Source organism: Capnocytophaga cynodegmi, assembly GCF_002302475.1.
GTDB lineage: Bacteria > Bacteroidota > Bacteroidia > Flavobacteriales > Flavobacteriaceae > Capnocytophaga > Capnocytophaga cynodegmi.
In genome coordinates, this window is sequence record NZ_CP022378.1 from 1088872 (window position 1) to 1550244 (window position 461373).

General features: G+C 34.5%; 374 protein-coding genes, 6 tRNA genes, 4 pseudogenes and 1 riboswitch (2 of these 385 cut by a window edge). Of the genes and pseudogenes, 172 read left to right on the forward strand and 212 right to left on the reverse strand.

The features are described from left to right. Window positions 1-2054, reverse strand: partial view of a PepSY domain-containing protein gene (locus CGC48_RS04915; protein ID WP_098028688.1) — the 5' portion only. The gene continues 139 nt to the left of window position 1, outside the view; only the first 2054 of its 2193 coding nucleotides appear in the window; its start codon is at window positions 2052-2054; its stop codon lies off the left edge, out of view. A gap of 131 nt (window positions 2055-2185) precedes the next feature. Continuing rightward, window positions 2186-3442 carry a sigma-54 interaction domain-containing protein gene (locus CGC48_RS04920; protein WP_041990649.1) on the reverse strand — a complete coding sequence of 419 codons (1257 nt, stop codon included), beginning with the start codon at window positions 3440-3442 and terminating at the stop codon, window positions 2186-2188. Between the two features lie 264 nt (window positions 3443-3706). On the opposite strand from CGC48_RS04920, the gene CGC48_RS11910 reads away from it, so the two are divergent. Then, a complete protein-coding gene (locus CGC48_RS11910) occupies window positions 3707-3838 on the forward strand; it encodes a hypothetical protein (protein WP_255317897.1) in 132 nt (43 codons plus the stop codon). A gap of 40 nt (window positions 3839-3878) precedes the next feature. Here CGC48_RS11910 and radA read toward each other — a convergent pair whose 3' ends face one another. From radA to CGC48_RS04935, 3 genes are read right to left on the reverse strand one after another with little or no spacing between them, the layout of a single operon-like run. Then, entirely contained in the window at window positions 3879-5240 is a 1362-nt protein-coding gene (gene radA / locus CGC48_RS04925; RefSeq protein ID WP_041996761.1) for a DNA repair protein RadA, read from the reverse strand. A 26-nt stretch (window positions 5241-5266) separates the two neighbouring features. Beyond that, on the reverse strand, window positions 5267-6391 hold the full coding sequence (locus CGC48_RS04930) for an alpha/beta hydrolase (RefSeq protein ID WP_098028689.1): 1125 nt from the start codon (window positions 6389-6391) through the stop codon (window positions 5267-5269). 36 nt (window positions 6392-6427) lie between these two features. Next, the gene (locus CGC48_RS04935; RefSeq protein ID WP_098028690.1) at window positions 6428-7735 is read right to left on the reverse strand and encodes a hydroxymethylglutaryl-CoA reductase, degradative; all 1308 of its coding nucleotides are present in this window, start codon (window positions 7733-7735) and stop codon (window positions 6428-6430) included. A 191-nt stretch (window positions 7736-7926) separates the two neighbouring features. On the opposite strand from CGC48_RS04935, the gene gldB reads away from it, so the two are divergent. Together gldB and gldC are read left to right on the forward strand one after the other, a co-directional pair. Next, window positions 7927-8880, forward strand: coding sequence for a gliding motility lipoprotein GldB (gldB, locus tag CGC48_RS04940; protein WP_098028691.1), 954 nt, complete (start codon window positions 7927-7929; stop codon window positions 8878-8880). Next, complete coding sequence (gene gldC / locus CGC48_RS04945; RefSeq protein WP_098028692.1) at window positions 8880-9206, forward strand: gliding motility protein GldC; 327 nt, start codon at window positions 8880-8882, stop codon at window positions 9204-9206. The genes gldB and gldC overlap by 1 nt, the downstream gene beginning before the upstream one ends. Window positions 9207-9254: 48 nt before the next feature. On the opposite strand, the gene CGC48_RS04950 is transcribed toward gldC, so the two are convergent. Further along, complete coding sequence (locus tag CGC48_RS04950) at window positions 9255-10733, reverse strand: RagB/SusD family nutrient uptake outer membrane protein (RefSeq protein WP_098028693.1); 1479 nt, start codon at window positions 10731-10733, stop codon at window positions 9255-9257. 13 nt (window positions 10734-10746) lie between these two features. Then, entirely contained in the window at window positions 10747-13917 is a 3171-nt protein-coding gene (locus CGC48_RS04955; protein ID WP_098028694.1) for a SusC/RagA family TonB-linked outer membrane protein, read from the reverse strand. A 749-nt stretch (window positions 13918-14666) separates the two neighbouring features. Between CGC48_RS04955 and CGC48_RS04960 the strand changes: the two genes are divergently transcribed. Further along, a tRNA-Asp gene (locus tag CGC48_RS04960) sits at window positions 14667-14740 on the forward strand. A gap of 331 nt (window positions 14741-15071) precedes the next feature. Continuing rightward, complete coding sequence (gene dinB / locus CGC48_RS04965) at window positions 15072-16199, forward strand: DNA polymerase IV (RefSeq protein ID WP_098028695.1); 1128 nt, start codon at window positions 15072-15074, stop codon at window positions 16197-16199. Window positions 16200-16280: 81 nt separating this feature from the next. Here the strand turns inward: dinB and hemL are convergent, their stop codons facing one another. Next, window positions 16281-17576: a glutamate-1-semialdehyde 2,1-aminomutase gene (hemL, locus tag CGC48_RS04970; RefSeq protein WP_098028696.1), complete on the reverse strand. Its 1296-nt coding sequence runs from the start codon at window positions 17574-17576 to the stop codon at window positions 16281-16283. Between the two features lie 429 nt (window positions 17577-18005). Here hemL and hflX point away from each other — a divergent pair, with 429 nt between their 5' ends. From hflX to CGC48_RS04995, 5 genes are all read left to right on the forward strand, one after another. Next, the gene (gene hflX / locus CGC48_RS04975; RefSeq protein WP_098028697.1) at window positions 18006-19229 is read left to right on the forward strand and encodes a GTPase HflX; all 1224 of its coding nucleotides are present in this window, start codon (window positions 18006-18008) and stop codon (window positions 19227-19229) included. Window positions 19230-19394: 165 nt separating this feature from the next. After that, entirely contained in the window at window positions 19395-19631 is a 237-nt protein-coding gene (locus CGC48_RS04980) for an acyl carrier protein (RefSeq protein ID WP_018279821.1), read from the forward strand. A gap of 121 nt (window positions 19632-19752) precedes the next feature. Continuing rightward, entirely contained in the window at window positions 19753-21000 is a 1248-nt protein-coding gene (gene fabF, locus CGC48_RS04985; protein ID WP_098028698.1) for a beta-ketoacyl-ACP synthase II, read from the forward strand. Window positions 21001-21012: 12 nt separating this feature from the next. Beyond that, complete coding sequence (gene rnc / locus CGC48_RS04990) at window positions 21013-21762, forward strand: ribonuclease III (protein ID WP_098028699.1); 750 nt, start codon at window positions 21013-21015, stop codon at window positions 21760-21762. Window positions 21763-21900: 138 nt separating this feature from the next. After that, entirely contained in the window at window positions 21901-23232 is a 1332-nt protein-coding gene (locus tag CGC48_RS04995; RefSeq protein ID WP_098028700.1) for a sugar MFS transporter, read from the forward strand. A gap of 213 nt (window positions 23233-23445) precedes the next feature. On the opposite strand, the gene CGC48_RS05000 is transcribed toward CGC48_RS04995, so the two are convergent. Continuing rightward, on the reverse strand, window positions 23446-25695 hold the full coding sequence (locus CGC48_RS05000; RefSeq protein ID WP_098028701.1) for a GH92 family glycosyl hydrolase: 2250 nt from the start codon (window positions 25693-25695) through the stop codon (window positions 23446-23448). Window positions 25696-26146: 451 nt separating this feature from the next. On the opposite strand from CGC48_RS05000, the gene CGC48_RS05005 reads away from it, so the two are divergent. From CGC48_RS05005 to CGC48_RS05020, 4 genes are all read left to right on the forward strand, one after another. After that, window positions 26147-26845 carry a NigD1/NigD2 family lipoprotein gene (locus CGC48_RS05005; RefSeq protein WP_098028702.1) on the forward strand — a complete coding sequence of 233 codons (699 nt, stop codon included), beginning with the start codon at window positions 26147-26149 and terminating at the stop codon, window positions 26843-26845. Window positions 26846-27138: 293 nt separating this feature from the next. Further along, window positions 27139-27708 carry an RNA polymerase sigma factor gene (locus tag CGC48_RS05010; RefSeq protein ID WP_013996771.1) on the forward strand — a complete coding sequence of 190 codons (570 nt, stop codon included), beginning with the start codon at window positions 27139-27141 and terminating at the stop codon, window positions 27706-27708. Next, on the forward strand, window positions 27705-28973 hold the full coding sequence (locus CGC48_RS05015; protein WP_098028703.1) for an outer membrane beta-barrel protein: 1269 nt from the start codon (window positions 27705-27707) through the stop codon (window positions 28971-28973). Before CGC48_RS05010 ends, CGC48_RS05015 begins: the two co-directional genes overlap by 4 nt. Window positions 28974-29124: 151 nt before the next feature. Continuing rightward, window positions 29125-30687: a thiol-activated cytolysin family protein gene (locus CGC48_RS05020; protein ID WP_098028704.1), complete on the forward strand. Its 1563-nt coding sequence runs from the start codon at window positions 29125-29127 to the stop codon at window positions 30685-30687. Window positions 30688-30934: 247 nt separating this feature from the next. On the opposite strand, the gene CGC48_RS11960 is transcribed toward CGC48_RS05020, so the two are convergent. After that, entirely contained in the window at window positions 30935-31048 is a 114-nt protein-coding gene (locus CGC48_RS11960; RefSeq protein WP_394336563.1) for a winged helix-turn-helix transcriptional regulator, read from the reverse strand. A gap of 60 nt (window positions 31049-31108) precedes the next feature. After that, the gene (locus CGC48_RS05030) at window positions 31109-31708 is read right to left on the reverse strand and encodes a hypothetical protein (protein ID WP_157909869.1); all 600 of its coding nucleotides are present in this window, start codon (window positions 31706-31708) and stop codon (window positions 31109-31111) included. 589 nt (window positions 31709-32297) lie between these two features. Here CGC48_RS05030 and CGC48_RS05035 point away from each other — a divergent pair. Next, the gene (locus CGC48_RS05035) at window positions 32298-34754 is read left to right on the forward strand and encodes a M1 family metallopeptidase (RefSeq protein WP_098028706.1); all 2457 of its coding nucleotides are present in this window, start codon (window positions 32298-32300) and stop codon (window positions 34752-34754) included. A 143-nt stretch (window positions 34755-34897) separates the two neighbouring features. On the opposite strand, the gene CGC48_RS05040 is transcribed toward CGC48_RS05035, so the two are convergent. Genes CGC48_RS05040 through CGC48_RS05050 form a run of 3 tightly spaced genes read right to left on the reverse strand, consistent with a single transcriptional unit; the run spans window position 34898 to window position 38599 of the window. Next, complete coding sequence (locus tag CGC48_RS05040) at window positions 34898-36418, reverse strand: ADP-ribosylglycohydrolase family protein (RefSeq protein ID WP_098028707.1); 1521 nt, start codon at window positions 36416-36418, stop codon at window positions 34898-34900. Further along, window positions 36418-37137 (reverse strand): DarT ssDNA thymidine ADP-ribosyltransferase family protein, encoded by a 720-nt coding sequence (locus CGC48_RS05045; RefSeq protein ID WP_232780562.1) that lies wholly within the window; start codon window positions 37135-37137, stop codon window positions 36418-36420. The genes CGC48_RS05040 and CGC48_RS05045 overlap by 1 nt, the downstream gene beginning before the upstream one ends. Continuing rightward, a complete protein-coding gene (locus tag CGC48_RS05050; RefSeq protein WP_098028709.1) occupies window positions 37124-38599 on the reverse strand; it encodes a 3'-5' exonuclease in 1476 nt (491 codons plus the stop codon). Before CGC48_RS05050 ends, CGC48_RS05045 begins: the two co-directional genes overlap by 14 nt. Before the next feature lie 590 nt (window positions 38600-39189). Here CGC48_RS05050 and CGC48_RS05055 point away from each other — a divergent pair. Beyond that, a complete protein-coding gene (locus CGC48_RS05055) occupies window positions 39190-39420 on the forward strand; it encodes a cyclic nucleotide-binding domain-containing protein (protein ID WP_232780564.1) in 231 nt (76 codons plus the stop codon). 137 nt (window positions 39421-39557) lie between these two features. Continuing rightward, the gene (locus tag CGC48_RS05060) at window positions 39558-41621 is read left to right on the forward strand and encodes a family 20 glycosylhydrolase (RefSeq protein WP_098028710.1); all 2064 of its coding nucleotides are present in this window, start codon (window positions 39558-39560) and stop codon (window positions 41619-41621) included. A 1-nt stretch (window position 41622) separates the two neighbouring features. Here the strand turns inward: CGC48_RS05060 and CGC48_RS05065 are convergent, their stop codons facing one another. The 7 genes and pseudogenes from CGC48_RS05065 to CGC48_RS05095 all read right to left on the reverse strand — a co-directional run bounded on the left by CGC48_RS05065 (window position 41623) and on the right by CGC48_RS05095 (window position 49326). After that, entirely contained in the window at window positions 41623-42084 is a 462-nt protein-coding gene (locus CGC48_RS05065; RefSeq protein WP_098028711.1) for a copper resistance protein CopD, read from the reverse strand. An 8-nt stretch (window positions 42085-42092) separates the two neighbouring features. Then, window positions 42093-42659, reverse strand: coding sequence for an aminoacyl-tRNA hydrolase (gene pth / locus CGC48_RS05070; RefSeq protein ID WP_041992846.1), 567 nt, complete (start codon window positions 42657-42659; stop codon window positions 42093-42095). Between the two features lie 60 nt (window positions 42660-42719). Next, the gene (locus CGC48_RS05075; protein ID WP_098028712.1) at window positions 42720-43733 is read right to left on the reverse strand and encodes a LacI family DNA-binding transcriptional regulator; all 1014 of its coding nucleotides are present in this window, start codon (window positions 43731-43733) and stop codon (window positions 42720-42722) included. Between the two features lie 113 nt (window positions 43734-43846). Further along, window positions 43847-45154 carry a hypothetical protein gene (locus CGC48_RS05080; RefSeq protein WP_098028713.1) on the reverse strand — a complete coding sequence of 436 codons (1308 nt, stop codon included), beginning with the start codon at window positions 45152-45154 and terminating at the stop codon, window positions 43847-43849. Window positions 45155-45224: 70 nt separating this feature from the next. Further along, on the reverse strand, window positions 45225-45926 hold the full coding sequence (locus tag CGC48_RS05085; protein ID WP_098028714.1) for a DUF4198 domain-containing protein: 702 nt from the start codon (window positions 45924-45926) through the stop codon (window positions 45225-45227). A gap of 30 nt (window positions 45927-45956) precedes the next feature. Further along, on the reverse strand, window positions 45957-48404 hold the full coding sequence (locus CGC48_RS05090; RefSeq protein ID WP_232780565.1) for a TonB-dependent receptor: 2448 nt from the start codon (window positions 48402-48404) through the stop codon (window positions 45957-45959). A 16-nt stretch (window positions 48405-48420) separates the two neighbouring features. Next, a pseudogene (locus CGC48_RS05095) lies at window positions 48421-49326 on the reverse strand (DUF6607 family protein). 288 nt (window positions 49327-49614) lie between these two features. Here CGC48_RS05095 and CGC48_RS05100 point away from each other — a divergent pair. The 4 genes from CGC48_RS05100 to CGC48_RS05115 all read left to right on the forward strand — a co-directional run bounded on the left by CGC48_RS05100 (window position 49615) and on the right by CGC48_RS05115 (window position 54794). Next, window positions 49615-50289, forward strand: a complete 675-nt coding sequence (locus CGC48_RS05100; protein WP_098028715.1) for a YceI family protein — start codon at window positions 49615-49617, stop codon at window positions 50287-50289. A 118-nt stretch (window positions 50290-50407) separates the two neighbouring features. Next, window positions 50408-51658: a hemolysin family protein gene (locus CGC48_RS05105; protein WP_098028716.1), complete on the forward strand. Its 1251-nt coding sequence runs from the start codon at window positions 50408-50410 to the stop codon at window positions 51656-51658. A 156-nt stretch (window positions 51659-51814) separates the two neighbouring features. Continuing rightward, window positions 51815-53512: a lysine--tRNA ligase gene (lysS, locus tag CGC48_RS05110; protein ID WP_098028717.1), complete on the forward strand. Its 1698-nt coding sequence runs from the start codon at window positions 51815-51817 to the stop codon at window positions 53510-53512. A gap of 346 nt (window positions 53513-53858) precedes the next feature. Beyond that, on the forward strand, window positions 53859-54794 hold the full coding sequence (locus CGC48_RS05115) for a hypothetical protein (protein WP_157909870.1): 936 nt from the start codon (window positions 53859-53861) through the stop codon (window positions 54792-54794). A gap of 486 nt (window positions 54795-55280) precedes the next feature. Here CGC48_RS05115 and CGC48_RS11970 read toward each other — a convergent pair. The 8 genes and pseudogenes from CGC48_RS11970 to CGC48_RS05165 all read right to left on the reverse strand — a co-directional run bounded on the left by CGC48_RS11970 (window position 55281) and on the right by CGC48_RS05165 (window position 62802). Continuing rightward, window positions 55281-56106: pseudogene (locus CGC48_RS11970) on the reverse strand (IS982 family transposase). Window positions 56107-56185: 79 nt separating this feature from the next. Further along, window positions 56186-56509, reverse strand: a complete 324-nt coding sequence (locus CGC48_RS05130) for a hypothetical protein (RefSeq protein WP_098028720.1) — start codon at window positions 56507-56509, stop codon at window positions 56186-56188. A 635-nt stretch (window positions 56510-57144) separates the two neighbouring features. Then, window positions 57145-57525 carry a hypothetical protein gene (locus CGC48_RS05135; RefSeq protein ID WP_098028721.1) on the reverse strand — a complete coding sequence of 127 codons (381 nt, stop codon included), beginning with the start codon at window positions 57523-57525 and terminating at the stop codon, window positions 57145-57147. Next, window positions 57510-58079 (reverse strand): T6SS effector amidase Tae4 family protein, encoded by a 570-nt coding sequence (locus CGC48_RS05140; protein WP_098028722.1) that lies wholly within the window; start codon window positions 58077-58079, stop codon window positions 57510-57512. The genes CGC48_RS05135 and CGC48_RS05140 overlap by 16 nt, the downstream gene beginning before the upstream one ends. A 291-nt stretch (window positions 58080-58370) precedes the next feature. Next, window positions 58371-58967 (reverse strand): tlde1 domain-containing protein, encoded by a 597-nt coding sequence (locus CGC48_RS05145; RefSeq protein WP_157909871.1) that lies wholly within the window; start codon window positions 58965-58967, stop codon window positions 58371-58373. Window positions 58968-59062: 95 nt separating this feature from the next. Then, window positions 59063-59302 (reverse strand): hypothetical protein, encoded by a 240-nt coding sequence (locus tag CGC48_RS05150; protein ID WP_098028723.1) that lies wholly within the window; start codon window positions 59300-59302, stop codon window positions 59063-59065. After that, entirely contained in the window at window positions 59292-60899 is a 1608-nt protein-coding gene (locus CGC48_RS11940; RefSeq protein WP_317045458.1) for a PAAR domain-containing protein, read from the reverse strand. The genes CGC48_RS05150 and CGC48_RS11940 overlap by 11 nt, the downstream gene beginning before the upstream one ends. Window positions 60900-60915: 16 nt before the next feature. Then, window positions 60916-62802 (reverse strand): phage baseplate assembly protein V, encoded by a 1887-nt coding sequence (locus CGC48_RS05165; RefSeq protein ID WP_098028724.1) that lies wholly within the window; start codon window positions 62800-62802, stop codon window positions 60916-60918. Between the two features lie 797 nt (window positions 62803-63599). Here CGC48_RS05165 and CGC48_RS05175 point away from each other — a divergent pair. The 6 genes from CGC48_RS05175 (at window position 63600) to CGC48_RS05195 (ending at window position 70336) form a co-directional block, all read left to right on the forward strand. Then, on the forward strand, window positions 63600-66734 hold the full coding sequence (locus tag CGC48_RS05175) for a toxin VasX (protein ID WP_098028725.1): 3135 nt from the start codon (window positions 63600-63602) through the stop codon (window positions 66732-66734). Then, window positions 66728-67477 (forward strand): hypothetical protein, encoded by a 750-nt coding sequence (locus tag CGC48_RS05180; protein WP_098028726.1) that lies wholly within the window; start codon window positions 66728-66730, stop codon window positions 67475-67477. The genes CGC48_RS05175 and CGC48_RS05180 overlap by 7 nt, the downstream gene beginning before the upstream one ends. Continuing rightward, a complete protein-coding gene (locus CGC48_RS05185) occupies window positions 67471-68223 on the forward strand; it encodes a hypothetical protein (protein WP_098028727.1) in 753 nt (250 codons plus the stop codon). The genes CGC48_RS05180 and CGC48_RS05185 overlap by 7 nt, the downstream gene beginning before the upstream one ends. Next, window positions 68217-68351, forward strand: coding sequence for a hypothetical protein (locus CGC48_RS11915; RefSeq protein ID WP_262482373.1), 135 nt, complete (start codon window positions 68217-68219; stop codon window positions 68349-68351). The genes CGC48_RS05185 and CGC48_RS11915 overlap by 7 nt, the downstream gene beginning before the upstream one ends. 126 nt (window positions 68352-68477) lie before the next feature. Continuing rightward, complete coding sequence (locus CGC48_RS05190) at window positions 68478-69428, forward strand: hypothetical protein (protein ID WP_098028728.1); 951 nt, start codon at window positions 68478-68480, stop codon at window positions 69426-69428. A gap of 83 nt (window positions 69429-69511) precedes the next feature. Then, window positions 69512-70336, forward strand: coding sequence for a thymidylate synthase (locus tag CGC48_RS05195; protein ID WP_098028729.1), 825 nt, complete (start codon window positions 69512-69514; stop codon window positions 70334-70336). 108 nt (window positions 70337-70444) lie between these two features. Here the strand turns inward: CGC48_RS05195 and purD are convergent, their stop codons facing one another. Together purD and nadE are read right to left on the reverse strand one after the other, a co-directional pair. Continuing rightward, window positions 70445-71716, reverse strand: coding sequence for a phosphoribosylamine--glycine ligase (gene purD / locus CGC48_RS05200; RefSeq protein WP_098028730.1), 1272 nt, complete (start codon window positions 71714-71716; stop codon window positions 70445-70447). A gap of 63 nt (window positions 71717-71779) precedes the next feature. Continuing rightward, on the reverse strand, window positions 71780-72562 hold the full coding sequence (nadE, locus tag CGC48_RS05205) for an NAD(+) synthase (RefSeq protein WP_098028731.1): 783 nt from the start codon (window positions 72560-72562) through the stop codon (window positions 71780-71782). Window positions 72563-72744: 182 nt separating this feature from the next. Here nadE and CGC48_RS05210 point away from each other — a divergent pair, with 182 nt between their 5' ends. The 6 genes from CGC48_RS05210 to CGC48_RS05235 all read left to right on the forward strand — a co-directional run bounded on the left by CGC48_RS05210 (window position 72745) and on the right by CGC48_RS05235 (window position 78834). Continuing rightward, window positions 72745-73671 (forward strand): alpha/beta hydrolase, encoded by a 927-nt coding sequence (locus CGC48_RS05210; RefSeq protein ID WP_098028732.1) that lies wholly within the window; start codon window positions 72745-72747, stop codon window positions 73669-73671. Between the two features lie 130 nt (window positions 73672-73801). Further along, a complete protein-coding gene (locus CGC48_RS05215; RefSeq protein ID WP_098028733.1) occupies window positions 73802-74458 on the forward strand; it encodes a CBS domain-containing protein in 657 nt (218 codons plus the stop codon). 26 nt (window positions 74459-74484) lie between these two features. Next, on the forward strand, window positions 74485-75375 hold the full coding sequence (locus CGC48_RS05220) for an NAD kinase (RefSeq protein WP_098028734.1): 891 nt from the start codon (window positions 74485-74487) through the stop codon (window positions 75373-75375). 22 nt (window positions 75376-75397) lie between these two features. Further along, window positions 75398-75712 (forward strand): DUF6787 family protein, encoded by a 315-nt coding sequence (locus CGC48_RS05225; RefSeq protein WP_098028735.1) that lies wholly within the window; start codon window positions 75398-75400, stop codon window positions 75710-75712. A 3-nt stretch (window positions 75713-75715) separates the two neighbouring features. Continuing rightward, complete coding sequence (locus tag CGC48_RS05230; protein ID WP_098028736.1) at window positions 75716-77869, forward strand: S9 family peptidase; 2154 nt, start codon at window positions 75716-75718, stop codon at window positions 77867-77869. Between the two features lie 140 nt (window positions 77870-78009). After that, window positions 78010-78834: a geranylgeranylglycerol-phosphate geranylgeranyltransferase gene (locus CGC48_RS05235; protein WP_232780581.1), complete on the forward strand. Its 825-nt coding sequence runs from the start codon at window positions 78010-78012 to the stop codon at window positions 78832-78834. Here CGC48_RS05235 and CGC48_RS05240 read toward each other — a convergent pair whose 3' ends face one another. Beyond that, on the reverse strand, window positions 78835-79422 hold the full coding sequence (locus CGC48_RS05240; RefSeq protein WP_098028737.1) for a riboflavin synthase: 588 nt from the start codon (window positions 79420-79422) through the stop codon (window positions 78835-78837). A 267-nt stretch (window positions 79423-79689) separates the two neighbouring features. On the opposite strand from CGC48_RS05240, the gene CGC48_RS05245 reads away from it, so the two are divergent. From CGC48_RS05245 to CGC48_RS05255, 3 genes are all read left to right on the forward strand, one after another. After that, on the forward strand, window positions 79690-82665 hold the full coding sequence (locus CGC48_RS05245) for a SusC/RagA family TonB-linked outer membrane protein (RefSeq protein WP_098028738.1): 2976 nt from the start codon (window positions 79690-79692) through the stop codon (window positions 82663-82665). Window positions 82666-82675: 10 nt separating this feature from the next. After that, window positions 82676-84439 carry a RagB/SusD family nutrient uptake outer membrane protein gene (locus tag CGC48_RS05250; protein WP_098028739.1) on the forward strand — a complete coding sequence of 588 codons (1764 nt, stop codon included), beginning with the start codon at window positions 82676-82678 and terminating at the stop codon, window positions 84437-84439. Window positions 84440-84580: 141 nt separating this feature from the next. After that, window positions 84581-85177, forward strand: coding sequence for an NAD(P)H-dependent oxidoreductase (locus CGC48_RS05255; protein WP_098028740.1), 597 nt, complete (start codon window positions 84581-84583; stop codon window positions 85175-85177). Between the two features lie 63 nt (window positions 85178-85240). Here CGC48_RS05255 and glgP read toward each other — a convergent pair whose 3' ends face one another. From glgP to atpD, 12 genes are all read right to left on the reverse strand, one after another. After that, window positions 85241-89491: an alpha-glucan family phosphorylase gene (gene glgP / locus CGC48_RS05260; protein ID WP_098028741.1), complete on the reverse strand. Its 4251-nt coding sequence runs from the start codon at window positions 89489-89491 to the stop codon at window positions 85241-85243. A gap of 200 nt (window positions 89492-89691) precedes the next feature. Then, window positions 89692-89764, reverse strand: a tRNA-Phe gene (locus CGC48_RS05265). 109 nt (window positions 89765-89873) lie between these two features. Continuing rightward, window positions 89874-90494 (reverse strand): TatD family hydrolase, encoded by a 621-nt coding sequence (locus CGC48_RS05270; protein WP_098028742.1) that lies wholly within the window; start codon window positions 90492-90494, stop codon window positions 89874-89876. Further along, window positions 90491-90943, reverse strand: coding sequence for a D-aminoacyl-tRNA deacylase (gene dtd / locus CGC48_RS05275; RefSeq protein ID WP_098028743.1), 453 nt, complete (start codon window positions 90941-90943; stop codon window positions 90491-90493). The genes CGC48_RS05270 and dtd overlap by 4 nt, the downstream gene beginning before the upstream one ends. A 150-nt stretch (window positions 90944-91093) precedes the next feature. Further along, window positions 91094-92320 (reverse strand): hypothetical protein, encoded by a 1227-nt coding sequence (locus tag CGC48_RS05280; RefSeq protein WP_157909872.1) that lies wholly within the window; start codon window positions 92318-92320, stop codon window positions 91094-91096. An 18-nt stretch (window positions 92321-92338) separates the two neighbouring features. Then, window positions 92339-93115, reverse strand: a complete 777-nt coding sequence (locus CGC48_RS05285; protein ID WP_098028745.1) for a hypothetical protein — start codon at window positions 93113-93115, stop codon at window positions 92339-92341. Further along, complete coding sequence (locus CGC48_RS05290; RefSeq protein ID WP_018279876.1) at window positions 93105-93650, reverse strand: RNA polymerase sigma factor; 546 nt, start codon at window positions 93648-93650, stop codon at window positions 93105-93107. The genes CGC48_RS05285 and CGC48_RS05290 overlap by 11 nt, the downstream gene beginning before the upstream one ends. A 282-nt stretch (window positions 93651-93932) precedes the next feature. Beyond that, window positions 93933-94694, reverse strand: a complete 762-nt coding sequence (locus CGC48_RS05295) for a DUF6261 family protein (RefSeq protein WP_098028746.1) — start codon at window positions 94692-94694, stop codon at window positions 93933-93935. A gap of 675 nt (window positions 94695-95369) precedes the next feature. Continuing rightward, window positions 95370-97115 (reverse strand): aspartate--tRNA ligase, encoded by a 1746-nt coding sequence (gene aspS, locus CGC48_RS05300; RefSeq protein ID WP_098028747.1) that lies wholly within the window; start codon window positions 97113-97115, stop codon window positions 95370-95372. A 119-nt stretch (window positions 97116-97234) separates the two neighbouring features. Then, window positions 97235-98374 carry a recombinase RecA gene (recA, locus tag CGC48_RS05305; RefSeq protein ID WP_098028748.1) on the reverse strand — a complete coding sequence of 380 codons (1140 nt, stop codon included), beginning with the start codon at window positions 98372-98374 and terminating at the stop codon, window positions 97235-97237. 141 nt (window positions 98375-98515) lie between these two features. After that, entirely contained in the window at window positions 98516-98797 is a 282-nt protein-coding gene (locus tag CGC48_RS05310) for a F0F1 ATP synthase subunit epsilon (RefSeq protein ID WP_098028749.1), read from the reverse strand. Between the two features lie 22 nt (window positions 98798-98819). Next, window positions 98820-100328, reverse strand: coding sequence for a F0F1 ATP synthase subunit beta (gene atpD, locus CGC48_RS05315; protein ID WP_018279881.1), 1509 nt, complete (start codon window positions 100326-100328; stop codon window positions 98820-98822). A 362-nt stretch (window positions 100329-100690) separates the two neighbouring features. Between atpD and thiL the strand changes: the two genes are divergently transcribed. The 6 genes from thiL (at window position 100691) to CGC48_RS05345 (ending at window position 109934) form a co-directional block, all read left to right on the forward strand. Beyond that, window positions 100691-101734: a thiamine-phosphate kinase gene (gene thiL, locus CGC48_RS05320; protein ID WP_098028750.1), complete on the forward strand. Its 1044-nt coding sequence runs from the start codon at window positions 100691-100693 to the stop codon at window positions 101732-101734. Then, window positions 101735-102634 (forward strand): ABC transporter permease, encoded by a 900-nt coding sequence (locus CGC48_RS05325; RefSeq protein ID WP_098028751.1) that lies wholly within the window; start codon window positions 101735-101737, stop codon window positions 102632-102634. Next, window positions 102609-103244 (forward strand): ATP-binding cassette domain-containing protein, encoded by a 636-nt coding sequence (locus CGC48_RS05330; RefSeq protein ID WP_098028752.1) that lies wholly within the window; start codon window positions 102609-102611, stop codon window positions 103242-103244. The genes CGC48_RS05325 and CGC48_RS05330 overlap by 26 nt, the downstream gene beginning before the upstream one ends. A gap of 111 nt (window positions 103245-103355) precedes the next feature. After that, entirely contained in the window at window positions 103356-105152 is a 1797-nt protein-coding gene (uvrC, locus tag CGC48_RS05335; protein WP_098028753.1) for an excinuclease ABC subunit UvrC, read from the forward strand. Between the two features lie 326 nt (window positions 105153-105478). Continuing rightward, complete coding sequence (locus tag CGC48_RS05340) at window positions 105479-108436, forward strand: SusC/RagA family TonB-linked outer membrane protein (RefSeq protein ID WP_098028754.1); 2958 nt, start codon at window positions 105479-105481, stop codon at window positions 108434-108436. A 10-nt stretch (window positions 108437-108446) separates the two neighbouring features. After that, window positions 108447-109934 (forward strand): RagB/SusD family nutrient uptake outer membrane protein, encoded by a 1488-nt coding sequence (locus CGC48_RS05345; RefSeq protein ID WP_098028755.1) that lies wholly within the window; start codon window positions 108447-108449, stop codon window positions 109932-109934. 86 nt (window positions 109935-110020) lie between these two features. Here CGC48_RS05345 and CGC48_RS05350 read toward each other — a convergent pair whose 3' ends face one another. Together CGC48_RS05350 and CGC48_RS05355 are read right to left on the reverse strand one after the other, a co-directional pair. Continuing rightward, a complete protein-coding gene (locus CGC48_RS05350) occupies window positions 110021-112324 on the reverse strand; it encodes a TonB-dependent receptor (protein WP_098028756.1) in 2304 nt (767 codons plus the stop codon). 177 nt (window positions 112325-112501) lie between these two features. After that, the gene (locus tag CGC48_RS05355) at window positions 112502-117967 is read right to left on the reverse strand and encodes an alpha-2-macroglobulin family protein (protein WP_098028757.1); all 5466 of its coding nucleotides are present in this window, start codon (window positions 117965-117967) and stop codon (window positions 112502-112504) included. Window positions 117968-118111: 144 nt separating this feature from the next. Between CGC48_RS05355 and CGC48_RS05360 the strand changes: the two genes are divergently transcribed. Continuing rightward, complete coding sequence (locus tag CGC48_RS05360) at window positions 118112-118825, forward strand: pyridoxine 5'-phosphate synthase (protein ID WP_098028758.1); 714 nt, start codon at window positions 118112-118114, stop codon at window positions 118823-118825. Window positions 118826-118871: 46 nt separating this feature from the next. Here CGC48_RS05360 and CGC48_RS05365 read toward each other — a convergent pair whose 3' ends face one another. Both CGC48_RS05365 and CGC48_RS05370 read right to left on the reverse strand, forming a co-directional pair. Then, entirely contained in the window at window positions 118872-119300 is a 429-nt protein-coding gene (locus CGC48_RS05365; RefSeq protein ID WP_098028759.1) for a hypothetical protein, read from the reverse strand. A gap of 140 nt (window positions 119301-119440) precedes the next feature. Next, window positions 119441-121090, reverse strand: coding sequence for a DUF4139 domain-containing protein (locus CGC48_RS05370; RefSeq protein ID WP_098028760.1), 1650 nt, complete (start codon window positions 121088-121090; stop codon window positions 119441-119443). Between the two features lie 169 nt (window positions 121091-121259). Here CGC48_RS05370 and CGC48_RS05375 point away from each other — a divergent pair, with 169 nt between their 5' ends. Further along, window positions 121260-121667: a DUF2059 domain-containing protein gene (locus CGC48_RS05375; RefSeq protein WP_041991385.1), complete on the forward strand. Its 408-nt coding sequence runs from the start codon at window positions 121260-121262 to the stop codon at window positions 121665-121667. A 73-nt stretch (window positions 121668-121740) separates the two neighbouring features. Here CGC48_RS05375 and pyk read toward each other — a convergent pair whose 3' ends face one another. The 7 genes from pyk to CGC48_RS05410 form a co-directional block, all read right to left on the reverse strand. Then, window positions 121741-123192, reverse strand: coding sequence for a pyruvate kinase (pyk, locus tag CGC48_RS05380; protein WP_018279895.1), 1452 nt, complete (start codon window positions 123190-123192; stop codon window positions 121741-121743). Further along, the gene (locus CGC48_RS05385; RefSeq protein WP_098028761.1) at window positions 123186-123659 is read right to left on the reverse strand and encodes an IPExxxVDY family protein; all 474 of its coding nucleotides are present in this window, start codon (window positions 123657-123659) and stop codon (window positions 123186-123188) included. The genes pyk and CGC48_RS05385 overlap by 7 nt, the downstream gene beginning before the upstream one ends. Before the next feature lie 122 nt (window positions 123660-123781). Then, complete coding sequence (locus CGC48_RS05390; protein WP_098028762.1) at window positions 123782-123976, reverse strand: LPXTG cell wall anchor domain-containing protein; 195 nt, start codon at window positions 123974-123976, stop codon at window positions 123782-123784. Window positions 123977-124003: 27 nt separating this feature from the next. Then, window positions 124004-124585, reverse strand: coding sequence for an LPS export ABC transporter periplasmic protein LptC (lptC, locus tag CGC48_RS05395; protein ID WP_098028763.1), 582 nt, complete (start codon window positions 124583-124585; stop codon window positions 124004-124006). 4 nt (window positions 124586-124589) lie between these two features. Next, complete coding sequence (locus CGC48_RS05400) at window positions 124590-125921, reverse strand: hypothetical protein (protein WP_098029765.1); 1332 nt, start codon at window positions 125919-125921, stop codon at window positions 124590-124592. A 22-nt stretch (window positions 125922-125943) separates the two neighbouring features. Further along, window positions 125944-127227 carry a porin family protein gene (locus CGC48_RS05405; protein ID WP_098028764.1) on the reverse strand — a complete coding sequence of 428 codons (1284 nt, stop codon included), beginning with the start codon at window positions 127225-127227 and terminating at the stop codon, window positions 125944-125946. A 27-nt stretch (window positions 127228-127254) separates the two neighbouring features. Next, window positions 127255-127995, reverse strand: coding sequence for a type III pantothenate kinase (locus tag CGC48_RS05410; protein WP_098028765.1), 741 nt, complete (start codon window positions 127993-127995; stop codon window positions 127255-127257). A gap of 498 nt (window positions 127996-128493) precedes the next feature. Between CGC48_RS05410 and CGC48_RS05415 the strand changes: the two genes are divergently transcribed. The 11 genes from CGC48_RS05415 to CGC48_RS05465 all read left to right on the forward strand — a co-directional run bounded on the left by CGC48_RS05415 (window position 128494) and on the right by CGC48_RS05465 (window position 142262). Beyond that, window positions 128494-131655 carry a SusC/RagA family TonB-linked outer membrane protein gene (locus CGC48_RS05415; RefSeq protein WP_232780570.1) on the forward strand — a complete coding sequence of 1054 codons (3162 nt, stop codon included), beginning with the start codon at window positions 128494-128496 and terminating at the stop codon, window positions 131653-131655. 18 nt (window positions 131656-131673) lie between these two features. After that, window positions 131674-133215, forward strand: coding sequence for a SusD/RagB family nutrient-binding outer membrane lipoprotein (locus tag CGC48_RS05420; RefSeq protein ID WP_098028767.1), 1542 nt, complete (start codon window positions 131674-131676; stop codon window positions 133213-133215). Between the two features lie 24 nt (window positions 133216-133239). Beyond that, window positions 133240-134295, forward strand: a complete 1056-nt coding sequence (locus tag CGC48_RS05425; RefSeq protein WP_232780572.1) for a glycoside hydrolase family 18 — start codon at window positions 133240-133242, stop codon at window positions 134293-134295. 17 nt (window positions 134296-134312) lie between these two features. Next, on the forward strand, window positions 134313-135506 hold the full coding sequence (locus CGC48_RS05430) for a DUF1735 and LamG domain-containing protein (protein WP_098028769.1): 1194 nt from the start codon (window positions 134313-134315) through the stop codon (window positions 135504-135506). Between the two features lie 17 nt (window positions 135507-135523). Then, entirely contained in the window at window positions 135524-136927 is a 1404-nt protein-coding gene (locus CGC48_RS05435; protein ID WP_098028770.1) for a BT_3987 domain-containing protein, read from the forward strand. A gap of 15 nt (window positions 136928-136942) precedes the next feature. Next, window positions 136943-138016: a hypothetical protein gene (locus CGC48_RS05440; protein WP_098028771.1), complete on the forward strand. Its 1074-nt coding sequence runs from the start codon at window positions 136943-136945 to the stop codon at window positions 138014-138016. Between the two features lie 192 nt (window positions 138017-138208). Then, the gene (locus tag CGC48_RS05445; RefSeq protein ID WP_098028772.1) at window positions 138209-138757 is read left to right on the forward strand and encodes an RNA polymerase sigma factor; all 549 of its coding nucleotides are present in this window, start codon (window positions 138209-138211) and stop codon (window positions 138755-138757) included. Continuing rightward, a complete protein-coding gene (locus CGC48_RS05450) occupies window positions 138744-139217 on the forward strand; it encodes a hypothetical protein (RefSeq protein ID WP_098028773.1) in 474 nt (157 codons plus the stop codon). Before CGC48_RS05445 ends, CGC48_RS05450 begins: the two co-directional genes overlap by 14 nt. Window positions 139218-139302: 85 nt before the next feature. Further along, entirely contained in the window at window positions 139303-140406 is a 1104-nt protein-coding gene (locus CGC48_RS05455) for a hypothetical protein (RefSeq protein WP_098028774.1), read from the forward strand. 296 nt (window positions 140407-140702) lie between these two features. Further along, a complete protein-coding gene (locus CGC48_RS05460; RefSeq protein ID WP_098028775.1) occupies window positions 140703-141425 on the forward strand; it encodes a head GIN domain-containing protein in 723 nt (240 codons plus the stop codon). Between the two features lie 114 nt (window positions 141426-141539). Then, window positions 141540-142262, forward strand: a complete 723-nt coding sequence (locus CGC48_RS05465; protein WP_098028776.1) for a head GIN domain-containing protein — start codon at window positions 141540-141542, stop codon at window positions 142260-142262. Between the two features lie 83 nt (window positions 142263-142345). Here the strand turns inward: CGC48_RS05465 and CGC48_RS11725 are convergent, their stop codons facing one another. Further along, entirely contained in the window at window positions 142346-142531 is a 186-nt protein-coding gene (locus CGC48_RS11725) for a hypothetical protein (protein WP_123874231.1), read from the reverse strand. A gap of 105 nt (window positions 142532-142636) precedes the next feature. Here CGC48_RS11725 and CGC48_RS05470 point away from each other — a divergent pair, with 105 nt between their 5' ends. Beyond that, complete coding sequence (locus CGC48_RS05470) at window positions 142637-145012, forward strand: outer membrane beta-barrel family protein (protein ID WP_098028777.1); 2376 nt, start codon at window positions 142637-142639, stop codon at window positions 145010-145012. 76 nt (window positions 145013-145088) lie between these two features. Here CGC48_RS05470 and CGC48_RS05475 read toward each other — a convergent pair whose 3' ends face one another. From CGC48_RS05475 to CGC48_RS05495, 5 genes are all read right to left on the reverse strand, one after another. After that, window positions 145089-145505, reverse strand: a complete 417-nt coding sequence (locus CGC48_RS05475; RefSeq protein WP_098028778.1) for a CBS domain-containing protein — start codon at window positions 145503-145505, stop codon at window positions 145089-145091. A gap of 194 nt (window positions 145506-145699) precedes the next feature. Further along, window positions 145700-146074: a hypothetical protein gene (locus CGC48_RS05480; protein WP_098028779.1), complete on the reverse strand. Its 375-nt coding sequence runs from the start codon at window positions 146072-146074 to the stop codon at window positions 145700-145702. A 58-nt stretch (window positions 146075-146132) separates the two neighbouring features. Next, window positions 146133-146203 (reverse strand) — tRNA-Cys (locus CGC48_RS05485). A 41-nt stretch (window positions 146204-146244) separates the two neighbouring features. Further along, on the reverse strand, window positions 146245-146607 hold the full coding sequence (folB, locus tag CGC48_RS05490; protein ID WP_098028780.1) for a dihydroneopterin aldolase: 363 nt from the start codon (window positions 146605-146607) through the stop codon (window positions 146245-146247). Window positions 146608-146609: 2 nt separating this feature from the next. Next, window positions 146610-147563, reverse strand: a complete 954-nt coding sequence (locus tag CGC48_RS05495) for a PorP/SprF family type IX secretion system membrane protein (RefSeq protein ID WP_098029766.1) — start codon at window positions 147561-147563, stop codon at window positions 146610-146612. Between the two features lie 370 nt (window positions 147564-147933). Here CGC48_RS05495 and CGC48_RS05500 point away from each other — a divergent pair. Both CGC48_RS05500 and brnQ read left to right on the forward strand, forming a co-directional pair. Continuing rightward, window positions 147934-148015, forward strand: a tRNA-Leu gene (locus tag CGC48_RS05500). A 264-nt stretch (window positions 148016-148279) separates the two neighbouring features. Beyond that, the gene (brnQ, locus tag CGC48_RS05505; protein ID WP_098028781.1) at window positions 148280-149602 is read left to right on the forward strand and encodes a branched-chain amino acid transport system II carrier protein; all 1323 of its coding nucleotides are present in this window, start codon (window positions 148280-148282) and stop codon (window positions 149600-149602) included. Window positions 149603-149609: 7 nt separating this feature from the next. Here the strand turns inward: brnQ and nrdG are convergent, their stop codons facing one another. After that, window positions 149610-150083 carry an anaerobic ribonucleoside-triphosphate reductase activating protein gene (gene nrdG, locus CGC48_RS05510; RefSeq protein WP_098028782.1) on the reverse strand — a complete coding sequence of 158 codons (474 nt, stop codon included), beginning with the start codon at window positions 150081-150083 and terminating at the stop codon, window positions 149610-149612. Further along, the gene (gene nrdD / locus CGC48_RS05515; RefSeq protein WP_098028783.1) at window positions 150064-151854 is read right to left on the reverse strand and encodes an anaerobic ribonucleoside-triphosphate reductase; all 1791 of its coding nucleotides are present in this window, start codon (window positions 151852-151854) and stop codon (window positions 150064-150066) included. The genes nrdG and nrdD overlap by 20 nt, the downstream gene beginning before the upstream one ends. A gap of 463 nt (window positions 151855-152317) precedes the next feature. On the opposite strand from nrdD, the gene aspA reads away from it, so the two are divergent. Then, a complete protein-coding gene (aspA, locus tag CGC48_RS05520; protein WP_098028784.1) occupies window positions 152318-153709 on the forward strand; it encodes an aspartate ammonia-lyase in 1392 nt (463 codons plus the stop codon). A 49-nt stretch (window positions 153710-153758) separates the two neighbouring features. Here aspA and CGC48_RS05525 read toward each other — a convergent pair whose 3' ends face one another. After that, a complete protein-coding gene (locus CGC48_RS05525) occupies window positions 153759-153989 on the reverse strand; it encodes a DUF6341 family protein (RefSeq protein WP_018278123.1) in 231 nt (76 codons plus the stop codon). Window positions 153990-154034: 45 nt separating this feature from the next. Next, entirely contained in the window at window positions 154035-154961 is a 927-nt protein-coding gene (locus CGC48_RS05530) for an ABC transporter ATP-binding protein (RefSeq protein ID WP_098029767.1), read from the reverse strand. Window positions 154962-155143: 182 nt separating this feature from the next. On the opposite strand from CGC48_RS05530, the gene CGC48_RS05535 reads away from it, so the two are divergent. Next, the gene (locus tag CGC48_RS05535) at window positions 155144-155512 is read left to right on the forward strand and encodes a BlaI/MecI/CopY family transcriptional regulator (protein ID WP_098028785.1); all 369 of its coding nucleotides are present in this window, start codon (window positions 155144-155146) and stop codon (window positions 155510-155512) included. Window position 155513: 1 nt separating this feature from the next. Next, complete coding sequence (locus tag CGC48_RS05540) at window positions 155514-156905, forward strand: M56 family metallopeptidase (protein WP_232780573.1); 1392 nt, start codon at window positions 155514-155516, stop codon at window positions 156903-156905. Between the two features lie 66 nt (window positions 156906-156971). On the opposite strand, the gene pheS is transcribed toward CGC48_RS05540, so the two are convergent. The 13 genes and pseudogenes from pheS to CGC48_RS05605 all read right to left on the reverse strand — a co-directional run bounded on the left by pheS (window position 156972) and on the right by CGC48_RS05605 (window position 176090). Beyond that, window positions 156972-157991, reverse strand: coding sequence for a phenylalanine--tRNA ligase subunit alpha (pheS, locus tag CGC48_RS05545; protein WP_098028787.1), 1020 nt, complete (start codon window positions 157989-157991; stop codon window positions 156972-156974). Between the two features lie 119 nt (window positions 157992-158110). Then, on the reverse strand, window positions 158111-160375 hold the full coding sequence (locus CGC48_RS05550) for an aconitate hydratase (RefSeq protein ID WP_098028788.1): 2265 nt from the start codon (window positions 160373-160375) through the stop codon (window positions 158111-158113). Window positions 160376-160677: 302 nt separating this feature from the next. After that, window positions 160678-162453, reverse strand: a complete 1776-nt coding sequence (locus tag CGC48_RS05555) for a MutS-related protein (RefSeq protein WP_098028789.1) — start codon at window positions 162451-162453, stop codon at window positions 160678-160680. Between the two features lie 124 nt (window positions 162454-162577). After that, window positions 162578-163282, reverse strand: a complete 705-nt coding sequence (locus CGC48_RS05560) for a methyltransferase (protein WP_098028790.1) — start codon at window positions 163280-163282, stop codon at window positions 162578-162580. A 6-nt stretch (window positions 163283-163288) separates the two neighbouring features. Then, window positions 163289-164947 carry a carbamoyltransferase C-terminal domain-containing protein gene (locus CGC48_RS05565; protein WP_098028791.1) on the reverse strand — a complete coding sequence of 553 codons (1659 nt, stop codon included), beginning with the start codon at window positions 164945-164947 and terminating at the stop codon, window positions 163289-163291. After that, complete coding sequence (locus CGC48_RS05570) at window positions 164940-166379, reverse strand: tyrosine-protein phosphatase (protein ID WP_098028792.1); 1440 nt, start codon at window positions 166377-166379, stop codon at window positions 164940-164942. The genes CGC48_RS05565 and CGC48_RS05570 overlap by 8 nt, the downstream gene beginning before the upstream one ends. 62 nt (window positions 166380-166441) lie before the next feature. Then, on the reverse strand, window positions 166442-167125 hold the full coding sequence (locus CGC48_RS05575) for a hypothetical protein (protein ID WP_098028793.1): 684 nt from the start codon (window positions 167123-167125) through the stop codon (window positions 166442-166444). Further along, window positions 167122-168147, reverse strand: coding sequence for a radical SAM protein (locus CGC48_RS05580; protein ID WP_098028794.1), 1026 nt, complete (start codon window positions 168145-168147; stop codon window positions 167122-167124). The genes CGC48_RS05575 and CGC48_RS05580 overlap by 4 nt, the downstream gene beginning before the upstream one ends. Next, window positions 168134-169423, reverse strand: coding sequence for a glycosyltransferase (locus CGC48_RS05585; RefSeq protein WP_098028795.1), 1290 nt, complete (start codon window positions 169421-169423; stop codon window positions 168134-168136). The genes CGC48_RS05580 and CGC48_RS05585 overlap by 14 nt, the downstream gene beginning before the upstream one ends. A gap of 237 nt (window positions 169424-169660) precedes the next feature. Continuing rightward, a pseudogene (gene mnmG / locus CGC48_RS05590) lies at window positions 169661-171531 on the reverse strand (tRNA uridine-5-carboxymethylaminomethyl(34) synthesis enzyme MnmG). A gap of 569 nt (window positions 171532-172100) precedes the next feature. Continuing rightward, the gene (locus CGC48_RS05595; RefSeq protein WP_098028796.1) at window positions 172101-172751 is read right to left on the reverse strand and encodes a GDSL-type esterase/lipase family protein; all 651 of its coding nucleotides are present in this window, start codon (window positions 172749-172751) and stop codon (window positions 172101-172103) included. Between the two features lie 30 nt (window positions 172752-172781). Next, window positions 172782-173185: pseudogene (gene ybeY, locus CGC48_RS05600) on the reverse strand (rRNA maturation RNase YbeY). A 52-nt stretch (window positions 173186-173237) separates the two neighbouring features. After that, window positions 173238-176090 carry a hybrid sensor histidine kinase/response regulator transcription factor gene (locus CGC48_RS05605; RefSeq protein WP_098028797.1) on the reverse strand — a complete coding sequence of 951 codons (2853 nt, stop codon included), beginning with the start codon at window positions 176088-176090 and terminating at the stop codon, window positions 173238-173240. Window positions 176091-176700: 610 nt separating this feature from the next. Here CGC48_RS05605 and CGC48_RS05610 point away from each other — a divergent pair. The 6 genes from CGC48_RS05610 (at window position 176701) to sov (ending at window position 189170) form a co-directional block, all read left to right on the forward strand. After that, window positions 176701-177348, forward strand: coding sequence for an SPFH domain-containing protein (locus CGC48_RS05610; RefSeq protein ID WP_157909873.1), 648 nt, complete (start codon window positions 176701-176703; stop codon window positions 177346-177348). 383 nt (window positions 177349-177731) lie between these two features. Next, the gene (locus CGC48_RS05615) at window positions 177732-178646 is read left to right on the forward strand and encodes a formylglycine-generating enzyme family protein (RefSeq protein WP_098028799.1); all 915 of its coding nucleotides are present in this window, start codon (window positions 177732-177734) and stop codon (window positions 178644-178646) included. A gap of 269 nt (window positions 178647-178915) precedes the next feature. Next, window positions 178916-179842: a formylglycine-generating enzyme family protein gene (locus CGC48_RS05620; protein WP_098028800.1), complete on the forward strand. Its 927-nt coding sequence runs from the start codon at window positions 178916-178918 to the stop codon at window positions 179840-179842. Between the two features lie 243 nt (window positions 179843-180085). Further along, the gene (gene ruvA, locus CGC48_RS05625; protein WP_098028801.1) at window positions 180086-180670 is read left to right on the forward strand and encodes a Holliday junction branch migration protein RuvA; all 585 of its coding nucleotides are present in this window, start codon (window positions 180086-180088) and stop codon (window positions 180668-180670) included. After that, entirely contained in the window at window positions 180670-182094 is a 1425-nt protein-coding gene (locus CGC48_RS05630; RefSeq protein WP_098028802.1) for a hypothetical protein, read from the forward strand. The genes ruvA and CGC48_RS05630 overlap by 1 nt, the downstream gene beginning before the upstream one ends. 71 nt (window positions 182095-182165) lie before the next feature. Next, the gene (sov, locus tag CGC48_RS05635) at window positions 182166-189170 is read left to right on the forward strand and encodes a T9SS outer membrane translocon Sov/SprA (RefSeq protein WP_232780582.1); all 7005 of its coding nucleotides are present in this window, start codon (window positions 182166-182168) and stop codon (window positions 189168-189170) included. A 226-nt stretch (window positions 189171-189396) separates the two neighbouring features. Here sov and CGC48_RS05640 read toward each other — a convergent pair whose 3' ends face one another. The 4 genes from CGC48_RS05640 to CGC48_RS05655 form a co-directional block, all read right to left on the reverse strand. Next, on the reverse strand, window positions 189397-191067 hold the full coding sequence (locus CGC48_RS05640) for a DUF6909 family protein (RefSeq protein WP_232780574.1): 1671 nt from the start codon (window positions 191065-191067) through the stop codon (window positions 189397-189399). A gap of 3 nt (window positions 191068-191070) precedes the next feature. Beyond that, entirely contained in the window at window positions 191071-191841 is a 771-nt protein-coding gene (locus CGC48_RS05645; protein ID WP_098028805.1) for a DUF6261 family protein, read from the reverse strand. A 328-nt stretch (window positions 191842-192169) separates the two neighbouring features. Continuing rightward, window positions 192170-193159, reverse strand: coding sequence for a cation diffusion facilitator family transporter (locus tag CGC48_RS05650; protein ID WP_098028806.1), 990 nt, complete (start codon window positions 193157-193159; stop codon window positions 192170-192172). Window positions 193160-193176: 17 nt separating this feature from the next. Then, a complete protein-coding gene (locus CGC48_RS05655) occupies window positions 193177-194604 on the reverse strand; it encodes an alkaline phosphatase (protein WP_098028807.1) in 1428 nt (475 codons plus the stop codon). A gap of 271 nt (window positions 194605-194875) precedes the next feature. Between CGC48_RS05655 and CGC48_RS05660 the strand changes: the two genes are divergently transcribed. Continuing rightward, complete coding sequence (locus CGC48_RS05660; protein WP_098029768.1) at window positions 194876-195985, forward strand: glycosyltransferase family 4 protein; 1110 nt, start codon at window positions 194876-194878, stop codon at window positions 195983-195985. A gap of 7 nt (window positions 195986-195992) precedes the next feature. After that, window positions 195993-197039 carry a carbohydrate-binding family 9-like protein gene (locus CGC48_RS05665; RefSeq protein ID WP_098028808.1) on the forward strand — a complete coding sequence of 349 codons (1047 nt, stop codon included), beginning with the start codon at window positions 195993-195995 and terminating at the stop codon, window positions 197037-197039. Window positions 197040-197056: 17 nt separating this feature from the next. Here the strand turns inward: CGC48_RS05665 and CGC48_RS05670 are convergent, their stop codons facing one another. The 15 genes from CGC48_RS05670 to CGC48_RS05740 form a co-directional block, all read right to left on the reverse strand. Further along, window positions 197057-198211 carry a beta-ketoacyl synthase N-terminal-like domain-containing protein gene (locus CGC48_RS05670; protein ID WP_098028809.1) on the reverse strand — a complete coding sequence of 385 codons (1155 nt, stop codon included), beginning with the start codon at window positions 198209-198211 and terminating at the stop codon, window positions 197057-197059. An 84-nt stretch (window positions 198212-198295) separates the two neighbouring features. Next, window positions 198296-199327, reverse strand: coding sequence for a class 1 fructose-bisphosphatase (fbp, locus tag CGC48_RS05675; protein WP_018278153.1), 1032 nt, complete (start codon window positions 199325-199327; stop codon window positions 198296-198298). 191 nt (window positions 199328-199518) lie between these two features. After that, entirely contained in the window at window positions 199519-201501 is a 1983-nt protein-coding gene (locus CGC48_RS05680) for a RagB/SusD family nutrient uptake outer membrane protein (RefSeq protein WP_098028810.1), read from the reverse strand. 11 nt (window positions 201502-201512) lie between these two features. Continuing rightward, window positions 201513-204719, reverse strand: coding sequence for a SusC/RagA family TonB-linked outer membrane protein (locus CGC48_RS05685; protein ID WP_098028811.1), 3207 nt, complete (start codon window positions 204717-204719; stop codon window positions 201513-201515). A gap of 259 nt (window positions 204720-204978) precedes the next feature. Next, entirely contained in the window at window positions 204979-207270 is a 2292-nt protein-coding gene (locus tag CGC48_RS05690) for a GumC family protein (protein ID WP_198537157.1), read from the reverse strand. 56 nt (window positions 207271-207326) lie between these two features. After that, entirely contained in the window at window positions 207327-208097 is a 771-nt protein-coding gene (locus CGC48_RS05695) for a polysaccharide biosynthesis/export family protein (protein WP_232780575.1), read from the reverse strand. A gap of 184 nt (window positions 208098-208281) precedes the next feature. Then, the gene (locus tag CGC48_RS05700) at window positions 208282-208677 is read right to left on the reverse strand and encodes an HIT family protein (RefSeq protein WP_098028814.1); all 396 of its coding nucleotides are present in this window, start codon (window positions 208675-208677) and stop codon (window positions 208282-208284) included. Between the two features lie 7 nt (window positions 208678-208684). Continuing rightward, window positions 208685-209158, reverse strand: a complete 474-nt coding sequence (greA, locus tag CGC48_RS05705) for a transcription elongation factor GreA (protein ID WP_041992081.1) — start codon at window positions 209156-209158, stop codon at window positions 208685-208687. Between the two features lie 285 nt (window positions 209159-209443). Continuing rightward, complete coding sequence (locus CGC48_RS05710) at window positions 209444-210868, reverse strand: TlpA family protein disulfide reductase (RefSeq protein ID WP_098028815.1); 1425 nt, start codon at window positions 210866-210868, stop codon at window positions 209444-209446. A gap of 8 nt (window positions 210869-210876) precedes the next feature. Continuing rightward, a complete protein-coding gene (locus CGC48_RS05715; RefSeq protein WP_098028816.1) occupies window positions 210877-212214 on the reverse strand; it encodes a RagB/SusD family nutrient uptake outer membrane protein in 1338 nt (445 codons plus the stop codon). 11 nt (window positions 212215-212225) lie between these two features. Beyond that, complete coding sequence (locus CGC48_RS05720) at window positions 212226-215513, reverse strand: SusC/RagA family TonB-linked outer membrane protein (protein WP_098028817.1); 3288 nt, start codon at window positions 215511-215513, stop codon at window positions 212226-212228. A gap of 265 nt (window positions 215514-215778) precedes the next feature. After that, window positions 215779-216255 (reverse strand): hypothetical protein, encoded by a 477-nt coding sequence (locus CGC48_RS05725; RefSeq protein WP_098028818.1) that lies wholly within the window; start codon window positions 216253-216255, stop codon window positions 215779-215781. A gap of 108 nt (window positions 216256-216363) precedes the next feature. Continuing rightward, window positions 216364-217470, reverse strand: a complete 1107-nt coding sequence (locus tag CGC48_RS05730) for a putative glycoside hydrolase (protein WP_098028819.1) — start codon at window positions 217468-217470, stop codon at window positions 216364-216366. A 107-nt stretch (window positions 217471-217577) separates the two neighbouring features. Continuing rightward, entirely contained in the window at window positions 217578-218342 is a 765-nt protein-coding gene (locus CGC48_RS05735; RefSeq protein WP_041992020.1) for a DUF6261 family protein, read from the reverse strand. Window positions 218343-218773: 431 nt separating this feature from the next. Next, a complete protein-coding gene (locus CGC48_RS05740) occupies window positions 218774-219775 on the reverse strand; it encodes an NAD(P)H-dependent glycerol-3-phosphate dehydrogenase (protein WP_018278164.1) in 1002 nt (333 codons plus the stop codon). Between the two features lie 332 nt (window positions 219776-220107). On the opposite strand from CGC48_RS05740, the gene CGC48_RS11920 reads away from it, so the two are divergent. After that, entirely contained in the window at window positions 220108-220236 is a 129-nt protein-coding gene (locus CGC48_RS11920; protein WP_262481893.1) for a hypothetical protein, read from the forward strand. 36 nt (window positions 220237-220272) lie between these two features. Continuing rightward, window positions 220273-220416, forward strand: coding sequence for a hypothetical protein (locus CGC48_RS11730; protein ID WP_157909874.1), 144 nt, complete (start codon window positions 220273-220275; stop codon window positions 220414-220416). A 98-nt stretch (window positions 220417-220514) separates the two neighbouring features. Here the strand turns inward: CGC48_RS11730 and CGC48_RS05745 are convergent, their stop codons facing one another. Next, window positions 220515-221705 (reverse strand): phosphoglycerate kinase, encoded by a 1191-nt coding sequence (locus CGC48_RS05745; protein ID WP_026193685.1) that lies wholly within the window; start codon window positions 221703-221705, stop codon window positions 220515-220517. Window positions 221706-221920: 215 nt separating this feature from the next. On the opposite strand from CGC48_RS05745, the gene CGC48_RS05750 reads away from it, so the two are divergent. Then, complete coding sequence (locus CGC48_RS05750; protein WP_157909875.1) at window positions 221921-223381, forward strand: M20/M25/M40 family metallo-hydrolase; 1461 nt, start codon at window positions 221921-221923, stop codon at window positions 223379-223381. Between the two features lie 117 nt (window positions 223382-223498). Here CGC48_RS05750 and CGC48_RS05755 read toward each other — a convergent pair whose 3' ends face one another. The 3 genes from CGC48_RS05755 to rpiB are packed head-to-tail and all read right to left on the reverse strand — an operon-like array spanning window position 223499 to window position 225065. Next, window positions 223499-223825 (reverse strand): nucleotide pyrophosphohydrolase, encoded by a 327-nt coding sequence (locus CGC48_RS05755; RefSeq protein WP_098028821.1) that lies wholly within the window; start codon window positions 223823-223825, stop codon window positions 223499-223501. A 43-nt stretch (window positions 223826-223868) separates the two neighbouring features. Continuing rightward, window positions 223869-224603 (reverse strand): tRNA threonylcarbamoyladenosine dehydratase, encoded by a 735-nt coding sequence (locus CGC48_RS05760; RefSeq protein WP_098028822.1) that lies wholly within the window; start codon window positions 224601-224603, stop codon window positions 223869-223871. Between the two features lie 30 nt (window positions 224604-224633). Next, window positions 224634-225065 (reverse strand): ribose 5-phosphate isomerase B, encoded by a 432-nt coding sequence (rpiB, locus tag CGC48_RS05765; RefSeq protein ID WP_098028823.1) that lies wholly within the window; start codon window positions 225063-225065, stop codon window positions 224634-224636. 202 nt (window positions 225066-225267) lie between these two features. Here rpiB and CGC48_RS05770 point away from each other — a divergent pair, with 202 nt between their 5' ends. From CGC48_RS05770 to CGC48_RS05790, 5 genes are read left to right on the forward strand one after another with little or no spacing between them, the layout of a single operon-like run. After that, on the forward strand, window positions 225268-225744 hold the full coding sequence (locus CGC48_RS05770) for an RNA polymerase sigma factor (protein ID WP_394336570.1): 477 nt from the start codon (window positions 225268-225270) through the stop codon (window positions 225742-225744). Between the two features lie 2 nt (window positions 225745-225746). Then, window positions 225747-226487: a hypothetical protein gene (locus CGC48_RS05775; RefSeq protein WP_098028824.1), complete on the forward strand. Its 741-nt coding sequence runs from the start codon at window positions 225747-225749 to the stop codon at window positions 226485-226487. A 3-nt stretch (window positions 226488-226490) separates the two neighbouring features. After that, complete coding sequence (locus CGC48_RS05780; RefSeq protein ID WP_098028825.1) at window positions 226491-226709, forward strand: hypothetical protein; 219 nt, start codon at window positions 226491-226493, stop codon at window positions 226707-226709. Beyond that, the gene (locus tag CGC48_RS05785) at window positions 226691-227467 is read left to right on the forward strand and encodes a porin family protein (RefSeq protein WP_098028826.1); all 777 of its coding nucleotides are present in this window, start codon (window positions 226691-226693) and stop codon (window positions 227465-227467) included. Before CGC48_RS05780 ends, CGC48_RS05785 begins: the two co-directional genes overlap by 19 nt. A gap of 52 nt (window positions 227468-227519) precedes the next feature. Then, entirely contained in the window at window positions 227520-228503 is a 984-nt protein-coding gene (locus tag CGC48_RS05790; RefSeq protein ID WP_098028827.1) for a hypothetical protein, read from the forward strand. Between the two features lie 125 nt (window positions 228504-228628). On the opposite strand, the gene CGC48_RS05795 is transcribed toward CGC48_RS05790, so the two are convergent. From CGC48_RS05795 to CGC48_RS05825, 7 genes are all read right to left on the reverse strand, one after another. After that, window positions 228629-229819 (reverse strand): glycoside hydrolase family 57 protein, encoded by a 1191-nt coding sequence (locus CGC48_RS05795; protein WP_098029769.1) that lies wholly within the window; start codon window positions 229817-229819, stop codon window positions 228629-228631. 92 nt (window positions 229820-229911) lie between these two features. Next, window positions 229912-231201 carry a glycosyltransferase family 4 protein gene (locus CGC48_RS05800; RefSeq protein ID WP_098028828.1) on the reverse strand — a complete coding sequence of 430 codons (1290 nt, stop codon included), beginning with the start codon at window positions 231199-231201 and terminating at the stop codon, window positions 229912-229914. Window positions 231202-231355: 154 nt separating this feature from the next. Further along, window positions 231356-231826 carry a YdeI/OmpD-associated family protein gene (locus tag CGC48_RS05805; protein ID WP_098028829.1) on the reverse strand — a complete coding sequence of 157 codons (471 nt, stop codon included), beginning with the start codon at window positions 231824-231826 and terminating at the stop codon, window positions 231356-231358. A gap of 137 nt (window positions 231827-231963) precedes the next feature. Next, complete coding sequence (locus CGC48_RS05810) at window positions 231964-232734, reverse strand: tetratricopeptide repeat protein (RefSeq protein WP_095895982.1); 771 nt, start codon at window positions 232732-232734, stop codon at window positions 231964-231966. Between the two features lie 117 nt (window positions 232735-232851). Beyond that, window positions 232852-234801, reverse strand: a complete 1950-nt coding sequence (locus CGC48_RS05815) for a glycogen debranching enzyme N-terminal domain-containing protein (RefSeq protein WP_098028830.1) — start codon at window positions 234799-234801, stop codon at window positions 232852-232854. Between the two features lie 16 nt (window positions 234802-234817). Further along, complete coding sequence (gene rhuM, locus CGC48_RS05820; protein WP_098028831.1) at window positions 234818-235804, reverse strand: RhuM family protein; 987 nt, start codon at window positions 235802-235804, stop codon at window positions 234818-234820. A gap of 44 nt (window positions 235805-235848) precedes the next feature. After that, entirely contained in the window at window positions 235849-237828 is a 1980-nt protein-coding gene (locus CGC48_RS05825; RefSeq protein ID WP_098028832.1) for an alpha amylase C-terminal domain-containing protein, read from the reverse strand. Between the two features lie 981 nt (window positions 237829-238809). Here CGC48_RS05825 and CGC48_RS05830 point away from each other — a divergent pair. The 5 genes from CGC48_RS05830 (at window position 238810) to CGC48_RS05855 (ending at window position 244835) form a co-directional block, all read left to right on the forward strand. After that, window positions 238810-241023 carry a ribonuclease R family protein gene (locus CGC48_RS05830; protein ID WP_098028833.1) on the forward strand — a complete coding sequence of 738 codons (2214 nt, stop codon included), beginning with the start codon at window positions 238810-238812 and terminating at the stop codon, window positions 241021-241023. An 18-nt stretch (window positions 241024-241041) separates the two neighbouring features. Continuing rightward, window positions 241042-241623: a DUF3592 domain-containing protein gene (locus tag CGC48_RS05835; RefSeq protein WP_098028834.1), complete on the forward strand. Its 582-nt coding sequence runs from the start codon at window positions 241042-241044 to the stop codon at window positions 241621-241623. Between the two features lie 364 nt (window positions 241624-241987). After that, entirely contained in the window at window positions 241988-242500 is a 513-nt protein-coding gene (locus CGC48_RS05845; RefSeq protein WP_098028836.1) for a PH domain-containing protein, read from the forward strand. Continuing rightward, window positions 242481-243995 carry a PH domain-containing protein gene (locus tag CGC48_RS05850; protein ID WP_098028837.1) on the forward strand — a complete coding sequence of 505 codons (1515 nt, stop codon included), beginning with the start codon at window positions 242481-242483 and terminating at the stop codon, window positions 243993-243995. The genes CGC48_RS05845 and CGC48_RS05850 overlap by 20 nt, the downstream gene beginning before the upstream one ends. Window positions 243996-244145: 150 nt before the next feature. Then, window positions 244146-244835, forward strand: coding sequence for a LysE family translocator (locus CGC48_RS05855; RefSeq protein ID WP_018278190.1), 690 nt, complete (start codon window positions 244146-244148; stop codon window positions 244833-244835). A 66-nt stretch (window positions 244836-244901) separates the two neighbouring features. Here the strand turns inward: CGC48_RS05855 and CGC48_RS05860 are convergent, their stop codons facing one another. The 3 genes from CGC48_RS05860 to CGC48_RS05870 form a co-directional block, all read right to left on the reverse strand. Further along, window positions 244902-245411: an OmpH family outer membrane protein gene (locus CGC48_RS05860; protein ID WP_098028838.1), complete on the reverse strand. Its 510-nt coding sequence runs from the start codon at window positions 245409-245411 to the stop codon at window positions 244902-244904. Window positions 245412-245638: 227 nt separating this feature from the next. Next, window positions 245639-246469, reverse strand: a complete 831-nt coding sequence (locus tag CGC48_RS05865; RefSeq protein ID WP_098028839.1) for a class I SAM-dependent methyltransferase — start codon at window positions 246467-246469, stop codon at window positions 245639-245641. 346 nt (window positions 246470-246815) lie between these two features. Beyond that, on the reverse strand, window positions 246816-247136 hold the full coding sequence (locus CGC48_RS05870; RefSeq protein WP_232780452.1) for a hypothetical protein: 321 nt from the start codon (window positions 247134-247136) through the stop codon (window positions 246816-246818). Window positions 247137-247280: 144 nt separating this feature from the next. Between CGC48_RS05870 and CGC48_RS05875 the strand changes: the two genes are divergently transcribed. Then, window positions 247281-247799, forward strand: coding sequence for a mechanosensitive ion channel domain-containing protein (locus CGC48_RS05875; protein ID WP_098028841.1), 519 nt, complete (start codon window positions 247281-247283; stop codon window positions 247797-247799). A 92-nt stretch (window positions 247800-247891) separates the two neighbouring features. Here the strand turns inward: CGC48_RS05875 and eptA are convergent, their stop codons facing one another. Beyond that, the gene (gene eptA, locus CGC48_RS05880; protein ID WP_098029770.1) at window positions 247892-249412 is read right to left on the reverse strand and encodes a phosphoethanolamine--lipid A transferase EptA; all 1521 of its coding nucleotides are present in this window, start codon (window positions 249410-249412) and stop codon (window positions 247892-247894) included. After that, window positions 249399-250235 (reverse strand): phosphatase PAP2 family protein, encoded by an 837-nt coding sequence (locus CGC48_RS05885; RefSeq protein WP_098028842.1) that lies wholly within the window; start codon window positions 250233-250235, stop codon window positions 249399-249401. The genes eptA and CGC48_RS05885 overlap by 14 nt, the downstream gene beginning before the upstream one ends. Before the next feature lie 267 nt (window positions 250236-250502). Between CGC48_RS05885 and CGC48_RS05890 the strand changes: the two genes are divergently transcribed. From CGC48_RS05890 to CGC48_RS05910, 5 genes are all read left to right on the forward strand, one after another. After that, on the forward strand, window positions 250503-251693 hold the full coding sequence (locus tag CGC48_RS05890) for an MFS transporter (RefSeq protein WP_041991968.1): 1191 nt from the start codon (window positions 250503-250505) through the stop codon (window positions 251691-251693). Between the two features lie 189 nt (window positions 251694-251882). Then, window positions 251883-253010, forward strand: a complete 1128-nt coding sequence (locus tag CGC48_RS05895; RefSeq protein ID WP_098029771.1) for an Mrp/NBP35 family ATP-binding protein — start codon at window positions 251883-251885, stop codon at window positions 253008-253010. Between the two features lie 19 nt (window positions 253011-253029). After that, entirely contained in the window at window positions 253030-253269 is a 240-nt protein-coding gene (locus tag CGC48_RS05900; protein ID WP_018278199.1) for a NifU family protein, read from the forward strand. A 94-nt stretch (window positions 253270-253363) separates the two neighbouring features. After that, a complete protein-coding gene (locus CGC48_RS05905; RefSeq protein ID WP_041991973.1) occupies window positions 253364-254239 on the forward strand; it encodes a M23 family metallopeptidase in 876 nt (291 codons plus the stop codon). Between the two features lie 41 nt (window positions 254240-254280). Continuing rightward, on the forward strand, window positions 254281-255771 hold the full coding sequence (locus tag CGC48_RS05910; protein WP_098028843.1) for a GH3 auxin-responsive promoter family protein: 1491 nt from the start codon (window positions 254281-254283) through the stop codon (window positions 255769-255771). A 138-nt stretch (window positions 255772-255909) separates the two neighbouring features. Here the strand turns inward: CGC48_RS05910 and CGC48_RS05915 are convergent, their stop codons facing one another. The 7 genes from CGC48_RS05915 to CGC48_RS05940 form a co-directional block, all read right to left on the reverse strand. Continuing rightward, window positions 255910-259980, reverse strand: a complete 4071-nt coding sequence (locus CGC48_RS05915) for a glycoside hydrolase family 2 TIM barrel-domain containing protein (protein WP_098028844.1) — start codon at window positions 259978-259980, stop codon at window positions 255910-255912. A gap of 107 nt (window positions 259981-260087) precedes the next feature. Beyond that, complete coding sequence (locus CGC48_RS11835) at window positions 260088-260780, reverse strand: energy transducer TonB (RefSeq protein WP_232780454.1); 693 nt, start codon at window positions 260778-260780, stop codon at window positions 260088-260090. A 6-nt stretch (window positions 260781-260786) separates the two neighbouring features. Continuing rightward, the gene (locus CGC48_RS11840; protein ID WP_232780455.1) at window positions 260787-261374 is read right to left on the reverse strand and encodes a M48 family metalloprotease; all 588 of its coding nucleotides are present in this window, start codon (window positions 261372-261374) and stop codon (window positions 260787-260789) included. After that, window positions 261374-261745: a BlaI/MecI/CopY family transcriptional regulator gene (locus tag CGC48_RS05925; RefSeq protein WP_095917733.1), complete on the reverse strand. Its 372-nt coding sequence runs from the start codon at window positions 261743-261745 to the stop codon at window positions 261374-261376. The genes CGC48_RS11840 and CGC48_RS05925 overlap by 1 nt, the downstream gene beginning before the upstream one ends. A gap of 189 nt (window positions 261746-261934) precedes the next feature. After that, window positions 261935-262687 (reverse strand): acyl-[acyl-carrier-protein] thioesterase, encoded by a 753-nt coding sequence (locus CGC48_RS05930; RefSeq protein WP_098028845.1) that lies wholly within the window; start codon window positions 262685-262687, stop codon window positions 261935-261937. A gap of 226 nt (window positions 262688-262913) precedes the next feature. Then, window positions 262914-263324: a DoxX family protein gene (locus CGC48_RS05935; protein ID WP_041991979.1), complete on the reverse strand. Its 411-nt coding sequence runs from the start codon at window positions 263322-263324 to the stop codon at window positions 262914-262916. A 15-nt stretch (window positions 263325-263339) separates the two neighbouring features. Beyond that, window positions 263340-264056, reverse strand: a complete 717-nt coding sequence (locus tag CGC48_RS05940) for a pirin family protein (RefSeq protein WP_198537163.1) — start codon at window positions 264054-264056, stop codon at window positions 263340-263342. Between the two features lie 873 nt (window positions 264057-264929). On the opposite strand from CGC48_RS05940, the gene CGC48_RS05945 reads away from it, so the two are divergent. From CGC48_RS05945 to CGC48_RS05960, 4 genes are read left to right on the forward strand one after another with little or no spacing between them, the layout of a single operon-like run. Beyond that, window positions 264930-265472 (forward strand): ATP-binding protein, encoded by a 543-nt coding sequence (locus CGC48_RS05945; RefSeq protein ID WP_098028847.1) that lies wholly within the window; start codon window positions 264930-264932, stop codon window positions 265470-265472. Then, on the forward strand, window positions 265473-266537 hold the full coding sequence (locus CGC48_RS05950) for a hypothetical protein (protein ID WP_098028848.1): 1065 nt from the start codon (window positions 265473-265475) through the stop codon (window positions 266535-266537). Next, window positions 266534-268036: a hypothetical protein gene (locus CGC48_RS05955; protein ID WP_098028849.1), complete on the forward strand. Its 1503-nt coding sequence runs from the start codon at window positions 266534-266536 to the stop codon at window positions 268034-268036. Before CGC48_RS05950 ends, CGC48_RS05955 begins: the two co-directional genes overlap by 4 nt. Then, on the forward strand, window positions 268014-268418 hold the full coding sequence (locus CGC48_RS05960) for an ASCH domain-containing protein (protein ID WP_098028850.1): 405 nt from the start codon (window positions 268014-268016) through the stop codon (window positions 268416-268418). The genes CGC48_RS05955 and CGC48_RS05960 overlap by 23 nt, the downstream gene beginning before the upstream one ends. 441 nt (window positions 268419-268859) lie before the next feature. On the opposite strand, the gene CGC48_RS05965 is transcribed toward CGC48_RS05960, so the two are convergent. From CGC48_RS05965 to CGC48_RS06040, 15 genes are all read right to left on the reverse strand, one after another. Further along, window positions 268860-269255 (reverse strand): OsmC family protein, encoded by a 396-nt coding sequence (locus CGC48_RS05965; RefSeq protein ID WP_098028851.1) that lies wholly within the window; start codon window positions 269253-269255, stop codon window positions 268860-268862. Between the two features lie 69 nt (window positions 269256-269324). After that, window positions 269325-269642: a GNAT family N-acetyltransferase gene (locus tag CGC48_RS05970; protein WP_098028852.1), complete on the reverse strand. Its 318-nt coding sequence runs from the start codon at window positions 269640-269642 to the stop codon at window positions 269325-269327. After that, on the reverse strand, window positions 269642-270175 hold the full coding sequence (locus CGC48_RS05975; protein ID WP_098028853.1) for an NADPH-dependent FMN reductase: 534 nt from the start codon (window positions 270173-270175) through the stop codon (window positions 269642-269644). Before CGC48_RS05975 ends, CGC48_RS05970 begins: the two co-directional genes overlap by 1 nt. A 501-nt stretch (window positions 270176-270676) precedes the next feature. After that, window positions 270677-271576, reverse strand: a complete 900-nt coding sequence (locus tag CGC48_RS05985) for a pirin family protein (RefSeq protein ID WP_034985589.1) — start codon at window positions 271574-271576, stop codon at window positions 270677-270679. Between the two features lie 153 nt (window positions 271577-271729). After that, window positions 271730-272302: a Crp/Fnr family transcriptional regulator gene (locus CGC48_RS05990; RefSeq protein WP_018278212.1), complete on the reverse strand. Its 573-nt coding sequence runs from the start codon at window positions 272300-272302 to the stop codon at window positions 271730-271732. Window positions 272303-272431: 129 nt separating this feature from the next. Next, window positions 272432-272959 (reverse strand): YceI family protein, encoded by a 528-nt coding sequence (locus CGC48_RS05995; RefSeq protein WP_098028855.1) that lies wholly within the window; start codon window positions 272957-272959, stop codon window positions 272432-272434. A 241-nt stretch (window positions 272960-273200) separates the two neighbouring features. Beyond that, window positions 273201-275474: a hypothetical protein gene (locus CGC48_RS06000; protein WP_157909876.1), complete on the reverse strand. Its 2274-nt coding sequence runs from the start codon at window positions 275472-275474 to the stop codon at window positions 273201-273203. Window positions 275475-275650: 176 nt separating this feature from the next. Further along, entirely contained in the window at window positions 275651-276328 is a 678-nt protein-coding gene (locus tag CGC48_RS06005) for a DUF6261 family protein (RefSeq protein WP_232780456.1), read from the reverse strand. 225 nt (window positions 276329-276553) lie between these two features. Continuing rightward, a complete protein-coding gene (locus tag CGC48_RS06010; RefSeq protein WP_098028858.1) occupies window positions 276554-278557 on the reverse strand; it encodes a S8 family peptidase in 2004 nt (667 codons plus the stop codon). 36 nt (window positions 278558-278593) lie between these two features. Beyond that, window positions 278594-279004 (reverse strand): hypothetical protein, encoded by a 411-nt coding sequence (locus CGC48_RS06015; protein ID WP_098028859.1) that lies wholly within the window; start codon window positions 279002-279004, stop codon window positions 278594-278596. Beyond that, window positions 279001-279456: a hypothetical protein gene (locus CGC48_RS06020; protein ID WP_098028860.1), complete on the reverse strand. Its 456-nt coding sequence runs from the start codon at window positions 279454-279456 to the stop codon at window positions 279001-279003. Before CGC48_RS06020 ends, CGC48_RS06015 begins: the two co-directional genes overlap by 4 nt. A gap of 23 nt (window positions 279457-279479) precedes the next feature. Further along, window positions 279480-279929, reverse strand: a complete 450-nt coding sequence (locus CGC48_RS06025) for a hypothetical protein (protein WP_098028861.1) — start codon at window positions 279927-279929, stop codon at window positions 279480-279482. Window positions 279930-280045: 116 nt separating this feature from the next. Then, window positions 280046-281122, reverse strand: coding sequence for a SusE domain-containing protein (locus CGC48_RS06030; RefSeq protein ID WP_098028862.1), 1077 nt, complete (start codon window positions 281120-281122; stop codon window positions 280046-280048). 63 nt (window positions 281123-281185) lie between these two features. Then, a complete protein-coding gene (locus CGC48_RS06035; RefSeq protein WP_098028863.1) occupies window positions 281186-282754 on the reverse strand; it encodes a RagB/SusD family nutrient uptake outer membrane protein in 1569 nt (522 codons plus the stop codon). A gap of 34 nt (window positions 282755-282788) precedes the next feature. Further along, a complete protein-coding gene (locus CGC48_RS06040) occupies window positions 282789-285737 on the reverse strand; it encodes a SusC/RagA family TonB-linked outer membrane protein (RefSeq protein ID WP_098028864.1) in 2949 nt (982 codons plus the stop codon). A 254-nt stretch (window positions 285738-285991) separates the two neighbouring features. Between CGC48_RS06040 and CGC48_RS06045 the strand changes: the two genes are divergently transcribed. Together CGC48_RS06045 and rnpA are read left to right on the forward strand one after the other, a co-directional pair. Then, window positions 285992-287854: a M1 family metallopeptidase gene (locus CGC48_RS06045; RefSeq protein ID WP_098028865.1), complete on the forward strand. Its 1863-nt coding sequence runs from the start codon at window positions 285992-285994 to the stop codon at window positions 287852-287854. A 5-nt stretch (window positions 287855-287859) separates the two neighbouring features. Further along, entirely contained in the window at window positions 287860-288249 is a 390-nt protein-coding gene (gene rnpA, locus CGC48_RS06050) for a ribonuclease P protein component (protein WP_098028866.1), read from the forward strand. A 66-nt stretch (window positions 288250-288315) separates the two neighbouring features. On the opposite strand, the gene CGC48_RS06055 is transcribed toward rnpA, so the two are convergent. The 4 genes from CGC48_RS06055 to purN all read right to left on the reverse strand — a co-directional run bounded on the left by CGC48_RS06055 (window position 288316) and on the right by purN (window position 294656). Continuing rightward, complete coding sequence (locus CGC48_RS06055; RefSeq protein WP_098028867.1) at window positions 288316-289938, reverse strand: RagB/SusD family nutrient uptake outer membrane protein; 1623 nt, start codon at window positions 289936-289938, stop codon at window positions 288316-288318. A gap of 11 nt (window positions 289939-289949) precedes the next feature. Next, window positions 289950-293021 carry a SusC/RagA family TonB-linked outer membrane protein gene (locus CGC48_RS06060; protein ID WP_232780457.1) on the reverse strand — a complete coding sequence of 1024 codons (3072 nt, stop codon included), beginning with the start codon at window positions 293019-293021 and terminating at the stop codon, window positions 289950-289952. Between the two features lie 181 nt (window positions 293022-293202). Continuing rightward, entirely contained in the window at window positions 293203-294063 is an 861-nt protein-coding gene (locus CGC48_RS06065) for an MBL fold metallo-hydrolase (RefSeq protein WP_098028869.1), read from the reverse strand. Window positions 294064-294092: 29 nt separating this feature from the next. After that, window positions 294093-294656 carry a phosphoribosylglycinamide formyltransferase gene (gene purN / locus CGC48_RS06070; protein WP_098028870.1) on the reverse strand — a complete coding sequence of 188 codons (564 nt, stop codon included), beginning with the start codon at window positions 294654-294656 and terminating at the stop codon, window positions 294093-294095. Between the two features lie 169 nt (window positions 294657-294825). On the opposite strand from purN, the gene CGC48_RS06075 reads away from it, so the two are divergent. Beyond that, a complete protein-coding gene (locus CGC48_RS06075) occupies window positions 294826-295311 on the forward strand; it encodes a hypothetical protein (protein WP_041990801.1) in 486 nt (161 codons plus the stop codon). Window positions 295312-295350: 39 nt separating this feature from the next. Here CGC48_RS06075 and CGC48_RS06080 read toward each other — a convergent pair whose 3' ends face one another. The 11 genes from CGC48_RS06080 to CGC48_RS06130 form a co-directional block, all read right to left on the reverse strand. Then, the gene (locus CGC48_RS06080) at window positions 295351-295746 is read right to left on the reverse strand and encodes a group III truncated hemoglobin (protein ID WP_041990802.1); all 396 of its coding nucleotides are present in this window, start codon (window positions 295744-295746) and stop codon (window positions 295351-295353) included. 3 nt (window positions 295747-295749) lie between these two features. After that, the gene (locus tag CGC48_RS06085) at window positions 295750-296103 is read right to left on the reverse strand and encodes a cupin domain-containing protein (protein ID WP_098028871.1); all 354 of its coding nucleotides are present in this window, start codon (window positions 296101-296103) and stop codon (window positions 295750-295752) included. 8 nt (window positions 296104-296111) lie between these two features. After that, window positions 296112-296480 (reverse strand): ribosomal maturation YjgA family protein, encoded by a 369-nt coding sequence (locus CGC48_RS06090; RefSeq protein WP_041990806.1) that lies wholly within the window; start codon window positions 296478-296480, stop codon window positions 296112-296114. A gap of 39 nt (window positions 296481-296519) precedes the next feature. Next, window positions 296520-297188: a DUF2461 domain-containing protein gene (locus CGC48_RS06095; RefSeq protein ID WP_098028872.1), complete on the reverse strand. Its 669-nt coding sequence runs from the start codon at window positions 297186-297188 to the stop codon at window positions 296520-296522. Between the two features lie 114 nt (window positions 297189-297302). Continuing rightward, entirely contained in the window at window positions 297303-297977 is a 675-nt protein-coding gene (locus CGC48_RS06100; protein WP_098028873.1) for a hypothetical protein, read from the reverse strand. Window positions 297978-298510: 533 nt separating this feature from the next. Beyond that, on the reverse strand, window positions 298511-299323 hold the full coding sequence (locus tag CGC48_RS06105) for a formylglycine-generating enzyme family protein (RefSeq protein ID WP_098028874.1): 813 nt from the start codon (window positions 299321-299323) through the stop codon (window positions 298511-298513). A 125-nt stretch (window positions 299324-299448) separates the two neighbouring features. Beyond that, entirely contained in the window at window positions 299449-299964 is a 516-nt protein-coding gene (locus CGC48_RS06110; protein ID WP_098028875.1) for an AAA family ATPase, read from the reverse strand. An 11-nt stretch (window positions 299965-299975) separates the two neighbouring features. Further along, window positions 299976-301871 (reverse strand): amidophosphoribosyltransferase, encoded by a 1896-nt coding sequence (locus tag CGC48_RS06115; RefSeq protein ID WP_098029772.1) that lies wholly within the window; start codon window positions 301869-301871, stop codon window positions 299976-299978. A 316-nt stretch (window positions 301872-302187) separates the two neighbouring features. Further along, window positions 302188-303114, reverse strand: a complete 927-nt coding sequence (locus CGC48_RS06120) for a PfkB family carbohydrate kinase (RefSeq protein ID WP_098028876.1) — start codon at window positions 303112-303114, stop codon at window positions 302188-302190. Between the two features lie 71 nt (window positions 303115-303185). Then, complete coding sequence (locus CGC48_RS06125) at window positions 303186-304175, reverse strand: glycosyltransferase (RefSeq protein ID WP_198537127.1); 990 nt, start codon at window positions 304173-304175, stop codon at window positions 303186-303188. Window positions 304176-304214: 39 nt separating this feature from the next. Continuing rightward, window positions 304215-304949 carry a YggS family pyridoxal phosphate-dependent enzyme gene (locus CGC48_RS06130; RefSeq protein WP_098029774.1) on the reverse strand — a complete coding sequence of 245 codons (735 nt, stop codon included), beginning with the start codon at window positions 304947-304949 and terminating at the stop codon, window positions 304215-304217. A 225-nt stretch (window positions 304950-305174) separates the two neighbouring features. On the opposite strand from CGC48_RS06130, the gene trxA reads away from it, so the two are divergent. After that, the gene (gene trxA / locus CGC48_RS06135; RefSeq protein ID WP_018278241.1) at window positions 305175-305495 is read left to right on the forward strand and encodes a thioredoxin; all 321 of its coding nucleotides are present in this window, start codon (window positions 305175-305177) and stop codon (window positions 305493-305495) included. A 59-nt stretch (window positions 305496-305554) separates the two neighbouring features. Here trxA and CGC48_RS06140 read toward each other — a convergent pair whose 3' ends face one another. From CGC48_RS06140 to CGC48_RS06155, 4 genes are all read right to left on the reverse strand, one after another. Then, entirely contained in the window at window positions 305555-305887 is a 333-nt protein-coding gene (locus tag CGC48_RS06140; protein ID WP_098028877.1) for an MGMT family protein, read from the reverse strand. Between the two features lie 105 nt (window positions 305888-305992). Continuing rightward, window positions 305993-307321, reverse strand: coding sequence for an RIP metalloprotease RseP (gene rseP / locus CGC48_RS06145; protein ID WP_098028878.1), 1329 nt, complete (start codon window positions 307319-307321; stop codon window positions 305993-305995). An 85-nt stretch (window positions 307322-307406) separates the two neighbouring features. Beyond that, window positions 307407-308522 carry a TlpA family protein disulfide reductase gene (locus CGC48_RS06150; protein WP_098028879.1) on the reverse strand — a complete coding sequence of 372 codons (1116 nt, stop codon included), beginning with the start codon at window positions 308520-308522 and terminating at the stop codon, window positions 307407-307409. Between the two features lie 116 nt (window positions 308523-308638). Further along, window positions 308639-309949, reverse strand: coding sequence for a lytic transglycosylase domain-containing protein (locus tag CGC48_RS06155; protein WP_232780458.1), 1311 nt, complete (start codon window positions 309947-309949; stop codon window positions 308639-308641). Window positions 309950-310267: 318 nt separating this feature from the next. Between CGC48_RS06155 and CGC48_RS06160 the strand changes: the two genes are divergently transcribed. After that, entirely contained in the window at window positions 310268-312550 is a 2283-nt protein-coding gene (locus tag CGC48_RS06160; RefSeq protein ID WP_098028881.1) for an NADP-dependent malic enzyme, read from the forward strand. Between the two features lie 98 nt (window positions 312551-312648). Here the strand turns inward: CGC48_RS06160 and CGC48_RS06165 are convergent, their stop codons facing one another. Beyond that, window positions 312649-313284, reverse strand: coding sequence for a peroxiredoxin (locus CGC48_RS06165; RefSeq protein ID WP_098028882.1), 636 nt, complete (start codon window positions 313282-313284; stop codon window positions 312649-312651). Between the two features lie 167 nt (window positions 313285-313451). On the opposite strand from CGC48_RS06165, the gene CGC48_RS06170 reads away from it, so the two are divergent. The 4 genes from CGC48_RS06170 to CGC48_RS06185 all read left to right on the forward strand — a co-directional run bounded on the left by CGC48_RS06170 (window position 313452) and on the right by CGC48_RS06185 (window position 318343). Next, entirely contained in the window at window positions 313452-314039 is a 588-nt protein-coding gene (locus CGC48_RS06170; protein ID WP_098029775.1) for a DUF502 domain-containing protein, read from the forward strand. A 57-nt stretch (window positions 314040-314096) separates the two neighbouring features. Beyond that, window positions 314097-315275, forward strand: coding sequence for a hypothetical protein (locus CGC48_RS06175; protein WP_098028883.1), 1179 nt, complete (start codon window positions 314097-314099; stop codon window positions 315273-315275). A gap of 38 nt (window positions 315276-315313) precedes the next feature. Beyond that, window positions 315314-316384 carry a trypsin-like peptidase domain-containing protein gene (locus CGC48_RS06180; RefSeq protein WP_018278250.1) on the forward strand — a complete coding sequence of 357 codons (1071 nt, stop codon included), beginning with the start codon at window positions 315314-315316 and terminating at the stop codon, window positions 316382-316384. 84 nt (window positions 316385-316468) lie between these two features. Further along, window positions 316469-318343, forward strand: coding sequence for a sodium:solute symporter family protein (locus tag CGC48_RS06185; RefSeq protein WP_098028884.1), 1875 nt, complete (start codon window positions 316469-316471; stop codon window positions 318341-318343). A 178-nt stretch (window positions 318344-318521) separates the two neighbouring features. On the opposite strand, the gene CGC48_RS06190 is transcribed toward CGC48_RS06185, so the two are convergent. From CGC48_RS06190 to CGC48_RS06230, 10 genes are all read right to left on the reverse strand, one after another. Beyond that, entirely contained in the window at window positions 318522-322007 is a 3486-nt protein-coding gene (locus CGC48_RS06190) for an efflux RND transporter permease subunit (RefSeq protein ID WP_098028885.1), read from the reverse strand. Window positions 322008-322113: 106 nt separating this feature from the next. Next, the gene (locus CGC48_RS11925) at window positions 322114-322242 is read right to left on the reverse strand and encodes a hypothetical protein (RefSeq protein ID WP_255320946.1); all 129 of its coding nucleotides are present in this window, start codon (window positions 322240-322242) and stop codon (window positions 322114-322116) included. A 220-nt stretch (window positions 322243-322462) separates the two neighbouring features. Further along, window positions 322463-322585 carry a hypothetical protein gene (locus tag CGC48_RS11930; protein ID WP_262482361.1) on the reverse strand — a complete coding sequence of 41 codons (123 nt, stop codon included), beginning with the start codon at window positions 322583-322585 and terminating at the stop codon, window positions 322463-322465. 156 nt (window positions 322586-322741) lie between these two features. Beyond that, entirely contained in the window at window positions 322742-323911 is a 1170-nt protein-coding gene (locus tag CGC48_RS06195) for an efflux RND transporter periplasmic adaptor subunit (protein ID WP_013998462.1), read from the reverse strand. A 190-nt stretch (window positions 323912-324101) separates the two neighbouring features. Then, complete coding sequence (locus CGC48_RS06205) at window positions 324102-324677, reverse strand: BRO-N domain-containing protein (RefSeq protein ID WP_098028886.1); 576 nt, start codon at window positions 324675-324677, stop codon at window positions 324102-324104. Window positions 324678-324775: 98 nt separating this feature from the next. Beyond that, window positions 324776-325393 carry a peptidase E gene (locus tag CGC48_RS06210; RefSeq protein WP_098029777.1) on the reverse strand — a complete coding sequence of 206 codons (618 nt, stop codon included), beginning with the start codon at window positions 325391-325393 and terminating at the stop codon, window positions 324776-324778. A 93-nt stretch (window positions 325394-325486) separates the two neighbouring features. Continuing rightward, entirely contained in the window at window positions 325487-326212 is a 726-nt protein-coding gene (locus CGC48_RS06215; RefSeq protein ID WP_098028887.1) for a nitroreductase family protein, read from the reverse strand. Window positions 326213-326215: 3 nt separating this feature from the next. Next, a complete protein-coding gene (locus CGC48_RS06220) occupies window positions 326216-326623 on the reverse strand; it encodes a GNAT family N-acetyltransferase (protein WP_098028888.1) in 408 nt (135 codons plus the stop codon). A 7-nt stretch (window positions 326624-326630) separates the two neighbouring features. After that, window positions 326631-327971, reverse strand: a complete 1341-nt coding sequence (locus tag CGC48_RS06225; RefSeq protein ID WP_098028889.1) for a TolC family protein — start codon at window positions 327969-327971, stop codon at window positions 326631-326633. A 41-nt stretch (window positions 327972-328012) separates the two neighbouring features. Continuing rightward, on the reverse strand, window positions 328013-328621 hold the full coding sequence (locus tag CGC48_RS06230) for a TetR/AcrR family transcriptional regulator (protein WP_098028890.1): 609 nt from the start codon (window positions 328619-328621) through the stop codon (window positions 328013-328015). A gap of 170 nt (window positions 328622-328791) precedes the next feature. Here CGC48_RS06230 and CGC48_RS06240 point away from each other — a divergent pair, with 170 nt between their 5' ends. The 7 genes from CGC48_RS06240 (at window position 328792) to CGC48_RS06270 (ending at window position 338518) form a co-directional block, all read left to right on the forward strand. After that, the gene (locus CGC48_RS06240) at window positions 328792-329445 is read left to right on the forward strand and encodes a carbonic anhydrase (protein WP_098028891.1); all 654 of its coding nucleotides are present in this window, start codon (window positions 328792-328794) and stop codon (window positions 329443-329445) included. 156 nt (window positions 329446-329601) lie between these two features. Then, a complete protein-coding gene (locus tag CGC48_RS06245; protein ID WP_098028892.1) occupies window positions 329602-331863 on the forward strand; it encodes an inorganic phosphate transporter in 2262 nt (753 codons plus the stop codon). A 161-nt stretch (window positions 331864-332024) separates the two neighbouring features. Next, complete coding sequence (locus tag CGC48_RS06250; protein WP_098028893.1) at window positions 332025-333536, forward strand: NAD(P)H-hydrate dehydratase; 1512 nt, start codon at window positions 332025-332027, stop codon at window positions 333534-333536. 61 nt (window positions 333537-333597) lie between these two features. Further along, window positions 333598-334776 (forward strand): glycosyltransferase family 4 protein, encoded by a 1179-nt coding sequence (locus CGC48_RS06255; protein ID WP_198537128.1) that lies wholly within the window; start codon window positions 333598-333600, stop codon window positions 334774-334776. A 16-nt stretch (window positions 334777-334792) separates the two neighbouring features. Then, window positions 334793-337357 carry a DNA mismatch repair protein MutS gene (gene mutS / locus CGC48_RS06260; protein WP_198537164.1) on the forward strand — a complete coding sequence of 855 codons (2565 nt, stop codon included), beginning with the start codon at window positions 334793-334795 and terminating at the stop codon, window positions 337355-337357. Window positions 337358-337369: 12 nt separating this feature from the next. After that, window positions 337370-337900, forward strand: coding sequence for a hypothetical protein (locus CGC48_RS06265; protein ID WP_098028895.1), 531 nt, complete (start codon window positions 337370-337372; stop codon window positions 337898-337900). Between the two features lie 123 nt (window positions 337901-338023). Further along, window positions 338024-338518 carry a hypothetical protein gene (locus CGC48_RS06270; RefSeq protein WP_232780459.1) on the forward strand — a complete coding sequence of 165 codons (495 nt, stop codon included), beginning with the start codon at window positions 338024-338026 and terminating at the stop codon, window positions 338516-338518. A 1-nt stretch (window position 338519) separates the two neighbouring features. Here the strand turns inward: CGC48_RS06270 and CGC48_RS06275 are convergent, their stop codons facing one another. Genes CGC48_RS06275 through CGC48_RS06295 form a run of 5 tightly spaced genes read right to left on the reverse strand, consistent with a single transcriptional unit; the run spans window position 338520 to window position 343981 of the window. Further along, window positions 338520-339596, reverse strand: coding sequence for a glycosyltransferase family 4 protein (locus tag CGC48_RS06275; protein ID WP_098028896.1), 1077 nt, complete (start codon window positions 339594-339596; stop codon window positions 338520-338522). Then, the gene (locus CGC48_RS06280) at window positions 339596-340750 is read right to left on the reverse strand and encodes a glycosyltransferase (protein WP_098028897.1); all 1155 of its coding nucleotides are present in this window, start codon (window positions 340748-340750) and stop codon (window positions 339596-339598) included. The genes CGC48_RS06275 and CGC48_RS06280 overlap by 1 nt, the downstream gene beginning before the upstream one ends. Continuing rightward, window positions 340747-341994 (reverse strand): glycosyltransferase, encoded by a 1248-nt coding sequence (locus tag CGC48_RS06285; RefSeq protein ID WP_098028898.1) that lies wholly within the window; start codon window positions 341992-341994, stop codon window positions 340747-340749. The genes CGC48_RS06280 and CGC48_RS06285 overlap by 4 nt, the downstream gene beginning before the upstream one ends. Then, on the reverse strand, window positions 341991-343040 hold the full coding sequence (locus tag CGC48_RS06290; RefSeq protein ID WP_232780460.1) for a glycosyltransferase family 2 protein: 1050 nt from the start codon (window positions 343038-343040) through the stop codon (window positions 341991-341993). Before CGC48_RS06290 ends, CGC48_RS06285 begins: the two co-directional genes overlap by 4 nt. A 2-nt stretch (window positions 343041-343042) precedes the next feature. After that, a complete protein-coding gene (locus CGC48_RS06295; protein ID WP_098028900.1) occupies window positions 343043-343981 on the reverse strand; it encodes a glycosyl transferase family 90 in 939 nt (312 codons plus the stop codon). Window positions 343982-344269: 288 nt separating this feature from the next. On the opposite strand from CGC48_RS06295, the gene CGC48_RS06300 reads away from it, so the two are divergent. From CGC48_RS06300 to CGC48_RS06320, 5 genes are all read left to right on the forward strand, one after another. Next, window positions 344270-345763: an MFS transporter gene (locus CGC48_RS06300; protein ID WP_098028901.1), complete on the forward strand. Its 1494-nt coding sequence runs from the start codon at window positions 344270-344272 to the stop codon at window positions 345761-345763. Window positions 345764-345967: 204 nt separating this feature from the next. Further along, on the forward strand, window positions 345968-346594 hold the full coding sequence (gene pgmB / locus CGC48_RS06305; RefSeq protein WP_098028902.1) for a beta-phosphoglucomutase: 627 nt from the start codon (window positions 345968-345970) through the stop codon (window positions 346592-346594). Between the two features lie 245 nt (window positions 346595-346839). Then, the gene (locus CGC48_RS06310; RefSeq protein ID WP_098028903.1) at window positions 346840-347211 is read left to right on the forward strand and encodes a GNAT family N-acetyltransferase; all 372 of its coding nucleotides are present in this window, start codon (window positions 346840-346842) and stop codon (window positions 347209-347211) included. A 2-nt stretch (window positions 347212-347213) separates the two neighbouring features. After that, window positions 347214-347744, forward strand: coding sequence for an HXXEE domain-containing protein (locus CGC48_RS06315; protein ID WP_098028904.1), 531 nt, complete (start codon window positions 347214-347216; stop codon window positions 347742-347744). A 104-nt stretch (window positions 347745-347848) separates the two neighbouring features. Further along, window positions 347849-350155 carry a glycoside hydrolase family 65 protein gene (locus CGC48_RS06320; RefSeq protein ID WP_098028905.1) on the forward strand — a complete coding sequence of 769 codons (2307 nt, stop codon included), beginning with the start codon at window positions 347849-347851 and terminating at the stop codon, window positions 350153-350155. A 67-nt stretch (window positions 350156-350222) separates the two neighbouring features. Here CGC48_RS06320 and CGC48_RS06325 read toward each other — a convergent pair whose 3' ends face one another. Next, window positions 350223-350915: a zinc metallopeptidase gene (locus tag CGC48_RS06325; RefSeq protein WP_026193703.1), complete on the reverse strand. Its 693-nt coding sequence runs from the start codon at window positions 350913-350915 to the stop codon at window positions 350223-350225. A gap of 171 nt (window positions 350916-351086) precedes the next feature. Between CGC48_RS06325 and CGC48_RS06330 the strand changes: the two genes are divergently transcribed. Then, window positions 351087-352217: a hypothetical protein gene (locus tag CGC48_RS06330; protein ID WP_157909877.1), complete on the forward strand. Its 1131-nt coding sequence runs from the start codon at window positions 351087-351089 to the stop codon at window positions 352215-352217. A 57-nt stretch (window positions 352218-352274) separates the two neighbouring features. Here CGC48_RS06330 and CGC48_RS06335 read toward each other — a convergent pair whose 3' ends face one another. From CGC48_RS06335 to CGC48_RS06350, 4 genes are read right to left on the reverse strand one after another with little or no spacing between them, the layout of a single operon-like run. Beyond that, on the reverse strand, window positions 352275-353054 hold the full coding sequence (locus CGC48_RS06335) for a TerC family protein (RefSeq protein ID WP_018278283.1): 780 nt from the start codon (window positions 353052-353054) through the stop codon (window positions 352275-352277). A gap of 50 nt (window positions 353055-353104) precedes the next feature. Further along, window positions 353105-353686, reverse strand: a complete 582-nt coding sequence (locus CGC48_RS06340; protein ID WP_041990886.1) for a thymidine kinase — start codon at window positions 353684-353686, stop codon at window positions 353105-353107. A gap of 51 nt (window positions 353687-353737) precedes the next feature. Then, window positions 353738-354769, reverse strand: coding sequence for a DUF3078 domain-containing protein (locus tag CGC48_RS06345; protein WP_098028907.1), 1032 nt, complete (start codon window positions 354767-354769; stop codon window positions 353738-353740). Between the two features lie 22 nt (window positions 354770-354791). Then, window positions 354792-356552, reverse strand: a complete 1761-nt coding sequence (locus CGC48_RS06350; RefSeq protein WP_098028908.1) for a 1-deoxy-D-xylulose-5-phosphate synthase — start codon at window positions 356550-356552, stop codon at window positions 354792-354794. A gap of 244 nt (window positions 356553-356796) precedes the next feature. Between CGC48_RS06350 and CGC48_RS06355 the strand changes: the two genes are divergently transcribed. From CGC48_RS06355 to CGC48_RS06390, 8 genes are all read left to right on the forward strand, one after another. Beyond that, window positions 356797-357810 (forward strand): glycosyl hydrolase family 28-related protein, encoded by a 1014-nt coding sequence (locus CGC48_RS06355; RefSeq protein WP_098028909.1) that lies wholly within the window; start codon window positions 356797-356799, stop codon window positions 357808-357810. Window positions 357811-357836: 26 nt separating this feature from the next. Next, window positions 357837-359963: a prolyl oligopeptidase family serine peptidase gene (locus tag CGC48_RS06360; protein ID WP_098028910.1), complete on the forward strand. Its 2127-nt coding sequence runs from the start codon at window positions 357837-357839 to the stop codon at window positions 359961-359963. Between the two features lie 333 nt (window positions 359964-360296). Then, window positions 360297-361670, forward strand: coding sequence for a T9SS ring complex lipoprotein PorK/GldK (porK, locus tag CGC48_RS06365; protein WP_041994020.1), 1374 nt, complete (start codon window positions 360297-360299; stop codon window positions 361668-361670). 59 nt (window positions 361671-361729) lie between these two features. Continuing rightward, window positions 361730-362395, forward strand: coding sequence for a type IX secretion system motor protein PorL/GldL (gene porL, locus CGC48_RS06370; protein WP_018278290.1), 666 nt, complete (start codon window positions 361730-361732; stop codon window positions 362393-362395). Between the two features lie 37 nt (window positions 362396-362432). Continuing rightward, complete coding sequence (gene porM / locus CGC48_RS06375; RefSeq protein ID WP_098028911.1) at window positions 362433-364004, forward strand: type IX secretion system motor protein PorM/GldM; 1572 nt, start codon at window positions 362433-362435, stop codon at window positions 364002-364004. A 13-nt stretch (window positions 364005-364017) separates the two neighbouring features. Next, window positions 364018-364917 (forward strand): type IX secretion system ring subunit PorN/GldN, encoded by a 900-nt coding sequence (porN, locus tag CGC48_RS06380; RefSeq protein WP_098028912.1) that lies wholly within the window; start codon window positions 364018-364020, stop codon window positions 364915-364917. A 112-nt stretch (window positions 364918-365029) separates the two neighbouring features. Continuing rightward, window positions 365030-366079, forward strand: a complete 1050-nt coding sequence (locus tag CGC48_RS06385; protein WP_098028913.1) for an NAD(P)/FAD-dependent oxidoreductase — start codon at window positions 365030-365032, stop codon at window positions 366077-366079. Between the two features lie 27 nt (window positions 366080-366106). Further along, window positions 366107-367051, forward strand: a complete 945-nt coding sequence (locus CGC48_RS06390; RefSeq protein WP_098028914.1) for a 2-hydroxyacid dehydrogenase — start codon at window positions 366107-366109, stop codon at window positions 367049-367051. A 48-nt stretch (window positions 367052-367099) separates the two neighbouring features. Here the strand turns inward: CGC48_RS06390 and CGC48_RS06395 are convergent, their stop codons facing one another. After that, a complete protein-coding gene (locus tag CGC48_RS06395) occupies window positions 367100-368146 on the reverse strand; it encodes an inorganic phosphate transporter (RefSeq protein ID WP_098028915.1) in 1047 nt (348 codons plus the stop codon). Between the two features lie 46 nt (window positions 368147-368192). Continuing rightward, window positions 368193-368660: a DinB family protein gene (locus CGC48_RS06400; RefSeq protein ID WP_098028916.1), complete on the reverse strand. Its 468-nt coding sequence runs from the start codon at window positions 368658-368660 to the stop codon at window positions 368193-368195. Between the two features lie 191 nt (window positions 368661-368851). Here CGC48_RS06400 and queD point away from each other — a divergent pair, with 191 nt between their 5' ends. The 7 genes from queD (at window position 368852) to trxB (ending at window position 375618) form a co-directional block, all read left to right on the forward strand. Next, the gene (gene queD / locus CGC48_RS06405; protein WP_018278297.1) at window positions 368852-369304 is read left to right on the forward strand and encodes a 6-carboxytetrahydropterin synthase QueD; all 453 of its coding nucleotides are present in this window, start codon (window positions 368852-368854) and stop codon (window positions 369302-369304) included. A 116-nt stretch (window positions 369305-369420) separates the two neighbouring features. Beyond that, a complete protein-coding gene (locus CGC48_RS06410; protein ID WP_098028917.1) occupies window positions 369421-370179 on the forward strand; it encodes a UDP-2,3-diacylglucosamine diphosphatase in 759 nt (252 codons plus the stop codon). Between the two features lie 21 nt (window positions 370180-370200). After that, window positions 370201-370878, forward strand: a complete 678-nt coding sequence (locus CGC48_RS06415) for a spermidine synthase (protein ID WP_098028918.1) — start codon at window positions 370201-370203, stop codon at window positions 370876-370878. A 97-nt stretch (window positions 370879-370975) separates the two neighbouring features. Next, entirely contained in the window at window positions 370976-371170 is a 195-nt protein-coding gene (rpsU, locus tag CGC48_RS06420; protein WP_018278300.1) for a 30S ribosomal protein S21, read from the forward strand. A 173-nt stretch (window positions 371171-371343) separates the two neighbouring features. Continuing rightward, window positions 371344-373140 carry a translation elongation factor 4 gene (lepA, locus tag CGC48_RS06425; RefSeq protein WP_098029780.1) on the forward strand — a complete coding sequence of 599 codons (1797 nt, stop codon included), beginning with the start codon at window positions 371344-371346 and terminating at the stop codon, window positions 373138-373140. A gap of 39 nt (window positions 373141-373179) precedes the next feature. Then, entirely contained in the window at window positions 373180-374256 is a 1077-nt protein-coding gene (locus CGC48_RS06430; protein WP_098028919.1) for a putative phage abortive infection protein, read from the forward strand. Window positions 374257-374670: 414 nt separating this feature from the next. Beyond that, a complete protein-coding gene (gene trxB / locus CGC48_RS06435; protein ID WP_098028920.1) occupies window positions 374671-375618 on the forward strand; it encodes a thioredoxin-disulfide reductase in 948 nt (315 codons plus the stop codon). An 89-nt stretch (window positions 375619-375707) separates the two neighbouring features. Here trxB and CGC48_RS06440 read toward each other — a convergent pair whose 3' ends face one another. After that, entirely contained in the window at window positions 375708-377639 is a 1932-nt protein-coding gene (locus CGC48_RS06440; protein WP_232780463.1) for an LTA synthase family protein, read from the reverse strand. 212 nt (window positions 377640-377851) lie between these two features. Here CGC48_RS06440 and CGC48_RS06445 point away from each other — a divergent pair, with 212 nt between their 5' ends. The 6 genes from CGC48_RS06445 (at window position 377852) to CGC48_RS06470 (ending at window position 384082) form a co-directional block, all read left to right on the forward strand. Next, window positions 377852-378682, forward strand: coding sequence for a hypothetical protein (locus CGC48_RS06445; protein ID WP_098028921.1), 831 nt, complete (start codon window positions 377852-377854; stop codon window positions 378680-378682). Window positions 378683-378700: 18 nt separating this feature from the next. Next, window positions 378701-379852, forward strand: coding sequence for a thiol-activated cytolysin family protein (locus CGC48_RS06450; RefSeq protein ID WP_098028922.1), 1152 nt, complete (start codon window positions 378701-378703; stop codon window positions 379850-379852). A gap of 398 nt (window positions 379853-380250) precedes the next feature. Continuing rightward, the gene (locus CGC48_RS06455; RefSeq protein ID WP_373309641.1) at window positions 380251-380838 is read left to right on the forward strand and encodes a peptidoglycan-binding protein LysM; all 588 of its coding nucleotides are present in this window, start codon (window positions 380251-380253) and stop codon (window positions 380836-380838) included. 130 nt (window positions 380839-380968) lie between these two features. Then, window positions 380969-381562, forward strand: coding sequence for a ribonuclease HII (locus CGC48_RS06460; RefSeq protein WP_098028923.1), 594 nt, complete (start codon window positions 380969-380971; stop codon window positions 381560-381562). A gap of 27 nt (window positions 381563-381589) precedes the next feature. Next, complete coding sequence (locus CGC48_RS06465; protein WP_098028924.1) at window positions 381590-382639, forward strand: endonuclease/exonuclease/phosphatase family protein; 1050 nt, start codon at window positions 381590-381592, stop codon at window positions 382637-382639. A 147-nt stretch (window positions 382640-382786) separates the two neighbouring features. Further along, window positions 382787-384082, forward strand: coding sequence for a Na+/H+ antiporter NhaC family protein (locus CGC48_RS06470; protein ID WP_098028925.1), 1296 nt, complete (start codon window positions 382787-382789; stop codon window positions 384080-384082). A gap of 116 nt (window positions 384083-384198) precedes the next feature. On the opposite strand, the gene alaS is transcribed toward CGC48_RS06470, so the two are convergent. Further along, window positions 384199-386835, reverse strand: a complete 2637-nt coding sequence (gene alaS, locus CGC48_RS06475; RefSeq protein WP_098029782.1) for an alanine--tRNA ligase — start codon at window positions 386833-386835, stop codon at window positions 384199-384201. Between the two features lie 129 nt (window positions 386836-386964). Beyond that, window positions 386965-388023 carry a glycosyl hydrolase gene (locus CGC48_RS06480; protein WP_098028926.1) on the reverse strand — a complete coding sequence of 353 codons (1059 nt, stop codon included), beginning with the start codon at window positions 388021-388023 and terminating at the stop codon, window positions 386965-386967. 351 nt (window positions 388024-388374) lie between these two features. Here CGC48_RS06480 and CGC48_RS06485 point away from each other — a divergent pair, with 351 nt between their 5' ends. From CGC48_RS06485 to CGC48_RS06520, 9 genes are all read left to right on the forward strand, one after another. Further along, window positions 388375-389025, forward strand: coding sequence for a hypothetical protein (locus CGC48_RS06485; protein ID WP_098029783.1), 651 nt, complete (start codon window positions 388375-388377; stop codon window positions 389023-389025). Window positions 389026-389116: 91 nt separating this feature from the next. Beyond that, on the forward strand, window positions 389117-389557 hold the full coding sequence (locus CGC48_RS06490; RefSeq protein WP_157909878.1) for a TlpA family protein disulfide reductase: 441 nt from the start codon (window positions 389117-389119) through the stop codon (window positions 389555-389557). Between the two features lie 89 nt (window positions 389558-389646). Next, window positions 389647-389844: a hypothetical protein gene (locus CGC48_RS06495; RefSeq protein ID WP_098028928.1), complete on the forward strand. Its 198-nt coding sequence runs from the start codon at window positions 389647-389649 to the stop codon at window positions 389842-389844. 159 nt (window positions 389845-390003) lie between these two features. Next, entirely contained in the window at window positions 390004-390396 is a 393-nt protein-coding gene (locus tag CGC48_RS06500) for a hypothetical protein (RefSeq protein WP_098028929.1), read from the forward strand. 10 nt (window positions 390397-390406) lie between these two features. Further along, window positions 390407-390991, forward strand: coding sequence for a cysteine peptidase family C39 domain-containing protein (locus CGC48_RS11845; protein WP_232780464.1), 585 nt, complete (start codon window positions 390407-390409; stop codon window positions 390989-390991). Beyond that, window positions 390963-392552, forward strand: a complete 1590-nt coding sequence (locus CGC48_RS06505; protein WP_232780465.1) for a peptidase domain-containing ABC transporter — start codon at window positions 390963-390965, stop codon at window positions 392550-392552. Before CGC48_RS11845 ends, CGC48_RS06505 begins: the two co-directional genes overlap by 29 nt. 154 nt (window positions 392553-392706) lie before the next feature. Continuing rightward, window positions 392707-393684: a M23 family metallopeptidase gene (locus CGC48_RS06510; protein WP_018278312.1), complete on the forward strand. Its 978-nt coding sequence runs from the start codon at window positions 392707-392709 to the stop codon at window positions 393682-393684. A gap of 3 nt (window positions 393685-393687) precedes the next feature. Then, window positions 393688-394017, forward strand: coding sequence for a MerR family transcriptional regulator (locus CGC48_RS06515; protein ID WP_018278313.1), 330 nt, complete (start codon window positions 393688-393690; stop codon window positions 394015-394017). A 28-nt stretch (window positions 394018-394045) separates the two neighbouring features. Next, window positions 394046-394411 carry an arsenate reductase family protein gene (locus tag CGC48_RS06520; RefSeq protein ID WP_098028930.1) on the forward strand — a complete coding sequence of 122 codons (366 nt, stop codon included), beginning with the start codon at window positions 394046-394048 and terminating at the stop codon, window positions 394409-394411. On the opposite strand, the gene CGC48_RS06525 is transcribed toward CGC48_RS06520, so the two are convergent. The 10 genes from CGC48_RS06525 to CGC48_RS06570 form a co-directional block, all read right to left on the reverse strand. Beyond that, entirely contained in the window at window positions 394397-395377 is a 981-nt protein-coding gene (locus tag CGC48_RS06525; protein WP_098028931.1) for a LuxE/PaaK family acyltransferase, read from the reverse strand. The genes CGC48_RS06520 and CGC48_RS06525 overlap by 15 nt on opposite strands. 112 nt (window positions 395378-395489) lie before the next feature. After that, entirely contained in the window at window positions 395490-397703 is a 2214-nt protein-coding gene (locus CGC48_RS06530; protein ID WP_098028932.1) for a glycoside hydrolase family 3 C-terminal domain-containing protein, read from the reverse strand. 141 nt (window positions 397704-397844) lie between these two features. Next, window positions 397845-398549, reverse strand: coding sequence for an SGNH/GDSL hydrolase family protein (locus CGC48_RS06535; protein ID WP_098028933.1), 705 nt, complete (start codon window positions 398547-398549; stop codon window positions 397845-397847). A gap of 17 nt (window positions 398550-398566) precedes the next feature. After that, window positions 398567-400033, reverse strand: coding sequence for a glycoside hydrolase family 30 protein (locus CGC48_RS06540; protein WP_098028934.1), 1467 nt, complete (start codon window positions 400031-400033; stop codon window positions 398567-398569). Between the two features lie 4 nt (window positions 400034-400037). Beyond that, entirely contained in the window at window positions 400038-401531 is a 1494-nt protein-coding gene (locus tag CGC48_RS06545) for a RagB/SusD family nutrient uptake outer membrane protein (protein ID WP_098028935.1), read from the reverse strand. Between the two features lie 12 nt (window positions 401532-401543). Then, entirely contained in the window at window positions 401544-404513 is a 2970-nt protein-coding gene (locus tag CGC48_RS06550; RefSeq protein ID WP_098028936.1) for a SusC/RagA family TonB-linked outer membrane protein, read from the reverse strand. Between the two features lie 290 nt (window positions 404514-404803). Then, window positions 404804-406429, reverse strand: coding sequence for a DUF6377 domain-containing protein (locus CGC48_RS06555; protein ID WP_098028937.1), 1626 nt, complete (start codon window positions 406427-406429; stop codon window positions 404804-404806). An 18-nt stretch (window positions 406430-406447) separates the two neighbouring features. After that, on the reverse strand, window positions 406448-409045 hold the full coding sequence (locus tag CGC48_RS06560; protein ID WP_098028938.1) for a DNA gyrase/topoisomerase IV subunit A: 2598 nt from the start codon (window positions 409043-409045) through the stop codon (window positions 406448-406450). A 605-nt stretch (window positions 409046-409650) separates the two neighbouring features. Beyond that, window positions 409651-410025: a hypothetical protein gene (locus CGC48_RS06565; RefSeq protein ID WP_098028939.1), complete on the reverse strand. Its 375-nt coding sequence runs from the start codon at window positions 410023-410025 to the stop codon at window positions 409651-409653. Between the two features lie 111 nt (window positions 410026-410136). Continuing rightward, on the reverse strand, window positions 410137-412416 hold the full coding sequence (locus CGC48_RS06570) for a GH92 family glycosyl hydrolase (protein ID WP_098028940.1): 2280 nt from the start codon (window positions 412414-412416) through the stop codon (window positions 410137-410139). 96 nt (window positions 412417-412512) lie between these two features. On the opposite strand from CGC48_RS06570, the gene dut reads away from it, so the two are divergent. The 7 genes from dut to CGC48_RS06605 all read left to right on the forward strand — a co-directional run bounded on the left by dut (window position 412513) and on the right by CGC48_RS06605 (window position 417437). Beyond that, window positions 412513-412947 (forward strand): dUTP diphosphatase, encoded by a 435-nt coding sequence (gene dut, locus CGC48_RS06575; protein ID WP_098028941.1) that lies wholly within the window; start codon window positions 412513-412515, stop codon window positions 412945-412947. Between the two features lie 27 nt (window positions 412948-412974). Beyond that, window positions 412975-413730, forward strand: a complete 756-nt coding sequence (locus tag CGC48_RS06580; RefSeq protein ID WP_098028942.1) for a DUF4292 domain-containing protein — start codon at window positions 412975-412977, stop codon at window positions 413728-413730. A gap of 8 nt (window positions 413731-413738) precedes the next feature. Beyond that, window positions 413739-415058 (forward strand): murein hydrolase activator EnvC family protein, encoded by a 1320-nt coding sequence (locus CGC48_RS06585; protein ID WP_232780466.1) that lies wholly within the window; start codon window positions 413739-413741, stop codon window positions 415056-415058. Window positions 415059-415076: 18 nt separating this feature from the next. After that, a complete protein-coding gene (locus CGC48_RS06590; protein WP_098028943.1) occupies window positions 415077-415502 on the forward strand; it encodes a GNAT family N-acetyltransferase in 426 nt (141 codons plus the stop codon). Window positions 415503-415598: 96 nt separating this feature from the next. Continuing rightward, on the forward strand, window positions 415599-415991 hold the full coding sequence (gene rbfA, locus CGC48_RS06595; RefSeq protein ID WP_041993906.1) for a 30S ribosome-binding factor RbfA: 393 nt from the start codon (window positions 415599-415601) through the stop codon (window positions 415989-415991). A 37-nt stretch (window positions 415992-416028) separates the two neighbouring features. Then, window positions 416029-417189 (forward strand): ABC transporter permease, encoded by a 1161-nt coding sequence (locus CGC48_RS06600; RefSeq protein WP_098028944.1) that lies wholly within the window; start codon window positions 416029-416031, stop codon window positions 417187-417189. Window positions 417190-417209: 20 nt separating this feature from the next. Beyond that, entirely contained in the window at window positions 417210-417437 is a 228-nt protein-coding gene (locus tag CGC48_RS06605; protein ID WP_098028945.1) for a SemiSWEET family transporter, read from the forward strand. A 70-nt stretch (window positions 417438-417507) separates the two neighbouring features. Here the strand turns inward: CGC48_RS06605 and CGC48_RS06610 are convergent, their stop codons facing one another. Both CGC48_RS06610 and CGC48_RS06615 read right to left on the reverse strand, forming a co-directional pair. Further along, entirely contained in the window at window positions 417508-418242 is a 735-nt protein-coding gene (locus tag CGC48_RS06610) for a hypothetical protein (RefSeq protein WP_098028946.1), read from the reverse strand. 101 nt (window positions 418243-418343) lie between these two features. Beyond that, window positions 418344-418862 carry a hypothetical protein gene (locus CGC48_RS06615; protein ID WP_098028947.1) on the reverse strand — a complete coding sequence of 173 codons (519 nt, stop codon included), beginning with the start codon at window positions 418860-418862 and terminating at the stop codon, window positions 418344-418346. A 412-nt stretch (window positions 418863-419274) separates the two neighbouring features. On the opposite strand from CGC48_RS06615, the gene CGC48_RS06620 reads away from it, so the two are divergent. Next, on the forward strand, window positions 419275-419778 hold the full coding sequence (locus CGC48_RS06620) for a hypothetical protein (protein WP_098028948.1): 504 nt from the start codon (window positions 419275-419277) through the stop codon (window positions 419776-419778). Between the two features lie 13 nt (window positions 419779-419791). Further along, window positions 419792-420529, forward strand: a complete 738-nt coding sequence (locus tag CGC48_RS06625) for an LVIVD repeat-containing protein (RefSeq protein WP_232780467.1) — start codon at window positions 419792-419794, stop codon at window positions 420527-420529. Window positions 420530-420662: 133 nt separating this feature from the next. Here CGC48_RS06625 and CGC48_RS06630 read toward each other — a convergent pair. Both CGC48_RS06630 and CGC48_RS11735 read right to left on the reverse strand, forming a co-directional pair. Beyond that, window positions 420663-420738: transfer RNA gene (locus tag CGC48_RS06630), tRNA-His, on the reverse strand. Window positions 420739-420843: 105 nt separating this feature from the next. After that, window positions 420844-421011, reverse strand: coding sequence for a DUF5522 domain-containing protein (locus CGC48_RS11735; RefSeq protein WP_018278660.1), 168 nt, complete (start codon window positions 421009-421011; stop codon window positions 420844-420846). Between the two features lie 205 nt (window positions 421012-421216). Between CGC48_RS11735 and CGC48_RS06635 the strand changes: the two genes are divergently transcribed. The 10 genes from CGC48_RS06635 (at window position 421217) to CGC48_RS06680 (ending at window position 433657) form a co-directional block, all read left to right on the forward strand. Continuing rightward, window positions 421217-421756, forward strand: a complete 540-nt coding sequence (locus CGC48_RS06635; protein ID WP_232780468.1) for a septal ring lytic transglycosylase RlpA family protein — start codon at window positions 421217-421219, stop codon at window positions 421754-421756. Between the two features lie 119 nt (window positions 421757-421875). Beyond that, a complete protein-coding gene (nhaD, locus tag CGC48_RS06640; RefSeq protein WP_098028950.1) occupies window positions 421876-423201 on the forward strand; it encodes a sodium:proton antiporter NhaD in 1326 nt (441 codons plus the stop codon). A 45-nt stretch (window positions 423202-423246) separates the two neighbouring features. After that, entirely contained in the window at window positions 423247-423861 is a 615-nt protein-coding gene (locus CGC48_RS06645; protein ID WP_098028951.1) for a hypothetical protein, read from the forward strand. A 202-nt stretch (window positions 423862-424063) separates the two neighbouring features. Next, window positions 424064-427099, forward strand: coding sequence for a leucine--tRNA ligase (locus CGC48_RS06650; protein ID WP_098028952.1), 3036 nt, complete (start codon window positions 424064-424066; stop codon window positions 427097-427099). An 80-nt stretch (window positions 427100-427179) separates the two neighbouring features. After that, the gene (locus tag CGC48_RS06655) at window positions 427180-428112 is read left to right on the forward strand and encodes an adenylate/guanylate cyclase domain-containing protein (RefSeq protein WP_098028953.1); all 933 of its coding nucleotides are present in this window, start codon (window positions 427180-427182) and stop codon (window positions 428110-428112) included. Between the two features lie 10 nt (window positions 428113-428122). Then, window positions 428123-428674, forward strand: a complete 552-nt coding sequence (locus CGC48_RS06660; RefSeq protein WP_157909879.1) for a hypothetical protein — start codon at window positions 428123-428125, stop codon at window positions 428672-428674. 243 nt (window positions 428675-428917) lie between these two features. Beyond that, the gene (locus CGC48_RS06665) at window positions 428918-429619 is read left to right on the forward strand and encodes a DUF6261 family protein (protein WP_098028955.1); all 702 of its coding nucleotides are present in this window, start codon (window positions 428918-428920) and stop codon (window positions 429617-429619) included. A 137-nt stretch (window positions 429620-429756) separates the two neighbouring features. Further along, window positions 429757-429855, forward strand: a riboswitch (SAM-I-IV-variant riboswitch). Between the two features lie 60 nt (window positions 429856-429915). Continuing rightward, window positions 429916-430185 (forward strand): hypothetical protein, encoded by a 270-nt coding sequence (locus tag CGC48_RS06670; protein WP_018278670.1) that lies wholly within the window; start codon window positions 429916-429918, stop codon window positions 430183-430185. A gap of 384 nt (window positions 430186-430569) precedes the next feature. Further along, entirely contained in the window at window positions 430570-432234 is a 1665-nt protein-coding gene (gene gldJ / locus CGC48_RS06675) for a gliding motility lipoprotein GldJ (protein WP_018278671.1), read from the forward strand. A gap of 82 nt (window positions 432235-432316) precedes the next feature. After that, on the forward strand, window positions 432317-433657 hold the full coding sequence (locus CGC48_RS06680; RefSeq protein ID WP_098028956.1) for a UDP-N-acetylmuramoyl-tripeptide--D-alanyl-D-alanine ligase: 1341 nt from the start codon (window positions 432317-432319) through the stop codon (window positions 433655-433657). A gap of 43 nt (window positions 433658-433700) precedes the next feature. On the opposite strand, the gene CGC48_RS06685 is transcribed toward CGC48_RS06680, so the two are convergent. Next, window positions 433701-436985, reverse strand: a complete 3285-nt coding sequence (locus CGC48_RS06685; RefSeq protein WP_098028957.1) for a glycosyltransferase family 117 protein — start codon at window positions 436983-436985, stop codon at window positions 433701-433703. 297 nt (window positions 436986-437282) lie between these two features. On the opposite strand from CGC48_RS06685, the gene CGC48_RS06690 reads away from it, so the two are divergent. Further along, complete coding sequence (locus CGC48_RS06690; RefSeq protein WP_157909880.1) at window positions 437283-438434, forward strand: energy transducer TonB; 1152 nt, start codon at window positions 437283-437285, stop codon at window positions 438432-438434. 99 nt (window positions 438435-438533) lie between these two features. Continuing rightward, window positions 438534-438604: transfer RNA gene (locus CGC48_RS06695), tRNA-Gln, on the forward strand. Window positions 438605-438717: 113 nt separating this feature from the next. Here CGC48_RS06695 and CGC48_RS06700 read toward each other — a convergent pair. The 5 genes from CGC48_RS06700 to CGC48_RS06720 form a co-directional block, all read right to left on the reverse strand. Beyond that, entirely contained in the window at window positions 438718-439194 is a 477-nt protein-coding gene (locus tag CGC48_RS06700; protein WP_026193767.1) for an S-ribosylhomocysteine lyase, read from the reverse strand. 21 nt (window positions 439195-439215) lie between these two features. Further along, window positions 439216-440661, reverse strand: a complete 1446-nt coding sequence (miaB, locus tag CGC48_RS06705; RefSeq protein WP_098029786.1) for a tRNA (N6-isopentenyl adenosine(37)-C2)-methylthiotransferase MiaB — start codon at window positions 440659-440661, stop codon at window positions 439216-439218. A gap of 118 nt (window positions 440662-440779) precedes the next feature. Further along, a complete protein-coding gene (locus CGC48_RS06710; protein WP_098028959.1) occupies window positions 440780-441220 on the reverse strand; it encodes a hypothetical protein in 441 nt (146 codons plus the stop codon). A gap of 101 nt (window positions 441221-441321) precedes the next feature. Continuing rightward, window positions 441322-443289: a DNA primase gene (dnaG, locus tag CGC48_RS06715; protein WP_098028960.1), complete on the reverse strand. Its 1968-nt coding sequence runs from the start codon at window positions 443287-443289 to the stop codon at window positions 441322-441324. 1 nt (window position 443290) lies between these two features. Continuing rightward, the gene (locus CGC48_RS06720) at window positions 443291-443608 is read right to left on the reverse strand and encodes a heavy metal-binding domain-containing protein (RefSeq protein WP_098028961.1); all 318 of its coding nucleotides are present in this window, start codon (window positions 443606-443608) and stop codon (window positions 443291-443293) included. A 121-nt stretch (window positions 443609-443729) separates the two neighbouring features. Here CGC48_RS06720 and CGC48_RS06725 point away from each other — a divergent pair, with 121 nt between their 5' ends. The 7 genes from CGC48_RS06725 to CGC48_RS06755 all read left to right on the forward strand — a co-directional run bounded on the left by CGC48_RS06725 (window position 443730) and on the right by CGC48_RS06755 (window position 450924). Next, entirely contained in the window at window positions 443730-444347 is a 618-nt protein-coding gene (locus CGC48_RS06725; protein WP_098028962.1) for a hypothetical protein, read from the forward strand. 13 nt (window positions 444348-444360) lie between these two features. Then, window positions 444361-444912: a hypothetical protein gene (locus CGC48_RS06730; protein ID WP_098028963.1), complete on the forward strand. Its 552-nt coding sequence runs from the start codon at window positions 444361-444363 to the stop codon at window positions 444910-444912. 10 nt (window positions 444913-444922) lie between these two features. Further along, window positions 444923-445498 (forward strand): hypothetical protein, encoded by a 576-nt coding sequence (locus tag CGC48_RS06735; RefSeq protein WP_098028964.1) that lies wholly within the window; start codon window positions 444923-444925, stop codon window positions 445496-445498. Between the two features lie 83 nt (window positions 445499-445581). Next, the gene (locus tag CGC48_RS06740; protein WP_098029787.1) at window positions 445582-447270 is read left to right on the forward strand and encodes a glutamine--tRNA ligase/YqeY domain fusion protein; all 1689 of its coding nucleotides are present in this window, start codon (window positions 445582-445584) and stop codon (window positions 447268-447270) included. Window positions 447271-447323: 53 nt separating this feature from the next. Then, window positions 447324-448031: a hypothetical protein gene (locus CGC48_RS06745; RefSeq protein WP_232780469.1), complete on the forward strand. Its 708-nt coding sequence runs from the start codon at window positions 447324-447326 to the stop codon at window positions 448029-448031. A 320-nt stretch (window positions 448032-448351) separates the two neighbouring features. Next, entirely contained in the window at window positions 448352-449278 is a 927-nt protein-coding gene (locus CGC48_RS06750; protein ID WP_098028966.1) for a phospholipase A, read from the forward strand. A 152-nt stretch (window positions 449279-449430) separates the two neighbouring features. Next, window positions 449431-450924 (forward strand): YfcC family protein, encoded by a 1494-nt coding sequence (locus CGC48_RS06755; RefSeq protein ID WP_098029788.1) that lies wholly within the window; start codon window positions 449431-449433, stop codon window positions 450922-450924. A 149-nt stretch (window positions 450925-451073) separates the two neighbouring features. Here CGC48_RS06755 and CGC48_RS06760 read toward each other — a convergent pair whose 3' ends face one another. The 12 genes from CGC48_RS06760 to CGC48_RS06820 form a co-directional block, all read right to left on the reverse strand. Further along, window positions 451074-451541: a DUF302 domain-containing protein gene (locus CGC48_RS06760; RefSeq protein WP_098028967.1), complete on the reverse strand. Its 468-nt coding sequence runs from the start codon at window positions 451539-451541 to the stop codon at window positions 451074-451076. A 184-nt stretch (window positions 451542-451725) separates the two neighbouring features. Continuing rightward, complete coding sequence (locus tag CGC48_RS06765; protein WP_098028968.1) at window positions 451726-452892, reverse strand: hypothetical protein; 1167 nt, start codon at window positions 452890-452892, stop codon at window positions 451726-451728. A 259-nt stretch (window positions 452893-453151) separates the two neighbouring features. Further along, window positions 453152-454282, reverse strand: coding sequence for a DUF6620 family protein (locus CGC48_RS11785; protein WP_198537129.1), 1131 nt, complete (start codon window positions 454280-454282; stop codon window positions 453152-453154). A 116-nt stretch (window positions 454283-454398) separates the two neighbouring features. Next, complete coding sequence (locus tag CGC48_RS06780) at window positions 454399-455121, reverse strand: SMI1/KNR4 family protein (RefSeq protein ID WP_098028969.1); 723 nt, start codon at window positions 455119-455121, stop codon at window positions 454399-454401. Window positions 455122-455131: 10 nt separating this feature from the next. Next, window positions 455132-455551 carry a hypothetical protein gene (locus tag CGC48_RS06785; protein WP_098028970.1) on the reverse strand — a complete coding sequence of 140 codons (420 nt, stop codon included), beginning with the start codon at window positions 455549-455551 and terminating at the stop codon, window positions 455132-455134. A 43-nt stretch (window positions 455552-455594) separates the two neighbouring features. Beyond that, window positions 455595-456527: a hypothetical protein gene (locus CGC48_RS06790; RefSeq protein ID WP_098028971.1), complete on the reverse strand. Its 933-nt coding sequence runs from the start codon at window positions 456525-456527 to the stop codon at window positions 455595-455597. A gap of 60 nt (window positions 456528-456587) precedes the next feature. Continuing rightward, the gene (locus tag CGC48_RS06795; protein ID WP_098028972.1) at window positions 456588-457025 is read right to left on the reverse strand and encodes an NTF2 fold immunity protein; all 438 of its coding nucleotides are present in this window, start codon (window positions 457023-457025) and stop codon (window positions 456588-456590) included. Between the two features lie 10 nt (window positions 457026-457035). Next, window positions 457036-458388 carry an SMI1/KNR4 family protein gene (locus CGC48_RS06800; RefSeq protein WP_098028973.1) on the reverse strand — a complete coding sequence of 451 codons (1353 nt, stop codon included), beginning with the start codon at window positions 458386-458388 and terminating at the stop codon, window positions 457036-457038. Window positions 458389-458406: 18 nt separating this feature from the next. After that, the gene (locus CGC48_RS06805) at window positions 458407-458838 is read right to left on the reverse strand and encodes a CTP synthase (protein ID WP_098028974.1); all 432 of its coding nucleotides are present in this window, start codon (window positions 458836-458838) and stop codon (window positions 458407-458409) included. Window positions 458839-458873: 35 nt separating this feature from the next. Then, entirely contained in the window at window positions 458874-459896 is a 1023-nt protein-coding gene (locus tag CGC48_RS06810) for a DUF7638 domain-containing protein (protein WP_098028975.1), read from the reverse strand. A gap of 167 nt (window positions 459897-460063) precedes the next feature. Next, complete coding sequence (locus tag CGC48_RS06815) at window positions 460064-460591, reverse strand: LIC11966 family surface protein (RefSeq protein ID WP_098028976.1); 528 nt, start codon at window positions 460589-460591, stop codon at window positions 460064-460066. Window positions 460592-460721: 130 nt separating this feature from the next. After that, window positions 460722-461373 carry the 3' portion of a hypothetical protein gene (locus CGC48_RS06820; RefSeq protein WP_098028977.1) on the reverse strand. Its footprint extends 290 nt past the window's final position, so 652 of the gene's 942 nt are visible here — the last part of the coding sequence; its start codon lies off the right edge, out of view; it ends in the stop codon at window positions 460722-460724.

Genomic DNA, 461373 nt, shown 5'->3' on the forward strand with positions numbered 1-461373 from the left:
TTGTTATCAAGTAAACTAGCAAAGAATAAAGCTTTTTCCTGTACAATATCTTGCACATAGCATTTATTTTCGGAACGAGAGAGAGCCAAATGCAAATCTGATATTTTCCCCTCAAGCATATTTTTCGTAACAACCTCATTATAAATAGCAAACGAATCTCTGCTTTTCCCGCCCCAAATAAGCGTTGTAGGAACTTGTTTTTTATTGTTTTCGATCATTCCTAAAAAAGGAGCTATTCCCGTTCCTGTGGCAATGCAAACCACCTGATTTACGTTTTTAGGAAAATGAAATTTTTTATTTATCTCTAATCCTGCTTTCAAAAAATCTCCTGATTTTAAATTATTTAATAGGTTCGATACAATTCCTTTTTCGTGACGTTTTACACTTAATAGTATTTCACTTTTGATTGTTTTACCAATGGAATATAACCGTTCACGACTATCAATATCGGACGTTATGGCAAGTAAATCCCCCGATTCAAACTTCAGTTTTTCAATAGGTTTTAAAACTATCAAAAACGTTTCATCATACTGAATATCTGTTTTTTGAATTACTTCAAAACTACATTGTTTTCGCTTCTTGCTAACAATCGCATTAGCAGATAATTGAAGCTCAATTGCTTGTTTTTCAGACCACATATTTGCCCACTGAGAAAATGACTCAAACGACTGGTTATTAATTGTATGAATGTCAGTCAGAGGATTTCCCTTTGAGGAATTTCGTAACAATTCATCAACTTCATAAGCATACTTACAAAAATCTGGATAAGCTAACGAACCAAACCCTACAACAGAGTACCAGAAAGGCTTCTGAACTTCATTTTCCTGCCATAATTTTTTGAACTTTGTAGCATTAAAAGGCTCATTCCCTTGTCCATAGGTTGAAGTCATCACAATCAAATATTCCATTTTTTCATACAAAGAAAAAGCATTCATCTCCGCCAGAAAACTTTTCTTCCCTAATCTAATCAATTCATTATGAAGCATATTGGCAAAATGAAAAGTACTTCCACCCTCTGAGCCTACAAGAATTATATGAGTACATTCTTCCTTCTTGAATGGATTTTTAACAACTGATTTTCTGCGTTTTAGCGTAATTTTAAATCCCGAATAAATAAAAAATAATATACCAACACAAGACAAAAACAGCACCAAAGCCCAAACTAAAGTACCACGCCCAGTATGTAAAATTAAGCTATAATGGGAAATAATTTTTGTTGGAAGAGAATCCGATTGAAAAAGCACTTCTCCCGTAAATTGATTGATTGCCAGACTTCTGTCTACCATTTCTACTCGATAAAATTCCTCAACATCTTCAAAAAGAGGAAATTCTACTTTCCGTACTTTCGATAACGGAACTTCGAAAGCGGCAAAATTTGAAAGTTCTTTTTTGGGATTTTCAGAGAGTGTATTGGCGTCTACTTCTCCTGAAAATTCTTTTGTAGGTAAGAGCGAAAATCCTTCCAGAGAGAGATATAATCCTGTGAAAGTTATAATAAAAACAGGAACTAGAACCCATCTGCCAAAAATTGTATGATAATAAGGAAAAAAGTTCTCTTTCACAATATTATGAAAAAAATGTTTCCAATTCTTTTGCTTTCTGATAATCAAAAATATACCAGAAATGGCAATCAGCATAAGCAAAAAAGAAGCAACAGCCATAATAATACGTCCTGCTTTTCCCATAAAAAGTGAGCGATGTAGCGTCTGTGAAAAAGTAAAAATATCTGCTCTTTTAAACGTTTCTCCAACTTTTTCAGCAGTTTTAGGGTTAATATAGAATACTGAGTTATTCCCATCATTATCAATCACTTCTGCCTGTACAAAATCATTTTCATCTATTTTTAAAGTGAGAATTTCAGGATATTTTTCTTTTAAAGAAATGATGGTTTCCTTTAAGGTAATCCCATCAAAATCAACACTTTTTAGAGACTTTGAGTAGTTTACAATAGGCTCAAAAGCTAAAATCATTCCTGTTACAGAAGCAATTAGGATAAAAACAGAACCCAATAAAGCTAAGGTTAAATGAGCATAACGCCAAACAGACAAGGTCATTTTTTTCGATACTTTTAAAAATTTATTTTTATTTGATTTAATTAGAAATTATAAATAGAAACATATAAAAATCAATATTCTCAACGATTTAATCATCAAAAATATTGATTATCAATCTTTAATTTTTATATTTATAAGTCCAAATTATATTGTTTAATCTTTCGATAGAGTGTTCTTTCTGAAATTCCCAACTCCTTTGCTGCTTCTTTTCGTTTCCCACCATTTCTCTCTAAAGCCTTAATTATCAACTCCAATTCTTTATCCTGTAAAGAAAGAGGTTCTTCAGCTATATCTTCTTCATAATCATACAGTTCCTCTTTATCCGAAGTATCCCTCAAAGGTTGGACTCGTTCTACTGGAATGATTGAAACCACAGGCGTAGCTTCTGCTGAATGCGAACCTTCTCCATATATTCTGTGTATCAATCCTTTATTATCCTCTTTAACTTTTTGTGAACTATCGTGTTGTAGTAACTCTAAAGTCAATTTTTTCAAGTCATTTAGGTCATTTTTCATATCAAACAACACTTTGTATAGTATTTCACGTTCGTTGCTAAACTCACTTTCACTTCGGGGTGCATTTACTATGGTTGGCAGATTTGTACTCTCATTAGGCAAATATTCTCTCAAAATAGCAGCTGAAATTTCCCTTTTCCTTTCCAAAACTGAAACTCTCTCTACAATATTTAGTAATTCACGTATATTTCCGCTCCATCGATAGCTTAAAAGCAGGTTTACCGCATCATCAGTCAGCTTAATTGGAGGCATTTTATACTTTTCGGCAGCATCAGAAGCAAATTTTCGAAACAACAGATGAATATCCTCTTTTCGTTCACGAAGCGGAGGCAAATAAATCTCAACCGTACTCAAACGATAGTATAAATCTTCACGAAATTTTCCTTTTTTGATAGCTTCAAACAAATTCACATTGGTTGCTGCCACAATACGTACATTAGTTTTTTGCACAACCGATGAACCTACTTTGATAAATTCACCATTTTCGAGTACACGAAGCAACCTAACTTGCGTAGTTAGAGGAAGTTCTCCAACTTCATCTAAAAAAATAGTTCCTCCGTCGGCTTCTTCAAAATACCCGCTACGAGTGGAAGTCGCTCCTGTAAAGGCTCCTTTTTCGTGACCAAACAACTCAGAATCAATTGTTCCCTCAGGTATAGCTCCACAATTCACAGCAATATATTTTCCGTGTTTTCGCAAAGACAGAGAATGTATTATCTTCGGGATAGCCTCCTTTCCTACGCCACTTTCTCCCGTAACCAATACCGAAATATCCGTCGGAGCAACCTGTATAGCTTTTTCAATAGCACGATTGAGTTTAGGAGTGTTCCCAATAATGCTAAATCGTTGTTTTATAGTCTGTATATTTTCCATTATCGCTTTTTCAATGTTGCAAATGTAAGACTTATTTCTTAAAAATTTAAATGATTGTGCTTACAAGAAAATCCAATTTTCAGAAAGAAATCAACTCATTTTTTCAGAAATATTTTTTAAAACAATTCAATATAACAAAGTAAATAATTGATAAACAAATAATTAAACTACAACAGACAATTTAACCACACAAATTATGATAAATATCATATTTCTGAGAGCTAAAAAACTATAAATTAGCCACTTCAAATTCACTATTTTAATATGATTACTCAAAACATTGCACTTTACGACCACACAGCAGGAAGTATCATCATTGGGTTTTTTGGACTTGTTTGTATTGGATTTATTGTGATGACTGTACTATTCTTCCGAAGTGGAAAGAAGAAAAAATAGGTTGCCAAAAGCTCAAAATAACAAAATTTGAGCTTTTATTCTACCCAAATAACTCCTGAATAGCATCTTCTATTTTAGCAACTTTCACAATTTTAATTGCTGTATTTTTCAAGGCTATTTTATTATATTTGGACACAAAAATAGTTTCAAATCCTAATTTTTCAGCCTCTGTGATGCGTTGTTCCACTCGTTGCACGGGGCGGATTTCTCCTCCTAATCCCACTTCACCTGCAAAACAAACATTTTTCTCAATCGCAATATCTTCATTAGAAGAAAGAATCGCCATTGCAACTCCCAAATCGGTTGCAGGGTCATCAATGGTAATTCCGCCAGTAATGTTCAAAAATACGTCCTTTGCCCCCAGTCGGAAACCAGCTCTTTTTTCCAATACTGCAAGTAACATATTGAGTCTCTTAGCATTAAAACCTGTTGCGCTTCGCTGTGGCGTTCCATAAACAGCTGTACTTACAAGTGATTGAATTTCAATCATCAATGGACGCATTCCTTCCAAAGTAGCAGCGATGGCAGTTCCGCTAATATTTTCATCTGTTTTTGAAATTAGAATTTCAGAAGGATTATTAACTTCACGCAAACCGCTACTCATCATTTCATAAATCCCTAATTCCGAGGTGGAACCAAATCTGTTTTTCAATGAACGTAAAATACGATATACGTGATTTCGGTCGCCCTCAAACTGAAGAACAGTATCCACCATATGCTCCAAAATCTTCGGACCTGCAATCTGCCCATCTTTTGTAATATGCCCAATAAGAATAACTGGTGTGTTAGTGGTTTTTGCAAATTTTATGAGCTCAGATGTGCATTCTCTGATTTGCGAAATGCTCCCAGCAGAGGCTTCAATATAATCCGTTTGCAACGTTTGAATAGAATCTATAATTACAACTTCGGGCTGTAATTCCTTGATTTGATGAAAGATATTTTGTGTTTTTGTTTCTGTAAGTATAAAGCAATTATCCAATTTGTGCGGAATTCTGTCAGCTCTCATTTTTATTTGTTTTTCACTTTCTTCTCCCGACACATAAAGCGTTTTGTAAGGCAAATTAAGTGCAATTTGTAACAAAAGCGTACTTTTCCCAATACCTGGTTCCCCACCAAGTAATGTCACAGAACCTGGAACAATTCCTCCTCCCAGAACATTATTCAACTCGTTATTATTACTATTCAATCGAGTTTCTTGTTGTGTACTTATCTGAGAAACAGACACATATTTAGTTGCTTTTTTTGTTTTAGAAGTTTCAACTTGCCAAACTTTTTTCTCTTCTTTCTGAACTACTTCTTCAACAATAGTGTTCCATTCCTTACACGCATAGCACTGCCCTTGCCATTTACTATATTGTGTTCCACAATTCTGGCAAAAGTATGTTGTTTTAACCTTCATAATATATTGTTAATCAGGATAAAATTCAATTATTTCCCTCTTAAGTTTGTTATCCGTTCGTTGATAAGGTCTGATTTGATGAAGTCGATACTAGGTTCTCCGTAAGCTCTTTGATATGCTCTGGTTGCCTTTTTGTAATCTTCAATTTTTTCATAATATTCTCCTAAGAAAAAATTTGGCATCGATGTATCACTATACCCGTTAGCTTTCACAAAATCAGATAAATCGGACAATGACAACCAATCTTCCCTCTTATGAATAGCGTCGTAAATGGCGAAAATATCATTAAGCGATGGCTTTTTTCTCACTCCCAATTCGTTATAAATTCTTGTATACTTTTCTCCTAAATACTGAAAAATATTTTCTTGCAGAGGCTGTATTTTTTCCTTGAACTCTTTTGCTGTGATTGGCTTGTAAATATCAAAAAGCAAATCAAAACCTCTTGCAATTCCCATCAAATCAGCAGATTCTGGTGAAGTAGCAACAAACTTTTCGTAATTGTAATTTATATTTTTGTTGAAAGCTTTTTTGAGCCGAACATCCAAATCTTCAATCTCCTTCAGCGTTTCATCACTTTCCATATCAGTAGTTGCTATATAACAGAATTTGTGATGCCTTGCTTTAGTAAATTGCTCAGGAAGAGATTCTTTTATATATGATTGAACTTTAGGATTTAGGGCTATCAAAGCATTGAATAAAGGCTTATCACTTAAAAGATAATGACTTGCAAAATAGGCCGCTTCTTCTGAAGCTATGATTCCCCTCAAGGTATTGATTGGATACTTTCCTTTTATGTAAGGCACTAATTCTGTTCCAATGAACTCAAAAAACTGAGCTGTTTCATTCATTGGATGACCAACCTCACTAGCAATAGAAATATCTGTATTTGTGTTAAATACGCCGACAATTATGCTTTTGGGCATAGATTGGAGATACTCATAGTAACGTGCAGCGGCAATTGTGGGCTCCATTAGTGCAGCTGCGTCAAGCACAACAAAGAGTGGATAAGCTTCTTTATCTGAATATCCTTCAGGAAGATAAATGGCTATCTTTCGTTTGTCATTGAGCCTACTTGAGCTAAATTCTTCTGAAATAATTTGTCCGAATGCATTTTGCAAACATACAAATGCGATGAGTAAAAATAGTCTTTTCATAGAACATTATTTTTAAGTTAATAATTATTTGATTTATCAATTTAAGTGACGAATACTTTCAAAAACGTCTGACACTTCCCTGTGTGTTAATATTTTATCTTTAAAATAGTTAGTAATGTATTTTTTTTGAGCTTCATTAGCTCCTAACTGGTTCAAAATATTCATCAGATGCATCTTCATATGCCCTTTTTGAATTCCAAGTGTAATTAGTGAACTTACTGCAGCAAAATTCTGAGCCAATCCCACCGTAGCAGCAATTTGCATCAATTCCTTAGCCGAAGGTTTTTCCAAAATTTGTAAAGCTGTTTTTACAAGTGGATGCAAGTTCGTCAGACCACCAACAGTTCCGAGAGCCAAAGGCACCTCTATTTCAAAATGAAAAATATCGTCTTTAACATAAGCCTTAGTCAAACTTTGATATTTTCCACTTCGCGAAGCATAGGCGTGAATACCTGCTTCCACTGCACGAAAATCATTTCCTGTGGCTAAAATTACAGAATCTATGCCATTCATAATGCCTTTATTATGGGTCGTTGCCCGACGCACCTCAGCATTTGCAATTGCAATAGCTCTGACAAATTTTTCTGCGAATTCCCTTCCTCCCAAATTTGCAATAGCCAAACGTTCTGTTGGACAAGAAACTGCAACCCGAACCAAGCATTCTGGAACATAATTTGACAAAATTGACATTACAATCTCATATTTTTTATCAATTTCGGGGAAATTTACAGCTTCTGTACGAAAAGTCTGTGAAAAAGATTCCAAACACGAATTGATAAAATTCGCTCCCATTGCATCTAACGTCTCAAAAGTAACAAAAAGCTGATAGTAATTAGCAAGTTCAGAGGTTTTATCCACCAAACGTATGTCCGTTATGCCTCCACCTCGCTTTTGCATATTGGCTGTAATAACTTGTGCATCAGACAACATTTTAGGCTTAACTTTCGCGAAAAAGCTTTCTAAATCTGCTTTCTCTCCATAAAACATAAAATGTACTTGTCCGTTTTTTTCAGTAGAAATTACCTCTGCTTTAAATCCCCCGCGAGATTCCCAAAATTTAGCAGCCCGACTGGCAGCAGCCACCACGGAACTTTCCTCAATAACCATCGGGATAGTGTAGGTCTTTCCATTTATAACGAAATTAGGTGCTATTGCAAAGGGCAAATAGTAATTAGAAATCGCGTTTTCTATGAATTCATCGTGCAATTTCTGTAGATTTTCATCTGCATTCTGATATTTTTGAAAGTACGAATATGCCTGTTCATCACCAGAAAAATAGGTTTCACATAGCCAATCAATCTTCTGTTGTTTCGTTAATTTTGAAAATCCTTCTATTTTTTTCATTTCTGCAATATTCGCTGTTTTCTACATTTAAAAAGTTAAAACTTTATCCCAAAACATCTTGCAAATATACAATAGAAAAACAAATAAATGTTTAATTATCACGAAAAAGATATCCCAAACTGATTTTTCACACATTTCCTACTTTTTATTTTTTTCATATATTTGCCACCATAGTTTAGATTGAATTACCGATGAAAAAATCACTTCTGTTAATTGGTTTACTTATTCTTACAGCTTGTGGAAATAAAAAAGAAAAGGAAATTGCTCAAATACCTATGCAGGTTGAAATAGTGCGTTTTGATTCTCTTTTCTTTACAACTTCTTCAGAAAAAATTTCAGAACTAAGAAAAATGTATCCTTTCTTTTTTACTTCAAACATAAGTGATAATGAATGGATTGAAATTCAGAAAGATAGCCTGAGACAAGCACTCTACAAGGAAGTTCAAAAGAATGTAGGTAATTTATCAAAAGAAAAAAAGGAAATTAAAGGCTTATTTCAGCACTTAAAATATTATTTTCCTAATTTTCAAGCACCTAAAGTTATCACACTTACTTCCGAAGTGGACTATCAATCTCGAGTAATTTATGCAGATAGTTTATTGCTCATCGGAATTGACAATTATTTGGGTGAAAATCATCATTTTTACGAAAACATCCAGAAATATATCCGTTTTGAGCTTCAGAAAGAAAACATTGTTATTGATATCGCCGAATCGTTTGCGGATAAGTTAGTCCCTCGTCGTCAATACCTTACATTTTTAGATAACATAATTTATGAAGGAAAGAAATTATATCTCACAGAAATTCTTCTTCCTAAAAAATCGGAGTCAGAAATTCTAAAATACGACAAAACAAAATGGAAATGGACTGTAGAAAATGAATCACAAATATGGAGATATTTTATTGATAATGAACTTCTTTATCAAACAGATAAAAAGTTATTGAACAGATTCATATATCCTGCTCCTTTCTCAAAATTTTATTTGGAATTGGATAACGAATCACCTGGAGGTGTAGGACGTTTTATCGGATTACAAATTGTGAAATCGTTTATGGAGAAGAATGAGCAAATATCTATTATTGAGATGCTTACAATGAAACCCGAAGAATTATTCAAACAATCTTTTTATAAACCTAAAAAATAATGCAAAAGACATCAAACATTCAATTAACTGTTGCGTTGGACGAAAATAAAGTTCCCGAAAAATTGTTTTGGAACGCTGAAGATGGCGGAATTTATAATGAAGAAACCAAAGCTATTTTTCTATCTGTTTGGGATTCAAAAAACAAAGAAGCCTTACGTATTGACCTGTGGACCAAAGAAATGCCTGTTGATGAAATGAAAATGTTTTTCTACCAAACACTTTCGGCAATGGCTGATACCTTCCACAGAGCTACCAACGATGAAAAAATGCGTGACACAATGCGTGACTTCTGCGAGTATTTTGCTGAAAAAATGGAGTTAAAATAAAAAAACAGGTATGAAATTCATACCTGTTTTTTTTGTATCAGTCTTATCCTATGGATTTTGAGCCCCAAGATTAGGATTTGCTTCAACCTCAACTTTTGGAATTTGATATACCCATCTAGGATCACCTGCAGGTACCACTATTTGAGTTCTGTGATTATTTCCATCAGGAGATTTTCTATCAACACCTAATTTCCAACGCTTTAAATCAAAGAAAGATGTACCCTCTCCCCAAAGTTCAATTCTTCTTTGCAAACGAACTTCTTCTCTTAAGGCTTCTTGTGTAGTGAATTTAGTATCATCATAAGTAGCATCACGATTATCCATCAAAGCTTTCAAAGCTGTTCTTGCTTCTACTAGTCTATTCTGTTCTACATAAGCCTCAACCATAAGTAAGTAAGGATCTTCTTTTCTTAAGAAACAATAATCTCCTGTGAAATCTCCTGGCGTAACAAATTTAATATTCGCATACTTAGGAAGATTTTTATACTTATCGGCTATGGCTGGGAAAAGATCTTTATTGATAAATATTTTCTTTCTGACATCAGTATTTGCAATCTTATCATAAAGATCACTATAAATATTTTTATAGATACCCAAACCACCTGCATAACCATCGACAGTATTGTCCAGATGAGAATAAAGAGACGCATACAAAGTTGTTGTAGTTCCTGAAATATCAAATCCCCACAACCAAGAAGGCGTTCCTATATCCCATTTTCCTGACTCAACATCTCCTGAGGAAGTGAAAGGAGCTGCATCTGAAGCTATTTTTGCATATTTTTCAACATTTGCCCAATCTTCCATTGCAGCATATGTTTTTGCCAAATAAGCTGCAGCAACTGCTTTATCCACGTCTTTCTTATCGTCTGTTACTACGTTATTTTCAACAGAAAAAGTTAAATCTTCAATGATTTGATCATATACCTTTTGCACAGGAACTCGAGGCATATTTTCATCTGTTGTTAACAAAACTAAAGGCACACCAGGAGCATTTTCATTTCCTTTGTAAGTTTGCTGATACAAATTAATTAGATGATAGTATGCAATTCCTCTAATCCCTCTTGCTTCAGCTCGTTTTTGTTTAAGAAGTTCTGTTGATGGCTCTCCTTCAAAATAATCTTGCATAATGATGTTTACAGCTGAAATTTGTCGGTAGAAAAAACGCCACATCGTTCTAACCCTACGATAATCAGCTAATCTATTTCCAAAATTATAGTCAAAGCCAAACCAATGATGCACTTGCTGCACCATATCCTGACCCGTTAAGTCTGTAGCCAAGTGGAATGCTTTTAAACCAAAGTGATCGTGTCCTGTATCTGGAGTTACTGACTTGACAGAATTGTTATAAATACCATTCAAACTACCCTGAACTAAAAGAGCTACTGCATCAGGAGATTCAGCTTTAAGTTCCTCTTTACGTTCCTGTGTTAAGTATCTATCAACTTCGGGGTCTAAAAAATCACCCGAACAAGAAATCCCTACTAGTGCTACAACTGGGAATACAATTTTATTAATATATCGTTTCATTTCTTTTACGTTTTTATAGTGTTAGTAATAAACCAGCAGATACTGTTCTAATTGGGCTATATGTAGCATCATTATTGAAACCAGCAATGCTTTGTCTTGGGTCAAGTCCTTTTCTCTTACTCCAAAGAGCAACATTGTCTGCTGCCATATAAACTCTCAACTTCTTAATTTTTAAATCTTCAAGCACAGAAGGAGAAAAATTGTATCCAACGTTTATGTTTCTCAATGCAATGTATGAAGCATCTGTTAAAAATCTTGATGAAGACTGATTTATATCTTGATTTTCAGCCTCTAACCTTGGCGTGTCTGTATTTCTGTTAGTTGGCGTCCAACGATTGAGAATATCTCTATGCCAGTTATCTCCATAATTTCCTATATGCATCAATCCGCTGTACTCAGAATCTAAAATTTTCCCTCCTAATTTGTATGAGAAATTAACTCCTAAATCAAATCCGTACACGTTAAGTGTAGTTCCAAAACCACCTTGTAGGTCAGGAATAGCACTTCCTACTTTTTGTTTACTATGGGTTGATTCATAATCCTTCGATGGTTTTAACTCATAGCCACCTTTTCCGTCTGCTATCCAATACTGTGCATCTCCATTTTCTGGATTAACACCTCCCCACTTCACCATATAGAAGTCGTAGATACCTCCTCCTTCAAAAATCTTTTGATGAGTATTTCTAGTAATTCCTTCTTTTGCAAATTTTTCAGGAAGGCTTAACACTTTATTTTTATAGTGCAATCCATTAACATTCAATGTCCAAACTACGTTCTTGGTTTTTATAGGTGTTCCAACAACAGAAAACTCGATACCTTTATTTTCCATATTACCAATGTTCCAAGGCTCTGTTGAAAATCCTGTAGTTTCAGGAACTGGAAGGTTGAATAATAAATTGTTTGTCTTTTTTCTGAAATAATCAAAATCGAAACTTAATCTGTTTTGAAATAAGCTTACCTCAATACCTGCATTCAAATTTGCGTTTTCTTCCCAAGTAACTTCTCTTCTACCTTTGTAAGAAGCTGATAATCCAGGATTATTACCATCGGAAGTAATTGTATATAATGTAAGGTAAGGTGTCCAAGAACGACTTGCAGAATTAGGTAACAACAAGTGATCGTTACCTTGTACACCATAACTAACTTTCAATTTTAAAGCGTCTAACCACGATACATCTTTTAAGAATTTTTCTTGATCAACTCTCCAAGAAAATCCTGCAGACCAGAAAGTTCCCCAACGATTTTCAGGAGCAAAAACCGACGAACCATCACGCCTTAAACTTCCTGAAAGGAAATACTTCTCACCATAACTTAAGTTTAGCTGTCCAAAATATCCGTCAACAGCGTGTTTGTGATTGTACGAATAAAGCTCTGTTATCTTCGCAGCGTTATTCCATTCAGTATTTGATGGATCAACATAGTTTGATTTTTCACCCGCAACTCTATTTAGTATTCTGCTATAAGATTCGTGTCCGAGTAAAATATCTGCTTTATAATTACCAAATGTTTTGTTATACTTAAGTAATTGTGTAAGTGTAATAGTTCGAGAATTCACTCTTTGTTTTTCTCCTATACCATTGTACGTTTTTCCAGCTCCACCAATAGGTGTTTTGAAGTAGTTATACTCATAGAAGTTTCCATAAAAGTTTCCTGTTGCTGTGAATATCAAATTCTTAGCCAAAGAAACATCAAAGCCTAAAGTTTGATTCAAATAATAATTTATATCAGAATCTATATCCTTATCCTGAGTTGCTACAGGGTTTGTACTACCTCCGTATGCACGTCCTAAATTAACACCATTTCTTATCTCTCCAAAATCGTAAACACGTTCTCCTTTATTATACACCAGATTACCATCTGCATCGTGTACGTAAACAGGATATATAGGTGCAATATTTCTTGTCCACCCAAAAGGATTGCTGTAAGCCCCTCCTTCAGTTCCTTTTTTAGCTTCTGTAAAAGAAATCATCGTACTAGCGTTCACATTCAGCCAAGGAAGAAGCTCTCCATTGTAAGAAAAACGTGTTGAATATCTTTCAAACGAAGAGTTTAAGCTATATCCCTCGTCGCCTAAATAGCCCAATGAGAAATAAAATGTTCCTTTTTCTCCTCCTCGAGTTACTGTCAAGTTGTGTTCTTTACGTGTTTGTGTGTTGAATAAAGCTTTTGTCCAGTTATTAAAATTAGCCGCATCACTATATTTAATACTTGCGTTCGGATTGATTTTTCCAGTTACAGGATCAACTATTTGGTCATTTGCTACATTGTAGATATTATAACCTAAACTTTGATACAACCCTCCTTCATCAGCACTACTTGCCAAAGCTCTTGCCTCTGCGTCTGTCTTTCCGTCAGTATAAATAGCCTTATTATAGATTGACTCCCAAATAGTTTCATAATATTCTGAAGGAGAAGTCATAACATCGTATTCTGGCACACCACGAGAGTTAAATCCAACTTTTGAATCTAAAGTTACAGATAATGCTCCTTTTTTACCTTTTTTAGTAGTGATGATGACTACCCCGTTAGCACCTCTAGCACCATACAAAGCAGAAGAAGAAGCATCTTTCAAAACACTAAGAGACTCTATATCATTATTATTAATAGAAGACAACTCTCCTGAATATGGCACACCATCTAAAACTATTAGAGGATCATTGGAAGCATTGATAGAACCAATTCCACGAATTCTGATTTTAGATTCTTTTCCTGGTTGCCCTGACTCCGTAGAGATTGTAACCCCAGCAACTGCTCCCTCCAACGCTTTAGCCACATCGGTTGTTTGTTGCTGAGAGATTTTTTCTGCCGAAACTAAAGCTACTGAACCAGTCAACGATTTCTTATCTGCAGTTCCATAAGCCACCACTACAACTTCTTCAAGTTCTTCAGTTTCCAAGTGCATAACGACATCAAATTTGCTCGTTGAAGCAGAAACTAATCTATCCACTGATTTTAAACCTATTCCTATAAAATGAAGTATATCCCCCACCTTAGCCTTAATTTTATAGTTCCCGTCAAAATCTGTAGCAACACCTTTTGTAGTACCCTTAATTGTAACCGTGATACCTGGTAAAGGCTCTCCTTGTTCATCTTTCACTACCCCAGTTATCGTTTTTTCTTGTGCGAGGGCAATTTGTAGTGCCAAGAAAAAGAACGATACTGTCCAAATTAATTTTTCTTTCATCTTTTATCCCTTTTTGAATTAGTCTGGCAAATATTAGGATTATTTTTAGAAATTACAAACTTTACATCATATTATCTCATAAAAAAATCCAATATTTAAAAAAATTCATATTTTAACATTTTAATAAAACAAAAATTGTTTTTTTAATTAATTTATCTCCATAAAAATAATTTTAAATTACATCAAAAATACATTTCACATTTCACAATAATATTTTCGACAGATAAAAATAAGCGTTTAGAGTACCATTTGACATTATAAATACATATAAATCAACTACTAAAATAAAATAAAAACTAAAATCAGAAAAAAATGAAAAAAATTACTATTTAACATTTTTTAACTATTTAAATTTCATTTTTATGGAATAAAGATACACTTACAATAACAAAAAACCACTCTTCCGAGTGGTTCAAATTTAGGATATTCAGATAGTACATAACTACGGTATTGGTGGTAAAAAAACTTTAACAGTTGTCTTATGAAATAAAGACAATAATTTCTTGTACCCAGAGATAAAAATATTTATTATCTTCATTAAACATTTTCCATAGACAAAAGAAAATGCACACAAAAGTAAATAATCATATCAATAAAATTTTTTTAAAATAAATAGCATTGATTTTCAAAACATTAATTTTAAACAAAGAAAAAAAAACATTTTTTTTATCAAAAAAATTTGCAGATTTACAAAAATGTATTACCTTTGCAACCGCAATGATGAAACGAAATGCTCATAAGCAAATATTGGTCTGGTAGTTCAGTTGGTTAGAATACATGCCTGTCACGCATGGGGTCGCGGGTTCGAGTCCCGTCCAGACCGCAATAAGATTTAGTTGTGTTGTTTTGTGTAAATACTTTTACACGGGTTTATAGTAAACCAATGGAAGGCTTTCCTTTTAAGGAAGGCTTTTTTTATATTTTGCCTTTTGTAAACTGATTATTAGTTGGAAAAACCTTCGAATACCTACTCCACATAATCTAAATATCAACAGATCTAAAAGTTATCTTTTTCAACTGACACTATCATATATGTACATTTGTTGTACAAATTTTAATTGCCAATCATCTGAAATATAGCATATATCTCACTAATTAGATTATATAGCATTTCCAAAAACTTTGTGTGATTTATAAAAAGGAAACTCGGTTGTATGAAATCCCCTGAAAAAATTGAATTGCGAAAAATTATCCATATAGATATGGACGCTTTTTATGCTTCGGTTGAACAATTGGATTTCCCAGAACTTCGAGGTAAACCGATTGCTGTTGGGGGCGAACGAGAACGAGGAGTTGTGGCAGCGGCGAGTTATGAAGCTCGAAAATTTGGGGTAAGAAGTGCTATCAGTGGTACACAGGCAAAGCAGTTATGCCCCGATTTGATTTTTGTTCGCCCACGATTTGAACGATACAGAGAGATTTCAATGCAAATTCGCTCCATTTTCTATGGATATACCGATTTGGTGGAACCTTTGTCATTAGACGAGGCTTATCTGGACGTGACTCAAAATAAGAAAAATAATCCGTCTGCAACCTTAATTGCTCAAGAAATTCGTCAGCGTATTTTTGAAGTCACAGGACTTACCTCTTCTGCTGGAATTTCTGTCAATAAATTTATTGCAAAAATAGCCAGTGATTTTAATAAACCCAACGGACAAAAAACAGTCACTTACAATGAAATACAAAACTTTCTTGATACGCTTGACATCAAAAAATTTTATGGAATAGGAAAAGTTACTGCAGAAAAAATGTATCTCAAAGGTATTTTTACAGGCAAAGACTTGAGAGAGAAATCACTTGAATTCTTAGAAATGCATTTTGGGAACAATGGGCATTATTTCTATGAATTAGCTCGTGGTATCCATCGAAGTGAAGTAAAACCTTACCGAATTCCAAAATCGTTAGGAACGGAACACACATATTCAAAAAACATCACCAGTGAAGTTTATGTAGAAGAAAAGTTAGTAGCGATTGCTGAAGAACTTAGCCAACGTATGCAACGAAAAAAATTGACAGGAAAAACAATCACTCTAAAGATAAAATATAGTGACTTTTCAGTGAATACTCGTAGCAAAACGCTTAATCAATATATTGATAACAAAGAAGATATATTAATCTGTGTAAAAGAACTACTTTACCAACAACCATTAGAGAATTCAATACGTTTGTTAGGTATTTCATTATCTAATTTTGATAATAAGAAGGAAAAAGAAATTGATAAAGATAAGCCTAAATTCATTCAACTGGAATTGCAATTCCCTGACAATTATCCTCTTGTTTAACTTTTTAAAGAAAACAGAATGAAATAAAATACATTAGATGCTTCTATCTCATTCTGTTTAGTTTTATTGCTCTTGTGAGAACTAATTCAGACGCCCATCGGCAATGATTTTTTCGAGAGCTTGAATTGTTGTATCCAAATCCTCATATGTTAGGGCATCATTTAGGAAGTAACTTTCAAACGCACTTGGGGGTAAGTAAATACCTTCTGCCAACATTCCGTGAAAGTATTTTTTGAATCGTTCCAAATTTCCTTTGGCAGAAGATTCAAAATCAACCACAGGATTTTCATTAAAATGCAATGAAATCATTGAACCAAAGCGATTTATCTGATAAGGGATATCTGTTTTGGAAAGAACTTTATCAAATCCTTCGTGCAGATAAGCCGTTTTTTTAGCAAGGCTTTCAAATACTTGCGGATTGTTATTAAGTTCCGTAAGCATCGCCAACCCAGCACTCATTGCAAGAGGATTTCCGCTTAACGTTCCTGCTTGATATACAGGACCTTCAGGAGCAAGAAAACGCATAATTTCATTACGAGCTGCAAAAGCCCCCACAGGAAGTCCGCCTCCTATTACTTTTCCAAAGGTAACGATATCTGCTTGGATATTAAGAACTTCTTGAGCTCCTCCTTTTGCTAATCTAAAACCAGTCATCACCTCGTCAAAAATCAGTAAAGTCCCGTTTTCTGTACAAAGTTTTCTTAAACCTTCCAAAAATCCTTTCTTAGGAGGGACGCACCCCATATTTCCCGCAATGGGCTCAATGATGACTCCTGCTATTTGGTCTTTATTGGCTTCAAAAAGAGCTTTAACAGACTCAATATCATTGTATCTTGCTAAAAGTGTGTCTTTTGCAGTTCCTTGTGTGACACCTGGACTATTTGGACTTCCGAAAGTAATTGCACCACTTCCTGCTTCAATAAGGAATGAGTCGGAATGTCCATGGTAACAACCAGCAAATTTGATAATTTTATCCCGATTTGTATAACCTCTTGCTAAGCGAATGGCACTCATACAAGCTTCTGTTCCACTATTTACGAAACGAATTTTATCAATATTAGGCACCATTGCTACAGCTAACTCTGCAATTTTGATTTCTATTTCAGTAGGAATTCCAAAAGAGGTTCCTTTTTTTGCACGTTCTGTAACTGCATCAATAACAGGTTGATATGCGTGACCTAAAATGAGTGGACCCCACGATGCGATGTAATCAATGAGTTTACGTCCGTCTTCATCAATTAGGTAAGCCCCTTGAGCTTCTCTGATGAAAATAGGTTCGCCTCCCACAGCGTTAAACGCCCGAACAGGCGAATTAACCCCTCCTGGTAACACTCTTTTGGCTTGAGCAAAAAGCTCACTACTTCTTTTGTATAACATAATTTTATATCGTTTTTTCAACGTCACAAAAGTAATGTTTTTAACATCGATATAAAATTATTTTTGAGATAAAATTTTTACTTGATGAAAACAAACACGGAAATCACAACAAAGATTTTCACTGATTTTACTAAAATCCCTAATAGATATAAAAAAAATAACATATTTCAGGCTATAAACTCAACAATCTTTTTAATATGCAAAATTTCTCTTTTAGCACCAACTTCTATTTCAAGAATGATTTTCTCTTCATCATTACTAAGAATATTCACTTTTGAGAGATGAGTTATACCTGTTTTCGAGTACGGATTGAAAAATATATCCGATTCTTTGACCAATATTTGTTGGCAATATGTCCAATTTACCTATCACAACTCATAATAAAAAAATTATTTTGTTATTTTTGCAAACGAAACAATTAAGCATACTATGCTCGAACAGATAAATCTAAATTACGAAAAAGTGGTGTTGGTGGGAATCATCAACCAAATGCAAGACGAAGAAAAATCAAAAGAATACTTAGATGAATTAGAATTTCTTACCTACACAGCGGGTGGAGAAGTTTTACAGCGGTTTACTCAAAAGTTAGATGTTCCAAATCCGAAAACCTTTATAGGAACAGGAAAAATGGAAGAGGTTCAGCAATTCGTGGAAGAAAACGGAGTTGGGACTGTTATTTTTGATGATGAACTTTCTCCTGCACAGCAAAAAAATATTGAACGTATCTTGAAAGCCAAAATTTTAGACCGAACGGGGCTTATTTTGGATATATTCGCACAACGGGCTCAAACCAGCTATTCCCGAACCCAAGTGGAATTAGCTCAATATCAATATCTTTTACCTCGATTAACGGGACTTTGGACACACCTTGAACGCCAACGCGGGGGGATTGGTATGCGTGGACCTGGAGAAACGGAAATTGAAACTGACCGCCGTATCGTACGTGACCGCATTGCACTTTTGAAGAAAAAATTAGCTACCATCGACCGCCAAATGGCTGTGCAACGAAGCAATCGTGGGGCGATGGTACGTGTGGCGCTTATCGGATACACCAACGTAGGAAAATCTACCCTAATGAACGTAATTAGCAAAAGCGAAGTCTTTGCCGAAAACAAACTTTTCGCTACACTCGATACCACAGTACGAAAGGTAGTTATCGGGAATCTTCCTTTTTTATTATCTGATACTGTTGGGTTTATCCGAAAATTACCCACTCAACTTATCGAATCATTTAAAAGTACGTTAGATGAAGTTCGTGAAGCGGATTTACTACTTCATATTGTAGATATTTCGCATCCAAATTTTGAGGAACACATTCACTCAGTAAATCAAATTCTTTCAGAAATAAAAAGTGCTGACAAACCTACAATTATGGTTTTCAACAAAATAGACGCTTACAAACATCAAACTATTGCAGAAGATGACCTCATCACCGAACCTACCTCCAAACATTTCACATTGGAGCAGTGGAAACAAACGTGGATGAACAAGGTAGGCAATGATGTGCTTTTTATTTCGGCATTAAATAAGGATAATCTGGAGGAATTTCGCGAAAAAGTGTATGCCAAAGTGCGAGAAATACACATCACACGTTTTCCGTACAACAACTTCTTGTATCCAGAATTTATCGAAGATGACACAGAAACAAATTAGTGTATCCGTATATGATTTTTCTATTTCATAAATTTAAAGAATTATTTTTCAACAAGTTAAATAGTTTAACATTGAAAAAAAAGGTATATTTTTTAATAAAAGTGGTATTTTAGGAAAAAGTTTATTACTTTTGCCCCCAGTATTTATAATTAAAAAAAGAAAATTATGTCAGACATTGCATCAAGAGTTAAAGCTATTATTGTTGATAAGTTAGGTGTTGATGAAAATGAAGTAGTTGCAGACGCAAGCTTCACAAACGACTTAGGAGCTGATTCATTAGACACAGTGGAATTGATTATGGAGTTCGAAAAAGAATTTGATATTCAAATCCCTGATGACCAAGCAGAAAATATTTCAACTGTTGGTCAAGCAATTAAATATATTGAGGAGGCTAAACAATAATTTTTAAAATTGTAAGCTATGAACAGTGAGCTGTAAGCCTTGAACTGTAATTTTATTTAGAGTTATAGCTTATAGCTCACTATTTTTTTACTAAATTAATCTGATAAATTTGTTTAATTCTATGAAAACTAGACGTGTTGTAGTAACAGGCTTAGGTGCTTTAACCCCAATTGGGAACAATGTTGAGCAATATTGGGAAAATTTAATTGCAGGTATAAGTGGAGCAGCTGCCATAACACATTTTGATGCTTCAAAATTCAAAACAAAATTCGCTTGTGAGGTAAAAAACTTCAAAGTAGAAGATTTTTTGGATAGAAAAGAAGCCAGAAAATTAGACAAATTTGCACAATACGCTCTTGTCGCTTCTGATGAAGCCATTAAAGATGCTAAAATAGATCCTGAAACGATTGATAAAGACCGCGTTGGCGTTATTTGGGGTTCAGGAATTGGAGGATTAGAAACATTTCAAGAAGAAGTTATAAACTTCACAAAAGGAGATGGAACACCGCGTTTCAATCCTTTCTTTATTCCTAAAATGATTGCGGATATTGCATCGGGAATGATTTCTATTCGTTATGGATATAGAGGCCCCAATTTCACCACAGTATCTGCTTGTGCATCAGCGGCTAACGCAATGATTGATGCACTAAATTACATTCGTTTAGGACACGCAGACGTTATTATTTCAGGAGGTTCAGAAGCAGCAGTTACTGTTGCAGGAATGGGAGGTTTTAATGCCCTTCACGCACTTTCTACACGCAATGATGATCCTGCAAAGGCTTCTCGCCCATTCGATGCCAACAGAGATGGATTTGTTTTGGGAGAAGGAGCTGCAGCGATAGTTATGGAAGAATATGAACACGCAATTGCCCGTGGAGCTACCATCTATTGTGAATTCGCAGGGGGAGGACTTTCGGCAGATGCCCACCATATGACGGCTCCACACCCAGAAGGATTGGGAGCTAAAAATGTGATGCTGAATTGCTTACGAGATGCAAGTGTACAGGCAGAAGAAGTTGACACTATCAACCTACACGGAACGTCTACTCCTTTGGGTGACATTGCTGAATCAAAGGCTGTATTGGAAGTTTTTGGTCAACACGCATACAACATTAACTTAAACTCCACAAAATCAATGACAGGACATCTGTTAGGTGCTGCAGGAGCTGTTGAAGCAGTGGCTTCAATTCTTTCTGTGAAACACGGAATAATTCCTCCGACAATTAACTTTGAAACGCCCGACGAGCAAATTGATCCAAAACTGAATTTTACTTTTAATAAAGCTCAAAAGCGAGATGTAAAAGTAGCTATGAGTAACACTTTTGGTTTTGGAGGACACAACGCTTGTTTACTATTCAAAAAAATATAAACCCTGATTTGTGTGTTTAGCTTAAAAGAAATATTCAATTTAACCCGTTTTAATAAGAAAAAAGACGGGATTTTTTATTCCAAAATGAAAGCTCTTTTAGGATACTCACCAAAGAACTTATCCATTTATAGTGAGGCTTTTACACACCCTTCTTTCCAATACAAGAAAAGTACACGCAAAAGTTATGAGCGTTTGGAATTTTTGGGAGATGCTATTTTAGGAGCTGTCATTGCAGATTATATTTTTAGAAGTGCTCCAGATGAAGATGAAGGATACCTTACAAAAATGCGTTCCAAAATTGTTGAAAGACGTCACTTAAATCGGTTGGGAGAAGAGTTGGGTTTGTTGGATTTTCTTCGCACAAAACTAAGTCACAAGCAGTTAGGTAATAATATTACTGGAAATTTGTTTGAAGCTCTGATAGGTGCAATCTATTTAGATAAAGGATACGGAGAATGTTCTAAATTCATTGAGAAAAAGTTAATAAATCCTTATATTAATCTAAAAAATTTAGAAGAAAAGGTCATCAGTCATAAGAGTCTTCTTATTGAATGGTGCCAAAAACACAAACGAAGCTTTTCATTTGAAACTGAAGAAGATACGGAAGACAGGTCAAACATTCGTTATTTCGTAGCAAAAGTTTACATTGAGGGATTTCCCGTCACAAAGGCTCGAGCAACCTCCAAAAAGAAAGCCGAAGAAAATGCTTCAAAACGTGCGTGTTACAAAATTCAGGGTAAAAATTATTCGCTAAAATCATAGTTGTATTATTTTAGTTTCTACTGATTTTTAACGCTTTATTATTCAGTTATAATTATAACAAAATAAAATGTTAAAAATTAACTAATGTATAGGATAATATTGCTAACTTTGCTTTTGCAATTTTAACACCTATACACGATGAATAGTACACAAAAAAACTACAAAAAAGCATTCATATTTGTTACTGCTTTGTTTTTTCTTTGGGGATTTGTTACCGTATTGATAGATTCTCTTATTCCGCGTCTTAGAGATGTTTTTACGCTGAATTATTTTCAAGCAGGAATGATTCAGTTTGCTTTCTTCACTGCTTATTTTTTATTTTCTATCCCAGCAGGATTTATTCTAGCAAAGATTGGCTATCAAAGAGGGATTATCTTAGGATTGTTAACGATGGCAGCAGGTTGTTTTTTGTTTTACCCAGCAGCCTCTCAACGTATGATGGTGGTGTTTATGTTAGCAGTGTTTGTATTAGCTAGTGGAATTACGTTCTTGCAAGTAGCTGCTAATCCGTATGTATCTGTATTGGGAGATGAATCAGGAGCTTCAAGTAGGTTGAATTTATCACAAGCGTTCAATTCTTTAGGAACCACGATTGCCCCCATCGTTGGTGCAATTTTTATCCTAAGTGACAGAGTTAAGGGAAGTGACGAAATAAATGCGTTAAGTCAGGCAGAACAAGAGGCTTACTTTGCAACAGAAGCAGCGGCTGTACAAACCCCTTTCTTGAGTATTGCTGTATTTATAATCATAATGGCGGTAATTTTTGCCTTTGTGAAATTACCTAAAATTACTGATGAAAATAGCACCACAGATTCTACAAAAGGATATTTTTCCTTATTTAAAAGGCAAGGACTAATGTTGGGAGCTGTTGCTATATTTCTGTATGTAGGGGCTGAAGTTGCCATTGGAAGTTATCTGGTTAACTATTTCGTGGAAATCAATATAGCTAAGGAAGTTCTTGAGAATCAAACAATGCGTTCCATCGTTGTTAGCTTAGGAAAAGTTTTTGGTGAACAAGACCTAACAAGCAATGATCCCAAAGCTGTGGTCGGTATCTTTGTTACATTCTATTGGGCAGGAGCAATGTTAGGACGTTTTGTTGGGGCATTTCTCACGAAAATTATCCCTCCTGCTAAAGTGCTTATTTTCTTTTCATTAATTGCGATATCTTTAATATTGGTGTCAATAAATACAGACGGTTTACTATCAATGTGGAGCATCTTGGCAGTCGGATTGTTCAACTCCATTATGTTTCCGACTATTTTTACATTAGCTTCGGAAGGACTCGGAGAATTAAGACCTCAAGCATCAGGTATTTTATGTACAATGATTGTAGGAGGAGCCATCATTCCGCCACTATTTGGATTTTTAGCAGATAATATAGGCTTTAAAATGGCTTTCTTGGCTCTTGTGGTTTGTTATAGTTTTATACTTTTCTTTGGATATTATAAAAGATTTATCAAAGTTTAAACACTTAAAATCGTTATAAGAATTAAAAATAATCCATTGCAATAAATATTGTAATGGATTATTTTTTACCCAAAATCTAATCTTGTTTTCATTTTTTGAGTAAAATAACTCTTTAGAATTCTATCTTTTACAGCTCTACATTCTGGCTATTTCAGAAAAACAAAAGCCTTCTCAAGAAATTTTTGAGAAGGCTTTTGTAAATTTTGCTCTCTATTATTTTTGACTTTTCAGCTCAAAACGTATTTTTTTAGCCTTTTTCAGCTGGTCGTGTGTGATAAAATATGAATTATAAGGCTTTTCATCAATATAAATTTGCTTGATGTAAATATTTTCAGGAGAAGCATTTGATTCGATAATTAGCTCACCATTTGGATAATATTTTTTATCTAAAGCAAGTGTTATTTTATTGAATTTGGGCGAAGTGAATGTATAAATAGGTTCCCCTGGACTTACTGGATAGAATCCCATCATTCCGTAAATAAGCCAAGCCGACATAACGCCTGTATCTTCATTTCCAGGTAGTCCCGCAGGTTTATTTTGAAAATATTGTTCAATTAAATCGTGTACACGTTTTTGTGTTTTCCATTCGCTTCCTTTAATATAATTGTAAAGGTAAGGATAAGCAATATCAGGTTCGTTTGCCATATCATATTGACCTTTATCAAAGATGTAATCCAATTGTTTTTCAAATGATTTCGCTCCTCCCATCATTTGCATCATTCCTTTTACGTCGTGAGTGGCCATATACACATATTGCCACGCATTTCCTTCGATATATCCCACATTTTTCTCAAAGTTAGCACCACTTTCAGGATTAAACGGAGCATACCACTTTCCGTTAGCGTGACGCGGACGCAACAATTTAGTTTGCTTATCAAACAACTTACGATATGAAAGAGATTGTTTATTAAATCGCTCAAAATCTTTCTTTTTACCAAGTTTTTTTGCTAATTGAGCTATTGCAAAATCGGCAATGTTATACTCCTGTGTAGTGGATACAGGACCAGCAATTCCTCCATCTACACTCAAATAACCCAAATTCCAATATTCTTCCACGCCCAAACGTATAGGATTATTTTTCAATGTATTAGCTCCTTTAAGCATCGCCTGATAAGCTTTCTCTACATCAAAATCGGTGAGACCACGTAAATATGTGTCTGCCAATACAATACTTGCAGGGTCGCCTACCATCGTAAAAGTTTCAGTAGAATTGAGTTCCCATTTGGGTAACCAACCGCTTTCATCATAAATATCCAACATCGTTCTGACCATACCAAGTTGTTGCTCAGGATAAAGTAGTGTCATTAACTGATGATAATTCCGATAAGTATCCCAAAGTGAAAAAACTGTATAACGCTCGTTCGATTTTCCAATTTTATTGGTGGAACTCTCTGGATATTCGCCATTTATATCATTAAAAATGTGCGGGTGAATGAGGGTGTGATATAAACCTGTATAAAAAATTGTTTTTTGGTCGTCATTACCTCCTTCCAAAGCCACATTAATTTGCTTATTCCATTCGTTTTTAGTTTGTTGATATACTTCTGTAAATGATTTGTTTCCAATTTCTTTCTCTAAGTTTTGTCGAGCGTTTTCGATACTCACATACGAAACACCTACTTTCATTTCCACAACTTCTTCTTTATCAAACTTATATCGGAAATACGCCCCAATACTATCGCCCACTACTTCTCTTGTGAAACCTTCTTTCAGGCGTACTTTTCCGTTATAAAGCATCCATTCGGCCTCTACTCCATCATATTTTTCTGGTTTATGCCAAATACCATACGAATCTGCTGGTTTCGACAATTTCGCCACAAAGTACACAGGATAAGCCAATTCGGGACTATTATAACAAAATGAACCGACCATTCGTACGCCTTGTACTTCTGTTGGTGAAACAATTTTCAACATCGCTCCTTGTTCATTAGTAAGCCCTAAACCCATATTTATCAAAATATTAGCATCTCCTTTTGGAAAATAATAACGACTTACTCCTGCCCTCATTGAGGCTGTCATTTCAGCTTTAACATTGTATTTATCAATGTGTGTACTATAATATCCTGCCGAAGCCTTTTCCTCTTTATAAGTTGAGCCGTACTTCAGATGATTCGTTTCAAGTTCACCAGTTGTAGGCATAGCGATAATTACTCCCAACTCAGGACAACCTACCCCACTCATATTCACGTGTGTAAATCCTGTCAGAAACTTATTTTCATTAACGTATGGATTTGATAGCCAACGACTATCTTTTTCGAGCGGATTTTCAATTCCTTTTGTGTCAAAAGCGACATTAAAAGGGGAAACACTGAGCATTCCGCGTGGAGCAATTGCCCCAGGGTGTGTGGCTCCGAAATTTGACGTCCCGATGAATGGATTTACGTAATCTGCAGGTGTTTTTTGTGAAAAAGACAGCTGGAAAGCTAAAAGAAAAACAAAAAAGCTAAATTTAGATAATTGCATAGTATATATATTTTTTCTTATCAATTCAGTAAAATATCCGCAAATATATAAAATTATTTTAAGAACTCGGAAGCTTTGAAATATGTTGTTCCGTTCAGTTTTTGACTTTCATTCGCCACAACCATTTCATTTGTTAAATTTAGAATTATCTTTGCAAAAATGCATTCCTATTGGGGTTTTACAGTATAGTTCCAAAATACTTTGATTGAAGAAATAAGCATTTATTCCGAAAGAGAGAAAACCATAACTCTAAAAATTAAAAATTATTTTCAAGAGTAGAATTCAAAATGTAAAAAAACTATTTTTCAAATAGTTAAAATACTATTTCAACTCATAAAACACAAAAAATTCCACTCTCAGAAATGTAAAATTTAGTTAAAATTTAATTTTCGATGCAAGATTTCCGAATTATGAGGTTTACTATGGTGAATTAACATCAAAACAAATTACAATGAACACGTTTAGATTTTCAAAGTATGCCTTGGGGCTTTTGATAACTGCGTTTTCTTTGCAGTCTTGCCTCAAAGATGATAAGATTACTGACTTGCGACCTACCGCAGTAGTAACCGTGCGACCACAGGCTGATGATACTTTCTTTCTTCAGTTAGATGATGTCACTCGATTGAATCCTACCAATATGAAAAAATCTCCTTTCGGGAAAAAAGAAGTAAGAGCATTGGTAAAATACACAAAAGAAAGTAACGACACAAAAAGCAAAGCTCAGAATGTACGCATTCACTGGATAGATAGTATCCGAACCAAACAACCAGTACCTAATTTGGGAGCAGATAACAATACTAAGTACGGAAATGACCCAATAGAAATTGTGAGAGATTGGTTAACTGTAGCAGAAGATGGTTATTTAACGCTTCGAGTTCGTACACAATGGAGCCGAGCCAACGTAAAACATAATATTAATTTGGTAACTGGCGTTAATTCTCAAAATCCATACGAATTAGAGTTACGTCACGATGCCAAAGGTGATGTTGGAGGACCAATGGGAGAAGCTATCATAGCCTTTAACTTAAACGACTTACCTCAGGGTACAGACCCATCGAAAAAAGTAAAGCTAAAACTGAAATGGAAGTCTTTTAATGGTGAAAAATCTGCTGATTTCGACTTGCAACTGCGTCCTAAAGTTAAACCTTAGCAATTTCATATCCTTAAGAAAGAATTGGCTTTAAGTAAAAACAATTAATCACTAATAAAAAGACAAAAAATCACCGTATAGAATGGGTTTTTACCGAATGCAAACCAATTCTTACTGATAATAAATGATTTTTCATCACACCAAAATGGACTTTTAATGGTAAAAATCCATTTCTATGCGGTAACACTAAAGAAAAATATCTGAATATTCCCTTTTAAAGTAAATGGAGTGGACTTATTTTGGGTAGTTAAAGTCCACTTCATTATCTACCAGAAAAGGAATAATTGTAAAAAATGGCGTCAAACGATAACGATAATGAACAAAAGCTCTTACTGGAATTACAAAAAGGTAGTGAGCAAGCAATGAGAGAGATATACCACCATTACGTAAGGTATCTTACTGCTGTTTGTTTTCGTTATTTACAAGATGAAGAAGACGTAAAAGATGTGCTCCAGGAGGCATTCTTGAAAATATTTTCATCTGTACATTCGTTTGAATATCGCGGTGTAGGCTCACTAAAAGGCTGGATGACAAAAATTGTAGTTAATGAAACGCTAAAATTTATGAAACGAAACAGCCAAACGATGTTTGTTGAGCTTAAACAAGAAAAAATGGATAGCATCGACGAAGAGCCTGATACTTCAGGAATTCCATCGGATGTTATTCATCAAATGATACGAGAGTTACCCGATGGCTATCGCACCATCTTCAACCTTTATGTGATTGAAGAAAAAAGCCATAAGGAAATTGCAGCATTGTTGAATATTAAAGAAAACTCCTCTGCTTCTCAGTTTCACAGAGCCAAACTTTTGTTGGCTGACAAAATTAAACAGTACAGAACTCTTAATTCTGCTTCGTTATGAAAGAAAAATGGTTAAAAGACATACAGCAGCGAATGGCTGACTATCAAACCGATGAGCCCGAAGGTTTGTGGGAAAGCATACAAGCGGAAATGTCGCAAAAAGATAAAAAACGCTCACGAGCTGCTTTGTTCCTATGGACAAAACGTTTTGCTGCCGCAGCTGCTATAATCGCTTTTGTGCTGACTTTAAATCATTATCTCAACAATGAAAAGGAATTATCCAACATTACTGTAACAAAAATTTCTGATGAAGAAATAAAAATTATTGACCATAAATCACCGATTTTTCCAATCGAAGAGGAAAGTGAGATTTTAACCATTGAGAAAATCAAAAAATCAAACGGATTACAAAATATCACTTTTGTTAAGAATAGAAAAGTTTCATCTGAAGAAATTGCTGATGAATTTTTCATCGCAATAAATGAGGATAAGACTGACAATCAGTCTGAAACAAAAACAAAAGAAAATACTTGGACTATGGTGCCTCAGCCTAAAAAAAATCAAGAGAAAATCGTATCCACTGAGGAACTTCCTTTGGAAGCAATTGCAGAAGTTGATAATAAACCTCGACATAATCGTCTATCTTTTGGGATTTTCACTTCTGGCGGAATGGGTTCTTCTCTAAGTAATAAAACTGAATCAACAAGTGATTTTGTAACATTAAACACTGAAGATGAAGAAGCAACAATGTGGAAAGATAGTCCGCTGCTCGGCACACTTGTTTTTAGCAGTGAAGAGCAAGTGGAAAACGAAGCCAAACATCGATTACCTATCCGAACAGGAATTTTATTCGCTTATCATTTTAGTAATCGTTTTGCTTTGGAAAGTGGGATAACTTACACCCGTTTGATTTCTGATTTACGAGAAGGAAGCAAAGCTAATTATTTCACCAGTGAGCAGAAATTGCACTACGTTGGGTTGCCTATTAACTTGAAGTATCAGCTATTTTCTTGGAGAGGTTTTGAATTGTACTCTTCTGCAGGTATACTTGCCGAGAAAAATGTGTCTGGAACATTACATAAAACACATTATTTTGATGGAAATATGATGAAAGGAGAACGAGAAAACATCAAAATCAATCCTTTACAATGGTCAGCTAATGCATCTTTTGGATTTCAGTATAACTTTTCATCATTGATTGGCATTTACGCTGAACCTAGTATAAGTTATTACTTTAGCAACAGCACACCTATAAAAACAATTTATCAAGACAGACCATTTAATTTTCATTTGAATTTCGGATTACGATTTTCTGTAGGAAAATAAACTCATTATTACTTTTACTAAATTACGCTGTGGTTTCGCATATAAACCTAAAAACGTTCACAACTTATATATACTAACATTCTAATAACTCACTTTACAACGATTACAAGTTGTAAAAAAACAAAGAAAATTAATAATTAAATTATATTATATGCAAACACAAATTTCAGTAAAAGCAGCTTTACTTGCTTTGTCATCAACAGTACTTTTCTCTTGTCAAAAGGAATCAGACAACGTAAACGATTCAAACTCAAACCTTAATGCATTTGTTTCTGCATTACCTTCTGTAAAACAAATTGAGCCTTTTTCCGAGAGATTAGTTTCTTCAGAGCAAGGTCAAAATTTATTTGGTAGATTGGCTTCATCAGACCCAATTTTAGTAAGTGGTAAGAAAAAAGAGTACGAACAGGCTCTGCAAGTAGAAGAGCAACTACTTTTCTCTGAGGATCAGGAAATTTTTTACCCTGGTGCTTTACTAAAAGCTAAAACTGTGGTAGAAGGGTCTTACGCTCCGATTGTAACACCTCGTAAGCCTTTAACAATTTCTACTTCATTAATTGGCGATAAAACTTCTTTCACTGTAGAAAACCCAAAACTTTCAACCGTTCGTGATGGGGTTAGCTCTCTACTTACTCGAAACTTTGATACTCCTGCTGCTAACATCACTTATTCGTATGAAGAGGTTCATAGCGAATCGCACCTAAAAATTGCTTTAGGAGCTGGATATAATGGTACTTCTACAAGTGTTAAAGGAAACTTTTCTTTCAATAAAGAAGATAAAAAAACTCGTTATGTAGTAAAAATCCAACAAGTTTTCTATACTTTGGATTTAGATTTACCTGAAAAGCCATCAGACTTTTTCCCTGATAACTTTGATTATTCGCAATATCTTGCCAATGAAAAAGAGAAACCTTTGTTCATTTCATCAATTAAAATGGGACGTGTGTTACTTTTGGGTATTGAAAGTACACTGTCAAAAACAGATGTTGAAGCTAAATTAAATGCTTCATTCTTAGGGGGAAAAATAACCGCTGAAGCTGAAGCAGCTTTTAAAGAATTAAGCCAAAACTCAACCATTAGAGGTCGTGTATTGGGAGGTAACTCAGCTTTAGCAGGACAAACAATTAGCGATATTGAACAAGTGAAAAATTTCTTGAAAGAAGGAGCTTCTTTTAGCAGACAAAATCCAGGTATTCCAATTTCTTATAAAATGAGAGAATTAGGTACCAACCTCCCTTTCAAAACAGTTATTTATTCAAAATATTTGAAAACTGATAGTTCTCCAAATGCGAACAAAAAACTTGATTTCAGAATATTTTTTGGAAAGCAAGATTTAGAAACGATAACAGGAGAAGTAGTTAGTCGTTTAGGAAAATCATACATCGAGCGTAAAAGTGCTAAAAGCACAGCACAAGGACACAGAGAAGAAGTTAAATTCTATACAAATGATAAACATATCATCAGAAATATTAAATCCCTTGAAAAAGATGAGAAAATCGTTTTTATCTTTGATCGTAGTGAAGCTGAAGATAATTTAAAAGGAGAATTTATATTTGAATTACCTTCTTTCGATGACTTAGTCAATGAAGCCGAAAGAGCAACAAATGAAAATAGAAATATGTATGATAAAGAGAAAGGAAACCCTCTTAAAATAAAAGATAAAACAAATAGACTTATACTAATATTGGAGTTAGAAGATCAAAAAGTATATTAATTGTTTGCAGAAATGATTTAGGCTTTTTTATTACAAAAAAGCTTAAGTCATTTTGTCAAGATTATTTTTGCAATAAGTACCATAACTATATTTTAAGTTCTGAATTAGAAAAAACCACCCAAAAGGTGGTTTTTTCTTTATACAAAATTAATTATCAAAAATAACAAAAAACGATCCTTGTCCACTTCGGCAAGGGAATATTGCTTCTTGGTTGGTAATATACTTCGCTATGTACAAGTCCGTCTTCTTACAGTTCTCGGAGAGTTTGGGTGAGCATTTTGGTGGTGCTGTCGGATATTTTTTTACGAAGTTCGCCATATCTCAGTACACTATCTTTGTATGCAAATACTATAAAATGCATCCCTTATATTTTCCACCAATCCCGCGAAAAGCATAATCCATCGAACAAACGGGAGCTGTTTTATCTTTTTTCATAGGTGTCTTTTATTTTTTTTAATATAGAATTAATTTCCTTCAAATAGTATGCTATTTGCCCAATATAAGTGTCTGGCGGAGAGGAATAAGTCTGTCCAAACACTTGATTAAAAGGTAGTTCAAATAGTTTCTTAAATTTTCTATCATCTAAACTTTCATAAGAAATTTCCACTTTAATCTTCTCATTTATACTTTTATTATAAATATTTTTCAACTGACCGATATGAAAAGTAAAGGAATAATTGGGAACAAAGTAACTCATTCCATTTTCAGCTATCCCTGTTTTTGATAAAGTATAATCTGACTTATCAAATCGATTGTAATCTTGCAAAAACCTAACTTTTACATTTTTGGCTACTCCTTCTCCAAAATTTTTTATATGTAGGATCAAAGTTGTATGATCTTCTGAACTTTTAAGATAAGGAATAATATTAGGTGTTTCTTTTTGTAACCTTACTTTTCTACTTTCTCTCAATTGAAGGTAAGTAATTATAACATAGATAGCAGTTACTATCAATAATGATAGGGATATTGAATTTTCAAGATTCAAAAATTTGGTAAACATTTGATTTGTATGGTCATTCATAAAATTATTTTTTAATTATTTATTTTGTTTTCTATATAAGAAAATTTCATAAAGATTTTTTGGCGGTAACTATCAATTATAACCACTTTCATTACTTAATTTTTATCTTTTATAAATAAATGAAAATCAACAATAGTCTCTTTTTAGTTCATAGGTTACTGAAAAGTATATACTTGACGCAAGTATACAAAGATTCTATATTCCCCCCCAAACATCTAACCCACAAAATATGTAAAAAATTTGTTTCTTTATTTATAAATCCTTGAAGAATACAAAAATCGATGTGTTTTTGGTGAAAAACATTACGATTTAATATATTGATTAACAAAAAATTATAAATACATTTAGAAATAAGTTGAATGAATATCTTTCGCTGACCGAAACTACTTTTGAACCTAACAATGTGAAACGATGACACTACAATCCTCTGTTATGGGCAGAAATATTTATCTAAAACTAGGCTTTGAAGAAGATTTTGATAATGAATTACGCTCTTAATTAATATCTTAAAACCAAAAAAATAGCACAATCAAAGAAAATCGTATCTCACTTCAAAAAACCTTGTATTTTTGCACCAAAAAAGGATAATATGAAATACATACTTTTCGCCATTGCTTTATGGGGTGGAACTTGTCTTTACGCCCAAACCGATACTTCGGGGAGAACCCTTCACCGAGCGACTCCCGAAATGAAAACCAAACTCCAACACACCAAACTCAAAGTAGGCTTTAACTTTGAAAACCAAACCCTAAATGGGGAGGAATGGCTCACGGCTTCGCCTTATTTTTATGCCACCGATAGCCTAATTTTAGATGCCAAATCAATGCTCATCCACGAGGTAAAACTCAATGACCAACCGCTGAAATATGCCTATGAAAACGATTTTCTGAAAATAAAATTGGATAAAATCTATCAGAAAAACGAAAACTACACCGTGTACATTCGCTATACGGCACAGCCTGAAAAAGTCATTGAAAAAGAGGGGACAAGAAGTGATGCCAAAGGCTTGTATTTCATCAATCCGAAAGGAGAAATTCCTGATGTGCCTACCCAAATTTGGACGCAGGGCGAAACCGAATCTTCATCGTGCTGGTTTCCTACCATCGATAAGCCCAACCAAAAAACCACACAGGAAATTTATATGACCGTTCCCGATAAATTCGTAACGCTGTCCAACGGGATTTTAAAATCTTCCGTAAAAGAAGCCAATCACCTACGCACAGACCATTGGGTGATGGATAAACCTCACGCTCCGTATCTCTTCTTTATGGGCGTGGGAGATTTCGCCGTAGTGAAAGACACCCCGTGGCGAGGCAGCATTCCCGTGGATTATTATGTGGAAAAAGAATACGAATCGGTGGCAAAGAAAATCTTTGGGCATACGGCGGAAATGATGGAGTTTTACTCTAAAAAATTCGGATATGATTTCCCTTGGCAGAAATACGCACAAATGGTAGTTCGCGATTTTGTGGCAGGAGCAATGGAAAATACCACAGCGGTAAGTCACGCCGAGTCTGCTCATCAGCCGAGCGAAGTTTTGGCAGACGAAAACTATTGGGAAGCCATCATTGCTCACGAAATGGGGCATCATTGGTTTGGCGATTTGGTAACCACCGAAAGTTGGGCAAACCTCACCATCAATGAATCTTTTGCCAATTATTCCGAATATCTTTGGTACGAATACAAATACGGAAAAGATGCCGCCGACTATCACCTCAACAATAAAGTGGGACAATACCGCCACCGCTCAACAGATTTTCTGAAAAATTTGGTGCGTTTTGGGTACGATGACAAGGAAGATATGTTTGATTTGGTTTCGTACAACAAAGGCGGTGCGATTCTGCATATGCTTCGCGATTATTTGGGCGATGAGGCTTTTTTTCAAGGGATTACAGACTTCCTAAAAACTTATGAATTCGGCACAGGAGAAGCTCATCAGCTAAGACTTTCCTTTGAAAAAGTTAGTGGAAAAGACCTCAATTGGTTTTTCAATCAGTGGTTTTTCTCTCACGGGCATCCTTTCGTAGCTGTGGAAAAAAATTATGATGCAAAAACGCAAAAAATCCATTTGAAAATCATTCAAAATCAGGAAGAAGATGTGCTTTTTGAGTTTCCTTTGGAAGTGGATATTTATGAAAACGGGACTTACCACCGACACCAAGTTTGGGTGAAAGCTCAAAAGGAAAACGAATTTTATTTCTCGGCGAAGAAAAACCCTAATTTGGTGAATATCAATCCGAGAGGTGTTCTTATTTGGGTGGAAGCATCGTACAAAACCCCTGCTGAATACGCCTTTCAGTACCAACACGCCAAAGATTTCAAAAGCAGATGGCAAGCAGTAGAATTTGCGGAAGAAAATCAGGATAATCCATTGCTAATGAAAGCGATAAAAGACCCTTTCTATCAAGTTCGAATTAAAGCCTTAAATGCTTTGGCAGGTCAGAAATTGAGCAAAAAAGAATTTGCCGAGATAGAAAAAATTGCCAAAACCGATCCTAAAAATTTGGTAAAATCGGCAGCAATGTGGACTTTGGCAGCGACCCAAAACCGAAAATATTTACCTGTTTTCGAAAACGCTTTGGGCGTACATTCGGCAGCCATACAAAATGCAGCACTCAACGGCATCGGCAAAATAGACCCTACACGAGCTAAAAACTTCCTATTGAAATCTGCTCCCGAAAATTTCACTTCAGACCAATTGGTTTGGGTATTTTCCGTAATCGTGGACAACAAAATGGAGAAATATTTACCGAAAGTGCTTCCGTACATTATTTATTATCCGTTCATAGAAAAGGACAACCCGAAACAAGCTGAAATTTTCCGCAAGGGCTACCTATGGGCAATGAGTTTAAACGATAAGGCTTTGGTAGAAATCATTGCCAAATCTTTCAGAGCGGCGGCTCCGTATTCCGACAAAGGTTCAGAAGCCAACAAAGCCACCATCAGAGTTTTAGACGAGGGCATCGCCGCCAAACTAAAACTCCCCCCAACCGCCTCCGTACAACAACAGATACAGCTATTGGAAGAAGTAAAAGCCTTGTTTTAATCGGGAAATTCCTTGTAGTAAAGGGCTTTTGAAACGGCTTTAAAGAGACTTTCAACCAAGTAAAAACGATTCAATGGAGCGACATCAAGTTTTGAGGTGTTGCTCCTTTTTTTGATTTTTAAAAGTTTGTGTTGAAAGGGAGGTTATTCTTTATTTTCAATAATCAATTGTAGAATTTTTATCAAAGAATTATCTATACTTTTATTCTCAATGTATTTTTTAAATAGAGTAAAGGTTTTAGGATTTAGCTTTTTCTTTGCTAATTTTAGTATATCACCTTTATAATCAGTGTCTTTTTGGGAGTTTTCATTAGAATAATTAAATAGTTTTGAGATAATAATACTCTGATTACTTTCAAAAATGATTTCAATTATTACATTGTATTTTCCTTTTGTTAGGGTGTCTTGTCTATCAATGGATACTATCTTTCCCTTTCCTAATGGAATAAAATGTACTTCATCAGAAATTTGTAAATTATCGTTTTTTATATCATTTATATTTTTAATACTAGGAAAGTCTTGTGTTATTTGTTCTATATATCTATCTTCTGAAATCGCTAAAAGTCTTTCTGAAATTGTATTTAAATAGGATTCATCTTGTACATTTTTCCATTTTGAAGGAATAATTTGCTGTCCGTGCAAAGCACCAATTAAACCACCTGTAAAGGCAGTAATACTATCAGTATCAGTTCCAAGAGAATTAACCCCTTCTATAACAGCTTGTAATGGGTTATTATGATATTTTAAAGTAAGATAAATTCCTGCAAGAACAGTAGAAGTACCAGAGCCTTTTGTCTCAGGTGCATAACACCCTAACTTTGTCAGTGTATCAAATACGGAAGTATCTTGTTTAATTTGCTGATAAATAAGTCTCAAATAATTTTGAGTTTCAATTAGAGTTTCGGAATATATTTTTTCAAAAGGTTCTTCACTTGATTTATTCCATTCATTTAGCCATTCTTTTATTTCATATTTGTCTAGAAAAGTAAGAGCAAATTTTTCTGGGAAATTTTTTCCTATATGAGTCAAATAATTTTCCCAACTGAAATCTTTAGGATCTAATGTGATGATTTTATTAATGGCATATCCATAAAGCATAGCTCCTAAAATAGCTCTTGGATGTCCGTGTGTAACAATGCTATTACAAAATATTTCTTCTTTGATTTTATTAGTATCTCCCAAATTTGCCAATGCAATAGGTAACACCCTCATAGCGGCACCATTAGCTCCACTCTGTCTATAATCGTAGCTTTCACCATTAACCTTGAATTTGTAAAAGTTTGAAAACCATTTTACTGATTTTCTTTGAATTTTTTCAGCTGCTGTTTTTACTGTTCTTCCACCACCTCTTGCATATTCAAGCCAATTTGCAAGTTCTATTTTCGCAAAATAATCTTGATTTACATTTCCATTTTTTTCTATACTTCTTGCAACAGACAATAGTAATTGCGTGTCGTCGGAATATGATCCCTCTTTTATGTTATCTAAATATCCGTAAAATCGACCTCCAACATACTTTTTCCAAGTATAGAATTTTTCAATCCTTTCAACACCATATTTTTCTCTTAATGAAGTTGTATTTCTTTCAAATTCAGTTATCCAACCTAAGGCATCTCCTATAGCTGATAATTTAATACTTCCTTTATATTTTGATATCGCATTCATTATTTTCTAACACTTTTAAAAAGCGATTCATCAACAATAAAGTTTTCGGTATTAAACCCTGATAATGCCGCTTTTGTACTATTTAATTCATTTTCGTTTCTAAAACAAATTTGCAAAAAATCTGAAATGGGAATTTCATTTTTTACCAAAACTTCTGCTTGTTCATCTGTTGGATATTTTGTTAATAATCCATTTCTTGATACTACCCTTGAATTATAAGAAGTTACAACTTGAATTTGCTCATCAAACATTTTTTTAAATTTTTCAATATCACCTGTAATTCCTATGTGCCTTTTGTTATAACTATTTGCTGCATTTGTAACAGAAAATAAAGTATCCTGATGGTATATGTATTTAGAATTTATCTTTATTACACACCACTGAATATGGGGCATATGTGATGTTTTTCGCTGAAATCTGTTGAATAAAAATGAATTCGGGTGTTGAATAGAAAGATTGATGTAATTCTTATCATCAAATCTTATTTCGTCAGTAAATTCTATATAATCAAATATATCTGTTTGCTCAATATCGAATTGTTCTAATAATTTTCTTGATAATAAATTACCTTGCTCATAAATACTTAGCAAATTAATCGTTGGAGTAAAATGAATTAAATATTCAATTTTTCTCTGTCTAATTTCCTTCTGAAATTCTATAAAATTTGATTTTGTTTCCATAGTTTTAAAAATAAAATAAAAATGTTCACCTTTTATCAATTATTTCAACATATTCTTTATTGATTTCTGAAAGATAACGAGTAGGTTTGCTACAAGATAATAAGTATAGTTTTTCTCTTGCTCTTGTCATAGATGTATAAAGCAACCTTCTTTCTGTTGATATATGAAAATCATCATCTTCATCAACAAAACCTTGTGGATGAGGGATAACATTTTCATCAAGGTTTATAATAAAAACATTGTCAAATTCCAATCCTTTTACAGATGAAAGAGTGCAAACTTTTAATATATTATCTTTAAAACTTATATCTTCTGCTTTTGTAATAATTTGAGAATTATAGCCATTTTGTTGTAAAAAATAGGTTATTTGGTTTAAACCTCCATTCCTTCTGTGTAGAATTGCAGTTGAACTTAAATCATCATCAATTGCTATTTGTTTAAGCTCTTTTAGAATAAAATCACATTGTTCATTCCAGTTACTAAAATAGCCGAGTATAGGTTTACTTTCCCCTTTTCGTGCAGCCTCAACAGTTGTAAACTCACTCTTATCATCTTCTTTTTCCAATAATGAGAGAGCTGCTTTTATAATTTGTACTGTGTTTCTATAGTTTTTCTTAAATTCAATTGTTCTACCTCCACGTACATTCAATCCAACTTCACTCCAGCTAAAACCACTTTTGTAAATTCGTTGTGCGGCATCTGCCAAAATGGAAATACTTTTAGTCTCGTCAGCAACCAATTTGGTTATAACAAGAATTTGAGCTTTATTCAAATCTTGTGCTTCATCTACAACAATATGAGAGAAAGGCTTTATAAAATTTGGATTATTTTCAATAATATCTAAACTAATCAAAGCGTAATCGTCAAAATCAACCAAATTGTTGTTTTTGAGATAAATATTATATTCACTGAATATTTCCCAAATGATTTCCTTATCAGCTTTTGTAATCCTATCGTTTGTTCCTCGACCTATTCGTTTTGCTTCTAAATATTCTTCTCTTGTTTTAAATATCTTTCCTTTCATCCAAGAGATTTCTTCAATAAAAAAGTCATCAGATTTGTTGGAAATATTGTAATCTGAATATTTTGATTTTAAGTCATTAATTACAAATTGCTGCGTGTTTTTATCAATCAATCTTCCTCTTAAAGAAATATCATTACTTTCTATAAAACGATAAGCCCAACTATGAAAATTGGTAATAAAAATGTCTAACCCTTTTGGCTTTGTCGGGTTAATTTCATCAGAATCTTTTTGATAACCTCCCGAAACGAAAGGAGCCAATGATTTTAAGTATTTTACCAAAGTCTTATTGTAAGTAAAAATAGCAACTTTGGTTTCTAAAAATAAATCAGAATGTGTATCTATCAAATGTTTCGCTCGGTAAAGAGCTACAGTAGTTTTTCCACTACCTGCAACACCTTTTATCTGAATAGGTTCTGTTGTAGGAAGGAACAATACTTTTTTCTGTTCGCCTGTGAGTTTAATTGGTTTTATTGCCATACTTTTTCGTTGATTTTCGGCACAGCAAATCATTCAAAGATAAGCAAATAAAAAAACATAGCTGTTTCGTTGTTGCTTATTTACCAAAAGGCTCCACCAAGAACCCAACACACAAATAAGGAACAAAAAGTCCACGCTATACGCGTGAACCTCCGTGAGCTTATTTTCGTTTGTTTTAAAAAAATGGCGGATTTTTTTGGTGAGAATAAAAGCCGGAAGCTGGTTATATCGTTATGTTAATTAAAAAACTATTTCTTTATCTTTATGCTATTTTTTTTGCAAATATATACATTTTTTTAGCAATCTTGATTAACAAAATAATAATATTTACAATACCTCCCATTGATAGTAAAATTTCGCCTTTCTCCAACGATTTTAAAGAGAAAAAATCTTCCAAATCTGAGGGCATTACAAAGCATTTCGCAACTAAGAATTTGTATATAATTGATAAATTTTTCCATCGTTATAATCTGTGAAATTGAGGTTTCAGCAAAAGTAAAGTGTTTTTGTTACATACTGAAATATTTAATCTCTTGATTCCAAAACCATTCGAAACTTGATACCTTTGCAAAAAAATAGCTAATCGAAAAATGAATCTCCATACGATTTTTACGGAAAACTTTTCCAAGGAAAAGGAAATCGTAATCCCAAGAGGAGCGTTTTTAAAAACGCCCGATACGAAAGACACGCATATTTATCTTGTGAAAGAAGGGAGTTTGAAAATCGGATTTTTTACCGAAAATGAAGACAAAATACTAAGGTTTGGGTACGAGAATGATGTAATCACAGCATTGGATTCTTTTATCACGGAACAGATTTAGGATATTTTAAATCTGCTTCACACTCTTCATTTAATATTGATTCCTAAAAGAAAAGACTTGAACAACAAATCTAATTGATTCTTGCTTCTGTAGTAACAATTTATTAACTTTGTGGCTCATCAACCAAAAAATGTCTTATGAAACTACAAAAAATATTGTTGATTTTTAGCTTGTTAGTAGCTATAAGTTTAAAGGCTCAAACCAATTCGGCTCCGCAAGTAATCCCCTCAATTCAGCAATGGGAAGGAAAAACAGGGTATTTTACTTTTTCTGAAAATACACCACTTATAGTAGATAAAAATTTCCCACAATTAGAAAGTTATATTTCTGTATTTTCCAATGACTTACAAAGCCTTTACAATTTTAAAACAGCAGTAACTCTTGCTCAGGCAAAACCTCAATCTATTTTCTTTACGTTGAGTAGCGAAACAGCAATCCCTGAAGAAGGTTACCGTATCAATATCGATGAAAATATTATCGTAACTGCTTCAAGCACAAAAGGCATCTTTTGGGCAACTCGAACACTTTTGCAGATGCTCGAAAATGGCGGAAATCTTCTTCCAAAAGGAATAATTAATGATTTTCCGATGTATTCTCATCGTGGATTTATGCTCGATGTTGGGCGTAAATTCTTCACTATTGATTATCTGAGAGATTACATCAAAATTCTGTCGTACTACAAAATCAACGAATTTCAAATTCACCTGAACGACAATGGCTTCAAGGTTTTTTATAATGATGATTGGGACAAAACCTATTCGGCTTTTCGTCTGCAAAGTGATGTTTTCCCCGGACTTGCTGCCAAAGACGGACATTATACTAAAGATGAATTTCGCGATTTGCAAAAAATGGGAATGCTTTACGGCGTTAATGTAATTCCTGAAATCGACGTACCTGCTCATTCACTGGCTTTTACGCATTACAAACCTGAAATAGGAAGTGACAAATACGGCAAAGACCATTTGGATTTGTATAATCCTGAAACTTACAAGTTTGTCAATGCTCTTTATGCTGAATATTTGAGTGGAGAAAATCCTGTTTTTGTGGGTGCTGACGTTCACATCGGGACGGACGAATATGACAAAGGCGAATCGGAAAAATATCGTGAATTTACCGACAGATACCTCAAATACATTCAAAAATTAGGCAAAAACGTGCGTATGTGGGGCGGATTGCGTTGGCTTAAAGGCGAAACGCCCGTACATTCGGAAAATGTAGTAGTAAATGCTTGGTCGTACGATTGGGTTGACCCTGAACTTTCACTCAAAGAGGGCTACAAACTCATTTCCACCTGCGATACGTGGCTTTATATTGTACCTGCAGCGGGATATTATCGTGATTTTCTTGATGAAAAATGGCTTTATGAAGAATGGACACCCGAAAAAGTTAATCGGAAAGAAACGCTTCCAGAAGGAACAAAAGGGCTTCTTGGCGGAATGTTCGCCGTATGGAATGACCACTGCGGTAATGGTATCAGTCAGCAAGATGTGCATATTCGCACCCTTCCTGCGGTAAAAGTATTGTCAGAGAAAATGTGGAAAAGAAACACTTCTGTCAATTTCGATACTTTCAAAAAACTTTCTGACCGAATGGGAGAAGCTCCACATGTTAATTTAAGCGGAAAAGTGGCTTCCAAAACTAATTTGGTGATGCATTATGCCCTCAACAGCAAGAAAGAAAAAGATTTGTCCGAAAACGGATATAACGAACTACAACGAAATAAAATCGGCATAAGCAAGAAAGATAACTCTTTAGTTTTCAAATCGAAAGAAAGTTTTATCAAAACACCTATTTTAGAAATTGGATACGATTATCGTGTGGATTTTAATCTATTTTTGAACCCAAAAACGATTGATGATGCAATTCTTTTTGAAGGGCGAGACAGCAAAGTTATTATAAAAAAAGAAGGCAATCAGTTCCAAATAGGTTTCAGTCGTGACGGATATACTTACTATTTCGCAGAAAAATTCGATTTTGAAAAATGGTACGAACTCGGAATTTCAGGCGATTACAAAGGAACATCACTTTACGTCAATGGCAAACAATCCGAACGATTAGAGGGAAAAACACATAGTACTAACAACGGAAAAAATAAAATTTACATTCAGCAAACGCTTGTTTTTCCATTGCAATACATCGGAAGTTCAAACCAAAAAAGTTTTCAAGGAAAAATTAAAAATGTGAAAGTTATTAAGTTATAACTTATAGATTAATTCCTCCATAGCGGACAAAACTTCCTAAAATAACCATTATCACTCCCAAAGTAGTTACGGAGATGATATGGAATGCCATTTCAGGTAATTTTTTGATATTACCTTTACGCAATTGTGGTAATACACGAGTTTGAGCACTTATGGCAAAGCAGACTGATATTAGCAAACAGGTGATTTTTAGTGACACGACTGTTTCTATGGAAGATGAAAATGAAAACCAAGTTCCAATCCCCGAACCAAAATTGTAAGCCATTAAAATTCCTGTAATAACCAATAACAAAAGAGAAGGCATACCAATAGGTTCGTATGTTTTTTCAAATTTTTGGATATAGCTGAAATCATTGTTTTTCAAAGCTTTGGGTAAAAATCCAATAACAAGTATCAAATGCCCTCCTACCCAAATAGCTGCAGTAAGGAGATGAATTATAAGATAAATATGATGTAAAGCCATAGTGTAAATTATTTATTATTAAAACTGTTCATCGTAATGTTAATTCCTGCCAAGCCAAAGGAAAGTACTGCTTCAGCACTTTTTTCCAAACGTTCAGTGAGTAGTTTTTCCTCATCTTCAGTCCATTGCCCTAATACATAATCAACCTGTTTCCCTTTGGCGAAGTCATTACTTATACCAAAACGAAAACGCGCATACGTTGTAGTTCCAAGCTGTAACTGAATGTCCTTAAGCCCATTATGTCCTCCATCACTTCCTTTAGATTTGATACGAATTGTTCCAAAAGCTAAATTCAAATCGTCAGTGACAACCAACAAATTTTCAACAGGAATTTTTTCTTTTTCCAACCAATAACGAACTGCCTTTCCGCTGAGATTCATATATGTAGAAGGTTTTAGTAATATGAATGTACGTCCTTTATGTTTTAATTCGGCTATGTCGCCCAACTTTTGTGTAGTAAATGTGACATTGTGTTTTTCTGCCAAATGGTCAACTACTTTAAACCCAATATTATGACGTGTATTTCTGTATTCTAACCCAATATTTCCTAATCCTGCTATTAAATATTTCTTCATTTGCTCTAAACTTCAAAAAAATAAATGATTCTGAAAACACTCAGAATATTTATACGCTTATTATTTTGTTGATTCTCTGACTACTAATGAGGTTTTTATAATTTCTGTTCGATAATTACGCTCCTTATCCTTACTCTCAGTTCTTTCGATAAGAAGCTCTGCAGCTTTTTTGCCAATCTCTATTCCGTGTTGGTCAATTGCTGTAAGTTTGGGATATGAATTTTTTGCTAAAAATCCATCTGCAAAAGTAATAATTCCCAGCTCTTCAGGTACTTTAATTTTTCTATCGTGGGCTTGTCGTAAAGCCTTTACGGCTAAAAACTCATTGCTACACAACAGAGCGTCAAACTGATGTGTGTCAAAAAAATTAGAAATCACTTCATCGGAATGAATATCCTCAATGGCTAAAATAAGATTCTCATCAACTTGTATGTTTGCATCTTGTAGTGCGTTTTTATATCCTTGTGTACGCAAATTCCCGACGCTAATGTAATCGGGAACGGTTAATATTCCAATACGATGATATCCACTATTTATCAAGTGATTAACAGCCTTATACGATGCCATTGCATCATCTACAATTACTTTGTCACAATAAATATCCTGAGCCACACGGTCAATCAAAACCAAAGAAATTTCCTGATTGAGAACTTCACGCAAATGTCGGTAGTCTTTCTTCTGTTGTGTTTCTTTGGAAAGAGCCACAATAAATCCGTCTACACCTGTCTGTACCAAAGTTTCAATATTTTTTACTTCTTGTTCGAGCAATTCGTTTGAAAAACAAGCTACAATTTTGTATCCCTTCTCATTTGTTACGCTTTCAATACCTTTTACCACCATCGAAAAAAAATCGTGTGCAATTTCGGGAATAACAATGGCAATGGTTTTGGATTTTTTACTTTTCAGACTTAATGCAATACTATTGGGTCTGTAATCGTGTAACTCTACCAATGCCCTAACCCGTTGTTTGGTTTCTTCACTAATTTCACTGCTATTGTTAATCGCCTTAGAAACAGTCGATACACTCACATCCAACTCTTTTGCAATATCCTTTATGGTGATTTTCCTTTTCATAAGGGGAACTTAATCTTTCTTGAGAATTATCCCGTAAAACTATAACTTTTTTTTGAAAAAGCAAAAGACTATCAGAAAGTGATAGTCTTTTGCTTTTTCATTGTACAAAAATCTTAATACACTCCCATATAGAAACCTTCTCCTGAAACTTGAAGTGTAGCTCCTTTTTCAAATCCATTAGGATCAGCTTTGGTTGGGTCAAAAATATAAATATTCCCCGTACCTTTGGTAGGACAAATAGCCATATAAAGTTTACCATCTTTTCCTAATTTAGCCGACTGATAGTATTGTAACCAAAGTTTTTCAGGTAAATTCATTTTAATAACGGTTTTAGCTTTTAAATCCACACGAGCCACTCCCCACGTTGCCTCATTAGCTTTTGAACCGATAGCGGCATCATAGTATGGTAGGTAAGCAATCCCTTTACCAGCATAAAAAATACCTGTTCCACCTATTTTGGTAAGTCCTAACTTAGAAGCCAAATCAAATTTATAGGTATTATCGTATTCTCCTGTATTAGGATTCATTTTTAATATATGAGAATCTTCCATAGTAATATTATACACATCACCAGCTTCATCAGTAAAGAATGAAGGAGCTCGATAACCATAGTTTTCACCATTGGCAAGTTCTGAGTGTACCAACTTCGGATTTTCAAATGAAGGAAAATCTAAAACTAAAGTGGTAGCAGGATGCGAAATCAAACTTTCACCAGTACCATACACACGAGTAGGAATAATTTTTCCAGTTTCTTTATCATATCCTTGAACAGCAGTACCAATGTAAGCTTTTCCATTATGGATAATAGCATTATCTACACGCCAAATGTGTGCATCGGGTAGTTTGTCAGATGAGATACCCGCTGGAAGATCTACCTCTTTCACTTCACCTAAAGTTAAGTCAGGTAACGAAATGTGTACAATACGTAAAGTAGAAGTATTTCGGCTTGGGGTTTTATCTTTATGTTTTGGGACAACATCAAAAAGTAGTGCATTTTTGTCGTCTATCACTCGCCAACGTGGGTGAGTCCCTATTGATTTTGAAATATCAAGTGGTTTTTCTTCTCTGTATAGATTTTTATCTCCTGATAATGAGTATTTAACAATTTTCCCATTGCCATACTCCAAATCGTATAAAAATTTCCCATCGGAAGAGGCATACAAACGATGTGTTCTTGCTTTTTCAAAAGCTTTTCCTTGCCCTTCAAAAGATAAATTTCCCTCCTTCAAATTGGTTAAAGGCATTAAATAAGCACTTGCAGTACCTGAATACCCCACTCCATACCCTACGTGGAAAACGGCTCCCGCGTTGGGGTCAATAGTAGGTGTATCCACCTCATCTTTTTTGCAACTTGTTGTCAATAATCCTGCCCCAACAACTGCTAAGGCTATCATTTTTGATGTTAAATTTCTGTTTTTCATTATATTGATTATTTAGTATTTAGTTATTTTTCATATGTCGTAAAACGTATCGTTTTTCCAAAAGTTCGAATTACTTCACTTTAATTAAATAGTTGATGGTTTGATAATTCGTTTTGTATGATTTCCCATTGTGGTCGCCCTCTTCTTTGTTTGACCACGAAAACTCAAGCAGATAATTTCCTTTCCAAAGCGGATTGAATTTAATCCTTCCGTTGCTATCGGTACGATATACCATTGCCCAGCCATTTTCGGAAGTGATACTAACACGCTCTTTCGCAGCAATATTACCTTCTTTGAGCATTTTAAAAATCTTTGTTCCGTTTGTTTTAACTACCGAAGTATCAAAAGAAAGCTGCAAGGGCAATTCTCCCAAGGTAAGTTCTGAGACTTCTTTCGTGCCAACACTTACAAATGCTACCGACTGATAAGCAATTTTCATCTCCTTGAATACATCTTTTACCAGATGCTTTACCGAAAGCGTGTAGATGCCTTTTTCAGAAGGAATAAACGATGCCAGATAATGACTTTCTTTTTGAGTTTTGCTCAAAACCTCTTTTTTCCCTGACGGATATATGAGCAATAGCTCCAAATCTTTAATGTCCGAAAACCATTTTTCAGTAAAGGTAGGGCTATCAGGCTCTCCGAAGAAGACTTTTACTTGATGGGGTTTGTTCAATTTTCCGTTAGTTTCGGTTTCTATCCATACGGTGTGAGCGTATGTCGTTAAGCAACCTATTAAAAATAGCAGTATGTTTAAAAGCTGTTTTTTCATTGTTATTTCGGTTTTTGGTGATTCACTTTTTTAGAATACAGAAAATGTTAGTTTCCCAAAGATGGAACGCCCTGGTTTTTGTAGTGCATAATTATCAAACACTTGGGTATCAAAAATATTTTTAGCGTTAAATGCTAATGTCCATTTTTGGTTTGGAAAGGTGTATGTAAGCCCTACATCGTGCAAGGGTTGCGATGGAATGATAGCTTTGCCTACCGCTCCATATACTTCCCATTCTTTGAAAAATTCGTGTGTGTAGCCAAAATTGTAATTAATTGTTAACCGTGATTTCTTCTGAATCAAACTATTAAACAAATATTCGGCATTGAAATTGGCTGTAAAATAGGGCGTATTACGTAATCGACTTCGGTAATGTGCGTATTTCAAACCTGTATTGGGGTCGTATTCCAAATTAAATAAAGCATTTGTGTAAGAAACGTTAGCGTTAAGAAAAAGACATTTATCCCAATTGTAACGAAATTCTGCATCTACTCCCTTACTAATTACTTTCCCTAAGTTTTCAAATCGGAAGAAATCATCGCTAGGGCGAGGCACTCCACGCAAAATCATATCACGTATATCACGCACAAAAAGATTTACTTCTCCTCCTATTTCGTGCTTTCCAAAAGTAAAACCGCTTAATGTAAGTCCCAAATTAGCATTATTGCTGTATTCGGGTTTTAATGAGAGATTTGTATTAACGCCCTCACTGGTATTGCCTAAAAGTTCGGTACTACCTGGCAATCGGATAGCCTTTTCAGCAGAAGCTGAAATCATTATTTTAGGAGTAACTGCATACGAAAGTGAAAATCCGTACCCTTTGTCATTTATTTTTCGGTCGTGTATAGTGGTTTGTTCTTCAACATTTCCGTTAGGTCTTCGAATGGCGTTAAACTCTGTCAAGTATACCTTCTGATAGTATAATTTATAGAATAACGAGGCTTTTAATTTATTATCAAACCCATTCAAATCGTAATTAAATCCGATAATTTGCTTATTGTATTTACGCTGGTCAAGTCGATTACGAATATGTTGCGGTAACATTGCATCATCAATGTCACGAGTAAAAGCTCCTAAAAAATAACTTACTCCCACAACGTGATTCTTATGAAAATGATAATGAATATTGGAACGATTGGCAAGATTGCGTTCATCATTCATTGCCAAAGTAGGAGCCCCCGCCTCAGCACCTTGTTGCCAAGTAAGTTCTTTTCCATTACGCCCGATGGCTCTTTTACCTTCCCAAGTGTATATATAAGGTACTGTATCGATTACTTGCCGATTAGTTTTTGAATATGTAGTAAATGTACTCACGTCCAACCCCTTAAGGAGAAAATCGTTTTTCTTATATTGCAGACTTGCCATACTGCTATTGTACTCCGTTCGGCGATTACCATAAACCACTTGCATCGTAGCACCTGTTTGTATGTCTTTATCAGTTTCCGAAAACATAAACCCAAGAAGAAATTCATCTGCCCATTTTTTGCGTATAAAACCAAAGTTTGATTTGATACCTGACGAATAGTATTTATCGTGGAAACGCCTGGCTTTTACGTGAGTATATTCACCCGTAATGTTATCGGTAACATAAATGGTTTCACCCCATACTTTGTAATCGTTATCAGTATAATTATAAAAAGAAGATAAATTTGCTGTAAAGCCAGACTTTTTATCACGGTAGGTGCCGTTTAAGTCCCATTGATGCGTATTGAACGCCCCGTACGAATATGATGTGGTAAGTGAATTATTCATTTCTTTTTTCAAAACAACATTAATCCCTCCGCCCAAAGCATCTTCAGAGAGTTCTGATGGTAAAACCCCTTTATAAACCTCAATACGTTCAATCATTGAGGGAGGAATACTGCTAAGTGAAAACGAACGTCCGTAATTACGAATCGGAATGCCATCAATGAAAATACGCACTGAATTTCCTGATAAACCATTCAGATTGAAAGAAATATCTGAACCCATTCCTGCTGACTGACGGATTTTAATCCCCGCCGAACGCCCCAAAAGCTCTGTAGTTTGAATATTTTGCAACAATGCTTCTTTAGTGTCAATAACGTTCATTGCGTAACCTTGTTCTTTGGCTCGTTTGCCTTTGCTACTTCCTGAAACAGCTACTTCGCTAAGTGAAATACCCTCGTTATTTTTTAATTTTATGGTAACTTGCTGAAGGTTTTTTGTAAAGTGAACTTTGGTTTTAACACTTTCGTTACCAAAAGTTTTTACTTCAATTTCATAATTTTTTCCTATGGATAAATCTTCTATTTTAAAAATTCCTTGCTCATTGGTATAGGTATATTTATTAATACTTTTGATAAAAATAGTAACCATATCAGCAGGTGTTCCATCAGTATAGGTTACTATACCAGATAGTGTTCCCTTATGTGGTGTTTGTTGAGCATATAACCCTGTAAAAGAAAATATTAAATAAGAAAATAAAAGAATTAAAAAATGTAATTGAGTATTTTTCATAGCGAATGTATAACAACTATTTATTGGTACTTATGTAAGCATCCATTATGGCATTGATTTGTTCTTGGGTTTTATATTCTTCTTCATTTAAAAGATGTTCGTACAGAGTTTTTCCATCTATTTTTTCCTGTACTTTGAGATTTCCTTTTTGCTCAAAAGCCTTCTCCCAACGATTGCGAACCAAAGCCCATTTTTCTTTATTTTCTTGCCAGAATTCTTGAGCTGCCTTACATTTTTCCTCAGCTACTTTTTTGTAAGTATTGTAGCCTCGTTCTTGTGCAATGACCAAATCGTCTTTATCATCTCGACGTAAAACTTTATCGTTATCTTGTTGATGCAATCAACCGTAATTGGTGATTTCGTGTCGGTTACGTCTTAAAAGCACGTTATAATCGTTTCGGATTTCTTGTTCGCGTCGTGGCATAGGGGCATCTGCTTCACTTTCCCAAAAACTTTTGCCGTCCACGTGCACCCAAGTAGCGGTTTGTTCGTAACGTGGGCTGTCATCTACTTGATAGACTTTTTGAGTCCATTGTCCTTTCACTGCCGATTTGGGCAAGGAATAACTGCTCCATTCATTGTCTTTTATATATTTTAAAAGGTCAGTGTTTTGATAAATCCAATCTTGTCGCCAATGCTTGATAACGTGCTGTTTATCTCTTTTTCCCACTACAAGCAAATGTTGCAAAACGAGTTTCTTTTTGTTGTCCTCTATAAGTTCTACCCATTCCAAAGCTTTGGAACGACTTGATTTTGAAGGTACATATGTAGAATCAGCACCATACTGAAAGGTTTCTGCATACCGAAAAGTTACCTCGTAACAGCCACACATACTTTTTATGGCTTCAACATCTTTCTTGTTTTGAGCCTTAACTTCTGCTAAAAAAGAAATCACACATAAAACAACAAATAATCTTTTCATATCTTTCGAATATTAAGTATTTTAGACTAAACTTGGGGCAAATATAGTACTTTATTTTTATTTAGAATACATATAAATAATAATTTTAGAAAAAGTATTATTTGTAAACTACGAAATCTATATACAAAACATATAATTAATTGTAAATAAATCTCATAGGCTATTTTAAAAGAACAAAAGACAAACGTAAGTAATAATTCAATCTCTTTATTTAACATTTATTTAACTCATTGTTTTGAATTAATGCTATAGTTTTGCAAATTATTAATTAATAAACTCTGTTTACTTATGAAGAAAATTGTATTAAGTGCAGTAGTAATCGCTGCTATTACATTAACAAGTTGCAAAAACACTAATAACCAACAAAATTCTGCAAATGAGAATATTGCAACAGAACAAATGACTTCTACTGAAATGAAAGAAGAAGCTGGAAAGTTCGACTACAAAGTTGCGTCTTCTTCTGTTGTTGAGTGGGTTGGTTCAAAACCTGTAGGAAAACACAATGGTACTGTAAATGTTACTGGAGGTGGTGTTAGCGTTAAAGATCAATCAATTACTAAAGGAGAATTTGTAATTGATATGAATACAATCGCTGTTTTGGATTTGGCATCTGGTGATGGAAAAGAAGATTTGGAAAATCACTTGAAAGGAACTGGAAAAGAAGATGCTGAAGACCACTTCTTTAACGTAAAAAAATTCCCTACAGCTACATTTGTATTCAAATCATTTGATGGTACAAATATGGTAGGAGATTTGACGATCAAAGGGGTAACAAAAGAAGTTTCTTTCCCAGCTACAGTTACAGTTACAGATGCTGAAGTAAATATCGCATCAAACTCTTTCAAAATCAATCGTGTAGATTTCGGAGTTAATTACGCTTCAAAATCAGTTTTTGATGATTTGAAAGACAAATTCATTAACGACGAAATGGAACTTGTTGTTAAAGTGAAAGCTACAAAATAATCAATATTGATAGTTTAAAATTCAAGGAGTGGAGAAGTTATTTTTTCACTCCTTATTTTTTTATATATTTGCGTCAACTTTTCTGAACAATTAAAAACCGATTGTTCCGTTTGCTACTATGGACACATTTTCTATCGCTATTATAATCATAACTCTCATTTTGTCTGCTTTTTTTTCAGGATTTGAAATTGCATACGTATCTTCCAATAAAGTGCATATCGAAATTCAGAAGAAACAAGGTGGCTTTATGGCTAACATTTTAACCAAAATTACACGAAAGCCATCAAAACTCATTGCTACAGTACTGGTAGGCAACAATATAGCATTGGTTATATATGGTTTTGAAATGGGGAAAATAATGACAAGTGTGCTACCTCCTTTTTTCCGAAACGTTGTGTGGCATACCATAATCTCCACACTAATCATTCTTATAACAGCGGAGTTTATGCCAAAGGTATTTTTCCAAATCTATGCAAATCAACTATTGAAAATATTGGCAGTTCCCGCATATTTTTTCTATTGGCTATTCTCTCCTATTTCTAATTTCATCATTTGGATTTCTGATTTCATCCTTAAAATATTTTTCAAAACCAAAGGAGATAACGTTCCGCTATCATTCACAAAGGTAGAATTAGGCGACTATATTTCCGAACAAATGGAAAACGCATCAAAAAAAGAAGATGTTGATGCTGAAATACAAATTTTTCAGAATGCTTTGGAGTTTTCGAGTGTGAAAGCACGTGATATTATGGTTCCTCGAACTGAAATTATCGCTGTAGACATCAACGAGAAACCGGAGGAATTAATCCATTCTTTCGTTTCTTCTGGATTTTCTAAAATACTGGTTTACAACGAAAATATTGACGACATTGTAGGATATGTACACACTTTTGATATGTTCAAAAAACCAAAAGATATCAAAAGTATTTTAATCCCGATTCCTTATATTCCTGAAACTATGCTCATTCACGAGGTGTTAAATATGCTCACTCGCAAACGAAAAAGTATGGCTGTGGTGCTTGATGAATACGGCGGAACATCGGGAATGCTAACTTTAGAAGACATTGTAGAAGAGCTTTTCGGAGAGATCGAAGACGAACACGATAAAGATGATTTCGTGGAGGAAAAAATTTCAGATACAGAATACGTTTTTTCAGCTCGGTTAGAAGTAGAGTATATCAATGAAACCTACAATTTGAATCTACCCGAAAGTGAGGAATACGAAACTCTCGGCGGATTGATAGTTTCTTCCAACGAAGGAATCCCTTCACAAGGAGAAATTGTATCAATTCCTTCTTTCAACTTTTTTATTGAAGAATGTTCTGAAACAAAAATCGAAAGGGTAAAGTTATTTGTAATCAATAGTTAATATTTTTATTTATTTCTTCCATAAAGTAAGAAAAATTCATACTTCTGACTTCAAATTTCAAACGATTTTTTAATCGTACATATTTAATCCGTTTTAAATCAAATCTATTTCCTAAAAAATCCTTATTTTTGCAGTTTAAAAAATAGATATAATTATATGCAACTATCAGAACAAGAGATAATTCGTAGAGAAAAACTTGATAAATTAAAAGAATTGGGTATCAATCCGTATCCAGCGGAATTGTACCCTGTTGATACAACTTCTGCCGATGTAAAATCGGATTTTCAAGAGGGAAAGAAGGTAACTTTGGCGGGGCGACTAATGTCTGTCCGTATTCAAGGGAAAGCCTCTTTTGCTTCATTACAAGACAGCCAAGGACGCGTACAGCTCTATATCAATCGTGATGAAATTTGTCCTGACGAAGACAAAACCCTTTACAATGAAGTATTTAAAAAATTGCTCGACTTGGGTGATTTCATCGGTGTGGAGGGCGAACTTTTCCTTACACAAGTAGGCGAAAAATCAGTTCGGGTAAAAAACTTCAAACTACTGAGCAAGGTACTTCGTCCGTTGCCGCTTCCTAAAACCGATGCCGATGGAAATACCTTTGATGCCTTCACCGACCCCGAGCTTCGCTATCGTATGCGTTACGTGGACTTGGTGGTAAATCCTCAGGTGAAAGAGGTGTTTATCAAACGTACCAAACTTTTCAATGCGATGCGTCAATTTTTTAACGAACGTGGTTATATGGAAGTGGAAACACCTGTTTTGCAATCCATTCCGGGGGGAGCGGCAGCACGTCCGTTTATCACACACCACAACTCGCTCGACATTCCGCTTTATATGCGAATTGCCAACGAATTGTATCTGAAAAGACTTATCGTGGGAGGATTTGACGGCGTGTACGAGTTCTCGAAAAACTTCCGAAACGAAGGAATGGACAGAACTCACAACCCTGAATTTACCGCAATGGAAATTTATGTGGCATATAAAGACTATCATTGGATGATGGAGTTTACCGAACAATTGTTGGAGCATTGTGCTATTGCCGTAAATGGTTCAACCAAAGCCACTTTCGGAAAGCACGAGATTGATTTTAAAGCTCCATATCCGCGAGTTACAATGACCGAAGCCATTCAAAAGTTCACAGGGTTTGACATCACAGGAAAAACTGAAAAAGAATTATTCGATTTTGCTAAATCTATTGGGATTGAGGTTGATGACACAATGGGCAAAGGCAAACTAATAGACGAGATTTTCGGTGAGAAATGCGAAGGAAATTTCATTCAACCTACATTTATCACGGATTATCCGAAAGAAATGTCGCCACTGACCAAAGAACATCGCAACGACCCCAATCTGACCGAGCGTTTCGAGCTGATGGTCTGCGGAAAAGAAATCGCCAATGCGTATTCCGAGTTGAATGACCCCATCGACCAACGCGAACGTTTCGAGGCACAAATGGCACTTTCCGAGCGAGGCGATGACGAGGCAATGTTCATCGACCAAGACTTTTTACGAGCGTTGGAATTTGGTATGCCACCAACATCAGGCTTAGGAATCGGAATGGACAGACTCATAATGTTCCTCACCAACAACGAAAGCATACAAGAAGTACTTTTCTTCCCACAAATGAAGCCTGAAGCGAAAGCCACACAGACAGTAGAGTTAAACGAAGACGAAAAAATGGTGTTTGAAATCCTCCAAAAGGCGGAAACACTTCCGTTGGAAGAGTTAAAAACCCAATCGGGACTATCCAACAAAAAATGGGATAAAACCATCAAAGGACTGACCAGCAAAAAGGTAGCTTCCGTTGAGAAACAAGACGATAATTTATTGGTGAAATTAGTATAACATAAGGGCGAAAGATTTTTCGCCCTTACTTTCATATAACACACAATAACATAAGGCAATTACGTGTCATCTTTTTTGTGAAGTAAACGTATCCATCAAAGAGGGAGAGAAATCTTTTGCTACTACGTATCCGAATATCAATATTTTCACTCGACTTTATAACCTAAACCCATATCACACAAATAGTTAAAAGTATTTTAATCCTTTGGGAAAGAAAATCAAGTACTGGGAATACAAAATAAAGCAACATATAAATAAAAATAACGATTATTTAACCTTTCATTAGTTCAATATTTAGAGCTTTATTCATTATGTTCGCATCGCTATAATGAAAAATCACAAATATATGAAACGAATTATTTTTTCAGCACTAATTGCTGTGCTAATTATTAGTTGTTCAAAGGATAACAATAACATAAATGAACAACCCAACACACAGGAGATTCTATTTCCTAAAAAAGTAACAACCTCTTTCAAAAGTAATAACGACTCTGGTGCCGAAGTATCAGTTGTCGAAGTTATAGAAGCTAAAATGGAAAATGGGAAACTTTTGGCTGAGGTTTTTACTATGTTTGAAGACAATGAAAAGGTAGATGGTTACGAAAATACTATGACCTACGAGAATAATCTGCTAAAAACTCTTACACATTTAGATACTAAAAAAAACAAAATAGAAAACAAAACAACTTACAATTATGCTGGTGGAAAATTGGTTGAAGAAATTGAAGAGAATGATAATGCTCAAGAATCTAAAACCGTAACATATAAGTACACGAATGATAGATTAACTGAAATTCAATACAATCGAAAAGATTCTGATTTAAAATTTCCACAAGTAACCAAATTTGTATATCCTTCGGCTACAGAAATACAAGAAATTGAGCATTTCTCCATAGTTACTAACGGAATAGAATATGCAAAAGTACGCAACAATACACACACGTTTGATACACAAAAAAGAATAATAAAAACTGTGAGAGTTGATGAAAGTTCAAAAGAGACCATTGAGTATCAATATGATGACAAAAACAATCATTTATACTATCAACTGGATATGCCAAGTAGTCCAACCCTTTTTATTGACCCAATATCAGCAAAAAATAATGTAATTTCTGAAAAACGAATCAAAGAAAAACTAACAGAACCCAAACGCACTGAGGTAGAAAGTGTTGATTATACCTATCAATATAATGATAAGAGATATCCTATAAAAATAAAGAGAGTTCATAAAGAAAATGATAAAGTAGTTCAAGAAAGTACTGTTGAAATTACCTATTACTAAATAAATATAAAGAAGAGACATAATAAAATATGTCTCTTTCTTTTATCAAAAAACTAAAAAAGCAAAAAAGTTATTCACCTAAAAATAAAACCAATCTTGCAAAGGCGAATTGTATTCGCCTTTTTTTACAAAATACTCCTATTTTTCAACAAGGGCAAAAAGTTTTTCACCCATACATATTCAGATATAAATGTTTTTTCTTACCTTTACAATCAAATAATTTACATTGCTATTTCAATAAATCAAACATTCATTTTTTTATCAAAATAACTTTAATAGGAAAGAAAATAACCTCTATAGAAGTCAATATTAACCTCGTAGGGAACAAAATAATTCCCGTAGAAGACAAAATTAATCTCGTAGGAAGAAATATTAACTCTGTAGAAAAGAAAATGAACCCTGTAGGAGACAAAATGAAGTCCATAGAAAAGAAAATGAACTAATTTATCAATATAAAACATTAAATAATTAATTCAACTTGCTAGTTTATGTTATTCTATTTACTTGATTTGAAAATATATACATAGTTACTTTTAATAAAAATCCAGCTAATGTAACAGCGTGTATCTTTAGGAAACATCTTTTTAATGTCGCTAATTGTAACTTCTATACGTTTTCGCATTTGAGTTTTCTTTTTGATATCTTCTTTACTATCAGGTCTTTTACTATTTTTCTTTCGCTGAGTTTTTAAAAAAACACCATATTTTTCTAAGAATTCATCTTCCAAATCATAAGCTGTATAGGCACTATCTCCGTATAAAGAAGATTCTGGCGAAAATTTATCTAATATTTTGTTCAAAGCCTTCACATCAGCTACTTTACCAGTGGTAAAATGAAAAGCAAAAGGAACTCCTCTCTTTGTTGTAATCAACTGAACTTTAATTCCATAGAAATAGGATTTCATACTTACTGTATAACCTCGCTATTGCTTACCTTTGACTATTTTTGACCGACTTATACGAATATTTTTACACATTTTAACGGAAAATGAGTCAATAATATACTCCATTTCGCAACATATTTCTTTAAAATAAGAGCTTATAAATTCAAATATTTCAAAGAGTATTCCTCCTAATTTATGGAGTCTTCTATTAAATCTACTCTTATTTAACATATTGGAAATCAATCCAAAATATTTAACAAATTTTATTGCTGAACTATGATTCCCATAAAAACTTTGAGCAGCTATCAAAGCTGTGATAACAACTTCACTGTCACTTACTTTACGGCGTTTATCCTCTTTGTGGTTAATTTCTTTTAAAATATCATCGATAATACAAAAAATAGCTGTAATTTTGTCCTTGCAAAGCATTGGTATTGTGTTTTTTACGTGTGAATACAAAATTACAAAACTTTTGCTTTGCTTTTTTATTACAAACTAGTAAGTTGAGTTATTTATGGTTTTTCCTATCATATTTTGTGTAGTCAAATGTAAATCTACAAGTATATTTGCCCATACTTCTTCCAAGATTTTCCCATTCTTTGAGGTTAAACAACATTTTATTATTTGCTCTTCCTCCTCTTTTTTTCCTCTTTCTATCATTCACATCTTCAATAAAACACCTTGGTTTCTGAAAACTTGTTTTATTCACTTTCGCATCTACTTTGCCCAAAAATTTAGAAATATCAGCACTTTGAATAATAACATCTCCACTTTGGGCGGTATGATAATAAGCCGATGAAGTCTCCTCTAAATTGCCTGATATATTAACCATTTTTTTGCCATCAATTTTCTGTGCTTTCTGCTCTACGTCTCCTGATTTTTTTTGACATCCTCTTTATAAACTTATCCAATTTTTTTGATTCATAGAAATCCATACAATACAAAAAATGTAATTTCCTGATAAAGATTCTATTATTGGTTGTTTATAGTAGTCTGCTATTATTTTCTGGGTATAAACATTTACGTTTTCTAAAAGAATATAATCTATTGAGTTTACCTGAAAAATGAAAGACCGAGACACATCTTTACTGACATAAGTAGAGTCTACTTTTGTATAGTTTGTTAATAAGCAAGTGCATAATGCGTATTTTTTTTATAATTCTATCTCCTCTTTGGATGAAAAAACAGGATTGTTGTTTATTTGACAAAAAGAATTATTGGAAAAAATGACAAAGAAAATAACAAAAACAACTTCTTTATTTGAGTTCCCATAAACTTATTTTATCTGTTTGTATTACTAACTATTCAGCACATTTTGCTTCCTTAAAATTATAAAATTATTACCATAAGTGTATCATTAGGACTTGTGTATTTGTCTTTTAATACTTGCTTGAAAACAAACTTTCTGATAAAATTTTATTAGAACCTATAATTTTGAAAAACAATAATTACTCATCTGATAAAGCTTTATTTTCTCTTATATTTATCTATTAATTTTTTTATAAAGCGGTGTAATTTCTTTGACTCATAAAAATCAGCACAGAGATAACAAATATAATTGGCTTTCTCATCATATGGCAAAGCAGGAGGTGGGTCTTTATAAAATTCCTTGGTATTCTCTATTGTAAAGTTTCTTACCTCATCCATTAATTCATTAGAAATTTGTTTTGCTTCAAATATATGAGATGAAGTATAATCGTGAGTATCACATAAACTATCTACCAAATGATAATTATGCACAATACAATTATAAAGAGCATACCTTTTTAACTCTTTTACAGTGTTTTGAGCAAATATGATATTAGTTATGAAAAAAACTAAACTTAGTATTTTTATTTTAATTCCCATAATTTTATTGAATCTGTTTGTACTATTTTATCCTTTTTTCCTTTTATTTCAAAGTATTTTGTCATATGAAAATAATATTTTTGGCTAATAGGGTTGTTATAATTATCTTCATCTCCTACATAAATTATATTTTTTCCATCCCAAAGAGATATATGACCTCCTGCATCTGACCATCCAGAGATACTAAATAAAATAATTCCTTTTATTTTACGAAGTTTTTTCCAGTCCTCTTCACTTAGAGATTTCTTCTTTTCTTCTATTTCTTTTATTAGTTTTTCTTTTACCCTCGTCCTTTTACTCACCCTTTCTTCATCGGGTTTTACCAAAAACGGCATCACAATAAACTCTTTTCCTGCCCATTCTTCTTTTATTGTTAGAACAAGCTTTTCGCCTTTTTCTTTTAAAACTTCTTGTTTGCCGTCAATTTTTATTGCCCATTGTATGCGTTTTTTGTCGTTTTCAGCAACTTGTTTCTGATTAAGTTTCGTTACCTGACACGTTATTTTTTCATTAGGCAAAGCCTCTCTTTTGTCTGCTTTTAATTGTGCTACCAAAATGGTCAGCAATTCCGTTCAATAATAAACAAAACGTATAATACATAGACAAACAAATGTAGAAAAATCAAATTTTTATATTTACTTTTGAATTTCCAATAAATAGCTATACCAAAAGTAAACCATAATATTGACATAACACCCGAAATTATGTATGTTGTTACCGAACAATAGTACCACGGACAACAATTCCATAAATACTTAGAAGAATCATTAAGTACCTCCCAAATATCTATTAAAAATAAAACAACAAGTACGAAATAGAACAAGCAAATCACCAGTTGCAACAATTTAATTAATAAATTCATATTTAACAACTAATTTGATTTTTGTACTTTTTTCTCTATATTTTTCAATTTTTTGGAAGAAATCAGCATCATTATCTGTTAAATCGATACACCCTGCACTTCCTGCTTCTTCTCCTCCGTGTATTGAAAAATTATCTCTCAAAATCCCATCAACATAAACTTGTGAAGGCTTTATCCAAACACGTCCCTTTCCCCAAGAAACCTCACCACCAGGCATCGTTCCTCTACCAACATAACCTTTTAATTTATCCGTGTTTGTTCTATTTTTAGAATACTGTATCTCTTGTGGATTAATGTAATATTTCCCTTCAGGTAAAGGTCCTACTCCTTTCATTTTCTGTCTTTCTTTACTATAATCAAATTCTCCATTTTTTAATGGACGACCAGAAACTGCTCTGTAAGAAAATTTTGAAATTTTGTCTTCCTCTTTTACTCTAAAAATAAGGAATTTCCCATTAAAGTACAGGGATAATCGCTCTTCAACCACTTTCACCTTCTTACTCACTTTTTTCTCATCAGGATTTACCAAAAACGGCATCACGATAATTTCTTTCCCTGCCCATTCTTCTTTTATCGTCAAAACAAGTTTTTCACCTTTTTCTTTTAAAACTTCTTGTTTTCCGTCAATTTTTATAGCAAATTTTAATATTTTTAGATTGAATAAAAAATATAAAATTATTTATTTTTTTTAGATATTTTTACAAAAAAACACAAAAGTTGTCCCGATCCTGCACCGATAAATATGTAAATCAATGTGTTTTTATTCAAAAAATAATTAGAAATAGCATTTTTGAAGGTTTTTATTATCAATTCATCGGAAGGAGCTGTATCTCCATAAGAAATTAAAGCGTCCCATAAAGAAAACAAAACTCCTATAATAGCTCCTAATATAGGAAAAATATATTTATTCTTCATATATAAATTTAGGTTTATAACTTAGGTTTTCATCTCTATATTCAAGTAAAATTTTTATATCTTTTTTAGATTCAAATGAAAGATTTAAAATTTTATTTGTTATTTCTTTCCAGACTTTATTACTAATATTGTCATCATAAGTATCATTTTTAATTGCTTTTTTTGCTAATTCAGGAGTTTTATGAATATTACTTTCAGGAATAAAACCAAAACACCCATACGAACCTCCTAAATAATCATATCCCATAATTTCATAAGTACCTCCTATATGTATCATCACATCTGTTGCAATATTTTCATCTTTTCTTGGGCTTTCTATATCTTTTCCATTTAATAATTTTTGCGTTAACAATGGTTTAGCAGGAAGTTTTCTTTCGCCAAAACGAGTTAAGATAAATGCTCCCATTCCTGAAAATTTAGGATAACTTGGTATCCAATAGGCTCCATATAAATTTTGATCCCAATTTTTTGGAATAAAAGCTCTGTTCAATAATTTATATTTTTTTTCTTCTTTTCCCAAATTATACCACGCATCGCGAGTAACACTAAATGAAATTTCTATTTTTCCCTCTGTATTATTTTTATCATAATTAACTACATCAACTCTATATGTTGGAACAATAACAGCTGGATCTGAAAAAACATAGTCTAATCCTTTCAAATTTTGAATAGTATATCCCGTTATTTCATTAGTAATCACAAGCCTTATATGAGATTTTTCATTGATTTTCACCTTCTTACTCACTTTTTTCTCATCAGGCTTTACCAAAAACGGCATCACAATAAGCTCTTTTCCCGCCCATTCTTCTTTTATTGTCAGAACAAGTTTCTCGCCTTTTTCTTTTAAGACTTCTTGTTTGCCGTCAATTTTTATTGCCCATTGTATGCCTTTTTTGTCGTTTTCAGTAACTTTTTCTTGGCTGTATTTGGTAACCTTGTAAGTTACTTTTTCATTGGGTTGAGCTTCGGGTTTATCAGCTTCCAAATCACGAACATAAATAATTTCTCTCTCCTGTTTTCTCTGTTCCTTTTCCTCCTGCTGTTCTTCTTCAAATGCCTCTACTTCCCATTCTACTTCCACTCGGTTGTTTTGAACCTTTCCTGAGAGTTCTGTAATCTGTTGGTTAGTAGCTTGTACTTTAATACGAACTTCTTCTCCATCGGCAATGTTGCGTGTGTCTGCCCCTAAAGTTACTACTTTCAGCACCTTTGAATCCCGAACTACTAATGTGTCTTTAATCCATTGTAGGTTATATATTACAGGTTCTCGTTCTTGTGATATTTCAAAAACAGATTCGTTCTTAGAAACAACCACTACCCCTGTAACTCCTTGAGGTATAGTTCCTCCGTGAGCCGTTGGTGATTGTTGAACAGCAATAGGTGTTCCATTGATGGTAACCCCAGGACACCCTTGTACGATACTGTCAGGTGGTCCTTGACATTGACACGTATCTCCCTGTAAGGCTACAGGAATACCATTAATTTTTACCCCTACACTACCTGGACCTATTACTGGACCTCCTACGTGGGGCACAGTTCCTGTTGTCATCGGGCAGGTATGCATCATATTAACGGTAACTACTTGTTTTCTATCCATAAATCAGTTTTTAAAATTATGAGACTTCTACTTTGAAAGCATTTCCTTCCAATGAACTTTTTGAGCCTACTACTTTACTATTGCTTCCCTTAATTTGGGTATTTCCTTTGCCTTCAATATTAACATCTCCTGAGGCTTCTATTTTTAAATCAGCTGAAATATTGGCGGTAAATCCTCCTTTTGATTTTACTGTTACATCTGAATTTGCTTTTACAGTGAACCCTTTTTCTGTTTCTATTATTGCTTCCTCTGCTGATGTCATCAAGATGTTTTTCTCTGAAGTAGTTATCACATCTCCTTTTGCTTTTGCATCTATATAACCCTCAGCTTCAAGCACTATATTTTTAGCCTTCATTGTTATATTTTCAGGTGCTGTAATTTCAATATTTTTTCCTTGTGTATCAAGTTTTATTTGATTTCCATTTTTATCAGAGAGGATAATACTTTCATCATCTGTAAATACCAATTTATGACCACTTTTTGTGATAATACTCCGTACATTGTTAGAAACTCCTGAAGCATTTTTGCCGTGGAACATACTACCTGATACATAAGGCCGATGCGGATTCCCTTGTTCAAAATTTACCATTACTTGATCGCCCACCTCAGGGGTTAAAGTGACACCTCTGTTGTTAGCTCCATCACTGAGCAATCCCGCATCTAAAGTTTGTACACGTAACCAATTTGTTTTTAAATTTTTATGTTTTTGCCAGTAGAACTGTACTTGTACACGACCTTGCTTTTCAGGGTCTTCATTGTTCACCACTTCTGCTATTTCAGGGTAAGCCACTGTTTGAATAGTGGCCAATGAATGTTCCAAACCTTGTGGTATTGCTACAAAATGATTCTCATAACTTCCTGACTTATCAACTCGATGTTCCACAGACACCACCCGATATACGCCTATCTCATTACCCAAATTATAATGTGATGAAAAATGAACTCGAATGAGTCTACCTACTTTTATACGTGAAGTTTTTGTTTTTCCTTCTAATATGTGCATATTACCCAAAATAGTATTGTAGTGCCCTTGTAGTACATCGTCCAAGTTACTTTCTGTGGTATTAGCTACTGACGATCGGACAATTCCCTCAGACGTGTATAACCTATCTTTTTTGGAAAGTAGTGGCTTAAGAAGCATATTTTGGCGTTCAGGTTCAGTAGTCTTTTGTGAATGTAAATATGCGTCTTTTTCTGCAAAATAATCATACTGACTAAGTTTATGAGGAAGCGTTTGCACAGTCATTTTTAAACTAATGATATCCTCATCAAAAGTTAGTTCTTCCTCCTCATTGGTCACTGGTAACCCAAAAAACAATTCCTTACCGTCATAGAAAAATAGTTCATTGTAAAGAGCTGACAACCGATTTAAAAATTCAAAAACACTTTCATTGTACTGCATTGCAAAAGGAAGAATTTCTTCAAATTTTGGATTACAATATGTTGAAAAATGCTTTTGATAGTCGTATGTAAGTTCCTGTATGATGTCTGTAAGAGAAGAATCTACAAATGAAAACATAGAAGTTACATCATCAAGTATGCAGACAGCTCCCTTTCCTATATAACGAATATAATTGGTATTAGGAATCCCTTGTGGATTTTCCCAAGAATCCATTACCACTTCGGTGATAAAACCAATAAACTCATACGTGTTATCCTTGTGTTGAAACTCAATATGAATACGTTCACCTACGAATTCAGTTAATGATTTAGGTGATTTTTTACCAATTAAATCTTCCTTACCTAAAAAATTTTCTATAACTTCGAAAGAATGACAAGAATTAAGGCTCTGTTGTAAAACAAGTGAATCAAAAATTAAAGGTTTTCCCTTTACGTAAATGGTTGTTTTTACGTCTTTCAAATCTGAAAGAATAGTAGAAAAAGTGTTGAATTTTGAATACATATTTTTATTTTTGAGGTGAATAATAAGTTTTGTATGTTTAAGAAAAATAAACAAAAAAACTGTCTAAACTTAAAAAAAGTAAAAGTTCCAAGAATTTTTAGCATTTTGTTTCGCATAACAAACTAAAAATCAATGAACTTTGAGCAAAGATATAATAAAAAAATGGATTATTTCCCATTTGAGCATCGGAAAAAGAGGATTTAAAGCAAAATTTAATTTATCATTAATTTTTCTTATGGTAATCAAACTATTAAAAACAGATTGCCAGTAGAGGGAGCTTCCGACAGAAGTGTATTTTAAAAACAAAAAATAAGCTTATACAGGTTTTGATAGTTGAGATTTAAGAAGTTTTTTACAGAAAAAGAAATAATACCTAATATCAAACAAAATCCCAGAAATGGACAAAATGAAAATATTTATTTTGACGAAGAATTATATAAAAATCGGTTTAAAACAGAGAGGAGTTTTGCGTGATTTGATGGCCTTAAAGAATTGATTATAAGATATGAAAACCTAAACACAACAGATGGTTATGTTGTATTTAGGGTTTACACTAACATTTATTCGGAAAGTTTAAGCAAGTTCTATAATGATTTGTCAAAAACATGAATTTTAATCATATTTCTTGTTTATAACTTTTAATTTTTAACGAATATACTCTCTTATTAGTAATAACGGAGATACATAAACAGAAGTTAAAAAACTCCACAGACAAAACTTTTTATAAAAAACGTTAAAATAAAAATGATTTTATGAGAAATTAATTTGTAATTTTGTGGAACTATAATGTAAAAACTATGAATAAAACATACATCTTTACAATGGAAGGAGCAGGAGCGTCTTTAAAAGAAAGCCCTGAACTAATCATAAGAGAAAAAGGTATTTATTTGCATTTTTTGAGGTATGGATTGTTTGATAGAAATTCACAAGAGAAAAAAATAGAAACAGACTATATCCCAAAAATAACAAAGAAAATACTCAAGGTTGATGAAAACCAAAAAACAGAAACAATTGAGATAAATGAAATAAAAGCAGTTGAAACAATAGCACTAAAAGGAGTACCCTCTTTGGAAAATTTTCATGTAGCTCGTACGGTTATGAATACTGGATATATTTATCTTATTAATGATGAGCCCAATAAAAAGGATATATTCAAGGAGCTATATGTTGGTGAGGACGGAAAACTGCAATATATAATCAAAGAAGGTAAGAAAAATAAAAAATATTCTGATTTACGAACGTTTCCTTTTGATCAAGAAAAGTTAGATTACCTGATAGTGAAACCCAATTCAAGATATTGGGTAGCGTATTCCGCTGTACAATGGAGCTATTCCTATTTGTTGGAATTGATTTCCGATCAAGAAAAACGCAAAGAGCGGATGAAATTAATCATATGTGAAGGTATCAAAAAAGATGAAGAGCCTCCCATTCATTTGAACTCTATTAAGGATGTTTCTGTTTGCTTCCACAAGGATGATTCTCGCTTTTTCATTTGGGAAAGAAACTTGCAACACATTTGTGCAGATGAAAAAGCTCAAGACAAAAAAGGAGATAATCAAGTGTATGAAGATATGTTCATCACTCTTGATGATCCACTTGGGTGTGCACAGGATATTAGTGAAGTGGTAAGCGAAAAAACACTTTCTTTTCATGCTTACATTCAAGCGTTACAATCTGGTGAAACCTTTGAAGAAGCCTTTTCAAGAATAAAATCAGGTAAATTCACAGCTCCAAATCCTGAAAAGGAATACGGAGAGTTATTTACTTTGGCACTGACCTGCTATCAAATGGTTTACAATGACGAGCAAGCTATCTTGAAATACGACGGAGGAAACTCTGGTATCAATTTTAGTGATAGGCATTCATTGGATCCTCGTCCAGAAGTAGAGCGTTATTTTAGTTATACAGAAAAAAGCGAAATGGCAAAAGTAAATAGAGGTTACATTGGCTATGGACTTGATTATCAAAAAATAGAAGGAATATTAGGAGTTAAAGAACGAAAAAGTATAAGAGAATCACTTATCAGTTATAGAAATGATTTAGGAAAGTTTGCAACCAAGGGAACTTACTTTAAACTACATTTAAATGATTTTTTACAGAACCATTGGCAACGTATATTTTTTGGGCAAAACAAATTATTAGATATCTTAGATTGTTTGAGTTATAATCCGCACAATTTTGAAAAACACTTGCTATTACGCAAAGATTATAACCCAAAAGATCAATGGGCGGGTTGGTTTTACGAATTAATAGATGACGAGGAAACTTCTGAGCAAGAAGATTCACTAAAGCACTTACTAAACCTCTCTGTTGAAATTAAAGAACCTTTGTCCACAAAGGTAGATGTAACAGATATTGCTAACGTATATGAGAAATTTATACAATATTTTTGTGGAGCATTTGTGGTTGAGAGAGGAAAAGTTTTCAAATCATTGGAAGAGAAGAAAAAGTTCATTGTAAAAAAATTGAACACCCAAGTAACCAATGCTCAAATGTTTGAAATAATAGACGACGACCTTATCTTCCAATTACAAAAATTGGGAATAGAGCCTGACCCCAAATACATACAAATGGGAACATACAGAGGTAAAAAACAGTGGGTACTGCGATTTCTCAGAGAGAGTTCTCCTGACGGATTTAGTTACGAACAACGCAAACCAGGTCAAAAAACATTGAAAAATGCAGAAATATCAGTTCGGGTAAGACAAGATGTAACCCATAGTGTTTCCCCAAAAGTAGCAAAAATGCATTTGGCAATGGGGGAAGTGGTTAATGGCAAAGCCTTTAATTCTGTATTGGCTTTCTTAGAACTTTATAACTTTAAAAATGCAATTATTGATTTACTACAAGAAAGTAACAAAGAAAATATAGCAAAGACAGTGGGTGCTTCTGTTAAATTAGGAGAAGCTTCAATGGATTTACTCAAAACATTTTTAGATACTAAGGGTAAAAAATCAATTAAATACCCCTCAATAACTTTAACAGCCTTAGGAGGTGTTGTCTCAGTAGGTTGGTCTATGTATGATGCCTTTTCTTCAATGAAAAAGGGTGATTTTGATGCTGCACTGCTGATGGCTGGGGCTGGTATTGCTTTTAGCATATCAACAATGGCATCTCTGGGAATTGTGTTTTCAGCCACTGGACCTGTAGGGTGGGTGGGTGCTTTGGTAGCAGTAGGGTTTATGATTACCGCTTCACTATTGGCTGATACTGACATTGAAACCTTTTTCAAAAACTTTTTGCTCTGTGATAGAAAAATGTTACCCAAAGGTGCATACCAAACCCCGATGGATTATACACGTTATGTCCTGAAAAACAGAACAAAACTCGTTACCGATAAAGACTATCAGCAAACGATGATGAACCCCATCGATGCACAAGCTACACTTTTTGATATGATTGTTTGTAAAGACATTCTGTTTACCCCAATTGATGAAGAATCCGAATCCTACACTGTACATATGATGTCAAGCATTGTAGGATTTAGTAATACCTCCACTACAAAAACTGCCTCTTTCTTTGAGGCAAAAATGATATTCAGCCGTTTTTTTTCTAATCCCAATAATGTGGAAGCATATGCTTTTTTCTACCCTGAAGGGATAAAAAAATCAGAACCTATCGTAGCAAAAGTAGGCGAAGTAAGCAAAATAAATAAAAAAGGTGTAACTATGTTACGAGTAACCTTTGGAGTAACAGAGGCTTACAAAAAGAAAATAACGACTCGTTCCGAATTAGTATTTGCCTTACGCCTACGGATACAAGAGGCTCATAGCCTCTATTTTCCGTATTTGCTACACAGCAAGCAGCGTTACTTAGGAGCAAAAATAAAATTAAAAACAATGAGTAACTCATTCTATATAACAAGTTTAAAACAACATAAAGAAGTAAAAATAGACACCTTAGAAAACCTTAAAACAGCAAAAAAATGGTAGATTACACACGAAAAATAACCCATACAGGCTACAAAAAACCAGATGTAGTAAAAAAATACTTTCATAGAGTTCCCAAAATGATTTATGAAATTCCTCCAACTATTGATAAAGGTTTCAATAGTTCAATGTTAGTTTTAGACGATTTTATGGTAGATAAATATTCTTACGCTGCTCATTGGGGTATTGGTATAACAGGGGGGGGGGTATTTTTATTTCTCATTGTGGCTATTCCCTTTGCCTATGATGCGTTTATGGATATTTGGGATATTATATTTTATATGTTGTATTGGTTAGGTTTTTTATTTTTCATTATATTAGCTTTTACAATGCCTAAGCAAGAAGCCATTTTAAATAGGCGAGATGGATTAATTACGTTTGATGGCTTTTTATGGCAACCCAATATCACGATGGCTTTTAGTGAGGTAGAGTTTTGTTATAGCACAGGAGGAACAGACCTACAAGGAGCTTACGAATTACAAATAATGCGCCCTAACAAATGGGTAACTTTTGCAAGTCCTATTATTTTAGGGAAAAATTGTTATAATGGTATTTCTTTTATCGTTTGGTATATGGACAAAAACCGCCCATTGCCACCAGGTGAACTATTTGACCCTTACCGCGAAGCAGACTATCAGCGTCGCAAGGCAGAAGGGTTCCCCCCACCGCTCTATCCCAGTAAGATAGAAACACCAGAGGCTACCCCTGAGCAACAAGCTGAACGAAAACGCATCGGAAAATGGTAGATTACACAAGAAAAATAACCCATACAGGCTACAAAAAACCAGATGTAGTAAAAAAATACTTTCATAGAGTGCCTAAAATGATTTATGAAGCACCTCCAGCCTTTAACAAAGGATATGGAAAAACTTACTTAGTAGAAGAAAATTTCATAGTAAAAACTGACCTTTGGACAAGTCCTTGGGCTATTGGCATAACGGTGGGAGTAATATCCTTAGGTACATTATTACTTTTTGCTAAAGGAATGCTTAGAGGAGTTCCTTTACGAGCAGAAGATATGATTTTTTTTATAGGGGCTATCATAGGCTTTTTATTCTCTATCATTTACCCTCTTACAATGCCTAAAGAGGAAGCCATCTTAAACAGGCGGGATGGATTAATTACCTTTGATGGCTTTTTATGGCAACCCAATATCACGATGGCTTTTAGTGAGGTAGAGTTTTGCTACAGCACAGGAGGAACAGACCTGCAAGGAGCCTTTCAGTTGCAAGTAATGCGTCCTAACAAATGGGTAACATTCGCTATTCCTATTTACCCTGGAAAATGCTATGAATCAATATCTTTTATCGTTTGGTATATGGACAAAAACCGTCCGTTACCACCAGGTGAACTATTTGACCCTTACCGCGAAGCAGACTATCATCGTCGCAAGGCAGAAGGGTTCCCCCCGCCACTCTATCCTAGTAAGATAGAAACACCAGAAGCTACCCCTGAGCAACAAGCTGAACGAAAACGCATCGGAAAATGGTAGATTACACAAGAAAAATAACCCATACAGGCTACAAAAAACCAGATGTAGTAAAAAAATACTTTCATAGAGTGCCTAAAATGATTTATGAAGCACCGTCAACTTTTGACAAAGAATTTAATAACATCTAATTTAACTTATCAATACTTTAAGTGCTAATTTTTAAAACAAAAACATTAACTTTTATTTATCGTTTAATAGTTTTTTATTTGAAAAATTCAACTTACATTTGTCCTAAAATTATAAATTTACAGCATATGAAAAAATTTATTCTATCTTTATTTACATTATCTTTAATTGTAAGTTGTAGCAAAGATAATAACAACGGAGAACAACCTAATCAAGAAACAATGTTACTTCCTAAACAGGTTGTAGAGCGTTACACCATAACTGAACGTGACCAAAATGGTGTAGAAACCAAAATAGAACACGTTGATGAACTAAGTTATGAAATAGTAAATAATAAAATTGCAAGTGCAACAACAAGTCGTTTTGAAAATAAACAAAATGTAGGAGGTTCCAAACTGACAATTATCTATGAAAACGATTTGCCAAAGACTTTTATCGGTACAAATATTAAAAACAACGAGGAAGAATCAAAATCTACCTACAAATATGAAAATAGAAAGTTGGTAGAAGAAGTTAACGAATGGACTACAAGCAGAGGAAAGAGTGGTAATATTATTACATACAAATATTCAGGTAACAAATTAGCTGAAATACAAGAAAAGGGAAATGATACAACCATAAAAACACCTATAATAGTTCAGTTTGTATACGTTTCCGACACAGAAATCAAGAAAACAATAACTTCACCTTATATTCTAAACGGAGAAGAGAAAACAAGAACTCGTACAATAACATACACTCTTGATTCAGAGAAGCGAGTTGTAAAGTCTGTAGAGGAGGATGAGACCAGTAAAGACACTAAAGAATTCAAGTACGATGATAAAAAGAACTATAAACATCATTCAGTACATTTTACTTTAAATCCAGACCATTTTCTTGATGAAAAAGTAATGAAAAACAATCTAATATCTGTGAAAAGAACCTACGAAAACAAACGAAATTCCCAATACAACGATACAGAAACCAGCACATATACTTATCAATATAATGATAAAGGTTACCCGACGAGAATTGAAGAGGTTTATAAGAGTAGCCGTGAAACTAATTCCCATACAAAAACAACAGAAATCACTTATTAATACAACTTTGAAAAAACCACTTCGTTATGAAGTGGTTTTTTGTATCTTTGCGGTTCTGATTCTCTACTCATAAAATTAATAAGATGCAACAATATCACGATTTATTACGACACATTTTAGAACACGGACACAAAAAAGAAGACCGCACAGGAACAGGAACTATTAGCGTATTCGGCTACCAAATGCGGTTCGATTTAAGCAAAGGATTTCCCGTTGTTACCACCAAAAAACTACATTTAAAATCCATCATTCACGAACTTCTTTGGTTTTTAAAAGGAGACACCAACATCAAGTATCTCTCTGACAATGGCGTTCGCATCTGGAATGAGTGGGCTGATGAAAATGGTGACTTAGGTCCTGTGTATGGGCATCAGTGGCGTAATTGGAACAACGAAGATATTGACCAAATCAAGCAAGTAATCGAAACCATCAAGAAAAACCCTGACAGTCGTCGTATTATTGTGGCAGCTTGGAATCCTTCAGTATTGCCCGATACTTCAAAATCCTTTTGTGAGAATGTTGCCAACGGAAAAGCCGCTTTACCTCCGTGCCACGCCTTTTTTCAGTTCTATGTGGCAGACGGAAAACTTTCGTGTCAGCTTTATCAACGCAGTGCCGATGTGTTTTTAGGAGTACCTTTCAACATAGCCTCGTATGCCTTATTAACAATAATGGTGGCTCAAGTTTGTAAGCTAGAAGTTGGTGAGTTTGTACACACTTTTGGAGATGTTCACATTTATAACAATCATCTTGAACAAGTGAAATTACAACTGAGTCGTGAGCCACGTCCTTTACCCACAATGAAGCTCAATCCAGAGGTAACCGACTTATTTTCTTTTAAATATGAGGACTTTACACTGGAAGGTTACGACCCTTATCCTGCCATAAAAGGAGAAGTTTCTATCTAAAAGCAAACTACAGAAAAATAATAAAAAATGTATTGAGAAAGATTGTCATCATTTCCCAATACATTTTTTAGTAATTACTATCTTTTATTCTGTTTTCTAAAAATTTGATTACAGGTCAAAGCCAATATCTTTTCGGAAGTACATCTTATCAAAGTGAATTTTTTCAATATTTTCGTATGATTTCTGCAATGCTTCCTTAAAGTCTTCCCCGAACGAAGTAACGGCAAGTACTCTCCCCCCCGAAGTTTGTAATTCGCCCTCTTTTATAGTGGTCCCTGCGTGAAAAACAATACTTCCTGTTACATTTTCTATTCCTGAAATTCGTTTTCCTTTTTCATAATCTTCTGGATAACCTCCTGAAACCATCATTACCGTAGTTGCACTTTGCGGAGTGATAGCAAGAGAGACCGTATCCAAGGTTTGTGTTTGTAAAGTTTTAAAGATTGGCACTAAATCACTTTCAATACGAGGCAGAACTACTTCTGTTTCAGGGTCCCCCATACGAACGTTATATTCAATCACATAAGGTTCGCCATTAACCTTAATAAGCCCGATAAAGATAAATCCTTTGTATTCAATGTTATCCTTCTGAAGTCCTGAAATAGTCGGTTTTACAATACGAGTTTCTATTTTTTCCATAAAACTGGCGTCAGCAAAAGGAACAGGAGATACAGCACCCATTCCGCCTGTATTTAACCCTTGGTCATTCTCTCCAATACGTTTATAATCCTTGGCGGTAGGCAATAATTTGTAGCTTTTGCCATCGGTAAGCACAAAACAACTCAATTCTATTCCGTCCAAAAACTCCTCAATAACAACCTTTTGACTAGCGTTACCAAACTTTTCATTGAGCAGCATATTTTTCAGCTCGGTTTGGGCTTCATTTAAATCATTAATAATCAATACTCCTTTACCAGCTGCCAACCCATCAGCTTTCAAAACATAAGGAGGCTGCATTGTTTCCAAAAACTTACAACCTTGTACTATAGTTTCTTTGGTAAAGCTCTCATATTTAGCCGTTGGAATGTTGTGACGTTGCATAAATTGCTTAGCAAATTCCTTGCTACCTTCCAACTTAGCTCCTTCGCGTGATGGTCCCACTACCTGAACGTGTTGTAGTTGTGTATCCGTTTTGAAGAAATCATAAATTCCCTGTACCAAAGGGTCTTCTGGACCTACTACAACCATTTCAATTTGTTTGTCCAGCACTAATTGCTTTACTTGCTCAAAATTAGTAGGATTTATATTTATGTTGGTAGCTATTTGGTGTGTTCCGCCATTTCCAGGTGCAATATATAAGTTCTTGCATTGATTACTCTGGCTAATTTTTAGAGCAAAAGCGTGTTCACGTCCGCCAGAACCCAAAATTAATATATTCATAGTATTTTTATTAAACAGATTAATGGTTGAAAAATATAAAAATTTGAAATAATTAAAGAAAAACTAATCTTTATCTTCTATTTTACAAATAGGAATAAGATTCATTTTATGTTGATTGCTCTTATTCAATCGTTTGTAAATCTGAAAGACTTCTTTCTCACGTCCTGAAAAATCATTGGCAGTTTTGCCTTTCTCATCTTGTAACATTGCCCATTCCAGCTCATCATACGAGGCTTTGAGTTGGTCTTCATCGCTTCTGTCATCGCCAAAAAGTCCATCGGAAGGTTTTGCTTGAAGAATTGATTTCGGAATGTTCAAATATTTTCCTAAAAGATAAACTTCACTTTTCATTAAATCTGCAATCGGGCTAACATCTACGCCTCCATCGCCATATTTGGTAAAAAAGCCAACGCCAAAATCTTCTATCTTATTCCCTGTCCCTACAACGATATATCCTTCTAATCCAGCGAAATAGTAAAGTGTTGTCATTCTTAGTCTTGCTCGGGTATTTGCCAAAGCCATTTCGTAAGACGATTTGTCCGTAGGTGGAATTTGGGTTACGAATTGGTCAAAAACGGGAGTCAAATCTACTTCAAGGCTGGAAACATTGGTGTAGTTTTTCTTCAAAAAATCGATGTGCTGTTTAGCTCTTGATACGTGACTTTCAGCCTGATGTATAGGAAGTTCAAGACAAAGTGTAGGCAGACCTGTTTCAGCACAAAGTGTGGAAACCACTGCGGAATCCACCCCGCCTGAAATCCCGATAACCAGCCCTTTAACACTCGCATTTTCAGCATAATCTTTCAGCCACTTAACAATGTGTTTTACTACTTTTTCTGCGTTCATTGGTTTATTATTAAAAATTTCCCTTTTGGGAAAGGTCAAAAGTACAAAATCTTTTTGGTATCACAAGTTTGTAAGGAGAACATCAACGCAATAAATTTCATTTTTATGACTAATTTTTCTGTTTATTGGTTCTATTTTAAAAATAAAGTTTATTTTTGTTAGCAAATCATATATTTCAACTTATGAAAAAGGCTTTCTTACTACTCATTTTATTTTCAGCACAGGTTTTTGCACAAAAAACTTCTTTTGTTGTGGAAAATATTGAGATAAATTCACTTCTGAATGGAAGTTTGTACACTCCAGAAATTCCCGAACAGACAGATTTAGTTATTTTGATTGCTGGTTCAGGACCTACCGACCGCGATGGAAATCAACCTATCTTGAAAAACAATTCACTTAAGTTTTTAGCTCAGGAATTAGCTGAAAATCAGATTTCTGTATTCAGTTACGACAAACGTATTTTTGGATTGATGAAGCAAAATAATCTTAAAGAGGAAGAACTTTCTTTTAATGACTTTATTGAAGACGCCATTTTAGTAGCTGAATTTTTCGTAAAACAACAAAAATACAAATCAATAACCATTGCTGGGCACTCCGAAGGTTCTCTTATCGGAATGATTGCATCACAAAAAGCAAATGTTGATAAATTTATTTCCATTGCAGGAGCTGGTAACACAATTGATAAAGTTATTGAATATCAGATAGAAAAAAATTCTCCTTTTCTGCTCAAACAAAGTCAAGAAATTCTTTCCGAACTGAAAAAAGGAAACATTGTAGAAGTACAAAACCCTATGTTACAAGGTGTTTTCAGAAAAAGTGCTCAGCCGTATATGATTTCTTGGCTAAAGTATGACCCAAAAACTGAAATTCAAAAACTAGAAATGCCTGTACTTATCATAAATGGAACTTCCGATTTGCAAATTCCTGTTTCTGAAGCAGAAATTTTAAAAAACGCTTCGCCCAATGCTAAATTTTGCATCATTGAACAAATGAATCACGTACTAAAAACAATAACTGATGATATTCAAAATATGCAATCTTACGGGAATCCTAATCTGCCTATTAATGCAACGTTAGTAAAAGAAATTACAACTTTTGTGAAACAATAATCAAAAAATAGAGGGGCTTTTCCTCAAGTTGAATTCATTTGTAAAATGTATTATCTTTGTCGCAAAGAGTTAGAATAAAAAATAAAATTAAGAAATCAAAAAAGATACTATAAATCAACACCATACAAATATGTCAATTCATAATTCCTTAAAAACCAATCTCCCTGTTATAACACCAGAAACTTCTGTTTATGAAGCTGTAGAATTACTGAAGCTACACCACTTGTCGCATTTACCGATATTTAATTTCGGAAATATGATTGGTTTGCTTCCTCGTGAGGTTATCCTTTCTGCTCCTCTCGATGAAAAAATCATTGATTATCTGTATGATATGGATATATTTTTCGCTAAGAAAGATGCTCGTTGGGAGGAAGTGATGGAAATTTTTGTAAAATATGATAGCAATATCGTTCCTGTCTTGAACGAGGAAAACCAATATTTAGGTTATTATCAGTTGGTTGACTTTATTCATTTGTTTTCAGAAACTCCTTTTTTAAGAGAAGTTGGTAGCTTTATTGTTCTGGAAAAAAATCAGGAGGAATACTCTTTCAGTGAAATTTCACAAATAGTAGAATCGAATCACGCCAAAATTTTAGGAATGTTCATTTCCGAAATTGCTAACGGAAAAGTTCACATAACATTGAAAATCATTAGTAATTCACTAACTGAAATTCTACAAACATTTCGCCGTTATCAGTATGCCATATTGGTTGAAAAAGAAGATGATTTTTATTTGCAGGAATTGAAAGAAAAATCGAATTATTTTGATAAATATTTAAACATATAGCAAAAACTACTACCCATAATATCAAAATGAAAATAGCAATTTACGCCCAGCAATATTCCGAAAACTATAAAAAAGTATTTAAAGATTTGTTCACTCATATTGAGCCTTCCGATATTGTTTACATAGAACAAAAACTTTTTGATAGTTTACAACAAGAAGCTATCCTTAGTGATAGATATAAGTCTTTTACCTGTTTTTCAGACCTTGACGCCTCTTTTGATGTAATGCTCACCATTGGAGGTGACGGAACTATTTTACGAGCAATTACTTTTGTTCGCAACTTGAATATTCCTATTTTAGGAATTAATGTTGGGCGACTTGGATTTTTAGCAACAGCCCAGAAAGATGAAATCCAAAACGTGTTTTCTGCTTTACGCACAAAAAATTATAAAATAGCAGAACGTTCTGTTATTGAAGCTGTTGTAAGTAGCGATGGGAAACCTGTGAGTGAAATTAACTTTGCTTTGAATGAAATTACCGTAACCCGAAAGAACACAGCTTCAATGATTACCATCAATACAGAACTCAACGGAGAATTCCTGACCTCGTATTGGGCTGACGGACTGATTATTTCAACTCCTACAGGTTCAACAGGTTATTCGCTAAGTTGTGGAGGACCTGTGATTATCCCAAATGCAAAAAATTTTGTAATTACTCCCATTGCTCCACACAACCTAAACGCCCGTCCGTTAGTTATTCCTGATGACACAGAAATTAAGCTAACTATCTCAGGAAGAGAGAAAAAATATCTGATTTCATTCGACTCTCGGATTGAAACACTCTTCAACAAGGTTTCTGTAACAATTCGCAAAGCTGATTTTTCCATAAAAATGATTCGATTGGAAGGAGAGAGTTTCATCAACACACTCAGAAATAAACTCTTATGGGGAGAAGATAGCCGAAATAAAAATAATTAATCACAATCTATTATAACAAAGTATGCTCGAAAAACTAAAAAAACGTTGGAATCTTACTTCAAACACACAAGTTTGGCTCATTCTAATCACTTTTACAATTACAGGTTCGCTCTCTGCTAAAATATCAAGACCTTTTTGTGATTACATTGGATTGAATTTTAATGAGTTAAACCCTGTTTTAGCTTGGATTTTACGATTAATCATCATACTACCCATATACCAAATCATTCTGTTAATCGTAGGGACACTTTTAGGACAATTCCGATTTTTTTGGGAGTTCGAAAAGAAAATGCTTGGAATCAGAAAACAAAAAATGTCAAATCAAAAACACCAATAACCGATGAAAAAATACCTTTCAATTTTATTTGTTTTAACTTCTTTCATTATTTTAGGACAAGGGAAAAAAATTTCCATACAAGATGCTGTTTATGGTTACATAACCAATAGCGATTCTCCTCAGGGATACTCTCTCCTTTATCCAGAAAATTACAATTCATTACAATGGATTGAAGGAACAAGTAACTATATCTACAACAATGATTTATCTTTCGAAATTGTTTCAGCAATGGGGCAAAAAACGAAATCTATCTCTGGTGAAGATATGGTAGCAGCATACTCAAAATTAAGGCAATTGCCATCAATTACGCACATTGACCAAAGCGAACTAATTTTTGAATTAGACAATGCCTTTCAGGTTTACGATTATCTGAATAACAAACATTTAACTTCAATTAATTTCACTTCTGGAGCAGAAAACAAAGATTTCAACAAACACAAAAAGGCTATTGCTTATACCATTGAAAATAATCTTTTTGTAGCTATTTCAGGTAATGAAAAAATAGAAGTTACAAACAATTCTGATAAAAATATTGTATCGGGACAGGCAATCCATCGTAGCGAATTTGGCATCAAGAAAGGAACTTTTTGGTCACCTAAAGGTAACTTTTTGGCGTTCTACCAGAAAAACGAAACTAATGTTACTGACTATCCGTTAGTAGACATCAATACAACTCCCGCAAGTTCAAAATTAATAAAATATCCAATGGTAGGTCAAAAAAGTGAACAAGCTTCCATAGGTATTTTTGACATTAAAACACACAAAACCATTTATTTAGATATTGACACCACCGATGAACATTATCTTACAAATCTTTCGTGGTCGCCCGATGAAAAGTTTATTTTGATAGCAGAAATTAATCGAGACCAAAATCATTATTGGCTCAATAGATATGATGCTTCTACAGGAAAAAAGATAAATACACTTTTTGAAGAAAAAAATAGCAAATGGATTGAACCTGAGTATCCTGCAACCTTTTTACCTAACAAAAATGATGAATTTTTATGGATGAGTGAACGCAACGGATTTATGAATATTTATCATTATAATGTCAACGGAAAATTAATCAAACAAATAACTGATTTTAAATGGGTTGTACAAGATATTTTAGGATTTGACCCAAAAGCAAAGTTCGTTTTTATCTCAGGAACAGGTAAAGACCCACGCGAAAAACATACGTACAAAATAGAATTAAAAAATCCGAAAAAAATTACAGTTTTAACGAAAGTTGCGGGAACACATAAAACGCAATTAAGCTCTGATGCTAAATTTCTATTGGACTCATATAGTAGTATTTCAATTCCACAAAATATTGATATAATCAATACAGAATCAGGTACAAGTCAAAATATTTTAACAGCAAAAAATCCACTTGAAAATATTGCCATAGGCACTACTGAGCTTTTGGAAATTAAAGCCACTGACGGAACCACATTGTATGGCAAAATTCATAAACCTCAAAATTTTAATCCTACAAAAAAATATCCTGTTTTGGTATATGTTTACGGAGGTACTCACGCTCAACTGGTTACCAATTCTTGGCTCGCTGATTCTTATCTTTGGATGCCTGTCTTTGCTGAGAATGAAGATTATATCGTTTTTACAATTGATAATCGAGGAAGTGCTAATCGTGGTTTCGCTTTCGAAAGTGCCATTCATCGTAAGTTAGGTGATATGGAAATAAAAGACCAAATTGATGGTATAGAATATTTAAAATCCCTTCCTTACGTTGATGGTTCACGAATTGCTGTTCACGGGTGGAGTTTTGGTGGCTTTATGGCTTCAAGTTTGATGTTGCGTCACCCAAAAGTTTTCACCACTTCGGTTGCGGGAGGTGCAGTAACCGATTGGAAATATTATGAAATAATGTATGGAGAACGTTATATGGACACTCCTACGCAAAATCCTGAGGGTTACGAGAATAGCCGTGTGGGTAAATACTTAGATAACTTGGAAGGAAAGCTACTTTTTATCCACGGAAGTGTTGATGATGTGGTAGTTCCGCAGCACGTATTCTCGCTTATGCAGGAATCCATCACAAAGAAAAAATTAGTGGATTTGTCCATCTATCCAATGCACGGACACGGTGTACGAGGCATCGACCACGTAAATTTGGTGCAACGCATTTTGGATTATATAAAAACAAACAATAAATAAAAGTTACTATGAGAGAAAAACGGAACTACCTCTGTTTTTCTCTCTTCATTTATAGAGAAATCGTGATTCGAAAGAAAACAAAACGCACTTTACTCAAAATCTTCGGGCTATTCTCGTCTGTTCGGGGGTACAATATTTTGATGATTTGTATTGCTCAATATTTAGCATCAATTTTTGTCCTCTCTAAAGATATATCTATCCGCAGAGTATTGCTCGATGATAATCTTTTTATGCTGGTTCTGGCTGGAGCTTTGGCAATAGCTGGTGGATACATCATCAACGGATTTTACGATAAAGAAAAAGACCTCATTAACAAACCTTTAAAATCAATGATTGACCGTTTGGTGGGACAAAACACCAAATTAACTCTCTATTTTTTACTCAATTTTTTATCTGTAATTGTAGCAAGTTATGTTTCTTTCCGATCGGTAATCTTTTTTTCGGGCTATATTTTTAGTATGTGGTTTTACTCACACCGAATAAAAAAAATTCCCTTTTGGGGGAATTTTACCTCAGCAATTTTAGCAATTGTTCCTTTTTTTGCGGTATTTATTCACTATCGAAATTTTGATAGTGTAATCTTCATTCACGCACTTTTATTATTTCTTTTAATACTTACAAAAGAATTTATCAAGGATTTAGAAAACTTAAAAGGCGATTTGGCACATAATTATCATACAATTCCAGTAAAATATGGGGAAAAACGAGCTAAAATAACCATTACTCTCACTTCTTTATGCTGTTTTATTCCTATTTATGTACTAATTGTACATTTTAATGTTGGATATATGTCATATTACTTGATTTTTTCCCAAATTATGTTGCTTTTATCTCTCATTATTTTATGGAGTAGTAGCTTTCGTAATCACTATATTCTGATTCACAATATTTTGAAGTTCGTGCTTATTGCTGGGATATTTAGTGTGGTTCTAATTGATTTAAGTTGGATTTCAAAAATAAAATAATTACCTGACAGACATTAATTTAGACACATACTTTCCTATTACATCAAATTCCAAATTCACGATGCTTCCTACTTTGATCTTTTTAAAATTGGTATGCTCCATTGTATAAGGAATAATTACCACACTAAACTGATTTTCAAACGAATCTACCACCGTTAAGCTAACACCATTTATAGTAATTGAGCCTTTTTCAATGGTTACATTTCTGCTTTTGGCATCGTATGAAAACGTAAAACGTGTACTTCCGTTCTCATCTTCAACATTAGTACAAACACCTGTTTGGTCAACGTGACCTTGTACAATGTGTCCGTCTAAACGTGTATTGAGAAGCATTCCTCGCTCCAAATTCACGATTTCATTTACTTGCAAATTTCCGAGATTAGTTTTTGCAAGTGTTTCAGCAATGGCAGTAACTTTGTATATATCATCTTGAATATCAACAACAGTTAAGCAAACTCCGTTATGTGAAACGCTCTGATCTACTTTCAATTCCGAAGTAAATTTGCTTTTTACATACAAATGCAAGTTTGATTTTTCTGTTTCAACCCTTATAATTTTGCCTAAATCTTCAATAATTCCTGTAAACATATCTCTGTAAAATTAGTTTGAAAAAATACATCATAAGGTACAAAGGTAATAATAAGTTCTCAATATTTTTTGAAAAGAAAAAACTAAATTAATTTTCACATTTATTTGATTTTTTTCATAAAATTTCTATAAATTTGTAATCTAATTTTTTCACTAAAGTGGAATAATCATACCATTACTTATCAAGTAGAAAATAACATATCACAACTAAAACACAGACACTCTTCACGTAAAACCAGCTTGTAATTAATTCAAAAAAGTAGAGATATGAATGGGAAACTATTAGCATTACTTGTACTGACATTCAGTGTATTGTCTTTGTCAGCACAAATAAAAGTAACAGGAACTGTTACTGATGAGAATCGAAATCCTCTGCCAGGAGCTAGTATTTTGGTTAGAGGAAGTACACACGGAGTGAGTTCTGACTTTGATGGGAATTACGAAATAGAAGCCAAACAAGGCGACATACTTGAATTTAGTTTCATTGGATTCCAGACACAAACCCAGAAAGTAACATCTTCAGGCAAAACACAAACTATTAATGTCAAGCTTCAAGAAGACACACAACAACTTGATGATGTTATAGTCATCGGATACGGAACTCAGAAAAAGGAAAGTTTAACAGGAGCTTTGCAAACCATTAAGAAAGAAAAATTAGCTGACATTACCACTCCTTCTGTGGAAAATATGCTTAATGGAAAAGTCTCAGGGGTATTTGTTGCTCCTGGTTCAGGACGCCCTGGAGAAACTGGAGCTATCATTATTCGTGGTAAATCAACTCTGAACGGAAGTACTGCTCCTCTTTGGGTAATTGATGGAGTTATAGTAGGGTCAGATGCGGGTTCTTTGAATCCTTCAGATATTGAATCAATGACCATTTTAAAGGACGCAGCTTCTACCGCTATCTATGGTTCACAAGGGGCTAACGGAGTTATTCTGATAACCACCAAAAAAGCCAAAGAAGGGAAATTACAATCGCAAGTATCGGTACGACAAGGGGTTAGTATGCTTTCTAATGGTAATTTAGAGATGATGGACGGAGCTGAGTTATACGATTACTTCAATTCATTTTCAAATAAATCCAGTATCAGATTTACCCAATGGAATCCTGAATTACGCAATAGTAATTTCGATTGGTGGAAACAAGCCACAACAATGGGAATTGTGAAAGATTATAGTATTTCGGTAAGTGGAGGCTCAGAAGCACTTCGTTCTTATTTTTCAATTGGTTATTATGATGAAGAAGGAGCTGTAAAAGGATATGACTACAAAAAATATGATTTCCGATTAAAAGCAGATTATCAACCTTTCAAGTGGCTTACTATCAAACCAAATATTTCTGGCACAGTTCGAACTACTGATGATAGGCAACATTCGGTAGGGGCAATGTATTCAAATTTACCTTGGGACAGCCCTTATGACAAAGATGGAAATATCGTTCCACACCGTTCTTCACTTTGGGTGAATAGAAATTCAACTAACTATTTATATGATTTACAATGGAATTGGGGAGCAAGTAAGTTGTTCCAAGCAATGGGTGGATTGGATTTTGATGTTAAGATTAATGATTGGCTTACTTTTTCTTCGGTGAACAACTACAAATATATAAGTAGTTTTTCCAATAGTTATGAAGACCCTCGTTCATCAGGAGGAGAAAGTGTTAAAGGAAGAATATCTGAAGGACAAAATAATATTATACGCCGTTATACAAATCAGATATTGAAGTTTGATAAATCGTTTGACAAACATTCTATCAATGCACTTGTGGCCTATGAATATAACGACTATTGGGGGAAATCACTTTCTGCAGCAGGTACAGGTATCGTTCCTGGCTTCTCTGTTCTTGATATAGCTACAAAACCTGAAAGGACAAAAGGAGGAATTTCTGAATGGGCTGTTCAATCGGTCCTTTCAAGGATTGTATATAGTTATGATAATCGGTATGTTTTGGAGGGTTCTCTACGTCGTGATGGGGCTTCTAACTTTGGTACAAATGCCAAATATGGAACTTTCTACTCTGTTAGTGGAAGTTGGAATGTACATCGCGAAAATTGGTTCACTCCCAAATGGATAAATATACTTAAGCTTCGTGCATCGTACGGAACTGTAGGTAGTCGTCCTAATTTTTTATATCCTCAATATGATTTATACGCTATTTCTACAGGAGCGAGTTACAATCAAACGCCTGGTGCTTTAATTTCACAGGTAGGAAATAAGGATTTAACTTGGGAAAGTACCGCTACTACAGGTGTTGGGCTTGATATAACTCTTTTCGACAGAGTATCTCTCACATTTGATTATTACAACAAGGACATAAATAATATTCTGTATCCTGTTCCAGTTTCGGGACTTACAGGTGTAACTTCAATTTGGAGAAATGTAGGAAGCCTTGGCAATAAGGGAGTGGAAGCAACTTTAACTGCTTCAATCATCAAAAATGATAACTTACACTGGTCTGTTGATGCTAACTTTGGCAAAAATATCAATGAAGTAAAAAAATTATATGGAGATAGGAAAGAAATTATCATATCCGATGGGTTAGGCATCGCAGGTAGTACCAACAAGTTACTAAAACCTGGACTTGATGCCGATACTTTCTATATGGTAGAATGGGCGGGTGTTAATAAAGAAACAGGAGCTCCACAATGGTACAAAACAGTGAAAGATGCAGATGGTAATGAAACCCGTGAAAAAACCTCCAATTACGCTGAAGCAAATCAAGTTGCTGTGGGCAACGCTACACCTGATTTCTTCGGAGGTTTTGGAACTTCATTAACTTATAAAAACTTTAATCTGAGTGCTAATTTTGGTTTCTCATACGGAGGAAAAATCTATAACTACTCTCGAACAGAGTACGATTCTGACGGAACTTATACAGATAGAAATCAAATGAAACTTAAAAAAGGTTGGTCAAGATGGGAAAAACCAGGTGATGATGCTACACACCCTAAGGCTGTGTATGAGAATAAAAGTAACGCTAACAAAGTGTCTTCTCGCTTCTTGGAAGATGGAAGTTACTTAAAACTTCGTTCACTATCAATAGGTTATAATCTTGATTTATCTGCACATAAGCTTCCTAAGTTGTATTTTTCTCTTACAGGAGAAAACCTATTCTTTATTTCGGATTACTCAGGTGTTGACCCCGAAATACCTACCAGAGAAGGAACGGCTATCAATTCTGCTGGGCCATCAATTTATCCAGCAACACGCAAATTTATTTTTGGAATAACCGCTAATTTTTAAAATAAACATTATGAAAAATATAATATATGCACTGATAATTACCATAGGATTATACTCTTGTGATATCGACAGATTTCCCCACGGAAGTATGTCTTCGGAAAAAATAAAAGGTGACCCCGATGGTTCACTTGATGGATTACTTAACGGCTGTTACGCACAGATGAAAGGTTGGTCGGATGTGATGCACCGCTGTGGCGAATATGCTGGCGACAATATGATGATTCGTGGAAGCTCCACTGACGCCTTTTATGAATTTATATCTTATTCACGTACACCTATCAATTATCGTTTACAATCTTTTTGGGATAGTGGTTATAAAGTAATTGCTCAGGCATCTAACATCATTAAGTTAATTCCAGAAGAAACAGCTTCTGATGAAACCAAAAGCAAATTAGGTGAATGCTACTTTTTGAGAGGAATGATGTATTTCTACCTTTCAAGGGCTTACGGGCGACCTTATTCTCAATCTCCTGAAACAAATTTGGGAGTACCCATAGTAAACGGAACCCCAGATGACCTTGTGAATTTGACACTTCCTGACCGTGCCACTGTTAAGGAAACTTATGAACAAGCCATCAAAGACTTAACAAAAGCAGAAGAGCTTATAACACGCGAGAGAGGAAATGCCTACGCTTCGAAAGAAGCAGCTCAAGCTCTTTTATCTAGAGTATATCTTTATATGTCAGGAACTTACGAAAATCCTAACACCAATTATGCTCAACTTTCTGTTGACTATGCCTCCAAGGTTATCAACTCTGGTAAATACTCTTTGCTTGATCGTCAATCTTTTATGAGATACAACACCTTAACACCAGAGAACAACAAAGAATCTATCTTCGTAGTAAAAAGAGTTGCTACAGAGTTTTCAGGATACGACCATTATTACGGAATTGGTGGTATGTACGCCAACATTGGAGGAATGGGTTGGGGAGAAATGTATGCCAGTGCCAAATACATCGATTTACTCAACGAAACAGGACGCAATGATTGGGCAAACAGAAAAATTGTTGATGCTCGTGCAAGTTTTATTGAACCTCAGTATGAAGTACCTGTCGATATAAAAGGATATAACGAAAAACATAAACAAAAAGTCTTCCGATTTATCCATAAAATGAAAAATGAACAAGGCCAACATACTGGTTATGGATATATACAAGCCCCGTTGGATTACGATTATGAGAATAATGTATTGAGAACGCCTACTTGTTTCATCACAACTAACAAAGTGGAAACTCCGTTCACTCTTAAAGTTGTAGATGTTTCACAAGGAATGTATTCTATTGAATATGAAGGAGAAGTATATCAAGGAGTTATAGATGATTTGATGAAATTAAATCGTGCTTATCCTATGTTCTATATTACCAAATGTTCACGTGAGGGGGAAGATTCACATCTGCATTCACCTGTAATTTCTCGTTTGGCTGAAGTTTACCTAAACAGAGCTGAAGCAAATGCCAAATTAGGGCGTTATGGCGAAGCACTTACAGATTTGAACACTATTCGTGAGCGTTCCATCATTGGTGGAGGTTACCCTTCTTTAGATGCTTCAAATGCCAGTGAATTGATTGATAAGGAACGTCAATTAGAATTAGCTTTTCAAGCTGAGCGTAGTTATGATGTATTCAGAAATGGCAAACCTCTTAAACGTCATTATCCAGGTCCTCATAATGCACTACAAGATATTTCTGCAGATGATTACAGAGTTGTTTATTACATTCCGCAAACAGCGATAAATTCATACCCAGGAACACTTACACAAAATCCTACGAAATAACTTTTTCTAAATAAAGCAATTTAAATAAACAATAGCGACGTATCGCTATTGTTTATTTTTTATTTACACACGAATTACAAAAAATAAATGTTACCTTTGTGGCTGGATAAAAATGAGTATGTAAACCAAAATTAAGTAATTATGAATTTTTTAGATTTAGCAAAAAATAGATACACAACAAAAGTTTATCAGAATAAAAAAATTTCTGAAGAAAAGATAAACGATTTAAAAGAGATTTTACGTTTAGCTCCTTCCTCAATAAACTCACAGCCTTGGAGATTCATCTTTGTTTCTGATGAAAACAAAAAGCAAGAATTGGCAAAAGTTTCCTTTTTTAATGAATCAAAAATCAATAATGCAAGTCACTTAGTTGTATTCTTAGGATTTGATGACCTCGAAAAATTTGAAAGCCAAATTCGAAAGTGTTTACCAGAAGGGCAAGTCAATTATTACTTACAGAATGTAAAACCTAAAGGTGAGGAAGTTACAAAAAAATGGTTACATCGGCAAGTGTATATTTCTTTAGGTTATTTCTTAAGTGCCTGTGCTTCAATGGGAATTGATAGTACACCTATGGAAGGAATTCAAATAGAGAAATACGATGAAATCTTACAACAAGATGGTTATAAAACACTTTTTGCCGTAGCAATCGGTTATCGTGATTCAAATGATAGCAATCAACCTGATAAAAATCCTAAATCACGTTTACCTCTGGAAGAAGTTATTTTTGAATTATAAAATCAAAAAAAGGAGTTAGAACTTTTCTAACTCCTTTTTTGTATGTCAAATAAATTGCATTTCTTACAACCATTTTACTAAAGCAAAATCCTGACGATGTGGCAATAAATCATTTTTAGGGAATATACGTACTGCTAATTGTAACGAACCAGGATAATCCGTAACTACCTCAAGTACATAGACTCCTTTACTTCCTTCTTGTGAAACAGGTGTAAATTCTTTCTTATCCACTACCTTTATGCGTCCGTCTTTATCTTCTTTAGCAATAACTAATTCTACTCCAATATCACTTACTTTCAAATCTCCGATATCCAGAGTGATTTGCCCTTTATAGTTTTTACCTATTGAGATAAGTTGTTTATTCTTATTTGGCGTAATTACCTCAACAACCTTGATATTATCCCACTCTTGGCTTACCTTACGTTTCCAAGCAGAAATTTCTATTGCAGTAGCATAATTATTCTTTTTCAAACTTGCTGCACGTTCACTCATAGGATAATAGAATTGATTTTCGTAATCCGTTAGCATTCGTGTTGTTGTAAAGTTTACTGCCACTTTAGCAATTGTATTTTTGATGAAAGAACACCATCTTTGCGAAATTCCATCTCTGTCTTTTTCATAGAAGGCTGGAGCTATCTCATCTTCAATGATATTGTAAATCGTTTCGGCATCCATCTCGTTCTGATACTCTTGGCTTTCGTAGGCACGTTCCATTGGCAATGCCCAACCAGCATCTTCACGATAACCTTCTACCCACCATCCGTCAAGCACACTGAAATGCATTACACCATTCATTGCTGCCTTTTCACCACTGGTTCCTGAGGCTTCTTGCGGACGTGTAGGTGTATTCATCCATACGTCAACCCCTTGAACCATATGACGAGCCAATTCCATATCATAATTCGGGATGAAAAGAATTTTTCCTAAGAATTGTGGTAATTTTGATATTTCGACAATGTGTTTTATCAAATCTTGTCCTGCTTTGTCCGCTGGGTGAGCTTTTCCTGCAAAAATAAACTGTACAGGACGCTCTGGATTATTCACGATTTTATCTAATCGGTCAATATTTGTAAACAACAAATGTGCACGTTTGTAAGTTGCAAAACGACGAGCAAAACCAATTGTCAGAATATCTTTACGTAAATTTTCTTTGATTTCAATTAATTGTTTTGGAGAGAAATAGGGTGTATTCTTTTCTAAACGTAGTTTCTGCTCCACACGTCTTAAAAGTTTGGCACGTAGTTCAGTTTTTACTTCCCAGATACGTTTGTCTGAAACCTTATAAATTCCTTCAAAACTTTTTGGGTCATATGTGTGTGTTTTAAAATCTTCACCAAAAACTTCATTTTCAATTTCTTTCCATAATCCTGCTGTCCAAGTTGGTTTATGTACTCCATTGGTTACATAACTAATATGTAATTCTTCAGGCATATATCCAGGCCACAAATATTTGAAAATATCTCGGCTCACTTCTCCGTGCAGCCAACTTACTCCATTTACTTCCTGAGAAAGATTTGCCGCCAAATTACTCATCGAGAATTTTTCTTTCGGATTGTACAAATCTATCTTACCTAAGGCTAAGATTTGCTCCCAATTCACGTGTAATTTCTCCGTATAATTCTCGATATAAGCACGTAACATACCTTCTTCAAAGAAATCGTGTCCTGCAGGAACTGGTGTGTGCGTGGTAAATAATGACGATGCGCGAACTACCTCCATCGCTTCGGAGAATGATAAATTATCGTTTTGGATATATTCGCTAAGTCGCTCTAAACCAATAAATGCCGCGTGACCCTCATTGCAGTGATAAACATCTGTATCAATGCCCAATTTACGCAACATTTTGATACCTCCTAAACCTAAGAGCATTTCTTGTTTCAAACGATTTTCCCAATCACCTCCATACAAGTGATGTGTTACAGATCTGTCATCATCTCTATTATCTTCAAAATCAGTATCTAATAAGTATAATTCTATTCTACCTACATCTACACGCCAAACTCGTGCGTATATGGTTCGTTGCGGTAAGTCAACCGATACAATTAACCATTTGCCATTGGGTTCAGTTACAGGAGTTACAGGGATTTTAGAAAAGTCTTGTGCCTCATAATCAGCCTCTTGATTTCCTGCAGAAGATAACTTCTGTGTGAAATATCCGTAGCGGTACAACAAACCAACCCCTGTTATCTTTGTAGCTTTATCACTAGCCTCTTTCAAGTAATCTCCCGCCAGAATTCCCAATCCTCCCGAGTAAATTTTTAATGAAGAATGTAATCCATATTCCATACTAAAATAAGCTACGGAAGGGCTATCCATTTCTACCTTTTTTGCCATATAATGCTGAAAATCATCATATACTTTTGATAATTTTTTCATAAAAACAGCATCATTTTCTAATTCTTTGTATCTAGAAAGAGAAATTGTATCAAGTAAAGCAATTGGGTTTTTGCGAGAGTCAATCCATTTTACGGGGTCGATACTATAGAACAACTCTGAAGCCTCGTTATTCCAACACCACCATAAGTTTTTGGCAAGTTCTTCAAGTGGCTGTAAAGCTTTTGGTATCGCCCTGTGAATGATAATGTTACGCCATATAGGAGTATTAACCATTTTACTTTTTTCTAAAGCTGATGAACCCTCTGTATCAATATTTGGTAAATTGATTACTCGGTCTTCAATACTCGTTAAGGTAAGTTCATACGTTTTAAAATAATGCTGACTTAAGTTCTTCCACAAAGCAATCTCTGAAACTTTACCCGCTGTTTCACGTAAAGTCTCAAAATCCTCATCTTTCATTTGCAAAAGCGAAACTATATTTTTAGTAACTTCTGCTACTACATCTCCATAATTTCCATCATTACGTGAAATAACCTCAATGGCATTCTGTTTTTCAGGATAATATTGTTCTACCCACTTTCCGAATCCTGCTAATGACGTAGTTATAGTAGGAACCTTGAAAGCCAAACTTTCCAAAGGTGTATACCCCCAAGGCTCATAATATGAAGGGAATACAGTTCCGTCTATTCCAATAAGCAAATCGTAATATGATAGATTAAACACTCCATCATTTCCATTCAAATAGCTTGGACAGAAAATCACTTTTACTTTGTCTTCCTTACGATTGAAAAGCTGTTGTTCGTGTATTCTTCTTAAAATCTGGTCATTATATGTATCTGACAAATAATGTGTAAGATGTTTTTGTTCATTTTCTTTAGCCTGTTGCGGATTCTCCAAATTATGTAATAATCCTTGATTTACACCTTCGTGAGCTGTAGGGATAAGAACAAAGGCAAGTAATTCTTTTTTATTTTTAGCACTTCTGTTTAAAGCTCCTAATGAGTCGATGAAAGCGTCAATTCCCTTATTTCGGAATTCATATCTTCCGCTAATTGCCACGATTTTTGTATCTTCACTAACAGAATATCCCACAAGTGCTTGTACAACCTTATGAAGTTGTTTCTTAGCTTCTTTGCGTTTTTTATCAAAAGTTTTCGCCGCTGGAACGATAGAATCTTCAAAACCATTTGGTGTGATAATATCTGTTTTTCGCCCTAAGAAATGTAATGCTTCATTGGCTGTAAGTTCACTTACAGTGGTAAAGGTATCAGCCGTTTTTGCTGCGGCTTTCTCCAAAAAATGTTTATGCTGAACACCAAATCGGTATGCCATTTCCTCAGGATTATAGCCCTTCATATTGTCATAAAGTGGATAGCCATTTCCTGCAATTGAACGCCCTACCACTGTTGCGTGTGTAGTGAAAACAGACCCTATCTTTGGCATTTTATCTTCAATGTAAAGCACACCACTTCCTGTCATCCATTCGTGGAAATGACAAAGTACATTCTCACGTGAAGCTGTATTGAATTTCACGAAACTTTCTATAACTTTTGCTGAAGCATATCCAAAAAGTACTGATTCTATGTAATCCCACGAACTATTGAGTGAATCCAACTTGTATGTATCCCAATAGTAACGCAAAATCTCATTTTTATTACTTATATAACGAGCAAAATCAACCAAAATTACTATCGGATTGCCTGGTATATTCCAATTCCCCACACGAACACGTAGTCCTTCACTTTCTGCTTTGGCTTTCCAAGATTTGAATAAATCCTTATTCTCCACAAACTCCTTACTTTCAGTATGTTGCCATACATCTGGACCTATGAGGATATATTTATTTTTGAATTTCTTAGTGATACTCAACGCCTTAGTTGAAATAACGGTATGAATACCTCCTACTTTGTTACATACTTCCCAACTTGTTTCAAATACATAGTCAGGGTTTAATGTTACTTTCTTTGTTGGCATAATTTAAAATATGTTGTTGCTATTATTAACTATTTTTTTGTTTTTTTTCAAGAGGTAAAAGTACAAATTAATATTTTCCTTAGCAAGAATAATAAGAAAAATTTACGACCTAAATAAAAAACAAAAACCACAGTTTTCACTGTGGTTTTTGCAATTCCTAATCCTTAAAAATATGAAAAATTTCCTCTATGAAGAAGATCTCGTGGTACCTCCAGGAATCGAACCAGGGACACAAGGATTTTCAGTCCTTTGCTCTACCAACTGAGCTAAGGTACCAGTTGTTTTGCTTTGCGAGTGCAAATATAGAAACTTTTTTACAACTTACCAAACAAATTTCACGATTTTATATAACTTTTTACACAAAAACAATACTTATCATTGATTTTCAATCTATTGAATAAAATAATTTCTCTGTAAAAATTTTTATTTCTCCTTTCAATTCTCTTGCTTTATGATATATTTCAGAGATATCAATGTCTGAATTATCTGTCTCAAAAAAATAGCTTCCTTGAGGAATTGTTTTAAATACATTCTGCAATTTTTCGTTTGTAAGTAATTCTTTCCCGAAAGAAAGATATATTCCTTCTCTTAAAAGCATATCGCATACGGACTGATTCTTATTAAATCCGTGTAATATCCACATCTGACGAGGTCGAAACTTCTTTTTGCAACTAATTAGTTCACTGTATGATTTTACACAATGAATGATGAGTGGCTTTTTCAGACTTTCCGATAATTCTATATGTTTTTCGAATATGATTTTTTGTAATTCCAGACTTTCGGAGATGTTTTTATCCAGCCCACATTCGCCGATAGCTACACAATTAGGATGTTCAGCAACATTCACAAGTGTATTCCATTGCTCGTTCCAATCTTCCAAATACCAAGGATGAATACCCACAGAAAACCAATCAGTTGTATCAGCCGTAAACGGATATTCATTTCTTATAACAATGGTATCAGAGGACGATTTTTGCTTGTGCGAATGTACGTCTAAAAATTTCATTCTTTATTTTTGGTATCTATGATAATGGTAACAGGACCATCGTTGCACAAATTAACTTTCATATCTGCTCCGAACTCCCCCGTTCCTATTTCTTTGCCTAAATCATTTTGAAGTTGACTTACAAACCTCTCATACAAAGGTATCGAAATATCAGGCTTAGCCGCTTTGATGTAACTCGGTCTGTTTCCTTTTTTGGTAGAGGCGTGTAGGGTAAATTGTGAAACTACGATAATCTCTCCATCAATATCTTTGACGGATAAATTCATCACACCATTTTCATCATCAAAAATGCGGAGATTCACAACCTTTGATGAAAGCCATTTCACATCTTCATCGGTATCGGCTTCCTCTATGCCAACCAAAATTAATAATCCTTTGTCAATTTTTGAAGTTACTTCATTTTCGATAACCACAGAGGCTTCCAACACACGTTGTATTACTATTCTCATCTGTACTTCCTACCTATTTTATTTATTCAATTATTTTCAATTACAAAAGTAAACCTTTTTTCGTTAACCCTACAATTTCTGAAAATAAAAAGAAGAGGAGTAAATACTCCTCTTCCGACGTAAATTATAAAACTTGAAAACACAATCCTTCTACAATCCCCAACGCAGACCGAAAGAAAGCGGATATTCCTTAATTGGGCTATTTCTGAAAAGTGGAACGAGACTATATTTTGTGTAGAAAACAACATTTCTGTAACCAATATGGGCTGACAATCCATACACCCAATCATTTGTACTTAATTTGTTGTAGCTCACTTCCTTGCTTCTGTTTCTGTTCTCATTATAATACTTCACTTTTTGTTTGCTGGTTAATAATCCGCCAACATATGCCCCCACACCCAAACGGAATCCTCTGTTGTATTCCCTTTCTCTATAGTCATAATGCCCGTCCAAGTTCATTTCCAAACTAATTGGAATTATCAAATACGTCGCTCGAAATTTCGACTTATAAGCCTCATAGGGATATGGCTGTATTGAAGTTACGCCCTTATCATTAACGAAGTACTCACTTCCTTTCATCTTTAATTTATTAATCATAAGAGAGTAGCCATAGTTGATACGAAGTAATTCACTGTTTTTGAATAGCCTCGTACTTCTCCCCGCTCCTATTTCCAATGATTTTGACCCCCATACTTTGAATTTATCACTTCCAAAATTCCCTGCACTACTTAATGTATGAAATCCTAAAGCTATGTGAGACCCTGATATGGTACGTTTTGACTTTCTGGGAGTCGGAAAAATATTAATTTCTGTCCTTTCTCTATTCTTTTTACTTTTGGTTATTCTAATCAAGCCCAGGATGTTTATATCCTGTACTTCTGTGTTGATAGTATCTGAATACTTCTGGCCATCTTCATTAGATATATTATTTGCTAACATATCAGGTTCGGTTGAGAAAAGTGAGTCCAGCTTTTGCATTGCTCTATCAATCTCTTTTTCAATATGAATATTTCTATATTTTTGAATAGAATCCTGCTTGGAGAGTTTTTCCTCCATTATTTTTTGCTGCATTGCTCTATCCTCTTTTAATAGAAGTATAATTTTGTCCTTTTCTTTTTTGATTTTGTTCTGAATGCTATCTTTTGCTTGTGAAGAAAGGCTCTTTTTCATTTTGTTGGCTGTGTATTCGGATATTTCTTTTTTCTTAGCCATTCTATCAATCACGATGATTTTCTCTGTCAGTAACTTTTTTTCTTTGTTAATGATAGAATCTATCCTTTCTTTTGATTTTTGAATTCTTTTGTTGTAATCATCTTGTCCTACAATCATTTGTGGAAGAAACAGGAAGATAAATAAAATAAAGTTTATAATTCTCATATGTTATATATTTAAAAATTAGTTATCTCTTTTCATAGAATGAAGTGCGATTTTCAATTTGTCGTACTCATCGTTCACTTTGTCAAAAAACAAACGAACTTTGTACCTAAAATATGACTTCTCAATATCTGAAAGTATCTTTTCAGCATCTAAGTTTTCCTCTATGTACTTGTTCAACTTCGCTTCAGATGAGGCAACGAGTAGCAATTCATCAGGAGTAATATTCGTGAAATACATTGCCTGAAAGATGCTATCAACACGCTGTTCAAAAATAGACTCTTCTTGAAGTGCTAAAAATATTTTGTCTGCAGAAAAATCTTCTAAAACCTCATCTACATATGCTTTCAAAGAAGAAGAAATTTCATCTTTTAATATTTTTTTCGATTTATCATCCTTGAAGGGTTCTTTTCTGGTAACGAAGTCTACATTATTGATTTGATAATGCTTTTCGGAAGTTATTGAATTTGTGTATTCTGTTTTGAAGCTATCTTTTTGTGTTTTGTGTAATTGAAAATCTTTAGTAGCGTTATTTTTTAGTGATTCTGAATTTTTAGTAGCGATTGCATATTCCTCTGCCTGATTGTCTTCATCAAAAAAAACTCTATTGCAGAATATCGCCATCGATAGTAAGGATATCATAAACGATGCAGCAATGTAATACATAAATTTTTGCTTTTTCTTCTTAGCATAATGGTTATCTAACTGATTCTCCAACTGATGCCAAAGCTCTTGTGTGGGTATAATCTTTCTATCCTCAAAGGTATTTTTCACACGATTTTTCCAATTATTTTGCATAATGATATTTTTTATTAGTTAGTTTCTCTCTCAATAATTTCTTGCTATATGCCAGTTGCGATTTGGAGGTACCTTCCGAAATACCCAATTCTTCTGCTATTTCTTTATGGCTGTACTCTTCAAATACATATAAATTGAAGACCATTTTGCAACCTGACGGAAGCTCATCTATGAATGCTTGTAAATATTCTTGCTCAAACAATTGCTCACACGATATTTCCTCTACATCATCGTAGGAATTTTCCCAATCCAAATACATTACCTTTTGGCTTTTGCTTCTTAAAAAATCAATAGCTTCATTCACTACAATGCGTCTCATCCAAGCATACAGGTGTTCTTGTTCCTGATAGTCTTTCAAATGGGTAAAAATTTTGAAGAAAGCTTTTAACAGAATGTCCTCAGCAAAGTGCAAATCATTAATGTACAAACGGCACACACTCAACAAGGAGGAAGCGTACGCCTCATAAAGCTCCTTCTGTGCCAAACGTTCATTTTGTTTTGCTCTTTCAATAAGATACTTTGTATCCGATTTCATTTTTATACTCTTCGACATTCTTGTTAAGTAATTCTATTAATCTTTTTTCTTATTTCATTCCTTTGTTAAGTTATTTTACCTCCTCGAAAGGCTATTTGTACTAATACAACGAAAAAAAGAAGGCAAAGGTTGGAAATAAATCTTTAAATATCAAAAAAGGCTACCCCTACAACAGGGATAACCTTTTCCTTTTATATGAAAAATTTAAAATTCAATAACGATTTCAAACAAATTTAAAATCAAAATATCATAATACAAGATATTTTGAATATAATTTACCTTTTATGACTCTATTTTTCCCATACTGCTACTTTCATTACCCCGACGAGATGTAATTCTTCGAGCAAATGTATCAGAAAAGTACTTTCTGCTGTTATTAATTACATCTAATAATTTTATATAGAAATCAGATTGTTTTATCTCCGTCGATGAAAAAATATAGTTACAAATTTTGCGATAACTATCTCCCATCTCTTTTCTTAATGACCTGATATTGTAACTCGTTTTTCCAATATTCTTGTGTGAACGTTCCGAAAAAACTATTTCAAATTCAGAGCTTGATTTTTCTAACTCCTCAACAAAGGGTAAAATCTTCAATGCTGAAACATCATTTGTATATTTTTCTGACTTCAATAGTGATAACAGCGTACTCATACGCTTTGTTTGTATCTCGTATGCCTGTTCCTCAACATCTTTGTAACTAGCAAAAAGCATTGATAGATTGTGATAAGCATTTTTCTGAACTTCAGTCTTTGCATTTCGATAAGGCTTAATACTTGCCCGTAATGCTTTCATATCATCATCACGTACCTTATCTAATTTTACTAAATTTTTGGACTCTTCATTATAATATGTTTGTTCCAGTGCCTTATCATAAACACTCAAATGCTCTTCCAAATTCTTAAGAGCTTTTTTTAATGATTCATCTTCTGATAAATCAATTCCTGATTTAGTAATGTCTTCAAACAATCGAGTTAATAATTGTCCAAACTCTGCATTTTGCAAACGCGATGACTCCAATTTTTGTAAGTTTAACTTCTCCATAATATCAATTTTTAATGTTAGAATTATAAAATATCTATCGTAGTCCTATATTTTGAACTCTCAAAATAGCATATCTACCCTACAAACGTACAAAAATATATTCATAAATTAAAAATATTTATAAAATATTTAAGCTTTTATTTTCTAATTTCAGAGAATTATTTACGAATTCTCTTTTTATATCATTTTAAAATGATTATTGAAGAAATACACATACGATATACCCAATTTATTTCAATAAATAAAGAAATATATCTACGACACTTCTAACTAATTTTATTTATGATAGAAATACAACTACGACATATTTAATAGTTTTTCAGCATAGCTAAAATATAACTACGACAGCTTAAAATAATTTTCAAAGTCTCAAAAATACTACTCCGATATACTTTATATGTTTTCATTACAAATAAAATACAACTACGACAGCTTGAAATAATTTTCGAAGTCTCAAAAATACTACTCCGATGCATTTAATACTTTTTCAGCATAACTAAAATACCACTACGACAACTTAAAATAATTTCAGAAGAAGTTAAAATAATAGTAATATCTATTGTAATAAAAATAAAAATTGCTACCGTATCCCTACAGCAGCAATAAAACTATTTATGGGTATAGCATTACGCTATGAAAGCAATGGCTATCAAATAGCCACAACCTTTCGTTTTTCTATTTCAACCTGATATGCAATTCGTCAAGCTGTGTGGAGTCAATCGGTGAGGGTGCGTCAATCATTACATCGCGTCCCGAGTTATTTTTCGGGAAGGCTATAAAATCGCGGATAGTTTCTTGTCCGCCCAAAATGGCAACCAATCTATCAAACCCAAAAGCCAAGCCTCCGTGTGGCGGTGCTCCATATTTAAAGGCGTTCATCAAGAAGCCAAATTGAGCCTCTGCTTGTTCAGGTGTAAAGCCTAACAACTCAAACATCTTCGCCTGTAATTCTTTATTGAAAATTCGGATAGAACCACCTCCTATTTCGTTTCCGTTCAGCACCAAATCGTAGGCATTGGCACGTACCGCAGCCGGATTGGTATTAAGCAAGGGAATATCTTCCGGTTTTGGAGATGTGAACGGGTGATGCATTGCAAAAAATCGGTTCTCTTCTTCGTTGAATTCCAACAATGGGAAATCTACTACCCATAGCGGAGCAAATTCGTCCGCTTTGCGTAAGCCCAAACGCTCGGCAAGTTCCATACGCAAGGCTGAAAGTTGCCCACGCACCTTGTCGGCTTTTCCTGAGAGAATACAGATAAGGTCTCCTGCCTTTGCCTCAGTGCGTTCCGCCCATTTTTGGAGGTCTTCTTCGCTGTAAAATTTATCAACTGACGATTTGAAGCTACCATCATCATTGCATTTAACATACACCATACCTGAAGCTCCTACCTGTGGGCGTTTTACCCATTCGATTAAAGCATCGATTTCCTTACGTGTGTAGCTGTTAGCCCCCGGAACGGCAATCCCTACCACCAATTCCGCTTCGTTAAATACTTTGAAATCTTTGTGTTGTGCGATATCGTTAAGCTCACCGAACTTCATTCCAAAACGGATATCGGGTTTGTCGTTTCCGTAGGTTTTCATCGCTTCGGCATAGGTCATTCGTGGGAATTTCTCAATAGAAATGCCTTTTACTTCCTTCAACAGATGTTTGGTAAGTCCCTCAAAGGTGTTGATGATATCTTCTTGCTCCACGAACGACATTTCGCAGTCGATTTGGGTAAATTCTGGCTGTCTGTCAGCACGTAAATCCTCATCGCGGAAGCATTTTACTATCTGAAAATATTTGTCTAACCCACCGACCATCAAAAGTTGCTTGAACGTTTGTGGCGACTGCGGAAGGGCGTAAAATTCTCCCTCGTTCATACGACTTGGCACCACAAAATCCCTCGCTCCCTCAGGGGTTGACTTTATCAGCACGGGTGTTTCCACCTCAATAAATCCTTCTTTAGAAAGATAATTCCTCACCTGCATCGCTATCTCGTGACGGAAAATCAAATTGTTGCGAACTGGCGTACGACGAATATCCAAATATCTGTATTTCATACGAATATCCTCCCCTCCATCGGTATTATCTTCAATAGTAAAAGGAGGAAGTTCCGATTTGTTCAATACAAGCAATTCCGAAACCAAAATTTCGATTTCTCCGGTGGGAATATGATTGTTTTTTGCCTCACGTTCAATGACTTTTCCCGTTACCTGAATTACGTCTTCGCGAGAAAGTGTTGTAGCCAATTCCAAGACGTTTTTGCTGGTGCGTTCTTCGTCAAAAATAAGTTGAGTGATGCCATATCGGTCGCGGATATCCACCCAAACCATAAAACCTTTATTGCGGATTTTTTGTACCCAACCACTGAGGGTAATTTCTTCATTTACATCGGAAAGGCGAAGTTCGCCACAAGTATGTGTTCTGTACATTTTTAGAAATCTGTTTTACGACTGCAAAAGTAGCATTTTTTTAAGAATTGATGGCTTGAAAATGTTTTTTTCAGCAAACAAAATAAAAGCCACTTTTTTAAGTGGCTTTTATTAAAAAATTATTCTTCATCATTATAATCGTCGTCTTCGAATTGGTCATCATCATCGACCTCTTGTTCTTCAGTTACTTTAGAGATAGATTTTTTTCCTTTTTTAGGTTTATCCGAAGGGTCATTGTTTTTCAAAAACTCTCTGATTTTGGCTTCAAGTTCTTCTGCCAATTCAGGATTATCTTTCAAAAGAGCTTTAACAGTATCACGCCCCTGTCCTAATTTGGTTCCTTCATAACTGAACCAAGAACCGCTTTTTGTGATAATGTTTGCATCTACTCCAATATCAATAATCTCACCAATTTTCGAAATTCCTTCGCCAAACATAATATCAAACTCAGCTGACTTGAATGGAGGAGCCACTTTGTTTTTTACAACTTTTACTTTGGTTCGGTTTCCGATAATCTCTCCGTTGGAATCTTTGATAGTTCCACCACCTGCTTTGCGAATATCCAAACGCACAGAAGCATAGAATTTTAAAGCGTTTCCTCCCGTAGTAGTTTCAGGATTTCCGAAGCTAACACCAATTTTATCACGCAATTGGTTAATGAAAATTACAATACAATTGGCTTTATTGATGCTTCCTGTTATTTTTCGGAGTGCCTGTGACATCAATCGAGCGTGTACCCCCATTTTTGAATCCCCCATATCTCCCTCTATTTCACTTTTGGGGGTAAGGGCTGCAACAGAATCAATAACAATCAAATCTACTGCATTTGAACGGATTAGGGCATCTGCAATTTCAAGAGCTTGTTCTCCGTGGTCGGGTTGTGAAACCAACAAATTGTTAATATCAACACCTAATTTGTGAGCATAAATTCTGTCAAAAGCGTGTTCAGCATCAATAAAAGCCGCAGTTCCTCCTGCTTTTTGAACCTCGGCGATTGCGTGTAACGTCAGCGTGGTTTTCCCTGAAGATTCAGGTCCAAAAATTTCAATCACACGTCCCTTTGGGTATCCCCCAACTCCCAGAGCCATATCCAAACTCACTGAACCCGTTGAAAAAGTTTCAATTTCTTCGATAGTAGCATCACCTAACTGCATTACAGTCCCTTTTCCAAAAGTTTTATCGAGCTTTTCTAAAGTTAGCTTTAAAGCGTTAAGTTTTGCTTCTTGTGGGCTTACTTCTTTAGTATCTTTTTTTGCCATTTTTCTAATATTTTCTAAATCTGATTTATTGGGTTGCTAAGTTAGCATTTATTTTTAGAGAATACAAATCGTTGAGCAAAATCCTACAAACAAAAACAGCTGCAAATTCACAGCTGTTTTCAAATTATAAAATTTAATCTCTTAATCTGCTAATATCGTTGCTCTGTTATTATTAAACTCCAGAGTACCACCATTGATAGCCAGTAAAAACTCTTTTTTCTTATCCCCTTTTTCAAAACGAGAAGATACATCTTCCCTTGGATGAATATCCCCGTACAATTTTATGTATCCTTTAGTTAAAACTGAAATGATTGCTGCGTGATTTTCCAACATTTGAAACTCTCCATTAATACCTGGAACAGATATAGCTTCCACTTCTCCTTTGTACAGAATCATCTCAGGGGTAACAATTTCCACTTTCATAAGTTATTCTTTTTTTGAATAATTATTGAGCTTCTGCTAACATTTTCTCACCAGCAGCGATAGCGTCTTCAATACTTCCTTTTAGGTTGAAAGCTGCCTCTGGCAAATGGTCTAACTCCCCATCAATAATCATATTAAAGCCTTTGATAGTGTCTTTAATATCTACCAAAACTCCTGGAATACCTGTAAATTGCTCTGCCACGTGGAACGGTTGCGACAAGAAACGTTGTACACGTCGGGCTCTGGCAACAGCCAATTTGTCTTCTTCCGAAAGCTCTTCCATACCCAAAATCGCGATGATATCTTGCAATTCTTTGTAATGTTGTAGCAATTTTTTTACACGTTGAGCACATTCGTAATGCTCTTTTCCTAAAATTTCTGGCGTTAAAATTCGTGAAGTAGAATCCAACGGGTCAACAGCAGGATAAATACCTAACTCGGCAATTTTACGAGAAAGTACCGTTGTGGCATCAAGGTGAGCAAACGTAGTTGCAGGAGCAGGGTCAGTCAAGTCATCCGCAGGAACATAAACTGCTTGTACAGAAGTAATTGAACCCGTCTTTGTTGATGTAATACGCTCTTGCATCGCACCCATTTCAGTAGCCAACGTAGGTTGATAACCCACCGCTGATGGCATACGACCTAACAATGCTGATACCTCAGAACCCGCCTGAGTAAATCGGAAGATATTATCCACGAAGAAAAGTACGTCCTTTCCTTGCCCATCACCAGCTCCGTCACGGAAATATTCAGCAATGGTAAGCCCTGAAAGTGCCACACGAGCACGAGCTCCTGGTGGTTCGTTCATCTGACCGAAAACAAACGTAGCTTTTGATTCTTTCATCGCTTGTTTGTCCACTTTGCTCAAGTCCCAACCACCTTTTTCCATAGAATGCATAAACTCCTCACCATATTTGATGATGCCAGACTCTAACATCTCTCTCAAAAGGTCGTTCCCCTCACGAGTACGTTCTCCTACACCTGCAAATACGGAAAGACCTCCGTGTCCTTTCGCAATATTATTGATAAGTTCCTGAATCAAAACGGTTTTACCTACACCAGCACCACCAAACAAACCGATTTTTCCTCCTTTGGCATATGGCTCGATAAGGTCGATAACTTTAATTCCGGTGAAAAGTACTTCGGTTGAAGTAGAAAGTTCTTCAAATTTTGGAGCCTCGCGGTGGATAGGTAGTCCGTTAGCTCCATCTTTTGGAAGATTTCCTAACCCATCAATTCCATCACCGATTACGTTGAATAGGCGTCCGTAAATATCTTTACCAACAGGCATTTGAATAGGATTTCCTGTTGCAATAACTTCAGTGTCACGGCTCAAACCTTCGGTTGAGTCCATCGAAATGGCTCTAACGACATCTTCACCAATGTGCGATTGCACCTCCAATACCAGTTTTGAACCATCTGCTTTAATAATTTCCAATGAATCGTAAATTCGAGGAAGTTCGCTCTCGGAAGCAAATACAACATCTACTACCGGCCCGATTACTTGTGATACTTTACCTTTTTGAGACATTACTTATTATGTTATCTATGATTTTAAAAATTTGACTTTATCAATGCAAATTGTACTGAATTGCATACAATTACCATTGTCGGCAAAGATATATTTTTTATCGAGAATAAAAAAGAAAAAAGTTAATTTTATTTTAAAATCAATTTTTAGAGTGGTAAAATTCATATAAAAACTTAATAAAATTTTTCACTTCTAACAAAATGGTTTCAAAATAAACACAATAACAAACTCATTATCAATATAAATAAAATTACAAAGATTTCTATTTTATGAATTTTGCAATCATATTTTTGATATAATTGATTTACTATGTTATCTTTGACCTCAAATTATTTTTACAAAATATTGATTTTACTTAACTTATGATAGAAGACAAAAACCAACAGCGAACAAATTTGAGTGACTTGGGTGAGTTTGGGCTAATTTCGCACCTGACAAAAAACTTTGAAATTAAAAATTCATCTACATTAAAAGGAGTTGGAGATGATGCTGCTGTAATTGATTTCAAAACAAAAAAAGCTGTTATTTCTACCGATTTACTAATCGAGGGAATTCATTTTGATTTGAGTTATGTTCCTCTGAAACATTTGGGTTACAAATCTGTGGTGGTAAATTTGTCAGACATTTTTGCGATGAATGCAAAAGCCACACAAATTACGGTTTCCATTGCTGTATCCAATCGTTTTCCACTGGAGGCGTTGGAAGAACTCTACGAAGGCATTCGCCTTGCTTGTGAAATTTACAAAGTGGATTTGGTAGGAGGTGATACAACTTCATCTACACGAGGGCTTATCATCTCAGTTACAGCCATTGGCGAAGCAGAAAGTGATGAAATTGTATATCGTGATGGAGCTAAAGAAAACGACCTCATTGTAGTTACGGGCGATTTGGGAGGTGCTTATCTTGGGCTGCAAGTTTTAGAAAGAGAAAAGGCTGTTTTTCAGGTAAATCCAAACTCTCAACCTGACTTGGATATGTATTCCTATATTATTGAACGTCAGCTTAAACCAGAGGCAAGGAAAGATATTCCTCCTTTGCTCAGAGAATTAGGTGTTCTACCTACATCAATGATGGATATCAGTGATGGTTTATCGTCTGAAATTTTGCATATTTGCGAACAATCTGGAGTGGGTTGCCGTCTGTTTGAAGATAAAATTCCACTTGATCCACAAGTAATTAGCACCTGCGAAGAATTTAATCTGGATAGTACAACCATCGCCCTGAGTGGTGGTGAAGATTACGAGCTTTTGTTTACCATCTCACAAAAAGATTATGACAAAATTAAAGGTAATCCTAATCTTTCAGTTATCGGATATATTACAAACAAAGAACAAGGAAGATATTTGGTAACTCGTTCAGGAGAAGCGGTTGAAATCATCGCAAAAGGCTGGAACGCATTGAAATAAATGATACAAACTGCCCTTTATCTAACATACATTTACTATCGGAAGTTTTTTGTTAAAGGAGATTTACTCGCTGTAAGTCTCCTTCTGGGTGGTGTTTTATTTTCTCTATTCGCTATCTTTCAGAATTATGCAGATTATTACTTTTTGCTATTTATTTTTCTTTTAGGAACTGTATCTCATCATTTGCAAAGAAAAGATATTCAACTTCTGAAGAATTATACAAATCACAGGAAAATACTATTTACCGAATATTGCATCGAAAATTTCCTGATTTTATTTGTCTTTTTATTAAAAACAGATTTCAGAAATCTTATTATATATCTGTTTTGTATCGTTATTATTACATTCTTACCACAAAAAACGCAAAAAGCAAGATATCCTTTTGTGATTTTTGATCCTCAATGGCATATCAGTTTTCGAAAATACAAACTTGTAATATTTTTCCCTTTATCTTTCATATTGATTTGGATAGGATATAGCTATAAAAATGAAAATTTGGGCATTTTTTCACTACTTTTAGCGAGTTTCATATGTACAATACCTTATTTTGAACGCGAATTACAAGCTCACATTGTCATTTCAAATTACTTAGGAAAAAATTATCTGTGGAAAATTATAAAAACTGGATTTTTAAACTTTCTCATATTTTTTCTACCCATTTTCATAACTTTTTTAATCGTATTTCAATCATTTTCATATGTTTGGTCTTTTCCAATATTCTTTTTACTTCCTCTTGTGGGAATTTTAACCAAATATGCTTTTTTTGAAAGTCCTATAATACAAAGTTTAGTATTTTTTGCCGTAGTAGCAGGGACACCGTATGGAATTCCTTTGCTCCATTATAAGTCTGTACAATCTATAAAAAAAATGCAATATGCTAACCATCAATATCAACGATAAAAAATATAGTTCAAAAGTCATCTTACAAGACATCAAACTAGAAATTTCCAAAAATGGGCTTTACGGATTTGTCGGAAAAAACGGCTCTGGAAAGACAACTTTTTTCAAATGCATTAGCCACTTAACTGATTTTCAGGGTGAAATTTCATATAAAAACGAAATACTATTACCACAGCAAATCGCTTTTCTTCCTACAGAACCGTTTCTCTATGAGCATCTTACTGTGGGAGAATTTTATGATTTTTTCCAAAAACTAATTAAAATCAAGCAACGACAAAATTTCATTTTTGATACAGACAAAAATCTTTTAGTGAAAGAATTATCAACAGGAATGCGAAAAAAAGTATACTTTAACGCTGTTTTTCAAAAAGAGTATGACTTGTACATTTTTGATGAACCTTTCAACGGATTGGACTTGGAATCTGTATTTTCCATCAAGAAACTTTTGATAACGTTGGCTAAAAATCATATTGTTTTCATCTCCTCTCATATTTTGGAAACATTGAAGAGTTGTGACAAAATCTATCTGTTGCAAAATCATTCATTGACTTCCTTTGAAAATCATCAGTTGGAGGAATTAACTTCTTTTCTTATGAAGGATACCTTTTAATTTTGCTATATACTCAAATAAAACTTCACAATCAATTTCATAAACACTTGGTAGTTTTTTGATAAATTTCTATACTTTTGCACTCAAAATTTTGATTTTTCATCTACTTAAATGGAACTCTCCTCTATTGATATAACGCTACAAACCCTACCCGATTCACCAGGAATTTATCAATTTTACGATAAAAACAACACAATTTTGTATGTAGGAAAGGCAAGAAATCTCAAAAAAAGAGTGTCTTCCTACTTTCAAAAGCAACACGAATCGGGAAAAACACGACTTTTGGTCAAAAAAATAGCCCGAATTGAACATATTGTAGTCGCTACAGAAAGTGATGCACTACTTTTGGAGAATAACCTTATCAAAAAATACCAACCACGATACAATATTTTGTTAAAAGACGACAAAAGTTACCCGTGGATATGTGTCAAGAAAGAATGTTTCCCGCGAATTTTCCAAACACGACGCGTGATTAAAGATGGTTCACTTTATTTCGGTCCCTACACCAGCATAAAAACCGTTCGCACCTTATTGGAGCTCATCAAAGAATTGTATCCGTTGCGAAATTGCTCGTATGATTTATCTATACAAAATATTGAAAATCAGAAATTTAAAGTATGTTTGGAATATCATATCAAAAATTGTAAAGGAGCTTGTGAAGGACTACAAACCGAAGCGGATTACAACCAAAATATTGCCGAAATTATTGAGATTCTGAAAGGAAACTTTAAAGATGTTTTAAAACGATTTCGGGCTGAAATGATCACTTTGGCAAACGAATTACGTTTTGAAGAAGCACAGCAAATCAAAGAAAAAATTGATATTTTAGAAAATTATCAAGCAAAATCAACCATCGTAAGCTCAAAAATCAATAATGTTGATGTATTTTCAATAGTTTCAGACGAAGAATTTGGCTACGTAAACTTTTTGCAGGTGGCTTACGGGGCAGTTGTTCGGGCTCATACCATCGAAATAAAAAAAAAATTGGAAGAAACCGACCGAGAACTTCTCGAATTAGCCATTGTGGACATTCGGGAACAATTTTTTTCTAATTCCAAAGAAATTATTGTTCCTTTTGAAGTAACTTTATCCGAAAATTTACACTTAACCATTCCGAAATTGGGAGAAAAACATCAATTGTTGGAACTTTCATTACGAAACGCAAAACTTTTCCGACAAGAACGCTTCAAACAAGTAAAAATCACTGACCCTGAACGACATACAAATCGAATTTTATCACAAATCCAACGCGATTTACATCTTTCTGTGCCTCCCATTCACATTGAATGTTTCGACAACTCTAACATACAGGGAACCAATCCGGTAGCAGCTTGTGTGGTTTTTAAAAATGCGAAGCCGAGTAAAAAGGATTATCGTCATTTTAACATCAAAACGGTAGAAGGACCTAATGATTTTGCCTCGATGGAAGAAGTTGTTTATCGGCGTTACAAGCGCCTGTTGGAAGAAGAACAATCACTGCCTCAACTTATTATCATCGATGGTGGAAAAGGACAGCTTTCATCGGCATTAAAGGCTTTGGACGATTTGAATTTGAGGGGGAAAATAGCTATCATCGGGATTGCCAAACGCTTGGAAGAGATTTATTTTCCAGAGGATAGCATTCCGCTGTATTTGGATAAAAAATCGGAAACGTTGAAGGTTATCCAACAACTTCGTAATGAAGCACATCGTTTTGGGATTACTTTCCACCGACAAAAGCGAAGCAAGGCTGCTATCGTTTCGGAATTGGATAATATTGAAGGCATTGGAGAAAAAACCAAAGAGACTTTATTGAAGCATTTCAAATCCGTAAAACGTATCCGCGAAGCCAACCTTGAGGAACTTGAAAACATAGCAGGATATCGCGGAAAAAAGGTTTTTGAGTATTTTCATTCTAAATTACCCTGATGTTTTTCACACAAATGATATTATTCTGTTATATTTAGTCACAAAAATATATAAAATCATTGAAACATATTACAAAATATTGATTGTAACAAAAAATATCCTACCTTTGCAACATTGTTATAGAAAATTTTGAATACAAAAACAATTAAAAGAATTTATTATTGAAATTCCATTGAGTTGCGGTTATTCATTACAATATTAAAATTACTTTTTCCTATTTTTTACATTATTTTCTAGTACAAAAATAAGTCAGAGAACCTGAAACAGTGACTCTAAATTTGTAATCAGGATTACCAAAATAATTTAATAACAAAAACAAAATTTCAATGAGAGAAAAAGTTTTAACGTTGTTTGTGTTTTTGATGGGAGTTTTCTCTTACTCATTGTTAGCACAAACTTCATCAGTAAAAGGAGTTGTTACTGATTCAGAGGGAGTTCCTCTTCCTGGAGTGAGTGTTGTTGTTAAGAACAGTAGTCGCGGTATTTCAACAGATTTTGACGGAAATTTTGAAATACGTGCTGAACAAGGAGATGTTCTCGTCTTCAGTTCTTTGGGATTTGCAACACAGGAAAAAACTGTAGGAAAGGACAAATCGAAAACAATGAAAGTAATCCTGCAAGAAGAAGCACAAGCCATTGAAGAAGTGGTGGTAGTAGGATATGGTTCTGGAAGAAAAGTAGGAACTATAGTAGGTTCGGTAGCCAAAGTTGGAGGTAAAGAATTATCTCAACGACCTTCAGGTAATGCTGTGGATGCTCTACAAGGAAAAGTCGCTGGTTTGCAGATTTTTACATCATCAGGAGAACCATCTGCTCTTTCATCGATAAGATTACACGGTGTTGGATCTTTGGGATCAAGTAGTTCTCCCCTTTTTGTTGTGGATGGAGTTCCTGTTTCTCAAGAAGCTGTACGTTCTCTGAATCAATCTGATTTTGAAAGTGTTTCAATTCTTAAAGATGCCTCAGCAACTTCAATATATGGTTCAAGAGCTGCCAATGGGGTAGTTTATATCACCACTAAGAGAGGAAAAACAGGTAAAGGTGAAATAATGCTCAGTACGCAATACGGCTTCTCAAACTTAGCAAACAGAGAATTTTTTGACAATATGATGAATGCTGATGAGTTATCTAAGTTTTGGGTAGAAACTGGATATAGAACACAGAAGCAGGTGGATGAATTACGTGCAAAGTATCCATCAGACACTCGTTGGGACGAGACTTATTTCCAAAAAAATACTCCCACACAACAAGCCGACTTATCTATTTCAGGAGGAACAGATAAAACTCGTTACTACGTTTCAGGAGGGTATTTCAAGCAAAAAGGAATTATGTACCGATCAGGTTTTGAGCGATATACTTTCAGAAGTAATGTTGATACTCGTGTAAATGATTGGATGAAATTAGGAATTAACGCGTCTGTTAACTACTATGATTACATAACTAATGCCTATACGTCTAATGACCCAAATGGAGGATTATCGTTTTTAGCGCCACCTTTCTATTCACCTATTGATGAAAAAGGACAGCGATATGATTATATTCCTGGATGGAATAGATATCATCCGGAATATTTGGCTGAAAAAAATCCCTCTAATTATACAGGATTAGGAGTTATACCTACTGGTTTTATAGAGATTACACCAATAAAAAACTTGACTTTCAAGACGCAGGGAGGTTTCGAGTTTACAAATGGTATCTATAGCTTTAATCGATTACCATCTTATGCTGGAGATCCTAAAAATGGTATAGCTCGCAGACGATCATCTCGTGATTTGAGAAAAACTCTAACCAATACGTTAGAATATAAATTTGATTTATCTAAAAATCACTTTATGGTACTACTAGGACACGAGGTAGTTAGTCAGGACGATCGTTCATTCCAAGCTGAAGGAAGAAAACTGATTGATGATAATTTGTTACTATTAAGGCACTCTACTACTGATAAAGAAATTACAGAAAATAGGTCTTTCAATATTACCGAGTCCATATTCGGGCGCATAGAGTACGATTATGACAGAAAGTACTTCTTTGACTTTTCATTACGTAGAGATGGGTCTTCCAAATTTAGTCCTAACAACAAATATGGAACTTTCTGGGCAGTTGGAGCAATGTGGAAGATGAAAAAAGAAAAATTCTTGTCTGATATATCAGCTATAAATAATTTAGACTTAAAATTTAGTGCTGGTACTTCTGGTAACTCTGCCATTGGAGACTACACTCATCAGGCTCTTACATCAGCGAATCAATATGGAGGAAGTACATCTTGGGCTATAAGAGCTGCAGGAAATCCAAACCTTACTTGGGAAAATCAAGCTAAATACACTTTGAGTGTTGATGCTAGTTTGTTTAATAGAGCTTCATTAAGTTTAGAGTTTTACAACAGAATTACCACAGATATGTTGATGGATATCCCAACAGCCTACACGACTGGTTTTTCTTCCATAAAACAAAATGTTGGAAAACTGCAAAACTTAGGTTTAGGGATGTCTCTTTCTGTTGATGTTTACAAAAATAAGTCGCATAAGGCTCATTTCAGTCCATATGTAACATTTAGTTATAATCGTGAAAAAGTATTGGAAATATTCCAAAATAGGGAAAGTTGGTATCGTTCAGGATACGGATATGGATATGTTGTAGGTCAACCAGTGAAATTTTTCTATCCTGTATTTAAAGGAATTAATTCAGAAAATGGAAATCCGGAGTGGTATCTTCCAAGTGAAAACATTGCTGAAGAAACTCGTGATGAAGCTAGAGTAGCAAATAGCTTTAATTCTGAAAGATTAACGCAAAATACAGGAATTAATAGATATGCTCCAATTAATGGTGGTTTTGGGTTCTCAGCAGCCTACAAAGCCTTATCATTACAGGTGGATTTTTCTTTCTCTCAAGGCAAATATTTGATTAATAATGATCGATATTTTTCTGAAAATCCAACGAGTTTCCAAGGATATAACCAAAGTAAGGTTGTACAAGATTACTGGAAAAAGCCAGGTGATCAGTCTCGCTTTCCTAAGTGGGGAACAAGATTCACAGAGTTCGATACCCGACTTTTGGAAGACGCTTCTTTCATTCGTATGAAGAATGTTACCTTAGCGTATACACTTCCGAACGAAATACTTAAACAAGTAGGTTTCTTCAATGAAATTCGCTTTTATACCACAGGAAGAAACTTGCTTACCTGGACGAAATATACAGGTCCAGACCCTGAGATAGACTCAAATCGTGCTTTAGGGGCAAACCCCAACACAAGACAGTACGTTTTTGGCGTAGAAGTTAAATTTTAAATTCAAAACAATGAAATTATTTAATAAATTACACATACTAATAATAGGATTAGCTACTTTTACAAGTTGTGAAAGTTTAGATCAAGACCCTTATGAAGACTTATCTACAAAATTAGCTTTTAAATCTGTGGAAAATGCAGAATACTGGCGTAATGGGTTTTATCGTAGTCTTAGAAGAGTTAGTTACGGAGATATAATGTTACTTCCCGATGTTCAGTCCGATCTACTAAATGCAACTCTAAATTATGGAAATCGTAAAGGAGACTTGCAAAATTGGAGTTTTAGAACAAATGATTCCGATATTTCTTCCGTGTGGAGTAGCAGGTACTCTGTTTTGAATGATATTAACATATGTATTGAAAAATTCCCTACAATCCCTGTATCCTCCGATAAAGAAAAGGATAAACTTAATCGATTTTTGGGTGAAGCATATGCACTTAGAGCATACTATTTTTTCCAATTAACTGAACGTTTCAGTCCTAAGTATGATGCTTCAAATAAATCCACTGCCAACTTAGGAATACCTTTGGTTACAACTTTTGACATAACTTTACTACCTCCTAGAGCTACTCTAGAAGAAACATACAACCAGATTGAATCGGACATAGACAAAGCAGAGAAGCTGTTGGGAGGAGCAGAAGGAGTTAAAGGTTCTAACTTCTTTACTTTAGATGCAGTAAAGGCACTGAAGGCACGTGTAGCTCTCACAAAAGGGGATTATGCAAAGGCTTATGTAGAAGCAAAAGCTATTGTAGATGCAGGAAAATACCCCCTAGTAAGTACTCAGGAGGCATTACAAAAAATGTGGCATAATGACGAAACTGATGAGACTATTGTTCAATTATTTTCCTCAAAACCTGATGAATTACCATTATTGATGAGAGATTATTTAGTTTACGAAGCTAAAACAAAAAAATACAAACCAGATTATGTTCCTTCTAAATGGGTTGTGGATTTGTACGATGCATCAGATATAAGAAAATCTGTATACTTTAAGAACTTAACAATTGAAACACCAACTGGAAAAGATTATGATGTTACACTGGTATACAAATACCCTGGTAATCCTAATCTGTATTCTGGTTCCCCTTTGGAATATCACTCTCCAAAAATATTTAGAACAGCCGAATTGTATCTAATCGCTTCTGAAGCTGCCTATAAAAATGGAGATGAAGTAAATGCGGTTAAATACTTAAATGATTTGAGACAATCACGAGGACTCTCTGATGTAAAATCTTCCGGTATTAATTTATTCAACGATATAAAAGAAGAAAGACTCAGAGAATTAGCTTTTGAGGGAACTCGACTTAATGATTTAAAACGATGGGAAGAAGGCGTAAAACGTCATAGTCCGCAAGGAACTGAATATTTAGTGGTAAGTCCTAAAGACCAATACTACGAACTTGATAAACCTGCCAATGATTATCGCTTTACATGGCCTATTCCAAACCACGAAATGACAGTAAATCCAAATTTAAAACAAAATGAAGGTTACTAGCTGAAACTGAAAAACCGAGTTGAAATTCAACTCGGTTTTTTTTCAAAAAGGTAGAGAAGTTTTTCACCTCTCATATAAAACTAAAACTATATCCTAATTTTCAAACCAGCAAAAAGCGTTCGAGGAAGTGAAGGACCATAAATGTAAGTTGGGTCACGGTCGATGCCTTTATCAAAGTCTTTTTGGTAATCGTTAAATAAGTTTTTAACACCTGCACTCACTTCCATTGTAAAGAACTTATCAAATCTGAATTCGTAAGAAGTGTTAAGCCCAAAATCAAACATATTTGGTGTAGTTAAAAGCTCGTTTTTGCCCTCGTGTAATGTTTCCATTGAGCCTGTAAACACGGTTGTTAAATTGATAGTCCACTCATCTTTAGGCTTATAGGTTGCTGTCAAATTTCCGTATGCATTTGGCGAACGCAAAAGTTTGTCTGTCTCTGCAAGAACTTTTCCATTTTCATCTTCTGCCACTACTTGATTTTTGTCGTATTTTGAGCTTTGGAAAGTAGCTCCTAATTGGAAAGCAAATTTTGGATTAGGGCTATATTTAAACTCTAAATTCACACCTTTTACAGTGGCTTTATCTCCATTTTGTTTCTCCTTGATATCTAATTCTTTTTCCTTACCAATAGAAGTATACACAAACGGATTGTGCAATCCAGTATAGAATCCTTCAATCATCGCAACAATTTGATGATCTTCGTGTGAGTGGTTGTACTCCAATGAAGCTGTAAAACTATCTGATGTTTCTTTCTTCAAATCTGGGGCTAACTGTACTCGGCGAACTTCTCCTGTGATTAATTCAGAATGAACATCTTCAGAATAAAATAAAGGAGCTCTGAATCCACGAGCGTACGAAGCTCTGGCAATTACTTCATCAGTTACGTTGTACAACAAACTCGCTCTTGGATTAATTGCTGTTACTGATTTTTTTAACAGATTGGAGTTAATATTATCCAAACGCAAACCTGCCAAAACTTTAAAATTTGGAAGAATTTTCCAATCAGCTTGTGTGTACAATCCAAATATTTTTTGGTCTTGATTTACCGCAAGGATATCAGGATTACGTCTAGTTTCTGAAATATCATCGAACTTATATTCCGTTCCTGATGTCCATTGAATACTTCCTTCTCCTACATAGATTTGAGCTGTGTGCTGTCCTCCAACTACCCAAATACTTTCACGAGTAACACCATAATTCAACGCCTCAACATCGTGAGTATTATTCTCAGTATCAAAGGCTCCGTAATAGTTATTTGCTTTGGTTCGTTGTCCACTAGCAAATACTGAAAATTTATGATTGTATGAAGGAGATAAATAATCATAGTTGATATTTCCTCCTACCATATCCGTACGGATGGATTCTGCAATATCTGCCAGATGTTCTGGAAGGTCGAACTTATTACCTCCTCTACGATTTTCATTACCTACATTTAGCTCTCCTTCTAATTTTTTACGAGAATCAAATTCATTGAAAAATTTTGCTCCAACGTTGATATTTCTCAGTCTTGTAAGTTCCGAAAGATCATCGCCATTAGCATCATAAGATTCACGAATACGATTCATTCCATAGAAAGAAATACCTCTTGTAAGATTTTCATTTACAATTGAGCCGTTGAAAGATGATACAATATCTTCAGATTTTCCACCTATTAAAGCTGCTGAAACACCTGCTTGGGCTTCGTTTTTGGTTGGATTTTTAGTAATCACGTTGATAGTTCCCGCAATGGCATTGGCACCAAATAAAGCTGAACCTCCTCCACGAATAACCTCAATTCGGTCAATCATACTTGCTGGAATTTGCTCCAGTCCGTATACACCATTCAATGAACCAAAAATAGGACGACTATCAATCAAAATTTGAGAATACGCTCCTCCTAAACCATTGATTCTCACTTGTGAAAAACCACAATTTTGGCAATTCACCTCAGTTCTTAAACCAGGTTGAAAAACAAGTCCCTCCATAAGGGTTGTTGCCCTTACATTTACCAAATCTTTTTGTCCTGTAACACTTACCAAAACTGGAGCCTCTTTTCTGTTCAATGCTGTTTTAGTAGCTGTTACTACCACTTCATCTATTCCCAAAACGTCTTCTTTCAACTCGAAATTTCTTTCAATAATTTCACCTGATTTGATAGCAATTTTCTCTGTAACAGTAACAAACCCCAATGAAGAAACTCTTAAATTATAATTCCCTTCAGGAACATTTATTTCAAAATTTCCTTTTTTGTCAGAAATTACCCATTTCTTGTGATTTTTATTCTCCAAAACTACAGAAATTAACTCCAAAGGATTTCCGTCAGAAGAAATGTTTCCTTTTAAAGTTCCGTTTTGAGCAAAAGCCTTTATTCCCAAAAACAACAGGAATACAAATAAATAATTTTTCATGAAAATATTTGATTAAATTTTATTGAATAATTTTTTTCGGCAAATCTAAAAAATATATTCTACATACGAAAATATTGATTAACTAATTTTATTCTCATACAAATATGACACTGAATTTCAATAAAAAAGCTGAGAATATCTCCCAGCTTTTAAAAAAATTGAAAATTAATCTATATTTTATTCTCCTCGATACACTTCAACCCATTTCCCTTCAGTTCGGGTGTTATAACGATTGTTATACATCGCTTCAGCAAAAGTTCCCGGAAGATAATAACGTCCTGCGTAGGAAGCATTTATTTTTAATTTTATAACTTTTACTTGGTTACCTTTCAAAGGGAAATAAAAATTAGCTCTATCATCTCTGAAATCCGTATAATCAATGTATGAACTCTGTTCTGTATCTCCGTAATCTGTAAAGCGTGTATTGATAATTTCCCAACCCGACGGAATAATTTGTGTCAGAGCCACATTTTCAACAGGTTCGTTCGTTAAATTTTTGACCTCAATCGAAGCAATCAGTTCCGTACTCTGACGCAATTGGCTCACATCAACCCAATTACCATTTTTATCTCGATATGTGGTTGTAATAGCCAATCCATTTTGCATTGGTAATTCTTTTCCTACAGGCAATACACCACTTGAAATCAATCGTGTATAAAGCGTTTGTTTTGAAGTATTTTTAACTTGCAACAATTCCTTATCTCCCTTAACAGGTAATTCAACGGAAGCCATCGGTTCATCTGACTTAATATTTTCCGTTTTTCCTCTCAATGAATATGACGCTGAGAACGATTTACCGCTTTTGTTTATTTCAATATATTTAGCCATTGCATAAAGAGCATACGCCGTAGTTTGTGTACTCATCCAATCGGAAGATGAAAGCCTATTAGCAATCTCCAAAGCCCAACGTGCAGCATCTTCTTTCTTACCAATTAGAAGCGCTGTTTCCAAAGCCATCGCCTTATTACGAACCTCGGAGCCATAGTAATAATAGTTGTCATAATCATCGTCAACTGCAACTGACTGGAAAAGATTATTCGCAGTTTGCTTTTGTCCTGCAATTGCATAAGAAGCTGCCAATAAGCGTTTTGCATTAGATGAAATATCCTTAGTTTCACGTAATCGGTTCATTGCCCCCATATTAGGCTCTCCTGCCAAAGCCAATGTGTACAGGCGATATGCCTGAGCAAAATCATTTTGATACTGAGGCTCGTAACGCCACTGACGAGCTTCATTATTTTGATAATCTAACCAATTTTGTTTACTACCTGATGGAAGCACATATCCTTTTTTCTCTGCAGAAATAAAGAAGTGACCAATGTAAGAAGTTGCCCAATCATCAGCATATCTATTTCCTTTCCAGTAGGCAAATCCACCGTTAGGAAGTTGATTTTCGTGAAGTTTGCTAATAGCCGTAGTTACATTTCGTTGTACACTTTCTGCTTTTTCAGGCGTTAGGTTAATAAAATCAGATAAAAACAATTGTGGAAAAGCACCAGAGGTAATCTGCTCACCACAACCGTGAGGATATGAAATTAAGTAATTCAATCTCTGATGTAAATTTACACCTGGGAAACTCGAAATTTCCAGCACACTTTTAGCATTTTCACCAAAAACAGAGGCATTCAAACTCTGTGTACTACCTTCTGTAAGTACAGCATTTTGAACAAAATAAGTAACAGGATTTGGGTTGTACACATCCATTTCCACCTCATAGGTAGCCTTTTCACCACCCGAAACTGCTGTAATTTTCACCTTTCCTATACCCACTTGTTGTGCAACTTCTAACTCAAAATAAGCCATTTTTTCACCCGCCGAATCAAATTGTAACGATTGTGATTTATTACCAACTATCTTGAAATGAGCATTCGTTTCCACAGAAACAGTCGCATTTCGGATACTTTTCTCCATTGCAAAAACCGTAACTGGAAGCGTAATCCTCTCACCTGGAACGGCTTTCCTTGGTAAAGAACCTAACAATGATAATGGACTTACAACGGGAATATCCTTCTTCTCTGCACTTCCAAATGCGTTTTTAGCAACATCGGAAGCTACAACCATTACCCTTGCTGACCCTATATAATTTGGAATTTCAACATCGTGAACGTTTGTATTACCTTTCTTCAAGTTATATGGACCTTTAACAATTACAAAAGGCTTAAAACGATTTGCTTTTTGAGCATCAGCTCCTCCTAAATCTTCATCTCCTCCTATACTGAATGCCTGATTTACAGTACCTCCATAAGCTCCAATAACATCATTGTAAATATCCCAAGTCTTTACCCCCAAAGCTGTTTTTGAGAAAAACTTATTCCAAGGATTTGGCGTTTTGAATCGGGTTAAGTTCAGTAATCCATCTTCTACAATTGCCAAAGTGTACGTCATTGGTTTACCCGACTTTTCACTGATTTTAACGGTCGTTTTTTGTTTAGGACGTAACACATCAGCCATCTGAATTACAGGATTCAACTGAGTTTCCTTGTCCACTACCGAAATTGGTAACACGCCATATAATCGTATTGGAGCATCATTTATCGAATTAGCGTGGGGCTGAAGTAAAGTCACGTACAGATACACATTGGGAGCCATTTTTTCTGTAATAAGAATTTCATAACTGGTTTCAGCCGATTTGGTTTCCACCCAGTATGTTTCCAAAACATCATTTCCGTTTTCTACAGAAATTAAAGCCCTTCCGCCCTCATCAGAAGGAAATGATATTTTCGCTTTTTCTCCTACATTGTACTCTTTCTTGTTGCCTCCTAATGAGAGCATTATAGCTTCCTCACTTGATGCTTTTCTCGATTTTCCTGACCAACTACCCCAATCGAAATAGACTGTAGTTCCACTTTTGTGACCACTTTGTTCATCAGAGAGTAATATAAAGTATCTTCCCCAATCTTCATCAGGAATTTTTAAATCGAATTTCGCTTTACCTCTTCCATCAGTTTCTATCACTTTTGTTGTATAAATCGCATTGCTACTTGAACTATTATAAGTTGAAATATTTTGATTAGAAGCATCCCACCACCAATTCCAACCTACTTTGTAAACGGTGACTGACACGTTTTGCCCACGCAAAGGTTCTCCACTTTCGGAAAGAGCAGCTACCTCAAAAATGTGATTTTCTTCTGTATTATAATAGTCGTACTTGTTGGCTTCTGGCAATCTTAATCCTACATAACTCTCATAAGGTGAGAATGATGCAGAAGTTACATCTGTACTAAAATCCCCTCCACTTTCGCTGGCTTGTGTAAGGAAATTCACTCGCAACATTCCAGGAGCTTGTAATTCATTGGCTTTAAAATAAAAATTAGTTTTTCCTTGACTATCAGTTCGTCCTTCGTATACAGAAATTTCCTGGTTTTCAAACTGATAGGCTTCATTATTAAAAATATATTTTTCATATCCTTTGAAAGCCGTTTCCTTTGGATAGAATTTTGCCTTAACACTTACTTGTGTGTTCCCCGCAGGTGAGCCGTGCAACCAGAGTACTTGCAAGTTAGCATTAGCTCCATTGGCTGAAATTAGCTTTTCGTTTAAGCTATTTTCAATCTTCAATCTATTAGGTTTGATGGTTTCTATTTTTATTGATTTATTGAATTTTGCTGCTCCTGCCGAAATACTCACATTCCAATTTCCCGTTGGGGCTTCGGGTGATGTTTTCAATCCAAAAACGTAGTGATTTACAGGATTACTACTCTGTACACGTTCTGCAATTACTTTTCCATAAGGGTCTGTAAATTTGAGCTTTATAGGTAATTTTTCAGGCAATTTTTGAGCAAAATCATTCAAAACAAATCCCACGTGAATACTATCACCTGGACGCCAAACACCTCTTTCCGCGTAGATAAATCCATTTAATCCTTTTTGCAAACGTAATCCATCTACATCATATTTACTAACCGATTGAGGAGCTGCATCATCCATTTTTACATATGTGGTATTGTTATCTTTTTTGACCTTTGCAAAAAATGCTCTGTTAGAAATATCAAACTTAACAATTCCATCGCCATCTGTTTTACCTTCTTGTATTTTTTGTTGCTGATAATCAAAAACTTCTACAACAGCACCACTTACAGGCTCTGTATTTAAAATATTGTTAACAACAACTACGAAATTATTGTTTTGTCCTTTCTTAACAATCACTCCCAAATCACTAGCTAAAACATTAGTTCCCAAAGTTTTATTATAAAAATAATCGTCACAAGGATTATCGCTACTTCCCCAGTAATAGTAGTCTTCTTCATAATCTTCTGGTTCATTTTCAAGAGGTTCTTCTTCAAAAGATAAATCAAGAGGTTCGTTCTCTGAGCCACAAGCATAAAGCGAATAATTTTTCTTCATTGAGAATTCTACTCGGTAAATAGCTCCTGGCTCTGGCGTGATAACTGATGATAAATCAAGCGAATATGTATTCCATTCTTTCAATGGTGAAAGTGCATTTTCAGAAAGCTGAATTACCTTTTTAGCAATAGGTTTCCCAACTCTTTGCAATCCGTAATTTGAGCCTAAACTATTTTCCTGCAAAAACTGAAGGATATTATTTTCATAAATACGATAAACAACAGCGTTTACGGCTCTTAAATTAATCGCCTGAAAATGAATTTTTAAATTCTGAGAACTTGGTAAAATTGTTCCATTTTTTACAAGTCGGATTTCGGGTTTTTGTTGTAAAAAACTAATATCAAACGTTTTAGAATCATCAATGCGTTTGCCATAAACACTACGTATCCCCTGATTAACAAATACCTGAAAATCACCTTCATCAGAGGCTTCACGGAAAACTTTTAGAACGTTTCCGTTTACACTGTATTTTAATTCTGTGTCTGTATTACTGAGATTTACCAATCCGTTGAAATTCTGATTTTTTTCAAGAGGTTCCGAAAAATTAATGGTAAACAATTGATTTGATGAACTTTCCGTTTTTGCAGAAATAGCTTTAAAAGTACCCTTTTCAGGAATTAAAGTTGAAAAAGGAAGTAAATTTTCGGAAGGTACATCGTTTGCATTCCACGAAACTTGCAATGTTTGCTCATTATCCAAGCGTGGAATACTATCAAAAACAATAGAAAACTTATTGCTACTACTCTGAGAAAGAAATTTTACAGATATTTTCTTACTTCCCAGCTTTGCAGAAATTAATTTTTTTGCTTTTTCATATGATATTTTATCGCTGGAAAGCAACTCTGCGTTCAAAAAATACAAGTTTTCATTATATGATTGCAAATCTCCCTCTTTGATTTTGTAACCTTGTTGTAAAGTTTTTATCGAAAAATTAAATATTTCCAATCCTTCAGAAACTGAAAATAACTTCTTGAGATTGAATGAAACTTTGTATTCAGTATCTTGTTCCAAACGTTTTTCAGGAATAAATTCTACTTCATAAGGGTTCAAGCAAATTACTTTTCCTTTTACTTTCGGAGAAACTTCAAACAAATCCAAATCATTGATTTTAGCTATCTTTTCTTGAGAAATGGCTTCATTAAAAAGTAACTTGAAGCTGGTTTCAGCAGAAACAATTCCACTGGTAAACCCTGATATATAGTCCTTGTACAACAGCGGATTACTATTGAAAATGGTCGTATCTTTTTTACACGCAAATAACGTTAAAAGAGCAGTTAAGAATAAAATTACTTTCCTCATAATCTATATGCTTATTTTGAATGGGTAAAGATACAAAAAGTACAAAAAATTATCATTTTATTTCAAAAAATAATTTTTCAGTATAATCATCTTTTATTTTTGTTACGGAAATCTTACCTTTGTGGTAAATAATCAAATTTTGAGATGACAAAACTAAGTGTAAATATTAACAAAATCGCCACTCTTCGAAATTCCCGTGGGGGAAATGTTCCCAACTTATTAAAAGTGGCTACTGATGTACAAAAATTTGGAGCAGAAGGAATTACAATTCACCCTCGCCCTGATGAACGACACATTCGTTACCAAGATGCTTTTGATTTGCTAAATGTTGTAGTTACAGAATACAATATTGAAGGAAATCCAATTCCAAAATTTATGGATTTAGTGCTGAAAGTGAAACCTACACAAGTAACGCTTGTTCCTGATGCTGATGATGCTATTACCTCCAATGCTGGATGGGACACCATCAAACACAAGACATATTTGACGGAAATAATTGCCGAATTTAAGCGTAACGGCATACGGACATCATTATTCGTTGACCCTGTGGAAGCAATGGTAGCAGCTGCCGCTGAAACAGGAACAGACCGCGTAGAACTTTATACCGAAAGTTATGCGACTGAATACGAAAAAGGAAACAAAAAAGGAATTGAGCCGTACATAAAAGCAGCTTTGGAAGCTCAAAAAGTAGGTTTGGGACTTAATGCAGGACACGATTTGAGTTTGGAAAACATCAAATTCTTTAAAGAAAATATCCCAAATTTGCTGGAAGTTTCAATCGGACACGCACTCATCAGTGAGTCGCTTTATTTGGGATTGGAAAATGTAGTAAACTTATATTTGAATAAACTCAAATAAAACAAAAACTCCAAATTGTAAAATCAATTTGGAGTTTTTTTATATCTTAGAACCAATTTTGCCAAGGTATTCTTGACAAGAAACATATCAAGCCTAAGGCATAAAAAATGGCTATTTTTCCAAAAGCACGATTATCTGTAGGCTGTTTTTTGTGTAATGACCAACCAATGGTAATGAGTACAACACCAATAACAATCATTAACGGGTGTTCCAAAAGTAATTTACGTAAATAAGAATCTCTCATAACTCCACCTGCTTTCCAAGCACTAAACAAAGGAGAAGTTACATAAAGAATTACACCTATAAGTAATTGAATATGTGAAAAAATAAGTGCGTAAAGACCTAATCTTAAATCTTTTGCTGTATATTTTCTCTTACCAAAAAAGCCAATGATTGCATTTACTGTTGCTGCAAGAAGCACCAAAAGTACTGCATAAGCAAACCAAGAATGAAGCTGAAGAATTGTACTGTACATAATGAATTATTTAGTTCGGGCAAATATAGATGATTTAAGTTAAAAAACGAAAGCCTGAATATTATTTTTCAAAAATTCAGGCTTCAAAAAGATAATAAGATTGAAAGTAAATTTAAAATATCTCTCTTGTTGATTCTCTTTTAGAGGTTTTCAACAATTGTATCCCTATCAGATTCTACTTGATAAACAAATCTAATTTTTTTATTTTCATTGGGTTTCAAATTTATTTTCCACTTCAAACTTCCCTTTTCCTTATCAAAGGTAGCTTCCTTAGCTTCTGTTAGTGAAACTTTTATTGTTTTCTCTGTGCTTACAGGAACTTGGTCTTCGATTTCGATCGTTATCGCTTCTTTTTTATTGTTTTGTACGCTAATTTCATAAGTGAATGTTTGTATTTTTTTGGAACTTAATGATTTATTTTCCGTATTTTTTGAAATCAATTTTCTTTCAGTGACAATCCTTTTGTCTTTTCCTAAACTTAATACAAGTTTTTTGTCTGCATTTTCAGGATTGATATTTGTTTTCCCGACATACATCCCTTCAAAAATAAGACTTGCCTCACCAGAAAGAAGATTGTATTTACCATAATTTTCGATATTTCCAATCAAATATGCCCCTAAATCATATTTTGGTGCTGAATAATATTGATAAGTTGCAGGAATTTCTACACTTTTGAGTGAAACACTATGTTTTTTTCCGTTAGAAAGGATTGTGTAAGGCAAATCAATATCAAAAACTACATTGAATTGTGTTTCACCCACCACTACTGCATCATCTAATGACTTATCTTCCAGAATCATATCCTCTTTGGCAACTTCAACAGATTCAAGTTCCATTGTTTGCATATTTTTCTGAAAAGCCGCCTTTTCTCTCCTTACATTGGAGATTTCTTGAAGCATTACTTTGGCAGAATCATTTTTTCTGGAGTGTATAAACCAAGTATTTAAAGTTGGTGCTTGTGTATGGCTATTAACATAACCACTTGACAATACGATTTTTACATCATTCCAATCAACTCCTGTGTTTTGAGTTACCGCCGCATTGTACTTCAACATAATTGGTGTGTTAATTTTTTCGGAACGAACCTCGTAAAACGGATTCCAATGAGCCTGATAAGAAATATAATTAAGTTGAAAAGGAATTTTTCCTGCGTTTTCATTAATCACTCTAAGTATTAATTTGCCTCTATTGTTCGTATTTTGGGAAGAAATTGCTCCCAACCGAAATTTCAAAGAATTTAATTTTTTTTGCAGTTCTTTCCCTTTTTCGGAAATATTTTTAATCTGATTTTCAAGTTCATACCTTTTATTTTTATAAAAATCGAGCAATTTTGATAACTCCGCAGAATTCACATTTGCTCCTGAAAGTTGCTGATTTTTATCCAATAACTCAACCGATTTTATAATAGAATTCTCAAGAATTTCATTCTTTGTTATCTCTTTTTCAACAGCCTGAATACTATCATAAATCGGACGGACAGATTCAGGTATATAACTTTCTTCATATCCTGTAATCGCCTGATTTGTAAACTGAACAGACAAAATCGTAACCTTAGAAGTTGATTTTATTTGTATGGAATTTTCATCTAAATAATTTGCGACGTTGCTAATCACAATCTCGGAAGTTCCTTTGGGCAAGGTAACATTGGCTATCTGCTGAATTTCAGCCCCATTGAAATAAAGTTGCACTTTTTCGGCTTTTGCATTGGTGAAAACGGGAGCCTGTGCATAAAAAAGATTCGTTAAACAAGTGAAAATGGCAAAAAAGATAATACCTACATTTCTATTCATCTCTTAAAAATATTAAAATAACCTCATTCTGGAAATATGCAATAAGTATGCCTTTCTGACAAAATAAAAAAATAATATATGTAATTTTCTATCAATTTTTCTCAAATTAATTTTCTTTTCTGGAAGATTTCTTATATCTTCGTGCAAATAATCAAAAAAATATTTTACAATGAAAAGAATTTTATTAACACTAACACTTTTATTTACAACATTCTACACCTTCTCTCAAGCAAAGGACGATTTCAAAAAAGACACTCAAAAGCTAATTTCAATAGTAAGTGGAGCTTCTTTTGATGCCGTAACTACTTCTCTAAAACAATTTATTCCTGCAGATAAGTTTCAAGATGCGGAGAAAGAGATAAAAGCATTAATGCCTGAGCTTTATGAAACTATGGCAAAAATTTATATGGAAGAATTTACCCATAATGAAATCAAAGAATTACTGAAATTCTACGAAACTCCAATTGGTAAAAAAATGGCAGAAAAAACATCTGTTCTGACTCAAAGAGGAATGACCGAAGGAGCAAAATGGGGACGAGAAAGATTAACTCCTATTATTCAGAAATACAATAAATAGTTAGAAAAAAGACAGTAGCAGGTTCTTCACAAACCACGCTACTGTCTCTACCTAAAAATGATTTATATGGCTTCTATTTTGCTCTAATCGCACACGAATCTATCTCAGAAACGCGCAAAGTATTGACTTTTCCTTTACCCTGTATTGGCATAGCTGCCAAACTAATCATAATATCTCCCATATTCACGTAACCCTTTTCATTAGCGATATGATTCACATCCTCAATAGTTTCATCAGTTGAAACAAATCTATCGTAATAGAAAGTTGTAACTCCCCAAAGTAGGCTCAACTGTGTTAAGATACGTCTGCTTGACGTAAATACTAATATGTGCGAATTTGGACGATATGACGAGATTCGATAAGCTGTATATCCACTATTTGTTAGCGTAGAAATAACCTTAGCATTCATTTCATTCGCCATTGTAGCTGCGTGATAACAAATGGAATTAGTTACATAACGTCCCGAACGAACAAAAGGCGTACGCATAGGTACTTTAATCAATTCTGATTCTTCAACACTCTTAATAATGCGACTCATTTGTTCTATTACCTGTACTGGATAAGCCCCAACAGAGGTTTCTCCCGAAAGCATCACCGCATCAGCACCATCCATCACGGAGTTTCCTACGTCGTTTACCTCAGCACGTGTTGGAGTAAGACTTGAAATCATACTCTCCATCATTTGTGTAGCAATAATTACAGGAATATGATATAATTTTGCTTTATGTACTAACTCTTTTTGGATTAGAGGAACTTCTTCCGCTGGAATTTCCACACCCAAATCACCACGCGCAACCATAATTCCGTCGCAGTTAGCCATAATTTTATCTATGTTTACTAATGCTTCTGGTTTTTCAATTTTAGCAATAATTGGGATTCTATTGCTTGAATTTTCATTTATCAAATCTTTCAAATCCTGAATATCAGCAGGATTACGAACAAATGAAAGTGCAAACCAATCTACTTCTTGTGAAATGGCAAAAAGAGCATCTTTTATATCTTTTTCTGTAAGAGCTGGTAATGAAACATTTGTATTAGGAAGGTTTACTCCCTTTTTTGATTTCAACGGACCTCCTTGAATTACCTCAGCCTCAACTTCATTCTCTTTATTTGTTGAAACTACCTTAAAGATAAGTTTTCCATCATCAAGCAAAATTCTCTCACCTGGATTTACGTCTTTAGGAAATTCTTTGTAGTTCATATACACTCGCTCCTGATTACCTGTGAAAGGCTCTCCCGTCGCAAAGGTTATCTTATCACCTGGATTTACAATAATTCCTTCTTCCATAACCCCAACACGCAATTTAGGACCTTGTAGGTCAGCCAAAATTGCTGTGTTATATCCATATTCTTTATTGACAGAGCGAATCATATCCACACGTTTCTTAACATCTTCATAATCAGCGTGTGAAAAATTGATGCGAAATACATTCACTCCTGCCTGCATCATATCTTTAATTACATCTCTGGTATCTGTAGCAGGACCTAAAGTAGCTACAATTTTTGTCTTTTTTGTACTTAACATTCTTGAAATATTAATTTGTGTTTTGAACTTAATGTGTCTATATCTATTTTATAAATTGCTGAAATATATGGAATTGTAGCAATCTTCTTTATAATTTCTTTTTCGTTAAATCTCCCTTCTGGATTTATTTTGAGAAAAAAATCAACTTTTCGTTGATTATCAATCAAATAATTAACAAATGTGGTTGCTTCAAACAAAGATGTTTCCTTCATTTTAGTTTCGGTAAAAGACTTATTAGCAATGCAATTCCAATTTATCCTTGATGACTCATCGCACCAATGATAATAGGAAAAATCGGCATTAGTTTCTGCTCCCACAAAAGTCTTTTTCTTGGAATCTTTTGACAACTTTATTTTCAAAATCTTGTTGAGAAAATAAACCAAACGATAATCCTTCATTGTGGTATGAATTGCCATCAGCCTGAAATCGTCGTCTAAATAATTTCTTGATAGTCTGTGTATAATCATAGCACAATGTTTAACGCAACAAAAGTACGAAAAAAAAGACAATCGCCAACTAACCTCACATAATTAACAATTAGTTAATCTTTCCGCTTTCCACTGAAAAAATGAATGCTTTTTTGTAAAAATTACGAATTATCTTTTCTTTCGTTTCGCTTCCTATTCCTTCTTCTGAGGAAAAACATTGCTAAAGAAGCAATTGCAAAAGCAATATAAAGATAAAAAGATTGTTTTTGTCCTGTTTGCCAATATTCTACCGCCAAATAGATGGAAATAGCACAAACTGCTAAATAAGCATACTCAAAAAAAATTCTTGCGTTCAAAATTCTGAATGATTTAAAATTTGTAATTTATTCCTGATTTTCCTTATCCTCAATGGCTAAAATTCCTGTGGTTTTGTGAGCTTTTACTGTTGAAAATTCCTTGTCAAAATCCATTCCAACACCTTTTGTAAGCGTTCCTTTAATAGAATCCGTAAATACAAACTCTTTCTCTGTGAAAACCCAATCTTGCTTTTGATCCCAAAAGAGTTGAGAAGTTTCGAGCTTTTTGCCATCAAAAGTTGTCAAAACAACACTATCCCGAAGCTCCACCATTTGTGAATTGTTGTAAATAATTCCGTACTTAGCTTGTACTGTGTTTTGATTATTTTTGTTATCAAAAAAATCAACCTTTACGCCTTCAGGAAATTCCCAGTAAGGAAATTGTTGATTGGAAAAATCTCTATTCTGTGGACTTGTAATAATAGCGACCACCTTTGTAGAATCCGTGTAAACCAACCTGAAGTTAAAAACCTCGCCTTGCGGAAACTTATGAACAACATTCATTTGTTGAAGGCTCTTCAAATCATTTTTACACGAAAAAAGTATTGCCATACAACAAAGTACGGCAATGCTTTTCAATTTATTTTTAGATAACACAAAAAATTTCATTTTATTATAGTGCAGGGACTTTCACAGATTGTCCTACCCAGCATTTGAAACTGATAGTTTTCCCAGCCATTCCTGACTCAAACACATCAACTTTTGATGGAGCCAACGCGTCATAGTGTTTTGCCAAGCTTTCTAATCCTCCTTTACGTGCTGTACTTGCTGCTAACCAATAGATTGCACGTTTTTCAAAAGAAGTATTTCCACACTCATTAGCACTATCTGCATAAGCCTTAGCCATTATACGATACGCATCAGAATTTGAAGGGTTGTATTTCAATGCTTCTTGGGCGTACTTAACTGCTCCTGATTTTGAATGCTTTGAAGCAATCTTAGTTAAAATTTTTGATTTTTTAAGATTGTCACTCTCCAATCGTACAGACTCATTGTAGTACTCTACCGCTTTTGAAGTGTTTTTATTTTTGTCATTTAACACCCCTAAATAGTATGCAGATGAAGCAGAAGGAGACAACTCGTGCAAAGAACCAACAATTTTCACAAAAAGCGGATCACTTGTACAATCTTTATCAGACATTTTTCCAGCAGCTCTTCTTAACCAAACTTCATTCGTTTTGTTTGCTTCAAAGTTTTTGCTGTAAAGAGGAATTAAATTGTCACAATCAGCCAATCTTCCCAATTTAGCGTCAATACTTTCTCCTATAAGCTCATAGTTATCAACACGTTGACGAGAAGCTTCTAATATTTTCTTATCCTTAGCACTGATTGTTCCTGCCTCTTCTTGTGCGATGTATTTGTTAATTGTTTCAGACAAATGGTTTTTTTCATCTTGAATTTTCTCAACCACATCATCATATGTATCAAAAACATCTTGTAGTGGCTTTTTACCTTCTTCGTGTAAAGAAACTAATACTGAAAAATACAAGTACAATGCTTTTTCATTTTTAAAGTTTTCTTTATCTTCCTTGAATGCTTTGCTAAGCAAATCGTACACTTTTTCTTTCTCCTCAGAAATTAATAGTGATTGTTTGATACGCATTTCAGTAACTCCCATTCGAGTAGGGAAATACTTATTGTAATCTTCGTAAAGTTTAAGCAAATCTTTTACAAAATTTTCTTTCTCTGCTCCAGTACTTTTATCTATTTTGTGTTTTAGGATAGCTTCTCCACGTACGTAAACAGCAGCATTGATACTTGGGCACTTTTCATAAACGGACTTCCAAACAGGATACGCAGCATCGTACCGCTTTGCTTTTGCGTCTTCATTGAAAATTGATAAATTCTGTTGAAGCTCCTGATCTTGTTTGCAATCCTGAGCTTGTGCACCACCCACGTAAAAAACACTTACTAAAAATGCCGCTAGTAAAAATCTCTTTTTCATCTTTCGTTGTTTTTTATTGTTCTTATTGATATTTAGTTCTTTGGAACCATCTGTCATTTAATGTGATTCCTATTTTAAGATTAAAGTAATTTTCTTTTATCAGGTTTTGTTTTAATGTTCCTTTTTGTCCAAATTCAAACCCTGTTGTTATGTTTGAAAATCCTCTTACTGGAAAACTTAACCCAAAAGATATGCCAAAGTCATCAATTGATTGATTATTTAACATAATTCCTGTTTTTTCGTAACGAAATCCAGCTCGGTATGTGACTCTTTTCCAATAACTTGAAATAGAATTATATTGAGGAATATAAAATCCTCCTACTGCGATTTTGTATCCGTTTTCGTAATTTACATTCGTTGTTGAAAGAAAAGGATTTGAGAATTTTTCTGTATTAGAATGTGTATACTCTACTCCAGCAAACCACTGCAAATCTTTACCCACACCAAAGCCTATTTCAAATTGAGAAGGTAGTGTGAGCTTTGTTTCCTTTAGCCCGATTGCCTCCAAGTTTTTCACTTGGGTTTCCTTGGCAATTAAGTTGGCTCCATTACCTGTATTTGCATTTCCAAAAGTGGAAATTATTCTTTCATTTTCGGAATTCAGTTTACTCTCAGGCGTGAACACCAATGATGATGATATTCTCATCTTGTTTTTCAAAGCTCTTGTATAGTGCAATCCAACGTTTGCAGAAACGCCTCTAAGCAATGATTTGCTATCTTCTTGCGTGTAAAAATCAACGTTTGAAATTCTTAGCAAATCCTTCATTTCAATCTTTCCAAAATTAAATTTGAGTGATGCACCAAAACTAAAACCTTTGTACAATTCGTATCCCGATGAAATAAAAAACTGATTTACATTTCCATTTCCTTCAAATTGATTGAGTTGTGATACTCCATTGACAGTTTGCCTTGATGCCAACTTATATCCAACAGAGGAAAGCGGAGTCAATCCTACAGAAACTCCCAATTTTTCAACTATAGGAAAACCTAATACTACATAATCAATTGAAGTGGAATTAGTTCCTATTTTTGTTACATTTGAAACAATTTTTTTATAATCAAACGAAGCTCCTCCTGAAAAAGCAGTCAATTTTAGATGTGATAATGTCGCTGGATTTTGCATATTTACACGAGTACTATCTGCAAAAATTCCTATTCCTCCCATAGCTCTCTCCTCTGTTATTCCATCAGGATTTAGCTCACCAATACCATAGTAGGAATAAGGCGACTCTGTTGTTTGTTGCGAAAATACAGTATAAATCACTGAAAATAAAGCAAAAACAAACAAAAATATTTTTTTATTCATATTCAAAAAGCTAATGTTCTTTTGTTATCATTTGTCCTTTCTTTGCCACTCCAAAATGGCATTTAATCCCTCTAATAGAAAAAACGAGTTTGCAAATATGCGATTTTTTATATTGTTTACCAAAAAAAGATGGTTTCCTCCTGTTAAAATTGTTGTTAAATCCTTAAATTTTTTCTCGTATTGTGTGATAACACCTTCAATTTCGCAAATCACGTTGTGGTAAACTCCCGAAAGCATACAACCTTCTGTAGAATTTCCAATAAAATTCTCAATATCAAAATCCTGCTGAGTAATTAACGGCAATTTTGAAGTAAATTCGTGCATCGCTTTGAATCTCATCGCTATGCCTGGAGCTATGGCTCCTCCCAAATATACTCCTTCTGCTGTCATAATATCGAAAGTAATACACGTTCCTGCATCAATTACCAATACGTTTTTGTTGGGGTAAGCACTCACTGCTCCTGCCATCAATGCTAGTCGGTCAATACCTAAAGTAGTAGGAGTCGCGTATTTATTAACAAAAGGCATCGGAGTTTGTGAATTGACAAACAAAACATTTTTTATTTTTCCTTTCAGAAAAGAAAATCGCTCTTCAGCCTCCTTAACAACCGAAGCAACAATACACGAATCTATTTTCTCAAAATCAACAACTTGGGCAATTTCTTTCTGAAAATTGTTTTTAGCGAATGTTTGAAAAAATGTTTTTTCCTTACCATTAAAAATAGCTAACTTTATAGCTGTATTTCCCTCATCTATAATTAAATTCATAATATGCTCAATTGTTCAAATACATATTCTATTAGTTTCGTTTCTATTTTCTTTCGAAATAAATTCGATAGATTTTTCTTACGGATTTATATAAAAGAGAACTAACCAAACAAAGTAAAAAATGACAGAATGCCTCTACACTAATCATAATTTACCACAATCCTCTTTTTTAAAACATAAAGTTCGCAAAGATACAAAAAACTGGCTTTCAGAGAAAAATTATTTTAAAACTCCTTTATTTCGGCAAACAATCACACATATTATATCCTCAACAAAAAACAAAAATTGTTTGTATATAGAAAATATCACCTATTTTTCTTTAATTTCTATACAAATCAAAGAATCAATATGTTTAGATTTTTTTCACTTTTATTTATAAAAATATTTGGTTTTTTCTTTGCTGTAAGAAATCGTTTTCGTAGCTTTGCGTGACTCTACAAAGAGTAATTTTTTAAGAGATTCTCAAAAATAAGGAAATAAAATTTAAATTATTGAAATATGATAGGCGTTTTAATGAAATCTACGCAAAGATTTATGGGAGTGGGACTTCTTACATTTCTTGTGGGTGGATTTTGGACAGATTCGGTCTATGGAAAGACTGATGATTTGTTGACAAAAACTACTGTTTTTCAGCAACAAACTAAAAAAATAAGCGGAGTGGTAACAGATGCCAATGGAGAACCTTTGCCTGGAGTTAACATTGTAGTCAAGGGAACTTCCATAGGAGTTACATCCGATTTTGATGGTAATTTTGAAATCAATGTACCGAATGACAAGACCGAATTGGTATTCTCGTACATAGGCTTCAAAGGTTATACCTTGAAAGTAACCCAACCCCGTAGTGGCGTAAAGATTGTGCTTGAGGAAGAGGTTCAACAGCTTGAGGGAACTGTGGTAACTGCTTTGGGTATCAAACGACAAGAAAAGGCACTTAGCTACAACGTGCAACAGGTAAACAGTGAGGAACTTACTAAAGTAAAAGACGCTAACTTTGTTAATAGCCTTAACGGAAAAGTAGCGGGAGTTACCATTCAGCGGAGTTCTTCAGGGATTGGAGGTGCTACCAAAGTGGTAATGCGTGGAGCTAAATCTATTGAAAAGTCGAATAACGCATTGTATGTGATTGATGGCGTTCCTTTGTTTTCTACAACGATGGCACAAGGAAGTGGACGTTTTCAATCATCAGGGTCAACAGAAGGTATTGCAGATATCAACCCAGAAGATATTGAAAGTATGACCGTCCTTACAGGAGCTTCAGCGGCAGCTCTTTATGGTTCGGCAGCGGCGAACGGAGCTATCCTTATCACTACTAAAAAAGGGAAAGAAGGCAAACTCCAAGTTAGTTTTTCTTCAAACACGGAAATTTCCACTCCTTTCATTTTACCAGAATTTCAGAATACATACGGAAATGACGGAAGAATAGAATCTTGGGGAGCGAAACTTCCAGAGAATTTTGAGAGATATAATGCAAAAGATTTTTTCAGAACGGGATATACCTTAACCAACAACGTTTCACTTTCAGGAGGGAGTCAAAAAAATCAAACATATTTCTCTGCAAGTAGCACACAGGCAGAAGGTATCGTTCCTAACAACCAATACAACCGATACAATTTCACTTTCAGAAATACAATTCATCTACTTGAAGATAAGTTAAAAATTGATGCATCAGTAAATTATATCTTGCAAGACCATCGTAATATGATAAATCAGGGAGAGTATATGAATCCATTGGTTGGTGCGTATTTACTTCCTCGAAGAGAAAATCTATCAAGCGTACGTACCTTTGAAAGATACAATCCAGCACGTAAAATATACGAACAAGAATGGCGTTACGGAACAGGTGATTACACACTTCAAAATCCTTATTGGGTAGCATATCGCAACTTGCGTGACGTGAAAAGAGAGCGTAATATGATTGCTCTTGGTGTTACTTACGATTTAAAAAAATGGTCAGAAACTGAAAAATGGGACATTGCTGGACGTGTCCGTACTGATAATTCACACATTCAATCAACTGACAAACGTTATGCCTCAACAGCTGCAACATTAGATGTTAGTAAAACGGGATATTTCGGATTATTAAAAGGAGCAGAACGACAAACATACGCTGACGTTCTAACCAATTTCTCAAAACGTTTTGAATTTGGTGACCAAAATATCGTCATTACAGCCAACCTTGGGGCGTCATTGCAGGATACTCGCTATGACGATTCACAAATAGGAGGGCCACTTCGTGAAAATGGAATTCCGAATGTATTTAATACGTTTAACATAGACCAAGGAGCTCAAAAAACAAGAATTGGACAAACAGGCTGGATAGAACAAACTCAATCCATCTTTGGTAGTGTAGAGGCTGGTTACAACGGATATTTATACTTAACATTAACAGGGCGTAATGATTGGGCTTCACAATTGGCTAATTCTCCAAATTCGTCATTTTTCTACCCTTCTGTTGGACTTTCTGCGGTAGTTACTGATATGCTTTCAACAGATACAAAACTGAAAATCAACCCTATTCTTTCTTTTATGAAAGTTCGTTTAGCATTTAGCTCCGTAGGTTCTCCTTTTGATAGAGGGTTAACAACTCCAACATACACTTTCGACCAAGATACCAAAACTTGGAAAACGGTTTCTCATTTCCCAATTGGTGAACTTTTCCCTGAACGCACCAATTCGTATGAAGTGGGAATTGCTTCAAAATGGTTGAAAGGGAAATTAACGTTAGACGCTACTTTCTATCAAACCAACACTAAAAACCAAACCATTGGCTCTGAAATTTCACCTTCAACAGGATACGATAAAATTTATCTTCAAACAGGAGATGTTCGTAACAGAGGTGTTGAATTAGGTTTAGGATATGATTTCCAAATAGTTAAAGATTTTAATTGGAATAGCCACTTCACAATGGGATACAACAAAAACGAAATTATGTCATTGGTAGAAGACTATGTAAACCCTGTAACTGGAGAAAAAGAAGGCAAGGAACATTTGGTAAAAAATTCATTTGGTTCATTACGTTACATTCTCAAAAAAGGAGGTTCGCTCGGAGATGTATACTCCAATGCTGATTTCAAACGCAACTCAGACGGGAACATCTACATTGATGCCAAAGGAAATGTAACTAAGAGTGAATTTGCTAATGGTCATTTTGAAAAATTGGGAAGTGTACTTCCTGATGTGACAATGGGTTGGAGAAATGATTTCACATACAAAAATTTGAGTTTTGGAGCGATGTTCTCTGCTCGTTTGGGAGGTGTGGCTGTTTCAATGACCGAAGCTGCGTTAGACCATTACGGAGTATCGAAAGCCTCAGCAGAAGCTCGTGATGCAGGAGGAGTTTTTGTTAATGGTTTCCCTATCAACGCACAAAACTATTTTGAAGAACGAGGAAAAAATCGTTTAGCTCAATACTATACATATTCAGCAACAAACATTCGTTTACAAGAAGCCTACATTTCGTACAAATTGCCTAAAAAATTGGTAAACGATACTATGGGGCTTACAATTTCCGTTATTGGACGTAATTTGGCTATGCTTTATAGTGAAGCTCCTTTTGACCCAGAGTCGGTTTCCTCAACAGGAAATTACGTGCAAGGATTGGATTATTTTATGATACCGAGTCAACATAGCATCGGGTTGAGTATCAAAGCTGATTTTTAATCTTATAATTCGAACAAAATGAAAAAGTTTATTATAATAGCATCAATTGCCCTTATTGTAGGAAGTTGTACAAAGGATTTTGAAAAAATGAATCAAGACCAGTACGGGATTACAGGAAAAGAGTTGGACAGAATCCCACAAGGAGGTAACCAGCTTATCGACCTACAAAAGTTGATACTTCCTGAACAAGAAAACTCGTACCAAATGTGTTTTGACCTGTACGCAACGGGATATTCGGGATACGCAACCACCAAATTTACAGGAGATTACCAGACTTATAATCCAAGAGCAGGTTGGTTCAGTTATCCTTTTAATGACACATATCCTAAAATTTATAAAGCATATAATGAGTTGAAAAAGATTTCCAAAGGAGATTATGACAAACCTTATTTCGCCTTAGGAAGTATTTATCGAGTAGCGATTACACATTGGTTAACAGATACCTACGGACCTTTACCCTACTCTCAAATGAAAGAAGGACAATCGCAAGTTCCTTATGATTCTCAAAAAGATTTATATTTAGGCTTTTGTGAAGAGCTGGTAAAATCTATTGAAGGTTTGAAAAAAGTAGATGTAGCCGACAGAGAATATGCTCCGTTTGATAACATTTACAAAGGAGATATGCAAAAATGGATTAAGTATGCCAATTCATTGCTTCTTCGTATTTCTATGAGAATGTCGAAAGCAGCTCCTGCCGAAGCACAAAAATATGCAGAAATGGCAGTTGCAGAAGGTGTAATCTCAACCAATACAGATAATGCTCAGTTGGAAACTTCCGACAATCCAGCTTTTAAAGTAAGTGCTTCTTGGGGAGATTCACGTGTTGGAGCTGATATTACCGAATATATGAATGCCTTTTCCGACCCACGTCGTGCAAAATATTTCACAGAGGTAGAAAGCAGAAATCAAAAATATTTCGGTTGCCGAAGTGGTGCTCCCAATATTGGTTACACAAAAGATAACTATTCGCTTCCAAATATCCAAAAAAATTCTCCAATTATCATTATTTCAGCAGCTGAAGTTGCCTTCTTAAGGGCTGAAGGAGCTTTAAAAAATTGGAGTATGGGTGGCTCAGCAGAAGAGTTATACAAGCAAGGTGTTAAACTATCATTCGAGCAATGGGGAGCAGGTGACCCTACCACATATCTTACAAATAGCAACCAAAGGGGAGCCTTTACCGATGAAAAAGAAACTGGATATAATGATGCTTCTTTCAGTTCTTCAATTACCGTGAACTGGAGTGATGCAACGAACGACGAACAAAAGTTAGCACGAATCATCACACAGAAATGGATTGCAATGTTCCCATATGGCTCACACGAAGGTTGGGCAGAATGGCGTAGAACAGGCTACCCTAACTTATTACCTGCCGTTGAAAATAAAAGTGGAGGTTCAGTAAAAACCATTTCTCAACAAAATGGAAAAGATACAGGCGGAATGCGAAGAATACCTTTCTCTACCAAAGAGTATGAAGGAAGTAACCTTAAGAATATCCAAGAGGCTGTAAATCTGTTAGGAGGAGCAGATAATGGAGGAACTGACCTTTGGTGGGCAAAATAATTTATTCACGTAAATAACATTTTAATGATGAAAAAAATAACAATCATTTTCGGACTATTAGCTGTAGCGTGTAGTAAGGTTGAGCCAATTGAAGTTATTGCACCTCAGCGAGATATCGACACCGAAACATTGAAAAAGTACAAATCCCAAGCCGAATTAGAAAAAAGAAATGTCGTAATGGGAATGATGTACAATTGGGGAAAAGAAAGTGGAGCTCTCTTAGCAAATACTCCTGATAGTTTGGATATTGTTGTAATAAAAAGTGGATATGACAACATAACTGATGTTTTGAAAAACGATATGCAATTTGTTCAGCAAAAAAAAGCAACTAAAGTTCTTTTGGGAATTGATTTTGAAGCAGCATATCAAGAGTATGAGAACGTAAAAGGAAAGGAAATTCATTCTGAAAAGTCAGATAAAGAAAAAGAATGGAAAGCTTCCAACGAACGATTAACTGCACAGGAAAAGAAGGAAATTTTAAGTAAAATTGAAAAAGAAGTTGCCGAAAGTGTTGCCAATCGTTATACAGAAAAATTGGGAAAACAAGCTGCAGAATTCCTTAAAATAGTTAAGTCAAACGGATTTGATGGAGTAAGTATTGAGTTTCCTCAAAATCTCAACGAAGTGTATTCTACTGAAAATTTTGACAAATTCTTAGCAGAAATAGCAGCAGAAACAGGCAAAGGTAAAAGTTTACTTTTGGTAGTAGAAAATCCTTACAAAGAAAGAGGTGTGACTACTGATGTTCAGCCAATTGATTCTGCTAATTGGATTGTTTATCGCCAAAAAGGAACACAATTATTGAAGAATTTTGACGAACAGACAGAAAAGTGGGCAGCATTCAGATACGTACCTTCTGTTGATTTCACTGAAGAAGATTTAGCCGAAGGATTTTCTGACACCAAAATATTCAGCCCCCAAGGAAGACCTTCTCGTGTTTTTGATGTTATAAACTGGCAATCAAGCAACAAAGGAGGAGTGGCATATTATCATATCGAAAAAAATTACTATGACATTGTCGGGAATGTACCTTTCAAAACGTTAAGAAATGCCATTGGGAAAGTACAATTACATAAATAAATTTAAAATTTAAAGAAATGAAATTTATAAAATCATCTATAATTGCTCTATGCTGTTTTTCTATAATCGCCTGTTCGGAAGATGAAAAACAAGGAGGAGAATTGTTCGGACAACAAGCTACACTTTATAAAATGGATGGAAAAGAGCGAAAACAAGCCGATTTCTCTCAAAAAACATCTATTTCTGTAGCAACTGACGATATCGGAACTGAAAAAGAACAGCAATTTCTGGTAAGTTTAGCTAAAGAAAACGAAAAAGACATCGCTGTTTATATGAATGTGAATCAAAAGGAAGTTGAAAAATACAATAGAGTGTACAAAACTTCATATTTGTCTTTACCTGAAAAAAACCTAAAAGTTACCCCTATGGTTAATATCAAAGCAGGTAGTGTAACTTCTAATGTAGGGAATGTAAAAATCAACATTTCTTCTGATTTGAAAGAAAATACGCCCTATATGTTTGCGATTTCAATGGGTTCAGTAGGTGGAGATAATGTGGAAATCAATAAAATTTCAAACACACTTCTTTACACAATTGAAATTGTTAAAGGACAAATAAACAGAACCGTAAAAATAACTCGTAATGAGTATTTTGAGCTAGAAAGAACTAAAAGTATAGACAATACTTTTACCTTGGAAGGCTTGATTTTCATAGAAAAATTAAGAGGTCCTGGTGATATGGGAGAAGCTGGTATTAGTACTTTTATGGGAGTTGAGGGACAAACCTTGTTGCGATTTGGAGATAATGGTGTAGCTCCAGATGAATTACAAGCCAATACTCAAAAGGTTGATTTTAAATTCAAAACAAAAAAATGGTATCATATAGCATTGGTAGTTGAGGGAAGAAAATCAATCGTTTACATAAACGGAGAAAAAGTTATAGAATTCGCCAAAGGAGGAGGTCTTGTAGGTGGTAATCCTTTTTACATAGGGCGTAGCTATAGTGACGGAAGAGGTATTGAAGCTAGATTTTCAGAACTTAGAATTTGGAAAACCGCTCGTTCAGGTCAGCAAATTAAAGAAGGTATCTATGAAGTTGACAAAAATAATGCCGATTTATATGCATACTGGAAAATGAATGAAGTTGTTAATAACAAAATTATGGATGCTTCCGTAAATGGCATCAACTTAATTATGAAAGGACAGGCAGAGAAAAGAGGTCCTCAGAAAATAGAAATTTTCGAAGAGCAAGAGCCTGTTAAAATCGACTAATCTTAAATTTATTTAAAATGAAAAAAATATTTTTAACGCTACTATCTTTCACTTTACTAAGTGCCTGTCAGGATGATCTTGATCCAAAGTTTGAGCTTCCCAAACCAGAAAATTCTTCTGCCATATTTGCAGAAGGAACGCTGATAAATAAAGAAAATCCTAAAGACAAAACTTCTACTTTTGTAAAGAATGGAGAATACCGCTTTGTTGCTGATTTAGGATATTCTGCAAGGGAAGAAGGCGAAACTATCCTGAAAAAATCTGATTTTGAGAAAATTGTTAGTCAATACAATAGTTTTAAAGGTGTTAGCGATTATCTTTTGTTACCAGAAGACCATTACGAGTTTACAAAAGGTACTTTTAAAAAGGGAGATACATCAAGTGAGGTTGTTTTAAAAGTGAAAAATTATGAAACGTTGCCTCAAGGAGATTACTTCTTGCCTTTAACCATTGAAATAGACGGCAAAACCTTGATGCATCCTGTGTTTGTACGTAAAGACGCTGAGTATGTAGCTCTTTCAGAAACTAGTAAAAAACCAATGCCTGAAAATAACCATAATTGTAACAATCGTACTGAACCTATAAAAATGGTTGCTTATGTGGAAACCAATGATTGGGACATCAGAAATATGGGACAATTTATTTTGAAAGATAGCAAAAAACCCGTTTTTGATATGGTTATCCTCTTTGCTGCCAATATGAACTACGATGCAAAAACTGGAAAGCGCTACTTGTATTTTAATGATAAATTACAACCTATCGTTAACGACCCAGACAAATACATCAAACCTTTGAAAGACAGAGGCATAAAAGTTCTGGTGGATATTCTACCAAATCACCAAGGAGTTGGATATTACAATTTTCAAAATTACGAAGAGGCTCTGGAATTTGCTCGTGAGTGCAAAAGATATGCAGATATGTTAGGCATTGATGGTTGGGATATTGATGAGGAATATGCTGAATACGGTAAGTTACAAAAGGAAAAACCTACAAAAGGAAATACATCTGTTCTCTGGTTTATGAGAGCTATGAAAGAAGTAATGCCTGATAAATTATTAACATTATATGACTTTGGGCACCGTCTAGCACCCGATGAGTTTGACGAAAAAAGAAAAAGAGCTGCTGATTATTTGGACTATAGCTGGGCAAACTATGCCGAAGACCACGGTTCTTTCATTGGAGTTCCAAACGAAAAATATGGAAAACTATCTGTTGAAGCCAACTGGGGATTACGTTCTACAGGAGCTTATGCTCAAAGTAATTTGAGAGATTGTTTTGGATTGTTTATGGTATTCAGCATCAAAGGAAGTGATATTCGTAGTAAATATGCAGAAAGAAGCCTTAGTGAAGCAACCAAACTATTTTATGGCGAGGAGTGCATTTTTGAAGGGAAATATCATAACGGACCTAAAGATAGATAATTAAAAATTAAAAAAATGAGAAATATTATATATTTATTGAGTGTTTTATTCATCATCGGCTGTCAAAAAGATGATAATAATAACTCTGAGCAACCAGAAGCTCCTAAAAAGGACTTAAAACCCACAGAAATAGTTATCAAGCAAGGAGATAACATAATTTCTAACGCTATTCAAAATGGCGTTATAACTTTGGAAAAAAACAAAAGCTACAAAGTAAATGTTTCATTTGAAGAAGAAGTTGAGTTACAAGAAGGAGAATTCCTAAAGATGAAAACTAAGAACAATCGCGACTTCTATGCCGATTTTTATGGCAAAAATGCCAATGATATTTTAGAAAAATTGGTTTTCAAAAAGGAAGGTTATAATGACTTTAATTTGCAGATTGTTCAAAATGGAGTAATTCCAAACTTTTATATTCAAGTTAAAAGTTCGGTAGACACTAACGGAGATTTCGTTACAGAAAATGCTGACAAAAAAACGATAAAGATTTTAAGTACTAAAAAACGATATAATGAAGTTTCTATTGATATAGAGTTTTTTGCTCCAATAATCATCGAAGATGTTATTGAAAATCAGGAAAAAGTAATTTCTGTTGAAAAAAGAGGTGATGGCTCTATATGCAGAGTAACAATAAAAAAAGAAAAGTTAACTGACGGAAAATCTGTTGAACTGCCAATCTATGCTATTGAAAAAGAGCAAAAAGGGAAACGCATCGGAGAAGTTATCTTAATAGGAGAAGATACTCCATATTGTTTGGAAGCTGGTTCTTGGTTAGGTGCTCCCGAACTGAATGTAGTTTCTTTCTATAGCTACAAAGATTTAGAATTAGAGCTTGATTTTTACTTTTTCAATGAAGAAAGAAGACAAGTATTTGTAGAAAATGTAAACAAAGATTTCGTTCAAGAATATTCCACATACGCTAATGACCCTGGATATGTTTCAATAACTTTGAAAGAAGAAATAAAAAAGGAACATAAGAAAAAAGTCCATTTTTTCGACATTTATGAAGGTGTTGTTGTAGGAGATAAAATTCAAAAGAAAGAAAATGCGAAAAAAACAGAAGTTTTTCTTGATATACTCGGGTATTAACAAGAGTTTCATACGAACTTTTTAGTACAAAGCAAAACTTAATCAAACTATTTGCATAACAAATTATAAAATTCCATATAAGAATTAATCTTATATGGAATTTTTCGTTTTCCAGAAAAAAAATTCAAAAAAAATCCTCTAATTTTGTAACAATCGTGTTTTGTTTGCATCTTTAAAACAAAAAGAAAGATTTTGACCAACCCAACTCAAATACTCATCGAAGCTTGTCGCCAAAACGACCCCAAAGCACAATTGGGGCTGTACAGGCAGTACGCTAAAGCGATGTACAACACCGCCTTGCGTATGCTCCAACAGCAAGATAAAGCCGAAGATGCCGTGCAAGAAGCCTTCATAAAGGCTTTCCAAAAGCTGGACGAATTTCGAGGAGAAAATAACTTTGGGAGTTGGCTCAAACGCATCGTAATCAATGAGACACTGATGATGATTCGGCAAGAAAAACAAATTCGCTATTTGGAAGAAACCTTCATCGACCCAATTGATGACAATGAGCAAGAAAAATGGAGCTTCCAAGAGGAAGAAGTAAAGATTTTACTTTATGCAATAGGTCTGCTCCCCGAAAAATTACGTGTTATCCTGAATCTTTCACTCATCGAAGGATTTGATAATGAAGAAATCTGTGAAATTTTACATATATCCGATGGAAATTGCCGAACAACGCTTTCCAGAGCCAAAAAATCGTTACGTGAAACCATAGAAAAACTAAAAAATGAAAGAAAATAAATTTGACATATACGAACTTCCGAGCGGACACGAAGCCCGTTTCCTCAAAAAAATGGCAAAACGGCAATCAGAAACCGAAAAACGTCTCAAAATCAAACGACCAACGCTCAAAAAAGTGCTATATTGGAGCATTTCCGTAGCTGCATCGGTTGTAGCAATACTTTTCTGGACTTTGCAAAAGCCTCTAACGCTTCAAAATGTATCAGAAACGGCATACCAATCCGAGCAATACTATCTACCTATCATTCAGGAGAATATAAACATCATTAAAAATCATACAGAAAACAAAAAAATTACTGAAGATGCCCTCAAACAGCTCGAAAAAATGAATGCTGATTATCTTGTTATCCGAAATAAAATCATTAAAGAAGGACATAACAAACAATTACTCAATGCAATGGTTATCAATTTTGATACACAAATCAAATTTTCAGATAATGTGATAGCAATGATTCTCTAAAGAATTTAAAAACAAGAAAAGCATCGCATAATCAAATAATAACATTTCAAGAAAACACAAAGACAATACATAAATTTCAAAAAATATGAAAAAGGTATTATCAATCATTGGTATTTTGTGGTTCGGAATTATCTCGGCAAGAGAAAACTCCCTACCTGATAGCAAAAATGACCTCTTTATAAGGTACAAACATACCGAAACAAAGACAATCCGCAAGGAATTTAAGGTCAATGAGATGGCTTCACTTTTTGTAGCCAACAAATACGGAACAATCACACTTGTAAGCAGCGAAAACAACAAAAATACTATCAATTTTGAAGTAGAAATTAAGGTAAGTAGCAATAATCCGAGCGATGCTCAAGAACGGATAAAGCAAATCTACGTGGATTTTTCAAATTCAAGCAGCAATTCCGTCTCAGCAAAAACTATAATTAATGAAAGTTCATCGTTTTTTAAAAGTTTCGGACGTAAAAAATCCATCAGTTTTCAGATAAATTATAAAGTTTCGCTCCCAGAAAGCGTGAAAATAGCACTGGAAAACGAATACGGAAATGTTTTTCTTAATAAAACGCTCAGTCCTTTGAAAATTGATGTCGATTATGGTTCAATCAACTTAGGGGAAATCCTCTCCGATGCTTACATTAACCTCGGATATTGCCAAAATTCCAACATTGAACAGATAAATAAGCTCAATTTAAACGCAGATTATTCGGGCATAACAATAAATACCGCAAACTATATCAGGGCAAAGTGTGATTATAGCGGTTTAAAAATCGGCAAAGTGAAAGAACTTATCGCTGAAGTAGATTATAACTCAATCCGCGTTGAAGATATGGAAAAAGGAGAAATTACTGCTGATTATTGTAGCGTTTCGGTGGGGAAAGTCTCCAAAAATATCACAATTCATTGCGATTATGGTGCTGTTAAGATAGAAAAAATCCTCCCTCAAACCAATTTTGTCAAAATTGATGCGGAATATGCAGCCGTTTTGGTGGGTTATCATCCAAATTGGGAGTTTCAATACACGTTTTTGAATTCTTATGGGAAAATCTCAATGCCGGAGAACCTCCCCTACACCAAAAAGAATATTCAAATGCTGGAAAGTTCAATTGGCGGACAGAAAGGCAACGGGAAAAATACATTTAACATCTCAAATGAATATGCAGGAACAAAAATCTATGAAAATTAATATTCTATTTTTATGAAATTATATACAATCCAACAGAAATAGAACGCTATCCGACAGAAACGAAGCACCATCTGATAGAAATGATGCATCATCCGATAGAAATGACGCACCATCTAACAGAAATGACGCACCATCTATAAAAAATAAAGCTCAAAATAAAAAATAATCCATAAAAATAAGCACAAAACCCCATAAAAACTATAAATTATCTCATTTTTTCAACTAAAAAACACTTCATTCGCTTCAAAATAGCAGAAAAACCATTTAAAATAATTAACCATTTAAATTAAAATAATATGAAACGATTTGCAACTATTCTATTTTTGGCTGTATTTTCAGTAAGTTGTATGCGATGGCTTACAAAAGAAACCATTAGTGATAATGGAAACGTTGTAATACAAGAACGCACTCTTGGAAATTACACCAAAGTAAAAAATGTTGGTAATTTAGAAGTTATTTTGAGCAAGGGCGAGGTAGGGAAAATACGCATCGAGGCTTCGGACAACCTGCTCCCCTTAATTTCTACAACCATCGAAGGAGATAATCTAATCATCGAATTAGATGATAATTACAACTATAATATTAATCATAAAGCTGTTGTGTATGTTCCTGTAAATAGCTCTCTAAGTGAGATAACTTTAGCCGGATTTAGTAATATTTCACTTCAAGATAGGCTTAAAGTAAATAATTTACAATGCAATTTATTAGGAACAGGCAATATTGCAATTAATATCGATGCCAATGAGTTAGAACTATCAATCATCGGAAGCGGAGATATAAAAGCAGAAGGAAATAGCCCAACGCTAACTGCTTCCATTACAGGCTCAGGAAATATTAATGCTCAAAACATTAAATCAGAACGAGCAAAAGCTAAAATATCAGGTTCAGGGAATATAATGGTATATACTTCAGAAGAAATTGAGGCAAAAATTACAGGAGCAGGAAATATTTTCATTGAAGGAAATCCTAAAAAGCAAGATACATCTGTTCTTGGAGTTGGAAATATTGATTTCAAGTAAGAAATCTATTAAAAATACAACCAAATTGAGTTATTTTTAATTCAATTAGGAAGTAATCTACCAAAAATCATCAAATATCAAGTACAAAAATAACACCATTTAAATTAAAATAATATGAAACGATTTGCAACTATTCTATTTTTAGCTGTATTTTCAGTAAGTTACGGACAATGGTTTGGTAAAAAGACCATAAAAGATAACGGAAATATCATTACGAAAGAACGTCAGGTAGGCAATTACAATTCTGTAAGAGTAAAAGGCTCTTTAGATGTAATTTTACTTAAAGGTGAGGTAGGAAACGTACGTATCGAGGCTTCGGACAATATAGAACCTTATATTTTAACTTCCGTCGAAAATGAGGAAATCACCATCAAACTGAAAGACGACTTCAACTATAATTTAACACACAAATTACTGATATATGTCCCCGTAAACGAGCGGTTGGAACAGATAATTTTATCCGGTTCAGGCGATATTTCAATGAGAGAACAGATAAATGTAGGCAATTTAAAATGCTTTCTGTCGGGTTCGGGAGATATTAATATAAATGTAAATGCCTCTCATCTGAATTTATCATTATCTGGTTCAGGCGATTTGATTGCTAAAGGAAATTGCCCAGAAATTGAAATTTCTTTAGTAGGTTCGGGTGATATTTCTACTGAAAGCATCAAAGCTGAACGCGTTAAGGTTACTGTTTCAGGCTCAGGTGATGTAGATGTCTATGCTTCCAAATCAATCAAGGCAAAAGTGTCAGGTTCAGGCGATGTTTCAGTAAAAGGCAAACCCGAGTTGGAAGATACGCACGTTAGTGGTAGTGGAGAAATTTATTTTGAGTAGCAATTAAATCAATATCAGACTAAAAACATCGAAGATTTCAAAAAAACTTCGATGTTTTCTTAAAAAAGTAACTCGGTTTACTCTCATATTTTATAGTTAATCCATTTTAAATTGCCATCATCTTCAAGAGTGAGTTTACGACCTTGGAGACGAAGCGTTAAGAAAATCAATGAATGAAGCGTGAAAAATATCCGCTGTTCGAAGCGACCAAAGGGAGCAAGTTCGGATATTTTTAGCGAGAATGAATTGATTTTTAGTGAAGTATCCAAAGTCTTGAATTTTTGGTTCTTTTGTTTCAAGACAAAAGAACAGAAATAAAAGACAATTTATGTAAAGTTAGCTATATCCAACAACTTAAATCAGAATAATCGTTTATGAAAAAATTCCTTCTCATTTTATATTTTTTAAGTGCTTTGTCTTATGGACAAGATTTTTCGCTTTCGGGCAAGGTAGTTGATGCTCAAACAAAGGAAGAAATGCCCTTTACTGAGGTAGCTCTGCAAGGAATATCCAACAAATCCGTTGAAATTGGCATAGTTTCGGACGAAAAAGGACATTTCAGAATTAAAAACTTGCAAAAAGGGAGGTATTCAATCACTTTTCACTTTGTTGGATACGAAAAATTCACAAAAGAAATCAATATCGAACAACATAAAACCGATTTAGGAGTAATTCCAATGAAAATAGCTTCTGAAAATCTGAGCGAAGTAGTCGTAGAGGGCAAACGTGCAGCACTTTCTTACAGCGTTGACCGAAAAACCATCAACGCAGCTGCTTTTCCAGAGGCTTCCAACGCTATTGATTTGCTAACCAACGTACCTTCAATCCAAATCAGCGTCGAAGGCAAGATAAGTTATCGCGAAGGAGGTTCATTTAAGGTGTATATCAACGGAATAGCGGTAAAAAATGGCGAGGAACGCTTACGTACGCTTGAGGCTTCGCAAATTGAAAAGATAGAAATCATTACTAATCCGTCCGCTAGATACAGTTCGGAAGGAACGGCAGGAATTATCCGTGTGTTGCTCAAAAAGAATCGTTTGGAAGGATATGCTATCAATGCTTCTGTGTTGGCTAACACCCTCGCTACAAACCAAATCAGTTTTTCGACAGATAAAAAGGGAAAACGAGGCGGTTGGCACACTTCCGCATATTTGGGACATTCAACCAACGCAAAAACGGATATGGAGACATTCAACCAATTGCAATCCAGCAATAAATTCTTTGAAATACACGAAATACGCAACTCTAAAAAACGAAATAGAAGTAATTTCTTTGAGTTTGGGTTCAATTATGATGTAACCGACAATGATTTTATTGATTTTTCGGTAAATCTGAAACCTTTACGTGACCGAGAAAGAGAAATCTCCTACATACGAACTACGGAAAGCATATTCGACCTAAATCGAAACCTAATCACTTCGGAAAAATCAACCAACAACAATAGTTATGCTTTTGATTATCAAATGGTGGGTGTGGATTTGGAATATAATCACTTTTTTAATAAAGATAAATCTCATTCACTGAAACTGACTTCGGGATACAATGTCTTCATAGGAAGTTCTGATTCTGAATATCGAAATGTGTGGACGCGTCCGTCAGAAACCATTGTCTTTGGAAGCATAGAAGCAGAAAAAAATGAAATCTTTACTTCTACGGAATTGGCTTACGAGTTGCCTCTGACCGAAAAAAGCAATTTGGAAGCAGGAATCGCCATAGAAACTGACTTCATTCCTGAAATTACCACAGAAAGCGGTATTTTTCACGGCGATAAAATAGGTATTCCTTCCTCCGATTTCCCAAGTAATCAGAAAATTAAATATGAACAAAACGAGTACGCCGCCTACGCCACGTTCAAAAGCAGTTGGAAGAAATTCGAATACAAATTGGGACTTCGGGTAGAACATACACGACGTGATGTTTCCTACTCATACACCACCAACTCAGCGGTTCAGACTACCGATGTGTACAAAAAAAACTTTACCGATTGGTTTCCGTCCGTACATTTATTGTATAGCTTTTCGGACGATACACAATTAGCTGCCAATTACAGCCGTCGCATCCATCGCCCTGAATATTGGGCAATTACGCCCGTCTTTAAAATGGAAGACAGGTACACTTACACCAACGGGAACAGCCGTTTGCAATTCAGTTACACCGATGCTTATGAGGTGAATTTCAAAAAATCGTGGGGTAAGGATTTTCTTTCAGCGGAAGTTTTTGCACGTAATCAGCACGATTTCTTTGGTAATTATCGCCGTCCGTTTCGTGATAACATTTTGCTTATTACTCAGGAAAATTTGGGCGATTCGTGGTCGGTAGGCTCTGAATTGATGACGGGAGTGGATATTTTCTCTTGGTGGAATGTAAATGCTTCAGTGAGTGGTTTTTATTTCGAACAAAAAACAAACGTAGATGGCTTAAAAAATGATTTTTCACAATGGCGTTTTCACGGGAAGATGAACAATACATTTAAATTTCCAAAGAATTTTTCTGCCCGATTGAATTGTGCGTTTCAGTCTCCCATAACAAACCTACAATTTGAAAGCAATGCGATTTTCTTGGCTTCGGCTTCACTTACCAAAAGCTTTAAAGATAATCGTTGGCAGCTAACGCTTTCAGGCTGGAATGTATTTGACTCGTATCGACAAACCCAACAAAGAAACAGCGAAAAATTTGCTCTCAAGACTCAAACCAGGTACCAACCATATGTGTCCTTTTCAGTGAAATATCAGTTCAATAATCAGAAGTAGTTGATAAAAGTTACGTTGGATTAACAAAAAAGCTGAGAGAACTCTCAGCTTTTTAAATTTAATGGATTATATCTTTTTAATATTGTTCCAACAGATAATTAATCAAATCCGTTGTTGTTACAATTCCTACCAATTTATCATTCTCTAATACAGGAATAGAATGAAAACTTTGTTTTGATAATATTTCAGCCACTTCTTTGATTGTTGCATCAGAATTTACCGTTAGAGGTGCTTTTGCCATTATTTGAGGAATTGTATACATATCATAAACCACTGAAGTTACTTCTTCCTCATTATCGGTCATATCTGCAAAACTAATACGCAATAAATCGGAATAACTAACAATACCAATAATTCTGTCACTTTCTACCACAGGAATATGACGAATTTTGTGTTTCTTAAAAAGTCGCTCTGCTTCATACAAAGACTGAGTTGGAGATAATGTTATCAGCTTCCTCGACATAATCTGAGATATAGGAACACGTTGTTTCATAGTATGTTGTTTTTAGTCATTAATATTCAAGATGAATCTATGATACAAAATTATCTATGAAATATTTAAAAAAGTATGAGAAAAGTCATTGGTTTTCAGATTTATTTTTTGTACCTTTACTAATTTTTTTTAAATAAAAAAATAAAAAAACCTGAACAATAAGTTCAGGTTCTAAATTTTAAAAAAATACATCTTTAGAAAACAGCTGCCAAATCCTTTTTGTACTTAGCAAGTAACGCCCTTGTTAATCCAAGGTTTGCTTTTGTAGAATCCACTGCCAAATAAATGAAATAAGTTCCATTAGCAGAGATGTCTATGATATGAATTTGATTTGCTAAAGTAATCAAAATATCCTGAATTTTGTCTTTCAATCCCAAAACTTGAAGTGCACTTTGCTCTGACTTAACAACTTCCAGATGGTAAGCAGAAGCCAAGCTAGGGTCAAAATTAGGGTCTACTGTCTCAGAACCATAAGAAACTCCTGATCTTACCTCTGTAACAGATACTGCTATAAATCCAGGAACATTATTCCTCATATCCTGAATAAACTTATCCAATACGTTTGTCATTTTATTATTCTTTTAGTGTTGTTTCTATACTAATTTACTAAAACTTAGTAGTTTTTAGAGGCATCGAGCGGATTCGAACCGCTGTACAAGGTTTTGCAGACCTCTGCCTAGCCACTCGGCCACGATGCCCTTTTTTTAACTAGGTCGCAAATGTACAATCTTTTCCAATATCAACAAAATCTTTTTCGTTTTATTTTTATACTTACGCCCTCTACATCTCCTCCTATCGGAGGGTTTAATTTAGAAATCTTAATTATAACTTTCTTTGCATCAGTCAACTCATTGAATATTCTATTTGATATTCTCCCTGCGACGTGTTCCAAAAGCTTTGAACGAATTGCCATTTCTTCCTTAACTATTCTGTTCAAATGAACGTAATTTATTGTGTCAGCCAATTCATCTGAAGCTATTGATTTTTCAAGATTTAACTTAACTTTCAAGTCAACCCGATAATCACTTCCTATCAGTTCTTCCTCTGTTAAACATCCGTGATTTGTGTGAATCCGTATGTTTTTTAAAATAATTTGTCCCATCTTTATTGGTGAGTACATCTACAATTACTTACTCCTTGGAATAGGTCAAGTCCCAAAGTGATAATGTGCGTTCCTGAATTATACTTTATTATATTATTCAACATCAATTGGTACGAATATGCGAAATAAAAATGTCCTCTTTTTATTCCCGCCATAGGACCTGCGTTCAGAGGCATAAATATTTTATCATTTAAAAATCGATAATTAACCCCTACCCAGTAGTAATCCTCCAAATCCTTCCATCGGAATTTGAGGTTAAGGTCAGTAGAAGAACGTGTATCACTTTCATAGAACTGAGCAAAAATAGATGGTTCTACTTCAAAACTACTATTACGGTCTCTTCGGAACTTATACCCCGTGTATAACGTGTAGTTACGCAATGCTTTAGGCTCGTTTGTTGCAAAGATATCAATATCTTTGTTCAAAATATTTAATGCGTTCAAACTCAAAAACCAACCTTTGTAACGATATAGAAAACCAACATCAAAGTTGTGATTTATCTGAGAGCGATTGTTTGTAACAGAAGGATCTGCTCCCGCTGATTGGTCAAACTTATCAATATCGATACGGAAAGAATTCAGAGCATACGAAATACCAAAAGACACGAAATGATTTTCATAGCGGTCTAACGTGAGGTGGTGAGCAAAACTTGCCTTTCCTCCCATTTGTTTTGTATTTCCGTTTTTATCATTGTAGAGAATCAGACCAGCGCCGCTTCGCTCCCCTATCCTGATATCTCCCGAAAGCGATTGGTAATCAGGAGCGTCTTTAATCCCTACCCATTGGGAAACTCCACTAAATCTCAATTTAACAAAGTCACCAATCCCCGCATAAGTAGAAGTGATTAAAAACTCACTATCTGCTAAATACTGATTCATTTGAGGCAAATGCAATTCCTGAGCACAGAACTTTCCTCCAAAAACAAAAATTGTAAGGATTAATAATATTTTCTTCATTTTCATTAAGTTATATGTAAAATATAATTCTTATTTTGTATACAATTATGTGATTTAACACACAAATTTTCGACAAATATCTTTACTTTTTTTCTCTTTTCCTACTTTTTTTTTATTTTACTACACACATTTAACATATTCGAGTTTTTTTAACATTTTTGAAAGATTTTATATTAAACCATTTTACAACAAAAATCTTAACTTACCTAATTTGTAATTTACTTTAGATTCTCACGGAACAACCTCTCCACAAATATCTAAAAATAAATATATTAGAGTAGAATCAGATTTTTTTTGTTATTTTTTTCTTGAAAAATATTTTTTATTACAAAAAATGTGTATATTTGCAACCTCAAAACGCTCATCACTTGCGGGTGTGGTGAAATTGGTAGACACGCCAGACTTAGGATCTGGTGCTTCACGGCGTGGGGGTTCGAGTCCCTTCACCCGCACAAACAGACGCTTTATTATGTTGGAGTCCAATATTTTAAAGCGTTTTTTTGTTTTTTATAAATTTCAACTTCTTTCTGTACATCAACTCTTCCATTTCATAAAAACAATTAATTAAATTGTTTGATATTTCTTCATAAAACGAAAATTAACAAGAAAAAGAAATTGGGAAATTTTCATAAAAACTATTATCTTTGCCTTAATTAATGTGAATATTCATTGGATTTTTTCGCTAATAAATTAATCTTCTGAAAACTAAATTACAAATGAAAACTCATAAAAACAAAGTAGTTACTATCACAACTGTAGGTTTTGCCTTATTCGCTATGTTTTTTGGAGCAGGAAATCTTATCTTACCTCCCCTGATAGGATTAAGCACTGGAAGGAATTGGGTGGAGGCATTAATCGGTTTTTTTATATCGGCAATCATAGCTCCTTTTTTAGGAATTCTTGTGGTTACAAAATCAGGAACTTCATTTACCGACTTAGGAAAGAAAGTACACCCAAAACTGATTGACATCCTCGCTGTTCTGATAATTTTATGTATTGGACCTTTGGTAGCAATTCCTCGCACGGGAGCCACTACTTATGAGGTAGGAATACGTCCTTCTTTTCCAGAACTAAGCAATGTTGTTTTTGCAATCATATTTTTCGCAATTGTTCTGGTTTTATCAATTTCTCGAACAACAATTGTGAATATTATTGGGAAATTTTTAACTCCAGTTTTATTATTATCGTTGTTTGCTTTAATCATTTTGGGAGTTTTGTATCCTGCAAAACCTATTGGGGAAGAAATAGCAGGATTTTACAGCCCGAGTGCATTCAGCGTAGGATTTACGGAAGGTTATCAAACTTTGGACGTTTTAGCTTCTGTTATTTTTGCAGGAATTATCATTTCGGCAGTTGTTAGTAATGGATATTCTTCTGTGAGAGAACGTGTAAAAATCACAATATCAGCTGGTATGATATCAACTTTAGCTCTGCTGATTATTTACGGGGGGTTGATTTATTTGGGAGCTACTTCAGATTATTTGGAGGCAACTGGAATTTCTTCTTCTGAAATTTCAAGAACAAATCTTTTGCTTCATATCTCAACTTCCATATTAGGAAAAGTAGGAACATTTGTTATGGCAATAGCCATCGCCTTTGCCTGTTTGACAACAGCCATTGCTTTGACATCTGCCACAGGCTCAATTTTTGAGAAAATGTCAAAAGGCAAAATTCCGTACAAATTAGGAGTTACCTTGTGTACAGTTGTTTCTGCTTTCATATCAATAAATAGTGTTGACAGTATTATAAATTATGCTATCAACATTCTTCTTCTCATTTATCCGATTGTTTTTACACTTATTTTGTACATTTTGCTTTTCGGGAGAATTGTTGAATCGAAAAAACCTTTCATTGCGAGTATCGTTGTTACCTCATTAATATCGCTTATTTCTGTACTGAAAAATCTAAACTTAAATTGGAATTTAGACTTTCTATTCCGAATAAAAGAGCAATTGCCTTTAAATAGCTATCACTTAGAATGGTTATTACCTTCGCTAATTACCTTTGTGATTTTCACTACTTTTAGTAGAAAGAAATAAAGCTCGATTATTCCTTCCAAAAGAAATGGTTTAATATTTTTCCCGTTTTGATTTCTAACAGATGTTGGTTTGTGATTTTGCTGTCAAGTCCGCCTAATGAGGGAATCCATTTGCCTGTTTTGATGTAATCCAAACGCTCCAATAATTGTGGGTATTTTCGAGCTACCTGCTTGATGTTTAACCCCGTGTAAAGTGCTGTTTTTAAATTCTTTTCTTTTGCAATCGTAATAAAATTCAGCAACTGATCAATATTCCATTCTCCTCCCATAAAAAGCACACAACTGATAGTTCCCTCATACTTTTCGATGAGTTTTTCTAACAAACTAAGCGTTAAAGGCTGTCCAAAATTAGGATTCCAAATATGCTCAGAGTGGCAACCCTCACAAGCCAACGGACAACCTGTTATCGTGAAACAAAGCGAAATTTCATTAGGAACTTCCTGTAAAACAATATCATACTCGCTATATCGCAGTATTGCCATAATATCTTTTTTGAGCCTCCTTTTGTCTGTCTTTCGAGAAATTACTTACTTTTTTCAAATAACCGATGATGCGAGTAGCGTAATCAACATCAGTGGAATGGCATTTTACACAATGGTCAGTGGTGTGTTTGTTGATATAACCACAACTATTACAATAAGTTACTTTTACATTGAAACAGAAATAATTACAACCCGTTTTCGCAGCTACATTGAGTAGTTTCAAAAATCCTTCTTGGGTTGGATATTCTTCCAAATTGCAGTGATATGCTGAGCCTCCGTCCAAAAATTGGATATATTCGTGTCCGTGCATAAAGAATTTATCTATTATATTAACAGATTCATCTTCAACTACATAAAAATATGAATTATAGCAATCTCTCGGGACAAAAAGCCCATCAGATTTATCCCAATTGGCATTTTTCACACCCAAATTTTCAGCAGGAACAAACTCTGTATTAAACATATAGCCGTATTTTGCTTTGGCTTCTTTGTTCTTTTCGTAAATCAGCTTTAAATTTTCATTGACAAATGATTTATATTCCTCATTATCAGATATTTTTAATCCTAAGAACTCTGCTGCTTCTACCATTCCATTGATTCCTATGGTAAGAAATTGTTTGTCAAGCGAAATAAATCCAGCATCGTACACGGGAAGCATTTTAGCATCTTTATAATCCTGAATAATAGCACGATACGCAACCTGATATTTATGAATATTATCAATCATTTTTTCCAAAGAAAGCCCTTTTTGATACAATCGGTTCATATTAATGGTAATAACATTGATACTTCCTGTGGAAACACCACCCGCACCCAGCGAATAACTGAACGTATTGTCCGAAATTTCATTTCGCAAACGGCAACAACTCGCTAGTGAATCGGCATTATCGGACTGATAAATGAAAAATGCGTTTCCTTCGCTAAGTTCTTCGGCACAGAAGTTGGCAAAATTTTCATCGTGAACTCTTTTGTCCTTGGTTAGCATCGCCGCCGTAACCACAGGGAAGGTCAGAATGGCTTTTTTTCGTTCATTATTAAACCATTTCATAAAATATTTTTGGATTTTATCCAACGATTCATAAATTGGTTTACTTCCGTCGGGGAAAACAAAATTCCCGAACATCGAATCGAAATAAGGTTTGTCGTACAAAGAAATATTCCAAAAAACAGATTGATAACCACGTGCCGCCGCAGGTTGATTGATAGCATACACCACGTGTTGCATTTCGTTTTCTACTATTTTTGTATGCGTTTTTAGGTAATCATTCCCGTAGTCTTTTCGAGCGAAATAGTCAAAATACATCAAAAATTCAACGGTTGCTACTGCTCCTGCAAATTGAGAAGATACTGAAAATAAGAAATTTACAAATGAACCACAGAAACTTGCCAAGTGCTTCGGAGCTTTGGATTCACCACCAAGTTTCAACAATCCGTCAAGCAAGAGAGGATACATCGAAACGCTCACGCAATAAGGTTTCAGACTAGTTTCGTCGTGTACGTAAATTTCGTGTTCTTCAATTTGCCTGATGTATTCATCGGCTAAATCCTGACCAAAAAGTTGAGCAATCTTGCGTGAAACCAACATTCTATTCACTTGAATATTAATATCTTTATTCAGTTCGGCTTCCATCGTGGCTATGTTTTTGTTAGAAACATTAGCATTAGAATCAAACAAAGAACCACTCGCTGCATTTTGCGATGTTAGGTAATTCTCAATAAAATTACATTTCGTTTTTAGTTGTTCGGGCGTTAATTTTGTGAATTTTGACATAACTGAAACTATTTTTCACTCTACAGAAAACCGCAAAGTGCTGATTAAGAAAAATTAATTTTTAGCAAAAATGCTTGAAAGAAAAAGTTAGTAGAAAAATTATCGTATCTTTGGTTGTTATTTATTTGTCAATAACTTATGAATTAGAAATGATACGAATTACTGAGCCACGAAGCTAAACAAATAAAAGACTAATAAATCCTAAAATTAAAAATAGTTATGCACAAACTTATCAACATTACATCAAGTAAAGTTAGCTTAGTGATTTACTTTATTTTTAGATATAATGGTTTTAAGAGGTAATAACTTCTATTTTCGAAAAATAACGCGTTCATTTTTACACATTCGTTAAATAAATAGCTATTTTTGTTTCTCAGTATAAAAATATTTTTATACCTTTACGAAAATTTTGTCTCTGCGTAGAATAAAAACATTCAATGTAACTTAATAAAATTTTAACGATATGTCAAAATTTAGAATCGAATCAGATCTGTTAGGCGATTTACAAGTGCCTTTCGATGCCTACTATGGTGTGCAAACTCAACGAGCTATTGACAATTTCTACATTTCAGGAAGCAAAATGAGTGAATTTCCTGAGTTTGTTAGAGCCATTGCCTATGTGAAACTAGCTGCAGCACAAACCAATCACGAATTAGGATTACTTTCTGATGAACTTTTGAAGTCTATCTCACAGGCTTGTAACGAATTGATTGAAGGCAAAATGCACGAACAATTCCCTGTGGATATGATTCAAGGTGGGGCAGGAACTTCTGTAAATATGAACGCCAATGAAGTAATTGCCAATCGTGCTTTGGAAATTATGGGCTATGAACGTGGTGATTATCAACATTGTTCGCCTAATGACCACGTAAATCTTTCACAATCAACCAATGATGCGTATCCAACAACCATAAAGTTGGCTATCATCCGAATGAATGATTCATTGGTAAAACATCTAAAACAACTTGTAGATGCTTTCCGAAAGAAAGGAAAAGAATTTGCTGATGTAATTAAAATGGGGCGTACTCAACTACAAGATGCCGTTCCTATGACACTTGGGCAAGAATTTGAAGCCTTTGCAGCGACCTTGGAAGAGGAAATCACCCGACTAAATAACCTTTCAGATTTGTTTTTGGAAATAAATATGGGAGGAACTGCCATTGGAACAGGATTAAACGCTCCTAAAAAATTTCCAAAAATATGTGCTGATAAGTTAGCCACAGCCACAGGAGAAGCCTTCGTTCCTGCAGCAGATTTGGTAGAGGCCACACCTGATACAGGTTCGTACGTGATTTATTCATCAGCTTTAAAGCGTATGGCTGTAAAACTTTCAAAAATCTGTAACGATTTGCGTTTGCTTTCATCTGGACCACGTGCTGGACTGAATGAAATTAACTTACCTCCAATGCAACCTGGCTCGTCCATTATGCCTGGAAAAGTGAATCCAGTAATTCCAGAAGTGGTAAATCAAGTGTGTTTTAAAGTTTATGGAAACGACCTTACCGTAACATTTGCTGCCGAAGCAGGACAATTACAGCTTAACGTTATGGAGCCTGTTTTGTGCCAATCCATTATTGAATCCATTGTATTTTTGGAAAGAGCTTTGGACACACTCCGTGAAAAATGTATCGTTGGGATTACTGCCAATCGTGAAGTTTGCTTGAATATGGTTAAAAACAGTATCGGAATTGTGACTGCTCTAAACCCACATATTGGCTACAAGAATAGTACAAAAATCGCTAAAGAAGCACTCGAAACTGGTAAATCAGTTTATGATTTGGTTTTGGAACACAAACTGCTTTCACAAGATAAATTAGACGAAATTTTAGACCCAAAAAATATGTTAGGGATTTAGAAATAAAAAAAAGCGATTAGGTTATCTAATCGCTCTTTTTATTTCCTTATTATTTAAAAAAGGAATGCGAAACAACATCGGTTCTTTCATCATTCTTTTTGCTGTATTTGCGTAACTGCCCTAACCAATATGCAAAAAATGCAATAGCAATCAGTATAAAAATCCAGCTTATTAAATTAGCCATCCACCAATTTTCAAGTTCCAAATTTCGTAAAAAATCTAATGGAGCAAATAAAATCTCTTCAAAAAAATATTGGATAGCTTCAAAAAATGCTTTCATATACAGATATGTTTTTTTAAGTATAACTAATTCGGTACAAATATATTAATTCTTTTTTGATAAATAAACTTTTTCATCTTTTTTTAATGGATTCTTATGGTAAAAATAGACAGGTTCAGCATTTGAAACAGCTGTTATTAAAAACATATGTCCTTGATAATAAGAAGATAATATCATTGCTTCCCAATCTGATTTTTCGACAACTTCAATTTCATATGGCTTGAGTAACAAAACGTTATTTTCTCTGCTATATCGAGTAACGTCTCCGAAAAGTGATGCTGTGTAAAAATCCTTATTTTGGCGATAAACATCTAACAAATTTCCGAACATTATTGAAATTCCATCTTTCATTATAAGTACTTTATCAGCAAAAGCAAGAGCCTCACGGCTATCGTGCGTAGCAACAATACAGCTGATATTTTTATCTTTTAAATAAGCAAATAACGTCCGTTGTAGTTTATTACGGCGAAAAGTGTCGATTTGGCTGAAAGGCTCATCAAGTAAAAGAAGTTCAGGTTCTTGTGCCAAAGCCATCGCCAAGCCAATACGCTGCTTTTCACCTCCACTGAGCAAATGTGCCTTCCTGTCCGAAAAACGTTCCATTTCCACAAGCGAAAGCAGCTCACTTACACGTTGTTTTTTATAATCTAAATCAATGTTAGACAAGAATTTACCAATATTCTCTGCCACAGTATGATACGGACTCAAACCAAAATCCTGTGCCAAATATTTCATTTTTTCATAGCCTGGAACTAACTGACGTGAAGGACCTAATACTTTCTTCTCGTTAAAAAAAATGACTCCTTCTTGTAAATCAAAAAGTCCGTAAATAGCTTTCAATAGTGTACTTTTACCACTGCCACTTTCACCCATAACAGATAGATGTTCACCTTGTTGCAATTTAAATGAAACATTGCGAAACCCAGAATCGGATTCACCGTGCGTATATGATATATTATTAACCTCAAGCATCATTCAAAAAAAGAAAGCAAATATATAAGAAATAACCAAAACCACAATACTAACACAAAATCAACTATTTAGAAGTAAATTTTCTATTACAATGAAAAATATTTTGAAAAAAGTTAGAGGAAAATTTTTTCTATTTAAAATTTGTTTCTACATTTGTAGTGTAAAATCTAAATTTGTAGAAAATGAGAAAATTATCAAATACAGAAGAACAGCTTATGGAATATTTATGGCAGAAACAAACTGCCTATATGAAAGATTTATTGGAGGCTTATCCTGACCCAAAACCGGCAAGTACAACCATCGCTACGCTTCTTAAACGAATGATTGACAAGCAGATGGTTGGGTATCATCAGCGGGGAAATTCGCGTGAGTATTATCCAAAAGTTTCTAAAAACAGCTATTTTTCCCGAAAGATGAAAACCATTATCAGTGATTATTTTGGAAATTCAGCTTTTCAGTTTGCTTCCTTTTTTGCAAAAGAAATTTCGATGACTCCCGAGCAATGGGAAGAATTAAAAAAGATAGTAGATTCAAACCTTAAAAAGGAATAAAATGATACCGTATCTTATCAAAACGCTATTATGTGGTATGTGTTTCTACACATTGTATCACTTGTCGCTATCGCGAGAAAAAATGCTGATATTCAATCGGTTTTTCTTACTTTTAGCTTTGATAGCTTCGTTTGTTTTTCCGCTGATTACCATTGAAATGCCTTTTCAACCCATATTTGAAAAAACATTCGAGCAAACAGTCGTTACACAAGAAATTAACAATTCCTCGATTTACGCAAATCCAACAACAGAGCAACTCATTATAGAAACTAAAGACTTTACAAATCTGATTATCATATGTTTATATGGAGTGATTGCGTTTCTGATGCTATTTCGATTCTTACGTAACTTGCTTAAAATCTTCAATAAAATCAAAAAGCATCCTAAACAACCTTATCAAGGAGCTTATTTGGTGATTTTGGAAGAAGAATGTGCACCTCATTCATTTTGGAATTACATTTTTATCAATAAAAAAGACGCCTATGAACAAAAAGTTTTATTACACGAACTGACCCACATTCGGCAAAAACATTCTTTGGATTTACTTTTTGTCGAGTTTTTGAAAATCGTGTTTTGGTTTCACCCTGTGGTGCATTTGTTTGGGAAAGCTATCCGAATCAATCACGAGTTTTTAGCCGATGCTTGTGTGGTTTCTAAACACACAAATATTGCAGAATATCAAATGCTTATACTCAAAAGAGCTGCTTCTGCAAATGTCGCATTTTATAATTATTTCAATTTTTACAACACCAAAAAACGTCTGATTATGTTACAAACAAAAGTAAATCATTTTCGTAATTTATGTAAAATGGCGTTGCTTATTCCAACAAGTGTTCTATTCCTTGTGGTTTTCGCCGAAAAAAGCTACGCCCAAGAAGTGGAAAAACAAAAAGAAGTTTCTCCCTTACAAACATCTACCAAATATAAAATAATAAAAGTGCAAGGGGTAGGTCTTCCTAACGGAAAAGGAGAAAAAACGACTGTTGTTTTGATAGATGAATCGGGTAATGAAATTGTGGAGCAAATTACCAATAATGAAGATAGACAAGCTTTTACGAAGAAGTATGGCTTACAATTACCGCCTCCGCCACCACCTCCGCCATCTGCTATCAGAGTAAAAAAAGCTGAGGAATTACCACCTCCGCCATTACCTATCAACGAAGATCCAAAAATATATTTGCTTTCTTCTGATAAATACAAAATGATAGATGTGGAAGTAGCGCCCAGTCGGAAAGACGGAAACACTATCATTGTCTTAGAAGATAAAGAAGGGAATAGAATTGTAGAAAAATTAGACATCTACAGCAAGGAAGAAAGAGCTGCCTTTGCTAAAAAATATGATATGGAGTTGTTAGTTCCACCTCCTCCTCCAACATCTTCCAAAAAGAAGTAACCTATTCTTCTATAAAGAAATAACAAAAGAAGCAAGTTTTAAAAACTTGCTTCTTTTATTGTCATCCTAAAAAGAACTTTTGAACTGCTCTAAAAAACGGACATCATTCTCATAAAACATACGAATATCTCCAATTTGATAAAGCAACATCGCTATACGTTCTACTCCCATTCCGAAAGCAAAACCGCTGTACTCTTCGCTATTTATATTGCAGTTTTTCAGCACGTTAGGGTCAACCATTCCACAACCCATAATTTCGAGCCAACCCGTTCCTTTGGTAATGCGATAATCGATTTCGTTATTCAAGCCCCAATAAATATCCACTTCCGCAGAAGGCTCTGTAAACGGAAAATACGACGGACGCAAACGAATTTTTGACTTTCCGAACATTTCTTTAGTGAAATAAAGCAATGTTTGCTTCAAATCAGCAAATGATACATCTTTGTCAATATAAAGTCCTTCAACCTGATGGAATAAACAGTGTGAACGTGCCGAAATAGCTTCATTTCTGAATACACGTCCTGGAGAAATAGTACGAATTGGCGGTTGGTGGTTTTCCATATACCGAACCTGTACCGAACTGGTGTGTGTACGGAGCAAAATATCAGGATTGGTTTGAATGAAAAACGTATCTTGCATATCACGAGCAGGGTGATATTCAGGTAAATTCAATGCCGTGAAATTATGCCAATCGTCTTCAATTTCAGGTCCTTCGGAAACGTTAAACCCAATGTTAGAAAAAATTTCCACGATTTGTTTTTTTACCAGTGATATTGGGTGCCTTGCTCCTAAGCTAATGGGTGTAGCAGGACGCGTTAAATCTCCATAAACGCCTTTGTTTTCTTGTTGTTGTTCCAAAGCATCACGAAGTTCTTGTACCTTGGCTTCTACCTTATTTTTCAGCTCATTGATAACTTGTCCGAAAGCCTTCTTTTCTTCATTAGGAACTTGCTTAAAAGCAGCAAAAAAATCATTTAAAATTCCTTTTTTTCCTAAATACTGGATGCGAAACTGTTCTAAATCCTCCTTCGTATGGGCTTTAACTCCCTCAATATTAATAATATGTTCTCTAATTTTCTCAATCATCTTTTGAATGAATTTCCTGTTAGTTTCAAGAGAGCAAAAGTACAAATTTTAGGACAACGAACAAAAAAGCTGGTAAATATTTACCAGCTTTTTCAAATTATTTCTATTTCACTTTCTTACTATTTTGCATTGGCAGCTATCAAATTTAAAGCACTTCCAGCCTTGAACCACTCAATTTGGCTATCGTTGTAAGTATGATTTGCCACGATAATATCTTTTGTTCCGTCAGCGTGAACAAACTCCAAATGCAAAGGTTTGTTTGGAGCAAATTCAGTCAAATCCAAAAAGTTAATTGTATCATCTTCTTGAATTTTATCATAATCTCCTTCATTAGCAAATGTTAAGGCAAGCATTCCTTGTTTTTTCAAGTTCGTTTCGTGAATTCGAGCAAAGGATTTCACCAAAACGGCTCTCACTCCCAAATGACGAGGTTCCATTGCTGCGTGTTCACGTGATGAACCTTCGCCGTAGTTATGGTCACCTACCACGATAGTCGGAATATTGTTGGCTTTGTACTGACGTTGGACCGCTGGCACTTCGCCATATGCTGCTGTAAGCTGATTTTTTACCGAATTTGTTTTCGAATTGAAAGCATTTAATGCTCCAATAAGCATATTATTTGAAATATTATCCAAATGCCCACGGAAACGTAACCAAGGTCCTGCCATCGAAATATGGTCAGTAGTACATTTTCCTTCAGCTTTGATAAGCAATTTTGCTCCTGTAATATTTTTTCCGTCCCAAGCAGGGAAAGGCTCAAGCAATTGCAAACGTTGAGAATCAGGACGCACCACAACTTGTACTGCTGAACCATCTGCCGCAGGAGATTGATAACCTGGGTCATCAACTTCAAAACCTTTAGTTGGAAGTTCTTCACCAAAAGGAGGTTTAAACATTACCTCTTCTCCTTTGTCATTCAGCAGCTTATCTGTTATTGGATTAAAATCTAATCTCCCTGAAATTGCTAATGCTGCAACCATTTCTGGTGAAGTTACAAAAGCGTGTGTATTAGGATTTCCGTCTGCTCGTTTGGCAAAATTACGGTTGAAAGAATGCACAATAGTGTTTTTTTCTTGCTTATCAGCACCTTCTCTGTCCCATTGCCCAATACAAGGACCACAAGCGTTGGTAAATACTTTTGTTCCCATCTTTTCAAAAGCATCTATAATTCCATCACGCTCAATGGTATATCTAATTTGTTCCGAGCCTGGATTAATTCCGAATTCTGCCTTTGGCGTAATTCCCAATTCCAGAGCCTGTTTTACAATGGAAACCGCACGTGTCATATCTTCATACGAAGAATTGGTACACGAACCAATAAGTCCCCACTCCACTTTCAGAGGCCAACCATTTTCAATGGCAACTTCTTTCATTTTTGAAACTGGTGTTCCTCTATCTGGTGTAAAAGGCCCGTTGATATATGGCTCTAATTCAGAAAGATTTATCTCAATTAATTGGTCGAAATATTTTTCAGGATTTGCATATACCTCAGCATCAGCTGTAAGATGTTCAGCAATTTTATCAGCTTCAAGAACCACATCTTCACGCCCTGTGGCACGTAAGTATCTTCTCATTGAATCATCATACCCAAAAGTAGACGTTGTTGCACCGATTTCGGCTCCCATATTACAAATAGTTCCTTTACCAGTACAGGAAATGGCTTTTGCTCCTTCACCAAAATATTCGAGTATAGCCCCAGTTCCACCTTTAACAGTAAGAATATCGGCAACACGCAAAATGATGTCTTTAGGAGCTGTCCAACCGCTGAGTTTACCTGTAAGTTTTACTCCAATGATTTTTGGAAATTTAAGCTCCCACGCCATTCCTGCCATCACATCTACGGCATCGGCACCTCCTACTCCAATGGCTAGCATGCCAAGTCCGCCAGCATTAGGCGTATGCGAATCTGTTCCAATCATCATTCCGCCAGGGAAGGCATAATTTTCTAAAACCACTTGGTGGATAATTCCTGCTCCTGGCTTCCAAAAACCAATACCATATTTATTTGATACTGAAGAAAGAAAATCAAAAACTTCTTTTGATTGTTCATTAGCAACTTGTAAATCCTTCTCCGCACCTACTTTTGCTTGAATGAGGTGATCGCAATGTACGGTTGTAGGAACTGCAACTTTTGATTTTCCAGCGTGCATAAACTGCAATAAAGCCATTTGGGCAGTTGCGTCCTGACAAGCAATTCGGTCGGGAGCAAAATCCACATAATCCTTTGAACGCTCGTAGGCTTTTTCAGGTGTTCCGTCCCAAAGATGAGAGTAAAGGATTTTCTCAGTAAGTGTAAGCGGACGTCCTACTAATTCACGAGCTTTAGTTACTCGTTCAGGCATACGCTCATACACTTTTTTTATCATTTCAATATCAAATGCCATAAATAAATTCTTTTGATTTTATGTACTCGCAAAGATATGAAATGTTTTTATCAAATAAAAGATATTCAATTAAATGATTATTTTATTATTCTATTAATCACTTCAAACTATTTGTCATTTTGTTAAAGTTGTGTTTTACAAAATTCCTTTTTCCTAAATAAACCACTCAACTATTAGAAAACCAACACAAAACAACATATTTTAACAATTGAAATTTTCGCAATAAAAACCACTATTTATAACAATTCTATTTTACAAAACAGAATTTAGAAAATATTTCTTACAAAATCAGATAAGCGTCCTTAATCAATTATTCCTATTTTTTTCATTAAAAAAGTGGCATTTTTGTTTTGGCAGACACCATCTCTGATTTTATAATCAAAATGGAGTTCATCATTTTCAATTTCTACTTCAAAACATTTATTTTGAATAATTTGCGGATATTTTTTAGCAAGTTGACACACCTCAATATCGTGCGTAGCGACAACCCCAAAAGCTTTCAGTGAAATAATTTTCTCAATTATCTTAATGGTTCCCAATTGTTTATCTTCTGAATTTGTTCCTCTCAAAAGCTCGTCTAAAAGTACAAAACAAATTTGATTTTCAAGCTTTTGTATAATTGTCTGAATTCGGCGTATTTCAGCAAAAAAATACGATTTTCCGTCATTCAGAGAATCGGATAACCGCATAGAAACCAATATGTTCATAGGATGAACGACTGCTCTTTTAGCACAAACGGGCAAACCAACTGCCGTTAAAAGCATATTTACACCCAAAGTCCGTAAAAAAGTACTTTTTCCTGACATATTTGAGCCCGTTAAAATTACAAACGAGTTTTCGGTGAAAGACACAGAATTTGTAACTCTTTGTTTTTCAACAATAAGTGGATGACCTACTTCCTCAAAATATATTTGGTAATCTGAATTTATTTCTGGAAAAACATACTTCGGATTGTTATATTTAAAGTTGGCAAAGCTAATAAATGCTTCCATTTCCCCGACAACATCTAACCAATCTTGTATTTGACTTGCATACTGATTTTTCCAACGAATTAATCGAGAATACGTATGAAAATGATAAAAAGTGAAGCAATTTAGCGGAATTGACACCAAAACATTCCCTAAATTATCCAAATCATCTAACAAATTGGATAATTTTTGAATCAAAACACTTGTTTTTTCTTTATTCTGAAGTAATTTCCGCTGAATTTTAGTCAATTTTCCTGACTCAAAGTTTGAATTTTCAATAAAAACAATACTTTTCTTATATGAATACAAAATTTTATAAGCTCCTTCAAAACTTATTTTGTTACGTTGAATAACTCCGAATATGTAACCAAAAATTATTAAATTAATCAGAAATAGTAATTTTGCCCAATTATGAAATGAAAATGTTTCCGAAACAAATCCTAAAATAACACAAGTCATTAATAATAAAGGAGATATAAAAGTAAAAATTTGTATCCATTTCGGAAAAGAAGTTTGCTTTTTTTGAGTCCAACTTTTGATATTTTCGTAAAAATCAGCAGAATCATTCACCTGTGATGTTAATGCAGAAAAATGTTGTCTCCAATCAATTTTTTCGGACAACTCAGAGATACTTTGTTGATTTTCAACAATATTATTCAATTTAGGATTTAAAAAGTAAGAAGCCAAATACTTTTTACCAAGAAATGTTTTTGCTCGGTTAATATGATGAAATACAGATTTTTCACCAAAAATATCCAAATCATACGCATACGAATGTGATTCCTCCTGAAATTCAACCCCATTATCTGAAAAATACTCATTATTTTCCAAAAAACGGATTTCATCTGTGTTGATTTCTATCTTAGATTTCTCTAATTTTCGAGAAAAAGAAACTTTTTTGTGCCAAATAACAAGAAATAAGAATAAAACTACTGAAAAAATAGAACTCAAAACAGATTTTACATCGAAATTTTGAAAACAAAAGTAAATCAAAACAATAGCAGATACCGCAACAACGAGCCTTAAAAAACTTATAAAATTGTATTTTTTAGTCAGTTTTTTATATTTGATAATTGCTTCTTGTAGTTTTTCCTTGTAAATAGAAATCATATTTGTTGTCTTATATGCTTGTTATCAAGAAATATATAAGTAAAATAATCATTACTTATTGAGTGTCAATCCTATGTTAAGAGCAAGACATTTATGTTTCGGAAATATTATTAACGATAATATTCTATACTTCGATTACTTTCTTACCTTTTTCGTTGATTATTATCTTTTCCCCTCCAAACTTTTCAGCTAAAGCAAAACCATTGTAAAAAGGCTCTATTATTAAATAACGTTCTTTGTATAATTCACTCCCCTGCTTATCAATATGGAACCAACCCTTTTCATCCTTTGCTGTCGCAAAGTTTTTATGAAATACTCCTAGATCAAGAAATTGTTTATCATTGATATAATTTCCTTCTATATCAATATGTTTAAAATATCCATTTGGTAATTTCACACACGCCACGTTGTCTTTAAAATCGCCTACATATCGATAATTTTCTTTATAGATTCGATTTCCATTTAAATTGATATGAAAATAGTGTCCGTTTTCATCTCTTACAACGCACAAATTCTCTTGATAATTTCCTGTCCATAAATATGATTTTGGATAGATTCTTTCTCCTATTTCATTTATATGAAACCACTGGTTGTATTCATCAACAACTGATGCTCTATTACAATAATACCCGAAAGTACGTAAATAACGATTTGAGTAAAGTTCGTCTCCATTTGCGTCAATGTGGTAAGCTCCCGAATCGTCCAAAACAGGAGCTAATCCTGGTGAGTGAAATTTTAAAACTTCTATAAACTTTCTGCCAAAAATTAGTTCTCCTTCATAAAGAAAATGTGTGGCTCTTGTAGATACTTTTATTTCTTTCCAATTCATTATTTTTTATAATTTATGTAGTGTATTATTAATTACAACTGCTTGTAATTTCATTTGTTTGGCTGATTGTAGTGCGTTTTCCGATGTATGAACGATAGGCTCTCCTTGGGTATTGAAAGAAGTGTTAATCAACGCTAAAACATTGTATTTTTCGTATAAATAACTTAATAATTTGAAAATAAATGGATTATCTTCTTGTTTTGAAATTACTTGAATTCGTGCCGTTTTGTTTACATGAGTTACTCCGCATAAATCGTTTTCAAAATCTTTCTTTATAGTAAAATCTAGCAACATATATTTTGCTAAGTGATTCATTTTTTGAGTTGTAACTTTTTGAAATACTTTTTCCAACATAATAGGAGCAACGGGACGATACCATTCGCGTTTTTTTATATCTACACTTAATTTTTGAGCAATTTCTTTGTCATTTGCCAAAGCTAACATACTTCTGTTTCCTAATGCTCTTGGACCTACTTCGGCATTATCGTTACATACGGCTATTACACCTTTTTGCATAATTATTTCTGCTGTTTGCTCTATTGTTTTTTGTGTAATTTTATTTTTAGAAGAGCGTATTCCTACATTGTTTAAGTAAGGAGAATGCAGATGAATTTCATTACCTTTTTTCCACTCTAAAAAAGTGGCAGCTCCTACACTCAGTCCGCTATCATTGCAACAAGGAGGGATAAAGACATCTTTAAAAAAATGGTTTTCTACAATTTTTGAATTAGTAACAATGTTTAACGCACAGCCTCCACTGTAATATAAGTATTCGGCTTGGGTTTTATTTTGCAAGTTTCTTATCTTCAGAATAATATCTCTTTCAAAAATATATTGGAAAGTTGCAGCCACATTTTGAAAGAAAGGATTTTTAGTATCAAAATTATCAATTTTAATTCCGAATGTTTTTTCAATGGAATTAAAAATGACCTCTTGATTATTCCAAGTTGTTCTGAAATAATGATGTTCTTTTAACCAATTTTCTATTTTTAAATCATAATTACCAAAACTTGCATACCCCATAAGCTTACCTGGCACACTGCAATGTTCGCTTGGTTTAGCTCCCAAAATCTGAAAAGACAGGGCGTTATCGTTAAAAAATTTGGAGAGATAACCCAATTCCCAATGGCATTCTATTAGATTCATTTTCCCTGTTTTGTAATGAAAAGCCGAAAAATTACCAAGGCTTGAACCACCATCAAGCGAAATGAGTAAACTATTTTCTTTAAATTTTCCAAAAAATGGAAGGCAAGAGAATATATGTGCCAATTCGTGAGGGCAATTGTAGGCGTTTATTTCTTTACTTCCCCTCAAATTATGCTGATAGGTAAAAAAGCCTTTTTGTAAATCGGTTGATAAATCTGTTTCTATGGACGACTCAAACCTAAATCGCCCATTTTTAGATATAAAAGCATTACCTACAAATGAATTAATGCTAACAAAATCAAATTCATCAGGCAAATCTATTTGTTTATTTTCAATTAGATCTTCTAAAAATAAGTCCAAACGATTGTCGTATTTTCGTCTTGTGAGCCTTTCCAACTGTAAATATTGCAAAATTTTTCCGTTTTGCATAAGGCAAAGATTATGATCGTGTGTAAATTCTGGATACATAAAATCGTTGCGATCTTTTATTCCGTATATTGCCAGAGTTGGTTTACTCATTTTTTAATATTTTTTGCTTCAATTTTTGAATTTGTTTGTCAGATAGACTACAACTTCTTAGATAAGGAATAATGCCTCCTTCTTTTTCAATAATTTCTAAAAAAGCGTCTATTTTATTTTTGTTAGTATCAACTTCTGTTGCCAGATAGTCCGTATAAATGGTTTCTTTGTCAGCTTCCGAAAGCAAGTGCAAGAGAGACACAAAAGCTCCTGTTCTGTCTTTTCCTGCAAAACAATGAATCGCTACAGACTGATTTTCAGCTAAAATAGCTTCAATTGCCTTTTTTATAGAAGATTTGCCTTCTACCGCAAAAAACCGATAAGCAATTTGAGTATCCGTTCCATAGTGAAAATTTTCTTTAAAATAATCTGTTTGTTTCCAAGGGTCGAAAGGAGTCCAACAATAATTGATTTTTTTTAAAGAATTTTCGTTATAACGTAAATTTTCATCTAATAATTCTCGGTCGGCACGTAAATCAATAATAGTTTTGATGTTTTTTTCTTTCAATAATTCATCAAAAAAAGATTGTTTTTGAAATAGCGTTAAAGTAGCCGTTCTGTAAATAACTCCCTCTTTTATTCGATTGTTATACAGGCTAATATCTCTGAAATTCCATAGATAATCGCGTTTGTAAATAGTTTCTAAAAAACTTTTAATTTCATTTATTTCTTGCTCAGAATGAATATTCAATCTTTCAAGAGCGGCATAGAAAAAATCTAATAAGAATCGTTTTTTATCATTGGCTCTTTCAAGATTGGTTGTGGCGTTTAGTTTTTCTAAAAATTTTTCACCAGTCATTAACATCGAAAAATGTTTCGGTAAATAATGATGTTTGGTGTTTCCTAACGACAAATAATTGAGCTGAACAGCCATTTGTAAAGCTATATTATAGTGAAAATAAAAACGATACGAATCTCTTCGGCTGTGTAGGTTAGAGGTGGTTTCAAATTCGTACAAAAAATTATCAGTGAGGTTTTTGACCTTTGTGATGATGTCTTTTTTTGGTAAAATTGCCTGTTTTTCATCAGATATTTTTTTCAGGTAACTTTTTACATCTTCCTGTAAATCAGAAAAAACATAAATAATGCTGTCATTTATGTCTGTTATTTCTGAGCCTAAAAAGTTTTTATCAATCTCAGAAAGATTTTTGTACCAAACGATTTCAGCCCTTGGACAATCTTCAAAATAGATTACAATTCTGTTTCGTAAGTTATTTTGTAAAATTTTCAATGCAGAAGGAAAGATTTCCTCCATTTTTTTACCAAGAGCCGCTGCATTAAACAATTTTTCATCAATCCAAATCGAATAATCTACATCTGATTTTACCGTTGCTTCCTTTCTAGCAAAAGAACCAATGAGTAGGGCTGTTTTTATCCCCTCAATCTCTTTAAATGAAGAATTTATTTTTTTGATAATTTCTAATTGTTTCATTTTTTATGCTTTATAAAAATTGTAGATACTGTCTATTATTAAAGCTAAAGTTAGATGTTTTTTCAATGAAATCTTTCCCTATATTTACTATTTTGTTTTAACATTTCAAAATTCTTCAAATGTAAAAAATAAGTATTATCTGTTACTTGATTAAAATCACTTTCGTCCCAAATGTTTATTACCAAATCATTTAGCCAAAAATGCGGTAAAGAGCAAATATTTTCAGGTAAAACAGATTTCCATAACAATTCGTCATTAGGTTCAGAAACAACCGATTGAAAACTTCGCTCCATCAGAGGAATATAATCTTCATTCAAATAATAAACCGCACAATTCACAACGGCCCAATAATTTTCAATGAAGGTAAATTTAGGCACGTTAGAATCAAAACATTTGTTATAGAAAAAGTCATCAATTGACTTCACAGAATATGTATCCCAATCTATCCACACAACATCTTTGAATTCTTTTACAGCGTTTAGCATAATCCAATGTTTCATTTTATGAGCAGAGTCATAAATAATATCTTTTGGGGCATCATCAAAAACTTTATGAACATATAACTCTTTATTTTGCAGTATTTTAGCCATATCTATTGAGTCTGCATAACAAATTAACTTGTCTTTATACCAAGTATTTATTTCTAAGGATTGTTCTATCTCAGGCACTATAGTCGGATAGTTTGTCTTACCTTTTCTTGTATAAAAATATAACCCCGAAACGAAAGTTATTTCTTTTTGTATCATATTTTTCTCATATTACAAGTTCTGCACAAATCAATTTTTTTGTAATTTTTCACAAGGTTTTGATAAATATCGCTTTGCAATACCTCTTGGATACTTGTGTTTTGAATGTTTCCGAAATTTCCTAATGTTTGCCGTTTTTCATCAGGGGCACAGCAAGGGGAAATATTGCCCGTTGCAGAAATCCAAAGTTCTTTTTCCAAAAACGGACAATCATAACTCTCTGGAATTTCGATGTTTTCGTTCTCTTGCAAAGGAACGATATTCTCTAATATTATCTTTTCTCCGTTGGCTTTGCGGTATTTTTCTTGTGCTTGGTGAGCCTGTTTTACATATTCGTTCCATTTTGATATGCTTTCCGATGTAGCTTTCATTGACAGATGTTTTATTTCGTCAAAATGCGTCCAAAGTTGATGCCCTTTGACTCTATCCACGCCAAGCTCTGCGGCTAATTTTACAATGTCAGCCAATTCGTGCATATTGTTCTGCATAAATGTCAGCTGAAATGTAACACGACAATAATAGCCCGTTTCAGCAAAATGTTCGTATCTAATACGGATAAACTCTTTAACGTTTTCAACGGCTTGATTGAAATCAATTTTGAGCATTACTTTTTGTGAGGTTTCTGCCGTTGCACCATTCCAACTTATCTTTACATCGGTAGTAATCGGAACGATGAGCTTTGCCCATTCGGTAACGCTTTTTTCGGTTGTTCGTGGAAATGTGCCGTTGGTTGTCAGGTTCATTTTTATATCATATTTGTAACACAGGGCTACAAAATCAGCGAAATGCTTGTATATCAAAGGCTCACCCATTGTGGAAGGAATCATTTCGGTTATGCCTATTTTTTTGGCTTGTTCAAAAATGGGTTCTAACCACTCTTTGGGCATTCTTCGGTGTTTTCCGTTGAGTTTTTCTTTGATATAAGTTGAAAATGGGCTATGTTCTTCACACATAGTGCAACTTAAATTGCAATCTTCTGGGTTTGTGTCAAGCGTAACACGCCAAAGTTTATATACTTTCATCTGAAATAAATTTGCTGTAGATTTGTTCTAATTCTCTACAATGGTTTTGAATATCAGGAACACTTCCATCAGGTGAAAACAAATAGCCTTTTTTTCCCAATCGTTGCATTTTTTCAGGATTTGCCACTGCGTATTTTAATTGCTCTGCTAATGAGCTGACATCGCGATGTTTGAACAGAAGTCCGTTTACATTGTGTTGGACGTATTCCCGCATACCGCCAAAATCAGCCGTAATTACAGGTACTTTACAAGCCTGAGCTTCGTGAATGACAAGTGGAGAATTTTCGCCCCAAATACTTGGAACTACGATACAATCAACATTAGCAAAAACCAAATTTGTCAAATTTTGATTCATATATTCCCCTAAAAATTCTATTTTATTTTTTGAAGTAGAAGCCAATTCTTTCAGAGCATTGGTACTTTGTCCGTTAGGTCTGCCGAAAATCTTTAATGTGGCTTCTGTTTCAAGTTGTTTAAAGGCTTCAATTAACAGATTTACACCTTTTGCAGGAATATGCGTTCCAATGTAACCAAAAGTATAATTGATTTTTTCTTTTGATTTTGCTGTAGGCAAAAGGTATCCCGTTGGAAATCCGTAATCTAAATAAATTATTTTATGACTTGGAACTTCAAAATCATTGATGAATCTATCTCTCAGATAATGAGCAGGAGCTATGAACAAATCAACCTTGTCAATGATGGCTTTTGTTTCTTCCATTCGCTGATGTACCCAATGAGTCCAATTCTCTATATCCAAATTTTCGTTATCTTCTTTTCCACTGAAATAAACACGGTAACAGTCTGTTGCACATTTTGTGTCATCCTGTTTTTCACAAACTTGAAAATTATTGACCTTACCAATACTCCGTGTTAAAAATTGCCCACGCGGACACATCAGCCAAAAATCGTGAAGTGTGTATACAATGGGAATTTGAACTTTATTCAATTCGTCAATCAAACCTGTAGAAAGATGATTTACGTGACCTACATGAGCAATATCAGGATTGAGTTCTTTGACAAGTTCAGCAAATTTATCATCCATTTGCTTATGGCGATAACCATCTTTGCCCTGCGGGTTATTTATTAAATAAAGCGTTAGGTTTTCGTTTATCTTTTGCTCACGAATACTGAAACAAGGAGCATATAAATTTTCCTCTCGTGTAAAAACGGAAACCTTGTGATGTTTAGAAAGTTCATTACAAATAGATTGACTATACACCTCTGAACCAGCATTATAATTTGGCGGATAGCCGTGAATGATTTTAAGAATATGCATAATTATTTTTTGGTAGATTAATAAATTAAATTGTTTTTTAGCATCTGCAACATCTAAAAGAACTTTTACTTGTAATCAAAAAGAGTCCAAGTACCACACAACAAACTAAAAGAAAGTAAATTCTATATACATTGAAATTTTACACTCTTCAATTAAAAATTATGTTTACAGATATAGCACTATTTGATGTACTAATGCTTTTGTAAGAATATAGTTTTTTCTTAATATTCACAAATATTACCTCCCCATATAAACCAACAAAATACTAATATCTGCTGGGGAAACGCCGCTGATACGTGAGGCTTGCGAAAGGGTTGTTGGGCGGATTTTTTTCAGCTTTTCGCGAGATTCAAACGAAATAGAAGTCAGTTTATCGTAATTGAAGTTTTCAGGTATGCGAATGTCTTCCAAGCGGTTAAGTTTGTCGGCGTTGTTCTTTTCTTTTTCAATGTATCCTGCGTATTTTACCTCAATTTCCGTTTGTTCAATGATTTCTTTATCAATTTCATTGGCTTCCACGAATGATTTTACGCTCTCCAATTGTTGCAAATCGGCGATGGTAATGTTCGGACGCGAAAGTACTTTGAACATCTTGTCGCCTTGTTTCATTGGAGACGAGTCGTATTTTTCCAAAATCGGGTTCGCTTCTTCAGGTTTGATACTCGTTTCCTTAAAGAAATCAACAAATGCATTGGTCTTTGCTTGTTTTCTTTCCAAAACGTCCATTCGTTTTTGCGATGCCAATCCTAATGAGAAACCAAGTGGCGTAAGTCGTGCATCGGCGTTGTCTTGTCGCAAAAGAGTACGATATTCTGCTCGTGAGGTGAACATTCGGTAGGGTTCTTCCGTTCCTTTGGTGATTAAATCATCAATCAAAACACCGATGTAAGCCTCATTTCGTTTCAGAATAAAAGGCTCTTGATCACGAATTTTCTGTACGGCATTTATTCCTGCCATAATTCCTTGTGCGGCAGCTTCTTCGTAACCTGTAGTTCCGTTGATTTGACCTGCAAAATATAGATTTTCAACAAGTTTTGTCTCTAATGTGTGTTTGAGTTGTGTCGGCGGAAAATAATCGTATTCAATGGCGTACCCTGGGCGGAAAAACTTCACATTTTCAAAGCCTTCTATTTTTCGCATTGCTTCAAACTGAACTTCCTCTGGAAGCGATGTTGAAAATCCGTTTACGTACACTTCCACCGTGTTCCAACCTTCGGGTTCCACGAAGATTTGATGACGGTCTTTGTCGGCAAATCGGTTGATTTTATCCTCAATCGAAGGACAATAACGTGGACCAACGCCTTGGATTGCCCCATTGAACATCGGTGAGCGGTCAAATCCTGTGCGGAGCAAGTCGTGTACTTCCTCGCTGGTGTAGGTCATATAACAATCTTTCTGAATTTGAAGCGGTTGTGTTTCTTCCGAAAAGGAAAATTTCTCCGGATTTTCATCGCCGGGTTGCGGAATCATTTTGGAATAATCAAGCGAACGGCTATCCACTCGCGGAGGTGTTCCTGTTTTCATTCTTCCTGACTCAAATCCGTGAGAAACAAGGCATTCGGTAATCCCTTTGGAAGCCTTTTCACCGGCTCTTCCACCTCCTAACTGCTTCATTCCGATATGAATAACTCCATTTAAGAAAGTTCCATTAGTAAGAATCACCGATTTGGAATAAATAGGAATTCCCAAAGAGGTTTTTACGCCTTTTACCTGATGATTTTCGATAATGAGGTCGGAAACCATATCCTGATAGAAGTCGAGATTGGGCAATCGTTCGAGTTGCAGACGCCATTCTTCGGCAAATCGCATTCGGTCGCTTTGAGCTCGGGGGCTCCACATTGCAGGACCTTTCGATTGGTTGAGCATTTTGAACTGAATGGCGGTTTTGTCGGTAATGATACCTGTATATCCACCCAAGGCATCAATCTCACGAACGATTTGCCCTTGGCGATGCCCCCCACCGCTGGGTTGCACGACATCTGTGCGATATTCTGCAATTGCATTGTGATGAGCAAAGTTTTTGCTCCCATATTGGCAGCGGCAGCAGCGGCTTCGGCTCCTGCGTGTCCGCCACCCACTACGATAACGTCATATTTTTCTTGAAACATATTTCTATTTGGCTTTGAGCAAAAGGCATTAGGCAATAGATAATTGTGATTTTTGAGTTTTTTTGCTTAATACTTTATGCATTTTAGTGATTTCGTTTTATTTTTTTAGGTTATTTGACTTATTTACACGTGTTTTTAATATATTATTACTATTTTTTGGATTCTATAATACTTTTTAAGCTCACTTTTAGTTTTTATCAACTCAACGGAGTGATTTTTATACTCAATGAAACTCTTTTTGGACTCACTCTTCGATTTTTTGATATTGACAGATTAATTTTTAAAGTATTCTGAGAGTTTTTTTCAATTAAGATAAGGGCAAATTCTCTCTTTTTGTTAGTGCGATTAAAATTTGACTCAACCCTAAACCCCAATTAGTTTGATAAAACGTCCGCAACGCTTCGACTATGCTCAGCGATACAGACGTTTTATCAGTGTGAACTTAGTTAAAGACAATTCTTTTCAAAAAATTGTATTAATTACTTTACAAATGGTTGCAAAAATACAATAATTTGGAGAAAAAGAACTAAGCTCTAAAGATGTTATTGATTTCTAATCACTTAACCTCTTTACAAATAAGGCATAATGATTTTCTTCCACAGTAAATATCCTTCCGCCATTAGATGAAGTCCATCGTTGGTGTATTCAGGCTTTAGTTTGTCAGCGTTCGGTAGGATAAAATGTGAATATAAATCCACATAAGTAACTTTGTATTTCTGACAAATTCGCTGAATTTCGGCATTAAGCTCGTGTATTTTTTCAGGTTGTTGATGGTTTTCAAACATCTTAAAATCAGCATTTACCGGCAGAATGCTTTGCAAATATATTTTCGTTTTTGGAGAAACTTGCTGGATTTTCATCACAATTTTTTCAATGTTTTGTGAAGTGGTTGCTGTCGGAATTTTTCGGGCAATATCATTGACACCAATCAGCAGAAATATTTTTTTGGGTTTTCCGTTTATGATATTGTCCAATCTTTCATAAACTCCTTGCGAAATATCGCCACTAATTCCTCTGTTTTTTATGTTTTTCTTTCCGAAAAGTTCCGCCCATTCGCATCCGTTAGTTATGCTATTGCCTAAAAAGACAATATCTTTGGATGTGATAGGAAATTTGTCGAAAAAATCGGCACGTTGGTAATAAAAATGTGAATGCTTTTGCTCTTGTGAAAAAGCAGTAAATGAAAGCATTACGGCTAAAAAAATAATTACTTTTTTCATTGTTATTTGGTTTAAAAAGTTGTATTTCCTTCAAAATAACTGCATTTTTTCCTCTTCTTTGCTTCGCATTTGTTTACTTTCAGCATCGGATTTGTCTTTATAACCACACAGATGCAACACCCCGTGAGCCATCACTCGTAATAGTTCGGTTTGGAAATCAACATTGAAATCTTTTCGTTCTGCGACCCGTCTACCGAATAAAAAATATCCGAAATGATTTGCTCTTCCGTATAATCAAAAGTAATAATATCGGTAAGTGTATCGTGGTCAAGATATTGCATGTTGATTTGGTGCAAATAATTATCATCACAAAAGATGTAATTTAATTCACCCAATTCCTTTTCTTCGGAAGCGATAATCTTTTCAATCCACGTTTGAAAAACAGTTTCTTGCTCAGGAAGCTCAAATTCAGTTTCGTAATTAAATGTTATCATAAAAAATATTTGATTTATGGAATGAAACACAAAAATACTTCATAATATTGATTTACTTCACATTCATTGCAACATTTTTTTGATATTGACTTGGTGTAATGCCAAATTCTTTTTTAAACACTCGCGAAAAATAACTCGAATCATAGAAACCGCAAACGTCTGCTACTTCACCTAAAGTGATTGATGTGTCGTGAAGCATTTTCTTGGCTTTATTAAGTTTTACCTTGAGAATATATGAAGAAGTTGAAAATCCCGTTATCTGATTGAGTTTTCTGCTTAATTGTGATGGACTTATTGACATTTTATCTGCTACAAAAGTGGCATTGAAATCAGGATTATTCATCTCAGAATGAATAATTTTAATTACTTTCTGCAAAAATTTTAGGTTTTCATCATTATGTAAGTGATGTTGAGGATTCCCGCTTTCAATAATACTTAAATACTTCTCCTTCAATACTTTTCTGTTTTGCAAGATATTTTTTACCCAAACTAATAGTTCTTTTGAGGAAAAGGGTTTTTGTATGTAAGCTTCCACTCCATATTTCAAACCTTGTAAACGGTCTTGTTCCGAAGTTTTTGCAGTAAGCATAATGATAGGTATATGATTTAATAACACACTATCTTTCATTTCCTTACATAACTCATATCCATTTTTAATAGGCATCATCACATCTGTAATAACCAAATCGGGTACACATTTTTCAGCCAATTCTATACCTTCTTTTCCATTTTTAGCTGTAATAATAGTGTAATTTGCCTCTAATAAAGACTTTATATACAAGGTTACGTCTTTATTATCCTCTACAACCAATATTTTAGGTGATTCACTATGTTTTACACTCTCACTATTTATTACCTCTTCTTCAATTTCATCTTTTGGAGTATTTGGAAGAGCCATTAATTCTTTTTTGATAGTTTTTATACTCGAAATATCTTTCAAATTTCTGTTTCTCAGTGGCAATGTAACACTAAATGTTGTTCCTTTTCCAAGTTCACTTTCCACAGTAATTTTCCCGTGCATCTTTTCAACCAACATTTTCGTAAACGCCAACCCAATACCCGTTCCTGAAGTATTTCTTGCATTCGGATTTTGATAAAACAACTCAAAAATGTTTGTTAATTCTTCTTTTGGAATTCCCTCTCCATTATCAATGACACGAATGATAATTGTATTTGGTTTTGAACCTCTTACCACAATGAAATCAATCTTGTCGCCATCTTCAGTATGTTTAATAGCATTGGAAAGTAAATTACCGACTATTTTATCTATGTAGAAAGGCACAAAATCCATTTCTTGTTTGGCTACATCGGTGTAAAAAATCAGATTTATATTTCTTTCCTCAGCATATAGTCGGAAAGTTTCTGCCGTCATTTGCAGGTAAGGAACAATATCGTCCCTTTTCCACTCTGGTTTTTCGGTTCCACTTTTCAGTTTTGTAATATCCAATAACTGATTAACCAAATTGAGCAAATTGCTACTTTGCCGAGCGATAGACTCCATAAATTTTGATTTCTCTTTTTCGGAAAGGTCTTTTCTGTTTTGTAACTGACGGTTAAGCCCCTGAATTACGGTTAGTGGCGTTCTAAACTCGTGAGTGAGATTTGTAAAAAAGTCTGTTCTTGCTTTTTCAAGATTTTTGAGTATGCGATTACTCATCGCACGTTGATAATACGCATAATATAAAAGTCCTAATATAAGTATACTTACCAAAATTATCGCCCAAGTTATTTTCAATATGAATTGCTTTTCCCTTTCCTTTATAATATTTGTAGCCTCAACTTGCTTAAGTCTGCGTGTATTTTGTTCTCTTTCATAATTTACACGCAAATCCATATAATGATTTGTATTTCTGATTCCCTGAACACTATCCCTCATTACCATACTTTTCTTGTAACTCTCTAGTGCATCTCGGAAATTATGTTGTTTTATTGCCTGATTATATTTTAACATATTTATCTCGGAAATATGCCCCATCGACCCAATTTGGTTTGCGACTTTCTCAGCAAGTTGAACGTATTTCGTGTATTTCTCAAAGCTACCTTGTTCCTGATATATGGTTGCAAGAGCAACACAAGCATTAAGCCAGTGCCACTTGTCTGCAAAACTCTCCATTAAATCATACGCCTTTTGATATTCCTTTTCTGCAAGATTGAATTTTTTTTCAATTCTATATAAATTTCCCAGATGAATGTAGCACAATCCTATACCTACTTCTGAATTAGCTTTAATATTCTTTTCCAATGAATGTTGATAATACACTCTTGCGGAATCATATTCTTGTCGACTTCTAAACACAGAACCGATATTCGCATAATTTATTGCCTGTCCCAAGTCGCTTTTCAATGCTGTTTCTTCTGCAAGGGCTTCACGAAAATATCTTTCAGCGTCAGATAAATAGCCAAGCTGATGGCTAATATTTCCTATTCCATTTAAAGCCACTACACGAGCTTTTCTACCACTATTTTTCACATCAGAATAGGCATCAGCATATCGAAGCGCTTCGTAATGGTAGTTTGAAGCCTCAGACATTGCTCCTATGCGTCTAAAATCAGTACCTAAATCATTGAATGCCTGAATAATTTCAACTGTATCCTTTATTTTTAAAGCAAGTTCTAAATATTCTTGGTGAGATTCAATCGCTTCAGAGAACTTTGCATTTTCCCTCTGATTTTTTCCAAGATACTTATATGATAACATCACACCAACATCATTCTTTGCATCAATTTGCTTATGAAGCATAATTTGCAAAGAATCCTCCCTTTTTGAAAAACTATTTAGTATTTCCGAATATTCTTTTTTTAAATCATCTTTTTTTACTTCTTCCTTTTTAGGGAAACAAGCATTGAAAAATATAAAAACACATAGCAAGAAAAATGGCTTCCCTTTATTAAAGAAAATCTCCATAGGTTCAAAATTAAATAGGTAACAAAATTATGTAATATACTTGAATAATTTATGGAATTTAACAAAAAAATATAACGCGTTTTTCGCTGATTTACAGAATAAATATATTCTGTTTGAACATATTCAAAATCAACAGAGCTATCTTGTAAAATTTTTCCAACTATAATATAGTTTAGCGATAAAAACATTGGTAGTTTTTCAAATTCAAAAAGACTTCGATTTTATTAATTTCTCATACATAAATAACACGATTATCTTGTTTGTTAAGGCTTAGTTTATGAGCTTGACTTGTATTCATTAATAATTGATTACAAATAACTTACATATGAAATATGCGTGATTTGTACAAATTTTTGAAATGTTAATGCGTGATTTATACAAATAAAATTAAATTTTTTACAAGAGTTTGATTACTGATTGGGGTAGTTTTGTACCGAGAGATTAGCACTCAAATTTGAGTCTTTTTTTTATAGAAATTGATTTTCACATTGCATAGATAAGTTCAAGGTTGTGTCTGGTAGTTTCAGTTCACAATCGTTGGCTGTCTGGGCGTTTATTAACTAATATTTTCGGAATTATGGATTTGCTTGGTAAAATTAAATCTCTCGAATTGAAATTTTTACATCGAAACATTGATGTAATAAAATGCACAGAGAACGAAAACAAATTATGGAACATTTTTTCATCTCCTGCTACGATAAAGAACGGAGCGAAGCTTGTTGTTGATAAAACACAAATCGCAGCTTTGGTAAGTGGAGGAAGATTAGCTGATATTTATGGGTGTGGACAGCACAAATTAGTAGCATCTAATATGCCAATTTTTGCAACAATGAAGGGATGGAAATGCAACCACAACTCATCATTTGAGGCAGAGGTTTATTTCATCAATACTGCTACGTTTAACAATCAAAACTGGACAACGTTATATCCCTTTCCTCTCGAAGACGATAAACTGAAGTCTGTAGCTATCGAAACTTCAGGTACTTATAGTTTTTGCGTAAAGCCGAATCCTTCTGCTTTTATAGAAAATTTGATAAAAGACCAAGAAGTTGATTCTCAAGAAAGATGGTTTAACAACTTCATTATTAGAAGATTTAGAAGTTTTTTAGAAACATCAGGAGTTGATTTACTTAGTATAGTGAAAGAGCCCCAGAATTTTTCCGACAAATTAATGCCTTCTCTCAAAAATGACCTTTTAGATTACGATATTGTTCTGTATGATTTTCAAATTGAGAAATTTATCGTTTACAAAAATTAAAAAAGTACAATTTAAAATCCATTCTTTTTAAACAATATTTTAATTCACTATTCAAGAAGATACTTAAGCGTATCTTCTTTTTTTTGTAGGATATAAACCTTATAATACGTTTCTTATAATTCATTTTTATTTCTTCAAAATAACAACCCAAACAACTGATTGTCAATTGTATATATCAATTATTTTATAAAACACATTGTATCAGAGTGTTAATTTATTTCTAATTGTGTATCAATTTTTTGAAAAAAAATTTTTTGTGTAAAAGTTATTCATATTTTTGCCCCGAATAAGTAGATGTTTGAAAACATATACTATCAACAGAATGACTTTCATTTGATTGGAATGAAACCTAATAACAAAAATAAATCAACTCGAATATAGTAATGAAAAATGCCAAACTCTCTCAAAAAGGTATAATTTACCAACAAATTCTGTCCAAAGTTGCTGTTTTAACAGCAATCGTTGCAACCATTTCACTAACAAGTTGCAGAAAAGAACAAGAAGATTTAATCAATCCTATCACAAATTCATCTTCTTCAGGAGAAGGAAAATCAAATTCTGGAGGAAATATTTCCAAGCCTGAAGACTCAAATTTAGTTTTTGTGGAAGGAGGGACATTTCTAATGGGTAGTCCTATTGGTTTGGGCGATGGTGATGAACGTCCACAGCACAAAGTAACCCTCAAAAGTTTCAAAATCACTAAGTACGAAATTACCAATGAACAGTATGCTAAATTTCTGTCTGCAAAAGGAAATCAGACTGAAAATGGTGTAAAATGGTACCAGGGAACAGATTTTGAAATAAAAGGAAAAGTATTCACCCCTAAAAAGGGAATGGGTAAAATACCTGTACGATTCGTTAGCTGGAATGGAGCTATAGCTTATGCCTCTTGGGTAAAAGGAAGAATACCAACAGAAGCTGAATGGGAATATGCAGCAAGAGGAGGTAAAAAAAGTAAAGGCTACACTTGGAGCGGAAGTAACAACATCAACGAAGTAGCTTGGTATGTAGGAAATTCAGGGCAACGATTACACAATGTAGGGGAGAAAAAACCAAATGAATTGGGAATATATGATATGAGTGGAAATGTATGGGAGTGGACAGCAGATTGGTATGCTCCTTATTCCAAAGAAGCTAAGACAAACCCTAAAGGTCCTGCTAAAGGCAAAGCTCGCTCACGACGCGGTGCTAGTGCTTTCTGTACATCACACAACAATCGTTCAGCAAATCGGAGTAGTAGAGCTCCTAATGGAGTACGTCACAATTTAGGTTTTCGTGTGGTTTTTGACGTAAAATAAAAAATTTAATTGAAAAAGTAAATGTTTTCTTACAACAATTTGTGATTTAGGCATTTGTAACTTATCGTAAAAGCAATAAAAATGCGATTTCAAGTACATATTTTAAACATTTTAACTTTTGACATTTAAAGTTTATAGCTTTTTTATGATTAAGTGATTTTTTATGTAAAATTAATTTGTACATTTGCCCCATTAAAATTAATGTTTTTGAAAATTGATTTCACTAACTACTAATTTATTAATTATTAATAACTCAATACTATTTACTTATGAAGAAAAACATTGTAAAGCTAACAAAAAGTATTTTAGCAACAACAATATCTGTAGTTACAATTTCGCTGGTTAGTTGTAACAAAAAAGACGAGGAAATAACACAAAAGCCAATAGAAGGAGTGCAAGAGCCTAAAAATGAAGCACCTCAAACGCCAAGTACAGAAACATTGAACCCTTTCCTTAAGGAATTGGATGCTGTTTTTGTTGAGGGAGGAAGCTTCATAATGGGTAGCCCAACTAAAGACAAGGAAAGCCAGTGGGACGAAAGACCTCAACACAAGGTAACGGTAAGTGATTTTAAAGTAAGTAAGTACGAAGTTACCAATGCTCAGTATGCTAAATTCCTAACAGCAAAAGGAAATCAAACCGAAGATAGAAAAAAATGGTATCAAGGTAGAGATATTAAACAAGAAGGGGACACTTTTGTTGTAACAGCTGGGAAAGAAAATCATCCTGTAATACTTGTTTCTTGGTATGGTGCAAAAGCGTATGCTGAGTGGGTAGGAGGAAAATTACCTACTGAAGCTGAGTTTGAATACATTTTAAGAGGTGGAAGTAAAAAGGTAAACCAAGATGGTATTTTTGCAGATGAAGATGGTAGTGGTGATAATATAGGTGATTATGCTTGGTACAGAGCTAATTCAGGTGGTGTTTTACACCCTGTTGGAGAGAAAAAAGCAAATGAATTAGGATTGCACGATGTTAATGGAAATGTTTGGGAATGGACTGCTGACTGGTATGGACATTATTCAAGTGCTAACCAAACAAACCCTACAGGTCCTGAAAATGGAACTTATCGCGTTCGTCGTGGTGCAAGTTACACTTGCCTAAAAGATAAGTGCCGTATTGCTAATCGTGGGACTTACATTGCTCGTGATGGGCAAGGGAACATAGGATTCCGCGTTGCTTTCCCTGCAAAATAGTATAGCTTCAAATATAATAAGAGTCTCAACATAGTTTTGTTGAGACTTTTTTTATTTCCCTCAACTTTTCTTATATTAAAGAATATAATGATTTTTATATTTAAAAAATTTCTTCCATAGTATATTGTTAAATTTTTAGGATTAAATCATAAAAAAAAATCGTTTTTATTAAAAATATTTCTGCTTAAAAATATATTTCATACCTTAGCGGTTCAGTTTGAAATTAAACTCAGAATTTGTAAAGTGATTACTCAACTACAAGGAAAACTCGTTGAAAAAAATCCCACCTATGTTATTATAGATTGTGGCGGGGTAGGGTATTTTGTAAACATTACACTACATACTTTTTCATCACTACCCGATAGTGAATTTATTAAACTATACACACATCTGCAAATCAAGGAAGATTCTCATACGCTTTATGGTTTTTCAACCAAAACGGAACGAGAGATTTTTGTTTTATTACTATCCGTTTCAGGAGTTGGAGCAAACACAGCTCGTACAATGCTTTCATCGCTTACAGCTGCTCACATACGGAGTGCTATCATAAATAGCGATGTAGTTAGCATTCAATCTGTTAAAGGAATTGGAGCAAAAACAGCCCAGCGTGTAATTTTAGATTTGAAAGAAAAAATGGTCAAACTTCAGGATTTTGAAGATGTTTCACTTACTACTCCAAATACAAATAAAGAAGAAGCTCTTGCTGCATTAGAAGTTTTAGGATTTGCCCGAAAACAATCCGAAAAAGTAGTGGACAAAATTGTGAAATCCGCTTCGGGAGAAATTTCTGTAGAAGAAATCATTAAACAAGCATTAAAGAATTTATAATGAATGAATTATCTTTTTTAGTTGGAGATGTGTTTACAGTCCGTTTGGAGCGGTTTAATCTTTTTTTTCCGTGTCAAATCCTTGAAAAGAATCAGGAAAACAGACTTTTGGTACTTGTTTTCAACCTTTTTCAACCTGAAAAACCCTCTATTGAAAATATCAAAGATTGGCGACCACTTTACAACGACCATCATTATTGGAAAAAGGAAATTTTTTGTGGCTGGATAACTGATTTTGAAGACCTTAATCCTATATTTTTAGGAAACATCTCTCCCATTTCTATTCCAAAAGAAAAAGAAATTGATAAATGGAATATTCATAATATACAACAAATTGAATCACAATATCTTTGGCAAAAACTTGATACAGAAGTACAAAAGAATTTTAAAACACACAAATACTCAAAAATCTGGATAAAAGAGTCTCCAACTCGTGACTTTCTCAATAATTTGACAAAAGAAAATCGATATAGTTATGAAATTGAAAGCGATTTTCTTACCACAGAACTGATTGATTATTTGGAACATAATCCAATGATAACGAATTTGAATCTTCCACAAAACCATAACCCTGAAGTAGTGGATATTTCAAAAACACATCTACGTGATTTGTCTCTGAATATCAGTAATGTAGAAAAATTAGTATTGAACAAATTACTCGATAGTTTAATTTTAATAGGTGATTTCTCGAAATTAAAAACTATTGAATGTCCTTTCAGTGGAAAATTACTAAATTTACAGCTGAATTTAGAAAATTCTGAATTTCACTTTTCAGGTTTAGAAAATGTACGAAAAGTACGAATTTTTTCTAATGTAAAAAACAAGTTGGACATCAACCATATCGCTACATATTTACCCAATGTGAAAGATATGTTAATTAATGGACAAAATGCTATGTTACATAACGTTTTGTTTTTTAGTGAACTGAAAAATATAAAAAGTCTCTGGATTACAAACGTTTATGGCTTTGACGATTTTCCTCAACGAATCGATTTCCCATTATTGGAAAAATTCTGGGTTTGGAGTATTCCAAAAACGGCAGGAGACAAAATCAAAAAAGAATTTAGCGAATTACCTGATTTTGAAGCAAAACAATTGCGTTCAGAAACGTGGTTGAAAGCCAATTTGGGCAATCCTTTCTCCAATTGGGACGGACGAGAAGGAACTGCTACTACCATTTCAAAAAAAGCAATGTCTGCCTATACAAATTCTTACAAAAAATTAGATAAAAAAGGCTTAACATCTCAAGAAAAGGAAACTTTATTGATAGATTTTATTCAAATTTTCAATCAAATTGATAAAAAACATCCTATTGATACTTTAGAACGTGAGGAAATTTGGACAGCATTTGAGCAACTAAGTCAGTTGACCTCACTTAGTGAAAAAGAAATTGAAACTATTTTTGAAAATTATCGTGATTTTTAATAAAAATCATCGAAAAATATAGAATTATGAAGAAATCTTTTAAAATTCTAAATCTACTACTTTTAATAACAATGCCTCTGTTGGGACAAAATATTCCAAAAGATAGCGTTACTGTTAAAAATAATATCCCAAAAATCGGGCTAAAAAATCCTGAGAGTATCGTTCATAAATACACGTACAATCCACAACTTAATAAATACGTTTACACGGAAAAACTGGGTGAATATGACCTTTCCACTCCAATGTTTCTAACCGTGAAGGAGTATGAAAATTTAGTACTTCGTGAACGAATGCGGGCATATTACAAAGAAAAATGGGACGCCGTTGATACCAACAAATCAGGAGAAGAAAAAAAGAAAATACAACGTGATTTACTTCCGGATTTGTATGTGAACTCTGATTTTTTTGAGAGTATTTTTGGCGGAAGAAACATTGATATAATTCCTCAAGGAAGCGTAGGAATTGATTTAGGCTTACGTTACACAAAAAATGATAATCCTGCCATAACACCACGAAACAGAAGTACTTGGGGATTAGATTTTGACCAACGTATCAGTTTGGGATTAACTGGAAAAATAGGTACAAGGCTTTCTCTAAACGCTCAGTACGACACACAGGCTTCATTTGATTTTCAAAACGTTTTCAAGTTAGAATACGAACCCAATGAGGACGATATAATTCAGAAAATAGAGTTAGGAAACATCTCAATGCCAATGTCTAACTCTCTCATTACAGGTTCACAAAGTCTGTTTGGAGTTAAAACAGAATTAAAATTTGGAAGGACAACCATCACGGGAGTTTTCTCTGAGCAAAAATCAGAGCGAAAAACTGTAACAGCACAAGGAGGTGGAGCCATAACCGAATTTGATTTTACCGCATTGGATTATGACGAAAACCGAAACTTCTTCTTAGCGCAATTCTTTCGAGATCAATATGATAAGGCTTTAGAAAATTATCCATTCATCAATAGTAAAGTACAGATCACTCGATTAGAAGTTTGGGTTACTAATCGCAATAACCGAACAGGAAATATTCGTAACATACTTGCCCTGCAGGATTTAGGCGAGGTAAAACCTGAAAATACGCGTATCAACCAAAACGCTCCCTCAGGCTTTTTTTCTTCGACCACAAACGATATGCCTACCAATGAAGCTAACCGCTACGACCCAACACAAATTGGGAAAACTTCAGTACTTACTGAGGCTATTCGCGATGTAGCAACTTTGCAACAAGGATTCGGAAGTATTTCAGCAATCGTAAACCAAGGATACGACTATGCAGTAATTGAAAATGCTCGGAAACTTGAAGAAGGAATTGATTATAAAGTAGATACAAAGTTGGGTTATATTTCTCTAAATATTGCCCTTAGCAGTGATGAAGTACTTGCTGTTGCATATCAATATACCTACGGAAGTCAAGTATTTCAAATTGGGGAATTTGCCAATGATGGTATTTCGGCTACCAGTCATAACATTTCTGCAAATAATAATGCCATTACGAACAATTTACTGGTACTGAAAATGTTAAAAAGTAATCGGTTGAGTGTTAAAGATCCTATCTGGGACTTGATGATGAAGAACGTGTACGCATTAGGAACCGCTCAGCTAGACCCTGAAGACTTCAGAATGAATATCTATTACTCTGACCCATCGCCTATTAACTACATTACAAAAGTATCCGATGTAAGTTGGCCTTCGGGGTTGGAAGACAAAATATTACTGAATTTGTTTAATTTCGACCGATTGAACAAATACAACGACCCACAACCTGGCGGAGATGGATTTTTTGACTTTCTCCCTGGAATTACTGTTGATGAACAATACGGAAAGATTTTCTTTACCAAAGTAGAACCCTTTGGGGAATTTTTACACAAAACATTAGGTGGAGGAGATTATTCAAATCCAAGCACTTACAACGAAAACCAACGAAAATACGTATATCCAAGTCTGTATTCCAATACCAAAACACAAGCCCAAATGGATGGTAATAAAAACAAATTCCAACTCAAAGGGCGTTACAAATCATCAGGTAGAAGAGGAATATCGTTAGGAGCATTTAATGTTCCACGTGGCTCAGTTACAGTTACTGCTGGTGGACGGATTTTGGTTGAAGGTCTTGATTATTTAGTTGATTATCTGTCAGGAATAGTTGAAATTACCAACCCAAGTTTGGAGGCTTCGAACCTACCAATACAAGTTTCTGTGGAAAATAATCTAATTTTTGGAGGACAAACCACACGCTTTATGGGAGTGAATATCGAACATAAATTCAACGATAAATTCATAGTAGGAGCCTCTGTGGTAAACCTTCGAGAACGTCCGTATACCCAGAAAACAAGTTACGGGCAGGAATCGGTAAATAATACTATTTTTGGTTTCGGAGGAACCTATTCAACAGAACTTCCTTTCCTAACTCGCTTAGTGAATCGGATTCCTACCATAAAATCAGATGTTGCTTCAAATCTCTCCTTGCGGGGCGAGTTTGCTTACCTCATTCCAGGAACTCCTAAGGGAGACAATTTTGACGGAGAAACAACTGTTTACTTAGACGATTTCGAATCCTCCCAAATAACCATTGACATACGTTCGCCATTGGCTTGGAAATTAGCCAGTACACCATTGGAATTTGGTTCAGGAACTGGTTCTCAACCTCAAAACTTGTACGGAACATCTCCTGACGACCCTGAAAACTTGAAGAACGGCTATGGTCGTGCCAAAATGGCTTGGTACACCATCGACCCTATATTCTACTCTACACAAAAGCCTTCGGACATTAGTAGTGACGAAATTTCAAAAAACAGTACGCGACGTATCTACATTGAAGAAATCTTCCCTCAACAACAAATAGCTCAAGGACAGACCCTCGTGCAAACAACTTTAGACCTCGCCTACTACCCGAATGCTAAAGGACAATATAACAATAACCCTGCGTTTGGCGCTACCAATGCCGATGAAAAGTGGGCAGGAATTATGCGAGGAATGACCTATTCCGATTTCCAAGAAAGTAATATCGAATATATTCAGTTTTGGATGCTTGACCCATACACCTCAGGAGAATATTCAGGAACAGGAGAACTAGTCTTTAACTTAGGGAATATCTCCGAAGATGTTTTAAAAGATGGTCGGAAACAATATGAAAACGGATTGCCTGGGCTTTCTTCATCATCAAGTGTTAATACTTCTTCTTGGGGAAAAACTCCTGGTGCACAATCATTACTATATGCTTTTGATGCGAGTAGCGAGAACAGAACCCTACAAGATGTGGGATTGGACGGACTTCCAAGCTCACAAGAGGCGAGTATATACAATAACAATACATCAGAGTCACCAAACGACCCCTCTCTGGATAATTATGAATACTATTTAGCTCGTAGTGGAGGAATTCTTAATAGATATTACAACTATAACGGAACAGAGGGTAACTCTCCCGTTGCAGTAGGCAATAACAACAGAGGTTCAACAACAGTTCCTGATTACGAAGATATTAATGCCGATTTCACGATGAATACGGCAAACAATTACTATGAATATCGCTTACCTATCAAGCCTGATATTTCACGTAGTGATAAATACGTAAATGATATCCGTAATGTATCTATTGAAGCTCCTAACGGAAGAAATGTATCAGCTCGTTGGATTCAATTTAAGATACCTATTGCAGAAGGTAAAATGGTACGTGAAGGATTCAGATTTCCTCTTAATCCTAATGACGAGATAGATATCATCAATTCCATAACCCATATGCGAATGTATATGACAGGTTTCCCTCAGGAAATGCTATTGCGTTTTGGAACATTGGACTTGGTACGTGGCGACTGGCGTTACTATAACTATACCTTGAGTAGTGATTTGGACGATCCATCAGATGATAATACACATACTGAAATCAATTCAGTGAACCTCATTGAGAATGAATCCCGTACCCCTATTCCATACCGAATGCCTCCAGGAGTTCATCGTGAGCGAATCAATATGAATAACACCCTAATTGAACAAAATGAGCAATCACTATCTTACATTGTTGATAACTTAGAGTCGTATGATAGCAGGGCTGTGTACAAAGTAATGAACCTTGATTTGAGGCAGTACAAGTACATCAAGATGTTCACTCACGCTGAGGCATACAATAACAAATCTCTGGATAACGGACAGATGGTTGCCTTTATGCGAATCGGAACGGATTTTAATGAGAACTATTATCAAGTGGAAGTTCCCCTAAGAGTAACCCCTGTAGGAACTACCTCTGAAGGGCTTATTTGGCCTAAAGAGAATGAATTGATTGTTCCGATGGAAGTCCTAACTAAGCTCAAGGCTATTGGGCTGAGAAATCAAACATTAAATAACGCTACATATTATGATGCAAATCTTAACATCGTTACTGAAAACACGCCTTACGTACTTGGAGAAAACCGATATGTAGTAAAAGGAAACCCTTCCTTAGGTAGTGTACGTTCCGTTATGATAGGTGTTAAAAACGTGTCAGGACATACAGCAAGTGGCGAATTTTGGTTTAACGAATTGCGAGTAGCCGAACTTGTTAATAACGGGGGGTGGGCGATGGTAGGTGCATTAGATGCCAATGCCTCCGAACTATTAAATGTATCCGCTACAGGACGTATGAACACCGTTGGCTTTGGTGCAGTTGACCAAGCTCCTAACCAACGAGCCATCGAAAGTACTAAGGAATACGATGTGGTAATGAACATCAACGCAGGAAAACTACTTCCTCCTAAGTGGAATATGCAAATTCCTGTAACTTTGAATCATTCTCAGAAGTTATCCACTCCTGAGTACGACCCCGTTTATCAGGATATTCGCTTGGAAGACAGGCTTAGCGTAGCCCAATCTGCTGAAGAGCGTCAGTCCATTAAAGAACAAGCTGAGGATTTCACTCTTCGCAGAGGTATCAACCTAATCGGTGTGAAGAAAAATATGTCTGAAGGGCAGAAGAAAAGGTTTTACAATGTTGAAAACTTAACCCTAAACTATGCGTACAATGAGGTAAAACATCGTGATTATGAACTCAAATACGAAGACGAGCAAAGGGTACGTGCAGGTTTGTTGTACAATTATGCCTTTGAACCAAAAACATTAGAGCCTTTCAAAAAGATAAAGTACTTGGAAGGCAAAAAATACTGGCAATGGTTATCTGATCTAAACCTAAACGTGCTACCTGCGAGTGTAACTTTCTCTTCGAATATCACAAGGTCATTCTCAAAACAACTATTCCGAGATGTGTACATTCAAGGTATCGACATTACTAAACAAAAGGCTATGCCTGAGCTTCAGCAAAGAAATTACCTGATGGATTATCAATTTGGAGTGAATTATAACCTGACTCGCTCACTGCGTGTGAACTTCAATGCTACGAATAATAGTATCATCCGTAATTACTACACATACGATGCTAACGGAGAGGTTTCTGGCACACGCAAGGACATCACTTTATGGGATAATTTCTGGGATTTAGGAGACCCAGACCATTTCTTCTCGAAGTTTCAGGTAAATTATGAGCTTCCATTCTCTAAGTTTCCATTCCTACAATTCATCAAATCGAACTACACGTATTCAGGTGATTTTGATTGGCAACGCGGTTCACAAACGCTGTTACAACTGGCTAAGCACGATATTAACAGGTTACAGAACGCTAACACACATAATTTTACAGCCAATATGAACTTCGACCAACTCTATCGATACATTGGCATCAAACCAAGTGCAAGGACAGAGAAGCAGAAACTATGGAAATCATTAGCTACGATGATTAAAAACATAGGTGTAAACTACGCTGAGACTAACGGAAAGACGCTCCCAGGTTACACACAAAGCGTTGGCTTTTTAGGAACCACCAAGCCTTCCTTTGGGTTTATGTTCGGAAGTCAGTCCGATGTGCGTTATGAGATGGCAAAAAGAGGCTACCTTACCAATTTCGTAGATTTCAATGACCAATTCTTACAATCTAAGGAGAGGGATTTGACCATCACAGCAAACTTGCAACCTATTCCAGACTTGCAAATTACTCTTAAAGCTGCACGGCAATATTCCGATAACTATACGGAAACCTTTGAAGTGAAGAACTTCGTATATAACAAACTCATAGGAAACCAAGTAGGTAACTTCAACATTTCAACCAACCTACTGGCAACAGCCTTTGACAAAGTAGATGAATACTATTCGGCAGGGTTTGAACGTTTCAAACAAAACAGAATTACCATAGCACGACGCTTAGCTACTGAACGAGGCATCAACCTGAATGATTCCAATAACTTGGATAGTGAGGGATTCCCTAAAGGATATGGGAAAACGAGTCAGTCTGTAATGATACCAGCCTTTTTAGCAGCCTATTCAGGGCAAAATGCTAATAGCGTATCTCTTGGAGCTTTCAAAAACATTCCTGTACCTGAGTGGAGCATCACTTACACAGGGCTAATGCGTCTGGAACCTATCAAAAAGGCATTCAGGAGGTTTACAATTGACCATAGTTATAGAGCAAGTTACTCCTTGAGCGAATTCCGAACTAACTTGGAATACGACCCGAATGACTTGAATAAGGTAAACGCTGCTGGTAACTTCCTAAATGAAAAGCTATTCACTAACGTTACCTTAGTGGAGCAATTTAATCCGCTTATTAGAGCTAATATGGAGATGAAAAACTCTATTAATGTACTTGCTGAACTAACACGCGACCGTACGGTATCTATCAGTCTGGATAACGATTACTTAACTGAGATTATCGGTAAGGAATATAAATTAGGGCTGGGATATCGCATTAAGGACTTGCGATTTGTTACTAAGGTAGCAGGAGTGAAAACCACACTGAAGAGCGACTTAGTCCTTAAAGGTACTCTCTCCTACCGCGATGAGTTTACTGTAATCAGGAATATGGAAGTATTCAACAATCAGGTGACAGCTGGGCAAACGAACTGGTTGGGGAACTTTACGGCAGAGTATAACTTAAGTAAGAACCTACTGGCTTCATACTACTTGCAGTATAACTTCTCTAAATCTGCTATATCCACTGCCTTTCCAATGACCACAATTAGGACTGGACTATCCGTGCGATATACTTTCAATTAACAAAGTTATCAGACAATTGTGTAAAAACATTATATAAAAATTCTCCCTTAAGTGCTTTACCTAAGGGAGAATTGCTTTTTATACCTGATACGATAGTATCACATTACTGGTATTTTATAAATTCTTATCATAATAAGTAACAGAAACGCCTGTCAGTTTGAGCGGAGTCGAAGACTGACATTCTGCGATACTTTAACATCGCTTAATCTACTAAAATGGTAATGCTTTACTCACTTGCAAATATCTGCTCCAATATTTTTAGCGTTATCAAATAAGTAGGCTTAACGCCCGTAGTACCCAAACCTCCTGATGCTAATGTACTTCCTGTCTCCAACGGATTATCCGATGCATAGTAAGCATAACGTACCTTTACATCTTCACGAATGCTTTTACGTATCTTCGATGCTGACTGAATTGCTTTTTGATAATGAACACCCTCCATCTCAAGTCCTACTACATTCCAAGTAGAGCGTAGGAAGTAATTTAATACATCTTTATTCTGCAATGATGTACCAAGTACTGTAATCATAGTACCTTCGAATACCTTCAGCCCATTGTTCTCAAAGTCCTGCAGTGTTAGCTCATTCTTAAAAGGATAATTATCAGATGTCCCTTCGAATATGTGTGCCGTAGGAATCATCAAATCCCCTTTGCTTCCTTCCAAGATACCAGCTTTCCCCATTATGGATACAGAATCCACATTCATAAAATGGATCTCTCCATTTGTCCGAAAGGGTTTCAAGAGCTCATCGATGGTCTCATAGGCTTGTTCCCCGAATGCGTAGTCCATTACAAAAATGACCGGTTTCTCCTTTGAGCTTAGTGCATAGGGTGTTCCCGTGAGGTCTATCTTCTCAGTATCGAATATCTGCACATCTATGTTCGTACCTGAGGTATCTGGAATGGATATCATTCCGTTGCTGAGAGCATAGTCACTCACCTTTTTACGAAGTCGTTCGCTTTCAGGATTACTCAAAAGCTCAAAGATTTCCATTCGTGTCTTGCCCTTTACTTCCGTTTTTAATGCCTTTTCAGCAAATAAACTATTCATTACACTATGCATATTAGCACTGATGATATGTAACGGACGTGTTAGCAATCCATTTTTATATAAGGTGCTTTTAATCGTGTCTGCCCAGATTTCGCCGTGAAGATGATGACCCAATCGTTCGCGAAGTACTGTACTGAAGGTAATTACTCGTTTCTTATCTTCCAGTATTTCATCTAAAGCTAATTTTCCAAGCCAATATATAATATGTATGAAACGCTCAGGCTGTGAGGAGGTCGCAAATGATTGATACACCTCCAAGACTTCTTCAAAGGTACGCCCTAATATATTCCCGATGTGTATGAGGGTAGATTCACGCTCTGCTTGGGTAAGTTTACTTTTATTGTATGCTTGTTCCAGCTTCTCCCAGTCGCGTGACAGACCTCCTGTTTCTTCTATCAACACATTTCGGGCAATTTTCTGTGATTCAATAAATAAGAAAGTTAAATGTGTAAGAGCATCATAGATATCCGACCTACCACGTGTAATCTCGATATTCATCTGTTGGCTATCTATTCTGTAGCAATTACGTCTTCTTTTAGGAGGGATAATAGGCTTGAAGTGTGACTTTCGGTAGCCTTCATCAGAAATCAGGTTAATGTACGTGCATTGTTCAATACCTTCTGGTAAACGCTCAAGTACGTAGGACAGCCCATTGAGTTCTGCTTTGCTCTCGGCAATGGTACCATAAATCTCTGGACGAAGCAATAATAACGATTCACGTAAGGCTTCTCCTGATACGCCCATCGGTTTGTAAAATCCTCGTGCAAAGAGATGACGCATTGTAACATACATACGCTCAATGGCACTTGTGGACTCTTGGGCTCTGCTTCTTTCTTTTATCTTCATAGTTTACTGGCGTGTTGTTTCTTCTGTTTTATTCTCTGGTAAAGTAGGTTTTGCTGCATTCTGCGTAGTTCTTTGCTTATTAGCATTCATCGTATCTGTTATCAATTTGTTCAATAACGTTATGAAGTTAGCACTTTCGGCAGACTGAAACACAGCGTGGCTACTTGATGCACATCGCGTTACATACCGATATAACTTCGTTGCTTCTTTCCTGACCTTCTTAGTATTGATAGGCTTATTAGTAACTTGGCTTTCAGCACGTCCTTCAATGAGCTTTTGGCATTCTTTATTCACTTCTGTCAATGATGTAATCGTTTGGCTTATGCCCAGCGTATGGACGTACTTTTCAAACTCAGGTTTTGTGATGTCCTTTAAGAAACCTTCTATTGTTTGCGATTTCTGTCTGAGTGGCAAAGCCTGAATCCCTGAATATTTTTTCATATTCTTATGAAGCATAGCAGCTGCCTCTCTTCGCTCTGCAATAGCATTTTTTTGCTCGAATCGGAACGAGGATAGCAGGAATATAAGATAATCACATCGTTGCCTATCCAACTGAGTAATGTCTTTCGTTTCATTACTAAATCGGCTTTGTCTTGTAGCCTCTGTAAGGTTTTCGTGATAGGATTGCAATGCATTATACACCTCTTGCTCCACACTTAGCTTCTCCAAAGAAGCATTCTGAACCAAGTTAAGAACACTTTTTACAAACTGAGCATACTCATCGTTATTAAGTTGCTCCAATTTTACGGATTTTACATCTAAAAATGTTTTCATATTCTTATAGTTTAAATGAATTAAATACTTCTACAAATATAAGAAAATAATTTCAATACGTCAAAAATGTTTACAAATAGCCTTATCTAATTAGTTTATCTATATAAAACTCCTATCCAGTAACACAAGACAATAACTTCAATATATCAAAATAGTCTTCCAGTAGTACAAGACAACAAGTCTTAAAATACAAAGCTAAAAGTCGCCACAAGTTGCTTATACGTTTTTATTACTTATAAAAATTCCAGCACTACCAAAGAAACTTACTCTTACAAAAAAGAATGATTCAGTAGTACTGGAATAGAACTTGATAAATATATTACGAGTTTTACACCTTCGCTTCTTCTATCAATTTATGTTTTTTAACTTGTGAAATATTCTTTGCATTCCACTCTATCTTCTTTACAAAAGGTCTTTTACGTAAAGCACATTCTATAGTACATATTTCGCAAGAGAAAGGTTTGCAGTCGTCCATATGGAAATTAAATTCAACAGTTCTGCTAGTATGTTCCAATAACAATCGGATAACTTTCTCCATTTCCTGATGTGCTTCCCTTAAAGAATAATAGTACGGAAGGGTAATATGTGCATCAATATGCAGATGAGAGCCAAACTGCTGCACTTTCATATTATGTATATCAATCCATTCGGAACATCTATTCTCTTTCAAGACCTGCACGATGTTAGCTAAGAGTTGTTCGTCCCTCTCGTCCATAATGCCTCCTAAGGCTTTCCGAACGATTTTATAACCAACAACCACAATGTACCCACCAAAGAGAAGAGCTACAACGGCATCTAACCAAAGCCAGTTCGTTATATAAACCAGTAGTAGGCTCAGTACTACCCCAATGGTAGATATCGTATCGCTCTGCAAGTGCTTTCCTGAGCTTATAAGCACAAGTGAATTTTCCCTTTCTCCCTTCTTGCAGGATATATATCCCATTATATAGTTGATAAGAGCCGTTGCTCCTACAATACCGATTCCCCAATCCAGCTGATGCAGAGAAATGCCTGTAAGCAAAGAATGAACCGATTGAATGATGATGAGTAGTCCTGCAATCGCTATCAATACACCTTCAATACCTGCTGTTACGAACTCTACCTTTCCGTGCCCATAAGGATGGTCATTATCTCTGGGCTTGGCTGCCAAGTACAATGAATACAGCCCCATAAATGCCGAGACAACATTCACAATACTTTCCATAGCATCAGAAAATACAGCGTCAGAATTGGTTAATTGCCACGCAATGAGTTTGCCGACAAATAAAACAATACCGACAAAGGCTACAACCTTTTGAAAGGAAAGGGATTTATGCATCAATTCTCTTAAAACCTTTAGCTTTGTTTAGGATTGAAGTATTTGTTTTCCATTTCGGCTACCTCTAGCAAGAAGTTATGCATTTCATAATTGTACATAAATGGTTTTAGCTTCTCGCTTCCAGGTCCAAACATAGCCAATTCCACATAATCAGACGAGTGGTCCATACTTATCCAGCCCACTGATGTATGTTGCTTTTGTATTTCTGCCAATAACCTGAAAGGTAGTCGCTTGTAATTATAAAGCCCATCTTCCTTGCCTTTATCTAAGTAATATGCTTGTAATTCTTTCGCTTGTTCGTCAGTGAGCTTCATATTGCCAAAGTTCTCTGCCATAATGTCCTTTATGAAGCTCATTGAGCTATCAGGAGCAATATTGTTCAGCACCCATTCGTTTGTATGTTTGAAATGCTGAAGATTGTCAAAGTTGTTATTGCAATTCTTGCCATAAATCAGTCCGGGGTTAGCGTTACCGTGGTCGGTAGTAACCACTACGAGTGTGTTTTTATCCTGTTTTGCAAACTCAATAGCCACGCCCACTGCTTCATCAAATGCAAGTTGGTCGAAAAGCAATGCTCCAATATCGTTCCCGTGAGCTGCCCAGTCCACTTTACCACCTTCTACTTGCAGCACGAAGCCCTGTTTGTGGTCTTTCATTTGTTCTATGGCTTTGCTGGTCATCTCAGCCAATGTTGGACGATTGTGTAATGCCTTGTCATACTTATAATCCAACGAATATGGAAGTCCTTGACTATCAAACACACCCAACAGGGGCTTACCTTTAGGAGCCTTTTGCATTTGTACTTTATCTCTGGCCACAGTAAATCCATTGTTTATGAACTCTTTGTACAAGTCTTCCCTATCCTTTCTATGGTCTGCACTGAAGTAATCATCACCTCCGCCCATCATTACATCGAATCGTAGTTGCAGGTATTGCTCGGCGATTTCAGGTTGAGCGTTTCTGGCTTTGCTATTAACACAAAAACCTGCTGGTGTAGCGTGGGTTATCATCACGGTAGTAACACAACCTACTTTCTTTCCACTTGCTTTGAACTTCTGCAAGATAGGTGTGTACATCTCCCCGTTAGCTCCTACGTTAAGCCTACCATTCGGTACTCGATACCCGCCCCCCCAAGACGAACTTGCAGCAGCCGAGTCTGTAACTACAGAGTTAAGCGATTGCATATCCATAAATGCTTTCGTAGCTAAATTCTGCTGGTAGAGATTTATCCAGTTGGAAGGTTTTCCTAAAATTCGCCTTGAATACAAGTCTGCCATTGCAAGTGTACCCGAACTCATTCCATCACTCACCATATAGATGATGTTTTTGGCTTTTTTGCCTCTAAATTCCTCTTTAACAGCATTAGCTCTTAAATCAAATGGAGATATCAATACACCTCCGAGAGTTGCTAACGCTCCTTTTTTGAAAAATGACCTCCTTTTCATACAAAATATTTTTTGAGTAGTTTGTTTTTCAGTGGCTTAGCACCAAATACACAACTAATTGTTTCTCACTAATTTAACAAATAATAAATCGTAACAGATAATAATTAGTTGCGAAAGGTACGGATTTTTTTTTAGTGAACAAATAAGATTTTGTTAAAAAATTTCATTATGTTTGTAGCTGACTAATCCAGAAGGGAATTATGTGCAAAAAATTTCGGTTATTTTATCTGAAAGACAATATTATCAGGATTTTTTAATAAAATCAATATTTATGAAAATAGGTTTTGATGCCAAAAGAGCTTTTCACAACAATCGCGGATTAGGAAATTATAGTCGTGATTTAATTCGCATTTTGCAGGAGCAAAGTGATTGTGAGCTCGTTCTGTTCAACCCAAAACCAAAGAAGGATGAACGCATAAAACTTACTGAAAAAACGAAAGTAATTTCACCAAAATTATTCTTTTGGAAAAAGCTCAAAAGTATCTGGAGAACTCTGAAAATAAGTTCGTTATCTGAAAAAGAGAAACTAGATATTTATCACGGACTCTCGGGCGAAATCCCTTTGGGCATCTATAAAAACACGCGAACCATTGTTACTATACACGATTTAATTTTTCTTCGTTATCCGCATTTGTATTCGTTTTTTGATAGAAAAATTCATTATTGGAAATTCTTGTACGCGGCACAAAAATCGCATCACATCATCGCAATTAGCAAGCAAACAAAGCAAGATATCATCAAATTTTTGAAGATTCCTGAGCAAAAAATTTCGGTTGTTTATCAAGGTTGCCATAAGGCTTTCAAACAATTTTATTCGGAAGAAAAAAAACAACAAATTCGCCAGAAATACAATCTTCCAAAAAAATTTGTGCTAAATGTAGGAGCAATAGAGCCTCGCAAAAATGCTTTAGAAATTGTAAAAGCTATTAAAGATTTGGATATTTCCTTGGTTTTGATAGGCAAAAAAACAAAATATTTCAACGAAATTGAGAAGTATTGCATTGAAAACAGAATGCAAAATCGTGTATTTGTTCTGAAAAATGTTTCGATGGAAGATTTGGCTGTAATTTATCAATCGGCGAGTGTTTTTTGTTATCCATCTGTTTTTGAAGGATTTGGAATTCCAATTATCGAAGCATTATTTTCAAAAATTCCAGTAATTACTTCCTCTGGAAGTTGCTTTCCTGAGGCTGGTGGCGAACATTCCATCTATATTGATTTAAACAATGCTTCTAAAGAAATAAAACAAGCTATTTTGAGTATTCTTTCTGACGAAAAGAAACGAGAATTTATGATTGAAAAAGGCTTTGAATATGCTCATAAATTTACTGATGAGTCTGTTTTTAAGCAAATTATGAACATATACAAAACAAAAATTTAACCAAACAATGATGAAAAAATTTTTTACATTTTTAGGGATTGTATTCAGCCTGAGTGTCTTTGCTCAAACAAAGCCTGAACCAAAATCGTATGTAGCTTATCGAACTACTGAAAAAATAGAGATTGATGGCAAAGATGGAGAAAAATCTTGGAAATCAGCGGAATTTACAGATGATTTTATTGATATTGAAGGAAAAAAAATTCCATATCTTAAAACCAATCTAAAAATGCTTTATGACGATGAATACTTTTATTTCTTTGCAAAAATGGAAGACCCCCATATTTGGGCTACACTTAAGCAACGTGATACGGTTATTTATCATAATAATGATTTCGAAATTTTCTTAGACCCTGACAATGATTCGCATAACTATTATGAATTTGAAATAAATGCTCTGAATACGGTTTGGGATTTATTCTTAACAAAACCATATCGTGAAAGAAATAAGGTACTTGACGGTTGGGACATAAACGGCTTGAAAACAGCTGTTCATATCGAAGGAACGCTAAATACTCCTACCGATATTGATAAGTTTTGGTGCGTTGAAATAGCTATTCCGTGGGCGGCAATGCGGGAAGCACATATGCAGAATAACATTCCTACTGGAAAATTTTGGCGAGTAAATTTCTCACGTGTACATTGGGATTTCGAACTAAATGAGGGGAAATATCAGAAAAAAAGAGATGAAAAGGGCAAAAATCTACCAGAATATAACTGGGTTTGGTCACCTCAGTGGAAAATCAGTATGCACGAGCCTGAACTATGGGGATATGTGTATTTTTCAGAAAAAAAAGTAGGTGAAAAAGACCATTTTGAAGTTCCAAAAGACGAAAGCATCAAAAGATACTTGTATGATTTGTATCATTTCAGCAAATCAAATAAAAAACCAGCATTTGCTAAAAAAGTTAAGGAAGGAATCATCATTTTCAAAGAGAAAATAACCGCAACATTCAATGATAATCCATTTTTTTGGAATATTTCTGTAAAAAGCCCTTTTTCAGGAAAAACACTCGTAATTATGCAAGATGGAAAGCTGGAAGAATTTGAAAAATAAAAATATAAGCCTACTTACTATTTTTCAATAAGTAGGCTTATTGCATTTCCGCCAAATCCTACAGCGTTAATCAATACCTTTCTGATTTTGTGAGGTACACTTTTCTGGTTTTCAATATAAGGAACCCCATAAAAAGTTTGATTTTGTAGCATCAAAATTGCCATTTCGAGGCTTAAGGCTCCACTAGCTCCATAAGTATGTCCTATTTTCCACTTATTATTAGTCAAAATAGGTATTTTATCCGAAAAAACTTCACGAATTGCATTGATTTCTGCCAAGTCTCCTTTTATTGTTCCTGGTGTGTGAGTTACAACAACATCAATTTCTTTCAAATTTGTATCTTTCAAAGCCATTTGCATTGATTTTTGCAAACATTCGCCATTTGCAGATAACGAAACGCTATGGGTTAGCTTTTCGGTAGCAAATCCTAATCCTGTAATCAAAGCCAACCTTTGTTTTTTGACTCCTTCTTCCAAGCAGAACACACCAGCACCTTCTCCCAAAACCATTGAATTTTGTTTTTTGGTAATATCCATTGCCCTACAGGGGAAATCATCTCTTAGGTTACTATAAATTTTCAAGGCTTGAGCTTGAGCGATTGTAAACGGAGTTAAAGGAGCTTCACTTCCGCCAACCAAAAAACGATTTTCCATTCCGCTTTTAAGCCAAGCAATTCCGTTTGCCACAGCGTGCAAAGCCGTTGAACAAGTAATGGAATGTGACATTTCAAATCCTGTAGCTTTCAAATCCTGCCCTACCCACGTGGCGATATTTCCGAGTGTAGTTGTAGGAGACGCTAAAGTCATACATTTCTGATTTTTAGAAAAATAAGAATAATGTTCCTCAAAAAGAGAGGTCGCCCCACGCGATGAGCCAATATTTATACCAAATTGCACATCTTGCCAACCAGCCTGAGAGACTGCCTTACGTGAAGCACAAATAGCATACAAAACAGAAGTATCTAAACTCTTATAACTTTCGGTTGTATTTTTTAAATTTTCAACCTCCAAACGGCTGCTTTCAGAAAGTTTTGCCATTGGAATTGAATCATTTACAGAAATATGTGTCTTATTATTTTCATAGGATTGGGTGATTTCTTCTAAAGAATTTCCTAAAGCCGAAACTGATCCCATACCCGTTATGGAGATTCTTACATCAGAATTCAATTCCATTATCTATTTTTTTTATTTTAAATATTATAATATTCCCATAATCGTCATCTATAACAATTATGGGAACACATTAACTAAAATTTTTTAATAAACTGGTTTATCTTCGGGATATTTTGCCATAAACTCCTCTGCTTTTTCTACCATATTTACCGAACCACAGAAAAAAGGTACACGTTGGTGCAAAGTGGTTGCTTGAATATCCATAATTCGATTATAACCATCAGAGGCTTTTCCTCCAGCTTGTTCCGTTAAAAATGCAATAGGATTACACTCGTAAAGCAAACGCAATTTTCCTTGTGGCGTACGTGTTCCCGAAGGATAAATATAAATTCCTCCTTTTAGCATATTTCTATGGAAATCAGACACCAAAGAACCTATGTATCGTGATGTATAAGGACGATTTTCTTCCAACTCTTGACAATACTTTATATAATCTTTCACTCCTTGCGGAAAATGGACGTAATTGCCTTCATTTATGGAGTAGATAGAGCCTTCTTTGGGGAATTGCATATTGGGGTGCGAGAGATAATAAGTCCCGATGGAAGGGTCTAACGTAAAGCCATTTACTCCTCTGCCTGTAGTGTAAACGAGCATAGTAGAAAGCCCGTAAACGATATAACCCGCTGCAACCTGCTGATTTCCTGGCTGTAAAAAATCCTCCAATTGCACTGGCGTTCCTTCTGGAGTAATTCTTCGGTAGATTGAAAAAATAGTTCCAACTGTTACATTTACATCAGCATTACTTGAACCATCAAGAGGGTCGATAAGCACCACATATTTGCTTAAATGGCTGTTTTCAGAAGCTTCTACAGGAATAAAAAATTCGTTTTCTTCAGAGGCAATTCCGCAAACTACTTCGCGTTGCGTCAGAGCTTTTATGAAAATTTCATTAGCGAAAACATCTAATTTTTTTTGAACTTCGCCTTGAATGTTTTCTTCACCCATATCGCCTAAAATATCTTCTACTAATCCCGCTTTATTCACCTCTCGATTTACAGCCTTGGAAGCCAATCGAATAGAGCTCAAAAGTCTGGTAAGTTCTCCTGTGGAATATTTAAAATCCTTTTGGTTTTGGATGATAAACTCACCCATTGTTTGATACGTTTTTTTAGCCATTTCTCAAAGTTTTAAGTTTTAATTTTCATTGCCTCAAAGTTAGCAAAAAAGAGTCATTGAAACAAAAAGAATTCAGTATTTTTTGGATATAAAACAAATTGGTGCCAATACTTACAAAATCGTTTAGTACTGGCACCAACATAATTTAAGTAAGACGATAATATCTATAGTTAATTGTTAAAGACTATATTTTATTCAGGAACCCCATTTGGAGATACTGGCCAACCTGGATTTTGATAAATTTCAGATGATGATACATTTCCATTTGAGGAAGTTAGCAAGAAATTTTCATACGCGATTGGCACCAAGTAATGTGCTGGTGTCCAAGTAAAACCATCATAATAAACATTATTTGCTTGAACCACCTGATACGGACGAACGTGCATACTTAAAGTAGAAGAAGACATATTAGGTTGTGAATCAGGAAGTGTTTTGAATTTACTTGTTCCATCTGCATTTTTATAGAAAGGTTCATTATGCATTTCAGCCCAAAGATTCATTCCTTCTATTTGATAATTTTGAACTTGATCCAAAGCTCTCCAACGCTTCAAATCATCGTAACGCATTCCTTCTGCCATAAACTCGCAACGACGCTCACGACGAATGTTATATAATGTCGGATCAACTAACTTTCCAGCGGAGTATTTAGCCCAATCGTTCTCTTTGCTTAAATCAGTGGCAGAAATAGTTACATTAGGGTCTTGCGGAAGTCCTGCCCTTGTACGAAGTTTCCCCCAATAATCAAGTGCAGTACCATCAAGAGAGCCGTTTTTCTCATAAGAGGCTTCTATATAATTTAAATATGCTTCAGATAATCTGTAAACGATACTTCCCGTTTCTGTTAAATTAGTAGTTTCTAAATAATTAGAATTAACATTCAGCCCTTTTGAAATGTTGTATCCTGTCACAGATTTTTGTTCTGACACAATTAAAAAATCAGGATAATCCGCCACAGTTTCAATCGGAGTTAATGCAATATAATCACCAGGAGAACGCATAAAAAGCTGCAATCGCTCATCTCGATTTTGTTTAGCTTTTGATAAAGTTGCATCTCCTTGATAGTTTCCATCAGCATAAATAGGCAATCCGTTGATTGTTAAAAACGAATCAACAAAACCACGTGTATATCCTGAACCAGCCCCTAACTTAATGTAATTCATTACTCTATGCCCTCCATTTTGCTCTGCATTATATCCTCTCCACAAAAGCACATCGGAATATGACGCCATATTTACATCTCCAAACATTTTGAAATATGGATTATTGAAGACCTCTTTCCCAGACAAAACGTGATTATTTGGCGTTAATGTCGTCCCGTTAGCTACTTCTTTTGCAGAAACCATTGCCTCTGTCAGAAAATAATCTATTTCCGAATCTATATCAATGGAAAATCCTGAAAGATGAGAAGCCTTTGCTCCTGGCCAGTCTGGTCCTCCTGGAACACGAGCAGTTCCTTTGTGATATTTAAGCCAAGTTCCTTCATAAAGTGCTACTCTTGAGCGTAATAGCAATGCAACTTCTTTACTGATTCTGTTTTTATTTTCAACAGGACTTGGTTTGAGTAAACTTACTGCTTTATCCAAATCTTCCAAAATAAATCTTGCAACTTCGTTACGAGGACGACGACGTGCAGCTTCAATAAGGGCTTGTTTATCATCCGAAAGAACATTTTTTATGATTGGATAATCTCCAAAATTTCTAAGTTTCTTGAAATATTCATAAGCTCTTAGAAAATAAGCCTCTCCCAAATAATGGTTAATATTAACTATATTCCCTTTTACCTTTCCTTGTGTTATTTTAGGTTCAGCTTGTTCTAAGAAATAATTGATACTTCTGATTTTTACAAAAGAAAATTCGTGCTCATTATCATTTTCATTTCCTTGTCTATCTTTTGTATTAGCTGGAGGAACACGCCATTCTCCTTTTTTCCATCTTTCGGAAGCATTTACCCCTGCTTGATTATCAGTTCCGTTATCAATAACGAAAGTTCCTGCCCCCCAACCTGCGTGTGTAGGAAAGTTATAACACGCAATGGTGTATGAGGCTAAATCCGATTCTGTTTCAAAAAATTGTTTTGGAGAAATATCAGACAAAGGTTCTCTTTCAAGAAAATCATTGCAAGAAACCATTCCCACTAATAACGTCGTAAGTATTGTTTTATATACGAATTTCATAATTTTATTTTTTAGAAAGTTATACTAAGTCCTGTAGAAATTACACGAGAAAGAGGATAAACTTTTCCAGTTCCTCCCAACCTAGCTTCAAGAGCTTCAGGATCAAACATCTTAGCTAATTTTGTAAATGTAAAAGCATTTTCAACTGATACGAAGATGCGTAGTTTATCCATACCAATAGTGTTCATAATATCTGAAGAGAAGGTGTACCCCATTTGAATATTTTTCACACGAAGATAGGAGGCATCTTGCAGCCATCTTGTTTGTGTATGGAAGTTTTTAGAACCTCTTGTAAATGATGGTCTTGGATAATAGGAATCAACATTTGCTCCCAACGGATGATTTGTTCCCTCAGGTCGGAAATAATCTAAATGCTCAGGAAAAGCGTGTGCTTGTGCTTTATAGAAGCTATTTGGACCATTTGCTCCCCTAAAGTGAGGTGTGTTAATGTAGTAATCTCTTTTAGCTGTTCCTTGTAGAAATAAACTAAAATCAATATTTTTATACTTAAAGTCAAGCATCAACCCATAGTTATAACGAGGAGTGCTATTACCTATGATTCTTAAGTCTCCGTGATCAGCTAAGGTATTGGCACCATCACTAATTTCATCTTTACCATCAAGATTTTCGTACATAATATCTCCTGCTCTCCAATCACTTCCCAATCGGTTTTGGCTGTGTTTTTTCACCCAGTCAGCCATTTCTTCATCAGTTTTTGCGATTCCTCGTGTGGTATAGCCCCAAATTTCTCCTATATATTTCCCCGAATAATATGGAGCAGACAAACTTCCTATTTCATTAGGATACTTAGTTATTTGTTGCCGACTATCGGTAAGGTTAAAAGCTATTCCGTACGAAAAATCTTCTCCTATACGGTCTCTCCACGAAATTTGAGCATCAAATCCTTTTGATTCCATATCCGTATTGTTAATTTGTGGAGGTTTAATACCTAATGTAGGAGGAAGCTGTGGAGCTGGTCCCACCATATTGTATGTGGTTCTTTTAAATATTTCGAAAGATAAACTAAGTCTATTTTGAAGGGCTGATATATCAATCCCTGCATTCCAAGAGGCAACTTTTTCCCAAGTTAATGATGTAGATATTAAATCTGGTGCATAAGCTACGTTAGGTTTTTGACCATTTAAGAACCAACTTCCGTCAGAGGGTCGTAATTTCATTTTTGAATAGAACGGATACCAATTATCAGTATTTTGATTTCCTAATTCACCGTAAGAAGCTTTTAACTTAAATTCAGATACGTTTTTTCCAAATCCGCCCAAACTTGCCCAAAAGTTTTCTTTGGCAATATTCCATCCAGCAGAAGCTGAAACAAAAGTATTCCAACGTTGATCTTTTAAGAATCTACTGGTACCATCATAACGGACATTTCCTTCAAACAAATATTTACCCTTGTAATCGTAATTGAACCTACCGAAAAATCCTGAAGTTGCCCAATGTTGATAATTCCCTCTAACATTATCATTTTCACTTCCTGTTGCGTCAATTGCAAGTACATCTGTATTATAAACTCCTTCACGTGAAGCTGATAAAAAACGAGTCTTTTGCAATTCGGATTGGAAACCTACCATTCCTTTCAAGACGTGACCATTGATTTCTTTTTGATAAGATGTATAGATATTTACATTGTAAAAGTCTGTTGTTTTTGTGGACTCATAGATTCGGGAAGCTCCAGGATTGTTGAAATACCCTTCTATAAGTGCTGCGGGAATTGGTCTGCCTTCTTTATCATATCTGTAAATTGGCAACCAAGGAATATGGCTGTGTTCGTTGTCCAAACTGTAATTCAATTCTACGTTAGTAACCCAATTCTTAATAGGAGTGAATACAAGAGCTAACTGCTGTACCATTATGTCATTTCTGTCCTTAGCTCTTCCGTTTTCAAAATTTGCCAAATCATTATTGAAGATATAGTGACCATTAGGGTCGTATTTGGGCAATGTAGGCCACTTACGTCCTATATTGTGGAAAAACAACCCATCATATCCTATCAAAAAAGAAGACCTTTCATAACCTGTTCGGGTAAATCTACCATTGTAATTCAATCGCAAATACGGAAGAATTTGAGAAGAAAGTTTTGCATTGAAAGTGTATCTGTCAAAAGTATCTGTATTATATCTGAATAGTCCTTCTTGATTAAGCAAACCAGCAGATACATAATAATTTGTTTTTTCCGTTCCTCCACGAATGCTGAAATTGTGTTCCGTGGCAGGAGCCCATTCTCGATATGCTTCTTTAAACCAATCTACATTTGCCCAACTTTTAGCTCCTTTATTCCAATCGCCATTTTTATCATTCCAGTCAGTTGCTTCAGTGATTTTACCTTCTTTATAGAGCTTTATTTTTTCAATAATATCTGGTGTAAAGGTGGGCTCACTACCTGAATTCAAATCAGCATCATTCCAATAATATGCAAAACTTTCAGAGTCTAGCATCTTTGGAATATTTATTGGATTACTAAAACGAAAATTATTGCTGTAGTTTATCACTACTCGACCTTCTTTTCCTGACTTTGTGGTTACCAATATCACACCAAAAGGTGCTCTTGAACCATAAATAGAAGCAGATGCGGCGTCCTTCAATACAGAAATGCTTTCAATGTCTTGTGGGTTGATTGTATTAATATCTCCTTCCATTCCATCAATGAGTACCAATGGTTTGGCTGTAGAACCTGAACCAATAGTTCCCGCTCCCCTAATATCAAAACCTAAATTATTATTAAGCTCTCCACCCCCTTTGCCAATATTGAAATTCATACCAGAAACGGCTCCTTGAAGTGCCTGAACTGCAGTATTTACAGGACGTGCTTCAAGTACTTTCGCATTGACAGAGGTTACTGACCCCGTAAGATTTTCCTTTTTCTGCGTACCGAAACCTACAACAATTACTTCATCAAGTTGTTGTGTATCTTCCTTTAAAGAAATATTGATAGTTGGCGTTTTAGCAGAAACTTTCTTTTCTTGCGTAATAAATCCAATAGAGCTAAAAATTAGGACATCTCCCTCTTTAGCCTCAATTTCATAATTTCCATCAAAATTGGAAACAGTTCCTCGAGTGGAATTTTTGACCAAAATATTCACACTGATAAGAGGAATACCTTTATCATCAGTAATGGTCCCTTTTATTGAAAACACCTGTGCTACTGAAATATGAAAATACCCCAATAACAGCACCAAAAATAATACTTTTTTTGCTTTCATAATGTTTATTTTTGTTAATTATTTATGGTAACAAAATTAAATACAATACATCATAAAAGCAAAAAAATAAAGATTTTTTTTACATTAATTTCTCTCTATTTCAATTATGTATGTAATAATATAATAAGTAGGATTTTAAAATGAGTTATGGTAATTTTTCAAATATGAAAAGTCACTTTATAACAATCCTTAAGCGTTTTTGAAAGCTTTAAAATAAAAAGAGCTGATATAATCAGCTCTTTTTATCTTGATAATTAAATTATCCTAATATTCTCTTCCACCAAGGTTTGTTTCGGTGTTTGTCCTGAAAATAACCATAACCATAGCTATCGTTAGCTTTAACAGTTGTGTCATTCAATAACACACACATATTAGGAAGTTTATTCTCTTTATGCAATTTTTGTGCTTTTTGAAGCATTTCCTTAGTTGTTTGATTTTCTCTTACTACATAAACAAATGCATCCGCATTTTTTGCCGTTAACAGAGTATCTGCAACTAAATTCACAGGAGCCGTATCAACGATTATGTAATCAAACTTTGTCTTCAGATATTCAAACATTTCTGTAAGCTTCGGATTCATAAGCAATTCTGCTGGATTTGGCGGAACTACTTTTGCTGGAATTATATATAATTCTTTGAAATCTGGAACTTTAACTATCACAGAGTTGATGTCTATATCACTTGATGCCAGATAATTAGTAAGGCCTTGTGAAGGTAATTTTAAATATTGACCTATTTTAGGATTACGGATATCCATTTCAATAAGTAAAGTCTTTTTACCAGAAAGAGCAAACGTCCCTGCAAGATTCATTGCCATAAAGGTTTTACCTTCTTTCGGTAAACTTGAAGTTACAAATATAGACTTACTTCTGTTTTCCGCAATATTACCAAGAATAAAATCCATATTAGTCCTGATGATACGAAGTGCTTCAGCAAACTCGGAGTTACTATTAGCCTTAATGATTTTATCATCTGACTTGGTATGAGGTACATCCCCTAAATATGGAGCAGATAGATATTTCTCCACATCAGACTTATTCTTGATTTTATTATCTAATAAAGTACTAAGATATATGATTGTAAAAGGAATAACTAAACCAAGTATCAAAGCTGCTAGATAAATTATCATCTTTTTAGGAGATACTGGAATGTTTGAAGAGAACGCTCTATCAATTACCTTAGCATTAGGTGCTAAAGCAACTGTAGAAATCTCTGCCTCTTCTCTTTTCTCCAATAAGTACAGATATAACGCGTCTTTTACACCTTGTTGTCTTGTAATTTCTCGAAATTCTCTTTCCAAAGTAGGTACTGAACTAACTCTACCACTCAATACTCTTTGTTGTCTACTAATATCTGATTTTTGTATATTCAAGTTAGACTTCAACAATATAAGGTTTTCTTTAATGGCTTTTTTTAGCGATTTGATTTGCTCATCCATTTGTTTTATCCTAAAGTTCTCAGGACCTGCATTAACCGCTGATTCATTACGAGATAAAACTAACTTATTGTGCTCATTAATTGCTTCTGACAACGCAGGGTCTGCTGTAAGAGCATCCAACATAGGGAAAGTCTTCCCTGTTGTTTCCGTATCAATAAATCCTTTTATTACATTGTCAATTAACTCAACACGAGTGTTAATATCTAAGTATCTTTTCTCAAATTCACTCGTATTTTGAGTATATAGATTAGCCTCAGAAACAATATCTGTAACCTGATTATCTTTCTTGAACTTTTCAGTAGTTTTCTCAACTGCATCTATTTCCTTAGTAAGAATATCAAGACGTTGGGTTAAAAAATCAGAAGTGTTTTCAGATATAAAACGTCTGTCAGCAATCGCATCTGAATTATAAATTTCAACAAGAGCGTTCAAATAGTCTATTGCTTTCTCCTTATTTGAATTTGTTGATGAAAGTTCCAAAACGCTAGTATTTTTTCCAAGTAGATTTACATTCAATACTTTTCTATATGTCTGAGCTGTATTTTCTACTCCATCAAGTTCTACAGATAAACCGAAATCTGGTTTTCTAAAATACTGCTCAGACTTGTTTACTGTAAACTGCCCTATTTCATTTTTAACTGCATCTCCATAGTTATATTTTCCCAATAACTTTCCATCATTGTAAAGATTATAGGCAATATCATTTAATCCTTTAATTTCTAACTCTAAAGGAGTTTCTTTCTCAAAAGACTCCGATAATTTGTCTACTGTAACATTTACTGGAGATTCTTTGTACAAATCTGGTTTTTTCTTCCCTAGAGGAAAATAAGATACATTCAAGTTAAGTTTTTTGACCGCTTTCTCTGATAGCGTTCTGGAACGCAATACTTCTACTTCATTTTCAACATTATCCTTAACTCCAATATTCAAATCGGAAAGGATTGAGAATTCATTGACAGTTCCTCCTTTATTTTCATCTTTAAGCATAATTATCGTTGATGCTTTATAAAGCGGGGTTGCATACCTCAAGTATAAGAACGCAACCAATAAAGCCAAAAAGCCTCCAGCTACAAACCATTTCCAACGAGAAACATATGGAGTTATTTGCTCCATAAAATTAAAATTTTCTGATGTTTCTGAGCTAAATTTTTCTTTATTATCCATAAAAATTATCTACTTATATTCACTATTAAAGCTACCACAGCTACAAGCACTGAAATAGACGAAATAATTGTGGTTGTATTAGGTCCGACAACTGAAGAATTAACTCTCGTTTTATTTGGTTCTACATAAACAATGTCATTTTGGTTTAAGTAGTAGTACTCAGAATTCATAAAATCTGTAGAAGTGATATCAACAGTTTTATAAACTCGTTGATTATCTTGCTCTCGTATGATCAAAATGTTCTTCCTCTTACCATAGATTGTCAAATCTCCAGCAAGACTTAAAGCTTGAAGAAGTGTTATTCTTTCTGATTCTATAGTGTAGGTACCAGGTCGATTAACTTCACCTTCTACTGTTACTTTGAAATTCAAAATTCTCAGATTGATTGTAGCATCTGTTATGTAAGGCTTTATAGCATTTGTAAGCAAATCTACAGCTTCTTGCCTTGTTAGACCTCCCAACTTTATTTTACCAATAGTTGGATAATGAATATACCCATCCTTATCTATCAAATATGTTTGTAACATTGACTGTGATACTCTTGCTCCCAAAGAAGGCTGAAGTGTTACCAACCCTCTGTTGAATTCACTAAGCAATTCTTCACTTTTGGAGTTCACTATGATACTCAACAAATCATCTGGTTGAAGTCTTGAAACATAGGATTTCAATGTTTCCACCTTGTTATTCTTAGCATTGGTAAAGTAAGCTACCTTATCCCTTGATGCACAAGAAAACAACATCAAACTTACACAAAATAAAATTAATACTCTTTTCATTATTTAGTTTTTATTTATAACAACTTTTAAACTTGAACTTTTTGCGTGTATTCACTCCTTTTCTAAAATGCTACATTTTTGGTTAGAATAACCAACGCCAAAAGTATAATATCAGCGCTAATTTTCCAAGTTTAAAATAATTCCTAACAAATATTTAACACACAAATGCTATGTCAACAAATAGCTAGTCTAAAAGAAATTTCCTAACCTGTTCAGCTATTTTGTTAAATTCGCCATCTGTAAGCTTTACTTTTTCGTTAAAAGTCATCTCTTCCATTCTGTTGATAGGAATCAGATGTACGTGAACGTGAGGTACTTCCAATCCTATAACCGCTACTCCTACTCTATCACAAGAAATAGCTTTTTCTAGTGCTTTAGCTATCTTTTTAGAGAAAATCATCAACTTCAAGTACAGCTCATCTTCCAAATCAAAAATTTTATCAACTTCTTTTTTGGGAACACAAAGTGTGTGTCCTTTGGCATTCGGATTGATATCCAAAAAGGCTATAAAATCGTCATCTTCTGCAATTTTGTAGCACGGAATTTCTCCATTTATGATTTTTGTAAAAATTGTTGCCATAAGACTTCTATCTGGTAATTTCTAAAATTTCCATTTTTAAAATTCCGTTAGGAACATTTATCTCTGCTATTTCCCCAACAGATTTACCCAATAAGCCTTTGCCAATAGGAGAACTCACAGAAATTTTTCCTGACTTTAAATCAGCTTCACTTTCAGCAACCAAAGTATATGTCATTTGCATATTATTATTCAAGTTTTTTATCTTAACCGTTGAAAGCACCAACACTTTTGACGTATCAAGTTGCGATTCATCAATCAGTCTGGCATTTGCTAAAAGCGTTTCCAACTTAGCTATTTTCATCTCCAAAAGTCCTTGAGCCTCTTTGGCTGCATCATATTCGGCATTTTCAGATAAATCTCCTTTATCTCTTGCTTCAGCGATAGCTTGCGAAGCCTTAGGGCGTTCAACATCTTTCAGTTGATTAAGTTCTTCTCTCAACTTTTTTAAACCATCAGCGGTGTAATACGATACGTTACTCATAATTTCTTTATTTTTAAAAAAACGAAAAATCCTCAAAGCGTTTTGAGGATTCGGAGGCAAAGATACGAAAAATAAGTTGAAAGCAAAATACAAAAGTCTAATTTTTAAATTAAGCAGACCGAATTTCCAATAAATTGATAATAAATATTTTATTTATTTGTAGAAAATACAAAACTTTACCAGCAATTCTATGGCAACGTCACAAAAAAAGAACTCGTTACAAAACTCTTGAAAAGTGAAAAATAAGTTTTGTAACGAATTCAAAAAAACTTCTAAATAACTAAACTATAAGTACTTATTTAATTGGTCGAATAAATCTTGTTTATCACTAGGACGCTTGGCTGATTTCTCTTTAATTTTACCATCTTTCCCAACAATGATATAGTGAGGAATTGCCTTAACAAACTCGCCCAATTCCTTTTGAAGTGCTTCGTTGGCTCTGATATGAACACCTTCCAATTTCAAATTTTTAATCATTGTTTTCCATTGATTATCAGCACTATTTTTATCAATCGAGAGATAAACAGGAATCACGCCCATCGCTTCCAAAGTGGGATGATTTTCCTTAGAATATTGTAATTCTTTACGGCAAGGCACACACCAAGTCGCCCAAATATCAATGTAAAGCACTTTTCCTTGATATTTTGCAAAAAATTCACCTAAGGAATTGATGTTTTGATAGTTTTCTACAAAATTTACAGAAAAACCTTTCTCACTACTGTGATACTCAACAACTTTATTTACATAAGGAATAAGCAAATCCGTGAGTTTGCTACTTGGAAATTGTGTTTTAAATTCTTCGAAATTAGCAATCCATTCTTTTTCAAAATTTCCTTGCATCAGCCCTTCGTACATTGTATTTGCCCAAGCATACTCAACTAAATTTTGAGGTAAATTTGTTCGGAAAAAATCAATTTCACGAATGAAATAAGGCTTTTCAGATAATTCAAACTGCAAAGTTCCTGTATTTTTAACATCCTGTAGCATCCTGTAACGCGAAAGAAAGGCAGTTTGACCATCATACGCCGATAAATCGGGGTTTTGAAAGGCTTTTTCGTAAATTTCTTCCCAAGAATTCAAATATACATCAGCAAATTCCTTATTTTTTTCGGGAGTTTGCTCATAAAAAAGCCGGAATGTAAAGAAAAAATCAGCAGATTGCAAGTCAGCTACTTTCAATGCTACCAGATTTTTCAACTTTTCATAAGCCACTTCAGAAAGTTGCAATTCTTCACGAGCTTTATCCAGAATTTCTTTTCTTTGCTGCAATAATTCGGAATAATACTTGGTTTTACTCTCCAAGTCCGTATGCTTTTCCACATCTACCGTGCTTCGAACATCAGCAAACAAATCCAAATCATTAAGCAATTGAAACATTTTTTGATTATCAGAATTGTAGATAACTTCTTCGCCCTGAAAATCCACAACATATTGTTCTTGCTTATCCACAAACAAATAGGCTGGAACAAAGTGATTGTGTAAAAAAACCATTCCGATTGTTGCCTCAGGAATTTCAACAGAATAGCTTCCGTCTTTTTTAATGTTGATTTCCTGATTATTACCTGCAAAATATTTTCCGTCAACAGGCAAATTAACCGATAACTTATTGGTATTTCCTGAAACTTTTCCCGAAAGTAAATTGCCTTTTTTATCTGGCGTACCACAGCCAACTACCATAGCAAAAGCCAAAAGTATGCTTATTTTTTTCATCACATAAATTAATTATTCTTCCAAGAGGGATTGAATTTCATTACTTGTGCTGGAATAGGTAATACCAACTTGCCTGAATTTGGTTCAGCTTTGTAAGTTTCTCCCTGAAATTCCTTTACAAGTGTGGTTGCAAAATCAGGCTCCAAATTCATTCGCTTCACATCAAACAGGCGTAAATGTGATTGGAAAGTTTCTCGTCTTCGTTCCTCCAAACAGAATTTTATCAAATCTTTATCTGACGAAAAATCAGCAGATTGCAAAGGTGTGTAATTTTTAAGGCGTTTTTCGCGTAACGTATTCAAATCGGCGATTGCCAAATCTTTTTTACCCAAACGAGCATAACATTCAGCACGAGTTATGTACATTTCACCCACAGAAGGAGCCGCATTGGGTTCTGTTCTTGTTGTTTTGTATTCCATTCCATAATTTGCATAATATGTAAAAAACTGGTAGTAACGAGTATCTTGTTTCGTATCCAAAATGTTTTTCAGTGCAGTAGATAATGCTCCCTGATAGGCTTTGGTATTCCCAAAATAACGAACTGAATATTGTTCTTTTCGATATATTTTGTCAATTGTTTTAGGATCACTATTGACGTAATCACCCAACACAACTGAGTTAATTTCAATAGCTTTGTTCGCATATTCCAATGATTTTTCATAATCGCCTTTGTAAAGATATACTCTTGATAATAGGGAATATACTGAACCAATATTTGGGCGAACGTGTGTTTTTGATTTGGCAGGAAGATTCTCCATTGCTTTTTCTAAATCACTGATAATAAATTCATAAACTTGCGAAACAGAAGCCCTGTCTAACCCAGATTGCGTAGCATCAGCAATGGTAACAATAGGCACGGACAAATCTGTATTAGCAGAAGACGAATATGCTTTAGCAAAGATATTTGTCAGGAAAAAATAATCTAGAGCTCTGTTGTAGTATGCTGCTGCTTGTATTGACAATTTATCCGCTTCGGTATATCCCATCGAAAGATTTGATTGCATTACCTCGTTAATAACTTTATTATTAGTATAGATATTTACATACGCAGAATTCCAAGCATTAACAGGATATGTTGGGTTGTAGAAACGTAAATCTCCCCACGAATACATTTGAAATTCCTGATTATCTGGTTGTTTTATATCACCATCTTTAAACCTCATATCAAAATCATCTGCGGTAAGTGCCAAAACACTCTCATTGGAAGTAGAATGGACACTATTCATAAGCAAATCATAGTCTTCTACAGTAGTAGGTATTACTGAACCTTTTGGCTCAATATCCAAATATTTATCACACGAGGTAGCAATACCTATTAATATTGTTAAAAAATATAACTTTTTCATTTTTCTAAGATTTAAAAGATTAGATTAATCCCCATTGTATAACTTTTAGGTATTCTGGCAGTTCTAACACCCAATCCTTGTGTTTCAGGGTCGATACCTTCTTTGTTTTTAGTCCACAACCACAAATTTCCTGCTCTCATATTAAGCGTAAGCTCTTTAATTTTGAGATTTCCTAAAAGACTTGTTGGCAAAGTATAACTTAAAACAACATCTCTTAATCGGATAAAATCAGCTGGTAACACATTTTTGGTTGAACCTTTGATAATACTGCTATATATAACAGAGTTCAATTTTGGAATATCTGTAAAAGATTCGTCACCAGGTTTTTGCCAAGCTCTTTCAGTATCTTTGTTTATAAGTACAATGTAATTTCCTATTGGAGAACCATTATAACTATCTTTGAGCATAATGTGTCCTCCTTGATAAAGAAATAGGAAAGAAAGCCTTATTCCTTTGTAAGAAAAGTTATTATTAATAGAAGCCACATACTTAGGCAAAACTGTTCCCGCTGGTTTCAAATCGTCATAATTAAATAAATTTGGAGCTTGATAATTATTTTGTACTTTTACCAAACTACCATCTGCCTTACGAATTTGTGCATCTCCAGTATCACTAACACCCCCATAATCAAATACATATAAAGAGTTTGGCTCACTGTCCTTTATGTTAAGAACCTGACCAGCATACTTATAAGCTTTTCCTTTATTCGTGTTAAAACTTGCTTGGGTAACTTTCGACTTATTGTATCTGAAGAAAAGCTGTGTTTCCCATAAAACATCTTTTGAACGTATATTTTGAGAGGTTAGCATTACTTCATACCCATTATTAATTAACGACGCATCATTGCGGTCAATGAAGTTAGAACCATAAGTAGGGTCTGACTCTATTTCAGCCAAGGCATCAGTGGTATTTTTTCGATAATAATCCAACACCAATCCTAAACGATTATCAAAGAAAGACAAATCTGCTCCAAAATTGGCTGTTTCTGATCTTTCCCATCGCAAATTATTAATTTTTAAATTTTCTATTTTCAATGCTGAAATATTTCCCGCACGATATTCAAATCCCTTTTCTGCAATATCAAAAGGTCCGTATTTATTAGCAATATTTCCATTTACTCCGTAAGAGACACGCAAATCAAGTTTCATATTTTTATCTTTTAAGAAAGCCTCTTCTCCCAAACGCCAACGTCCTGCCAATGACCAAAAGGGTTTGTATCGATATTTAGGATCTGTTCCAAAAAGATTGGATTGATCCATACGTATGCTTCCTGAAACAACATATTTATCAGTATAAAGATACGTAAAGTTAGAGTATGCTGCTACATACCTGTTTTGAGTTTCCTGAAAACCTTCATCAAAAGGAATCCCACTTGCGATGTTTCGGTCAGGGTGATATACATCTTCGATATCATCTTGTAGTTTTTTGTAGTTTGTATTAATATATATGTTTGATTTTGGATCATATCCTAAGCGATCTACTTTAGTTAGTTCTAACTTATCTTCTTGAATTTCAGCTCCAGCGAACAAATGCAGATTGTGTTCACCAAATGTTTTTTTGTATTCCAACTGAGTTCTAAACAAATAATTCAGCGTTTCTCCTCTCCCCTCTCTCAAACGAGCCCCATAAGGGATAGTTAAATCTTTCACATCTCCACTAAATGACAAAGGCGTCGTGTTATTGATAAGGCTTTTCATATACCAAGAATCTCTTGCCGCCATATTGCTTCTCTTTTCAACTTTCTTTCTTAATTGCCCACCTATTTTAGCAACTAATCCTTCAGTAAGTTCAACATTCAAAAGCCCTTGTATGTGTGCTGTCCAATCGTTTTCTTTAGTTGTATATTTACCAAAGTCAAGTGCTGGATAATAGGTTTCATCTAAAAGCCCTGCAGCTACTAATCTTTCGATTTCATAAGGATCTTTCCCTCCAAAAAGTCCTCCGGAATTAGTTCCTACATCTAGTTTTGGTTTAAACACACTAAGAGAATTTCCATTGGCATCAAACAATCGGTCGTAAGAACTCAAGTGAAAAATATCACTTCCTTCTAAAATACGTTGACCATCTTCAATGAGCTTGTATGAGTTATTATTTGAGATAAGCCCCATTTGAAAATCCAAATTCACTTTGGAACTAAATTTCAAATTAGAAACAAAATCAAATATAAATCTTTGGGTTTCATTATTTTTAATATCCTTTGTACTATGAGTACAATTCAATGAAGTTCTATATTTGAATGCTTCAGAACCACCAGATACCGATATGTTTTGCTGATTGGTAATTGGGCTTTGCAAATATAATCGCTCAATATCTTTTGTGTTATCGTACGATTTTAGTAAATCTAATTGATTATTAAACTCTTGGTCTGTGATATATCCATATTTTTTCAATCCGTAAAGATAATACACCCGATTGGTAGTCCCCGCATTGTATGAAGCAGTAGGGTCATTAGTTTCTAAAAGATTTCTGTAGTTTTTAACGTAAGGATCAATACTTTGGGCATACTGATGTTGAATATCCACCAATTTAGACGAAGAAACCCGATTCATTACATAATCTAAGTCTCTTTTATCCTGAAAAGTCAAATTACTTGTGTAACGCACTTGTGTTTTTCCTTCTTTCCCCTTATAAGTATTGATAACAATAACTCCGTTAGAAGATTTCGCCCCATAAATAGAAGCCGAAGCAGCATCTTTAAGCAAGGTAATACTCTCTACCTCATACGGATTGATATCTTCTAATTTGCCTTCGTACTGGAATCCGTCCAGAACAATAAGCGGACGTGAACTTCCAGAGAGTGTAGAAACCCCACGAATAGAAAATTCCTTAGAACCTGTCGGGTTATTCGGATTGTTGGACAAAACCAAAGAAGCCGAAAGCCCCTCTATCCCTGAAATAACATCGGGTGTTCCTCTTCGCTCAAAGTTTTTAATGTCAATTTTAGTATAAGAAGTAGCCACTTTGGTAGGGTCAACAGTCTGATAACCTGTAACAACCACCTCGCCTATTTCCATCAAATCCTCTTCCATCACAACAGAGATAAAAGCTCCGTTTTTCATCACTTTTTTCTCCTGCGTTTTGTAACCAATTGCCGAAAACACAAGCACATTTCCTTCTTTGGCTGACAACACAAAATTACCTTCAAAATCAGTGGAAACTCCTTTACTAGTTCCTTTGATAACGACATTCACCCCTATAATGGGCACGCCCTGCTGGTCTTTTACCACTCCTGTAACGTCTTTTTGTCCCCAAACCACAGCGGTTAGTAAAACGAAAAATAATACAAGTCCTTTTTTCATACGAAGCCAGTTTTTATGTTAAAAAAATAATGATATGCTACACTTTTCTGGAAATAGATATTTATTCAATAAATTTTTATCATTTATAAAAATAAATTCAATAAATATTATCGACAAACATAACATAAAATAATAAAAAAAGCAAATAATTTAGCTTTTAATTAAATTTTTTATATTATCATTTATTTTTAAAATCAATAGAAGTATGCACTATTATGCCTGTACAATATTGGTAGCCCTATGTAGAACTACTTTTGGAAGTTTTTTAAAATTTTACAGCTAATCCTATTCCCATTCCGTTGGAAATTAAATTAAATTCAGGGTGAAATCTGTATGAACTATCTTTATTTAAAGAAGAATTATATATCTCGACAGCCTGTTTCGAATATTTATTTACATTTGAGTTTAGTTTGATGGTTACCCCTACTAATCCAGCTCCTATTCCTGCCACAACCCAATTCGGTTTGCCTCCTGAAATTAATTTACCTAAATTCCAACCAATCAAACCGCCTCCGCTAAAAGCAATAGGGATAGCTATGTTATAGTTTTGTCTGGATTTTTTCATAAGTTCTAAAGCCTCCTGATTGTTTTCCATTAATGTAATTACATCTTTCATATACAGACGCTTTCCATCTTGGTAAAATCTATTTTCACCAAATACTTTCTTAATTTCAATCTGCTGAGAATATGAAAAAGATAATGAGGTAAATGCAATGAGCAATACTAAAAACATTCTATTCATAATATACTAATTTTATGGTTAATTTATTTTAAAAATAATATTTCTGTTTATCAAACGAAGAAACTAAAAATTAGTTTACCTTATTTGACAAACAGAAATATCCTAAATTTATTTGCTTAATTCCTGAATTACCTTTAATTGTTCTTCTGTAATTTCAGGACCATCATAAAAGGAAACTCCTGTAGCTCCGTTATCTTTAGCAAACAGAATCGCCTTTCTTAATTCGTCTGCTGAAATTGGTGGCACATAAATCCCTGTATGTAATTCGGTGTTATTATTTTTTAAATCCTCAACTCCTTGTTTGGTTGCAAATCCTACCCAATCAGTTTCCTCATTATAGAAGTTATGATATATCATCGGATATACGCGATCTATATTCCATTTATCCCAACGTTGTCTTACCATATGGTCAGCCATTTCGGGATAAGGAAATACGGCTGCTGTAATTTTTTTACCCTTTTTATGTACTATTTCTGAAGCCTCATTAACCAAATCACGTATTTTATTCAAACGAAATTGCTTCCATTCCATATCAATAGCCGGATTTGAGAATGATTTTGGGTTCTTATGATGTAATTTCTCAAATTCAGAGGTACACGCATCACAATAACAGAAATCAAATTGGGGTAATTCTTCTTCCTGAACAAGATTATAATTTGGTAATAGCCCTATCGGGAGATAAATATCAGGAAAACGAATATAATCCAAGTGAACACTCTCTATACCTTCCACGTCTGCAAGTTGGCTGACCAGATTCAGGATATGTTCTCGGGATTCTGTGCGCGTGGGGCATAACCACTGATAATAATCAACGTAAGGACGAACATCGTGGCACGATTTGCCTTCCCTACTGACCATATACCATTCAGGATGTTCCAAAGCGACCTTATCTCCAGGGCGATTTACAGTCATTATCCACGCGTGGAGTTTAATTCCTTCTTGTTTTGCTATCGGAACAAGTCGTTTGAGTGCCTCTGCATTGGCTTCTGTATTTACTAAAACCTCAGTAATGCCGTGTTCTTTGTATTTTTTAAATTCCTCGTGATAACTTGTGTTACTTTTTTCCCTGTCATAAGTTATCCAAGTCGAAAAAGTAAACGCTTTTTGCTCCTCAGAAACTGCATCAGCCTCTTTCGAAGTATTTTTTTTCTCCTCACAACTCCAAACAAGCAAAGACGTTAGTCCTGCTAACAATATTTGTTTTATTTTAATCATAATGGTGTTAAATTAATAATTTATCGTATCAATGATAGGCTAATTAGGCATTCAGATATAGCTATTTTCTATTTAAATAAACAAAAAATGTGCTTCAATCTATTATTTTACATTTCAGTTTTATCTTGTTTATTCTCCTTTTTGGTATCTTTCTTTTTCGTTCTTCGAGAAAGGATAGTATCAGCGAAATATCTGCGTGAATTATTAATAATAACTAAGGTATCTTTATAAAAATTATCTTCTCTTACCTCAGCAATGGCATAAACATAGTTAACTAACTTTCTGTAATCCTCTAAGATAGACTTTCTAATGATTTTTGTATCATAATTTTGCTTTTGGGAACCCTCAAAAGAGCGTTTTGCAAAAAGTTCATCAAAATGGGTATTTGAATTCTCCAAACGAGTTACAAATTTCTCAATTGAAAGCTCCTTTATATGCTTTTTATAAGTGTCCGACTTCAAACGTTCAACCAAATTGACAATACGATTTGTTTGTACCTCATAACTACTACTTTCTAAGCCTTTATATTCTGAAAGAACCAAATTAATAGCATCATATGCCTCTTTTTCATTTGCTTCTTTTGTACTCTGATAGGCTCTTAAGGCATTTTTTAACGATTTGAAAGCACTTCCTCGTTCATTATCGGCATTTCTGATTTTAGAAGAGTCATTATTAGCTCTTAATTGATTAGATGCAGCATTAAAAATAGGTAATTGAGTTTTTAATGACTCAATTAATCTTTTAAAATCCCCATCTTTTTCCAAATCCAGATTACTTTTAAAAAAATCGTCTAAAAAACGACTCATCAACTGATATAACTCTACATTATGTAGCTTAGACATATCTAAGGCTACCAAATTATTATTTTTCATAACTTAGAAATTTAGTTTAATTATACTTATTTATTTTTATTTTTCCTTGAAATTATTTCTTTATTATGCTAATATATTCTATTTATCTTCAAAAGGAAGATTAAATCAGCTAATTTAAATTTAAAAATACTAAAACAAACTGCCTTTTAAAGAGAAATGATTTTATTTACATCAAATCGGAGTTAAATACTAAGCTAAAATAAAATATTTCACTTCAATCATACTAACAAACAAAACAAATATAAAATTAAAATCCTAATTCAAATTCCCTTTTTAGGATAACTAATTTTTAAAATAACAAATCAAACTTCCTTTTGAGTCTATTTTATTTCAATTAAACAAAAAAGGAATTCCTTTTTTAGTTGATATATATTATTTATCCAGAAACAAATTTCCTTTTTAGAGAATTTCATTTTAATTAACCTCAGAAGTTAATTCAAATGATTTGTTAGTTCTGCAAATACCTTTTTTGCTTTCTTATTTTCATATAAAATATGATACACTGCGTCTAAAATGGGAGTACGACTTCTTCGAAAATGATTATTATTGATTTCATAGGCACTTTTTACGGCGTAATACCCTTCAGCAACCATATTCATTTCCATAATTGCACTCTTTACAGTATATCCTTTGCCAATCATATTTCCGAATGTTCTGTTTCGACTAAAAAGAGAGTAACTCGTAACCAATAAATCACCTAAATAAGCTGAATTATTGATGTTTCGTTTTATTTTATGGATTCTTTTAATGTATCTACGCATTTCACGTATGGCGTTACTCATCAAAACACTTTGAAAATTGTCGCCATAACCCAATCCGTGGGCAATTCCAGCTGCAATGGCGTAAATGTTCTTTAACATTGCGGCGTATTCAATTCCAATAACATCATCTGATAGCTTTGTTTTGACATAATAGGTTTTCATTGCCTGTGCCATTGTATTTGCTTTATCCTGATTGAAACACGCTATGGTTAAATAGGATAGCCTTTCGAGGGCAACTTCTTCTGCGTGGCACGGACCGGCAATTACACCGATGTTATCGTAAGGTACTTGATGTATTTTGTGGAAATATTCACCGACAATCAAACCACTTTGGGGTTCGATGCCCTTAATGGCAGAGAAAATAGTTTTGTCCGATAACGGAAGGTGTAACTTTTGAAGCTCTGAACTTAAAAACGCCGACGGAATGGCAAAGACTAAGTAGTCTCCATATGCAACAGCCTCATTAATATCATCGGTTAGCTTCAATTTATTTATATCGAACTCAACATCGGTTATATAATTAGGATTATGATTTGTTTTTTTGATATGTTCAATTGCCGAACTATTCCGCATATACCAACATACCTGCGAAAGGTTGGTAGTTAGTATCTTAGTTAATGCCGTTGCCCAACTTCCTCCTCCAATGACCGAAATTTTTAACTCTTTTTCCATAGATAGAAGTCCTTTTTAAGGTAGCTAAATTATGAAAGATTTTTCAATACACAAAATAGTTTCAAATCATATTTGGTTACACAAAAAGGTAACCATACGCAATAAAAATTTACAAAAACAGCATAAACGTCCTTTTAACTAAAAACATATTATTCTGATTCAAAACATTTCGCAAAACAATTAGATTGAAATTTTTTTAGTTAAATAATTCGCTTTTCAATATGCAATATTCCTATTATATTTATCATAAACAAGAAATATAAACAGCAAATTATTGATTTTATCAAAAAATAGTTATATAATTGCCGAAGAAATCATAATACTTGAAAGCAATGAGCAAAGGAAGATTATCGTTATCAAGATTTATCCTGATGATTGTTTTAGGTATTTTCTTTGTTTATCAGGTTGGATATTCCATCGGGAAGTTTGTAGCTAATTATCAAAACTCAATTAATAAATAAACTTAGTTTAATTTTACAAATCAAAATCAGAATGTTATGAAAGAGAAGAAAAAATGGTCTGTATCTAAAGTTATTTTCGTCATCTTGGTTACCATTTTTGCTATTGTTAAATCTGGTGATGCTATTGAGAGATTTGTTGAAGGCTGGAATTCAGTTGAGTGCGACTGCAAGAAAAAGTAAACCATAAAATTTCGACCGACTTTAGTAAAAAAGAAAAAGATGTTATTCAAAAATTTGGATAACATCTTTTCAATCTAAAACTATTTATTATGAAAAAATTACTCGTAAATAGCCTGAATTCCTGGTAGAACTCTACCTTCGAGGCTTTCAAGCATCGCTCCACCTCCTGTTGAAACGTAGCTTACTTTGTTTTCAAAGCCAAATTGTTTTACGGCAGCCACAGAATCACCTCCACCTACAAGTGAAAATGCTCCGTTTTTGGTAGCTTCGGCAATGAAATTACCCACTTCAATGGTTCCTTTGGCAAACGTAGGCATTTCAAACACGCCCACAGGTCCATTCCACAAAATGGTTTTTGATTTTAAGATAACTTCTTTGAAGTTTGCCAAACTTTTTGGTCCAGCATCAAGTCCTTGCCATCCGTCAGGAATGTTAGTAACGTCAACTACTTGTGTTTTAGCTTCATTATTGAAATCGTCAGCAGCAACTACATCTACTGGCAAATGTACCTCAACGCCTTTACTTTTAGCCTTAGCTAAGATATCCAACGCCAATTGTAACTTGTCGTCTTCACAGATAGAATTTCCAATTTTTCCGCCTTGTGCTTTCACAAAAGTATACGCCATTCCTCCGCCGATGATTAAGTGGTTTACCTTATCCAAAATATTTTCGATGATGGTAATTTTTGAAGAAACTTTGGAACCTCCTAAGATAGCCGTTACTGGTTTTTCGCCAGACTTCATCACTTTGTCGATACTTTCAATCTCTTTGGCAAGTAAATAGCCAAAACATTTATTATTTGGGAAGAATTTTGCCACGATAGTTGTAGAAGCGTGTGCCCGATGTGCCGTTCCGAACGCATCATTTACGTAAATATCACCCAATTTTGCCAATTTCGCTGAAAAATCTTCATTTCCTTTTTCTTCTTCAGCATAAAAACGTAAATTTTCTAACAGAATTACGCTTCCACTTGGGGCTTGTGCTACGGCTTTTTCTACGCTCTCACCTACACAATCATCAACGAAAATAACAGGTTTTCCTAATTCTTTTGAAACCTCATCAACGATATGTTTAAGCGAATATTTCTGATTTTTTTCTCCTTTTGGGCGACCTAAATGGCTCATCAATACCACGCTACCGCCATCGTTTAGTATTTTTTCAATCGTTGGTTTGGCAGCTTCAATACGTGTATTGTCGGTTACTTTGAAGTTTTCATCTAAAGGCACGTTGAAATCCACACGGATAAGTGCTTTTTTGTCTTTGAAATTAAAATTGTCAATGGTTTTCATCATAATATGTAATGAATTAAATTATTTTCACTCCTTTTCGAGCTTCAAAGTTACAAATTATTTCTGTATTAGGAAATTTTTACTATCAAAATTTTCTGTGAAATGTTTACAAAGTATCATACCACGTAGTTACAAAAAATATTTCTGTAAATAAGCATTGTTTTCTAATAAATTTAATGGTAGATTTGTGCCTTCCATTACTAAAAAGTAACATTATGAAACCACACCAAATACTATTCATCATTTTTGTTTTCTATTTTTACAACTCTGCTGCTCAAACTGCCACTGCTGAAGACTTTAAAAATCACGTTGATTACCTTGCTTCAGAACAACTCGAAGGAAGAGGCTTAGGTACAAATGGAAAAGATTTAGCAAAAGAGTACATAAAGGAGCAATTCATATCCGCAGGTCTGAAACCTTTTGACAATGACTATTTTCAGGAATTTTCACTGAAATTTTACTTAGCAAGAGTAAATGCTACCAATATCATTGGAATTGTAGAAGGCACAGACTCCGTTTTGAAGAGTGAATATATCGTAATAGGTGCTCATTATGATCATTTAGGGTATGATTTATCAAAAGAAAAAGGGAAAAATATCTATCCAGGAGCTGATGACAATGCATCGGGTACCGCAGCACTCATTGAATTAGCAAAATATTTTGCAAAACCAGAAAATAATCCAAAAAGAAGTCTGATATTCATTGCTTTCGATGCAGAAGAAAGTGGGCTTCGTGGCTCCCTTCACTTTATAAATAATTTAGAAAAAGACATCTTGGAAAATATAAAAGCAATGTTTAACTTTGATATGGTTGGTATGCTTGAAGCTAATAAAAAACTAGAACTCAAAGGAATAAAAACCATTGAAAACGGAGAAGAAATCGCAAAAAAGCATTCAGGAGATATTACACTTTTTAATGTAAATAGCAAAATTGAGGAAAGAACAGACACCCACTATTTTGGAGAAAAAGGTATTCCATCTGTTCACGTGTTTACTGGGATAAAATCTCCTTACCATCAGTATGGAGATAAGGCAGACCTGTTAGATTATGAAGGAATGGTTAAAATAAATAACTTCATAGCCAGGGTAATCACAGACCTTGCAAATCAACCTAATGATATTGAAGCAATTGCTACCTTAAAGAAAATCCAAAAAAACAACAAAACTCTTACGAATCGTTTTCGAGTTGGAGCCATTATGAACTTAGGTATGGGAAAACATTTGTATAGAGATGAATTTTTTGATTCCAAATCAGCATTTGCATACAGCACAGGACTTCACTTCAACTATAAAATAACGGAAAAACTTCACCTCAGTCTCGAAACATTATATGATTACAATACAGGAAAATCTGCAAACGGAATTTTTAAAAGACATTCATTCACTTTTCCTTTAAATATAGAATTTGGGACACCTACAACTTCAGGAAAAGACCAACAACGTTTGTTTATTTTTGGTGGAACTTATTACAGAAACAATTTTAATACAAAAGATGGAAACATTTCCCTAAACGAAGGCCTCAAACAAAATGAATGGGGATATAATCTTGGTTTTGGTTTGGAAGCACTAAACACAACAATTTCCATTACAAATAGAGGTTCATTCAATTCCATTTTCACAAATAAGAAAGTCTACCAATCAGGGGCCTATCTAACAATTATTTACAAGTTTTGGTAAAAAACTAATATTTTAGTCATTGATAGATATACAAAAAAATAAGCCATAAGCTTGTAAACTTATGGCTTATTTTTATAATTTTATTTAATCCTTTCTTTTTAAAATATATTACCTGAATTATTTTAATTTCTCATTATTATGATGGCGATTATGGTCACGTTTAGTTTTTTTATCCATTTTTCGGTCAAAAGCTTCCTGTAAATCAATCCCTGTTTGATTGGCAAGGCAGAGTACTACAAACACCACATCGGCAAGTTCTTCACCCAAATCTTTATCTTTATCGCTTTCTTTTTCAGATTGCTCACCGTATCTACGAGCAATGATACGAGCCACCTCACCTACTTCTTCAGTAAGTTGAGCCATATTTGTCAATTCATTAAAATAGCGAACTCCGTGTTGTTTAATCCAGTTATCTACTTCTAACTGAGCATTTTTTATATTCATTTTAAAATAAAATTTAAGAAATAGAAACTATTTATTGAAAAAATTAATCAATTATCTCTAATTCCTTGGTTATTAAATAGTTTATTACTGTAGCAGCAGCGTGTAGCCCAAAAGCAGCAGGCATATAACTAATGGTTCCATAAAAGGACTTTTTATAGTTCGTACCATCAGTTTGTTGCATTGTATCTTTCGGAGCGATTTCGGTGGAAAAGACAGCTTTAAACCCTGAGGTAATTCCTTCTTTTTTAAGGCGTTTACGAATATTTCTTGCCAATGGACAATCACGCGTGTTTTTAATATCAGACACTTTTACTTTGGAAGGATCTAATACACCACCAGCTCCCATACAACTGATGAGTTTTACTTTTTTACGGCGAGAAGCAATTATTAAATTTAATTTTGGCGTAATACTGTCAATGCAATCAAGAACATAATCAAAGTTAGGAGATACCAACTCAAAAGCTCTTTCGGGAGATAGAAATTCTGTCAGAACAGTAAGCTCCAAATCAGGATTAATATCTTTCAAACGAGAGGCTAAAACCTCTGCTTTGGGTTTACCGATAGTAGTTTGCAAAGCAGGGAGTTGCCTATTAATATTCGTAATATCAAATACATCGCCATCAACAATGGTCATCTTCCCTACTCCACTTCGGGCAATGAATTCCGCAGCAAATGAACCCACGCCTCCAAGTCCTACAATCAGTACATTTGCCGATTTAAGTTTCTCAATTGCTTCTGATTTTACCAGAAGTTCTGTACGTTCCAACCAATTTTTCATATATATCTAAAAATCACGAAAAATCAGATTTTACATACAACTTATTTTATTAACTCGATTGGTATGTCTTCCACCCTCAAAATCGGTATTTAAAAATGTTTTTACGATTTCAACAGCTTGTTCAATGGCAGTAAAACGTGCAGGAATACTTACCACATTGGCATCATTGTGCTGACGTGCTAACACTGCAATTTCTTTTGTCCAACACAAAGCACATCGGATTTCTTTATATTTATTGGCTGTAATGGCAATTCCATTACCACTTCCGCAAATTACAATTCCTAAATCGGCTTTTCCAGAAATAACCGCTTGTGCTACTTTATGCCCAAAATCAGGATAATCAACACTATCAAAAGTATCTGTTCCAAAGTTCAGAACTTCAATATTTTGACTTTCTAAATACGCAACAATGGCTTTTTTGTAATCAGGACCTGCGTGGTCATTTCCTATGGCTATTTTCATTTTTGATTGTTTTTTTGATTGGCAAAAATATGAAAAATCAGAAAGATAAAATACGAACAAAAAAATTATTTTTGCTTACAATGCAACTCTTTTTACAATTCTATCGTCTATACAAAAAAAGAAAAAAACGAATGTGAATATAAAGAAAAATTTATACAACAACGAAAAAGAACTAATTCGGCAGGCAATAAACAACGACCGAATGGCACAAAAACACATTTTTACAACATACTCGCCAAAAATGTTGGGTATTTGTCGCCGATACATCAAAGATATTCATCTATCTGAAGATGTGATGATTAAAGGATTTGTAAAAATATTTTCAAGTTTGCAAAACTTCTCCTTTCAAGGAAGTTTTGAAGGTTGGATACGAAAGATTATTACCAACGAATGTATTTCTTTCTTACGTTCAAAAAAGCAACTTTTTTACACTGAGGAAACTTACTACTTTGAAGAAATTCACGATGAAATTAATCAGCAATTTTCTGTAGAGGAAATAGAAAAACTAATCGATTCATTACCCGATGGTTATCGTATTGTTTTTAACCTATATGCCATTGAAGGATATAAACATTCAGAAATTGCCAAAATGCTTGGAATTTCGGAGGGAACCTCAAAATCACAATTATCACACGCACGAAAAATTTTGAAAAAACAAATAACTCTTTTAAATAATTAAAAATGAAAAACTTAGAAAAACAATTTCGAGAAAAATTAGAAAACCACATCATAGAGCCTTCGTACGATACTTGGGAAAAGTTGGAAGCTCAGTTACCAAAAAATGAAAAACTTACCGCAAAACGAAGAAATTTAAAATGGATTTGGGCGGCAGCAATAGCAGTTATAATTCTGATTATCAATGTACTATTTTTATTTAAAAATTCTGAAGAAATAATTGAAAATAATCAAATCGTAAATATTCCTTCTGAGAAAATAGAAATAAAGGAAGAAATTACACCTGAAAAGGAAATATTGATGAAATCTATTGAAAAAGAACATATTACATCTATCAGAAAAGAAAAAATAAGTCCAAAAGAAACCATTGATTTGCCTGAAACTGAGGAAAAAGAAACTTACGTGATTTCATCTGAAGAAAAAATTGAAGAAATTGAAAATCAATCAGATAGTTTACCAATTCTTGAAAAAGAAACAAAAACTACAAAGAATCGATATATTTCCGCAAAACAACTTTTGGCTTTGGTAGAAAGCACTGATATTGAAAATATTGCACTTGAAATGGAAAATGAAATACAGTCTCCCAACCCAAATCCGATAAAATTGGAAGTAGATGCCCAATTGCTTCTTTCACAAATTGAAAAACAATCTAACAATAAATACAAAACCAATTTATTCAAGACTATTTTAGAAAAATATGAAGATTTTAAAGAACGAATTGCATATGAACAATCTAAACACAAGTAAATTATGAAACAGAAAATTTTATGGATAGGATTATTCCTTACTTTTAGTATGAATGCTCAAAAAACAAAAAAGATTTTCAGTGACGAAGTTGATTATGTAGGCAGGAAAATAGGATATATAGTACGAACTCAAAAGGATTCGCTAAAAATGAAAGCACAAAAATTGGATTCTCTCTACAACAACGGGAAACTAACAAAAATTGAATGGGAAACCAAAAAATAGAACGTGCCGAGTTCAGAGCTAAACGTATTGAGGAGTTAATGAACAAAGAAGAAGGAAAACTTTTAGACCTAACCAAAGGTTTAGTGACAGGTGAGGTTGTCACTCGTCTTCCTCCAACAAAATTCAGAAAAGCTATGAAGAAACTTCCATATCTTCATATTTCATTTGCCTTAGGATTCAACGGTTTGATGGAAAACAAAGACTTTTCCACCATAAATAACGATATACGTTCTTTACAATCATACTTTTTTGAATGGGGACTTTTTAATCAGTTTTCATTAACAAAATCGCATAAAATTACAGCTCGTACAGGACTTTCTTTAATGTATAATAACTTATATACTAAATCTGGTAAATATTTCAAGAAAGAAGGGGAACAAACGCTTTTAATGGATAGTGATGAGATTGATAAAAATCGTTTTAAAAATGTTTATTTGACTTTGCCTTTATTTTTTGAATATGATTTTGGAACGAAGTCAAAGATGAATAAGGCGTATTTTGTTAGTGAGGAAAGTGTCCGTGTAGGCTTAGGTGCCTTTATTGGTACTCGTTTGAAAACAAAAAAATTCTTCCGACAAGGTGATGAGCGGATTTTACAGAAAAATAATCTTAATACTTCTGACTTTGTCTACGGATTAAATGCTTACATCGGTTATAGGGAACTTTCACTTTATTTCGAATATGATTTGAATCCTTTGTTTAAAAATAATGATATTAAACAAAATATGTTTTCCGTAGGAATTAGAACAGGATTCTGATAATCAAACTAGTATATAAAAAAAATCAAATTTATAATTAAAAAATTTAGATATGAATCACAAATTTTTATTGATAGTAACAATATTGTTTACATTGAACATAAATGCTCAAAACAAGAAAAAAGTTTTTTCTAAGGAAGCTGAAATAATTGGTAATAAAATAGAATATTTTGTTGAAAAACAAAAGGATAGTCTAAAAAAAGAAATTCAAAAACTAGACTCACTTTATGCAAAAAAACTTTTAAGCAAAGTCCAGTGGGAGGCAAAAAAATTGGAATATGCCGAATTTCACGCCAAACGTATTGAAGAATTTATGGAAAAAAAAGAAAAAGATCTTCTAAAGCTAAGCAGAGGCTTTTTGAACGACAGTGTCGTTGTGTACCACGATACAAGATTTAGTCGTTTTGTGGAAATGGTTCCCCCAATTCGTTTTAGTGTAGCTTTTGGGCTTAATAATTTAATTGAAAGTGGGGATTTTTCAACTCTTGGCGATAGTGAAATCAAAAATTTTCGTTCCTATTTCGTTGAATGGGGATTTAATTACAAAATTCCTCTTATTAAGTCAAAAAAACTTATATCCCGAGTTGGTTTTTCAGTTACTTATAATAATTTATATCCAACATCAGGAAAATATTTTAAAAAAGAAGGCGAAATTACCAAAATAGTTACTGATAATGAAATTTCTAAAAACCGATTTAAAAATGTATACCTAACTTTACCATTACACTTTGAGTATGATTTTAGCAAGAATATGAGACAGAAAGGGAAATTTCTTTTTGGTGACCAAGAATCATTCCGTGTAGGTGTTGGAGGTTTTATAGGCACACATTTAAAAACAAAAAATTTCTTCCGAAGAAATAGTGATAGAGTTTTACAAAAGTATGATTTCAATACCTCTGACTTTGTGTACGGATTAAGTACTTACTTAGGATACAAGGGAAATGCTTTGTATTTTAAATACGATTTAAACGCTTTATTTGAAAAGAATGCTCCAAAACAAAATCTGGTTTCATTCGGAATACGATTTGACCTTTAATTGTTTAAACATACTAATAGAAAAATAGCGGAATTTTAGATAAATCTCGCTATTTTTGTTATTTCTGCTAAAATTCATTTAATAAAAAACTGCCATAGCGTTCACAACCACAGCAGTTCATTATATTACTTTTCTTCCAAACGTACCTCAAAATCACTCAAAATGTTCATATAGTTGATAAACGCCTCATACGGAGAATCATACGGAGTGAAATACTTATGATAATCCGAAGTAGAGAAGAGTTTAGTCCGCATATGATAAAAATGTTCACTCGCTTGTAATCGTCCGTAATCGTCGGACAATTCTGCATTCTTTTTCTTCTTTACAATAGCCTGAATTCTAAATAATTGGTTGAACGCCTCTTTCTGTAATTCGTTTCCAAGCCACGAAGTAATATCACGTTCTTCGTCTGTCCACGAAATTGGAAAAGGAACGGGCAAAACATCTTTCGCAGTGTGTTTTTTAACAACTTCTTTCGGAAGAAGAAACTGATACTCATCGTCTTCCATCATATTTTTTACAAAATACTCCAAAAAGTCGAAAATGCCACTTTCTTTGCGATTGTAATGACCGATAACATCGTAATTCATAAACAGATTAAGCACTTCAGTTTCTGCCAAACTATGTTTTACCCACGAAGCATATTTCTCGGAAGTAAGCGGATATTCGCCCCATTGTCTGTCAGAAAATCGAATGGCAATATCGTCACTTAATTTGCTGTTTTTCAGTAATAAATTTAGATTTTCATCTATCGGATTTTTATACACAAAGTTCGGACTTTTCCAACCCAAAACGTGTTTTGCTCCGTCGGTAAGCATTGTTTTGAAACCAAGTTTGGCTACCCGTTCTCCGATTCTGTCAGAATAAATCAAAGACGTATTTCGGAACGTTACGGGCTTCTTTCCGAAAAGACTTTTTACCACATTTACGTGGCGTTTTACTTGTTGTTCAAACTCGTCAGAATCCTCTGAAAGGGAAGCCAATGAATGCGAATAGGTTTCCGCCAGAAATTCCACATTGCCAGTTTCAGCAAGTTCTTGAAACGAGCGGATTACCTCAGGAGTGTGCATATTTAATTGGTCGATTGCCGAACCCGAAATCGAAAAGGCAACCTTGAACTTTCCGTTGTATTTTTTGATTAAATCCAACAGCAATGCATTGGTTGGAAGGTAGCAATTTTCGGCAAGTTCCTCCAATTCAGAACGATTGGCGTAATTGTCAAAATAATTATGTTTCTTTCCTATATCAAAAAAATGATATTTTCTAAGTCGTTCGGGGTGATGTATTTGGAAATAAATACAGACTGATTTCTTCATATCGTTATGTGTTTTTATGTTGATATTTTTTGATTCTTTTTTATTTTCTGCCATTTTATCGTTTCTCTAATGTATTGATTGGTTGTTTTTTATCATTTCACGAGCTTTTCGTAAATGGTTTTGAGTTTCAAAGAGGCGTTTTCCCATTTGAGCTGATTTACCTCATCATAGCCTTCACGTGACATATATTCGGCAAGAGTAGGATAGGAGAGGATTCCGTGAATGGCATCTGCCAAGGCATCAATATCCCAATAATCGACCTTGATGGCGTGGTCTAAAACCTCAGCCACACCCGATTGCTTCGAAATGATAGTAGGCACACCCGAACGCATCGCTTCCAAAGGTGAAATCCCGAAAGGCTCTGAAACCGAAGGCATTACATAAACATCACTATAACGGAACATTCGCTGTACTTCACCACCTTTTAAGAAACCCGTAAAATGAAATTTCGTTCCGATACCCAGTTGTGCCACACGTCGCACCAACGGATTCATCTTCTCGCCACTTCCTGCCATTACAAAACGAACGTTGGGAGTTCGTTTGAGTACCTTAGCTGCGGCTTCAACGAAGTATTCCGGACCTTTTTGCAGGGTAATTCTTCCTAAGAAAGTTACGATTTTCTCCTTAACGCCTCGTTCTTCCTTTTCGGTAGTTTCAGCAGAAAAATCAACCGCATTATGCACCGTGATAACCTTTTCCGGATTGATGCCGTACTTCTCCACCACGATGTTACGCGTCCAATTACTCACAGTAACCACAATGTCAGCAGCTTCCATTCCGCGTTTTTCGATATCATACACCAATGTATTACGATTGTGTTCCCCGCCTCGGTCGTACTCGGTAGCGTGTACGTGAACCACCAATGGTTTTCCTGATAGTTTCTTGGCAACAATTCCGGCACTGTACGTGAGCCAATCGTGGGCGTGGATAACATCAAATTGATGATTTTTCGCCACCGTTCCGGCAACCAACGCATATCGATACACTTCCTCCATCAGATTGGCACCATACTTACCCGAAAATTGGAATTTATTTCTGAAAGAAATGGTTTCTTTGTTTTCGCCCGTTTTCAGATAGGCTTCGCGTTCACGAGCAAAAGTTTCGGGGTCTAAATACGGAACTAAATTCGAACCGATTTCCATAAAGTTGATATTCTTCCAAAACTCCTCAATATTTTCCATATTTTGGAGCATTTCCACATCACTTGCGTTTATAATCTGTGCGACGGAACTATCCTCATCACCCCCTGCTTTTGGCATCACGAACAAAACATTTACGTTGTGCTTTGCTAATCCTTTGGCGATTCCATAACAGGCTGTGCCAAGCCCTCCACTGATGTGGGGCGGAAACTCCCAACCGAACATTAGTACTTTTACACTCATATCATTCTTACTTATTTGGCGTTTCTATTTAAAATTTTATTGATTCTTTTATTCTATTTCTTTGCTATTATCCTCCATTTCGTTTCTTTCAAAACTCTCGTTCGTATTCATCTTCTATCCGTATAAATAGCTCATAATAAACACAATTTTATTGTTATTTCGTTATTTTTTCACTACTTATTCTGTTAATTATCTCTACAATTCGGTTTGCTTTCTCATCTTCATTTTTAGACTGATAAATCCAATCAATTAGTTTTTTTCTTTTTGTTTCAGAATAGCTCAAAAATGTTTCCAAAAGATGTTTTTCATCTTGCAAACACATTCTGAGTTCATTCGCAATTTCTGACGGAACGTTATCTTCATACAACACAATATGCACATTATCACCCGCTTGTTTCTTTATCTTCTTTCTGATTTGAGCATTCAGTGGCAAAAACAAATTTCCGTTTCCCATCGATTGCAAATTGTACTTTTCGATGGAATGCCCATCAATAGTACCGAAAACTCGTACCCAACCAAAAGGGGCGTTTTTGTTGGGTTTAATTTCAGGAATCCGAACGAACGTCCAACCGCCTTTGCCCTCAAATTTTTCAATACGATAGATTTTATCAGTTAATAACTTCATTATTTTTTATTGTAAGTAGGAGCAAAATATATTTTGCCCTTACAATGTGGCGGATATTTCTATGTATTAGTAATCAATAGGTCATCTATATAACTTCAACTTTTCTTAAACTTTAACAAAGTTACAGAACTTCATAATTACCATCGTACTTGATAAGGATATTTTTCATAAACTACGTTGTCTTCATTTATGGTATACCCTTGTTTGGCGTAATCTTTGGCTTTTTCATAAGGTTCAACAGCTTTTTCGGATTGTCCCAAACGTAAAAAACAAACCGCTTTATAATACCAAACATCTGAAAATTGAGGGTATTGTTCAAGAGCTTTGTCAAAAAAGATGATTGCCTCATCAAATTTTTCCAATTCAAACTTACAAATCCCAAAATAAAATAAATCCAAGTAATGAGCCGTTTTGAATTTTTGTTCCTGCTCTGAAATATCCTGTTCAAATAATCTTTCTGCTTTTTCGAATTCGTTAAGTTGCAAGTAGGATAAAGCTATGTAAAACCGATATGTATGATCCATTTCATACTGATTACCAAGTAAAAGAATTGATTTCTCAAAATCATCAATTGCTTCCTTATACGACTTCGAAAAAATACATTTGATAAAACCCCGATAAGGCAACCAACGCTTCGGATTATAAATAACTGCCTTGTCCAAATAAGACATTCCGACTTCGTACTTTTGTGCTTTAAAATAGGGCATTGCCTTCTGTTGCCACAAATAAGCAATAGTACTATCTCTTTGAAGTCCTAAATCCAAACAATCTTGCCATTGCTTCATCTGATAATTATAATTGTATTTCATCGCACAATCGTTCAGATAGGTTTTAATAATCTCTTCTTGATGTTGTTGCGAAAAACAATGGTATGACAACAATACAAAGAACATCAGATATTTATTCATAAATTTATTTTTAACATCAATAAACAGACATTATTTATTGTGAATGTTAATACGTATCGCATACGCACCTGTAACTAAACGGATACTTATACGCTTACACCCTGCTGACTTTGTTTCCTACAAATCATAACTCATTGTCAGTTGTTTGGCTCGAAGGATTTCGGCTACATTTCGGGCTTTAGAAATGCAACCTCGCGAACGGAATGGCGGATTTCCGTCATAAATTGCCGAAATGGTACTTACGCCGTGTCCGCTTAATTCTTCCTCAAAATCAGCTAAAATTGCTTCTGCATCAGGGATATAGGTTTTTCCGTAAATTTTTAAATGAGCTTCTATATAAAATCCTATAAACCAAGGATGTACCGACCCGTTAAACGTAGCTCGGTCGCGGTCGTACACGTTGCCAATACTTACGCTTTCGTAACTTTTATTTTTAGGTGACAACGAACGCAATCCTCTTGGAGTGAGCAATTCTTGTCTGACAATGTCCAAAACGCGTTTCTTACTTCGCTCATCAAGAGGAGAATATGCCAACGCACAAGGTATCAACTGATTGGGGCGAACATCACGATTTTGATGAGCATAATTCACATAATCTGCCAAGTATTTTTTGTCAGCAATCCAAAAGGTTTGATTGAAATTTTCAGCAATCATCATAGGTAAATCGCTCCATTCTTTCAGAAAATCTTTATCCTTTGAGGATTCTGCCAAAGCAAGTGCATAACACACAGCATTGTACCACAACGCATTGACTTCGACCACATAACCGTTTCGCGGAACAATGGCTCCGCCATCAAATTGAGCATCGACCCACGTTAGCGGACGACTAATATCTTCCGACCAAATCAGTCCGTTGTTATCCATTCGTATGGATTTATGCTGTCCATTTTTGTAAGTTTCCAAAATGGTTCGCATCAACTCGCCAAAGTCTTTCCAAAGTTGTTTTGGCGTTTTTTTGGTGTATTTTTCATACTGCTGAATTGTCCAAAAAAACCAAAGTGAAGTGTCGGCATCATATTGACGTTCAGCTACGTGCGTACTTACTGTTTTTTCAAAAAGTCCATTGGAAAAATATTTTTTAACTGATGTAAGTACCTCATCGAACGTCTTTTGAGTGTTTTCTGCCAAAGCAATTCCCGGTAAAGCGATGAACGTATCGCGTGTGTTGCTATTGTACCAATGATAACCTTCTTTCACGCGAATTTCTCCTGCTTTCTGAATTAGAAATTGCGTAGCAGAATAGTTAAGGCATTCCTCAAACGAGTTTCGCTCGCGACGCTGATTGATAAGTCGGGTGAATTTCTGTTTGAGTTGTTTGCTGTTGTTTTCCTCCGTACTTGCCGAAAATACAACGCTTTCGCCTTTTTTGATATTCAATTCGAAATAACCAAGCGTGAGCAAATCTTCCGTATAATCGTATCCACGTTCTTTTTCTTTTTTATAAAATATATTACAATTCCAATTCGGTTGGTATTCAAAATCAGTATCTTGGCTTAACTGCAAATGCAAATACGGAAAATCAGGATAGAGTTTGGTTTTGATTCCGCCTTCAATTTTCTCAATATTTTTGTTTGCTAAATCATTGACTTTACTTAACGAATGAATATCACGAAATGCCAATAACGGATTCAACCTCAACTTAGTAGGGGAGTGGGCTTCGAGCAAGGTGTAACGCACCAAAACCTGAGGTTCGTTATGTACCATCAGAATTTCTTTTTTGAGCGTTACGCCCCCCACCTGATAAATGACCGTAAAGGCTTTTTCGTAGGAAACGTCCACGATATATTTATGTCCGCGAGGTTCGTACGTTTCGGGATATTGATGCACGGCAAAGTTAAAATCGCGTCCGTGTTGAATGATGGTTTCATCAAGTGAAGACAACAAGACGTGATTCTGTCCTCTGAAATTTTCGAGTGGAACTACCAAAAGTCCGTGATATTTTCGTGTATTGCAAAAAACAAGGGTAGAAGAGCTGTATCCGCCCCCGCGATTGGTGCCAAGAAACTCTCTGTCAAGAGAATATTCCAAATTGATTAATTCTTTCTTTTTGAATGTTAAATAACTCATTATCTTATTTTTTTATTCAGACGTTAATGAAATGTTCTGTTAAACGTATTATTAATTCTTTTTGTTCAGGTTTACTTTCAGCAACTAATAAAGCCAAAGCAACCAATGTATTGTCGTTAATTAAGTTTTCCACAGTTTTTTGCAAAAGATGTTGATTGATACGCAAATACCATAAAAACAAAAATGCTCCCGTACGTTTGTTTCCATCGGCAAACGGATGATTTTTTATGATGAAATAGAGTAAATGTGCCGCTCTACTTGCTACATTGGGGTAAAAATATTCCTCACCGAAACCTTGCTCAATGGTAGCCAATGCTGACTCAAGTCCGCTACTGCGTATTTGTCCGAAAAGTTCACTAGCCTCACCCTTTTCAACGAGTGATTTTTTGAGTTGGTCAATGGCTTTTAAGACATCTTCATACGGCAAAGCGTTCATTTCTTGGTTCTTTAAAGAACTTTTAGGTAGGCTCTGTTGGTCGTAAGCTTGTAATAAACTCCAACTTTTTGCATATTTTTGCACAACTTTCAGTACCGCAACACCTTCATCGCTTATTAAAGTTTGATTTTCCAAAGTGGAACTCAACAACGAAAGGACTTCATTAAATTCGATACCCCGCTCTTTTAAGCGTTGCTCATTAATGGTATAACCTTGAACCAAGTGTTGTTTTAGGGTTTGTGTCGCCCATTTGCGGAATTGAGTTGCTCTCTTAGAGCTAACTCTATATCCGACAGACAAAATTGCGTCAAGATTATAGTGTTTTAATGTTCTCTTAACCTGCCTTTTTCCTTCTTGACGAACTACCGAGAAATCCTCGGTAGTTGAAAATTCATCTAATTCCTCTTCTAAAAAAATATTTTTTAAATGCAAACCGATATTGTCCGTACTTGTATCAAACAAAAAAGACATTTGCGACTGCGTAAGCCACACTGTTTCCTTCTCCAAGGAAACCTGCAATGAAATTTTTTTGTCGTCAGTGGTAAATATTTTTATTTCATTTATCATTTAATCGTGATTATTTACTATTTTTTAACTATATAACAAATAAACTACTCATTCATTTTCAAAACAATAGCTAACCTTGACGGAACATACAAACTGATTAAATTCTTCTCGTGTTTATACTGCGTAAAATGCTCGACATTTTCATCGATACGATTTTGACCTCCAAAGTTCGGATTATCTGAATTTAAAACATAGGTGTATTTTCCTGCTTCTACCTCAAATTCATAATTATTAAACGACTCTGACGGATTGAAATTAAACACAAACAAAAATCCACCTCGCTCAAAAACTAAAATTTGACGTTCGTTATCACGAACCAAAATATTAGGCATTTCTTCGAGTAAATTATTCTTTTTCACAAAATGAATCATCGCCCTATCAAAATTATTCAAATATTTGAATTTCAGGTTTTCATCATCAAGCAAACTCCACAAACGACGCGCGTGATTGTAACTCCAACCATTTCCTTCACGCGGAAAATCAATCCATTCAGGGTGTCCCCATTCGTTCCCCATAAATGCCAAATAGCCATTTCCTGCTGTGGCAATGGTTACCAAACGAATCATTTTATGTAAAGCAATAGCTCTATCAATCACCAAATTTTGGTCGAAAACGCTCATTCCTGAATAAATTTCCTTATCCGCCAAACGGAAGAAAATCGTTTTGTCGCCCACTAAGGCTTGGTCGTGACTTTCGGCGTAACTGATAGTTTTTTCTTCTAAACGTTTGTTAGTCAGTTCATAATAGATATCGCCCACGTGCCAATCTTCATCTTTGTAATCTTCCAAAAGTTTAATCCAATAATCGGGAACGCCCATATGCATTTTATAATCGAAACCCATTCCACCCTCCTCAATAGGAAACGCCAAGCCCGGAATTCCGCTCATTTCTTCAGCAATGGTAATGGCTTTCGGATGTATTTCGTGAATAAGCTGATTTGCCAAAGTCAGATATGTTATCGCATCAATATCCTGATTTCCATCATAATACAAAGAATAATTAGTGAAGGCTTTTCCTAATCCGTGGTCGAGGTAAATCATACTTGTAACGCCATCAAATCGGAAGCCATCAAACTGAAATTCTTCCAACCAATATTTACAATTAGAAAGCAGAAAATTAAGCACTTGTGGTTTTCCGTAATCGAACAAACGCGAATCCCACTGCGGATGTTTTCCCCTTTCGCCCGAATGGAAATACAGATAATCTGTGCCATCAAAATAGCCCAATCCTTCGGCTTCGTTGCTTACCGAATGCGAATGTACAATATCCAAAATGACTTTAATTCCTAATCCGTGAGCTGTGTCTATCAATTCTTTAAGCTCTTCGGGCGTTCCAAAACGAGAACTCACAGCGAAGAAATTCGCCACCTGATAACCGAACGAACCATAATACGGATGTTCCTGAATTGCCATAAGTTGAATGGTATTGTAGCCCAAAGAAGCAATTCGAGGCAACACAAACAGACGAAATTCGGTAAAAGAAGTCACTTTTCTTTGTTCGGAGCTCATACCAATATGAGCTTCATAAATTAGAGGAGAATTCGTTTGAGAAGGTCGAGTATTTTTCCATTGATAGGGCTTTTCGGGCTGCCAAACTTGGGCGGTAAAAACTTTCGTATATTCGTCCTGAACTACTCTTTTTGCGTGTGAAGGAAGTCTTTCTGCTCCACCGCCTTGCCATTCTACATATAACTTGTATAAATTACCGTGTAAAAGTTCCAATTTTGGCAAACGAATTTCCCAATTTTCGTGGTCTATTTTTGTAAAAGCATATTTTTCAGTTGATTGCCAATCGTTTTTTTCAAAAAGTAGATATATTTTTGTGGCATTCGGAGCCCATTCTCTCAAAATCCATTCATTTTCCGTAAAATGCAATCCGTAAAACAAGTGAGAATTTATATTATCAGACAGGCGAACGCAATTTCCTTGCATTGTTTTCTGAGTTTGCAGGAAATGATTGTATCTTTTCTGAATTTCACCTTCAAAAGGTTTTAATAAAGGGTCATTTTTTAGAATGGAAAGCATACGCACAAGTACCGACACGAGTAAGCAATTCCAATTTTTCAGTAAAAATGTATCAATTCTAAACTAAGAAATATAAAAAATAGTTAATTTTATCAATTATAATTCATCATTCTTCAAAATCGAAAAAACCTACAAATATCATTAATTAGCTGGTTAATATTATTTTACAAAAATCTATTTCTAGAAAAAATTAAGTTAATTTTAACTTTGTTTTTCGTGGTTAAAGTTACTATTTTTTTTTGAGAAAATGGTCAACTATTACCAAATTATTTTTCTTTCATTTTATCCAAAAAAAGAAAATTAGCAAATACAGCTTGGTATAATTTCATAACTTGCAATCTTCCAATAAAATGAAACAAAATTTGTGTACGAAAACAGAATTTGGAAGAGATTTCAACACCCTTGTAAATAACTTTTATTAACTTATTGAAAACAAATTACATCGGAAAATGTTAAATTGTGGATAACTTTTTAAGTAAAAAACAACTATAAAACTTGCAATTTTTACAGATTTGTACATACAAACTACTTAACCAAAAAAACAAATTTATTTGTAGAAAAAATATGCATACTTTTCCTATAGTTATCAACAATTTTTGAGTCTGAAACTTATCAAAAAAAGGTTGTTTATTTCAAAAATGAGTTATTAACAATAATATATAAATAGCTGATTTTAAATATAATTAAATAAATAAAAGTTGTTAATAACTATTTATAAACTACTAATACTCGAAAAAGCAAATATTAGATATTTTATTTTTTCAGCATTTCAACAGGATAATAATAATAACCCATTTTTTATTTAAAAAAATATTTTTTTATTCTTTAAATTGAATTGTTGAAAACATCAAAAAAATAAAATTCAGAATATGTTAAAGATAATTTCAAAATTGTAGTTTCTATTTTTATTTTTATCTTTGGAATCAATTCTGTTTGAAATACAGAACGTAATTTTATAAAGAGCAAAATTATTAATTATTTATGTCTAAACAAAAAAAGAAAACAGCTAAAGCTAAAAAACACGACCTTACAAAAGGCATCTTTTCTGTATTGGAAACCAATCAGAATGAGAGTTTTAACTACAAACAAATTGCAGCAAAATTGAACATTACCGATGCCTCCGGACGTAATCTACTTATAAAAAGATTAGTACAACTCAAAGAAAAAAAGAAAATCCTCGAAGTTGAACGCGGAAAATACAAAGCTATTCCAAGTCAGAATTATTATACAGGAATAGTGGATATTACTTCTCGTGGAAATGCCTATGTTGTTGTAGATGAGTTAGAAACAGATGTGTTTGTCTCTTCCAATATGCTTAACAAAGCCCTTCACGGAGATTTGGTGGAAGTTTATATTTTTCCTCGATTCCGAAAAGGAAATAAATTAGAAGGCGAGGTTACAAAAATTATTGAGCGTAAAAAAATGCGCTTTGTGGGCGTTGTGCAAATGCAGAAAAATTTTGCTTTCGTCTTGCCAACCGACCACCGAATGTACACTGATATTTTCGTGTCGAAAAATGATATTAACGGAGCTGAAAACGGCGATAAAGTCATCGTTCGTATCGAAAAATGGGAAGGAAAATCCAATTCGCCTTTCGGAGTGATTGAGCAAATTCTTGGAAAACCCGGTGAACAATCCACCGAAATGCATTCCATTTTGGCAGAATATGGTTTGCCTTACGAGTTTCCGCACGAAGTGGAAGCCTTTGCAAAACAATTGGATACGTCCATCACCGCTGAGGAAATTGCCAAACGCCGTGATATGCGTAACGTACTGACTTTCACCATAGACCCGAAAGATGCCAAAGATTTTGATGATGCACTTTCGTTCCAAATTTTGGAAAACGGAAATTACGAAATTGGCGTACACATTGCCGACGTGTCGCATTATGTCCAAGAAGGAACTATTTTAGACGAAGAAGCCTACAATCGAGCCACTTCCGTGTATTTGGTGGATAGGGTAGTGCCAATGCTTCCTGAAGTGCTTTCTAATTTTGCGTGTTCGTTGCGTCCGAATGAAGAAAAGTACACATTTTCAGCGGTTTTTGAGATGAACAAAAAGGCAGAAATTCTAAATACGTGGTTTGGACGAACTGTAACGCTTTCCGACCATCGTTTTGCATACGAGGAAGCTCAAGAAATTATCGAAAATTTTGCGGGAGTAGGAGAGAAGCAAGAAAAAGTAGAAATATCTGATTTTCAAATGCCTTCTGAAATTTCAATTCGTAGAGAAGGAAGTTATTCTGTTCCAAAAGATGTAGTTCAAGCCATTTTACTTATGGACGATTTGGCTAAAAAACTGCGTATCAAACGAATGCGATTAGGAGCTATTTCTTTTGAAAAAATTGAAGTAAAATTCCATTTAGATGAAAACGATAATCCAACGCACGTATATTTCAAAGAAAGCAAAGATGCCAACAAACTCATTGAAGAATTTATGCTTTTGGCAAACCGAAAAGTAGCCGAATTCATCGCCAAGCAGAAGAAAACTTTTGTGTATCGTGTTCACGATGAACCTGATGACGAAAAATTGATGCAGCTCAATGGTGTGATTTCTCGTTTCGGTTATGGCATCAATATGAAGGACAGAAAGAGTATTACACATTCGTTAAATTCGCTTTTGGAAGAAGTAAAAGGCAAAAAAGAACAGAATTTGGTGGATACACTTGCCATTCGTTCTATGGCAAAAGCCTCATATTCAACGGAAAATATTGGTCATTACGGTTTGGCTTTTGATTTTTATACGCATTTTACTTCGCCTATTCGTCGTTATCCTGATGTGATGGTACATCGATTATTGCAGAAATATTTGGATAATCAACCTTCTGAAAAACAGGAAGTTTATGAAACCAAATGTAAACATTCTTCACAGATGGAAAATTTGGCTTCATCTGTCGAGCGTGATTCTATCAAATATATGCAAGTGAAATTTATGGAAAATCATAAAAATCAGCATTTTAGAGGAGTCATTTCAGGAGTTACCGAATGGGGTATTTATGTGGAAATTGTGGAAAATAAATGTGAAGGTTTGGTAAGAGCTCGAGATATTAAAGACGATTATTACATTTTCGATGAGAAACAATACGCTTTGGTTGGGGAAGTTACCAAAAATATGTATCAGCTTGGTGATGAAGTAGTTGTTCGCGTAAAAAATACGGATTTGCTTAAAAAACAATTGGATTTTGAGTTGGTGTAGCTTTATAAATTATTCTAAATGAAGGATTCTAAAAAGAAAAAGGTAGGTTATTTACTTTTGATTTTTTTATTTTTTATAGGTTCTGTTTTTTTCTCGTATCGTAGTATCTTGGCTATTTGTGACATACACAGAAGTGAAAATTGGGAGGAAACAACGGCTAAAATAATTGCTACCGATTTTAGGATTCGGCAAGGTGGCAAGGGTACAACTTATCGGGTTCTTGTTGATTATGAATATTTTCATTCAGGAAAAATTTTTAGAGGGAATAAAATATCTTTTGGTTACGATTCTGGTTCAAAAAAATATGAAAATGCTCTTTATCAGGTTTTTAAAAATGCTAAAATGATAAAGGTTTTTGTAAATCCGAATAATCCAACTGAATCGGTTATTGTTAAGGGTTTTTCAGATGCTGTACTTTTTCAGATATTTTTTGCTATTTCGTTTTGCGTATTTACTATAATTTATTTAATAGCCTTATTTTCAGAGCAAAAAATAACAAAAAAGGTTGGTTTTCTTGTTGTATCTTTTTGGTTATTAGGTTTTATAATTTTGCATTTTGTGCATATTCCTATTGAAAATAAGATAATTATAATTAATTAAAAAATGTTTTATCTTATGCCCAAAGAAATTTTTGGAATACCAACTGATGAACTATTTTACCGACTACAAGTTTTAGTTTTAACTTTTTGGTTTATAAAACTTTTATTTTTGAATTTTAAAAAGGTAGAAAGTTGTAAACTAAGTGATTATATTTTATATATTTCACCATTTTTGGTTTTAGGATTATCTTTTTTTATTGACAAAAAGTTTATTGTTTTAGGCATTATAATTCTATATTCGTTACTAATTGTAATTTATTTAGTTCGGAAAATTTACGAAGCCAAATGGTAAAAATTGCGAGATTTTACGATAATCTCGCAATTTTTACTGTTTTCGTTTTTATATTCACCAAATAATTTATATTATGAATGATTTAGTTACTATCAACCAAATTCCTGATTATGAGCAAATACCATTAACCAATCTACATTCCGACTATAAGAAAATAGCTCAAATGAATGCTCTTATTGCTTCAGGAATTGGATTAGTACTTCTGTTAGCAATTTTTGTTATTTTTTATGAGGTTGAAAAGTATTACGCTATTATTGGTATTCTTCTCATTTTTGTATTTGTAATTTCATATATTTCAATAAGTTATAAATATAAAAAATATGCTTTTCGTCAGCACGATGCTATTTATAAATCTGGTATTGTTTTTCAGGTAACACACATAATTCCTTATGTTCGTTTGCAACACATTACTATCAAGCAAGGTTGGTATGCTAAACGCTTGGGATTGGCTACTTTGTGTTTGTACACGGCTTCTTCCAATGGTGATATTTCTATCTCTGGATTGTCTTTACAGGAAGCTGAACGCTGGAAGAGTTTTTTGTTAAATCGTATTGAAACTACTGATAATGAGTATGATGAATTATGATTTTTCAATTCCGAATAAACTTTCAAAAAAGGCATTTTGGTTAGTTTTAGCGAAATCTTTTTGGAGTAATTTTAAAATCTTTTGGGGTGCTTTTGCTCTATTTCTTTTTAAAAAGGGAAATAATTCTGATGATAAATTTCAATTTTTCTTAATTTTTTTAGGTATATTTTTAGTAATCAGTGTTTTTATCTTCATTTTTCAATATATAAAATATAAATATTTTTCATATCAAATTATTGGAGATGAATTGATTATCCGTGAAGGTTGGTTAAACAAATCGGAAATGGTGGTTAAATTTGATAAAATTCACGAAGTACATCTAAATCAGAAGTTTATACATAAAATTGTAGGACTTTACAAAGTGGATATCGACACGGCAGGAAGTGATAAAGTGGAAATATCAATTAATGGTATAGATTATCATAAGGCTTTGGTTATCAAGGATATTTTGACAGAAAAGCAAATTATTTCCGAAATTAAAAAAGATAGAATTACTGATGAAAATTTGGAAGCAAATGATAATTTTACTTCACTGAAAATTAGTATTTTAACTTTATTTAAAATCGGAATTACACAAAATTATTTATACACATTATCGTTAATGTTTGCTTTTTCATATCAGATAATTGACTTTATTACTGATATATTTTACGAAAAACGTTCCGATTTTGTCAATCAGATATCTGAGTTTTCAAATACAGTTTCAACCATATTTTTTTGGATTTTTTTCTTGTCTATTTTGATACTTTTCGTCATCATTTTTAATTTAATTCGTACATTATTAACGTATTATAATTATGAAATACAAATTAAAAATAACCGATTATTAGCTTCCTACGGACTTATAAATTCGCACATTGTGGCAGTTCCGCCGAAAAAAGTGCAGATGATTCATTTTCAGCAGAATTATTTTCAAAAGTTGATGAATTTGTTTGAGGTACGAATTTCACAAATTGATTCTTCCAAAAACGAAGAGAAAAAGACACAAGGTTTATTGATTCCTGGTATCAATGCTTTGGAAATGAGAAAATTATTTCGATTTATATACGATAAGGATTTTCAAGAGGTAAAAGAATTTTATCGTCCGAGTTCTCGGAAAGTTATTATTCGGGCAATGTATTTGTTTTTTGCTCTTTTGACGATTATTTTAACTATGTATTTTATTGATTTATTGCATTTTACTTATATTCCAATATTTCTATTTTTTGTTGTTTTGTTGCTCATTTATATTTCATACAGAAATGAAAAACTTTTCCTGAAAGATGATTTTATTGTACTAAAAAGTAGTATTTGGGATTTGACAACCACCTATTTACAAGTAGATAAAATTCAGGAAGTAAAAATAGAGCAATCTTATTTTCAAAAACGTAGAAGTCTGGCTTCTATCAAGTTATCTACATTTTCCGAGAGTTTACGATTAAACTTTTACGATGAAAAATTACTTAAAAATTTGGTAAATGAATCTGTCTATAAAATTGAGTTTCCTTGTAAATAATTAGAATAGAATAGGGAAGAGGTCAAAAACTTCTTCCTTATTTTTTTGATTTTTTTCCTTTTTTCTTTATTTTTGTTAGCTCATTAACTGAAAATAGTTATATTTCTGGATTTCAGATGTATAATTTCAATTTTTTCAAAAGGAATAAAAATGTTTGCAGATATATTACTTGCTTTGCCTTTAGGAGTTTTGTTAGCTTTTACTATTGGTCCTGTTTTTTTTGTTTTGCTGGAAACGGCTATAACTAAGGGATTTAGAGCTGCGGTGGCTTTTGATGGAGGCGTGGTTTTGGCAGATGTTGTTTTTATTTTAATAGTTTATTTTACAACCAGTAGCATACTTCAGCGAGTGAAAGATGACCCACTTTTGTTCATTGTTGGTGGGCTGATTATGATTTCATACGGAATTATTTCTTTCATAAAACTTAAAAAAGATTTTAATAAAAAAATTGATATTCAAGAAGATGAAAATCAATGCCAAAAAACGAATTATTTGGCACTTTTTTTTAAAGGATTTTTATTGAATTTTATAAATATTGGAGTTTTAGGTTTTTGGTTAGGAATCATTATTGTTTTTGCTCCGAGGTTGGATATGGATACAAATAGAATTATTGTTTTCTTTTCTTCAATTGTGATTATTTATTTTTTGGTTGATGTAATAAAAATATTGATAGCTAAGCAATTAAAAAATAAACTTACTGCTTTTCATATTTACAAAATAAAACGAACGATAAGCATTATCCTTCTAATTTTTGGCATATTTTTGTTAGCACAAGGCATTTTTCCTGAAGGAAAAGAAAAATTAAATGAAATTTTTACTGAAAATCCTGAATTGAATTAGAATATAACCAATTTGGTTAAAAAGAAAATCCCAAAGATTTTATTCTTTGGGATTTTTTAAATTGTGTTATTTTTTGTAGTTTTCATTGAGGTGTTTAACTACTTCGTTTGTGATATCTTTTTTGTCATCTCCATACAGAACGCTTTCTCCGTCATTAGCTCCCAAAATGAAAGTATATCCTTTTTGTTTGCCATATTCTTTCACTGATTTTTTTACTTTATTGAGTAAAGAATCCATTTGAGTTTGGCTTTCCATTTGAATTTTTTGCTCCTCTTGTTGTAGATGTTGTTGCAAAATTTGGCTTTTTTGCATTAATTCATTGTATTTTTTTTGAGCTATGTTTTGTGATAAATTTCTGGCTTCTGCATCAAATGCTTTAGCTTCTGCCTGAAATGCTTGAGAAATACTATCACGTTTTTTTTCATATTTACTGATTTGTTCTTTAAGTTTACTTTCAATATCTTTTTTTTCCTGATATTCATTAAGTAGTTTGCTGTTATCAACAAATGCAATTTTATTTTGTTGGCACGATACCAACCCGAAAAGGACAAAACCTCCAATGATAATTTTTTTCATTTTTATAAATCTGTTAAGTACTAAGGGCAAAAGTAATAAAGTTTTATTTCAAAATCAAAAAGTGGAATATCTTTATTTATTTTGAATTATTAGATTTTCTTATTCTTTAGTTTGAAATTATAAAAATAGTTTATAAAAATCGAGTTTTAGAAATGGCTTAAATTTTTATTTTTAAAAATTTTCCGTATAAAGTTATATTTCTACTCGAGATAATTAAAAAAATAGGCTTAAAAATCATTTTTTACTTTTTGGAGGACGTAAATATGTGATGAAAACTCTTTTTTTCGCATTCCATAGAGGTTTGAACGCGTTCCGTTGATAAATCCTTTAATGAAATTCTTTTTTCCAGTTTTGTATTGTTCTGAAAGTATCGATACGTAAAAAGCGTCGAAAAGCATCGGTTTGATTTCTAAAAGTTGAAATTCTTTTGGGATAAAAATTTTTTGAATGCTTGTTTTTGAAAAATGCCATAAATGACGGGGAACATCATACGCTGCCCAAAATTGTTTGTAATGCTGGGCATCCCACGATTTGTAATTGGGTACGGCTACAATCAAGATTCCGTCTTCTTTTAAGAGTGAATTTATTTTTTGGATTTCGTTTTCTAAGTTGGGAATGTGTTCCAGTACGTGCCAAAGGGTAATTACGTCAAATGATTTTTCTTTTAAATCATCGTAATTTTTAAGCAAACGGATTTGTTTTTTTTCGGCTAATTGTCTTGCTTTTTCATTAGGTTCAATACCTGTGGCTTCCCAATGCATTTGTTTTTTGCAACTCAAAACAAAATCACCAGTTCCTGCACCGATATCCAATAATTGAATTTTTTGATTTTTGTACTTAGAAATGATGTGTATTTTACTTTTTAAATTGATGTTTTTTACTGCTTGATAAACCTTATCGAATAGTGTTTTTTTACTATCGGTATGTGAAATGTAGGCATCACTTTCGTAGTATTTACTTAAGTTTTTTGGTATCGGTTGTGTTTTAAAAAGTTCTAAGTTTGAATTGTAGATTAGTTCAAATTCTTCTTGTGAAATGCTATAATCTTTTATTTTCATTATGAAATACAAAATATATTAAGCAAATATACTATTTATTTGTAAAACAATTTATTTTCTGTTGTTTTTTATGTTATTATTTTGAAAATCAATTTATTAATTTAGTTTTTTATTATAAATATATGTTCCACGTGGAACATTATTAAATATTTATAGTGTCAGATATTTCCTTTAGATAAATGATTTATATTTGATTTTATTACATTAAAAATTCAATATATTTTTTAATTTTTATGAGTCATTGTTCCACGTGGAACTTTTTATCTATAAAGAAAAATTTTGTAATTTTAGTTTTGAAGTATTTTTTAGTGTTTCTGGTTTTTTATAGATGTTCCACGTGGAACGCTTATCTGAGAAAATTAAATAGTTTTCTTTCTTTTAAGTAATTCAGATTTGTTTCGTTTTTGTAGGCTTCTCTTTCAAAAATGATGTTTTTGTATGCAATTTCCCAGTTTTTGTATTTAAGAAGTTTTACTATAAAATCAATGATGTACCAAATATAAAATGGTAGGATTAGTAATTCTTTTTGTTGTTGTAAATGGATTCGCTCGTGATTCAGAAAATAAGGGTTTTCGAGAGTTTTTTTATTGGTTACAAAAATAAAAGGAAATAACGTTATGCCTGAATATCCTTTGGGAACTAAATAATGATTTATAATAATTATCATTTTATTGATTTTTTAAAATTGCAAATAAAATAATTTTTCTGATATTGATTAAAAAAAGAATTTAAAAAATAGATTATTTTCTGAATAAAGGTAAGCTTAAATTTACTACTTTTGCACTTCAGTTTTTAAATAATTCTTTATTGTATGGTTTTATACACTAATTTTTTCGCTACGTACGGAAATCAAATTATTGCAACATTAATCGCTGTTGTTGTATTTTTTATTGTTAGATTGGCTACTGATACTATCATTAAAAAATTCTCGAAGAAATCAAATTTCTCGGAAGCTCGTACAATTTTGGTAAAGCGTTATATTGATTATTTAATTTTTATATTATTTGCTGTAATGCTAATTTCTATTTGGGGAATTAAGCGTGAACAACTATTATTGTTCCTCTCTTCGGTGCTTACTGTAATTGGAGTTGCGTTTTTTGCACAATGGTCTATTTTGAGTAATATAACCGCAGGAATTATTGTATTTTTTTCATTTCCTTTTCGAATAGGAGATAAAATAAAATTTGTAGATAAGGAATTTCCTGTTGAGGGAGAAATAATAGGAATAAAAGCTTTTTATACGTTGGTAAGAAATAATGAAGGTGAAGAAATTTTATTACCTAATAACTTGCTATTACAAAAAGGAATTGTAATACTTAATAGTAATTAATTGTAGAGTAGGAGAGAAGTAATTCTTTAAAGTTGATATAAAAAATCCTTTGCTAAAAAAGCAAAGGATTTTTTATTTTAATTGTAGTGTGATTATTTAAAAATATTCATTTCTTCGTTGTAGATAGGGCTATCTATTGCTAAAAAATTTAGTACACTATGAAATACGTGATTTTGAGACAGGTTTTCGAATGATTTTAATTGTTTTGAATTTTCAGAAACCCAAACAATAAATGGAATTTCATATTGTTCTCTTGGTGCTAAACTCATCGGAAGTCCGTGCATATACAGATTTTTTTCACCTAAAGATTCCCCGTGGTCAGAAACATAAAGCATCGTGCTTTTGTAATCTTTTAGTTCTTTCAGATTTTCAATTACTTTATGCAATATGTAATCTGTATAAACGATTGTGTTATCGTAGGCATTCATAAGTTCTTCCTGAGAACATTTTGCAAGTTCTACACTATTACATACAGGTTTAAAAACTTCGAATTGAGGCGGATATTTTTTGTTGTATGTAGGTCCGTGACTTGTGCTGGTATGTAAAATAATCAATATTTTATTTTTATTGCTTGATGTGATTTGTTCTTTTAGTCCATTAACTAAAATTTCATCATAATCACAACCTTCGCCTTCGCAATTTTCTTTTAAGAAACTTCCCGTTTGATATTTTTCAATATGGATTGGTGGTTCTCCTGAATTGGTAGTTTTCCATATTACTTCAATATCGTTTCTGTATAAATAATTTGGTAGAATTTCATATAAATCGTTCGTATTTTGATGTTCTAAAATACATTTTACACCTGCTGTAGTGTACGTAGCACAGGAAGTTGCCAGAAAATGAAATACGTTTTTGGTTTTTGAAAGTAATGGATTTGTATTTTTTGAATAGCCATATAACGAGAAGTTTTGACTTCGTGCTGACTCACCAATTACCAAAACTACTACTGATTTTTCATTATCTCTTATAGTAGCATCAGGTAATAGAATTTCCTTTCGGTTTTCTTGATACTTGTGAATATAAAAAAGAGAAGTATTCACAGCATACGACCAAGGCATTGCTAATCCTCCTAATTGTTTTGAATTTTTATCAATCCATAACCAACTGCTTCCATTTGCAAAAGCCAATACAATCATAAATACTAAACTAAGTGACAAAGTAGTAAAAAATTTCTTTACACTTGGTTTAATTATTTTTGCTTTTGTGATATAAATGCTCGGAATAATTCCCAAAAAAATGACGTATAATATCATCTTAAATGAAAAGAAACTACTTGATTCTTCGTAATTGGTGTTGAGTACATTGCCAATCATACTTTCATCTACGATAATGCTGTACGTATTGATAAAGTAAACCGCAATTGCATTAAGAATAAAGAAAACAACTAACAGAAATTTACCTACTCTTCTGGATAAAAAGAATATTAAATAGAAAGTAAAAAAGTTTGCAACCAGCATCAAAATTACTAAACTTATGATGGTTATAATTCCACTGAAACTTTTGGAATCAATATTTTCAAATACAAAATTGAAAAATGGATAATGAAAAAATACAAAGTTTAGTAAACTCATTAACGCGGCAAAACGCGTGAGACTTAAGCTATTTTTTAAAATTTTGAACATACGATTTTGTTATTATAAATAAAGAAACAATCAAACTAAGTAAGGTCAGATAAAAAACAAACAAATTTTTATCAATTATTTTTGTAATTATAACTATCAAGCAACCTAAGAATATCAGAATGAATATCGGATAAAACTTTTTGTTAGCTATCCAAGTCCATATTTTATATTTTCTGGTTATGAAAATTCCTAAAAGCCCTGATATAAATCCAAATGTACTACCAATAATTACATCAAATGGATGATGAGCTCCAACACCTACACGAGTAAAGGCAATAAGCAATCCTAATAGAACCAAACAAATAAACCATAAATATCTGTACGTTGTTTTCTTCGGAGCAAAAGCAAACATACACACAGTAAGCAGTGTGAAAGTTGTTATTGAATGTCCTGAAGGTAAACTGGAATAACCAACCAAAGTTTCACCAATGATGTTGAAACTATCATTGTCAAAAATTGTTGCGGGTCGGGGAATGTCGAAAATTTTTTTAAATGTTTTTGAAAAAACGAGAGATACCAATGAAGCCGACAACAACGCTTCCCACATTTTTGGAGTATAAATAATTAAAATACTCAACAGCGACATTCCAATAAAAGCATCACCAATTTGTGTTAAGTTATCTTCCAAAATAGGAAATTGAGATAGTTTTGTATTCAAGAAATAAAAAACATTTTTCTGAATATTTACATATCCCATAACGTTTAACGCGTTTTGTGAGTAGAGTAATCCAATAATCGCACCTACGATAAATATGGGTAGAAGCAACAAATAGAATGAAACTTTTTTATAATTATCAGTAATGTAGTCGTTCATTGCGTTTTATTTACAAATTTCAAGCCACAAATATACAATTATTGTCCAGTTATCTGTAAATTACATAATTTGATTATTCAATTTTTTATTGATAATCATATTGTTATATTTTTATTTGTACTAAAAGATTTAAAAAATAACTGATTTTTAGTAAGATAGTTACAAAAATATTACTTTAGATTTGGTTATTTCAAATCTGAAAAAGAAAGTACTTTTGTTTTTAGTGTTTTTAGATTTACTTTTGCGTCTTCATTTTTAAAATAAACAATGGAACAAACACAATCCAAAACAAGTTATTCTATCCTTTTTGCCATAGCCATAGCTCATTTATTGAATGACTTGCTTCAAGCAGTAATCACGGCAAGTTACCCGCAGTTACGGCAAGAGTTTGGACTAACAATGGCACAAGTGGGAATTATTACGCTTTGTTATCAGCTTTCTGCTTCTATTTTTCAGCCTTTGGTAGGAAATTTTACTGACAAACGCCCAATGCCTTACTCACAGGTTTTTGGAATGTTGTTTACTACTTTAGGAATTATAATATTGGCATATTCAACAAGTTATGCTTGGGTACTTACTGCTGTTTTTCTGGTTGGTACAGGCTCTTCTATTTTTCATCCTGAATCATCACGCGTTGCTTTTTTGGCTTCGGGCGGAAAGCGAAGTTTGGCTCAGTCTATTTTCCAGTTGGGAGGAAATTCTGGAACAGCAATTGCTCCACTTCTCATCGCTTGGATTGTCATTCCTAACGGAAAAATATATGTACTTTGGTTTGTAGTTTTTGCTGTTTTGGCAATCGTAATTCTCTCATATATAGGTAAATGGAGAAGTAATTTCTTGAAGAATTATAACAAATCAGTTAAAAAACAGATAGTTATGCCTGATTTAACACCTCGTCAGGTTACAAATTCGGTGGTAATTTTGTTAGTTTTAATTTTCTCTAAATATTTCTATACTGCAGGAATTACTAACTATTTTCAGTTTTATACAATGCATAAATTTGGTTTGTCTGAAGTTCAGGCACAAGTTTATTTATTTTACTTTTTGGGTGCTGCTGCGTTAGGAACGTTGCTTGGGGGTATCTTTGGTGATAAATTTGGTCGCAAGTTTGTGATTTGGTTTTCTATTTTAGGTGCTGCTCCTTTTGCGTTGTTACTTCCTTATGTGAATCAGCAATGGACAGCTATTTTGATTGTCATTATCGGACTTGTAATCTCATCAGCTTTTCCTGCGATTTTGGTGTATGTGCAAGAATTGCTTCCCAAGAAGATAGGTATGGTCTCTGGACTTTTTTATGGTTTTGCTTTCGGAATGGGCGGACTTGCTTCGGCTGTTTTAGGAAAAATTATTGATTTGACAGATATTGAGTTTGTATACAAATTATGTTCTTTCCTGCCTTTGTTAGGATTGATTGCCTATTTTCTGCCCAATCTAAAGAAGAAAGTAAAGGTTGATTGAATTTCTTCAAATCATAAGAAGTAATTTGATTTTGTGTTTTGCTTAATTTATTTCCAAAAAAAATCTATTATTTTTAGCTTTTCAAAATAAGATTGTATATTTGCGAGGTAGATAATATATCTTCAAACTGATGTTTAATTTTAATATTTGAAAATCATCTGTTCAAAAGTAAATGATGATGTAAATAATATGCAAAAGATAGATAAAAAAAGTGTTTTAGAAGCATTACGCAAAATTACAGTTCCAGGTGAAGGAAAAAATATGGTTGATAGCGGAGCTGTACAAAATATCGTTGTTTTTGGTGATGAAGTAGTTGTAGATGTGGTGATTAACAACCCGAGTTTACAAGCCAAAAAACGCACTGAAGTCGAAATTATGAAGGCAATTCATAATGAGGTTCACGAAAAAGCAAAAGTTTTTGTAAATGTAAAAGTAATTGCTCCAGAACGTCCCGAAATTAAAGGGAAACCTATTCCAGGAATTAAAAATATTGTTGCAGTAGCTTCAGGAAAAGGTGGTGTTGGAAAATCAACCGTTACGGCTAATTTGGCAGTTTCATTGGCAAAAATGGGCTTTCAAGTAGGTTTGTTAGATGCTGATATTTACGGACCTTCAATGCCTATAATGTTCGATGTTGCTGATGAAAAACCAATATCAGTAAATGTAGATGGAAAATCAAAAATGAAACCCATCGAAAACTATGGAGTGAAAGTACTTTCAATAGGATTTTTTACAAACCCAAATCAGGCTGTAATTTGGCGAGGGCCGATGGCAGCAAAGGCTTTAAACCAAATGATTTTTGATGCAGATTGGGGTGAATTGGACTTTTTATTGTTGGATTTACCTCCAGGAACGGGCGATATTCACTTAAGTATTATGCAAGCGATGCCTGTTACGGGAGCTGTAGTGGTTAGTACGCCACAAAAAATAGCTCTTGCCGATGCACAAAAAGGAGTAGCAATGTTTCAGCAGGAAACCATCAATGTTCCTGTTTTGGGAATTGTAGAAAATATGGCTTACTTTACTCCTGAAGAATTGCCAAATAACAAATATTATATCTTTGGAAAAGAAGGTGCAAAACATCTCTCGGAAGACTTAAATGTACCTTTTTTAGGAGAAATTCCGTTAGTGCAAAGTATTAGAGAATCGGGTGATGTGGGCAGACCTGCAGCGTTGCAAGAAAATACCCCACAAGCCGAAGCCTTTGTAGAACTTGCCCGAAATGTAGTACAAAGTGTAGCGGAACGCAACAAAAGTTTGCCACCTTCCGAAGCAATAAAAATTACAACAATGGCAGGGTGTAGTAGCAAAAAATAGTATTCAAAAAATAAATAAAATGACATCAGAAAATGTAAGAGAAAATGTTTTGAAAGCCTTAAATGAAATTCGACCATTTTTACAAAGCGATGGTGGAGATATCACTTTGGTGGAAATTCAGGACGATAAGATTGTAAAAGTTAAGTTAGAAGGCAATTGCATTGGTTGTAGTGTAAATCAGCTTACACTAAAAAGTGGTGTTGAGATGACTATAAAAAAATATGCTCCTCAAATTGAGCAAGTTATAAATATTGTGTAATTTTTATTAATCAAAAGTTAGTTTTCTGAGAGTTTGTATCAGTTTTCTAACTTTTGATTTTTTAATATTCAAACGCATCTAAAAAATCTTTGAAATGAGTTCGGCAAAGGAAACCAAAAAGGAATATATCAAACGTAAATTACTGAGCAAGTATCGCTTAGTGTTTATGGATGAGGAAACTTTCGAAGAAAAGGCTTCTATGCGTTTGAGTAGGCTTAATATTTTTGTCGTTGGCTCACTTTTTTCATTATTGGTAATTATTTTAACTACTTTACTTATCATTTATACCCCTCTGAAACAATACATTTTAGGCTTTTCAGAAGTGAAAAATAAACAAGAAACTATTAATTTGGTATTCAAATTAGATTCACTTGAAAATGAAATGAAAAAGAATGAAATGTATTTGGCTTCAATCAAAAAAGTACTTACAGGCGACATTCACCACGAAGAAATTAAAAAAGATTCACTTTACGAGGCTTACAAATTTGACCCAAAATCGATTGATTTAAGCCCAAATAAGCAAGATTCATTATTACGCCAAGAAGTCGCTGAAGAAGATCGTTATAACGTTTTTGAAAAGGCTCTTTATCAGAATAAAGAAATTTTGTTATTTCCACCTGTTTCAGGAGTGATTTCTAACGAGTATCGTCCACAAGCACGTCACTATGGTATTGATATTGTGGCTCCTGAAGGAACGGCAGTAAAGTCCGTAGCCGACGGAACTGTTATTTTTGCTGAATGGACGATAGCTACAGGAAACGTCATCATTATTGAGCATAAAGGGAATTTGGTATCGGTTTACAAACATAATGCTTCAATGGTAAAAAAACAAGGTGACCAAGTTAGGGCAGGGGAGGTGATTGCCACTGTTGGTAATACGGGTGAATTAACCACAGGACCGCATTTACATTTTGAACTTTGGAGTAACGGATACCCAATGAATCCGAAAAGTTATATTGAGTTTAAGTAGTTCAAAATAGGGAGATTAATTGTAAGATAACTGCTTGAAGAATGTCACTAAAATCCTTTTTAGCCAAAATATTTGCCGCTTCGGTAAGGAAGAAAATCGACCAATGGGCAAATCGTCCTGTCGAGACCCAAGAAAAAGTCTTTCAAGAACTTATCCAAAGTGCCAAAAATACCCAATTTGGGAAAGACCATCATTTTCAAGAGATTATTTCACATTCCGATTTTGTGAAAAATGTTCCCATTCGCGATTATGAAGCCTTCAAACCTTACATTGAGCGAGTTGTGGAAGGAGAAGAAAATGTACTTTGGCAAGGAAAACCCATTTATTTTGCCAAAACTTCAGGGACTACCAGCGGAGCGAAATACATTCCCATTACTAAAGCCTCGATGCCTTATCATATTCAGGCTGCTCGTGATGCTATTTTATGCTATGTTCACCAGACCCAAAAAGCTGATTTTGTCAACGGAAAAATGATTTTCTTACAAGGAAGTCCTGTTTTGGAGGAAAAAAATGGCATCAAATTGGGGCGTTTGTCAGGAATTTCGGCACATTACGTTCCTAAATATTTGCAAAAAAACCGAATGCCGTCGTGGGAAACCAACTGCATTGATGATTGGGAAACCAAAGTAGATGCCATTGTTCAAGAAACTCAAAATGAGGATATGACGGTTATTAGTGGCATTCCGTCGTGGGTTCAGATGTATTTTGAGAAACTTCGGGAAAAATCGGGAAAAAATGTGGGTGATTTATTCAAGAATTTTCATCTTTTCATTTACGGAGGTGTAAATTACGAGCCTTATCGACAAAAATTTGAACATCTTATCGGAAGAAAAGTAGATAGTATTGAACTTTTTCCAGCTTCGGAAGGTTTTTTTGCCTATCAGGATAGCCAAACGGAAAAAGGAATGCTCTTACTGCTGAATTCAGGTATTTTTTATGAATTTATCAAAGCAGACGACTTCTTTTTTGAAAATCCAAAAAGATTGACTATCAAAGATGTAGAGATTGGGGTAAATTATGTGATGATTATTTCAACCAATGCAGGATTGTGGGCGTATAATATTGGCGATACGGTGCAATTTACTTCAACCAAGCCGTATCGGGTGGTAGTTTCGGGTAGAATTAAGCATTTTATTTCTGCTTTCGGCGAACACGTTATTGCTAAGGAAGTTGAGGAAGCGATTCGTAAAGCTACAGCAGGAACAGATATTCGCATTACCGAATTTACGGTTGCTCCTCAGGTAAATCCCGACCAAAACGAATTGCCTTATCACGAATGGTTTATCGAATTTGAGAATGAACCTGCTGATTTAAAGTCGCTTGCATTGAAAATCGATGCTCTGATGCAAGAGCAAAATTCGTATTATTTTGATTTGATACAAGGTAAGGTACTGCAACCGCTGAAAATTACGCAAGTGGCAAAAGATGGTTTTTCTGATTATATGAAATCGTTGGGTAAACTCGGCGGACAAAACAAAGTACAACGCCTTGCCAACGACCGAAAAATTGTGGAAAAATTGAAATTGGTATAGAAAGTGAAATATTGGCGATGTATTGAAATTTTCAATCTATCTTACGGAAAAATACCTAACAATATTTTAAACCAAAAAAGATAAATAAAAAACCTCAGAAATTTTCTGAGGTTTTTTATTTAGTATTTTCGAAAATTTTTACTCTTCTAAGACTGAAAATTCTGCTCCTGAAGCAAAATCTTGATTGTAAAGCTGTGTTAGTGACGTAAATCGGATATAACGGGCTTTGACAGGTTTTTCCAAAAGTACTCGTTTGAGTTCCGCACTGGAATCAAATGTTCCCTTTTGAATTTCAGTCCAATTTTTGCCATCTGTGCTTACCGAAAAACTGTATTCTTTCACTTTGCTACTCCAACTATCGTAAGGCAAATACGTAAATCCTTTAATGGTACGTATTTCGCTCATATCAAAGTCCACCCAATGCGGATATTTCGCCACTGTAACTGAGTACATCGTGTGCCATATTGTATTGGGATTACCATCAACTAAGTTCTGAGCATCACCTTCGCCTGATTCCTCACTACTTGCAGAAATTACTCGGATAGGAATATTTTCTATACGATTGAAATTCATTTCTACTTTTGAGTCTGGTTTTCCTTCAAACCAAGCGGTTACTTTTCCTCCTTTTCGTAGTGGAATGGGTAGATTATATTTTGAAGGTTTTCCTTTTCCGTCAATGGTATAAACGATTTTAGCAAACTCGTCTGCTGAATTAATACTCACATTTCCAAAATAATCGCGTGAAATGGAAATAGGAATTTCCCCTGACACCTTTACGCTTACCATTGCTTCGATATTTCCACTACGAACAGGACGAATCATAAAACCCGTGATATGCGAACCTCCTGATAAAACACGATCTTTTGAAAGAGGTGCTCCTTGTCCGCAACTGTTTCCGCCTAAGCCTGTTACAGCAATGTCTAAATTCAGATATGTGTCCTTAGCTTTAGGCAATTCGTGTGGATGTCCTGCTAAAATCATATCTTTTGCTGTGTATTGTAATGCAGAAGCCGACATTGGCTCATTCGGAATGAAAATCGCTCCATTTCCTTGATTGTCAGTAAGCGAAATCCAACGTACTTCTTCGTGATTGCCCATATCTTGTGGTTTTGGGAAATGTACAAATTCGTCTTTCACTTTGCCTGAAAATTGCTCAATAAAAGCTCCCGTTTTTCGGTCGTTATAGTTATCGTGCTTTCCACGTCCGTAATAAGTTAAGTTTTCGTACTTCTGCGGAATAGTCATCACGTATCCTAAGCGTGGTAACGTCAGCCACAAATCGTTAGACGTAATAGCCGATTGCAGTTCTATACTTCCGTCAGGATAAATCGTATATATCTGATTTGTAATAAATTTGAAGTCTTTTTCGCCAAATTTTCTATCGGTTAATTCTTCTATTTTATTTTTTCCTGAACTTGTCCCTCCGTGAATTTTTGCTGCATTCGGAGCTTGTGAAACCACTGTGAAATATACGGAAACTGAGCCATTTTTATTTTCAACTACTTTGTTGGAAGTGGCATTGTGTTTCAAATTATGTAACCCTTTTTCAAACCACTTTTCATAAAACCAATTATCGTTATTCACGAAAGCCCGTAGTGCATTGATTTGTGGTCCGTTGCCGTCAGTGATAATACTTTCATTTCCGTATTGCAGACTAAAAATACTTCCTGTTTTGGTATCGAATTTTGCCGTAAAATTGCTGTTTTTCAATACTTTCAGATTTCCTTCATCAGAAAGTTCAATTTTCTCGCCTTTGGCAATTTGCAAAATAGAAGGTCTTTGTGTTGCTGATTTCAACAAAAATTGTTCTTCTGCTTGAACATATCCTTTTTCTGCCCAAGGTTTATCTTCTTTCAATTTGAATTGAATTTTTAAGAAATATTCCGAAGTGGGTTTTAAATTCGATGCTATATTGGCAAGTACCAATGCTTTTCGTGTTCGAGGGGCAATTTTATCTGTACTAAATTTTTTCCTTTGGATTTCTTTTCCGTCTTCATAAATAGCATATTCTCCCTCATAATCAGACAAATCTTTAAAATAATTTTTATTAAAGATTTCAACGATTTTTCCGTTTTTAACTTTGCCTCCGTCTAACGATTCCAAAGGTTGAGAAATAACTTCTTGTAAATCTTTAATTGTAACTCCAACATATTGATACACTTTTTTCACTTCGTAATATTGGGGTTTGGGCGTCATATCCGCGAAAATAATTCCGTTCATAACAAACTGACCATCATTAGGATAGTCGCCAAAATCACCTCCATAAGCAAAATAGCGTTTGCCGTCTTTGGTGTAATTGTACATCGCTTGGTCAATCCAATCCCAAATTGCACCACCGCAAATGAAATTGCTCGACTCAATAGCTTCCCAATAATCTACCAAATTTCCAACGGCGTTACCCATTGAGTGAGCGTATTCCGAAATGTGGAACGGAAATTTTTCATTAGTTTTTCCTTCTGCTCTTAACTTAACTTTACTAACGGCAGGATATTGGTCTGAACCCATATCAACAATATCGTTATTTCGCTCATACTGAACGGGTCGCGAAGCATCAAATTTTTTCAGAGCGTTGTAAGCCGTAACGAAGTTTTCGCCCGGTCCTGCTTCATTTCCGAGCGACCAAATGACAATCGAAGGACTATTTACCGTAGCGTGAGCCATTTCCAACACCCGAGCAACGTGCGCTTTTTCCCATTCTTTGGGGTGTGAAAGCGATTCTTTTCCGTAGTAATACTGATGCGATTCGATATTCGCTTCATCTTCCAAATAAATGCCATATTTGTCGCACAAGTAGTACCAATATGGGTCGTCAGGGTAATGTGAGTTTCGCACGTGATTGATGTTCGCTTTCATCATCAATTTTACTTCGTCTTCCATTTGTTGGCGTGTAATGGCGTGACCTACAGACGGATTGGTTTCGTGACGATTTACTCCTTTGAATTTCACCGTTTTTCCGTTTACGTAGAAATATCGTCCCGCTTTGCCAAATTCGTCATCTTCGGCTTTGGTGTCTTTGATTTCTACTTTTCGGAAACCTGTATAAGTTGAAATGGTTTCTACGACTTTGCCTTTGGCATCTTTAAGCTGAGCCACCAAAACGTAACGATGCGGAAATTCACTCGACCATTTTTTCAGATTTTCTAACGGAAATTTCGTTTTAATGACTGATGATTTTTGAGAAGAAATATCAAATGAAGCAGAAAAAATCGGTTTTCCAACTTCTTTATTTTCATCAGAATAGAGTTTGTTTTCGTATAATGAATATTCTATTTTGTAGCCTTTGGCTTGTTTTTTGTCCAAATTGCGGATTTCTGCCGAAATGTTCAATTCTCCGTTCAGGTAGTTTTTATCTAAATCAGGAATTACTTGCAAATCACGGATTTGTACTTTTGGAACGGAAGTTAAAGCCACCGTACGGAAAATTCCCGCCAAACGGAACATATCTTGAGCTTCAAGGAACGAACCATCGGAATTTCGGTACACTTCCACCGCAACCGTGTTTTTGCCTTTTTGCAGATATTTGGTAATGTTGAACGAAGCCAAATTGCGTGAATTTTTCGAAAAACCAACGTATTTTCCGTTTATCCACAGATAGAAAAAGGAATCCACACCATCGAAATTGATAAAAACTTCACGATTTTTCCAATCCTGCGGAATGGTAAATTCGCGTCGGTACGAGCCTACTTCGTTGCGGTATTCATAAGTTGTCCAATTCGTTGGTGGAGTTCGCATTACGCCTTTTCGCCAATCGTCCACTTTACGTTCGTGGTAGAAAATCACAGGCTGATTGACGTAAATTGGTACGCCATATTTTAGGGTTCCATCTTTTTGAATGCCGTAAATATTCCAATTGGAAGGCACAGGAATTTCCTCCCACGCAGTTACGTCATAACTCGGTTTGAAGAAATCTTTCGGACGTTCATCAGGTGTTTTTACCCAATAAAATTTCCAATTTCCGTTGAGCGATTGCCAATATTTGGAATTTTTGGGCAATACTTTTCGTGCCGACTGTTTATCAGCAAACGAGAAAAAATAGGCTTTGGGCTGCTCTTTGTTAAGTGAAAGTTCCTCCACCGATTCCCATTCCTTGCCTGTGGGAGCTTGTTGGTCGCCATAAGCATAGCCAAGGAGAGGCTGCTGTTGAGCGAAAATAAAATTGGAAAATACCAATCCTACAATCAAACTTACTTTGTTAATGTGTTGTATCATAATTTTAGTTGAAAAAACAATTCGCACAAAGGTAATGAAAAAATTGACGGTTTCCAATGAAAAAACAAAGCTCGAAAAATATTAATTTCTCAAGCTTTGTTAGAATTTTACGGTGTTAATTTAAAATTTATCGGGTAGACGAATGTTACTGCAACATTCTTACCTTGGTGTTGTCCAGGAATAAGCTGAGGTAATGTTTCTATGAGGCGTTTTGCTTCCTCTTGAAGCACTTTTTCACCACCCTTCATTGATTTTATAGAAACTTTTCCGTCTGTTCCAATACTAAAAAGGATATTTACTCTACCTTGTAGGGATTTTTCAGCTGCCTCTTTCGGATATTTGAAATTACGTGCTATGTGTGCATCTAATTCTTTTTTGAAGCATTCAAAACTTTCACTTTCAGAAACATTTTTACATTTTTGGAAACGAGGTGTTTTATCCACTTTCATAAAAGGAATAGTGTCATTCACGACTTGATTATTTGTAAGATGAGCTTCAGCTACTGAAATTTTTGGAAGGCTTTCCGATAGATTATTTTGTGGGGCATTACCTGCCGAAAGCATCAGCACTGAAACTGCCAATGCAGGGATTGCCAACAAGTATTTTGACATTCCTTTTGTCGATTTTTGTTTTTGTTGTAACATACTTAGTCTTCGTTTGATAAGTTTGGGAGCAGACCAATAACTGGTAAGTAAATCAATCTTCGTTCCCAAAGCTTGGTTGATAAGTGTTTGATAATAATAGTTTTGAAACTTAGGGTAGGTTTGCCTATCGGCTTCAAATTCGTGTGCTTCTACCAATCGTTTCTAATAGAAATACAACAACGGATTAAACCAAAAAACAATCTTCATCAGTTCCAAAAACAACAAATCAAGCGAGTGCCACTGCTTTTGATGCACTTTTTCGTGTTCAATAACACAAGTTTCTTCCGCTTGTTCTTTGCCTACATAAATGTTATTCATAAATGTAAAGGCTTGGGTCAAATCCTCTAATAGGAAAATACGAGTTCCGTTCAGAACCACCCGTTGTGAACGGTTCAATAGGTGGTTCAACCGTATTATTTTTATGATGAAAAGCAATCCGAAGCATACTGCCCCGATACCGTAAATCATTTCATACCAATTGATAGCATTCGTGTTGGAAGCTATAACCATATTTTCTGAATTTGTATTGGCATAGGCGACAAATTCTTCCAAACGGATAGCCGCTGTAATATTATCGTTTGCCAAAGAAATCGGGAAAAAAGGCAATGTTAATGAAAGTGCAATTCCCGATAGCAGGAAAAAGCGATTTATCCTAAAATAAGGCTCGTTTTTGAAAAACGCTTCGTAAAGCAATAAAAACAAAAGCTGTACGAACATCGTTTTAACTGAATATATTAAAAAGTTTTCCATCACTTTTCCTTTTTAAGTTTTTGTAATAGGTCTTCTACATCTTTTAAGTCGATGTCCTTTTTTTCAACAAAGAAAGAAAGCATTGATTTAAAAGAACCTTTAAAATAATTTTCAGCCAAGTCTTTAAGTGATTTGTGACTGTAAATTTCCTTCGATACTATTGGAAAATAGATAAATCCTCTACCTTGTGGCTCGTGACTGACAAATCCTTTATTTTCCAATATCCGAACCACTGTTGATACTGTGTTGTAGGCAGGTTTGGGGTCATTAAGTTGTGCAATGACATCATTGACTGTACCTTTACCCAATTGCCACAATACTTGCATAATTTCTTCTTCAGCTTTAGTAAGCGTTTTTATAGATTGAGACATTAACTTATTATTTTTATACGGCAAATATACAAACTATTTTTTTAGTTACAACTATTTTTTTAGTTTTATTGCGTAAAAAAAATTTGATTCTAAAAAAACAGAATCAAATTTTATGGTTATTAAAAATTCATTTACAATTACTTACGATTTGTAAAGTAATTAATTTTATTTGCTATAAAAATGTATTGCTTAAATTTTTCCTGCAATACTTCTTGAAATAAAGGCAGGTTTGCTTCCTCCTACTTTTTGTGCGTAAAAATAAGATTCTACATCTTCTGAATTTGGGTCGACTAATTTATGTTCACTTACATAGCCTTCCATTTCATCATCAAAAAAAGTTTCAGATAAGAAATTAATATCATATTCTTTAATGATGTAATTCTTATTATTCTCCAACGAAACCATATCCAAAGCCCATTGGGTGTACTTAACGTTATTCACGTGTGAGTTCACATCTAAATCGCTAACTTTTACTTTGAATTTATTTGACAAAGTCATTGATTCAGGCAACGTTATTCGTTCTGTTTTAAAACCAAGTCCTCCATCGGTTCGAGGCATAAAAATATGCTGAGTTTCGGAAATATCAATTGGTTTTCTCGATTTTATATCAAGTGTTATCCAAGTACTTGCACATTCTCCTATTTTTCTGTCATTAGAAAAAAGTTCGAATTCACGAAAAGCATACACACCTTGTACAGGTAATGACCACGTTTTGATGGTAACTTGTTCATTCCATTTAGGATAATAAAACATTTTTAATTTCTGTTGAATTAAAGCCCAAAAGAAGCCTTTTTTCACTAAATCTTTATATCCGAAACCTAAATGAGAAGCGTGCTCAGCAGCAATATCTTGTAACATTCCTAAAACACCATACAATCCTAATTGATTGTTCAAATTGATTTGTGTGCTTCGTACTTTATAATTTTCTGTAAAAATTTGCATTTGTGTAGAACTATTTTTTCAAATTTTGAATGCAAATTTAATATAAAAATGCGATTTATAGTATCTCTTTTTGTAAAATTACTTCATTTATAATTTGTTGTTTCGTATTAATCATAACGTTAAGGTAATAAGAGGGAAAGATTTTCTTCTAAATAAACACATTGATGATTTTTCATACAAAAAAACGCTCCTTGTGGAGCGTTTATAATTCTGATTTTATTTATTTTTAATCCCACTGATTATTCGTGGATAGAGCGTATTTCCCACCGCCCGTAAAGGCTAATGCCAAGGCTCCGAAGAGGAACAATCCTGCAAGTTCTGCTACCCAACCGCCATGCTGCGTGAGGGCAAAAAGGTTGTCGTACCCTAAGAATAGAATCATCAAACCTGTGGCTGCCAATACCAATGCCGAGATACGCGTACGGAAACCAATTACGATGAGTAGCGGTGCAATAATTTCTCCCACAAAAACACCATAGCTGATAAACGTTGGTAATCCTTTGGCTTCCAAAAGCGACTGAATGTACCCCAACGCTCCTGAGTTCAGTAATTTATGGATTCCGTGTGGAATCATTAGCAATCCTACGGACAGACGAAGAATTAAAAGTCCTAAATCTTTGTTTTGAAATATGTTCATTGTACTTTAATTTTTTTATGGCAATTGCATTGGCACTTCCATCAACAGAACTTGTGAATCTTCAAGAGCTTGTAAGTTAAATTCCGAAGTATCATAAATTCCGTAACCGTCTCTTTGGTCTAATACTTGGTCGCCTATTTTTGCTTTCCCTTTGATAACGAATACATACACTCCATTACCTTCTTTGTTTAGCTTGTATGTTTTTGAGTTTCCAGCGGTAAAGTTCGCCATATTGAACCACGCATCTTGGTGAATCCATACACCTGCGTCATCAGGGTTAGGCGATAAAATTTGTTGGAAATCGTTGATTTTCTTATCTTTTTCGATATTGATTTGATCGTAACGAGGTTTAACTCCTCTTTGGCGAGGTAGAACCCAAATTTGCAAGAATTTCACGGTTTCTCCTTGGTTGCCGTTCATTTCGCTGTGCATAATTCCCGTTCCGGCACTCATCACTTGGATTTCTCCTTTACGGATGAGACCTTCGTTGCCCATACTATCGCCGTGTTTTAGGTCGCCCTCCAAAGGAATACTGATGATTTCCATATCGCGGTGTGGGTGTGTTCCGAAGCCCATTCCACCTTTTACGGTATCGTCATTTAATACACGAAGAACACCAAAGTTCATTCTCTGTGGGTTGTAATATTCTGCAAAGCTAAAAGTGTGGTAACTATTTAACCATCCGTGGTTTGCGTGTCCTCTGCTGTCTGCTTTATGATAAACTGCTTTCATTTGTTTGTTGTTTTTATTGTTTGATTTTGTTTTTTGTCCGAAACTGTAACTGCTCAAAAGAGCTACACCTAAAAAGAATAAAATTTTTCGCATCGATTTAATTTTTTTAATACTTCGTTATTGATGATGCAAAGATACTACGGACATCCACCTCCAAACATTGATATAAATCAAGAAAGAATATCTTCTGAAATAACTTATCTTTTCTGTATTTTAATATACTGAAATATAATTAATTACTTATTCGCTCTAAAAGAACAAAATCTGTATAAACAAGGCAAATGTAGAAGTTTTATTGATTATATGCAAGGGGGTAAAAAATTGAGCATATAAAAAAATGGAATCATATGGAAATATGTAAGGATTATACTATTGTATTAACTTAATCATTTGATTTTTAATCAAAGTAAGTAATATTTATCTAAACAAGATTTTTTTGGTTGTCTCCGGTAATAATAATTCATTCATTTATTGTACTTTTGCTGGAAAATATTGATTTTTTTATCTTTTTGAGTAGTTGTAAAGATTATAAATTAGGTACAACTTAAAAATAAGATTCTACTAATTAGTTTAGTAGATAATGTAAATAAATGAGCAAAAGAATAAATTACATAATAGAGAAAATTGCTGACCAGTGACGCCATTGAAGATAATGACAGCCTTGGATTACTGAATTAAGTTCTAATTTACTTGGAAGAATAACATTTTTTGTTAGTGTACGGAACGATTGAAAATAAAGCTGAATTTACTATTTATTACTGAAATTATAAAAAGTTAGAGATAATCACAGTGAAGCTATAATTTTAAAGGGAGGGTGTAAAGAGCTAGAGTCCATCAATTAATAAACAAGAGATGATAATAATCTAAATTATTATGGATTGTTCAAATATTATATTTGTGGGAGGTATTCACGGTGTGGGTAAGAGTACAATTTGTCGCAGAATTTGTGCTGAACTAAATATAGAGTATCTATCCGCCAGTAAGTTGATAAAATGGAGTGAATTGAATGAAGATACGAATAATAAAAAGGTTGAAGATTTATCATTAACACAGGATAGGCTTATTGTTGGTTTGAGAAATGTAGTTCAAGAAAACAAAACATATGTTTTAGATGGTCATTTTTGTTTATTAAACAAAGAAAATGAGGTTATAAAAATTCCATTTGAAACTTTTGAAAAAATTAAACCTATAGCATTCATCATTATTTTAGCAGAAATTGAAAAGGTGAAAAATAGGTTGGAGATAAGAGACAATAAATTGTATGATTTTGATCTTTTGCAAGAGTTACAAGATAAGGAAATTGCTTATGTTGAGTACTTAGCTGATAACTTAAATGTACCGCTTTACATTTATAGCAATACTGAATATTTTAGTCTTATAAAACAAGTTGAGACAATTTTAAAAATTGGTAGATAAATGGAGAATGCTTTTTTGGTATATACAAGCAAATATGAACAACCAATTAAGGTTGAACGATTTCATATCTGTACTTGGGAGTTTAAAAGTAGTTCGTTGATTGAATTTGGAGTTGAGATAGATAGAGACTCAATAAAGGATAAAGAAAGTTTAGATATTTTCTTCTATGTTCCTTGGGTAAATAAAAATTGTAAAAGAAAAGATTTATATGAAAAACTAAAAGAATCTGAAAATAGTCTTTTTATTTTTAACGATTCCATATCAAATACATTTTATTTAGATGGGGGTATAAATAAAATCGGTGTAGTACACGAATTTAGTGATAGAAATAAACTTTGTATTTTACCAGTCGAACTTAAGATAAATGGCAATAACATCATTACCGCTACATTAAATTTAAAACCATATAACAGTCAATCTGAAAAGACTAATATTTATTTTAGATTTTATGTAGAACCCAATATACAACATATATCTACTCGAAAAAAAGGGATTAACAAAACAAGAATTATATATGACATTAAAATAAACGAAAGAAGAAATATACCAGATAATATATTTAAAGAATTTGAGGATAGACAATTATGTAATATAAAAACCTGTTTTTCCTTTAATATCGTACCCAATAAATTTGATTTGGAATTTTTTGATAATTCGTCTTTAAAGAGTGTAAGAACTTTAGAATATGAATCTTTTAATAAATATTTAGGAGATAACAGGGTAAAAAAAGATGATTTGATTGTTGTGTTTAACAAAAAACAAGATTTAGAATCTTATATTTTTTTCTCTATGTATGCATATGAAAGGATTGGATTAGGTCAATTTGCATTGGCGATATTGATTAATATAATTTGTGGCTTTTTACTTTTTTTACCATCATATAGAGAAAAATTAAGACCTGAATTATCAGCAAAGCAAATATTGTTAGAGTTACCTATTGAAATAATAATAGCACTAGTATTAATAATCTCAACATTTATTTATTTCGTTTTCCCTGTAATCAGATATTGGATTCGTAGATCTTATCTTTTTGTTTTAAATAATGTTAAAAAAATAAAATTATGAAAGCATTGCTAGATACTAATATTATTATTCATAGAGAAGCAAATAAAATGATTAATCAAGATATAGGTATTCTATATCGTTGGCTTGATCGTGCAAAATATATCAAATGCGTTCATTCACTAACAATTTCAGAAATCGAGAAGTATAAAAATCGAGAAACTGTTGAAACTTTTCAAGTAAAGCTAGATAGTTATGAATTAATTGATATTCCTTCTCCATTACAAAAAGAGGTTTTAGACATATCAGAAGAAATAGATGTTAATGGAAATGACAAAAATGATACTCAACTTTTAAACGAAGTTTTCGTTGGAAGAGTAGATATTTTAATCACTCAAGACAAAAAGGTACGAACGAAAGCAGAAAAATTGGGTATTGGTGATAAAGTATTTTCCATTGATTCTTTTCTCGAGAAAATCTTTGCAGAACATCCAGATTTAGTAAATTACAAAGTCCTAAATGTTCAAAAATTAAAATTTGGAAGAATAAATTTAGAAGATGACTTTTTTGCAAGTTTAAAGGAAGATTATATCGGATTTGACAAATGGTTTATTAGAAAGTATGATGAAGAAGCTTACATCACAATTAATTCTAATAATGGTTTGTTATTATCTTTTTTATATTTAAAAATAGAGGATAAAGATGAAAATTATTCTGATATTCAACCATTGTTTGAACCTAAAAAACGCCTAAAGGTAGGTACATTTAAAGTAATCAATAACGGCTTTAGGTTAGGAGAAAGATTTATGAAAATTATTTTTGATAATGCCCTAAAAAATAAAGTTGATGAAATTTATGTTACCATTTTTGACAAAAGAGACGAACAACGTCGTCTGATTGATTTATTGGAACAATGGGGATTCGTTTTATGGGGTAAGAAGGATGAAGAACTAGTATATGTTAGAAATTTTAGTAAAATTATAAATTCTAACGATTATAGAAAATGTTACCCTTTTGTATCTAGAGAAAATGATAAATTTATAGTTCCTATATATCCTGATTATCACACTGAATTATTACCAGACTCAATTTTAAATAATGAGTCTCCTGAAGAATTTATTGAAGATTTTCCCCATAGAAATGGAATTAATAAAGTTTATGTTTCACGAGCTTTTGAACCACATCCAAAACGAGGAGATTTGTTGATTTTTTACAGAACAGGTGGATATTATAAAAGTGTTATATCTACAATCGGAGTGGTTCAGGAAGTGAAATATAACTTTACAGATGAAGATGATTTCGTATTATATTGTCGAAAGAGTAGTATATTTCCAGAAGATAAACTTAGAGAAATGTGGAAATATAAAGAAGAAAAGCCTTTTGTGGTTAGGTTTTTATATATCTATTCTTTTCCTCATAGAATTAATATGAAGGAATTGATAGATTTAAAAGTATTAAAAGGAGTAAATGATTCTCCAAGAGGATTTAAACCAATAACTAAAGAACAGTTTAATGATATATTATTAGCAACAAAGAGTGATGAAAGTTTTATTATCGATTAAACCAGAATTTGCAAAAAAAATATTTGAAGGGACTAAAAAATTTGAGTTTCGCAAAACGATATTTAAAAATAAAAATGTCAGAACAGTTATTGTTTACGCATCGTCTCCCGTTCAAAAAGTAATAGGGGAATTTGAAATAGAAAAAATAATTAGTAAAGAAATTGATGCTCTTTGGATTGAAACACAAGATTATTCAGGTATTTCGGAAGAGTTTTTCTATGAATATTTTTCAAAAAAAGAAATTGGACACGCAATCAAAATAAAAAAAGCTAAAAAATATAGTGTTCCCAAAAATTTAAGAGAAGAATATGACATATTTCCACCACAGTCATTCGTCTATTTACCAAATTCAAATCAATTAGATGAAATAGAAGTTTTATAATGGCTACACCAACCTTTCACATTGCATTCATTGTTTTATGCATTTGAAGCTATCTCGACTTATTTGATAACAATACCCCTTAACAAGTAAAGAAAACTAAGTATAAAACCTTTTTATTAAAAATCTATAAATAGAGCTATGAGAAATGTTTAGCTCAATAAGTTTCATTATTTTTCTGATACTCTATTAAGGTTTTTAGACTTTGACAAAGTGCTTTGAAATAGTGAAAGTTGAGTAAAATAAAAAGTCAAGATGAGTTCTTTGAAAAGAGATGTTAAATCAACATAAACCGATTTTACTATTAAGGAAGGGTAGATTTATTAAAAATATCTTCCATTTACCAATCCCCATAAAAAAGGGCGAACTAAAAAATATTTCCAAAAACAAAAAAGTCGGTTTTTGACCGACTTTTAAATTTATAAACTTTATGAAACCCCAAACTTATACGATTTTGGTTTGTATTTCTATCTGATTGGTAAGTAGCTTGTGTATTGGGCAAGATTCCGCTACTTTGTGCAGTCTTTCGATTTGTTTTTCGTCCAGATTGCCGTTGAAATGTATTTTTCGGGTAAATATCGCTTGGCGTTCGGTGACATTGTTTTCTATATCTACATCTATTTCAATGCTTTCCACTTCCCATTCCTTGCGATCCATAAATATTTTCAAAGTGGCAGCGGTGCAACTTGCCAATGAACTCGCCAATACTTCCAGCGGGTTAAAACCCTTGTTTTCCCCGCCCAAACTCACAGGTTCGTCGGTAATTATCTTATTTTCACCTGCTACAATTTCCGTATAGAAATTGGCTTTTCCTAATGTTGCTTTTACACTTGCTTTCATTTTTTTAAGCTTTATATATGCCGTAAGCAATAAGCTAGTTATTTTAACTATTTTTATTGTTTTCCTTGCCTACAATTTATCGTAAGCGGGGAATTTCGGACTTACGATGCGTTTCCATTCGGGATGTTTTTTGATGAATGCAAACACATACGGACAATACGGCATCAGTTGTTTTCCGCTTTCTTCGATGTAGTGTAGCGTTTTTTCTACCAATGCTGCGGCTGTTCCCGTTCCTGCCAATTCCGCTGCCGCTTCGGTGTGTGTCAGGGCAATGAAACTATCTCTTTCCTCGAAATCGATAAAGGCAAGATGACCGTTGTTTTCGAGTTCAAAACGATTTTTTTCATCGTTTTTCACCAATGGTAAATGTTCTAATTCGGGTTTCACTACTGTGCGATTTGTTGTTTAAAGTTTTCTATCGTGTTGATATGCTCTTGTTTCAATTCAGGATTTGTAATTCCTTCATTGGCATCGAAATTCTGTCCGAACTTCGGCAAAGAGAATACCCCTTTGATATTTCCGCCGTAGTGAGGAAGCGTTTTTTGAGCTACATCTAAAACATTTTTACCGCCGTATCCGCCTGGTGAAGTTGCCATAATTAGCATCGGTTTATCTTGGAAAACGCTCTTATTGATACGCGAAGCCCAATCGAAAACATTTTTGAAAGCTGTTGCAAAATTTCCGTTGTGTTCTGCAAACGAGCAAACGATGGCATCAGCTTCTTCTATACACTGCAAAAATTTATGTGCCTGTTCCGGAGTCCCTTTTTTCTCCTCATCGGAAGAGTAAATCGGCATAGAGTAGTCGTTTAAATCCAACAAGTTGATGTCGCTTTCCCCGAAATGCGTTAGGGTGTGTTCTACTAATTTTTTGTTGATGGAAGTAGAAGATGTACTTCCTGCAAATGCTACTATTTTCATTGTTTTAATATTGAATTTTTCAGGGTGTAAAGGTACTTCTTTTCGTTAGATTTTTCATTGATATGGGTCAAGAAAGTTTTTTAGCAATGTGATATACAAATTTCAAAAGTTTGTTAACGAATATAAAAAGGGGTGTAAGTTTTAAGAAAAATGGATGTGAATTATCAAATTATGTTCAATACCCAAAGATTTTTACCTCATTCGGCTCAATTACTTTTTCCATTTTATCAATCCTTTGTTGGTCGATAATTGGAGTACTATTTACGAATGTATAAATCCTGATGTATAATCCAATGATTTCTCTCCATATTATAATATATTTTTTATTAATAAATTGAAATAGACAAACTTTCATAACTTCTAAAACCATTAGCTACTAAATAATAGATTTGTGTATAGGTTTTGCAAAAATAAATATACTCTCTTACCAAAAACACTTCAATATATAAAATGCACCAAAAATTAAAAAACCATCCCTTTCGGGACGGCTTTTAGTTAAAATTACTTACTTTTCAACGGATAAGTAGGCAGTGGCACGAAATCGTCTTCATCGTCAATGACTTTTGGGAAGGCTTCGTGGTTTTGTTCTTTCCAGTTTTGTTTAGCTTTTTCTATTTTTTCTTTGTCGGAGCTCACGAAATTCCAAAACATAAATCGTTCTTCAGGAAAAGGCTCTCCACCGAAAATATACACCACCGAATTTTCGCTCATCTCAAACTCGCATAACTTACTATTTTTAGCCACCAACAATTGTTTAGAACCATAGTCGTTCCCCTCAATGTTCACCGTGCCTTCCAGTACATACATTGCCGCTTCTCCGTAGAGGTCTTCTCCGATGTGGAGTTTGGTTTTCTCCTTGGCCTTCAGTTCAATGAAAAACAACGGACTATGTACAGGGACGGGCGATTTTTTTCCAAAAGCCTCTCCAGCAACCAGTTTTACCTGTACGCCATTTTCCTCCCAATGCGGAAGCTCTTCCGCTTCGATGTGATGAAAACTTGGATCGCAATCTTCCAAATGTTTCGGTAGAGCCACCCAAATTTGGAGTCCGTGTAGTTTTTTCTCTGTATTTCTTAGGTAATCAGGTGTTCTTTCGGAATGCACCACGCCTTTTCCTGCCGTCATCCAATTGACCGCTCCAGGCTGAATTTCCATTTGCGAACCGATGCTATCTCTGTGAAAAATAGACCCCTCGAACAAATAAGTGAGCGTAGAAAGCCCAATATGCGGATGCGGTGCCACATCCAAATTTTGATAATCTTTCAGGTCGGCAGGTCCCATATGGTCGATGAACACGAAAGGTCCTACTGCTCGTTTTTCGCGAAAAGGAAGTAATCTTCCTACCAAAAAATTGCCGATATCTGCTGCTTTTTCTTCTAATATAATTCCGATGTTTGACATATTTTTTTGATTTTAATCGTTCTATGATGCAAAACTAACGTATTTTTCATTCCTAACCATTGACATAGGGCAATAACGAAATTATATTTTTAAACCACATAGAGGCATAATTTTTTCTATGTTTCTATGTGGTTCTTATTTCTACGAATTTTTCTATTTCTTAGCTTGTTTGGCTCTTATACGGCTTAGCGTTTCAGGAGTTACGCCCAAAAAGGAAGCGATGGAATACTGCGGAACGCATTGTACTAATTTGGCGTATTTTTCTAAAAATCGTTCGTAGCGTTCTTGTGCGGAGAGTGCCAATACAGAATAAATTCGCTCCTGATAATTTTGCAGATGTCGCTCTAAAAGTATGCGATAAGCTCGTTCTAATTGCGGAATATCTTTGAGGAGCTGTTGTTTTTTGTTATAAGAAATGGTGTACACTTCGCTATCTTCCAAAGCCTCTACAAACATTTTACTCGGGGTACGACGATTGAAACTTTCAAAATCACCAATCCACCAATGCTCTATGGCAAACGACAAGATAATTTCATTACCTTGAAAGTCGATATAATAATTTTTAAGACATCCCTTTTTTACAAAAAACTCAGATTCACAAACCTCTCCCGAACGCAACGGAAAATCTCCTTTGGAAAAAGATTTTAATTCAAAACTATTATCTATCAAGTTTTTTTCTTCGATAGAGAGTTCCACCAACTTTGAAAAATATTCACTAACCATCATTGCCTATCAATTTTGGAGGTAAAGATAATACAAATTTGGTTAGAAATTTTCTGTTGAAACAAAAAATCAGAGCTTTTACAATCATTGTAAAAGCCCTGACATTCGTTAGTGATTGAGTTTTATTTATTTTTAGTTTAGTTTTGCAAATTGCAATTCTCCTTCGATTCTTACTTCATCGCTTACCAAAACACCTCCTGTTTCCAAAGCGGCATTCCAGTTAAGTCCGAAGTCTTTTCTGTTGATTTTTCCTTTTACAGAAAAACCTAATTTTTCATTTCCCCAAGGGTCTTTGCTCACCCCTCCGAAATCTACTGCCAAAGTCACTTCTTTAGTAACATCTTTTATGGTAAGATTTCCTACCAAAGTGAACTCGTCACTTGATTTTTTGGTAAGAGAAGTTCCTTCAAATTTCATTTCTGGGAAGTTTTCTACATCGAAGAAATCGGCACTACGCAAGTGGTTGTCTCTGTCTTCGTTGTTGGTAAAAATAGAAGTAGTTTTTACCTGTGCATTTACTTTTGAAGTAGCGAAATCTTCGCCAAGAATTTCCACTGAAAAATCTTTGAAACTTCCTTTTACATTAGAAATCATAAGGTGTTTTACCTTGAAATTCAATTCACTGTGAGCGGTATCTAATGACCATTTTACTGTTGACATATCTTCTTTAGTTTTAAATTCGGGGCAAAGGTAAGTGGTTTTTTACTCTCCGTCATTGATGTAAGTCAAGAAGTGATTTTTAGGTTTAAATTCGAAAAAATAAGTATATATTCTTCGTATTAAAAAGCTAATTAATTTAGGTGAATAAAAAATGGAGAACTCAAAGTTGAGTTCTCCATTTTTTTATTATAATTATTTTTGAATGAGAGTTGTTGATAAAATTATCTTCAAACTCTGTATCTTAAATACTTCCGCTTTCCATTTTCTTGAGAGTTTGTTTTATTTCTTCTTTCAATTCTTGTTCGTAGTCTTCTTGGCTGTTTTCAAGTATTTGAAACGCTTTACGTTGTGTTTCAATTGCTTTTTCTTTGTTGTTTGTGAAATAAAGCAAATGTGCGTACGTGTCTAAATAATGAGGATTTTCGCTCTCCAATTCTAAAGAGGTTTTGGACCACTTCAGAGCTTTTTCTAAAAGTGCTTTATTATTTCTGTGTTTTTCAACGATTTGCCAAGCGATGTTATTACATTCGTTAGCAAAGTTATTTTTGTAATATATCCAATCGTTGAATTGTTGTTTTGTATTTTGAGAATACACTTTGTCAAGAGACAGAATGATATTGGAAGCATCAGCAGAGGTCATCGTTTGATAGTAATCCTCAAAAAGGGTTATTTGTTCTTCGGGATAAAATTCTTCGAAGAATGGTTTTAGATTTTCATAATCAAATACCTTTTTTTGTTTACCTTCAATGTAAGTTAGTTTTACTTTTTCGCTAAGTTCTGGTGAATCTTCCGCGATTTTGTTTAACACCGAAGTGATGATATCTGTATTGACGTTAATTGTTTCTAAGTTGATGTAATCTTCTTTTTTGTACAGATTATCGTTGTATGTTTGTATTTGCTCATTAAATTTGATTAAATATTGGGTTGCTTCCAAATCGGTTTTATCGTTTTTTCTCTTTATATCAAATAGTTTTTTGTAATAGTTTTCGTGGTCGTAATATAAGCTGTATGCTTCATAATTCTTGCTTAACAAAGTTGCAAACGGAACATCGAGCTGGGTGTCTTTTTTATGGGCGTCTATTATTCTTTTCCAATGTTTGTCCGCTTGTTCAGGTGTGGATTTGAATTTGTACAAATTCTTGATGTCTTTAAAATTTTCAAGATATAATTCCCAATCTTGTGAATCTTTTTGTTCTTCATCATTGCTTTTCTCTCTGTAAACGTACAGAGGAATACTATTCGATGCCAGAGCCTTTAAGAAAACATTTTCTATTTGTGAAATGGTTGCTTTTTTGTTGCTGAAAACGTCATCAATTGCTTTGGCAATAAAAGCTCCTTCCAAAACCGAAATAAAAGAACTTCCTGCGTAAATATTATTTTTGACATTGCTTACTGTGTTTGGCTCGTGATATAAGATTTCGCCATTGTAGTTCAGACAGATAAACTGATTTTGCATTTTGATATTCTTCTTTTTGAACCACTTTTCATCTTTTTTGTCAGCAAAATAGAAATCAACGATATCATATTTTGAAAATTCATATTCATTGTAATAACTCAAGTCCGATTCATATTGTGAAATTAAATCATTGAACTCTTCTTTTGCTTTTTCGGTATTTTCGGGTTGATAGAAAACTAAAAGTAGTTTATTGTTTTTTTGGACAGATTTTAGAGCGTCAGCCAGATTGTCCTTCACATCAAGTTTTACCTTTGTTTCCACAGATGAATAGATGGAATCTGATGGGAAATTTTCATCTTGTGAGTAGGTTATATGTTCCCAGTTTTTAACTTCATCGGCAGAAGTCTTGTTTATATTTTTCCCATCGTTACGTTTTGATTTTTTTTCAAAGAGAACGTCATATTCACCATAAAAATCAAGTAACTGAATGCTTTGTTGTTGCTTGTTATACTTCCCTGCAATTTTCGGGACAGAAGCGTAAAGCCCCGATAAGCTAAAGAATACATCAACAGAAGAAATATCTTTTTTAATGGGAAACTTTTCGATGATAACACTTGCTTTTTTTTCCGAACTTGGCATTTGGGTAGCATTGACCAAATACAGGTTTTCTGTTTTAGGAATTTCAAAAGTTCCTAAGGAATAAATTGTTTCTCGGTTTTCAGTATATGCTTCTTTTGTTGTTTCATTGGCTGAAATTTTATCATACAGATTTTCGTATTTCACTTCGTTGTTTTCATCTTCATAACCAATGTACAAAAACTTCAGGTCGACGTGTTCATAATTTGAATTTAAGGTAACTTTCAGTGTGCTTTTGTTTCCTTTTTCTTTTTCCCGAACCACAAATGTAGACACGTTATCGAATGCAAAATCAATAGCGTTGTCTTTCCCCAATTCGTATTTTCCTGAAAGGATTACTATGTCAAAGGTTTTATCCTCATTTATTTTCAGTTTCAAGTCTTGGGTAAGTGAATTTGAATAATACGTTCCTTGTACGTTTTCAGTCTGTGCAATTGCCCCGAAAGACATCAAAATGCAGAATAATGTAAGTATTTTCTTCATAAAATGATTTTTAGTATGACAAAACTACATAAAAATAAACAAACAGCAAAAATATCATCAGTAAGTTGATTAACAAAAAAGAAGTTGCAAGGTTCTATTTGCAACTTCCTATACTGAACATAATGATTTTATAATCTTAATCGAAAGTTATGATGATTTGCTACACTTTCTTAAAGTCAATTTCGTACACGTTTAATTTCTTCATTAATTGAGTTTATCAAGGTTTGATACTCTGTAGCTCCCTTTACGATTACCAATCCATTGATGAGTGTCACCAATTTGCTAAAAACTTCCTGCATTTCAGAACGAGTTATTTTAGTTTTACCTACCTCAATAGCTCCTTGTTCCTGTGTGCGGTCAGAATGTACAATAGCAAAGGTTTCATTTATTTTGGCAAGATGCTCAATCCATTTCTCGGCACCAATATCCTCAACGGCTTTTTTTAGTTCAGCAACTTCAAGGTCGTTTAGCAAATTGCGAATAATGGCTGTTTCTTCGCGGTGTGATTGTCGTTGTGGTGCTTTGCCATATTTTTGATTGACAAGTACTAACTTTTGGGCAGCTTCTGCTTTCTCTTTTTCAGGAAAATTAATAAATACCTTACAATGCCCAATGAATCCTGTTAATAACGTATCTCTTTGGTCATCAAGTGCTTTGATTTTTTGAGTGTATTCACTCTTGCGTAAGGGTTTGAGAGATTCTTCAAGAGCGATGAATTTTTCATCAAAAGTTTGCTTCATTTGAGCTAGTCCCAATGCTTCTAAGTTTTCTTTTTCTAAAAAACTTTTTACATTCGCCATTACTTGTGCAAATTCCATTAGGCGAATTCTTGATAAATTGTACTTTGTTATCATAGAAAATGGTTTAAATTAGGTTTATAGTTATTAATTTCGTTTGTTTTTTAGTTTATTTTGTATTACAATAATGCAAATATGAAACGTTTTTGTGTTTTGTATACATACAAATACGCAAAACCGAAGTGTTTCGTACTTTTGTATGTCTACAACATTGCAAAACACAATTGTTTTATGCTTTTGTGTGGTCAAAATTACATAAAACATTTGTGTTTGACAAATATGTTAGGGTTTGTAGATAACTTTTCCGTGTGATATATCTCCACAGATATAGTATATAACATACATACCTTTGATAAGTTGTGAAGTGTCGATAATCATATCCTCATTTGTATTAAAATTTTGCTCAAATAGCTTTCTGCCATTCATATCAAAAAATTTAACGTTTAGGCTATTATACCTATCCACATTATTAAGAATTGATACTATTTTACCTACTTCATTTTCATTTAAGTCCTTACCTCCATATTTTTGGTCTAACCATTGATAAATATCTGTTTTTATAATGTGTAGACTATTACCTCTGTGCATAAAATACTCTGAAAGAAAGATTTTATCGTTGATTTGGTTTTCTGCCTTTCTGAAGCTTGTTCGGTAAGGTATAACAGAGCCGTAGTAACGTGAAATAGGGCTAGACCAATCAGAGGTTGCCCCACAAGGATTTGATTCTCGGGCGATATTTCTGGCTCGGGTCGATACGATGAAAGGTGTGGAGGTAAATCGAGTTGCTTGTATATCTACTCCGCTTTCCTTTATTATGAATGTAAAGGAATCCTTGGGGTCTTTGTATAGTATTTTATTTTCCCATTCAAGGTCTCCGATTGTTGAAGTGCAAATCACGTGAGGAATATAGTTACTGCCGCCACAACACGGAATACTGCTGGGCGTATTGGGGTGATTTGCTATGGTTGGTACATGGGTTACATATGTGCTTTGGATTTCTATTTCTTTTTCATAGGTTTTTACATCGCCATTATGTGTTACGATAGCTTTTATGATATTGTTATCACCATAAGTGAATGTGCCAAAGGTACATTTTTTGGTTCCTTGCCCTGATCTGATATACATTTTATTGTTCGGATATTCCCATTTAATAGTTGCTCCTTGTGCAATAGGGACTTTTAGTTCGAGTGTAATATCTTTTCCCACACAAACCTTATCCTCTCCAGCCATAGTAGCGTATTGTACAGCTTTATAGGCATTAACCAAACCATATCCCATTTCGTTATTCCAACTGCCGTTGGGCTTATCACCTCTATTTTGATAGTTGTAACTACCTACTTTTTGAGCTGTTTTTTCGATAATATCACGGACTTCTTTACCCGTTAAGTTTGGATTAACAGAAAGGATAAGGGCGGCGACCCCTGCTACGTGAGGACAAGCCATAGAGGTGCCACTATCGTAACCTATTTGGTTGTTAGGTAGAGTAGATAGAATCTGTGTGCCTGGGGCTACAACGTCTAATTGATCACCATAACTTGAAAAGAGAGATTTTTTTCTATTTGACTGAGTTGCTCCTACTACTAAAATTTCACGATTTGAATTGGCTGGATAATCAATATCTGTATTGTGATTCCCAGAGGCAAATACAACTATACAACCTTTTCCATTTCTACCTTGTAATAGTGCCTCTTTTATAGCGTCTTCTAGTATGGTACTCCTTAATTCTCCGTATAATCTACCTGCTTGGTCTCCCCAAGAATTGTTTATTATATGGGCTCCATTTTGCCAAGCCCAACTTATCCCTGATGCTAATTGAGAAGATATAGTAGGAATTGCTTTTAAAGGGTTACTAACACTCATTATTTTTGATTTTGGAGCAATACCTACAATTTGTAAATTATTATCCTTTACAGCTCCTATAGTTCCAGCGACAAATGTTCCATGTGCTTGCGTTGAATTAAAATCGCTTGTTGAAATGTTTTTTACTGTATCATAACTTAGATAATGAATATTATCTTTCAAATCATTGTGTGTTTTATCTATTCCTTGATCTACAACAGCTATGTTTATGTTTTCTCCTTGTGCTATAATCCATGCTTTACAGGTCTTAATGTTCTCAATTCCCCATAGGTTGTTAAAAGAGGGATCATTTGTACATTTGTTGGAAAAATTGAAAGCGAAAGCAGGATCTACATCAGCAAATAGACCAGATTCATAGTACTGATTAGATAATTCTAAAGAAGTATAGGTGCTATTAGTTGTAGAAAGAATATACCACATGGGCATATTTCCTACATTTGATATAATTTTAACCTTTTTTTATTAGAAAAACTTTCTATAGTCATCTTTCGTCTTTAGTTTTACATAAAAATAATTAGAAATAGGTACTGATTTTCCATTTTTCTGTTTAAAAAATATTCCTATCCCTTTGATGTCAGGATTTTTTCTTAATTCATACACTTTTTCTTCAAAAACTTCTCTATTTTGTTCCTTAACATAATCAACTTTCAGATATGCATCTTCTATTTTTTCCTCATTATATACGTGGACTGCATTATATGTTTTTTGATAAAGACTTACTTCTCTTGGAGAATTATTCATGATAATATTTATACTTTTAGTATCAACTTCTAAAGGAATTTTTCCTCCTTTAAAATAATAGAAATATTTAGTTTGACTTTTAGCAACAACAGATAGCAAACAGGTTAATCCAATAAAAATGTTTTTTTTCATAATATTCCCTTTTTTACAGTTATATTTTGTGTTATTTTAGGTATTTGTATGATGCAAAAGCCTCTATTAATTGCTGGTGCTAATCCTTTTAATTCACTTTTAGTATGAACAAGAATGTAATTTTCATGTTTATGAATTTCTACAACACTTATTGAAGAGGGAAAATAATATCTGATCACATCAAAAACTACTAAAATTTGATATTTTGAAAAATCTACTTTTTTGGTTAATAACTTATCTTTTTCATTAAAATTGAGACTCTTTATCCAACCCTCAAAATGTTTTTGAGATGTAATTGTAACAATCTCTTTACTCTCATTATCAATAGCCATCAAGTTTCCTTGAAACAATAAAGAAAAAGGTAATTTTTTTAATTTATCTTGATCATTCTTGTGTTGTCCACACCCCATTATCACCAGTAACAGAAATGCTAAGATTGTTTTTGTTTTCATTGTATTTTTATGTTGAATAGGTTTTATTTTCTTAAAATTATATTCTTTTCACACTTTGGAGTTTTTACAATATGATATGGCTGATTCATTACAGCTCCATCTTTAATCGTTTTATTGATAAATACTTCAATATAATTCTTCCGTTCGACTATTTTTGTTATTGTTATATCCGAAGGACCTGAAGATTTAACTTCATCAAAAATAGCAATGATTTGATATTTTGAAAAATCAATCTCTTTCTCTGTTAAAGTATCAGATATGTTATTAATTTTACTCATATTAGATATTAAATCATTGAAATCACTTTGTGAAGATATAAAAAAATTACTTTTGGTAATATATTCCTTTTCGTTGCCATACAAAGTTCCTTTTGCGATGGTCGTAAATGTTATATTTTCAATAGTTTCATCTATTCTTTTCCCACACCCCATTACCACTAATAATAGCAGTATTAAAATTGTTTTTGTTTTCATTGTAAAAATTTTTCTTGTAAAGTTACAATATCAAAGCGTAAAAGTCAATAGTTATTACCAATAAAAAAACCGAATAGAAATTTCTATTCGGTTTTTTCGTAAATTATTTTTTCTAATTACTGAGGAATTACGGTGTAAATACCTCCTTTAAGGTTCACAGTGATTTTGTATGTGCCATTTTTGCCATCAAATACAACGTTTCCGTTATTACCCTTAGGAGCAAGGTAACCTGTATTACCATTTGCGTTGAGGTTCCCCCAATCAAGTTCACCCCAGTCTTTCTGTCCAATGAATTTGAATTCATCTCCTTTTTTCAGTTCAATAGTATGTTCAAACACACCTTCAGATATTTTTGTCATACTGATAGCCCCTGAAGCATTCCAACCATTGATACTTCCTACTAAATATAAGTTATCATATTTGTAGCCCAAAGCCGATTTTTCAATTTCAAGTGATTTAGCTTTATTATCTATGGTGATTTTGTAGATACCTGTTTCGCCTTCAAATTTCATATTTTCTTCACCATCTTGTTTTATGGTTGTAGGTACTGTAGTAAAATACTTGTACGAATCTCTTGTACCCGCTTGGTCGATGCTATAATTAATTGGATTCCAATTTTGTTGTCCTAAAAAACGGAAAGGTTGATTATTTTCCAAATAAGTGAAAATTGTACTAATATTTTCTTTTTTGTACAAACCTTGTGCCTTATCGGCAGACCAACCTACATAACTTGCTCCACCAACAATATAAAACTCAGGAACAACCAAATCTTCGAAAGCTGTAACTTTAATTATTTTTTCATCAAAAGATAGGTAATTGTTGATGCCTAATTTTGCTTTTACGCTTACCTTTACGTCAGTTTGTTCTAAGGATTTTACCCCTATTTTGAGCATTATTTCATTGAGTTTTGCTACAGTAAAATGAGCAGGTGATTTAGAAACAGGCTCCGATTTTGTTTCTTCTCCATTTGTAAAAACAACTTCATAAGAGGGAACTACATTCACATTTAGAGGTGTACTTTCCCACGAAACAGTCAGGGCGGTCTCCTCTTTCTTATCCTTATCTAATGTAACACTTTCAGCAGAAAGGGTAGTGGTTACCTTTGCGTTGCCATCATAAGTGATTTTCTCATCTTTTTCGCAGCTTACTAACGTTAATGTTAGCAAACTCATAAGGTATATTATTTTTTTCATTTTTATATACGTTTAAATAAGTTGCCCGAGGAAAGTAATTACTCGGACAACTTTATGATGTTATTAATATCCAGCGTTTTGTTTTAAAACTCCCTTTGAAGCCAAGATAATATTCGTAGGGATAGGGTACAAGTTTCGGTATGCGTCTACTCCCGTTCCGTTGGCTACTCCACCTTTAAATGGCCACACATAAGTTGATGAAGTGAAATGTCCGTGACGGATAAGGTCAGTACGTCTGAAACCTTCCCAATAAAGCTCTCTGGAACGTTCATCAAGCACGTTTTCAATTGTTAAATTTGAAAGAGCATTCGCTCCTGAACGTGTGCGGAGTACATTTACGTATTGTAAAGCATTTGCCTGATTTGTCCCTTTACGAACCGCAGCTTCAGCATAATTTAGGTAAATTTCACCCAGACGGATAAGTGCCACATCTGTATCTACAAATTGCCCTCCTGGGTCTTTCCCAAATTTACCTGCTGAGGTTAAGTTTTTGAACTTCATCACAGCATAACCTTCTTTAAAGTCTGAAACATTTTCGATTTCATATTTTTGTCCGTCAGTGAAGAACATTGCTCTTTTATCCGTCCAAGAAGTAGGTGGATTACCTGCACCTGAAAATTTTTCAACCAATGATTTGGTGGTGCGGATACCTGCCCAAGCACCTCCACTAACACCAAAATCAGTTAGTTTCATTTTACCACCAATCGCAGCGTGAACAAGGAAGGTACTTCCAGCCCAAGTTTGTGAGTTAACTCCATCAAAATTAGCTGTAAAGATATTTTCATTTTGTGCTCCGTTAGTGTCATTATCAGCCAAGAACAAGTGTGAATAGTTGTTGTGTAATGCATATCCTGAGTTGATAACTTTCTCGCTATATGTGATACAATCATCGTAACGCTCTGTACCTGTGTATACTTCAGCATTTAAGTACAAACGTGAAAGCAATGCCCACGCAGCTACGACGTCAACACGTCCGTATTCGTTACCTTTAGCAGGTTTCAGTTCACTTTCAATCGCTTTTAGCTCACTTTCGATAAAATCAAAAACCTCTTTGCGTGTATTTTGCCCAGTAAGATTGTCTTGTACTTGGGTAAGGACAGGTACATTACCAAACAAATCCATCAAATGGTAATATGCATACGCTCTGATGAAACGTGCCTCAGCTACGCCATACTTTTTCATCTCTTCATTGGAACTATTTTCATTATTGGCAATGAATGCGTTAGCGAATGAAACGGATTGTGCCAAACGATAGTACATCGCTTCAATAATTCCGTTCGAAGAAGACCAGTTCATATTGTGGAAATCAGGAACTCCAGGGTCAGACCAGGCCACAATTGCGTTATCTGTTGGCAATTCTTGCATATAGAATAGCAAACGTGTGAACTGTGATGTCCCTTCATCAAGTCCTTGAATATCAGCAGAACCTGCGGGTCCTTGTTGTCCAGTGAGTGCCAATGAGGCATATACCTTTGCTAAAGTTTGTTTTGCATATTCAGGATTGGTTTGTACTGAACTTGAGTTAATGCTATCAGGGTCGATAGAGGGGTCTTGGTCAAGGTCTTTCATACAGCCCGTTAGCGACAAAGTCAAAGCAAGTCCCCATATTTTGAATATATTATATTTTTTCATTGCTGTCAAATAATTTTAGTTAATCTGTACTCTATTAGAAATTCACATTGATTCCTACCAAATATGTACGCGGACGTGGATATACGTTGTTGTCAACGCCGAATGTTGGTCTTCCAAAGCCATCGAGAGTAACCACTTCAGGGTCTAAACCTTTGTAATTGGTCAGTGTCAGAACATTTTGTACTGTTCCATATACACGAATACCATATTTATCTTTAGGGAAGTTATACCCCAGAGTTACATTGTCAATCTTGAAGAAAGACCCATCGTGTAGGTACATATCACTAAGCAACGTTTCCGTAGTTCGTTTTGAAAGTAGAGTGTCGTAATAAGTTGCAATGGTATTACGAAGGATATTGTCGCTGTAAACTCTATCCAAAGAAGCGTTGGCAGACGATACGTTATCGTACACATAGTTTCCTAAACTAGCACGTGTAGCGATGTTCAAATCCCAGTTTTTGTAGTTCAGATTAGTGGTAAGCCCCATTGTTACGTCAGCATATGGTGATTTACCCATATAGCGGTCATCTTCAGTGATTTTGCCGTCGTTATTTCTGTCCACATATGCTCCTTCAATAGGGAATCCTTTATTGTCATATACCTGTTGATATAGGAAGAAAGTGTAAGGAGCATATCCCTCCTGATGGCGTTGTACGGTGTTTCCAGTACCGCCACTAATTCCTCCCACATTTTGCAAGTTGGTAAGGCGTGTGATTTTATTATCGTTGTAAGCAATGTTGTAGCTCAATGTCCAATTAATATCATCAGTGCGAACAGGAACAACGTTCAATAAGAATTCAATTCCTTTATTTTCCATATCACCAATGTTGCTCGAAATGCGGCTTCCGTAGTTGGTAAATGGAGCTACGTTGCTTTCAGCGATAAGGTCTTTAGTAAGTTTTCGATATACATCAATGCTACCTGATACACGATTTTGCCAGAAGCCATAATCGATACCTGCATTAAGTGTGTTACCTACTTCCCAACGTAAGTTTTTATTCAAACTCTCAGGACGAGCTGTTGGTACAAACTGATTTCCGAATTGATAGTAAGCCCCTTGATTTACGCTTCCTACATAGCGAGTAAGGAATAAATAATCTCCCAATCCGTTTACGTTACCTACTTCTCCGTATCCTAAACGTAATTTCAATTCATTAACATTTTCACTTTCTTTTAGGAAAGATTCATTTTTAGCATTCCAAGCCAAAGCTACCGAAGGGAAGTATCCCCAACGGTCGTCAGGATTTAGCTTTGATGAAGCATCAGCACGAAGTGTTGCAGTAAGCATATAACGATTGTCAAAACTATAATTGGCTCTTCCGAAGAAAGAAATTAGGACATTTCGGCTTTTGTCAATTACAGGAATAATCAAATCATTTTTACCTTTAAAATATTGTGTTTGATTTGAATCATTGGTAAATTCAAATTTTTGGTATGAATGCCCAGCCATAAATGAGATTGAATGTTTGTCCAAGTCTTTCATATAGTTGGCATACGCATCAAAAAGCATATTAACAGCTTTGTTTCCGTAGATGGTAGTAACTCCGTTAAAATCAGTTGAAGAGTTTGGCATTTTAGGGTCGGTAATGTCTTTTCCGTCACTTTTGGTTATATCAACCCCTGCATTGATGGTAGCTGTAATATCCTTAAAGAAAGGTAACGTATAATCCAATTTCAAATTGGAAATCAATCGTTTTACATCGGCAGTATTGTTTCTTAGGTTTAATAAAGCCATTGGGTTTACTGGGGCTGTGTTGCTCTGTGAGCCACTACTTGCATCTAACCAAGAAAAATATCCATCGTATTTAGTGGAATTGATGCGAACAGGTTGTGTCGGGTCGAATTCTATAGCTGAACCAATAGCACCTCTTTCAGCAAAGCGGTTTTTTACAAATGAACCTGAAACATTCAATTCTGTTTTTAATGAATTGTCAAAAAATCGTGGTGTTAGCGAAAGTTTGGCTGTTCCACGTTGGAATTTATCTGTTTTCAAAACCCCATCAGCATACGTGTGTCCTAATGAAAGACGATATGGGATTGAGGCTAAGTTTCCTGAGATACCCACAGTTGTATTTGTAGTTGGAGCTACTTGGTAGATCTCTTTTTGCCAATTAGTTGAAGCATTCCCCAGAATAGCTTTTTGGGTTGCGTTTCCTGTTTGGTTTACCAATGCACGAAATTCATCTGCTGAAAGTAAATTTACGTAGTCAGAAACTTCTGAAATTGAAATACTTGAATTTACAGAAACTTGTGTCTCTTGATTAGCTCTTCCTTTTTTGGTAGTAATCATAATAACCCCATTGGCAGCACGAGAACCATAAATAGCTGTTGATGAGGCATCTTTCAAAACGGTCATACTTTCGATATCATCAGGATTGATGTCATTTAAAATATTTCTCGCTCCTCCGATAGCTCCGTCGTTCATCGGAACACCATCAACTACTACTAACGGATTCGAGTTCAATGTCAAAGACCCTGTACCACGCACACGGATATTTTGTCCATCACCAGGAGCACCTCCTCCTGAGGTAATCTGCACCCCAGCAACTTTTCCTTGTAGCAAGTCTCCCGCAGAAAGGTTTTGCCCCTTGTTAAAATCTTTGGTGGTTACCAAGTTTACAGAACCAGTAACATCTTTCTTTTTAGCAACTCCATATCCGATAACGACTACATCTTCAAGTTGTTGTGTGTCTTCTTGTAAATTAACATTAATAGTTTGGTTTTCGCTTTTTACCAAAACTTCTTGATTTTTAAAGCCAATATAGGAGAATACCAATGTTTGCCCCTTTTCAGCCTTAAGTTCATACATACCGTCAAAATCTGTGGCTGTTCCGTGCGTAGTCCCTTTCACAACGATACTTACTCCTGGTAGAGGGTCGCCCGTAGCAGCGTCTTTGACTGTTCCTTTTACAATTTGTTGGGCATACAACCCTACAGAAACGAAAAGAAACAAAAACAAAGTACATACATTTGATACTTTCATAAATAATTCCTTAACAATTAAACAAAATATTATAACAATTCTACTTCTCGGTTGTAAAAGTACAACTTTTTTTATTCCGAAAAATTTCTTCTCGAAACAAATCGAAACGAAAACGATTTAGTGTGAATAACTTTTGCTCTTTTTAACGTATTGTACTGATGTTTTTAAATTACTAAATTGAGCTTAAAATATTTCCTTTTTGGACTTACAACAGAAACAGCTATCTTTGCGATTCTAATCAAAATCAAATTTCAATGAATAAATACATTTTTGCAGTATTCCTTTTGGGAGTTTTTACTTTTTCAAAAGCTCAAAACACTTCCTATTGGCAACAACAAGCCGATTATGAAATGGAAATTGATATGGACGTCAAGAATTTTCAATATAAAGGAAAGCAAAAACTTACCTACACGAACAACTCTCCTGATACACTTCAGGTAGTTTTTTATCATCTTTATTTGAATGCCTTTCAACCAGGTAGCGAAATGGACGCTCGTTTGCAATCCATCACAGACCCTGACCGCCGAATGGTTATTAACAAAGGGACGAAAGAAAATCCGATATATGAAAGTAGAATAGCTTCACTTAAACCTAATGAAATAGGATATATCCACGTGAAATCACTTACACAAGACGGAGAAAGTGTTTCCCACAAAACCGAAGGTACAATACTGAAAGTAAATCTAAAAAATCCTATCTTGCCTAACTCAAAAGTTATTTTTGATATGGAGTTTGAAGCACAAGTGCCTGTAATGATTCGTCGTACAGGAAGAAATAGCAGAGATGGTGTGGCTCTTTCAATGGCACAATGGTATCCAAAAATCGCTGCTTATGACTACAGAGGTTGGCACCCAACAGAGTACATTGCTCGTGAATTTTATGGTGTTTGGGGAAATTTCGATGTTAAAATTACCATTGATAAAAATTATATACTTGGAGGTTCGGGAGTGTTACAAAACAATAATGAAATTGGGTTTGGTTACGAAAACGAAGGAGTGAAAGTTCCGAAAGCCAAAGGAAAAACAAAAACTTGGCATTTTGTAGCTAAAAATGTACACGATTTTACGTGGGCTGCTGATACGGACTTCAAACACGATAAAATTGCTTTGAAAGATGGAAAAGTATTTCATTTTCTTTATAAGAAATACGATGAAAATTGGCGAAAAATGCAACCAGAGTTGGTGAAAGTTTTTGATTTTTTCAATGAGATTGTAGGAAAGTATCCTTGGGAGCAATATTCATTTATTCAAGGGGGTGATGGCGGAATGGAATATGCAATGTGTACGCTGGTCGCTGGTGGAGAAAAATATGAATCCGTTTTAGGAACTTCTATTCACGAACTTGCTCACGCTTGGTTTCAACATTTATTAGCCACTGACGAAAGTTCATATGCTTGGATGGATGAGGGTTTCACTTCCTTCATAGAAGATTTGGCTATGCATAGTATAATATCACCCGATAGTAAGGGGAATCCTTTCCAGAATTCCTATACAAGTTATTACAAATTAGTGAAATCAGGATTGGAAGAACCAGCTACCACACACGCTGACAGATTTGATAAAAACTTTTCTTATTCAGTTATGGCATATAGTAAAGGTTTGTTGTTTTTAACTCAATTAGGATATATAATGGGTGAACAGAATGTTATCAAATCACTACAAAAATTTTATAAAGATTTTGCATTTAAAAACCCCACACCGAATGACTTTATTCGTATAGCTGAAAAAGTATCAGGAATGCAATTGCAATGGTTCCTAAATGAATTTATCGGAACAACTCACACAGCTGATTATGCCATTGAAAGTGTAAAACCAAAGGGAAATAAAACTGAAATTACCTTACGAAGAATAGGCAGATTGCCTCTGCCTGTAGATTTGTTTGTGATTGAAAAAAGCGAAAAAATACACTACTATCACATTCCGCTTCGGATGACCTTTGGAAGCAAGGAGAACTCTTATAAATCTCATCAACAACATATGCTATCATCTTGGGGTTGGGGAAATCTGACATACACCTTTGAAGTTGATTTACCTATGCAAGAAGTTAGAAGTATAATTATTGATCCTACTAATATTTCAGTTGATATTAACAAAGAAAATAACGTATTTAATAATTAGTATTTGTGTCAAAAAGCAACGACTTTTCTTTTCCTAAATCGGAAAAACTGTGTAAACTAAAATACATTCAACAATTATTTTCAGAGGGAAAAAGTGTGCAAAATTATCCTCTGAAAATGATTTACTTTCCGCTTGAAAATGATTTAGAATCCCAATTTCAGGTACTTATCAGTGTTCCTAAAAGGCAGTTCAAAAAAGCTGTCCATCGAAATCGCATCAAACGGCTTATTCGTGAAAGTTATCGATTACAGAAACATTTCTTGAGTCAAGTTACCTCTGAAAAATATGTTATAGCACTAATTTTTACAGGAAAAGAAATGGCAGATTATCAAACCATTTATAAGAGTGTCTCTGCTTGTTTTGAGAAGTTTGGAAAAGCTATTTTACCAGAATAATAAATAAAAAATCACCCCAAAACAGGGTGATTTTTTATTGTTAATTCAAATATAAACTGATGAAAACTAATATCCTTTAGCTTTTTGAGCTTCCTTTAATTTAGGATTTCTGTCAATAGCAGAAATAGGGAAAGGTAAACGAACGTACTTGTCTTCCCAACGACGTTTTTGAGCCAATTCTCCCTGAATACTATGAATATCTTTCATTACCTGAGAAGAAATTCCCCAACGACGAATATCATTCCAACGATGTCCTTCACAGGCTAATTCAATACGACGTTCATTACGGATAACGTCACGCATTGCTTCTTTTGATAGCCCCGCTGTTACATCTGGCATTCCTACTCTATTTCGGATTTTGTTCAATGCATCATAAACACTACCATCTGCTCCAGCTACCTCGTTTTGAGCTTCGGCATACATTAGTAGAATTTCAGCATAACGAATAAGCGGAAAATCATTTATTTTTCTGCGTATTGTTTCGTTGGGGTCAACCATTTTTCGGTAATTATAACCTGTTTTGGAGGTGTTATTGGCTTTTCCATTGTTTTGCCAAACAAATGTTTTATTACCTAAAACATCGTTCCAAATAGCTCCTGGATACAGAATAGAAGCATACAGACGAGTATCACGATTTTTGAATTCCTCTAAATATGTAGAATTAAATTTTCCATTATTATATTTGGCTTTTCTTTCGTCGTTTGTTGGAGGAGTAAAGCTTGTTCCATCTGCTTTCCAATAAGCATTTACCATATCTACTGTAGGAGTGATAGAACTCCAACCACCACCAGCATTACTTGATAGAAAGTACAAACTTATATAATTAAAATTATCTTCTATGAATTCTTGATTTAAAATAACCTCTTCGTTATTCTTGTTTTCGTCCCAAAACAATTTTTCGTAACTACGAAGCCCATCGTAGAATTTCTGTTTGTGAGTGTTATCAGTAAATGTTATAAAAGTTGAATAATCATCCTTTTCTTCACTAAGATTTGCTTTTAACTTAAATAAATCATACCCCATATTCATAATGGCTTTGGTAGCCTCTACAACTTCTGCATATTGCCCATAGAACAAGTGTACACGTGCTTTGATGGTGTAACCAGCAGCTTGTCCCAAACGGCTTTTTACAGAAGGAGCAGTTGGTAAATCAGGAATGCTTTCAGTAAGCTCATTGATTACGAAGTTAATAACTTCTTTTTCAGAAGTTGGGGCTACTTGTCCTTCTTCAGTTTCAGAAATATAGTTTTTAATTAGGGGAACATCTCCAAATTTGGAAGCTAAATTAAAATAAAACCACGCTCGAAGTGTACGTACTTCCGCTTTTGTTTGTTTTTTTAGAGCATCAGAAACAGGAGCTTTGTCTATATTATCTAAAAAATAGTTAAAGCGACGAAGACCTACAAAGCTATATCCAAAATCATCATTATCAGTGATATCTCCAGCAGATGCTATTGTAGCTTTACTTTCCCAAGGATATTGGCAGTATGAGTTGTCGGCATAACCATCGTTATAGGCATTATACACACTTGCAGGAATGTATGCATAACATCCTATTAAAGCAAGATTTACATCATTCTCTGTTTTCCAAAAATTTTCTAAAAGAATTTTGTCTTGAGGTTCTTTATCTAAATTACAACCTATGGCGAACAAGGCTATAAATAAAGGGATTATATGTTTTAATTTCATAATGATTCTTTTTAAAATGATACATTTACTCCGAAGATAATATTCTTCATATTAGGATATGTGCCACGTTGTGAAGGAGCTTCTGGGTCAAAGTCTTTCAGGCGTTTGTCAGCTCGGAAAGTAATTAGGTTTGTTCCTGATAGATAGAAACGCACCTTTTGGAAACCTATGAGTTGGCTTACTTCTTGTGGCATTGTGTATCCTAAGATAATACTTTTTATACGGAAATAATCCGCATCATACAACCAAAATGATGAGGTTCTGGTATTATGATTGTTAGCTGAGGTAATAAGTAAACGAGGATAATTAGCATTAGGATCAGGATTTTGCGTTGTCCAACGTCCTAAGTGATATTCTTTTGCTCCTGCTCCATTAAAAAATGCTTGTGATGCCTCTCCTGATAGATATACAAGTACATCTCTTACCCCTTGTCCCTGTACCGAAAAGTCAAATCCTTTATAGGAAACATCAAAACCTAACCCATAAGTAAAATAAGGTACATCGTTTCCTAAAATTGTGCGGTCATCGGCATCAAACTTGCCATTTTTGTCAGTATCTGCGTATTTTATATCTCCAGCTCCAGTTGCTGCATCTTGTTTCACGTGATTTTTGACATCTTCACTATCTCTGAATAAACCAAGAGCTTTGTAGCCGTAAAAAGAACCAATAGCTTCACCTTCTTTAAGAATAAAATTACCATTTACTTGGTTGTCTTGTCCGTTTAAATCAATAATTTTGTTCCATATTTTGGAAATATTTCCAGAAATACCATATTTGAAATCTCCGATACTTCCTCTGTAAGAAACCAAGGCTTCAATACCTTTGTTAGAAACCTTTCCTGCATTTTTAGCTACTCTTTCGTCTATTTTTTTATTTTTGTCAACTACTAATCCCAATTCATAAGGTTGAGGCATTTTAAGCAAAATGTCAGTGGTTAATTTATCAAAAACATCTACTTGAATATTCAATGAGTTTTTAAAAAATGAAGCATCAAGTCCTAAATTAGCCATTGTAACGGTTTCCCAAGTTAGGTCTTTATTTGCTTGAATGGATGGCCAAACACCATCAGCTTTTTCTCCATTAATAACATAAGCACCAGTTCCACTGCTACCAAGAGCATTGTAGTAATCATAATAGCCTATATTGTCAACGTTCCCTAATTTACCCCACGAGGCTCGTAATTTTAAATCAGAAAGCCATTCAACATTTCTCATAAAGCTTTCTTGTGAAATACGATATGCTGCTGAAAACGAAGGAAAAACCCCTAATCTATTTTCTTTTGGAAATTGTGAAGACTGGTCAGCACGAACGTTCGCTTCAAACAGGTATTTTCCATCGTAATTGTATTTTAATCGACCAAAATACGATAAGAAAGCACGTTCTTGGATTCTTCCGTCATTACCCAAATTTTTAGCTTTTGCTGAACCTGCGTTGATGGAGTTCAAATTGTTATTTGGGAAATCTTTCCGTGATGCTTCAAGCCACTCATAACGGTAGTCTTCGTATTGTGTACCACCCATAAGTGAAAAATTATGATTTTTCAAAGAGAAATCGTAATTGGCATATAGCTGTGAGGTAAGATTTTTTACGTGTTCCCATTTTTTTGTCATTTTATTGATGGTTTGACCATCGGTTCCTGGCATAGGCTTTTTAGAGATGAAACCTGTGAGCTGTCCTACTTTATTTTCAAATTCGGTGTCTCTCTTGTCAAAAGTTCTATATGAAAGCTGTCCTGTGATATTTAAACCTTTTATGGGCTTCCAGATGGCGTTGATTGAACCATTAAATCGAGTTGCTATGTAATCTTTACGACCATATTCTGCGGCTTTTCTAAGTGGGTTGTTTTCTGCTAACACTGTACTTTCGTTACCTCCAGTTACGGTTCCCCAACTTCCATCAGTATGACGAGCTACGGTTAGTGGCGTCATTCTGTCCAAATCTGTAATGGAGAAATTACCATCTCTGTTAAAGTAATCCTGTACATATGAGATGTTTGTGCCTAAGGTGAATTTGTCAGTAAAATCACGTTCTGTATTAGCTCTAAAGCTATATCTGTCCAACAAACGTCCCTTTACTACAGACTCTTGCTCATAGAAAGTTCCACTAACAAAATAACGTGTTTTCCCACCTCCAGAAATATTGATGTTGTGTTCTTGAATAGGAATATGTTTTCTGAAAACTAATGAATACCAATCGTTATTTGGATATAAATCAGGTGAATCTTGAGCTACAATTCTGTCAATAGCTTTTTGGTCATAAATTCCGTCTTTACCTGCGTTAATATTAGCTTCATTAAGAAGAGTTGCGTAATTATATGAATTTAGTTTTTTCGGAAGAATAGTAGGTGATTGGAAACCATAATATCCATTATAAGAAATACTAGCTTTTCCTTCTTTTCCTTTCTTAGTAGTTACTAGGAAAACCCCGTGAGCTGCTCTTGCCCCGTAAATTGCTGACGCTGCGGCATCTTTCAACACACTGATACTTTCAATATCTCCTGTATAAATTCGTTGAAAATCTCCTTCACTTACTGGAATACCATCAACTATATACAAAGGTGCTGCAGTTCCTAAGCTACCTCGTCCACGCACATTGATATTCCCCATATCATTGCCGATGTCACCAGGGCGAGAAATAATAGTTACCCCTGGGGCAACTCCTTGAAGTGCATTGGTAAGCGATGTGGTGGCTTTCCCTTCAATGGTTTCTGCTTTAACCGTATTTACTGTCCCCGTAAGATTGGCTTTCTTCTGAGTTCCGTAACCTATAACTACAACATCATCAAGCTCTTGTGCATCTTCTTGGAGTACAACGTTAATGATTTGTGTTTTTCCTCCCGTCACTTTTTGGGTTTGGGTCTGAAAACCTATGAAACTAAATTCGAGTATATCACCCTGCTTAGCTTCAATTTCGTAGTTCCCATCAAAATCGGAACTCACTCCTTTCGTAGTCCCTTTTACCGTAACATTGGCTCCCGGTAACGGACTATTCATTCCATCTGTAACTTTTCCTGTTACTTTCACTTGTGCTGACATTGGTAGAGCTAAAATCAACACAAGTAATGTGAGTAAATGTCTGAACATACCTTGATTGTTTTAATTTGTTGATTAATAATATATGTTTTTCGTTTTCAAAATACGACAGACAAAGCTATGAAAAATTTTCTTAAAAAAGTTATTTTGATTTCTATTTTTATGAAAAAAGTAATTATTTAGAAACAAAACGAAATTTTAAAGTTTCGATTTAGAAAATTTTCTTCTGTTTCTAAGAGAAAATTTCATCAAATTTGTATGTTTCATTGAGTCGTACACCAACTTCAGTTCGTTTTACTGTGCAGATTTCGTGATGGGCATCGTGTTCCAAAAATAGATAGTATTCGTTTTCAGCAGCTTCTTTTAGGAAAAGTTCTTTTTCAGCAATGGTCAATAAGGGACGTGTGTCATATCCCATAACGTATGGCAATGGAATGTGACCTATTGTTGGTAGTAAATCGGCTACAAAAACTAATTTTTTTCCTTGATAATCAATGTATGGGAGCATTTGTTTTTCTGTATGACCATCTACAAAAAGGATATCAAAACCTAATTCGCTATTTTGTAAAAAAGTTTTCTTTTGATTATCAATAAAATGTAGTTGACCACTTTCTTCCATTGGTAAAATATTTTCTTTTAGGAAAGAAGCCTTTTCACGAGCATTGGGTTTGGTTGCCCATTGCCAATGTTTTTCATTTGTCCAAAATCGGGCGTTTTTGAAGGCTGGTTCGTAGCCTGTTCGGTCTTTATTCCATTGGATTGACCCTCCGCAATGGTCAAAGTGCAAGTGTGTCATAAAAACATCTGTGATATCATCGCGATGAAATCCTACTTTCCTCAATGAATCGTCTAAGTTAGCGTCTCCCCAAAGTGCATAATATCCAAAAAATTTATCGGATTGTTTGTTGCCCATTCCTGTATCAATCAAAATCAGTCGATTACCATCTTCAATAAGCATACATCGAGCAGATAAATCAATTTGATTGTTAGCGTCTGCTGGGTTTGTTTTTTGCCAAATAGTTTTAGGAACAACACCAAACATTGCTCCTCCGTCTAACTTAAAATTCACTGTTTCAATAGGATATATTTTCATAATGATGTGTTTAAATTTTGAAATATTCTTTATTTTAACAAAGAAGCAATAACTTTAGGAAAATGTTCATATTCAAGCTGATGTATTTTTTCTGCCAATGTTTCAGGTGTATCGTTTGCTGACACTTCTGTTTGGGTTTGAAAAATAATTGTGCCTTCATCATAATTTTCATTTACATAATGAATTGTGATGCCACTTTCTGGTTCTCTGTTTTCGATAACTGACTGATGTACAAAGCCTCCATACATTCCTTTTCCGCCATATTTTGGTAATAATGATGGGTGAATATTGATAATTTTATTAGGAAAATTTTTAATGATATTTTCAGGAAATTTCCAAAGAAAACCAGCCAAAATAATTAAGTCAGGATTTTGACTTTGGATAATGTCAAGTACAATTTCCGAATGGTAAAACGCTTGTCTGTCAAAAACAATCGACGGAATTTGCAAACGTTTAGCCCGTTCCAAAACACCAGCTTTAGGGTTGTTGGAAAGTATCAAATTTACTTGAATATTTTTATCATCTTTAAAAAAAGTTGCTATTCGCTCCGCATTACTACCTGAACCAGATGCAAAAATGATGATTTTTTTCATATATACTTAATTGAAAATCAATAGTGAAATTATCTGATATTATTTCTCTTTCTGTAAGAGAAACGCACACGAACACAAAGGTATAAAAAGATATTAACAAAACATAAATCTGTGTAAAAAATAAGAAGATAATTATATATATTTGCAAACCTATAAAGCACCTTATTTTATGCCAAGGATATATTACAGAAGTAGACAAATACACGGTGAACCTCTTCAAAATAAGAAAATTACAAGAGAAGCTTTTGCTAAAATTATGATAAGCACTTCTTTCATTGAGAAAGACGTGTTACATATTTTTCAATTGCCCCAAGAGGTGTCTATATTGCCTTGGAAAAAGAAAGATAAAGGATTTAAATATGCTGTGGTATGGAATCACGATAAAATTCATAATACTGCTGAATATGGTGATTTTTATTTGCCCCGAGCTATTGTATTCTTTGATGTGAAAGATGCGTATTTCCCTTCCGAATATTTCTTCGTTGTAAATATTGACGATAATTTGGAAATCAGCCATTGCCGTGCAGGGGCCGACACTTCGTGGTATCAACAACCTGAGCTACGACGTGAAGTTACCGATAATAAAATCGTTAGGCGAATGGAAAAATCAGTTGTTGAACTTCAAAAAGTATTGGGAATACTTCCTAAAAAATAAAAAGGAATTAAGTGAGTTCTTAATTCCTATCTTCCGTTGTTAAAAATTTTCAGGTCGGTAACGCCATAACATCGTATATTGCCCTATAGCCATTTGGTTTGACGCTTCTTTTGCTCGTTGGGCAACCGCACCTTCAAACATTTTATCAATTGTTTCGTGCCAGAGGCTTACCCATTGGTTAAAATGCTCTTGTGTAATGCCATAGTTCAGATTTTTATCCACTTCGATGTGCTTTAATGAAGGACTGCCTTTGAATTTTTGAACTCCGAAGAGGATTGTTTCCCAAAAATCCGTGAGTTTTTCCAAATGCGGAGGCCATTGTTCTTCTGCGATGTGGCTGTTAAATATGGGACCCAGCAAGTCGTGCTTACGTATCTGAATGTAGAAGGCTTTTACCAATCGGTTTATATCTTCCCTTGTTTCGATTTCCTTCATACGTTAGTTTTTTTCAGATTGTTTAACAACTTCTTCAACCCTCGAAATTTTATCTTGCTTGGAAAGTGTCAGACGCACAATGCTATTGTCTAGAGCTTTTAAATCGTGAGGAACATTTCCTTCCAATGCAATGATATCTCCTTTTTTCATTGTATGAACACTTCCGCCAACCCCAAAATCGATGGTTCCTTCCAAAATATGAACCACAATAGGGAACTTAGTTTGATGTTCTTTCATCAGTTGTCCTTCAGACATTGTAATACGGATTTCTTTCGAAAACTCAGATTCTAAAACTACTTGTGTATGTATCTTTTCTGGTGAAAAAACAAGGTTTTCACTGAACGAACTTAACTTCATAATGTAATTTATTTTGAATTAAATATTTTTAATAGAATGCAACCCACTGCGTAGCAAATAATATCTTCCCAAGAGAAGTAATTCCCCATTAAGATGTAACCAATACTACCTTTGGAGAAGCCCAGCAATTCGGCGATTTTGAAAAATTGCAAGATTTCAATAGCAACTGCAAAAAGAAATATGCCAACAAGCAACTTATCTTTATTTTTTACTTTCAGAAATGACAAAACAAATGTATAAATAAGCATTACTACCAAAATATCTCCTACATAAGCTCTCAGAAAATAAATTTTTCGGAAAATAGTAGCTATTAAAACTTCTATAAGGAATAAAGATACTGCCTGTAGGAAATATTTTTTGTTAAATTGAAACTTCATACATTTTATAAAAGCAATGTTACAACAGAAAATTTAATTTTACTCATCAAAAAGTGATTCTCCATTAAGATTTGTCGTTAGGGCAGTGGTCATAAACTCAAAAAATGGATGCATAGCTTCAAAAGACTTTACAACTTTAGATGAAAAATCAGGTTGTAATGCTTCAGTTGTTGTAAAATCACGTTTGAGCAAGAATTGTTTCTTTCGGATATAGGTAATCATTGGGTCATTTTTGTCGAATTCTTTTGGGGCAGTCTTCAGTTCTTCTCCCCAAAGTTCTCCATTGTAATAATCCCGAATTCCTTTGGATTGCATCACTTGCAGAAATCCTTGTGCATCGAGCTGAATTTCCTTGCGAATGCGAAAAAGGTCTTCTTTATTAGGAGCAAAAAAGCCACCACCTACAAAAGTTTCTTCAGGTGACAGATGTATATAATATCCACCACGATGATGAGGTTGTTTTCGTGGAAAATAAAGTCCAAAATGAGTTTTATAAGGTGTTTTATCTTTTGAAAAACGTATATCTTTATAAATTCGATATATTTTCATCTCTCCAACAAAATCATTTTGGGCTATTTCTTCATAAATGGCACGAAAAAAAGCCTCAGCTTCTGCCTTTGCTTCCTCAAAGGTATGTTTATTCTCTGCAAACCATTCACGATTGTTATTTTGCGATAGTTGTTTTAAGAAAGCAAATATTTTTTCCATATATTTTTAATTTTTTTATAATTAGTAAGGCTAAAATTTTCTACAAGCGGAAAACTTTAGCCTTAATTTGCTTTGTAGTAATCATTAAATTCTGTAAGTAAATTAATTATTTGCTTACTTTTTTGTTACGATGCCAAGAGCTTCGAGGGTTTGGTCATTCTGAAATAGAACTTTGCTGTACGCAACTAACTCGCTATATATCGGATAGAGCTTGTCAAAGGCTTCATCACGCATTTCAGTAGCTTTTTGAGCCTGACCAGCTTCTTTAAGTTGATTTTCTTTCAGTTGAGTAAGCTCGGAAAGGGCAGAGAGTTGTGCTTTTAGGTCACTTTCTTGAATGTTAATAGTTTTTACTTTCTCCAGAAACTCAGTGTTTGATAAAATCTGTCCGTAGAAGTTATTTACTTGCTGAAACCAAGAAGCATATGCCTTTTTTCTTCCGCTGTTTATCTCCAAAGTGCTAATTGCTTGAGTGTTGTTCTTAAACAGAATCTTACAGAAAGCTAAATGACGCTTGTAGATTTCATCAATCTCTGTACGTTTTTTATTGAGTTTTTCTGTTTCGGCATATTGCTCACCGTATTCTTTCTTCTGCAATTGCGAGAGTGCTTCCAATTCAGCAACTTTTTCTAAATACTCATTTAGTTTTTCTTCCGTATAACCTAAAGTTTGCAATTGTGGCAAAATATTAGGCAATTTTGCATTAGCAAAAGTTATTTTCATTTGCTGAATAAGCTGACCAGTTGAAACATATCTGCTTTTTGATTTTTGTGATGTGTTATTTTCCATAAGATTTAGAGTTTAGTTATTTATTTTTAATTTTATTGATTCCAGAATGATTATTTTAAGTTGCAGAAATGATTAGACAAACTTGTCAGGCTATTTCTGCATATTGTTTAAGCATTTCTGTAGTAAGAAAATTTATTTCTGTATAATGATTTTGAATTTCTGAAAACTGAAAAATAATTTTTATATTTTGACAGCTAATTTATACAGATAGAAAATCAATTTCTACTAATTACTAAGTCTAATATTAATTATGGTGTGTGTTTAATATCAATTACTTATTTCTTTATTTAGAAAGAATATGTACAAATGTACGATAATTAATTCAAAAAGCAATTCATTTAGATAGAAAATTAGAGATAGTACAAAAAGTATGATGATATTTATTCATTTAGAGCTAAGCAAAATCACGAAAATGAGTATTTAAGCTAACTTTTTTCATTGTCAGGCTGAGCGAAGTCGAAGTCTGACAAAATATTTTTGTTTTTCTATTTCTTATTTTTCTATATTCACTCGCAAATGATAATGAAAAATCCTTACTGAGGAAAAACCACCCGAAAACCAACGAAGATTTGCCCCAAAGCATTGCGATTATCTCTTCTGGCTATACGTATATTCATTTTTTGCTGATTGTAATGCCCTCCACGTGTAACTTTATCCTCTGGATACGAGTGGTTGCTTGGTGTCTTACTCATTATTGCCATAAAAAACGCACTGAAAACTGAAGGTTTTTCTTTTTTCTCTTCTGTATTCCCGAGTTTATAGTCATACGACGTGAAATCATCTTCGCACCACTCTGAAACATTACCATTCATATCATAAATACCGAGTTCATTAGGTTTTTTCTTACCAACTGGCTGAAGATAATCTGTATTCTGCCGATGCCAAGCTACTTCATCAAGCGTATTACTCCCCGCATAAGTGTACTTCTGAGTTTTACTTCCTCCACGAGCTGCATATTCCCATTGTTCTTCCGTAGGTAATTTGCCTCCAACCCATTGAGCGTACGCATTTGCTCCGTACCACGATACTAATACCACAGGATGTTGTTCATATCCCTTTTTGGCGATGTACTTGCCGTTTACTTTTTCAATCTGGCTCCAACCTTCTTTTAGTTCTATGTAAGGAATGTCGCCATTCATCTGATTGCCTTTTGCATTTAGGAATTCGGCATATTGTACATTAGTGATTTCGTATTTACTTATCTTAAAAGTTTGTAAAAATACCTTATGTTGCGGATGCTCAATGGTTTCTCCTTCCGATTTTGGGCTTCCCATCAGGAAAAAACCTCCTTCTACTAAGACCTTATCCTTTTCTGGGTAAGTTCCTTTTATTTGTGCTTTTGTCATTGTCGCAAATGAAACAAGAAAAATAAAAAATGCTTTGTGATACATAAATTATTATCGGTTTTTTACAGAAAATAATTACTTCTTTATAAAAAAGTAGAAAGGACAAGTTAGTTCTTGCCCTTTAATTATTTTTCCAAAATTAGTTCTATTTTTGAAAATAGCTCCCTGACACATTCTTCTATGGTTTTATGCGAAGTATCAATCTGTATTCTATTTTCAGTCCAATTTTCGTAATGATATTCTGATATAGCTTCCCAATTGGGTAATTTCAAATTTTCTATTTCAGATATTCGATTAAAAACTCGCCTATGGTGTTCCTCTTTATCTGAACACACAATTTCAATGTTAATTAGAAAAGAATTTGTGTTATGAGCTATATTTCTCCATTCATCACGAGTTAAGGCGATTGGGTTGCAACAATCAGCAACTACATTCATTCCCAATAGTAAATTGTCTTTGGCGATTCGATATGCCATTCGATATCCTTCTCCTTCTACATTAACATTACACAAGTCACGAAGCCCTTGCTCAATGGTATCTATACGAAGATACACTGCAATAAATTTTGATACTATCCATTTGGAGAGTGTTGATTTTCCAGAAGCAGGAAGTCCTGAAAAGACAAATAAAATAGGATGCATAACTCGCCAAATTAGTACGCTCTATCTTTTTTCCCTTCATAGAAGTTGATAAAAGCTCTGTTTACTACGCGGTTTCCGCCATCGGTGGGGTAATTGCCCGTAAAATACCAGTCGCCCAAGTTCTGCGGACAAGCCTTATGCAAATTTGCAACCGATTGGAAAATAATCTTCACGTCGATTGAATAATCTTTCGGTAGTAACAATTCCGTGATTTTGTCGGTAATTTCCTCATCGGTGAAAGGCTCATAAATTTCCTTGACGTAGTTTATCACTTTATCGTCGCTCAGATGCACCTGTGCGATACATTTTTTATACACTTCTTCGATGATGTTATATGTGCCTCTTTCTTTGTGCAGTTGCAAGGTAGCTTCAAAAGCAATCAAGTCCTCCAATCTCGCCATATCGATTCCGTAACAATCAGGATAGCGGATTTGTGGAGCGGAAGAAACTACTACAATCTTTTTCGGTTTTAGGCGTCCCAAAATGTTGAGAATGCTTTTCTTCAAGGTCGTACCTCGAACAATGCTATCATCGATGATTACCAGATTGTCGCCCTTTTGCACCGAACCATAGGTGATGTCGTACACGTGAGCTACGAGGTCGTCCCGAGAGCTGTCCTCCGTAATAAAGGTGCGGAGTTTGGCGTCCTTAATGGCAACTTTCTCCTTTCGGATTTTTTGGGATAAAATCTCGGCAAGTTTTTCTGAAGAAATGTCTTTTTCGGCTAAAATCTGTTGGTGTTTGAGTTTATTAAGATAGCTGTCGGCTTCCTCCACCAATCCCAAATATGAAGTTTCTGCCGTGTTCGGAATATATGCAAATACGCTGTTTTTTAAATCATTATTGATAGATTGTAACACTTCGGGAAGTAATAACGCTCCCAGTTTTTTACGTTCCAAATAGATTTCTTTATCGCTTCCACGAGAGAAATAAATTCGCTCAAACGAACACGCCTTTCGTGGCAACTGCGGAATGATTTGCGTAACGGATGTGCTACCATCTTTCTTGATGATGATACCCGAACCTGGCTCCAATTCGTGGATTTGTTCAAACTCTAAATTGAAAGCCGTTTGAATAACGGGGCGTTCCGAAGCGATGACTACTACTTCCTCATCTTTGTAATAGTACGCTGGACGGATACCTGCTGGGTCACGCACCACGAAAGCATCTCCGTGACCTAAAATCCCTGCCATTGCGTAACCTCCGTCCCATCTTCGAGCTGATTTTCGCAAGATTTTTGCCACGTCCAGCTCATCGGCAATGCGTTTGGAGGCGTCTACCTTTGAAAGACCTTCTTCTTTAAATTTCTGATAGAGTTCTTCCACTTCCGTATCCAGGAAATGCCCAATACGTTCCATAACCGTAACGGTATCAGTGTTTTCTTTTGGATGCTGACCCAATGCTACCAGTCGTTCGAAGAGTTCTTTAGCATTGGTCATATTGAAGTTTCCTGCCACAATTAGGTTGCGTGATTGCCAATTGTTTTGTCGCAAGAAAGGATGTACATTTTCGATGCTATTCTGCCCGAAAGTTCCGTAACGCACGTGCCCTAAGTACACCTCACCAACGTATGGAAGGAGTTTTTTTTGTGCTTGTACGTCTTCTTTTAAATCGGGATTTTCTTTTAAGAGTTCGCTAATTCGCTGATTTACCTGCGTGAAGATATCTTGTATGGGTTGCGGTTGATTGCTTCGTACACGGCTGATATAGCGTTCGCCAGGTTGCATATCGAGTTTTATAGTTGCCAGTCCAGCACCGTCTTGCCCTCGATTGTGTTGTTTTTCGAGCATCAAATACATTTTATTGATGCCATAGAATGTTGTTCCGTATTTTTCTTTGTAAAAACTTAAAGGTTTTAGCAGTCGCACCATCGCGATGCCACATTCGTGTTTGATGTTGTCGCTCATTGTTTTTTTAGTTGTTATTAAATAGCAGATTGTCAGTGTTTTTTGTGAGAAATCAGCCAAATAGTGTTGCAAAAATATAAAATATTATGCAGTCAGTAACTATGATTTAGGAATTTTTTGTGGTGAGTAATAAGTACAAAAAAAAATCTGAAAGAACAACTTTCAGATTTTTTTGATTTTTTCCCTAAAATTAGAGTTGTTTTATTTTTTTCTAACACTTAACTAGTAGTTAGAAGGAGGATAGTTCCTTTTCTAAATCCATTTTTCGGTTGGTTACTATTATTTGTTGTATATTTTAAGTTATAATGTATATTTATTAGGTGATTTCCATTTCGAATTGTGTTAATTCCTTGAATTGTAACAATCTTTTAGAAATTTCATCTTTGGTTACAGAAAGCATTCGTTCTGTTCCGAATTTTTCTACACAGAAAGAAGCTAATGTAGAGCCGTAAATGATGGCATTTTTCATATTCTCAAAAGATATATTGCCTGTTTTTGCTAAATATCCCACAAATCCACCAGCAAAGGTATCTCCTGCTCCTGTCGGGTCGAATACTTCTTCCAAAGGTAAAGCTGGAGCAAAGAAAACTTCATTTTGATAGAATAGCAAAGCTCCGTGTTCTCCTTTTTTGATAACCACATATTTCACCCCCATTTGCATAATTTTTTGAGCTGCTTTTACCAAAGAATATTCACCCGTAAGCTGACGTGCTTCTTCATCATTAATCGTGATAACATCTACTTTAGCAATGATTTGCATCAGTAAATCCCAAGTGTGTTGCATCCAATAATTCATCGTGTCGAGGACTACTAATTTTGGTTTTTGTTGCATTTGCTCCAACACTTCAAGTTGAACTTTTGGGTGTAAATTCCCTAACATCAGCACTTCTGCATCTTTGAATTTTTCTGATATTACAGGCTTGAAACTGGACAATACGTTGAGCTGTGTATCCAAAGTGTCACGAGTGTTCATATCGTTGTGATATTTTCCACTCCAAAAGAATGATTTTCCTCCTTTTATAGTTTCTATTGCTGAGATATCAACATTTTTTTCTTCTAAAAGATTTAAAAAAGACTTCGGATAATCTTCCCCTACAATTGATACAATAGCAGAATTTAGGCTGAATTGTGATGCTGCTATGGCAATGTAATTGGCTGCTCCTCCCATTGTTTTTTCTATCTTTCCGAAAGGTGTTTCAATGGTGTCAAAAGCCACTGTACCAACAATTAAGAGCTTACTCATTTTATATGATTCATTTTAAAGAGGCAAAGATAATTATTAATTGAGAAATTGACATTGATATGAAAAAACTTTTATTGATTCCAAGCTAAAAATTTAGGCTGAACTTGTAATAGCTTTGGCTTTTGAGTATTGAGTTTTTCTCCATCAAGTATGCGGATATATTTCTCCATATAGTTTTTTGCCATTTGCTGAGAATTAAAATGTTCCTTTGCATACTGATGACACACTTTTGAATCATATTTTTGCCAATGTTGCATAGCCTCTTTTAGCTCTTTTCTGCTATTACTTAAAAATCCTACTTCAGGGATAACAAGTTCTGGTAAAGAGCCATACGGAGTCCCAAATACTGGATTTCCAAAATATAAACTCTCAATGATGGCTAATCCAAAAGGTTCGTGCCATAATACAGGGAATATGAGTCCTTTGGAGTGAGATAAGAATTCTTTTTTTGTGTTGTTGTCTATCAATCCAAAAAAACGTGCTTTTGGTGTAAATGTAAGTCGTATTCCCATATTAAAATTGAAGCGAACACCACCAAAAACATACAATTTTTCTTTCGGGATTTTTTTGACCAATTCAATGGCTCCTCGCAAATTTTTCACACGCCAAGCCCCATTGCCCAAAAAATGGAAAAATTTCTTATTAGCACTTAAATCTACACTTCCGTAATCGTTCCAGTCTAATCCATTATGTACGTACGAATTTGAATTGTACCTATTTGCGTGATTTTTAGAAACAAATATGGTATTTTCGTCTAATTCTTCGAAATGATTGATATTACCGTGCATCGTAAAGACTTTTGGAATAGTTACCTTTTCAATTCCTTGTATGTGAGCGTGTGAGTGAACGATATCTACATCTTTGGGAAGGATTGTTGAAATGTCAGTAATATCCTCAAATGGAATAACATTAGCAAAATCACATTTTGAACCTCTCCCAGCTACAAAAGTAACTTTATGCCCCATCTTCACTAGTTCTTTTCCCAAATACCAAATTACTCTTTCCGTTCCACCGTACTTAGGTGCTGGTAAAATTCTATCGTGTACGATTACTATGTTCATAAGTTAAAAATTAGTAGGTATATTTATTGAGAAGAACTTTTATGCATTATTCTTATTTTCATTCCAATAGAAACTATCTGGGTAAATGCGTTCCCCGAAAATAGCAGTGCCTACACGCACAATTGTTGCTCCTTCTTCGATGGCAATTTCTAAGTCACCGCTCATTCCCATTGAAAGTTCGTTTACTTCGACATTTGGAAGTTGCAAAGATGCGATTTCCTGTTGAATTTGTTTTAGCAGACGAAAGCATTTTCGAACTTTATCAACATCGGAACTGAATAATCCTATTGTCATTAATCCCTTAATTTTAAGTGTATTGAGTTGAGATACTTTTTTTACCAAGTCTATTGCGTTATCGGGATGTACACCGAATTTACTTTCTTCTCCAGAAGTATTTACTTGAATAAAAACTTCAATTGTTTTGTTTTCGGAGGATAGACGTTGATGCAACTTTTCAGCCAGTTCGTATCTGTCGAGAGATTCTACACAACTCACATCACATTTTAGAATATCTTTTATTTTATTGGTTTGCAAATGTCCAATAAAGTGATTTGTATGAAAAGTGTCTTTCAAATCGTTATATTTTTCTTTAAGTTCCTGCACTCTGTTTTCAGCAATAAGTGTGTAACCTGCATTTAAAGCAATTTTTATTCTTTCAGCGGAAACTGTTTTTGTAGCAAGTAGTAATTTTACCTCATTGGGCTTTCGATTACTTTTTACACAAGCTAAGTTTATTCGGTTTTGTATGATTTCAAGATTTTTTAAAATATCCATAAAATTTTGCTGTTTTTGTTTTCTTGCCAAAAATATTAATTTTATTTATCTAACCAAAAAATCATTTTTTAAAAACTAGTATTAAAAAAAGTTTGTTATGGTATGAAACTATTGATGTGATAAGAAAAGATAATTATTTTATAATAAAAAATTATAATAATCATTGTTTTATGTGGGATTAATTTACTAACTTTGCAGTCTAATAAATAGTAAAAATTTTAGAAAATGGCTTTAGAAATAACAGATGCTACATTTGAAGAAGTAGTTTTGAAAAGTGACAAACCAGTTTTGGTTGATTTTTGGGCAGTTTGGTGCGGTCCTTGCCGTATGTTAGGTCCTGTGGTTGAAGAAATTGCTAAAGAATACGAAGGAAAAGTGGTTGTTGGAAAAGTAGATGTCGATAACAATCAGGAGTTTGCGAGTAAGTACGGGGTAAGAAATATTCCTACAGTTTTAGTTTTCCAAAACGGAGAAGTTGTTGGTAGACAAGTAGGTGTAGCTCCTAAAAAGACTTACACAGACGCTATTGATGGTTTGTTGTCATAATTTATTCCTTGACATAAGAAGAAATATCGCGTATTGCCTTGAAGCAGTACGCGATATTTTTATTTTGATGATACTAAGTAGTCTTCCTCAGGAATCCATAAAAGTTTTTCAAAATTAACAACTTGATTGTCTTCCACTTCGATACCTTCACTTTCCAATAGTTGCTGCATTAGGTTCGTGCCTTCAAAATGAAATTTGCCTGTAAGCATTCCTTTGCGATTTACAACTCTGTGTGCAGGAATATCCTCCTTTCCGTGTGATGCATTCAAAGCCCAACCCACCATTCTTGCCGATTTTTTAGCTCCTAAATAGTTGGCAATTAGCCCGTACGTAGTTACTTTTCCGTATGGGATTTTTTTTACAACTTCATATACCTGCTCAAAAAAGTCCATTTGCTGTATGTTTTTCAAAAACAGAAAAGTGATAGGAGTAAACAACAAATTCTCTGTAGAAAAATGTTCCTATCACTTTACATTATTAAAAGTAGTATTCAATGATTACTTAAAAAGCCATTTATAGATATCATTTCCGTTGGCATATAATACCAATCCAATCAAAATAAAGAATCCTACCATTTGAGCATATTCCATCACTTTTTCACTTGGTTTTCTACCTGTAATCATTTCGTAAATTAAGAAAACAACGTGTCCACCATCTAAAGCAGGAATAGGTAAAATATTCATAAAAGCTAATATGATGGAAATAAATGCTGTGGTCGACCAAAAGGCTTTCCAATCCCATTTGCTTGGGAACATATTTCCGATAGCTCCAAAACCACCAAGCTCTGTAGCTCCTTTTTTAGTGAAAATGAATTTGAATTGAGAGATGTAATCACGCAAAATCCAATATCCGTATGAAAAACCCTCGCTCAAAGCAGAAGAAAAATCATATTCTTTATGAACAACATCAATTTTTCCTTCTCGTTGTGATGCTATAAATCCAACCTTTCCTTTACCATCGGGAGTGACATTGATTTGCTCCGTTTGTCCGTTGCGTTCTACTTTAAAAGTTAGTGTAGAACCTTGAGGATAAGAAGCCATTATAGGAGATACATCTGAATAGTACTCAACAGCTTCGTTGTTAATTGATATTATTTTATCTCCTTTTCGAAAACCTGCTTTGTCAGCTGGAGACCCTACCAAAACGGAATCCATAATTGGCTTCATTTTAGGGCTGAAAGGACTCATTTCTCCTCGAAGATATAACATTTTTCCGATAGAATCAGGAAGTGACAAGAAACGCGTTTGACCATCTGAACCTTTCACTTTTAGGTTGCTCACATCGCGAAGCATTACATAACGATTGATGTCGAGTACATTTTCCAAAGGTTTTCCGTTTACTTCAGTAACGATATCGCCATTTTGAAATCCGTATGCCTTCATCGTTTTGCTAACCGCGAAACCTCCTTCAATGCCATTTTCTTTCACTTGATTTTCCCCCCAAACGAACAAAATCATCATGTAAATTAAGAAACCTAAAATAAGGTTTACCGTAACTCCGCCAATCATAATGATGAGGCGTTGCCACGTAGGTTTTGAGCGAAATTCCCAAGGTTGGGGTGGTTGAGCCATTTGCTCTTTGTCCATACTTTCGTCAATCATTCCTGAGATTTTAACATATCCCCCCAAAGGAAGCCATCCTATGCCGTAAACGGTTTCTCCTATTTTCTTTTTGAAAAGAGCAAATTTGACGTCAAAAAATAAAAAGAATTTCTCAACTCGTGTTTTGAAAATTTTTGCAGGGATAAAATGCCCTAATTCGTGTAAAACGATTAATATTGAAAGACTCAAAATTAATTGAGCCGCTTTAATCAGAAATGTTTCCATTATAAAATTTAAAATTTTTGGCAAAAATAAAATAATAATTGAGAATATTAAAGTTTTATTTCTGCCGTTATGTAATTAAATCAATTTACTTTTCAATAAAATATCTCGTAAAATTTCCTGAAGTTTCTTTGGCTTCAATACCTAAGTCGGAAAGGTTGCTGAGCATCAAATCTGAGAATTGGTAATGTAATTGCCAATCAAAGAGTTCAGCGGTAATGTTTTGTGTATTTTTTATATTTATGGGAGTTTCCAAAATATCTGAAAGTTTATATAGAAAATCATTTACAGAAATATTGTCTGCTGAAAACTGACTTTCATCTACCAAGAATTTTGGGTTTTTTGTTCCCCAGTCTATTTGGTCTTTGTTCCAATACGCTGAGGTTGATTCGGGTAAGTGAATTTCGAGGATTTTTCCGGCTCTAACTTCTGTTTTTAACGTGTAGCCTAAATCTTTCAAAATTGTATGTGCAATTTCTTTTTCTTTCCATGAATGATTAAAGTTTTTTTGAATAAGTAACTGATATTGTGTAAAGTTATCCTTTAGTGTTACTTGTTTTTCGCTTACTTTTAGCAGATACGCAACAATTTGAGGTAGAGAACCTTTCACGGAAGTAATATCATTAATTCTTTCAATTACAGGAAAAGAATTTGCAGGAATGTTTGCTTCTCGTATTTCAAAGTCTTTATCAAGAGTTGTAGTTACTTCTTCTTCATTTTCGTAGGATGAATATTTTAAAAAGTCATAAATAGGGGTTGTTTGCTTATTTTTTGATGCAAAACTTCGAATCATTCTTGGAGTAATGTTCGCAGGATTTCCTTTCCAAAGGATTTCTCCATTGGCGTTGAATAAAATTCCATAGGGTAAGGCCCTTACATTATGTTGTTTGAAATTTTGCCCTTCATAGTCAATGCTTACGGCGAGTTTTGTTTGATGTCGTTCTAAAAATGAACGTACTACATCCGAACGTTCTTGCGTGAGTGAAACGATGTATAAATCTTCGCGAAATTGCTCCTGAATAGTGTTCAAATAACTGGAAACGTGAACGCAAGGAACGCACCAAGTAGCCCAAAAATCAACAAAAAACAGGGACTTATCTTTTGGAGTCGCTAATTCAGAATATTCTACTCGTTCTGAAAAAGTCATTTGAGCCAATCCAGATAAGGAGATAAGCGAAAATATGATTAAAAATATGTTTTTCATAGGAAAATAGTTTATGATGTGTTGAGTAATAGCAAAAATGTTGCCAAAATTTCCTTTTGAAATTTTCTAAATTCAAAAAAGACGCCCGAAAAAGGACGTCTTTATGAGTATTTTATTTATTTGTAGATGACTAATTTCTGCCCCACGTGAATATTATTTCCTTTAATCCTGTTCCAGCGTTTCAGGTTAGAAACAGTTACACCATTGCGCGAAGCTATTTTTCCCAGAACATCTCCTTTTTTTACAATATAAACTATTTTTTTTCCAGAACTTCCTGCGTAATCTCCTTTCACTAATTCTGGAAGAGCTTTCTCTCTTTTGGCATTTTCTTCGTTTAGATAGGCGTAAATAATTTCTTCATTCGCTACGAATTTGCCAATTTCTTCAATGGGCAATCGTAATGCATAATTTTTTCCTTCCACGAAAGGAACAATATCCAACTGATATGATGGATTGAAAAACTGAATTTCTTTGATATCCATTCCTGTTAATTCAGCAATGTTTTTGAAAGGAACGGCTTGTTTTACTTGTACGGTGTCAGTTACAAAATAATGATTTTGACGTCTTTGAGGTTTGAATCCGTGTTCTTTTGCATATTCAAAAATGTAGAGTGTAGCCAAAAATGCGGGAACATATCCTGCAGTTTCGCGAGGTAGGTACGGACGTAAATTCCAATAATTTTGTTTTCCGTTAGAACGACGCATCGCTTTGGTAACATTTCCAGGGCCAGAGTTGTAAGCAGCCAGAACTAAATCCCAATCTCCAAAAATTTGATGCAAATAACTCAAGTATTTGGCAGCAGCTTTGGTAGAACGGACAGGGTCACTACGTTCATCAACATAATTACTAACCTCCAATCCGTAACTTTTTCCTGTAGCATACATAAACTGCCACAAACCAGTTGCTCCTACTCGCGAACGAGCCTTAGGGTTTAAAGCAGATTCTACGATGGCTAAGTATTTCATTTCCAAAGGAATTCTGTGGTTGCTCATTTCTTGCTCAAACATAGGGAAATAGTAATCACTTAGGCTCATCAATCTTTCCAAAGACGAACGACGATTTTTTAAAAAAGATTTAATAACACGCTCTAAGATAGGATTATATTCAATGTTGAAAGGTGTTTTTTGATTCAGTTTTTCCAAACGTTGTTTTAGCACTTCGGTAGGGAGTTCTTCGTATGTTATATCAGTAACAGATTCACTTTGAATTTCTTCACTCATTTGGAAAAACAAATCGGAATTGGAAAGTTCTTTCAGCCATTTTTTGTCATAGCTTTCCGCTTTTGGGTGGTCCTTCAAAATGTAAATTCCTTCTCTCTTAACACCCGTAGGTGGCGTTTGCTGTGAATTATTAAAAATTTCGTTGGATTGTTGCTCTATTTTTGAAATGGTATCATTAGAAATACTTGGCTGTACTTGAGCCATCATACTTTCAGCTGAAAGACAAATAAATATTCCAAGACCACATTTTTTCACAAGTTTATACATAAAGTCACAATTATTTCAAGCTACAAAAATCAAAATTAATATTGATATGGACAAATTTTGGCGTGTTAAAAGATGCCAAAGTAATAGTGATAAGAATACATAACAAATTCAAAATCCTCAAATTGACTTTTATTTTATTATCTTTTTAACAAAAATAATGCCGAATTCATTCTTATTTCAGGAAAAAAGCTAACTTTGCAGGTTCAAATAAAAAAGGATATCAGATTACTGATTTTTTAAAATTCGATAGAATAACATATGAAAGATTCACGTAAAAAAAACGAAGCATTAGATTATCACGAGTTTCCCCAGCCAGGGAAAATAGCAATTATACCAACTAAAAAACACGCCTCACAACACGATTTATCATTGGCGTATTCGCCTGGTGTTGCAGAACCTTGTTTGGCAATTGCAGCAGATAAAAATAATGTATACAAATATACATCAAAAAGTAATTTGGTGGCTGTAATTTCCAATGGAACAGCTGTTTTAGGTTTGGGTGATATTGGTCCAGAGGCATCTAAGCCTGTAATGGAAGGGAAAGGATTGCTCTTCAAGATATTTGCCGATATTGATGTATTTGATATTGAGGTCGATGCCACTGATGTAGATAAATTTGTTGAAACTGTAAAAGCCATTGCTCCTACTTTTGGGGGAATTAATTTGGAAGACATAAAAGCTCCTGAAGCCTTTGAGATTGAACGTAGATTAAAGGAAGAGTTGGATATTCCTGTAATGCACGATGACCAACACGGAACTGCCATTATTTCTGCAGCCGCACTAAAGAATGCTTTGGAAATTGTTAATAAGGACATTAGTAAAGTTAAAATAGTGGTTAATGGGGCAGGAGCTGCAGCGATTTCTTGCACACATTTGTACATAGCTTTAGGAGCAGACCCTAAAAATATTGTAATGTGTGATAGCAAGGGAGTTATCCGCAAAGATTCGCCTAATTTGACTCAGCAAAAAGCAGAATTTGCCACTGACCGAGATATTCACACGCTACAGGAAGCAATGCAAGGAGCAGATGTATTTATCGGGCTTTCAAAAGGAAATGTAGTCAGCCCTGAGATGCTTCTTTCAATGGCTAAAGATGCAGTAGTTTTTGCAATGGCAAACCCAACACCTGAAATTGACTACAACTTGGCAATACAAACTCGTCAAGATATTATTATGGCAACAGGACGTTCCGATTTTCCTAATCAGGTAAATAATGTATTAGGATTTCCGTTTATTTTCAGAGGAGCTTTAGACGTTCGTGCAACGAAAATTAATGAGGAAATGAAACTTGCCGCAGTTCACGCAATTGCCGACTTAGCCAAAAAAACAGTTCCTGAGCAAGTAAACCTCGTTTATGGAGCAGAAAATCTTTCTTTCGGAAGAAATTACATCATTCCAAAACCTTTTGACCCTCGTTTGATTTACGAAATTCCACCAGCAATTGCTAAAGCAGCAATAGAGTCGGGTGTGGCTCAAAAGCCAATTACCAATTGGGAAGCTTATCGAACTGAGCTAATGGACAGAATTGGCAACGGAAGTAAGGAAATTAGAATGCTGCAGGATAGAGCTAAGCAAAATCCTAAACGTGTGGTTTTCCCTGAGGCAGACCATATTGAAGTTCTTAAAGCAGCACAGCGTTTACACGAAGATGGCGTAGCTATTCCTATCCTATTAGGGCGAAAAGACATTATAAAAGAACTAAAAGAGGAAATTGGACTTACTGCCGATTTACAGATTATTGACCCTAAGAGTGATGAGGAAAAAGCACGTAGAGAGGAATTTAGCAGAGTTTATTGGGAAAAGCATCAACGTAAGGGAGTTATCCGTTTGACGGCTGAGCGAATGATGCGTGAACGTAGTTACTTCGGGACGATGATGGTTAATATGGGACAAGCTGATGCGATGGTTACTGGACGTACACGTTCTTACCCATCGGCAATTCGCCCGATTCTAGAACTAGTTGAAAAGGAAAGAGGTGTTGATAGAATTGCTTCAACTAGCATTATGTTTACCAAACAAGGACCTTTGTTTTTATCTGATGCTACTATCAACGTAAATCCAACTGCTGAAGATTTGGCCAACATTGCCTTAATGACAGCAAAAGCAGTGAAAATGTTTGGAATTCAGCCCTCTGTAGCGATGCTTTCATATTCGAATTTTGGTTCAGCAGATTCTGAAAGTACCCGAAAAGTACGCGATGCAGTGGCATATTTGCATAAAAATCACCCAGATTTGGTAGTTGATGGAGAAATTCAGGCTGATTTTGCTATCAATCCTGAAAAAATTGCAAGGTCATTCCCTTTCTCAAAATTGAATAATGGAAAAGGTGCTAATGTTTTGATTTTCCCAAATCTGGAATCGGCGAACATAACTTATAAGATTATGAAAGAAATTGAGAAATTTGAAACGGTAGGTCCTATTACATTAGGATTGACTAAAGCGATTCACGTTACTACATTGGGGTCAACCGTTGATGAAATGGTAAATTTAGCAACACTTGCAGTGGTTGATGCTCAGGAGAGAGAATATCGAAGTAAGTAGAAAATAATTGAAAAAGGCAAGAAATTAATTTCTTGCCTTTTATTTTTTTAATGAAAATAGATAGTTTTACTTTTCTATCAACTTAATTGTGCTTAAAATTAGTGTGATTTTAGGTAGTCAGAAACTCCGTCTCTGTTTGCATTCATTGCATCTTTTCCTTCTTCCCAATTCGCAGGGCAAACCTCACCATATTTTTGCACGTGAGTGTAAGCATCAACTAAGCGAAGGTATTCTTTCACGTTGCGACCTAAAGGCATATCGTTCACACTTTCGTGAAATACTTTTCCTTCTTCATCAATCAGATATGTAGCACGATATGTAACATCATCACCCTCCAAAAGATAATTTTCGGCTACTTCATCATAAATTTCTCGTGAATCCAATATCCCTAAAGCACGAGCCAAATTTCGGTTTGAGTCTGCTAAAATAGGATACGTAATTCCTTCGATGCCTCCCTGACTCTTAGGAGTATTGAGCCAAGCGAAGTGTACTTCAGCAGTGTCACACGAAGCTCCTATGACGATAACATTTCTCTTCTCAAACTCAGCCAAAACTTCTTGGAAAGCGTGTAGTTCCGTTGGGCAAACGAAAGTGAAATCCTTTGGATACCAGAATAGAAGTACTTTCTTTTTGTTGTTTATTGCCTCTGAGTATACATTCATTTTGAATGTATTTCCAGAAGTGTTCATAGCATTAACATCAAAATTTGGAAATTTTTTACCTACTAAAGACATAATTTTATTTTTTTGAAAATTCTGGTGCAAGGTACGATTTTTTTCTGAAATAAATAACTATAACTTTTTTTAGAATATTTATGGTACGATAGATTTTGTTCTTTGTTAGGAGTGGAAGTTTTTTTGAAGAACTCTTTTTAAATTTCGTTATCTTTGCCGAAAAAACTATGAAAATTAATAGCTTTTTTGGTGTGTTTTTGCGATATTTTCTGCAAGGAATTCTAATTGTAGGTCCTTTGAGTACCACAGTTTGGATTATTTGGTCTATTTTTTCAAGTATTGATAATCTCGTTCCTGATATTTCAAAAAAATACCCTGGTGCAGTGTTTGTTTTACTTTTTTTAGGAACAACATTCATTGGCTTTATTGGAAGTAAATTCTTTCTAGGCAGATTGTTAGTAAGTGGATTGGATTACTTGTTAGAGCGAATTCCAGGTATTAAGTTCATATATTCTTCTATTAAAGATGTGCTAACTTCATTTGTGGGAGACAATCGCAAGTTCAATAATCCGGTTTGGGTGAAGGTACAAGATGCTCCTGAAATGTGGCGTATAGGTTTCTTAACACAGGAAAATATGGATTTTACCAATATGGAAGGAATGGTAAGTGTTTATTTACCTCATTCTTATGCCGTTTCTGGTTGGGTGATTGTGGTTAAGGCTGAAAATATAAAACCAACGGAAGGATTATCGGCTCATAAAGCAATGGAATTTGCATTGAGTGGGGGTATGATTGGGGGTATAAAAGGTTCTTAAACTTTTGTTATATCTGAAAAAAATGTATTACTTTTGCTCTACAAAAAATAATTTTATATGAGAAATCACGTACCAAAGTATCAAAAACCGATAAAAAGTGTGAGTGATCCTATCGTTCAGGTAGAAAGTTGGCACGATGCCATTGACGCATTTGATGAAAAGGACTATGAAAAGTCGTTACGTAGCCTATTTCAGTATATGAATCCTGAAGTGGCTAAAAAAATTCCTGCTACAGGCGATTTTTCAATAGAATATCCGCAGGGTTCTTCACGAGTTACTTTCGGATTGAAAAACGGAATATTCTTCATAGAGTCTCCTTTCGTGAAGATGACCGAAAATACCAATAAAGTGGCAATGCTTCGTCACGCAAATGAATTGAATTTTAGTTTCTTAACAGTTCCTCAAATTCATTTAATTGACCAAACTCTTTGGTTTAAGTTTGAAACTCCATTACATCTTTGTCAGCCTAATAAAATTTATGATGCCTTGCGTGAAATTTGCGTAGCAACCGATGATTTTGATGATGAATTTATCGAGAAATACGAAGCGGAACGCATACAAGAACCTGTTGTTCAGCAACTTTCCGATAGCGAAAAAACAGAAGCTTGGAATCAAATTCAGGCTATTCTTGCTGAATATCGCCAATATATGGGCTATTTCGAGGAGAAACGTTGGGAAGGTAGCCAGTGGGATATCATTATGCTGAGCCTTTTCCAATTAGGAAATATGCCTTACATTCAAGGGATTTTACGTACTGATTTACAGGAATATATTCAAAATATAAACAACAATCGTATTGATTTTCACTTCCGTATAGACAAAGGTAAAAACTTCTTCAAGCAACTTTCTGAAAAGTCACAGGACGAAATAATGAAAGATGTGTACTACACTTATAACTTGATGGGGCTAAAATGGCGTTCTTCTGGAAAATTCCTGCAAGAAGAAGCTTTGGAATATGAGGAGCAAGTGCGTAAGTACAAGACTTCCAATGATTATTTTAATATTTGTTATCATTTGTACTATTTGTACTTGTACATCTTGTACCACTATAATTTAGACCAAGAATATCGTAGTTTCATCATAGGCACTCTCGAAAAAGCTTCTGGGCAAACCTATGAACAAGCATCTAAAATATATTTGGAGTCATTTGAACATTTGCTAAAGGAAACTCTTCCAAAAGGATTTAAAATAGAACAAAAAGTAAAAAAAGGTTTTTTTGCTCGGTTATTCGGATAAAAGGTTTCAGTTAGTAATGCAAACAAAAAATAGAAAAGATGGAACAACATAAAAAATATATATACAAAGTAATTACTTCGGAAGGAACAGGAAGTGGCTTTGCTGTTAAAGGACATAACTTCTTGATAACGAATTATCACGTTGTTGAAGGTACAAAACAATTAGCAATTGAGGACCAAGAACGCAATCGATATTTGGGAGATGTGGTGATGGTAAATCCGCAGTTAGATTTGGCTTTTGTACGCGTTGATGAGCTTCCTCTTTCCGATTCTTCAATCACAATTGATGATGATTTGGAAATTACAAATACACAAAAAATTTTCATTAACGGATTTCCTTTTGGAATGCCTTTTACCATCACTGAGGGGATAATTTCTTCCACAAACCAACCGATGAATAATCGTCACTATATCCAAACAGATGCTGCGGTAAATCCAGGTAATTCGGGCGGACCAATGCTAAATCAAGCAGGTGTTTTGGTAGGAGTGACAACATCTAAATTCAACAATGCTGATAACGTTGGTTTTGGTATTCGTTTCAATGAAATTATTAAAGAAATTAATGATTTTAACTTTTCGGATAAGCTTTATCGGGTAAAATGTAACTCGTGTGATCATTTTATTGAAACACCTACTAAATTTTGTCCGCATTGTGGAAATAAAATAGATATTTCTGTTTTTGAAGAGTTTGAAAAGTCTCCTTTTGAAGAATTTATCGAATCAGCAATTGAAGGAATGGGTGCGAATCCTGTATTGTGCCGTGCGGGGCGTGATACTTGGGAGTTTCATCAGGGGAGTGCATTAATCCGTATGTTCGTGTATCAACGTAATTATTTGATAGTTACTTCTCCTTTAGTAAAACTTCCAAAGCAAAATCTGAAAGTTATTTATGAGTATATGTTGTCACATCCATATGCTCCATATCATTTCGGTGTGTCGGATAGTATTGTTTATATCTCTTATCGTGTACATATGTCAGATGTATTTTCAGATGATGCTGAAAGGATTAAAGGCTATGTTCGCGACATACCACAATTGGCTGATGATTTGGATAATATGCTTGTAGAAAAGTATGGTTGTGAGTTTTCCATTGACGCAAAAGTAAATTAGATTTTTAAGTTGATTTTAGTTTGAAATGTAATGCAGAATCCAGAATGTATCCAACCTCATTTTGGATTCTAATGTATAAATATTATGAATATTATTGACGTTTTAATTGTAGTTCTTTACATTGTTTTAACAGTTGGTGTGGGTGTTTGGATTTCAAAACGAGCATCAAAAGGGTTAGATTCTTATTTCTTGGGAGGAAATTCCATCAAATGGTATTACCTAGGGCTAAGTAATGGTTCGGGAATGTTTGATGTGGCAGGAACGGCTTGGATGGTCGGGATTTTATTTCTCTACGGGGTAAAGAGTTTTATGTTTATGTGGATTTGGCCTATTTGGAATCAGATATTCGTGATGATTTTCTTAGCGGCTTGGATTCGTCGCTCGAACATAATGACAGGCTCTGAATGGATTTTAACTCGTTTTGGAAATGATAAAGCCGGAAGGGCTTCGCACCTAATTATCGCCATTTTTGCCATTATTACTTCTATCGGATTTATTGCTTATTTCTTTGAAGGAGTTGGTAAGTTTATGACAATCATTCTTCCTTGGGATATGAATTTGGCTTTTGGCAATGCGACTATACTTACTTCCGAGCAAAGTTACGCACTTATCGTTATTTTACTTACCACGATTTATACCATCAAAGGAGGAATGTTTTCGGTGGTAGCTACCGAAGTTCTTCAATATGGAATTATGGTACTTGCAGGAATTTTGATTGCAGGATATGCTTTCTTCACTATTAGTGATGCAGAAATCACTTCAATTATTCCTGAAGAATGGAAAAATATCTTTTTTGGTTGGGAACTTACTCCTTTTTGGAACGAAAAATATCAAGCATTCAACGATTTGATTGATACACAGGGATATAAAATGTTTGGAGCTTTCATAGGAATGTCGCTTCTGAAAGGATTTTTTGCCAGTGTTGCAGGTCCTACACCAAGTTACGATATGCAACGTATTCTTTCTACCCGAAATGTGAAAGAGGCATCTTATATGAGTGGTTTTACGAATCTTATTTTGTTTATTCCCAGATATTTGCTTATAGGAGGGATTGTTGTGATAGCTTTGGTACACATTGCTCCTGAAATGTTAGGCGGTGTGGTTACTAATAATGATTTGGAAACAATCTTGCCGAAGGTTATTAATTTTCATATTCCTGTGGGAATCAAAGGATTGCTTTTAGCAGGACTTTTAGCGGCTTTTATGTCCACATTCTCTGCGTTTGTGAATTCAGGTCCTGCGTATATTGTAAATGACATTTATAAGAAATACTTTAAGCCAGAGGCTTCTGTTAGGCATTATATTAACGCATCATATTGGGCTTCATTCGGAATTGTTATTCTGGGAGTGATTATGGGCTTCTTTGCAGAGTCTATCAACTCCATTACTTTGTGGATTACCAGTGCTTTATACGGAGGTTATGTGGCGGCTAACTTTCTAAAATGGGTATGGTGGCGTTTCAACGGTTGGGGATATTTTTGGGGAATGCTTGCGGGATTACTTATTGCTACACTTCAATTTATTTTGGATGGAAATAAGGAAAACTTCACACCAGGCACTTGGCTTTATGACTTGGCTCACATTCCACCGATATACTTATTCCCAATATTTTTTGTGTTTTCACTGATAGGTTGTCTCTTAGGAACGTACCTTTCTAAACCTACAGAAATGAGCGTGTTAGTGAATTTCTATAAGAATATTCGCCCGTGGGGTTGGTGGCACCCAGTGTACTTACAATTGCGAAAAGAGGATAATACAGCCAGTAAAAATCATAATTTTTGGAAAGATATGGGGAATTGTGTTATTGGTGTTGTATGGCAATCCAGCCAGATATTAATCCCGATTTTCCTACTGATTCGCGATTATCCAAAAATGTGGTGGTCGATTGGTGTGTTTGCAATCACTACCTTAGTGTTGAAGTTCACTTGGTTAGATGTAGTAAAGAAATACAAAGATTGATATTATAAGAAATTTAGCTATTAAAAAAGGGAGAATTTATATAAATTCTCCCTTTTCATTTGATAAATTATTTACCATATAGTTTGAGTCTATTTACAAGTAATCTATCTAAAATTCAAAATATAAATCTTGTTACTTGTTCTTGACACTTTTAACTTTATCCTTTTAACCCGTCCCTTTAGCTCTCTACCAGAATTGTATTTCCCTCATTATCTTGTTTGTAAACCTTTCCAAAGCGGTTTGAAAATTTTGAAGTCAGGTAGAACATCACTGGAACAACAATCAGCGTAAGGAATGTTGAAAATACCAGTCCGTAGATAACCGTCCACGCCAATGGTCCCCAGAAGATAACGTTATCTCCCCCGAAATAGATATTCGGATTTAGTGAATCAAATAGCGTAAAGAAGTTAATATTAAACCCAATGGCAAGAGGTATTAGCCCCAGTACTGTGGTAATAGCAGTAAGCAAAACAGGACGCAAACGAGCTTTTCCGCCCGATACGATAGCATCGTAAACCGACTGATTATCAATTTTGTCATATACAGTCAAGCCCATTTTTTCCTTTTTGCGGTCAATAAGTAGTTGTGTATAATCGAGCAGTACCACACCATTGTTTACCACAATTCCGGCCAAGGAAATGATTCCCATCATCGTCATCAGGATAACGAAAGGCTGCCCCGTAATAATCAGTCCTAAGAAAACTCCTGTAAAACTCAGTAATATTGTAATGAAAATCAGCGTTGGTTTCACTATTGAATTGAATTGATACACCAAGAGGAAAACAATCAGTCCCACAGCGATAAGTAGTGCCGTTGAAAGGAAAGCCATTTCCTTGTTTTGTTCCTCAATCTGTCCGGTAAAATCAATTTTGATTTCTTGTGGAAGGTCGAAGTTTTTCATCTCTTGCTGAATTTGCCGTACGATAGCACTCGCATCGCTAAATCCAGGGCTTAAAGCTGAATACAATGTTACCACCCTATCGGTTTTGTTGTGTTTTATCGTACTGAACGACGAGGTATTTTTATATTTGGTTACAGAAGATATCGGAATGTGTCGCCATTCCCCAGTATTGGCATCTCTAAAGATGATATGTTGGTTGAACAAAACATTGGTATTGTAGCGGTCTGCCTGATTAAAACGAACGTAAATATCGTAGTCGTCACCTTTTTCTTTGTAAACTCCCGCTTTCTCCCCAAATACGGAACGACGCAACTGATTGGAAATCTGCCCAACAGAAACCCCTAATTCCCCTGCTTTTACGCGGTCGATTTCAACTTCTATGGCAGGTTTGTTTTTGTTGACATCTATTTTCAGCTCATCAATTCCTGCTATGTTTTTCTGTTTGATAAAATCACGCATACGCTCGGCAGTAACAATCAGTTCGTTGTAATCTTCGCCACGAAGTTCGATGTTTATCGGATGCCCAGCAGGAGGTCCGTTTTGGTCTTTTTCTACCGAAATGGAAACCCCAGGGTAAACGCCCCTTAAGTCGGATTGAATTTTCGCACGAAGCTCCTCTGAATCCTGTCCTCGACGATATTTAAACTCACGGAGGGTTACCGTTACTTTTCCTCGATTAGGCATTTCAGCCGACGAAGCTCCATCGGTATAAGGATTTCCTGCTCCTTCACCCACTTGAGTCACAGCCGATTCTACCATAAAGTTGTAATCACCATCGCGGTATTGGTCGCTATTGAGTAGCGTATATATTCGTTTTTCAATGTCTTGAGTTACTGCGTTGGTTTTCTCAATGTCTGTTCCTTCAGGATATTCGATGTAAACGATAATTTGATTGGGTTTGTTATCAGGGAAGAAGTTTATACTTGTACGCCCTGTCCCAACCGACCAGCCAAACAACACAAACGACACGATGAGCAACGCCACAGTGGAAACAACCATTATATACGGATTTTTTCCGCGAAGAGTAAAACGAAGTGTTCTTTCGTACGTATCCTCCATCCAAGTTAGGATTTTTCGTTGGAAGTTATCCGCCAATTTTTTGATGAAATATTTGTACGACCAGAGCAAAAAGATAGTGAAATAAAGCACCGTTCCTAAGCCTCGAACCGCTCCTCCAACAAGTAAAATGAAGGTTCCGATAACGAAAAGCAAAATACTGATTTTCACCAATTGCTTAACGCTTAATACTTTTTCGTTGATGTCCATAAATTCCGATACCAACATCGAATTGAAGAAGATGGCAACAAAAAGCGACGACCCCAACACAATGGAAAGCGTCAGTGGGAAGTACATCATAAAATCTCCCATAATACCAGGCCACATTGCCAAAGGTAAAAATGCCCCAACGGTGGTTAAGGTAGAAATGATGATAGGCACAGCAACCTCTCCGATACCTGCTTTGGCGGCTTCGTATCTGCTCATTCCTTCTTTTTCCATCAGTCGGTAAACGTTTTCAACCACCACAATTCCGTTATCGACAAGCATTCCCAATCCCATAATCAGTCCGAAGAGAATCATCGTGTTGAGCGTGTAGCCCAAAGCATTGATAATCATAAAGGACATAAACATCGACATCGGTATGGCAAATCCTACAAAAAGTGCGTTTCTAAAGCCCAAAAAGAACATCAGTACACCCACAACGAGGAATACTCCGAAAATAACGTTATTGCTGAGGTCACTTACCATATTTTCAGTCTGTTGAGATTGGTCGTTGGCAATGGTTATTGATAAATCTTTCGGAAAATCGCTTCGCATTTCGGCTACCAATTCTTTGATTTTCTCACTTGCCTGAATCATATTTTCGCCCGAACGCTTTTTCACGTCGAGCATCACTACGCCCTGACCAAACTCACGAGCATACGTGGTTTTGTCCTTATCTCGGAAAGAAACTTCGGCAATATCGCCCAAGAATACGATGCCTTTTTCCGACTTTACGATAAAGTTTTTCAAATCGGAAGGTTGCTCAATTTCGCCCACCATTCGTATGGTACGTCTTTGCCCCGAAGCGATGAGATTTCCGGCAGACATCGTTACATTCCCTCTGCCAATGGCGTTAATCACATCGTCGATGCTCACCTTTGATGCCATCATTTTGTACATATCAATGGCAACTTCTACCTCTTTTTCCTGAGCTCCGCGAATGGTAGCTTCTTTTATTTCGGGCAGATTTTCAATTTTCTTTTGCATCTGCTCGGCAAATTCCTTGAGCTTAGCGGTAGGGTAATTTCCGGCAATGTTTACATTCAAAATCGGGATAAATTCCGAGATGGTAATGTCAAACACATTGGGTTCCACTTTCGCCCCGTTGAAGGTAGGCCAATCCTCGTTGGATACTTCTTTGTCTACCTCATCTTTTACTTTTTGTAATGCACTTTCGATGGTGATTTTCTCGGTAAATTCGAGGGTTATCATCCCGTAATCTTCCTGTGAGGAGGATTGTATTTTTTTGAGATTACTTACCCCTTTGAGTTTCTCTTCCAATGGGTCAATAATCAGTCTTTCAATGTCTTCGGCGGTATTGCCCGGATAGACAACACTGACGTAAATCTTTGTATCTTTAATTTCCGGAAAGCTCTCGCGAGGCATATTCATATACGCCAACATTCCGGCAAGGAAAAAGATAAAAATCATCACGTAAATGGTGAATTTGTTGTCAATTGCCCAAGACGACATCTTGAACTCTTTATCTTTGATATTACTCATAGTATGATATGGGTTTTATTTCTTTTAATTATAATTGTTTTTTTATGTTCTTTTGTCTTGAAACAAAAGAACCAAAAATTCAAGACTTTGGATACTCCGCTAAAAATCAATTCATTTCACTGAAAATCTCTAAACTCGCTACGCTCAAACAGTAGAGATTTTCTACGTTCCATTTATTGATTTTCTTAACGCTTCGTCTCCAAGGTCGCAAACTTACTCTTGAAAATATATCCATTTTTAATAAATTCCAAAAACTTTGCGAAATCCTCACGGGTGTTTACTTCTATTTGATGAATATTTGAGTTCATATTCTACATTTATTTTTAGAATTATCGTCACCAATTCTATTTTTACCTGATATAAATCGATTTTTGCCGCTCATCAATAAATTTTTACCAATAATAATTGAATATTTACTTGTCAGAAATGGATTTTTACCGGTCGGAATTCATTTCCTATTGGTCAGAATCGATTTCTTGTCGGTCGGAATCCATTTCCTGTTGATTAGAATTGATTTCTTGTTGGTCAGAATTCATTTCTTGTTGGTCAGAATCGATTTTCTTTCGGTCGAAATTCATTTCTTGTCGGTCGGAATTGATTTCCTTTCAGTCAGAATCCATTTCTTATTGGTTAGAATTGATTTTCTTTCGGTTGAAATTGATTTCTTGTCGGTCAGAATCGATTTCTTGTCAGTAAAAATTCATTTCCTGTCGGACGAATCAAAAATCTGAACCTTACAAAGTCGAAACACGTTGTCCTTCTTGCACACTTCTCGCTCCTTCGCGAATAACTTTATCTCCTTTTTGAATTCCTGACAGAATTTCGGTAAATCCATTTTGTGTTTTTCCGGTAGAAATCACAACACGCTCAGCAACGTACTGATTTTCATTGTCTCCTTTTTTGGCAAGAAAAACATATTGTTCGCCTTGTGCATTTTCCGAAATGATATCCGTTGGCAGTAAGATAGCTTCTTTGTTCTGATAATCATTTACTTGCAAACGAGCCGTCATATTAGGTTTGATAGCGTTATTTTTGTTAGGCAAACGGATTTCAACCTTAAATGAACGATTTGCAGGATTGATAAAATTGGAAACTTGGCTTATTTTGGTGTCGAGTTGTTCGCCCAAAACGGAAATATCCACTTTGGCTTGCGAACCTTTTTTCACGTTAGCGATGTACTGCTCAGGCACTTCCGATTCCAAATACATATCCGATAAGTTTACGAGTCGAAGCACAGGCATTCCAGGGGCAACCACCGTTCCCACGTCGGTTATGACATCGTCGATTACTCCCGAAAACGGAGCATAAATGTTGGCTTTGGCAACTTGTTTTTGCATTTGTTCCACGGCACTTTGTTGCGTTTCGTAAGCCGATTTGGCTTGTAAATATTGAATTTCCGACCCGATTTTATTCTCCCATAATCGCGATTGACGCTCAAAAGTAGTTTTTGCTAGTTCGGCTTGGATTTTTAGTTGAGCCAGTTGTTGGGAAATTCCCCCATCTTGAATTGATGCCAAAAGTTGTCCCTTTTGCACGTTTTGTCCTTTTTGCACGTGTATTCTTTCCAAAACGCCTCCGAATTCCGCATTTAGGGTGATATTTTGAGTGGTTTTTATTGTTCCTTGCAACTCCAAAAAGTGGTTGAAAAGTGTATCTTTCACCTCCAAAAGCGATACCAACACCTGAGCCGACCCCTCTTCGGGGAATTTGCTAAGAGAAGCATCAAGGGAAGCGATTTGCGTTTCAAGCTCTTTTATTTTTGCAGAAATTTCATCTCTTTTCTGACGGATTTCCGTTTTTGAACCCTTCGCGATGACCTCTTCCACCGACGGATTTTTGGTTTCTCCGCACGATGCCAACAACACCAAAGCGGAAACAATAAGCTGAATGTTAATGTATTTCATTATATCTGATTTTATTTGTTGTTTGAATTATTTTTGTTTTTTACTTCTTTGTACTTTTGGCTTGACCCAAAAGTACCAAAAATTCAAGGCTTTGAATACTCAGCTAAAAATCAATTCATTTCACTGAAAATCTCCAAACTCGCTAACGCTCAAACAGTGGAGATTTTCTGCGTTTCTTTCATTGATTTTTTTAACGCTTCGTCTCCAATGCCACAGTATACACACTTGAAAATATAATTATATTTATATAAAACTTCATATTTGTATTTATAAAACTTGAATAGGTTGAAAACATTTTTAAAGAACTATTCAATTCAAATTCCCTGTGCGGGTCGCACCGTTGGTTAATCCAATTTTCGGAATACCCAAGTTGAAGATATTGCTGTAAAGCTCGGTCTATGGAAATTTCGGGGTCTTGCATTTCGTCCAAACGTTCGCTACCTACCTGAGCCAACCAAAGTTTAAAAGGTTCGGCTTTGGGTGAGGGTACGGATTGGATAAGTCTTAGCAATTGTTCAGTATCAGCAACATCGGTTACACGCATTTTGCCATCCCGTGCTTCCATTTTCAATGTGTGACAATTCGTCACGGTTTCATTTCCTTCTTCTTTTAATCGTTGTTTAAGTTTTCTCCAATAAGCTGACGCATCAATACTTTCTGTTAAAACCTCAATCACATCAACGATGGAAAACCACCATTTTTCTTGTTGCTCGTCCCACTGCGAACGCACTTTTTTCTGTTCAAATATTTTTATGCTATTTTCCATTTTTCGTTTCTATTTTTTGAGAAATCAGTAAATTATTGTTACTAAGAATAGTTCCTTAATATGCTAAATCAATCTCTGAAATTGTGTTTATAAAATATTTATTTTGTCTTAACTTCAATCTCTTCTCCACAAATGCAAATTGCTTGTGAATTGGTAATCAGGTATAAATCAAGTGTGTTGCTGTATGTTGTTATAATTTTTTCAACAGCTTTTACAAACGGAAAGTTTGTGTAATGTGGTACAGGATAGAAATCAATCACATCAAGTGCTGAAAATGATGATAAATCAGGTGCTTCTTTAATGCTATCCATCTTTGCAACATATTCAATATTATGAGAAAGAATCATAGAACCTGCTGACTCGCCAATGTAGGTCTTTCCTTTTAAAATTTCTTCCACGATGATTTTGTCTGCTCCTGATTTTTTCAATTCTTGAAGCAGAAAAAATGTATTTCCACCAGTGACATATATCAAATCATTTGTTTGGAGTTTTTGTTTTATTTCGTCAGTTGTTGCGGTAGAGATTTCTAATTTATCAATAACGAATCCCATTTTTTCTAATGCTTTTTGACCAGCTTCAACATAAAAAGTTACTTTCTCCACCAAACTTGCTGTGGGGATAAATGTTATTTTTTTGCCTTCATTTCCTAAACCTATAAAATCCTCAAAAACAGAAGCTACATCCTTAAAAGATGAACATAAAAATATATTTTTCATATTTTCTAACTTTTTTAAATATTGAACTTTTATATTGTGAATGTCTTGTGTTCTTTTCTTATAGCGGAATGGATACATCCATTCCCTACATTTTTACACCTGATGGTATATCTCTTCAAACGGAACGCGGAATCTTTCGCCCCAAATGCCGCCCTCTTTTCGGATGCCACAAGTGATAATCATATTGATTTCTGTATCGGAAGGAAGTTTCAACGCTTTTTTAACCAATTTGCTATCAAATCCTTCTAACGGACAGGTATCGTATTGTTTTTCTGCCATTGCTATCATAAAAGTTTGTACTGCCAATGCACAACTTTTATGCACTACGGTTCGTACTTCAGCTTCGGACACTTGCCTTACTATCGGGCGAAATAGTCCGATGCTCAGCACCATTATTTTGCGAACCCAACCTAATAATCCGAAACATCTGCGATATAAAAAAGGCATTAATTTGCCATAATAGGTTTCTCGGTCTTTTATCCTCTTGGCTTGTCTTTCCAAAGGGCTGTTGCGTTGCACGTTGCCTTTTTCAAACTCCAAAATGGCTTTGGCTCTTTCTTTATATAAATCTTGCCGAGTGACGAAAACCACCATTTGCTGAGCCGTTTTTGCAGCACTTTGCGACAAACAAGCTTCGGTTAGTTTCGCCAAAACGGATTTGTCGATAACGTGATACGCCTCCCACAGTTGCATATTGGAGCTTGTGGGGGCGAGCTGTGCCAATTCCAAACATTCGCGGACTTTTTCCGTTTCGATAGGTTGGGTTTCGTCATACAAACGCACGGCACGACGGTAGTTTAATATTTCTTTTAGGGTCATTATCTATTTTTTTCGTTTAATAATAAATCCGTTTTCTATAGCTTCAAATCCTACTTTTGGATAATATTCCATTGCGTTGGGAGCTGATAATAACAAAAGAGAAATCTCTTCTGTTGTGCCAATCGCTTTTTTAACTTCTTCAACAAGTTGTTTGCCAATGCCTTCTGACTGATATTCTTGGCGAACAGCAAGGTCTGACAGATAACAACAATAGCTAAAGTCAGTTAATGCACGTGCTACACCTACTAATTTTTTGTTTTCCCAAGCTGTTATGATTATGTTTGAATTGGCATACATTTTTTCAATACGTGCTACGTTGTCAATGGGACGTTTGATACCTGAACTTTGGTAAACTTCAATAATTTGCATTGTTTCAGGAACGTAATCTTTTTTATAGATGATTTCTCTCATTTTATTTTTAATTAACCTGCAACGATTTTAAAACTTCCTTTTTATTTAACAGATTAACCATTGATTGCAGGAATTCTTGTTGAGTAGCATAGAGTTGCAATTGAGCTTGACGCAGGTCGAAACTCGTTGCCAAACCTTCGGTGTATTTGATTTGATTTTTGTTTTCGATTCGTTTTGCTAAATCCAAATTTTCACGCAAGGTGTGATGTTCTTCTATGGCGAACTGCAAGTCGCTCAACGCTTTATCGTGTTGCATTTGCAGTTGTTGTTTGGTTAAATTTAAATCGTTTTTAGATTTTTCTAATTCAATTTGAGAGCGTTGCACCTTACTTGAACGCATAAATGAGCTGAAAATCGGGATTTCTAAACTTACACCAAAAAGAGCACTCCCAAACCATCTTTTGCTTGTATCGAAAAATGAAAATTTGTTATCAAAAGCGTTGTATGCTCCGTTGAGGAACGCACTCAAACGAGGCAAAGATTGACTTTTTTCGAACTTTACTAACAATTCCTGCGAACGTACACTATTGGAAGCAATTTTAAAATCAATATTCGATTCCAAATTGAAATTTGTTTCATTTTCAATGCTTTCGGCTATGGTTTGTGTTGTGAGTTGCTCCAAATTGTCTTTTAGTTGCACTTGGTCGTCCAAATTTAAACCCAAAGTGATGTTGAGCATTTTTTTGGAAAGTTCGTACAAACGCTTGGTATTGTTTAAGTTATTGTTGATGTTCGCCAATGTAATTTGTAGCTGTTCCGCATTCTCTTCTTCGCCCAATCCGTTTTCAAAAATGGCTTTGGTTTCGTTCAAATTTTTCTCCAAAACACGCTTATTTTCTTCTAAAATTCGGATACTTTCTTCCGAAAGCAGCACATTAGCATAAGCATCAACAACGGTTTTTCGTAGTTCGATGTCGCTTTTCTGTTTGGAAAGTTCTGAAATTTGTAAATATACCTTAGCACTTTGTAAACCAACCAAATAAGAGCCATCGAAAATCAATTGCGAAAGCGTGGCAGAAGCATTTACGTTTTGCTTCGTTCCGAAAGTGGCTTCGGCAAATTCGCCTTTCTGTCCTCCGAAAAATTCCGCAGGAATAAGCGTAACTTGTTGTTTTAAAAAGTGTTGATAATCTACTTTTGCGTTGATTTGAGGCAATCCGGTAGCGGTGGCTTCCCATTTCTTTTTTCGAGCAGCTTCAATGTCTGCTGCTGCATTTTTGGATTTTAAATTGTTTTCAATGGCAAAAGTAACGGCTTCTTCCAATGAAAATCGATATATTTGAGTTTCTTGTGAAAATCCTGACAATCCACAGAAAATCAGTAAAATAAAAATAAATTTATGATTCATTGTATTTATTATGAATTTTTTAATTGTATGATTTTTAGTTTTTAATTCTTTTTGTCTCTTCTTAAAATTTCTTCCAAGGTGGTAACTCCTTTCGGGGTGGCGATGGCTCGAATGTGATATTCCAGATAACTTGTCGAGATGATGTTTTTATCATAATCTTTGAAAAAGAGTAAATCATTGCCCGATTCAATCATAATGTGCAGGTACAATCGCATCGTAAAATCCAAGTTGATATCCTTTCGGTACATTCCCAATTCGATGCCTCTTTTTAAGTTTTCCAGAATTAATCCGCCAACTTCTTGCAATTGCTTGTTTTCTAGATCTTTGTATATTTTTGGGTAATATTTTTGTAGCTGTTTTTGAGGCGAATTATTTGTAATCACAGGCTGACACGAAAAGAAACGCTCCACTTCGTAAAGTTGCTCAATTGGGTTTTGCCTGTTGGTCATAATTGCTTTGGTTTGCTCGTTGAGTTCCTTGCTAACGTACAGAACTACTGTTTGGATAAGGTCGGTTTTGTCCTTAAAGTGATTGTAAAGCGTTTTTTTGGAAACTCCCGCTTTTCGGGCGATATCGTCCATCGTAACGGATTTTATGCCTAAGTCAATCAGAAGGTCACGTGCTATTGTAATGAGTTGTTCTTTTGCCATAGTTTTGTTTTTCGATGCAAAAATAGAAAGGAAACTCAAAAAACCAAATTGGTTTCCTTGTTTTTGTGATATATTTAACTTACTTGAGAAATTTGATTTTTCTGAAAATAATATTCGTTTATCATTTGTTTTTTTACCTTTGTCGCTAAAGATTTTTTAAAAAGTAATTTATGCCTACATATAAGAGTATCTTTGAGAATAATAAAAAATGGGTGGAGAGGAAGAAAGGAGAAAATATGAATTTTTTCAAGGAATTGGCTAAAAATCAAAATCCAGATTTTTTATACATTGGATGTTCGGATAGTCGTGTAACTGCTGAAGAATTAATGGGTTTGGGACCTGGTGAGGTGTTTGTACATCGAAATATTGCCAATGTGGTTAATACTCTTGATATGAGTTCAACAGCTGTAATTCAGTATGCGGTGGAACATTTGAAAGTGAAACACATTATCGTTTGTGGGCATTATGGTTGCGGTGGAGTAAAAGCAGCGATGCAGTCAAAAGATTTTGGATTGTTAAATCCTTGGCTTAGAACCATTCGTGATGTGTATCGTTTGCATCAAACGGAATTGGATAATATTAGCGATGAAGAACTCCGCTACCAGCGTTTGGTAGAGTTAAACGTTTTAGAGCAATGTTTAAATGTTATCAAAATGGCTTGTGTACAAGAAAGTTATCTTGAACATAAATTTCCGACTGTTCATGGTTGGGTTTTTGATTTGAAGACAGGACGTTTGATTGATTTGAATATCAACTTTGAAGAAGTTTTGAGTGAAGTTCAAAAAATATACAACCTTACAGGGCAGGAAAAGTGTAAGGACTAGAAAATATGATTTTGTGTTTTTATGAAAGAATGATATTTTATGGCTCTCAAAATCATTTTTTGGTATAATAAAAGTAGTAAAAAACGGCTATTGTTAACGATTTGATAACATATATTATGTTCGATTAGCGGATATTTGCCTCAAAAAAGAATAAGTATGGAACAAGTGTACATCTTTATGCTCTTCGTTTTCTTTGTCCTTGCTGTTGTTGATTTGACAGTGGGGGTGAGTAACGATGCAGTAAATTTTTTAAACTCGGCAGTGGGTTCAAAAGTAGCAACCTTACGAACTATTATGATTATAGCCAGTATTGGTGTGGCTTTTGGAGCTATTTTTTCAAGTGGAATGATGGAAATTGCCCGAAAAGGAATTTTTAATCCAACAGAATTTTATTTTGATGAAGTGATGGTCATTTTTATGGCAGTTATGCTCGCCGACATATTACTTCTCGATCTTTTCAATACGTTAGGATTACCGACATCAACTACCGTTTCTATTGTATTTGAATTACTTGGAGCTGCGGTTTGTTTGGCAATTATTAAAATCAGTACGAACGGAGAATCACTTACAACACTTGGGCAATATATTAACACAAAAGAAGCAACCAAAATAGTAACGGGGATTTTTACATCAATTGTAATTGCCTTTACAGTGGGGACAATTGTTCAGTATTTAGCTCGATTGGTTTTTTCTTTCCGTTATGAAAAAAATATCAGATATGTAGGAGGTGTTTTCGGCGGTATTGCTCTAACAGCACTTACTTACTTTATTATTTTTAAAGGATTGAAAGGAGTCGCTTTTATTTCAAAAGAGGCGATTAACTGGATGGATACAAACATCATCTATATTTTGCTTGGCTGTGTTGTTTTTTATTCAGTGCTTTCTCATATTTTAATTCAGTTGAGAATTAATATATTCCGAATAGTTATCTTGAGTGGTACGTTTGCTCTGGCGATGGCTTTTGCTGGAAATGATTTGGTTAACTTCATTGGGGTTCCTGTGGCTGCTTGGCAATCGTTTGAGTTATGGCAACATTCAGGAGAAGAGCATAATAGCTTCTTGATGTCTGGTTTGAGTGAAGGAATGACGGCACCAACATCTTTGTTGCTTTTGGCGGGGTCTATAATGGTTCTGACGCTTTGGTTCTCTAAAAAAGCACGTAATGTGATGGAAACAGAGGTAAGTCTTTCACATCAGGGTGATGGAGATGGAGAAGAAAAATTTGCTTCGAATATGCTGTCTCGCCTTATTGTCAGGATTACGGTGTTCATTTCCTACGTGGTTAATGCTATTATTCCAAAATCGTTGAGCAAGAAAATAGACAAACGTTTTGAGAAGCCAGAGGAAGATTCAAAAACTCGTAAAGAAGATTTACCCGCATTTGATTTGGTTCGTGCGGCAATGAATCTGGTTGTTTCGAGTAGCTTGATAGCGATGGGAACTTCTTTAAAACTTCCATTATCAACAACTTATGTTACTTTTATGGTGGCGATGGGGTCTTCTTTGGCTGACAGAGCTTGGGGAAGAGATAGTGCCGTTTATCGTGTGGCGGGAGTAATCAGAGTTGTTGGAGGCTGGTTTATGACTGCAATTGTTGCCTTTTTCGGAGCGTTTATTGTTGCTGCCGTTTTGTATTATGGTGAGATTATCGGATTAATTTCTCTGATTTCGTTCGTTGGATTTTTGTTATTCCGCAGTGCTATGAGTTACAAGAAAAAACAAAAAGAAAAAGAAGAGAATAAAAGAAATATGTTTGAACAGGCTGATTTAGCTACTATTAGTGGAGTTATCAAAGAAAGTTCAAATTATATAGCAACTACAATTTCGAAGATTGAAACTGTTTATGGTGAGGTTGTTAAAAACTTAGGAACTCAGGATTTGGGCAATTTGACTAAGGACAAAAAAACAACTAAAAAGTTAGAAAAAGAACTCGATGGTTTGAAAGGAAACGTCTTTTACTTCATTAAATCTTTGAATGAGAGTTCTGTAGCTTCGAGTAAGTTTTACATAATGATTTTGGATAACTTACAGGATATGGCACAATCGCTACACGCCATAACTACGCATAGTTACGAACACGTTAATAATAATCATAAGAATCTGAAATTTAATCAGTTAAGAGATTTGAAATGGATTTCAGAAAGTCTTGAAAAATTACTTCAAAACGAAGCGAAATTGTTCACAGGAGAAAATTACTCGAATCTAAATCAAATCTTGCAAGAAGGTATGATTTTGAAAAAAGATGTTTCGAGAATGGTACAAAAGCAGATTGATAGAATCCGAACCTCTGAAACAAGTCCGAAAAATACCAAATTGTATTTCAACTTGTTACTCGAAACGAATGCTTTAGTACGTGCAAATAACAATCTTTTATTACAATTCAAAGAGTTTCAGGAGGAGCAAAAGAAAGTGAAATAAAATATTAAGACAACAAAGTGAAACTCCAAATTTCATACAGAAGTTTGGAGTTTTTCCTTTTTTAAGATTAATTATTTGTTTTCTTAGTAAAAAGGCATATCTTTGAAGAATTATTAATTAGTAATTTCGGATTTTTAAATCTTTGTTTCATCTGCATATTTATGAAAATTTTATTTACAGAACAAATACAGCAGGCATATAATCAAACTATTAAAAAACAGAATATAACTTGCAAGAAGCTTATGGAAAGGGCTTCTAAGCAGGTTTTTTTGTGGTTACAAGAGAACACGGATTTAAATAAAAAGGTAGTAATTTATGTTGGTGTGGGCAACAATGGCAGTGATGGGTTGGCTGTTGCTCAAATGCTTTCCAAAGCCAAGAGAAATGTAGAGGTTTTTATAGTAAATTTTAATGAAAATCCAACAGAGGAATTTTTGAAAAATTTAGGTACACTTGTCCGAAATAAAAAAGTAAAAATAAATGATTTGTATTCTTGTTCGGAAATTCCTGAAATTCCATCAGATGTGATTGTTGTAGATGCTATTTTTGGAGCAGGTTTTAATCGATATGTTTCCGATTGGATGCAATGTATTTTTGAGAAAATCAATGAATCAGGAGCTTATGTTGTAAGCATTGATATTCCTTCAGGTCTCTATTTGGATAGAATACCGATGATGGATGAAGTTTTTGTCCAACCTAATGTAGTGCTTACATTTCAAGTTCCAAAATTGATTTTCTTACTGCCCGAAACAGGAAAATATATTCCTAATTGGCAAATATTGGACATTGGTCTGGATACGTCTGTTATAGATGAAATAGATTCTGATTTTCATTTTGTTACTGATGAGGATGTTGCCAAAATATATAAGCCGAGAGATAAATTTTCACACAAAGGTTCGTTTGGACACGCTCTGCTCGTTGGGGGAAGCTATGGTAAAATGGGGGCAATGGTTTTGAGTGGAAATGCAGTGTTAAGGTCAGGAGCAGGTTTGCTGACGATGCTCTCGCCCCAATCTGGATATGAAATCTTGCAAACCGCTGTGCCCGAAGCAATGGTAATTACCTCAGAGGGGAAAAAATATCTTTCTCCTACAAAAATATTTTTTGAACCCTCTGCAATAGGGGTAGGAGTGGGTATGGGAACTCAACCGCAAACGGCAGAAACCTTGTTTGACCTATTTGAACAATATCCTAATACACCATTTGTAATTGATGCCGATGCACTGAATATTCTTTCCGAAAATCCAAAAGAATTTTCTAAAATTCCTAAAAATGCTATTCTGACACCACATCCTGTTGAGTTGGAACGACTTATTGGTTCTTGGAAAGATGATTTTGATAAGATAAAGAAAGCAAAAAAATTTGCGAAAAAACATCAAGTAATTGTAATTATAAAAGGAGCTTATACAATGATTACCGATGGATCTCATTTTTGGGTGAATTCTACAGGTAATGCTGGAATGGCGACAGCAGGCAGTGGCGATGTGCTTACAGGAATTTTGATAGGATTACTATCTCAGGGATATAGTTCTTTGGAATCAAGTATTTTAGGTGTATATTTACACGGAAAGGCAGGTGATAAAATTGCCTCCGAAAAAGGGCAAGAGAATCTCATTGCAAGTGACTTATATAGAGAAATAAAATTTAACTATTTTTTAAGATTGTACAATTAAACGGAATTAAAATTGTGGTGTTTCTTTTATTTCCTTACCTTTGCTCGGTGCAGATACTAATATGAAAGAATTTACTTTTTTACAAAGTCCAGAAATAACCGCAATTTGGATTTTTGTGTTGTCATTTGCGGTCTGTTATTTGGCAATGCCCAGTATCATATATGTTGTGAGGCAAAGAAATTTGATGGATAATCCCAACGAAAGAAGTTCTCATTCACAAAAAACACCAACAATGGGGGGTATAGCTTTCTATATCAGCTTGATTTTTACCCTCTTTTTCATTGGTAGGTATGATGTTAATTATACGGGAATTAATGTAGTTTCGGGTGTTAGTATTATGTTTTTCTTAGGGCTTAAAGACGATTTAACGGGTGTAAATCCAAGTACTAAAGTCGTCGCCCAAATTGCAGCTACTTTCATACTACTTTTGTTCGGAACAGAAATGAGAATATATTCTTTGTCTGGTTTTCTGTGGTTTGACGAAATTCCCTTCTGGTTTTCAATACTTTTCAGTTGCTTCGTTGTAATGACTATTGTTAATTCTTTTAATTTGATTGATGGAATCAATGGTTCGGCGGCAATGGTAGGTATTGTTATCTTTGCGTGTTTTGGTTATGTTTTTTATCAATCTGAAGATATATATTATTTCTTATTTTCAGTTTTGTGTATTGGTTTTTTATTGGCTTTTTTAAGATATAATTTATCTTCCAAGAAGAAAATCTTTATGGGAGATACTGGTTCAATGGTTGTGGGTTTCATTATTGGTATTTTGGCATTAAAGTTTCTCTCGTTGTCTTCCACAGATTTGGAAAAAGCATACATCAATCCGCTTAATAAAATATGGGTTTTATTGGCTATCGTTTTTATTCCTTTCTTTGATACCACACGTGTTTTCATTGCAAGAACCATTCGAGACGGAAAACCCTTCAAAGCTGACCGAAATCATATTCATCACGTGATGATTGATTATATGGCACTTTCACACGGGAGAGCAAGTCTTTTGTTGGCTACAATCAATTTAGTGATTTTTCTTATTGTTATGTTTCTAAATACAATTTTTTCGCCTATTCACCTGTTTGCTTCAATATTTCTGATTTTCATAGGATTGGTGATAACATTGTTTTATTTTAACAGAAGTTATATAACAAGAAAAAGTAAACATAAGATTCGAAAAATATTAAACTCATCAGGATTAAACAAAATCAATAAAAAACAAAAACACAGTGGCAAAGCAGACTAAGAAAGAAACTCCCTTAATGAAGCAATACAATCAGATTAAAGCAAAATATCCTGATGCGTTGTTGCTTTTCAGGGTGGGGGATTTTTATGAAACGTTTGGTGAGGACGCTGTAAAGGCTGCCCAAGTGCTTGATATTGTGCTTACCAACCGAAATAATGGTAGCGAACGCACGGAACTTGCTGGTTTTCCGCATCATTCAATAAACAACTATTTGCCAAAATTAGTCAAGGCGGGTTATAGGGTTGCAATTTGTGACCAACTTGAAGACCCTAAGACTGTTAAAGGCATCGTGAAACGCGGTGTTACTGAGCTGGTTACCCCTGGTGTAGCTTTAAACGATGATATTCTTCATTCAAAATCGAACAACTTTTTGGCTTCCGTATGGTTTGCAAAAAATATAAACGGAGTCAGTTTTCTGGATATTTCCACAGGCGAATTTTTGGTAGCACAAGGAGATAAAGCTAACATTGATAAGCTATTACAAAACTTCAAGCCGAGCGAAATTCTGGTGGCGAAAAAGCAAAAAAAAGAGTTTACAGAAAGTTTTGGTGATGATTTTCATCTTTTCTTTTTAGAAGATTGGGTGTACAAGGAGGATTACGCTCGTCAAATTCTAACGCAACATTTTCAAACCAATTCTTTAAAAGGATTTGGCGTAGAGGAACTTACAGAATCTTTATTAGCTGCGGGTTCTATTCTTTATTATCTATCTGAAACACAACATAATAAATTACAACATATTACTTCCATTCAGTGGATTGTGGAAGATGCTTACGTATGGTTGGATAAGTTCACTATTCGCAATTTGGAGCTTTATACAGGAACTTCCAGCCAATCGGTAACCCTTTTGGACGTCATTGACAAAACGATTTCTGCAATGGGTAGCCGAACCTTAAAACGCTGGTTAGCACTTCCGTTGAAGGATATCGCCAAAATAAAGCAACGTCACGAGGTGGTTTCGCACTTTATGGGGCATATTGATGCGTTGCAAAAGATTAAAGAACATATTTCAAAAATAAGTGATATTGAGCGACTTATTTCAAAAGTTGCGACAGGGAAGATTACGCCTCGTGAGGTCGTTCAGCTGAAAAATTCACTGGAAATGATTCCTCCGATAAAAGAAATATGCAATCAAGCTAAAAATCACGATTTGAATGTTTTAGCCGATAAATTGCATTCGTGTGAAGAGCTTTGTGATCAGATTGCCGTAACGCTTAATGAGGAAGCTCCGGTCAATATTCTGAAAGGGAATGCCATAAAAGAAGGAGTTTCTGCGGAATTGGACGAACTTCGCAAACTTTCTGTTTCAGGGAAAGCCTATTTGGACGAGATGCTCAAAAGAGAGACCGAAAAAACTGGAATTTCTTCTTTAAAAATCGATTATAACAATGTTCACGGATATTATATTGAGGTTCGTAACACGCACAAAGACAAGGTTCCGCAAGATTGGATTCGTAAACAAACCCTCGTTAATGCCGAAAGATACATCACGGAGGAATTAAAAACTTACGAAGCTAAAATTTTAGGAGCAGAAGAGAAAATAGCACAACTTGAACAAGCTATTTTTGCCGAATTGATTATTTCGATAGGAAATTATATTGCTCAGGTACAGCAAAATGCAACGCTTATTGGTCAGTTGGATTGCCTCTGCGGATTTGCCTCACTTGCTCTTGAAAATAATTACAATCGCCCTGAAATGGACGAGTCATTCATTTTAGATATCAAAGATGGAAGGCATCCAGTCATTGAAAAACAATTGCCTGTGGGCGTTCCTTATATCGCCAATGATGTATATCTTGACCGTGATTCACAGCAAATTATAATGATTACAGGACCCAATATGTCAGGTAAATCTGCGATTTTGCGTCAGACTGCACTCATTGTTTTGTTGGCACAGATTGGAAGTTTTGTTCCGGCTGATTCAGCACGAATAGGTATTGTGAATAAGATTTTTACGCGTGTTGGGGCTAGTGATAATATTTCAATGGGAGAATCAACTTTTATGGTTGAAATGAACGAAGCAGCCCTGATTTTGAATAATATATCAGAACGAAGTTTAGTTTTACTTGATGAGATAGGCAGAGGAACAAGTACTTACGACGGGATTTCTATCGCTTGGGCAATAGCTGAATATTTGCACGAACATCCATCGAAGGCAAAAACCTTATTTGCAACACATTATCACGAACTTAATGAAATGACTGATGGTTTCGAGCGGATTAAAAACTTCAACGTTTCAGTCAAAGAAACTAAGGATAATGTATTGTTTATCCGAAAGTTAGTTTCTGGTGGGTCTGCTCATAGCTTTGGTATTCACGTAGCAAAAATGGCAGGAATGCCTCAATTTGTTATTCAGAAGGCCAATAAAATGCTCAAAAAACTGGAAAGTTCACACGCTTCGGAAGATACTTCACAAAAGTTAAAATCAGCTCAAAAAGAAATGCAACTTAGCTTTTTCAATATGGACGACCCACTTCTGGAAGAAATAAAGTCAGAGATTTTGCAGTTGGATATCAATACATTAACTCCCGTTGAGGCACTGATGAAACTTAATGAACTTCAACGGATGATTCAGAAATAAGGTAATTACCTGATGGCTCGGAAAATATATAAAAACAAGAAGGATAAGAAACCCCGAAAGGAATTTCAGCCTATTAGTAGTAAACATTCTTTCAAAAAAAGTTTGTATTTATTATTTATCTACGTTCCTTCACTTTTCGTTTACTTGATTTGTGAAAATGCACAAGGGGAGTTTCATTGGACAGATTATTTGTTTTTTATTGCTCTCATTTATACAGTAATATGGGTGTTTTCTCGTATTTTTATTCGCTTTCGTTTTGAGAAAACTTACTTTACTTTTGATGTTTTAGGAGGGCTTATCAGGCGAACATATCAAGATAAAGAAATTGATGGATTCTATGTAGATACTCATATTGAGACAGGATTTGTCTATCACTACATCTACTTGTATAGTAAAAATAAACGAATTGCAACCCTTTCCGATTTTGAATATCGTAATTTTAAGGCTCTTGAAGAATGTGTTTCTCGGAAATACAATTATTTGGGCTATAGAAAACGAAATTTCTTACAAATTTTAAAAGAAGGACTTGTCGATTTTTATTGATAAAATGTTTTAGTGAAATATTTAAGTTACGTCATATCATTTTTGTTTCACCCAATATGGTTTCCCATATATGGAACAATACTTTTTTTGTTAGCGGTCCCTATGTTTTTGCCTATTGAAGAAATGAAAAACGCTTGGACACTATTAGTTATTGCTTCAGTGGCTGCTCCTACTTTGTTATATCTTATTTTGTACACGATAAATTGGATAGATTCTCCGTTTGCAGTTTCGGCTGAGAAGCGGAAATGGGTTCTTTATGGTTATATTTCTCTTTTGGTGATTATTGCTCTGAAAATCATAACGATAGATAAATATCCCATATTGTATCTGTATATAATAAATCTGGCATTAGGTTGCTTTATAATTATATTTATGCAATTTTTCAAGCTGTTAGGAAGCCTGTCGATAATGTTGATGGGAGGAATTACAGGTTTTGCAGTATTTTTAAGTATATTTTATAATATTGATTTATTGTATGTAATATCAACTTTGGTTTTTATCAGTGGGTTGGTAGCTTCTTCACAAATCTATCTGTTTGGAAAGACGCTTTTGGTTTGTTTTGTGAGTTGGATTATAGGTTTTTTACCGCAAATATGTCTACTTTGGTTGAAGTTTTAGATTAGTTATCTTCAAGTACTTTTTTGTATAAATCCAAATATTTTTTTGCCATTATTTGATAATCAAACTGTTTTGCCCAAAGTTTAATTTTTTCACTAAAATCATTCGCGTTTTGGTTGAATGTGTATATTCCCTTTTTATAAGTTTCAACCATTTCTTTTGGATTGAAATTGTCAAAATAAAAAGCTAAACTACCACCTATTTCAGGTAAACTCGTCTTGTTGCTTAAAAAGACTGGCTTCCCGAAGGCCATTGCCTCAATGGGCGGAATACCAAATCCTTCAGCGATGGACGGATGACAGAGGGCCTTACAATTCTGTATAATTGCATATTTCTCTTCTTCGGACACATTCTTTAGAAAATGGACACGGTTTTCCATTCCCAGCTGCTTAATTCTTTCCTTCAGTTCGCTTGTGTAAGGTTCTTTTTCCTCGGAAGAAATTGATACAAAATCCTCTTCTATGTATGGAAGCATTTCAATGAGAGATTTTTGATTTTTCTTCTCAAATAAAACCCCTATGTTCAAAATATATTTTTTATTCTTCAAAAAGTTGTATTTTCCTAACTCGTAGGTTCGACTCTCTGGAAGTTCTATTCCATTATAGATAACAGAAACTCCTTTGAGTTTTTTAAAGTTGAAAAGATGTTTGTTTTTTAAGAAATCGTCTTTTACAAAATTTGATATACATACCAAGTAATCTACGGTTTCAAAACTTTTATTTATTCTATTGTATATTCTCTTTTTTTTAGCTTCTGTAAGGTTTTCATATAAGAAATTTAAATCGTGAAGTGTTAGAATTTTAATGGTATTTGTGTAATTTTTCCTAAAGTGAGGCGTTCCTTGATTACTGATGTGAATCAATTGAAAATTCTGACTGAAGTTCTCGAAATATTTGTGCCATTTTCTGTAGGGCACGATATTATTTCTGTTGATGTATTTTGCTAACTCATCTTCAGGGCCAAAGTAATACACCTCAAAAGGTTTGTTTTGAGTTTCAATGCCTTTAGCTATATTTCTAAATACATTGGCGAGTCCTGAATTTGGATAACGAAGTCTTTCTAAATCTATGAGAATCATTATGAACTTAAAAATCGATTAAAAAAATTTTTTTCGGTGGCTAAATTATGATTTTGGCTGAAAAAGTCAAAGGCTAATTGCTGTTGATGTCTGTAATAATCATTATCAGATATTAATTGATTAATAGCTTCTGCAAACTTTTGCGGACAATCAGCCACAACACACCCATTGTCGGATTTATTAGACAAACCATCAACACCTCTGCGATTAGTTACCACAGGGATATTGTATGATAGTGATTCTAAAACTTTGATTTTGACTCCAGTACCACTTAGCATTGGACAAATAGTAATTCGGCAGTTCTGATAAAAATCTGTAATATCATCTACCAAACCGTGTATTGTTACATTGTGATAAGGTTGTTTAATTTCTTGTCCTATTCTACCGATGATGTGTACTTTATGTTTTGAATCAATCAAAGGCAAAACTTCGTTCAGGAACCAATTAATCCCTTTGATGTTATGCGGATTTCTACTTGCCACATAAATTATGTCGTATTTGTAGACAGATTTTTTTACCAAAGGTTGGTGTTCAAAAGCAATAGGCTGATGCACTACTTTTTTATCTGAAAATTGCTCAAAAATATACTTTTCCTCAGAAGAAAATGTCCAAATTTCGTCAAAACGATTTATTATGTCTATTTCTGTCTGAAAATATTTGCCTATTTTTGACTTCTTATTCCGATTCTGAGCTGTTATAAAATCGTGTGTGTCTACTATTAAATAAGATTTGTATTTAATATCTTTTATCAAACTTCCCCAAGTAGCGTAGCTTATAATGATTTTGTCGTAATGTTTTGAGTTAATAATTTTGGTAAACTTCCTATGAAGGAAAGGATTTGAAATATCTATACTTGTTCCTCGCAATAACTTTGGAATAGCATTGGGAATTTTATACAGAAAAATAGATTTTAGAACCTTCTTTTTATCTATTTTTCTAGGTAAAAGGATAAGATTGATATTTGGATAAACAGTATTGAATTTTTTTATGGTATCAGAATTCCATTCGCCCCAATCACTAATAGAAACAAAATCTACCTCGCACGACTCAGATGCTTGGTTCAAGTAACCGAGCATTTGTTTAAACCGAGTGATGTTTCCAGCAGCACCAGCTACAGGGCAATCAGGTACAAAATAAAGTATTTTTTGTTTCATTTTTTACTTCCGTTAATTACTTCAGAAACTAATTCCTCCCATTGTTCGGCTATTTTTTCTGGATAAAAGTCTTTTACAAATTCTTTCCCTTTGGCACCCATCAATTCGCGAAGATTACTATCCTCCATAAGTTGTATCAAATATTCTTCCATTTCTGACTCATTATTAGCTAAATAACCATTTTCTTGATGTTGTACTAGTTGATTTACTCCCGAACAGTCTGTAAAACCAATGACGGGTAGTCCAGTTGACATAGCCTCCATAAGAGCGAGAGGAAAACCTTCGTACTTACTGGGAAAGATAAAAATATCCGCCTCTTGTAACTTCTGTAGAGGTGAGTCTGTAAATCCGTGTAAGAAAATTCGATTGCTAAGATCTTCTTTCTCTATCAATTCTTTCAAATACAGATAATCATTCCCTTCCCCCCAAAAGTGTAAATCCCATTCTGGATATTTTCTTGCATTTTTTGAAAAAATTCTTACAGCTACATCCTGTTGTTTACAACTTACTTGCAACGATGCGATATGTATTATAATTTTTCTTTCTTTATTTGGTAGAGTAATTTTATCTTCTACTTTCGGAGCAGGATTTCCGATAACCTTAATGTTACCTCGAAATGTTTCAGGTAAAAAATCTTTATAATTGTCAAATAGAATTTGAATAGCTGTCAATTTTTTATACGATTCCTTCAAATGGAAGATATCTATTTTGCTTCTGTGCCAAAGTAAATCTGTATAGTCGTAGTCTGGACGCCCATTGGTGGAATTGATAATAGGAATATCATATTCATTTTCAAAAGTGATTTCTAATAACGAACCTATTGACATTGTGATGATTAAGTCCGGATTGGTAATTTCAATATATTTCTTCCAAGCTTTGGATCGCTGTCTTAAATTAAACTTGTACAATTCATCCTCGCCACCCACTTTATTTAATATTGTTTTATTCAGAAATTTAGCCTTTTTCTTTTGGAATTTATATTTTAACCACAAAAAAGGATTTTTTCCTTTATAACTATATATAGGATTAAGGGTAATTTGCTTTATATCAGTAGAATATATATTTGCAAGTTTAATTTTATTATTTAATGGATAAACTTCTTTTCCTTGTATATTTTCATTGGTAGCAACCTCTACATCATAGCCCAAAGAACAGAAATGATTTGCCAGAAAGGAGCAAATTTTTTCTGTACCCCCTCTGCCATTGATAAATGCAGTATGTTGAATTAAAACTATTTTTTTCATAATTCAGGGCGATTACGCATAGCAAAGCGTATTTTTTCTCTTTTTTGTTTTCGAATTTTTTTTATAGGGACAAACTTTAGCAAAAATAATTTTATTTTTGTTTCTATCCTAAAAATGTACTCTTTTGTCTGGGTAAATTTTGTATATCTTTCAAAAAATAAATCAAACTTCTTATGATTTTCAGCCTTTATAAAGTGACGAAATGGTTTGTTTAATTTTTGAAATTCTTCTTCCGTAATGTATGGAGCAACATTTTTATTGTAAAAATTATTTATTATCTCAAAAAGTTGTTTTTTCTGTTCTTCTGTAAAAGGCATTTTAAGATACCTGTCAAAGGGCTCATATTGTAAAAAAAGAGCTAAATGCAAACTTTTTTGCTCAAATAACTGTTGCTTTACATAGAAGTCATTCAAAATGCTTAGCCATAGTGGGATGTCTGTTAATATTTTAGTTGTTTGTTGAATTATAGTTTTATGATTTTGATTTTCGTGCATTCGATAATGGTATATTCCTTTCGGATTAAAACCAATTTTATTTGTTAAAGCCAAAAGTTGATGTGAGAAAATGCCGTCTTCACAAGGTTGAATTCCTTCTGGAAAACGAATGTCAACAAATTTTTCTAGTAAACTTTTCCTTAAGAATAGTGCACAAGTTGGGAGTAAAGCCACATCTGGAAATCGCCTACCATAATATTCTCCTACTACTATGATGTCGTAATGCCCTTGTTCTGCTACTTCTACAGATGTTTTAATAAAATCTTTTTCTATAGTATCATCAGAATCTAAAAAGTAAATGTAATCTCCTTTTGCTACTTGAATTCCTCTGTTTCTTGTAATAGAAACTCCTCTATTTGTTTGTGATATAAACACTACATTGTGTTCTATGCTGTATTTCTGGCAAACCTCAGCGGAGCCATCCGTACTTCCATCGTCTATCAAAATTAATTCTATTGCTGAGTAACTTTGTTGAAGAACACTAAGGATAGTTTCTTCCACAAAATTCTCTACATTGTAAATAGGTATAATAACAGATACTAATGGATTCATTTTCAATTATCAAAATATTTTTCCAAAACCATCAAACTGCACAAATCTTCAATATTTTGATTCCAAAATTGTTCACAATGTTTGTGTGCATTTTTTATAATTTCCATACATTTTTCAGGGTGAGAAATATAAAAATTTAGCCGTTCTTCTAAATCCGAGTAATCAGGTTTTATTTCAATATAATGTTTTCCTCCGATAAGAGTGCCTTCCATAAACCAAGTTTCGATGGTAGGTCTGGGCATCACTGCAACTGAATTTGAAGACATTATCCACTTTAAGTTTGTTGCCACATCATTGCCTTGCAAACTTAAAATGAATTTATAATCTAAGTGTTCTTCAATAGAAATTTTAGGTTTAAGCCATTCGCTTTCAGTTATTCCAACCTTGCCTACAGCTCCCAAATCACAAAGTAGATGACCGAAATATTTTTGATAAAAATCATATCGATGTTGTTGATAAATTGCTCCTCTACCAATCAATAAATTTTTCTTTTCATAGAAAGGTTTGTCATTTTCTATCCAAACAAAATGTCGAGCTTTGTCCAAATTTAGCAAAACACTATTTTGATTATCATCAGAAATCGGACGGCTTTTCACGATAGAAGGCGTATCTGGGATGTGTGTAACATCACCAAAGACAAAGTCAATCGGTTGGTTTTTATCAAAAAAACGGGCATACTCATAAGTGTCAAAATAATAAGCCTTTGGCGTTTGAGGCGTTCGTAGGTCTTTAATAGATCTTTTTCCTGACAAAAAAACAGAAGCATTACTGGTTTTGCAGTAATAATTCAAACGACTTTCTACATTTTTGAGCTCTATTTCAGTTACTTTTGATTTTAAATTTGAAATATGTCTTTTATAATCCCCATCACGATTGCCAAAAAAACACAATCCATAATTGCGTATATAATACCAAAACTTAACTTGTTTGTTAATTTTCATAATTTTATGTTCACCAAAAGTCCTTTCGGCAAAAATACAGAAATAATTTTAAAAATACTTTATCTCTCTTTTGTTTTACAAGAAAATATTCATACATTTGCACCAACAATTTTACTTCTCAAAAATAATTAAATCAAGGGTTGGAGTTTATCTGTAGAACGCAGAGAATTCTCCAGTGTTTCTCTTATGTTGTATCTTGATTTATTTAAGTTTTATCCTTTTTTATTTTTAGGTGTTTTGAAAATCTGATTGTAAAGTATATCAGGTTTTGATACAATTAGGTCTGTTATGGAAAAACGAAGATTAAGTTTTTGGGAAATATGGAATATGAGTTTTGGTTTTTTGGGTATCCAATTTGGTTTTGCCTTGCAGAATGCCAATACATCTCGTATTTTTGAAACATTAGGAGCCAAAGTTGAAGATATCCCAATTTTGTGGATTGCTGCTCCTGTTACTGGGCTAATTATTCAGCCTATTATTGGATATATGAGCGACCGAACGTGGACGCGATTGGGTCGCCGTCGTCCGTATTTTTTAATTGGTGCGATTCTCTCTTCTATCGCATTGTGTATTATGCCAAATTCACCTTCACTGTGGATTGCCGCTGGAACACTCTGGATTATGGATGCCTCCATCAATATTTCAATGGAGCCTTTCCGTGCTTTCGTAGGGGATAATCTGCCTGATGAACAACGTACTACCGGATTTGCAATGCAAAGTTTCTTCATCGGAGTGGGAGCAGTGGTAGGTTCGGCATTGCCTTATATTTATACGAATTATTTGGGAATCAGCAATACAGCTCCCGAAGGGGTCATTCCCGATTCGGTAAAATGGTCATTCTATGCAGGAGCTATCGTTTTTCTGGTGGCTGTACTATGGACGGTTTTCTCTTCTAAAGAATATTCTCCTGCCGAGTTGGAAGCCTTTGAAAAGAAAGATGTCAATACCTACAAAAACGAAGTTTCTTCCGAAGAAAAAGCGAAAAAACTAAACTTTTACGGAGCAATTTTTGCTGTTGTGGGGGTTATTTCAACAGTTTTTCTTTATTTTTTCAAAATGGAAAAAGAGTTGTACATTTTGGCTATCGGATTGGCAATGTTAGGATTTTCGTTCTTGTTTACGTCTTATCTGCATAAAAGAAAAGTGAAAGAGAATGGCTTTATTTCTATTACTACCGATATGCTTTATATGCCCAAAACGATGAAGCAATTGGCTTTGGTTCAGTTTTTTTCGTGGTTTTCGCTTTTTGCAATGTGGATTTACACTACGGCAACGGTAACGGGGCGTATCTACGGAACTACGGATACTTCATCACCTTTGTACAACGAAGGGGCAGATTGGGTTACGTTGCTTTTCGCTGTGTACAATGGGGTAGCGGCATTGGTGGCATTTTTACTCCCTGTTTTGGCAAAAGCTACTAGCCGTAAGGTTGCTCACTTTATCTGCTTGTTATTGGGAGGATTAGGGCTTATTTCGGTGTATTTTATAAGTGACCCAAATATCCTTATCGTTTCGATGGTTGGTGTAGGGATTGCTTGGGCGAGTATCCTTTCGATGCCGTACGCAATTCTTTCTGGGGCATTGCCTTCGGATAAAATGGGGTATTATATGGGCGTATTTAACTTCTTTATTGTACTTCCACAGATAGTTGCCGCAACAATTTTGGGAGTTCTCGTACACAATTTGTTTAATAACGAACCTGTATATGCGTTGGTTGTAGGAGGTGTAGCGATGATTTTATCAGGATTTTTGACTCTTGGAGTGAAAGATTCTATAAAGTAGGCAATGGAAAATAGGCAATAGGGATTAGTGATTAGTAAATAGTGGTTAGTAGTTAGCAAATAGTGATTAGCAATTAGCAGATAGCACTTGCAACCTTATCCTTTCTACTTTATCCTTGTAGCTTGGTACTTGTAACTTGTTCCTTTTTACTTTATCCTTGTAACTCGGTACTTGTTTCTTAAAACTTTTAACTTTATACTTAAAATGAAAGCATATATATTTGATTTAGATGGCGTTATCGTCGATACAGCAAAATTTCACTTTATAGCGTGGAAGAAAATTGGACAAGAATTTGGGTTTGAACTCACACACGAACTTAACGAACAGCTTAAGGGCGTAAGCCGTGTTGATTCGCTTCAAAAAATATTGAATTGGGCAGGTGTTTCTGTTTCCGAAGAAAAATTTAACGAGTTAGCAACACGCAAAAATGAAGATTATTTAAGCTATGTGGCTCAAATGAACGAAAACGATATCTTACCTGGTGTAAAAACATTTTTGGAACAGGCAAAGCAAAAAAATATAAAGATTGCTTTGGGTTCGGCAAGTAAAAATGCTCGTCCGATTTTGCAAAAGCTCGGTATTATTTCGTATTTTGATGCCATTGTTGATGGAAATGATGTTAGCAAGGCCAAACCCGACCCCGAAGTTTTTGTGATTGCCGCTCAAAAATTAGGTGTGCAAAATGGAGATTGCGTGGTTTTTGAAGATTCGGAAGCAGGAGTTCAAGCAGCCAAAACGGCAGGAATGAAAGCTATCGGAATTGGAAGTGCAGATGTGTTATATCAAGCCGATGAGGTTTTTTCTGGTTTTGATGCGATTTTAAATCAATAAGGAAATGATAAGTTTCTTTTCCTTGTGCTAAATAATGATTTCATAATCAATAGAAAGTAACGTCCTTTAGCAAATTATGACTTAATAATCAATAGAAAGTAACGTCGTTTGGCAAATTATGAGTTCATAATTGATAGAAAGTCGCATCGTTTGGTAAGTTATGACTTCATAACAGATAGAAAGTAACATCGTTTAGCAAATTATGACTTCATAACTGATAAAAAGTCTTTCACTCCGAACTACGCATCTACTTTGCTGATTTTGGCTCACAAAAAGGTGATGTAGCCGTAGTGGCGACAGCTTCAGATCGGATAATTGGTGCGGCGTGGGCAAGAATAATCAACGATTACGGACATATTGACGACCAAACTCCCTCACTTTCTACTTCGCTTTATTCGGAATATCGAAGTCAAGGAATTGGAACAAAATTGTTTAGATATTTGTTGGATAAACTCGCAACCGAAGGTTATAAAAAAGCCTCTCTTTCGGTACAAAAAGCTAATTATGCCTCCGAAATGTACTTAAAAATGGGGTTTTACATCATCAAGGAGAATGAAGATGATTATGTGATGGTGATTGATTTAAATGCGACAAACAACATATTAACAGTTAAATAGAAATGTCAGAACTACACTTACTTATGGTGCTACTTCCTATGGTATTTATGCTGCACGATTTTGAAGAAATAATAATGTTCGAGACGTGGCTTTCCAAAAATCGAGATGAATTGAGGCAACGTTTCCCGAAACTAGAAAAATTCCTGACTCGCAATAATTTTTTTGCATATTCCACAGCCGATTTTGCGGTAGCGGTAGCCCACGAATTTTTATTGCTTTCAGTTGTTTGTTATTTGTCAGTTTGGTTTGGGAGTTATGGTTGGTGGTTTGCCGGATTTATGGCGTTTTTCATTCATTTATGGATGCACATCGTTCAATGGCTTGTGTATGGAAAGTATGTCCCAGTGATAATCACCTCCCTACTGTCGCTTCCATATTCTTTTTATACATTTTGGAAGTTTGTTGAATCTGATATTCTGTCTTTTGAAGAGATGTTTTGGTGGACAGTCGGAGGAATTGTAGTAACTATTGTAAGTTTTCCGTTAGCATTCTTTTGGGCGTCGAAATTTCATAAGTTTCGTAAGAAAATGTAAATTTGTTTAAGGTATTATGTTTGAAAATGGAAAAATTTTTAAACGAATACTCAAAAAAATAAATATTTTATAAGAATTAAATAAAAAATAAAATCATACATAGAATGAATCAAGATTATATCGTGCCGGATAATTGGTGCATCATAGAAGAAGGATTTGAAAAAGACCGCGTTATGCAGTCCGAAAGTTTGTTCAGTTTGGGTAACGGAGCGATGGGGCAACGTGCTAATTTCGAGGAACATTACTCAGGAAAAACCTTTCAAGGAAGTTATATCGGAGGGGTTTATTATCCCGATAAAACCAAAGTAGGTTGGTGGAAAAACGGCTATCCGGAGTATTTTGCCAAAGTGTTAAACGCTCCAAGTTGGATAGGTATTCGTGTGAAAATCAACGGAGAAGAATTGGATTTGAATACGTGTAAATCGGTCAGAAATTTCAAACGCGTACTAAATATGAAAGAGGGGGTTTACACGCGTTCATTTGTGGTGACACTCCCAAGCGGAATGGAAATTCAGGTAAACGTAACTCGTTTTCTTTCACTGCAATACGATGAAGTGGGCGTAATTCGTTATGAGGTTACTCCTCTTGCCGAAAAAGCTACTATTACGTTTGAGTCGTATCTGGATAGCTCTATTGAAAATCACGATACAAACTGGGAAGAAAAATTCTGGAATACACTCGATGTCAATCAAGTAGGAAACAGAGCCTTTATCGTGGCGGAAACCAAGAAGACAGCTTTTCGTGTTTGTACCTTTATGGAAAATCGGTTGGAAGTAAATGGCGTAGTTTCTAACATTCAAAAGGTAAATCAAAAAGAGAACTACATCGGTTTCGTATATGAAACTTCGGCAGAGAAAAATCAAACCGCTCAATTTGAAAAGTATGCAGGATATGTAACTTCATTCAATCATCCGAAAGAAAAATTGATTGAAGAAACGGAGCAATTATTGCTGAAAATTACTGCTTTAGGCTTCAACGAATTATTGAAAAAACAGAAAGAAGATTGGGCTGATGTTTGGCAAATGGCGGATATCACTATCGAAGGCGATGTCAAAGCACAACAAGCAATTCGTTTCAATATTTTCCAACTCAATCAAACGTATTCGGGTAAAGATGCTCGTTTGAATATTGGTCCGAAAGGATTTACAGGTGAAAAATATGGAGGAAGTACCTATTGGGATACCGAAGCCTATTGTTTGCCGTTCTATATGGCGACCAAAAACGCCGAAGTGGCTCGTAATTTGTTGAAATATAGATATGACCAATTAGGGAAAGCCATCGAAAATGCTGAAAAATTAGGTTTCAAAAATGGAGCAGCGCTCTACCCAATGGTAACGATGAATGGCGAAGAATGTCACAACGAGTGGGAAATCACCTTTGAGGAAATCCACCGCAACGGAGCTATTGCGTTTGCGATTTACAATTATGTGCGTTACACGAATGACTTTGCGTACGTTCCTGAAATGGGCTTGGAAGTTCTTATCGGAATTGCACGTTTCTGGCACCAAAGAGCGACCTTTTCAAAGGATAAGAATAAATACGTAATTCTCGGAGTAACAGGTCCTAACGAATACGAAAATAATATCAATAACAATTTCTATACGAACTACATCGCTCAATGGTGTATCAAATATGCTAAGGAATGTTTGGATAAAGTGAAAACTTCTTATAGTAATGATTTTGAGCGAGTTTGGAAGAAAACCAATCTTTCCGAAAACGAAATAGAGCAATGGTTAGCGGTTGCCGAAAATATGTATTATCCGTATTCGGAAGAGTTGAATATTTATCTGCAACAAGATGGCTTTTTGGATAAAGAACTCATCACGGTGGCAGAGTTGGATAAAAAAGAACGTCCTATCAATCAGCATTGGTCGTGGGACAGAATTTTGCGTTCGCCTTACATCAAACAAGCTGATACATTACAAGGCTTCTACTTCTTTGAAGACCATTTCACGAAGGAAGAATTGGCTCGTCATTACGATTTTTACGAACCTTTTACGGTACACGAATCGTCACTTTCTCCGTGCGTCCATAGCATTTTGGCGGCTTCACTAGGAAGAATGGAACACGCTTACACGTTCTATTTGCGTACTTCTCGCCTCGATTTGGACGATTACAACAAAGAAGTTCACGAAGGATTACACATTACCTCAATGGCAGGAACGTGGATGAGCATCGTGGAAGGCTTTGGTGGTTTGCGTATGCGAAACGGAATGTTACATCTGAATCCGCAAATTCCATCGCAATGGAAAAGTTATTCGTTTAAAGTGAATTTCCGAGGACAAATCCTTAAAGTTTCAGTGTCACCAAAAGAAACAAAACTTTCGCTCGAAGGAACATCTTTACAACTGAACATCAACGGAAAAGAAGTGGTTGTTGGAAGCGGAAAAGAAATGATAGTGAGCTTGTAATACACAAATAATAAAAGGCTACTTTACTGAAAAGTAGCCTTTTATTTTTATGAAAATTGTATTAATATTAATCCCTTGAAGAGGCAAAAACTTTCAAAGCCCAGTAAATAAGTGTTGCTAAAGAACCTAAAGCGGCTACTAAGTAGGTACGAGCTGCCCATTTCAGTGAGTCTTCAGCTCCTTTGTATTCTTCCTGAGAAACCATATTTTTGTTTTTAAGCCACGCTAAAGCTCTGTTACTTGCGTCATACTCAACAGGTAATGTGATAAAGCTGAATAGTGTAGCAAGAGCAGACATAATAAGTCCCGCAATAGCTACATAAATTCCGAATTTGGAAGCAGCCATAAGTGCTAATCCTCCAATAATTACCCAAGTTGATAAATTTGAGGAAATACTAACAAGAGGCACTAATTTTGACCGCATTGTAAGCCACTTATATGCTTGAGCGTGTTGCACGGCGTGTCCGCATTCGTGTGCTGCTACTGCGGCTGCGGCTGCATTTCTCTCATTATAAACAACATCGCTTAAGTTTACGGTTTTATTCATTGGGTTGTAATGGTCCGTAAGCATACCTGGAGTTGAAATAACCTTAACGTCATAAATTCCGTGGTCGTGTAGCATTTTTTCGGCAATCTCAGCACCTGACATATTGTTGCGTAAACGAACATTTGAATAATGCTGAAATTTTCGCTTTAACTGCCAACTTACAGCCATACTAATCAAACCAAATAAACCAAGAATAACATAATATCCCATCATAATGTTTTGTGTTTTTAAAAGTTACTTTCTATTCTCAGCAAAATCTTTGCCAAATTTGATGCAAATATATTCTTTTTTGTAACAAGTAGAATTTCTTACAGAATTATTTTTTATGGAATTTCTTTGTTGATGGTTTTTGAATATATTTGTCAGCTTAAAAAAACACAATGTATGCGAAAGAATATTTTCATTTTTCTGTTTCCTTTCCTTTGTTTTGCACAAAAGCAATATAGTTATGAGAATATACAACTCAATAGTCCCTATCTTTTTTATGAGGATAAACGTGAGGAACAAGAAATTATTTTATCACTCATAGATGCATATTTTTCTAAGAATCTTTCTTATCAAGATAGAGCAACCTTTTGGAAATACAATGGAGAGGAAATAGACGTTAGAGGAGGAGATTTATATTTTATAGAAGAAAAGGCAAACATAGGGAGTTACACCCCCACCATTTTATCAATGTTATATATTGATGGAAAATATCAAATCCGAGTGGCTTGGATGGGAAATACTCCAGAAGATGATAAAATATTGGCTACTTACAATTTTTTGGTAAATAAAGATTATCAGTTCGAAAATATGTTTGATAATCAGTTTGATAAATTTACAAAAAGAAAAATTAAAAATCTGACATTTTATTACAAAAACTCGAAACTTTTCCGTAAAGAAGATGTGAAAAAAGCCTTGAAATTTAACAAGCAAATGGCGGAGTTTTTTGAGCTGCCCGAAATTGATTTTTCGTGTTTTATTTTTGATAATTATTTCGAGCAAAAACTCTTGAGAGGTTTTGATTTTGATACAGATATGAGGGTAGGGCGCGAAAAAGGAGGTGTGGCTTTTCCTTATTTAAAAGTTATTTTTTCGGGCAATGGCACGGCTTATTATCCACACGAAGTAGTACGCCTGTACACTCGCCAAAAGGCAAAAAACGAAAATTCATATCTTGATGAAGGGATAGCTGTCTATTTTGGTGGTTCAGGAGGACTCTATTTTCCTCAAATTATGCGAGAATTATATTCATTTTTGCAACAAACGGATATTGATATTTACCAAATTATTGAAACAAATGACAATCTGTTTGTTAAAACAGATATAGACTTTCATTATGCTTTTGCTGCTTTGTTGTGCCATACCATTTTGGAACATCACGGCAAAGAAAAACTATTTGAGTTATTGGATTCAGGCGATGATTTGGATGTTTTTTTGGACAAAATCAAAGCCACTTTTAGCCTGAAAACGGAAGAATTTCATAATTTCTTTTTGAAAGAGTTAGCAAAGTACGTTCAATATAATAAATAAGTAGAAAGGTTCAGAAATTAAAATTTCTGAGCCTTTCATACACTGAAAAAATTTGTCTTAATTTGATTTTTTACGCATTCGCATATTCAGAAACTCAACTCCTAACGAGAAGGCAATTGCGAAATACAAATATCCTTTTGGAACGGCTCCCACTTCTTGCCCTGCAAGTACAGCGTGTGATAAGTGCATACTTTCCGTGATAAGCATAAATCCAATCAAAATCAAAAAGGCAAGTGCCAAAATTTGAATGGAAGGATTGCGATTTACAAAACTTCCAACAGGATTTGCAAACAGAATCATAACTCCTACAGAAATTACTACAGCTGTAATCATAATGTACAACGCACCTTCCAATCCATTGGTCATTCCCACAGCCGTTAGGATACTATCTACCGAGAAAATGAGGTCTATTATCAGAATTTGAGCGATGATATTACTGAAAGAAGCGCCTCTTGATTTTTCTGCTTCTTTTGAGTCGGTAACGTGGTCAATATGATTTACTTTTGAATGAATTTCTTTGGTAGATTTATACAGTAAGAAAATACCTCCCACCAACAAAATGAGTGCCTGTCCGTTGAAGGCTGCCTTGAACCAACCCCAATCGAAACTTATCCAAGGCTCTTTGAGTTGAACAAGCAGTGAGATACTGAAAAGTAAGGCAATACGCATAAACATTGCCAAAAAAAGACCCAATCGAGTGGCTTTTTTACGTTGTTGTTCAGGAAGTTTTCCTGTTACAATTGAAATAAAAATAACATTATCTATCCCCAGAACTATCTCCAGAAAAGTTAAAGTAAGTAATGCTACGATGGCATCAGCGGTAAATAAAAATTCCATAGGCAAAATATATTATTTAGTGTATTAGATTGATTTTTTAGTTTTTTATTTTACTTATTTTTCATTGCTTTAAAAAATGCGGCTCTACTTAAAGGCTCGTAAGAATCTTGCTCTCCTAACATATACAGATTCTCATCGTCAGATTTTCTGTAACTGAAATGAGCTAAGTTGCCAGTACGTGTGCAAACAGCGTGTACTTTAGTCACATATTCGGCGGTAGCCATTAACGCAGGCATAGGACCAAAAGGCTTTCCTTTGTAATCCATATCCAACCCAGCAACGATTACACGCATACCTCTGTTAGCTAAATCATTGCAAACATTCACAATTTCGTCATCAAAAAATTGAGCTTCATCAATGCCTACAACGTCACAACCATCGGCTAAGAGCAAAATATTTGTAGCTGCAGGAACAGGGGTTGATTGAATTTCGTTGGAATTATGCGAAACTACTTTTCCTTCGTCATAACGAGTGTCGAATGCAGGTTTAAAAATTTCTACTTTTTGCTTTGCAAATTGTGCCCGTCGAAGCCTTCGAATTAATTCTTCCGTTTTTCCGGAAAACATTGAGCCACAGATAACTTCTATCCAGCCAAATTTTTCCGAATGATTTGTAGTATTTTCTAAAAACATTTTTCAGTTTAGTGATTTTCCAGTTAAGACTCAAGAATATGATTCCTGAATTTAAAAAGTGTACGAAAGCCCAATTCCTAAAACTTGCTTCAATTGAGTTCTTGCTCCGTATTTGTGTGTTTGTCCGTTAGTGTCCTTGTATGAATAGAATTTTACATCATCGTCGTATTTTATATGTAGCCCAATTCTGGCTTGTACATAGCTATTGACTTTGAAGTTAAGGTTTGCTTCCCAGTCTAAATCAATATTTCCAAAGTTTTTAAGATAATCTCCATAGAAGTTGAAAATATTTTCCAAACGAATATTTTCTGCAATTTTTTCATTCCATCTTCCTGAAATAGAGAAACCAAGTTCGGAATTCGATTTTTTTCCAGATTTAATTTTTCTTCCATCAGAGGCATATACAGCTCCTTCAACACCAAAAAAACCTTGGTCAGCTAAGTTTTTATCCAAAACCAGAGTTGTTTTCATTGTTAGTGGAGAAAGGAAAAGATTGAATCTGTTTTTTTTAGGAGCATATTCAACCCCCAATCCTAAGTAAACATAAGCGGGAGCCAAAAGTTTGGAAATAGGTTTTTCTGTATTGGGATATGAATAACCATTACTAAATTGAGTAAGAAATTGAAAACGAGCCGTGTAATACCAAAAAGATTGAGCATTTCCTCGATAACCTAAAGCAGAAATTAATGACAATTTGTCGTCTGTTTTGCGAGGTTCCCTCCCTTTTTGGGCGTTTACTCCATAATTTATTTCCAATTCATTGTCCCAGAAATAAGTACGCTCGGAATACCTGCGACGAAATTTCGCGTTTAGTAATGCTGAAATAGAATTTTCACCCCCAGCACTCCAATTTGAAAAAGCTACTTCACTAAGATTTAGATTTAGTTGATTGAATTTGAACCACTTTTCCTGAGCTTTGTTGAAGCGATTGAATGTAAATTTTAAAGCCTCTTCATTTTCTTGTACCCTGATGGTATCTACTTTTGCAGGTAATTCCACACCCTTTGCACGACGAATCTGTGCAGAGATTGTTGTGAGACCTGTAATAACTGTAATGAGTAATAGTAATGCGATTTTCTTCATTTATATACTGATTTTTCGGGATTTAAATATCTTGATTATTAAATATTTTACTGATTGATATATCGTCTAAAGCAATCATTTTTTGTAATTCATCAATGCTTCCGTGAGGAATGAACTGGTCAGGTATGCCTATGATTTTTAATGGTTTGTTATACCCGTTTTTAGAAGCAAACTCAGCAATGGCACTTCCGAAACCACCTTTTTCCGAACCTTCTTCAATGGTAAATATGATTTTATAGGTCGCAAAAATAGTGTGTAAAAGTGATTCGTCCAAAGGTTTTAAGAAACGTATGTCAAAATGAGCATAATCTTCAGGATTTTTTAACAAATGTATTGCTTTTGTAACATTATCTGAAATATTTCCGATGCTTAGTATAGCATATTTTGAACCTTCTTTGAGTTGTTCTGCTGTACCAATTTTAATTTCCTGAAAAGGCTGTTGCCAATCCATTTCATTACATCTTCCTCTTGGATAGCGAATTACAAAAGGAAAATTTACGCCAAGTTGTGCCGTGTATAGCAAATTCCTAAGCTGAGAAGCATTTCGTGGAGAAGCAATTACTAAATTGGGAATAGGCCGTAAAAAAGCCATATCAAATACTCCGTGATGTGTGGGACCATCTTCTCCTACCAATCCTGCACGGTCAATACAGATAATTACAGGAATATTTTGTAAAGCTACATCGTGAATTAGTTGGTCATAGGCACGTTGCAGAAATGTAGAATATATAACACAAAAAGGAATGAAACCTTCCAAAGCTAATCCTGCAGAAAATGTAACTGCGTGTTGCTCAGCAATTCCTACGTCGAAGACGCGTTCAGGAAAAGATTTTTGCATAAAAGTGAGTGAACTGCCGCTTGGCATTGCTGGTGTGATGGCTACAATTTTTTGATTTTGTTGAGCTAACTCATTGATTGTTAATCCAAAAATATCTTGATATTTTGCAGGAAGAGAGCTGTCTTCCGATAATTGTTCTCCTGTGATTTTGTCAAATCTTCTCGGTGCGTGGTATGTAATTTGTTCTTTTTCAGCCTTTTCAAGTCCTTTTCCTTTGGTGGTAATTACGTGTAATAGTTTTACACCTTGTTCATTTTTAAGAATCTCAAACGCATCTATTAGCTCAGTAAGGTTATGTCCGTCAATTACTCCTTTGTATTTAATATTCAGATTATTGAAAAAAGTTTCATTCTTTCCTTTTTCAGATTTCATTTTAGCAAGATAATCTTTCAAAGCTCCGACCGAAGGGTCAATTCCTATTGCGTTGTCATTCAATATGATAAGTACATTGGCTTGAGTTGTTCCTGCGTGGTTCATCGCCTCGAAAGCCATTCCACTCACGATAGAAGCATCGCCAATAACAGCGATATGATTTCGGTGAGGATTTCCTTGTAAAGTAGAAGCGATGGCCATTCCTAAAATAGCTGATATTGAAGTAGATGAATGCCCTGTGCCAAAAGCATCGTATGGACTTTCATCAATTTTTGGAAATCCGCTAATTCCTCCAAACTCTCGATTGGTGTGGAATTGCTTTTTTCTGTTTGTCAGTATTTTATGAGCATACGCTTGATGTCCCACGTCCCAAACAAGTTTGTCATCAGGAGTGTTGAAAACATAGTGTAGGGCAATGGTAAGTTCTACCACGCCCAAACTTGCTCCTAAGTGTCCTCCTTTTTCAGAAACCACGTCAATGATAAATTCACGCACTTTCCTTGCCAGAGAAGGAAGCTCTTCTTTTGGGATTTTACGTAAGTCATCAGGTGAATTTATATCAGCTAAAAACATAGGGCAAAGGTATGTAAAATTTAAAAACTGAGAATAAAATATTTCTCCTTTCAATATAATACGTATCACGTGGAAATGTCAAAAAAGCCAAAGTTTAACTTTAGTGCTTCTGTTGTTTAGGATTAAGTTTACTTCACTTCTGTGAACAGGAAGGATAATTTGGAAACGGAAAAATAGTTATCTGATGTAACTCTTTTTTGTTTTTCAAATAAAAAATTAATACCTTCGTTGCAAAAATTGTTGTATGGCAAATATAAAGCAATTTTGGATTCTACTGTTTGTTTTTATTTCCTGTAGTGAAAAGGAGCTTTTACAAGAGGATTCTAATATGATTAATATAACTAAGTTTGGAGCTACAGGTAATGATAATGAAGATGATACAGAGGCTATTCAAAATGCAATTAATGAAGCTTCTAAAAAAGGAGGCGGAGTTGTGTACATTCCCGAAGGTACTTATCTTATTGATGCAAAACAATCTCTGGTAATTCGTAGTAACGTCACATTGCAATTAGCAGCAAATGCCATCTTAGAAGCTAAAGCAAACACCATCTTAGAAGCTAAAGCAAACACAAGTGAACGATACGATATTCTATATATAAAAAATGTAGAGAACGTCAAAGTTGTAGGGGGAACTATAAAAGGAGATAGAAATATTCACATTGGTAATAGAGGAGAATGGGGAATGGGAATAGGTATTTATGATGGAAAAAATATTGTCATTGAGAATGTTTCAGTTAGAGATTGCTGGGGAGATGGAATTTATATTGGTAAAAATCGCAATAGAAGTGAAAATATCATTTTAGAGAAAGTCAAAAGTGTAAATAATCGTAGGCAAGGAGTGTCCATAACAGCAGCTCATAAGGTAACAATCAATCATTGTGTATTTTCGCAAACCAATGGAATTCCCCCACAAGCAGGAGTTGATATAGAACCAAATGCTGCAGATACTGTTTCAAATGTTGTAATTAAGAATTCTATTTTTGATAGTAATGAAAACTCGGGAATATTGATTTATACAGGAGCAGAAAGAAGTTTTGTGTCGGATGTTTTCGTAGAAAAGTGTTTTTTTGTGGACAATCGTAATTGGGCAGGATATATCATTGAAAAAGGAGAATTACCAAGTATCAAGAATATTCATTTTTTTGATAACAGATTGAAAAACAATATTCAAAAAGTAACAAAACTTTCTGCAAATGAATTTGTTATCAAAGGAAGATGTGTTGAGTGTATTATGAAAAATAATATCGTAATCAAATAAATAGAATTTACAAATTAAGAAAGACTATGCAAAAAAGAATAATTCCTTTAGGATGTTTACTTTTGATGGTGGCTTGTCAAAAGACGCAACAATCAGAAGCTGTTAAAGTTACATATCCTGAAACTAAAAAAGTGGATAGTGTAGACGTTTACTTTGGTACAGAAGTAAAAGACCCTTATCGTTGGTTGGAAGATGACCGAAGCGAGGAAACTGCTAACTGGGTTAAAGCTCAAAATGAAGTTACTTTTGGGTATTTAGCACAAATTCCATACAGAGAAACAATTAAAAAACGTTTGGAAAAGTTATGGAATTACGAAAAAATAGGAGCTCCTTTTAAAGAAGGAGAATATACCTATTACTATAAAAATGATGGATTGCAAAATCAGAGTGTACTCTATCGCAGAGATAAAGACGGAAAAGAGGAAGTATTTCTCAATCCTAATGAATTTTCAAAAGATGGAACCACTTCGTTGGGAGGGGTTAGTTTTTCAGAAGATGGGTCTTTGGTAGCCTACTTAATTTCAGAAGGAGGAAGCGACTGGCGTAAACTCATTGTAATGAAAACCCAAAATAAAGAGATTGTAGGTGATACGTTAGTGGACATCAAATTTAGCGGAGCTTCGTGGAATGGAAATGATGGTTTCTATTACTCAAGTTATGACAAGCCCAAAGGAAGCGAACTTTCTGCGAAAACAGACACACATAAGTTATATTACCACAAATTAGGGACTTCACAAAAGGAGGATAAACTAATTTTTGGAGGAACGCCAGAGCAAAAATATCGTTATGTTTCAGGGTACGTTTCTGATGATAAGAATTATTTGTTTATTTCAGGAGCAAACTCTACTTCTGGTAACAAGCTATTTGTGAAAGACTTGAGAAATCCAAAATCTGATTTTGTCGCTATCACGGAAGATTTCAACAATGATACACAAGTGGTAAATAATAAGGGTTCAAAATTGTTTCTAGTTACGAATCTAAACGCTCCAAACAAACGTTTGGTAAGTGTAGATTTTTCAAATCCTAAGCCTGAAAATTGGAAAGATGTGATTCCTGAAACTGAGAATGTTTTGTCTGTTTCTTCGGCAGGGGATTACATTTTTGCTAAGTATATTGTTGACGCTGTTTCAAAAGTAAAGCAATACGATTACGATGGAAAACTAATCCGTGAGGTAGAGTTGCCTGGAGTAGGTTCAACTGGAGGACTTTCTGCAAAAGAAGAAGATAAAGAGACTTATTTTTCATTTACAAATTACAATACACCAGGTAAAATCTATAAAATGGATTTAGATTCTGGTAAGTACGATTTGTATTGGGAACCTAAAATCGATTTGAAATCAGAAGATTACGAATCCAAGCAAGTTTTTTACACATCAAAAGATGGTACAAAAGTTCCAATGATTATTACCTACAAGAAAGGAACTAAGTTAGACGGAAAAAATCCTACTATTTTGTATGGTTATGGAGGATTTAACGTGAGTTTGACGCCTTCTTTTAATACTTCAAACGCTGTGTGGTTGGAAAATGGAGGTGTTTATGCGGTAGCAAATCTGCGAGGCGGTGGCGAGTATGGTAAAAAATGGCACGATGCGGGTACAAAAATGCAAAAACAAAACGTTTTTGATGATTTCATAGCGGCTGCAGAATATTTAATCGCTGAGAAATATACATCTTCTGACTTTTTAGCAATTCACGGAGGTTCCAACGGAGGGCTATTGGTTGGAGCAACGATGACACAACGTCCAGAATTATTTAGAGTAGCGTTACCTGCTGTTGGTGTTTTGGATATGCTTCGTTATCATACATTTACAGCGGGTGCTGGTTGGGCGTATGATTATGGTACAGCTAACGACAGCAAAGAAATGTTCGAATATTTGAAAGGATACTCTCCTATTCACAATGTTAAAGAAGGTGTTACGTATCCCGCTACGATGGTAACTACTGGTGATCACGATGATCGTGTTGTTCCCGCACATAGTTTTAAGTTTGCAGCAGAATTGCAAAGCAAACAAACAGGAAGTAACCCGACACTTATCCGTATTGAAACTAATGCGGGACATGGAGCAGGAACTCCAATAAGTAAAATTATAGAACAAGCTGCCGATATGCAGTCATTCATTCTTTGGAATGTAGGGATTAAGGAGTTAAAATAGTAAAAATTTCAAGTGATTTGAGCAAAAATAACTAAAAATGAAAGATGTTTTTCTGAATATCTTTTCTGAGAAAAAGTTAAATTTACAAAGAAAAGATATTCGTTATTTCTTGCTCATTTTTTTGTTAATAAAAACTGCTTTATTGTTGAAAAATAGTTTGTAGTGCTGGTTTTTAATCCTGAAAAAAAATTTAGATATGGTAGGGATTAGTATTAAAGAATTCTAAATATAGTGTTAAACTTAATTCGACAATATTAAATAAAAATGAATAGTTATTGCAGGTTTCAAAATAATTATATACGTTTGCAACCTGAAATAATGTGAATTTAAATAATGTTTATGGCAAGGAAAATATTTGTAATGCTACTAATGCTTACTGTAGTTTATGCGTGCGGCCGTGGTGGAGATAACAAAGGAGAACTTGTAGGCGTTAAAGGAAAGAGTTGGAAACAACCGAGACCTTATGGAATGACCCTTATTCCAAGTGGATCTTTTATTATGGGGAGCTCCGACGACGATAAAGCAGGAAGCTTAAATGCACCTGTCAAAACAGTTAGTGTGGGTTCGTTTTATATGGATGAAACAGAAATTACAAACAGCGAGTATCGTCAGTTTGTTAATTGGGTGCGTGATTCCATAATCCGAACAAATCTCGCGGAATTGGCTGACGAAACGGGGCAATCTCAAGGGGGAGGAGGCATAGGGGACTATGCTTATCTGGATGCAAATACTGAAAATATGAGTGCATACGAACAGTACTTGCAGAATACTTATGGAGATGAACGTAAGCGTAAGTTAAACAGAAAAGTGCAATTAATTTGGGATACCAAGAAGTTTCCAGATGAGTACTATTCCGAGGTAATGGATAAAATGTATCTGCCAGAGGAGGAATCTTACAATGGTAAGCGCATTATGGATGTTGAGAAGTTTGTTTTCAAGTATCAGTGGCTAGATATGGAGAAAGCTGCTCGTGCCAAAGGCAACAGAAAAGATTTCTTTAAAGAAGAACTTATAAAAGTATATCCTGATACAACGGTTTGGGTTCGTGATTTCAATTATTCGTACAATGAGCCAATGCATAATCAGTATTTTTGGCACGAAGCTTACGGTGATTATCCTGTAGTTGGTGTTAATTGGATGCAGGCAAAGGCATTTTGTGAGTGGAGAACTTTAAATAAAAATACGTATCAAAAAGCTAAAGGGCAAGATGAAGTTAATGCTTTTCGTTTGCCTATTGAGTCTGAGTGGGAGTATGCCGCCAGAGGAGGTCTTGAGGGAGGTACATATCCTTGGGGAGGACCTTATACGACGGATGATAGAGGTTGTTTCTTAGCAAACTTTAAGCCGTTACGTGGTGACTATGCCTCAGATAATGCATTGTACACTGTTGAAGCTAAGTCTTACGAGCCTAACGGATACAATCTCTATAATATGGCGGGTAACGTATCTGAATGGACAAATACTTCGTATGACCCGAATTCGTATGAATATATGTCAACAATGAATCCAAGTGTTATTGATGAAAAGAATAAACGCAAGGTAATCAGAGGAGGTTCTTGGAAAGATGTAGCATATATGTTACAAGTTAATACTCGTGATTTTGAGTATCAGGATTCTGCTCGTAGTTACATTGGATTTAGAACGGTTCAGGACTTTATGGGGGTTAGTGAAGGAGCACAAAGCAAAGGAGTGAGAGGTTTTAGATAATAACCGGTCAATTTAGTAAACAAAAATATAATTAAATAAACATTTAAATACTTAATCTTATGGCAAAAGGGAATAAAGGAAGAAAAAAAATCTTCAACGCAGTTTACAGTCTTGGAGCATCAGTTGTAATTCTTGGTGCATTATTTAAGTTAACTCACTGGAGTTTTGGACCTCTTAACGGAACTGTTTTGTTAGCTGTTGGGCTTATTACAGAAGCAATTATATTCTTCATAGCTGCTTTTGAACCAGTTGAAGAAGAATACGATTGGTCATTGGTTTATCCTGAATTAGCTGGAGGTATGGCTCGTCAAGGAGTTGCAAAGTCAGCTCCTGTTCAAGAAAAAGAGGATAAACTACTTAAAGAATCTTTGTCTGAGAAATTAGATGGTATCTTGGCAGAAGCTAAGGTTGATGCTAATTTGATGCGTACATTAGGTAAATCAATTGAGAATTTTGCAGGTGCTGCGAAAGAAATTACTCCAGTTGCTAATTCAATGGCTGCTACTCACAAATATGGAGAAGAGCTTTCATTGGCTGCTACTCAGTTGGAATCGTTAAACAGTCTTTACAAATTACAATTAGAAAGAACAGAAAATCAAGTTACTGCTCAAGCTGGAGTTGTAGATAATTTGAACTCTTTGAATGAGCAAATGTTGTCTTTCAAGAACAACTTGAAATCGTTGAATACAGTTTATGGGGGAATGCTGTCTGCTATGGGGAAATAATTTAGTTTTTTAATTAATAACTTAAAAAAATAGTACTATGGCAGGAGGAAAATTAAGTCCCAGACAGAGGATGATTAACCTTATGTATTTAGTCTTTATCGCAATGCTTGCATTAAATATGGGTAAAGAAGTTTTAAATGCATTCGGATTAGTCAATGAGAAGTTTGAAGCGTCAAACGTGAGAGCGAAAGCTACCAATGATGCAGTTATTGATGCTTTGAATAATAACGCAAAGGAAAATCCTGAAAAATATCAAGCAGATTACGATAAAGCAAAGGAGGTTAAAGCTTTGTCTGATGATTTCTATGAATATATTCAGAAAATTAAGGATGGATTAAATGAGGAAATTGGTCAGCAAGACAAAGCCCCAGCAGAAAGAGACTATCAGGCTATGGATAAATCTCAACATACTGATGAATTATTCTTTTTGGGAGAGGGATATGCTAAAGGTGGAAAAGAATTTGTTGAAAATATAGACAACTACAGAAACAAATTTTTGGCTATCTTAGGAGATAATCCTAAATATGCTTCTTTGGCTGAAAAAGTGAAGGCTAATTTTAGTACGGAAGATGTTAAGGATAAAGATGGAGTTAAGAAAAAATGGTTGAATTACAACTTTGAGGGATTTCCTTACATCGCTTCTTTGGCTAAATTCTCTATGATGCAATCTGATATTAGAACAAACGCTCAAGAGTTCTATGGTATGTTGATGGAAGGAAATTTGAAACAACAAGTTTCAATGACAAATTATACAACCTTGCTTGAGCAATCAAAAGGTGCATACTATCAAGGTGAAAAATTTGATGGAGCGATTGTATTAGGTAGGAAAGATGCTTCTACACGTCCCAATTCTGTTGAATTGAAATTGGATGGACGTGCATTGTCACCTTCTGATTATACGATTGAAGATGGTCGTGTAAAACTAAACATAGGTGCAGGAAATGCGGGTGAGCACAAAATCACAGGTAGTCTGCATTTTGACCAAGATGGTGAAAGAATTTCTGTTCCTGTTGAGCAATCGTTTTCGACTATTCCGAAACCTAACTCCGCAGTTATTTCTGCTGACAAAATGAACGTAGTTTATCGAGGAGTTTCTAACCCGATTACGATTTCAATGCCAGGAGTGCCAAACAATAAAATTTCAGCTTCTGGTGCAGGTTTAAGCAGAAGTGGTAATGGTTGGGTGATGAATCCTGGTACTGGTAGGGAAGTAACAATCAATGTTTCAGGAGAGATAGACGGGCAAAAATTTAGTTCTTCAAGATTGTTCAGAATTAAAAATATCCCTCGTCCGTTGGCTTCGATTGGAGGACAAGTAGAGAGTGTTAAATTGCCAAAATCGAACTTAGGTGCTGCTACTATAACAGCGAAGTTTGAGGATTTCGATTTTGACTTGAATACAAGAATTACTTCATTCAAAGTTTCAATTCCTGGACAGCCTACAATTTCTGTACAAGGAAATAAAATGAATGACCAAGTGAGAAATGCTTTAAATAGAGCAAGAAAAGGGGATATAGTTAATATATTCGATGTAAAAGCTGCTATTGTAGGAAATTCGGATTATAAAATGCCAACCGTTATTCCTATAAATGTTGAAATAACAAATTAGAAATTGTATTATTATGTTTAACTGGAAAAATATAGGCTTATTAGCTGTTGCGATTTTTGCGTGTCAAATGTCTTTTGCTCAATTTAATATTTTGAATGCAAAGGAAGTTGAGGAAATTGGACAGAAAAGTGAAGCCCAAATAGAGTCAGATAACGACAAACCATTGCCTTATGGATATGTAGATGATAGGGATATCCTTTGGTCTGTGGAAGTCTGGGAAATCATTGACTTAAATGAGAGAATGAATTTTCCACTTCTATTTCCTACCGATACGATGGACGTTGATAAGTACAGACGTTCTTTGTATGACGTTTTGGTAAAGAATATGAAGAATGGAAGATTGAAAGACACCTATGCTGATTCTTATTTTACAGAAAAAAGAACATATGATCAGCTAAGCGGTGCCCTATCTAAAATCGACACATTGTCAGCAGGTTACGACCAATTGAATGCTGGAGAAGCAATTGACCCTGTGAACATAGCCAAGAGGGATTTGACTGCAGGAGATATAGTTCAATATCGTATCAGAGGTCTTTGGTATTTTGACAAACGACAAGGAGAGTTAAAGTATCGTTTATTGGGAATTGCTCCTGTAGCTCCGGACGTACATTATGTTGACTCTGAGGATGCTCAAAATAGATTGGTAGAATTGTTCTGGGTGTTTTATCCACAGGCAAGAGAAATTTTGCACGAGGCAAAGACGTTTAACCGAAAGAACAACGCAAGACCAATGTCCTTCGATCACTTGCTAAATGCGAGATTGTTTAGTGCAGTAGTTTACAAGGAAGCCAATGTATATGGTGACAGGAAAATTAGAGACTATCTGCCTGATAATTCACTCTTCCAGCTTTTGGAATCGGATAAGATTAAAGAATCTGTTCGTGATAAAGAGCAAGATATGTGGGCAAACTAATTTAAATTCACAGAATATTTATATAACTGTTTTAAAGCAAGTAATTGTTTTAAAACAGTTTTTTATTGTAGAAATATAGATTATTTTTGCGTACAATTTTATTAATTTGTATATGTTTGATTTTATCATTGTTGGGGCTGGTTTGGCAGGAGTCACTTTTGCGAACATCTTGGAGAAAAATAACAAATCATTCTGCATTATTACTGATAATTCTCAGATTGCGAGTTTAGTTGCTGGAGGTGTTTATAATCCTGTTGTTTTGAAGCGATTTACGCCTGTTTGGAGAGCTAATGAGCAAATGGATTTGTTGGATTCTTTTTATGATGAAATCGAGAAAAAAATCAATAAAAAAATTATAATCCCAATTCCTATTCTGAGAAAATTTGCTTCAGTAGAAGAGCAAAATAATTGGTTTTTTGCCTCTGATAAGCAAGTTCTTTCCTCGTATTTGAGTTCTGAAATAATTTCGGAAAAAAATAGGCACATTCAAGCTCCTTTCGGATTTGGAAAAGTACTCCAAACAGGTAGGTTGGATGTAAAAACTTACCTACAAGAGTGTACAAAGCTGTGGAAAGATGAAAGCATATTTCACCAAAGGAGATTTAATTATGAGGAGTTGAAAGTAAGCACATATAAGATAGATTATCAGACTATTTCTGCTAAAAATATCGTTTTTTGTGAAGGTTATGGAATTGTAAAAAATCCGTATTTCAATTATCTACCAATGAAACCTTGCAAGGGAGAAACTTTAACGTTTTATGCACCCGATTTGTGTCTTGAGGAGATTGTAAAAAGTGATGGTGTAATCTTACCAATTGGAGATAATTTTTATAAAATAGGAGCAACATACGAATGGGAAGATTTGAGTGATACAATCACTGAAAAAGCAAAAAATGAGTTGTTGGAAAAACTCAATAAATTGATTTCCTGTACATATGAAATCGTAGAGCAAGAAGCCTCTGTTCGCCCAACAGTTGCTGACCGTCGTCCGTTGGTTGGAAAACATCCTGATTATGATAATATGTGGATTTTGAATGGTTTAGGCACACGTGGTGTAATGAATGCTCCTTTTGTAGCAAAAAATCTTTATGAAATGGTTTATGAAAATAAGCTGATAGACAGAGAGATGAATGTGGAAAGGTACAGGAAATATAAAATTTGATATTAAAAAGTTTTAAAGATACAAGATATGAAAATACTTCATTTGGATACAAATCATCCATTGATGATTTCTCAACTTGCAGAAAATGGATTTGAAAATTATGAAGATTATACAAGTTCCAAAGCTGAAATCGAATCGAAAATACATTTGTATGATGGAATAATAATTCGAAGTCGGTTTTCGATTGACAAAAGTTTTATACAGAAGGCTACAAACCTGAAATTTATAGGAAGAGTAGGAGCAGGATTGGAAAATATTGATTGTGAGTTTGCTGATAGTGAGGGAATTATGTTAATTTCTTCTCCTGAAGGAAACCGAAATGCTGTAGGAGAACACACTTTAGGAATGTTGTTGGCGTTGCTTAATAAATTCAAAAAAGTAAATAAGGAAATTGAGCAAGGAAAGTGGCTACGTGAGGAAAATCGAGGCTGGGAATTGGATTACAAGACAGTGGGAATCATCGGTTATGGGAATATGGGGAAATCTTTTGCGAAAAAATTAAGAGGATTTGATTGTAAAGTGATTTGTTATGATATAAAACCCAATGTGGGAGATGAAAATGCTACACAAGTTTCACTGGAAGAGTTTTTTAGTCAGGCAGAAGTAGTAAGTTTGCATACACCTCAAACTCCATTGACAATGAATATGGTAAATACGGATTTCATCAACAAGTTTTCAAATTCATTTTGGTTATTGAATACAGCACGAGGCAGAAGTGTAGTTACAGATGATTTGGTAAAAGCTTTGAAATCAGGAAAAATACTTGGGGCGGGATTAGATGTTCTGGAATATGAAAAGTCATCGTTCGAAGATTTTTTTACAGATGATAATCTTCCTGAAGCATTTAGATATCTATTAGAGTCTGATAATGTTATTCTTACGCCACATATTGCTGGTTGGACTATGGAAAGCAAAGAGAAGTTAGCTCAAGTTATTGTGGATAAAATTATTGAAAATTTTAAAATGAAATAGAAGGTAACTAAAAAGTGATAAGGCGAGTTTGTATTATCACTTTTTTAATTAATGGTTATGTATAAATCCACCTATATCAGCAAGATAGATTAATAAAAGTGACAATAAAAAGGAAATGATAGGGGCAATCATCCACATAGTAAAAAAGCGTTTTACTTGGGTTTTATTAAAGATGTTCTTTGGTCCCATTTTTGCAACGCCAATTCCTAAAATAGCTGCTATGTTTACCTGAACCAGCGAGGAGGGAATTCCTTTTGTTACAGAAGCTAAAAGTAGCAAACTTCCTGAAATGAAGGCAATTATAACTGCTTCAAATTTTCCGAAGAGGATAATCTCTTTTCCTGTATTTTTCACAATTTTATGACCAAACAAAGAACTTCCAATACCAAAACAAGGAGCAACAATTAATGATGACAATATCAGAATTACCATAAAATCATTTTCATTTTGTAATCCTAATTCATTGATAGTCATTGCTGCAATAGGTCCCGCACCATTGGCCACGTTGTTTGAACCAATGGAGAAAGAAACATAAATAGACATTACAATCAGAATGGTATTCCAAACAGGGTTAAGATTTTCATTCTGAGCTCGTTGCATAGTGAAGCCTCTCTTTCGCATTGGTTTATAGATGTATTTCCCGCATAAGTAACTCAAAATAAATGAAATAATAGGGAGAATGAACCAAGTAGGAATAATTTCGTAAAATAATTTTCCTGAGTCTAATTTATTGAAATACAGGGAAGGAGCAGCAAATGCAAGAACAGCAGCCTGACTTGTTGACTGAGGGATTCCTGAAATATTAGCTATCAGAAGCGTAATCGCAACAGAAAGTAAAGCTACTGATACAACTGTGAAAGTCATATAGTTAGCAGGTAAGATGCCATTTCCCATTGTGGTTGCTGTATTTTTACCAGCAACAAAAGCTCCTAAAAAAACTGCAATGCCGAAAATACCTGGAATTAAGCTCCTTCGTATAACATTTGCTCCATAACTTGCAGAAAATGCAGGTGCTGTACCACTTCCTCCCATAGTTATAGCAAGTGCCATAGCAATGAGATATGGAATTAGTAATTGGTTATAAATGGGCGACATCTTTCTACTTCTAAATGTTTAAATAAATGCTAAATGTTTGGTGGGTTTAAAGAAAATAGTTTAAGGCAATTATTGAACCTAAATGCATACTTTCGTGTACATTATTGAAGTTTATGGCGTCTTCAATGCAGGTAAGTTCAAAGCCATAACTGGTCATATATGTATTATACTGCTGAAAAACTCCTTTTTCGTAATCTGATTTGAGTTGTTCTTGTGTTGAAATTAATAATTCTTTTATGTTATTAATTTCTTCTTTTGTAGGAAGATATTCTTTAGGAAAAGTACCTTTTCGATATGTTTCGATAAATTCATCGGTAACTAGAGGAGTGATGTTTCCAAGTTTGTAGCATAAAAGTTGTTGAGTTACAATGCAGTGAGCTATGTTCCATAGTACGTTGTTATGAAACCCATTAGGGACTTTTGCCAATTGTTCGGGAGATAATCTCTCTAAAAAATCTACAAGTCTAAGGCGTGTAGCTTTGTGTAATTCAAATGTTTGTTTTGTAAGTAACATTATTTTTTCTGATAAAATATTGTCGCAAAAATAGAAAAATTTAATGTATAAACCTTGTTTTTGGATTAAAAAATAGGAAAAAGAATACCAAAAAATGAGTGGTTTGATATATCATTATTTTTCCAAATTGATTGCGTTTTTGTTGTTATTTTCTTTTTCATTACTTTTACGGCTTAAAAATTATTTCTGAGATGGCGAACATACGCATTACTAAAAAGTTTGAATTTGAGGCGGGACACGCTTTGTATGGTTACGACGGGAAGTGTAAAAATCTGCACGGACATAGCTATAAGCTGCACGTTACCGTAGTTGGTAAGCCTATAAATGACCCCAATAATGTAAAATACGGAATGGTGATTGATTTTGGTGATTTGAAACGCATCGTGAAGCAGGAAATTATCGATGAATTTGATCACGCGATGATTTTCAATGCCAATTCACCACATTTGGAGTTGGCAAACGAACTTAAAGCCAAAGGGCATCATATTATTTTGGTGGATTATCAGCCTACAAGTGAAAATTTGGTTGCTGATTTTGCCAATCGTATCAAAAAATATTTACCCGAAAATGTAACTTTATTTTCGCTTCGTTTGCAAGAAACCGAAAGCTCTTACGCTGAATGGTTTGCTTCGGACAATTTGTGATAGATTATAGATATTAGGGAATCGGCATTAGGCAATAAGCTGTTGTTTATTGTTAATTCCTTCTCCTCATAACTTGTCTCTTATAACTTCGATTTTTTCCCTTTATACTTAAAACTTTGAACTTACAACTTCAATCAAATAAAAAGATTTATTTCGCTTCTGATAATCATTTGGGAGCACCTGATTTCGTGGCAAGTCGTCAGCGAGAATTGGCTTTTGTGAATTGGCTTAGCCAGATTGAAGCAGATGCAGGGGCAATTTTTCTGTTGGGTGATTTGTTTGATTTTTGGTTCGAATATAAAACAGTCGTTCCAAAAGGATTTGTGCGTGTTTTAGGGAAATTGGCAGCTCTGACCGATAAAGGAATTCCGATTTATTTTTTTGTTGGAAATCACGATTTATGGATGAACGATTATTTCCAAAAAGAATTAAATATTCCTGTTTTTCACAAACCGCTGGAATTTGAATCTTGTGGTAAACGCTTTCTGGTGGGGCACGGCGATGGACTCGGACCAGGCGACAAAGGTTTTAAACGGATGAAAAAAGTGTTTACCAATCCAGTAGCAAAATGGTTTTTCCGATGGCTACATCCTGATATTGGAGTGAGACTGGCACAATATCTTTCAGTAAAAAATAAGTTAATTTCAGGAGATGAAGACGTGAAATTCTTAGGGGAAGATAACGAATGGCTGGTACAATATTGCAAACGCAAGTTAAAAACCAAACATTATGATTATTTTCTTTTCGGGCATCGGCATTTGCCAATGGAAATTGAGCTTTCGAGTAATTCCAAGTATATAAACACAGGCGATTGGATTCACTATTTTACCTATGCCGTTTTTAACGGGAAAGAAGTAAACTTATTGAAAGTCTGATTTTTATCTACAATTTATCCAATGTTAAAAAGAATTCTCAGTTATATTATTCCTATTACAATTCACAAACGAGAATCGTCTGTTAGTAAGTCAATTGAAGTGGTTTTTCGTGATGGACGTTTGGTTTTGGATACGCCCAACACAAATTATTCTTACGGAAGTTTACAACGGATTTTACGAAAAGGCTTGAAAAAAATAGGTTTTCCAGAAATACAAAAGATGGAAAGTATTTTAGTTTTGGGTTTGGCTGGAGGTAGCGTTGTAAAAACTTTGGTTGATGAAATTTCATACAAAGGAAAAATAACCGCTGTTGATATTGATAAAGAGATTGTTGAAGTTGCGAAAACATATTTTAATCTTGATGAAATTGACAATTTAGAAATTGTTGTTGATGATGCACAGCAATTTGTGCATAAATTAAAATCAAAATATAATTTGATTATTATTGACGTTTTTCAAGATGATAAAATGCCTGATTTTTTGTTCTCTCCAGAATTTGTGAATAGAGTACTTTCTTTGCGGACACATAATGGAAAAATATTGTTTAATACGATGAAAAACAATAAGAAACAATCTGAAAGAAATACAAATTTCATCAAATTTTGCGAACAAACCAATTTGGTAAAAGTAATTCCAAATGTGGAGGGAAGCAACGAATTAATAATTATTTCAGAGAAAGAAAATAATTTTATTGAATAGAATTTATTGTCTTAGGAATTATTTTTTCGAGTAAAATTTGTGAGTTTCAGAAAAAAAATGCATATTTGCAGCCCAAATGAGAGGAGGTGTGTAGATTATGTTAATAATACCAGTAAAAGACGGCGAAAGCATCGACAAAGCGTTAAAACGTTACAAAAGAAAATTTGACAGAACGGGAGTTGTTCGTAAACTTCGTGAGAAACAGCATTTTACAAAAAATTCTGTAAAGAGAAGAAATGAACTACAAAAAGCTCGATACATCCAATATTTGAGAGATCAAGAGGAAGTTTAGTCATTTCAAAGATAAATTAAAAATCCGTTTCTAAAACAGAAACGGATTTTTTTGTTTAAAAAATCAAATTCAATAAGTTTGAAGGGAAAACTTGTTGGCTTTTTATTTTTCTTCTTTTTCCTTTGCACTTTTTTCGTATCTTTGCCAATTACAACAATTTGAAAACAAGAGAAATGAAAAACATACGCAATTTTTGCATTATCGCACACATCGACCACGGAAAAAGTACCCTTGCTGACCGACTTTTGGACTTTACCAAAACCGTTACCGAACGCGAAAAACAAGACCAACTCCTTGATAATATGGACTTAGAGCGTGAACGAGGGATTACCATCAAATCTCACGCTATCCAAATGGAGTACGAGTACAAGGGCGAAACTTACATTCTGAATCTTATCGACACCCCTGGTCACGTGGATTTCTCGTACGAAGTGTCGCGTTCCATTGCTGCGTGTGAGGGAGCTTTGCTGATTGTCGATGCTGCACAAAGTATTCAAGCTCAGACTATTTCTAACCTGTATTTGGCTTTGGAAAATGACTTGGAAATTATTCCTATCTTAAATAAAATAGACCTTCCTTCGGCAAATCCGGAAGAAGTAAAAGACGATATTGTTGATTTACTCGGCTGTGACCCTGATGATATTATCCCTGCTTCTGGGAAAACAGGTTTGGGCGTGGAGCAAATCCTCGAAGCTATCATCGAACGCATTCCTGCCCCAAAAGGCGACCCCGATGCACCGCTTCAAGCACTGATTTTCGATTCGGTGTACAATCCGTTTCGTGGTGTGGAAACGTATTTCCGTGTGATGAATGGAGAAATCCGTAAAGGTCAGAAAATCAAATTTATGTCTACCGGAAAAATCTACGATGCTGACGAGGTAGGGACGCTTAAACTCAATCAAGTAGCCAAGCAATCTGTAAAAACGGGTGATGTGGGTTACCTCATTACTGGAATAAAAGATGCTCGTGAGGTAAAGGTGGGTGATACGATTACTTCGGCAGTAAATGGCTGTTCTGAAATCATTGATGGATTTGAAGACGTAAAACCGATGGTATTTGCTGGAATTTATCCTGTTGATACTGAGGATTATGAAGAACTTCGAGCTTCGATGGAAAAACTGCAACTTAACGATGCTTCGCTAGTTTTCACTCCTGAAAGTTCAGCAGCATTGGGCTTTGGCTTCCGTTGTGGTTTCCTCGGAATGTTGCACTTGGAAATCATTCAAGAGCGATTGGAACGAGAGTTCGATATGACCGTAATTACTACCGTTCCGAACGTTAGTTACCTGGCGTACACGAAGAAAGACCCTGAAACGCCTATCGTAGTAAATAATCCGTCTGACCTTCCCGACCCATCGAAATTGGACCGAGTGGAAGAGCCGTACATCAAGGCATCGGTAATTACCAAAGCGGATTTTGTGGGGCAAGTGATGTCGCTTTGTATCGAAAAACGCGGGCAAATTACCAATCAGACGTACCTCACTCCCGAGCGTGTGGAACTAAATTTTGATATGCCACTGGCGGAAATCGTGTTTGATTTTTACGACCGATTAAAAACAGTGTCAAAGGGTTACGCCTCATTTGATTATTCGCCTATCGGAATGAGAGCTTCTAATTTGGTGAAAGTCGATGTGCTGATTAACGCCAATTCGGTAGATGCATTGTCTGCTCTTATTCACGCCGATAATGCGTACAATATCGGAAAGAAAATGTGTGAAAAATTGCGTGAACTGATTCCACGTCAGCAGTTTGATATTCCAATTCAGGCAGCAATTGGGGCGAAAATCATCGCTCGTGAAACTATCAAAGCTCTCCGTAAAGACGTTACCGCCAAATGTTATGGTGGAGACATCTCGCGTAAACGTAAACTCCTTGAAAAACAGAAGAAAGGTAAAAAACGTATGCGACAAATCGGAAACGTAGAAGTGCCACAATCTGCGTTTATGGCGGTATTGAAGTTGAATGATTAGACCGTAGCACGGTCGGGCGATGATTTTATGTGGAAGATTATGGCTTGGATTAAAAAACATATAAATAGAATTTTAATAATTTCTTCTATTGCTTGTATCGTTTTTTCAATTATTTCACCTTTTATTTTTACGAGAAGTAATGAGTGGGGTGTTGATTTTTCTAAAACAGGAGAAATAGGGGATACCATAGGAGGTTTAACAAGCCCTTTTATTGGTGTGGCTGCTGTATTTGTTACGGCATTGGCTTTTTATGCTCAATATAGAGCAAATCAAATACAAATCAATGCTCTTAGAGAACAGAAAAAACAATTTGAAGAAGAACAGAAGGAATATCGTAAAGAAACTGAATTACAAAAATTTGAAACTCAATTTTATGAAATGCTTCGTCTTCATAAGGAGAATGTGAATGAAATTGAGATTGAAACCATTGATGGTAAAACAATTAAGGGTAGAAATGCTTTTTTTGAAATGAAAAAGGATTTAGAGGATATGTTTCCTATGTATGAGTCGAGGTTGAATGGGAATAGTTTAAGAGGAATTTATGGGGTATTTTTTTGGGGTATTCTCAATAAAGGCCTCGTTCTTAGAGACAATTTGTTTGAAAATAAAAGTACATTGCATTCCTTTATCAATAAAGTAGAAGATTATTTAATTAAGGAAGTTATTTCCCCTACTAATATGTCCTATCTTCCAGAGATAGTATGGGGAAGGCATAAGCTCAAAATAGAAAGATTAAAGGGGCATCATAGCTATTTGGGTCATTATTATCGTCATTTGTTTTTAACTGTTAAATTCGTTGTAAATCAAAAAGAAGATTTGATTTCGGAAGAAGAAAAATTAAATTATTTACGAATTTTAAGAGCTCAACTATCGAATTATGAACAAATAATGTTGTTTTACAATTGGTTGAGTAGTTATGGGGGAGATTGGGAAAACAATGAAAATCAATTCTTTACCAAATATAAAATGATACACAATTTGTGGCATAGAGAGATGTACAAAGATGATTTTATAAAAGGAAAACTTGAAGAACTTATAGATAAGTATAAAAAAAATGGAGGAAGTGGAGATTTCTTTGAAATGGGGGATGATATAGAAGATACTGAAAACAAATAATTTTAACACATAAATATTATGCCAGTAAAGTACAATGTCGTGGGACGCAAGAACCCACAAAAGCCTAAACTTTACATTAAATTGAGAACGTAGAAATAACACAAAGTATATTTATGGTTAAAGTGCTAATGATAATATTATCATAGAAAGTAATTCTCTATTTTAAAATCACAATACTTATGAAACCAATTCAAAATATAACCCAGCAGGAATTTATTGATTTTTGTATTGACAAAAAACTCAATAGTACTACCTGCTGAAGTTTTTACGACATCTTTGAAAATTACCAAATTGAAAAAATAGTACTTAAAAAAATTGAGGAATTGTTAGTTGATAAAAGGCTTTTGGGGTGAATGTTTGCATTCTTCTAAAAAAGACGTACCTTTGTAAAGTTGAATTCAAAAAAATAGAATAATGGCTGAGATAGAAAAAGTAAAATGCCTTATAATAGGTTCAGGGCCTGCAGGATACACTGCTGCAATTTACGCTTCGCGTGCTAATATGCATCCTGTGTTATATCAGGGGGAACAACCTGGAGGACAGCTAACTACAACAAACGAGGTTGAAAACTTCCCTGGGTATCCTAATGGGATTACTGGTACAGCAATGATGATGGAGTTACAGCAACAAGCTGAACGCTTTGGAACTGAAATACGCAACGGATGGGTAACAAAGGTTGATTTTTCACAAACTCCTCATAAAGTGTGGATTAATGAAGAAAAAGAAATTCACGCACAAACAGTGATTATTGCTACGGGAGCTTCTGCTAAGTACTTGGGATTACCTTCCGAGCAACATTATTTGAAAACAGGCGGAGGAGTTTCTGCTTGTGCTGTGTGTGATGGTTTCTTCTACAGAAAGCAAAAAGTAGCCATTGTTGGGGCGGGAGACTCAGCCTGTGAGGAAGCGTTGTATTTGGCGAATATCTGTGAGAAAGTAACGATGCTTGTTCGTCGTGATGAGTTCCGTGCTTCTCGAATTATGAAAGAACGTGTGTTAAAAGCAGAAAATATAGAAGTACTTTATAACACTGAAACAGAAGAAGTTTTAGGTGATGGACAGGTAGTTACGGCTTTGAAAGTGCGTAATAATAAAACAAATGAAGTTTCCGAAATTCCTGTTACGGGCTTTTTTGTAGCAATAGGGCATACACCTAATACAGCTGTTTTCAAAGATTTTATTTCTCTTGATGAAACAGGCTACATCAAAAATGTACCAGGAACGTCTCTAACAAATGTAAAAGGTGTTTTTGTTGCTGGTGATGCCGCTGATAGCCGTTACAGACAGGCAATTACGGCTGCGGGTTCGGGATGTATGGCAGCATTGGACGCTGAAAGATATTTGATGACTTTGGAAGATTAATAGTTTAATGCAGATATTTTAAAAGCCTTAATTTTTACTAAAAAATTAAGGCTTTTTTATTAATAAAATCTTAAAGAAAAAGTTGGGCTTTATTCTAATTTTCGGTTGATAATTCTATCCATATAATCTTGAATGAAAGCTTGTAAGTCTTTAATGCCTTTTTCCATTTCTGGATTACTTTCTTTGTTTATTAAGTTGTTTTTCAGTGCTTCATCTTCTTTTTGAAAAATTCCATTTACGCTTCCATCTTCATTTAAAACATAAATGTAATTTCCTTGCATTAGCCTATAAACGTGTGAATCAGAAATATATGCTCGAGGGGTTTCTTCTTTGTCAGAGAACAAACTGCGTCCCCACGAACGAAAAGGTTGATTGTAACCAATTAAATCAACAACTGAAGGATAAATATCTATTTGCTGAGCTATTTCCGACGAAATTCCTTTGCCAACCAATTCAGGGTTAGGACTATAAAAAATTAGAGTAGCTCCAGTGGTTGTGATGGGCTGTTTGTAAAGGTCGTAAAAAATTTGATTTGGGTGGTCGTTAGTGAAAACAAAAATAGTATTGTTGTACCAATTTTCTTTCTGAGCTGACTCAAAAAACTTTTTCAAAGCGTAGTCCGTATACTGAATGCATTGGTGTATTTCAACATTTCCTTTATCGAATTTGCCTTCATATTTTTCTGGAATTTTGAAAGGATGGTGTGATGAAACGGTAAATATTGTTCCTAAAAAAGGCTGTTGTTTTTTGCTTAATTCATCGTTCATAAACTGAAGGAAAGGCTCGTCCCAAATACCCCATACACCGTCAAAATCAGCATCGTTATTATATTCATCTTTTCCAAAGTAATTATCAAAACCTAGAATATTTGAAAAACCTAAAAATCCCATAGAACCATTAGGTGCGGAATGGAAAAATGATGTGTTGTATCCCATTTTTTTGGCAATTGAAACAACAGACTCTGTGGGTTGCTGCACATAAGGAGAGGAGGTATAAGCCACCTGAAAGGTAGGGATTCCTGCGTAAATTGAGGACATTCCGTGAATGGATTGTCTTCCGTTACCATACGCATTGTCAAATATATAGGAATGCTGAGCTAGTGAGTCCAAAAAGGGAGTGTACGATTTGTAATTAGGGATATTTCTTGAAGAGTTTAGGCAACCTACATATTCTCTTCCAAAACTTTCCAAAATGAAAATCACGACATTGGGCTTGTCGGTTACTTTTCTGTTATACTGTTTTATTGGAAGAATATTTTTCTGAATATACTCATCTGAAACGAATTTATATTCTTTAAATCCTTTGTTTTTCCCGATGGTTCGAATAAGCGTGAAAGGTGTATTGAGAATAACATCAGCGTGTGCTGAATTGGTTACGTGCCGACTGGCGTCCAAAATGTTTATCGGACGTGATGAATGTGCTAAACTTCCTCCCCGTATTCCTGCCAAAACGCCTATTCCTATTCCTAAAAACAACAAAACAGACCATACAACATACGGAAGAGGTCGAATTCTGAAACTTTTGATGTTGATTTTTTTATAAAGGAATATCCAAAGAACGATTAAACCAATAAATATAAGTACTAAATACCAGTAATTTGCTAAAAAGATGAAAAATAATTCGCTTTTGTTTTGCTCGTTTTCTACTACGGCAAACGAGGCGGTGGTTAGACGTGATTTGCTAAACGGATAGTAAATCATATCCACAAAATTGGTCGCATAAGCAATTCCGTTTGTGATGAAATAAATCCAAAAGAGTATTTTTTGGTAAGTTTTATACGTATTTACCCATAAAGGAAACAAACTGAGCAAAATGAATAGTAAATTGACGTAAAGAATAGCCGTTGTGTCGAACTTAATTCCCAAAAAGAATAATTTCAAAAGCTGACTTGTGCTAATTTCTCCTATGATTTCTGTGTTAAAAAGAAAAAATAGAAGTCGTGCAATGAAGTAGAAAATATAAACTAAAAAGATTCGGTAGAAAAAAACACCATATTCATTGGTTCGGATAAGTTTGTTCATAAAACTTTGATGTTGCGATTTGTAATGAAAAGCAAAGATACGGATAGTTGAAAAAATACCAATATGTAAAACATCGGAAATACATTCAGTTGTTTTTATGATAAAATTTACTTAGGATATATTTTCTTTTTTTTAGTTAAATAAAAGTTAATTTACTTGTTTGTGTATTTTGTTCAAAATACATTTGTGGCATAATTCTAATAAGTTTTATTGTGAAGAAAGTATTTCTACTAACAATTGTTACATTATTGTGGGCTTGTAGTAAAAGCTCATTAGGAAAGGAAGTTCAACCAGAGGTTGAGCAAAAGCTTTCATTTTCAATAGGAATCAAGGAACGAACAGAAGTTACGAACTTACGTGTAGGTAAGGAAATTCCTATTGAAGTGACTGAAATCACAGACATACATAGAGGAACAGATTTCGTTTATGTGTTGAGAGTTGTGGGTAATGATGCTACGCGGCATCAAGTTTTGGGTGTGGACTATGCTTTGAAGGTTAAGAGTGGTATAGGTTTTCGAGATGTAGATCGTTTTGAGATTATTGATACTGATAATTTGCCTTCATTTGTTATTGTCCCTAAAGTTGCTGGTACATTTCAAATTGACTTTCACCTGCAAAAGTATGATAAAATTAATAATAAAAATGTAGGGGAGCCGATCGCTAAGCAGGTAATTTTTAGTGCAGTAAAAATTAACTTTGATTTTCCTGCCTGGAAAATAAAAGAGTCAAGTACTTGGAATCGTTCTGAACATAGACGTCAGTTTAAATTTTCGATTGATGATGGGAATCGTGAGTACGATTCATACCTGAGTAATCCTTTAAGTACACGAAGATACGATTATGTTACATATTACGATGGGCAAACCAAATCAGGAGAGTTTATGGCAGGACATCAGTATGAGTTCCGTGACCATATTGATACAAAAAAAGGTCCTAAACAAATGAGTGAAATGCCTCAAACCCTAACAATTGAAATTACGCAACATTTGCATAGTGGGCTGAAAAATATTATCAGATATGAAAATGTACCTCTCGAATATTAATTTAATATAACATATTGTATGAAAACAAAATTTTTAAATTTGCTGTTTGCTACAATGCTTGTAGCAGTGTCGTGTGGCGATAAAGAAGATGATAGTCCTAAAACCATTGAGCAACTTAAGTCAGTTGCTTATAAGGAAGAAGCTCCCAAAGTAATTACCAGTAAAAAAACGGGAAACATAGTGGTTGACCCTACTACAGGAAAAAACCAGTACGAATATCTGACTACTGTGCAAGAGCAGTACGCTATTACACCTCTTTCTGTGGTGGCTGACAATATGTCTGATGTTATTTTTCCAGGTAGTATTTTGCGTGGAGATTCTTTTATGAATGGAAAATATGACCCACTTGTGCTTAGGAATGAATTTACCCCAGTAACTTTGTCAATATCACTTAGGGGGGATATTAAAGTTTCTGAAACAACAAAACCTGTTCTAAGTCAAGTAAGACAAGTGATGAATGACTTAATAACTCGTCAGGCAGGAGCTAATCGTATAAATTTTGAATATGTTCCTTCTGTTTTCTCTTACGAAAGCAATAAAGTTACTACAGAGGAGCATTTCAGAAGTAGTTTGAAAATTCACACTTCGGCAAACATACTCAAAGGGATTATAAAGTCAAGTTTTGATTATCAGAAAGATGGGAGTAATTCGCTGACCAAAAATTATGTGATGGTGGCTTTCCGTCAACATATTTACAGTGCATCAATTGATCCGAAACATTATTCAACTTGGATAAAGGGTGATGTTGATGTTAAGGATATGGGGGAGTATGAGCCTCTTTATATTGGTAGTGTTGATTATGGACGTGTAGGTTATATTTTTATTGAAACTACCAAGTCAGCTGAAGAAGTTCGTAAAATGATAAAAGCTTCTTTGGAAGTAGCTGTAGGTTATGTTGATGCCAATGCTAATGCGAATTATGTCAATGAATTTAAGAGGTTATTTCAAGAAGATAAGGTAAAGGTTAAGATTTCAGGCGGTCCTGTTGAGTTGGGTAATAAAGTGAATAGTTATGGAAGTTTTGAGAAATTTGTTCAAATGCCAAACTCTGAAAATATTACAAAAACTTCTGTGCCTATTTCATATAAAGTACGTCGCCTAAAAGATAACACAGAGGTTCAAGTAATTGATACCTATACACATAACGTTGTCGAAATGAAAGATAATTAAAAAAAATAAAAAGCTTTTTAAGAGGAAAGTAATTAGATCTTGTAGATTATATCTCTCAACAAAAGCAAAACACTATGCTATGTTTACTGTTATAGCATAGTGTTTTTATGTTTTTTGCTATCACGAAAAAGTTGTTTTTTATTTTAATAAGTGTTAAAATTGTTTTCTTGATAGTTAAAAATATTAAATTTGAATCTGTAATTCTTTTAATATTAACTATGTATTAGGAAATAATATTTTCTTTTCCTATAAAATGACTATTTTTGCCCCCGCTAATTTTAAGCAGAAATTGTTTCACTTTGTGAAAGTATCGTAAGTCTTAAAGAAACTAAATGAAAATGATTAATGCAAAGAGGAGGTATCTTTTTACAATTTTGGGATTGCTTAGTTTTGTTTGTATGTGTTTTACAATCAGTGATGAGCAAATCAAAGAAATTCAAGTTCACAGAAATTTTGTTGTAGAAAAACCTCAGTTGGCAACTGTGTTGCCAGTACAAGAAAATGAAAAAAACAGTACTTTAAATCCGCCACTTATTGGCAAAACGTTCATTGGCTTTAAAGAAGCCTTAGCTTACAGAGAGTCCCGAGGTAACTATTTTATTGTAAATCAATACGGTTATATGGGGAAGTATCAGTTTGGGAAGTCAGCTTTGCAGTTTTATGGAGTTAAAAATGCAGAAGAATTTCTGAAATCTCCTGAACAACAAGAACGACTTTTTACCCTGAGTGTTAAGAGAAACAAATGGGTATTAAGAAAAGAAATCAAACAATTTGCGGGTAAACGTATTAATGGTATTTATATTACCGAATCGGGAATTCTAGCGGCAGCACATCTTGCAGGAGCTCAGAATGTTAAGAATTATTTTAAGAGTAGAGGTGGTTATGCTTTTGCTGATGCAAACGGGACAACTTTGCAAAATTATTTGAAAAATTTTGCTGGCTATGAAGTAGAACACATTATTCCTGAAAAATTACCAAGATTTTAACCATATTATTTATACATATAAGAAGTTATCCAAAAAAGGGTAACTTCTTTTTCTTTGCAATAAAATGCATATATTTGCAAGGAAAAATGTAGATAAACTGATGTGATTTATCGCACAAAGAGTTAAAAAGATGCAGTTGTATTATCATACACATAATGAGGCAGGTACAGATGAAGCAGGGAGAGGTTGTCTTGCAGGTCCTGTTACGGCTGCTGCGGTAATTCTTCCGAAAGATTTTAAAAATGATTTGCTGACAGATTCTAAACAACTTACTGAAAAACAGCGATTATTTTTGAAGCCCATCATTGAAAAAGAAGCAATTTGTTATGCGGTCGCACACGTTTTTCCTGCTGAAATAGATGAAATCAATATTTTGCGAGCGTCTATTTTGGCAATGCACAAAGCTTTGGGGCAACTCTTCAAAAAACCTGAATTTATTGCTGTTGATGGGAATAGATTTGTTAAATTTAGTGATATCCCTCACGCCTGTGTGGTAAAAGGAGATGCTAAAATACAAACAATTGCTGCGGCTTCTGTTCTGGCTAAAACGTATCGCGATGCCTATATGGAGCAAATAGATGAAGAGTTCCCAATGTATCAGTGGAAGAAAAACAAAGGATACCCTACAATTGCCCACCGAAAAGCAATTGAAAATTATGGAATTACACCTTATCATAGAAAAACATTCCAGTTGTTGCCTTCACAGTTGAAATTAGAATTTTAAAATAAATTAGCGTTTTAAAAATATAATATGAAAAAATATTACAATTCACTTTTTGTTACATTTTTGTTGTTAATGTTGCTAAAAGTACAGGCACAAGAAAAGAAATTTATGGTCAGAACAATCGCCTTTTACAATGTAGAAAACTTATTTGATACAATTAACGACCCTCGAAAGTTTGATGATGACCGCACTCCTGAAGGTGCAGACCGCTGGACTTCAAAGGTTTATAATGACCACGTGCAGAAAATTGCAAAGGTAATTTCGGAAATAGGAAGCGATGTGACTAAACAAGCTCCTGATATTGTGGGATTGTGCGAGGTTGAAAATCAAAATGTTATAACTGATTTGATAAACACGGATTATCTTAAAAAGTACAATTACGGTATTGTTCATTATGATTCTCCTGATAGTCGAGGCATTGACGTAGCTCTAATCTACAAAAAAAATATATTCAAACCGACCTCAACTTCAAAACATCATTTGGAAATTTACGAAGTAGATGGCAAACGTAGGTACACACGCGACCAACTTTTGGTGAGTGGAATGTTTGATGGTGAACCGATGCATTTTATTGTAAATCACTGGCCTTCAAGAAGTGGTGGAGAGGCCGCAAGTCGTCCTAAGCGGGAAGCTGCGGCAACGCTGAATAAAAAAATAATTGATTCACTTTTGGTAGAAAATCCTGATGCAAAAATCTTGAGTATGGGAGACTTTAATGATGACCCAACCAATACAAGTTTCAAAAAAATACTCAAGACTGAAGGAAAGAAAGAAAGAGTGAAATCTGGAGGGTTGTATAATCCAATGGAAGAAATGCTTAAAAAAGGGATTGGTTCTCTGGCATATCAAGATGGTTGGAATTTGTTCGATCAAATTTATTTCACTCAAGAACTTTTAAAAGAAGATAAATCAACCTATCGATATTGGAAAGCTGGTGTGTTTAATAAACCTTATTTGGCAAATCAAAAAGGACGCTATAAAGGGTATCCTTTCCGGAGTATGTCCAACGGAAATTATACTTGGGGCTATTCCGACCATTTTCCTGTTTACCTTTATCTAATTAAAGAAAAGAAATAAGCTAAAAGAAAGTTCAAAAGATAGAAATGTTTTTGAACTTTCTTTTTTTGGAAAATTTTAATGTGTAAGATATTTTTATTGGAAAAATATTTTGTTTTTCTCAAATAACATATATTTTTGCACCTTGAAATTTTATTTCCGTATTAGATGGCTTTTAAAAAAGAACTTGGTGTTATTTCGATTATCCCCCTCTTGGTTTTTGTTGCAATTTTCTTGGGCGGAGGGATTTACCTCAATGATTTTTACTCGTTACCAACACCTTTGGTAGCTTTAGTAGGTGTTGTTGTGGCACTGTTGATTTACAAAGCATCTTTTACAGAAAAAATAAACATCTTCTTCAAAGGAGCTGGAGACACTAATGTGTTGACAATGTGTGTTATTGTCCTTTTTGCGGGAGCCTTTGCTACTGTTGCAAAAGCCTCTGGAAGTGTGGATAGCATTGTCAGTTTAGGAATATCATACATTTCACCGAAATATTTTCCGATAGGTGTATTTGTAATAGCTTCATTTTTATCATTTTCAACAGGAACTTCTGTAGGTACAATCACAACATTAGCTCCTATTGTGATTAGTCTGGCAGGACAAAGCGATTTGAATGCTTCTTTGTTAGGAGCTTCCTTACTTTCTGGTGCAATGTTTGGTGATAATCTTTCATTGATTTCCGATACAACCATAGTGGCAACACAAACAATGGGTTGCAAAATGAATGAAAAGATGAAAGCAAATGCACGAATAGCATTTCCAGCAGCAATACTGACCATAGTTACCCTATTGTTTTTAGGAAATTCTCAGGCAAAAGAGATAATTATTGAAACACAAAAAGATTTTAATGTTGTTTTAATATTACCTTATTTGGCTGTGGTTGTATTGTCGCTTTTGGGTGTAAATGTTTTTGTTTCCTTGTTTTTGGGTGTTATTTTTTCCGGAACGCTGGGTATAATCTACGGGAATTTTAGTTTTCTTGGGTTTGTAAATCATACATATCAAGGTTTTACGGATATGTCTGAAATTTTTCTTCTGTTCTTTTTTACTGGTGGATTGGCGGCATTGGTGGAACACTTTGGAGGAATTCAATTTATGATGAAATTTATCCAAAAGCATATAAAATCGCCAAAAACAGCATTGTTTGGAATGGGGACTTTGGTAGGTACAACTGATTTTTGTGTGGCAAATAACACAGTTTCAATCCTGATAGTTTCGAAAGTTTCTAGAAAGATAGCCAATCAATTTCAGATTTCAGGCAGAGATGCGGCGTCTGTTTTGGATATTTTTTCGTGTTACGTACAAGGTATTATTCCGTACGGAGCACAAATTATAGCATTAATTGAACTCAGTAAAGGAGCAATTAGTTATCCCGATGTGGTTGTTTATGCTATTTATTTACATTTGTTATTGCTTTCTGCATTGGTGTATATTTTCGTCAGAAAATATGAAAAAGTTTGATTTTGAGTCTATATTCTTGGATTGAAATATCTGAGAATTCTTATTTTTATAAGAGGTAAATATTTAAAAACAAAAAACACGAGATAAAATCTCGTGTTTTTTGTTTAATTTAAATTCTATTTTACGTAGTTTTCAACTTCTTTTAAAGCCTCCTCAATACCTGCTGGATTTTTACCTCCTGCTGTGGCAAAGAAAGGTTGTCCGCCTCCGCCTCCGTGAATGTATTTGCCTAATTCGCGAACTACTTTCCCTGCATCTAATCCTTTTTCAGAGACTAAATCTTTGGATATGTAGCACAATAACAGAGCTTTGCCGTCTTCTTGCTCAGAACCAAATAAAATAAAGGCGTTGGGCACTTCATTTCCTAATTGGAAAGCAAGGTCTTTTAAATTGGCAATGTCTAAATTCACTTTTTGCGACAGAAAAGCTATTCCGTTTACCTCCTTAAATTCATTTTTTAGGTTAGATTTGAGGTTTTTAGCTTGTTCTTTCTTTAAATTTTCAAGTTCTTTTTGCAGACGTGTGTTTTCTTCTTGCAGATTTTCAACAGCTTTAAGCGGGTCTTGTGCGTTTTTCACTAATTGACGAAGTCGGCTTACTATGGCTTCCTGTCCTTTGAAGTACGCCAAGGCTGCTTCTTGTGTGATGGCTTCAATTCGGCGAATTCCTGAAGCTACTGCTCCTTCCGACAAAATTTTAAAATACCAAATATCTCCCGTATTTTTCACGTGTGTTCCTCCACAAAGCTCTTTGCTCTCGCCAAACTGAATCATACGAACCTTATCGCCATATTTTTCTCCAAAAAGAGCCATCGCTCCAGCATCCATCGCCTGTTGTATAGGAATGTTGCGGTGTTCCTGCAAGTCTATTTTTTGCTGAACTCGCTCATTGACACGTCTTTCAATCTCTGTGATTTCCTCTTGAGTAAGTTTCTGAAAATGAGAAAAGTCAAAGCGAAGATGTTTTAAATCGACCAACGAACCTTTTTGCTCCACGTGCGTTCCTAAAACCTCGCGAAGTGCTTGATGCAAAAGGTGTGTCGCTGAGTGATTTGCTTGTGTAAAGGCTCTTCCTAACGGATGTACTTCCGCTTTGAAAGGGTCGTTGAGATTGTCTGGCAAAGTCTCAGAAATATGAATAATCAGGTTGTTTTCTTTCTTAGTATCAACAATATAGGTAATACCACCATTTGCCGATTGTAACGTACCTTTATCACCTGCTTGTCCTCCACCTTCTGGATAAAAAGGCGTTACATTGAAAACCAATTGATAGAAAGTTCCATCTTTTTGGCTTTCTACTTTCCGATATTTTACCAAACGAACGATAGCCTCCAACGTGTCATAACCAATGAATTCCTCTTCTTCATCGTCACGTAAAATCACCCAATCATCGGCTTTTACCTGTGCAGCAGCTCGGGAGCGTTCTTTTTGTTTTTGAAGATTTTTCTCAAAGCCTTTTTCGTCCAGCGTTAAGCCTTTTTCAGAAAGAATGAGAGCCGTAAGGTCGATAGGAAATCCATAAGTGTCGTAAAGTTCAAAAGCCTTGCTTCCAGAAAGTTGATTGTCCGAAATGTTGTTTATCATCACGTCGAGCATCAACAATCCTTGCTCTAAAGTACGCAAAAAAGAGGCTTCTTCTTCTTTGATAACATTTTCTACCAAAACTTGCTGTTTTTCAATCTCTGGGAAAACTTCACCCATCTGTAAAGCTAAAGTTTCCACCAATTTGTAGATAAAAGGCTCTTTTTGATTTAAGAAAGTGAAACCATATCGGATAGCACGACGCAAAATACGACGAATAACATAACCTGCACCGTTGTTGGAAGGTAACTGTCCGTCGGCAATGGCGAAAGAAACGGCACGAATATGGTCGGCAATTACGCGAATGGCAATATTGATTTGGTCTTCCTCAGTGGAAACATTATTTCCTTTGATGTATTTATGTTGTGTAATTTCTTCAATCCGTTGAATGATAGGAGTAAAGACATCGGTATCATAGTTAGATTGCACGCCTTGCAAAACCATACAAAGTCGCTCGAAGCCCATTCCTGTATCCACGTGCTGAGCAGGTAACTTTTCGAGTGAGCCGTCGGCTTTGCGATTGAACTCCATAAACACATTATTCCATATTTCGATGACCTGAGGGTGGTCTTGATTGACCAAATCACGCCCCGAAATTTTGCTTTTCTCGCTTTCTGAACGTAAATCCACGTGGATTTCAGTACACGGACCACACGGACCTTGGTCGCCCATCTCCCAAAAATTATCTTTTTTATTTCCAAGAAGAATGCGGTCTTCAGCGATGAGTCCTTTCCAAATATCGAATGATTCTTGGTCAAAAGGAACATTATCTTCTTTACTTCCCTCAAAAACAGTTACGTATAAGTTTTTCTTTGGAATTTTGTAGACTTCAGTTAGCAATTCCCACGCCCACGCAATCGCCTCCTTTTTGAAATAATCGCCAAATGACCAGTTGCCCAACATCTCAAACATTGTGTGATGATAGGTGTCTTTCCCAACTTCTTCTAAATCATTGTGTTTTCCAGACACGCGAAGACATTTTTGAGTGTCGGCGATACGTTTACTTTTGGGTTTTCCATTACCTAAAAAATATTCTTTGAACTGGTTCATACCTGCGTTGGTGAACATCAGTGTGGGGTCGTTTTTGATAACCATAGGTGCAGAAGGTACAATCAGATGCCCTTTGCCCTCAAAAAATTTCAAAAATTGCTTTCTGATTTCTTGTGAAGTCATAAATTTATATGTGTTTTTTTGAATGTCTTGATTTTCGTGCAAAAATAGAAATTATTTACAAATTATTTTGTAATTCAACAAAATGATTTGATGAAAGTGAGGCTAAATAAAGATTGATTTTACTTGCTTTTATATATCCTGTCGGCTAATTACATAAGGTTGCGACATAGCATTAATCCAGAAGTCGTCGCTACATCTCACATTTACTGCTTCTTTACCTTCATTGAAAAGATAGTCGTACCAAGGCATAAAGTAAAGCCAACGTGTACCATTTGTCCATTGCTCTTCAATTGAAGCTTGTTTTTTAATGATTGTTCTTCCAGCTAGTAAATTTCCACATTCGCTAAGGCTTATCATTTTTTTCTTATGTGAATTTCTTATTTGCAACCAATTGTTGTGATTTTGAGAAGCATTTTTTCCATAAAGATCTTTTCCTATGATATCGACATAGTCGTCACCTGGATACCAATTGTAATCATAACTCTTTTCGGTAGTCCAAACCCATATCAGGTTGTGGATTCCTTTGTTCTGAAGATAATTGTATGTGTATTTCCATAAACGAACGTACATTTCTGCACCTTCTTTTCCCCACCAAAACCAAGCCCCAGATGCTTCGTGGAAAGGTCGCCACAAAGCAGGTATGTTTGCAGATTGTAATTTGAGTAATGTACTACAGACTTTATCCAGTTGTTCGTGGAAAAAACGACTCTCCCAAGTGTTTGATAGAAAAATATTAGAAATTTTGAACTTGGTATCCGATTTGTAAGTGTAAGTTTCGGAATTTTCAGATGTTGGGACATAAAAATGCCACATAAGAGAAACAATTCCTCCTGCATTTGCCCAGTCTTTTGCAGGAGTAATATCCGAGTAATCAATCCAATCCGAAGGAGAATGGTGAATATGAATGAAATCGAAGCAATTCATTGCAGGATATTTTCCAGTGAGTTTGTAAACGTTTTCGGCTTCCTTTGTGTTCCAGTTAACGTTTGCCATTGTTGAAGAAAGTATCTTTTTTCCATACACCGAACGGAGGTATTTGTATAAAGCTTGAGCTTGTTCAGAGGCTTGGTTATCAGAAAGGTTGGGGGCTATTACCTCTGTGGTTTCGTTGCTGATATTTTCTTTAGAACAAGATTTAAAAAGAAATGATAATAACATAATGATGAATAAATAAATTATTAGTCTCATTGTGGAAATTTGTCGCTTTTATATTTGACAAAACTACACAAAAATCTTTAAATATGTTTGATTTTAAGTTGATTGAAAAAATCAAAACAGAAAATATTTCGTTTGAAAACTCGTTTTTTCTATTTATGATAAATATATGATGTTTGCGGTAATATATTTGTAATCAATTTTTTAAGTGTTTGTTTTCGGGGATTTTTCTAGTAAAAAGAGTTTCTATTTTCGAAGTTGTAAAAACATTTATGTTAAATAATTTTAAAATTAAATAATAGTCGTTATATTTATCCAATAAAGTTTTGACTTTAAAAAAGTGAGTTTTTGTATTTATGGGATATTTAACTTATGATTTTGCGTATGAGTTTGAAAATCAATAGTAATTATGCTAGTACAATAGCATTCATAGCACTTTGCTTTTTTTACTTTTTCTTAACTTGGTTGTCAGAGTTTTTTTTGAATACCCAAGAGTTGTTGTTGTCTTCTCTTTCAGAGCAGCTCACAACAGAGCAAATTGAAAAAGTTCTAGATTTTCAAAATAAATGGCAATGGGTGAGATATCTTGCTATGCCTGTTTTATTGCTTTTAAAAATCAGTGTAGTGGCTCTATTGCTTGATATTGGTTGCTTTTTCTTTAATAAAAAACTCTTGTATAAGCAACTTTTTGATATTGTATTGAGGGCAGAGTTTATATTTCTATTAGTTCCTGTCCTAAAAATAGGTTGGTTTTACTTTTTCCAAAAAGATTTTACGTTAGAAGATTTGCAATTTTTTTATCCTCTATCAGCATTGAACATTACAGGGTATCAAGGAATAGATATTTGGTTTATTTACCCTTTTCAGGTGCTAAATCTTTTTGAGGCATTTTATTGGTGGTTTTTGGCTCATCAGTTGGATAAAATATTTAACGAGCAGAAAGAAAAAGGGCTTAGCATCGTGGCAAGTGGCTATGGTGTAGGGTTGCTTCTGTGGATAGTAGGGGTGATGTTCTTTACATTAAACAATGCGTAAGACTATGAACAAAAATTCAATTATTAAGAAAGTTATTTCATCGCTGGTTATCTGCTTTTTAGGGGTTATGAGCTACAAGATGTATCAAAAAATGAGTCACAAAAAGCAAGTAGCACAACAGATAGCTATGCTCCCAGCGTTTTCGTTCACTGATTTGGAAGGGAATACGTTTACTAACAATAATTTGAAGGAAAACATAGCGACGATTTTTGTGTATTTCAATAGCGAATGTGATTATTGTTTGCACGAAGCTCAAAGTATTCAGAAAAATTTATCACAATTTGATGAAGTATACTTTGTTTTTGTTTCAATTGAACCTATTGAAAACATTAAAAAGTTTGCCCAAGAGCAACAACTTTTAGGCGTTGAAAACGTTACTTTTTTGCAAGATGCCTCATTTGTGTTTTCACAAAAGTTTGATGCCAACAGGATTCCGTATCTATTAATTTATAATAAGAGTAAAAAGTTGATATACAAACATAAAGGACAAATAAAAGCTGAAACTATTTTGCGAGTTTTAGAAAAACAATAACATCTTTTTTAAAAAGAGAAGCAAAAGCCGGCTTGCGGATACTTTTTGAAAATGATATAACTGATTATTAACTAAATATTTTTAAAACAATGAAAAGATTAGAAATTAAACAAATGGAAAATGTGCAGGGGGGATTAGAATGTGATAGATACCAAAACAGAGTGATGGCAGTAGCAGGAGCTGCCGCTACTGTATTAGGTTTTTTTGGACCAATAGGTGCGATGATAGCTGGACCTACCGCAGTAGGAGCCGCTGTTTATGGAATATATTGTGCTTTTAAAGAATAAAAAATCATTTTGTTTATAGTTAGTTGCTAACTATATCAGTAAGATAAAGTTTTACAATTCTAAAATAATTTTATGAATTACCTAATATTTATTTTTTGATTTGATAAATGTTAGCAACTAACAAATGAATAGTGTTATAAAATTAAAAATATTAATGATATGATTTTAAAAAGAAGTATATTTCCTTTGTCCAAAATAACTGTTTGTATAAATGGTGAAGATATATTGCTTAGTCCAAAAGGTAAAAAAAATTATTATTTAAAGGAAGTGGTAAGTAAATATAATATTGAAGTAAAAACACCATTGTTGTTTGGAAAAACTACAATCGAAACTGAGAGTCTCACTAATAGTTCTACAATTTATATAAAAAGTTCCATATCAGATAAATATTATTTGATAGGAGGTGCTATTTCGTTATTATTTTGTATTTTATTATTTTTTGATATGATGCCAATTTTGATATTTAGTTTGGTTTTATTATTATATTTCATTCCAATTATTTATTTTACATTTATTAAACCAAATAAATATTTTGTAATTGAAATAAATTAATCATATTCAGATGCTCAACCAAAAACAGATTACCAAAACTTTTGTATTACAACACGACCAAAGTGATTGTGGTGTGGCGTGTCTGCTTTCTCTTATTCGTTATTATGGCGGAAACAATTCATTAGAAAAACTTCGTGAAATTAGTGGCACCACACGGCAAGGCACTACGCTTTTAGGTTTGTATCAAGCTGCCAATCAGTTGGGCTTTTTAGCCGAAGGCAACGAAGCTGACACGCAAGCCTTGATTGACCACGGCGAGCCTGTGATTCTGCACGTTGTCATTGAAGAACGTTTACAACATTATGTGATTTGTTATGGCTATCAAAACGGAAAATTCTTAATCGGCGACCCTGCCAAAGGCATTAATGAGCTTTCTCCTAATGAATTGGATAAAATATGGATTTCTAAAACCTGCTTGGTACTTTCGCCTACGGAAACTTTCCAAAAAGAAGAAATCACGAAAAAATCGCAACGTAATTGGTTTTATGGACTAATAAAAGAAGATGTTAAACTTCTTGTTATTAGCTCACTACTTGGTGTGGTGATTGCTGTTTTTGGGTTTGGCAATGGCTGTTTTTTCGCAAAAACTCATTGATGATATTCTCCCTGCTAAAAACGTAACGAAACTAATTTCAGGAATTGTACTTTTGGCTATTTTACTCTTGGCTCGAACGGGGATTTCCGTGCTTCGTGAGTATTTTCTACTTCGCCAATCCAAAGATTTTAACAATCGCATTAACAATCAATTTTTTACAAATCTGTTGTCACTTCCTAAACCCTTTTTCGATACACGCAAAATTGGGGAGTTAATAGCTCGTTTGAACGATACACAACGTATTCAGCGAGTTATCAAACAACTTGTTGGGAGTTTAGCAATAGATGTTTTGGTAGTGATTATTACGATTGCATTTCTGTTTTACTATTCTTGGGAAATAGGACTTTTATCTGTTTTGACAATGCCAATTTATTTCTATATTATTTATCGTAGCAACAGCAAAATCATTCAATCACAAAAAGAAGTTATGCAGGGTTATGCTCTTACTGAAAGTAACTATATTGCTTCTTTACAGGGCATTATGGATATTAAGGTGAATAATAAACAAACTGTATTTTCAAAACTAAATGCTGTTTTGTTTGGTAGTTTTCAAGGTAAAATCTTCCAATTAGAAAAAATTAATATTCATCTTTCGTGGCAATCGGGCGTAGCAAGTATTTTATTTTTAATAGGTGTGTTGATTTACACATCATTACAGGTACTAAACGAAAAAATGCAAGTTGGTGAACTTATGGCAATCATCACAATGGCGGGTTCTTTGCTTCCTTCCGTGTTGAATTTGGCTCTCATAACAATTCCAATTAATGAAGCTAAAATTGCTTTCTTACGAATGTACGAATTTTCGTCAATTGTTCCCGAAAAAAGTGAAGGTACTAATATTTCAGATGTCCAACACATTGAGATAAAAAATATTGCTTTTCGATTTGTTGGAAGAAAACAAATTTTATCGGATGTAAACCTACATCTTCAAAAAGGAAAAGTAACAGCCATCATTGGTGAAAGTGGTTGTGGAAAAAGTACTTTAGCACAGATTCTGTTACAATTCTATTTACCCGAAAAGGGAGAGATTATAATCGATAATTGCTTATTACAAGATATTTGTTTGAAAAGTTATCGTGGTTTGGTTGGCTTCATTCCACAAGAAATAGCTATTTTCAATGGAAATGTAATAGACAATATTACATTGGGAGAAGAAGTTTCTATTGAAGAAATAAATTTATTTCTTCACAAATATGGTTTTGACACCTATTTCAATGAATTCCCACAGGGATCATTCACTCTTTTAGGCGAAGAGGGAATTAATTTGTCTGGTGGGCAAAAACAATTGATTTCATTCGCCCGAACACTATTTAAAAATCCTAAATTACTTATATTGGATGAATCTACATCTGCTATGGATAGAAATACAGAGCATTTCTTTTTATCTGTTTTGCAAAAAATAAAGCCAGAGAAAATAATATTATTTATATCTCATAGGTTGCATTCTCTTCCTAAAATTGCTGACGAAATTTGCATTCTGGAAAACGGAAAAATTGAGTTCTCTGGTAATCATAATGAATTAATGGAATTCAGTAATTTCTATAGTGATTTTTGGAAATAATTTTTTTACTCTGTAAATGTCTTCAAGTCGGTTAAAAAATCAAACAGAAAATGTTTCGTTTTTCAATTTGTTTGAAAAAATTTTTACCTTTGTGAAATCTGACAGGTTTTTTTGAGAGAAACTAATCATCGGATTTTTATCACAACTAAGAAAGATGAAAAAAATTAAATATTATTACGACCCAGAAACACTTTCCTACAAGCGGATTATCAGTAGGAAACGCACCAAAGTTCGGAATGTCCTTCTTTTTTTAACGGCTTCGGCGCTTTTTGGAGGTATTGCAATGTTTTTGATGGTCAATACGAGGTTTCTTTACACTCCTCGAGAAGTTTCCTTACAACGAGAAATAAAGCAATATGAAACCAATTTTCAGATTTTAAACAAGAAAATGGAGCATATGGAGGAGGTTTTGGCAAATATCCAAGAACGCGATAACAATATGTATCGGCTTTATTTTGAGGCAGCACCTATTCCAGAAGAACAAAGACGCAGTGGGTTTGGCGGTGTAAATCGGTATGAACATCTGGAAAATTACGATAATTCGAAGTTGATTATTAGCACAACGAAACGACTTGAAATACTTCAAAAACAATTGGTTGTTCAGTCAAAATCGTTAGATGAAATAGCCGATTTATCCAAAGAAAAAGAAAAATTCTTGTCTTCAATTCCTGCGATACAACCCGTTGATAATAAGGATTTAACCAGAATGGCATCGGGGTTTGGTTGGCGTAACGACCCGTTTACCAAAGCTCGTAAATTTCACAACGGAATGGATTTTACAGCTCCGCAAGGGACACCCATTTATGCGTCAGGTGATGGGGTGGTTTTTCGTGCTGATGATGCCTCTTCGGGCTACGGAAAGCACGTGCGTATTGACCACGGCTATGGTTATGTGACTCTATACGCTCATTTGCACGAATACAAAGTGAAAGTTGGTCAGAAAGTTAAGAGAGGGGATATGATTGGTACTGTGGGAAATACAGGACGTTCACAGGCTCCGCATTTGCATTACGAAATCATCAAAGATGGAGAACACATCAACCCAATTCATTTCTATTACGGAAATTTAACTCCAGATGAGTACGCTGAAATGATTCGTGTTTCTACACAAGAAAATCAATCAATGGATTAACAAATGGAAATTAACTTACCTGATAAATTATACTATACCATAGGTGAGGTTGCAAAAGCTTTCGATGTAAATGCTTCTTTAATAAGGTTTTGGGAAAAAGAATTTGAAATTATCAATCCTAAAAAAAATGCCAAAGGAAGCCGAAAGTTTTCCCCTGATGATGTGAGGAAATTGCAACTAATCTATCATTTAGTAAAAGAGCAAGGACATACTTTGGAAGGAGCCAGACAAAAACTTCAAGAAAATACACAAAAAACATTTTCCAACTACGAAATTGTTGAAAAATTGGAGCGTGTTAAACAAATGTTGATATACCTGAAAGAGTCTTTTTAAATGAATTATTATTTTAAAATCAATCGTTTTGAATAAAATATACTACCTCAGCACTTGCGATACTTGCAAACGTATTTTAAAAGAATTAGATCTTCCTGAAGGGGTTGATTTACAAGATATTAAAAAGAATCCAATTTCGGAAAGTGAGCTTGACTTTCTGAAAAATACTATTGGAAGCTATGAAAAACTTTTTAATAAACGTTCACAACTTTATAAGCAGCGAAATTTAAAAGACCAAAATCTTACTGAAAATGATTACAGAAATCTAATTTTGGAACACTACACTTTTTTGATTCGTCCTGTCATAATTATTGATAATCAGGTTTTTGTGGGGAATTCTCCGAAAGTAATTTTAGAGGTAAAAAATAAACTTCAAAGTTTACATAACCAATAAGTTACAACCTCTTATATCAGCATTGTCAAATCTTCCTAAAATTTCAAACGTGTTGTCGTTGTACACCTTTCCTAAATCTTGGGTAGCAATGAAACTACAGGAATGTATATTGGCTAAGTCAATGATATTCATTCCGCCACTTTTTCCATTTGGGAGGAAAGATAAAGCATCGTTGGTATCTCGAATTAGAATTTTAAGCCAAGGAACGGTTTTGAAAATGCCTTTTCCAGAGGAGTATCCTTGCGAAAGTAATTCTGTCATTCCGTATTCAGAATGAATCTGTTGTGTTCCAAACCCATCACATAAAATTCGATGTAATTCCTCTCTGATAAGTTCCTTTCGGCGCCCTTTCATTCCACCAGTTTCCATTACAATTGTGTTTTTCAATTGAAATTGATGTTTTTCAGTCAAATCCAACAACGCAAAGGAAACGCCTATTAGCAATGTTTTCTGTCCTTTTTTGTCTAAATCATCAAGAATTTCAGCTAATTTGTCCAATTTGTACAGATAGAATCCGCTATTTGTGTTGTTTGATTTCTTGATGAGGTCTTCCACCATATAAATTAACGAAGAACCAGACCGTTCCAAATAGGAGGGAAGAAGAGCCAAAATTACATATTCTGATGGCTTTCCGTAGAATAATTCAAATCCTTTTCGGAAACTTTTTTCGTAAACAGAAATATCTTTCACAAAATGTTTGGAAGTGTTACTACCTGTGGTTCCGCTACTTGTAAATATTTGTTGTTCTGTATTCTTTCCGCAAAAAATTCGTTTCGATTTAAAAAATTCAATAGGTAAGAAAGGAATATCATAAACAGAATGCACATTGGCAGGATTCTTTTTTAAATAAGAACAGAATTCTTTGTATACTTCATTATTTTTGAATTGATAATCAAATATTTCTAAAGATATTTCTTCAAATTCTTTATCTGTTTTAATAGAAAAAATGCGTTCCTCAAGTTTCATTTTTGGTTTGAAAAGAATTATTCTTTTGCAAAGATAACAGAGATTTACGTAAAAAGACAACCCGAAAATAAAAAATCTTCGGGTTGTACAGAAGTTAGAATGCTATAAGAGATTATTGCAGAGAGAAGGTAATTCTTGTTCTGATATCAGTTGATGAACTTCCTATAATGGCTTCAAATTCACCTTTTTCGGCTACCCAATCGTGTTTTTTCTCATCGAAGAAAGAAAGGGCTTCTTTATCGATAGTAACTTTCACTATTCTGCTTTCTCCTGCTTTCAAATACACTTTTTCAAAGCCTTTGAGTTCTTTGTACGGACGCACCACAGATGATTTTACATCGCGAATGTATAATTGAACTACTTCGGCTCCGTCTCTATTTCCTGTGTTTTTCACACTAACAGAGAAAGTTATTTTATCATTGACTGACATTGTTTTTTTGTCGGCAGAAACTTTTCCGTACTCAAATGTGGTGTAGGAAAGTCCGTGTCCGAAAGCAAATAGTGGCTTGATTTTTTTGGTGTCTGCCCAGCGATAACCTACTAAAATTCCTTCGTGGTATGTTTCATTCTCGCCTCCAGGGTATTCGCCCATAGCGTGAGCTCCATTGTCTTGTAATTTCACAGGAAATGTAAAAGGAAGTTTACCAGAAGGATTAACATCACCCGCCAAAATATCTGCTAAGGCATTTCCTGCCTCTGAGCCCAGATACCAATTTTGTACAATTGCCGGAACTTCTTTTACCCAAGGCATTGCCACGGCGTTTCCTGAAATCATCACTACAATCAGATTTTTGTTAGCTTTTGCCAAAGCGCTAATTACGGCATCTTGCCCGTAAGGCAACCCGTAGGATTTGCGGTCATTTCCTTCGCAATCTTGCCCATCGTGTTTGTTTAATCCACCGATGAAAATCACATAATCTGCACTTTTAGCCACATTTACAGCTTCGGCAATCATTTCAGAGGCAGGGCGTTTGTCTGCAATGTTTTGTCCTGCACTAAGTCCGTCTTGGTCTTTGTAATCGTCACTGGCATAGCCTCTTGCAAAAACGACTTCGGCTTCATTTCCGATACGTTTTTTTAGTCCGTCAAAAGGTAAAATTTCGTGAACGGCTTTTAGAGAAGAACTTCCACCACCAACGGTCATCACTTTAATGGCATTTTCGCCAATTACGGCTATTCGTTTTGCTTTTTTCAAATTTAAAGGTAATACATTTCCTTCGTTCTTTAATAAAACGATACCTTCCTGACCAATTTTTCGAGCTACAGCAAAATGCTCAGGAGAGGCAAATGAACCAAACGGACGATTTGGAGCCATATTGGTGCGGAACACCAAACGCAAAATATTTCTAACTTTTTCATTAACAACCTCTTCTTTGATTTCTCCTGATTTTAATTTCTGTAGAAAAGGTTGCGCCAGATAGTAATGGTCGTAGGCGTTAGCTTTGTTTTCGGTAAGCCCGTCTGTCCAAGTACCAAATTCCATATCTAAGCCGTGATGTGCAGCGTGGTCGGTGTTGTTTACAGCTCCCCAATCGGATACTACCGCTCCGTCAAATCCCCATTCATTTCGAAGAATATCAACAAGAAGATATTTATTCTGACTTGCCCACTGGTCTTTGTATTTGTTGTAAGCTCCCATAATTGACCACGTTTTTCCTTCCTGAACAGCAGCTTTGAAGGCAGGAAGATAAATTTCATACAAAGCACGGTCGCTTAGCTTGACGTTCACCGTATGGCGATTGATTTCCTGATTATTAAGAGCGAAGTGTTTTACACAGGCAGCCACGCCGTTGGACTGAACTCCTTGAATATAAGGAACTACCATTTTTGAAGCGAGGTAAGGGTCTTCGCCCATATATTCAAAATTACGTCCGTTTAGTGGTGTACGATAGATGTTTACACCAGGACCTAAAAGCACATTTTTATTTCGGTAACGGGCTTCTTCCCCAATGGCTTTTCCGTAGAGTAAACTCATTTCAGGATTCCACGAAGCAGCAAGGCAGGTTAAGGCAGGGAAAGCTGTACAGGCATCGTTTGTCCAACCCGCTTGATTCCATTCGTCCCAAAGCACTTCGGGGCGAATGCCGTGTGGCCCGTCGGTCATCCAATTCTCAGGGATTCCCAATCGTGGTACCCCTGGGGAACTGAATTTGGATTGTGCGTGACACATCGCCACTTTTTCTTCCAATGTCATTCGTGAAAGAGCATCTTCCACTCGTTTTTCTATAGGTTGTGAATTATCTAAATAAATAGGTGATTTTTCTTGAGCAGAAAGAAATCCTATTGCACAAAAAAGAAAAATCGTTTTTATAGTTATCTTTTTCATTTTGAGAATATTTTAATACATTTTTTGCATACATTTTTCTGCCAGTTCTGCAAGAGAAGAACTTAAAGATAAGTCCTTACTCTTACATCACTGGGACTACTAACCCTAAATTTTACACTAATTATGAAAAAAATTCATTCTTTACTTTATTAAATAAGGCTTAATTACTTCTGTCCAAAGTCGATATCCTTCGGCGTTGAGATGTAATTTGTCTTCTACGAAAATATCTTGTCGTAAATTTCCTTCAGTATCGTACATCACTTTTGTAATATCAATGTAAGTGTAATTTTGCTCTTTAGCATTGGCTTCCAGAAAGCTATTTACTAAAAGTTGGTCTTTGATTTGGTCGGCTTTGTGTTCAGATGGCTTCAATGAAACTACGTAAAGCGATGAATTTGGATAATCTTTTTTGAGTTTTGCGATAAAAATTCGGAATAAGTCGAAACATTTTACTGCTGAAACACCTTCTTTGTGAGATCCTAAGTCATTTTCAACATAAAGCAGAATTTTCTTAGGGTTGTATCCTTTGGCAATCACTTTGTAATTGTAAATCATATCACGAAGCGTAGAACCTCCGTATGAACGACGAATAACTTTCAATGGAGCAAAATCCTCATAGATTGTTTTCCAGAGGTTTATGGAAGAACTTCCCAGAAAAAGTACATCACATTGTTTATTGGGTAAATTTTTGTTTTCTTTTTTGTATTTATCAATGTCGTGTTGATAACGTTTAATCCAAGCAGTTTCATCGGATTGTTTGAAAGGAATTTTTGTTTTGATAGTTGTGGTTTGACTCCAAGAAATGATTGAAATTAAAAACGTTACGATTAAAAATATTTTCTTCATTAGTCTAAATTTTTACTTTAATTATTCCATAAAAAAGATGCTACACTACGTGCTGGAATACTATATTTAAAATGTTTTTTGCCGTCATTTATTGTAATTTCTTCATCGGAAGAAGCTCTATTTAGAAGTACTAAAGCGTAACTTCCGTCAGGATTTTTGAAGCTTGTACTCAAAATGTTTTTGTTATTGGTTTCCGATTGAATACGCACGGCATTGGGTTTTATCACTGATGACAAATGCCCAATAACGTAATAATGTGAGTTTTTAGTGATGGTTTTGTAATCGCTTGATGAAATATCGACCGCTCCGTAGCAAGTTTTACAACCTCCTTCCCGATTGGGAGCACCTTTTTCGTCGAGCATCAAATTCCAGACAATAACGGCTTTTCCCCAATTATTGAGAATTCCGATGCCAATATGCTCCATATCATCTAACAAACGTGCCGATAAATTTCGTCCGTCGTTCCATTCTCCAATAGAAGTTTCGGTGAAAATGAGTTCTTTATCGGGTTGTGCTAAATGTATTTTTTGAAGTTCATCGTAATGCCCTCCATAATTGTGATAGGCAGCTCCTGCAACGTAACTTGATGCTTCCTTGTCGTTATAAATGTGGAGCGGATAATCCTTCTGGTCTGCCATATTGTCGTAGTTGAAGTTATGGTCGAACAGGTAAATCTTTGTCTTGATTCCTTCTTGTTTGAAACGTTTTCCTAATGATTTTTTTATGAAGTCCAACTGTTCTTGCCAACCCATAAATAGTGAAGCAGAATTTCCCCTGTTAAGTGGTTCATTCTGAATGGTAATTGCATCAACTTCAATGCCGTGACTTTTCATTGCTTGAAGCCATTTTACGAAATATAATGCGTAATCATCATAGTGTTTTGGGTTGAGGTGACCGCTAGTCCATTCATAATGCGGTTTTAAATCCTTCAGGTTGTTTACTTTCATCCAACGTGGTGGCGTCCAAGGCGAACCGATGATTTTCACGTTAGGATTTATGGTTAAAATTTCTTTCAGAATAGGGATTATGTATTCTTTCTCTTCGGATTGTAAAGCAAAATTTTCAATTCCTTCTTTGTCGCAAAGGGTGTATTCACTCATTGAGAAGTCGGAGCAACCGATAGAAATTCGTACATAACTTTGTCCTAAACCTTCAGTGGTTGAGAATGTTTCTTTTAAGAAAGTAGTTCTGTCGGAAGGATTCATTTTCAGTAGATTGTAACAAGTTGACCCTGTTATCGCTGACCCAAATCCGTAGATAGACTGATACTTTTCGGAAGGATTTAGCGTAATATCAGCCTTTGTTTGGGCATCATTCATCACCAAATTGATTTCTTCCTTATGAAAACTTTTTTCGCTATTTGCTGTGGTGATTAAAACTGTAACACTTTCATTGTCAGTTTCAGGCGAATTGGACTTTTGGGCAGTACACGAGGTTACTGCCCAAATTCCAAGAACTATATATGATAGAGAAATGCGTGTCATCTGTTTAATATCCAGGATTTTGAGTTAATTTTGGATTAGCTTCAATCTCGGATTGAGGTACAGGATATAACGTAGTTTGTTCTGTGAAAGGCTTCATAGTCAAACGTTTTGGGTCTCGTGAATTAAGAGAATTCATTATTTCAACCACTTTTCCTGAACGTAAAAGATCAAACCAGCGATGTCCTTCGAAAGCCAACTCCAAACGGCGTTCTTTCATAACCGCAGCCATCATTGCATCAGAAGAAGACGTTACATTTGCAGGAAGGCCAGGTAATTTCACTCTGGCACGTACTTGATTTACTAAGGTAGCTGCATCATTTAAGTTTCCTGTAGCAACTAAGGCTTCAGCTTTTAAAAGCAAGATATCAGCTAAGCGTAACTTGATAATACTATTTAAGTTAGAACGAAGTTTATACACAAAAGGATAATTTTCTTTAGGATAGTAATGATCATAAGATACTTCTTCATACACAATAGATTGCGATTTTCGAATAACATCGCCTTCGGAGTCAAAATCAGCAATTAAATCACGTGAAGGAGCTACCCATCTTGCCCAAGAGATTTTATCCTTTGGGTTCAGGTAATTTTTGCCAACAATACCTCCAACCCACATATAAGCTCCTTGGTAGGAAATCTCGAAAATAGATTCAGCAGAATTACGAACTTTTACATCATTTTTAGCTTCATTAAGTTGAAACAAATCAGCATAATCGGGTAATAATGAGAATCCGTTGGCGATAACAGCGTCACAATGAGCGATGGTTTTAGCGTAATCACGAACTGGAATCTCGGCATATACTTTGGCTAAAAGTGCATTGGCTACAGCGCTACTCAACAAAAATTTGTTTGAACTATTGACAGCAGGAGCATTCTGAACGGCTTCTTCTAAGTTTTTGATAATGTCGTTATAAACTTCCTGAACTGAATTTCGTTCACGATAAAGCAATCCATTTACTTCGTCGAAAGAAGCTATTGAAGGTACATTTACGGCAGGTAATAAAGGTACTTCGCCCCAAAGACGAACCATATCATAGTACATCCACGCACGAAGAATCTGAGCTTCGGCTTTCCATTGTTTTCGTTCTAACTCGGTAAGGGAAGTGTCAGGTACCTTATCAACGTTTGCGATGATAATATTTGCACGGGATACAGCTGCTAGATAACCCTTCCAATCTCTTGTTATGTTGCCATTAGAAGCATCTTGTATATTTCGTTCAACGGCTGCTACAGGAAAATCGGTTGACCCTGCGTATGCATTGTCAGAACGTGTTTCAGAATTTACTTCAAAGTCAAGACCCCAAAACTCCTGTCCGTTATTTTTGATGTAAGTGTACATATTGTCATAGGCGGCTTGCATTTCGGTTTTAGTGGTAAAATTGGTTGTCCCAGTATTACCACCTACTGTAACTTGACTGTAGTCGGCAAGAGGATCTTGATCTAAATTGCAAGCAGTAAGTAATATAACTGATGCAAAAAAAGGTGATATATATTTTTTCATTGTAATCAAGTTTTAAAATTCTACATTAAGTCCAAAGATAAAGGTTTTCGTTTGTGGATAAGTTCCCCAATCAATACCGAAAATAGGTTGATTTCCTGTAAATTGGTTTACTTCTGGGTCGAAACCTTTGTAGTTGGTAAAGGTCAACAAGTTCTGTGCTGTGAAATAAGGCTGTATTTTTCGAATACCCAATCTTTCTAAACTTTGCACTGGTACGTTGTAGGAAAGTGTTACGGATTTTACTCGTAAGTATGAGCCATCTTCCACCCAACGTGACGAAGCGAAGATATTATTTGTTCCTCTAACAGCTCGAGGAATATCGGTTATTTGACCAGGTGTTCTCCAACGATTTAGTACTGCTGTCGATTGATTTTTACCATCATACATACCTTCCATTTCAATGCGAGAAGCATTGTAAATATCATTTCCGTAGGAACCTTGTAAAAAGATATTTAAGCTGAAATTTTTGTAAGTAAAATCGTTAGTCAAACCGAAAGTGAAGTCAGGATTTGGGTCACCGATAAATGTTTTGTCATTTGAGTCAACATTGCCATCACCATTAACATCACGATAAACGATATCTCCAGTATCAGGGTTTACACCTTCACTAATGCGTCCCCAAAATTGTCCCAAAGGCATTCCTTCTTGCATTCTTACTACGTACTCATTAGTTCTTTCAGAAGTTCGAGCGTAATAATATACTTTCTGAAGTGTTAGTTTTTCCAATTTATTTCTGTTGAAAGAAATATTGAAAGAAGTGTTCCAATTGAAGTCCTCACCTACAAAATTTCGACTATTGATGCCAAATTCAAGTCCTTTGTTAGTCATTTCACCTTCGTTTCTGTACACAAACGGATAAGGTGAAGTTGCAGGAAGCGGTACATTCATTAACAAATCGGTAGTTCTTTTCAAATATGCATCGGCAGTTAAAGCAAGACGATTGTTAAACAATGCGATATCAATTCCGATGTTACTTTGCGTAGTAGTTTCCCAAGTTAAGTCAGGGTTTGAAAAGCTTGTAGGGCTTATTGTTACAAGAGCGTTCGTATTGTTGCTGTCCCACCAGTCTTTTCGAGTGATACTATATAGCAATAAGTGTCCGTAAGGTCCGATACCTGCTTGGTTACCTACCTGACCCCAACCTCCACGGATTTTTAAATCAGAAAGCCAAGCCACATCGTTCAAGAAATTTTCTTTAGAAAGTCTCCAACCTACTGAAATTGAAGGGAAGTAACCCCAGCGTTTGCCTGGTGCTAATTTTGAAGAGCCATCGGCACGGAAATTAGCCGTCAACAAATATTTTCCGTCATAGTTGTAAGAAATTCTTCCTAAATACGACATCATTGTCCATTGTGAAGCATACGTTTTTGTACTATTGGGGTCAATTTTATTGGCAGCATTCAAGGTTTTGATATCTGAAGAAGCATAATGAGAACCTCTTATTTCACTTTCGTCATATTTTGAAGTTGTTCCAGAGGTACCTGCCAATAATGATAATGAATGTTTTCCGAAATTTTTGTCAAAAGTTAGAAGATTATCAAAAGTTAGTAACGTCACGTTTGAACGAACATCAGAAGCACTTCCGAAGTTTTGACGTCCCCAAGCTGTTGCCTCTGGGTCAAGCCAACTCGTGTGCTTGTGAGCTAATCTATCAATAGCAAAAGTTGATTTGAACTTCAGTGCATCTGTAAAATGAATTGTAGCTGAACCACTGCCAACAAAACGATTGTTGTTGGTTGAATTGTCTGCATTACGAGAAATATTCTCAACTGGATGGGTGATATTTACTCCATAAAAATTGTTATAATATTGCTTCGGATTATCACTCCAAATAGGAGCATACGTTGGAGTATTTATAACAGAAAGCACTACGCCCGCACGGTTTGAGCCTTGCCCAGAGATAATATTATTCGATGAATAGTCAGAGTAGGAGATGTTAGCTCCTAATGTAAGCCATTTTTTGGTTTTGTTTTCTAAATTCAAACGAACATTGTATCTCTCGAAGAACGAACTGCGGATAATTCCGTCATCTTTAGTGTAACCTGCTGAAAGGTAGTAATTCGTTCTTTCGTTAGCGTCCGAAACTGAAACTTGATAATTACGGTTGAATCCAGTTCTGTACGTCTCTTTGTGCCAGTCAGTTACATCAGTAAGTCCATCTGGAATAGTTGCTGCTTTTGTTTCATCCATCAACTCTTTGTATTGAGCATAATTAAGAGATTCAATCTTATTAGCAATGTTCGACATACCAATATAAGAATTGATTGACACTTTCGCCTCTCCCTGTTTTCCTTGCTTTGTTGTAATAAGCACTACACCGTTAGCTGCACGTGAACCATAGATAGCTGATGATGAGGCATCTTTCAAGATTTGCATATCCTGAATATCGGTAGGGGCAATATTGTTGATATCCTGTACAGGAACGCCATCTACCACATAAAGTGGGTCGTTTGAAGCACTAATAGAAGTGTTTCCACGAATGCGAACCGATAATCCCGCACCTGGAGCCCCATTAGGCTGAACCACCTGAACCCCAGCAGCTCGTCCTTGAATGGCTTGTGCAGCCGATGTTACAGGACGCTGGTCGATGTCCTTTGTGCTTACAGAAGTGATAGCTGTGGTTACGTCACCTTTTTTCTGAGTACCATAACCAACAACAATAACTTCATCTATTTCTTGCATTTCCTCACTCATTTTTACGTTAACTACCGTTCCCGTTACTCGTACATCAATAGTTTTGAAACCTACGTAAGAAAATTCTAGTATAGCACCCTGAGGGACATCTTTCAGTTCATATTTTCCGTCAAAATCAGTTGAAATACCTTTTGTAGTTCCTTTTATGATTACAGAAACTCCAGGAAGAGGTACTCCTGAGTCATCTTTTACCGTTCCTGTTACCTGACTGTAGTTTTGTGCTTGAAGTGAAATTACAATACTAAATAACAAAACGAAACTCAATACGTATTTTTTTAGTACTTCCATAAATAATAAAATTAGTTATTAATCTTCATTTACCTAAAAAGGTATATTCCCTTTTTCAACTTCAAAGTTATTATAAAAAATGGTATGAAATTTTTCTGTAATATAAAAGTACTAATTGGAAAAAATATTTATTTGATTATTAGTTTTTTAAGGTTTTGAAGTGATAAAAAAAAGTACTTAAATATGAGCAAAAAAACAAGTCGAAAGATAATTTCTTTCGACTTGTTTCGATTGTTTTCGATTCTTTTTTGGTAAATTTTATTCTTTCAGTAAGAGTTTGAAAAACGAAATTATTTCACGTTCCATTGCCCAATGGTTTTCACTTTTTCTTCAAATTCATCGCGTTCCCCCTTGGCTTTGTTTCGTACTTTGGTGCGGTAGTTGTAGACAGTCCGTAACGAGTAACGCAAAAATTCGGCTATTTTGTTGCTGTCAGTAATTCCTAAACGAATTAGTGCAAAAATTCGTAATTCAGTATTTAGCAATTCGCCTTTTTTGGGGACTATTTTTTCATCATCTAAGAGCAGATTGTTAAACTCATCAACAAAATTGGGATATATACTTAGGAAAATTGTATCCAAGTTTTTATACAACTCTTCTATTTCTTTTTCTTCTACCGTATTTGATTTCAGTAGTTTTAGTAGTTCGTCAAACTGATTTCGATTTGCTTTTTTGTATAGGAATTTTCGATAATTCTCAATTTTATCAATATAAGCCGAACACAAACTGAAAAAATGAGCAATATATTGTTCCTTGATGTGATTTACTTCTTGCAAATTTTGATTCATTTCCAAAAGGTCAGTGTTAAGTTTTGCAAGTTGTTCGTTGCTGTAATGGAGTTCTTTACGTATTTTTATCAGTTTTTTTACTTGTTTGTAAACATATCCTAAGGCGACGACTAAAGCTATGGATAAAATACTGATTAGAAGTAAATATTTCTGTAGTGTTTTTTTTTGTTTTTCTTCTTTTTGTTGGTACGCAGTGTTAATAATGGTGTAAAATGAAGTCCCTTCTTCGGCTCTGTGACGTACATTACAGAAAATTGCATCTTCTATCGCCATTTTTATGAATAAATATGCCATATCAAGGTTACCTGTTTCATAATGAGTTAGAGCAAGACTTTGCAAGGAAGCATTGTTTTTGATTGTATTTTGAATATCCGTAATGGCAGAAATCGAAAAATAAGCCTCTTGCATATCAATATTGCCTCTTTCTTGATGAATTTTGCCTAAAAAGTATGCAATTAAAGCTCTCTCTGGATTTTTATCGGTGGTTTTTGGTAATAAATTTAGAAATTGGCTCTCCGAAAGTTCTTTTTTCTGAGTATAAAAGTTTTTAATAGCACTTTCTATCTCGAATTCGATACTTTGAGATGGAAGATGGAGTAAAAGTGAATCGCGATATCGGTCACTTTGGTTGAAATAATCAATGTTGTTGGTGCTTTGCCCATAATGGCTATAAAAGGAGTAATACGAATCGTAGTATTCACATAACATTTTCTGATTCAAAACCGATTTATCGATAGATTTTAACAAATCCAACGCTTCAACGTACATTCCTTTGATAGAGAAAAGCCTCGAAAGAAGAATATTTACCTCATTCTTTAAAACAGGTTCGTTGAGTGTTGTTGCGATTTTCTTATTTTTAAGAAGATAAGTTACAGCTGAATCTACTTTGTATTTCTGATATTCCTCATAGAGCTTCAAATGAATGTGATAAATCTCGGAAGTAGGTAAACTTTTGTCTGATAATAATTCTTTTAGGGAATTAATTTTTACTTCTTTCCTGTTTGTGTATATTTTGCTGTTTTCTATGGTGTTAGACAGATGTTCTACAATAGAATCTTTGTTTTGTTGTGCAAAAAAATTATAACAACAAAAAGTCATAAAGAAAATTAGCAAAATATGTTTTTTCATATGTATCTCTATAAAAAATTAAAATTCTAACTCTGTTTGACCATTGTTTTCATCATTATCCTCTATAATTTCATCATCACCCAAATCTTCTTCAGTAATTTCTACATCATCTTGTTCTTCATACGGAAGAGACTCTAAGCTGATGATTTCCTTTGCTTTGTCGGTAGTGAGTTGGTTTCCAAGTGCTTTTATTCCTTTTATGGCGATAAATTCTTCTAAATTCACCAATATGTTTTCTTTCTCAGGCTTTCCTCGTTCTTTAGTGAGAATTACTTCCGCCATTGGTCGCCAATCGGAAGAAATGAACAACAAATGTGATTTTGGATGTTCTGTGATGATTAGTTCCTCTTTATTCTCATTTTCAATTAGAAAACGTTTTACAAAGCAACGTTCTTTTTCGCCATCGTAATAAATTGCAGAAATGGGTTTTTCAGGAATCCATTTTTCCATAATCAAAATGTTATCATCGAAATGCAAACTTAGGTCAGGGATAACTGTTTTGATATTGCCTTCTTTTGTTGCCAGAAGTAATCGGTCACTACCTTTGAAAGCTCCGAGAAGTTTCCCTCTTTCTTCTGTATTTAAGCGTTTTACAATGTCGTCAAACCAAATTTTTCGGGGTTTTAGTGTGGAAACGCCTTTTTCTTTTAGTTCAACACGTTTGATTGGATATTTCGAAACAAGATTTCCTTTTACGCCACGCCCCTTTATGAGTGTGTCGGCAAAATTAATATCCCATCTCAGTTTACGAACGCTACCTACCTGACGCAAATTTATGGTTACAATTTCTGCTTCTCCGTTCGGATTTGCACTGAAATATAGTATTTTAGAATTTTTGTGGTTTGGAATAAGTTCGTATTCTTTGTCGCGAATAACGCCCGTTACGCTAAAACGTTTGATATACGAAAATCCAGTTTGTCCATCTTTGTAAATAAGATTGTAGATGGTGCGTTTGTCATCTTTTTTGAAAACAGCAGCGTGAATGATATTTTTTTCAACATAAGTTTTGTCACTTACTTTCACCACTTTCATTATTCCGTTTTCGGCAAAAACAATTACATCATCAATATCGCTGCAATCGCCTATGTAATCATCTTTTTTGAGTGATGTTCCTACAAAACCTTCTGCTTTATTGACGTATAATTTTATATTTCTGACAACTACTTTGGTCGCTTCAATATTATCAAACGGACGGATTTCAGTTTTGCGTTCTTTTCCTTTTCCGTAAGTTTCTTTCAGGCGTTTGAAGTGATTAATTGCATAATCAATAAGATTTGCCAAATGGTTCTTAATTTCTTCAATATCAGCTTCGATTTTTAGCATATTTTCATCTGCTTTGAAGGTATCGAATTTGGTGATACGAATCATTGGGATTTGTGTGAGTCGTTGCAGATGCTCGTTTGTTATTTCTTTGATTAGCTGCTCTTTAAAAGGCTCAAAACGATTGCGTAGATACTGATAAAGCGCCTCTCTTTCAGAATATAACTTAAAGTCGATGTACATTTCTTCTCGGATAAATATCTTTTCTAAAGAAGAAAAATGCCATTGTTCTTCGAGTTCGCGTAATTCTACCTCTAATTCTTTTTTTAATAGTTGAACCGTGTTATCGGTAGAGCGTCGCAGTATTTCTGAAATCGTTAAAAAATGAGGTTTATTGTCCTGAATTACACACGCAAGTGGAGAGATTGATGTTTCACAGGCAGTAAAGGCATAGAGTGCATCAATGGTTTTGTCGGGCGAAATTCCAGGGGGCAGATGAATAATAATATCCACATTTTTAGCCGTGTTGTCATCAATTTTTTTGACTTTTATCTTTCCTTTGTCATTGGCTTTTAAGATAGATTCAATGAGTGAACCTGTGGTAGTTGAAAAAGGAATTTCGGTGATGCGGAGCGTACTTTTGTCTACTTGTGAAATTTTTGCTCGTACCCTAACACGTCCGCCACGTTGCCCGTCATTGTAATTGCTTACGTCCATAATTCCTGCTGTTGGGAAATCAGGATAAAGCTCAAAAGGCTGATTTTTCAAATATGAAATGGAAGCATCAATAAGCTCCAAAAAATTGTGTGGTAATATTTTAGTAGACAGACCTACTGCAATTCCTTCTGTACCTTGTGCTAAAAGCAAAGGAAACTTTACAGGCAGATTCACAGGCTCTTTTTCCCTTCCGTCATAACTTACTTGCCACTCGGTTACTTTCGGACTAAAAACGACATCTAATGCGAATTTGGAAAGCCTCGCTTCTATGTAACGTGAAGCGGCGGCGGCATCTCCCGTAAGTATGTTTCCCCAAGCTCCTTGCGTATCAATGAGTAACTCTTTTTGTCCGAGTTGTACCAACGCGTCGGAAATACTGGAATCTCCGTGTGGGTGAAATTGCATTGTATGACCTACAATCTTGGCAACCTTATCCAAATGTCCTTTGTACAACTCCCTCATAGAGTGCATAATCCGACGTTGTACAGGTTTGAATCCGTCTTCAATGGCAGGTACAGCACGTTCCAAAATAACGTAGGAGGCATAGTCCAAAAACCAATTTTGGTACATTCCTGTAATTTTGATGATGCTTTCGCCTGATTGTTGCAAACTTTGCGGTGTGTTTTCTTCGACTGACATAAGGTAAGGATTTTGATAGTTTGCAAATATATAGAAAAATTAGTAAATCTCAGAAAGTTGATTTTTGTTTTCAGTCTGAGCAAAACATCTGTAAGAAGTTAAAAGTTAGTACGTTTCTTTAGTCATTACTATTAACAAATATTTCTACATATGAAGCGAAAGTTTTATTTTAAGTATCCCAACTCAACCCATCGTGAATGTTAGGTGTTTGCAGTCATTAGAGAAAAATCATTTAGTTATTAACTCCTTTGTAATAATTTGACCAAAATCTATTTAGTCATTACTTCTTTTACGATAATTGAAATAAAAAGTGTTTAGTTATTTGTTCCTTTATAGTAATTTGAGAAAAAATCATTTAGTCATTGGTTCAGTAATAACGATTAAAATAAAAAGCATTTAGTTATTAGTTTCTTTATGGTGATTTGGTTAAAAATTATTTAATCACGGTTTTCATTGTGTAAAATTTTTACCAGATGTCAGGCTGAGCGAAGTCGAAACCTTAATTTATGAGGTTTCGTTCACATACTCGCTTTCGCGACTTCGCTTAGCCTAACACAATCACTTATTTTCTCCGTGTGGTATTTTTTAAATCTATTCTTGATCTTTTATTCCTGTAAATATTCATCAGACCAATTTTTGAGTCTTTCAAAAGGTAAGAAACTCAACTTTGAGATTAAATATTTTGCCATTAGCTTTTGTGCCATATTCTCGCTAACTCCTCTGTTTGATAATTTAAAAAATCCTTCATCTTCCCAAAAGATATTCCTTTTAGCAAACTTTACATAAGGTATAAATTTATTTTCTTCATCCGTAAACCCACAGATGTTAATGGATACAACACCATATTTGTACAAAAAGTCATCAAAAAAACTATAGTAGCTTGTGAAAATACTTTTTCTATACTCTTCTTTTATATGTGTTTTAACAATTGAATTGTTCTCATTCAAAAAATTTCGTATTTCTGATTCAAAAATTTTCATAGTGTTCAATTTCACTGATTAAAAAAATAATTTCTAATTGTTTAATACAATTGTAATGATTTAAAAAAATATAAAAAGGGCGAAAAAATTTTTTCGCCCTTATATTATAAATTATTTGCCTGTCGGTGCTGACCCCATTATGAATTTCAACTCTCCGCCGTTTTTAAGTTCTTCGTCAGTGATAAAAGTGCGGTCGAGCGGTTTGCCGTTAAGCGTTGCCGACTGAATGTACATATTTTCCGCAGACACATTTTCAGCAATGATGGTAAAGGTTTTTCCGTTAGGCAGATTGATTTTCGCTTTCGGGAACAACGGACGCCCAATTTCGTACTCACCCGAAACAGGATTCATCGGATACAAACCAATGGAACTCCACACATACCAAGCCGACATTTGTCCGCAATCCTCATTTCCTGAATATCCGTTCGGCGTGGTGTTGTATTGCGTTTTCAAAATTTCATTTACCCAATATTGTGTGCGATGTGGTTTCCCTGCTTTGTTAAACAGATACGCAATATGGTGGCTCGGTTCGTTGCCGTGAGCGTACTGCCCAATCAGTCCCGTAATGTCCGCCGAAACGTTATCGCCTGTAATTTCAGAACTTTCGGTAAATAGTTTTTCCAAATGCGTTGTGAATTTCTCTTTTCCACCGAAAGCCTCAATAAGTCCTTGCGGATTTTGCGGAACAAACCACGAGTGTTGCCAAGCATTTCCTTCGGTGTAGTCGGTAGCTTCGCGGTGGTTGGAGTGTTTCGGGTCGAAGGGCTCACGCCATTTACCACTTGCCGATTTGCCTCGCATAAAGCCCGTTGTGGGGTCAAACAGATGTTTGTACGCCTCACTTCGTTTCATAAAGAACTCGTAATCATCGGTTTTTCCTAAGGCTTTTGCCATTTGTGCCACACACCAATCATCGTAAGCATATTCCAACGTAATGGTTACCGATTCGTCCCATTTGTCGTACGGAATGTAGCCGTATTGCTTGTAGAATTTCAGTCCGCGTTCGTCTCCCATCATCGTTTTTTTCATCATTTCGAAGGCTTTTTCGGCATCGAACGAACGAACGCCTTTCAAATACGCCTCAACAATCACAGGGATAGAATGATAGCCCGTCATACAATCGGTTTCGTTGCCGTAGAGCGTCCAAACGGGAAGTTTATTGATAACGTCGGAATACGCTAACATTGAGCTAATAATATCCGAAGATTTTTTAGGTTGAAGCAAAGTAATTAGCGGATTTTCAGCACGGAATGTGTCCCACAATGACAAGGTAGAATAGGCTGTAAAATCTTTGGTGGTGTAAATTTCATCATTCTGCTGACGGAATTGTCCGTTCTTGTCAGAAAACGTCACGGGAGCTACCTGCGTGTGATACAAAGCCGTGTAGAAAATCGTTTTAAGCGAATCGACAGGCGTTTCAATTTCGATAGAAGAAAGATGTTTTTCCCAAGTGTCGTGAGCTTTTTGGCGTACTTCGGCAAAGGTGCGTTTGTCGTACAAATCCAAATTCGCCAACGCATTCTCTTCACTTACAGAAGAAACCGCTACACGCACCACCAATTCCTCCCCTGTGGAATTATCAAAGAAGAATTGCCCTGATGAGATTTGTTTTCCACTGCTTTGAAGTTGTAAATCTTTAATAGGTTTAGAAAATGCAATAGCGAAGAACACTTTTTGATTTTTCGCCCAACCTGTACTGAATCGATGTCCTGTGATGATGTTTCCGTCGTTTTGTCCGTCCAACTTTCGATTGGATTGTTGGATAAACATTTCCGTAGGGCTATCCCAATTGATGGCAAATCCTAAATTCAAAATCACGGATTGTGTATCGCCTTTTTGGTAGGTATATTTGTGGTAAGCAACATATTGGTCTGCTGTAAGTTCTGCATTTACTTTGGGGTCTTCAAGGAAAACTTGATAGTAACCAGGTTCCGCTTTTTCGTTTTGGTGCGAGTAACGTGACTTGTACGTGACTTGATTGCGGAAGTCCAAAGCAGCTTTCGGATATTGGTCTTTTTTTCCAGTAGAAAGCTGTGATAAATCGTACTCTTTATTGACAGGCATCAGCAAAATATCGTTCAAGTCACCGATACCTGTTCCACTGAGCGACAAATGTCCAAAACCGATGAGCAACGTATCGCTGTGGTGGTAACCCGAACACCAATCCCAACCGCTGATGCCGTTCACGGGACTTACTTGCAACATTCCGAACGGAACGGTAGCTCCGGGGTAGGTATGCCCGTGTCCGCCCGTACCGATGAAAGGGTCAACGTACGTGGTGAGTGGTTTGACTTCAGGCTGCTCAGTTTCCTGATTTTTTGCTACTTCATTTTTACAAGAAGCTAAAAGTAAAATGCTTAACGCTGTAAAAGTAGTGTATTTTAATTTCATTTTTATTGATTTGTTAATTAGAAGACTCAAAGGTACAGATTTTTTTCGATTTCTGAACTATTTTTGGTACTTTTGTCCTCATTAAGTCCAAGAATTATGATAGTTAAAATTAAAAATATTTCGCAAAATTCGATACCTTGTTACCAAACAGAAGACTCGGCAGGAATGGATATTCGAGCTTCTTTGGATAAACCCATCGTTTTGAAACCTTTGGAAAGAATTGTGGTAAAAACGGGCTTGTTTTTGGAAATTCCTAAAGGATACGAGGTGCAAATTCGCCCCAGAAGTGGTTTGGCGGCCAAACACGGGATTACAGTTTTAAATAGCCCTGGAACTATTGATGCTGACTATCGTGGTGAAATTGGCGTGATTTTAGTAAATCTTTCTAATGAGCCATTTACTATTGAAAACGGAGAACGAATAGCTCAAATGGTTTTTGCTAAATATGAAAAAGCAAAGCTCGAAGAAACTACAGAACTTTCTGATACTGAAAGAGGAACTGGAGGTTTTGGAAGTACAGGAAGCAAATAAAAATCTCCATTAATTTAAATTGAAATAATGAAAAAAATAATTACTTTTTTAACAATTTGTTTGTTTTTAGTAGCTTGTAAGTCGAAAAAAAATGTAATTTCTTCCGAGGAAGTAAATACAAGTTTAAAGGCTAAAGAAATTGTAGAGTGGCATAAACGTTCTTTTCCTGAGTTTGAGACCCTAAGCGGCAGCGTTTTTGCTTCTTACGATGGTGGAGATGGAGCTCAAAGCCTCTCACTTAGTTTTCGTATGCAAAAGGACAAGGCTATTTGGCTTTCTGCACCACTGGGAATTGCAAAAGTGTACATAACTCCACAAAGGGCAAGTTATTACAATAGACTTGAGAATGTCCATTTTGATGGAGATTTCTCTTACATCAGTAAATTATTAGGATTTGAAGTAAACTTTGAAAATTTACAAAACTTGTTGTTAGGACAATCTATCTACCCGCTGACAAAAGAAGCAAAGTTATTACAAACGGATAATCAGTATTATCTTTTGGAAATGCAAAAAACTCCAAATATCAATGTTGTATATGGAGTTAATCCTGGAAATTTCCGTCTTGGTTTTTTTGACGTTTTAGAAAAAGATTCAGCAACTAATGGCAAAGTACAATTTTCATACCAACAAGTTGATAATGTTTTAATTCCTAATACGATAAAAATAAATACTTTACAAGGGAATCAGAATATAACTATTGAGCTTGATTTTAACGGAATGAAAGTCAATGAAAAAGTAAATTTTCCGTTTAAAATTCCCTCAGGAACAAAAGAAATTAAATGATATTGAAAATGAAGCAACTAAATTGTTTTCAAACTTGCAAATTTCGTCATTCAAATATTTGGAATTTTAACTTTCAAATACTTGGGTTGTATCGTTTTCAAATATTATTTCTGTTGTTTCCCTTTTTTCTTTCTGCACAAACCAAACAAAAGGACTTGGAAAATCGGAAAAAAGCCATCATTGAGCAAATTAAACAAATGTCTGAATTACGTGCCCAACAGACCAAACAACGCAAATCCACTATTTTGCAGATTGAAGAAGCTAATGAAAAAATTCAGGCACGTACACGACTTATCCAAATTACACAACAACAAGCAAATCTGATTTCTAAAGAGATAGATGATAATGAAAAATCATTAACAACCCTGCAAAAGGAATTAAAATTTCACAAACAAGAGTATGCGAAACTCATAAAACAATCCTATAAGAGCAAATCTTCACAAAACCGATTGATGTTTTTGCTTTCCTCCGAAAGTTTTTGGCAAGTTTACAAACGATTTTCGTATATGAAACAATATGCTGAGTATCGTAAAAAACAAGTAAATGAAATCCAAACAAAATCAGAAAAAATAAAACAAATTAACAATGAGCTTGTTATACAACGTAATGAGAAAAATGTTGTTTTAGAAGAAAATAGAAAAGAAGAGCAAACACTCTTGCAAGAAAAGAAAGAATTGGAAGTTTTGGCAACCAATATACGTCAAAAAGAACGTAATTACGAAAAGCAAATCCGTGAGAAACAAAAACAAGCTGATGCCATTGATCGTGAAATTCAGAAACTTATCCGATTAGCTATCATTGAAGCCAACAAAAGAGAAAAAGCTCTTAACTCAAAAGGAAAAGATAAAACGGAAAGCCAAGCGATGACTTCAGGCGAGATTTCTTTTGTGTTAACTCCTGAATCTAAAAAAGTAGCCAATAATTTTGAAGCCAATAAAGGGAACTTAGTTTGGCCTGTGGTAAAAGGGTATAAATCACAAGGTTTTGGAACGTACAGCGATCCCGTATATCCCGATGTGAAGCATTACAACAATGGTGTTACCATCGCTACGGAAAAGGGGGCTGAAGCACGGTCTGTTTTTGAAGGAGAAGTGTCAGCCATTCAGTCTATTCCAGGAAGTAATAAAGTAGTGCAAGTGCGTCACGGAAATTACATTTCTATTTATTACAATCTCACAGATGTTTACGTAAAAAAAGGAGATAAAGTGAAGACAAAAGAAGCTTTAGGAAAAATTTTCACAGATAGCAACGGGAAAACAGAAATGAAGTTCTTTTTGTACAAAAATACAACTCGGCTTAATCCAGAATATTGGATACACAGAATGTAATTTTATAAGAATAAACCTATGAAAATATTTTTTCTTGAGAAGACAAATATAACATCATCAATTGAAAAACAGATACAAGATTTGTTTTCCGAACTCTCTGACATGCAAACAGTTTCTTTGGAGAAACTTTTTAGTCTTGCCCAAAGTCCGTACATCGCTTTATGCACTGATGAAAATAAAATCGTTGGAATGGCCACAATGGCTGTTTATGATGTTATTTCAGGTCGAAAAGCTTGGATTGAAGATGTGGTAGTTTCGTCAAATTACAGAAAGAAAGGAATTGGTGAACGTCTTACACAATTTTTAATTGAAAAAGCTAAGGAATTGGAAGTTAATATGCTACTATTGTATTCGAATCCAAAACGTGAAGCGGCTCATCGTCTGTACAAGCGAATGGGATTTTTAGAGAAAGGTAGTACACTTTTTTCTATGGCTATCAAGTAGTTAAGTTCAAAGTATATTAATTGTTTGAAATCAACACGATAACTTTTTTGAATTCTTAATTCTTCTTTTTCAACTTAAATCATTTATCTTTGCCATATGGAAAGTAACAGACAAAAAAAAATAGCGGGTATCATTCAAGAAGAACTTGCCAAGATATTACAGCAGTCAATTCGTGATGCAGGTCAGCATAATTTACTCATTTCTGTAACTAAAGTGAATATTACAGTAGATTTATCTGTGGCAAAAGTTTATTTGAGTGTATTCCCAGAGGAAAAAGCTCCTGAAATTCTTAAAGGGTTGATATCCAATACACCAATGATTAAGCACGAATTATCACAAATTACAAAAAATCAATTCAGACGTATGCCTGATTTACTATTTTATGTAGATGATTCTTTGCAATATATTGAAGGTATTGAAAAATCGCTCAAAGGTGAAGAAAATCCGATAGAAAATCGTGATTTGCTTTACAAACGAAAAAAATCATAAGTTTTTGAAGGCTGTCTTTCACATAGCAAAACGCTATATGATTGCGAAAAGTTCGCAAAATGTCATTAATATCATCAATTGGGTTACGGCTTTAGTGGTGGTCATTGGTGGGGCAGCTTTGTTCATTGTTCTGGCGGGATTTGCTGGTTTGAAGACGTTTACGCTTTCGTTTTCCTCTGTATTTGACCCTGATTTAAAGATATTTCCGAAAATAGGAAAAACCATTACAATTTCTGAAGAAGAAATAACAAAATTAAGAAACACTAAAGAAATTGCAAACTTCAGCCAGATAATTGAAGAACAAGTGTTTCTAAATCATAAAGAGAAAAATCACATTGCTTACATAAAAGGAGTTGATGAAAACTATTCTTCTGTAAATGAGGTTGATAGTATTCTTGTTTTGGGAACTTGGGATGTTAGTCCGCCCAGTGTTGTAATTGGTGCTACTATCTTCAATCATTTGGGATTGGCTTTTTTTGATGGTTCTTCTCCTTTGCAAATTGTTGTGCCTAAGGCAGGTAAAGGAAGTATAACGCAGGAAGCAAAACCTTATCGCGAAACATTTGCTACAATTTCAGGAATTTATCAAATAACAGAAGAATTAGATAAAAAATACGTATTTTCTTCATTGTCAGAAGCTCAGTATGTTTTGGGTTTGCAATCAAATCAAGTTTCAGCCATTGAGGTAAAATTGCCAGAAAATGTAGCCGAAGAAGAAGCTACTGAAGCGATTCATTCCGTTTTCGGAGATAAAGTCATTGTAAAGAACAGAGCCCAACTTAATGATGCATTATATCGAATGTTAAATACTGAAAATGTTGCTATCTATCTGATTTTTATATTGGTACTCATCATAGCTTTTTTTAATTTAGTTGGGGCTATTATAATGATGATTTTGGATAAGAAGAAGGACTTAAAAACGCTATACGCCTTAGGAATGACAGAAAAACAAATGCAGCAAATATTTTTTCTGCAAGGTACAATGGTTTCGGTTATTGGTGCGTGTGTTGGGGTTGTATTGGGTATTATTATCGTATTTCTACAAAAGAAATTTGAGTGGATTATGATAAGCTCTACGCTTCCGTATCCTGTTGAAATTGAATGGATAAATATTTTAGTTGTTTTTGGGACAATTGTAATTTTAGGAGTTTTAGCTTCGTTTTTAGCTTCTTCGAGGGTGCGAATTGCTCAAAAATAAAAACCTAAAAAATAGAAACAATGATTGATTTGATTGGTTATGTTGCTTCATTTTTTGTTGTGATTAGTTTTCTGATTAAGGACAACATACTGTACATACGTTTCACCAATTTGGTTGGCTGCATTCTTTTTGTTATTTACGGATTTTTGATAGATAGTATTCCGATTATTTTGCCTAATGCTTTCTTGGTTTTTGTGCAAGTTTTTTATATTTTGAAAAAGAACAAAGAGAATCAAAACAAAAAATAAAAGTTTTAGTCTTTTTAACAGATACAAGTTTTTATTCTTTGTTTTGATGTGGATTACAGACCTAAAAATTTTAAATTTTCCCCTCAACAAGCTGAAAACCTTCATTACGTAAAGTAGGCCATATTGCTTGTAACCAATGGGATTCTCCATAAAGCAGTAAGATTTTCTTATCTTTACTATCAATCAACAATTTTTCCAAATGCTCATTACGAAACTCCTGTGTGAAACGATACTTGCTGTTGCTTCTGTGTACATTAGGTATAGGGTTGCATTGGTAAGGAGCATTTAAAGGTGTGCTGTAATCGCACTCATCCAACGGAATTTCACCGTATTTTGCTTCATAACGGGCAATGATTTCCTCAAAACGTAAGTCGGCATTGGTGTCTGTCCTTTGTGAAACGCCTGTGTTATCCAAGGTTTGCCCTATATATTTTTTATAACATTTAGGCATAGACTTGTTATTTTCGTCGCTATAATTAGAAAGATGAAACCCTAAAAGTTTCCTACGTTTTAATCGCAATGTGTCCAACTGTCCTTTTCGAAGGGCGACAGTGTCTGTCAGTACTGCTTCGTAATAAATCTTATAACCTTGTTTGCGTTTTTCTGTAACAAAAGCTTTTACTTCATCATAATATGTTTGTTTGCCTAAGTGAGCCATTGGTATGTAAATTATCTCTCTGTCTCCCTTAACCATTACGCGTTTGTGTTTTAATGCTGATTTGGTCACTCCAAAAGTTTTTAGTAATAAGCACTGGCAAGAGCTGATTGAGAAGGCCAACAATATTATTAAAATAAATTTTTTCATAAGAATATTCTTTTTTAAGCAAAACCAATTTGGATATTTTCTTAGAATATATTAATTTCCAGACTCTTATGTATCTAAATTGGTTTGCAAATTAGTTGTTTTTAAAGGATTTTAGCTAAATCATCTATTATCTCCTTAACTGTTTCTACCCAACAGTTGAATTTACAAGCTCCTCTTCCTTTTGTTTTATTCCCATTCTCGTCTGTATACTTGTCATTGCATTTGTCAATACATTCTGCGTGGTTGTGGTCACCAGCTACTCCTGCATAGATTTCGGGAAAATTAGCATTCCTTGCTACAATGGCTTGTGCTATTTGTTGCTCAGCTACTTTATTTTCTATAAAGTTTTCAAAAGAAAGTTGGGAATCCAACCCAAAATAATTAAGCACATTTTCAGAAACCTCTTTACTTATCCAATTACCTTCCTCGTCAAAGGTTCCTTTAAAAGTAACATTTAGTTTTTCTATTCCCTTACCATCCTTACGTGGCAATTCAAGTACAGTTTCCACAACCTCTGTGTAAACAGAAGGTTCTTCATTTCTTTTTTCGTTACAACTAACAGCAAAAGCAATAATTCCACTAAAAAGGAATACATTTAAAAAGTTTCTAAAATTTTTCATAAAAAAAAATAATTTAATGACCTACAATCTCAGATGTGTTTTTTACACTTCAAGGCAGTCTTTGATTTTCGGTTGTTAATTTAATTCTACCTGATTTGAGTATGCATACTTATTTTTATTTTGCAAATATATAGAGCAAATATTAATATGCAAATTTTTTAATTTATTTTTTTAAAATATTTTTAATAAAATAGATTTTTTGTTGAAAAAATGATAAATGGGGAATGTTAAAAAAATACGAATAATTTAAAAGTTTTGCTGTGTAATGATGTAAAATTATGGTTAAAGCAATAAAAACAAATACTTGTTAAATTTTTTATAAAATAAGATTGCAGTTATTTTTATTCATTATAAATTGTTTGTTTTGGAAACAATTTATATCTTTGCGAAGAAGATTTTTTAAAGTAAAGTTATGAAAATTTATTTATTTTTTACATTGATGAGTTTTGCTCTTTTTTCTTGTCCTCATAGCAGAGATGATATTTATTATTCTGCTTATGAGCCTGAAATTATGGAACGTTCTGCTTTTGAAAATTCAATTACTTTGGTGAAAACCTCTGGAAATGCAAATGTTAAAAATGCAGGGAAAATCTATCTTAAGGATAGTTATATGTTCATTGGAGATACGAACAAAGGTTTCTACGTATACGATAACTCCAACCCAGAAAAACCTGAATTGAAAGTTTTTTTGAAAATACCAGGTGCAACGGATTTAGCCATCAGAGGAGATGTTATGTATGTTAATCAGGTGGTGGATTTGGTGGCATTCAGTTTTGATATTTCTCAAAATAAGATTACAATTCACGATCGTATCCGAAATACCTTTCCTGCGCTTAGGTCGCCCGATGGTTATTATCCGGTTTCTTCGGAAGGCAAGGTGGTGGTAGATTGGCATAAAAAAGTTAAAAACAATTAAAATTCCTAATGATATGAGAAAGATATTTTTTGTGCTATTGTTTGTTGTAATGGCAATTTCTTGTAGTAAAGAATCTAATAATGATGCGTTTACAAAAAGCTCGGATAGTGTAGGCGGTTCGTTGGCTACATTTTCTTTGGTTGGTGATTATCTGTATGTGGTGGATTCAGGAAGGTTAAATGTTTTTTCTGTTCAGAATCCTACAAATCCATCAAAAGTAAACACAATTTACGTTGGTTTTGATATTGAAACCTTGTTTTCATTGAATGAATTTTTGTTCATTGGCTCAAGAAGCGGAATGTATATTTATTCGATTGAAAAACCTGAATCACCCGAAAAATTATCTGAGTATAGGCATTTTAACGCTTGTGACCCCGTAGTTGCAAATGCTTCACACGCTTTTGTTACACTGCATTCCAATAGTTTTTGTGGTAATAATCTGAATGTGTTACAAGTATATGATATTGGAAATCTAAAAAATCCTGTAAAAATTCACGAAAGAAATTTGACTCAGCCCAAAGGACTTGCTTTAAAAGGTGATTATTTGGTGATTTGTGATGATGATTTGAAGTTTTTTGATGTAAAAAATCCAGCAAATCCAATACTTGTTCATTCGGAAAATAAAAGCTTTAAAGATGTGATTTTTTATGAGAATAAGCTTTTTGCTTTTGGAGAAAGAGAAATTACTCAATATGCTTGGACTAAGGAAGATTTTTCAGATTTGTATGTAATTAGTACAACAAGATATTAATATTCGAAAAAAATATTGACAAAATGAGAGAATAAAAAACTCTCATTTTGATGTATAATGAAAAAAAGAGTGATTTTTCTAGAAAAATCACTCTTTTTTAGTAACCATAAAATTTTAAAATGTGAAAATGTTTGGGTGGAATACCGGGCTCGAACCGGCGACCTTCGGAACCACAATCCGACGCTCTAACCAACTGAGCTAAAACCACCATTTCATATGCGAGTGCAAAGGTAGTAATTCTTTTCTTATTTGCAAAAAAAATATTGCTGAAAAAATTATTTTTTTTTCTCTTTAACGGAATGATAAATGTTTTTCTATTTGTGTTTTTTCTCAACCTTTCCTGTTTTTTTATTGTATCCATATGGGCAATGTTTACAGCCACTCTGGCAACAATATCCTCTTTTTAAGAGGTATGATTCTTTGAAAATTTTATATCCTTTTTCAGAATAATAAAAGTCGTTATTTTCTTCTTTTTCTTTCATTTTGCTTGTGAAAATTATTTCTGTGTTACAAAGTTAACTCAATAGAGTAGGTGAAAAATAATATTTTTTCTCATTATTTTTTACTAAGCTTAAACATCTCTTCAAAATCCAAGCCAATAATTATTTTTTGTTGTAAACTTTTATTTTTAAGAAATCTCGTTAAGATTCTGAAAAATAAATATTTTTGCAAAAAAAATGAAAAGAAATGAAACAGAAAATTAGAAAATTACTTACATTTTTATTCCTGATAGGAAGCATAACAGCTTGTAGTGGACAAAAAACTTATAAAGAAAACTCTAAAAAACAAACTACAAAAATGAAAAGTACAAAAACTTCTAAAAGGAATATTTCGACTAAAAAAGAAAAAACGAAATTTCAAAAGGGAAAAGATTCTAAGAAGGCGTCGCACCAAAAAGATGCTAAAAATGTAGTTCTTGCTCCAACAGAATCTTATAAAAAACAAGTGATTGCTACTTATTATCACGATAAATTTAACGGGCGAAAAACAGCTAATGGTACCATCTTCGATAATAGCAAACAGACTGCCGCACATCGAACATTGCCTTTTGAGACAAAACTCAAGGTAATTAATCGTGTAAATGGTAAATGGATTTATGTTATCGTAAATGATCGAGGTCCGGTGAAGAAAACCCGAGAAATAGACCTTACTCGAAGAGCTTTTATGGATATTACCGATGATACAAATAAGGGAGAGCTACTCGTAGATATTGAGATAGTGAAATAACTTTTCTCTACATACTCTTCAATTTTCTGTAAAAAAAGATAGTAAAGGTTTTACATATGCTCTTTTATATTACATTTGCACCCAAAATAAAAATATTTTAATATTCAAATCATTGAATTATGGAAATTTGGGTTATTGCCATATTTTTTATTGGTTATCTTTTTATTACCATTGAGCATCAGGTAAAAATTGACAAAACAATTTCGGCTTTAGGAATGGCTTCGGTTTGTTGGGCTTTGTTGAAAACAGCTAATCTTGTTGTTTTTGATGTTAGTAGCGAAGGACTTGTTCCTATCAACACAACGGATAATGCTTCAGCAATTGACGCTATTTTATTGCATCATTTGGGTAAAATTGGGGAAATTCTTTTCTTCCTCATTGGTGCAATGACTATTGTTGAAATTATTGATATGCATCGAGGCTTTGAAATCATTAAAAAGATTATAAAAACTAGAAAAAAGAAAAAGCTCCTCTGGATTTTAGGTATTGTAGCATTTTTTCTATCTGCTTTGATTGATAATCTTACGGCAACAATTGTATTGATTTCCATTGTTCGCAAATTGGTTCCACTTCGCACGGAACGAATGTGGTATGTGTCGCTTGTGGTTATCGCAGCCAACGCAGGTGGAGCTTGGTCACCTATTGGAGATGTAACGACAACAATGCTTTGGATGGCAGATAAGGTAACACCTGCTAAATTGACAGAATATGTACTTATGCCTTCTATTATTTGCTTTGCAGTGCCGTTTTTAATAGCTTCTTTTCTTCCTGTTTTTCAGGGACGTTTGGATATTCCACGCTCTGACAAAACACAGGCTTTTAAAAGTAGTTTACCTGTAGTCATTATTGGCTTTGTATCGATTATTTTTGTTCCGATTTTCAAAACAATAACGGGTTTGCCTCCTTATATGGGAATGCTCTTCGCCTTAGCAACGATGTGGTTTTTCTCGGAATTACTCAAGCCAATTAAGGAATTAGATGAAGATACGGCAGTTTCATTTTCTCCGCATAAGGCATTGTCTCGCATTGAAATGTCGAGTATTTTATTTTTCTTAGGAATTCTGCTTGGTGTGGCAGCTTTGGAGTCTATCGGAGTGCTTTATAATTTTGCAAATGTACTGAATCAAACCATTCCTAATCAAAATATTGTAGTTGCTTTGTTAGGAATTGGATCGGCAGTGATTGATAATGTTCCACTTGTTGCAGCAAGTATTGGAATGTTTCAAGAGCCCATCGATAGTGGATTATGGCATTTTATTGCTTTTGCAGCAGGAACAGGCGGAAGTTTGCTTATCATCGGTTCGGCAGCGGGAGTAGCGGCAATGGGTATGGAAAAAATTGACTTCTTCTGGTATACTAAAAATATTTTATGGTTGGCATTTATTGGTTTTCTGTCAGGATTTCTTTTTTTAGTGTTGTTGGAGAGTTTTCACGTTTTTGGTTAAAAAAATATTTTTTTAGTTCAGTAGTAATTTTAAATTTTAATAGTTATGGTAAAAGCAAAGTATGTTTTAGGAATATTTTTTGTGTTGGCGATAAGTCTTCTGAGTTGCAAGAAAGATGATAATTCGGAAGAAGTTCCTCAATTGGAGCCACCTTATATTCGTGTGAAAGTAGATGGTGAGTGGTGGATTGCAAAGGAGAAGTTGGAGGATTTCAGACTTTATCCAGGGTTTGGACCATCAAAAGCGGTATATCTTTGGGAAATGGAAGCGAAAGGTATTAATAAAAACGCTTGGGAAGATGATCTTTATGAGTTTAAGATTCGTTTCCCTTTCAGAGAAAAGCCTCAGGTTGGAAAAACGTATGCTTTTAAGTTGTCTAATCCCCAAGAAATAAATTTTGGACTAAGTTTTATTCGTAAATCCCCAAGATACGAAAGATATTCATCTCATATTGTAACTCGTGTCAATGGTGTTGTTAGCAATGTAGAATCTTTTCCTATAACCGTCACAATAACAGAGTTAAAACAATTGCAAATAAGCCCTGAGGGAGAGGCAGAATATCTTGTTTCGGGTACATTTTCTGGTAAAATGATACATAAAGAAAGCAAAAGAGTGATTGAAATTACAGATGGAGAATTCAAATCAGTAATTAAGAAGTAATTTCATTCTGAAAGAAAAATAACTTATGAAAAAGAGTCGTTCATTTCGGTGAGCGACTCTTTTTACTTAATCTCTCTTTCAAAGTTTAGATTTAAGCATATTACTATTTAGAATATATTATTACTTTGCCAGAAATTCCCTATTTTTGTGCCTTTAATCAGATTATTAACAAATTAAAATAACCGCGTATGCGGTCTGCACTATGAACTACAACCATAAAGACATCGAAGCCAAATGGCAAAAATATTGGTCAGAAAACCAAACTTTTAAAACAGAAAACTATTCAGAAAAACCGAAATTTTATGTATTAGATATGTTTCCGTATCCATCGGGAGCGGGGTTGCACGTGGGGCATCCACTTGGGTATATTGCATCGGATATTTTCGCACGATACAAACGTCACAAAGGCTTTAATGTGTTGCATCCGCAAGGGTACGATTCGTTTGGATTACCTGCCGAGCAATACGCCATACAAACAGGGCAACACCCCGAAAAAACCACTCGTGAAAACATTGCTCGTTACCGTGAACAGCTCGACAAAATTGGCTTTTCGTTCGATTGGAGTAGAGAAGTAAGGACTTCAAATGCTGATTATTACAAATGGACACAATGGATTTTTATTCAATTGTTTCATTCGTGGTATAACAACACTACCAATAAAGCGGAAGATATCCAAACACTTGTTCAGCATTTCGAGAAATTCGGAACGGAAAACCTAAATGCGGCTCAGACCGAAGAGCTTCACTTTACCGCTGAGCAATGGAAAAATTACAGCGAAGAAGAAAAACAAAACATTCTACTCAATTATCGTTTGGCGTTTCGTGCCGAAACTACCGTTAATTGGTGTCCGGCTTTGGGAACCGTTTTAGCGAACGATGAGGTGGTAAATGGCGTTTCGGAACGAGGTGGATATCCTGTTTTTCAAAAGAAAATGACGCAATGGAGTATGCGTATTACCGCCTATTCCGAGCGATTGTTGCAAGGCTTAGAAACGGTGGATTGGAGTGAATCCGTAAAAGAAAGCCAACGCAATTGGATAGGAAAATCAAAAGGGGCGTTAATCAAGTTTAAAGTTCTAAGTTCAAAGTCCCAAGACCTTGAACCTGAAACTTCAAACGTTGAACATATTACCGTTTTTACAACAAGACCCGACACCATTTTCGGCGTAACTTATCTCACTTTGGCTCCCGAACACGAATTGGTTTTACAAATTACAACCGAAGCACAAAAACAAGCCGTTTTGGATTATATCGAAGCGACTTCCAAGCGTTCGGAAAGAGATAGAATGGCGGATACCAAAACTATTTCGGGAGTGTTTACGGGAGCTTATGCTGTCTGCCCAGCAACAGGCTATTACTTGCCAATTTGGATAGGCGACTATGTATTAGCAGGTTACGGAACGGGGGCGGTAATGGCAGTTCCTGCGGGAGATGAACGTGATTATGCTTTTGCAAAACATTTTGCAGGTGCGGAAGGAATGCCTGAAATCATCAATATTTTTGATAAAGATATTTCAGAAAACGCATTTACTGAAAAAGGTGGTTTCAAATTGCAAAATTCGGATTTTCTCAACGGAATGGATTACGAAGAAGCTACTGAAAAAATCCTTGAAGAATTGGAAAAAACGGGAGTAGGGAAGGCTAAAATCAACTACCGACAAAGAGATGCTATTTTCTCGCGTCAGCGGTATTGGGGCGAACCTGTGCCTGTTTATTATAAAAACGGAATGCCTTACACGTTGCCGCTTTCAGCCTTGCCGTTGGAACTTCCTGAAGTGGAAAAATACCTCCCAACCGAAGATGGCGACCCACCATTAGGGAACGCAAAAGAATACGCTTGGAACGAAGCCGAAGAGAAAATCGTAAGTACTGATTTGATTGACAATCAAACGGTTTTTCCTTTGGAACTTTCTACGATGCCGGGTTGGGCGGGGTCGTCTTGGTATTGGCTTCGTTATATGGACGCACACAATGAAAAGGAATTTGCCTCGCAAGATAGCCTAAATTATTGGCAAAATGTAGATTTGTACATCGGTGGAAGCGAGCACGCCACAGGGCATTTATTGTATTCTCGTTTTTGGAATAAGTTCCTGAAAGACAGAGGATTTATACAAGCCGAAGAGCCTTTCCAAAAGATGATAAATCAAGGAATGATTTTGGGAACAAGTGCGTTTGCCAATATTTTGTTACCATATCCTAGTGCTGATGAGGATAAATTAAAAGAGTTTATAAAAGATTACTCAGCTAACATTTATATTTCCAAAAAAATATCGGACTTTATTAAGGGACGAGTTTCTGTAAAAAACATTGATAATAGTTACTTAAAAGGAGAAATTGTTAAAATTTATAGACAATTTATTGATGATATTGGTGAAGAAAACTTTTACATAGAAAAGGTAGAAAACTTCTTTCATATAAATGTTTCTGCTGTAAATTTGGATGATAGTATTGATTTTGAAAAATTAAAAAAGGTTGAAGATTTTGTTCGTTATATCAATTTTGAAAAAAATATGATTACTGAGGAAGATGGAAATTTTATAACATCTCGTGAGGTCGAAAAAATGTCGAAATCAAAATATAATGTCGTGAATCCTGATGATATTTGTGAGCAATACGGAGCCGATACATTGCGTTTGTATGAAATGTTTTTAGGTCCGTTGGAACAGGCAAAACCTTGGAATACCGCAGGAATTACGGGCGTTTCAGGCTTCTTGAAGAAGTTTTATAACTTGTATTTTGATGGCGATGTGGTTTCCATTTCTGATGAAGAACCGACCAAAGAAGAATACAAAATCTTGCATACGCTCATCAAAAAAGTGGAGTACGACATTGAGAATTTCTCGTTCAATACTTCGGTATCGGCATTTATGATTGCGGTAAATGAATTGCAAAAAATCAAATGCAACAAACGAGCGATTTTAGAACCAATGGCAGTGCTGATTTCGCCGTATGCACCGCACATTGCCGAAGAACTTTGGGAAGTTTTAGGTCATAATGAAAGCATTAGCCGAGTGCCGTTCCCTACTTTTGAAGAGAAATATTTGGTAGAAAGTACGAAAGAATATCCAGTGTCGTTCAACGGAAAAGTGCGTTTCAAAATCGAATTGCCTTTGGATATGCCCAACGAAGAAGTGGAAAAAATCATCTTGGCAGACGAACGCACCCAAGCCCAACTTGGTGGCAGCCCTCCGAAAAAAATCATCGTAGTAAAAGGGAAAATCGTGAATGTGGTGGTGTAGAGAAATTTTAAGTTATTAAAACCACGTTATAGAGAATGAGGTATTTTACCTCATTCTTAATTTAAAATAAAGACAAAACTATGAATAAAAAAGACTTTCTTGACATAATACGCAATGATATTAAAGATGTGAAAAATACATCATTTGGATATGCCACTACTCAAAATGTTCCCTCGAGAGATGGTCAGGGGTTAACATTTGAAAGTGGAGTTACTAAAAGAGGTAAAATAATAAAAACTTGCGTATTGTATGTAGATATAAGAAATTCAGTATCTCTGTATGATGACCACAGAATCAATACAATGGGAAAAATCTATACTGCTTTTTACAAATCTATGCTAAAAATCGCACAACAACACAACGGTTTCGTTAGAAATATTATAGGTGATAGGGTAATGATTGTTTTTCCTGCCAATAATTGTTTTACCAATGTTGTAGATTGTGCTATATCCATTAACCATACCTCGAAGATAATGAGAGAGGTTTTTACTAATGTAGATTTCAAATGTGGTATTGGTATAGATTATGGAGAAATGAAAGTTATAAAAGTAGGTATACAAAGACAAGGTAATGAAAATATAGAAAATAAAAACTTGGTATGGGTAGGCAAACCAGCCAATATTGCTTCAAGATTAACCGATGTAGCAAATAAAGAAATAGAGAGAGTTAAAGTAAAATATAAAAGTTTTATTCCTTCTTATTTAGAATTCCGTTCATTTAATATAAAATCAGGACAACCATTGGAAGAAATAGTATCCCACGAAGGGTTTTCTAAAAATTTATCTTATAATAATGGAAAGTTTCAATATAATAATCAAGATATTCTTAACTTTGAAAAAGAAAAAATTTCTTTTCCTCCCATCCTAATGACAGCAACTGTTTTTAATGGATATAAGAGGGAAAATCCAAATATAAAAAGTATCAGAGAAAATTTTTGGAAAAAACAACTTAATCATAAGATAAAAAATGTGTCTGAAGAAGTTTATGGTGGAGTTGTTATATGGAAAATATAACAATGAAATTATGAAAGATAAAATAGAAAAAGCCCAGAAGAGATTAGAGCTCGTCAATCAATGGATAACGAATTGTGATACCAAAAGTTCCTTTATTCTTACCTTTTATGGTGTAATCCTTACCATTATATTTACTTCTGATATGGGAAAGGAGATGATGAATGTTTTCTCCTTTGAAGTGGCAGATAAATGGAATTGGGAAAGTGTAAAGAACTTTCTTTTATTTATATTGGTAATTGCCTTTTTGGGTAGTATAGGAAAGTCTTTTTATCATATTTATAATACTTTGAGAGCGAGAATAAATTCTGATGTATATGAACAAACGGGATTGATTACAAGTTCCAACTCATTTTTTGGTACGATAGCTCAAAAGAACTTTCAAGATTTTGAACAAGCTACAAACAGTGAAAACGAAGAAGAATATCTAAAGGATTTGAATTCTCAAATTTTTATTAACTCTAAAATAGCAGCTAAAAAATTTGAACACTATAATAGTAGTATTTTTTGGACATTTGTCTCATTAGGGATATTTTTAGTTTATATTATCTTGAATATTTTATAAAACTATTTTCCCTATATTTGTGGCTGTTATGATTTCATAAATCATAAAGCGTAAGTAAAAGTATAGAATTATGAACACATAAAAACTCCAACGGAAATATGGGCGACCAATTATGAATGCATAATTAACTAAAAACAGAAGAAAACAATCCATTATGAATGCATAAATGTTTGGAAAGGGAACAAAGCAAGTGTTTATGCAAACATACACCATAAAAAGTACAATCACTTAATTTTACCAATTATGAAAAATTTACATTTCAACTCCAGAATTACCGAAGTGGGCGATGTTGCCAACCGATTGGCGGTTCTTTACAAAGGTACTGCTACTTTGCAGGACGATGCGTTTTTGAAAAACCTTCTTTCGGAAATACAAACCCAAGGCGATGCCATTACCGAAGCCATAAAAAAAGACAAAGCTGTATCGAAACTCGAAGATGCTGATGCCGAGCGTGACGAAGCCATTCGTGTGTTGGACAAAATGCTCAAAGCCTATGAGGTGTTTCCGGTGGAAAATACCAAAGCTCACGGACAGAAAATCGTTGCCATTTTCAAGAAATACGGCGTAAAAATCACTGAAGAGAACTATTCCAGCGAGTCGAACCTGATTGATTCGTTGCTCAAAGACTTGTCGGCAAGTGAGGTTCAGGCATCTGTGACAGAACTTTCGGGAGTGAGCGAGGCAATTGCACAAATCCGCACCACGCAGGAGGAATTTGCTAGATTACGTCTGCAATACGAGGAAGCATTTACCGAAAACCTTTCAAAAGTTAGTGCTAGTAGCCTCCGCAAACCACTTTTAGGATTGATAAACAAAAAGTTGATTCCATATTTGGTAGCGATGACCCTTGTCGATGAGGCAAAATACACCACTTTTGCCGACAAAGTAGCTAAAATCATCGACGATATGAACGAGGTGGTCAAAGCTCGAGGCAAGAAAAAATAATACATTAAGGAGCGGAACTATCCGTTCCTTTTTTAGAGAATTTTGTTTTTATTTACGAAACAGCTTTTTTGAGGTTTTTCCTTTCTCTGTTGAAAACAAATAAAATTTGTAGGAAATATAAAAATGTTTTACCTTTGTGCCATCATCAGGAGTTTCTGAGTGTCAGGACACCAACCGAGCTAAAGCCAGCCACGGTGGTTTAGAATGAGGGCAACCTGCCAAAAACAAAGGTTTCTTCTATTGTGACTTCATAACTTCTGTTGTAGGTGTAGTAATCAATTATAATATACAATACAATGGAAAGAAAAGAAAAAACACTTCAAGATTATTTTCAGGATTACAAACTTCGTTTCTCAAAAATGACAATTGATGAGCTAATAGAGGTTTTTAACAGAGAGGTAGGTAATAAGGGTTGGGTAGGTGTTCGAGGTGCTTACTTAGCTGCTTTACATCAGGAATTTCTTAGTAGGGAATTTGATTGTAGTCAATTTATTTTTGAGAATTCAACGTCCTTACAATACAAAATTCGTCTGGAGGGTAAAAAGTTAGTACAGATTATTGATTAAATTTAAAAGAAAAGACACTAATTTGGCGATCTGAAAAATGAGATTAAGGTGAAAAACTTTAGTCTCGTTTTTCAATTATGGGTACTTGATTATTTCAAATGTAAAGGACTTTATTGAGTTTTTTGAAAAAATATACAGATTTTAAGGGGTATTCTAACAAAAAAAGACAACCGAAAATGTTAATTTTTTTTATAAAAAGGTATTAATTTTTTTATAAATTGAAAAGATAATTTTTTGTATAAGTGTTTGATAATTAAAAAAGTATTTGTTTGTGTTTTTGTATCTAACAAATGTATAGAAGTTAAAATGTTTAGTCAATTACTTTTATTATAGAAAGTTTTGCTATCTTGCACCCGAAATTTATGCTAATAATATAGGTTTACTATGAAGAATAATCTGCTTAGAATTTTCGTTGTAATCGCTATTTTTTCAGGTTTGTCTTTGGTCACAAGTTGTGGAAAGAAATCTGATAAAAATATTTCAAATGCAACAGGATGGAAAATTAACTCTAAAGAAGGAGGCTTCCAGTACAATACTGACTTTAAAGAACAAGAAGCTGCTCCTGGTCTTGTACTAGTGGAGGGAGGTACTTTCACTATGGGACAAGTTCAAGATAACGTGATGCACGATTGGAATAACGTTCCAACACAGCAACACGTGCAATCATTCTATATGGATGAAACGGAGGTTACCAACAAAATGTATATGGAATATTTGGATTGGTTGAAACACGTATTCCCACCAGATCAAGAACAATACAGAAATATCTATGTAGGAGCCTTGCCAGATACATTAGTTTGGAGAAGTTCTCTTGGATTTAACGAGTCAATGGTCACTAACTATTTGCGTCACCCTGCTTATGCGGAATATCCTGTTGTTGGAGTAAACTGGGTACAAGCTGTTCAGTTTAGTGTTTGGCGCACAGACCGTGTAAACGAAGCTATCTTAGAGAAATCTGGATATTTGAATAAAGATACTCGTTATCAGGTAGATTCAGAAAGTACCTTCAGCACAGATGTTTATCTTAACACTCCGTCAAATTCGTACGGGGGAAAAGTGTCAGAATTTGCAGGTAAGAAAGCAGTTACTAAAGAAGGTGAGCCAACATACGCAAAACAAACAAGCGGAATTTTAGTTCCTGAGTATCGTTTACCTACTGAGGTTGAGTGGGAATATGCCGCTAAGTCATTGAACGGAATTCGTGAGTACAATAACATTAGAGGAAGAAAAAAATATCCTTGGGACGGAGCATATAGCCGTTCAACAAAACGTGCTACACGTGGTGATCAATTAGCTAACTTCAAACAAGGGAAAGGAGATTACGGAGGACTAGCAGGTTGGTCAGATGACAGAGGAGATATTACAGTTGCTGTGAAAACATATCCGCCAAATGATTTTGGATTGTATGATATGGCAGGAAATGTGGCTGAGTGGGTAGCTGACGTTTATCGTCCAATAATTGATGATGGGGAGAGTGATTTCAACTACTATCGTGGAAACGTGTATATGAAACACGCTATTGGAGAAGATGGTAAGCAAGTGGTTGTAACTGCTGATAATATCAAGTACGATACACTTAGTAATGGAAAAATCGTTGCTCGTAATCTTCCAGGTAACTTGGCAACAGTTCCTATTGATGAAAATGAGACGTATTTGCGTTACAATTTCACACGAAGTGATAACAGAAGTTTCCAAGATGGTGATAGATCTTCTTCACGTGGGTACTATGGAAGTAGAGATGAATTAGCTTCTTCAAAAGAGGAAAAAGACCACAGAAACACGATGTACAATGCTCCGAAACATAAAATTGAGAAAGATTCTATGGGATTGAGCCGTATATTTGATAAATCGAATGAACGTACTACTTTAATCGACGACGAAGTACGTGTTTATAAAGGAGGTTCTTGGAGAGATCGTATATTCTGGATTGACCCTTCACAAAGAAGATATTTACCCCAGTACATTGCAACTGACTATATTGGATTCAGAAATGCAATGAGTCGCGTGGGAGCAAAATCTTCTAGAAAAAATAAAACTCCGAAAGGTTAGACATTATATAAAAGTTGATAAAATTAGAAACTCTGTAGATGTATGTTTACAGAGTTTTTTTAATGAGATATGATTTTATTCTATGGAAGATTTATATAAAAAACTTCTTGCTTCATCAGGTGTTTGCACTGATAGTAGAAATGTTGCCGAAAAATGTATTTATTTTGCGTTAAAAGGGAATTCTTTTGATGGGAATTTGTTTGCAGAAGAGGCTCTTAACAAAGGAGCTTTGTATGCTGTTGTTGATAATCCCAACATAAAATTATCTGAAAGAACAATTCTGGTAGAAGATGTACTTACTACGTTACAGAAATTAGCAAGTTACCACCGAAGAAAACTCAAAACTCCTATCATAGCAATTACAGGGAGCAATGGAAAAACTACAACTAAAGAGCTTATAAAATCGGTTCTGTCTGAGGCTTTTAATGTAGTAGCAACAGAAGGGAATTTGAATAATCATATTGGAGTTCCCTTAACAATTCTTTCAATTACACCAGAAACAGAGATTGCGATTGTTGAAATGGGGGCAAATCACCCTAAAGAAATCGAATTTTTGTGTTCCATTACTGAGCCTGATTATGGTTATATCACAAGCATTGGGAAAGCTCATTTGGAAGGATTTGGTAGTTTTGAGGGGGTTGTCAAAGCTAAAGGGGAGCTATATGATTACTTAAAACAACAAGATAAAACCATCATTTTCAATAATAATGATGAACTTCAAAAGAAATTGTTGAGTGATTATCAAAATGTGTATTCTTTTGGTAATGAGCCAGAAGTAAATGTTTTTGTGGAATGTTTAGGAATTAATCCTGTGGAGGTTTCTTTCAGGGAAACATCTGTAAGTGAAGTGTTGAACGCTTCCGAAGAAGTAACGGATACCACTGAAATTGAAGATTTCTCGAGTGAGAAGATAAAAATAAAATCCAATCTGGTAGGAAAATATAATTTTACGAATATTGCTGCAGCAATTGCTTTTGCAAGGTTTTTTAAAATTTCATCAGAAGCAATCAAACGAGGAGTAGAAAAGTACGTTCCTAAAAATAATCGTAGTCAAATTATAAACCAACAAACAAATACAATTTTGTTAGATGCTTACAATGCTAATCCCAGCAGTATGTCGGAAGCAATTATGAATGCAGTTGAAATACAAGGGTTTAAAAAGAAAATTCTTATTCTTGGCGATATGTTTGAACTTGGTGATTATGCGGCTCAAGAGCATCAAAATATTGTAAATTTAGTGGAGAAAAATACTTGGGAGAAGGTTTTTTTAGTTGGCGAAAATTTTTTCAAAACGAAAAGCAAGTATCCAAAATTCAAGACTTTTGAAGATTTCCAAAAAGTTTTTGTTTTGAAAGATTTTTCAAATAGTTTTATCCTCATCAAAGGTTCAAGAGGAATGGCTCTCGAACGAATATTAAAATAGAAAAAACATCGGATAGTTAAACCTTAAAACTATCCGATGTTTTTTAATTTGTTATTGAATCTAAAGAATCTTTCGTAGCTTTAGGACTTACTAAAGAATCGTTTTCAATAACTTCATATTCTTCCAAATCATCTTCATTCAGAAAAGGAGAAATTAGTTTTTTGAGTAATTGATATTTCTCATCGTATAATTTTTTATCAAAATCTTCTATATCAACAAGTAGCGACATATAATAACGTATGGTAGCATCCACATTTTCATACTCCTGATAAATTTCATTTGCAGGAAGTTGCGTATAATAATCCAATTCTTCCTCATATTTTTTCATTACTTTTTGTGCCAATTCACGTCCTTTTTCAGCTTCACCTACTTGATAATATCCTTGAATGAAAGGCGAAAGGAATGTGTAATAGCCATAATATTCCATTGGCATATTCTCCATTGCCAAATTAATAATGTTTTTAGCTTTATCAGTTTTCTTTTCTTTAATCAATGTCTCAACCAAACGGGCTAAATTCAGACGGAAAGATATCGAACTTCTGCGGGTTTCAACATCGTGATAGATATTCGAATCTCCCATATTACCCCATCTCCATTTGGTCACAATATCATACATCAAATCGCTATCAATGCGTCCCATTTCGGAAGAATTTTTATTAACTGGAGTCTTGATAGGGACTAATTTGTATACCAATCCGTCCAGTTGCAGATAGTCTTTCATCCAAATATATTCTTCATTTTCATAACTTCCTCCAGTGAAGTAAATAGGGCGTTTCCAATCGTTATTAGCGATTATATCAAGCATCATCAAACGGGCTTTATCAATGGCGTTTGGTAATTTTATATCGATATAATCAACGATTAGGTGAGCATCTTCAGGTTTTACTATGCCACTTTTCAGAACGTTTTCTTTGTTGACTGGAATGCGAATTTTGTTGGTTGGATAGTAATGAATTGTTTTTCCATTTTCAAGTACATTTTTAGTATTTGGGTCGTCACTGGCAATCCAATTCATTAGGTCTTTTACATTCCACGTGTTTTTCGTTCTTTCAATAAAATATACTGCTTCACGAACTCCGTAGGCATACTGACTATGTTTTAGTTGTGACGGAATTGGGTCGCTCTCGTAGGCTTTTCGTTTCATTTGGTCAATATACCAATCGGTTTGGAGCAGACTTGTGTTGATGGTTCGCACATCAGTTCGGTAGCCTTCAATTTCTTGAGCATACCAAAGCAAGAATGTATCATTGTCTCCAATGGTGAAAATCATAGCTCCCGTATCTTCGGAAACAGAATCTAAGTAACAATGTGCAATTGCCTGAGCAGAGTATTTTCCAGAGCGGTCGTGGTCGTCCCAATTTTGATAAGCCATCAAGGTGGGGACACACAAAAGGGAAACGATTACAGCAATTGGAGCGGATAATTTCTGGCTCGTCACTTTCTTAAGAAGTTCAAAAAGAGCATATACGCCAAAGCCAATCCATATTGCAAAAGCAAAAAATGACCCAACCAACGCATAATCACGCTCTCGTGGCTCGAATGGTTTTTCGTTCAAATATACTTTCAAGGCCAGACCTGTGAACATAAATAAAACGAACACCACCCACGTTTTTTGCTCACTTTTTAAAGCCATAAATACCAAGCCTAAAAAACCTAAAATTAGTGGTAAAAAGAAATACGTATTTCGTGCTTTATTATTCAAAACGTCCGAAGGGAGATTTTTTTGTGAACCCAATCGCATCGAATCAATAAAATTGATGCCACTAAGCCAGCTTCCGTGACCATTATATATTTTTCCTTGTATATCATCTTGTCTTCCAACGAAATTCCACATAAAATAACGGAAATACATATAGCTCATTTGGTAGGTGAACATATATTCCATATTTTTAAGGAAACTCGGCTTCTCAACATTTAAGTAACTGCTAAATCTACTCAGGAATAAATCATATTCATTAGGAGTAACTCTTCCTAATTTTATTTGTTTTTTAAACTCATTAACTGCTTGAAGAAGTTCTTTATTTGAAAAATATTCTGGTTTAATTGAAAAGTCAAGCAGACCCGTTAACATCATATAGTTTGCGGCGTACTGTGGATTCCACATACGTGGAAGTAAACCTGTATGTTTGGAATTGGGAGATACTCTTACATTTTCGTAGTCATTTACAATGATATATTTATTATTTTCGTAATCTCTTTCGTACTTTGGCTTGTCATCCTTATACGGATTTTCTTCATCTTGCCCCGCATATTTATCTGAAAACATTGGTCCGTAAAACAAGTGAGTTTCAGGATATTGTTCTAATTTGTAGTAAGCCAACAATAAACGTGCGTCGGTAGGGCTATTTTCATTGATAACCACATCAGCATTGGCACGAATGGGAATCATCAGCCACGATGAAAACCCTATGAAAACGAACATTATGCAAAGTGTAGTTGTTTGCAAATAAACTTTTTGTTTTTTAGCAGCATAGCGAAGTACTAAGAAAAAGGCAATGACAATTGAAAGTCCCGCTGCAATTGTCCCTGAGTTGAAAGGTAATCCTAATGAATTTACAAAAAAGACTTCTAAATTTCCAAAATAAGCTAATGTGTAAGGGAGTATCAATTTGAAAATCAGTAATAAAATTGCAATAGAAACTACATTTGCAATTACGAAATTTTTAAAATTTTTCTCATAATTGCTGTTGAAAAAGTACAACATTCCGATAGCAGGAATTGTAAGCAAAGCCATAAAATGCACTCCGAAAGATAATCCTACTACTAATGATATTAAAATCAGCCATTTATCTCCTCGTTCGGTGTGCAGATTATCAGTCCACTTTATTCCAAGCCAAAACATAGCTGCCATAAAAAGCATCGCCATTGCGTAAACTTCAGCTTCAACAGCATTGAACCAGAAACTGTCAGAAAAAGTGTAGGTTAAGGCTCCCACGAAACCACTTCCCAGAACGGCAATTACTTGAGGTATAGGTAATTCGTTTGTTTCTGAAATATTTTTGAAAGCAATTTTTTTGGTAAGATTTGTAATTATGAAATATAAAAATAGAATCGTGAACGCACTTGAAAACACAGACATATAATTCACAAATAAAGCTACTTTTTCGGCTTCAGGAGCAAAAAAGGCAAAAAAAGCTCCCATCATCTGAAAAAATGGTGCTCCTGGAGGATGTCCCACTTCCAACTTTGCTGCTGTGGATATATATTCGCCACAATCCCAAAAACTTACAGTTGGTTCTACAGTTAATCCGTAAGTTGTCAAAGCTATGAAAAAAGTAACCCAACCTACAATAAGGTCATATTTTTTAAAATCTTTATTTGTTAACATATCGTTTTGATTTAAAAAAATAAATGTAAATCTTCAATTTTTAAAAGAAATTGATTAAGTCTGCGAATATATAAAAATAAAATAATAAATCTCACATTTCAAGCGAAATAATATTGAAAAAGGAAGAGATGAATCCTTCTGCCAGAAAAAAAATATTATTATGTGATACATATTTTTCATTCTCTGTTTCAATTTTGAAGAATGTTTATTTTTAATTTTGGAATTTTCCTAATATAACTATTTATTTTATTATAAAATTGTTATATTTGCTTTTATTAACACAAATTTTAAATGTGTATGAGAAAATATTTCTTAATTGTTGTTGTGATGATGTCTTTTTCAGCTTATGCATTCAGAATTACTGATAATTATCTTTTTATGCAGAAAGATTCTATTCAGCCTAATAACTCTTCTGTTACTGAGAAAGTAGAACCAGAACAATATCCCAAAATGAGAGATTGCCAAGATGCAGACGCAACTATTGAGGGATTCAAAAAATGTCTCATTACTTATCTCAGTGAAAATGTGCAAAATCCTGAAAATCTTGATGGAAGAGCTTATCTTGTATTTAAAGTTAATGCTGAAGGGAAAGCTGAAAAGGTAGTAATTCACTCTAATCACAATGCTTTGATTGAAGAGGGAGAGAGACTTTTAAAACAGATGCCTTTATTTATTCCTGCTCAAAAATCTGGGAAATCCATTGATTTTGTGTATTCAATACCTCTTACTTTTAAGAGATTGGAAACACTCAAAGAGGAAGTGTATTTTACTAATCCAGATGTACAAGCAAGGTGGGAAAATTGTGAAAATGTAGATGATACAAATAGGTATTTGAATAAATGTATTCAAAGTTTTATGTCCGAAAGAATAAAATTAAGAGGTGACCAAAGGAAATTGATTTATATGTTGTTAAAAATTGATTCTGATGGAAATTCTATGATAGAGGATATTGATGGAGAAGACGAAACTTTAATGAGGGAAGTTGTTAAAAAATCAAGAGAATTTCCGAAGTTCATTCCAGCGATGAAGAACGGAAAATCAGTAGGTTCCATAACTCTTGTTTCTATTGTTTTCAATGAAAATGAAGCACATAAGCTTAAGTTTCCAGAAATTTTTCCACAAATCCAATTTTGTAAAACGTCAGCTGATAATTTGGAGAACTTTCAAAAATGTTTGGATAGATATGCAAAAAATGCATTTAAATATCCAGAATTGGCAGTAAAATATAATATCCAAAGAACTGTTTATGTTGTTTTTAAGATAAGAGAAGATAAAAGCATCGAAATATTGGCTGCTTTGGGAGATGAGACTCATATTTTAAGAAATGAGGCGATACGAATCATTAAAAATCTCCCAATAAAAGCCCCAGCGATGGAAAAACAGAAGCCCACGTATTTAGTTTTTACTTATCCGATAACTTTTAAATTAACTAAAGTCATTGATTATTAATGATTTTTGTTTTTGTGGTCAAGAATGTGCTAAAAATTTTCTGAAAAATGTTTGGAACTTAAAAAAAAGTATGTATCTTTGCACCGCAAAAATGATGATTGGCTCATGGTGTAATGGTAACACAGCAGATTTTGGTTCTGTTATTCAAGGTTCGAGTCCTTGTGAGCCAACAAAAACCTCTTGATTTTTTCAAGAGGTTTTTTTATTTTTAGAAATCTAAAAAAACTCCCAATCGTATATCATAATTAGGAGTTGTATGAATAGTTTAGTTAATTACTTGTTGTTAATTAGGATAAACTAAATTTTCTTCTTTTAAGTGGTAAAGCACTTCTTCCAAATACTTTTTGGCTTCATATTTTGCCATTGGCAAATTGTTATTATAAAAATTTCCGCATTCTAAAGCTGATGCACCGGGTATTTCACCTTCAAAATCAGCCATATATTTGAATAAATCTGTAATCAACGGAACAATATCCTTTGAAGAATAATCACCTGCTAAAATCAAATAATTTCCTGTTTGGCAACCCATTGGTCCCCAATAGATGATTTTGTCTTTCCAAGAGCTATTCCGAAGCCAAGTGGCTGCTAAATGTTCAATCGTGTGTATTTCGGCAGCTCCTAAAACAGGCTCACGATAAGGCAATTTCATACGGATATCGAATGAAGTAAGCACTTCATTTCCAACATAATCTTTACGAGAAACATAAATTCCTCGCTCCATTTTCAGGTGGTCAATACAAAAACTGGCTATTTTCTCCATATAAATATGATTTTCAAAAGATTAGTTCATCTCGCTATACCCGATAGCTTTTCCGATAAGGGTGGTTGAGGTACAACTTTCTATTTTAACGTTCACAAAATCACCTACTTTGTAATGTTCTTTCGGGAAAACTACTACGGTGTTTTGCGTGTTTCGTCCCATCCATTGGGTGTCTGATTTTTTGGAATTCCCTTCGATAAGCACCTCGCAAATCTGTCCAACTTTTTCTTGTGTGCGAAGTAAGCTGTGTTTTTGTTGTAAATCAATAATTTCAGAAAGACGATGTTTCTTAACTTCTTCAGGAACATCATCTTCTATTTTACGTGCAGCAAGTGTTCCTGGTCGTTCCGAATAGGCAAACATAAATCCGAAGTCGTATTTTACGTATTCCATTAGTGAAAGTGTATCTTGGTGGTCGGCTTCAGTTTCTGTAGGAAATCCAGCAATCATATCTTGTGAAATGGCACATTCAGGAATGCGTTTTCGGATATTATCAATCAATGTGAAATACTCTTCTCTTGTATGTAATCGGTTCATTGCCTTTAAGATACGATTGCTTCCGCTTTGTACAGGCAAGTGAATATATTTGCAAATATTGTGATGTTTTGCCATTGTGTCAATCACATCAAGAGTCATATCTTGTGGATTAGATGTGGAAAAACGGATACGCATCTTTGGGTGAGCAATTGCCACCATATCAAGTAGTTTTGCGAAATTTACGGCAGTGGCTTTCTGCATTTCACTGGCTTTATCAAAATCTTTTTTTAGTCCGCCACCATACCAAAGATAGCTGTCAACATTCTGACCCAAAAGCGTAATTTCCTTAAAGCCTCTTTCTTCTAAATCCTTGATTTCATTTAAGATAGAAAAAGGGTCACGGCTACGTTCACGTCCGCGTGTAAAGGGAACGATACAAAACGTACACATATTGTCGCAACCACGTGTAATGGAAACAAAGGCAGTTACTCCATTGCTGTTGAGGCGAATAGGAGAAATATCAGCATAGGTTTCATCTTTGGAAAGAATTACGTTTACGGCTTCGCGTCCGCCTTCTACTTCTTGCAAAAGATTGGGTAAATCTTTGTAAGCGTCAGGTCCTACCACCATATCTACGATTTTTTCTTCTTCCAGAAAAGCGTGTTTTAGGCGTTCAGCCATACAGCCCAACACTCCTACTTTCATCGCAGGACGATTTCTTTTGATGGCATTGAATTGCTCCAATCGTTTACGAATGGTTTGTTCGGCTTTTTCGCGAATGGAACACGTATTTACTAAAACTAAATCGGCTTCTTCGAGCGTTTGTGTGGTATTATATCCCTGTTCGGAAAGAATGGAAGCTACAATTTCGCTATCTGAAAAATTCATCTGACAGCCGTAACTCTCTATATATAATTTTTTGTGATTGTTCGTATTTTCTTTCAAAACAAGACTTTGTCCTTGCTTTGATTCGTCAATAACTTTTTCCATAGTGTTGATTTTCTTGAGGGGCAAAGATAGTAAATAATTCATAATTATAAGGTTCTCGTTTTCAAAATAAAAAAAGGTCACCAAAAGGCGACCTTTCATTTAAGTTGTTATCTCAAAATTAAAACTCAAATTCAGAAATTTTTTGTTTCCATTCTGACCATTTTGTAGCGTCTTCAGGAGTCAATTTAGCTCCAACTTCTTCCATTTTAGTTTTCCACTCAGCAGCTTTGGCTTTAAATTCTTCTGCTTTTTCAGTACTTCCCGATTTTAGAGCTTCTGCTTTTTCTTCTAAGAATTTCTTGTAATCATCAGCCACTTTTTGAGCTTCATTGTTGCTGAATTTAGGTACTTCAATCTTAGAAATCATATCTTTAACTTTTTCTTGAGCGTTCTCAAGAGCTTCTCCGGCTTCTTCTTTCATCTGATTCATAGCATTCCCAGCATCTTCTTTTACTTGTTCCATTGTCTCTGTTGCTTTTTGTTTTGTTTGATTGAAGTTATCGCACGAAACGAACGTCATAATAGCAACAGATGCTAAACTTAATACTACTTTTTTCATTTTGTTAAAATATTAAAAATTAAACCACTAACGAAATACAAAGATATAATTTTTTTGAAATAAAGAAACTATTGCTGTGTTTTTTTTTTGTTGGAAATTGATTAATTTATAACACGATTCAGTCGCTTACCTAATATTTTCTGTAATTGTATATAGCTAACAATTTCTTCTAATATTTCTCGTTTTTCGCTTTCATCTGAGTTATTGATTTTTGCTGTAGTACTTTCTATTAAATTGCTTACTAATAACTTGCGTATGTTTAAAATGATATCAGAAACTGCTAAATCAATGTTTGCATCCTTATCTTTTGGTACGATATCTTTTCGGAGCCAGTCGTGTAATTGGAGATTTTCATCTTCCATAATAATTTGCGATACTTTTTGACTGAGTTCCATTGGCAATTGATTAATGAATGTTGCCAACTCATACGATTCTTCTTGATAGAATTGCTCTATAGCAAGTTCGTAAATACTCTTGAAGTCAGGATTTGCAAATTGTATCTCATCTTCTTGAAGTTCAAGATAGATTTTTTCATAAACTTTCAGTTCTTGCTGTATTTTTTTTTCTTCCAATTTCCCCTCTTCATCAATTTGAAGTACGGAATCCGTAAATATACACGTTCTGTTTCCATACAAAAGAAGATGCTTAATAAGGTCGTGTTCCAAAATTTCCAGTCGGTTTACAGCTATTTTTGCCTGTTCGTCCTTACTTCTCGTTATTTCAAGGGGTAGACGCTTTTTGCGTTCTACTTTTTGTCCTTCATAGAAATCTTTTTTGAGCATTTGAGAAAGTGTGGAGAAAAGCACTTCTTCCGAAATATCCATAATGACGGCACACTCACGTATGTACACTTCTCGTTTGATAGAATCAGGAATTTTTGAGATACTTTCTACCATATCGCGAATGGTTTCTGCTCTTTTAATTGGATCATTTTTAGATTCTTGTACTAAAAGAGAAGCCTTAAATTGGATAAAATCTGTAGCGTTTTCTTCCAAGTAAAGAACTAAATCCTCATAGGCTGTTTTTCGGGCAAAACTATCGGGGTCTTCTCCTTCGGGGAAAGTACAAATTTTCACATTCATTCCCTGCTCCAAAATCAAATCCACCCCACGAATAGAAGCTCGGAGTCCTGCCGCATCTCCGTCATAAAGCATTGTTATATTGGTGGTTAGTCGATTTATCAGCCGAATTTGTTCAGGAGTAAGTGCCGTTCCGCTCGAAGCCACAACATTTTCAATTCCCTTTTGGTGTAGCTGAATTACATCGGTGTATCCTTCTACCAGATAGCAGTTGTCAGCTTTGGCAATGGCTTGTTTGGCGTGAAAAATTCCGTATAGAATTTTACTTTTGTGATAGATTTCACTTTCGGGAGAATTGAGATATTTGGCAGCTTTTTTATCCTGAGTAAGAATACGACCTCCGAATCCCAACACACGTCCGCTCATCGAATGAATGGGGAACATTACCCGCCCTTTGAATCGGTCGAATTTCTTATCTTCTTTAACAATGGTAAGTCCTGTCTTTTCCAGAAATTCTAATTGATAGCCTTTATTTAGAGCGGTATCGGTGAAGGCTGTCCATTCATTAGGAGAATAACCCAAATGGAATTTTTTGATGGTTTCAAGTGTAAAACCTCGTTCTTTGAAGTAAGTGAGTCCAATGGCTTTTCCCTCTTCGGTGTTCAGAAGTGTTTCTTCAAAATATTTTTGAGCAAATTCCGATACGATGTAAAGGCTTTCACGTTCGTCAGCTTTTTCTTTTTCTTCGGAAGAAACCTCAGTTTCTTCAATTTCAATATGATACTTTTTTGCCAGATAGCGAATTGCTTCTGGATAGGTGAAATGCTCGTGTTCCATTAGAAAAGCGATGGCATTTCCTCCCTTTCCAGAAGAAAAATCTTTCCAGATTTGCTTGACGGGCGACACCATAAAACTAGGTGTTCGTTCATTAGAAAACGGGCTAAGTCCCTTATAATTAGAACCTGCCTTTTTAAGCTGAACGAAGTCGCCAATTACCTCTTCGACCCGCATTTGGTCGTAGACTTTGTCTATGGTGTTTTTTGAAATCATTTTAGATAACTACTGCTGTTCCACTGGCAGTTACCATTAGCATTCCGCCACTGCTACCAACAGTTTCGTAATCTAAATCAATGCCAACCACAGCGTTAGCGCCTATTGCCAAAGCACGTTGCTGTAATTCGGCAAGAGCTGTGTTTTTGGCTTCAATAAGTACTTTTTCGTAGGTGGAAGAGCGTCCGCCAAAAAAATCGGTAAGCCCAGCCATAAAATCTTTAATGACATTAGCCCCGATGATGGTTTCTCCTGTTACGATGCCTTTGTATTCTTTGATAGGATGTCCTTCCAATGTTGGAGTTGTTGATAGAATCATTTTGTAATTTTTTTAAAAAGTTACTTTCAATATAGCACAAAGGTAGAAAATTTATTCCAAAATTCGAAATATTTTGTACTTTCGCATCCAATGAAAATTTGTGAGAGTAGCGTGAAATACTATGAATTACAATCAAGAGATTAAAATTCTTCAGCAACAAATATCTGTTTCAATAGCTCAGGCTTTGAGACTGCTTAAAAATACCAACGGAGTAGTTTCTTTAGCTGTGGAGCAATTTCATCAGGAAAAGATCACGTATATTGGTGAGGAAACTGAATGTAATCCTGTTTTGGCTCGTGAATTTTATGAAAAATGTAATTATAATGCTGAAAAAGCGATTGCTGAAATTCTGAAAAAACCAGTTGTTTTTGCCACTTCTGTTGGTCAAGATAAAGGTAAAATAGGTTACTTTATTTGCGGATTAGACGAAAAATTTAATTCTTTTTCAGGAAAGAAAGGGATTTCTGCTTTTATTTCAGAATCTGATTTTGAATATATTAAAAGTGAGGTTCAATCTTTTTACCCGAGAATGAATTCGCTTTTTGATGAAATGGAAGAAGAATTCAGTGCGACTTCTGATAATGTTTTTGACAGGGAAAATTGTCTAAAGATTCTTGAAAAATTAGAACAAAAGGTATTTGACAACGAAAACATTACAAAGTTTGTGAATGATTTGGTTCATTGGTTTCGCAAACAATTGGAATATGCTCATTACATCAATTTTTACGGAAATTTATAAATTGAAATAGAAAATGAAACCAAATATATCAAAAGGATTGGAAGGAGTTATTGCAGGAGAGTCAATAGATTTTCTTGTATTTGCCAAGAAAAGAATGTTCCGAACAGTTGCGGTTTTCTTTATAATCTATGGTGTTTTTGGGGTTTTATTTTTCTTGGGGCTTTTAAACGATTTTTTGGTAAGTGATAAAGCTCATAAAAAACTTTTGATTTGGAGCTTAATTTTTTGTCTATTAACGATACATATTTATTTTTCGGTTGGATTAAATGGCTTTTTTAGAGATGGTGGCTATTTTGTAGGGACACCCACACGACTTATACATTATCAAAAAGGGATTTCAAAAATCTATAATTGGCAAGATTTTACGGGAAACATCGAAATGAATCCTAAAAAACATTATATCACGTTTTATCTTCATACTAACCACAAGGAAAAAGTTGACGATAGGAGGTATATCATTTGTGATATTGTAAATTTGCCCTATGTAGATGATGTTTTGCAAATAGAAAGAATCGCACGCAAAAGAATAAATGAACATAGAGATACCGATAAATATATTTTCTAAATAGTAAAAAATGTTACCAAAAGCATTGAGAGTTGTCATCAATGAAGAACGTATAATATTTTCTTGTTTTGCCAAACGAGAAGGGACCTTATCTTCCGCTATTGATAATTTTATTAGGGTAATGGTTTTCTTTGCATTTGTTTATTTGATATTATATGTAGAAAAAGAGTCCGTTTTAGAATTGACAAACAGTAAAGAATTCGAATTGAATTTAATCTTCCAAATGGATATTTACAAATTAGCGCTTGCTTTGTTTTTTATATTTAATGCTCTATTATATTTTTTACCTATAATTCGATTTATTTTCAGTAATGGTGGTTATTTTGTAGGCACCCCTACAAGGCTTATTCATTACAAAAAAGGAGATGTGAAAATCTATGTGTGGGAACTTTTTACCGATGAAATAGAAGCGGATATAGACAAAAACTACATTCGATTTACATTGAAAATTGGGAAATATGAAAGAAAAGACAAAACAGAAGTTTTCGTTCCCTATAAGGTTGAAGTCATTTCCGCAGAAAATGTTTCAAAAATAGAAAGAGTGGCTCGTGAGCGGATTCGTTCTCTCAGTCATTCAGCAAGATAACATTTTAAAAAGAAAAACCTTGTACTGAGTTTATATTTAATTTTCAAAAAATGGTTAACTTTGTAGCTTCAAATTCAAATTTTATGTCAGAGGAATTAAAAGAACAAAAATCAAATAATTTTATTGAAAATATTATTGAAGAAGATTTAGCAAATGGATTTTCTTCCAGCAAGTTGCGTTTTCGCTTTCCACCAGAGCCTAATGGCTATTTGCACATTGGTCACGCCAGTTCAATATGTTTGAATTTCGGATTGGGGTTGCGTTATCAATCGCCTGTAAATCTGCGGTTTGATGATACCAATCCGTCCAAAGAAGAACAAGAATACGTTGATGCTATCAAACGTGATGTGGAATGGCTCGGATTTGAGTGGGACAGAGAGTGTTACGCTTCCGATTATTTCCAAGAATTGTACGATTGGGCGGTACAGCTCATCAAGCAAGGAAAGGCCTATGTAGATGGGCAAACTTCCGAAGAAATCGCCAAACAAAAAGGAACGCCTACCCAAGCCGGTACTGAAAGTCCGTATCGAAATACTTCCGTTGAGGAAAATTTACAACTTTTCGAACGAATGAAAAACGGCCAATTTGAAAACGGAAAATATGTACTTCGTGCCAAAATCGATATGGCTTCGCCTAATATGTTGATGCGTGACCCAATCATCTACCGAATTATGCATTCAAGTCATCATCGTACTGGAAATCAGTGGTGTATCTACCCTATGTACGACTGGGCTCACGGCGAAAGCGATTATTTGGAGCAAATTTCGCACTCCATTTGTACGCTTGAATTTTTACCACACCGCGAATTGTACGATTGGTTTTTAGACCAAATTATTGACAAAGATAAAGTACGCCCCAAACAGCGTGAGTTTGCTCGTCGAAACCTATCGCATACCGTTGTGAGCAAACGAAAATTGTTGCAACTGGTCAACGAAAAACACGTTTCGGGTTGGGACGACCCGCGTATGCCCACCATATCAGGCTTACGCAGAAGAGGTTACACGCCCGAGTCTATCCGAAAATTTGCTGACACCATCGGAATTGCCAAACGCGAAAATTTGATAGATGTTTCATTATTAGAGTTTTGCATTCGCGAGGATTTGAACAAAAAGGCAAACCGAGTAATGGCTGTGCTTGACCCTGTTAAAGTGGTGATTACCAATTATCCCGAAGGAAAAGAAGAATGGTTAGATGCTGAAAATAATCCCGAAGAAGAGGTTTTGACATTCCGAAAAGTGCCTTTTTCGAGAGAAATTTACATAGAAAGAGAAGATTTCAGAGAAGAAGCCAATAACAAATTTTTCCGATTGAAATTAGGTGGGGAAGTTCGCTTAAAAAATGCGTATATTATTAAGGCAGAAAGTGTTGTAAAAGATGAAAACGGAAATATTACCGAAATTCATTGTACGTACGACCCCGATAGCCGCAGCGGAAGCGGTACAGAGGCGAGTAAACGCAAAGTGAAAGGTACATTGCATTGGGTATCAGTTCCTCACGCATTGGAAGCAGAAGCACGTATTTACGACCGATTATTCACCGTTGCCGAGCCTGACCGCCAAGAAAAAGACTTTTTGGAATACGTAAATCCTGATTCACTTAAAGTGACTACCGCTTATGTGGAACCGAGCTTGAAAGATGCCAAAGTAGGCGAAGGCTTTCAATTCCAACGATTGGGTTATTTCAGTCTTGACCCTGATTCAACCCCCGAAAAATTGGTTTTCAACAAAACCGTTGGACTGAAAGATACTTGGGCGAAGGTAGAAGAAAAATAATGATTTAGGTAAGGGCAAAAACTTGCCCTTGTTTTTTATAAAAATATTTAAAAATGAAACATAAAATTTACGTATTTGTCTGTTTTATAGGGTGCCTCATTTTGGCTTCGTGCAGTACTATGAAGTTAAAGGATGGAAGAAAAAATATAACTCAAATAGGGCAAATAGAAGAAGTAGCTATGATTGCCCAGAATGAGAACATACAACATCATTCTCGAAAAATAGGACATTTTATCTTAAAAGAGGATTTTAACATAGAATGGAAAAATCTTAGGAAAAAAATGACTGACTTTGCCAATGAAAATGGAGGGAATTTGTTTGAAATATCTGAAATTGGCTTCGGAAAGAAAGGACATGTTTTTTATGTGGAAGGAGAATTGTATTACAACGAAAATCTGAGAGAAATTCGTTCTCAATTCAATGAAAATTGTGCCATACACATTATTCGTCCGAGCTTTGGGAATCCTTTAGGTTCAACCTTCACCATAAATATTGAAATTGATGGAGATAAATATGAAAAAGTGTCTCACAAACAGAAACCTATTAAAAAGGAATTTTCCGATTGTGATAAAGAGGTGGAAATTTTCACCAACAAAAGCAGGAATGTAGTAAAGCTTAATGGAACTCCAAAGTATTATTTCGTTGCACGGGAAGGAGGAATGATGGCTACTGCAGGGGGTGTGGGAATCAGTGTTGGGGAAGTTACCTTAACAGAGATAGAAGACAAAGATTTTGGAAGAGTTATGATGTATCAGTATTAATTTTTTAAGGAGATTTTATAACAGATTTTATGTGCTAATGTCCATAGAGAAAACAAGATTTTATCTTATTCTTAATCGTATTTCCTTCAAAAAAATAAAAAGAAAGAAAACCACGACCAAAATCAACCTATTTTGGTCGTTGTTTATTTTTAAAAGAGAGTGATTTTTTCATTTTTATTAAAAAAAGTTAGGTGAAAGGCTTGGTAAATTGCCAAAAATCAAAAATGAAACTATATTTGCCCGCTTAATATCTATTTCTGCAAAAAGGAATTAGATATATTTTTTGTTTTTAATGTTTAAGAAAATACAGAATTTAAAAAATGAGAAAATTACTTTTTATGTTGTTCTTAATTGTTGGTTCTATTTTGGTTAGTTATGCTCAGGAAACAGAACTTCCTCAGCCTAAGGAGTTAAATAAAGAGTTGAAACACGGACGCTTAGGGCGTACACTCTCACAAATGTTTGAAATTAGTGATGACGACCAAAAAGGAATGTTCCGACCAACTTCCTACAAGTCGATGTATGTGATTCCGTTTCGGTGGACGGATAAATTTAACAGACAACCAATAAATTTCAATTCAAATAGAGGAAATCCGCCATATAGAGATTATCAAAATGTAGAAGCAAAGTTTCAAGTTAGTATAAAAACGAAAATCTGGCAAGATGTTCTTTGGGGTAAAGGTGATTTGTGGGTTGGATTTACACAACAGGCTTACTGGCAAGTGTTTAATGCGGAACTTTCTCGTCCTTTTCGTGAAATTAATTACGAACCTGAAATAATGTATATTATGCCTTTGAACCTTTCTGCTGGGGATTTTAAGTGGCGAATGTTAGGTTTGTCGGTTAATCATCAGTCTAACGGAAAGGAACAATTATATTCTCGCAGTTGGAACAGGGTGATATTAATGACGGCCTTTGAGTGGGATGAATTCATTTTCTTGGCTAATTTCTGGAGAAGATTTTCCGAGAAAAATGACGAAGATGATAATCCCGAAATAGAAAATTACATCGGGCGTTCTGAGTTTAATCTTTATTACAGCACATCACGTAATATTTTTCATTTGATGTTCCGTAATAATCTTAACTTCAACAAGAATAGAGGATTCGCAGAATTGACCTATACACATCGCTTCAATTCAGGATTGAGGCTTTTTGCCCAACTTTCCCACGGATATGGAGATTCACTTATCGAATACAATCACAAACAAACAACCATTGGAGTAGGAGTGTCATTATTTGAATTTTAACAGAAGTATTGAGTTTTTTGAATGTAAGAAATTTTAGACTAAATCAAAAAAGTAAAATTGAAAGGAGAAGTTTTTCTCTAAAAGAATTCAAAAAAAGATTTAATGATACATTAAAAAATGCGTATTTTTGTCGTCCCAAAACGGTTTGTAATATGAAACGATTTTTAAAATTTCCAACGCCCTATACGGTGTTGATGATTGTTATTGTTATTGCGGCAGGATTGACTTTTTTGTTGTCTTCGGGTAAGTACGATACGCTTTCTTACGATAGTGTACAGAATGTATTTGTTATAAACTCGAAGGGAGAAACGCAAACCTTACCAGCCACACAGCAAACCCTGACCGAAAAGAATATTTCCATCAGTATTGAAAAATTCAAAGAAGGAAAAATTAAAAAACCAGTTTCTATCCCAAATACATATGAGCAAGATGAAGCCAAACCGCAAGGTTTTTTAGAAATCCTTTATGCTCCGATTAAGGGAATTTACGATACGATTGATATTATTTTATTCGTATTAGTTTTGGGTGGTTTTATCGGAATTTTTAATAGCTCGGGGACGCTGAATGAAGGGGTTGGCTATCTGGCTTACAGGCTGAAAGGCAGAGAAGGAATTCTCATTATTTTAGTGTTTACGCTCATCGCTTTAGGGGGCACTTTTTTCGGTTTGGCAGAAGAAACACTCGCCTTTTATCCGATGCTTATTCCTGTGTTTTTGGCAGCAGGATATGATTTGATGGTCCCTCTGGCTGTGATTTATTTGGGTTCTTGTGTAGGGACGATGGCTTCGACAGTAAATCCGTTTTCGGTTATTATCGCCTCTGACGCAGTAGGAGTTGATTGGACAACAGGGCTGGTAACACGCCTTGTAATGCTTGTACTTTCAACCGCAATTAGCTTGGTGTATATCATTCGCTATGCAGAAAAGGTAAAACGCAACCCACAAACATCAGTGGCGTATGGTGCGTCGCTTCCTGAATCGTTACATAATGAAAAAGCAGTTCCTGTGGAGCAACTTAAGTTGTCAAGTAAACTTTTGCTTGTTGTTTTTGGGTTGTCTTTTCTGGTGATGATTCTTGGTGTTTCGCAATGGGGTTGGTGGTTTGAGGAAATGACGGCTTTATTTTTAGTTGCTTCTGTAATCATTGCTATTTTGCAGCGTACGGGCGAAGAACAATCGATCGCTCATTTTTTGACAGGTGCGAAAGATTTACTGGGTGTGGCTTTTATCATTGGGATTGCCCGAGGAGTTACTTTCATTCTTAATGACGGACAAATCTCAGATACGATTCTTTATTACTCGTCGAACTTAGTAAGCGGAATGTCTCCTGCGTTGTTTTTGCCCGTGTTGATGTTTATTTTCGTAATACTTACCTTGTTTATTGCTTCTTCATCAGGAATGGCAGTAGTAACGATGCCTATTATGGGCGGATTAGCATCGGTGGTGGGAGTAGAGGGGCAAAGTGTGGTAAATGCCTATTTATTTGGAATGGGATTGATGAGTTTTATTACCCCAACGGGACTAATTTTGCCTTCACTTGCAATGGTAAACCTCAACTATAAACAATGGTTGCGGTTTGTGTCGCCTTTGATGCTTATTTTGGTGGTTTTAGCCATTGGTGTTTTATTGGTAGAATATTATTTGTAGATAAGCAATAGAAAGAGAGATGATTTCAGAATTCTGAAATTGTTTCTCTCTGTAAAAATCAAAGATAATTTTCTTGTTTTGATAGGGAATAAGTTAAAAAACTCCCAAATATATTTTGGGAGTTTTTTTATTTGAAAAATTTATTTGTTTTATTGGCAATTTTTATTTCCTGAAGCCTCTTTCACGATATTTTCCATTAGTTTTTGCATCTTTTCCAAAATAGCTGTGTTTTTTAAGGGATATTTGTCTGCCAAAAGTTTTACATTCGTAAAGACCAACGATGTTTTTTGCTGATTGTTCTCCACAACAGCAATTTTTAGTGGTAATTCTAAAGCTATATTAGGATTGTCGAGCATCAGTAATGTTCCTACTTTTGGATTTCCAAATACAATTACATTGCTTTTAGGCATTTTCATTTCAGATTTTGTTGCATTTTGCTGATGGTCAAAATTTGCAAAAATAGTCAGTTGTTTTTCTTCTAAAGATTGCAACAAACGATTTAATGTTGTTTCAAAATCATATTTACTTACCATTGACTGAATTTCTTTTTGGTTATTTTGCCCGTGCAGATTCGCAAAAGAAGATAATAATACAAGAATAAAGTAGATTTTTTTCATAGTTGAAACAAAGTAAAGGTGAATACCGCAAAAGTAAACAAAATTAAATAATCAATAACTTTAGGAGTGATTTTTTAGTGATAATCTTTTATGATTATTTTGGTGTAAATTATTGAAAATTAAGGTGTTTTCTAAAAAAAGTAAAAAAATAAAAAATGCGACCCCAAATTAGGTCGCATTTATGTTATTCATATGTGATTTTATACGTAGTTTCAGCTTTTTGAATGTTAGTGGTGCTGGTGGTGTGAATCTTTGTCAGCTTTGTAAATGTTTTTTCTTCCCCATTGAGTGTATATGTGAAATCGTATTTTTCTATTTCGTCATATGGTACATAATCAGTTCCGTTTATGTTTGCTTTTTCGTGTTTGCGGATAACTACTACAAATTGGTGTACATTTCCTAAACTTGAATTTGAAAGGACTTGATATGTTCGTTCTTTTTCTGTTCTATTATTAATTTGTTCTATAGTTTCCTGAACTTCATTCCATATTTCATTGATTTTTTCTACATCACTATCGGTATAATTGGTTTCTTTTACTTGTTTTGAATAGTAGTGTAAAAATCTTTTTTCTTTTATTTCCGAAATATACCCATCGTTATAAACATATTCAAAATCACGTTCCGACTTGCTGTATTTTACGGCATTATTTTCCTCTTTTACAATTGATTTTATCAAATTTTTAGTTGGTTTTCCCCAGTTGAAGGGATATGAGTCTTTGAAATAATTGAAATGCCCTAAAGCCCAATTATCATTTAGGAAAAAACTTGGTAAAAATTGATTTTTATTCTCTGTTTCGTAGTAATCGTATTTGATAATTTCTTTGCCATTGGTCATTTTAATGATATTCTCGTTATCCCAATGATATTTGTAGTTGCCGTTACTTGTTAGTTGTTGCTCATTGTTATATCCAAATTCGGAAACGATTAACGAATCTCGTTGTTCATATTCTTTTTTGATGATATTTGTTTGGTCGTTCAATAAAAAGGTAACCTCTCTTTCTTCCTCTCCTTCCGTTATTTTCGCAAGAATGTTTTTGCCTTCATAGCTTATCTGAGAAGAATAGAACTGCTCATCACCTTTAGTGATTGCCACATTTGTTATCTGATTATTGGTGTAGGTGAAGTATGTTTTGTAATTTTCTGTTACAGAAACTTCTGATTCAATCTCATCATCATAAAAATATTTCGTAGAAGCAGTTTGTATTTCCTTTATTTTTCTTTCATATTTTGAGTTTAAAGTAGGATTTTCTGTCTGTTGTTGCTGTTTTATTTCAGGATTGTTATTTTCCTTTTCACAAGAAGTTAAAAATAAACCGCTAATTAAAATTCCGCATAAAAATCTCTTTCTCATCATTCAATATTTTTTTAAAACGCTGACAAAAGTACATTTGTTTTTTTAGAAAAGAAAGAAAATATTAACGGAAAACTAAATATTAACAAATTTTTATGAAAAATCAATTAGGAAATAATTTTTACAATTTTATGAATTGAAATATAGCATAAATGATGGATTTTTTATAGAAGTTCTTTTGTGTTTTCAGCAAAATATGCCACTATAAAACAAAAACAGAACGCTTTTACCTTCAAAAGCGTTCTGTTTTTACGTTTGCTTAAAATTCAATATCATCAGCGATATTTCCTCCATTTTCTTCAGCGAATTTTTTGGCATATTCTTTTTGCTTTTGTTGCTGATACGGAAGCATATTAATCATATTTCCCATCCATTTCATCGCCACACTTTGGAAATCACCGAGCGAGATTCCGTAATTGTCCTCAATCCATTTTGCTCCGTCTAGTCCAGCTTCGTAAGCGGCTTGTCTTGCTCCACAAAGTTCATAATAAAACTTCTCATCGGTAGAAATTCGGGTCAGATAATCCTCATTGGATTGGTGGTTGGTTTGTTTGCCTAGTTTTGGATGTAAATGTGCCTGTCCGAAATATTGCCCGTAGAGAGACATAACTACGAAAGAAGTGTCTTGTTGCATTCGTTTTATCCAAAGCTGATTGGCTTCGTCCCATACTGGAAGCTCAATGCCTAATTTCTTGCATACTTGCTCATCACTCATTCCGTTTGCCATATTGGAAGCTGCGGCAGCGTAATCCTCAAGTGAAACACCGTGAATGGGTTGTAGAAGTGGATTGTTAGTATCGTGCTTCATGTTCATAAACGGATTGACAAATCCGCTGTAGTTAACAGAGGGTTCGTCGTCGTAATCATCATCTTCCTCATCGTCTGCCTCGTATCCGTGTCGTTCAAGAAATTCATCACTGAAACGATTTAGCTTATCCATATTTTTTTGGATACGTTTGTTATTTTCATTCAATTGAGCTTGTTCCTCAGGTGTACCTCGTTTTCCTTCAGTTCGTAGTTGGATAAGAGTTTTGTAACCATTGTCCATCAAATCATCATAAAACAGGAAGAATTTGATAGCAGCTTCAACAAAAGAATTGTCGCCTTCGTATGCTCCAAGTTGCTTTACTTCACTGATATAATGTTGCAAATCTTTTTTCCACTGCAAACGCACTTTTTCGGCACGAATATAATCTTCATCGTCCATTGCATCATTCATATCTTCCATATTGTAATCACATTTATTGATGATACAAATGATTTCGTTGTTGTATTCTACTTCGTTATCAAAAGTTCCTTTGGCGTAATACACGCCTTCTTCCTCGTTCCAGCCTCCTTGAAAGGATTTTTCTTCTTTTTTTCTTGGTTTGTTAAAAAATTTTCCGAACATATTGTTTGTTTTATTAATTGATAAATAATAACGTCTATTTGTAAATAAAATGTGGTGTCTACATAACAAAAAATTTGATGAATGACAGAAAATAAATAAAAACAATTTTAAAAAAATCACATTTCGTCTTCCCAATCTTCATCATCTTCGTAAGAAATATACGACCATTGCAAGTTCAAATCTTCTAAATTATCAAGCAAATTATCAAATTCTTCTTGTTGCGAACTTCCTAAAAATAGAGCCGTAGCCTGTCCTTGCAGATTGTTATTTACCTCAAAACTGATACTAATTACTGCAAATTCGTTTTGATAAATTTCTTGCTCCACAAAACTAATTTCTTCAATCTTTTTGAAGTTTTCTCGGACGTATTTCACCGCTTCAGGACTGATATATGAATTTTCTTTAAAAGCATTTTTCAAAGCGTTGGCATTATAAGTAAGTCCGCCTAAAACGCCATTATAGATTGCCATATAAAGCCAGAAATCAGAAGTTTTTTGGGTTTGTATTATCCAATTAGGTTTTGCTTCTGAACCATAATTTCCCCACACAGGCGGATTATCCAAATGCAAATCATTTTTATGAATTCCCCAAGAAACAACACCTTGATTTTCTTCATAAAAACAGAGAAAATCTCCAACAAAACGTATGTTTTCAGGACAAAATAAATAATTATGCGACTGATTGATACATTCGGTATTGCCAAACTCCAAATAATACTCACGCAGAGTCTTTGGAAATGAAATATTTAAGCGTTTTTCTGTTAAAAGTAGTTCCTTTTCGGAAAATCCTTTGTATTCGCTTTCTGGAAGTTGGTATATTTTCTTGATTTCTGCTAACATTTAGTATTTTTTATTGATTATAAGTTAAAACCATACCAGCGAAGAAACTTTTTGGGTTGTAGAAGGCATTTATTTTTCCCCAAGGAAATTCTGTATCTCCAAGTGTTTTGATAAGCCATTTTTCGTATGATTTTTTCTTCTGTAATTCTATTTTCTCATCGAAGTCTTCCCAAGAAAATGCTTTTTCGTAAATGCCTCTAAAGCCGAATATAATCATATGTAGTTGTTCTCCTTTGAAGCAAATATCTGCATAAAATTTTTGATTTTCTACGATAATGTCCTGAAAATAAATCCAAAAAGAGCCCGTTCCTACCTCCCAATATTCATTGTTGTGAAATAGATTCCTTAATTCACTATAAGTTGTTGTTTTATTTATTATGATGTTGTCTATCAAAAGAAAATCTCCGTTTTCGGTGTCAATTATTTTCATTGAATTTTATATTATCTATTTTGTTTATAATCAATATAATATGTTACAAATTCAGGGCGGAATTTATCCAACCAGTTTCAGCATAAAGGTTTTCAATTTTGTCAAGTTCAGCTTTGGGTTTCTTGCCCCAAACGCTATAAAGGGTTTTCAGTTTGGGCAATTGTTTGAGCTTAGCAAAATCTTCTACGTTTATTTTCAGAGGTTTATCGTGGCTGGTTAATACCAATCGTTCCAGATTTTCATAACGAAGCAGACTTTCTACATCGTTAAAATTGGGGCAAGTGTACATTTCAATACTTTTAATTTTTTTAGGATTTTTTAATTTTGGAAAATTGACCAGATGACTATTATAACTGATATTTACATTTTCTAAATCCTCTAAATCAGTTATAAATGAGTGAGTTGTCAGTTTTGACAATGCAAATAAACTCAAGTTTCTCAAATGCGGGAATTTTTCGCCAAGTAAAGCTTCTGACTTTAAACTGCTATGAATGTACAATTCGGTAAGCTTTTCATTTTTTTTGATTAAGCTCAAATCTAGTGATTTTAAGTGTAATTTTTGCAAGTTCGTTTGCAAATTAACGAAATCGTGCTGTGATTTATTGCCTAAACCTTCCAAAAATTCTAAGAATTCTAATTTTTTTGAAGAAATTGATTTAAAAGAAATCGTTTTTTTAGTTGATTGACCCAATCTTAGTGATTTTAAATCAAAGTTGGTAAGTTCATTTAGGCTTTCCAGAGGATTGTCATAAGTTGGTAACAATGAAATATGGCGGATATTGGTCAATTGTGTTAAAATTGACATTGTTACACTTTTTGATAGAAAAATCAACACAAAAACTTCGTTTCCTTCCTCTGCTTTTTTATCAACAATGTGTAATTTTTCAGTATCAATGTGGTTTTTGATACTGATATAAAGAGGTTCGGTATTGATTATTTTATCAAATGTAAGTGTGTTTAAATCAATGTACTGCATTATTTAATTTTCGATATTTATTTTTCTGATTTGTGCTGAAATCCAAGTTTTTTGATATAATCAAAACAATTGCCGTGATTTTTTCCATTTATCGTAATACATAAATGCCATTTGGTCTATTTTCCACGCTCCTTCTTCTAAAACCAAAGTGTAAGTTTTTTTCTCACCGTCTTCCAATGCAACATCTATTTCATATTTTTTGTCATTAATTTTTCGTTCAGATGTGATTACTTGATTGTATTCAGGTGGAATTTGATAAGTTAGTGTTGTGCGTCTGTCCTGTTTTAAGGAAAGTGCCTTTTTTGACAAAAATCTATCCTGAATAGCAATGATTTCGGAGCGTCTTTTCTCGCGTTCTTCCGTTAAATTACACTTTTGCAATTGGGACAGAGCTTCTTCACTTCTGTCATTCAGGAGGTGTTGAATTTTAGCTCCCCAAAACTCTTCAAAGTTTTTCATTTCAGTGATAAATTTTTCTAAAACTTCCTTTGCTTCCATAAATTTTATTTTAAAAATCCATTTTCAAAATCTCTTCCACCGAAAGCCCAAATTCTTTTAGGCGGTGATTGAGATTGTTATACACATAATGTTCTTCCTCGTTTTCTTCTGGGAAACGAGTCGCAACCTGCTTGTAATGTGGAAGTAATGCCTCGTTTTTGATTCCATTTAATGCTTGTAAATCAGTCATTACCACAAAAGATTTTTCATCATACAACCCTTTTATAAAAATATCCAAGTATTTTTCTTTATTTTTCAGTTGTCCTAAGGTGTAAAATGCATCTGAACGGATTTTATAATCCTTATTTTCGGTAAAAGGAGCTATCCATTCGCCATAATCCAAGTCCGTTTCTCTCAGCACATAGCCACAAAATCGGAAAATCTCTTCATCGGTGATGTTTGGCAATTTTTCACGGATAATTGGTAACAAATCTCGACTATCTTTCTTCTTATTTTGAGAATACCAGACAATATTCTGAAAAAATCGTAATAAATTATGTTCTGCAAGTTGTGAAAAGTACTTTTTGGCTCTTTCAAAGTCAGAAATACACAAAATTGTGACAAAATATTGAAAATAGAAATCCTCTTTTTGTGTATAATCCTCTATTTTATTTAAAATCTCCGCAGGGAGAGGTGGTTTTTTGTGACGAAGTCCCAGTAAAGCATCAGTTTTTTCTTCTTTATCAGAAGAATTTTCAAAAATGGAAAGTAATTCTTCTGCACTTCCGCCCATTTGATAGCTAAATCCGTTGGATTGGTACAAAATTTCGCCAGAAATTATCTCATCGAGCCATCGTTCGTACCAATCCAAGAAATTTTTCTCAAAAGCGAAGTGTGGTTTTTGAAAATCAATGTCAATATTTACAACCCGTCCGCGATGTTTTCCCTCCAATACAATGGCAGTATCGTAAGTGCAGCCTTGTGTGCCGAAAGTAAGTAACGAACCAAATATTTTGCCTACTTCCTTATCATAATCTTCATCGGAAATGTTTTCATCATCAAGTTTTGCGACAATTTTATCCCAATTTTCATCGTTCATTTTGGGATAAATTACGCACGGAAAATAAAACCCCTCCTTACTTTCTTTGATACATTTTTCAACGGGATAAATCCCATAGAAAGGAGCGGCACCAGCAAATTGTTTTTCTCCGCCATTGCCAATATACAAAAGAAAACTTCGGAAACAATCAGGAAATGAAATTTTATATTTTTGTTCTAATTGTTGTAATTTTTCTTCTGAAATAGGTTTTCCAAGCTCGTATTTGTGACTTTTTGCACCAAAAACTTTAAATTCTTTATCAATCTCTTTAGCTTTCTGTAACTTTTGTTTGATTCGGGTGATTTGTTCTTCAAAAAGTGTCATAAATTTTATTTTATTGGATTAAACTATAGTAAAATCTTCATAGAAAGTTAATTTTTCTCTGCTGAAAGCTATCAAAAGGAGTTTTTCAGGGATTTTTTTCTTTCCAAAACCTCCCAGACTGATGCCCAGCGTTCGGAAAGTGATGTAATGCTTCCCTTCTACAAAATCAGGGTCTACTTCCTTAAGTTTTTCTAATCCTAAACCGAAAATATCGTAATTTTCAATGATAGGTGTAGTATCTTTTGAGCAAATTACCTGATTTAGGATATAATCATTACCTTGTTTGTCATAAATAAGCTCTTGTGCGTGGCGAAATTCGGTAATTCTTCCCATAATATTATCTATTTCTATTCTGGAAGCCTCTCCAAATTGCTCTATAATCTCTTTTTGAGTCTTTCCGAAAGTAAAATCGCCCACACTTTTGTAAGATTTGATGATGATTTTATTCATAAGCTAACTTTTTGACTAATTTGAATGTAAAATTATCATTTATTTCTTTTTTCTTCATCTTTTATCTCTGGAATTTGAATGTTTGGAAGCTCATCGCCCAATTTTTTAGCTAATTGATAATGCGACCAGTTCTCAATCTCCTCTTTTCCGTAGATAATCATTCGTATCTCGATGTCTTTGGTGTCCATATCGCCTAAATATATACGCTGATGTTCAGGAACTCGCTCGTAAGCCTCTTTCAATTGATTTTTGTTGGTTTCAGTAGGGTTGTTTTTAAATTCATTAAAGGCTTTTTTGCAAAGCTCAAAGTATGTTGGTTCGTTATTTAGCTCTCTGAAAGTCTCTTCTAATTCGTCCAATATATCTTCTATATCATTGTTCCACGATTCTTTATCAATAGTGAAACTTCCTAATCCATAGATGTTTATAATAGTATTTTTAGATGGATTGGTAATGATTTTTTTCTCTGCTACGAGCTTTTTAAACTCCTCAAAACCTACCTCAAAGGGTGTTTCAAGCCTTGTTATTTGTAAAGTTCGGTCAGCAAAAAGCAAAACTTTTACCAAATGACATATCTTGTCCTCTTTATAGAAAAGATTTATCTTTTTTCCGTGTGTTTTTTCATTATTGAATGGCTTTTCTGGGTATTTTTCTTTATAAATAGTTCCTTCTCCATTCTCTCCGATAGTAATTTCGCCAAGTTTTTTCTCAACATAGGTGTAAATATTCTTCCATTGGGGGTTCATTTCTCGAATTAGACTTTCTACATAGTTAATAAAGCTGTTTTTATTAAAAATCCACTTGGAATTTTTAATTTTCCAATTACCCAGATTAAAAATAGAGATATTTTCTCCGTCAGGAATGCCCAAAACCACCCATTCTTGTTTTATTTCATCTTTGAAAATCTCAAAATCGTGGAAATTCCAGCAATAAACTCTTCCATTTTCGTAAACATCTAAGTCCACGAAGTGATAACCACCATTTTGGATAATTGCAGGAATGGAAACACCTTGTATTTCTTGTGTTTTGTAAACTTTATTTGAAGGTTTGAATGTCATAACGTTTTTATCTTGAAGTTATTTTGATGAAAAAGATTCTTTCTTTGCGAAATTATATAATTTAGAGATAATAAAGTGTGCTTTTTGATTGATTTTTGTAGTAAGAATAAAGAATTTCGCAGAAAAAAGCTCTCCGCGAAATTCATTGTCGAAACATTGCTTATATGTTAATCGTCTTCGTGTTTTTCAAGGAAATCATCACTAACTTCATTGAATTTGTCGGCAAGTTTTTGCATTAAGTTATTATTCTCTTTGAGTTGGGCTTGTTCTTCGGGAGTACCTCTTTTTCCTGCCAATCGCATAGCAATAAGTTTTTGATATCCGTTCTTCATTAGTACATCGTATGACTCAAAATACTTAATAGCAGCCTTTTGTAGCGTGTCGTCACCGTTGTAAGCTCCCAATTCGTTTACTTGAGCAATATAATTGGGAATGTTTTTAATCCACTCCAAACGAACCTGTTCGGCACGAGCATAATCCTTGTCGTCCATTGCTTCGTTCATTGCCTCCATATTGTCGAGAGTTACATTGGTAATACAAACAATTTCGTTGTTGTATTCTACTTCGTCATCGAAAGAACCTTTGGCATAGTAAACACCTTCTTGATTTAAGCCTTCAGGGATATTCATCTGGAAGTTATCTCCCATAGCTTTTTTCATTTCTTCTTGCATTTTTTTCATTAAATCTCCAAACATAATTTTTTAGGTTTTAATATTAAACAAATTTTTAAATTATGGAGCAAAGGTATTTTCGCAAGGTAAAAATTCCTAAAAATGAGCGACTACAAAGTGTCTACAACAGAAGAATATTTATATAATCATTGTCTTAAGAATCTCTTTCGATGTTGGAAATCAGGTTTTTAAATTCTTCTTGTGGGATACCTCTTTCCCCGATGTACTCGAAAAGCTCAATGACTATTTTTTGGTTTTCAGGTTCAGTTTGCATCAAAAGTTGTATGATGTTTCGGTATAAATCAGGGTTTTCATAGAAATTATAGCCATCATAGGTCATTAAGTCGTGTACTTCACGAAAAAAAACTTTTTTGTTGGCTTGTTCAAGAACGGGAACAATATTTTTTACCACTTTCCACACAGCTAATCGCCAACGAAAATAAGCAGCAAATATTTCTTCAGGGGTTGAAGTGTTTTTGTTTGCAATTTTTTCGTAGCGTTTTTCTTCTTTTTTGGTGCGTTCTTCAGCTAAATCTTTGGCGATAAACTCTAATTCTCGCATTTTTGTACTGGGGACAAAAGTATTTTGAGTTTGGCAATACGGACAAGGAATGTAAGTGGCGATAAAATATATTTCGTTGATATCTAATTTGCCTCCGCATTGCGTACAATGGAAGTTGTCTTTGATTTGGTTGTATTCATCGATGATTTCCTGAAGAGTGATTTCGGGAGATTTTTCTTTCACATCTTTGAAAGTGTCTTCGGAGAGGTTGCGAATTTGGTCTTTCCAGTTTTCAAATTCATCG

What these genes read in the sequence shown, in the direction of transcription:
- CGC48_RS05740 (WP_018278164.1), bottom strand. Translation starts at nt 219,775, where the DNA reads ATGGAAAAAGAGTTAAAAATTTCGGTCATTGGAGGAGGAAGTTGGGCA.
- CGC48_RS06790 (WP_098028971.1), bottom strand. Translation starts at nt 456,527, where the DNA reads ATGCAGTACATTGATTTAAACACACTTACATTTGATAAAATAATCAAT.
- CGC48_RS05990 (WP_018278212.1), bottom strand. Translation starts at nt 272,302, where the DNA reads ATGATGGTTAGTGAATATTTTTCAAAGTTGGTGGAACTCTCTATCGAA.
- CGC48_RS05975 (WP_098028853.1), bottom strand. Translation starts at nt 270,175, where the DNA reads ATGAAAATAGTAGCATTTGCAGGAAGTACATCTTCTACTTCCATCAAC.
- CGC48_RS05240 (WP_098028737.1), bottom strand. Translation starts at nt 79,422, where the DNA reads ATGTTTACAGGAATTATTGAAGATTTAGGCAAAATTATAAGGGTTGAA.
- CGC48_RS05415 (WP_232780570.1), top strand. Translation starts at nt 128,494, where the DNA reads ATGATAGGCGTTTTAATGAAATCTACGCAAAGATTTATGGGAGTGGGA.
- CGC48_RS06655 (WP_098028953.1), top strand. Translation starts at nt 427,180, where the DNA reads ATGAATAAAAAAGACTTTCTTGACATAATACGCAATGATATTAAAGAT.
- CGC48_RS06725 (WP_098028962.1), top strand. Translation starts at nt 443,730, where the DNA reads ATGAATTACAATCAAGAGATTAAAATTCTTCAGCAACAAATATCTGTT.
- CGC48_RS06045 (WP_098028865.1), top strand. Translation starts at nt 285,992, where the DNA reads ATGAATAAATACATTTTTGCAGTATTCCTTTTGGGAGTTTTTACTTTT.
- CGC48_RS05230 (WP_098028736.1), top strand. Translation starts at nt 75,716, where the DNA reads ATGAAAAAATACCTTTCAATTTTATTTGTTTTAACTTCTTTCATTATT.
- CGC48_RS05575 (WP_098028793.1), bottom strand. Translation starts at nt 167,125, where the DNA reads ATGATACAAAAAGAAATAACTTTCGTTTCGGGGTTATATTTTTATACA.
- rpsU (WP_018278300.1), top strand. Translation starts at nt 370,976, where the DNA reads ATGTTAATAATACCAGTAAAAGACGGCGAAAGCATCGACAAAGCGTTA.
- CGC48_RS06815 (WP_098028976.1), bottom strand. Translation starts at nt 460,591, where the DNA reads ATGTTTGGAGATTTAATGAAAAAAATGCAAGAAGAAATGAAAAAAGCT.
- CGC48_RS06080 (WP_041990802.1), bottom strand. Translation starts at nt 295,746, where the DNA reads ATGAAGGAAATCGAAACAAGGGAAGATATAAACCGATTGGTAAAAGCC.
- CGC48_RS06650 (WP_098028952.1), top strand. Translation starts at nt 424,064, where the DNA reads ATGAACTACAACCATAAAGACATCGAAGCCAAATGGCAAAAATATTGG.
- porK (WP_041994020.1), top strand. Translation starts at nt 360,297, where the DNA reads ATGTTTATGGCAAGGAAAATATTTGTAATGCTACTAATGCTTACTGTA.
- CGC48_RS05280 (WP_157909872.1), bottom strand. Translation starts at nt 92,320, where the DNA reads ATGAGAATTATAAACTTTATTTTATTTATCTTCCTGTTTCTTCCACAA.
- CGC48_RS05175 (WP_098028725.1), top strand. Translation starts at nt 63,600, where the DNA reads ATGAATAAAACATACATCTTTACAATGGAAGGAGCAGGAGCGTCTTTA.
- CGC48_RS06160 (WP_098028881.1), top strand. Translation starts at nt 310,268, where the DNA reads ATGAAAGATTCACGTAAAAAAAACGAAGCATTAGATTATCACGAGTTT.
- CGC48_RS05040 (WP_098028707.1), bottom strand. Translation starts at nt 36,418, where the DNA reads ATGAATGCGATATCAAAATATAAAGGAAGTATTAAATTATCAGCTATA.
- pheS (WP_098028787.1), bottom strand. Translation starts at nt 157,991, where the DNA reads ATGATTGAGAAAATTAGAGAACATATTATTAATATTGAGGGAGTTAAA.
- CGC48_RS05100 (WP_098028715.1), top strand. Translation starts at nt 49,615, where the DNA reads ATGAAGAAAATTGTATTAAGTGCAGTAGTAATCGCTGCTATTACATTA.
- CGC48_RS05345 (WP_098028755.1), top strand. Translation starts at nt 108,447, where the DNA reads ATGAAATTATTTAATAAATTACACATACTAATAATAGGATTAGCTACT.
- atpD (WP_018279881.1), bottom strand. Translation starts at nt 100,328, where the DNA reads ATGTCTCAAAAAGGTAAAGTATCACAAGTAATCGGGCCGGTAGTAGAT.
- CGC48_RS05005 (WP_098028702.1), top strand. Translation starts at nt 26,147, where the DNA reads ATGAACACGTTTAGATTTTCAAAGTATGCCTTGGGGCTTTTGATAACT.
- CGC48_RS11915 (WP_262482373.1), top strand. Translation starts at nt 68,217, where the DNA reads ATGGTAGATTACACAAGAAAAATAACCCATACAGGCTACAAAAAACCA.
- CGC48_RS04955 (WP_098028694.1), bottom strand. Translation starts at nt 13,917, where the DNA reads ATGAAAGAAAAATTAATTTGGACAGTATCGTTCTTTTTCTTGGCACTA.
- CGC48_RS11920 (WP_262481893.1), top strand. Translation starts at nt 220,108, where the DNA reads ATGAGCAAAGGAAGATTATCGTTATCAAGATTTATCCTGATGATTGTT.
- CGC48_RS06760 (WP_098028967.1), bottom strand. Translation starts at nt 451,541, where the DNA reads ATGAAAAAAATCTACTTTATTCTTGTATTATTATCTTCTTTTGCGAAT.
- CGC48_RS06670 (WP_018278670.1), top strand. Translation starts at nt 429,916, where the DNA reads ATGGAAAGAAAAGAAAAAACACTTCAAGATTATTTTCAGGATTACAAA.
- CGC48_RS06110 (WP_098028875.1), bottom strand. Translation starts at nt 299,964, where the DNA reads ATGCATCCTATTTTATTTGTCTTTTCAGGACTTCCTGCTTCTGGAAAA.
- CGC48_RS05895 (WP_098029771.1), top strand. Translation starts at nt 251,883, where the DNA reads ATGCAAAAGATAGATAAAAAAAGTGTTTTAGAAGCATTACGCAAAATT.
- CGC48_RS05470 (WP_098028777.1), top strand. Translation starts at nt 142,637, where the DNA reads ATGAAAAAATTCCTTCTCATTTTATATTTTTTAAGTGCTTTGTCTTAT.
- CGC48_RS05185 (WP_098028727.1), top strand. Translation starts at nt 67,471, where the DNA reads ATGGTAGATTACACAAGAAAAATAACCCATACAGGCTACAAAAAACCA.
- CGC48_RS06075 (WP_041990801.1), top strand. Translation starts at nt 294,826, where the DNA reads ATGCCAAGGATATATTACAGAAGTAGACAAATACACGGTGAACCTCTT.
- CGC48_RS04920 (WP_041990649.1), bottom strand. Translation starts at nt 3,442, where the DNA reads ATGGAAAATATACAGACTATAAAACAACGATTTAGCATTATTGGGAAC.
- purN (WP_098028870.1), bottom strand. Translation starts at nt 294,656, where the DNA reads ATGAAAAAAATCATCATTTTTGCATCTGGTTCAGGTAGTAATGCGGAG.
- CGC48_RS05900 (WP_018278199.1), top strand. Translation starts at nt 253,030, where the DNA reads ATGACATCAGAAAATGTAAGAGAAAATGTTTTGAAAGCCTTAAATGAA.
- CGC48_RS05790 (WP_098028827.1), top strand. Translation starts at nt 227,520, where the DNA reads ATGAATCACAAATTTTTATTGATAGTAACAATATTGTTTACATTGAAC.
- CGC48_RS06240 (WP_098028891.1), top strand. Translation starts at nt 328,792, where the DNA reads ATGCCTACATATAAGAGTATCTTTGAGAATAATAAAAAATGGGTGGAG.
- CGC48_RS06055 (WP_098028867.1), bottom strand. Translation starts at nt 289,938, where the DNA reads ATGAAATTAAAACATATAATCCCTTTATTTATAGCCTTGTTCGCCATA.
- CGC48_RS06785 (WP_098028970.1), bottom strand. Translation starts at nt 455,551, where the DNA reads ATGAAAATAATTGACACCGAAAACGGAGATTTTCTTTTGATAGACAAC.
- CGC48_RS05865 (WP_098028839.1), bottom strand. Translation starts at nt 246,469, where the DNA reads ATGAAAATAAAAGATTATAGCATTTCACAAGAAGAATTTGAACTAATC.
- CGC48_RS06120 (WP_098028876.1), bottom strand. Translation starts at nt 303,114, where the DNA reads ATGAGTAAGCTCTTAATTGTTGGTACAGTGGCTTTTGACACCATTGAA.
- CGC48_RS06465 (WP_098028924.1), top strand. Translation starts at nt 381,590, where the DNA reads ATGAAAAAATATTACAATTCACTTTTTGTTACATTTTTGTTGTTAATG.
- CGC48_RS05745 (WP_026193685.1), bottom strand. Translation starts at nt 221,705, where the DNA reads ATGAAAACCATTGACAATTTTAATTTCAAAGACAAAAAAGCACTTATC.
- dtd (WP_098028743.1), bottom strand. Translation starts at nt 90,943, where the DNA reads ATGAGAATAGTAATACAACGTGTGTTGGAAGCCTCTGTGGTTATCGAA.
- CGC48_RS06745 (WP_232780469.1), top strand. Translation starts at nt 447,324, where the DNA reads ATGAAACATAAAATTTACGTATTTGTCTGTTTTATAGGGTGCCTCATT.
- porL (WP_018278290.1), top strand. Translation starts at nt 361,730, where the DNA reads ATGGCAAAAGGGAATAAAGGAAGAAAAAAAATCTTCAACGCAGTTTAC.
- CGC48_RS05060 (WP_098028710.1), top strand. Translation starts at nt 39,558, where the DNA reads ATGAAACTACAAAAAATATTGTTGATTTTTAGCTTGTTAGTAGCTATA.
- CGC48_RS04995 (WP_098028700.1), top strand. Translation starts at nt 21,901, where the DNA reads ATGAATAGTACACAAAAAAACTACAAAAAAGCATTCATATTTGTTACT.
- CGC48_RS05330 (WP_098028752.1), top strand. Translation starts at nt 102,609, where the DNA reads ATGCTAACCATCAATATCAACGATAAAAAATATAGTTCAAAAGTCATC.
- nadE (WP_098028731.1), bottom strand. Translation starts at nt 72,562, where the DNA reads ATGAACGCAGAAAAAGTAGTAAAACACATTGTTAAGTGGCTGAAAGAT.
- CGC48_RS06735 (WP_098028964.1), top strand. Translation starts at nt 444,923, where the DNA reads ATGTTACCAAAAGCATTGAGAGTTGTCATCAATGAAGAACGTATAATA.
- CGC48_RS05710 (WP_098028815.1), bottom strand. Translation starts at nt 210,868, where the DNA reads ATGAAAAAAATAAGCATACTTTTGGCTTTTGCTATGGTAGTTGGCTGT.
- CGC48_RS05560 (WP_098028790.1), bottom strand. Translation starts at nt 163,282, where the DNA reads ATGAATTGGAAAGAAATAAAAGTATCTACAAGAGCCACACATTTTCTT.
- CGC48_RS06230 (WP_098028890.1), bottom strand. Translation starts at nt 328,621, where the DNA reads ATGGCAAAAGAACAACTCATTACAATAGCACGTGACCTTCTGATTGAC.
- CGC48_RS06275 (WP_098028896.1), bottom strand. Translation starts at nt 339,596, where the DNA reads ATGATTCTCATAGATTTAGAAAGACTTCGTTATCCAAATTCAGGACTC.
- CGC48_RS06415 (WP_098028918.1), top strand. Translation starts at nt 370,201, where the DNA reads ATGTTAAAAAGAATTCTCAGTTATATTATTCCTATTACAATTCACAAA.
- CGC48_RS05825 (WP_098028832.1), bottom strand. Translation starts at nt 237,828, where the DNA reads ATGCTTTCCATTCTAAAAAATGACCCTTTATTAAAACCTTTTGAAGGT.
- CGC48_RS05450 (WP_098028773.1), top strand. Translation starts at nt 138,744, where the DNA reads ATGAAAGAAAATAAATTTGACATATACGAACTTCCGAGCGGACACGAA.
- CGC48_RS06005 (WP_232780456.1), bottom strand. Translation starts at nt 276,328, where the DNA reads ATGATAACAAAGTACAATTTATCAAGAATTCGCCTAATGGAATTTGCA.
- CGC48_RS06660 (WP_157909879.1), top strand. Translation starts at nt 428,123, where the DNA reads ATGAAAGATAAAATAGAAAAAGCCCAGAAGAGATTAGAGCTCGTCAAT.
- CGC48_RS04930 (WP_098028689.1), bottom strand. Translation starts at nt 6,391, where the DNA reads ATGAAAAGACTATTTTTACTCATCGCATTTGTATGTTTGCAAAATGCA.
- CGC48_RS05465 (WP_098028776.1), top strand. Translation starts at nt 141,540, where the DNA reads ATGAAACGATTTGCAACTATTCTATTTTTAGCTGTATTTTCAGTAAGT.
- CGC48_RS05620 (WP_098028800.1), top strand. Translation starts at nt 178,916, where the DNA reads ATGAAGAAAAACATTGTAAAGCTAACAAAAAGTATTTTAGCAACAACA.
- CGC48_RS11840 (WP_232780455.1), bottom strand. Translation starts at nt 261,374, where the DNA reads ATGGAAAACTTTTTAATATATTCAGTTAAAACGATGTTCGTACAGCTT.
- hflX (WP_098028697.1), top strand. Translation starts at nt 18,006, where the DNA reads ATGCTCGAACAGATAAATCTAAATTACGAAAAAGTGGTGTTGGTGGGA.
- CGC48_RS06190 (WP_098028885.1), bottom strand. Translation starts at nt 322,007, where the DNA reads ATGAGTAATATCAAAGATAAAGAGTTCAAGATGTCGTCTTGGGCAATT.
- CGC48_RS06015 (WP_098028859.1), bottom strand. Translation starts at nt 279,004, where the DNA reads ATGAAAAAAAACATTTTTATTGGATTAACCTGTTTGCTATCTGTTGTT.
- CGC48_RS06490 (WP_157909878.1), top strand. Translation starts at nt 389,117, where the DNA reads ATGAGTCACAAAAAGCAAGTAGCACAACAGATAGCTATGCTCCCAGCG.
- CGC48_RS05455 (WP_098028774.1), top strand. Translation starts at nt 139,303, where the DNA reads ATGAAAAAGGTATTATCAATCATTGGTATTTTGTGGTTCGGAATTATC.
- CGC48_RS05525 (WP_018278123.1), bottom strand. Translation starts at nt 153,989, where the DNA reads ATGAAAGCATTTTTTGAAGCTATCCAATATTTTTTTGAAGAGATTTTA.
- CGC48_RS06335 (WP_018278283.1), bottom strand. Translation starts at nt 353,054, where the DNA reads ATGGAATTTTTATTTACCGCTGATGCCATCGTAGCATTACTTACTTTA.
- CGC48_RS05670 (WP_098028809.1), bottom strand. Translation starts at nt 198,211, where the DNA reads ATGGAATTGAATTCTGATGTAAGAATCTCCATAACGGGTATGGGATCA.
- CGC48_RS11910 (WP_255317897.1), top strand. Translation starts at nt 3,707, where the DNA reads ATGATTACTCAAAACATTGCACTTTACGACCACACAGCAGGAAGTATC.
- CGC48_RS06740 (WP_098029787.1), top strand. Translation starts at nt 445,582, where the DNA reads ATGTCAGAGGAATTAAAAGAACAAAAATCAAATAATTTTATTGAAAAT.
- CGC48_RS06150 (WP_098028879.1), bottom strand. Translation starts at nt 308,522, where the DNA reads ATGAAAAACATATTTTTAATCATATTTTCGCTTATCTCCTTATCTGGA.
- CGC48_RS05090 (WP_232780565.1), bottom strand. Translation starts at nt 48,404, where the DNA reads ATGAAAAATACTCAATTACATTTTTTAATTCTTTTATTTTCTTATTTA.
- CGC48_RS06025 (WP_098028861.1), bottom strand. Translation starts at nt 279,929, where the DNA reads ATGAAAACAAAAACAATTTTAATACTGCTATTATTAGTGGTAATGGGG.
- CGC48_RS06000 (WP_157909876.1), bottom strand. Translation starts at nt 275,474, where the DNA reads ATGAAGAAAATACTTACATTATTCTGCATTTTGATGTCTTTCGGGGCA.
- CGC48_RS06485 (WP_098029783.1), top strand. Translation starts at nt 388,375, where the DNA reads ATGAGTTTGAAAATCAATAGTAATTATGCTAGTACAATAGCATTCATA.
- CGC48_RS06535 (WP_098028933.1), bottom strand. Translation starts at nt 398,549, where the DNA reads ATGAAGAAAATATTTTTAATCGTAACGTTTTTAATTTCAATCATTTCT.
- lptC (WP_098028763.1), bottom strand. Translation starts at nt 124,585, where the DNA reads ATGAAATTTTTTGTGTTATCTAAAAATAAATTGAAAAGCATTGCCGTA.
- CGC48_RS06385 (WP_098028913.1), top strand. Translation starts at nt 365,030, where the DNA reads ATGTTTGATTTTATCATTGTTGGGGCTGGTTTGGCAGGAGTCACTTTT.
- CGC48_RS05615 (WP_098028799.1), top strand. Translation starts at nt 177,732, where the DNA reads ATGAAAAATGCCAAACTCTCTCAAAAAGGTATAATTTACCAACAAATT.
- CGC48_RS05580 (WP_098028794.1), bottom strand. Translation starts at nt 168,147, where the DNA reads ATGAAAGTATATAAACTTTGGCGTGTTACGCTTGACACAAACCCAGAA.
- CGC48_RS05870 (WP_232780452.1), bottom strand. Translation starts at nt 247,136, where the DNA reads ATGATAATTATTATAAATCATTATTTAGTTCCCAAAGGATATTCAGGC.
- CGC48_RS06500 (WP_098028929.1), top strand. Translation starts at nt 390,004, where the DNA reads ATGATTTTAAAAAGAAGTATATTTCCTTTGTCCAAAATAACTGTTTGT.
- CGC48_RS06035 (WP_098028863.1), bottom strand. Translation starts at nt 282,754, where the DNA reads ATGAAAAAATATAATATATTCAAAATATGGGGACTTGCTTTGACTTTG.
- folB (WP_098028780.1), bottom strand. Translation starts at nt 146,607, where the DNA reads ATGGGACAAATTATTTTAAAAAACATACGGATTCACACAAATCACGGA.
- CGC48_RS05290 (WP_018279876.1), bottom strand. Translation starts at nt 93,650, where the DNA reads ATGAAATCGGATACAAAGTATCTTATTGAAAGAGCAAAACAAAATGAA.
- CGC48_RS06095 (WP_098028872.1), bottom strand. Translation starts at nt 297,188, where the DNA reads ATGGAAAAAATATTTGCTTTCTTAAAACAACTATCGCAAAATAACAAT.
- CGC48_RS05715 (WP_098028816.1), bottom strand. Translation starts at nt 212,214, where the DNA reads ATGAAAAAGTTATATTTTTTAACAATATTAATAGGTATTGCTACCTCG.
- CGC48_RS06060 (WP_232780457.1), bottom strand. Translation starts at nt 293,021, where the DNA reads ATGTTCAGACATTTACTCACATTACTTGTGTTGATTTTAGCTCTACCA.
- CGC48_RS06580 (WP_098028942.1), top strand. Translation starts at nt 412,975, where the DNA reads ATGAAAAAAATAATTACTTTTTTAACAATTTGTTTGTTTTTAGTAGCT.
- hemL (WP_098028696.1), bottom strand. Translation starts at nt 17,576, where the DNA reads ATGTTATACAAAAGAAGTAGTGAGCTTTTTGCTCAAGCCAAAAGAGTG.
- CGC48_RS04950 (WP_098028693.1), bottom strand. Translation starts at nt 10,733, where the DNA reads ATGAAACGATATATTAATAAAATTGTATTCCCAGTTGTAGCACTAGTA.
- CGC48_RS05650 (WP_098028806.1), bottom strand. Translation starts at nt 193,159, where the DNA reads ATGCATAAATCCCTTTCCTTTCAAAAGGTTGTAGCCTTTGTCGGTATT.
- CGC48_RS06700 (WP_026193767.1), bottom strand. Translation starts at nt 439,194, where the DNA reads ATGGAGAAAATAGCCAGTTTTTGTATTGACCACCTGAAAATGGAGCGA.
- greA (WP_041992081.1), bottom strand. Translation starts at nt 209,158, where the DNA reads ATGAGTAACGTATCGTATTACACCGCTGATGGTTTAAAAAAGTTGAGA.
- CGC48_RS06215 (WP_098028887.1), bottom strand. Translation starts at nt 326,212, where the DNA reads ATGACCCTAAAAGAAATATTAAACTACCGTCGTGCCGTGCGTTTGTAT.
- CGC48_RS05065 (WP_098028711.1), bottom strand. Translation starts at nt 42,084, where the DNA reads ATGGCTTTACATCATATTTATCTTATAATTCATCTCCTTACTGCAGCT.
- CGC48_RS06750 (WP_098028966.1), top strand. Translation starts at nt 448,352, where the DNA reads ATGAGAAAATTACTTTTTATGTTGTTCTTAATTGTTGGTTCTATTTTG.
- CGC48_RS05680 (WP_098028810.1), bottom strand. Translation starts at nt 201,501, where the DNA reads ATGAAATTCGTATATAAAACAATACTTACGACGTTATTAGTGGGAATG.
- CGC48_RS11785 (WP_198537129.1), bottom strand. Translation starts at nt 454,282, where the DNA reads ATGTTCGGAAAATTTTTTAACAAACCAAGAAAAAAAGAAGAAAAATCC.
- CGC48_RS06455 (WP_373309641.1), top strand. Translation starts at nt 380,251, where the DNA reads ATGTGTTTTACAATCAGTGATGAGCAAATCAAAGAAATTCAAGTTCAC.
- CGC48_RS06565 (WP_098028939.1), bottom strand. Translation starts at nt 410,025, where the DNA reads ATGAAAATTTTTGAATCAGAAATACGAAATTTTTTGAATGAGAACAAT.
- CGC48_RS05775 (WP_098028824.1), top strand. Translation starts at nt 225,747, where the DNA reads ATGAAAAACTTAGAAAAACAATTTCGAGAAAAATTAGAAAACCACATC.
- CGC48_RS05935 (WP_041991979.1), bottom strand. Translation starts at nt 263,324, where the DNA reads ATGAACATATTTCAAAACAAAGATTTAGGACTTTTAATTCTTCGTCTG.
- CGC48_RS06505 (WP_232780465.1), top strand. Translation starts at nt 390,963, where the DNA reads ATGGCTGTTTTTTCGCAAAAACTCATTGATGATATTCTCCCTGCTAAA.
- CGC48_RS05815 (WP_098028830.1), bottom strand. Translation starts at nt 234,801, where the DNA reads ATGAGTTATTTAACATTCAAAAAGAAAGAATTAATCAATTTGGAATAT.
- porN (WP_098028912.1), top strand. Translation starts at nt 364,018, where the DNA reads ATGTTTAACTGGAAAAATATAGGCTTATTAGCTGTTGCGATTTTTGCG.
- CGC48_RS05915 (WP_098028844.1), bottom strand. Translation starts at nt 259,980, where the DNA reads ATGATACAACACATTAACAAAGTAAGTTTGATTGTAGGATTGGTATTT.
- CGC48_RS06065 (WP_098028869.1), bottom strand. Translation starts at nt 294,063, where the DNA reads ATGAAAATATATCCTATTGAAACAGTGAATTTTAAGTTAGACGGAGGA.
- CGC48_RS11960 (WP_394336563.1), bottom strand. Translation starts at nt 31,048, where the DNA reads ATGCATTTTATAGTATTTGCATACAAAGATAGTGTACTGAGATATGGC.
- CGC48_RS05115 (WP_157909870.1), top strand. Translation starts at nt 53,859, where the DNA reads ATGAAACGAATTATTTTTTCAGCACTAATTGCTGTGCTAATTATTAGT.
- CGC48_RS05365 (WP_098028759.1), bottom strand. Translation starts at nt 119,300, where the DNA reads ATGTACAGTACAATTCTTCAGCTTCATTCTTGGTTTGCTTATGCAGTA.
- CGC48_RS05430 (WP_098028769.1), top strand. Translation starts at nt 134,313, where the DNA reads ATGAAATTTATAAAATCATCTATAATTGCTCTATGCTGTTTTTCTATA.
- CGC48_RS06710 (WP_098028959.1), bottom strand. Translation starts at nt 441,220, where the DNA reads ATGAAAAAAGTAGTATTAAGTTTAGCATCTGTTGCTATTATGACGTTC.
- CGC48_RS06325 (WP_026193703.1), bottom strand. Translation starts at nt 350,915, where the DNA reads ATGATGGGATATTATGTTATTCTTGGTTTATTTGGTTTGATTAGTATG.
- CGC48_RS05860 (WP_098028838.1), bottom strand. Translation starts at nt 245,411, where the DNA reads ATGAAAAAAATTATCATTGGAGGTTTTGTCCTTTTCGGGTTGGTATCG.
- CGC48_RS05050 (WP_098028709.1), bottom strand. Translation starts at nt 38,599, where the DNA reads ATGGCAATAAAACCAATTAAACTCACAGGCGAACAGAAAAAAGTATTG.
- CGC48_RS05435 (WP_098028770.1), top strand. Translation starts at nt 135,524, where the DNA reads ATGAAAAAAATATTTTTAACGCTACTATCTTTCACTTTACTAAGTGCC.
- dnaG (WP_098028960.1), bottom strand. Translation starts at nt 443,289, where the DNA reads ATGATTTCAAAAAACACCATAGACAAAGTCTACGACCAAATGCGGGTC.
- gldC (WP_098028692.1), top strand. Translation starts at nt 8,880, where the DNA reads ATGCAAAAGACATCAAACATTCAATTAACTGTTGCGTTGGACGAAAAT.
- CGC48_RS06515 (WP_018278313.1), top strand. Translation starts at nt 393,688, where the DNA reads ATGGAAATTAACTTACCTGATAAATTATACTATACCATAGGTGAGGTT.
- CGC48_RS06460 (WP_098028923.1), top strand. Translation starts at nt 380,969, where the DNA reads ATGCAGTTGTATTATCATACACATAATGAGGCAGGTACAGATGAAGCA.
- CGC48_RS05215 (WP_098028733.1), top strand. Translation starts at nt 73,802, where the DNA reads ATGTCAATTCATAATTCCTTAAAAACCAATCTCCCTGTTATAACACCA.
- CGC48_RS06280 (WP_098028897.1), bottom strand. Translation starts at nt 340,750, where the DNA reads ATGAAACAAAAAATACTTTATTTTGTACCTGATTGCCCTGTAGCTGGT.
- CGC48_RS05570 (WP_098028792.1), bottom strand. Translation starts at nt 166,379, where the DNA reads ATGAAACAATTAGAAATTATCAAAAAAATAAATTCTTCATTTAAAGAG.
- CGC48_RS06345 (WP_098028907.1), bottom strand. Translation starts at nt 354,769, where the DNA reads ATGAAGAAAATCGCATTACTATTACTCATTACAGTTATTACAGGTCTC.
- CGC48_RS06545 (WP_098028935.1), bottom strand. Translation starts at nt 401,531, where the DNA reads ATGAAAAAATATATATCACCTTTTTTTGCATCAGTTATATTACTTACT.
- CGC48_RS05960 (WP_098028850.1), top strand. Translation starts at nt 268,014, where the DNA reads ATGAAAGTTTTATTATCGATTAAACCAGAATTTGCAAAAAAAATATTT.
- CGC48_RS05890 (WP_041991968.1), top strand. Translation starts at nt 250,503, where the DNA reads ATGGAACAAACACAATCCAAAACAAGTTATTCTATCCTTTTTGCCATA.
- CGC48_RS05105 (WP_098028716.1), top strand. Translation starts at nt 50,408, where the DNA reads ATGGACACATTTTCTATCGCTATTATAATCATAACTCTCATTTTGTCT.
- CGC48_RS05150 (WP_098028723.1), bottom strand. Translation starts at nt 59,302, where the DNA reads ATGAAGAATAAATATATTTTTCCTATATTAGGAGCTATTATAGGAGTT.
- CGC48_RS06265 (WP_098028895.1), top strand. Translation starts at nt 337,370, where the DNA reads ATGGCTCGGAAAATATATAAAAACAAGAAGGATAAGAAACCCCGAAAG.
- CGC48_RS05910 (WP_098028843.1), top strand. Translation starts at nt 254,281, where the DNA reads ATGTCACTAAAATCCTTTTTAGCCAAAATATTTGCCGCTTCGGTAAGG.
- CGC48_RS05645 (WP_098028805.1), bottom strand. Translation starts at nt 191,841, where the DNA reads ATGAAAACATTTTTAGATGTAAAATCCGTAAAATTGGAGCAACTTAAT.
- CGC48_RS06030 (WP_098028862.1), bottom strand. Translation starts at nt 281,122, where the DNA reads ATGAAAAAAATAATATACCTTATGAGTTTGCTAACATTAACGTTAGTA.
- CGC48_RS11730 (WP_157909874.1), top strand. Translation starts at nt 220,273, where the DNA reads ATGAAAGAGAAGAAAAAATGGTCTGTATCTAAAGTTATTTTCGTCATC.
- nrdG (WP_098028782.1), bottom strand. Translation starts at nt 150,083, where the DNA reads ATGGCAATACTGCGATATAGCGAGTATGATATTGTTTTACAGGAAGTT.
- CGC48_RS06615 (WP_098028947.1), bottom strand. Translation starts at nt 418,862, where the DNA reads ATGAAAAATTTTAGAAACTTTTTAAATGTATTCCTTTTTAGTGGAATT.
- CGC48_RS05165 (WP_098028724.1), bottom strand. Translation starts at nt 62,802, where the DNA reads ATGTATTCAAAATTCAACACTTTTTCTACTATTCTTTCAGATTTGAAA.
- CGC48_RS05460 (WP_098028775.1), top strand. Translation starts at nt 140,703, where the DNA reads ATGAAACGATTTGCAACTATTCTATTTTTGGCTGTATTTTCAGTAAGT.
- CGC48_RS05755 (WP_098028821.1), bottom strand. Translation starts at nt 223,825, where the DNA reads ATGAATATAAAAAATGCTCAGTTAGAAGTAGATAACTGGATTAAACAA.
- trxB (WP_098028920.1), top strand. Translation starts at nt 374,671, where the DNA reads ATGGCTGAGATAGAAAAAGTAAAATGCCTTATAATAGGTTCAGGGCCT.
- CGC48_RS05780 (WP_098028825.1), top strand. Translation starts at nt 226,491, where the DNA reads ATGAAACAGAAAATTTTATGGATAGGATTATTCCTTACTTTTAGTATG.
- CGC48_RS05695 (WP_232780575.1), bottom strand. Translation starts at nt 208,097, where the DNA reads ATGAAAAGAGTATTAATTTTATTTTGTGTAAGTTTGATGTTGTTTTCT.
- CGC48_RS11925 (WP_255320946.1), bottom strand. Translation starts at nt 322,242, where the DNA reads ATGGATATATTTTCAAGAGTAAGTTTGCGACCTTGGAGACGAAGCGTT.
- CGC48_RS05535 (WP_098028785.1), top strand. Translation starts at nt 155,144, where the DNA reads ATGAGAAAATTATCAAATACAGAAGAACAGCTTATGGAATATTTATGG.
- CGC48_RS06340 (WP_041990886.1), bottom strand. Translation starts at nt 353,686, where the DNA reads ATGTTTTTAGAAAATACTACAAATCATTCGGAAAAATTTGGCTGGATA.
- CGC48_RS05310 (WP_098028749.1), bottom strand. Translation starts at nt 98,797, where the DNA reads ATGAAAGTGGAAATTGTTACCCCTGAGATGATTCTGTACAAAGGAGAA.
- CGC48_RS06295 (WP_098028900.1), bottom strand. Translation starts at nt 343,981, where the DNA reads ATGAAAATTAACAAACAAGTTAAGTTTTGGTATTATATACGCAATTAT.
- CGC48_RS05195 (WP_098028729.1), top strand. Translation starts at nt 69,512, where the DNA reads ATGCAACAATATCACGATTTATTACGACACATTTTAGAACACGGACAC.
- CGC48_RS05565 (WP_098028791.1), bottom strand. Translation starts at nt 164,947, where the DNA reads ATGAGTAAACCAACTCTGGCAATATACGGAATAAAAGATCGCAACGAT.
- uvrC (WP_098028753.1), top strand. Translation starts at nt 103,356, where the DNA reads ATGGAACTCTCCTCTATTGATATAACGCTACAAACCCTACCCGATTCA.
- CGC48_RS05665 (WP_098028808.1), top strand. Translation starts at nt 195,993, where the DNA reads ATGATGAAAAAATTTTTTACATTTTTAGGGATTGTATTCAGCCTGAGT.
- CGC48_RS05530 (WP_098029767.1), bottom strand. Translation starts at nt 154,961, where the DNA reads ATGCTTGAGGTTAATAATATATCATATACGCACGGTGAATCCGATTCT.
- CGC48_RS05295 (WP_098028746.1), bottom strand. Translation starts at nt 94,694, where the DNA reads ATGGAGAAGTTAAACTTACAAAAATTGGAGTCATCGCGTTTGCAAAAT.
- CGC48_RS05795 (WP_098029769.1), bottom strand. Translation starts at nt 229,819, where the DNA reads ATGAAGAAATCAGTCTGTATTTATTTCCAAATACATCACCCCGAACGA.
- CGC48_RS05410 (WP_098028765.1), bottom strand. Translation starts at nt 127,995, where the DNA reads ATGAATTTAATTATAGATGAGGGAAATACAGCTATAAAGTTAGCTATT.
- CGC48_RS06210 (WP_098029777.1), bottom strand. Translation starts at nt 325,393, where the DNA reads ATGAAAAATATATTTTTATGTTCATCTTTTAAGGATGTAGCTTCTGTT.
- CGC48_RS05420 (WP_098028767.1), top strand. Translation starts at nt 131,674, where the DNA reads ATGAAAAAGTTTATTATAATAGCATCAATTGCCCTTATTGTAGGAAGT.
- CGC48_RS06085 (WP_098028871.1), bottom strand. Translation starts at nt 296,103, where the DNA reads ATGAAGTTAAGTTCGTTCAGTGAAAACCTTGTTTTTTCACCAGAAAAG.
- CGC48_RS06755 (WP_098029788.1), top strand. Translation starts at nt 449,431, where the DNA reads ATGAAACGATTTTTAAAATTTCCAACGCCCTATACGGTGTTGATGATT.
- CGC48_RS06810 (WP_098028975.1), bottom strand. Translation starts at nt 459,896, where the DNA reads ATGACATTCAAACCTTCAAATAAAGTTTACAAAACACAAGAAATACAA.
- CGC48_RS06395 (WP_098028915.1), bottom strand. Translation starts at nt 368,146, where the DNA reads ATGTCGCCCATTTATAACCAATTACTAATTCCATATCTCATTGCTATG.
- CGC48_RS05985 (WP_034985589.1), bottom strand. Translation starts at nt 271,576, where the DNA reads ATGTCAAACATCGGAATTATATTAGAAGAAAAAGCAGCAGATATCGGC.
- CGC48_RS05480 (WP_098028779.1), bottom strand. Translation starts at nt 146,074, where the DNA reads ATGACAAACGTATTGGATAAGTTTATTCAGGATATGAGGAATAATGTT.
- CGC48_RS05360 (WP_098028758.1), top strand. Translation starts at nt 118,112, where the DNA reads ATGACAAAACTAAGTGTAAATATTAACAAAATCGCCACTCTTCGAAAT.
- CGC48_RS05225 (WP_098028735.1), top strand. Translation starts at nt 75,398, where the DNA reads ATGCTCGAAAAACTAAAAAAACGTTGGAATCTTACTTCAAACACACAA.
- CGC48_RS06765 (WP_098028968.1), bottom strand. Translation starts at nt 452,892, where the DNA reads ATGAGAAAGAGATTTTTATGCGGAATTTTAATTAGCGGTTTATTTTTA.
- CGC48_RS06315 (WP_098028904.1), top strand. Translation starts at nt 347,214, where the DNA reads ATGTCAGAACTACACTTACTTATGGTGCTACTTCCTATGGTATTTATG.
- lysS (WP_098028717.1), top strand. Translation starts at nt 51,815, where the DNA reads ATGCAACTATCAGAACAAGAGATAATTCGTAGAGAAAAACTTGATAAA.
- purD (WP_098028730.1), bottom strand. Translation starts at nt 71,716, where the DNA reads ATGAATATATTAATTTTGGGTTCTGGCGGACGTGAACACGCTTTTGCT.
- CGC48_RS06495 (WP_098028928.1), top strand. Translation starts at nt 389,647, where the DNA reads ATGAAAAGATTAGAAATTAAACAAATGGAAAATGTGCAGGGGGGATTA.
- CGC48_RS05770 (WP_394336570.1), top strand. Translation starts at nt 225,268, where the DNA reads ATGGCACAAAAACACATTTTTACAACATACTCGCCAAAAATGTTGGGT.
- CGC48_RS06450 (WP_098028922.1), top strand. Translation starts at nt 378,701, where the DNA reads ATGAAAACAAAATTTTTAAATTTGCTGTTTGCTACAATGCTTGTAGCA.
- CGC48_RS05370 (WP_098028760.1), bottom strand. Translation starts at nt 121,090, where the DNA reads ATGAATAGAAATGTAGGTATTATCTTTTTTGCCATTTTCACTTGTTTA.
- gldJ (WP_018278671.1), top strand. Translation starts at nt 430,570, where the DNA reads ATGAAGAATAATCTGCTTAGAATTTTCGTTGTAATCGCTATTTTTTCA.
- CGC48_RS11930 (WP_262482361.1), bottom strand. Translation starts at nt 322,585, where the DNA reads ATGAATTTCGACCGAAAGAAAATCGATTCTGACCAACAAGAAATGAAT.
- CGC48_RS06440 (WP_232780463.1), bottom strand. Translation starts at nt 377,639, where the DNA reads ATGAACAAACTTATCCGAACCAATGAATATGGTGTTTTTTTCTACCGA.
- CGC48_RS04935 (WP_098028690.1), bottom strand. Translation starts at nt 7,735, where the DNA reads ATGAAAAAAATAGAAGGATTTTCAAAATTAACGAAACAACAGAAGATT.
- CGC48_RS05285 (WP_098028745.1), bottom strand. Translation starts at nt 93,115, where the DNA reads ATGCAAAATAATTGGAAAAATCGTGTGAAAAATACCTTTGAGGATAGA.
- CGC48_RS05255 (WP_098028740.1), top strand. Translation starts at nt 84,581, where the DNA reads ATGAATTTTTTAGATTTAGCAAAAAATAGATACACAACAAAAGTTTAT.
- CGC48_RS05250 (WP_098028739.1), top strand. Translation starts at nt 82,676, where the DNA reads ATGAAAAATATAATATATGCACTGATAATTACCATAGGATTATACTCT.
- nhaD (WP_098028950.1), top strand. Translation starts at nt 421,876, where the DNA reads ATGGAAATTTGGGTTATTGCCATATTTTTTATTGGTTATCTTTTTATT.
- CGC48_RS06390 (WP_098028914.1), top strand. Translation starts at nt 366,107, where the DNA reads ATGAAAATACTTCATTTGGATACAAATCATCCATTGATGATTTCTCAA.
- CGC48_RS06330 (WP_157909877.1), top strand. Translation starts at nt 351,087, where the DNA reads ATGCGAAAGAATATTTTCATTTTTCTGTTTCCTTTCCTTTGTTTTGCA.
- CGC48_RS05350 (WP_098028756.1), bottom strand. Translation starts at nt 112,324, where the DNA reads ATGAAAAATTATTTATTTGTATTCCTGTTGTTTTTGGGAATAAAGGCT.
- CGC48_RS05540 (WP_232780573.1), top strand. Translation starts at nt 155,514, where the DNA reads ATGATACCGTATCTTATCAAAACGCTATTATGTGGTATGTGTTTCTAC.
- CGC48_RS06800 (WP_098028973.1), bottom strand. Translation starts at nt 458,388, where the DNA reads ATGACACTTTTTGAAGAACAAATCACCCGAATCAAACAAAAGTTACAG.
- CGC48_RS06645 (WP_098028951.1), top strand. Translation starts at nt 423,247, where the DNA reads ATGGTAAAAGCAAAGTATGTTTTAGGAATATTTTTTGTGTTGGCGATA.
- rbfA (WP_041993906.1), top strand. Translation starts at nt 415,599, where the DNA reads ATGGAAAGTAACAGACAAAAAAAAATAGCGGGTATCATTCAAGAAGAA.
- CGC48_RS05210 (WP_098028732.1), top strand. Translation starts at nt 72,745, where the DNA reads ATGAAAAAGGCTTTCTTACTACTCATTTTATTTTCAGCACAGGTTTTT.
- CGC48_RS05355 (WP_098028757.1), bottom strand. Translation starts at nt 117,967, where the DNA reads ATGAGGAAAGTAATTTTATTCTTAACTGCTCTTTTAACGTTATTTGCG.
- CGC48_RS06470 (WP_098028925.1), top strand. Translation starts at nt 382,787, where the DNA reads ATGGCTTTTAAAAAAGAACTTGGTGTTATTTCGATTATCCCCCTCTTG.
- CGC48_RS05800 (WP_098028828.1), bottom strand. Translation starts at nt 231,201, where the DNA reads ATGAGTGTAAAAGTACTAATGTTCGGTTGGGAGTTTCCGCCCCACATC.
- CGC48_RS05400 (WP_098029765.1), bottom strand. Translation starts at nt 125,921, where the DNA reads ATGAAAAAGAGATTTTTACTAGCGGCATTTTTAGTAAGTGTTTTTTAC.
- CGC48_RS05750 (WP_157909875.1), top strand. Translation starts at nt 221,921, where the DNA reads ATGAAACCACACCAAATACTATTCATCATTTTTGTTTTCTATTTTTAC.
- CGC48_RS06130 (WP_098029774.1), bottom strand. Translation starts at nt 304,949, where the DNA reads ATGGATATTTTAAAAAATCTTGAAATCATACAAAACCGAATAAACTTA.
- CGC48_RS05180 (WP_098028726.1), top strand. Translation starts at nt 66,728, where the DNA reads ATGGTAGATTACACACGAAAAATAACCCATACAGGCTACAAAAAACCA.
- CGC48_RS06555 (WP_098028937.1), bottom strand. Translation starts at nt 406,429, where the DNA reads ATGAAAAAACATATTTTGCTAATTTTCTTTATGACTTTTTGTTGTTAT.
- CGC48_RS06105 (WP_098028874.1), bottom strand. Translation starts at nt 299,323, where the DNA reads ATGACAAAAGCACAAATAAAAGGAACTTACCCAGAAAAGGATAAGGTC.
- fbp (WP_018278153.1), bottom strand. Translation starts at nt 199,327, where the DNA reads ATGGCTAAAAAAACGTATCAAACAATGGGTGAGTTTATCATCCAAAAC.
- CGC48_RS06685 (WP_098028957.1), bottom strand. Translation starts at nt 436,985, where the DNA reads ATGTTAACAAATAAAGATTTTAAAAAATATGACCTTATTGTAGGTTGG.
- CGC48_RS05020 (WP_098028704.1), top strand. Translation starts at nt 29,125, where the DNA reads ATGCAAACACAAATTTCAGTAAAAGCAGCTTTACTTGCTTTGTCATCA.
- CGC48_RS06290 (WP_232780460.1), bottom strand. Translation starts at nt 343,040, where the DNA reads ATGAATCCATTAGTATCTGTTATTATACCTATTTACAATGTAGAGAAT.
- CGC48_RS05655 (WP_098028807.1), bottom strand. Translation starts at nt 194,604, where the DNA reads ATGAAAAGGAGGTCATTTTTCAAAAAAGGAGCGTTAGCAACTCTCGGA.
- CGC48_RS05190 (WP_098028728.1), top strand. Translation starts at nt 68,478, where the DNA reads ATGAAAAAATTTATTCTATCTTTATTTACATTATCTTTAATTGTAAGT.
- CGC48_RS05130 (WP_098028720.1), bottom strand. Translation starts at nt 56,509, where the DNA reads ATGGTTAATATATCAGGCAATTTAGAGGAGACTTCATCGGCTTATTAT.
- CGC48_RS06320 (WP_098028905.1), top strand. Translation starts at nt 347,849, where the DNA reads ATGAATCAAGATTATATCGTGCCGGATAATTGGTGCATCATAGAAGAA.
- CGC48_RS06680 (WP_098028956.1), top strand. Translation starts at nt 432,317, where the DNA reads ATGGAAGATTTATATAAAAAACTTCTTGCTTCATCAGGTGTTTGCACT.
- CGC48_RS05080 (WP_098028713.1), bottom strand. Translation starts at nt 45,154, where the DNA reads ATGAAAAACAGAAATTTAACATCAAAAATGATAGCCTTAGCAGTTGTT.
- CGC48_RS06125 (WP_198537127.1), bottom strand. Translation starts at nt 304,175, where the DNA reads ATGAACATAGTAATCGTACACGATAGAATTTTACCAGCACCTAAGTAC.
- CGC48_RS06205 (WP_098028886.1), bottom strand. Translation starts at nt 324,677, where the DNA reads ATGGAAAATAGCATAAAAATATTTGAACAGAAAAAAGTGCGTTCGCAG.
- CGC48_RS06170 (WP_098029775.1), top strand. Translation starts at nt 313,452, where the DNA reads ATGAAAATTAATAGCTTTTTTGGTGTGTTTTTGCGATATTTTCTGCAA.
- CGC48_RS06270 (WP_232780459.1), top strand. Translation starts at nt 338,024, where the DNA reads ATGAAAAACGCTTGGACACTATTAGTTATTGCTTCAGTGGCTGCTCCT.
- CGC48_RS05235 (WP_232780581.1), top strand. Translation starts at nt 78,010, where the DNA reads ATGATTTGTATTGCTCAATATTTAGCATCAATTTTTGTCCTCTCTAAA.
- CGC48_RS06350 (WP_098028908.1), bottom strand. Translation starts at nt 356,552, where the DNA reads ATGTTTTTAGCTGATATAAATTCACCTGATGACTTACGTAAAATCCCA.
- CGC48_RS05930 (WP_098028845.1), bottom strand. Translation starts at nt 262,687, where the DNA reads ATGCAAATTTTTACAGAAAATTATAAAGTACGAAGCACACAAATCAAT.
- CGC48_RS06635 (WP_232780468.1), top strand. Translation starts at nt 421,217, where the DNA reads ATGAAACAGAAAATTAGAAAATTACTTACATTTTTATTCCTGATAGGA.
- CGC48_RS05375 (WP_041991385.1), top strand. Translation starts at nt 121,260, where the DNA reads ATGAAAAGAATTTTATTAACACTAACACTTTTATTTACAACATTCTAC.
- CGC48_RS11940 (WP_317045458.1), bottom strand. Translation starts at nt 60,899, where the DNA reads ATGGATAGAAAACAAGTAGTTACCGTTAATATGATGCATACCTGCCCG.
- CGC48_RS05595 (WP_098028796.1), bottom strand. Translation starts at nt 172,751, where the DNA reads ATGAAAAAAGTAATTATTTTTTTAGCCGTAATGCTTTCATTTACTGCT.
- CGC48_RS06570 (WP_098028940.1), bottom strand. Translation starts at nt 412,416, where the DNA reads ATGAAATTAAAATACACTACTTTTACAGCGTTAAGCATTTTACTTTTA.
- CGC48_RS06020 (WP_098028860.1), bottom strand. Translation starts at nt 279,456, where the DNA reads ATGAAAACAAAAACAATCTTAGCATTTCTGTTACTGGTGATAATGGGG.
- pyk (WP_018279895.1), bottom strand. Translation starts at nt 123,192, where the DNA reads ATGTTAAGTACAAAAAAGACAAAAATTGTAGCTACTTTAGGTCCTGCT.
- CGC48_RS05945 (WP_098028847.1), top strand. Translation starts at nt 264,930, where the DNA reads ATGGATTGTTCAAATATTATATTTGTGGGAGGTATTCACGGTGTGGGT.
- CGC48_RS05805 (WP_098028829.1), bottom strand. Translation starts at nt 231,826, where the DNA reads ATGAAGTTATTAACTGATAAAATCTATCGTATTGAAAAATTTGAGGGC.
- CGC48_RS05385 (WP_098028761.1), bottom strand. Translation starts at nt 123,659, where the DNA reads ATGATTATACACAGACTATCAAGAAATTATTTAGACGACGATTTCAGG.
- CGC48_RS05720 (WP_098028817.1), bottom strand. Translation starts at nt 215,513, where the DNA reads ATGAAAAAAGGACTTGTATTATTTTTCGTTTTACTAACCGCTGTGGTT.
- CGC48_RS05875 (WP_098028841.1), top strand. Translation starts at nt 247,281, where the DNA reads ATGGTTTTATACACTAATTTTTTCGCTACGTACGGAAATCAAATTATT.
- CGC48_RS05555 (WP_098028789.1), bottom strand. Translation starts at nt 162,453, where the DNA reads ATGATTTCTATTTACAAGGAAAAACTACAAGAAGCAATTATCAAATAT.
- CGC48_RS05735 (WP_041992020.1), bottom strand. Translation starts at nt 218,342, where the DNA reads ATGAAAAATAATAATTTGGTAGCCTTAGATATGTCTAAGCTACATAAT.
- CGC48_RS05405 (WP_098028764.1), bottom strand. Translation starts at nt 127,227, where the DNA reads ATGAATAAAAAAATATTTTTGTTTGTTTTTGCTTTATTTTCAGTGATT.
- CGC48_RS05015 (WP_098028703.1), top strand. Translation starts at nt 27,705, where the DNA reads ATGAAAGAAAAATGGTTAAAAGACATACAGCAGCGAATGGCTGACTAT.
- CGC48_RS05660 (WP_098029768.1), top strand. Translation starts at nt 194,876, where the DNA reads ATGAAAATAGGTTTTGATGCCAAAAGAGCTTTTCACAACAATCGCGGA.
- CGC48_RS06115 (WP_098029772.1), bottom strand. Translation starts at nt 301,871, where the DNA reads ATGAGCGACAACATCAAACACGAATGTGGCATCGCGATGGTGCGACTG.
- CGC48_RS05845 (WP_098028836.1), top strand. Translation starts at nt 241,988, where the DNA reads ATGAATGATTTAGTTACTATCAACCAAATTCCTGATTATGAGCAAATA.
- CGC48_RS06510 (WP_018278312.1), top strand. Translation starts at nt 392,707, where the DNA reads ATGAAAAAAATTAAATATTATTACGACCCAGAAACACTTTCCTACAAG.
- CGC48_RS05995 (WP_098028855.1), bottom strand. Translation starts at nt 272,959, where the DNA reads ATGTCAACAGTAAAATGGTCATTAGATACCGCTCACAGTGAATTGAAT.
- CGC48_RS05220 (WP_098028734.1), top strand. Translation starts at nt 74,485, where the DNA reads ATGAAAATAGCAATTTACGCCCAGCAATATTCCGAAAACTATAAAAAA.
- CGC48_RS05950 (WP_098028848.1), top strand. Translation starts at nt 265,473, where the DNA reads ATGGAGAATGCTTTTTTGGTATATACAAGCAAATATGAACAACCAATT.
- CGC48_RS06285 (WP_098028898.1), bottom strand. Translation starts at nt 341,994, where the DNA reads ATGAAAAAAATAGTTTTAATTCAACATACTGCATTTATCAATGGCAGA.
- CGC48_RS05475 (WP_098028778.1), bottom strand. Translation starts at nt 145,505, where the DNA reads ATGAAACAACGTGTTCCTATATCTCAGATTATGTCGAGGAAGCTGATA.
- CGC48_RS06175 (WP_098028883.1), top strand. Translation starts at nt 314,097, where the DNA reads ATGAGAAATCACGTACCAAAGTATCAAAAACCGATAAAAAGTGTGAGT.
- CGC48_RS06430 (WP_098028919.1), top strand. Translation starts at nt 373,180, where the DNA reads ATGGCTTGGATTAAAAAACATATAAATAGAATTTTAATAATTTCTTCT.
- trxA (WP_018278241.1), top strand. Translation starts at nt 305,175, where the DNA reads ATGGCTTTAGAAATAACAGATGCTACATTTGAAGAAGTAGTTTTGAAA.
- CGC48_RS05925 (WP_095917733.1), bottom strand. Translation starts at nt 261,745, where the DNA reads ATGTCTCAATCTATAAAAACGCTTACTAAAGCTGAAGAAGAAATTATG.
- CGC48_RS06180 (WP_018278250.1), top strand. Translation starts at nt 315,314, where the DNA reads ATGGAACAACATAAAAAATATATATACAAAGTAATTACTTCGGAAGGA.
- CGC48_RS05855 (WP_018278190.1), top strand. Translation starts at nt 244,146, where the DNA reads ATGTTTGCAGATATATTACTTGCTTTGCCTTTAGGAGTTTTGTTAGCT.
- CGC48_RS05035 (WP_098028706.1), top strand. Translation starts at nt 32,298, where the DNA reads ATGAAATACATACTTTTCGCCATTGCTTTATGGGGTGGAACTTGTCTT.
- CGC48_RS06805 (WP_098028974.1), bottom strand. Translation starts at nt 458,838, where the DNA reads ATGAATAAAATCATCATCAAATCTTACAAAAGTGTGGGCGATTTTACT.
- CGC48_RS05585 (WP_098028795.1), bottom strand. Translation starts at nt 169,423, where the DNA reads ATGCATATTCTTAAAATCATTCACGGCTATCCGCCAAATTATAATGCT.
- CGC48_RS06220 (WP_098028888.1), bottom strand. Translation starts at nt 326,623, where the DNA reads ATGAGAGAAATCATCTATAAAAAAGATTACGTTCCTGAAACAATGCAA.
- CGC48_RS05940 (WP_198537163.1), bottom strand. Translation starts at nt 264,056, where the DNA reads ATGAAAGCAGTTTATCATAAAGCAGACAGCAGAGGACACGCAAACCAC.
- CGC48_RS04980 (WP_018279821.1), top strand. Translation starts at nt 19,395, where the DNA reads ATGTCAGACATTGCATCAAGAGTTAAAGCTATTATTGTTGATAAGTTA.
- CGC48_RS05075 (WP_098028712.1), bottom strand. Translation starts at nt 43,733, where the DNA reads ATGAAAAGGAAAATCACCATAAAGGATATTGCAAAAGAGTTGGATGTG.
- CGC48_RS05325 (WP_098028751.1), top strand. Translation starts at nt 101,735, where the DNA reads ATGATACAAACTGCCCTTTATCTAACATACATTTACTATCGGAAGTTT.
- CGC48_RS05000 (WP_098028701.1), bottom strand. Translation starts at nt 25,695, where the DNA reads ATGCAATTATCTAAATTTAGCTTTTTTGTTTTTCTTTTAGCTTTCCAG.
- CGC48_RS06140 (WP_098028877.1), bottom strand. Translation starts at nt 305,887, where the DNA reads ATGGACTTTTTTGAGCAGGTATATGAAGTTGTAAAAAAAATCCCATAC.
- CGC48_RS05630 (WP_098028802.1), top strand. Translation starts at nt 180,670, where the DNA reads ATGAATGAATTATCTTTTTTAGTTGGAGATGTGTTTACAGTCCGTTTG.
- CGC48_RS06590 (WP_098028943.1), top strand. Translation starts at nt 415,077, where the DNA reads ATGAAAATATTTTTTCTTGAGAAGACAAATATAACATCATCAATTGAA.
- CGC48_RS06255 (WP_198537128.1), top strand. Translation starts at nt 333,598, where the DNA reads ATGAAAGAATTTACTTTTTTACAAAGTCCAGAAATAACCGCAATTTGG.
- CGC48_RS11735 (WP_018278660.1), bottom strand. Translation starts at nt 421,011, where the DNA reads ATGAAAGAAAAAGAAGAAAATAACGACTTTTATTATTCTGAAAAAGGA.
- queD (WP_018278297.1), top strand. Translation starts at nt 368,852, where the DNA reads ATGGCGAACATACGCATTACTAAAAAGTTTGAATTTGAGGCGGGACAC.
- CGC48_RS06185 (WP_098028884.1), top strand. Translation starts at nt 316,469, where the DNA reads ATGAATATTATTGACGTTTTAATTGTAGTTCTTTACATTGTTTTAACA.
- aspS (WP_098028747.1), bottom strand. Translation starts at nt 97,115, where the DNA reads ATGTACAGAACACATACTTGTGGCGAACTTCGCCTTTCCGATGTAAAT.
- CGC48_RS06625 (WP_232780467.1), top strand. Translation starts at nt 419,792, where the DNA reads ATGAGAAAGATATTTTTTGTGCTATTGTTTGTTGTAATGGCAATTTCT.
- CGC48_RS05550 (WP_098028788.1), bottom strand. Translation starts at nt 160,375, where the DNA reads ATGGCATTTGATATTGAAATGATAAAAAAAGTGTATGAGCGTATGCCT.
- CGC48_RS05085 (WP_098028714.1), bottom strand. Translation starts at nt 45,926, where the DNA reads ATGAAAAAACAGCTTTTAAACATACTGCTATTTTTAATAGGTTGCTTA.
- lepA (WP_098029780.1), top strand. Translation starts at nt 371,344, where the DNA reads ATGAAAAACATACGCAATTTTTGCATTATCGCACACATCGACCACGGA.
- CGC48_RS06605 (WP_098028945.1), top strand. Translation starts at nt 417,210, where the DNA reads ATGATTGATTTGATTGGTTATGTTGCTTCATTTTTTGTTGTGATTAGT.
- miaB (WP_098029786.1), bottom strand. Translation starts at nt 440,661, where the DNA reads ATGGAAAAAGTTATTGACGAATCAAAGCAAGGACAAAGTCTTGTTTTG.
- CGC48_RS06400 (WP_098028916.1), bottom strand. Translation starts at nt 368,660, where the DNA reads ATGTTACTTACAAAACAAACATTTGAATTACACAAAGCTACACGCCTT.
- CGC48_RS05685 (WP_098028811.1), bottom strand. Translation starts at nt 204,719, where the DNA reads ATGAAAGCAAAAAAAGTATTATTTTTGGTGCTGTTATTGGGGTATTTT.
- CGC48_RS05725 (WP_098028818.1), bottom strand. Translation starts at nt 216,255, where the DNA reads ATGAATAGAATGTTTTTAGTATTGCTCATTGCATTTACCTCATTATCT.
- CGC48_RS06620 (WP_098028948.1), top strand. Translation starts at nt 419,275, where the DNA reads ATGAAAATTTATTTATTTTTTACATTGATGAGTTTTGCTCTTTTTTCT.
- CGC48_RS06690 (WP_157909880.1), top strand. Translation starts at nt 437,283, where the DNA reads ATGAGAAAATATTTCTTAATTGTTGTTGTGATGATGTCTTTTTCAGCT.
- CGC48_RS06480 (WP_098028926.1), bottom strand. Translation starts at nt 388,023, where the DNA reads ATGAGACTAATAATTTATTTATTCATCATTATGTTATTATCATTTCTT.
- CGC48_RS06720 (WP_098028961.1), bottom strand. Translation starts at nt 443,608, where the DNA reads ATGATTCTATCAACAACTCCAACATTGGAAGGACATCCTATCAAAGAA.
- thiL (WP_098028750.1), top strand. Translation starts at nt 100,691, where the DNA reads ATGATAGAAGACAAAAACCAACAGCGAACAAATTTGAGTGACTTGGGT.
- CGC48_RS05495 (WP_098029766.1), bottom strand. Translation starts at nt 147,563, where the DNA reads ATGAAGAAAATATTATTAATCCTTACAATTTTTGTTTTTGGAGGAAAG.
- CGC48_RS05835 (WP_098028834.1), top strand. Translation starts at nt 241,042, where the DNA reads ATGAAGGATTCTAAAAAGAAAAAGGTAGGTTATTTACTTTTGATTTTT.
- nrdD (WP_098028783.1), bottom strand. Translation starts at nt 151,854, where the DNA reads ATGTCAAAATTCACAAAATTAACGCCCGAACAACTAAAAACGAAATGT.
- aspA (WP_098028784.1), top strand. Translation starts at nt 152,318, where the DNA reads ATGTCAAAATTTAGAATCGAATCAGATCTGTTAGGCGATTTACAAGTG.
- CGC48_RS05440 (WP_098028771.1), top strand. Translation starts at nt 136,943, where the DNA reads ATGAGAAATATTATATATTTATTGAGTGTTTTATTCATCATCGGCTGT.
- CGC48_RS06195 (WP_013998462.1), bottom strand. Translation starts at nt 323,911, where the DNA reads ATGAAATACATTAACATTCAGCTTATTGTTTCCGCTTTGGTGTTGTTG.
- dut (WP_098028941.1), top strand. Translation starts at nt 412,513, where the DNA reads ATGATAGTTAAAATTAAAAATATTTCGCAAAATTCGATACCTTGTTAC.
- CGC48_RS06100 (WP_098028873.1), bottom strand. Translation starts at nt 297,977, where the DNA reads ATGGAAAATAACACATCACAAAAATCAAAAAGCAGATATGTTTCAACT.
- CGC48_RS11845 (WP_232780464.1), top strand. Translation starts at nt 390,407, where the DNA reads ATGCTCAACCAAAAACAGATTACCAAAACTTTTGTATTACAACACGAC.
- CGC48_RS05340 (WP_098028754.1), top strand. Translation starts at nt 105,479, where the DNA reads ATGAGAGAAAAAGTTTTAACGTTGTTTGTGTTTTTGATGGGAGTTTTC.
- CGC48_RS05605 (WP_098028797.1), bottom strand. Translation starts at nt 176,090, where the DNA reads ATGGAGATTTTCTTTAATAAAGGGAAGCCATTTTTCTTGCTATGTGTT.
- CGC48_RS06355 (WP_098028909.1), top strand. Translation starts at nt 356,797, where the DNA reads ATGGCAAATATAAAGCAATTTTGGATTCTACTGTTTGTTTTTATTTCC.
- CGC48_RS05760 (WP_098028822.1), bottom strand. Translation starts at nt 224,603, where the DNA reads ATGAAAAATTGGTTGGAACGTACAGAACTTCTGGTAAAATCAGAAGCA.
- rpiB (WP_098028823.1), bottom strand. Translation starts at nt 225,065, where the DNA reads ATGAAAATAGCCATAGGAAATGACCACGCAGGTCCTGATTACAAAAAA.
- CGC48_RS06245 (WP_098028892.1), top strand. Translation starts at nt 329,602, where the DNA reads ATGGAACAAGTGTACATCTTTATGCTCTTCGTTTTCTTTGTCCTTGCT.
- CGC48_RS05030 (WP_157909869.1), bottom strand. Translation starts at nt 31,708, where the DNA reads ATGAATGACCATACAAATCAAATGTTTACCAAATTTTTGAATCTTGAA.
- CGC48_RS06585 (WP_232780466.1), top strand. Translation starts at nt 413,739, where the DNA reads ATGAAGCAACTAAATTGTTTTCAAACTTGCAAATTTCGTCATTCAAAT.
- gldB (WP_098028691.1), top strand. Translation starts at nt 7,927, where the DNA reads ATGAAAAAATCACTTCTGTTAATTGGTTTACTTATTCTTACAGCTTGT.
- CGC48_RS06730 (WP_098028963.1), top strand. Translation starts at nt 444,361, where the DNA reads ATGAAACCAAATATATCAAAAGGATTGGAAGGAGTTATTGCAGGAGAG.
- CGC48_RS05830 (WP_098028833.1), top strand. Translation starts at nt 238,810, where the DNA reads ATGTCTAAACAAAAAAAGAAAACAGCTAAAGCTAAAAAACACGACCTT.
- CGC48_RS05850 (WP_098028837.1), top strand. Translation starts at nt 242,481, where the DNA reads ATGAGTATGATGAATTATGATTTTTCAATTCCGAATAAACTTTCAAAA.
- CGC48_RS05700 (WP_098028814.1), bottom strand. Translation starts at nt 208,677, where the DNA reads ATGGCAACAATTTTTACAAAAATCATAAATGGAGAAATTCCGTGCTAC.
- CGC48_RS06040 (WP_098028864.1), bottom strand. Translation starts at nt 285,737, where the DNA reads ATGAAAGTATCAAATGTATGTACTTTGTTTTTGTTTCTTTTCGTTTCT.
- CGC48_RS06010 (WP_098028858.1), bottom strand. Translation starts at nt 278,557, where the DNA reads ATGCCCATGTGGTATATTCTTTCTACAACTAATAGCACCTATACTTCT.
- CGC48_RS06665 (WP_098028955.1), top strand. Translation starts at nt 428,918, where the DNA reads ATGAAAAATTTACATTTCAACTCCAGAATTACCGAAGTGGGCGATGTT.
- CGC48_RS05010 (WP_013996771.1), top strand. Translation starts at nt 27,139, where the DNA reads ATGGCGTCAAACGATAACGATAATGAACAAAAGCTCTTACTGGAATTA.
- sov (WP_232780582.1), top strand. Translation starts at nt 182,166, where the DNA reads ATGCCTCTGTTGGGACAAAATATTCCAAAAGATAGCGTTACTGTTAAA.
- CGC48_RS06165 (WP_098028882.1), bottom strand. Translation starts at nt 313,284, where the DNA reads ATGTCTTTAGTAGGTAAAAAATTTCCAAATTTTGATGTTAATGCTATG.
- CGC48_RS06560 (WP_098028938.1), bottom strand. Translation starts at nt 409,045, where the DNA reads ATGTCAGTCGAAGAAAACACACCGCAAAGTTTGCAACAATCAGGCGAA.
- pth (WP_041992846.1), bottom strand. Translation starts at nt 42,659, where the DNA reads ATGAAGAAATATTTAATAGCAGGATTAGGAAATATTGGGTTAGAATAC.
- CGC48_RS05640 (WP_232780574.1), bottom strand. Translation starts at nt 191,067, where the DNA reads ATGAAGATAAAAGAAAGAAGCAGAGCCCAAGAGTCCACAAGTGCCATT.
- pgmB (WP_098028902.1), top strand. Translation starts at nt 345,968, where the DNA reads ATGAAAGCATATATATTTGATTTAGATGGCGTTATCGTCGATACAGCA.
- brnQ (WP_098028781.1), top strand. Translation starts at nt 148,280, where the DNA reads ATGAAAACTCATAAAAACAAAGTAGTTACTATCACAACTGTAGGTTTT.
- CGC48_RS06525 (WP_098028931.1), bottom strand. Translation starts at nt 395,377, where the DNA reads ATGAAACTTGAGGAACGCATTTTTTCTATTAAAACAGATAAAGAATTT.
- fabF (WP_098028698.1), top strand. Translation starts at nt 19,753, where the DNA reads ATGAAAACTAGACGTGTTGTAGTAACAGGCTTAGGTGCTTTAACCCCA.
- CGC48_RS05905 (WP_041991973.1), top strand. Translation starts at nt 253,364, where the DNA reads ATGAGTTCGGCAAAGGAAACCAAAAAGGAATATATCAAACGTAAATTA.
- CGC48_RS05245 (WP_098028738.1), top strand. Translation starts at nt 79,690, where the DNA reads ATGAATGGGAAACTATTAGCATTACTTGTACTGACATTCAGTGTATTG.
- rhuM (WP_098028831.1), bottom strand. Translation starts at nt 235,804, where the DNA reads ATGATAAATGAAATAAAAATATTTACCACTGACGACAAAAAAATTTCA.
- CGC48_RS06155 (WP_232780458.1), bottom strand. Translation starts at nt 309,949, where the DNA reads ATGATGGCTCAAGTACAGCCAAGTATTTCTAATGATACCATTTCAAAA.
- CGC48_RS05785 (WP_098028826.1), top strand. Translation starts at nt 226,691, where the DNA reads ATGGGAAACCAAAAAATAGAACGTGCCGAGTTCAGAGCTAAACGTATT.
- CGC48_RS06530 (WP_098028932.1), bottom strand. Translation starts at nt 397,703, where the DNA reads ATGAAAAAGATAACTATAAAAACGATTTTTCTTTTTTGTGCAATAGGA.
- CGC48_RS05270 (WP_098028742.1), bottom strand. Translation starts at nt 90,494, where the DNA reads ATGAAATTTTTAGACGTACATTCGCACAAGCAAAAATCGTCCTCTGAT.
- porM (WP_098028911.1), top strand. Translation starts at nt 362,433, where the DNA reads ATGGCAGGAGGAAAATTAAGTCCCAGACAGAGGATGATTAACCTTATG.
- CGC48_RS06540 (WP_098028934.1), bottom strand. Translation starts at nt 400,033, where the DNA reads ATGACACGCATTTCTCTATCATATATAGTTCTTGGAATTTGGGCAGTA.
- recA (WP_098028748.1), bottom strand. Translation starts at nt 98,374, where the DNA reads ATGGCAAAAAAAGATACTAAAGAAGTAAGCCCACAAGAAGCAAAACTT.
- CGC48_RS06780 (WP_098028969.1), bottom strand. Translation starts at nt 455,121, where the DNA reads ATGTTAGCAGAAATCAAGAAAATATACCAACTTCCAGAAAGCGAATAC.
- CGC48_RS05955 (WP_098028849.1), top strand. Translation starts at nt 266,534, where the DNA reads ATGAAAGCATTGCTAGATACTAATATTATTATTCATAGAGAAGCAAAT.
- CGC48_RS06250 (WP_098028893.1), top strand. Translation starts at nt 332,025, where the DNA reads ATGAAAATTTTATTTACAGAACAAATACAGCAGGCATATAATCAAACT.
- CGC48_RS06600 (WP_098028944.1), top strand. Translation starts at nt 416,029, where the DNA reads ATGATTGCGAAAAGTTCGCAAAATGTCATTAATATCATCAATTGGGTT.
- CGC48_RS05135 (WP_098028721.1), bottom strand. Translation starts at nt 57,525, where the DNA reads ATGGGAATTAAAATAAAAATACTAAGTTTAGTTTTTTTCATAACTAAT.
- CGC48_RS06610 (WP_098028946.1), bottom strand. Translation starts at nt 418,242, where the DNA reads ATGAAAAAATTTATTTTAATAATATTGTTGGCCTTCTCAATCAGCTCT.
- CGC48_RS05810 (WP_095895982.1), bottom strand. Translation starts at nt 232,734, where the DNA reads ATGAATAAATATCTGATGTTCTTTGTATTGTTGTCATACCATTGTTTT.
- rseP (WP_098028878.1), bottom strand. Translation starts at nt 307,321, where the DNA reads ATGGAAACATTTCTGATTAAAGCGGCTCAATTAATTTTGAGTCTTTCA.
- CGC48_RS05965 (WP_098028851.1), bottom strand. Translation starts at nt 269,255, where the DNA reads ATGAAAGCAAGTGTAAAAGCAACATTAGGAAAAGCCAATTTCTATACG.
- CGC48_RS06300 (WP_098028901.1), top strand. Translation starts at nt 344,270, where the DNA reads ATGGAAAAACGAAGATTAAGTTTTTGGGAAATATGGAATATGAGTTTT.
- dinB (WP_098028695.1), top strand. Translation starts at nt 15,072, where the DNA reads ATGAAATCCCCTGAAAAAATTGAATTGCGAAAAATTATCCATATAGAT.
- CGC48_RS06360 (WP_098028910.1), top strand. Translation starts at nt 357,837, where the DNA reads ATGCAAAAAAGAATAATTCCTTTAGGATGTTTACTTTTGATGGTGGCT.
- CGC48_RS05885 (WP_098028842.1), bottom strand. Translation starts at nt 250,235, where the DNA reads ATGAACGACTACATTACTGATAATTATAAAAAAGTTTCATTCTATTTG.
- CGC48_RS05425 (WP_232780572.1), top strand. Translation starts at nt 133,240, where the DNA reads ATGATGAAAAAAATAACAATCATTTTCGGACTATTAGCTGTAGCGTGT.
- CGC48_RS05055 (WP_232780564.1), top strand. Translation starts at nt 39,190, where the DNA reads ATGAATCTCCATACGATTTTTACGGAAAACTTTTCCAAGGAAAAGGAA.
- CGC48_RS05730 (WP_098028819.1), bottom strand. Translation starts at nt 217,470, where the DNA reads ATGATTAAAATAAAACAAATATTGTTAGCAGGACTAACGTCTTTGCTT.
- CGC48_RS06225 (WP_098028889.1), bottom strand. Translation starts at nt 327,971, where the DNA reads ATGAATCATAAATTTATTTTTATTTTACTGATTTTCTGTGGATTGTCA.
- CGC48_RS06550 (WP_098028936.1), bottom strand. Translation starts at nt 404,513, where the DNA reads ATGGAAGTACTAAAAAAATACGTATTGAGTTTCGTTTTGTTATTTAGT.
- CGC48_RS06795 (WP_098028972.1), bottom strand. Translation starts at nt 457,025, where the DNA reads ATGGAAGCAAAGGAAGTTTTAGAAAAATTTATCACTGAAATGAAAAAC.
- CGC48_RS06090 (WP_041990806.1), bottom strand. Translation starts at nt 296,480, where the DNA reads ATGAAGTTTCAATTTAACAAAAAATATTTCCTACAGGCAGTATCTTTA.
- CGC48_RS05690 (WP_198537157.1), bottom strand. Translation starts at nt 207,270, where the DNA reads ATGGAGCAAATAACTCCATATGTTTCTCGTTGGAAATGGTTTGTAGCT.
- mutS (WP_198537164.1), top strand. Translation starts at nt 334,793, where the DNA reads ATGAAGCAATACAATCAGATTAAAGCAAAATATCCTGATGCGTTGTTG.
- alaS (WP_098029782.1), bottom strand. Translation starts at nt 386,835, where the DNA reads ATGACTTCACAAGAAATCAGAAAGCAATTTTTGAAATTTTTTGAGGGC.